The 461,373-nt window shown below is 40.0% G+C and carries 381 protein-coding genes, 3 tRNA genes, 1 other RNA gene, 4 pseudogenes and 1 riboswitch (2 of these 390 running past the window's edge); of the genes and pseudogenes, 190 read left to right on the top strand and 199 right to left on the bottom strand.

Annotated elements, in window-relative coordinates:
• Positions 1-661, bottom strand: the 5' portion of a protein-coding gene (locus tag N8A89_RS02240) for a hypothetical protein (RefSeq protein WP_281540795.1). 677 nt of this gene lie to the left of the window's left edge; 661 of the gene's 1,338 nt are visible here — the first part of the coding sequence; the start codon lies at positions 659-661; its stop codon lies beyond the left edge, outside the window.
• 134 nt (positions 662-795) lie between these two features.
• Between N8A89_RS02240 and N8A89_RS02235 the strand changes: the two genes are divergently transcribed.
• Complete coding sequence (locus N8A89_RS02235; RefSeq protein ID WP_289644846.1) at positions 796-2,394, top strand: solute:sodium symporter family transporter; 1,599 nt, start codon at positions 796-798, stop codon at positions 2,392-2,394.
• 81 nt (positions 2,395-2,475) lie between these two features.
• Positions 2,476-3,288 (top strand): inositol oxygenase family protein, encoded by an 813-nt coding sequence (locus N8A89_RS02230; protein ID WP_281540792.1) that lies wholly within the window; start codon positions 2,476-2,478, stop codon positions 3,286-3,288.
• A gap of 98 nt (positions 3,289-3,386) precedes the next feature.
• Here N8A89_RS02230 and htpG read toward each other — a convergent pair whose 3' ends face one another.
• Positions 3,387-5,279: a molecular chaperone HtpG gene (htpG, locus tag N8A89_RS02225; protein ID WP_281540791.1), complete on the bottom strand. Its 1,893-nt coding sequence runs from the start codon at positions 5,277-5,279 to the stop codon at positions 3,387-3,389.
• A 344-nt stretch (positions 5,280-5,623) separates the two neighbouring features.
• Here htpG and N8A89_RS02220 point away from each other — a divergent pair, with 344 nt between their 5' ends.
• From N8A89_RS02220 to N8A89_RS02205, 4 genes are all read left to right on the top strand, one after another.
• Positions 5,624-6,277 carry a TetR family transcriptional regulator C-terminal domain-containing protein gene (locus N8A89_RS02220; protein ID WP_281540790.1) on the top strand — a complete coding sequence of 218 codons (654 nt, stop codon included), beginning with the start codon at positions 5,624-5,626 and terminating at the stop codon, positions 6,275-6,277.
• Positions 6,278-6,289: 12 nt separating this feature from the next.
• Positions 6,290-7,600 carry an ABC1 kinase family protein gene (locus N8A89_RS02215; protein WP_281540789.1) on the top strand — a complete coding sequence of 437 codons (1,311 nt, stop codon included), beginning with the start codon at positions 6,290-6,292 and terminating at the stop codon, positions 7,598-7,600.
• Positions 7,601-7,695: 95 nt separating this feature from the next.
• Positions 7,696-8,706: a 3-oxoacyl-ACP synthase III family protein gene (locus N8A89_RS02210; RefSeq protein ID WP_281540788.1), complete on the top strand. Its 1,011-nt coding sequence runs from the start codon at positions 7,696-7,698 to the stop codon at positions 8,704-8,706.
• Between the two features lie 379 nt (positions 8,707-9,085).
• On the top strand, positions 9,086-9,445 hold the full coding sequence (locus tag N8A89_RS02205) for a CoA-binding protein (protein ID WP_281540787.1): 360 nt from the start codon (positions 9,086-9,088) through the stop codon (positions 9,443-9,445).
• Between the two features lie 55 nt (positions 9,446-9,500).
• Here the strand turns inward: N8A89_RS02205 and N8A89_RS02200 are convergent, their stop codons facing one another.
• Entirely contained in the window at positions 9,501-10,043 is a 543-nt protein-coding gene (locus N8A89_RS02200) for a DUF4287 domain-containing protein (RefSeq protein WP_281540786.1), read from the bottom strand.
• Between the two features lie 10 nt (positions 10,044-10,053).
• Positions 10,054-11,523, bottom strand: coding sequence for a sodium:solute symporter (locus N8A89_RS02195; protein WP_281540785.1), 1,470 nt, complete (start codon positions 11,521-11,523; stop codon positions 10,054-10,056).
• Between the two features lie 69 nt (positions 11,524-11,592).
• Here N8A89_RS02195 and recR point away from each other — a divergent pair, with 69 nt between their 5' ends.
• From recR to N8A89_RS02130, 13 genes are all read left to right on the top strand, one after another.
• Positions 11,593-12,213, top strand: coding sequence for a recombination mediator RecR (gene recR / locus N8A89_RS02190; RefSeq protein WP_281540784.1), 621 nt, complete (start codon positions 11,593-11,595; stop codon positions 12,211-12,213).
• A gap of 88 nt (positions 12,214-12,301) precedes the next feature.
• Positions 12,302-13,648, top strand: a complete 1,347-nt coding sequence (locus N8A89_RS02185) for a dihydrolipoamide acetyltransferase family protein (RefSeq protein ID WP_289644845.1) — start codon at positions 12,302-12,304, stop codon at positions 13,646-13,648.
• Positions 13,649-13,863: 215 nt separating this feature from the next.
• The gene (locus N8A89_RS02180) at positions 13,864-15,003 is read left to right on the top strand and encodes a DUF481 domain-containing protein (protein ID WP_281540783.1); all 1,140 of its coding nucleotides are present in this window, start codon (positions 13,864-13,866) and stop codon (positions 15,001-15,003) included.
• Positions 15,004-15,114: 111 nt separating this feature from the next.
• The gene (locus N8A89_RS02175) at positions 15,115-15,891 is read left to right on the top strand and encodes a 3'-5' exonuclease (RefSeq protein ID WP_281540782.1); all 777 of its coding nucleotides are present in this window, start codon (positions 15,115-15,117) and stop codon (positions 15,889-15,891) included.
• A gap of 14 nt (positions 15,892-15,905) precedes the next feature.
• The gene (locus N8A89_RS02170; protein WP_281540781.1) at positions 15,906-16,517 is read left to right on the top strand and encodes a fumarylacetoacetate hydrolase family protein; all 612 of its coding nucleotides are present in this window, start codon (positions 15,906-15,908) and stop codon (positions 16,515-16,517) included.
• A gap of 85 nt (positions 16,518-16,602) precedes the next feature.
• Positions 16,603-16,854 carry an Hpt domain-containing protein gene (locus N8A89_RS02165; RefSeq protein ID WP_347343966.1) on the top strand — a complete coding sequence of 84 codons (252 nt, stop codon included), beginning with the start codon at positions 16,603-16,605 and terminating at the stop codon, positions 16,852-16,854.
• The gene (locus N8A89_RS02160; RefSeq protein WP_281540780.1) at positions 16,854-18,101 is read left to right on the top strand and encodes a competence/damage-inducible protein A; all 1,248 of its coding nucleotides are present in this window, start codon (positions 16,854-16,856) and stop codon (positions 18,099-18,101) included. Before N8A89_RS02165 ends, N8A89_RS02160 begins: the two co-directional genes overlap by 1 nt.
• Positions 18,102-18,170: 69 nt before the next feature.
• Positions 18,171-18,407, top strand: coding sequence for a 50S ribosomal protein L28 (gene rpmB, locus N8A89_RS02155; RefSeq protein ID WP_281540779.1), 237 nt, complete (start codon positions 18,171-18,173; stop codon positions 18,405-18,407).
• A gap of 20 nt (positions 18,408-18,427) precedes the next feature.
• Positions 18,428-18,610 carry a 50S ribosomal protein L33 gene (gene rpmG, locus N8A89_RS02150; protein WP_058105695.1) on the top strand — a complete coding sequence of 61 codons (183 nt, stop codon included), beginning with the start codon at positions 18,428-18,430 and terminating at the stop codon, positions 18,608-18,610.
• A 37-nt stretch (positions 18,611-18,647) separates the two neighbouring features.
• The gene (locus tag N8A89_RS02145; protein ID WP_281540778.1) at positions 18,648-18,800 is read left to right on the top strand and encodes a DUF4295 domain-containing protein; all 153 of its coding nucleotides are present in this window, start codon (positions 18,648-18,650) and stop codon (positions 18,798-18,800) included.
• 86 nt (positions 18,801-18,886) lie between these two features.
• Entirely contained in the window at positions 18,887-19,843 is a 957-nt protein-coding gene (gene ftsY, locus N8A89_RS02140) for a signal recognition particle-docking protein FtsY (protein WP_281540777.1), read from the top strand.
• A gap of 2 nt (positions 19,844-19,845) precedes the next feature.
• Positions 19,846-20,724 carry a DUF2911 domain-containing protein gene (locus tag N8A89_RS02135; protein WP_281540776.1) on the top strand — a complete coding sequence of 293 codons (879 nt, stop codon included), beginning with the start codon at positions 19,846-19,848 and terminating at the stop codon, positions 20,722-20,724.
• Between the two features lie 64 nt (positions 20,725-20,788).
• Complete coding sequence (locus tag N8A89_RS02130) at positions 20,789-22,489, top strand: amidase family protein (protein ID WP_281540775.1); 1,701 nt, start codon at positions 20,789-20,791, stop codon at positions 22,487-22,489.
• A 43-nt stretch (positions 22,490-22,532) separates the two neighbouring features.
• Here the strand turns inward: N8A89_RS02130 and N8A89_RS02125 are convergent, their stop codons facing one another.
• Positions 22,533-23,624: a serine hydrolase domain-containing protein gene (locus N8A89_RS02125; RefSeq protein ID WP_281540774.1), complete on the bottom strand. Its 1,092-nt coding sequence runs from the start codon at positions 23,622-23,624 to the stop codon at positions 22,533-22,535.
• Positions 23,625-23,746: 122 nt separating this feature from the next.
• On the opposite strand from N8A89_RS02125, the gene rimO reads away from it, so the two are divergent.
• Entirely contained in the window at positions 23,747-25,048 is a 1,302-nt protein-coding gene (rimO, locus tag N8A89_RS02120) for a 30S ribosomal protein S12 methylthiotransferase RimO (protein WP_281540773.1), read from the top strand.
• Between the two features lie 44 nt (positions 25,049-25,092).
• Here the strand turns inward: rimO and N8A89_RS02115 are convergent, their stop codons facing one another.
• From N8A89_RS02115 to N8A89_RS02095, 5 genes are all read right to left on the bottom strand, one after another.
• Positions 25,093-25,632 carry a hypothetical protein gene (locus N8A89_RS02115; protein ID WP_281540772.1) on the bottom strand — a complete coding sequence of 180 codons (540 nt, stop codon included), beginning with the start codon at positions 25,630-25,632 and terminating at the stop codon, positions 25,093-25,095.
• A 211-nt stretch (positions 25,633-25,843) separates the two neighbouring features.
• On the bottom strand, positions 25,844-27,079 hold the full coding sequence (locus N8A89_RS02110; protein WP_281540771.1) for a DUF3999 family protein: 1,236 nt from the start codon (positions 27,077-27,079) through the stop codon (positions 25,844-25,846).
• Positions 27,063-29,423 carry a DUF2339 domain-containing protein gene (locus tag N8A89_RS02105; protein WP_289644844.1) on the bottom strand — a complete coding sequence of 787 codons (2,361 nt, stop codon included), beginning with the start codon at positions 29,421-29,423 and terminating at the stop codon, positions 27,063-27,065. The genes N8A89_RS02110 and N8A89_RS02105 overlap by 17 nt, the downstream gene beginning before the upstream one ends.
• Positions 29,424-29,625: 202 nt before the next feature.
• Positions 29,626-29,820, bottom strand: a complete 195-nt coding sequence (locus tag N8A89_RS02100) for a DUF4177 domain-containing protein (RefSeq protein ID WP_281540768.1) — start codon at positions 29,818-29,820, stop codon at positions 29,626-29,628.
• A gap of 15 nt (positions 29,821-29,835) precedes the next feature.
• Positions 29,836-32,298: a M14 family metallopeptidase gene (locus N8A89_RS02095; protein WP_289644843.1), complete on the bottom strand. Its 2,463-nt coding sequence runs from the start codon at positions 32,296-32,298 to the stop codon at positions 29,836-29,838.
• A 171-nt stretch (positions 32,299-32,469) separates the two neighbouring features.
• Between N8A89_RS02095 and bshC the strand changes: the two genes are divergently transcribed.
• Positions 32,470-34,062 (top strand): bacillithiol biosynthesis cysteine-adding enzyme BshC, encoded by a 1,593-nt coding sequence (gene bshC, locus N8A89_RS02090; protein ID WP_289644842.1) that lies wholly within the window; start codon positions 32,470-32,472, stop codon positions 34,060-34,062.
• 17 nt (positions 34,063-34,079) lie between these two features.
• Here bshC and N8A89_RS02085 read toward each other — a convergent pair whose 3' ends face one another.
• Both N8A89_RS02085 and N8A89_RS02080 read right to left on the bottom strand, forming a co-directional pair.
• Positions 34,080-34,625: a pyridoxamine 5'-phosphate oxidase family protein gene (locus N8A89_RS02085; RefSeq protein ID WP_289644841.1), complete on the bottom strand. Its 546-nt coding sequence runs from the start codon at positions 34,623-34,625 to the stop codon at positions 34,080-34,082.
• A 451-nt stretch (positions 34,626-35,076) separates the two neighbouring features.
• A complete protein-coding gene (locus N8A89_RS02080; protein ID WP_281540766.1) occupies positions 35,077-35,802 on the bottom strand; it encodes an SIMPL domain-containing protein in 726 nt (241 codons plus the stop codon).
• A 74-nt stretch (positions 35,803-35,876) separates the two neighbouring features.
• Between N8A89_RS02080 and guaA the strand changes: the two genes are divergently transcribed.
• The 4 genes from guaA to N8A89_RS02060 all read left to right on the top strand — a co-directional run bounded on the left by guaA (position 35,877) and on the right by N8A89_RS02060 (position 40,619).
• A complete protein-coding gene (gene guaA / locus N8A89_RS02075; RefSeq protein WP_289644840.1) occupies positions 35,877-37,409 on the top strand; it encodes a glutamine-hydrolyzing GMP synthase in 1,533 nt (510 codons plus the stop codon).
• A gap of 84 nt (positions 37,410-37,493) precedes the next feature.
• On the top strand, positions 37,494-39,695 hold the full coding sequence (locus tag N8A89_RS02070) for a LysM peptidoglycan-binding domain-containing protein (RefSeq protein ID WP_289644838.1): 2,202 nt from the start codon (positions 37,494-37,496) through the stop codon (positions 39,693-39,695).
• Position 39,696: 1 nt separating this feature from the next.
• The gene (locus tag N8A89_RS02065; RefSeq protein ID WP_289644837.1) at positions 39,697-40,101 is read left to right on the top strand and encodes an OsmC family protein; all 405 of its coding nucleotides are present in this window, start codon (positions 39,697-39,699) and stop codon (positions 40,099-40,101) included.
• A complete protein-coding gene (locus N8A89_RS02060; RefSeq protein WP_281540763.1) occupies positions 40,089-40,619 on the top strand; it encodes a DUF922 domain-containing protein in 531 nt (176 codons plus the stop codon). Before N8A89_RS02065 ends, N8A89_RS02060 begins: the two co-directional genes overlap by 13 nt.
• 6 nt (positions 40,620-40,625) lie before the next feature.
• Here the strand turns inward: N8A89_RS02060 and N8A89_RS02055 are convergent, their stop codons facing one another.
• Positions 40,626-41,498, bottom strand: a complete 873-nt coding sequence (locus N8A89_RS02055; RefSeq protein WP_281540762.1) for a hydroxypyruvate isomerase family protein — start codon at positions 41,496-41,498, stop codon at positions 40,626-40,628.
• Between the two features lie 48 nt (positions 41,499-41,546).
• Between N8A89_RS02055 and N8A89_RS02050 the strand changes: the two genes are divergently transcribed.
• The 3 genes and pseudogenes from N8A89_RS02050 to yidC all read left to right on the top strand — a co-directional run bounded on the left by N8A89_RS02050 (position 41,547) and on the right by yidC (position 45,416).
• Entirely contained in the window at positions 41,547-41,789 is a 243-nt protein-coding gene (locus tag N8A89_RS02050; protein WP_281540761.1) for a DUF3820 family protein, read from the top strand.
• Between the two features lie 50 nt (positions 41,790-41,839).
• A pseudogene (gene pyrG, locus N8A89_RS02045) lies at positions 41,840-43,476 on the top strand (CTP synthase).
• Between the two features lie 86 nt (positions 43,477-43,562).
• The gene (gene yidC / locus N8A89_RS02040) at positions 43,563-45,416 is read left to right on the top strand and encodes a membrane protein insertase YidC (RefSeq protein ID WP_281540760.1); all 1,854 of its coding nucleotides are present in this window, start codon (positions 43,563-43,565) and stop codon (positions 45,414-45,416) included.
• A 262-nt stretch (positions 45,417-45,678) separates the two neighbouring features.
• On the opposite strand, the gene N8A89_RS02035 is transcribed toward yidC, so the two are convergent.
• The 3 genes from N8A89_RS02035 to N8A89_RS02025 all read right to left on the bottom strand — a co-directional run bounded on the left by N8A89_RS02035 (position 45,679) and on the right by N8A89_RS02025 (position 51,718).
• Positions 45,679-48,189, bottom strand: a complete 2,511-nt coding sequence (locus N8A89_RS02035; RefSeq protein WP_281540759.1) for a fasciclin domain-containing protein — start codon at positions 48,187-48,189, stop codon at positions 45,679-45,681.
• Positions 48,190-48,516: 327 nt separating this feature from the next.
• Complete coding sequence (locus N8A89_RS02030) at positions 48,517-50,406, bottom strand: fasciclin domain-containing protein (protein WP_281540758.1); 1,890 nt, start codon at positions 50,404-50,406, stop codon at positions 48,517-48,519.
• A gap of 313 nt (positions 50,407-50,719) precedes the next feature.
• The gene (locus N8A89_RS02025; RefSeq protein ID WP_281540757.1) at positions 50,720-51,718 is read right to left on the bottom strand and encodes a fasciclin domain-containing protein; all 999 of its coding nucleotides are present in this window, start codon (positions 51,716-51,718) and stop codon (positions 50,720-50,722) included.
• Between the two features lie 219 nt (positions 51,719-51,937).
• On the opposite strand from N8A89_RS02025, the gene mnmA reads away from it, so the two are divergent.
• Together mnmA and N8A89_RS02015 are read left to right on the top strand one after the other, a co-directional pair.
• Positions 51,938-53,128, top strand: coding sequence for a tRNA 2-thiouridine(34) synthase MnmA (mnmA, locus tag N8A89_RS02020; protein WP_289644836.1), 1,191 nt, complete (start codon positions 51,938-51,940; stop codon positions 53,126-53,128).
• Positions 53,129-53,134: 6 nt separating this feature from the next.
• The gene (locus N8A89_RS02015; RefSeq protein WP_281540756.1) at positions 53,135-54,079 is read left to right on the top strand and encodes an NAD(P)H-dependent flavin oxidoreductase; all 945 of its coding nucleotides are present in this window, start codon (positions 53,135-53,137) and stop codon (positions 54,077-54,079) included.
• On the opposite strand, the gene N8A89_RS02010 is transcribed toward N8A89_RS02015, so the two are convergent.
• Positions 54,076-57,477, bottom strand: coding sequence for a HEAT repeat domain-containing protein (locus N8A89_RS02010; RefSeq protein ID WP_281540755.1), 3,402 nt, complete (start codon positions 57,475-57,477; stop codon positions 54,076-54,078). The two genes, N8A89_RS02015 and N8A89_RS02010, sit on opposite strands and share 4 nt — an antisense overlap.
• 140 nt (positions 57,478-57,617) lie before the next feature.
• Between N8A89_RS02010 and N8A89_RS02005 the strand changes: the two genes are divergently transcribed.
• Both N8A89_RS02005 and N8A89_RS02000 read left to right on the top strand, forming a co-directional pair.
• Positions 57,618-59,264 carry a serine hydrolase gene (locus tag N8A89_RS02005; RefSeq protein ID WP_281540754.1) on the top strand — a complete coding sequence of 549 codons (1,647 nt, stop codon included), beginning with the start codon at positions 57,618-57,620 and terminating at the stop codon, positions 59,262-59,264.
• A 59-nt stretch (positions 59,265-59,323) separates the two neighbouring features.
• Positions 59,324-60,262 (top strand): 3-keto-disaccharide hydrolase, encoded by a 939-nt coding sequence (locus tag N8A89_RS02000; RefSeq protein ID WP_281540753.1) that lies wholly within the window; start codon positions 59,324-59,326, stop codon positions 60,260-60,262.
• Between the two features lie 40 nt (positions 60,263-60,302).
• On the opposite strand, the gene N8A89_RS01995 is transcribed toward N8A89_RS02000, so the two are convergent.
• The 24 genes from N8A89_RS01995 to N8A89_RS01890 all read right to left on the bottom strand — a co-directional run bounded on the left by N8A89_RS01995 (position 60,303) and on the right by N8A89_RS01890 (position 84,054).
• Complete coding sequence (locus N8A89_RS01995) at positions 60,303-60,530, bottom strand: putative signal transducing protein (RefSeq protein WP_281540752.1); 228 nt, start codon at positions 60,528-60,530, stop codon at positions 60,303-60,305.
• Positions 60,531-60,535: 5 nt separating this feature from the next.
• The gene (locus N8A89_RS01990) at positions 60,536-62,731 is read right to left on the bottom strand and encodes a M28 family metallopeptidase (protein WP_281540751.1); all 2,196 of its coding nucleotides are present in this window, start codon (positions 62,729-62,731) and stop codon (positions 60,536-60,538) included.
• Positions 62,732-62,785: 54 nt separating this feature from the next.
• Positions 62,786-63,460: an SCO family protein gene (locus N8A89_RS01985; RefSeq protein ID WP_281540750.1), complete on the bottom strand. Its 675-nt coding sequence runs from the start codon at positions 63,458-63,460 to the stop codon at positions 62,786-62,788.
• 34 nt (positions 63,461-63,494) lie between these two features.
• Positions 63,495-65,225, bottom strand: a complete 1,731-nt coding sequence (locus tag N8A89_RS01980; protein ID WP_281540749.1) for a tetratricopeptide repeat protein — start codon at positions 65,223-65,225, stop codon at positions 63,495-63,497.
• A gap of 162 nt (positions 65,226-65,387) precedes the next feature.
• Positions 65,388-66,488 (bottom strand): Gfo/Idh/MocA family protein, encoded by a 1,101-nt coding sequence (locus N8A89_RS01975; RefSeq protein WP_281540748.1) that lies wholly within the window; start codon positions 66,486-66,488, stop codon positions 65,388-65,390.
• Between the two features lie 13 nt (positions 66,489-66,501).
• Positions 66,502-67,788: an aminotransferase class V-fold PLP-dependent enzyme gene (locus N8A89_RS01970; RefSeq protein WP_289644835.1), complete on the bottom strand. Its 1,287-nt coding sequence runs from the start codon at positions 67,786-67,788 to the stop codon at positions 66,502-66,504.
• 24 nt (positions 67,789-67,812) lie between these two features.
• On the bottom strand, positions 67,813-68,256 hold the full coding sequence (locus tag N8A89_RS01965; protein WP_281540745.1) for a PaaI family thioesterase: 444 nt from the start codon (positions 68,254-68,256) through the stop codon (positions 67,813-67,815).
• Positions 68,257-68,277: 21 nt separating this feature from the next.
• A complete protein-coding gene (locus tag N8A89_RS01960) occupies positions 68,278-69,750 on the bottom strand; it encodes a M20 family peptidase (RefSeq protein WP_281540744.1) in 1,473 nt (490 codons plus the stop codon).
• Positions 69,751-69,808: 58 nt separating this feature from the next.
• Positions 69,809-71,212: a short-chain fatty acid transporter gene (locus N8A89_RS01955; RefSeq protein WP_281540743.1), complete on the bottom strand. Its 1,404-nt coding sequence runs from the start codon at positions 71,210-71,212 to the stop codon at positions 69,809-69,811.
• 64 nt (positions 71,213-71,276) lie between these two features.
• Positions 71,277-71,990: a pirin family protein gene (locus N8A89_RS01950; RefSeq protein WP_281540742.1), complete on the bottom strand. Its 714-nt coding sequence runs from the start codon at positions 71,988-71,990 to the stop codon at positions 71,277-71,279.
• Positions 71,991-72,401: 411 nt separating this feature from the next.
• On the bottom strand, positions 72,402-72,689 hold the full coding sequence (locus N8A89_RS01945) for a LapA family protein (RefSeq protein ID WP_281540741.1): 288 nt from the start codon (positions 72,687-72,689) through the stop codon (positions 72,402-72,404).
• A 203-nt stretch (positions 72,690-72,892) separates the two neighbouring features.
• A complete protein-coding gene (locus N8A89_RS01940) occupies positions 72,893-73,135 on the bottom strand; it encodes a hypothetical protein (RefSeq protein WP_281540740.1) in 243 nt (80 codons plus the stop codon).
• Entirely contained in the window at positions 73,105-73,326 is a 222-nt protein-coding gene (locus N8A89_RS17760; RefSeq protein ID WP_430682055.1) for a universal stress protein, read from the bottom strand. The genes N8A89_RS01940 and N8A89_RS17760 overlap by 31 nt, the downstream gene beginning before the upstream one ends.
• Entirely contained in the window at positions 73,221-73,733 is a 513-nt protein-coding gene (locus N8A89_RS01935; RefSeq protein ID WP_281540739.1) for a universal stress protein, read from the bottom strand. Before N8A89_RS01935 ends, N8A89_RS17760 begins: the two co-directional genes overlap by 106 nt.
• A gap of 365 nt (positions 73,734-74,098) precedes the next feature.
• Complete coding sequence (locus N8A89_RS01930; protein ID WP_281540738.1) at positions 74,099-76,351, bottom strand: xanthine dehydrogenase family protein molybdopterin-binding subunit; 2,253 nt, start codon at positions 76,349-76,351, stop codon at positions 74,099-74,101.
• A gap of 33 nt (positions 76,352-76,384) precedes the next feature.
• Positions 76,385-78,637: a xanthine dehydrogenase family protein molybdopterin-binding subunit gene (locus N8A89_RS01925; RefSeq protein WP_289644834.1), complete on the bottom strand. Its 2,253-nt coding sequence runs from the start codon at positions 78,635-78,637 to the stop codon at positions 76,385-76,387.
• 30 nt (positions 78,638-78,667) lie between these two features.
• Entirely contained in the window at positions 78,668-79,132 is a 465-nt protein-coding gene (locus N8A89_RS01920) for a (2Fe-2S)-binding protein (RefSeq protein WP_289644833.1), read from the bottom strand.
• A gap of 77 nt (positions 79,133-79,209) precedes the next feature.
• Positions 79,210-80,970, bottom strand: a complete 1,761-nt coding sequence (locus N8A89_RS01915; RefSeq protein WP_347343948.1) for a xanthine dehydrogenase family protein molybdopterin-binding subunit — start codon at positions 80,968-80,970, stop codon at positions 79,210-79,212.
• Positions 80,925-81,407, bottom strand: a complete 483-nt coding sequence (locus N8A89_RS17675) for a twin-arginine translocation signal domain-containing protein (RefSeq protein WP_347343947.1) — start codon at positions 81,405-81,407, stop codon at positions 80,925-80,927. Before N8A89_RS17675 ends, N8A89_RS01915 begins: the two co-directional genes overlap by 46 nt.
• A gap of 30 nt (positions 81,408-81,437) precedes the next feature.
• Positions 81,438-81,902: a (2Fe-2S)-binding protein gene (locus tag N8A89_RS01910; RefSeq protein ID WP_289644832.1), complete on the bottom strand. Its 465-nt coding sequence runs from the start codon at positions 81,900-81,902 to the stop codon at positions 81,438-81,440.
• Between the two features lie 115 nt (positions 81,903-82,017).
• Positions 82,018-82,485 (bottom strand): putative quinol monooxygenase, encoded by a 468-nt coding sequence (locus N8A89_RS01905; protein ID WP_281540735.1) that lies wholly within the window; start codon positions 82,483-82,485, stop codon positions 82,018-82,020.
• A gap of 18 nt (positions 82,486-82,503) precedes the next feature.
• Positions 82,504-83,121 (bottom strand): flavodoxin, encoded by a 618-nt coding sequence (locus N8A89_RS01900; protein WP_281540734.1) that lies wholly within the window; start codon positions 83,119-83,121, stop codon positions 82,504-82,506.
• Positions 83,122-83,135: 14 nt separating this feature from the next.
• Positions 83,136-83,585 (bottom strand): nuclear transport factor 2 family protein, encoded by a 450-nt coding sequence (locus N8A89_RS01895; protein WP_281540733.1) that lies wholly within the window; start codon positions 83,583-83,585, stop codon positions 83,136-83,138.
• Positions 83,586-83,601: 16 nt separating this feature from the next.
• Positions 83,602-84,054, bottom strand: a complete 453-nt coding sequence (locus N8A89_RS01890; protein ID WP_281540732.1) for a nuclear transport factor 2 family protein — start codon at positions 84,052-84,054, stop codon at positions 83,602-83,604.
• Positions 84,055-84,267: 213 nt separating this feature from the next.
• Between N8A89_RS01890 and N8A89_RS01885 the strand changes: the two genes are divergently transcribed.
• Positions 84,268-85,173: a helix-turn-helix domain-containing protein gene (locus N8A89_RS01885; protein ID WP_281540731.1), complete on the top strand. Its 906-nt coding sequence runs from the start codon at positions 84,268-84,270 to the stop codon at positions 85,171-85,173.
• A 414-nt stretch (positions 85,174-85,587) separates the two neighbouring features.
• Here N8A89_RS01885 and N8A89_RS01880 read toward each other — a convergent pair whose 3' ends face one another.
• Together N8A89_RS01880 and N8A89_RS01875 are read right to left on the bottom strand one after the other, a co-directional pair.
• Positions 85,588-86,013 (bottom strand): LytR/AlgR family response regulator transcription factor, encoded by a 426-nt coding sequence (locus N8A89_RS01880; RefSeq protein WP_281540730.1) that lies wholly within the window; start codon positions 86,011-86,013, stop codon positions 85,588-85,590.
• Positions 86,014-86,241: 228 nt separating this feature from the next.
• Positions 86,242-87,672 carry a hypothetical protein gene (locus N8A89_RS01875; RefSeq protein ID WP_281540729.1) on the bottom strand — a complete coding sequence of 477 codons (1,431 nt, stop codon included), beginning with the start codon at positions 87,670-87,672 and terminating at the stop codon, positions 86,242-86,244.
• A 114-nt stretch (positions 87,673-87,786) separates the two neighbouring features.
• Between N8A89_RS01875 and N8A89_RS01870 the strand changes: the two genes are divergently transcribed.
• The 3 genes from N8A89_RS01870 (at position 87,787) to N8A89_RS01860 (ending at position 91,773) form a co-directional block, all read left to right on the top strand.
• A complete protein-coding gene (locus tag N8A89_RS01870; RefSeq protein ID WP_281540728.1) occupies positions 87,787-88,311 on the top strand; it encodes an RNA polymerase sigma factor in 525 nt (174 codons plus the stop codon).
• 48 nt (positions 88,312-88,359) lie between these two features.
• Complete coding sequence (locus tag N8A89_RS01865) at positions 88,360-89,268, top strand: FecR family protein (protein WP_281540727.1); 909 nt, start codon at positions 88,360-88,362, stop codon at positions 89,266-89,268.
• 117 nt (positions 89,269-89,385) lie between these two features.
• The gene (locus N8A89_RS01860; protein ID WP_281540726.1) at positions 89,386-91,773 is read left to right on the top strand and encodes a TonB-dependent receptor; all 2,388 of its coding nucleotides are present in this window, start codon (positions 89,386-89,388) and stop codon (positions 91,771-91,773) included.
• 27 nt (positions 91,774-91,800) lie between these two features.
• Here the strand turns inward: N8A89_RS01860 and N8A89_RS01855 are convergent, their stop codons facing one another.
• The 7 genes from N8A89_RS01855 to N8A89_RS01825 all read right to left on the bottom strand — a co-directional run bounded on the left by N8A89_RS01855 (position 91,801) and on the right by N8A89_RS01825 (position 98,505).
• Positions 91,801-91,944 (bottom strand): hypothetical protein, encoded by a 144-nt coding sequence (locus N8A89_RS01855; protein WP_281540725.1) that lies wholly within the window; start codon positions 91,942-91,944, stop codon positions 91,801-91,803.
• A 445-nt stretch (positions 91,945-92,389) separates the two neighbouring features.
• Positions 92,390-93,721: a DUF58 domain-containing protein gene (locus tag N8A89_RS01850; RefSeq protein WP_289644831.1), complete on the bottom strand. Its 1,332-nt coding sequence runs from the start codon at positions 93,719-93,721 to the stop codon at positions 92,390-92,392.
• Positions 93,722-94,717, bottom strand: a complete 996-nt coding sequence (locus N8A89_RS01845) for an AAA family ATPase (RefSeq protein WP_281540724.1) — start codon at positions 94,715-94,717, stop codon at positions 93,722-93,724.
• A complete protein-coding gene (locus tag N8A89_RS01840) occupies positions 94,707-95,927 on the bottom strand; it encodes a DUF4350 domain-containing protein (RefSeq protein WP_281540723.1) in 1,221 nt (406 codons plus the stop codon). The genes N8A89_RS01845 and N8A89_RS01840 overlap by 11 nt, the downstream gene beginning before the upstream one ends.
• Positions 95,920-96,660 (bottom strand): DUF4129 domain-containing protein, encoded by a 741-nt coding sequence (locus N8A89_RS01835; RefSeq protein WP_289644830.1) that lies wholly within the window; start codon positions 96,658-96,660, stop codon positions 95,920-95,922. Before N8A89_RS01835 ends, N8A89_RS01840 begins: the two co-directional genes overlap by 8 nt.
• Before the next feature lie 2 nt (positions 96,661-96,662).
• Positions 96,663-97,547, bottom strand: coding sequence for a hypothetical protein (locus N8A89_RS01830; RefSeq protein WP_281540721.1), 885 nt, complete (start codon positions 97,545-97,547; stop codon positions 96,663-96,665).
• Positions 97,528-98,505: a stage II sporulation protein M gene (locus tag N8A89_RS01825; protein WP_281540720.1), complete on the bottom strand. Its 978-nt coding sequence runs from the start codon at positions 98,503-98,505 to the stop codon at positions 97,528-97,530. Before N8A89_RS01825 ends, N8A89_RS01830 begins: the two co-directional genes overlap by 20 nt.
• Before the next feature lie 33 nt (positions 98,506-98,538).
• Between N8A89_RS01825 and N8A89_RS01820 the strand changes: the two genes are divergently transcribed.
• Together N8A89_RS01820 and N8A89_RS01815 are read left to right on the top strand one after the other, a co-directional pair.
• Complete coding sequence (locus N8A89_RS01820) at positions 98,539-99,255, top strand: RDD family protein (protein WP_281540719.1); 717 nt, start codon at positions 98,539-98,541, stop codon at positions 99,253-99,255.
• Between the two features lie 3 nt (positions 99,256-99,258).
• The gene (locus N8A89_RS01815; protein WP_281540718.1) at positions 99,259-99,864 is read left to right on the top strand and encodes a trimeric intracellular cation channel family protein; all 606 of its coding nucleotides are present in this window, start codon (positions 99,259-99,261) and stop codon (positions 99,862-99,864) included.
• An 88-nt stretch (positions 99,865-99,952) separates the two neighbouring features.
• Here N8A89_RS01815 and N8A89_RS01810 read toward each other — a convergent pair whose 3' ends face one another.
• Positions 99,953-100,663 carry a peptidylprolyl isomerase gene (locus tag N8A89_RS01810; RefSeq protein WP_281540717.1) on the bottom strand — a complete coding sequence of 237 codons (711 nt, stop codon included), beginning with the start codon at positions 100,661-100,663 and terminating at the stop codon, positions 99,953-99,955.
• On the opposite strand from N8A89_RS01810, the gene N8A89_RS01805 reads away from it, so the two are divergent.
• Both N8A89_RS01805 and N8A89_RS01800 read left to right on the top strand, forming a co-directional pair.
• Positions 100,662-101,303 carry an NUDIX hydrolase gene (locus tag N8A89_RS01805; protein WP_281540716.1) on the top strand — a complete coding sequence of 214 codons (642 nt, stop codon included), beginning with the start codon at positions 100,662-100,664 and terminating at the stop codon, positions 101,301-101,303. The two genes, N8A89_RS01810 and N8A89_RS01805, sit on opposite strands and share 2 nt — an antisense overlap.
• Before the next feature lie 24 nt (positions 101,304-101,327).
• Complete coding sequence (locus tag N8A89_RS01800; RefSeq protein ID WP_281540715.1) at positions 101,328-102,134, top strand: lysophospholipid acyltransferase family protein; 807 nt, start codon at positions 101,328-101,330, stop codon at positions 102,132-102,134.
• Here the strand turns inward: N8A89_RS01800 and N8A89_RS01795 are convergent.
• From N8A89_RS01795 to N8A89_RS01785, 3 genes are all read right to left on the bottom strand, one after another.
• Positions 102,131-102,781: a hypothetical protein gene (locus N8A89_RS01795; RefSeq protein WP_281540714.1), complete on the bottom strand. Its 651-nt coding sequence runs from the start codon at positions 102,779-102,781 to the stop codon at positions 102,131-102,133. The genes N8A89_RS01800 and N8A89_RS01795 overlap by 4 nt on opposite strands.
• A 4-nt stretch (positions 102,782-102,785) precedes the next feature.
• The gene (locus N8A89_RS01790; protein WP_281540713.1) at positions 102,786-103,280 is read right to left on the bottom strand and encodes an RNA polymerase sigma factor; all 495 of its coding nucleotides are present in this window, start codon (positions 103,278-103,280) and stop codon (positions 102,786-102,788) included.
• 228 nt (positions 103,281-103,508) lie between these two features.
• Positions 103,509-104,936, bottom strand: a complete 1,428-nt coding sequence (locus N8A89_RS01785) for an amidohydrolase (RefSeq protein WP_289644829.1) — start codon at positions 104,934-104,936, stop codon at positions 103,509-103,511.
• 100 nt (positions 104,937-105,036) lie between these two features.
• Between N8A89_RS01785 and N8A89_RS01780 the strand changes: the two genes are divergently transcribed.
• A complete protein-coding gene (locus tag N8A89_RS01780; protein ID WP_289644828.1) occupies positions 105,037-106,329 on the top strand; it encodes an NAD(P)/FAD-dependent oxidoreductase in 1,293 nt (430 codons plus the stop codon).
• A gap of 4 nt (positions 106,330-106,333) precedes the next feature.
• Here the strand turns inward: N8A89_RS01780 and N8A89_RS01775 are convergent, their stop codons facing one another.
• Positions 106,334-108,028, bottom strand: coding sequence for a glycoside hydrolase family 13 protein (locus N8A89_RS01775; protein ID WP_281540711.1), 1,695 nt, complete (start codon positions 108,026-108,028; stop codon positions 106,334-106,336).
• Between the two features lie 205 nt (positions 108,029-108,233).
• Here N8A89_RS01775 and N8A89_RS01770 point away from each other — a divergent pair, with 205 nt between their 5' ends.
• Positions 108,234-108,749 (top strand): hypothetical protein, encoded by a 516-nt coding sequence (locus N8A89_RS01770; RefSeq protein WP_281540710.1) that lies wholly within the window; start codon positions 108,234-108,236, stop codon positions 108,747-108,749.
• On the opposite strand, the gene xerD is transcribed toward N8A89_RS01770, so the two are convergent.
• Complete coding sequence (gene xerD, locus N8A89_RS01765) at positions 108,746-109,642, bottom strand: site-specific tyrosine recombinase XerD (RefSeq protein WP_281540709.1); 897 nt, start codon at positions 109,640-109,642, stop codon at positions 108,746-108,748. The genes N8A89_RS01770 and xerD overlap by 4 nt on opposite strands.
• Positions 109,643-110,311: 669 nt before the next feature.
• On the opposite strand from xerD, the gene N8A89_RS01760 reads away from it, so the two are divergent.
• The 4 genes from N8A89_RS01760 to N8A89_RS01745 all read left to right on the top strand — a co-directional run bounded on the left by N8A89_RS01760 (position 110,312) and on the right by N8A89_RS01745 (position 113,137).
• Positions 110,312-110,830: a hypothetical protein gene (locus tag N8A89_RS01760; RefSeq protein WP_281540708.1), complete on the top strand. Its 519-nt coding sequence runs from the start codon at positions 110,312-110,314 to the stop codon at positions 110,828-110,830.
• Between the two features lie 58 nt (positions 110,831-110,888).
• The gene (locus N8A89_RS01755; protein WP_281540707.1) at positions 110,889-111,392 is read left to right on the top strand and encodes an outer membrane beta-barrel protein; all 504 of its coding nucleotides are present in this window, start codon (positions 110,889-110,891) and stop codon (positions 111,390-111,392) included.
• Positions 111,393-111,476: 84 nt separating this feature from the next.
• A complete protein-coding gene (gene aroQ / locus N8A89_RS01750; protein ID WP_281540706.1) occupies positions 111,477-111,890 on the top strand; it encodes a type II 3-dehydroquinate dehydratase in 414 nt (137 codons plus the stop codon).
• 74 nt (positions 111,891-111,964) lie between these two features.
• Positions 111,965-113,137 carry a PQQ-dependent sugar dehydrogenase gene (locus tag N8A89_RS01745; RefSeq protein ID WP_281540705.1) on the top strand — a complete coding sequence of 391 codons (1,173 nt, stop codon included), beginning with the start codon at positions 111,965-111,967 and terminating at the stop codon, positions 113,135-113,137.
• Between the two features lies 1 nt (position 113,138).
• Here the strand turns inward: N8A89_RS01745 and N8A89_RS01740 are convergent, their stop codons facing one another.
• From N8A89_RS01740 to N8A89_RS01720, 5 genes are all read right to left on the bottom strand, one after another.
• Positions 113,139-113,420: a DUF3817 domain-containing protein gene (locus N8A89_RS01740; RefSeq protein ID WP_289644827.1), complete on the bottom strand. Its 282-nt coding sequence runs from the start codon at positions 113,418-113,420 to the stop codon at positions 113,139-113,141.
• Between the two features lie 106 nt (positions 113,421-113,526).
• A complete protein-coding gene (gene lpdA / locus N8A89_RS01735; protein ID WP_281540704.1) occupies positions 113,527-114,918 on the bottom strand; it encodes a dihydrolipoyl dehydrogenase in 1,392 nt (463 codons plus the stop codon).
• A 121-nt stretch (positions 114,919-115,039) separates the two neighbouring features.
• Positions 115,040-115,573, bottom strand: coding sequence for a DUF1572 family protein (locus tag N8A89_RS01730; RefSeq protein WP_281540703.1), 534 nt, complete (start codon positions 115,571-115,573; stop codon positions 115,040-115,042).
• 89 nt (positions 115,574-115,662) lie between these two features.
• Positions 115,663-116,163, bottom strand: a complete 501-nt coding sequence (gene msrB, locus N8A89_RS01725; protein WP_281540702.1) for a peptide-methionine (R)-S-oxide reductase MsrB — start codon at positions 116,161-116,163, stop codon at positions 115,663-115,665.
• Between the two features lie 158 nt (positions 116,164-116,321).
• The gene (locus N8A89_RS01720) at positions 116,322-116,888 is read right to left on the bottom strand and encodes a collagen-like protein (protein WP_281540701.1); all 567 of its coding nucleotides are present in this window, start codon (positions 116,886-116,888) and stop codon (positions 116,322-116,324) included.
• 167 nt (positions 116,889-117,055) lie between these two features.
• Between N8A89_RS01720 and glgB the strand changes: the two genes are divergently transcribed.
• From glgB to N8A89_RS01700, 4 genes are all read left to right on the top strand, one after another.
• Positions 117,056-118,951 (top strand): 1,4-alpha-glucan branching protein GlgB, encoded by a 1,896-nt coding sequence (gene glgB / locus N8A89_RS01715; protein ID WP_289644826.1) that lies wholly within the window; start codon positions 117,056-117,058, stop codon positions 118,949-118,951.
• A 99-nt stretch (positions 118,952-119,050) separates the two neighbouring features.
• The gene (locus tag N8A89_RS01710; protein ID WP_281540700.1) at positions 119,051-121,450 is read left to right on the top strand and encodes a glycoside hydrolase family 31 protein; all 2,400 of its coding nucleotides are present in this window, start codon (positions 119,051-119,053) and stop codon (positions 121,448-121,450) included.
• Positions 121,451-121,486: 36 nt separating this feature from the next.
• On the top strand, positions 121,487-122,296 hold the full coding sequence (locus N8A89_RS01705; RefSeq protein ID WP_281540699.1) for a M48 family metallopeptidase: 810 nt from the start codon (positions 121,487-121,489) through the stop codon (positions 122,294-122,296).
• Between the two features lie 65 nt (positions 122,297-122,361).
• Positions 122,362-123,693, top strand: coding sequence for an MFS transporter (locus tag N8A89_RS01700; protein ID WP_289644825.1), 1,332 nt, complete (start codon positions 122,362-122,364; stop codon positions 123,691-123,693).
• A gap of 43 nt (positions 123,694-123,736) precedes the next feature.
• Here N8A89_RS01700 and N8A89_RS01695 read toward each other — a convergent pair whose 3' ends face one another.
• From N8A89_RS01695 to N8A89_RS01680, 4 genes are read right to left on the bottom strand one after another with little or no spacing between them, the layout of a single operon-like run.
• A complete protein-coding gene (locus N8A89_RS01695; RefSeq protein WP_281540698.1) occupies positions 123,737-124,462 on the bottom strand; it encodes a head GIN domain-containing protein in 726 nt (241 codons plus the stop codon).
• 21 nt (positions 124,463-124,483) lie between these two features.
• Positions 124,484-125,575: a DUF4097 family beta strand repeat-containing protein gene (locus N8A89_RS01690; RefSeq protein ID WP_281540697.1), complete on the bottom strand. Its 1,092-nt coding sequence runs from the start codon at positions 125,573-125,575 to the stop codon at positions 124,484-124,486.
• Positions 125,576-125,635: 60 nt separating this feature from the next.
• A complete protein-coding gene (locus N8A89_RS01685; protein WP_281540696.1) occupies positions 125,636-126,202 on the bottom strand; it encodes a hypothetical protein in 567 nt (188 codons plus the stop codon).
• Positions 126,202-126,756 (bottom strand): RNA polymerase sigma factor, encoded by a 555-nt coding sequence (locus N8A89_RS01680; RefSeq protein ID WP_289644824.1) that lies wholly within the window; start codon positions 126,754-126,756, stop codon positions 126,202-126,204. The genes N8A89_RS01685 and N8A89_RS01680 overlap by 1 nt, the downstream gene beginning before the upstream one ends.
• Positions 126,757-127,033: 277 nt before the next feature.
• On the opposite strand from N8A89_RS01680, the gene lon reads away from it, so the two are divergent.
• Together lon and cmk are read left to right on the top strand one after the other, a co-directional pair.
• Positions 127,034-129,484 carry an endopeptidase La gene (lon, locus tag N8A89_RS01675; RefSeq protein WP_281540694.1) on the top strand — a complete coding sequence of 817 codons (2,451 nt, stop codon included), beginning with the start codon at positions 127,034-127,036 and terminating at the stop codon, positions 129,482-129,484.
• 78 nt (positions 129,485-129,562) lie between these two features.
• A complete protein-coding gene (gene cmk / locus N8A89_RS01670) occupies positions 129,563-130,258 on the top strand; it encodes a (d)CMP kinase (RefSeq protein ID WP_289644823.1) in 696 nt (231 codons plus the stop codon).
• A gap of 91 nt (positions 130,259-130,349) precedes the next feature.
• Here the strand turns inward: cmk and N8A89_RS01665 are convergent, their stop codons facing one another.
• Positions 130,350-130,730 carry a LysM peptidoglycan-binding domain-containing protein gene (locus tag N8A89_RS01665; protein ID WP_281540693.1) on the bottom strand — a complete coding sequence of 127 codons (381 nt, stop codon included), beginning with the start codon at positions 130,728-130,730 and terminating at the stop codon, positions 130,350-130,352.
• A 266-nt stretch (positions 130,731-130,996) separates the two neighbouring features.
• Here N8A89_RS01665 and rpsA point away from each other — a divergent pair, with 266 nt between their 5' ends.
• The 9 genes from rpsA to ppk1 all read left to right on the top strand — a co-directional run bounded on the left by rpsA (position 130,997) and on the right by ppk1 (position 139,599).
• Entirely contained in the window at positions 130,997-132,865 is a 1,869-nt protein-coding gene (rpsA, locus tag N8A89_RS01660; protein ID WP_289644758.1) for a 30S ribosomal protein S1, read from the top strand.
• A gap of 137 nt (positions 132,866-133,002) precedes the next feature.
• A complete protein-coding gene (pyrR, locus tag N8A89_RS01655) occupies positions 133,003-133,542 on the top strand; it encodes a bifunctional pyr operon transcriptional regulator/uracil phosphoribosyltransferase PyrR (RefSeq protein ID WP_281540692.1) in 540 nt (179 codons plus the stop codon).
• 3 nt (positions 133,543-133,545) lie between these two features.
• The gene (locus N8A89_RS01650; RefSeq protein WP_281540691.1) at positions 133,546-134,475 is read left to right on the top strand and encodes an aspartate carbamoyltransferase catalytic subunit; all 930 of its coding nucleotides are present in this window, start codon (positions 133,546-133,548) and stop codon (positions 134,473-134,475) included.
• 4 nt (positions 134,476-134,479) lie between these two features.
• Positions 134,480-134,812 (top strand): ribonuclease Z, encoded by a 333-nt coding sequence (locus tag N8A89_RS01645; protein ID WP_281540690.1) that lies wholly within the window; start codon positions 134,480-134,482, stop codon positions 134,810-134,812.
• The gene (locus N8A89_RS01640) at positions 134,809-135,717 is read left to right on the top strand and encodes a ribonuclease Z (RefSeq protein ID WP_281540689.1); all 909 of its coding nucleotides are present in this window, start codon (positions 134,809-134,811) and stop codon (positions 135,715-135,717) included. The genes N8A89_RS01645 and N8A89_RS01640 overlap by 4 nt, the downstream gene beginning before the upstream one ends.
• Before the next feature lie 52 nt (positions 135,718-135,769).
• Positions 135,770-136,264, top strand: a complete 495-nt coding sequence (locus N8A89_RS01635; protein ID WP_281540688.1) for a hypothetical protein — start codon at positions 135,770-135,772, stop codon at positions 136,262-136,264.
• 120 nt (positions 136,265-136,384) lie between these two features.
• Positions 136,385-137,032: a pyridoxamine 5'-phosphate oxidase gene (pdxH, locus tag N8A89_RS01630; RefSeq protein ID WP_289644756.1), complete on the top strand. Its 648-nt coding sequence runs from the start codon at positions 136,385-136,387 to the stop codon at positions 137,030-137,032.
• A gap of 15 nt (positions 137,033-137,047) precedes the next feature.
• The gene (locus N8A89_RS01625; protein ID WP_281540687.1) at positions 137,048-137,533 is read left to right on the top strand and encodes a SixA phosphatase family protein; all 486 of its coding nucleotides are present in this window, start codon (positions 137,048-137,050) and stop codon (positions 137,531-137,533) included.
• Positions 137,533-139,599: a polyphosphate kinase 1 gene (ppk1, locus tag N8A89_RS01620; protein ID WP_289644755.1), complete on the top strand. Its 2,067-nt coding sequence runs from the start codon at positions 137,533-137,535 to the stop codon at positions 139,597-139,599. Before N8A89_RS01625 ends, ppk1 begins: the two co-directional genes overlap by 1 nt.
• Before the next feature lie 21 nt (positions 139,600-139,620).
• Here the strand turns inward: ppk1 and N8A89_RS01615 are convergent, their stop codons facing one another.
• Positions 139,621-140,202, bottom strand: a complete 582-nt coding sequence (locus tag N8A89_RS01615) for a MiaE family protein (RefSeq protein ID WP_281540686.1) — start codon at positions 140,200-140,202, stop codon at positions 139,621-139,623.
• A 150-nt stretch (positions 140,203-140,352) separates the two neighbouring features.
• Between N8A89_RS01615 and N8A89_RS01610 the strand changes: the two genes are divergently transcribed.
• Positions 140,353-140,712: a transmembrane 220 family protein gene (locus tag N8A89_RS01610; RefSeq protein WP_281540685.1), complete on the top strand. Its 360-nt coding sequence runs from the start codon at positions 140,353-140,355 to the stop codon at positions 140,710-140,712.
• Here N8A89_RS01610 and N8A89_RS17755 read toward each other — a convergent pair.
• Positions 140,701-142,593 (bottom strand): annotated as a pseudogene (locus N8A89_RS17755) (DNA polymerase III subunit gamma/tau). The gene N8A89_RS01610 and the pseudogene N8A89_RS17755 sit on opposite strands and share 12 nt — an antisense overlap.
• Positions 142,594-142,701: 108 nt before the next feature.
• Here N8A89_RS17755 and rnpB point away from each other — a divergent pair.
• Together rnpB and N8A89_RS01590 are read left to right on the top strand one after the other, a co-directional pair.
• Positions 142,702-143,008, top strand: an RNA gene (rnpB, locus tag N8A89_RS01595) — RNase P RNA component class A.
• A gap of 70 nt (positions 143,009-143,078) precedes the next feature.
• Positions 143,079-143,903 carry a hypothetical protein gene (locus N8A89_RS01590; RefSeq protein ID WP_281540684.1) on the top strand — a complete coding sequence of 275 codons (825 nt, stop codon included), beginning with the start codon at positions 143,079-143,081 and terminating at the stop codon, positions 143,901-143,903.
• Between the two features lie 199 nt (positions 143,904-144,102).
• Here N8A89_RS01590 and N8A89_RS01585 read toward each other — a convergent pair whose 3' ends face one another.
• The 4 genes from N8A89_RS01585 to N8A89_RS01570 all read right to left on the bottom strand — a co-directional run bounded on the left by N8A89_RS01585 (position 144,103) and on the right by N8A89_RS01570 (position 147,355).
• Positions 144,103-145,221 carry a DUF2914 domain-containing protein gene (locus N8A89_RS01585; RefSeq protein WP_289644753.1) on the bottom strand — a complete coding sequence of 373 codons (1,119 nt, stop codon included), beginning with the start codon at positions 145,219-145,221 and terminating at the stop codon, positions 144,103-144,105.
• 136 nt (positions 145,222-145,357) lie between these two features.
• On the bottom strand, positions 145,358-145,894 hold the full coding sequence (locus N8A89_RS01580) for an RsmD family RNA methyltransferase (RefSeq protein WP_281540682.1): 537 nt from the start codon (positions 145,892-145,894) through the stop codon (positions 145,358-145,360).
• Positions 145,894-146,730: a DUF3822 family protein gene (locus N8A89_RS01575; protein WP_289644752.1), complete on the bottom strand. Its 837-nt coding sequence runs from the start codon at positions 146,728-146,730 to the stop codon at positions 145,894-145,896. The genes N8A89_RS01580 and N8A89_RS01575 overlap by 1 nt, the downstream gene beginning before the upstream one ends.
• Positions 146,705-147,355, bottom strand: a complete 651-nt coding sequence (locus N8A89_RS01570; protein ID WP_281540680.1) for a hypothetical protein — start codon at positions 147,353-147,355, stop codon at positions 146,705-146,707. The genes N8A89_RS01575 and N8A89_RS01570 overlap by 26 nt, the downstream gene beginning before the upstream one ends.
• Positions 147,356-147,456: 101 nt before the next feature.
• Between N8A89_RS01570 and N8A89_RS01565 the strand changes: the two genes are divergently transcribed.
• The 7 genes from N8A89_RS01565 (at position 147,457) to N8A89_RS01535 (ending at position 152,969) form a co-directional block, all read left to right on the top strand.
• On the top strand, positions 147,457-148,890 hold the full coding sequence (locus N8A89_RS01565) for an ATP-dependent DNA helicase (RefSeq protein WP_281540679.1): 1,434 nt from the start codon (positions 147,457-147,459) through the stop codon (positions 148,888-148,890).
• Between the two features lie 89 nt (positions 148,891-148,979).
• The gene (locus N8A89_RS01560) at positions 148,980-149,549 is read left to right on the top strand and encodes a DUF4126 domain-containing protein (RefSeq protein ID WP_281540678.1); all 570 of its coding nucleotides are present in this window, start codon (positions 148,980-148,982) and stop codon (positions 149,547-149,549) included.
• A gap of 27 nt (positions 149,550-149,576) precedes the next feature.
• Positions 149,577-150,290: a 3-deoxy-manno-octulosonate cytidylyltransferase gene (gene kdsB / locus N8A89_RS01555; RefSeq protein WP_281543323.1), complete on the top strand. Its 714-nt coding sequence runs from the start codon at positions 149,577-149,579 to the stop codon at positions 150,288-150,290.
• Complete coding sequence (locus tag N8A89_RS01550) at positions 150,281-150,979, top strand: HAD family hydrolase (RefSeq protein ID WP_289644751.1); 699 nt, start codon at positions 150,281-150,283, stop codon at positions 150,977-150,979. The genes kdsB and N8A89_RS01550 overlap by 10 nt, the downstream gene beginning before the upstream one ends.
• Before the next feature lie 8 nt (positions 150,980-150,987).
• Positions 150,988-152,115 (top strand): iron-containing alcohol dehydrogenase family protein, encoded by a 1,128-nt coding sequence (locus tag N8A89_RS01545; RefSeq protein ID WP_289644750.1) that lies wholly within the window; start codon positions 150,988-150,990, stop codon positions 152,113-152,115.
• Between the two features lie 61 nt (positions 152,116-152,176).
• Entirely contained in the window at positions 152,177-152,719 is a 543-nt protein-coding gene (locus N8A89_RS01540) for a 1-acyl-sn-glycerol-3-phosphate acyltransferase (RefSeq protein WP_281540677.1), read from the top strand.
• A 109-nt stretch (positions 152,720-152,828) separates the two neighbouring features.
• A complete protein-coding gene (locus N8A89_RS01535; protein WP_289644749.1) occupies positions 152,829-152,969 on the top strand; it encodes a hypothetical protein in 141 nt (46 codons plus the stop codon).
• Between the two features lie 67 nt (positions 152,970-153,036).
• On the opposite strand, the gene N8A89_RS01530 is transcribed toward N8A89_RS01535, so the two are convergent.
• The 5 genes from N8A89_RS01530 to gcvT all read right to left on the bottom strand — a co-directional run bounded on the left by N8A89_RS01530 (position 153,037) and on the right by gcvT (position 157,033).
• Positions 153,037-153,747 carry a YebC/PmpR family DNA-binding transcriptional regulator gene (locus N8A89_RS01530; protein ID WP_281540676.1) on the bottom strand — a complete coding sequence of 237 codons (711 nt, stop codon included), beginning with the start codon at positions 153,745-153,747 and terminating at the stop codon, positions 153,037-153,039.
• Positions 153,748-153,900: 153 nt separating this feature from the next.
• Positions 153,901-154,188 carry a 4a-hydroxytetrahydrobiopterin dehydratase gene (locus N8A89_RS01525; RefSeq protein ID WP_281540675.1) on the bottom strand — a complete coding sequence of 96 codons (288 nt, stop codon included), beginning with the start codon at positions 154,186-154,188 and terminating at the stop codon, positions 153,901-153,903.
• A 23-nt stretch (positions 154,189-154,211) separates the two neighbouring features.
• Positions 154,212-155,033 carry a sugar nucleotide-binding protein gene (locus tag N8A89_RS01520; RefSeq protein ID WP_281540674.1) on the bottom strand — a complete coding sequence of 274 codons (822 nt, stop codon included), beginning with the start codon at positions 155,031-155,033 and terminating at the stop codon, positions 154,212-154,214.
• On the bottom strand, positions 155,034-155,948 hold the full coding sequence (locus N8A89_RS01515; RefSeq protein ID WP_281540673.1) for a glutaminase: 915 nt from the start codon (positions 155,946-155,948) through the stop codon (positions 155,034-155,036).
• Entirely contained in the window at positions 155,948-157,033 is a 1,086-nt protein-coding gene (gene gcvT, locus N8A89_RS01510; RefSeq protein ID WP_281540672.1) for a glycine cleavage system aminomethyltransferase GcvT, read from the bottom strand. Before gcvT ends, N8A89_RS01515 begins: the two co-directional genes overlap by 1 nt.
• Before the next feature lie 259 nt (positions 157,034-157,292).
• Here gcvT and N8A89_RS01505 point away from each other — a divergent pair, with 259 nt between their 5' ends.
• Positions 157,293-158,903, top strand: coding sequence for an aminopeptidase P N-terminal domain-containing protein (locus N8A89_RS01505; RefSeq protein ID WP_281540671.1), 1,611 nt, complete (start codon positions 157,293-157,295; stop codon positions 158,901-158,903).
• Between the two features lie 50 nt (positions 158,904-158,953).
• Here N8A89_RS01505 and thrC read toward each other — a convergent pair whose 3' ends face one another.
• From thrC to thrA, 3 genes are read right to left on the bottom strand one after another with little or no spacing between them, the layout of a single operon-like run.
• The gene (gene thrC / locus N8A89_RS01500; protein ID WP_281540670.1) at positions 158,954-160,249 is read right to left on the bottom strand and encodes a threonine synthase; all 1,296 of its coding nucleotides are present in this window, start codon (positions 160,247-160,249) and stop codon (positions 158,954-158,956) included.
• Between the two features lie 26 nt (positions 160,250-160,275).
• Positions 160,276-161,199: a homoserine kinase gene (locus N8A89_RS01495; RefSeq protein WP_281540669.1), complete on the bottom strand. Its 924-nt coding sequence runs from the start codon at positions 161,197-161,199 to the stop codon at positions 160,276-160,278.
• 2 nt (positions 161,200-161,201) lie between these two features.
• Entirely contained in the window at positions 161,202-163,643 is a 2,442-nt protein-coding gene (gene thrA / locus N8A89_RS01490) for a bifunctional aspartate kinase/homoserine dehydrogenase I (RefSeq protein WP_289644748.1), read from the bottom strand.
• Positions 163,644-163,906: 263 nt separating this feature from the next.
• Between thrA and N8A89_RS01485 the strand changes: the two genes are divergently transcribed.
• A complete protein-coding gene (locus N8A89_RS01485; protein WP_289644747.1) occupies positions 163,907-165,448 on the top strand; it encodes an NAD(P)H-hydrate dehydratase in 1,542 nt (513 codons plus the stop codon).
• Between the two features lie 33 nt (positions 165,449-165,481).
• On the opposite strand, the gene N8A89_RS01480 is transcribed toward N8A89_RS01485, so the two are convergent.
• Together N8A89_RS01480 and N8A89_RS01475 are read right to left on the bottom strand one after the other, a co-directional pair.
• Positions 165,482-165,883: an STAS/SEC14 domain-containing protein gene (locus N8A89_RS01480; RefSeq protein WP_281540667.1), complete on the bottom strand. Its 402-nt coding sequence runs from the start codon at positions 165,881-165,883 to the stop codon at positions 165,482-165,484.
• Positions 165,884-166,084: 201 nt separating this feature from the next.
• A complete protein-coding gene (locus N8A89_RS01475; protein WP_281540666.1) occupies positions 166,085-168,640 on the bottom strand; it encodes an ATP-dependent Clp protease ATP-binding subunit in 2,556 nt (851 codons plus the stop codon).
• Positions 168,641-168,897: 257 nt separating this feature from the next.
• Here N8A89_RS01475 and gyrA point away from each other — a divergent pair, with 257 nt between their 5' ends.
• Complete coding sequence (gene gyrA / locus N8A89_RS01470) at positions 168,898-171,435, top strand: DNA gyrase subunit A (protein WP_281540665.1); 2,538 nt, start codon at positions 168,898-168,900, stop codon at positions 171,433-171,435.
• 32 nt (positions 171,436-171,467) lie between these two features.
• Positions 171,468-172,730 carry a tetratricopeptide repeat protein gene (locus N8A89_RS01465; protein ID WP_281540664.1) on the top strand — a complete coding sequence of 421 codons (1,263 nt, stop codon included), beginning with the start codon at positions 171,468-171,470 and terminating at the stop codon, positions 172,728-172,730.
• Positions 172,731-172,780: 50 nt separating this feature from the next.
• Here N8A89_RS01465 and N8A89_RS01460 read toward each other — a convergent pair whose 3' ends face one another.
• On the bottom strand, positions 172,781-173,533 hold the full coding sequence (locus tag N8A89_RS01460; protein ID WP_281540663.1) for a C40 family peptidase: 753 nt from the start codon (positions 173,531-173,533) through the stop codon (positions 172,781-172,783).
• 19 nt (positions 173,534-173,552) lie between these two features.
• Positions 173,553-174,728: an acetyl-CoA C-acyltransferase gene (locus N8A89_RS01455; protein ID WP_281540662.1), complete on the bottom strand. Its 1,176-nt coding sequence runs from the start codon at positions 174,726-174,728 to the stop codon at positions 173,553-173,555.
• Between the two features lie 125 nt (positions 174,729-174,853).
• Here N8A89_RS01455 and N8A89_RS01450 point away from each other — a divergent pair.
• The 3 genes and pseudogenes from N8A89_RS01450 to N8A89_RS01440 all read left to right on the top strand — a co-directional run bounded on the left by N8A89_RS01450 (position 174,854) and on the right by N8A89_RS01440 (position 177,212).
• Positions 174,854-176,889: pseudogene (locus N8A89_RS01450) on the top strand (HD family phosphohydrolase).
• A gap of 110 nt (positions 176,890-176,999) precedes the next feature.
• Positions 177,000-177,088 (top strand) — tRNA-Ser (locus N8A89_RS01445).
• Between the two features lie 49 nt (positions 177,089-177,137).
• Positions 177,138-177,212: transfer RNA gene (locus N8A89_RS01440), tRNA-Pro, on the top strand.
• A 434-nt stretch (positions 177,213-177,646) separates the two neighbouring features.
• On the opposite strand, the gene N8A89_RS01435 is transcribed toward N8A89_RS01440, so the two are convergent.
• Complete coding sequence (locus N8A89_RS01435) at positions 177,647-178,084, bottom strand: Lrp/AsnC family transcriptional regulator (RefSeq protein WP_281540661.1); 438 nt, start codon at positions 178,082-178,084, stop codon at positions 177,647-177,649.
• A gap of 124 nt (positions 178,085-178,208) precedes the next feature.
• On the opposite strand from N8A89_RS01435, the gene N8A89_RS01430 reads away from it, so the two are divergent.
• From N8A89_RS01430 to N8A89_RS01370, 13 genes are all read left to right on the top strand, one after another.
• On the top strand, positions 178,209-178,727 hold the full coding sequence (locus tag N8A89_RS01430; RefSeq protein WP_281540660.1) for a DinB family protein: 519 nt from the start codon (positions 178,209-178,211) through the stop codon (positions 178,725-178,727).
• Positions 178,728-180,509, top strand: coding sequence for a S41 family peptidase (locus N8A89_RS01425; RefSeq protein WP_289644746.1), 1,782 nt, complete (start codon positions 178,728-178,730; stop codon positions 180,507-180,509).
• 2 nt (positions 180,510-180,511) lie between these two features.
• On the top strand, positions 180,512-180,802 hold the full coding sequence (locus tag N8A89_RS01420) for a DUF1272 domain-containing protein (RefSeq protein ID WP_281540656.1): 291 nt from the start codon (positions 180,512-180,514) through the stop codon (positions 180,800-180,802).
• Positions 180,799-181,275 carry a hypothetical protein gene (locus N8A89_RS01415; protein ID WP_289644745.1) on the top strand — a complete coding sequence of 159 codons (477 nt, stop codon included), beginning with the start codon at positions 180,799-180,801 and terminating at the stop codon, positions 181,273-181,275. Before N8A89_RS01420 ends, N8A89_RS01415 begins: the two co-directional genes overlap by 4 nt.
• Entirely contained in the window at positions 181,272-181,622 is a 351-nt protein-coding gene (locus N8A89_RS01410) for a nuclear transport factor 2 family protein (protein WP_281540655.1), read from the top strand. Before N8A89_RS01415 ends, N8A89_RS01410 begins: the two co-directional genes overlap by 4 nt.
• An 81-nt stretch (positions 181,623-181,703) precedes the next feature.
• The gene (locus N8A89_RS01405) at positions 181,704-184,340 is read left to right on the top strand and encodes a DUF5916 domain-containing protein (protein ID WP_289644744.1); all 2,637 of its coding nucleotides are present in this window, start codon (positions 181,704-181,706) and stop codon (positions 184,338-184,340) included.
• Between the two features lie 9 nt (positions 184,341-184,349).
• Positions 184,350-185,174 carry a DUF5694 domain-containing protein gene (locus N8A89_RS01400; RefSeq protein WP_281540654.1) on the top strand — a complete coding sequence of 275 codons (825 nt, stop codon included), beginning with the start codon at positions 184,350-184,352 and terminating at the stop codon, positions 185,172-185,174.
• 6 nt (positions 185,175-185,180) lie between these two features.
• Positions 185,181-185,636 (top strand): GNAT family N-acetyltransferase, encoded by a 456-nt coding sequence (locus N8A89_RS01395; RefSeq protein WP_281540653.1) that lies wholly within the window; start codon positions 185,181-185,183, stop codon positions 185,634-185,636.
• A gap of 2 nt (positions 185,637-185,638) precedes the next feature.
• Positions 185,639-188,203, top strand: a complete 2,565-nt coding sequence (locus N8A89_RS01390; RefSeq protein WP_281540652.1) for a M1 family aminopeptidase — start codon at positions 185,639-185,641, stop codon at positions 188,201-188,203.
• 211 nt (positions 188,204-188,414) lie between these two features.
• Positions 188,415-189,008 (top strand): CPBP family intramembrane glutamic endopeptidase, encoded by a 594-nt coding sequence (locus tag N8A89_RS01385; RefSeq protein ID WP_281540651.1) that lies wholly within the window; start codon positions 188,415-188,417, stop codon positions 189,006-189,008.
• 27 nt (positions 189,009-189,035) lie between these two features.
• Positions 189,036-189,518: a hypothetical protein gene (locus N8A89_RS01380; protein ID WP_281540650.1), complete on the top strand. Its 483-nt coding sequence runs from the start codon at positions 189,036-189,038 to the stop codon at positions 189,516-189,518.
• Positions 189,515-190,075 carry a hypothetical protein gene (locus N8A89_RS01375; RefSeq protein ID WP_281540649.1) on the top strand — a complete coding sequence of 187 codons (561 nt, stop codon included), beginning with the start codon at positions 189,515-189,517 and terminating at the stop codon, positions 190,073-190,075. The genes N8A89_RS01380 and N8A89_RS01375 overlap by 4 nt, the downstream gene beginning before the upstream one ends.
• A 76-nt stretch (positions 190,076-190,151) precedes the next feature.
• Positions 190,152-190,619 carry a hypothetical protein gene (locus N8A89_RS01370; RefSeq protein ID WP_289644743.1) on the top strand — a complete coding sequence of 156 codons (468 nt, stop codon included), beginning with the start codon at positions 190,152-190,154 and terminating at the stop codon, positions 190,617-190,619.
• Between the two features lie 1,537 nt (positions 190,620-192,156).
• Here the strand turns inward: N8A89_RS01370 and N8A89_RS01365 are convergent.
• From N8A89_RS01365 to N8A89_RS01350, 4 genes are read right to left on the bottom strand one after another with little or no spacing between them, the layout of a single operon-like run.
• On the bottom strand, positions 192,157-194,451 hold the full coding sequence (locus tag N8A89_RS01365) for a glycoside hydrolase family 3 protein (protein ID WP_289644742.1): 2,295 nt from the start codon (positions 194,449-194,451) through the stop codon (positions 192,157-192,159).
• 14 nt (positions 194,452-194,465) lie between these two features.
• Complete coding sequence (locus N8A89_RS01360; protein ID WP_281540646.1) at positions 194,466-196,085, bottom strand: carboxylesterase/lipase family protein; 1,620 nt, start codon at positions 196,083-196,085, stop codon at positions 194,466-194,468.
• A 26-nt stretch (positions 196,086-196,111) separates the two neighbouring features.
• Entirely contained in the window at positions 196,112-197,032 is a 921-nt protein-coding gene (locus N8A89_RS01355) for a sugar phosphate isomerase/epimerase family protein (protein WP_281540645.1), read from the bottom strand.
• 28 nt (positions 197,033-197,060) lie between these two features.
• Positions 197,061-197,813: an NUDIX hydrolase gene (locus tag N8A89_RS01350; RefSeq protein WP_281540644.1), complete on the bottom strand. Its 753-nt coding sequence runs from the start codon at positions 197,811-197,813 to the stop codon at positions 197,061-197,063.
• 368 nt (positions 197,814-198,181) lie between these two features.
• Here N8A89_RS01350 and N8A89_RS01345 point away from each other — a divergent pair, with 368 nt between their 5' ends.
• The 9 genes from N8A89_RS01345 to N8A89_RS01310 all read left to right on the top strand — a co-directional run bounded on the left by N8A89_RS01345 (position 198,182) and on the right by N8A89_RS01310 (position 210,965).
• A complete protein-coding gene (locus N8A89_RS01345) occupies positions 198,182-200,356 on the top strand; it encodes an alpha-glucuronidase family glycosyl hydrolase (RefSeq protein WP_289644741.1) in 2,175 nt (724 codons plus the stop codon).
• A 361-nt stretch (positions 200,357-200,717) separates the two neighbouring features.
• On the top strand, positions 200,718-202,202 hold the full coding sequence (locus tag N8A89_RS01340; RefSeq protein ID WP_289644740.1) for a xylulokinase: 1,485 nt from the start codon (positions 200,718-200,720) through the stop codon (positions 202,200-202,202).
• Between the two features lie 6 nt (positions 202,203-202,208).
• Entirely contained in the window at positions 202,209-203,534 is a 1,326-nt protein-coding gene (xylA, locus tag N8A89_RS01335) for a xylose isomerase (protein ID WP_281540643.1), read from the top strand.
• 9 nt (positions 203,535-203,543) lie between these two features.
• Complete coding sequence (locus tag N8A89_RS17670; protein WP_347343946.1) at positions 203,544-204,317, top strand: sodium:solute symporter family transporter; 774 nt, start codon at positions 203,544-203,546, stop codon at positions 204,315-204,317.
• Positions 204,203-205,159 carry a sodium:solute symporter family transporter gene (locus N8A89_RS17665; protein ID WP_347343945.1) on the top strand — a complete coding sequence of 319 codons (957 nt, stop codon included), beginning with the start codon at positions 204,203-204,205 and terminating at the stop codon, positions 205,157-205,159. Before N8A89_RS17670 ends, N8A89_RS17665 begins: the two co-directional genes overlap by 115 nt.
• Before the next feature lie 271 nt (positions 205,160-205,430).
• Positions 205,431-206,699, top strand: a complete 1,269-nt coding sequence (locus tag N8A89_RS01325) for a TolB-like translocation protein (RefSeq protein WP_281540642.1) — start codon at positions 205,431-205,433, stop codon at positions 206,697-206,699.
• A gap of 99 nt (positions 206,700-206,798) precedes the next feature.
• Entirely contained in the window at positions 206,799-208,496 is a 1,698-nt protein-coding gene (locus N8A89_RS01320; protein WP_281540641.1) for a PorP/SprF family type IX secretion system membrane protein, read from the top strand.
• A gap of 747 nt (positions 208,497-209,243) precedes the next feature.
• Positions 209,244-209,864: a response regulator gene (locus N8A89_RS01315; protein WP_281540640.1), complete on the top strand. Its 621-nt coding sequence runs from the start codon at positions 209,244-209,246 to the stop codon at positions 209,862-209,864.
• Between the two features lie 78 nt (positions 209,865-209,942).
• Positions 209,943-210,965 (top strand): LacI family DNA-binding transcriptional regulator, encoded by a 1,023-nt coding sequence (locus tag N8A89_RS01310; RefSeq protein WP_281540639.1) that lies wholly within the window; start codon positions 209,943-209,945, stop codon positions 210,963-210,965.
• 3 nt (positions 210,966-210,968) lie between these two features.
• On the opposite strand, the gene N8A89_RS01305 is transcribed toward N8A89_RS01310, so the two are convergent.
• Positions 210,969-212,339: a Gfo/Idh/MocA family protein gene (locus tag N8A89_RS01305; RefSeq protein WP_281540638.1), complete on the bottom strand. Its 1,371-nt coding sequence runs from the start codon at positions 212,337-212,339 to the stop codon at positions 210,969-210,971.
• Between the two features lie 155 nt (positions 212,340-212,494).
• On the opposite strand from N8A89_RS01305, the gene N8A89_RS01300 reads away from it, so the two are divergent.
• The 6 genes from N8A89_RS01300 to N8A89_RS01275 all read left to right on the top strand — a co-directional run bounded on the left by N8A89_RS01300 (position 212,495) and on the right by N8A89_RS01275 (position 219,993).
• A complete protein-coding gene (locus N8A89_RS01300) occupies positions 212,495-213,868 on the top strand; it encodes a sialate O-acetylesterase (protein WP_281540637.1) in 1,374 nt (457 codons plus the stop codon).
• Between the two features lie 272 nt (positions 213,869-214,140).
• Positions 214,141-215,862, top strand: a complete 1,722-nt coding sequence (locus N8A89_RS01295) for a GMC family oxidoreductase (RefSeq protein ID WP_289644739.1) — start codon at positions 214,141-214,143, stop codon at positions 215,860-215,862.
• 5 nt (positions 215,863-215,867) lie between these two features.
• Entirely contained in the window at positions 215,868-216,584 is a 717-nt protein-coding gene (locus N8A89_RS01290) for a gluconate 2-dehydrogenase subunit 3 family protein (RefSeq protein WP_281543321.1), read from the top strand.
• Positions 216,585-216,615: 31 nt separating this feature from the next.
• Positions 216,616-217,437, top strand: coding sequence for a sugar phosphate isomerase/epimerase family protein (locus N8A89_RS01285; RefSeq protein ID WP_281540636.1), 822 nt, complete (start codon positions 216,616-216,618; stop codon positions 217,435-217,437).
• Positions 217,438-217,493: 56 nt separating this feature from the next.
• The gene (locus N8A89_RS01280; RefSeq protein ID WP_281540635.1) at positions 217,494-218,300 is read left to right on the top strand and encodes a sugar phosphate isomerase/epimerase family protein; all 807 of its coding nucleotides are present in this window, start codon (positions 217,494-217,496) and stop codon (positions 218,298-218,300) included.
• A gap of 88 nt (positions 218,301-218,388) precedes the next feature.
• Complete coding sequence (locus N8A89_RS01275) at positions 218,389-219,993, top strand: sulfatase family protein (RefSeq protein WP_289644738.1); 1,605 nt, start codon at positions 218,389-218,391, stop codon at positions 219,991-219,993.
• Positions 219,994-219,995: 2 nt separating this feature from the next.
• On the opposite strand, the gene N8A89_RS01270 is transcribed toward N8A89_RS01275, so the two are convergent.
• Together N8A89_RS01270 and N8A89_RS01265 are read right to left on the bottom strand one after the other, a co-directional pair.
• Entirely contained in the window at positions 219,996-221,789 is a 1,794-nt protein-coding gene (locus tag N8A89_RS01270; RefSeq protein ID WP_289644737.1) for an arylsulfatase, read from the bottom strand.
• 15 nt (positions 221,790-221,804) lie between these two features.
• Positions 221,805-222,926 (bottom strand): glycoside hydrolase family 130 protein, encoded by a 1,122-nt coding sequence (locus tag N8A89_RS01265; RefSeq protein ID WP_289644736.1) that lies wholly within the window; start codon positions 222,924-222,926, stop codon positions 221,805-221,807.
• Positions 222,927-223,217: 291 nt separating this feature from the next.
• On the opposite strand from N8A89_RS01265, the gene N8A89_RS01260 reads away from it, so the two are divergent.
• From N8A89_RS01260 to fsa, 20 genes are all read left to right on the top strand, one after another.
• A complete protein-coding gene (locus tag N8A89_RS01260; protein WP_281540632.1) occupies positions 223,218-224,339 on the top strand; it encodes a serine hydrolase domain-containing protein in 1,122 nt (373 codons plus the stop codon).
• A 78-nt stretch (positions 224,340-224,417) separates the two neighbouring features.
• Positions 224,418-225,134 carry a M15 family metallopeptidase gene (locus N8A89_RS01255; RefSeq protein ID WP_281543320.1) on the top strand — a complete coding sequence of 239 codons (717 nt, stop codon included), beginning with the start codon at positions 224,418-224,420 and terminating at the stop codon, positions 225,132-225,134.
• 11 nt (positions 225,135-225,145) lie between these two features.
• Positions 225,146-226,063, top strand: coding sequence for an alpha/beta hydrolase (locus tag N8A89_RS01250; RefSeq protein WP_281540631.1), 918 nt, complete (start codon positions 225,146-225,148; stop codon positions 226,061-226,063).
• Positions 226,064-226,123: 60 nt separating this feature from the next.
• A tRNA-Pro gene (locus N8A89_RS01245) sits at positions 226,124-226,197 on the top strand.
• A gap of 741 nt (positions 226,198-226,938) precedes the next feature.
• Positions 226,939-227,493 carry a hypothetical protein gene (locus N8A89_RS01240; protein WP_281540630.1) on the top strand — a complete coding sequence of 185 codons (555 nt, stop codon included), beginning with the start codon at positions 226,939-226,941 and terminating at the stop codon, positions 227,491-227,493.
• 745 nt (positions 227,494-228,238) lie between these two features.
• Positions 228,239-231,433 carry a glycoside hydrolase 5 family protein gene (locus tag N8A89_RS01235; protein ID WP_289644735.1) on the top strand — a complete coding sequence of 1,065 codons (3,195 nt, stop codon included), beginning with the start codon at positions 228,239-228,241 and terminating at the stop codon, positions 231,431-231,433.
• Positions 231,434-231,445: 12 nt separating this feature from the next.
• On the top strand, positions 231,446-232,852 hold the full coding sequence (locus tag N8A89_RS01230; protein ID WP_281540627.1) for an Ig-like domain-containing protein: 1,407 nt from the start codon (positions 231,446-231,448) through the stop codon (positions 232,850-232,852).
• Between the two features lie 24 nt (positions 232,853-232,876).
• Positions 232,877-233,707 carry a glycoside hydrolase family 16 protein gene (locus N8A89_RS01225; protein ID WP_281540626.1) on the top strand — a complete coding sequence of 277 codons (831 nt, stop codon included), beginning with the start codon at positions 232,877-232,879 and terminating at the stop codon, positions 233,705-233,707.
• Between the two features lie 17 nt (positions 233,708-233,724).
• Positions 233,725-236,505 (top strand): PKD domain-containing protein, encoded by a 2,781-nt coding sequence (locus tag N8A89_RS01220; protein ID WP_281540625.1) that lies wholly within the window; start codon positions 233,725-233,727, stop codon positions 236,503-236,505.
• A gap of 79 nt (positions 236,506-236,584) precedes the next feature.
• Positions 236,585-240,058, top strand: coding sequence for a hypothetical protein (locus N8A89_RS01215; protein WP_289644734.1), 3,474 nt, complete (start codon positions 236,585-236,587; stop codon positions 240,056-240,058).
• A 113-nt stretch (positions 240,059-240,171) separates the two neighbouring features.
• Positions 240,172-241,335 carry a glycosyl hydrolase family 17 protein gene (locus N8A89_RS01210; protein ID WP_281540624.1) on the top strand — a complete coding sequence of 388 codons (1,164 nt, stop codon included), beginning with the start codon at positions 240,172-240,174 and terminating at the stop codon, positions 241,333-241,335.
• Positions 241,336-241,441: 106 nt separating this feature from the next.
• Positions 241,442-242,860, top strand: a complete 1,419-nt coding sequence (locus N8A89_RS01205; RefSeq protein WP_281540623.1) for a glycoside hydrolase family 30 protein — start codon at positions 241,442-241,444, stop codon at positions 242,858-242,860.
• A gap of 38 nt (positions 242,861-242,898) precedes the next feature.
• Positions 242,899-245,274 (top strand): MFS transporter, encoded by a 2,376-nt coding sequence (locus N8A89_RS01200; protein WP_281540622.1) that lies wholly within the window; start codon positions 242,899-242,901, stop codon positions 245,272-245,274.
• Positions 245,275-245,294: 20 nt separating this feature from the next.
• Positions 245,295-246,203 carry a glycoside hydrolase family 17 protein gene (locus N8A89_RS01195; protein WP_281540621.1) on the top strand — a complete coding sequence of 303 codons (909 nt, stop codon included), beginning with the start codon at positions 245,295-245,297 and terminating at the stop codon, positions 246,201-246,203.
• 540 nt (positions 246,204-246,743) lie between these two features.
• Positions 246,744-247,967: a sulfite oxidase gene (locus N8A89_RS01190; RefSeq protein WP_281540620.1), complete on the top strand. Its 1,224-nt coding sequence runs from the start codon at positions 246,744-246,746 to the stop codon at positions 247,965-247,967.
• The gene (locus N8A89_RS01185; protein WP_281540619.1) at positions 247,964-248,425 is read left to right on the top strand and encodes a monoheme cytochrome C; all 462 of its coding nucleotides are present in this window, start codon (positions 247,964-247,966) and stop codon (positions 248,423-248,425) included. The genes N8A89_RS01190 and N8A89_RS01185 overlap by 4 nt, the downstream gene beginning before the upstream one ends.
• A gap of 23 nt (positions 248,426-248,448) precedes the next feature.
• Positions 248,449-249,324, top strand: a complete 876-nt coding sequence (locus N8A89_RS01180; RefSeq protein WP_281540618.1) for a sterol desaturase family protein — start codon at positions 248,449-248,451, stop codon at positions 249,322-249,324.
• Positions 249,325-249,411: 87 nt separating this feature from the next.
• Positions 249,412-252,225: a TonB-dependent receptor gene (locus N8A89_RS01175; protein WP_281540617.1), complete on the top strand. Its 2,814-nt coding sequence runs from the start codon at positions 249,412-249,414 to the stop codon at positions 252,223-252,225.
• Between the two features lie 237 nt (positions 252,226-252,462).
• Positions 252,463-254,493 carry a transketolase family protein gene (locus N8A89_RS01170; RefSeq protein ID WP_281540616.1) on the top strand — a complete coding sequence of 677 codons (2,031 nt, stop codon included), beginning with the start codon at positions 252,463-252,465 and terminating at the stop codon, positions 254,491-254,493.
• Positions 254,494-254,508: 15 nt separating this feature from the next.
• Complete coding sequence (gene fsa, locus N8A89_RS01165; RefSeq protein ID WP_281540615.1) at positions 254,509-255,162, top strand: fructose-6-phosphate aldolase; 654 nt, start codon at positions 254,509-254,511, stop codon at positions 255,160-255,162.
• 119 nt (positions 255,163-255,281) lie between these two features.
• Here fsa and N8A89_RS01160 read toward each other — a convergent pair whose 3' ends face one another.
• The 3 genes from N8A89_RS01160 to N8A89_RS01150 all read right to left on the bottom strand — a co-directional run bounded on the left by N8A89_RS01160 (position 255,282) and on the right by N8A89_RS01150 (position 260,375).
• A complete protein-coding gene (locus N8A89_RS01160; protein WP_281540614.1) occupies positions 255,282-256,892 on the bottom strand; it encodes an alanine/glycine:cation symporter family protein in 1,611 nt (536 codons plus the stop codon).
• A gap of 117 nt (positions 256,893-257,009) precedes the next feature.
• Positions 257,010-258,122 (bottom strand): hypothetical protein, encoded by a 1,113-nt coding sequence (locus N8A89_RS01155; protein WP_281540613.1) that lies wholly within the window; start codon positions 258,120-258,122, stop codon positions 257,010-257,012.
• Positions 258,123-258,209: 87 nt separating this feature from the next.
• Positions 258,210-260,375 (bottom strand): thioredoxin domain-containing protein, encoded by a 2,166-nt coding sequence (locus N8A89_RS01150; RefSeq protein ID WP_289644731.1) that lies wholly within the window; start codon positions 260,373-260,375, stop codon positions 258,210-258,212.
• 155 nt (positions 260,376-260,530) lie between these two features.
• On the opposite strand from N8A89_RS01150, the gene N8A89_RS01145 reads away from it, so the two are divergent.
• The 4 genes from N8A89_RS01145 to trxB all read left to right on the top strand — a co-directional run bounded on the left by N8A89_RS01145 (position 260,531) and on the right by trxB (position 265,733).
• On the top strand, positions 260,531-261,868 hold the full coding sequence (locus tag N8A89_RS01145; protein ID WP_281540611.1) for a Gfo/Idh/MocA family protein: 1,338 nt from the start codon (positions 260,531-260,533) through the stop codon (positions 261,866-261,868).
• 10 nt (positions 261,869-261,878) lie between these two features.
• The gene (locus tag N8A89_RS01140) at positions 261,879-263,456 is read left to right on the top strand and encodes an arylsulfatase (protein ID WP_281540610.1); all 1,578 of its coding nucleotides are present in this window, start codon (positions 261,879-261,881) and stop codon (positions 263,454-263,456) included.
• 30 nt (positions 263,457-263,486) lie between these two features.
• Positions 263,487-264,629 carry a formylglycine-generating enzyme family protein gene (locus tag N8A89_RS01135; protein ID WP_289644730.1) on the top strand — a complete coding sequence of 381 codons (1,143 nt, stop codon included), beginning with the start codon at positions 263,487-263,489 and terminating at the stop codon, positions 264,627-264,629.
• A gap of 117 nt (positions 264,630-264,746) precedes the next feature.
• Positions 264,747-265,733, top strand: coding sequence for a thioredoxin-disulfide reductase (gene trxB, locus N8A89_RS01130; RefSeq protein WP_281540608.1), 987 nt, complete (start codon positions 264,747-264,749; stop codon positions 265,731-265,733).
• Between the two features lie 70 nt (positions 265,734-265,803).
• On the opposite strand, the gene N8A89_RS01125 is transcribed toward trxB, so the two are convergent.
• The 8 genes from N8A89_RS01125 to N8A89_RS01090 form a co-directional block, all read right to left on the bottom strand.
• A complete protein-coding gene (locus N8A89_RS01125) occupies positions 265,804-266,250 on the bottom strand; it encodes a hypothetical protein (protein WP_281540607.1) in 447 nt (148 codons plus the stop codon).
• A 115-nt stretch (positions 266,251-266,365) separates the two neighbouring features.
• Positions 266,366-267,415: a PLP-dependent aminotransferase family protein gene (locus N8A89_RS01120; RefSeq protein WP_281540606.1), complete on the bottom strand. Its 1,050-nt coding sequence runs from the start codon at positions 267,413-267,415 to the stop codon at positions 266,366-266,368.
• A complete protein-coding gene (locus N8A89_RS01115; protein WP_281540605.1) occupies positions 267,409-268,425 on the bottom strand; it encodes a dipeptide epimerase in 1,017 nt (338 codons plus the stop codon). The genes N8A89_RS01120 and N8A89_RS01115 overlap by 7 nt, the downstream gene beginning before the upstream one ends.
• Before the next feature lie 87 nt (positions 268,426-268,512).
• Positions 268,513-269,244 carry a head GIN domain-containing protein gene (locus N8A89_RS01110; RefSeq protein WP_281540604.1) on the bottom strand — a complete coding sequence of 244 codons (732 nt, stop codon included), beginning with the start codon at positions 269,242-269,244 and terminating at the stop codon, positions 268,513-268,515.
• A 108-nt stretch (positions 269,245-269,352) separates the two neighbouring features.
• Entirely contained in the window at positions 269,353-271,161 is a 1,809-nt protein-coding gene (locus tag N8A89_RS01105; protein ID WP_281540603.1) for a PspC domain-containing protein, read from the bottom strand.
• Between the two features lie 2 nt (positions 271,162-271,163).
• On the bottom strand, positions 271,164-271,499 hold the full coding sequence (locus N8A89_RS01100; RefSeq protein WP_281543319.1) for a PadR family transcriptional regulator: 336 nt from the start codon (positions 271,497-271,499) through the stop codon (positions 271,164-271,166).
• Between the two features lie 169 nt (positions 271,500-271,668).
• Positions 271,669-272,121 carry a nuclear transport factor 2 family protein gene (locus N8A89_RS01095; RefSeq protein WP_281540602.1) on the bottom strand — a complete coding sequence of 151 codons (453 nt, stop codon included), beginning with the start codon at positions 272,119-272,121 and terminating at the stop codon, positions 271,669-271,671.
• Entirely contained in the window at positions 272,121-272,600 is a 480-nt protein-coding gene (locus N8A89_RS01090; protein ID WP_281540601.1) for a DUF4870 domain-containing protein, read from the bottom strand. Before N8A89_RS01090 ends, N8A89_RS01095 begins: the two co-directional genes overlap by 1 nt.
• A 222-nt stretch (positions 272,601-272,822) precedes the next feature.
• Here N8A89_RS01090 and N8A89_RS01085 point away from each other — a divergent pair, with 222 nt between their 5' ends.
• The gene (locus N8A89_RS01085; RefSeq protein WP_281540600.1) at positions 272,823-273,278 is read left to right on the top strand and encodes a DUF4442 domain-containing protein; all 456 of its coding nucleotides are present in this window, start codon (positions 272,823-272,825) and stop codon (positions 273,276-273,278) included.
• Positions 273,279-273,450: 172 nt separating this feature from the next.
• Here the strand turns inward: N8A89_RS01085 and N8A89_RS01080 are convergent, their stop codons facing one another.
• Entirely contained in the window at positions 273,451-274,482 is a 1,032-nt protein-coding gene (locus N8A89_RS01080; protein WP_281540599.1) for a hypothetical protein, read from the bottom strand.
• Between the two features lie 176 nt (positions 274,483-274,658).
• Here N8A89_RS01080 and N8A89_RS01075 point away from each other — a divergent pair, with 176 nt between their 5' ends.
• Together N8A89_RS01075 and N8A89_RS01070 are read left to right on the top strand one after the other, a co-directional pair.
• On the top strand, positions 274,659-275,456 hold the full coding sequence (locus N8A89_RS01075; protein ID WP_289644729.1) for a TIGR00266 family protein: 798 nt from the start codon (positions 274,659-274,661) through the stop codon (positions 275,454-275,456).
• A gap of 137 nt (positions 275,457-275,593) precedes the next feature.
• Positions 275,594-276,247, top strand: coding sequence for a DUF2461 domain-containing protein (locus tag N8A89_RS01070; protein WP_281540598.1), 654 nt, complete (start codon positions 275,594-275,596; stop codon positions 276,245-276,247).
• Here the strand turns inward: N8A89_RS01070 and N8A89_RS01065 are convergent.
• Together N8A89_RS01065 and N8A89_RS01060 are read right to left on the bottom strand one after the other, a co-directional pair.
• Complete coding sequence (locus N8A89_RS01065; protein WP_289644728.1) at positions 276,237-277,436, bottom strand: serine hydrolase domain-containing protein; 1,200 nt, start codon at positions 277,434-277,436, stop codon at positions 276,237-276,239. The two genes, N8A89_RS01070 and N8A89_RS01065, sit on opposite strands and share 11 nt — an antisense overlap.
• A 24-nt stretch (positions 277,437-277,460) precedes the next feature.
• A complete protein-coding gene (locus N8A89_RS01060; RefSeq protein WP_281540596.1) occupies positions 277,461-279,035 on the bottom strand; it encodes a M81 family metallopeptidase in 1,575 nt (524 codons plus the stop codon).
• Positions 279,036-279,212: 177 nt separating this feature from the next.
• On the opposite strand from N8A89_RS01060, the gene nudK reads away from it, so the two are divergent.
• Positions 279,213-279,797, top strand: coding sequence for a GDP-mannose pyrophosphatase NudK (nudK, locus tag N8A89_RS01055; RefSeq protein WP_281540595.1), 585 nt, complete (start codon positions 279,213-279,215; stop codon positions 279,795-279,797).
• Positions 279,798-279,817: 20 nt separating this feature from the next.
• Positions 279,818-280,324 (top strand): peptide-methionine (S)-S-oxide reductase, encoded by a 507-nt coding sequence (locus tag N8A89_RS01050; protein WP_281540594.1) that lies wholly within the window; start codon positions 279,818-279,820, stop codon positions 280,322-280,324.
• Here N8A89_RS01050 and N8A89_RS01045 read toward each other — a convergent pair.
• Positions 280,321-281,589, bottom strand: a complete 1,269-nt coding sequence (locus N8A89_RS01045; RefSeq protein ID WP_281540593.1) for a D-alanyl-D-alanine carboxypeptidase/D-alanyl-D-alanine-endopeptidase — start codon at positions 281,587-281,589, stop codon at positions 280,321-280,323. The two genes, N8A89_RS01050 and N8A89_RS01045, sit on opposite strands and share 4 nt — an antisense overlap.
• A 164-nt stretch (positions 281,590-281,753) precedes the next feature.
• On the opposite strand from N8A89_RS01045, the gene N8A89_RS01040 reads away from it, so the two are divergent.
• Positions 281,754-281,951, top strand: coding sequence for a hypothetical protein (locus N8A89_RS01040; RefSeq protein ID WP_281540592.1), 198 nt, complete (start codon positions 281,754-281,756; stop codon positions 281,949-281,951).
• Positions 281,952-281,978: 27 nt separating this feature from the next.
• Here the strand turns inward: N8A89_RS01040 and N8A89_RS01035 are convergent, their stop codons facing one another.
• Both N8A89_RS01035 and N8A89_RS01030 read right to left on the bottom strand, forming a co-directional pair.
• Positions 281,979-282,920, bottom strand: a complete 942-nt coding sequence (locus N8A89_RS01035) for a LysR substrate-binding domain-containing protein (RefSeq protein WP_281540591.1) — start codon at positions 282,918-282,920, stop codon at positions 281,979-281,981.
• Positions 282,921-283,221: 301 nt separating this feature from the next.
• On the bottom strand, positions 283,222-286,458 hold the full coding sequence (locus N8A89_RS01030) for a VPS10 domain-containing protein (RefSeq protein WP_289644727.1): 3,237 nt from the start codon (positions 286,456-286,458) through the stop codon (positions 283,222-283,224).
• Between the two features lie 322 nt (positions 286,459-286,780).
• Between N8A89_RS01030 and N8A89_RS01025 the strand changes: the two genes are divergently transcribed.
• On the top strand, positions 286,781-288,142 hold the full coding sequence (locus N8A89_RS01025) for a transglutaminase-like domain-containing protein (protein ID WP_289644726.1): 1,362 nt from the start codon (positions 286,781-286,783) through the stop codon (positions 288,140-288,142).
• A 12-nt stretch (positions 288,143-288,154) separates the two neighbouring features.
• Here the strand turns inward: N8A89_RS01025 and N8A89_RS01020 are convergent, their stop codons facing one another.
• The 5 genes from N8A89_RS01020 to ggt all read right to left on the bottom strand — a co-directional run bounded on the left by N8A89_RS01020 (position 288,155) and on the right by ggt (position 293,430).
• Positions 288,155-288,421, bottom strand: a complete 267-nt coding sequence (locus tag N8A89_RS01020; protein ID WP_281540585.1) for a hypothetical protein — start codon at positions 288,419-288,421, stop codon at positions 288,155-288,157.
• A 171-nt stretch (positions 288,422-288,592) separates the two neighbouring features.
• Complete coding sequence (locus tag N8A89_RS01015; protein ID WP_281540584.1) at positions 288,593-290,767, bottom strand: xanthine dehydrogenase family protein molybdopterin-binding subunit; 2,175 nt, start codon at positions 290,765-290,767, stop codon at positions 288,593-288,595.
• A gap of 17 nt (positions 290,768-290,784) precedes the next feature.
• Positions 290,785-291,255: a (2Fe-2S)-binding protein gene (locus N8A89_RS01010; protein ID WP_281540583.1), complete on the bottom strand. Its 471-nt coding sequence runs from the start codon at positions 291,253-291,255 to the stop codon at positions 290,785-290,787.
• Positions 291,256-291,429: 174 nt separating this feature from the next.
• On the bottom strand, positions 291,430-291,573 hold the full coding sequence (locus tag N8A89_RS01005) for a hypothetical protein (RefSeq protein WP_281540582.1): 144 nt from the start codon (positions 291,571-291,573) through the stop codon (positions 291,430-291,432).
• A 144-nt stretch (positions 291,574-291,717) separates the two neighbouring features.
• Positions 291,718-293,430 (bottom strand): gamma-glutamyltransferase, encoded by a 1,713-nt coding sequence (gene ggt / locus N8A89_RS01000; RefSeq protein ID WP_281540581.1) that lies wholly within the window; start codon positions 293,428-293,430, stop codon positions 291,718-291,720.
• A gap of 387 nt (positions 293,431-293,817) precedes the next feature.
• On the opposite strand from ggt, the gene N8A89_RS00995 reads away from it, so the two are divergent.
• The 4 genes from N8A89_RS00995 to N8A89_RS00980 are packed head-to-tail and all read left to right on the top strand — an operon-like array spanning position 293,818 to position 296,721.
• Positions 293,818-294,159, top strand: a complete 342-nt coding sequence (locus N8A89_RS00995) for a DUF6249 domain-containing protein (protein WP_281540580.1) — start codon at positions 293,818-293,820, stop codon at positions 294,157-294,159.
• 6 nt (positions 294,160-294,165) lie between these two features.
• Positions 294,166-294,732, top strand: coding sequence for an RNA polymerase sigma factor (locus tag N8A89_RS00990; RefSeq protein WP_281540579.1), 567 nt, complete (start codon positions 294,166-294,168; stop codon positions 294,730-294,732).
• Complete coding sequence (locus N8A89_RS00985) at positions 294,722-295,060, top strand: hypothetical protein (RefSeq protein WP_281540578.1); 339 nt, start codon at positions 294,722-294,724, stop codon at positions 295,058-295,060. Before N8A89_RS00990 ends, N8A89_RS00985 begins: the two co-directional genes overlap by 11 nt.
• On the top strand, positions 295,057-296,721 hold the full coding sequence (locus N8A89_RS00980) for a serine hydrolase (protein ID WP_281540577.1): 1,665 nt from the start codon (positions 295,057-295,059) through the stop codon (positions 296,719-296,721). Before N8A89_RS00985 ends, N8A89_RS00980 begins: the two co-directional genes overlap by 4 nt.
• 169 nt (positions 296,722-296,890) lie before the next feature.
• Here the strand turns inward: N8A89_RS00980 and N8A89_RS00975 are convergent, their stop codons facing one another.
• The 11 genes from N8A89_RS00975 to N8A89_RS00925 all read right to left on the bottom strand — a co-directional run bounded on the left by N8A89_RS00975 (position 296,891) and on the right by N8A89_RS00925 (position 314,132).
• Complete coding sequence (locus N8A89_RS00975; RefSeq protein WP_281540576.1) at positions 296,891-297,145, bottom strand: hypothetical protein; 255 nt, start codon at positions 297,143-297,145, stop codon at positions 296,891-296,893.
• A gap of 30 nt (positions 297,146-297,175) precedes the next feature.
• A complete protein-coding gene (locus N8A89_RS00970) occupies positions 297,176-297,475 on the bottom strand; it encodes a hypothetical protein (RefSeq protein WP_289644725.1) in 300 nt (99 codons plus the stop codon).
• Positions 297,476-297,675: 200 nt separating this feature from the next.
• Entirely contained in the window at positions 297,676-298,290 is a 615-nt protein-coding gene (locus tag N8A89_RS00965; protein ID WP_281540574.1) for a GAP family protein, read from the bottom strand.
• A gap of 154 nt (positions 298,291-298,444) precedes the next feature.
• Entirely contained in the window at positions 298,445-299,836 is a 1,392-nt protein-coding gene (locus N8A89_RS00960; RefSeq protein ID WP_281540573.1) for an alpha/beta fold hydrolase, read from the bottom strand.
• 234 nt (positions 299,837-300,070) lie between these two features.
• Positions 300,071-302,470 (bottom strand): TonB-dependent receptor, encoded by a 2,400-nt coding sequence (locus N8A89_RS00955; RefSeq protein ID WP_289644724.1) that lies wholly within the window; start codon positions 302,468-302,470, stop codon positions 300,071-300,073.
• A gap of 201 nt (positions 302,471-302,671) precedes the next feature.
• Positions 302,672-303,592 carry a hypothetical protein gene (locus N8A89_RS00950; RefSeq protein ID WP_281540570.1) on the bottom strand — a complete coding sequence of 307 codons (921 nt, stop codon included), beginning with the start codon at positions 303,590-303,592 and terminating at the stop codon, positions 302,672-302,674.
• 232 nt (positions 303,593-303,824) lie between these two features.
• Positions 303,825-305,033: a PIN-like domain-containing protein gene (locus N8A89_RS00945; RefSeq protein WP_289644723.1), complete on the bottom strand. Its 1,209-nt coding sequence runs from the start codon at positions 305,031-305,033 to the stop codon at positions 303,825-303,827.
• 206 nt (positions 305,034-305,239) lie between these two features.
• Positions 305,240-310,423, bottom strand: coding sequence for an MBG domain-containing protein (locus N8A89_RS00940; RefSeq protein WP_289644722.1), 5,184 nt, complete (start codon positions 310,421-310,423; stop codon positions 305,240-305,242).
• 269 nt (positions 310,424-310,692) lie between these two features.
• The gene (locus N8A89_RS00935; RefSeq protein WP_281540566.1) at positions 310,693-311,298 is read right to left on the bottom strand and encodes an HD domain-containing protein; all 606 of its coding nucleotides are present in this window, start codon (positions 311,296-311,298) and stop codon (positions 310,693-310,695) included.
• 210 nt (positions 311,299-311,508) lie between these two features.
• Positions 311,509-313,473 carry an adenylate/guanylate cyclase domain-containing protein gene (locus N8A89_RS00930; protein ID WP_281540565.1) on the bottom strand — a complete coding sequence of 655 codons (1,965 nt, stop codon included), beginning with the start codon at positions 313,471-313,473 and terminating at the stop codon, positions 311,509-311,511.
• A gap of 239 nt (positions 313,474-313,712) precedes the next feature.
• Positions 313,713-314,132 (bottom strand): DUF2141 domain-containing protein, encoded by a 420-nt coding sequence (locus tag N8A89_RS00925; RefSeq protein WP_281540564.1) that lies wholly within the window; start codon positions 314,130-314,132, stop codon positions 313,713-313,715.
• Between the two features lie 218 nt (positions 314,133-314,350).
• Between N8A89_RS00925 and N8A89_RS00920 the strand changes: the two genes are divergently transcribed.
• Both N8A89_RS00920 and N8A89_RS00915 read left to right on the top strand, forming a co-directional pair.
• On the top strand, positions 314,351-316,510 hold the full coding sequence (locus tag N8A89_RS00920; RefSeq protein ID WP_281540563.1) for a TonB-dependent receptor: 2,160 nt from the start codon (positions 314,351-314,353) through the stop codon (positions 316,508-316,510).
• A 91-nt stretch (positions 316,511-316,601) separates the two neighbouring features.
• Complete coding sequence (locus N8A89_RS00915) at positions 316,602-317,654, top strand: NAD(P)-dependent alcohol dehydrogenase (RefSeq protein ID WP_281540562.1); 1,053 nt, start codon at positions 316,602-316,604, stop codon at positions 317,652-317,654.
• A 215-nt stretch (positions 317,655-317,869) separates the two neighbouring features.
• On the opposite strand, the gene N8A89_RS00910 is transcribed toward N8A89_RS00915, so the two are convergent.
• A complete protein-coding gene (locus N8A89_RS00910; RefSeq protein WP_281540561.1) occupies positions 317,870-318,001 on the bottom strand; it encodes a hypothetical protein in 132 nt (43 codons plus the stop codon).
• Positions 318,002-318,171: 170 nt separating this feature from the next.
• On the opposite strand from N8A89_RS00910, the gene N8A89_RS00905 reads away from it, so the two are divergent.
• Positions 318,172-319,251, top strand: coding sequence for an adenylate/guanylate cyclase domain-containing protein (locus N8A89_RS00905; RefSeq protein WP_281540560.1), 1,080 nt, complete (start codon positions 318,172-318,174; stop codon positions 319,249-319,251).
• 172 nt (positions 319,252-319,423) lie between these two features.
• On the opposite strand, the gene N8A89_RS00900 is transcribed toward N8A89_RS00905, so the two are convergent.
• The 3 genes from N8A89_RS00900 to N8A89_RS00890 all read right to left on the bottom strand — a co-directional run bounded on the left by N8A89_RS00900 (position 319,424) and on the right by N8A89_RS00890 (position 322,438).
• Positions 319,424-320,314: a DUF4382 domain-containing protein gene (locus tag N8A89_RS00900; RefSeq protein WP_289644721.1), complete on the bottom strand. Its 891-nt coding sequence runs from the start codon at positions 320,312-320,314 to the stop codon at positions 319,424-319,426.
• 143 nt (positions 320,315-320,457) lie between these two features.
• Complete coding sequence (locus N8A89_RS00895) at positions 320,458-321,822, bottom strand: glycoside hydrolase family 113 (protein ID WP_281540558.1); 1,365 nt, start codon at positions 321,820-321,822, stop codon at positions 320,458-320,460.
• Position 321,823: 1 nt separating this feature from the next.
• Complete coding sequence (locus N8A89_RS00890; RefSeq protein ID WP_281540557.1) at positions 321,824-322,438, bottom strand: FMN-binding negative transcriptional regulator; 615 nt, start codon at positions 322,436-322,438, stop codon at positions 321,824-321,826.
• 106 nt (positions 322,439-322,544) lie between these two features.
• Between N8A89_RS00890 and N8A89_RS00885 the strand changes: the two genes are divergently transcribed.
• Entirely contained in the window at positions 322,545-323,375 is an 831-nt protein-coding gene (locus N8A89_RS00885; RefSeq protein WP_281540556.1) for an alpha/beta fold hydrolase, read from the top strand.
• Positions 323,376-323,421: 46 nt separating this feature from the next.
• On the opposite strand, the gene N8A89_RS00880 is transcribed toward N8A89_RS00885, so the two are convergent.
• A complete protein-coding gene (locus N8A89_RS00880) occupies positions 323,422-324,252 on the bottom strand; it encodes an endonuclease/exonuclease/phosphatase family protein (RefSeq protein WP_281540555.1) in 831 nt (276 codons plus the stop codon).
• A 56-nt stretch (positions 324,253-324,308) separates the two neighbouring features.
• Between N8A89_RS00880 and N8A89_RS00875 the strand changes: the two genes are divergently transcribed.
• The gene (locus N8A89_RS00875) at positions 324,309-324,689 is read left to right on the top strand and encodes a glyoxalase superfamily protein (protein ID WP_281540554.1); all 381 of its coding nucleotides are present in this window, start codon (positions 324,309-324,311) and stop codon (positions 324,687-324,689) included.
• A gap of 413 nt (positions 324,690-325,102) precedes the next feature.
• Here N8A89_RS00875 and N8A89_RS00870 read toward each other — a convergent pair whose 3' ends face one another.
• The 4 genes from N8A89_RS00870 to N8A89_RS00855 all read right to left on the bottom strand — a co-directional run bounded on the left by N8A89_RS00870 (position 325,103) and on the right by N8A89_RS00855 (position 328,414).
• On the bottom strand, positions 325,103-325,864 hold the full coding sequence (locus N8A89_RS00870) for a hypothetical protein (protein WP_281540553.1): 762 nt from the start codon (positions 325,862-325,864) through the stop codon (positions 325,103-325,105).
• Positions 325,865-326,124: 260 nt separating this feature from the next.
• On the bottom strand, positions 326,125-327,018 hold the full coding sequence (locus N8A89_RS00865) for a nuclear transport factor 2 family protein (protein WP_281540552.1): 894 nt from the start codon (positions 327,016-327,018) through the stop codon (positions 326,125-326,127).
• Positions 327,019-327,072: 54 nt separating this feature from the next.
• Positions 327,073-327,840, bottom strand: a complete 768-nt coding sequence (locus N8A89_RS00860) for a hypothetical protein (RefSeq protein ID WP_281540551.1) — start codon at positions 327,838-327,840, stop codon at positions 327,073-327,075.
• A gap of 37 nt (positions 327,841-327,877) precedes the next feature.
• A complete protein-coding gene (locus N8A89_RS00855) occupies positions 327,878-328,414 on the bottom strand; it encodes an ester cyclase (RefSeq protein WP_281540550.1) in 537 nt (178 codons plus the stop codon).
• A gap of 204 nt (positions 328,415-328,618) precedes the next feature.
• On the opposite strand from N8A89_RS00855, the gene N8A89_RS00850 reads away from it, so the two are divergent.
• Complete coding sequence (locus tag N8A89_RS00850) at positions 328,619-330,580, top strand: histidine kinase dimerization/phosphoacceptor domain -containing protein (protein ID WP_281540549.1); 1,962 nt, start codon at positions 328,619-328,621, stop codon at positions 330,578-330,580.
• Positions 330,580-331,308, top strand: a complete 729-nt coding sequence (locus tag N8A89_RS00845) for a LytR/AlgR family response regulator transcription factor (protein ID WP_281540548.1) — start codon at positions 330,580-330,582, stop codon at positions 331,306-331,308. Before N8A89_RS00850 ends, N8A89_RS00845 begins: the two co-directional genes overlap by 1 nt.
• A gap of 73 nt (positions 331,309-331,381) precedes the next feature.
• Here N8A89_RS00845 and N8A89_RS00840 read toward each other — a convergent pair whose 3' ends face one another.
• The 3 genes from N8A89_RS00840 to N8A89_RS00830 all read right to left on the bottom strand — a co-directional run bounded on the left by N8A89_RS00840 (position 331,382) and on the right by N8A89_RS00830 (position 336,450).
• The gene (locus N8A89_RS00840) at positions 331,382-331,804 is read right to left on the bottom strand and encodes a DoxX family protein (RefSeq protein WP_281540547.1); all 423 of its coding nucleotides are present in this window, start codon (positions 331,802-331,804) and stop codon (positions 331,382-331,384) included.
• A gap of 559 nt (positions 331,805-332,363) precedes the next feature.
• Positions 332,364-334,247, bottom strand: a complete 1,884-nt coding sequence (locus N8A89_RS00835) for an adenylate/guanylate cyclase domain-containing protein (RefSeq protein WP_289644720.1) — start codon at positions 334,245-334,247, stop codon at positions 332,364-332,366.
• A gap of 184 nt (positions 334,248-334,431) precedes the next feature.
• Positions 334,432-336,450 carry a S9 family peptidase gene (locus N8A89_RS00830; RefSeq protein WP_289644719.1) on the bottom strand — a complete coding sequence of 673 codons (2,019 nt, stop codon included), beginning with the start codon at positions 336,448-336,450 and terminating at the stop codon, positions 334,432-334,434.
• A gap of 132 nt (positions 336,451-336,582) precedes the next feature.
• Here N8A89_RS00830 and N8A89_RS00825 point away from each other — a divergent pair, with 132 nt between their 5' ends.
• Positions 336,583-337,566, top strand: a complete 984-nt coding sequence (locus N8A89_RS00825; protein ID WP_281540541.1) for an SDR family oxidoreductase — start codon at positions 336,583-336,585, stop codon at positions 337,564-337,566.
• 6 nt (positions 337,567-337,572) lie between these two features.
• Here N8A89_RS00825 and N8A89_RS00820 read toward each other — a convergent pair whose 3' ends face one another.
• The 7 genes from N8A89_RS00820 to N8A89_RS00790 form a co-directional block, all read right to left on the bottom strand.
• Entirely contained in the window at positions 337,573-338,163 is a 591-nt protein-coding gene (locus N8A89_RS00820; RefSeq protein ID WP_281540540.1) for a Pycsar system effector family protein, read from the bottom strand.
• A 308-nt stretch (positions 338,164-338,471) separates the two neighbouring features.
• Positions 338,472-338,810 carry a hypothetical protein gene (locus N8A89_RS00815; RefSeq protein ID WP_281540539.1) on the bottom strand — a complete coding sequence of 113 codons (339 nt, stop codon included), beginning with the start codon at positions 338,808-338,810 and terminating at the stop codon, positions 338,472-338,474.
• Between the two features lie 466 nt (positions 338,811-339,276).
• Positions 339,277-340,788, bottom strand: coding sequence for a M28 family peptidase (locus N8A89_RS00810; protein ID WP_289644718.1), 1,512 nt, complete (start codon positions 340,786-340,788; stop codon positions 339,277-339,279).
• A gap of 79 nt (positions 340,789-340,867) precedes the next feature.
• A complete protein-coding gene (locus tag N8A89_RS00805; RefSeq protein ID WP_289644716.1) occupies positions 340,868-341,560 on the bottom strand; it encodes a Type 1 glutamine amidotransferase-like domain-containing protein in 693 nt (230 codons plus the stop codon).
• 50 nt (positions 341,561-341,610) lie between these two features.
• Positions 341,611-342,915, bottom strand: coding sequence for a DEAD/DEAH box helicase (locus N8A89_RS00800; RefSeq protein WP_281540536.1), 1,305 nt, complete (start codon positions 342,913-342,915; stop codon positions 341,611-341,613).
• A 156-nt stretch (positions 342,916-343,071) separates the two neighbouring features.
• Positions 343,072-344,625 carry an NAD(P)/FAD-dependent oxidoreductase gene (locus tag N8A89_RS00795; protein WP_281540535.1) on the bottom strand — a complete coding sequence of 518 codons (1,554 nt, stop codon included), beginning with the start codon at positions 344,623-344,625 and terminating at the stop codon, positions 343,072-343,074.
• A gap of 32 nt (positions 344,626-344,657) precedes the next feature.
• A complete protein-coding gene (locus N8A89_RS00790) occupies positions 344,658-345,527 on the bottom strand; it encodes an AraC family transcriptional regulator (protein ID WP_281540534.1) in 870 nt (289 codons plus the stop codon).
• 286 nt (positions 345,528-345,813) lie between these two features.
• Between N8A89_RS00790 and N8A89_RS00785 the strand changes: the two genes are divergently transcribed.
• The 11 genes from N8A89_RS00785 to N8A89_RS00735 all read left to right on the top strand — a co-directional run bounded on the left by N8A89_RS00785 (position 345,814) and on the right by N8A89_RS00735 (position 355,950).
• Positions 345,814-349,197, top strand: a complete 3,384-nt coding sequence (locus tag N8A89_RS00785) for a PVC-type heme-binding CxxCH protein (RefSeq protein WP_281540533.1) — start codon at positions 345,814-345,816, stop codon at positions 349,195-349,197.
• Positions 349,198-349,222: 25 nt separating this feature from the next.
• Positions 349,223-350,083, top strand: a complete 861-nt coding sequence (locus tag N8A89_RS00780) for a sugar phosphate isomerase/epimerase family protein (protein WP_281540532.1) — start codon at positions 349,223-349,225, stop codon at positions 350,081-350,083.
• An 8-nt stretch (positions 350,084-350,091) separates the two neighbouring features.
• Entirely contained in the window at positions 350,092-351,222 is a 1,131-nt protein-coding gene (locus tag N8A89_RS00775; protein WP_281540531.1) for a Gfo/Idh/MocA family protein, read from the top strand.
• 168 nt (positions 351,223-351,390) lie between these two features.
• Entirely contained in the window at positions 351,391-352,014 is a 624-nt protein-coding gene (locus N8A89_RS00770) for a tetratricopeptide repeat protein (protein WP_281540530.1), read from the top strand.
• Positions 352,011-353,354, top strand: a complete 1,344-nt coding sequence (locus tag N8A89_RS00765; protein WP_281540529.1) for a 2TM domain-containing protein — start codon at positions 352,011-352,013, stop codon at positions 353,352-353,354. Before N8A89_RS00770 ends, N8A89_RS00765 begins: the two co-directional genes overlap by 4 nt.
• Before the next feature lie 135 nt (positions 353,355-353,489).
• Entirely contained in the window at positions 353,490-353,768 is a 279-nt protein-coding gene (locus tag N8A89_RS00760) for a 2TM domain-containing protein (protein WP_281540528.1), read from the top strand.
• Positions 353,769-353,811: 43 nt separating this feature from the next.
• A complete protein-coding gene (locus N8A89_RS00755) occupies positions 353,812-354,114 on the top strand; it encodes a 2TM domain-containing protein (protein WP_281540527.1) in 303 nt (100 codons plus the stop codon).
• Entirely contained in the window at positions 354,105-354,437 is a 333-nt protein-coding gene (locus tag N8A89_RS00750; protein ID WP_281540526.1) for a 2TM domain-containing protein, read from the top strand. Before N8A89_RS00755 ends, N8A89_RS00750 begins: the two co-directional genes overlap by 10 nt.
• Position 354,438: 1 nt before the next feature.
• Positions 354,439-354,798, top strand: a complete 360-nt coding sequence (locus N8A89_RS00745; RefSeq protein ID WP_281540525.1) for a 2TM domain-containing protein — start codon at positions 354,439-354,441, stop codon at positions 354,796-354,798.
• Entirely contained in the window at positions 354,788-355,132 is a 345-nt protein-coding gene (locus N8A89_RS00740; RefSeq protein ID WP_281540524.1) for a 2TM domain-containing protein, read from the top strand. The genes N8A89_RS00745 and N8A89_RS00740 overlap by 11 nt, the downstream gene beginning before the upstream one ends.
• A gap of 62 nt (positions 355,133-355,194) precedes the next feature.
• A complete protein-coding gene (locus tag N8A89_RS00735) occupies positions 355,195-355,950 on the top strand; it encodes a LytR/AlgR family response regulator transcription factor (RefSeq protein ID WP_281540523.1) in 756 nt (251 codons plus the stop codon).
• Between the two features lie 68 nt (positions 355,951-356,018).
• Here N8A89_RS00735 and N8A89_RS00730 read toward each other — a convergent pair whose 3' ends face one another.
• Positions 356,019-357,218 (bottom strand): LETM1-related biofilm-associated protein, encoded by a 1,200-nt coding sequence (locus tag N8A89_RS00730; protein WP_281540522.1) that lies wholly within the window; start codon positions 357,216-357,218, stop codon positions 356,019-356,021.
• 206 nt (positions 357,219-357,424) lie between these two features.
• On the opposite strand from N8A89_RS00730, the gene N8A89_RS00725 reads away from it, so the two are divergent.
• The 3 genes from N8A89_RS00725 to N8A89_RS00715 all read left to right on the top strand — a co-directional run bounded on the left by N8A89_RS00725 (position 357,425) and on the right by N8A89_RS00715 (position 360,311).
• Complete coding sequence (locus N8A89_RS00725) at positions 357,425-358,105, top strand: DUF4331 family protein (protein WP_281540521.1); 681 nt, start codon at positions 357,425-357,427, stop codon at positions 358,103-358,105.
• Between the two features lie 25 nt (positions 358,106-358,130).
• The gene (locus tag N8A89_RS00720) at positions 358,131-358,907 is read left to right on the top strand and encodes a DUF4331 family protein (protein WP_281540520.1); all 777 of its coding nucleotides are present in this window, start codon (positions 358,131-358,133) and stop codon (positions 358,905-358,907) included.
• Between the two features lie 126 nt (positions 358,908-359,033).
• On the top strand, positions 359,034-360,311 hold the full coding sequence (locus tag N8A89_RS00715; RefSeq protein WP_281540519.1) for a tetratricopeptide repeat protein: 1,278 nt from the start codon (positions 359,034-359,036) through the stop codon (positions 360,309-360,311).
• Between the two features lie 379 nt (positions 360,312-360,690).
• Here N8A89_RS00715 and N8A89_RS00710 read toward each other — a convergent pair whose 3' ends face one another.
• The gene (locus N8A89_RS00710; protein WP_289644715.1) at positions 360,691-362,934 is read right to left on the bottom strand and encodes an efflux RND transporter permease subunit; all 2,244 of its coding nucleotides are present in this window, start codon (positions 362,932-362,934) and stop codon (positions 360,691-360,693) included.
• A gap of 161 nt (positions 362,935-363,095) precedes the next feature.
• On the opposite strand from N8A89_RS00710, the gene N8A89_RS00705 reads away from it, so the two are divergent.
• Positions 363,096-364,139 carry a BamA/TamA family outer membrane protein gene (locus N8A89_RS00705; RefSeq protein WP_281540517.1) on the top strand — a complete coding sequence of 348 codons (1,044 nt, stop codon included), beginning with the start codon at positions 363,096-363,098 and terminating at the stop codon, positions 364,137-364,139.
• Positions 364,140-364,141: 2 nt separating this feature from the next.
• On the opposite strand, the gene N8A89_RS00700 is transcribed toward N8A89_RS00705, so the two are convergent.
• Positions 364,142-364,927 carry a DUF547 domain-containing protein gene (locus N8A89_RS00700; RefSeq protein ID WP_281540516.1) on the bottom strand — a complete coding sequence of 262 codons (786 nt, stop codon included), beginning with the start codon at positions 364,925-364,927 and terminating at the stop codon, positions 364,142-364,144.
• Between the two features lie 241 nt (positions 364,928-365,168).
• Here N8A89_RS00700 and N8A89_RS00695 point away from each other — a divergent pair, with 241 nt between their 5' ends.
• Positions 365,169-365,861 carry a glycosyltransferase gene (locus tag N8A89_RS00695; protein ID WP_289644714.1) on the top strand — a complete coding sequence of 231 codons (693 nt, stop codon included), beginning with the start codon at positions 365,169-365,171 and terminating at the stop codon, positions 365,859-365,861.
• A complete protein-coding gene (locus tag N8A89_RS00690) occupies positions 365,861-366,922 on the top strand; it encodes a VOC family protein (RefSeq protein WP_281540513.1) in 1,062 nt (353 codons plus the stop codon). The genes N8A89_RS00695 and N8A89_RS00690 overlap by 1 nt, the downstream gene beginning before the upstream one ends.
• Positions 366,923-366,946: 24 nt before the next feature.
• Here the strand turns inward: N8A89_RS00690 and N8A89_RS00685 are convergent, their stop codons facing one another.
• The 9 genes from N8A89_RS00685 to N8A89_RS00645 form a co-directional block, all read right to left on the bottom strand.
• Positions 366,947-367,132, bottom strand: coding sequence for a hypothetical protein (locus tag N8A89_RS00685; RefSeq protein ID WP_281540512.1), 186 nt, complete (start codon positions 367,130-367,132; stop codon positions 366,947-366,949).
• A gap of 50 nt (positions 367,133-367,182) precedes the next feature.
• The gene (locus N8A89_RS00680; RefSeq protein WP_281540511.1) at positions 367,183-367,980 is read right to left on the bottom strand and encodes an anti-sigma factor; all 798 of its coding nucleotides are present in this window, start codon (positions 367,978-367,980) and stop codon (positions 367,183-367,185) included.
• Entirely contained in the window at positions 367,981-368,514 is a 534-nt protein-coding gene (locus N8A89_RS00675) for an RNA polymerase sigma factor (protein WP_289644713.1), read from the bottom strand. It lies immediately after the preceding gene.
• A gap of 73 nt (positions 368,515-368,587) precedes the next feature.
• The gene (locus tag N8A89_RS00670) at positions 368,588-369,178 is read right to left on the bottom strand and encodes a superoxide dismutase family protein (RefSeq protein WP_281540510.1); all 591 of its coding nucleotides are present in this window, start codon (positions 369,176-369,178) and stop codon (positions 368,588-368,590) included.
• A gap of 64 nt (positions 369,179-369,242) precedes the next feature.
• A complete protein-coding gene (locus tag N8A89_RS00665) occupies positions 369,243-369,737 on the bottom strand; it encodes a YdeI/OmpD-associated family protein (RefSeq protein WP_281540509.1) in 495 nt (164 codons plus the stop codon).
• A gap of 51 nt (positions 369,738-369,788) precedes the next feature.
• Positions 369,789-371,000: a bifunctional alpha/beta hydrolase/OsmC family protein gene (locus tag N8A89_RS00660; protein WP_281540508.1), complete on the bottom strand. Its 1,212-nt coding sequence runs from the start codon at positions 370,998-371,000 to the stop codon at positions 369,789-369,791.
• On the bottom strand, positions 370,997-371,728 hold the full coding sequence (locus N8A89_RS00655) for a DUF2490 domain-containing protein (RefSeq protein ID WP_281540507.1): 732 nt from the start codon (positions 371,726-371,728) through the stop codon (positions 370,997-370,999). The genes N8A89_RS00660 and N8A89_RS00655 overlap by 4 nt, the downstream gene beginning before the upstream one ends.
• 93 nt (positions 371,729-371,821) lie before the next feature.
• The gene (locus N8A89_RS00650) at positions 371,822-373,756 is read right to left on the bottom strand and encodes a S9 family peptidase (protein WP_289644712.1); all 1,935 of its coding nucleotides are present in this window, start codon (positions 373,754-373,756) and stop codon (positions 371,822-371,824) included.
• Positions 373,757-373,862: 106 nt separating this feature from the next.
• A complete protein-coding gene (locus N8A89_RS00645) occupies positions 373,863-377,126 on the bottom strand; it encodes a VPS10 domain-containing protein (protein ID WP_430682120.1) in 3,264 nt (1,087 codons plus the stop codon).
• A 193-nt stretch (positions 377,127-377,319) separates the two neighbouring features.
• On the opposite strand from N8A89_RS00645, the gene N8A89_RS00640 reads away from it, so the two are divergent.
• Positions 377,320-377,853: a hypothetical protein gene (locus N8A89_RS00640; protein WP_281540504.1), complete on the top strand. Its 534-nt coding sequence runs from the start codon at positions 377,320-377,322 to the stop codon at positions 377,851-377,853.
• Position 377,854: 1 nt separating this feature from the next.
• Here the strand turns inward: N8A89_RS00640 and N8A89_RS00635 are convergent, their stop codons facing one another.
• A complete protein-coding gene (locus N8A89_RS00635; RefSeq protein ID WP_281540503.1) occupies positions 377,855-378,448 on the bottom strand; it encodes a methyltransferase domain-containing protein in 594 nt (197 codons plus the stop codon).
• A gap of 201 nt (positions 378,449-378,649) precedes the next feature.
• Between N8A89_RS00635 and N8A89_RS00630 the strand changes: the two genes are divergently transcribed.
• Positions 378,650-381,889: a S41 family peptidase gene (locus tag N8A89_RS00630; protein WP_281540502.1), complete on the top strand. Its 3,240-nt coding sequence runs from the start codon at positions 378,650-378,652 to the stop codon at positions 381,887-381,889.
• A gap of 180 nt (positions 381,890-382,069) precedes the next feature.
• On the top strand, positions 382,070-382,294 hold the full coding sequence (locus tag N8A89_RS00625; protein WP_281540501.1) for a hypothetical protein: 225 nt from the start codon (positions 382,070-382,072) through the stop codon (positions 382,292-382,294).
• An 18-nt stretch (positions 382,295-382,312) separates the two neighbouring features.
• Here the strand turns inward: N8A89_RS00625 and N8A89_RS00620 are convergent, their stop codons facing one another.
• From N8A89_RS00620 to N8A89_RS00590, 7 genes are all read right to left on the bottom strand, one after another.
• The gene (locus tag N8A89_RS00620) at positions 382,313-383,560 is read right to left on the bottom strand and encodes a metal-dependent hydrolase family protein (protein WP_281540500.1); all 1,248 of its coding nucleotides are present in this window, start codon (positions 383,558-383,560) and stop codon (positions 382,313-382,315) included.
• 11 nt (positions 383,561-383,571) lie between these two features.
• Complete coding sequence (locus N8A89_RS00615) at positions 383,572-385,104, bottom strand: amidase (protein ID WP_281540499.1); 1,533 nt, start codon at positions 385,102-385,104, stop codon at positions 383,572-383,574.
• 46 nt (positions 385,105-385,150) lie between these two features.
• Entirely contained in the window at positions 385,151-386,524 is a 1,374-nt protein-coding gene (locus N8A89_RS00610) for an amidohydrolase family protein (RefSeq protein WP_289644711.1), read from the bottom strand.
• 110 nt (positions 386,525-386,634) lie between these two features.
• Complete coding sequence (locus tag N8A89_RS00605; RefSeq protein WP_281540497.1) at positions 386,635-388,059, bottom strand: amidohydrolase family protein; 1,425 nt, start codon at positions 388,057-388,059, stop codon at positions 386,635-386,637.
• Between the two features lie 19 nt (positions 388,060-388,078).
• Positions 388,079-388,846: a CDP-alcohol phosphatidyltransferase family protein gene (locus tag N8A89_RS00600; protein WP_289644710.1), complete on the bottom strand. Its 768-nt coding sequence runs from the start codon at positions 388,844-388,846 to the stop codon at positions 388,079-388,081.
• 112 nt (positions 388,847-388,958) lie between these two features.
• Complete coding sequence (locus N8A89_RS00595; RefSeq protein ID WP_281540496.1) at positions 388,959-389,822, bottom strand: cyanophycinase; 864 nt, start codon at positions 389,820-389,822, stop codon at positions 388,959-388,961.
• A 21-nt stretch (positions 389,823-389,843) separates the two neighbouring features.
• Positions 389,844-390,425, bottom strand: coding sequence for a YdeI/OmpD-associated family protein (locus N8A89_RS00590; RefSeq protein WP_281540495.1), 582 nt, complete (start codon positions 390,423-390,425; stop codon positions 389,844-389,846).
• Positions 390,426-390,547: 122 nt separating this feature from the next.
• Here N8A89_RS00590 and N8A89_RS00585 point away from each other — a divergent pair, with 122 nt between their 5' ends.
• The 7 genes from N8A89_RS00585 to N8A89_RS00555 all read left to right on the top strand — a co-directional run bounded on the left by N8A89_RS00585 (position 390,548) and on the right by N8A89_RS00555 (position 401,943).
• On the top strand, positions 390,548-392,482 hold the full coding sequence (locus N8A89_RS00585) for a ThuA domain-containing protein (protein WP_281540494.1): 1,935 nt from the start codon (positions 390,548-390,550) through the stop codon (positions 392,480-392,482).
• The gene (locus N8A89_RS00580) at positions 392,377-393,948 is read left to right on the top strand and encodes a PKD domain-containing protein (RefSeq protein WP_281540493.1); all 1,572 of its coding nucleotides are present in this window, start codon (positions 392,377-392,379) and stop codon (positions 393,946-393,948) included. Before N8A89_RS00585 ends, N8A89_RS00580 begins: the two co-directional genes overlap by 106 nt.
• Before the next feature lie 235 nt (positions 393,949-394,183).
• Entirely contained in the window at positions 394,184-396,550 is a 2,367-nt protein-coding gene (locus N8A89_RS00575) for a PSD1 and planctomycete cytochrome C domain-containing protein (protein ID WP_289644709.1), read from the top strand.
• A 2-nt stretch (positions 396,551-396,552) separates the two neighbouring features.
• Positions 396,553-398,046, top strand: coding sequence for a DUF1501 domain-containing protein (locus N8A89_RS00570; protein WP_281540490.1), 1,494 nt, complete (start codon positions 396,553-396,555; stop codon positions 398,044-398,046).
• Entirely contained in the window at positions 398,046-399,080 is a 1,035-nt protein-coding gene (locus tag N8A89_RS00565; RefSeq protein ID WP_281540489.1) for an NHL repeat-containing protein, read from the top strand. The genes N8A89_RS00570 and N8A89_RS00565 overlap by 1 nt, the downstream gene beginning before the upstream one ends.
• Positions 399,081-399,091: 11 nt before the next feature.
• Positions 399,092-399,886 (top strand): chitobiase/beta-hexosaminidase C-terminal domain-containing protein, encoded by a 795-nt coding sequence (locus tag N8A89_RS00560; protein WP_281540488.1) that lies wholly within the window; start codon positions 399,092-399,094, stop codon positions 399,884-399,886.
• 2 nt (positions 399,887-399,888) lie between these two features.
• Positions 399,889-401,943 (top strand): chitobiase/beta-hexosaminidase C-terminal domain-containing protein, encoded by a 2,055-nt coding sequence (locus N8A89_RS00555; protein WP_289644708.1) that lies wholly within the window; start codon positions 399,889-399,891, stop codon positions 401,941-401,943.
• Between the two features lie 186 nt (positions 401,944-402,129).
• Here N8A89_RS00555 and N8A89_RS00550 read toward each other — a convergent pair whose 3' ends face one another.
• From N8A89_RS00550 to N8A89_RS00520, 7 genes are all read right to left on the bottom strand, one after another.
• Positions 402,130-403,026, bottom strand: a complete 897-nt coding sequence (locus tag N8A89_RS00550; RefSeq protein ID WP_281540485.1) for a nucleotidyltransferase domain-containing protein — start codon at positions 403,024-403,026, stop codon at positions 402,130-402,132.
• Positions 403,023-403,934 carry a pentapeptide repeat-containing protein gene (locus N8A89_RS00545; protein ID WP_281540484.1) on the bottom strand — a complete coding sequence of 304 codons (912 nt, stop codon included), beginning with the start codon at positions 403,932-403,934 and terminating at the stop codon, positions 403,023-403,025. Before N8A89_RS00545 ends, N8A89_RS00550 begins: the two co-directional genes overlap by 4 nt.
• Before the next feature lie 108 nt (positions 403,935-404,042).
• Positions 404,043-405,677 carry a M1 family metallopeptidase gene (locus N8A89_RS00540; protein WP_430682046.1) on the bottom strand — a complete coding sequence of 545 codons (1,635 nt, stop codon included), beginning with the start codon at positions 405,675-405,677 and terminating at the stop codon, positions 404,043-404,045.
• 77 nt (positions 405,678-405,754) lie between these two features.
• Positions 405,755-407,086 (bottom strand): M28 family peptidase, encoded by a 1,332-nt coding sequence (locus tag N8A89_RS00535; protein ID WP_281540483.1) that lies wholly within the window; start codon positions 407,084-407,086, stop codon positions 405,755-405,757.
• A gap of 40 nt (positions 407,087-407,126) precedes the next feature.
• The gene (locus N8A89_RS00530) at positions 407,127-408,293 is read right to left on the bottom strand and encodes an MFS transporter (protein WP_289644707.1); all 1,167 of its coding nucleotides are present in this window, start codon (positions 408,291-408,293) and stop codon (positions 407,127-407,129) included.
• Between the two features lie 9 nt (positions 408,294-408,302).
• A complete protein-coding gene (locus tag N8A89_RS00525) occupies positions 408,303-409,838 on the bottom strand; it encodes a nuclear transport factor 2 family protein (protein ID WP_281540482.1) in 1,536 nt (511 codons plus the stop codon).
• 28 nt (positions 409,839-409,866) lie between these two features.
• Positions 409,867-412,080, bottom strand: coding sequence for a bifunctional alpha,alpha-trehalose-phosphate synthase (UDP-forming)/trehalose-phosphatase (locus tag N8A89_RS00520; RefSeq protein ID WP_289644706.1), 2,214 nt, complete (start codon positions 412,078-412,080; stop codon positions 409,867-409,869).
• 102 nt (positions 412,081-412,182) lie between these two features.
• Between N8A89_RS00520 and N8A89_RS00515 the strand changes: the two genes are divergently transcribed.
• Positions 412,183-413,985 carry a glycoside hydrolase family 15 protein gene (locus N8A89_RS00515; protein WP_281540480.1) on the top strand — a complete coding sequence of 601 codons (1,803 nt, stop codon included), beginning with the start codon at positions 412,183-412,185 and terminating at the stop codon, positions 413,983-413,985.
• 96 nt (positions 413,986-414,081) lie between these two features.
• Here the strand turns inward: N8A89_RS00515 and N8A89_RS00510 are convergent, their stop codons facing one another.
• The 7 genes and pseudogenes from N8A89_RS00510 to N8A89_RS00480 form a co-directional block, all read right to left on the bottom strand.
• The gene (locus N8A89_RS00510; RefSeq protein ID WP_281540479.1) at positions 414,082-415,509 is read right to left on the bottom strand and encodes a pyridoxal phosphate-dependent decarboxylase family protein; all 1,428 of its coding nucleotides are present in this window, start codon (positions 415,507-415,509) and stop codon (positions 414,082-414,084) included.
• Positions 415,510-415,608: 99 nt separating this feature from the next.
• Positions 415,609-417,419 (bottom strand): annotated as a pseudogene (locus N8A89_RS00505) (acyl-CoA dehydrogenase family protein).
• 12 nt (positions 417,420-417,431) lie between these two features.
• Entirely contained in the window at positions 417,432-418,622 is a 1,191-nt protein-coding gene (locus tag N8A89_RS00500) for an acetyl-CoA C-acyltransferase (protein ID WP_281540478.1), read from the bottom strand.
• An 83-nt stretch (positions 418,623-418,705) separates the two neighbouring features.
• Positions 418,706-421,111, bottom strand: coding sequence for a 3-hydroxyacyl-CoA dehydrogenase/enoyl-CoA hydratase family protein (locus N8A89_RS00495; protein ID WP_289644705.1), 2,406 nt, complete (start codon positions 421,109-421,111; stop codon positions 418,706-418,708).
• A 15-nt stretch (positions 421,112-421,126) separates the two neighbouring features.
• A complete protein-coding gene (locus tag N8A89_RS00490; protein ID WP_281540477.1) occupies positions 421,127-421,579 on the bottom strand; it encodes a MarR family winged helix-turn-helix transcriptional regulator in 453 nt (150 codons plus the stop codon).
• A 487-nt stretch (positions 421,580-422,066) separates the two neighbouring features.
• The gene (locus N8A89_RS00485) at positions 422,067-423,839 is read right to left on the bottom strand and encodes an AMP-dependent synthetase/ligase (RefSeq protein ID WP_281540476.1); all 1,773 of its coding nucleotides are present in this window, start codon (positions 423,837-423,839) and stop codon (positions 422,067-422,069) included.
• A gap of 137 nt (positions 423,840-423,976) precedes the next feature.
• Complete coding sequence (locus N8A89_RS00480) at positions 423,977-424,432, bottom strand: GNAT family N-acetyltransferase (RefSeq protein WP_281540475.1); 456 nt, start codon at positions 424,430-424,432, stop codon at positions 423,977-423,979.
• A gap of 178 nt (positions 424,433-424,610) precedes the next feature.
• Between N8A89_RS00480 and N8A89_RS00475 the strand changes: the two genes are divergently transcribed.
• The gene (locus N8A89_RS00475) at positions 424,611-425,213 is read left to right on the top strand and encodes a DUF4136 domain-containing protein (protein ID WP_281540474.1); all 603 of its coding nucleotides are present in this window, start codon (positions 424,611-424,613) and stop codon (positions 425,211-425,213) included.
• A 71-nt stretch (positions 425,214-425,284) separates the two neighbouring features.
• Here the strand turns inward: N8A89_RS00475 and purL are convergent, their stop codons facing one another.
• Complete coding sequence (gene purL, locus N8A89_RS00470) at positions 425,285-428,947, bottom strand: phosphoribosylformylglycinamidine synthase (RefSeq protein ID WP_281540473.1); 3,663 nt, start codon at positions 428,945-428,947, stop codon at positions 425,285-425,287.
• A 289-nt stretch (positions 428,948-429,236) separates the two neighbouring features.
• On the opposite strand from purL, the gene N8A89_RS00465 reads away from it, so the two are divergent.
• Positions 429,237-430,826: an amidohydrolase gene (locus N8A89_RS00465; protein WP_281540472.1), complete on the top strand. Its 1,590-nt coding sequence runs from the start codon at positions 429,237-429,239 to the stop codon at positions 430,824-430,826.
• 18 nt (positions 430,827-430,844) lie between these two features.
• Here the strand turns inward: N8A89_RS00465 and N8A89_RS00460 are convergent, their stop codons facing one another.
• The gene (locus N8A89_RS00460) at positions 430,845-432,056 is read right to left on the bottom strand and encodes an RsmB/NOP family class I SAM-dependent RNA methyltransferase (protein ID WP_281540471.1); all 1,212 of its coding nucleotides are present in this window, start codon (positions 432,054-432,056) and stop codon (positions 430,845-430,847) included.
• A gap of 74 nt (positions 432,057-432,130) precedes the next feature.
• Between N8A89_RS00460 and N8A89_RS00455 the strand changes: the two genes are divergently transcribed.
• Positions 432,131-433,156: a WD40/YVTN/BNR-like repeat-containing protein gene (locus tag N8A89_RS00455; protein WP_281540470.1), complete on the top strand. Its 1,026-nt coding sequence runs from the start codon at positions 432,131-432,133 to the stop codon at positions 433,154-433,156.
• A gap of 78 nt (positions 433,157-433,234) precedes the next feature.
• On the opposite strand, the gene N8A89_RS00450 is transcribed toward N8A89_RS00455, so the two are convergent.
• From N8A89_RS00450 to N8A89_RS00420, 7 genes are all read right to left on the bottom strand, one after another.
• Positions 433,235-433,684 (bottom strand): hypothetical protein, encoded by a 450-nt coding sequence (locus tag N8A89_RS00450; protein ID WP_281540469.1) that lies wholly within the window; start codon positions 433,682-433,684, stop codon positions 433,235-433,237.
• Positions 433,674-434,198: a hypothetical protein gene (locus N8A89_RS00445; protein ID WP_281540468.1), complete on the bottom strand. Its 525-nt coding sequence runs from the start codon at positions 434,196-434,198 to the stop codon at positions 433,674-433,676. Before N8A89_RS00445 ends, N8A89_RS00450 begins: the two co-directional genes overlap by 11 nt.
• Before the next feature lie 33 nt (positions 434,199-434,231).
• Positions 434,232-434,774 carry an RNA polymerase sigma factor gene (locus N8A89_RS00440; protein WP_281540467.1) on the bottom strand — a complete coding sequence of 181 codons (543 nt, stop codon included), beginning with the start codon at positions 434,772-434,774 and terminating at the stop codon, positions 434,232-434,234.
• 102 nt (positions 434,775-434,876) lie between these two features.
• On the bottom strand, positions 434,877-436,703 hold the full coding sequence (locus N8A89_RS00435; RefSeq protein ID WP_289644704.1) for an ABC transporter ATP-binding protein: 1,827 nt from the start codon (positions 436,701-436,703) through the stop codon (positions 434,877-434,879).
• A complete protein-coding gene (locus N8A89_RS00430) occupies positions 436,703-438,412 on the bottom strand; it encodes a phospho-sugar mutase (RefSeq protein ID WP_289644703.1) in 1,710 nt (569 codons plus the stop codon). The genes N8A89_RS00435 and N8A89_RS00430 overlap by 1 nt, the downstream gene beginning before the upstream one ends.
• 42 nt (positions 438,413-438,454) lie before the next feature.
• Positions 438,455-439,417 (bottom strand): glycosyltransferase family 2 protein, encoded by a 963-nt coding sequence (locus tag N8A89_RS00425; RefSeq protein WP_289644702.1) that lies wholly within the window; start codon positions 439,415-439,417, stop codon positions 438,455-438,457.
• Positions 439,418-439,452: 35 nt separating this feature from the next.
• A complete protein-coding gene (locus tag N8A89_RS00420) occupies positions 439,453-439,977 on the bottom strand; it encodes a DUF4199 domain-containing protein (RefSeq protein WP_281540466.1) in 525 nt (174 codons plus the stop codon).
• 182 nt (positions 439,978-440,159) lie between these two features.
• Here N8A89_RS00420 and N8A89_RS00415 point away from each other — a divergent pair, with 182 nt between their 5' ends.
• From N8A89_RS00415 to mtaB, 3 genes are all read left to right on the top strand, one after another.
• A complete protein-coding gene (locus tag N8A89_RS00415) occupies positions 440,160-440,474 on the top strand; it encodes a type B 50S ribosomal protein L31 (protein ID WP_281540465.1) in 315 nt (104 codons plus the stop codon).
• A gap of 87 nt (positions 440,475-440,561) precedes the next feature.
• A complete protein-coding gene (locus N8A89_RS00410; protein WP_281540464.1) occupies positions 440,562-441,737 on the top strand; it encodes a GlmU family protein in 1,176 nt (391 codons plus the stop codon).
• A gap of 13 nt (positions 441,738-441,750) precedes the next feature.
• On the top strand, positions 441,751-443,079 hold the full coding sequence (gene mtaB / locus N8A89_RS00405) for a tRNA (N(6)-L-threonylcarbamoyladenosine(37)-C(2))-methylthiotransferase MtaB (RefSeq protein WP_281540463.1): 1,329 nt from the start codon (positions 441,751-441,753) through the stop codon (positions 443,077-443,079).
• A 30-nt stretch (positions 443,080-443,109) separates the two neighbouring features.
• On the opposite strand, the gene N8A89_RS00400 is transcribed toward mtaB, so the two are convergent.
• A complete protein-coding gene (locus tag N8A89_RS00400; RefSeq protein ID WP_281540462.1) occupies positions 443,110-443,403 on the bottom strand; it encodes a GNAT family N-acetyltransferase in 294 nt (97 codons plus the stop codon).
• A 175-nt stretch (positions 443,404-443,578) separates the two neighbouring features.
• On the opposite strand from N8A89_RS00400, the gene N8A89_RS00395 reads away from it, so the two are divergent.
• A complete protein-coding gene (locus N8A89_RS00395; protein ID WP_281540461.1) occupies positions 443,579-444,241 on the top strand; it encodes an alpha/beta hydrolase family protein in 663 nt (220 codons plus the stop codon).
• A 100-nt stretch (positions 444,242-444,341) separates the two neighbouring features.
• Complete coding sequence (locus N8A89_RS00390; RefSeq protein ID WP_281540460.1) at positions 444,342-445,298, top strand: lytic transglycosylase domain-containing protein; 957 nt, start codon at positions 444,342-444,344, stop codon at positions 445,296-445,298.
• Positions 445,299-445,301: 3 nt separating this feature from the next.
• Here N8A89_RS00390 and N8A89_RS00385 read toward each other — a convergent pair whose 3' ends face one another.
• Positions 445,302-445,817, bottom strand: coding sequence for a DUF2892 domain-containing protein (locus tag N8A89_RS00385; protein ID WP_281540459.1), 516 nt, complete (start codon positions 445,815-445,817; stop codon positions 445,302-445,304).
• 252 nt (positions 445,818-446,069) lie between these two features.
• Here N8A89_RS00385 and rpmH point away from each other — a divergent pair, with 252 nt between their 5' ends.
• Both rpmH and carB read left to right on the top strand, forming a co-directional pair.
• The gene (rpmH, locus tag N8A89_RS00380; protein ID WP_281540458.1) at positions 446,070-446,237 is read left to right on the top strand and encodes a 50S ribosomal protein L34; all 168 of its coding nucleotides are present in this window, start codon (positions 446,070-446,072) and stop codon (positions 446,235-446,237) included.
• An 88-nt stretch (positions 446,238-446,325) separates the two neighbouring features.
• Entirely contained in the window at positions 446,326-449,178 is a 2,853-nt protein-coding gene (gene carB / locus N8A89_RS00375; protein WP_281540457.1) for a carbamoyl-phosphate synthase large subunit, read from the top strand.
• Between the two features lie 72 nt (positions 449,179-449,250).
• On the opposite strand, the gene N8A89_RS00370 is transcribed toward carB, so the two are convergent.
• The 4 genes from N8A89_RS00370 to gndA are packed head-to-tail and all read right to left on the bottom strand — an operon-like array spanning position 449,251 to position 451,856.
• Entirely contained in the window at positions 449,251-449,466 is a 216-nt protein-coding gene (locus N8A89_RS00370) for a DUF6515 family protein (protein WP_281540456.1), read from the bottom strand.
• A gap of 48 nt (positions 449,467-449,514) precedes the next feature.
• A complete protein-coding gene (locus N8A89_RS00365; RefSeq protein ID WP_281540455.1) occupies positions 449,515-449,865 on the bottom strand; it encodes a ribose-5-phosphate isomerase in 351 nt (116 codons plus the stop codon).
• Positions 449,866-449,892: 27 nt separating this feature from the next.
• Positions 449,893-450,432: a DUF3124 domain-containing protein gene (locus tag N8A89_RS00360; protein WP_281540454.1), complete on the bottom strand. Its 540-nt coding sequence runs from the start codon at positions 450,430-450,432 to the stop codon at positions 449,893-449,895.
• A gap of 8 nt (positions 450,433-450,440) precedes the next feature.
• The gene (gene gndA, locus N8A89_RS00355) at positions 450,441-451,856 is read right to left on the bottom strand and encodes an NADP-dependent phosphogluconate dehydrogenase (protein ID WP_281540453.1); all 1,416 of its coding nucleotides are present in this window, start codon (positions 451,854-451,856) and stop codon (positions 450,441-450,443) included.
• Positions 451,857-451,995: 139 nt separating this feature from the next.
• On the opposite strand from gndA, the gene zwf reads away from it, so the two are divergent.
• Both zwf and pgl read left to right on the top strand, forming a co-directional pair.
• Positions 451,996-453,525, top strand: coding sequence for a glucose-6-phosphate dehydrogenase (gene zwf / locus N8A89_RS00350; RefSeq protein WP_281540452.1), 1,530 nt, complete (start codon positions 451,996-451,998; stop codon positions 453,523-453,525).
• 67 nt (positions 453,526-453,592) lie between these two features.
• Complete coding sequence (pgl, locus tag N8A89_RS00345; protein ID WP_281540451.1) at positions 453,593-454,312, top strand: 6-phosphogluconolactonase; 720 nt, start codon at positions 453,593-453,595, stop codon at positions 454,310-454,312.
• Here the strand turns inward: pgl and N8A89_RS00340 are convergent.
• The 6 genes from N8A89_RS00340 to N8A89_RS00315 all read right to left on the bottom strand — a co-directional run bounded on the left by N8A89_RS00340 (position 454,302) and on the right by N8A89_RS00315 (position 459,418).
• Entirely contained in the window at positions 454,302-454,844 is a 543-nt protein-coding gene (locus tag N8A89_RS00340) for an acyl-CoA thioesterase (RefSeq protein ID WP_281540450.1), read from the bottom strand. The two genes, pgl and N8A89_RS00340, sit on opposite strands and share 11 nt — an antisense overlap.
• Positions 454,844-455,209 (bottom strand): 6-phosphogluconate dehydrogenase, encoded by a 366-nt coding sequence (locus N8A89_RS00335; protein WP_281540449.1) that lies wholly within the window; start codon positions 455,207-455,209, stop codon positions 454,844-454,846. The genes N8A89_RS00340 and N8A89_RS00335 overlap by 1 nt, the downstream gene beginning before the upstream one ends.
• 1 nt (position 455,210) lies before the next feature.
• Positions 455,211-456,560: a DNA recombination protein RmuC gene (locus N8A89_RS00330; protein WP_281540448.1), complete on the bottom strand. Its 1,350-nt coding sequence runs from the start codon at positions 456,558-456,560 to the stop codon at positions 455,211-455,213.
• A 112-nt stretch (positions 456,561-456,672) separates the two neighbouring features.
• A complete protein-coding gene (locus N8A89_RS00325) occupies positions 456,673-457,374 on the bottom strand; it encodes an ABC transporter ATP-binding protein (protein ID WP_347343964.1) in 702 nt (233 codons plus the stop codon).
• 91 nt (positions 457,375-457,465) lie between these two features.
• Positions 457,466-458,497, bottom strand: coding sequence for a FecCD family ABC transporter permease (locus N8A89_RS00320; protein WP_281540447.1), 1,032 nt, complete (start codon positions 458,495-458,497; stop codon positions 457,466-457,468).
• A complete protein-coding gene (locus N8A89_RS00315) occupies positions 458,498-459,418 on the bottom strand; it encodes an ABC transporter substrate-binding protein (protein WP_347343944.1) in 921 nt (306 codons plus the stop codon). It lies immediately after the preceding gene.
• Positions 459,419-459,716: 298 nt separating this feature from the next.
• Positions 459,717-459,955, top strand: a riboswitch (cobalamin riboswitch).
• Positions 459,956-460,024: 69 nt separating this feature from the next.
• On the opposite strand from N8A89_RS00315, the gene N8A89_RS00310 reads away from it, so the two are divergent.
• A protein-coding gene (locus tag N8A89_RS00310; protein ID WP_289644701.1) for a TonB-dependent receptor plug domain-containing protein crosses the window boundary here: on the top strand, positions 460,025-461,373 show its 5' portion. The gene runs 529 nt beyond the window's last position; the window shows 1,349 of its 1,878 coding nt (coding positions 1-1,349); the start codon lies at positions 460,025-460,027; its stop codon lies off the right edge, out of view.

The raw sequence follows: 461,373 nt of genomic DNA, 5'->3' as shown, positions 1-461,373 counted from the left end.
AACTAAATACCCAATATATGGGAAAGTAAAGTGTAGAAATTACTCTGTTCTTCTTGAGGATTCCTTGAAAAAGAAAATCAATAAAGGTGAGTAACATGCCAAACACTAAAAAGAGAATCAAAGGAATGCCTATGCCCTTAGAGACCCAGTTTGGTAAAGTCTTACTATCTAAAATATAATTGGCTGTCAATGCCAAACATACTATCACCAAGGTAAAACCGATAACGTAAAAAATCAATAAAAAAGAAATGGCGAAGAGAACACTGCAATAATCTTCTAACCGGGCAATGTAGCGGTCAAAGGAAACTATTTTTTTACTTAAATAGTTTTTAAATCGGTCGCTATACTTCAGTTTGTCAAACTCAATATCGCCAGAAACATATCTGAGCCCCAAGGCACCTATCCATAATCCTCTTAAGACAACATGAAGTAGCAAATTAAAGAGTAGAATAGAGCAGGCTATTAGGAGTATTACATAGATTACAAAAGCATATATGTGTTCGTCGTTTTCCGCCTGGATTACTGCAATCTTGATTGGGGAATAGGCCGTAAAAAGTCCAAATATGGCGAAACCGGAAATAATGAGTTCTAGTTCCCAACTCTGTTGTTGAAGGGAGTCCAGCAATTTTTTAAAAGCAGGACTTTTATAATCGTTGCTCATTTTTTGGTAGTTATTTGATTATAAGATAAGAACAAATCCCATTATTTTTTAATCTTAGGACTCTTAAATACCTTGTTTAAATATTTTATTTGCGGATAATTAGCTGACTGATATTATTTTTACTTTTATAACCAATGGCCCTTTTAACCTTTTTATTGTTTACCGGATTCGTAGCATTTTATGCCACTTACAAACTACGAAAGGATAAGTTCAATACACGTGATGGTTATTTCCTTGGTGGTAGGTCGCTAACGGGTATCGTAATTGCGGGATCCTTACTTTTGACCAATATTTCCACCGAGCATTTAGTAGGTATGAACGGGTCTGCTTATCGTAACGGTGCAATTATAATAGCCTGGGAAGTAACTTCCGCGTTGGCCTTGGTTATTGGAGCATTATATTTTGCCCCAAAATACTTAAAAATGGGATTGACTACCATCCCTGAGTTTTTGGAAAAACGTTTTGATGGAGTTACCCGAACCTGTGTAGCCCTCCTTTTGATTATTTCATTCGTAGCTACTTTGTTGCCTATTGTTTTATACACGGGGGCGTTGAATATTGAGGCTATTTTTGAAATTTCGGGATTATTGAACATAACTCAAAGGGAAGGAATTTGGATTACCATTCTTGTGGTAGGAATAATTGGGGCCGTCTATGCCATTTTTGGGGGACTTAAAATGGTAGCATATACCGATACTATCAACGGCTTTGGTCTTTTAGTGGCAGGGCTTCTGGTTCCAATTTTAGCTTTGCTCAGCATTGGCGATGGTAACCCGTTAGAAGGCTTAAGTACCGTTTTTAAAAATAGTCCTGATAAATTTAATGTGGTCAGTACCGAAGTAGGTGTCGGTAAAGGTGCTCGATCCGCAATCCTTCCTTTTGAGGTTTTATTTACCGGCTTGATGGTAAATCAAATTTATTTTTGGACTATGCACCAATCTATTATTCAAAGAGTTTTAGGTGCCATCAGTCTTAAAGAGGCGCAGAAAGGATTACTATATACAGGACTTCTTAAAATTTTAGTGCCATTGATAATTGTACTACCTGGCCTCATAGGATTTTATTATTTCGGGGAAAGTTTATATGACAATCCGGATAGCGTATATCCAAAGCTGGTAAAAAAAGTATTACCCATTTGGCTAACAGGATTCTTTGTGGCGGTAATGATGGGTGCTATACTAAGCACATTTAATAGTGCTCTAAGTAGTGCGGCAACAGTTTTTAGTTTAGGAATATTTAAAAGATATATTTCTAAAAATGCTTCAGAAAAAAAATTGGTCAATATAGGAAAATGGACTTCGGCGTTACTGGCTGTTTTCGCTATTGGAATCGCACCTTTTGTTGCCAATGCCCCTGAAGGACTTTACCAACTTTTACAACAGTTAAATGGCATATTTTTCATACCTATTGCCAGTGTAGTGATAGCCGGTTTTCTTTTTCCAAAAGTCTCTGCCTTTGGCGCAAAGATTGGACTCGCTTTTGGTCTGCTCTTTTATATTGTTATGTACTACATCATGACGGTGAATCTTCATTTTGTACATATTTGGGGTATTGAATTTGTTTTGAATCTTGCTATAATGCATTTGGCGTCAGGATTTCGTCCATTGCGGAAACAATTTTATATGGAAGATTCGGGTCTGTTGGATTTGAATTCTTGGAGGTATGCCAAACCGTTCAGTCTATTTTTAATTGTGTTTACGGTAATTTTGTACCTTGTATTGGGGAATGTTTAAAAAAGGGAGTGAAGCACAAGGCATTGATAGTAAGGAAATTAAAATTTTGTATAATCGAATTTAATAATTGAATCTGTTTTAATGGAAGAAAAATCCTTCAGAAATTATGAAGCTCTGGATGTATCTGCAGCCGTCAAAGAACATTACCGGAAAATGCGCAAAAACCAAACTTTGGCCTATGTGCAGGAAATGCATAAAAAGTATTTGACTTTTGACAAACCAATGGGGCTATGGGAAGCTATGAGTCATTTAAATAGTTTAATTGATGTGAGTGATCCGGATTTAGACCTTCCTAACATCCAGCATCTGATACAGAGTGCAGAAGCAATAAGGGCCGATGGTCGTCCAGATTGGATGCAACTTACCGGATTAATTCATGACCTGGGGAAAGTCATGTTTTTATGGGGCTGTGACGCGGATGGAACGAGCCAAGCAGAACAATGGGGTATGGTAGGTGATGTATTTGTGGTAGGCTGCGCATTACCGGATTCCTGTGTATATCCTGAGTTCAATAGCTTAAATCCTGATATGCAACAGGAAGTCTATAGTACAGAAACGGGGATTTATGAAAAGGGCTGCGGAATAGATAATGTAGATTTAGCATGGGGCCATGATGAATATTTGTACCATGTGTTAAGTAACCATGAAACTAATTCATTACCGGAAGAGGGCATGGTCATGATCCGTTACCATTCCTTTTATCCCTGGCATAGTGGTGGGAGTTATAAAGCATTGTTGAATGAAAAAGACGCCACCTATTTAGAACTGATCAAGGACTTCAACAAATATGACCTCTACACCAAAAGTCAAAAAATATACGATCTTGAGGATGTAATTGAATATTACCAACCAATTGCAGAAAAATATCTAGGTTCGGGTCCTATTTATTGGTAACTAAATCTTGTTTTGTATTTGAATCAAAAAACATCTCATGAAGGATATTAAAAAGCCACTTTAATTAAAGTGGCTTTTTTAATTACATTAAGTTGATTCTACTTTACCATGCCATAACTTCGCTTTATAAACTCGGTCAATTCGGCACCTTTTAGCAACCCTTTGGACAATTTTGCCAAATCCAAGGATTGGTTGATTAACCGTTCCTTTTTCTTCGCCGTTTTGGTATTTAAAATCTCACCTACCAATTCATGATTGGTATTAACGATGAGGTTATACATTTCTGGCATGTTACCCATACCGAACATTCCGCCACCGCCACCGGTCCGCTGCATCTCTTTCATACGACGCATAAACTCCGGTTCGGTAATGATAAAAGGAGAAGCATTACTTTCCATAGCCTCCAGTTGAACGGTGTAGCTACTTTTCTCCCCAATAACCTTTTCCAGTTCAGATTTTAAGGTTTCTTTTTCCTCGTCGGATAGCTTAGAAATCTGCGTATCTTCTTTTTGAATCAATTTGTCAATATGATCCGCATCAACACGGGCAAAAGAAATTTTCTCTTTGGAAGTTTCCAATTTTTGCATCAAGTGACCAATAATTGGGGAATCCATGAGCAGCACCTCATAACCTTTAGCCTTTGCAGCCTCAATGTAACTGTGCTGCGCTTCTTTGTCCGAAGCATAAAGTATGACCAACTTGTCATCCTTATCGGTCTGATTACCTTTAATTTTCTCCTGTAATTCTTCAAAAGTAAAGTAAGATCCGTCTACTGTAGGGTATAGTGCAAACTTGTCCGCTTTTTCAAAGAATTTATCCTCGGATAGCATTCCGTATTCAATAACGATTTTGATATCGTTCCATTTCTTTTCAAAGTCTTCCCTATTATTTTTGAACAAGGAGTTTAACTTGTCCGCTACTTTTCTAGTGATATATGAGGAGATTTTCTTTACCGCACCATCCGCTTGAAGATATGATCTAGAAACGTTCAGTGGAATATCTGGAGAATCTATTACGCCTCGCAGCATCGTTAAGAACTCCGGAACAATACCTTCTACGTTATCTGTTACAAAAACCTGATTTTGATAAAGCTGAATTCTGTCCTTCTGAATGTTCAAATCATTCGTCAACTTTGGGAAGTATAATATTCCGGTAAGATTAAACGGATAATCTACATTTAGATGTATATGGAATAAAGGCTCCTCAAACTGCATGGGATACATTTCCCGGTAAAAACTTTTATAATCTTCATCCTTAAGGTCTGCTGGCTGTTTTGTCCAGGCTGGATTAGGATTATTTATGATATTATCCACTTCCTTGGTAGGAGCAGGGTCGTCTTCTTTTGCACCTTCTGGTTTTGGAAGCGTCTCCGTCTTCGTTCCAAACTTAATAGGAACGGGCATGAACTTGTTGTATTTGCGCAACAGCTCGGTAATTCTATTCTCTTCTAAGAATTCCGTTGAATCCTCGGCGATATGTAAAATGATCTCCGTTCCGCGTTCTTTTTTCTTAGATTTCTTTATGGTGAATTTTGGGGACCCATCACAGGACCAATGAATGGCTGGCTCCTCCTTATAACTCTTGGTAATAATTTCTACTTTATCCGCAACCATAAAAGCGGAGTAAAAACCGAGTCCAAAATGACCAATAATTCCTGCGTCCTTAGCGGAGTCCTCATATTTATTTATAAATTCCTCGGCTCCGGAGAAGGCTACTTCGTTAATATACTTCTTCACTTCTTCCTCCGTCATCCCAAGACCTTGATCAATGACATGAAGTTTTTTCCCTTTTTTATCTACTTTAACTTCGATAATGGGATTTCCATACTCCACCTTGGCCTCGCCAATAGATGTTAAGTGTTTAAGTTTTAAGGTGGCATCCGTCGCATTGGATATCAATTCCCTTAGAAAAATTTCATGATCGCTGTATAAAAATTTCTTGATGAGCGGAAATATATTATCTACAGAAACATTTATTTTACCTGTTGCCATATTTTTTGGTTTTATTATTAATTCACTACTAACAGTCAAAAAAATACCACACTCGTCTTCGGTGACAAACTGGCATACTTTTTTGCTTAAAACTTTAACAAATATTTTGTTTAATTTATTTTATATAAAGTTAAACAGTATGTATCTTTACAAAGTGATTAGAAAAGGATTGCTATGAAAAAGATTCTAAAAGTATAATCACGTTTTGATTATTTATTGGTTAGGTTGTTTGAAGACGTGCTTCCCCTCGGGAGCACGTTTTTGCTAAATAAAACTTAAACTTTCTTTTCATAGCTCCAATTTTATCCACGGATTGTAACTTTAAAATAAAAACACATCGATCTATGGCCACTAAAGCTAAAAAAACAACGAAGGAATTATTGTTTTCCGCTTATATGGACTATGTTTTGGAACATGAAACTGTTCCAAAATCCATTTATAAATTTTGCAAGCTAAATAAAATCAAGGAAGAGGATTTTTATCTTTTTTTTGGTTCTCTTGAAAGCTTAAAAAAGGGAATCTGGGAGCAGTTTTTTACCAGTACACTGTCCTTGATGAAGAAAAACAAGGATTATGACAATTTCAGTAATAAGGATAAAATGCTGACCTTCTTCTACACCATTTTTGAAACACTCACCCTTAATAGAAGTTACGTTCTGTTTATCCTGAAGCACAATGGTGGTGCCATGAAAAATATGGAGGAACTAAAAGGAATTAGACGACATATTAAAAGCTTTTCCAAAGACTTAATAGAAGACGGAAACGTTGATAAAAACTTTAAAATAACAAAACATAATCCGCAACTCTTTTCTGAAGGGGCTTGGTTGCAGTTTGTGTTTCTTTTGAAATTCTGGATGAATGATGATTCAGCCGGATTTGAGAAGACCGATATAGCTATTGAGAAGTCTGTAAATACGATTTTTGACGTTTTCGATAATACACCCTTGGACAACATTATCGACTTTGGAAAATTCCTGTATAAAGAAACTTTTGCTTAATATTAATACTTTTTGAAAACACTTGATAGAATTCCTACCGGAAAAATAGAACGGGCCAGTAAGCTGGTAAAGACCGGTGTAAAAATTGGTGGTAATTATGCCAAATACTACGGCAAAAAATTGGTAAATCCCGATACTTCTAGAAATGAATTGGACGAGGATAATGCCGAGGATATTTATGATGGTCTAAAAAGTTTAAAGGGTAGTGCATTAAAAGTGGCCCAAATGCTGAGTATGGAGAAAAACCTGCTGCCCAACGCATATGTTGAAAAATTCTCACTGTCCCAGTTTTCTGTTCCTCCCTTATCGGCCCCCTTAGTACGCAAAACGTTCAAGAAATATTTAGGAAAATATCCAGAAGAGGTTTTTGATAGCTTTGAAAAAGAATCTATAAACGCAGCTAGTATTGGCCAAGTACACAAGGCTACCAAAGGTGGTAAAGAATTGGCAGTTAAGATTCAATACCCAGGAGTTGCAGAAAGTATAAGTAGTGATTTAGCCTTGGTAAAGCCTATTGCCTTAAAAATGTTTAATATAAAAGGCAAGGATTCCGATAAGTTTTTTAAGGAAGTTGAGGACAAATTACTTGAAGAGACCAACTACCTGTTAGAAGTCAAACAAAGTCAAGAAATCACAGACGCCTGTGACAGGATTGATAATCTAATTTTCCCAAATTATTATACGGAACTTTCGAGCGAACGAATTATTACGATGGACTGGATGACCGGGATGCACTTAGGTGAATTTGCCAAAACTCCTTTCTCAAAAGAGTTAGGGGATAAATTGGGACAAACCTTGTGGGATTTTTATATGTACCAGATACATGGTCTTAGAAAAGTGCATGCGGATCCACATCCAGGAAATTTTCTTATCAATGAGCGTGAAGAATTGATCGCAATAGATTTCGGCTGTATAAAAGAGGTTCCGGAAAGCTTTTACAACCCATATTTTGAACTCGCCAAAAAAGAAAATTTTTCGGACGACCGCATCTTTACCGAAAAGATGTATGAATTAGAGATTTTAACGCCTTCGGACAGTCCGGCTGAAATTAAATTCTTCAAAGAGCTGTTTCATGAGATGCTGAGTCTGTTCACGTCACCATTTCATTATGAAACGTTTGATTTTGGAAGTAACGATTTCTGGGGTAAAATTGCAGAGTTGAGCGAGTATTATGCTTCAGATAAGCAAATACGGAAGATGAACGCAAACAGGGGTTCCAAGCATTTTTTATATATGAACCGAACTTTCTTTGGGTTATTTAATCTCCAGCACGATTTAAAGGCTACGATTAAGGTGAATAACTTTCAAAAATATTTGGACTAAGGATTTACCTACAATTAAAAGTTACTTGGGTTGCAAATAGTTGGCTATATTGCAACACTAATCCTATATGATTTAATAGACTAATATTTATTCCAATGTACAACTCAAAAATTTCTGGTTTAGGATATTATGTACCTGATAATGTCGTTACAAACGATGATTTATCAAAAATAATGGATACGGACGATGCCTGGATTCAGGAACGGACCGGAATAAAAGAGCGCAGACATGTGGTTAAGGGTAGCGATGATACGACTACCACCATGGGGGTGAAAGCTGCAAAAATCGCTATTGAACGAGCTGGAATAACCAAAGATGATATAGATTTTATTGTTTTTGCTACGCTCAGCCCGGATTACTATTTTCCTGGTCCGGGAGTTTTAGTCCAGCGAGATTTGGGTATCAAAACCGTTGGCGCTTTAGACGTCAGAAATCAATGCTCAGGTTTCATATACGGTATATCCGTGGCCGATCAATATATTAAGAGTGGAATGTACAAGAACATTTTAGTCATTGGTTCAGAGCTACACTCTCACGGATTGGATATGACCACTAGGGGTAGGGGAGTTTCTGTTATTTTTGGAGATGGTGCCGGTGCCGCAGTACTTACAAGAGAAGAGGACACTACCAAAGGCATACTTTCCACGCACTTGCATTCAGAGGGGGAACATGCAGAAGAGCTTTCTCTAATTGCTCCAGGAATGGGTAAAAGATGGGTTACCGACATTATTGCCGACAACGACCCAAACGACGAATCATATTATCCCTATATGAACGGTCAATTTGTCTTTAAGAACGCGGTGGTGCGTTTTAGTGAGGTCATTATGGAAGGTCTGGCAAAAAATAATTTGCAGCCTAAGGATATTGATTTGTTGGTACCACATCAAGCCAACCTAAGAATTTCACAGTTTGTTCAGAACAAATTTGGTCTGTCAGATGATAAAGTGTTCAATAACATTATGCGTTATGGGAATACAACCGCAGCTTCAATCCCAATAGCACTTACTGAGGCATGGGAGTCCGGTAAGGTGAATTCTGGAGACTTAGTAGTCCTGGCCGCTTTCGGAAGCGGATTTACTTGGGGAAGTGCAATCATTAGATGGTAAAACAAGAAACCCATGACTTGTCATGGGTTTCCTTAATTGATACTCTAAGGGAGAAAACCAACCAATCCTCTTGCTAAAAGAGTACCAATTTCACTTAATAGACTACTATTAGATAAATATGTTACGCTAAATGTTCGGTTTAACTTGTAATTAACGTATCTCATTTTCATTATATACTATAAAAGCGAAACCCGGACAACTGTCCGGGTTTCGATGCTGATAGACTATACTAAACACTAACCATTAACTATAAATATATAGCGTTATCAGCAGTTTTTTAAATCTTTTCTAACTAAAACCTATCTTTAACTTTACTAAGAGACGAATTTTTTATGTAATCGTTACATACCGTTTCAAAGTTTAACATTGGAATTAACATATGAAAAAAACCCTTGTTTTTGGTGCATCCTTGAAACCAAATCGTTACAGTAATTTGGCTATTAAAAGACTTCGGGGTAATGGAATAACAACTGAGGCTTTCGGATTAAGACCAGGGAAGATTTCAGATATTCAAGTTAGCATTAATTTAGACCAATTCCAAGATATTCATACCGTAACATTATATCTGAACCCTAAAAGGCAAGAGCAATACTACGAGGCGATAATCGATATGAACCCGAAGCGGGTCATTTTCAACCCAGGAACCGAGAATCCAGAATTTTACCGACGATTAAAAGAAAACGGGATTACCGTAGAGGTCGCCTGTACGCTAGTTTTACTGTCAACCGGACAGTATTGAGATGGAGCAATGGGTCATGAAAAGTTGAAACAACTTTAGGCCCGACATTCCTAGTTCATTCCGCTTTTGAATAAGCTTCTTTTAACCAATCCTTTAATTCCTCATCTACTTCCGAAACGTTAGAAAGTTTTACCCTATGTGTGCACATGGTTCCAAAAGGACCGGAATCGTCAAGTCGTTCGGTTACCGGTTTATCCTTTAATTTTAAACCCAAATCTATTCTGGTATTGGTGGCTGGTTTGATAAGAGCAAACTGTTTGTTTCTGATTAGGCTTACCGTCGTTTTCTTTGGAGTAATCTTTACATCCTTTCCAAAATTTTTAACGGTCTCCACTATACTTTCATAGATGGGCAAAAGCTCCTCCTTACCCTTGTATTGATTTGAAATCAAGTCAGCGGGAGATTCATTTTCCTCTTTGGACAGTGAAACTATGGTATTTGCGAATCCGTGGGTGACTTGATACTGCTTTTTAAGAAAATTTACGGCTTCGGAATGTTTGGCGAAAGATTTTGTTTTTAATACTGTTTTCCATTCTTCTAAAGACTTACCTGTTTTTTCAGGCATATTGTCAATCATTGTCTGAAGTGCCTTGTCCATGATGTCTCAATTAAGTTTTAGTGTTTTTATTCCTAATTAACCAAAGTCCAATAAAGGTCAGTAGACCATTTAAGGGTAACAACTCATATCCAAAAATATACCCTCCTAAAATCTCGGCGGGAATTTTGGCCAATGCCACAATAATTAGCACAGATAGTAAGGCCACCAACCATACATACTTGTCTTTTACCGTGTATTTGGTGAATATACCAAAGGAAAATAGTCCAAGCAAAGGCCCATATGTATAGGAAGCTACGGTGAGTAATCCATCAATAACATTACGGTCCAGAATGTATTTGAAGGAGATGACGACCAATATGAGTAAAAGGCTCATTCCAACATGGGTATATTGGCGTGTTCGTTTGGCTACCGCTTCGGTCTTTTTTCCAGTACCCAGGAAATCTACGCAAAAGGACGTGGTTAAAGAGGTCAATGCGCTATCGGCACTACTATAGGCCGCCGCAATTAATCCTAACATGAAGGTAACGGCAACTACAATGCCCAATTCGTTATTCAAGGCTATCTCTGGGAATAAGAGATCTGATTTCGGTTTACCGTCCATCATGGGCAGTGAAATATTATTTGCATCGGCATAAATAAACAAAAGCGCTCCCAGAAGCATAAATACAAAGGTGACGGCCACCAGTACAATACTGAAACTGACCATATTCTTTTGGGCATCCTTAAGATTGCGACAGGTCAAATTTTTCTGCATCATGTCCTGATCCAACCCTGTCATGCAAATAGTGACAAACATGCCGCCTAAAAAGGATTTTACCATGTTGTTTTTTGCAAAGAAATCATCGGTGACCCAAACCTTGCTGTATTCTTCCAATTCCGATGACGCAAGAAATTCACCAAAACTCCAATCCAATTCATGTAAAATAAAATAGATGGACAGGCCTACGGATATCAACATGAACAAAGTCTGGAGCGTATCTGTCCAAACAATGGTTTTAATCCCGCCTCTAAAGGTATAGATCCAAATAAGTAAAATGGATAGGGTTACCGTAACTTCAAAAGGGACGTTCCATGCATCAAAAACAAACTGCTGCAGCACAATAGCTACCAAAAAGAGCCTAAAAGCGGCGCCTAAAACTCTAGAAACGAAGAAAGAAATAGCGCCTACTTTATAGCTAACCAACCCAAAGCGGTCATCAAGATATTCGTAGATGGAAGTCACGTTTTGTTTGTAGTAAATGGGTAACAGCACATAGGCAGTAATGAGGTAGCCTAGGAAGTATCCAAAGACCACTTGCATATAGCTGAACTGGGAGGCCTCTACCCAACCGGGAACAGAGATGAAGGTAACTCCAGAGAGTGAAGCGCCGACCATTCCAAATGCCACCAAATACCATGGGGATTGCTTGCCGGCCTTAAAGAAATCCTCGTTGGAATCGTTCTTTCCTGTAAAATAGGAAATAAGCAAAAGCAGGACAAAATACCCACCAATGAGGAACAATATATGCGATGCCGTCATGGGAAATAATTTGCGGGCAAAGTACAAAAAGTAAAAATAGTATGTAATTTTACTCTTTAAATAGACCAGATGGATTTCTCTTCTAAATTATTGGAAAACGCAGTTTATGAAATGTCACAATTACCAGGAATAGGTAAGCGGACCGCGCTACGTTTGGTACTACATCTTTTAAAGCAACCTGAACGCCAGACCTCCGAACTGGCAAATGCATTGCAACAACTAAGGGAGCGAATCATTTTCTGTAAAAACTGTCACAATATTTCAGATACTGAAGTTTGTGAAATCTGCGCCAACCCCAAACGGGATGCATCCTTGGTCTGCGTGGTCGAGGATATACGTGACGTTATGGCCATAGAAAATACGGGTCAGTACCGTGGGCTTTACCATGTTTTGGGCGGTAAAATATCCCCGATGGAAGGAATAGGGCCACAGGATTTGAATATTACATCGCTTGTGGAGAAAGTTAGGGAAGGGGAAATAATCGAATTGATTTTTGCCTTAAGCTCTACAATGGAAGGGGATACCACCAACTTCTATATCTTTAAACAGATTGAGGGTCTAGAGGTGCGCACTTCTACCATAGCAAGGGGAATTGCAGTCGGGGATGAATTGGAATTCGCGGATGAGGTGACCTTGGGTAGGAGCATTTTGAACAGGGTACCTTTTGAAGGTTCCTTAAAGTCAAACTGAGCCATAATAATGACACAAAATCAAAAAACAGGCGTTAATTTTTCTATTTTTGCAAAAAAATACTCAAAAGAAGGTTTAAATTATCGATATGTCAAAATTTGAATTGAAACTACCACGAATGGGAGAGAGCGTTGCGGAAGCAACTTTGACCTCTTGGTTGAAGGAAGTTGGAGATACGATTGAAATGGACGAGGCAATCTTTGAGATAGCCACGGACAAGGTAGATAGTGAGGTGCCAAGTGAAGTGGAAGGAGTCTTATTGGAAAAATGCTATAATGTCGATGATGTTATTAAAGTGGGAGATACGGTAGCGATAATCCAGGTAAACGGAGAGGAAAATTCGTCCGGTGCAGCTGCTGAGGTTTCAGATGAAAGTACCGAAGAAGAGATGGTTGCAGTAGCAGAATCTACTTTAATAAAAGCTAAGGAAACGATTGAAAGTCCTAGAACTGATTTTTCAAGTTCTGATAGGTTTTATTCGCCCTTGGTAAAAAATATAGCCAAAGAGGAAGGGATTTCCCTAGAAGAACTGGAGGCCATAGAAGGCTCCGGTAAGGATGGCAGGGTAAGCAAAAATGATATTTTGGCCTATGTGGAAAATAGGGGAGATAAAAAGGAGGTTGCAGTAAAAGAACCTACTCAAAATGCGTCACCGATAACTAAAGCTCCATCAGCGATCACTTCAGAAACTACTAAGCAGCAAACGGTTGCCCCAAAAACTTCTACTGGTGATGAGGTCATTGCCATGACCCGTATGGGTAAACTTATCGCCAAACACATGACGGACAGTGTAGCCACATCGGCGCATGTGCAGAGCTTCATAGAAGTTGACGTAACCAATATTGTAAATTGGCGTGCCAAAAAGAAAAACGCTTTTGAAGCGCAAGAGGGTGAGAAACTCACCTACACACCTATTTTTATGGAAGCTGTTGCGAAGGCATTGAAAAAATACCCCATGATGAATATTACGGTAGATGGGGACAATGTGATTAAAAAGAAGAACATCAATATTGGGATGGCCGCAGCGCTTCCGGACGGAAATCTTATAGTACCGGTAATCAAGAACGCCGACCAATTGAATTTGGTAGGTATGGCCAAAGTGGTTAACGACCTAGCGGAACGCTCCAGAAATAATGTCTTAAAACCGGACGAGGTTCAGGATGGCACTTACACCGTCACCAACGTGGGAACTTTCGGTAGTGTATTCGGTACACCAATAATTAACCAGCCACAGGTAGGTATTTTAGCTTTGGGGGCCATACGAAAAATACCCTCCGTTATTGAAACTGAAGAGGGGGATTTCATCGGTATCCGCAGTAAAATGTACCTTTCCCATAGTTATGACCATCGCGTTGTAAACGGAGCCTTGGGAAGTATGTTTGCCAAAGCGGTAGCGGATTATTTAGAGGCTTGGGACGTTAATAGGGAAATATAATCGCTCTTCTAACTTGTCCTTATTAGTTAGGATTAACATTAATTTCATTAGTGAAATATTTTGCATAGCAGTATATTTAATGCTTTTGTAATTTTTAGCTACACTCTGCATGACCAAAATGCTTTCTCTCAAACCAAAACATTGGTTTTTAATTTTAATTTTTTTACAACCCTACTTTCGGCACAAGAAGAAAAGAAGGAACCGGTAAAACTTTTTTGGATTGTAACTGTGAGAAAAGCTACATACGACAAAACATTCCTTTTGTTAATCATGTAAGGGACCAATCACTTGCCAATGTTCAACTTTTTATTTATGATGTAGCCAACGGTAGCGGGGGGCGTACATATCTTTTGGATTTTAAAGGTGCAAAAGACTACGAAGGTATCCTTGGAAAACTTTCCTATGAAACTACGCCAACAATGACTTCGGATGAAGTCAGAAAGGGGCTGGTCGTTAAGATAAAGTCTGGCCTTTTAAAATATATTTTGGAGTCAGAGCTGGCAGAGGATATTAGTTACACCATTAATCAAGATGGCACTGGAGATATTCAAGAGATTAATTTTGAGGATCCTTGGAATAATTGGATTTTCGAAATTTATGGTGAGGCGGATTTATCCAAGGAATCCAGCAGAAACAGATTTGAGTATGAGGTAGGTTTCGAAAGTGATAGGGTAACTGAAAAATGGCGGATTCGGGCTGATTTGGAACTGAACCAAGCTACCAGTCGTTTTGAGCAAAACAATGAAACGTTTAAAAGTGAAAGACTCCGTTACTCTGCTGAAGGTAGTATTGTGCGTAGTCTAAGTGATCATTGGTCAACGGGGATTTTCGCTCAGGCAAGGCACAATACCTTTACGAACCTTGATTTTTCTACCTCAATAAGTCCTGCCTTGGAATACAATATTTTCCCGTACCGTGAGGTTTTACAACGTGAAATCGTTTTTGCCTATCGTATCGGTTACTTTTATAACGATTATATAGATACCACAATTCTGGGTAAGGATAGTGAAGGTATTTTCAATCACTCCTTGGATATCCAATTGCGTTACAGGCAGCCTTGGGGTAATATCTATACCAGACTTAGGGGCTCAACTTTTCTAGAGGATTTCAATAAGAATAGGATTCAACTTTTCGGCCGTCTATCGGTACGCATCTTTAAAGGTTTAGCCGTAACGTTTTCTGGAAATTTTGAGGTTATCAGGGATCAAATTAACCTACCGGCGGGAGACGCCTCTATTGAGGACGTGCTTTTACAGCAAAAACAAATCGCGACGGATTTTGAACTTGGCTTTAGGGTCGGGTTGAGTTACACTTTTGGATCCGCCTTCAACAACATCATCAATAATAGACTCTAACTTCGTTCGGCTAAAATGGACCAGCTGTGTTTTTTAGGGAATCTCTATTATATTGCTGTAATTCATCTTCCATAATTTATTGAAATCCTATCTTTGCTAAAAGTCCCAAAAATGGAGTTAAAACTTACCCGTCCTATTTGTTTTTTTGACCTGGAGACCACAGGAACCAATGTGGCAAAGGACCGTATTGTAGAAATATCAATTTTAAAGATTTTCCCCAACGGGAATAAAGAAAGTAAAACATGGTTGGTGAATCCGGAAATGACCATCCCTGATGAGGTAATCGCCATTCACGGTATCAGTAACGAAAAGGTGGCCAATGAACCTACTTTTAAGGAGCTATCAAAGGAAATTTATTCGATGATAAAGGATAGTGACTTGGGCGGATTTAATTCGGACCGTTTTGATATTCCATTATTGGCCGAGGAGCTTTTGCGATCGGACATAGATTTTGATATGAAAAACACCGTTTCGGTTGATGTGCAGACAATTTTCCATAAAATGGAGAAACGGACTCTGGAAGCGGCCTATAAATTTTATTGCGATAAGGATTTGACCGATGCCCACAGTGCCAAGGCCGATACCAACGCCACATACGAAGTACTTCTTTCACAATTAGATCGTTATCCGGAACTGGAAAATAATATTAGGAAGCTTTCTGAATTTTCCAGAAGAAAGCAATCCGTTGATTTTGCGGGTTTTATTGCCTTGAACAAAGAAGGGGAAGAGATTTTCTCTTTTGGTAAGCATAAAGGCAAAAAGGTTCATGATGTGCTGGAGCAGGAACCTGGTTACTTTGGTTGGATTTTAAATGCCGATTTTCCCCTGTACACCAAAAAAATATTGACCCAAATTAAGTTGAGTAAACTCAATAACAAGCTTAGCTAGATTATAGGAACAAGATGAAAATTATCTGTATTGGCAGAAACTATGCCGAACATATCAAAGAACTTCAAAACGAGCGGCCGGCCGAACCGGTAGTCTTTATTAAACCGGATTCTGCAGTTTTACCAAAAGAACAGGATTTTTATATTCCAGATTTTTCCAAGGATATTCACTACGAAGTTGAGGTCCTTGTAAAGATAAAGAGGGTAGGGAAGCACATCAGTGAAAAATTCGCACCGACATATTATGACGAAATAGGTCTTGGTATCGATTTTACCGCTAGGGATTTACAATCTCAGCTAAAGGAAAAAGGATTGCCATGGGAAAAGGCCAAAGGGTTTGATGGTGCTGCGGTAATTGGAAAATGGTTGCCTAAATCCAAATTTGAGGACCTTAACAATTTGAATTTTAAATTACTAAAAAACAATGAGGTCGTGCAGGACGGAAATACCAGTTTTATGCTGTGGAAAATAGATGAAATAATAGCTTATGTCTCCACATTCTTTATGCTTAAAAAAGGAGATATTATATTTACGGGTACGCCGGCGGGAGTTGGCAAAGTAAGTGCAAATGATTACCTTTCGGGGACGCTGGAGGGCGAGGAACTTTTTTCTTTAAATATCAAATAATGATTTATAGTCTGGATAAAATTAATGAGATGGCGGAAGGGGATCAGGATTTTATAAATTCGGTCATATCCGTTTTTTGGAAGAAGTGCCTGAAGATTTGGAAGCATTGGAAATTGCCCTGCAGGAGAAAAACTACGACCAAGTTTATAAATTGGCACATAAGATCAAACCCAATGTAGATTTATTGGGTATGGAGCAAACACGTGCCGCTGCTTTGGAAATAGAAACTTTAGGCAAGAGTGAGGCTAATATGGCCGATATCGAAAGGATTTTCCCAGCGCTCAAAGCGGACATTCATCAAGTAGTAGGGGAACTCAAAACCGATTTTAACTTGTAATGCTCGCAGAAATCATTACTATCGGCGATGAGATTCTCATTGGTCAAATCGTAGATACAAACTCCGCATTTATTGCCAAAGAACTTAATAAGATAGGCATATCCGTCTATCAGATAACCTCTGTACAGGATGAACGTGAGCATATCCTAAAAGCTTTGGCAGAGGCCAAATCCAGAGTAGACATCGTGCTGGTTACTGGAGGATTGGGACCTACGAAAGACGATATTACCAAACATACGTTTTGTGAGTTTTTCAATGATGAACTCGTTGAGAATACAGAAGTATTGGCGCATATAGAGTTTCTTTTTGCCAAGTATATTTCTACACCAATTTCTGACCTTAATAGAAAGCAGGCTTTTGTTCCCAGTAAGTCAATAGTGCTACACAATGCTCATGGTACTGCCCCAGGGATGTGGATTCACGAAGAAGATACCACCTTTATTTCTATGCCTGGCGTGCCTTTTGAGATGAAAAATCTATTGATTAAAGAGGTCGTACCTAAGCTTATGGAGTTTTACGAGCGACCTTACATCATACACAAAACGCTCGTAACCTACGGTTTAGGTGAAAGTGCTATAGCGCAAAAAATAGAAAAATGGGAAGAAGCCCTTCCGAGTTTCGTAAGGCTTGCTTATTTGCCCAATCTTGGTAGGGTTCGTTTACGATTAACGGCAAAAGGAACGGATTACGACAAATTGGCAATGGCGATAGAGGTAGAATCCCAAAAACTGGTGCCCTTGATAGGGGATATCTTGTTCGGTACTGAAGACGAGGAAACTATAGAAGAGGTAATTGCCAAGTTGCTTACAAAAAAGCATTTGACCTTGGCCACGGCAGAGAGTTTTACCGGAGGTAAAATAGCGGAACGTATTACGGCCATACCGGGAGCATCTTCCTATTTTAAAGGTAGTATAGTTAGCTATGCAACCCAGGTCAAATTAGATGTATTGAAGGTTTCCAAGGGCTCCGTAGAGAAATATTCCGTGGTAAGTAAGGAAGTAGCCATGGAGATGGCCGTAGGGGTCAAAAAACTATTGAAAACTGATTTTGCCATCGCAACCACAGGAAATGCTGGACCAACAAAAGGCGATTCGGATGCGGATGTGGGTACGGTTTTTATCGGGATTGCCTCTCCCAAAGGAGTTTTTGCCGAAAGATATAGTATGGGAAATCATAGGGAAAGAATTGTTCAAAAGTCGGTAAACAAGGCGTTTGAGCTACTTCAAAAAGAAATTTTAAAAATGTGAAGTAGAATGTTGTCGGTAAGACAAAAATGATATAAATTTGCACCCTGTTTAAAAGAAAAATTCGACACAATGTCTAAAGTCTGTGAAATTACTGGAAAGAGAGCCATGTTTGGGAACAATGTATCGTTCTCCATTAACAAGACAAGAAGAAGATTTGATGTAAATCTTTCCAAAAAACGTTTTTACATTCCTGAAGAGGATCGTTGGGTTACCTTAAAGGTTTCTGCTAGGGCTCTAAAAAGTATTAACAAAAAAGGAATTTCGGCCGTGTTGAAAGAAGCGAGGGCTAAAGGATTGGTAAAATAATCTGGAAAAAATAGGTTACAATGGCAAAGAAAGGCAATAGAATTCAAGTAATATTAGAATGCACGGAGCATAAAGAGTCCGGGCAACCTGGAACTTCCAGATACATTACTACAAAAAACAAGAAGAACACACCTGAAAGGTTGGAAATAAAGAAATTTAATCCAATTCTAAAGAGAATGACGGTTCATAAAGAAATAAAATAGTACCTCCACATTTGTGGGAATTATAAAATATTAGGTCATGGCAAAGAAGACGGTAGCAAGTTTACAGACAAGTTCTAAGAGATTAACAAAGGCCATTAAAATGGTTAAGTCACCTAAAAGTGGTGCCTATGTTTTTGTGGAATCGGTTATGCCACCAGAAATGGTCAACGAATGGTTGGATAAAAAATAATAATACGTTGAAGTATTAGTATAAAGCCTCTTTCTTTACGAAAGGGGCTTTTTAATTTTTATATTTGGTGAACTATTGATAAAACGATGAGTTTATTTAAAAATATTTTTTCTTCCAAAAAGAAAGAGACCTTGGACAAAGGTCTGGAAAAGACAAAAACCACATTTTTTTCCAAGCTTGGCAAGGCGGTAGCAGGCAAGTCTAAAGTAGATGATGATGTCTTGGATAACCTTGAGGAGGTTCTTGTTTCCTCGGATGTTGGCGTGGATACCACTTTAAAAATTATAGATAGGATAGAGGCACGTGTCGCCAAGGACAAATATATGGGCACCGATGAGCTCAATGAAATTCTAAGGGAAGAAATAGCCGGACTACTTTCGGAAACACATAGTGGAGAGGCTACCGAAATTAAAATCCCAACAGGTACAAAGCCCTACGTCATCATGGTGGTTGGTGTCAATGGTGTAGGTAAAACCACTACTATTGGTAAGCTAGCGTATCAGCTTAAAAAACAGGGATATAAAGTGGTCTTGGGTGCTGCGGATACCTTTAGGGCCGCGGCAATAGACCAGCTACAAGTATGGGCAGATAGGGTGGGTGTACCCATTGTAAAGCAGCAGATGGGAAGTGATCCCGCCTCCGTTGCTTTTGATACTTTGAGCTCGGCAGTTACCCAAGATGCTGATGTTGTTATTATTGACACTGCAGGTCGACTTCACAACAAGGTAAATTTGATGAACGAACTAACCAAGGTTAAACGTGTTATGCAAAAGGTGGTTAAAGGTACGCCACATGAAGTCTTATTGGTTTTGGATGGATCCACAGGCCAGAATGCCTTTGAACAGGCCAAACAATTTACTAAAGCTACAGAAGTAACGGCACTTGCAGTTACTAAATTAGATGGTACTGCAAAAGGGGGTGTGGTCATAGGTATATCGGATCAGTTTCAGATTCCCGTAAAATATATTGGAGTGGGGGAAGGCATTGAAGATTTACAGGTTTTTAATAAATATGAGTTCGTAGACTCGTTCTTCAAAGTCTAAAGGTGAAATTCGCTTCCCTATATGTCGCCATGTTCTTAGCCGCAATAGCTTGGTCTCAAATCGAGCATCCCAAAGCGAGTCCGTTTTCTCGATTGGAACAAGAAGTAGGCCTTTCCAAAATTATAGTAGAATATTCCAGACCTGCGACCAAGGGTAGGACTATTTTTGGAAATAGACCCGATGGTCAGCCTGGATTAGTGCCATACGGACGCATATGGCGGGTAGGTGCCAACGAGTCTACTAAAATTACATTTGATTCCGATATAGAAATTCTGAATAATATTCTCCCTAAAGGTACTTATGCATTATATGCTTTTCCGGAGGCCGATACATGGGAAATAGTATTTCATACGAATATTTCGCATTGGGGCGACGGACGGACAGCTTACAACCCAGAAGAGGATGCATTACGCATAAAAGCAAAACCTATTAAAACGCTTGATTTTCAGGAGAATTTTTTGATATCGTTCGATGCGTTGTCTCACGATGCCGTAACCATGATTTGGCATTGGGCACGTACAAAAATAGAAGTGCCTATAAAAATCAATACGCGTGAGGTCATGGAACGGCAAATACAGGATAAACTTAAAAACAATCCAACGGCTCAAACCTATTATGAGATTGCCCGATATTATCAAGAACAGGGCATCAAGTATACGGAGGCATTGACGTATTTAAACAAGGCCATCGCATTGGGTGGGGACACCTATTATTTTTATAGGGTGAAATCTTTAGTGGAAGGTGAGCTTAAAGACTACGCCTCTGCCATTCAATCGGCGCAAACTTCTCTAAACTTGGCCGATAAAGAAGGAAAGGATGAATTTGTTCGTATGAACCAGAAGAATATTCGAAGGTGGAAAGAACTTGTAAAAAATAAATAGCTGCGATTTTAAACGAGGCATAGAAATCTTATATTTAGACTTCCCAGTACTAACCCTTTTTAAAATGTCAAAATCATTATTATCTCCTTTACTGATATCCTCAATCCTAGTTTGCTTTCTGATTGTAACTTCCTCATGTAAGGAAGAAACTAAGGCCAATCCCGAGCAAGTTCGTATCTGGGAACCTTACAACGATTCTGCTGAAGTAGCCGCAAATACGGACCATGAAAATAGCAGAATGCAGTACAAGCTTGTCCAGTCCAAGGTATTGGATAAAAACGATGTTTTCCTTCCACTCTACGATGAGGTTTCTAAAATGACGGAGGCTGACTACGAGTCGCTAAAGCCAATGATTCTGGAGCAGGATATCTATACCATTCGAGAACATATACAGGAAAATAGGTTGAGTTATGAGGATTTGGTCTTGTTTTACCTCTACAGGATTTATAAATATGAATTGGATAATGCCACCACCTTAAATACGATAATTGCCCTTAACGAAGATGTTGTGGATGCCGCCCGAAAGTTGGACAAGTTAAAAGCGGAGGGTACGGTGTCAGAAATGCAACACCCCATTTACGGAATGCCTATTCTGCTAAAGGACAACATCAATACATTGGGAATGAAAACAACGGCTGGTAGTATTGCTTTGATGGATAATGAAGTGGAAGATTCATTTATAGTGAAGCAATTAAAAAAGAACGGTGCGCTTATTTTGGGTAAGGTCAATTTGAGTGAGTGGGCCTATTTCCTATGCAGCGGTTGCCCAGTGGGTTATAGTGCTTATGGCGGGCAGACACTGAATCCTTACGGAAGAAGAGTATTTGAAACAGGAGGTTCCAGTTCGGGAAGTGGAACGTCGGTAGCCGCTAATTATGCTGTGGCCGCCGTAGGTACGGAAACTTCGGGCTCTATCTTATCACCCAGTAGCCAAAATTCGGTAGTAGGTTTAAAACCTACAATTGGTCTGTTGAGTAGGACGGGAATCGTTCCGATCTCCAGTACTTTGGACACACCGGGGCCAATGACCAAGAATGTAAGAGACAATGCCGTTCTATTATCCGCCATGTTGGGGAAGGATGAATCTGATTCCAAGTCCGTAGAGGCCGGCCCCGGCATTTTATCCGCACCGTTGCATCCTAAACCTTTTACAGAAATGCGTTTGGGTGCCTTAAGTACCTTGATGGAAAGCGATTCCATTTATAAATCCACCATAGAAAAGTTGCGGGATTTAGGTGCAGAAGTAGTGGAATTTACACCTCCCGAAGTCAAAATGGATGGTTTTCTGAGCATATTGAATATTGATATGCGGAACGATTTGCCCGTATATTTAGAGTCAAATACCAATCCGGAGAAAGTAAAAATTAAATCCATTGCTGATGCTGTTGCTTTCAATAATGCGGATTCCCTGACCAGAATTCCTTACGGACAAGCTCTTTTTGAAGGTATTGAAGCAGATAGTACCACGGCCGGGGAGCTAGAGGAAATAAAAGCAACGTTGGAGAAAAATGGACGGATGTTTTTTGATACGGCAATGGACAAGCATAATTTAGATGCCATTCTCTCTATAAACAATTACCACGCCGGCTATGCTGCCGTAGCCAAATATCCAGCTCTGACCGTCCCTATGGGATACAAAAAATCAGGCGAACCTATTAGTTTGACTTTTATTGGGAAGCAATTTCGAGAGGCCGATTTGCTAAGCTTGGGCAGCGCTTTTGAAACGGCAATGCACGTAAGGCAGTTGCCGAAGGGCTATGAGTAAAGCTTAATAACAGAATTTTTGTATTGGAACTAGGTTCGATTAATCAATTCATCACCTCATTCAAAAAACCCCACAGTTCATTATCAAAACCAGAAGGTCCAAGGGCGGCGCCTCCGGGATTTTCTCCCATTCTGACCACAACTAAGTTTTGACTGGGAACGATGTAGAGCTTTTGGTCATTTTTTCCCAGACCCGCATAGAGGTCATACGGGGCATTGGGTATCAGTTCGGTATCAAATACGATTTGGGATTGGGGCACCATGGCACTCTCCTTTCCGTTCAGCCACCACAAATAGCCGTAGGACTTGTTCAAATTTTGCGATGTATTTTTCATGTCGTTTAGGTAAACCTCATCATTAAGAATTGTAGTAACGTCCCACTTACCATCATTTAAGTTCAGCAATCCAAAACGGGCCATACTGCGTGCGGTACTCCAATAGACATTGTTCAGTCCGTTGGTTGAAATCCAAGAGCCGGTCATCCCTATTCTTTCTTTTACTTTAGAAGAAAAGTAATCTTCAAAATCAGTTTGAGTGGCATTAGAGATTACGTCTTGGATTAAAGTGTAAGGTGCATTGTGATAGGCCCACCGTGTTCCTGCATCGGCCAGATAGTTGAGGCAGTTGGATGTTTTACAATCCCCTTGGGTATCATCCATTCCAGAGGTCATCGTTAATTGATGCCAAACGGTAATCAAGTTTTCTTTCTCGGTTGTAAGGCCGGTCCAACCCATGCCCAAATAATCGGAACTTTTATCGTTCAGGGATAAAAATCCTTCCTGCACTGCAAGACCTGTTGTAAAAGCAGTCAAGGTTTTTCCGGCAGACGCCCAGTACCAGGGAGAATCCTTGGTGTGGTCCCCGAAATACTGCTCCATAACAATTTTTCCGTCCTTTAGTACAATGAACGCTTTGGTGCCATTTTCTTCTAGAAAATCATAAAGCGACTGCTCGGCATTGGTATTCCAATCCAGATCCTCAGGAGTTACCATTTCCCAAGTATCCGAATTCATTGGTGGAAAATAGAAATTAACTGTCTCTAAGGTGTCATCGATTTGAATTTCATTGCTGTCCTTTGAACAGTTCAGAAAGAGAAGAGCTAACAGTGGTAGTCCTGCGTAAAATATACTTTTCATAGGATAACTTTTTTATTTGGACTCTCAATTACCGTTTTAGTTTAACGTAAAAATGGAAGAATTCGTCTAAGTTGCTGTTTGTTAGTAGGGCATGTTGTATTTTTGCACCCCATTAAAAAGCAATGCGAACAAAAACACTAAAGAAGAACAAAATCAACGTGGTAACCCTCGGTTGTAGTAAAAATGTCTACGATTCCGAAGTGCTCATGGGTCAGTTACGGGCCAATAATAAAGAGGTGGTGCACGAAGAGGAGGGCAATGTAGTGGTCATAAATACCTGTGGTTTTATCGCTAATGCTAAGGAAGAAAGTGTGAACACGATTTTAGAATTTGTTCAAAAGAAAGAGGCTGGGGAAGTGGATAAGGTTTTTGTCACCGGTTGCCTAAGTGAACGCTACAAACCAGATTTACAAAAAGAGATTCCAAACGTTGACGAATATTTTGGAACTAGTGAATTACCCAATCTTTTAAAAGCTTTAGGTGCGGATTACAAACATGAATTAATTGGGGAGCGACTCACAACAACCCCAAAAAATTACGCCTATTTGAAAATAGCGGAGGGATGTGACCGTCCTTGCTCTTTTTGTGCTATCCCATTGATGCGTGGAAAGCATAAAAGCAAGCCTATAGAGGAATTAGTAATAGAAGCCGAAAAATTGGCAGCCAAAGGAGTAAAGGAACTTATTCTTATTGCCCAGGATTTAACGTATTATGGTCTCGATTTATATAAGAAACGTAATCTAGCCGAACTACTGGAGAATTTGGTCAAAGTTGACGGCATTGAATGGATAAGGTTACACTACGCCTTTCCCACGGGTTTCCCTATGGATGTATTGGAGGTGATGAAACGGGAACCTAAAGTCTGTAATTATTTGGATATTCCTTTACAGCACATCTCCGATAGTATACTGAAAAGCATGCGCCGGGGAACTACACAGGCTAAGACCACCAAATTATTACAGAATTTTAGAACTGCTGTACCGGATATGACAATCAGAACCACCTTGATCGTGGGCTATCCAGGGGAAACTGAGGAAGATTTCCAAACCTTAAAAAATTGGGTGGAAGCCATGCGTTTTGAGCGTTTGGGTTGTTTTACTTATAGTCATGAGGAAAATACCCATGCTTTCAATCTGGTAGATGATGTTCCCGAAGAAATTAAGCAGGAACGGGCTAATACCATTATGGAGATTCAATCTCAAATCTCATGGGAGTTGAACCAGCAAAAAATTGGCCAGACGTTTAAATGTATCATTGACCGAAAGGAAGGAAATTATTTTGTCGGCCGAACGGAATTTGATTCCCCGGATGTGGATAACGAGGTGCTTATCGATGCTACCAAGCACTATGTGAAGCAGGGAGAATTTGTAAACATCACAATTACGGAAGCTGCAGACTTTGATTTGTATGGTGAACCTGCTTAATTGGTTCCCTCTTCGGCGAGCGATTGGATTATGTCCAGTATCGGCTAAAAAGTTATGTTTACAAAGGGAATGATTGGACTCGTGTACACGCTCTCATCTTCTTTATAAAGAACATTGTATTTAGCACCAATGGCTATTTTATTGGAAACATTGTAACCAGCACCAACGAACAAGGCCGATTCCCAAAATTTATCCTTTACATCCCCTGTTACCATTTCTACGGTCCTATTTACATTCAGTTCTGCAAACTCTAATAGTGTAGTGAATTTTGGTGTTGGGTTGTAAAAACTAATGACGTTAAATCCGATGGTTGTTGTTTTTTGGAGGTCCTTTATGGCCGTATAACTACCTTGAATACCGCCGCCCAGACTTATTTTATCACTCACTTCATAGACCAAATTGGGGGAAAGACTTATGTTCGTTCCTCCCAAAAAACTTAGTCCAAACCCGCATCCGAATTTTAATCCGGGCTCTTTGGCATCTGTACTATCAATAACACTAATAGTCGTAGTCTGTGCATTTGATTGATAACACATAAATGCCAAAGATATTGTGAGTAAAAGCTTAAGTAAGGTGTTTTTCATTTTAATCGTCTTTAGTGTTAAAAGTAACTACAGTAATGAGGCTAAATATAGGTCATTTTACTATAATTCTATAAATATCAAAAAGAAGTAGGATAATGGAATAGGTATCTTCTATTACGGCTGCAAATGTAAAATACAAGGTGCCTGTCGTATTATTGAAGGAAGTTGGGAATATTATATAATGACAAAGAGTTGGTCCAGTTACGACAGTTTAGTTGTTATGACCGCTACTTCGCATCATTTTTATGGTAAATGCTCCTAGGACTAGAATTACAATGCCCATAATGCCCCAAAGCCACCACTTATTCTCAAAAAGGGGTAATGTTCTGGGCAATTTACTTTTCTGAATTGTCTGGGGTTGCCCCAAAGTAACTGGTTTGAGATTTTTTGGAAGTACGAATCCATTTCCTGATATATCATAAATTGGAGCACGAGCATTGTTGTTGCCATAGGCCAAATAATAGTCGGCCGATTTATCAAAACGAGCGATCAGCTCATGTCGATATCCCTTTACAATCGGTTTAGAGAACGTTAAAGGTTGATTATCATAATTTTGAACCACAACCCTTAGTTTTTTGGCTAGATAACTATTGAATTTAAATTCGTTTTCCTCCAAGGAAGATAAAGTGCCAGTAGTAAGGGTTCGGTAGCTGTATCGCCAACCTTTCTCCGTATTTACGCTATCCGAAACATACTGAATCTCCACGGGACGATAGTAATCAATCTTATCCATGACTCCAATTTTCATATAACTTACAGGGATACGCGAGTTTAAATCAGTCGTGAGAATGGTGTTTTTGCCCTCTTCGGTCACTTCAAAATTAGCCACAGGATATTCTTGATAAGTTGAGGGTATGATGCTATCCAAATATAAGGTGGTTCGGAGCAGTTCTGGTTTTACATCGCTCATCATTAATAGTCGATAATAACGATATTTCGCATTTGAAAATTGAAGATTGGTAAAGGAGTAATTCGTCTGGCTATTTTTAATGGAAACAATCCTGTAATCCTCTAGTAGGGTGAACCATTCTCGTTGATTCTGACTTCCTTCGAGCATAACGTTCCAATCAAAATTATCGTTCTTTATGTTGAGTTGAATTTCATTGATACTTTTGGTCGTTGGGACTTCATACGTAAAGAAGTATCCATTCTCATTGGACGAGGTATTGATGAGGCTAAAATCAATTTTAGATAAAGCCCCTTTGGCATCGGACACCCTAAAAACATAGGGCGCTTCCAGTGTATCGGTTTTTGTAATACCATAGATTCGGATATCGGCCAAATTATTTTTCACATGGGAGAAAAGGGTATTTGGTAACGGAATGGTATGCCATTGGTCCGTTGTACCCTTAAGTGCAATTTTTTGGTCGTAACTATTCAATTGCCCAAAGGAGATTGAACATGATAGTAATAGCAGGAATGCTCCTATTTTAGTGCTCGTCCTCATGTGCAATGATATGTTTGTATTTGTTATAAAGGAAAGAGATAATTAATAGCAATATTCCCAAGGATACGAACACGATTGTTTTTGAAATGGTATTCAAGGATGCTATATCGTAAAGGAATAGTTTGACCAAAGTAACACCGAACAAAATAATGGCGATAATACGCAGGTATTTTCGGTTTTTCCAAATGCCCAGGGCAATTAGGTAAAGAGAGTAAGTGCCCCATAAAATACTTAAGCCAAGTTTGTAAGACTCGTTGGAGCCAGCCAAATCCATCCAAGTCAATAGTTCGCTACTAAGTATCCACAAGAGTGACACATGCAAAAGGATATTAAAGGGGATGCCAAAGTTCACTTTCATAAAGGATTGCCGTATCAATTTGTACAACATAACGATTAGAATGGCGAAGAATGCAATGGCGACATATCTAATGTAGAGGTTAAAATCATCTACTTCATAGAATTCCGCAAGGTTTTGAGAGATAAAAGCTTCTCGCAATTCGCTCAAAATATATAATCCTGCCGTATGGAAAATACCGCCGATAAGTATTCCTAGGCAAAGGGTGATGATTCCCAAAACCTTGTTCTTTATCCTCACCATATTAACGAAAGCAAGTGCTGCAACAAAAAGTAAGGTATAATTTAATAACCAAATGTCCGCTTGGTCCTTGATGGCGTAGTTTCTTTGGGGATAGGTATAGGCATCATTACCTATCATCGCTACTTCCGATTTTTGAAAAAGTAATTGGAAATAGTATTCAATTTCTAAGTAAAATGCACTGTATGTTACGAAGAGCAGTATTCCTGGAATGGCAAAGGCCATGATTTTGGAAAAAACACTTCGTTTTCCGTCCGCTGAAATATTTTGAAATTTTGTATTGATCCAATTTATAAATCCAAAGGCACCAAGAAATAGTAGGGACGTTAAAAATGCTGAATTAAAAATAGGAATCAATTCAGGAATACCTTCTCCATAGTTGTAACTGCTATAGCTTGTGGACCAATCCTGAGTAAGACTTAAAAAAGCCAATATCATCAATGGATACGATAGGTACTCGTAGGTGGGTACTTTCTTAGTACGGCCTATCCAGAAAAGGAGCGCTGCTTCCAATGCCCATAGCAATGTAACCCAATTACCGTCCAATTGCACGGGTATGGCTATAGTTATAAAGGTGAGGACGAGGCCTGCAATGAGGAAAAAAAGATTCCTGTCGGCCAGTTTTCTTTTATATATCAATACACATACTCCAAAATGGACAAGTGCATTGATTAGTGTAAATAAGCCTAAAAGCTCATTTCCGGTTTCATGAAACGAGAGTAATCCAATTCCCGAACCATAAAATATGAAAGAATTCAGCATGAGCATAAAAACGTCTGAAACCTTGAAGTTTTCCGACTTTACCAGCTTGTATGCCAGGAACGTACAATAAAAGATGCTGAAGAATAGACTGATGACAAATAGCGCCAACGCAAAATGTTCTTCTCTCACATACGAGAATGCTGCCCAGGCACCATAAATCAACCAGCTAAAACTAAAGGCCACATAGTAAAGCGCTTTCCAGTATTTTTTTAAGGAAATCACCAAAATCCCAATATTAATCATGGTCATGTAGGCGAATAAAAATGTAGCATTACCTGAATCATTGCTAAGTAAAAAAGGTATGGCGTACGCACCGACCAAACCTATATGGGCAATTACTTGTTTGTTATAATTAAGGGCTGCCACCACCCCGAAAACGGTAAATAAGAGCATGATCCCGAACGCCATAAGCTGCGGAAAAAGGTCGTAAAAACTATAAGCTGCAAAAGTGATGAAATAGAGGATGGCCAGAGCACCGCTTACGAGCACCGCACTGTAACTTGTATATTTTGACTTTAATTTGATGCCAAAACCAACAAGTCCCAGACCCACGAGATAGCCTAAAATGATGCGTGTTAGCGGACTTATTAGATTGTTTTCAATGGAATATTTTGCCCCGATTACAACGCCGATGACCGTAATCAATATGCCTATTTTATTGATGAGGTTTTCACCTATGAATTTTTCTAAATTCGACTTTCCCTTTGTTGGTTTTATTGGAGGTTTTACACTGCTAGTTGGCTGTAGAACCAGTGGTATTTCTGTGGTTTCCTCTTTTTTAGGAATAAAGTTTACAGGTGCTTTCGGCGTAGCACTTACTTTTATTACTGATTCCTTATCTTCAAAAGAGACTGAGGCTTCACCTTTTTTAAGAGTCTGTAATTCCTTTTTTAGCTGATTTACTTCTTGAGTAAAACCCTCTTGCCGCTTTAACAGTTGCTCAAGTCTATCTAAAAGTCGGGCAATTTGCTCGTTATTTTCGGCCATTTTTCGTCAATTTTTCCCAGTTTTATAGTGCAACTGGCATTGAAATAACGGAAATCCTTTCAATTTGTTGGCACACAATGTTTTTTCAAGGCGACATCAAAATTATTATGGCATCTTTTGCTATAAAAATCAATTGGAAATAAGAACCCCTAGTATGATGATGAGACTAATCCACTCAAAACCAAAAAATCCTGCAACGCCATTACTTTTCAAAATACAGATAAATGTAAACCGCCGCTCCAAAACTGGTTGCATCTGTAGAAGCCAAATGCCAGCCATCTTTTGAATATTCGTCAAGTTTTTCCTGTATCTCCGCTTTTGACGATTTGGCGATATGTTTAGTATCCAGCGTAAGCTTACTGTAGTAAATAAGTGTTTCGACTTTGTATTGCTTCATCTTAAAAGATTGGTTTTAGTTGACCATAAAAAGGGCGTTAGCAAAAAACAACTTTCCATTTTCCCAGAACCCTCTGAACAATGGATTGTCCACCATATAGATAACATGCCCGCGGCCCAGACGTTCAGACCCAAAAATCAAGGTCTCCGCAATTTTTTTCTGAGCCTCACTACCGGCAAAACCGGATACAGGGACGTTGGCGCCTTTAGTAAGATATACGGCGCTACCGCCATCTAAATAATTATAGGCCGCATCCCCTAACTTTAAAGTAAAATAAGTATCATCATAACCATAAGCCAAAGGATTTGTCGGGTCTACTTTCGCCTTAAAAATGGCACCCGTTATCTCTGATTTTATCCGTTCCCTTTGTGAGGAGTCAAATGCCCCAAGACTAATTGTGGAATCTTTTTCTTCTTCTTTTTCCTTGATTCTGAAGTCCTTGTCCGTCGATAAAGTTTTAATAGATTCGCCCATGGCGATTAATTTTCCACCGGACTTAACCCAGTCTTTAATTTTTTCCATCGCATTATCCTTTAAAAAACTTCGATACCGGTTACCGTCAGGCAATACAAGAACATCATATTTAGAAAGGTCTACACGATTAAAATAATCGGCATCCAAAATACTTACCGGATAATTCAATTGTTGTTCAAAAAAATGCCACACTTCCCCGAAGTCCAAGGTTGAAGTAGGGTCCCCGGATAGCACGGCGATTTTCACATCTTTAATAACGTCCACATACCTAGAACCAAAATCTTTGCCTATATCTACAAATCCGGTATTTACAACGGTCAACTCTTTATTTGGAGAATAATTCTTCAGAATGTTTTTCAAAGTTCCTGTAAAGTCCGAATGGTATTTGTTATCCCCTTTCGTGATGACCAAACTACCCCTTTTGTAGTCGTTCCCATCCATTGAAAAAGGCTTGTTAACGTATCTTACCCTTACCTTTTCCTTCAGAAGTTCCGCCAAAAATTTGGCGTCTTCTAAACTGTTCCAGTCCGTGACATAACCGTAGTTTTCATCATTAATATCATTAACAACGGGAGTGTAAATTGACCCTTCCACTTCACTCTTGCCAATAAAATTTTCCGAAGCAACTGCATCAAGACCGTAAGCATAAGGTAGTGACCATGCCGTTATATCATAGGTAACGGAGTCGCTTAGCTTGGCCCTAGGCTCAAACAGTACTTTTACCAAAGTACTTTTAGGTTGATCTGCAGAAATCACCATGCTTTTTTCGGTGCTTCGGGCACTACCTTGTTTTCCAGTATTGTAATCAAATCCTTTTGCCGTAGTATTTTGACCAATGCCATATTCAATCTCATGCTGGTCCAACAATCGGGCTAATTTGTATAAATTATCTTCATTACCGTTTAGAACATAACTTTTGTATTTAAAATCTTTGTTCTGATAGAATTTTTTGAACTCTTCATTCAACTTTTCAGTGTTCTTGCTGGCTACCTCAACTGTAGAAAGTCCGGTAGTATGGTGGTGGGCAATCCGGTCCTTAAGCGTAAGTGTATCCCCAATACTGGTTATAATGCCCAATCCGGCCCTGCCGCTACCTCCTTGCTCATAGGTCATTCCTATACCACCACTGTACGTTGGGTACGTGTCACCGTAACTAGGGTACAACAAATCAAAAACTTCTTTCGTAAAATAAAACCAACCGTTTTCATCAAAATATCTCGCATGATTTTTGCCAATGGTCACTTGAAACTCCCTCTGGAAATCTGTGATGACCTCATGATAGGGTTCTGAGGCTGGGGCAAAATAATAGGGGCTGTCCACACCCTGTTCATGAAAATCTACATGTACGTGAGGTAACCATTTATTGAACTGTTTCAAACGTTGTTGACTTTCCGCTTGTGTCAACCACGCCCAATCCCTGTTCAAATCGAACATATAGTGGTTACTTCTACCACTCAACCATCCTTCATGGTGTTCCTTGCTATTGGGATCCACATTGTAGCTCGTATTCTTGAACTGGTTGTACCAGTTCACGTAGCGGTCCCGCCCGTCCGGGTTGATACAAGGGTCCATTATGACTACCGTATTCTCCAGATAATTGCTTTTTGTGGTAAGTAGGTCATAAACGGTTTGCATGGAAGCCTCTGTGCTTACGCTCTCATTACCGTGTACGTTATAGCTTAGCCAAACTATCGCCTTGTCTGGTTGACCCTCGCCCTTTGTACTTTTCAAATGTTCTAAGCGTATACTTTCGATATTTTGGATATTATCTTCTGAGGACAAATAGGCCAATAGGAGCGGTCTGCGTTCATTGGTTTTCCCGTACTCCATCAATTTCATACGATTTGGTTCGGATTGTGCCAAATACTTATAATAATCCACCACCTGATGGTGTCTGGTGAACTGACTCCCTAGTTCGTAACCTAGGAATTCTGAGGGTGACTGAAGTTGTGCCGTAAAAATTAAAGGTAGGAGGAGTAGGAGCGGGAGTAAAAATTTCTTCATGTGTAATGTTTAAAATCGAATAGCGTCAAATCTAACAAATAATGCGCAAAATATGTTTTTGAAACCTGGTTTTTACAGATTTTGAACTAATTTCATGCTGTGGCTAATTAACGTATTTTTAGCAACTCTAAAGTATGAGAGTTTTATATTTACTTTCATTTTACTTCTTTTATGGATATTGACTGTTTACCCTTCAAAAAAACCGGTTATTTTTCAAATCTAATATGTGATTACATCGCGGGCGACAAAAAAGTTTCCCCGCTGTACCATCGGTTTCCGGATTTAAAAGGGTTTAAAGCACAAATAGAGGAAAAAGGGAATAGTTTTCCTGCCGCGCATAGAAAAACCTTGGTGGAATCCCTTAGGAAGCAATATAGCGGTTTGGATGCTTCCCAAAAAACGCTTCAAAATATTACCGATTTAAATGAAGCAAACACTTATACTGTAGTAACGGGCCATCAACTTAACTTATTTACCGGACCGTTATATTTTCTCTACAAAATTATTTCTACCATTAACCTGACCGAGGAGCTCAAATATGAATATCCAAAATTCAATTTTGTTCCTGTATACTGGATGGCCACGGAGGATCACGATTTTGAGGAAATCAATTATTTTAATTTTCGAGGCAAAAAAATACAGTGGAACAAAGATGCTTCCGGAGCCGTGGGACATTTAGATACCGAAGGGTTAAAGGAAGTTTTTCAAACGTTCTCAAATGCTATCGGTAATAGCAATAACGCTGAATTTCTGAAAACGCTATTTGAAAAAGCCTATCTGGAACACGAGACGCTAACAGAAGCCACAAGGTTCTTAGCGAATGCGTTGTTTAAGGATTATGGTCTAGTTATCGTCGATGGAGACGATACTAATCTTAAAAGGCTTCTAATCGCTTGTGCGAAACAAGACATATTTGAGCGAACTACGTTCAAGGCAGTTTCTGCTACCATTGATAGGATGCCTTCCGAATATACAGTTCAGGTAAGCCCGAGAGAAATCAACTATTTTTATTTGATGGATGGTTTGCGGGAGAGAATCGTGGAAGCCAATGGAAAGTATGGAGTTCATGGACAAAGTATAATCTGGGATAGGGAAGAACTATTGCAGGAATTGGATGCGCATCCAGAACGCTTTTCACCTAATGTTATCACAAGACCTCTGTACCAAGAAGTAATTCTACCTAATTTATGTTATATAGGAGGTGGGGGCGAAATAGCCTATTGGCTGGAACTTAAATCGTCCTTTGAAGCCATGGAGGTTCCTTTTCCTATATTATTGTTGCGGAATTCTGTTTTGGTAATCACGGAGAAACAGTCGGACAAATTGAAAAAAATGCAGCTTTCGGAGGAAGATTTGTTCTTAAAACAGAGTAGCCTAATCAATAAGAAGATACGGGAGATATCCAATATTGATATCGATTTTTCCCCGCAGAAAAAGCATCTGGAGGAACAATTCAAAGATTTGTATATACTGGCAGAAAAAACCGATAAATCGTTTATTGGAGCTGTAAAGGCTCAAGAGGTAAAGCAAAAAAAAGGGCTAGATAATCTAGAAAAAAGACTGCTTAAAGCTCAAAAAAGAAAGTTGAAAGACCACGTACGGCGTATGACCGATATCCAGAACGAACTTTTTCCGGGTAAATCATTGCAGGAACGAAACCTCAATTTTTCCGAATTGTATTTAGAGTACGGAGATGAACTGATTCCTATGCTCGTAAAAGCTTTGAAACCACTACGATTGGAGTTTACGGTACTAACGGTTTAGCTCATTTAAATAGATCTTTAGGGCACCAAAAATTCCCCTAACCAATCCTCATCCGAACGTGAATACCGCACCCGTATATGATTTGGGCGCTTCAATTTTAGATATTCAATTTTATGGGGAGTAATCTCTACCATACAAAAATAATCTTCATCAGATAGGTATTCTACAAGATCTGGATTTTTTATAGTACTGCCTGGAGCATTGCTAGTAATGTAATCCTTTCGACTGCTAGGTTGTATTCCGTGCCAATATTTTTTTAAGAGGGCGGGGTCAGTTATAACACTGGCCGTGCCCTCCACTTTTATTTGAAGCAGTTTTTTGGGATGATAAAACAACGCACTAATTTTTTTGTTTTCCTTTAGATGAATCATTTTTTTAGAACGTTTATCGGTATAGAAGGTGAGGGTCAAGTCTTCCGAAATTCTACGGAGTACCACTGTTCGTAATCTTGCCATATTGTCCAGGCCTACCGTGGCCAATGTGAAATAGCGAAAAGGGTGTCCCTTCTTAACAATGCTCTTGCTAAGTTCCTCCTTAAGTTCTTGAAAAAATACTTCGGTCATTAATAATTAATTTTAGTAAAAATAAAAATTGAATTATTAAGGTAGGGTTTTTTATAATAGGATTGTTATATATAAAATTGCTATGAAGAAGTTGATTTAGCTTCAAAATAATAATTCATGTTTAGGTTGGTTTTTGATTTAGATTAATAAGCTCGGGGTGGTTCCCGAGCTTTTCTTTTTTAAGACAAAATTAATTTTTATGTGTAAGGATATTAAAATACATCCGACTACATAAAGGAATACAAATTGCTATGAAAGAGGATTGTATTTACGATTCTCCAATTGTATTCAGTTGTTTGGTTGGTTGAATGGAAAGCCCGGTTGATTCCCGGGCTTTTTTGTTTAAAGAAAAATGAAAATATCAAATTTTAGCAGTAAAATGGAATTTGTAGGAATAGATATAAAAAATTAATAACCAGTAACTTGTAATATTTTATTTAAATAATTGGTGTTAATCAACTTTATAATCCAATTTCATGGTTATTGATGCCGTTTTGTTTTTTGATGCGGTATTATAGACTCCTCCCCAACTGTAGTCCTCACCGGAATTTTGACCCGTAATTTGGAACACGCCCATTTTAGCGGAGACCAAATCTCCCAAATTACTTCCGGCATTTTCGGCTATTTTTTCTGCTCGTATTCTGGCATCCTCCGTTGCTTTGGAAATCATCTCAATTTTAAGATCTGCAAGTTTGGTATAGTAATATCTTGGGGGAAAGGAATTGAATTGGACGCCCTCGTTCAACAACTCGGTTATTTCACGGGACACACTTTCGATTAGAGCAACATCTTGAGATTCTAACTTTAAGGCTTGTGTTAATTGATACCCCCTAAAAATACTACCTACATAGTTGCCAGCTTCGTATTTATTATCTCTAAGCTCTGTAGTCTGGACACTGTTAAAAATAATACTGTTGGCATCTATGCCTTTGGAAACCAAATAGGACTTCACAATATCCTTATCATTGTTCAATTGGTCAAAGGCAGACTTTAATACGGTATTGTTCGCAGAGAACTGCCCTTCCCAAACGATGAGATCAGAAGTGAAATTCTCATTTCCTAAACCAGTAACAGAAATTATTTGGGGCGGATTGGCCCTTTTGATATAAGCACTCCCTAGAAAATAGGCTGCGGATACAATTGCTAATGCGAAAATGACGGCACTAATATTTTTCATGACTATTCCTTGATTATAATTCTAAATATCCATAAAGATACTTTTACTGTACGTCCAAATTACTATTTTTGCCCATGCAAAACAAAGTCCTGATTCTAGACTTCGGTTCTCAGTATACCCAACTCATTGGTAGACGTGTTCGTGAACTGAATATTTTCTCCGAGATAAAACCGTATAATAAACTGCCCGAGGATATTTCCGAATACGGAGCGGTCATACTTTCGGGCTCTCCGTTCTCTGTACGTGCAAATGATGCACCTCATCCCGACTTATCAGAGATTAGAGGTAAACTTCCTTTATTGGGGGTTTGCTATGGAGCACAATATTTGGCACACTTTCATGGTGGAAATGTTGAAAAGTCCAATACACGCGAATACGGGCGGGCAAACCTGACCGCTATTTCCCAGAAAGAACCGTTTTTCCATCAGATTACTGATGGGTCTCAAGTATGGATGAGCCATGCCGACACGATTAAACAACTTCCAGAAAATACGGTCTTGCTAGCAAGTACTAACGATGTCAAGAATGCGGCCTTTAAATTTGAGGGGGAGGATACTTATTGTATTCAGTTTCATCCAGAAGTGTACCACACGACCGATGGCAAACAGCTCTTGGAAAACTTTTTGGTGCGCATTGCAGGTCTTGAGCAAACCTGGACGCCGGATGCCTTCGTGGAAAAGACAGTTGCGGAACTCAAAGAAAAAATAGGAAACGATAAGGTCATATTGGGACTATCGGGAGGAGTAGATTCTACAGTAGCCGCCGTATTGTTGCATAAAGCTATTGGAAAACACTTACATTGTATTTTTGTAAACAACGGTCTTCTTAGAAAAAATGAGTTTGAAGAGGTGTTGGAACAGTACAAGGGCATGGGCCTGAATGTTAAGGGTGTAGATGCTTCGGCACGCTTTTTGGATGCTTTGGCAGGGGAGCGTGACCCAGAAAAAAAGCGAAAGATTATCGGCCGCGTGTTTATCGAAGTTTTTGACGACGAGGCCTATTTGGTCGAGGATGCAAAGTGGTTGGCACAAGGAACAATTTATCCGGATGTGATCGAATCGGTTTCCGGTACGGGTGGCCCGTCGGCAACGATTAAAAGTCACCATAATGTTGGTGGCTTGCCCGATTTTATGAAATTGAAAGTGGTGGAACCTTTAAAAATGTTATTTAAAGATGAAGTACGGCGTGTAGGAAAGAGTATGAACGTAGGTGATGAGCGTTTGGGGAGGCATCCCTTTCCTGGTCCTGGATTGGCAATTCGAATTCTTGGTGATATTACCCGAGAAAAAGTGGCCATCTTACAGGAAGTAGACCATATATTTATTCAAGGATTACGCGATTGGGGGCTTTACGATGACGTGTGGCAGGCTGGAGCAATGCTCTTGCCCGTTAATAGTGTGGGAGTTATGGGAGACGAACGTACTTATGAGAAATGTGTAGCGCTTAGGGCGGTGGAAAGTACCGATGGTATGACAGCGGATTGGGTTAATTTACCCCATGAATTTTTACAAAAAACCTCCAACGACATCATCAATAAAGTCCCCGGAGTAAATCGTGTCGTATATGATATAAGTTCTAAGCCACCGGCAACAATAGAATGGGAATAATTAGGTTATCCTAAATGTGTGGTCTGAATATGGACGTTTAGGAAACGCAGAATAAATTACAGTAACGCTTAAAGACCGGATAAAATGAATCGATTTTTAAAGAATACACTTGTTTTACTGCTTTTCGTTTTCATGGGCAGCAAGTCTATAGCACAGAAGTTCAGCACGCATTCGGTAAAGGAAGGGGAGACCTTGGAAAGTATCGCCAAAATATATGGTGTGCTTCCCAGCAACATACTACAATTTAACAAAGAAATAAAATCAGGAGAGGAACTTAGGCCCAATACTATACTGGTAATTCCCTCCGCCAAGAGTCTCGGCGGTGAAGTGCCAGCAATAAGACCATCAACAGGTGTACACGAACTTTTGAAAGAGGTGATGCAGGATTCCGTAGTTGTGAGGCAGCCCACCGGTTTTAAGGAGCACAAAGTCCGTAAAAAGGAAACACTTTACGGTATTGCGAAAAAATACAATGTTACTGAGGAAGAAATTAAAAAGTACAACAAACAATTGTATGCTGCGCAATTGAAGAAGAAAATGGTCATCCGTATTCCTAAATATCCAGAAGTTGAGGAAAATGAAATCGGCATAGACCCCGACAATTATGAGAAATATGTGGTTGCCCCCAAGGAAACCCGATGGAGTATTGCACATAAATATGGAATTACTATAGATAGCATGTTGGTCCTGAATCCCGGACTTTCTAAAACCACTAATTATTTGGCCGAAGGTTACGAATTGTTGCTTCCAAAAATTGCAGGTAGTACGGTAGATAACCAAGAAACACAGCTTTTTATTTCCTACACGGTTCCACCTAAAATGAATTTTTATCGTTTGGAGCAAGAATTTGGAGTAAAATCTGAAGATGTGGTTAGGTTGAATCCTGAAATAACGGAAAGAAATGGGTTAAAAGAAGGTATGGTCATAAGGTTGCCGGAAACAAAACGAGATCCCGGGGAGATAAATACGGATAACTATATTTTTTATGTGGTCAAACCAAAGCAGAACGAATTTAGACTTACCCGAAAGTTTGGGTTGCCTTGGTCGGAAATTACCAAACTAAATCCAGATTTAAAGGATGGTCTAAAAGCGGGCATGGTCTTGAAACTACCCAAGGACCAAATCGGTGATTTTGAGGTGCGTAATTCTTTGATTTTGGACAAAATCAATCTTCTGGATAGCATAAATGTTGAGAATCGACCAAAAATCATGTTTTTACTACCATTCCGGTTGGACAAATTGGATTTGAACGATAAGGAATCTGTGGAATGGACTATAGCGAATAGAAACAGCTTAAAATATAGTTTAGGACTGTATTCTGGGGCATTGATAGCATTAGACTCTATTAAATCGCTCGGGGTATCCGTGGACGTAAAGACTTTTGACAATCAACTGAATTTACAGAAAACCAAAGAGATCCTATTAAGAGAAAACTTGAGGGATTATAGCGCGATATTTGGGCCATTAGATATAGGTTCTCTAAAAGAGGTCGCTGTGCAGGCCTCAAGCGTACAAGTTCCGGTCGTTGCACCTGTTCCTGCCGAAAGCGATATAAGTTTGCAGAACGTATTTTTCACCTATACGGAAGAACGTTTGCTGCGGGAACACATGATAAAATACGTAAAGGATAATTACAAAGACGAGAATATCATCATAATTGCGGATGAGAAAAATAAATCGGTAAAGGAGCAGTTAGCGGAGCAGTTTGCAGGTGCAAAGATATTGGATGTAAGGGAAGAGGAGAAAAACATTGGCGTGAACAGGGAAAAGCTAGCAAGTCTGCTGACAGAGGATTTGGATAACTGGGTATTCGTAGAATCGGACAATTTTAAGTTGATATCGAGTGTAGTATCTATTTTAAACTCGTTTAACACGGCAACGTTAGAGCCTATGGAGGGAAGAAAAATTTTTAAACTTCGGATGTTTACAACGGATATGAACAATGCTTTTGAGAACGACGTTATTTCCAGTACGCATCTCTCCAACCTCAATTTTACCTATCCATCCGTTTATAGGGAAGTAGGGACGAATAGCTTTGTAAAACGATATAGAAAACGGTTTGGGGATGATCCGGACCGTTATGCCGTTCGTGGATTTGACCTTACGTTTGATTTATTACTCAAATTGGCCTACAAGAACGATTTGATAGATATTTCAAAATTTGTCGGTTCAACGGAATATAATGGGAACAAGTTTGATTATGAGAAGGATGCCACTTCTGGTTATTTTAATCAGGCATCCTATATAATGGCATATGAGAATATGCGGATAAAGGAATTGGAATAATATGACTTCAAAAGTTAGCTATAACGGGGATTTAAGAACGGAATGTACACACTTAAAATCGGGTAATTCGTTCACGACCGATGCACCCACGGACAATAATGGCCTGGGGCAAGCTTTTTCCCCAACGGATACCGTTGCCACAGGACTGGCAAGCTGCATGTTGACCATGATGGGGATAAAGGCCAATGGACTTGGGGTAGACTTAAAGTCTTCCACGGCCGAGGTAACCAAGCATATGTCCGCATCTCCTAGAAGAATTTCTAAGATTGAGGTTACAATGAGTTTACCTGCCAACATTTCTGAAAAGAACAGAAAGATTTTAGAACATACAGCGGATACTTGTCCGGTGCATTTTAGCCTTCATCCGGATATTGAAAAGGTAATCACCTACAATTGGATTCTGTAGTAAAAAATATAGGTTTACTCATTCTCCTTTTCACCATGGTCTCTGGCGGCACAGCGCAGGAAGTGGTTCCGTGGGATGCGGGTAAACGATTGTCTTGGAAAGATTTTAAAGGAGAAGTACCTATTGGGGTTGGTGCGGCGGCTACCACGGCAAGTGGTATCAGTTATAATTTTTCTACGTATTACGAGGGTACAAAAATGATGGTTGATTACGAGGTGAATGCTTTTTTCTATCCCGAAAAATCATGGTACAGACCAAAAATCTGCAATGATACTACCTTGATCCACGAACAGTTGCATTTTGATATCTCAGAGCTTTTTGCGCGTAAAATGAGTTTGGAGATGGCCAAAACCTCATTCACCAAAAACGTAAAAGCCGAAGTCAGGGCCATTTACAAAAAGACCTTAAGGGAGCTTAACGATTTTCAGAATAGGTATGACGATGAAACCGATTATTCGCGGAATGTGCCACAACAAGTAGCTTGGACAAAGAAAATAGTGAAAGCTTTATCGGAATAATAAAAATCAGACGTCACAAATCGTTATTCCCTCCTTTAATGCAGCTATGGGGTCTTCCCAAGTGGGAATGAATTCCTGAGCTACGTAGCCCTTGTATCCGGTTTCCAGAATGGCCTTCATTATAGCTGGATAATACAATTCTTGCGTTTCATTGATTTCATGCCGGCCAGGATTTCCACCGGTATGGTAATGCCCAAAGTAGGGGTGGTACTCACGAATGTTCCGAATAACATCGCCTTCCATAATTTGCATATGATAAATATCGTAGAGCAGTTTAAAATTCTCAGATCCTAATCTTCTACACAATTCTACCCCCCAAAGCGTATGATCGCACATATAGTCCTTATGGTCTACTTTGGAATTCAATAACTCCATTTGTATGACGACGCCATGTTCTTTGGCAGTAGGCAAAATCTGTTGAAGGCCAGTAACACAGTTTTCGAGCCCTACTAAATCGTTCATTCCATTACGGTTTCCACTAAAGCAAATAAGATTTTTGTAACCGGCTTCCGCTACCAGTGGAATAACGCGTAGGTAATCGGCAATCAGTTCTTTATGCAATTTAGGGTCGTTCCAGCCTTTTTCAATGCCCAGACCTGCGCCCCAGCACATAGATGCATGGATGTTGTACTTTTTCATCAATGGCCAATCCTCGGGTCCGGTAAGGTCCATAGCTTTTATCCCCAGGTCGTTGAGGTTCTTTAAAAACTCCTCCATGGGAATTCTACTGTAGCACCAACGGCAGGCGCTATGGTTAATATTTCCTTTAAGCTCGCTTTTATAATTTCCATCAGGCCTGGGCGTGGCGCCAACAGTTTTAGTGGCCAAAAGTCCTAGAGAAGCTGCTGCGGATGCGCCTATAAATTTTCTTCGTTTCATTGTGTCTGACTATAGTGTGTCTTAAAGATAATTTATTTAGATTTAAATATGGAAATAATACCGGATAAGCAAAAACTGATAGAGCTAGCACACTACCGCATGCCCTTTGGGAAGCATAAGGGAAGATATTTGGTGGATATTCCCGAAGCTTATTACATCTGGTTTCAGCAAAAGGGGTTTCCCGATGGAAAATTGGGACAATTATTACGCTCCATGTTAGAAATTAAGGTAAATAGTTTGGAATCTGTAATTCGGAAAATCCAAAAAGATTTTCCGAAGGAAAATCGGTGATATCTTCAGGCAATTCGTAACTTTGTGTCCCGTAACACAGAAATCTTCAAATGTCACAAACCAAATACATCTTCGTTACGGGGGAGTTACTTCATCTTTGGGTAAGGGTATCATCGCAGCTTCTTTAGCCAAACTCTTGCAATCCAGAGGATACAAAACCACAATTCAAAAATTAGACCCCTACATTAACGTAGATCCAGGAACGCTGAACCCATACGAACATGGTGAGTGTTACGTTACGGATGACGGAGCGGAAACCGATTTGGATTTAGGGCACTATGAACGATTTTTAAACGTGAGAACCTCGCAAGCGAACAACGTTACAACAGGAAGAATTTACCAAAGTGTCATTGAAAAAGAGCGAAGGGGAGAGTTTTTAGGAAAAACGGTTCAGGTTGTTCCACACATTACAAATGAAATTAAGGAGAGGGTACAGTTGTTGGGCAATAGTGGCGATTATGATATCGTCATTACGGAGATTGGTGGTACGGTTGGTGATATTGAATCCTTACCTTATATAGAAGCGGTCAGACAATTATTATGGGAACTTGGGGACACTAATGGTATAGTCATACACTTAACTTTGGTGCCTTATCTATCTGCGGCCGGGGAATTAAAAACGAAGCCTACACAACACTCTGTAAAAACATTGATGGAGAGCGGTATAAAAGCCGATATTTTGGTCTGTAGAACCGAACATGAAATATCCGATGAGATAAAGGACAAATTGGCACTTTTCTGCAACGTAAAGCGTGAAGCAGTGATTCAAAGTATCGACGCTTCTACAATCTATGATGTGCCAATACTAATGCAGGAAGAGGGGCTGGATACCGTAGCCTTACGAAAATTGGCACTTTCAGACGATAAAGAGCCTGATTTGAAACTATGGAACGAATTTCTTGACCGGCACAAGAACCCAAAGAATGAAGTCGTCATAGGCCTTGTAGGCAAATATGTGGAATTGCAGGATTCTTATAAATCAATCCTGGAATCCTTTATCCATGCTGGAGCAAAGAATGAGGTAAGAGTAAACGTTAAGTCCGTTCATTCCGAGTATATCACCAATAAAAATTTTGAAAGCAAGCTAAAGGGCCTGGATGGAATTTTAGTAGCGCCTGGTTTTGGTGAGCGCGGTATTGAGGGAAAAATTAAAGCGGTGCAGTATGCGCGTGAGAACAATATTCCTTTTTTAGGTATATGTTTGGGCATGCAGATGGCGGTAATAGAATATGCACGCAACATACTTGGATTAAAGGATGCCAGTTCTACTGAAATGGAGGAGGATACCTCGGAACCCGTTATCAGTATTATGGAAGAACAAAAATCCATAACCAATAAAGGAGGGACGATGCGATTGGGAGCGTGGGATTGTAAACTAGAAGACGGAAGTCTGGTGCAAAAAGTTTACAATGGCGCAACCGAAATATCGGAAAGGCATCGCCATAGATACGAGTTCAATAATAACTATAAGGAACAATTGGAAAAATCCGGGCTCATGGCTTCCGGTGTAAATACGGCCACGAATCTGGTGGAAATTATTGAATTGCGAAACCATCCATGGTTTATTGGCGTACAATATCATCCGGAATATAAAAGTACCGTCGCCAATCCACATCCGTTATTCGTAGGTTTTGTTAAAGCGGCCTTGGTCCATAAAAAAGCACAAACTAATGCCAGTTTGGCATAAACTCCGTATTTGGGCATATATTTGCGTATTCTGAATTGGTATCGGAAGAAAAACCAAACGATTACCTTACTAATTAGATTATTTAGATGGAAGAAAAGAAATTGGATGTGAATTCTATTATCGGTTTTGTACTGATTTTTGGGATACTCATCTTTATGTTTTATCAGAACAAACCCACTCCCGAAGAGGTTGAGGCCCAAAAAGCACAACAAGAACAGATTGATGCCGAGGCCAGCGAGCCAGAAGTTCAAAATGAAATCGTTACCGACGAAAAACCTAGCCTTAACTTAAATGACTCCACTGCAGTGGCTAATTATCAGAGTCAGTTAGGAGCTTTCGGTTTTACTACTCCTACCGAAGAAATCATTACATTGGAGAATGATGTTGTTGTCCTAAAGATCAGTAGTAAAGGCGGTTACATTGTGGAGGCTAAAATGAAGAATTTTGTTACCTATGATTCCGTTCCCGTTTATCTGATAAAGGATGGTAATTCATCTTTCGGGTTTGATTTCTCTACTACCGATAATCGCGTCTTGAATACACAAGATTTGTTCTTTGAGCCTAGCTTGACCAATTCTAGTGGTAACCAAGTAATTTCCTTAAAAGCAAAAGCGGCAAACGACAAATTTTTGGAATATCGGTATGAAATGAAGCCCGATGATTATTTGGTCGATTTTACCGTTCGTTCTCAAGGTTTGGATAATATCATTAACGAAAATAAGCCCGTTACCCTGGATTGGAGACTAAAGGGAATACGTCATTCCAAGAGTATCGAGTACGAAAATAGATACACCCGTCTTACCTACAATCATGAAGATGACAAATTAAGTAAATTGTCCGAGGGAAGCGACGATGAGGAAACCGAAGAGGATATTAAATGGATATCGTACAGACAACATTTTTTTAGTTCTATTCTGGCCACGGACGAACCGTTCAAATCAGGTGTTCTTACTTCTAAAAATTTAGTAGAAGAAGAAAGTAGGACGTTTGGCTTTACGAAGGAATACGCATCCACGTTGCCCATAGAAGTAAAGGGTGGAGGTATTTCCAAGGACATGTACTGGTATTTTGGGCCTACAGATGTTGAGGTACTCTCCCAGTACGAAGATTTAGGCCTGGTAGATTCCATCCCCTTTGGATGGGGTATTTTCGGTTGGATCAACCGATACGTTTTCACACCATTTTATGCGCTAATAAGCACGTATTTTCCTTATGGAATTGCTATTGTTATTATGACAATTTTAGTTCGTTTAGCAATGTCTCCGGTTACTTACAAGTCTTACCTCTCACAGGCAAAAATGAAGGTGTTGAAGCCTGAGATTACGGAATTGGGCGAAAAGTACAAGGACAACGCCATGAAAAAGCAGCAAGAAACCATGAAGTTGTACGGTAAGGCGGGCGTTAGTCCCATGAGCGGCTGTGTCCCGGCATTCTTACAAATGCCAATTTTCTATGCGCTTTTCATGTTTTTCCCGACTTCTTTCGCATTGCGGCAAAAGTCTTTTTTATGGGCGGACGACCTTTCTTCTTTTGATACCATTTATCAATTTCCAGAAGGATTTTCTATTCCGTTTTACGGGGACCACATTAGTCTTTTTCCAATTCTGGCTTCGGTGGCGATATTCTTTTACATGATGATGACTACGGGTCAGAACATGCCGACGCAACCCGGTATGCCTAATATGAAATTTATCATGTACCTGATGCCGTTCATGATGTTGTTTTTCTTTAACAACTATGCGAGTGGATTAAGTTTGTATTATTTTGTTTCCAATTTGATTACTATAGGTATCATGTTGGTCATAAAGAACTTTATCCTGGACAATGATAAAATACATGCCCAAATTCAGGAGAACAAAAAGAAACCGAAAAAGGAAAACAAGTTCCAGCGTAAGATGCGTGAAATGATGGAACAGGCCGAGTCTCAGAAAAAACGCTAAATTATTTTGGATTTTACATAAATAAAAAGCCCCCACTCAGCGTAGGGGCTTTTGCCATTGATTAAGGTTTGGTTTGGTAAGATTTGGGAGTTGCAATATGGCACTATATGCCACTTAAAAAAAAGTTAGTTGTAAAGGATAGCTATTTGTATGCTAAAAGATATACTTCTGTTGTCTGAAAAATTTCTGTACACAAAAAACCCTCCTAAATTTCTCAGGAGGGTTTTTGATAATCGTCTATTTGATTAATAGTACGAATACTTTAGTGTGAAGGATTTAAAAGGTTCAAGACTTCTTGCGGAAGAACAACTTTATCTATAATATGTACGATTCCGTTACTGGTCTCATTATCCGCACCTATCACTTTTGCCAAAGTATCGGTTTTGTCCTTTAAGAATACGCCGTGATTTAATATCGCGAACAACGACTCTCCTTGTACGGTAACCAGTTCTTGGTGGTTGGACAAATCGGTAGATGCGACCGCAGCGCCTGAAACAACGTGATATGTTAATACTTTCGCCAAAAGGGCCTTCTCGTCATGCGTATCAAAATCTGCTAAACTGTGATAATCATCACCCAACGCATCAAGCAAATCGGCAAATGCCGCGTTTGTTGGTGCAAACACAGTGAAAGGACCATCACCGCTCAACACTTCCACTAAGCCTGCATCGGCTTGGATCAAGGCTTCCACTAATAGGCTTAAATCATCCACACTTTGAGCGGTTTCCACTATATTAGGTACTTCAGGAGCCAAAGCATCTAATACGGCTTGTGGCAACAATACTTTATTTATAACGTGAACTACACCGTTACTCGCCTCAACATCTGGTATCACCACTGTGGCATTGGTATCAGTTGCGTCAACTATATGTACCGTTCCATCCTTTAAATTAATTGATACGTTTTCACCTTGAAAAGTTTCAATGGATTGTCCGTCACTCAAATCTGTTGAAAAAGCAGCTGTACCAGCAACAACATGATACGTTAATACTTGTACCAATAAATCTTTTTCTTCATCTGTATCAAAATCTGCCAGACTGTGATAATCATCGCCTAAGATATTCAGCAAATCCGCAAATGCTGCATTTGTTGGTGCAAATACCGTAAATGGACCGGCACCGCTTAAAGTTTCGACCAATCCGGCATCAGCTTTTCCGAAAGCTTCGACCAATAAACTTAAGTCATTGGTTTCTACTGCTATTTCCACTATGGTCTTCAAGCTCATAGCACTTAAAGCGTCCAACACTTCTTGTGGCAGTAATACTTTGTCGATAACATGTACAACACCATTGCTAGCCTCAACATCTGGAATAGCTACCGTTGCATTCGTATCAGTTGCGTCGATTATGTGAACCGTGCCGTCTTTTATGCTAATTGATACACTTTCACCCTGAACGGTTTCAATAGATTGACCATCGCTTAAATCAGTGGAAAAGGCAGCGTTACCAGCTATTACATGGTACGTCAGTACCTTAACCAATAAAGCTTTCTCTTCATCGGTATCAAAATCTGATAAGCTATTGAAGTCATCACCTAAAACATCAAGTAGTGCTAAAAAAGCTGCATTTGTTGGAGCGAAAACGGTAAATGGTCCGGCTCCGTTCAGAGTTTCTACCAGTCCTGCGTCCGCTTGTGTAAGAGCATCTACCAAAAGGCTAAGATCGTCCGTGGCGACTGCGGTATCAACAATTGTTTTCAAGCTTAAAGTGGCCACAAAATCTATAGCGGACTGTGGTAATAATACTTTATCTATTGTATGGGCAACACCATTGGATGCCATAATATCCGTAGCCGTGATATTTGCGTTGACATCAGAAGCATCTCCAATTACAAATGTATCCCCCGAAGCAATTACCTCAATACTATTGTCTTCTAAGGCGGTAGGGACTTCACCGGCCGCTAAATCAGCGGCTTTAACTTCGGCCGCTAAAACATGATAAAGGAGAATGTCTTTTAACAATGCCATTTCCTCATCGGTATCAAAATCCTCCAAACCGTTATAGTCGTCTCCTAAAATTTCTAACAAGGCTACAAATGCATCATCGGTAGGGGCAAATACGGTAAATGGACCTTCGCTAGATAACGTTTCAGCTAAACCAGCTTTGATGACCGCGGCCTCTAAAATGGACAGCGCTTCCGTAGCAACGACTACGTCCACCAAGGTGCCGGTTTCGTTATTCATTTCCCCATCGTTAATAGCGTCTATGATTGCTTGCGGAAGCATCACTTTGTCAATTACGTGTACTACACCGTTGCTCGCCTCTACGTCGGCAATGACAACTTCAGCGTCTGTTTCCGTGGCATCATCGATAAAAACTCCTCCTTCAAGGTTAATGGTCAGCTCTTCGCCTTGAACTGTTGGAATAATTTGTCCGTCACTCAAATCCGTAGATTTGGCCGCGACTCCAGCAACCACATGATAGGTTAGAATGGTGGTCAAAATGGCCCTTTCTTCATCTGTGTCAAAATCTTCTAGTGAGTCAAAGTCATCTAAAGATTCTAATAAATCTGTAAACGCCGCATTGGTCGGGGCAAATACGGTGAATGGGCCTTCACCACTTAAAGTTCCTACCAAATCTGTTCCTTCGGAATTATCCGCTGTCAAAAGTGCAGAAACCAGAGAAGATAATGCTTCTTCTCCTTGAGCAACCGTTACAATATTGTTATCCGTTTTGGATTCCATCATTTCCTCGTTGTCCTTTTCACAGGACGATACGAAAAAAATTACGGCCAGCAAGGCCAGCAAACTTTTTAATGATACTACTTTTTTCATAATGTGTGTTTTTAGGTAAAATGTTTAAAGAATTATTGAATAATATAAAAACAGAGTAAAATTTTGTAAAAAACTAATGACAGAATTATTAATATCAAATGGGGTCATAAATCTTGGATTATTTAATAAATTCTGAAATTGATAACATTATTTACAATTATCTTATATCTATTAATGAGATGACAATATTGGAATTTGGTTGCTTTTGTTTATATTTATTTTTGAAAAGTTTAACAAAAAATAAATAATATTAAAGGTTTACCTGAAAGATTGCCATAAAAAAAGCCGCAAATTGCGGCTTTCCTCATTAGTATTATTCCAGTTATTTTAATTTGTTGTATCTGGAACCATTACTTTGTTCAAAACGTGTATCACACCATTATTGGCTTGTACATCTACAGCTATGATTCCGATATCATCTGTACCTGAACCATCGGTTACATCAGCAATGTTATCTCCTGTACCTGGCAGTGTAATTATAATATCGTCACCCTCAAGCGTACTAACAGTAGTAGTCCCGTCTGGAGTCAAATCCGTTGAATTAAAATTGGCTCCCGAAACCACGTGATGCAGTAAAATCTGTGTTAATACACTTTCTTCGGGAATTGCGCTCAATGCTGCAAAAGCATCGTTTGTGGGTGCAAAAACGGTAAAATCAGGGTTTATACCGTCATCGTTATCTTCAGTTCGAGAAAGAATACCTGCAAAATCCGTTGTTGGTGTCAACTCCGTTAGCGCACTAACAAGTGTTGAGAATGTTCCCGCATCGGCCACTGCGAAAGTAACTACGGTTGGTAAGTCTATAACGGTATCCACTGCATGAATAATTCCGTTAGTCGCAACTACGTCTGCAACGGCTACTGTACTTATTCCATTTAGAACAACTCCATTATCCGTATTTACATACATACTTAAATTATTGGCGTCCGCCTTGGTTGCTTCAGTAGTTAGATATCCATTTTCTAATCCTGTAGATAAGGCAGCTGTTCCCTTAATTACATGATTGGCAAGGATTGTATTTAAATCATTATCACTTGCAAAACTTTCGAACGCACTGTTAACAGGAGCAAATACGGTGAACGTTTCCGTTGCATCTGAAAGCAAGTCGGTAAATGTCGTATTACCACCGCTAGTTAAGGCGCCAACCAAAGAAGTTAAATTAGAATTTGCTACGGCATGATCTACAATGTTCGGTAAATCAATAACATCATCTACAATATGCACTACTCCATTGAAAGCTTTGTTATCGGCACCGGTAACTGCTGCGTCTGCATTGATAAGCACACCGTCATTCGTATTAATATACATACTCAAATTAGCTCCATCCGGTCCGGCAGTGGAAAGTGAGGATTGATAACCTGTTGTCAAATCTGCAGCCAACAAACTACCGCTAACCACATGGTTCAATAATACTTGTGTCAATATGTCAACAGGAACATCCCCTAATGTAGCAAAATTATTTTCTTCCAAGAATGCTTCAAAGGCGTCGTTTGTAGGGGCAAAAACCGTGAACGGACCTGCACCAGCTAATACGTTTGGTAAATCTCCGTCTGCGGCTTGAAGTGCTGCTACTAAATTACTCAACGTTGGAGTGTTGATCGCTAAATCGGTAATGGAACTTAATAATACACCTTCCAAAGCATCTATAGCTGCTTGGGGTAAGAGAACTTTATCAATTAAATGAACAACTCCGTTAGCCGTAAGTACATCGGCAGTTGTAACGTTGGCACTTTCACCTGCTGCATCGGTAAATGATGCACCGCCTGTTAAGCTTACCGTTAACGTTTCTCCTTGGAGTGTTGTTATGGTTTGCCCTTCCGCTAAATCGCCGGAAGTTACGGCAGCTCCTCCTACCACATGATATATTAGTATGGTGGCTAACAAGTCCTGTAATTGTTCCGTATTAAAATCATCTAAAGAATCGAAACCATCCAATCTTGCCAAAAGATTGGCAAAGGCGTCATTAGTTGGTGCTAAAACTGTAAAGGTTGCCGACTCATCACTTAGTGCAGTAATCAAATTATTGTTAGAGCTTTCATCAGCTTTGGACAATGCTGCCACAAGGCTGCTTAATGAAGAGGTTGCCTGCGCCGTCTCTACAATGTTATCATCGTCTAAAATCGGTCCTGGAGAATCGTCGTCGTCACTACACCCTACCGCAAAAATCAAGAGAAATACGAATAGAGTTGTTTTGAAAATCGTTGGTAATGTTTTCATTTTAATTGTTTTTAGGAATATTGATAATTTGTTTAAATAATAAATAAGCAAAGCGAACAAAGTGTTCATTTCAGCAGTAAGTCAAGAACTATGTGTAATTACAGATATTGTAACGTATGCAATCCAAATAGACTCACACTGTAATATTATGAATAGATTTCTTTTGTTTAATATATTTTCTTAAAAGTTTAACAAAATTAGGAAGATTATAACTTTTATCGCTCATAGCGAATAGATGAATGGTATTTCATTCAAAATTTTTAAATGAAAAAAGCCGCTAAGAGCGGCTTTTTTTTGACAAATTCTGAAATATCTAGTTCGTCGTATCCGGGATCATTACTTTATTAATTACGTGTATGACCCCATTGGTAGCTTGAATATTGTTGAAGGCACCATCTACGCCGATGTCGTTATTTCCGGTAGCATCAGTAATGCTAATATTTCCGGCAACAATATTAAAAGTAAGATCATCGCCTTCCAGCGTCGTGTTGGTCTGACCGCTGTTAATGTCTGAAATACGTATATTTCCGCTGAGTGCGTGATGTGCTAGAACCGAAGTCAATAAATCTTCATCAATGTCGCTTAAGAAGTCCCAATCCTCGTTAGTTGCCAGTAAATCGTCAAATGCTTGGTTTAGCGGTGCAAAAATGGTGAAAGGACCGCTTTGGCCGTCTGCTAAAAAGGAAGGAATATCACTAACAGGTGAGATTAGATCCAATGCGGTTTCCAAATCTCCTAAATTCTCGTCTGTCGCAACAAATGTCTCAATGGTTGGCAAAGGAATTACCGCATCGACAATATGGATTATACCATTAGAAGCTACAATATCTCTTTCCTCAATAGATGAAATACCATTGAATATGATCTCGTCCGAAGCCCTAAAATAAAGTGCCAAATTGGTATTGGCAGCTGGCCCACTAGCACTTGTTTCTAAATAACTATTTCCCAAATTTATTAGCGGAGCTGTATCCAGTCTACCCTCAAGAACATGATTTAATAATAGTTGAGAGAGTACATCAACGGGAACGTCTTCCACACTTGCAAAACCAGCTAGGGAAAGGAAATTATCAAAGGCATCATTATTGGGAGCCAAAACAGTGTATGGCCCGGAACCTTCTAGAGTACCAGCAAGATTGGCCCGTTGTAGCGCGGTTACCAAAGTGGAAAGTTCAGGAGAAGCAATGGCTAAATCCACAATGTTACTATCAGGTACGGGAATGGTATCTGCATCATCATCTAGATTACAGGATAGCACCAGAAATAACAATGTGAGGATTAAATAGGGTGCTTTTTGTTCAAATACTTTTTTCATAATATTCTTTTTTTAGAATTTAAAGTTGGCAATTTTTTGTCCTTCAGTAGAAATATGTGTTTTATTTTAAGACAATTTTAGCATTGAGTGTCCTTTTCCATTAGAACACTATATTGTAATAAAGATGCAAAAAATAGGATTGGTTGCTTCCGTTTCACTACAATCTTAGCACTAAGGTGGTTTGTAATTTTGTACTTTTGTACCGACCAATATGGTGGTATGAAAAAAGTAGTTGTAGGACTTTCCGGGGGAGTAGATTCTAGCGTCGCCGCCTATCTTTTGAAGAAGGAAGGCTATGATGTTATTGGACTTTTCATGAAAAACTGGCACGACGATTCGGTGACCATTTCAGAAGAATGTCCGTGGTTGGAGGATAGCAACGACGCATTGATTGTAGCCGAGAAATTAGGCATCCCCTTTCAAACGGTAGATCTGAGTGTTGAGTACAAAGAGCGTATCGTAGATTATATGTTCCGGGAATACGAAATGGGGAGAACCCCAAATCCGGATGTGCTATGTAACCGCGAAATTAAGTTTGATGTATTTTTAAAGATTGCATTGGATTTAGGGGCCGATTATGTGGCTACAGGCCACTATTGCCGAAGGGGAATTATTGAAAACGACAATGGGAATAAAAGCTATCAATTGCTCGCCGGAAAGGATGGGAATAAAGATCAATCCTATTTTCTTTGTCAGTTATCCCAACAACAATTGGCTAAAACATTGTTTCCCATTGGGGAACTAACCAAACCTCAGGTTAGGGAAATAGCCTCGCAAATGAAATTGGTTACAGCCGATAAAAAAGATTCACAGGGATTATGCTTTATAGGTAAAGTACGTTTGCCGGAGTTTTTGCAACAGCAACTTCAACCTAAAAAAGGAAAAATTGTGGAAATACCGGCCACGGTCGAAAAATATAGTAGGGAAATACCATCGTTCAAGGATAAAAAATCGGAATTGGCTTTTTATTCCGAGAAGCCTTCCTATTCTATATCGGATGGGGTAGTGGTAGGGGAACACCAGGGTGCTCATTATTTTACAAAGGGACAACGCAAAGGGCTACACGTGGGTGGAACTAAGGAACCACTTTTTGTAATTGATACAGATGTGCAAGAAAATGTAATCTATACCGGACAAGGGAAATCCCATCCAGGTCTCTATCGTCGGACCTTGTTCGTTAAAAATGAGGAGGTACATTGGGTTAGACCGGACTTAGCACTGGAAATTGATGGTAAAATGGAGGTAAGTGCAAGAATAAGGTATCGCCAAAATTTACAGAAAGCTACCTTGTACAAAGTGGAATCCGGTATGTATGTCGATTTTGAGGAAGAGCAATCTGCTATTACCGAAGGTCAGTTCGTAGCCTGGTATCTAGAAGATGAGCTTACTGGCTCTGGTGTAATTAGCTAAACATACATGGGAAACAGAATCATGGAACTTTTTAATATTAAGTATCCTATCATCCAAGCTGGTATGGTTTGGGCTAGTGGTTGGAAATTGGCGGCTGCAGTTTCCAATGCCGGTGGATTGGGAATTATTGGTGCAGGAAGTATGTATCCCGATGTACTGCGTGAACATATTAAAAAGTGTAAAGCTGCAACCGATTTACCTTTCGGGGTGAATGTGCCGTTGCTATATCCCGAAATCGAGCAATTGATGGACATAATTGTCCAAGAGAACGTGAAAATCGTTTTTACTTCTGCCGGGAACCCGAAAACGTGGACATCCCATTTAAAGGAGAAAGGAATTTCTGTAGTACATGTGGTCAGTAGTGTAAAATTTGCTTTGAAAGCTCAGGATGCTGGGGTAGATGCCGTTGTTGCGGAGGGTTTTGAAGCTGGGGGTCATAATGGTCGTGATGAAACAACTACTATGGTATTGATACCCGCCGTTAGGGAAAAGGTGACCATACCCTTGATTGCCGCTGGTGGAATATCTTCTGGTAAAGCGATGTTGGCCGCAATGGTCCTAGGTGCCGATGCGGTACAAGTCGGTAGTCGTTTCGTGGCTAGTGAGGAAGCTTCATCACATAAGAATTTTAAACAATTAGTGGTTGACGCGAAGGAAGGTGACACCCACTTGACCTTAAAGGAACTGACTCCGGTCCGTCTGCTAAAGAACAAATTCTATCAGGAAGTTCAGGATGCTTACAATAAAGGCGCCTCCACAACCGAGTTAAAAGAATTGTTGGGGCGTGGAAGGGCCAAAAAAGGTATGTTCGAGGGTGATATGGAAGAGGGCGAACTTGAAATAGGACAAGTTTCTGCATTAATACATAAAATACTTCCCGCCTCAGAAATTGTGGTGGAAATGATGGATGAATTTGAAAAAGCAAAAGCCAAGGTGATGCTTTTGCCCTAGGTATCACTATTTTTTAAGGAGCTTAGATATTCCATCAAATCCCTTAATTCCCTTTTTGATATCATGCGGCCCATAGGTGGCATGGAGGAAACGGAATTTTCACGTTTGGCTATACGAGCTATGGGAACTTCCATGGGTTCGGCTTCCGCGGTCCTCAATAGTAGTTCTACATCATTCTCCTCAATTAAAACGCCATTAACTTTTTGGCCATCCTTCAAAGTAAGGGTGATGTTTCCGTAACCCGGCGCCAACCTTGCACTTGGCTCTATGAGCGATTCCAATATTTCCTCTCGCGTAAGAATATTGGCAATATTATCTAGAGGAGGTCCAACCTCACCCCCTGAGCCGCCAACGGCATGGCATCTTACACATTGGGCAGTAGGATTGTTGTTGAATACGCCACGGCCACTCCACCAGCTACCCCCATAGAGCGTTTCCAAATAGGCGTCCGTTGTATATCCTTCTTTTTTAAGTGCCGCTAAATCAGCAACTAATTTTTCATTCTCCGTCTTTTCAACGGCCTCCATTAAATCCAATATGACACCTTGGGAAAGTTGATTTTTGCTTGCTTTCTGAATAAGACTACTTAGAATTGCGTTACTGTCTTCTTCAGGCAAGTCTCCAAGAACGTCTAGCATGCGTTGTTGTTCTCCAATGGAACCATTTCTAAATATAGGCCCTACTATGGCAGGTAGTTTTTCTTTTGGTAGATCTATCTTGGCGAGTAGTCCAACGGCAGAGGTGCGTACTTCTTCATTGGAATCTTTCATTCCGTAAGCTATAGCAGATTCCATTTGTTCAAAATTAAGCGCACCAAGGGCATCAAGAACGGAGGCCCTTACTTTTGGAGACTTATGATTTTTTAAAATTCCATAAAGTTGTTCGTTATAAGCGTTCAATCCCATTGCCGCTAAGGTTTTGGATACTCCGATTAAAATCTCGGGATTTTCATTTTCCAAGAAGTAAGGGATATCCTTTTCAATTTTATCCTTCAATAAACTGTTATCCCTAATTATTTCACCCCGGTAACGACCATCTACCCTGTCCAGGACAGAAGGTTTATTCCAAGTTCCCAGGGTAGCCAAGGCTTCTCCCCTTAAAATGCTGGGAACGGACTCGCGCTTGGCAAAATTGATAAGCGACTTGAACTCATTTTCCGTCCCTACTCGCAACGCTGCGTTAATTGCCCTGCGCAGTAAAGGTTCGGAAGTAAACCGCTCTTCATTTAGTGTTGCTGCCAGTGCTGGAAGAGCCTCTTCAATGGACCAATCATCGTTAATTGCCCTTGCGGCTTCGGTTACGATGTATTCGTCTTCATCCGTTAAAAACTTGGCCACGTCCGGATGTTGTAGCCGTCTCAATACAAGAACTGCCGCTATGCGCAGCTGTTTGTCGTCACTATCAACAAGGTTTGATATTGTTTCGGTTTCGCCAATTCTGGACAACGCCAATACGCCTGCATGTCTTAAATATAAATCTTCACCCTTATTTTTAGCAATCATTTCCAATAAAGGGTCTACTGCCTCTTTGTATCCTATTCTACCTAAAGCTTGGGCAGCATAGAACATTACACGAGCGTTATCGTGGTTTAATAGAGTTACATATTGGGAAGCGGCATCAGTATATTTTACATCTCCTAAGACCTTTAGACTTTGAGCAACGATTTCTCCATCAGAATCATCTAATAATTGTACTAAAGGTTTTGCTTTGCTATTATCATCGGCGGCTATTTGCCCAATTCCCCAAATGGCATGGATGCGTGCAAACTGATTTTTTTCTTCTACTATGACCTTTTTTAAGGCTCTGTAACCCCAGAAGGTCCTTTTAGCTAGCTCAAACTGGGCTTTTTTGCGAATCCTCATATCGGGATAGCTCAACATGGCTATTAAATTGTCGGTACCATCACCTTCGTAATCGTGAACCATTAATTTTTTTGTTTCTTCACGCTGTTCCTGCAAATCGTTATGCTCGGAATCTACATCCAATTTCCAAACACGACCGTAGTTTTTAGACCCCCAACCATTCACCCAATCGGCCAAATACAGCGCGCCATCGGGGCCAAATTCTATACCAGTGGGCAGTACCCCGCTCAGCATATCTATATCGGTATTCAACTCGAAAGAGGCGCCTTTCTGTTTTAAATCGAACGACCATATGTGGGACCTGCTCGGGTCTCCTACAAATTCTACAAGAAAGAACCTGTCCAACCATTTTTGACCTAATGCCGTGCCCGGATTATAAGTCATTCCGGTGGGACCGTTATGAAAATTTGTAATTGGTGGAATGATATAGGCTGCCTGCCCATCCCACCTAGGCACATATAGTTTCTCGTCCATCCAAACATTGTATCCATTATTCATGGGGTCCGTATATTTCCCATATTGCCAATTGGAACGCCACCCAGCGTCCGAACCTTCCACAATATGAACCAGCCTTTCACTTTCTCCCTTATGGTCCCCATCATTGTCCGATGAAATGATGTTCCCGTAGGCATCAAAAACAAATTCATGCGTATTACGAAGTCCACGAGCAAACACTTCAAAATTAGTACCGTCCGGATTGCTTCTAACAATGACTCCCTGGTTGGGATATTTGTGATTTTCACCATCAACGGTAGTAATATTGGCCCCAATGTCTCCAGTACCCCAATAAATCTTACCGTCTGGGCCTTCTATTGCGCCGGACATTCCATGGCCTCCAAAACCTATGTGAACGGCAAAACCTGTTGCAATACTTTCCTTGTCATCCAAAACCAAATCATTATTAGAGTCTTTAAGACGGTACATATCCGGTCCTATACCCAAAAACATGTCTTCTTTTCGAACTAATAGAGCACCGGCAACGTCATTTACCTCGTCGTTAAAATCTTTCAGTATTTGGGTGGAGACATCTGCCATACCATCATCATTTTTATCCTCCAACATCCAGATTTCGTCTTTTTCCACAGCTAGGTCGCGCCAGTCGTGTATGGAATCATTGTTTAAATCCTTAAGCCAACTATTCTCCTTGCTCAGTTCGGGTGCAAAGGTTTTATGTAAAAAGGCCCTTCGTTCCTCAACGGACTGCAGTGCTATGGAGGCCGTCATCCAATCGCGATGTCCTCTAATATCAAATTCGGAATTTTTATTCCTATTGGACCTTGTTATATAAACTCTTCCATAATCGTCAATATCCATAGCAATGGGGTCGGGCGCTAAGGAATCCGTGGCCCATAAATTCAGCTCTAGTCCGTCTGCCACCAGGGGAGTTATACTTTCACGTGCAAGGGCAATTTTTTGGTCAATTATTGTAGAGTCCTCAACGACCACTAATGGGGTTTCCTTGGGTTTTTTGGTTTCACAACTTAATAGAATAGTTATAAGCCCAAGGATTAATAGTTTAGTATTATTGCTTTTCATAAATTGAGGATTGCTAGAATTGCATTAAATGTAATAAATATTAATAGGAATTTTTACTAAGAAGTAATTTGGACTTAATGGTACTATATATTCCAAGTATCGTCTTACTAGAGTAATCAATCGCTAAAACAATTAAGCCTATGAAAAATTCAATTTCCCTATTCGTATTTACAATATCATTATTCCTAATAACTAATCTAGCAAAAGGGCAAAACTTAGCTCTTCAGTTTGATGATTTAATTACGAAACAATACAAGCCCGAGGATCCAGGAATCACTGCTTTGGTTTACAAGAATGGCGAGACGCTCTATCGTAAGGCTTTCGGTATGGCCAATTTGGAACTGGGCGTAAAGATGACTCCTGAACATGTTTTTGAACTAGGGTCTATTACCAAACAATTTACGGCGGTTTCTATTCTAATGCTTATGGAGCAGGGTAAACTTTCGTTAGAGGATGAAATCACCAAATTTCTACCCGATTATCCAACCAATGGACAACGTATAACGGTGCATCACTTACTCAACCATACCTCTGGTATAAAGAGCTATACGAATATGGGTGATTTGATAAGCTTCGCCCGAATAGATAGGACTCCCATTGAGATTATCGATTATTTTAAGAACGCACCTATGGATTTCAATCCCGGTGAAAAATGGAACTATAACAACTCCGGTTATATCTTGTTGGGCTTTATCATAGAAAAGGTTTCCGGCCAGTCCTATGCGGATTTTATTCAGGAACATATTTATGAACCCTTGGGAATGAAAAACTCCTTTTATGGGAGCAAAACAAAATTGATTCCGAAAAGGGCAAGCGGTTACCAACCATCAGAAGAAGGGTTTAGAAATGCTGATTTTATCAGTATGACTTTGCCATATGCCGCCGGCTCCCTAATGTCCAACGTAGATGATATGTTACGCTGGCATAAGGCTATTCACAATAATGAATTGATAAAGGAATCAAGCAAAAAACTGGCCTTTACTAATACGTTCTTAAATAACGGGAAAAAAACCAATTACGGATATGGATGGCAGATAGATGAAATCCAAGACCTACCGAGTATAGAACACGGTGGAGGTATTTTTGGGTACGTTACACATGGCGTTTACGCACCTGATGAGAATGTCTATGTTATTTTATTAACGAATAGAAACGGTAGTTCTCCTCAAGAGATTGCGGTGAAGATGGCCGCTTTGGCCATGGGAAAACCTTATCCGGATGCCGAATCCGGTATTGCCCTCCCTAACGAAAAGCTGGAAAAATGGGTTGGGAATTATGAATTTGAGAATGAAGTGATAAGAAGTATAACGATGAAAGATGGTTTATTGTTTAGTAGAAGGGATGGAAGTGAAAATTTAAAATTGTTTCCAGTTTCCGAAAACCGATTTTATTTTGATAGGGGAACTGCTTTCTATGATTTTTCTATGAAGGAAGGGAAGAAAGAGGTGGTCTTTAATTCCAGAATCAACAAAGACATAGGCGTTGAAACGGATAAAATGCCAGTTACTGAAAAAAATGAGATTGCAGTGGATGCTTCCCAACTCGAAGAATACGTAGGAGTTTATGAACTCAGTTCTCAATTTAAGATCACTGTAACGGTGAATGATGGAAAGATATATGGCCAGGCCACAGGACAGCCTCAATTTGAAATGTTTGCGGAGTCCAAGGATACCTTCTTTTTAAAAGTAGTGGCTGCTCAGATAATATTCAGTAGGGACGATGATGGGGCAGTGACTGCACTAACCCTTAACCAAGGAGGACAGTCCCTAAAGGGAATTAAGAGTTAATAATTTTGGGCTAACCCCTTTTTTAAACTTGTATTATATTTGATAAAATGCAAAATTTCATGAAGAACACAATACAAATTTTTGGTACACTTTTTTGTTTAATTATTGGTTTGGCCTCTGGCGCCCTCACGGCCCAAGAAACAGATGCACTAGAAGGAAGGTGGAACCTAACTATTTCCCAGGAGGGCAAAGAGTTACCGTCTTGGTTAGAAGTAAGCCATTCGGGGAACAATACCTTAATTGGACGGTTTACCTATGCTTTTGGTAGCGCCCGTCCTATTTCCGAAGTAAAAAAGTACGGGGATGTATTTTATTTTTCCATCCCCCCACAATGGGAACCAGGTGCCGCTAATATGGAATTCGAAGGAAAGATGGTCGGGGATGAGCTAAAGGGGACTATGGTCTATACCGATGGTAAAACCTATAGTTGGACCGGTTCCAGATCTCCGGACTTGCCTTATGTAGAAAATCCGAAATGGGGAAAAACGATTCAGCTTTTCAATGGAAAGAATTTGGAGGGTTGGAAAGTAGAAGGTGAAAACCAATGGAAAGTTGTGGATGGGATTTTGACGAGCTCCGAAGCAGGAGCCAACTTGATTTCAGAAAAAGAGTTTACCAATTTTAAATTACATACCGAATTTCGTTACCCAAAGGGCAGTAACAGCGGTCTTTATTTAAGAGGACGATATGAAATCCAAATAGCCGATAATGCTGGTTTGGAACCTTCCTCCATTTATTTTGGAGGTATTTATGGACTGCTGTCCCCTAATGAAATGGTGGCCAAAGAAGCAGGAGAGTGGCAAACTTATGATATCGTTTTAATCGGTAGAAGGTTGACTGTCGTTGCCAATGGTAAGACTATAATCGCGGAACAGAATATTCCGGGTATGACAGGAGGTGCTTTGGATAATAATGAGGCGGCACCTGGTCCTATCATGATACAGGGAGATCACGGGCCAATTGAGTTCCGAAAGCTGGAACTGACCCCAATGGAATAATACACTGAAAAAGGCCCTTAATTCAGGGCCTTTTTTTATCCTATTGGGCCTCCTCAATTTTGGCCACAATTACTTTAGCCTTAGGCAATTCGTTGTTGTTCACGTAAATATCAACATTATTCAGCATGGACGAAGCAAAGCCAGCCAAACGGGCAGATTCCCCCTCGTTCTTAATAATGGGAATTATTCCAATATCCTTTAGTTCCGACTCTATTCTTTTTCCTAACAGTGCGTTTCCACTAAATACTTTACTATATTCCGTTTCCATTTTTTCTAGTTTAATGCTGCATTCATTTCCTCTAAGAAAATATTGAATTCCTTGAAGGTATTTCTAAGTACGGCGATTTGCTCCTGAGCTTCTTTCCAATTTTTTTCCTCTACCGCTTCACGAACCCCGGGAAGCGTCTTAACGCCATATCCCGTGTAAAATCCAGGTGCATAAATCTGATGTTTGTACCAAGGCCTTCTGGGCAACCCCTCCTCTGAGGTAAGTACATGCTCCGCAAGCATCAATTTTTTGTTCAAGGCAATGCGCGCTTCCTTGCTAAGCTTTGTCTTATCCGCCTTGGAAAAGTTGTCAATGGTCTGCTGTAGTGCTGTCAATTCGTTTTGAAGTGATGAGAAATCCAAATAGGGAACAGTTGACTTTTTATTTGGTTTTTTAAATGGTTTTTTAGGGTCAGAAGCCAATTCAAAAAGATTCTTCTCTACCATGGAATTATGTTTTTCAACATCTTTCCTCATTTTTTCCAAATCTTTCATTATCTCATCAAGATAACCTGAAACGGTGGAATGCCATTGTTTAAAATCAAAGGGAAGTACATCCGCGTTAGCCAAGCGTAAGGTTATTCGGCCGGCGGTATTTGCCAAAGCGATCCCATAAGCAAATTCTGGGTCCTTAAATCTTTTGTAATGGGGATAGGTGTCGTATATCGTATGGTATTCCCCACCTGCATTTTCGCCGCCATACCCAAGGTTCAAAGAAGGGATGCCGGCATGCTGGATAAAAGGAGTATAATCAGAACCTGAGCCAAGGGCATAGAGCTCAAACTTATCTTCTCCACCGTTGACCATTTCCGCCGCCAACCGGCGTTCCTTAACAGAGACCCCAGTCTGTGGATCTTTTACAGCTCCTGCAACTTCACTTACCATGGCTTGGAGCGAGTGGGATCCACCAGCACCCAAAAATCCACGACCATTTCCATCGGTATTAATATAGGCTACCACTTTTTGTTGCAGCTCTTTTTTATGGTCCTCTACCCATTCTGTTGATCCAATCAGTCCTTCTTCTTCCGCATCCCAGGCACAATAAACTAAAGTTCGTTTCGGTTTTTGACCTTTTTTAGCAAGTTCACCGATTACCCTGGCTTCCTCCATTAAGGCAACCATGCCGCTTACGGGGTCGTTAGCTCCATGTACCCAAGCATCATGGTGGTTACCTCGCATGACCCACTGGTCCGGGAATTCTGTCCCTTTCATTGTAGCGATTACATTATGCGCCGGAACCAGTTTCCAATCGAACTTAAGTTTCAAATGGACCTTGGCCGGTCCTGGGCCAATATGATAGGTAATAGGTAAGCCTCCGAACCATGATGATGGGGCAACAGGTCCTTCTAGAGCTTCCAATAAGGGCTGTGCATCTTCGTAGGATATGGGAAGTACAGGAATTTTTGTAATCGTGGGAGCATCTTTTCTGTCCAAGCGTTCGGCATTCGGTGTAGCCGCATAACCTGGAGTCAAGACATCGCCGGGATAGGTAGGCATATCCATAACCGACCCCCTTTGCACGCCCGTTTTATTCTTGAACGCTCCTTTGGGGTACACATCACCGCGGCCGTACCCATCATCTTGAGGGTCTGAATATATGATACAACCAATGGCACCTTTTTCAGCGGCTAATTTTGGTTTTATTCCCCGCCACGAACCTTGGTACTTAGCAATTACAATTTTACCCTTAACGCTAATACCCAATTTTTCAAGTTCTTCATAGTCCTTAGGAATACCGTAGTTTACGAAAACCAGCTCCGCTTCTACATCACCATCCGTAGAGAATGCGTTGTAACTGGGCAATAGGGCATCACCCTGAGCGGTATAGGGGTCACCTTCTACCGGCACCGCTGTTAATTTGGCCGTATATTTTGTGGGCGCCGTTAGTTCCAGTACCCTCTCCGTTGGATAGGGGAATAATATTTGGTATGTTTCTATTTTGGCATCATAGCCCCAAGACTTGAATTGTTGCTGTATCCATTTCGCATTTTCTTCACCGTATTTTGTGCCCACCCAATGCGGTTCCGCTGCCAAGCGTTGCATCCATTTATCCAAATTGTTGGCATCTAGCTTACTTTCAAAAGTTGATTCCAGTTGAATTTGTTCCTTAGCATTTTCAGAACTGAAGCCTATAATGGAGGTTTGCGCGTTTATTGAAATTAAAAATAGGGTAAAGAATAGGGTGAAAATGTTCCGTAACATATAATCATAATTTAAGTAGGGAAGTTACTGAATTTTTTGCTTTGGCAGCTTGGTCTACATCGCGTTCTGAAGACGCAAAAGAATTTCGATATCAACTATTAACCTTTCAATTTCGTCATGCTTTGTACCGTCATAAATACCCCTAATTTGTTTCTCGGTATCCACCAAAACAAAGTTCGGGGTATGGATAAAATCCTGAAGTAAACCATCGCTTACATCGTTTACCGCGAAATAGCTTTTTCGTGCCAATTCATAAATATGGTCTTTATCGCCAGTGGCGATATTCCATTTAGAATCCTGGGCATTATATTTCTCGGCATAGGATTGAAGCACTGGAACACTATCCATTTCTGGGGTAACCGATAGTGACAGTAACATGACGTCATCGTTTTCAAGGAAGCGTTGCTGTAATTTAACCATATTATTGGCCATTACCGGACATATGCTTGGACAGCGTGTGAAGAAGAAATCGGTAACATATATTTTACCTTTATAGTCATCCTGTGTAATGGTCTTTCCATTTTGATTGATTAAATGGAAATCTGATACTTTATGGCCAGATTCAATTCTGCGAAGACTCGAATCCACTAATTCAGGATTTAAATCCGTTGGATTATAGATGCGAATCTCTTTTTGATAAAACAAGGTGTAATAACCAAATGAAAAAACTAAAACGGTTAGAATCAGAATGATTCCTAATTTATAACGCCGTTTTAAACACAATGCCATACGATGTAGGTTAAGTTTTTGAATTAAAATGGTCTTAAAGTATAGAAGTGTCTATTGATATATCGGCATGTTCCCAAGCCTTATCAAATTCCTGCTTAAGCGTTTCTGCCTCATCCATTTTTCCTTGTGCCTTTAAGCTCTGGTGCAGACCCATTAATGACCATCCATTTTGACGTAATACTTCCAAATCTTCCTTATATATCTGCTCAGCCTCCTCGTATTTCTCCGCTCTTAACAATACCGCGCCCAGGTTCTGCCTTACGGGAATGTACCATGCAGCGGGTTCCGTGTAAACTAAGCCATCTTCAAGTTCTACCGCTTTCTTTAGATGTTCTATGGCCTTTGGTAAATTACCGTTGAGATGGGCAAGTTCACCTGCAACAACTTCGTAGGCCAATTCTCCAATAGTTTTGCTATTGTCAAAACCAGCGGCCACTAAATTCTCCAATTCTGGTTCATCGATCATTTTTTTTATGGCGTCCAGCTCTTCTTGGGCCTCTTTGGCATTATTTTTTCTAATAAAAGCAATTCCTCTGGCGTAATGCCAGATTAATTTCAAGTGCTTGATTTCGGCATTTGGACTTGGTGTTGTGAGAATCTCGTTCCATTTTCCGAATCGGACATAGGCCAATAAGGGTACCGATGCAAAGTTCTGTAGAAAGGGTAATGTTATTAACTCGCCTTCCGGTACTTTTTCTGCAGTTTTCTTGGCAGCGTCTATGGCTACTTCGCTATCGCCTAGCAAGGTAGCCGCAGACCATAGAAAATGAATGTTGTGTGGATAATAACCTAGTGGATACATACCTTGAGAATAACATTGGGAAATATAATCCTCATCCGCTAAAATGGCGGCCTGATTTACCTTTACGGCATCCAGATACCTCCCAACCCGTATGTAAATGTGCGATGGCATGTGCACGATATGTCCGGCTGCAGGCATTAATCCGCCCAATTTATCGGCACTTTTTACAGCAAGATCAGGCATGGGTAACTCTACCATATGAATATAGTAGTGGTGGGCACCAGGGTTTTCTGGATTTATGGCAATCGCTTTTTCCAAAGCTGCCTTTGCTTCTGCAATATTGGGTGAGGGATTCCCATCTTTATCCCAATAATTCCAAGGTACGGTATTCATGACCGCGGCCGCGTATAAAATCTGTACATCTGCATCATTTGGAAACTGCTGCGCAACTTCAGTCATGGCATTCATATAGGCCATGTTTAGTTCCGCGACATCTTTGGTAAAATCTTCAGAGTACCTATGCGTTAGCGCCTCAATCAACGCCTGCTCTTTCTTACTAGCTTTAGAAGCAAATTTTACGGCCTTCGCCATAGCTTCATTATATTTTTCCTTTCGCTCATCAAGGGGTTGTGGGTCATTAATATTTGGTCCCAATGCGTAAGCTTGTCCCCAATAAGTCATTGCGGCATTAGGGTCTAGCCGTGAAGCTTCCATAAAAGAACGGTGCGCCTCTGCATGGTTAAATGCATAGGTGAGTTTCATGCCTTGGTTAAAAAATGTTTGCGCTAATTTTTCTTTCGTAGTGATGGTGAAATTAAGATTTCCCAAATTGTCAAATAGTGGGGCAATTTGTTGGGTGGTATCCACATCGCTCAATAAGAATTTTGCAACGGTGCATTTAATAGAATAAAAAGAAGCTTTTTGAGTGTTGTCCAAGCTTTTTTCAGTGGATTTGGGAACAAAGAAATAAATTAGCATTAATAGTGCAACCGCAATTACGGCAAATCCCATTTTTGTTTTCATTATGTTGATTTTTAGGTTGTTTCTAAAATTAAACTAATGAGGGAACAGGAATTATAGCTGGAGGAAAATATTTGATTTTCAGTCCTTTAAATGTACTGAATACTGGAACGTTCCTACCGTATTTCATGTTAAATGTTCAAGATACCATAACAATGAATTAATTTAGTTCAATATAATGGTAGTATTCGTTTTCGCACTTTCAATTGCAGCTTGAAGAATTCTCATGGTTACCATGTTATTTTCTAAGGAATATGGGTCAAAAGGTTCCAATACCAATTTACTATTGATAACCGCAGCAAAAACGGAAAAAGGGTCGTCAAATGGCTTTTCCCTTTCGGATAGGGTGATTCTCCTTTCGCTGTACCCGTCATAACCTTCTGAAATACGAACCGCCATATCGCTTTTATTTTCAACATATATCGCGCCGGTTTCTCCGTAGAGTTCCATATCTTTTCTACCAATCGGCCAATTCCAGGACGGCTCCAAGATAGCCATGGATGTGGCATATTTTAGAATAATGGTAGCATCGTCATCCACTTCAGGATTATTTTCTGGTTGTAATTGCTGTGTTACCGCAGTAACGGTTTTGGGAATTTCGCCTTGTAACAACCACGTCATTAAATTTGCACCGTAACAGCCAAAATCGGTTATGGCGCCGCCGCCGTTAAGTACGGGATTTGTAAGCCATTCTAGAAATTCAGGATTCACCCCAATTTTATTAGGGCCCTTATGACCGTCCCTAACAATTACTTTTCTAAGATCCCCAATAGCACCGTTATCTAAAAGTTTTTTTGCCTCTTCATTCGTGGGATACCACGATGTTTCATAATTGGTCAATAAATGAATTTTATTCGCTTTTGCCAGTTTCTCCATTTCTAGGGCATGCTCCAAACTTACAGCTAATGGTTTTTCAACCATCACGTGAATTCCCTTTGGGGCACACGTGCGTACAACTTCCAAATGGTCATATATGTTTCCGAATGCGGCGACCGCTTCAGGCTGTACCGAGGCTATCATCTCTTCCATGGAACCGAAAACAATATCCTTTGAAAAACCGAATTGTGAGGAGAGTCTATTAATCAATGCGGTATCTGTTTCAACAATACCTGCCATTTTTATGTCGGTAGTATCCTGTCTACCTAAAATCCAACCCACATGTCCATGACTAAGTCCAGCAACACCCAATTTTATGGGTTTGTTTTGAGCACCTAGCAATAGGGGTAAAGCCAACAGAAAAAAAACGAGATATAGTTTACGCTTCATGCTTGGTAAGGTTTCAAGATTCAGCTATGCTATTGAGTACGTCGACCAATCTATCAATCTCCTTTTTGGTAATGAAGATAGCGAAGGATAGACGTACGGCATTTAATCCGAATTTCGTCATCGGTCTACTATCGATTCCGAAATTTTCAAAAAGTTGATTCTTTACATCTGAAACTTCCTTCCCTAAGATTTCGACAACTTGGATTCCTGCCGACAAACGGTCGTCCTCCGGTGTTTTCAATCGAAGTTTTTCATTGTCTTTCACCCTCTCCCTGAAGTAACGCTTTAACTCATAAGTTCGTTCGTGAATTTTTTGACCTCCTATAGCGTTTCTGTAGTCCATTGCAGCTCCTAAACCCAATAGTTCGGGCAAATTACGCGTATTATAGTTTTCCAATCTCCTAATACTACTATCCTTATACCCTCTGGCCACTATCAATGGTCTTAAATGATGCTGGCTACTTTCTTTGGCATAGAATATACCGATTCCCTTGGGAGCAAATAACCATTTGTGGGCACTTACGGTATAAAAATCGCAGTCCATATCCCTAAGGTCCGTTAGTACCATGCCCGCTCCTTGGGCACCATCCACGGCCACCAAAATTCCATTTTCATGTGCCATTTGGGTAATTTCCTTCACGGGAAGCATCATGCCATTCGTATTTACGATATGACAAATGGAAATGACCTTAGTCTTAGGGGTAATCACGTTCTTATAAACAGCAACGACTTCTTCAATATTTTTTGGTAATATGGGCAAGGTAGATCGCACCAGTTTAACGCCCTTTTGTTCTTGCCATACCGTCCAAGGTGCTACGGCACTGGAGTGGTCATGATCGGATATGATGATTTCATCACCACTATCCAAATTCATACTTTGGGCAATGAGGTTCATACCCTCAGTGGTATTGTGAATAAGTGCGATTTCTTCCTGGGATACCTTAAATAATTGTGCTACTTTTTTTCTGGTCTCCTCTTTTTGGGTATCCCATCCACCCCACATATATTTTGATGGAAAATCATCCAACGTATTTCTGAAAGTAGTAGTGGCTTCTCGGATAGGGGTAGGGCACGCTCCCAAGGAACCATTATTGAAATAATGCAGCCCTTCTGCAAATCTAAATTGAGATGAAACCTTTTCCCAGTAAGCTTCAGAAGAATTCGCTTCATTTAGTTTAAGATCGTCAATTACGACTTTTAAACGCTCGTAACTTTGGGTCCATCCTTGATTTGAAAACGCCAAACTGCCAACAACACCAACACTTAGATTTTTAAGGAATTTTCTTCGGTTCTTATGCATATACCTAAAGATAGGGTTTTGCTCTTAACTATTGTTCAGCTCTATTTTAGTTTTGATGAGGTTGGAATTACCTTTAGCGATAAGACTGGTTTTATCGGAATTCCAAATGAGACATTCCGCGTTCATGATTTGGTTGCCCTTTTTTACAATATTGGTCTGTGCTATGATGGTATCTCCGGCCTTGGCTGATTTAAAATAGTTCACATTTAAGTTTACGGTGGTATAAGCGTGGGTATTGTTTAAAGAATATACTGCTGCACCAATGGCGTCATCGATAATGGCAGCCGTAATTCCCCCATGTAAAATATGTAAAGGATTGGTCATTTCCTTTCTAACGGTATGAGAAAATTCAAGCTGTCCCTCATCAGCGCTGATAATCTTAGGATTCAACCATTGCATTAAGGGAGAAATGGAGTCTTTTGAATCCTTTCCAATCTTCGACTTGAAAAAGGTAAGTATTTTATTCATACATTCTGATTTGAAGAGAAACTAGCTAGTTTCATTAGTATTTTTAATAAGCTGTACATAGAATTGGATGGCATCATAAAAATCAGCCACGGCCAAACGTTCGTTCAGTCCATGAAAGGACTTTTTGGTATTATCGTTTAGGTGTATGGGCGAAAACCGATATATATCATCGGAAATATCCTTGTAATGCCTCGAATCCGTAGCACCTACAACCAAATTTGGAGAAACCAAAACCTCTGGGAACAATTGTAATATTGTTTTGTTCAAGGCATTAAAACCAAAAGAATCAGTTTTGGAAAGGCTGGAAGCCTCAGTTATAGTAGCTCCTTTGGTAATCGTTATTCTCTCATCGTTAATGGTAGTTTTTACATGGGTAATGACATCATCAATGGTTGTTTCGGGTAAAACCCTAAAATTTACGGTTGCATTGGCACGCTGGGGTATTATGTTGTCCTTTATACCACTGTTGAAAATAGTCGGGGAAGTCGTAGTGCGTATCAGCGCATTTCCAGAAGCACTGTTCTCATAAAGATTAAGGATTAGTGGTTCCAAAAGACCGCTGTTCGCAAAAACCACTTTGTTCACAAAAGGCATTTCTGGCCCTAAATACTCCATAAAACCTTGTAAGGGAATCGTAATTTTTGGCTGTAATTGATTGTTTTTAAGTCTTGTGATCGCGTTGGACATTACGTCTATGTCGGTTTCCTTGCCTGGCATGGAAGAATGTCCTCCCTCAATTTTAACCGCAAGATTTAAGGTCAAGTAACCTTTCTCCGCCGTACCGATTAGGGCGACTTCTTTAGTGATATCCGGAATTAAACCGTCAGCAATAACGCCTCCCTCATCCATTATAAATTCTACAGTAACTCCCTGTTCCTTCAAGTATTTTGCCATGGCAATAGCGCCGTTGGGGCCGCCGATTTCTTCGTCATGGCCAAAGGCAAAATAGTAACTTCGTTTTGGAGTGTAGTTTTGTTTTAAAAGCAACTCCACAGCTTCCATTATTCCAATGACCCCGACCTTATCGTCTATGGCCCCTCGACCCCAAATCGTATCATTTTCAATTGCACCACTAAATGGCGCTACTTTCCATTCGGGAAGGTTTTTTTCAATGATAGGAACCACGTCTAAATGTCCCATCATTAGAATAGGTTTTAAAGAAGCATCAGTTCCCTGCCAATAATACAAATGACTGAATGAGTTAAAAATCTTCTTTTCCAAAAGAGAATCCATCAAAGGATAGGTTTCTGAAACGAAGTCGTTGAATTTTTTAAATTCGACCGAGTCGAAATCTACCGTATTTTCTGGTGAGACTGTTTTTATCTGTAAGGCTTTTGAAAAATTTTGAATAGCACTTTTATCAATTTTTACTGGAGTTACAGCTTCTACGGTTATTTGTTTTGATTTGAAATTGTAGGCATTCATCAATAAATAAGTAATTAGCAACGCCAGGGCGACACCCAATAAAAAGAGTGCCTTTTTGATTATTCTCATATAATTTTCAATTTGGTTAAATATACGAACTAGCTTAAAAAGGATGAAGAACTACCTTTTAAATAGGTATATAAAGCACAAAAAGGGACTGTAGGATGAAAAATAGAATAAAGGGAATTACCAAGTATCCTATAATGTCCCTTGCCTGGAGCTTTACACCAATTCCCATCACAGGGAAAACGACTAATAAATAAAAGGGTTGTAAAAGGTTGCTGAGGCTTTCACCATAGGCCACGGACATGGATGCTCTGGCAATCATTTTAGTAATCTGTTCATTGGCCAGACCAGCATCCATACCCAAGTTTTGGACCACTTGAATTATGCTGGGGCCAATAACCGCAAATTCACCACCTGCGGAAGGAATAGCAAAATTCACCATGCCACCGGCGACATAGGCAAAGAAAGGATAGGACTCTAAAGTTGCAACCGAACTTAGTTGGTTACCAATAAGGGTGCCCAGTCCGGTGGACAACATAATGCCCATTATTCCAGCATAAAATGGATATTGAAAAAGTATACCCGAAATATTTTGACTGGCCCGCTGCATGGAAATACTATATCTAAGCGGTGTTTTGTGTAGCAATAACCCTAACATCATGAAGATAAAAATCATGATGTTAAAATTTAGGTCAAAGCCATTCGTGATAAAGTGATGAACAATATAAACACCTCCTAAAAGAACGATTGTGAGCTGGAGCCATTGCGCATTGTTTAAAAAATCTGAAACCGATTTAGTGGGTAATTGATAGGATTTTGCCTCTTCCATAATCGATTTTTCTTTTGAAAACCCTTTGTCTTCCATCAATTGACTCAATTCTTTTCCTTCAGCATGTTCGGGAGCCAAAAACAAAAATAGAATAGGGCCTAAGATGAGAAAAAGTAAAATCATGGCCACATTTAAAAAAGCCCCGAGTGTAAAAGAAGTAGGAATAACATCGGTAAGAATACCCTCGGAAATTAAAAAATTATCCGGGGTGTTTAACAACAGCGAGATAGAGCTGGATGCCCCGGTAACCCATCCGTTCATTGAAAAATAAACACAGGCAATTAAAAAGGGGTAGTTAATCCCTTTAACCCTCTGTGCCAAGGCTCGGCCCAAGATAGCCACAACTACTACCATCCCAAAACTGATGAGTGAAAGTAGACCACCGATAAGAACAACCCAAAAATAAACTTGTTTTGGAGTACGTATGTAGTTCGCAATAAAATCTATAGCTTTTTCCACAGGAGTAGATTGGGCTATGCTATATGCCGTAACGATAATGAGGGCTATCTGCATGCCAAAAGCGAGCAGGGACCAAAAGCCATTGAACCATCCTGATAGTATTGTTAACGGGGTGGAGGAGGTTAGAAAAAATGCCGCAAGAATAGCGACCAATGTTAGTATCAAGGCAAAAACAAATGCGCTGGGCATATATTTGACGAAACCGTCCGCGAATTTCTGACCAATCTTTGTTATCATAAATTTCCGAAAGCACTTTTATCCTTCGGAAAAATAGACAATTAATCACAAAAAATTATTGCCTTTACATCTCCATGGGAATTTCCATGACCAATACTTCCGAATTTGAAATTGAGATGAAATCAAAACTCTCGGAGTCCCAAATGCCGTAACCATCCCGACTTTCCAGACGTTGTCCATTGACCTCAACAGTTCCTTCCAGTACAAAAATATAAACACCGTTTTTAGCCTTTTTAAGATTGTAAACCTTAGTTATTCCCGCATCAAAATCACCTAGATGAAACCAAGCGTCCTGATGAATCCAAACCCCTTGGTCGTCGGCGTTGGGCGAAAGAATTTGATTGAATTCATTCGGGGTCTTTACATCGGCAATGGATATCTGGTCATATCTGGGGCTTACATTCTGTTTTTTGGGAATAATCCAGATTTGAAGAAATTTTACCGCTTCATCCTTGTTTTTATTGTATTCACTATGCGAAACCCCGGTACCGGCACTCATAACTTGTATATCTCCTTCCCTAATAATGGTGGAGTTCCCCATATCATCCATGTGCTGTAAATCCCCCTCTAACGGTATCGATATGATTTCCATGTTGTTATGAGGATGGGTACCGAAACCCCTACCACCGGAAACCACATCATCGTTCAATACCCTTAATACTCCAAAATTCATGCGTTCCGGATTGTAATAATTGGCAAAACTGAAGCTGTGATGGGAATCTAACCAACCATGATTGGCATGCCCTCGTGTATTTGCTTCGTGAAGTACAGTTTTCATATAATCTAGATTAATAAGTTCAGGAACTTGGTCGTAGGATTTAATTGAAAATTACGATGGTCAATTTTTATCAAGAACTACTAGAAATTCGTTTTAAGGAACTTTGAAAAAGTCAAAAAATCCTGCACTATGGGAAGCCAGGTTTATTTTTATCAAAATCTAGTAAAATATCCATAAAAAATTCCAGAAAATATCTTTTAGTACTTTTTGGATTCGAGATTACCGATGTGCGATAAATCCCAAAGAGGCCGTTTTCGGAGGATACGGCGATTTTTGGAAACGCATTGGTAACTAGATGCCCATTTCGGAGTTATATTCTTTCAGATTACGAGGAACTATGAATAAAGTATAACTCCTGATTTCACAAATATCTAGCAATTAAATATACCATTTATCGTAGCAAGTTGTTATTCATTTTTTGACTTCCTCTTCAGAAAAAACCTCTTTGGTTTCTCTTAATTCGGAAATAATTTTTTCATCTTTTTTCAACTTAGATTTAAGAGCAATAATTATTGGAGTTAAAACAAAAATTGCAATTATAATCCCAAAAGAGAATAAAGAAAAGATTAATAAGGCCATTGAAGTTTTAATATTCCAAAATAATAGGGTAATACTTACTTCATCAGTGTTTTGAAGTGTGAATACAACGATAAATATAAGTGTAATAATCGTTAATGCTAAGTAAGTTGTTTGTTTCATTTTTTATTAGATTTTCTGAATAAAATTCTTAATTCTTTCTGTTTTCGCTCCTTTATTTTATTCTAAGTTCTTAAGAAAATCGTTTTAGTTTTTATCCCATATGTATTCCTTGTTAGCAAAGTAATAGTTCATCTAATTTCACTTTTATAGGTCGCTTGGCAGGCACAGAAGCTAAGAGTATATTCAATATTCTATAAAGGTCTCTATAGATAGGCCTGATTAAAACTGAGCATAGGAATTGAAATATTCGATTCAATTTTTTTAGTCAAATCTTTATGAAAAAGTCTTTTAAAGAATCCATGCTCCTCCCGTTCCAATAAGGCTACTATATCGGCATTATTTGAATTGATATAGCTGCGCAATCCATCGTATATGGTGTCTTGAGAAACCATATTGAAAGTAGTATTATGATAGACTACTTTTTCTTGTAGCTTTTTTTGAGCCATTCCATGCGTACATTTCCTTTAAGTTCATCTTTTGTGGATATATGCACAACATTGATCTCGGCGTTTAAGGGTTGTGCAATTTCAACTAGTCTTTGTATGGCAAGAATGTCATCTTCTTCAAAGTCTGTAGCATAAACGATTTTTTTATATTCTTGAAATTTTTCATGTTTGGTACTATCAGTAGCGGACAATTGACTTTTTCCAGTAAGGCCTTGGCAATGCTCCCCGAAAATATCTCGCGCGCAGTATGCCCATCTTTCATACCGACCAGTAAGAGGTCAGGTGACACTTCCTTTAAGGAGGATAAAATCCCATCGCTAATAGATGTGTTTTCTTTCACTTTAAAGCTGATCTGCGTTTTTATTTCATTCTGCTTTATATGTTTTGTGGCATAATCCTTTAGTATATTTAGCTGTTCATCGCTAGCATGGGTACTTAGATGCTTGCGTGGTCGTATTGTGGAAAATTGAACGGGAGGAATACTAAATACGTGCAAAAGAATGAGGTTTGCTTTTAATTTATGACACAATTCATGGGCGTAGTTCAAAATATCAACGTCATGTTTTGAGCAATCTGTAGCGTAGAGAATAGATTTCATACTAATGGAATTAGTTTGTAGGAATCTATTGTTTTTCTCGCGTAAGTAAAATGATATATATCACATAATAAAAATCAATACCTGACCTAACTTGGATGATAAAATAATTAGGCCTTTTGTAATTATTGAGAAGAATATTGGAAATTGACAATTTAATATGAGGTTAGTATAGTAGAAATTTATTCTATACAAATCAATCTTAGTAAACTGAACATCATCTAAATCTAAAATTCAATATCAATTACCTCTGATACACTTTCAATGAGTGTAATTTGAAAAAGTAATAAGTAGAAACCCTTTAAAAGAAATTGCGTTGAACCATAGGACCTTCATTTTTCAAGACCATTTTTCGAAAAATGAAGCTGCTACATTAATTCTTCCATTTCGCTAATGAATGGTTGATTATAAAAACGCTTGCCAGTAGCATTATACATTGCGTTGGCTAATGCAGCAAATATCGGTGGAAAAGTCGGCTCACCTAAACCGGTTGGGTCAATATCATTTTTAACGAAATGTACGTCGATTTCCTTGGGCGATTCGCTCATGCGAATCATGCGGTAACCATTGAAATTACTTTTTTGGGGAACACCATCCTTAAAGGTAAGTTCTCCGTATAAAGCATTCCCAATACCATCAACTATTCCCCCTTCACAGAGGTTGCTAGCTGCATTAGGATTTACAACAATACCGCAATCTATGGCACACGTAACTTTTTGAATAATAGGTTTTTCATTTTCCCACGTGATATCTACAACTTGTGCTGCATATGAATTATGACAGAAATAAGCTGCTACTCCACGCTTAGTACTAGAATCACTATTGCCCCAATTCGATTTTTCTTTTACCAAATTCAGGACACCTGCATAACGTTCCGCATCATAATCGTTTTTCTCCCCTACGGGATTTTTTGCTGCGCGTGCCAAAAGTTCCAAACGAAAATCGATGGCATCTTTTCCTGCAGAATCTGCAACTTCATCTAAAAAAGACTGTTCGGCACTGGCCATAAAGTTCGAGCGGGGTGCCCGAAATGAACCTATGGTAATGTTAGTGTTGCTTGTCCAACTTTCGGCGAGGTAATTGTCTACAGCTCCGGCTGGAAATCTATCAGCATACAGTGGGCTTTCCGGAATTCCTCCGGCATTGACATGTATAGCCGTCAAATTATTATTTGAATCTAAAGCAGCTTTATACGTAACCTGATACGCCGGACGATAAATACCGCCTGTCATATCATCCTCACGAGAATAAACCAATTTAACAGGCGCATTTACTTTTTTAGAAATTAATGCTGCTTCCAAAGCCCAGTGGGCATAGGACCGTCGCCCATAGCCGCCTCCTAGGCGCGTCAGTTCGATATCTATTTGTTCAATAGGAATTCCTAACCGCGCAGAGATAGCCTGTTCGGTAAGTTCCGCTTTTTGAAGGGGCCCGGATAATTTGGCGCTATCACTTTTTACATCGGCAAAAAAGTTCATCGGCTCCATACAGTTGTGCGCTAAGAAAGGAGCGGTATAGGTTCGCTCAATAACTTTTACAGCATTTTGGAAAGCTGCTTCTGGATTACCATCCTTGCGGACTATCTCAGCTTTTCCGGATGCCATGCCCGCCATCTTTACTTTATGGTCCGAGCTGCTTTCCAATCCTGAAGGAATCGTCAGCGTTTGCCGTGGCCCTCGATAGGGTTGCCTTTCTTCGGTATACGTTTCAAAAGGTTCCCATTCAACCGCGATTGCATTTTTGGCATTCATGACCTCCCAAGTTGAATTTCCTACGATGGCAACAACCTCAAGAAAGGTACAGGTATCAAAATGTTGTCTCACATAATCATCATCGAGAACTTTAATCGTAAAAACATCGCGAATACCGGGCATCGATTTTACGGAAGCTTCATCCACAGATTTAAATTTCATTCCAAAAGCGGGTGGATGTACGATCATTGCGGTCAACATACCTTCAACATGGGTATCAATTCCGAACAACGGTTTACCGGTTACGATTTTGAGTCCGTCCACGTTCTTCTTTGAAGTGCCTATGATTTTAAAATTATCGATCTCTTTTAATTCCACTTCCTCAGGCACCAAAACTTGTGCCGCTGCCGAGGCCAATTCGCCGTAGGATACCGATTTATTACTTGATTTATGAAGTACTTGTCCGGATTCCGTGGTAATTTCTTCAATGGGTGCTTGCCATGCTTCCGCCGCAGCAGCTTTTAACATGTGCCTTGCAGAAGCACCCGCCATGCGAAGTCCTTCCCAACTGGTTCGAATGGCTTGACTACCACCGATAAATTGACGGTTGTACAAATCGGTATTTAAGGGTGCTTGTTCGACGATAACGTCCTTCCAATCAATGTCCAGTTCCTCTGCAACGATCATGGGCATGGCAGTCTTTACATTTTGACCACCCTCTGGATTCGGGGACATGATGGTAACCTGACCATTGTCCGCTATTTTAAGATATCCGTTGAATTCAAACCACTCTTTGGGAAGATTATTTACTTCTTCGGGAGTCATACTGCAGGATGCCAACCAGTTAAAACCAAGTAGTAGTCCACCTCCGGCCAAAGCTGAACTTTTCATAAAGGAACGTCTGCCGATAGTAGTTTTTACAAGAGTCATTCTATGAATGTTGTTTAAATTCTTAATAATTTGCTATCCCACTACTTCTTTTGCGGTAACAAAAGGTTGTCGATAATGGCGTTGTCCGGTTGCTTTATAAAGTGCATTGGCGATAGCACCAAAAATTGGTGGAAAAGGTGGCTCTCCCATTCCCGTCGGTGGTATTTCATTTTGCACGAAATGTACCTCGATTTCTTCAGGGGCATCGCTCATTCGAATCATTTGATATTCATGGAAATTGGTTTTCTGTGGCACACCGTCCTTAAAAGTCAACTCTCCAAAAAAGGCATTACCAATACCATCCGTTATGGCGCCCTCGGCCATGTTCGTAGCAGCATCAGGATTCACTACTATCCCACAATCGATAGCACAAACTACTTTTTCAACTACAGGTTTTCCTTTTTCCATCCGAATATCCAAGACATGTGCGGCGTAGGAATTATGGCAGAAATACGCCGATACACCGCGATGAACATTATCAGGGGTTTGGCTCCAATCCGATTTTTCACGTAGCAATTCCAGAACTCCTGCATAGCGTTCCGCATCATAATCATTTCGGTCTCCGACTGGGTTATCCTTCGCCCTTTTTAAAAGTTCTAATCGAAACTGTATTGGGTCTTTGCCCGAAGCTTCGGCAACTTCATCTAAAAACGATTGTTCGGCACCGGCCATAAAATTTGAACGTGGTGCCCTGAATGCCCCAATGGTAATATTGGAATCAACGGACCACTCTTCGGCCATATAATTGTCTACGGCGCCCGCCGGAAAACGATTGGCAAATAACGGACTCTCAGGAACACCCCCCGCTTTGACATGTAGTGCTGTCAAATTATTGTTTTCATCCAACGCCGCTCTGTATGTCGCTTGATAACTTGGGCGATAAATGCCATTGGTCATATCATCCTCACGGGTGTACACCAATTTTACAGGTGCATTTACTTTTTGGGAAATCAATGCGGCTTCCACGACATAATGGGCATAGGCTTTACGACCAAATCCACCGCCCATACGTGGCATTTCCATGGTAATATTTTCTGCAGGAATCCCCAAACTAGAAGTCAGGGTGGGAATAATTAAACTCGGAATTTGAACTGGCGCGGCAATCTGTGCTTTGTCTCCTTCCACATGGGCAAAAGCATTCAAGGGTTCCATGCAATTATGGGCCAGAAAGGGAGCGGAATAAGTCCTTTCAATAACCTTCGCGGCATTTTTAAAGGCAGCTTTGGGGTTGCCATCTTGACGGACTATTCGCCCAGGCCTACTTGCCAATTCCTCCATTTTGGTTTCGTGACTGGTGGTAGATTCCAAACCAGCAGGAATATTTTTAGTCTGTTTACCTCTAAAGCCGTTAATCGTTTCGGAGGAGGCCGTAATGGGCTGCCATTCAACCTTTAACTTCTTTTTGGCCTGTAACACTTCCCAAGTTGAATTTCCGACGATGGCGACTATTTCAGGGAAGGCATTGGTATCAAAACCGCCTTTCTCATAATCATCTTTAAAACTTTTAATCGCAACCACGTCTTTAATTCCGGGCATGGATTTGGCAGCACTATCATCCATTGATTTTAAGGTCATTCCAAAAGCGGGCGGATGCTCGATCATAGCGATCAGCATACCTTCTTTTTGGTAATCCAATCCGAACATCGGTTCACCCGTAACGATGCGCTTGGCATCCACATTTTTGTGGGATTTGCCAATGATTTTAAAGTCTTTAACTTCTTTTAATTGTACATCTTCGGGAATGGCAATGCTTGCAGCGGACGAAGCCATTTCGCCATAATCTGCCGATTTTTCACTTGTTTTATGATAGAGCACACCATTTTCCGTTGTAATTTCTTCCGCGGGAACCTGCCAGGCTTCAGCGGCAGCGGCCACCAACATATGTCTGGCAGAGGCACCTGCCAGGCGAAGGGGTTCCCATCGGGTCATAATGCCCCGGCTACCACCGGTAAATTGCATTCCATATTTTTCAGGGTGATAGGGGGCTTGTTCCACAATGACGTTTTTCCAATCGATATCCAATTCCTCGGCGACGATCATGGGCATTGAAGTACGGATGTTCTGACCGAATTCAGGATTTGGGGTATAGATGGACACAACGCCATTGTCCCCGATTTTCAAATACGAATTCATCTCGAACCACTCCTTGGGCATGGCCAAAATTTCCTCTTCGGTTTTGTTTTTGCAGGATGCCAACCAATTAAAGCTGAGTACCAATCCTCCGCTTGCAAGGGTAGTTGTCCGTATAAATGAGCGTCTGCCTATTTTGGTTTTTATAAGTGTCATAATCACAGTTTTAAGGGTGCATTGCGAAGGTTAAGCATTTTCAGTATTGGCTGCCGTTTTGACGGCCTTCTTGATTCGCGTATACGTTCCGCAACGACAGATGTTTCCGTTCATGGCCGTTTCGATTTCGGTGTCCGAGGGATTCGGATTTTTTTCCAACAAGGCCGAGGCGGTCATGATCTGTCCGGCTTGGCAATAGCCACATTGGGGAACATCGACTTCCAACCATGCCTTTTGTACGGGATGGTCGCCGTTTTCGGATAGTCCCTCGATTGTCGTGATCTTCTGTTCGGCCACGGCCGATACCGGTAATTGGCACGAGCGTACCGCGTTGTCGCCCAAATGTATGGTACATGCACCGCACTGTGCGATACCGCAGCCGTATTTGGTACCTAACAGCTTCAGGTGGTCCCGTAATACCCAGAGGATAGGTGTACTCGGATCTACTTCTACTTCCTCTGTTTTTCCATTGATGTATAATGTAAATGATGCCATGGACTTATTTTTTTGAACTTTAATATTGCCCTAACGAAATGGGCGTACTTTAGAATTTAACCGAAGCTTAGGTATTCCTAACCCACAACCTGTTTTTCGGAAATAAAAGGTTGATGGTAATGGCGTATTCCTTTTGCTTTATATAGCGCATTGGCCAGTGCTCCAATAGCTGGTGGCAATCCCGGCTCCCCCAATCCGGTCGGATCAATTTCATTTTCAACAAAGAAGACCTCAATCTCCTTCGGTGCCTGTGAATTTCGAATCAGTTGGTAGCTGTCGAAGTTCATTTGTTCCGGGGCCCCATTTTCAAAGGTCAACTGACTGTACATGGAATGACCAATGCCATCTACTACGCCACCCTCAATCATGTTTTTGGCTGCATCTCTGTTGACGACAATACCACAATCCACAGCACACCAGACCTTTTGGACTACCGGATTATCATTTTCCAATACGATATCGAATACTTCGGCGACATAGGTAGAATGGCAGAAGTAGGCCGCTACTCCCCGATGGACACCGGGCTCCGTTTTGCCCCAATTCGCCTTTTCCTTGACCAATTTCAAGACACCCGCATAGCGTTCGGCATCATATTCATACTCCTCCCCAACAGGATCTTTAATCGCCCGGTCAAAAAGTTCTAACCGGAAATCAATGGGGTCTTTGCCCGCTGCTTCGGCGACTTCATCTAAAAAGGCCTGCTCGGCACCGGCCGTAAAATTCGATCGTGGTGCCCGCCATGCACCCGTAGTCACATTGGTTTCCGCTTTTATCTTTTCTGCGGAATAGTTCTCGACGGTTCCTGCCGGGAAACGATTGGGAAACACCGGTCCATCCGGCAACCCTGCCCCTTTTACGGTAAAGGCGATCAGGTTATTGTTCTCATCAAGGCCTGCTTTATATACCGAGCGATAGGTTGGGCGATAGGTACCTTGGGTCATGTCGTCCTCTCTCGTATAGATAAGTTTGACCGGCCCACCGATTTTTTTGGAAATGGCGGCCGCCTCAACACCAAAATGGACGTAGAGTCTTCTTCCAAATCCGCCACCGATGCGGGTCATGGTTACGGTTATGTTTTCCAGGGGTAGGCCTAGTAATTTTGAAACGGATCCTTCCAAGGCTTCGGGTGTCTGGGTCGGCCCGATAAGTTCCGCTGAATCTTCCGTTACGTTCGCAAAGAAATTCATAGGTTCCAAGGTATTGTGGGCTATGAACGGTGCGGTGTAGGTTCGCTCTATCACTTTAGCCGCTTTTTTGAAAGCAGCATCGGGATTACCATCTTTTCTGCTTTCCTGCACCTCGCCGGACACTAAAGCATCTTCCAGGCGTTTTGAATGCACCGCGGAACTTTCCAATTCCCCAACGGTCTCATAATTGGCTTTAAGTGCCTTTTTAGCCTGTAATAACTCCCAAGTGGAATTTCCAACAATGGTTATTAATTGTAGAAAACCTTTTTCATCAAATCTATCACTGTCCTCAAAGGAGGTATCCACGATAAATGCATCATGTACCCCCGGCATACTTTTTATCTCGTCTTCATTGAAATCCTTCACTTTCATTCCAAAAGCAGGTGGATGTTGAATAACTGCGAGTTGCATGCCCTCCCTGTGGAAATCAAGACCGAACAGCGGTTCGCCGGTTACAATTTTTTTGCCGTCAACATTTTTTTGGCTTGTCCCAATCAATTTGAAATCCTTGACAGCCTTCAATTCAACTTCTTCCGGAACTTCCAAGCCCACGGCTTTTGAGGCAATTTCCCCATATGTGATGGTACGTTCACCATTGGATTCTTTTATGATTCCTTCACTAGCGGTCGATCTGAAACTTGTAGGCCCCATTCTTTTGCTGCCGCTTCCATCAACATTCTTTTTCCCGTAGCTCCCGCCATTCGTAGCGCGTTCCAACTCAACCGAATAGAAAGACTACCACCTGCAAATTGATTTTGATACCACCCTGTATTTAGAGGTGCCTGTTCTACGACCACGTTTTCCCATGGCACATCGAGTTCCTCGGCAACGATCATGGGCATTGAAGTTCTTACGTTCTGCCCGATTTCAGGATTAGGGGAATAGATGGTAACCATGCCGGTATCGCCTATTTTAATGTAGCCGTTAATTTCGAACCACTCATTCGGTACCGCAACGCCAGGTTCTGGTTCGGGGGTATTGGGTTTACATCCGTTCAGCCAACTAAAACCGATAAGCATGCCACCACCTGCGGCGGCAGATACTTTTATGAACGAACGACGATTATATTGTGTTTTTATCTGTGTCATGATTTTTATTTTAGGATGTGCCGGATGATTTTAAACGTTCTCTGAACTTGCTGCAAGTTTGACGGCCTTCTTGATTCGTGTATACGTTCCGCAACGACAGATGTTTCCGTTCATGGCCGTTTCGATTTCGGTGTCCGAGGGATTCGGATTTTTTTCCAACAAGGCCGAAGCGGTCATGATCTGTCCCGCTTGGCAATAGCCACATTGGGGAACATCGACTTCCAACCATGCCTTTTGTACAGGATGGTCACCGTTTTCGGAAAGTCCCTCGATAGTCGTGATCTTCTGTTCAGTCGCCGCCGATACCGGTAATTGGCAAGAGCGTACGGCGTTGTCGCCCAAATGTATGGTACAGGCACCGCACTGCGCGATACCGCAGCCGTATTTGGTGCCTAACAGCTTGAGGTGGTCCCGTAATACCCAGAGCATGGGCGTTGATGGGTCAACATCTACCTCTTGTTTCGTTCCGTTGATATTTAGCGTGAAGTTTGCCATGATTTACTTGTTTTATAGAGATTGTTCTAAAGTTACTGATTTTATAGAATTTATGATTTCGAAATCCTCTTCGATTCTGTTAATTTTTCGATAATCCGTTATCATTTTAAAATTTTCATTGCATATTCATCTTCTTGAAGATGTTTACCATAGTTTTTTTGTCGATTGCCTCCATATCCACCAATTGCAAGGATTTAACCATCGGGAGTGTGGACTCCTTGTAATGTTTGAAATGCGGGGTCTGAAGATGTGATTCGTAGGCCGCTTTATTTGCATATATTTCCAACAATCGGATTTGGTTCGGATTTTCCTTCTGAAACATGGGATAGATACAGATGACCTCGGGCTCCAAACGGACGGAAGCTTCGGCTTCCACTTTCAAAATGGAGATATATTCCTCAAGGTAATCCGGGTCTACTTCAATTTCTGCGATGCGGACCATCATGTTTTCCAATGTATATGCTTGATCATCGGGCTCATTTTCTTGGCCAGAAACAATAGCGGTCATCATACTACATAGTACTATCAAACAAAGTTTACGTAAACCTAAATGTTTCATGTCATTGTCATTATCGATTTTCATTTCTTAAAATACGGTATTCTAATCCCTTACTACCTTTATTCGTTTCAACCATTTTTGCAATGCCTTCCTAACCTCGACTTTACGTTTTCCTTCCATCACAAATAGAATACCGTCCCTTTCCACTCCTCCCTTTACGGAAAATTCTTCCAGCATCTTGCTATTAGGGCTCAGTTGTCTTATGGTTTTCAAACTACTGCCCAATCCGTATCCGGCATTTGTGTTGAAGGGAATGAGCGTTTTACCCTTCAAATCGTTTTCATTCAAAAAGCTTTTCATGGGCGGTGGCAGTTGCATGCCCCATGTCGGGAACCCGAAGAAGATGGTATCGTATTGCACCATATCCACCTTCGTTTTTAAAGGAGGTAAAAACCCGCTTGCATTTTCATCGGCTACTTGTTTTACAATGGCATCATAATCCTCCGGATAGGGGTTTTCCAATTCTACTCCCACTAAATCGCCCCCGACTTCGTTTTGAATCATCTCGGCCACGGCCTTGGTATTACTGGTTCGGGAGAGGTATATTATTACTGTTCTTTTTGGATTTTGGCAATTTGCTATTGAGACGAACTTTTCTGCCTGCAAGTCAACTAAGACAACTGAAATAAACAAATACCATGTGTAGGCAACAAATTTCATGTTATCGATTTCTTCTAATCTCTGGTTAGCAATTTGCTAAAAGTTAAATCCGCCAATTTCCATGCCTCATGTTGCTTCACATAGACCTCCGTGACCATAAAGGGGTTGGTTACTTCATTACTGCCTACGTCCGCCAGCAAAGTAATTTGGTTCCAAAGAATTACGGTATTTTCATTCAACACTTCGACCATCACTTCATGAACGTCAGCCTTTTTGTAATGGATTCTGCCGCTTCGGATCACGTCAACTTCGCGGTCTTTGCCCCAGGTACCACCCATGTGCACAAACTTGGCCTTATCATGAAATAGTTCCGCCAGCTTGTCCGCATCCTTGTCGGCCATCCATTGCCATTTTTGCTGGGAGAGTTCCTTGATTTTCTTTTCAATTTCTGTAGATTGCGCCATGACCATTGGGATGCTTAAAAAAGCAATCAGTACGCCTAAAATCAATTTACCGTTTATCATTATGTTTTTATTTTACTTAATGTTCGATTTCATGGGTGTCGCGTACACTGCTAAAGGTTAGGTCCAACAATTTCCAATCGTCTGCTTCTTTTTTATAGAATTCCGTTACCGTAAATTCATTTTGAACATCGTTTCCTCTCACGTGCGCTGTGAGCGTAATACGGTTCCAGAGTACGGCGGTGTCGTCTCCAAATGTCTCTACCGCAACATCATGTACCTCGGCATTTTTATACCAAATGCTTCCCGTTTCTATGATTTCCAGCTCCCTGTCCTTTTTCCAAGAACCGCTCATGTGGACGAATTTTGATTTATCATGGAAAAGGGTTGCCAGTTTATCCACATTTTTATCGGCCATCCATTGCCATTTTTGTTTGGAGAGTTCCTTAATCTCGGCCTCGATGCCCGTACCTTGAGCGAAAGATGATACACTAATTAGGGTTAAAAAGATTCCGAATACTAGATTTTTCATTTTTAAGTGTTTAAAAGTTACTACTGAATACTATTATTTATTGAAATGAGGTGAACTTTTTAATGGTTTATTAACACGTTTCCCAAACCTATGGAAAATTTAAGATAGTCGGGTTACCTGATTTACAGATTTACTTACCACTTTTACTGATTTGGATGTGCTATTAGTCTTATTCACAAAACTTTAACTAAATTCGGAATAAGAAAAAAACGTATGGCTTCAGCGAAAGACTTGGTAAAGGTAGATGACTATTGCTCCAAATTCAATCTGTCAACCTTGCACCCCTTGGTCAGCGTCCATGACCTTTCGGAAGGTACCTTGGATGGGCGGGAGCCTGCCGATGCCGTCCGCTATCATTTTTATGGAATTTTCTTGAAACAAGGCGAAGGTTGTATTTTAAGATATGGCCGGCAGAACTATGATTACCAAGATGGGACCTTGGTGTTTTTAGCACCTGGACAGGTAGTGCAGGTGGAGCATATCGATGCTAGTTTTAAACCGTCCGGTCATGCGCTTTTGTTTCATCCAGATCTGCTTTATGGAACCCATTTGGCCAAAACGATTAGCGACTACAGTTTTTTCTCCTATCTATCCCATGAAGCACTCCATATCTCAAAAAAGGAACGGCAATTGGTGTTGGACTTATTTGATACGATACGAACTGAACTTTCCCATGGAATAGACAAGCACAGTAAAGAAGTCGTAGTAGCCACTATTGAACTATTCTTGAAATACTGTATGCGGTTCTACGATCGGCAGTTCATTACCAGGGGAAAGGAAAACCTAGGTGTAATCCAAAAGTTTGAGATTTCCTTGAATTCCTACATCCAAACAGGAAAAGCCATAGAGCTGGGAACTCCTTCCGTCAGCTATTTTGCCGAGGAACAAAAGCTGTCTTCCAATTATTTCGGCGACCTGGTCAAAAAAGAAACTGGCAAAAGCGCCAACGACCATATTCAAGACCAGTTGATTGAGATAGCCAAACAGAAAATCTTTGATCCGGAGAAAACGCTAAGCGAAATAGCCTATGAGCTAGGTTTTAAATATCCACAACATTTTACAAGGCTCTTTAAGAAGAAAATGGGGAAGACCCCTAATGAATATCGGATGTTAAATTGAATCTTCCATTACCATTAAAGATGCTTGTTAAAGTAAAATAGAGCCTAAAAAAGGGGCATTTTAAGGGTTATACGAAAACCGCTTTTCTTTTACCAAGGTGTCTCATTCTTGATCTCACATAGTAGTTTTGGTAATTGACCTTTTAGGGTATCTATGTGATTTCTCAATTATTATGGGGATGAGTACAGAATACTCTACCACCAGAAACCACCTCATCGTTTAACACCCTTAATACTCCAGAATTCCTGCTTTCCGGATTGTACTAATTGCCATAACTGAAGCTTTCATGGGAAACTAACCAACCATTATAGGCTTACCCGAGCATTTTCGAATAATGAAGTACAGTTTCCATACGACCTATGCTATATAATCTTGAGTTATGCGCACTATTTTTTCAATAATTAAAAGAATTATTTAACTAGCCATAGAAAGAACTCTTGAGTTAGTGGCTTCATTAAAAATGTGTGCTCCTGAACTCTTGGAAAGATTCTTTAACACTCTTTCGATAGATTTTTCGAAACGAGGCTTGTTCATAGGTTTAGTCATGTAATCTTTTACTTGATTATATTGAAACGCCTTTAATGCAAATTGTGATTTGGTGGAGTTGAGTATTACATGGCAATCGTGCTTAAGACCTTCTAGTACGCCAAAGCCATCTAAATTGGGCATTTCAACATCAAGGAACAAAATGTCCGGTCGTAAATGGTTAACGGCCTCTAATCCTGCTTTCGGATCCTTAAAGGTCTGGATAAGTTTAAGATTGGGGTTGTCTTTTATCAATTTGCAGGTTGCCAATTGTTGAAGGGAAGAATCATCGATTACCATTGTAGTTAGAGTCATGTTTGAGTCAGTTTGGTTTATAGGTATAAAACAAGGACGCTTAAGTAACTCCTGAACCAAAAAGATGAACGGTCATTTTATTCGATAAAGGTAAATCTGAATTATTATACCCAATGCAGTTCATCCTTAGCGTATTTACTAAAAACAAAATGACCTTTTTTAAGGTGGATCCTGTTTAAATCCTACCTCAAAAAAGGTCTTTTAAAGTTTTAGAACTAAAGTGAAGTTTTATTGCTTACCTAAAACCAAGGTATCCTTTCTTCCAAAATCTTGAGAATCTATAAAACTTAATTCTACACGAGTGTCAGAAACCGAAACTATTGTCCAGTCTTTGTTGATCTGATCAATAGGCGGTACCATACCAAAATCAAATTCTATAAAGGGACCACCGTTTTGTTCATTCCAGGTACCATTAGTAGGTGTGCCATTATCTGCAATTACATTTCCATCAATATCAAAAGTCAAGACATAGGCATTAAAATCAACGGTTCTGTCCGTATCTCCTTCCATAAATGAATCTACTGTCCAATTTCCGTCCGTTAGAACCTGACTGATATCTTGGGGAATATGTCCATTACCGTTGCCACTTAAACAGGCATTGTCAAAACGCAGTACGTCTTCGCCAATTATCAGGTTTACCCTACCTTGACTATTTTCGGAGGCTATTTCGTTCAGTAACCAGATATCGTTGAAATCGTCCAATCCTTGAACTGAAATTTCCACATTAATGAGATTTCCTGAACCGCTAGCAGTCCAATTACCAATTAGAGTTTCCGTTGCAGAGTTGACCACTAAGGTGCCATCGACCTGAAAGCTGAAAGAAAGGTCGTTATACAAGTTTGTAAGATTAGTGTCATTTCTGATTATTCCATCAACCACCCATTCCGTACAGCTCGCGAATACATCTTCCAATTGAGTGGGGTCGCAGTCGCCGCAATCATCGTCATTATAGTCATTGTCGTCATCCTCATCACAAGTTCCATTTGCATTTTCAATTTGGTTTTCAAGTGATTCAAGATCGGTTGCTGTCAACTCCATACCATCGGCACGTACCAATGAAATTGGAAACTTGATGTTGACAACGTCGGTATTTTCCAGAGCGGAAACAAAATTAAATAACGCCTTATCATTCGGCAGGGTCATAGTTTTAATTTCTTCCGTATTGGAGTTGAATATTGAAATCGAAACGGGGTAAACAAAATCAATACACTCAATATCCTCGTCAACTTGGTTTTCTCCTGAGCAATCGGCTACAAATTCTTGTAGCTCAGTTGCATTTAAAACTACTTCTTCCGAAAAGTCAGGAAATATGATAGTTACCGGAAAAACAATATCCAAGGTATCCTCGTCGTCATCATTTTGCTCAAATATATCCTCGATAAGGTCAAAATCATCTTCAGTATTAACCATAACCTCCGTACCATTAACGATTACGTTTACTGGTAGTTGAACAGAAATACAGCTTGCTTGGTCAATGATATTGTCTTTAGAACCATCGTTATATGAAGTTCTTACCAACAAGTTCGCTACATTTGAACCTGCGCTTAAGCTTTGCTCTGGGGCAACGCCCTCAAAAGCAAACTCTTCTTCCCTACAAGAGGTGAGGGTGGATATTAGAATAAGTAGAAGAAATGTGAAAAATTTAGTTGTGAATTTCATAATAGTTATGGTTTCTAGAAATACTCTCATTATGAATAAAACAACTAAACGTTAAAAACTCCTGAAAAATTTCAAAAAAAGATCGTTACTTTTAAACAGTAAACTTAGAACCACTTGGAAAAAGCCTTACATGAAGATATTTGTGACGAAACTTTGTTTGCCAATATCTATAACAAATATGCCAAAAGCCTTAACGATTTTCTCTACTATAAATACGGTGACCGATTAAACCCCAGTGATAAAGCTCAGGATGCTTTTGTTAAACTTTGGGAAAACTGTAAAAATGTTTCGACGGAAAAAGCAAAGTCCTTTTTGTTTACCGTGGCCAATAATTTGATGCTCAATGAGACAAAGCACCAAAAAGTAGTTTTAAAATATAAAAGTGAGTCCCCAAAAGGATACACGAATGAAAATCCTGAGTTTCTGCTGGAAAAGGATGAGTACTACAAAAAGTACCAAGCCGCCCTCTCAAAATTGTCCGACGATCAGCGCACCGCTTTTATGCTGAACAAAGTAGAAGGTAAAAAGCACCAAGAAATTGCAGAATTATTGGGAGTAACCCAAAAGGTTGTGGAGTACCGTATTTACAGTGCTTTTGATCAATTAAAAAAAGAATTGGAAAATTTTAAGATTAAATAGTCAGGAGAATTCAATACTTCATTGTTATATAGACAAAGATCCGAAATCATGGACAAAGACAATTTGATACAAAAGTGGCTTTTAGACGAACTTTCCGAAGAAGAAAGCAAGAAATTTGATGCGCTAGAAGATGCTTCGTTCTATAAAAACATAATAAGTGATGCTTCAAGTTTCAAAGCGTCCAATTTTTCTACAGTCGATGATTTTGAAACTTTCAAGAAGCGAAACATGGTACCGGACACCAAGGTCAGAAAATTGGAATGGATCAAACCAATGTTGCGTATAGCCAGTATAGTTGTTATTGCTATCGGGGTATATTTTTTCTTTTTGTCCAACCAACTAACCGAAGTACAAACTTTGGTAGCCGAGAAAACGACCATTGAATTGCCCGACGCATCAAAAGTGGTGATCAATGCCCTTTCCGAGGTGAGTTATGATAAAGGCAAGTGGGACAATAAAAGAGAAATAAGATTAAAGGGAGAAGCTTTCTTTGATGTAGCGAAAGGTGCAAAGTTTGACGTAATCACACCAGAAGGTACGGTAAGCGTGCTGGGAACAGAGTTCAATGTGAAGCAAAGGAACGGTTTTTTTGAAGTTGCCTGTTTTGAAGGTACTGTACGTGTTGTTTCCGATGGACATACTGAAATCCTACAAGTGGGAGATAATTTTAAAATAGTCAACGGTATTAAGACCTCGGGTAAAAATAGCTACAATGAACCTCAGTGGACCAATAATACCAGTTATTTTCAACGTGTGCCCGTTTCTGAGGTTCTAGATGAGCTACAGAGACAATACGCCATAAAAATAACTGTTGACAATGTAGATACCGACCAACTTTTCACAGGAGGTTTTGTACATGGCGATCTTGACAATGCCCTGAAGGCAATCAGCGAGCCTATGAGTCTTGACTTTGAGATACTAAAGGGCACCGAGGTGCGTTTTAGTAAAGGTGACTAAGAAATTTTTTTTAGCGTTTGTCTATTCGTATCGCTTTATAGCGTACCTAGCTTTGCGCAAAAAGATGCTACCCAAACACTCATCACTGTTTTAAAGGCTTTAGAAGAACGTTTCGGCGTGCAATTCAACTACGCCTCCTCCTTAGTAGAGGGAATCACCTTGAGTGCTCTGGATACATCGCTGAGCCTAGATGCCTCTCTTGATACGCTTAGCGAAAAAACCGACTTAAACTTCGTTATCATTTCAGACAAAACAATTTCAGTTAAGCTGAAAAGTATCATGTTCTGTGGATACCTAAAAGACAAGGATACCGGTGAGGCGCTACCCTATGTTACCGTAGAAAATGGCACAACGGCCACAATAGCAAACGAAGAAGGCTATTTTGAACTTAAAGGCTTACGCAAGAACGATTTGATTACGATAAAGCATCTGGGCTTTAAACCTCTGATTAGGCAAATACAATACTTCAACACCTCAAATTGCAGCACCCTATATCTGGTACCTCACCAAGAAAAGCTCGCGGAAGTCATAGTTTACGATTTTTTGATACGTGGTATCGATCAGCTCAACAATGGTGCCGTTCAATTAGATTTTGAAAGGTTCAATATTCTTCCTGGATTGGTCGATGATGATGTACTACAATCCGTTCAAGCATTACCCGGCGTCATGAGTATTGACGAAACTGTTTCCAATATCAATATTAGAGGAGGTAGTAACGACCAAAATTACATTTCTTGGGATGGCATAAAAATGTATCAATCCGGACATTTTTTTGGTTTAATATCCATGTACAACCCGGAAATCACACAAAAGGTAGAACTTCGAAAGAATGGGAGTAGTGCGTCGGAAACCGATGGTGTTTCAGGCACCATAGCCATGAAAACCGATGAATACCTCAACTCAAGTCTAAAGGCAAGCCTTGGTGCTAATCTTATCGATGTCAATGGTTCTGCGGATGCTCCATTGGGAAAGAAAGCCTCCTTACAGGTTGCTGCTCGCAAGTCAATAAGCGATTTTGTCGAAACTCCCACCTATGCCAATTATTTTGACCGGATATCACAGGAAACAGAAATTGATAGAAATTCTGGTACAGTGACCAATTCGGACATCAGTTTCGATTTTTATGACGCGGCCTTTCGTTTGCTTTTTAATCCGTCGGAAAAAGACCGCATACGACTCAACTTTATTCATACCGCAAATCAGGTAACGTTTAATGAAAGTGCAGAAGTTGAGGATGAAGAAGTAATTCGTGATAGTAATCTGAGCCAAACAAGCATAGCGGCAGGAATTTATCATAAAAGATTCTGGACGGAAAAATTCATTACCGAATTTTCCGTTTACAATACCGATTATAAATTAAAAGCCATTAACGCTAACATCCTTGAAGACCAACGTTTTCTTCAGGAAAATAAAGTTTCCGAAACGGGCGTAAAATTTTTGGCCCGTAACCGATTGGATTCCCAATTCAGTTGGACGAACGGCTATCATTTTATTGAGACCAAAGTCACCAATTTAGATGACGTGGATGATCCCCGTTTTTTACGCTTAGAGGGTGAAGTACTCCGTACACACAGTGTTTTTACGGAGATGGGGTTTTCGTCCAAGAATTCAGCTACACAAATGAACCTTGGTCTACGCTTCAACCATTTGGATGATTTTGATAAACAACTGTGGGAACCCCGTTTGAGTTTTAACCAACGGTTGGGGAAGCATTTGAACCTTGAAGCGCTAGGTGAATTCAAACATCAGAGTACCTCTCAGATAATCAACTTTCAAAATGATTTTTTGGGAATTGAAAAGAGGAGGTGGCAGCTTTCAAATGATGGGGCAATTCCGGTTATTACCAGTAAGCAGGCCTCTCTTGGTCTAAATTATAAAAAATCTAGTTGGCTTATTAACGCAATTTCCTTTGTGAAAAGAGTAGAGGGTATTACTACGCAAAGCCAAGGTTTTCAAGGTCCTTTCGAATTTGTAAGAACATCGGGAGCGTATGATGCTTTGGGTTTTGATCTTTTGTTGCGAAAGCAATTTCAAGATAACAATGCGTTCTGGATAAGTTACTCCTATCTTAATAGTACTTATCTTTTTGAACAATTACCGGAAACCACCTTTCCAAACAATTTTGATATTACCCATGGTTTAACCGCAGGAATCAATTATCATTTGGGACGGGTTCTCTTGGCGGCCGGATTAAACTGGAGAACAGGAAGACCTTTTACCGCACCCGAAGCAAACAACGAATTGGAAAATGGGGAAATTAATTATAGCGGTGTTAACGCGAACCGCTTAAAAGATTATTTGCGCCTAGATATTTCTGCCAATTATCAATTTAATTGGGGCAAAAATAATAAAGCGCAAATCGGGGCTTCTATATGGAATTTACTTGACCAAAATAATACGCTGAATACTTTTTATCGTATTACTTCTCAGGAGGAGGTTCAAAAAATTGGTCAGAGTTCATTGGGCTTAACGCCCAATCTTTCAATCAAATTTTTCTTTGACTAAGCTAATATAAGACTTGGGGAAAAAGGCTTATAGAATTGAAATCAGGAAGACGAATTGTATAGTACTAAAAACACCAATGGCGATGAGGTTCTTATTGTAATTATCAAACATTTTTTTAATGTCTTTGTCATCTTCTATGTTAATTGTCTTTGTTGAGTGTAAATTTTTCATAATAAAAATTTGAGTTACACTTATAGAACAATCTACTTTTAAAATCTCCTGAAAAAAAATGATTTATTTTAAATAATAAAATTGAAGTTCCGAATTCTTGCAAAAGGGTAAGAATATAAAACCTTAAGAGTATGGTATTGAAACGCTAGATACATTTAGGCTCAATTATGTGGTCTTATTTTGGTTGGCTACCTAATACTTAATTAGTCAAATATAATCTAAGCCAATTGTTGAAGAGTTTTATTTAGTCAAGGCTCATCTCTCGGGATAGCTGTCTTGTTATATTGTGAGGAGAGTTTGTCCTTACCTCAAAAATAACAGCTTTTGAAAAGGTGATTACAGAGATGCAAGTCCCATAAATCTTCTGTTTTGCTAGACGAAGGGAAACAAGGTTTTGTAATACGTACCTATAAAACGCAATACTCCAGTATACTTTTAAAAGTGATTACAACAACCCCCTGGCCTTAATTTCTAAATATTTATTGATGGTATTGATGGTTAGCTGTTCTGGTTTGGTTAATATGGTCTGTATGCCATATTTCTGAAGTTCCTTTTGCATCAATTTTTTATCCAATGCAAACTTTTCTGCAATCGTCTTATGATAAATGGCTTGCAGGTTTTCGGCATCGGTAACGATTAATTCCTCCAGCTCTGAGTTTTCAAAAAATATGACTACTAAAACGTGTTTTTTGGAAAGTGCCAACAAGTAGGGGAGTTGCCGCCTTAACGCTGAGATATGTTCAAAGTTCGTATAGAACAATAATAGGCTCCGATGGTTTATTTTTTGCTTAACATGGCCGTAGAGCAGGCCAAAATCAGCATCTGTAAAATCGGTATTGATACTATATAGTTTTTCTAAAATGGTATTTAAATGGGTAATTTTTTGAACGGCGGGAACGTAGGTTTCCAAATTTTTGGAAAAAGCGATAAGGCCGGTCTTATCATTTCGTTTTAGGGCAACATTGGAGAACGCCAGGCAGCTATTGATAGCATAATCCAACAATTTAAGTCCGTTAAAGGGCATTTTCATTACCCTTCCCGTATCAATTATGGAATACACGGGCTGCGACTTTTCATCTTGGTACTGGTTGACCATTAGCCTGTTTTGTTTGGCACTGGCCTTCCAATTAAGAGTACGGATATCATCCCCCCGCACGTAGTCCTTAATTTGTTCAAATTCTTGGGTATGTCCTATCCTACGAATTTTTTTTAGTCCAATTTCCGACAGTCGATTATTAATGGCTAGAAAGTCGTATTGCTGCATTTGAATTATTGAGGGGTAGACGGGAACCATTTCGTCCTTCTGAAAAACAAACTTTCTTTTGATTATTCGTAAAGGGGAGGAGCAAAAGACATTTAAATTTCCAAATACATATTCGCCACGGTCAACGGGACGTACCTTGTATGTGAACTCACCCCTTTGTCCTTTGAACAAAGCCGTTTTATATAAAAAGTCCCTTTTTTGAAATTGTACCGGAAGCTCATCGATTATCATCATAAACGTCTTAAAAGGATAGAAGCTCTCGTAATGAACGGCAATGGGATTAAAATCGCTATTGGATAATTTTCGTGGCGTATCCCTATAGGCCATAACACCCTTTCCTGTGGCATATAGGAGAACCACATCAAAAAGAAAAAGAGCTATCAATAGAAGCAGTAATAACCAAGCAATGGGGTACAAGACTTTAAACCAGTAGGATAGCACAAAACAAGCACATAATAGCGCCAGATACTTGAAAAAGGTATTATTGATATAGAAAGACCGTAAGAACTGCATTTATCTAGGTATTTCTACGCTTTCCGTTATCATTTGTACCACGCTTTCCGTGGTCACTCCTTCCATTTCACGTTCCGGGGTAAGGATTACCCTGTGGTTCAAGACAGGAATCATCGCTTTTTTAACATCTTCCGGAGTCACAAAATCACGCCCATTGATAGCCGCGAAGGCTTTTGCACTGTTCAGCGCAGCAATAGACGCCCTAGGGGAGCCACCCAAATAGAGGTGCGGATGGTTGCGGGTCTTGGAAATCACCTCCGCTATATATTTGAAAATCTTTTCCTCTACTATGATTTCCTGTATTTGCTGTTTGAACTCTAGTAATTCTTTCGGTTTTACTACATCCTTAATTTCACTTTGTGGAAGTTTCCCTTTACGTTCATGATGGGTTTTAAGGATCAGAATCTCCTCATCAAGTTTAGGGTAATCTACCTTAATCTTAAAAATAAAACGGTCCAATTGGGCTTCAGGTAGCGCATAGGTGCCCTCCTGTTCTATAGGGTTCTGTGTTGCCAATACCATGAAGGGCGCATCCATTGCATAGGTTGTCCCATCCATGGTGACCTGCCGTTCTTCCATGGTTTCAAACATGGCCGCCTGCGTTTTTGCCGGGGCACGGTTTATTTCATCGATTAATATGATATTAGAGAATATGGGCCCTTTCTTAAATTCGAACTCCGTAGTTTTTGCATTGAAAACCGAGGTTCCCAAAATATCACTGGGCATCAGATCCGGGGTAAACTGTATACGGCTAAAATCGGTCTTTAAGGTTTTGGCAAAAAGTTTGGCAGTGATGGTCTTAGCAATGCCGGGTACACCTTCTATTAGTACATGGCCGTCCACCAATAGCGACACGATTAAGAGTTCAATAAAATTCTCCTGACCAATAATGACTTTTGCCAATTCCGATTTTATATCGGAGACTGCCTTTTGTAGCCCTTCCAACGGAATACGGTTGTCAAAATTAAAATCATTGGTTTCTTCTTTATTTTCCATCAGCTTTGGCTTTAAATTTTTGTATTAGGGTATTCAGTTTTATGAGTTCACTATCGGTCACTTGTTCTTTATTACGCAATTGCTCCATGTAATTAAAGAGCGATTTAACGGACTCAAAAGATTGCCCACTTCTAGCCGCTAAGTGGGTATAAAAGTCATCTTCCTTTACGATATTTCCTAAATAGAATTCCGAACGCAACCCATCTAAAAAGTAGTTGATTTTATGCTCCACTATCGATTTTTGGTCGCCCTTTTCAAAATACATATCCGAAATGGTCCGTGTAAAGGCAAGGGTCTGATTTTGCAAAGGAACAACTACCGGAACGGCTCTTTGCTTGCGCTTGCCCTCAAAAACGATGTAGATTAGGACTCCGATTAAAGCGGTATAATAGGCCCATTTTAGTTCCTTCGTGTTCAGGAATAGATACATTGGCGAGGTATAAAAAGATTTACCACTTTTATAATGATTGTCGATATAAATATTCTTGGAATCATCCAAATAGGAGAGAATGCCTGTCGTATAATCTTTATTGCTGTCTTTGAGAATAAAATAATTGGTAAAAGCTTCCGGAAAAGTGGAAAGGATGACTTTTCCTTTTCCAAAGGGTTGTGTAATGATGTTAATGTTTGATTTATCAATTTCTTCCTTGTTAGAAAGTTCAGTGACTACCTTTCCTAGCACAACGGTCTTTAGAGTATCAATTTTATTGAAATAGGGTGTATAGGTAGCTTTATTAAAAATTACGCTATCCGCATGCACTAAATTCGGATTTAACAGATTGTGGTTTTGGCTTTGACCTACTTCAAACCCCCCATAAATACTACCAAGATCAAGGTTAAGGGTGTCCAATAACTGCTCTTCGAAGGTTTTTGAGGCTATGAATAAGGTATTTCCTTGGGAGGTCCATTCCAAAAGTGATTCCAATTCGGCCTTATTGAAGATAATGGTATTGTTCACAAAAAAGTACGTTCCCTCTAAGCCTTTGTTTTTCTGTAAGTATTCGAACGGGGGTATGTTTACTTGCTGTGCCTTATCTCCAAACAGTTTGGGGATGATTTGATTAAAGACGTAAGTACCATACGGAATTTTATGTGTGGACACGTAAGATTCGTACCAGTTGATTTCTTTGGGCTTGTTGTATTGAAGTAACATTAAAGCTCCCACAGTGATTAAGGCTATGACGATATAGATGGCTGCCTTTTTACCCATTTTGTACCGCTACTTTTAAGGATGAAAAATTGATTTCCGCTTTCCGATAAGTGCTTTCATCGATAGGAAAATCGCCGTACCATATATATTCGTACAATCGGGTAATTTGGGCGAAGGGTTTATTCAGGACTGTTTTCTCCAGCTCCCTGTTGTAATCGGCATTGGTTTTCTGCAATTCCCAACTAATAAGCTCCTTTTCGTTCAACAGCCTTAAAATGTACAGGTAATAATACCTTATGGCCAGACGGTAGTTTTTCTCTTCCAAAGCTTGTTGAATCAATTTTTGGACATCCTCATTTTTGATTATGTGTTCCTCTTCAGAAAGTGTAACCAGTGCTTGGTTCTTCTTATTGAAGCTCACTGCCCTAGCATTTACGTTGATGAAAAATTTGATTAGGATAAAAACGAGAATCAGTAGTAACAAATAGGGCAAAACTTTTAAAAATGTATTGAAAGCACCAACGGCCTGTTCTACACCAAAAAGCCATTCAAAAAATTGAATTATTAGATTGGACAGCCAATTTTTGAAGGCTATCCACCACTCTGGAGCGGAATTTTTGGCGACTTCATAATTGAAGTCCGGATTTTCCCTAAACGTTTCCAGCTCCCGTTCATCAATTGTTTTTTGGATAAGGGATGCGGTATCAAGTTTTACGCTAATGGTATCATTTTGAGCGACCATCGTCTTACAGAAAAGACTAAAAATTAATAAAAACTTTAACCGATATAGCATATTTAATTTTCGGGGGATTGACCCAAGCGTTCTATACGTTCGTATGTGCCGGTAAAGTTCTTTTTCTCGTTTAAATTGAAATAGATGAAAACACCGGCAACAACACTGATAAGGTTCAACAAAAATTGGCCTAGGGTACCTATGATATTCAGTAGGATATAGATAGGGTCCTTAAAGATATTCATCATGCTTTCCGCATCTACCTCCCCGGAAAAAATACCCATCTTCATCCATTGATAAATGGCGGTAGGTATAGCGAACGCATAGGTGGCGATCACTACGATGATTCCAATAACGAAAAGGGTGGCAAACGTTATCCACCACTCGTCCTTAACCAGCTTAAAACTATAACTATAGGCATCTGACGCCCCCATCCTATTGAACACTAGAACACTAAAGGACAACATTAGGGGTACGTAAAGGTATATTCCTGGAATTATGCAAAAAATTAACCCCACACCCACCGATAGCCCCACCATGATACCGAGACCCAAAAAACTCCAAAAACTTGCATACACTTCTTTTTGAATGGTTTCAAAATTTATGGTACCGCCTCCGTTCGCATATGACTTGATGTAATGGAGGACTGTGGATTGAGAAATGGTGTAAACCGCTACAACCGAGAAAAGGTAGACTAAGGCAATGACAAAAATTACGGCTAGGTTATCTATTTCTGGTTCATTTCCTATGAACAATAAACTAAAGGAATTTCCGGCGTAAAACATGTAAAACACCATGGCCAATATCATCACCAGAAGAAAAGGGCCAACTATCTTAAAATAAGTGGTAAAAAAGGGTTTAAATTCTTTCCTAAGAAATCCAAAAGTATCCGAGAGTATATCCCCTAACTCCCGTTGTTTTTTAAACTCAATATAATCGGTCTTCATGTAATTTTAGTTTCTTGTTTAATTGATTTGGATAAATTACGTAATAAAATAAAATTAGTGCCAAGGAACCTGAAATAATCAGAATGGCCAGCCAGTCCGGCATTTCAGTATGTCGGGTAACAAAACCTTCTAGAAATCCGGCAACAATAAAAAAGGGCACGGTACTCACCATTATTTTCAACCCGTTCTTAACGCCTCTTTTAAACGATTCCAATCTGGTGTACGTTCCAGGGAACAACATACCATTGGCCATGACCAAACCTGCGCATCCGGCAATGATGATGACGGAAATCTCGATAGTGCCATGAATCCAGATAGTCCGAACAGATTCCCATAACAATCCTTGGTCGTAAAAGAAGTACTGAAAACTGCCCAGCATTATTCCGTTCTGCAGCATGACCATTAACGTGCCGACACCGAACATAATCCCAAAGGCAAACGCCATAAGGGCAACACGGATATTGTTTATGGTAATACCTAAAAACATATTAAATTCACCCATTTGTTTGTATACTGCCATGGGGTCACCTTTTTCTATATTTTCCAATGTCATGTTCACGTAGCCATCTCCCAAAATTGACCGTACAAAATCGCCCTCATTGGCCGCGGAAAACGCCCCGACGAAACTAAAAAATGAAAACACAAGAAAGGCTATCAAAAGCTCACGGTGATGTTGGGCGAACATGGTAGGAAATTCCGTCTTCCAAAAACTAATAATTCGGTTTTTGGGCTCCCTTCTGGTCCTATAAATTTTTTGATGCGCCTGTGAGGCTAGAGAGTTTAAATAGAATTCCGTATTGCTTTTTGGATAAAAGGTCTTGGCGTAGCTTAAATGATCTGTAATTTCAATGTACAGGTCGGACAATACATTTGGAGCAATATTCGTTTTGTTAGCCAAAGCGCTTTCAAAAGTAGACCATTTGTCCTTATTTTGCTTCACAAAAGCGGCTTCGCGCATAAGCTTCAGGGTTTATACCAAAGAAACGAAACAATGGAACAATTTCAAATAGAAACTGCCCAAAATATAAGCATTGACCAAAATACGGCACATTTGGGTGACCGTATGTTGGCCTTCATAATCGATACGCTGATCATCATTATTTATTACGTTTTAATGTTTTGGTTTTTGCTGGCATTGGACGTGGAGCCTGGGGATCAATGGGCTATTTATATGGTGATGGCCTTACCGGCTTTTTTATATTACCTCCTATTGGAAACTTTTATGGATGGTAAGACCATTGGTAAGAGTTTCATGCAAATACGCGTTGTAAAGCTGGATGGCACCAAACCTAGCTTTGCTAATTATTTTGTTCGGTGGATTTTACGAATTATAGACGTCTCGCTAAGTTCAGGGGGAATTGCGGTATTTACGATATTAATTCGTGGTCAGGGGCAGCGTGTGGGGGATATTGCTGCCGGAACCACCGTGATAAGTGAAAAAAAACGTGTTTTCTTAAGGGATACACTGTTACGTGAACTACCTTCCGATTATATTCCAAAATTTCCACAAGTGACCGTTTTTAGGGATAGCGAAATGCAAACGATAAAGGAACTCTACGATGGCGCAAAAAGAAACGGTAACCACAACGTAATCCTCTCACTTAGCGAACGGATAAAAAAGGTAACGGACATTTCAACCGAGTTAAAACCTATCGAATTTGTGGATATCGTAATTAAGGACTATAATTTTTACACCCAACAGCTGTAGCGCATGTTATACTTTGTAGTTGATATTTTAGGCACGGTGGCATTCGCCATTTCCGGGGTGTTGGTTGCCATGGAGAAGAAATTGGACCTGTTCGGGGTTTTTATCATTGCTTTTGTAACCGCAGTGGGTGGAGGAACGTTACGGGATTTGTTGATTGGGAATACACCGGTAGGTTGGATGCAGACCCCTGTTTACCTCTTTGTGATATTGGCTACCGTAATCGTTGCCATACTGTTCGTAAACCAATTAAAACACTTTAGAAAATCCCTGTTCTTGTTCGATACTATCGGGATTGGTCTATACACCATGGTCGGTATAGAGAAGGGAATTAGTGCAGAACTCTTGCCAGTAATGTGTATAGCCTTGGGTACGATTACCGCAAGTTTTGGAGGGGTCATACGTGATATTCTTTGCAATGAAATTCCAGTAATTTTTAGGAAGGAAGTGTATGCCACCGTTTGTATTCTAGGGGGTACGATCTATTTCATTTTGATTCAATTTCCAATTGATGAAACGTTTGCCTACATCGCTGCTATTGCAGCTATTATAATCATGCGATTGGTCGCGGTAAAGTTCCGGATTTCACTACCGAATATTTACAGGAGTTAGAGTTTTCCAAAAAAAAAGCGATGGAGACCAAATAGTTCATTGATTTCGAATCATAATTTTGAGGACAATTTATATCATCAACCATCAACTACTCAACCACCTCTGCTTTTTGAATATAAATATTCTGTGAGGGCCAGTCGCCCTTACCAACGGGCTGTCTATTTATTTCGTCCACCACATCCATTCCCTCTATAACCCTTCCAAAAGGGGTAAAGTCCCCGTCCAAATGGTAGGAGCCCGGGTCCGTAACTACAATAAAAAATTCATAAGGTGAGGCCAGCATATGGGGGTTGTTGATTTCACTACTGGGCATGGATACAACTCCCCGGTGGTGTCTATATCCTTTTCTTGTATCCGGTGGTAATAAATACCTACCAATGTCACCTCTTTTCTCAGCGGTTCTTTTATCATCGGAATTTCCCCCTTGTATAATAAAATCTTTGACGACCCTATGAAACTGGGTATTGTCAAAATAGCCCTTCCGTGTTAAGTAGATAAAATTGGCCTTATGGTAGGGGACGTTGTCGTACAACTGAATGACAAAACTCCCGAACTTAGTGGTCATCCGGACCTTATTGACCTCTAAATCTTGTTGATAATCAAAGAAGAAGTCTATGGCATTATCCTCGGTCAGCTCAAATTTTTCTTTCTCCTCTTCTGGTTCTGTGATGGTCATAGCAGTATCTATTACCTTCTCCATTGGAGCATCGGAAGTTTTTGATTTCTTCGGACTATCTTTGCAGGCGGAGAACCAAATAAAGCCAATTAAGAGATAACAAAAGATTTTAATTCTACTCATGGATTTCAACATTTTTGAACAACGAATTTCAAAAATAAAAGATTTACCGCTTCCGGGCGAAGCATCGCATTATAAAATGGCTCCGGAAATCCGTATCCGTGAACTTTTGGAAGGGAAAATTAAAATGAAAAACCCCAGAAAGGCCGCGGTTCTAGCCTTGTTTTACCCGAGTTTTGAAAACAAAACACAATTGCTATGTATTCTTCGCAAGACCTATAACGGCGTACATTCAAATCAGGTTGGTTTTCCTGGAGGAAAGGTGGAGCAGGAAGATAAGGATTTAAGGGCCACCGCTTTAAGGGAAACGCATGAAGAGGTCGGGGTGCACCCAAAAGATGTAACGGTAATCCGAGAAATTAGTGAAATCTATATTCCACCCAGTAATTTTGAGGTGCAGCCCTATATTGGACTGTATAGGGAGCCTCGCCCATTTGTTATCCAAGAAACGGAAGTAGAGCGTTTTATAGAAATTCCGTTAACGGATTTTCTGAAAGATACGAATGTGGTCACCAAAAAATTGAGTACTTCCTACGCAAAGGAAATAGACGTACCTGCCTTTGAATTAAATGGTTATATTGTATGGGGTGCTACCGCAATGATGTTGAGCGAGATTAAAGAGCTTTTGAAACAAGCGTTGTAAAGCAGATTTACTATTTTAGCTTTTATGGGATTATTTAAGACAAACCCTTTTGGGCATAATTTATTTTTAAAGAAATGGCTCATCCGTATTCTTGCGGTGCTCTCCCATCAGCGTTATAAGCGATTTAACAAATTGGAGATTGACGGCTCTGAAATTATTAGAAGCCTACCCGATACCAATGTACTCTTCGTAAGCAACCATCAGACTTATTTTGCCGATGTTGTAGCCATGTTTCACGTATTCAATGCTAGTTTGAGCGGTCGTGAGGATTCCATCAAGAACTTGGGCTACATCTGGCAACCTAAATTGAATATGTACTATATAGCTGCAGCCGAAACGATGAAAAAGAGCTTGCTGACTAAAATTTTAGCGTATGCAGGTTCCATAAGTGTCGAGCGTACATGGCGTGCGGAGGGTAAGGACGTAAACAGACAGGTAAAGATGAGCGATATTTCCAACATTGGTGTAGCCCTGAATGACGGTTGGGTAATTACCTTTCCCCAAGGTACCACTACACCATGGAAACCATTGCGTAAGGGAACCGCCCATATCATCAAAAAATACAAACCCATAGTCGTTCCCGTGGTTATCGATGGTTTTAGGCGTTCGTTCGATAAAAAGGGACTAAGGGTTAAGAAGAAAGGAATTTTACAATCCATGGTCATAAAAGAGCCTTTGGAAATAGATTACGATAATGAGTCCACGGAGGCTATCATAGAAAAATTGGAATATGCTATTGAGCAGCATCCATCTTTCCTAAAAGTTATATCGGAGAAAGAACTTTTAGCCTATGAAGAGGAAAACAAGCAGCGTAAATGGCGGAAGACTTAAAACTCCAAATGCTTTAGCTCCGCGTAGTTTTTGTTCAATTTGCGGAGAAGCAATCCATAAAGCAAGAAGTACACGACACCCATAAAGAGGGTTAACAGTACCCCAAATATTCCTATAGTAAGCATCAGGGTGATTCTGAGCTTATCTTCGGATATGTTTTCTAAACTACTCTTCAGTTCCGGGAACGAATTGGTGATATCTTCGTTGAGGTAGATGCCGATTACCATGATGATCACGGTTACCATTATCATGGACAAAGAAAAGATGACATAGTGTTTTACCGTCTTTCTTGTCTTGATGATTTTTTGCATCAGTTTTTTGGAATCATCCAATACCGAGATTTCCTTAAAACGTTGGTAGAACTGAAAAATGAAATAAAGGGCCACGGCGTATGTCAAAATTGATAGACCCAAGAGGTAATTGGAGACACCAATGTTTTCATACAGCTCCATACCATCTCTCATGGAGGGCAATAGATACAGTAGGTGTGGAAGGGTGAATTCCAAAATACTGATAATCAAAATCCATTTTACAATAGAAGACGACTTTTTCCAAATCATCTTATGAATTTCGGCATAGGATAGTTTTGGTAAATCCTTTTCCTCCTTTTGCCAATGCTTTTTTAATAATTCCAATTCATCCGTCATAATACTAAGGATTCAATATGGTTCTTAATTTTGTTTTTATGCGGTTCATCTTAACACGTGCATTTACTTCAGAAATACCTAAAGTTTCAGCTATTTCTGTATAATTCTTATCCTCTAGGTACATAAATACTAACGCCTTGTCTATATCTCCCAATTGTCGTACCGCCTTATACATCAGCTTTAATTGTTGCTCTTCTGTGTCATCATACTCGTCGGCCTTTATTTTAAAAATAACCGATTCATAATCCTGTGTATCAATTCTTCTTTTGGATTTTCTGTAAAGTGTTATAGCGGTATTCAACGCTACACGATACATCCAAGTACTGAACTTCGCCTCACCTCTAAACTTAGGATAAGCTTTCCATAGTTGAATTGTTATTTCCTGAAACAGATCATTGTGGGAATCTCGGTCATTGGTATAGAGTGTACATACTTTATGAACAATATTTTGATTGTCCTGAAGCTCCGTCACAAATTGATGTTCCAGTTCTTTGTTCACTAGTGGTTGGTAGTTCTACGTAATGAGTGTGGAATAGGTTCTATTTGTTACACCTATTTTTAATTTTTTACTCGATAATCGAGATTAATAAGCTTCGACGCCTGCGTAGAATTTTATTATTAAGTTTCCCTTCAATGAATCGCGGGCTTACCCTAAGGTAGTTACAAAAGAAAAGTTCACATCCTTTACCAGCATTGGTTAAGAACTTGAACTTTTAGCTTTTATTTTTTAATTCCTGTAATCCAGTGCGGGCGCACGGTCTCCTAGCAAGGGAATATATTTAAAGTCAGCCCCTCTTTTTTCCTCGAATTCCTTTTTGGCCTCAGCGATGAGGTTCTGGTTGCTGAATAAATCGATTGCCGTTAAGGTCAAGGTTTTAGCCGCGACCATCATACCCTTATTTCCGATATTTGTTCCTCCGGCGGCAACGGCTTGCCAACTATGGGCAGATGTACCTGGCACCCAAGTAGCAGTACTAAATCCAACAGTTGGAACCACAAAACTAACATCTCCAACGTCGGTTGATCCATAAGCTCTGGCTTCGGTTTTGTAGGGTTGAATATTTTTTGCCGTATTCAAATCTGCCTTTTCTTGACCTAAGCTTTTGGCAATTTTATCGGCAAACTCTTTTTCCTCCGCAGAATAGGCTACACCACCAACTTCAGATAAGTTATCGTGTACCACTTTTTGCAATGTTAGATTTGGTAAGAGCTCGTGTACTCCATTTACAATTTCATAGTCCATCGTGGTACCAGTCCCTAAAGCTCCACCCTCCGCGGCTTTTACGATGCGATCGAAAATGCTTTTCACCACATCCCTACGATTATGTCTGGCATAATAATAAACTTCAGCAAAATCGGGGACCACGTTCGGCGCTTTTCCTCCATCGGTAATGACATAGTGAATACGGGTTTCTTGAGGGATATGCTCCCGCATCATATTTACCATATTGTTCATGGCTTCTACGCCATCCAATGATGACCTTCCCTTTTCAGGAGCCCCGGCCGCATGTGCAGATACACCATAAAAACGAAACTTTGCAGAAATATTTGATAAGGCCGCCGCAGCACTAGCAGCATTCTTAGCACCTGGATGCCAATGTAAGGCAACATCCACATCGTCAAATAGTCCTTCACGCGACATATATACTTTAGCTCCGCCGCCTTCTTCCGCCGGGGTTCCATAAAATCGTATTGTACCCCGCTTATTATTCGCTGCTAACCAGTCTTTTGTTGCTATAGCCGCTGCTGTAGAGGCAGTTCCAAACAAATGATGTCCACAGGCATGACCTGCAGCTTTACCTGCCGATTTTTTCTCAGTCACCGCTTCTTGTGATAAACCGGGTAAGGCATCGTATTCTCCCATAATACCAATTATTGGACTTCCACTTCCGTATTCCGCAATAAATGCTGTGGGAATACCGGCAACACCTTTTTTTATTGAAAATCCGGCGTCGGACAATGTTTTTTGCAATAGTGCGGAGCTTTGTTGCTCTTGATATCCCATTTCGGCCAAATTCCATATTTCCTGTGCTATGGCACTATATTCCTTACTTTTTTCATCAAGGTTTTCCAATACTTTTTTTTCGTTTGTCTGGGAATTTATAGTGTAATTGGAAATTAGTATGGATAGCATTAAGAATATCGTATTTTTCATTTTAAGGACTATTATAGTTAGTTTTTAAATATACTAATAAACCACCTATTTTTTTCCTTATGGTCTTTGATTGTTTAATTTTACCGGATAGATTTAAAGTATGAACATACCACGCACTAGCGCACCTAGAATTGTTATCATAGGTGGTGGCTTTGGGGGCATTGCTCTTGCCCAGAAACTAAGTAAAAAAGAAGTTCAAGTTGTCTTGATAGACAAGAACAACTATCACACATTCCAACCTTTGTTATATCAAGTTTCGACCGGGGGATTGGAGCCGGATTCCATTGCCTATCCCCTAAGAAAAGTACTTATTGGTTATGACAATTTTTTCTTTCGGTTAGCAGAGGTAAAGAAAATTCTGCCTGAGAGCAAATCGATTAAAACATCCATAGGAGAACTTACTTATGATTATCTGGTGCTAGCTACGGGTTCAGAGACCAATTTTTATGGTAATACTGAATTGGAGAAAAATGCGATGGCGATGAAGTCCATTCCCCAATCCCTGAACCTGAGAAGTTTAATATTGGAAAACTTTGAGCAGGCTTTGCTGACCGATGATTATCATGAGCGGGACGCATTAATGAATTTTGTCATTGTTGGTGGAGGACCCACTGGAGTAGAACTAGCAGGAGCCTTGGCAGAAATTAAAAAAGGAATCTTACCAAAGGACTATCCTGATTTGGACACACGAAAGGCTCAAATAAATCTGGTTCAAGGCTCTGACAGATTATTGGATGCCATGAGCGAACAAGCTTCTACAAAAGCAGAGGAATTTTTGGAAAAATTGGGGGTTCAGGTCTGGAAGAATGTTCGGGTCACTGGATATAACGGTAAAACGGTCACTACAAAAACCGATCTTACTTTTGAAACTGCTACCCTGGTATGGGCAGCAGGTGTAAAGGGGGCTACTATTAGAGGTTTGGATGCCGAAGAAATTATTGCCAGAGGTAATAGGCTCAATGTTAATGAATTTAATCAAGTTATGGGTTTTCCTGAGATATTTGCCATCGGGGATATCGCTTGTATGCAGACCGATGAAAATCCAAAAGGCCATCCTATGATGGCGCAACCGGCCATACAGCAGGGAAAGCTTTTGGGTGAGAATTTAGTCCGATTAATCGATGGGAAAGACTTAGAACCTTTTGTTTATAGGGATAAGGGGAGTATGGCCACTGTGGGGCGTAACAAAGCGGTCTGTGATTTGAAGAATTTTAAGTTCCAAGGGGTTTTTGCTTGGTTCGTCTGGATGTTCGTCCACTTATTTTTCTTGATAGGTTTTAGAAATAGGGTAGTGGTATTCGTAAACTGGGTCTACAATTACATAAAATTTGATCGTGAGGCGCGTTTGATTATCAGACCCTACAGGAGAAATTACAGTCAGTTTAAAGATTAAACCGTCATTCCAATTTGTACACCATCGCGTGATAGGGGCGTACTTTAAAAAGACCATCCTTTACATGGGAGACGGCATCATCGTTGGAGAGCAATAATTTTGCTTGGGTATTTTCCAATTCTTCTAAAAATAGCATTTCGCGTTCCTTAGAAAAACTCAGTAGTATGAGGTAGGACTCCTTCTCCAATGTTCGTGTATACGCATATACTTTTTCGTTGTCCGGAGCTAATAATCTATAACGGCCATATACCAGAGTGATGTGATTCTTGCGCAGTTGAACCATTTCCCTAAAATAGTTGAGGACCGAGCCTTTATCACTTTCTTGGGACGCCACATTAATACCTTCTTGGTAATTATTATTTACTTGTATCCACGGTTTTTCTGAGGAGAATCCAGCGTTTTTTGTCATATCCCATTGCATTGGGGTTCTGGCATTATCCCTGCTCGCGTCCTTTTCGTTTTCTATAAAGGACTGTAAATCTCCACCCTCGTTCTGAATAATTTCGTACCGGTTTAGGGTGTTAATATCCTTGTAATCAGCAATATCACTAAACCGGATATTGGTCATTCCTATTTCTTCTCCATAATAAAAATAAGGTGTTCCCCGCATGGTCAATAAGAAGGTCTGTAACATTGTGGCGGAATTGTACCAGTGGGTTTTGGAATCGTCCCCCCATCTGCTTACGCTTCTAGGAAAATCATGGTTGTTCAAGTACATGCTTCCCCAACCTTTTTCAGCGAAAACCGTATCCCACTCCGTATGTATTTTCTTAAATTCTGTCAGCTTCCATTTATCCTTCCTCATTTTAAAAACCTCGTCGCCATCTCTATCCAAACTCATTAAATCAAAATGGAAGAACATATTCAATTCTTCTCGATCTTCATTTACAAATTTAAGAGCATCCTCCAAACCTACACCGGGTGCTTCGCCAACGGTCATAACATCGTATTTGGATAACACTTGGGTATACATTTCATGCAAATATTCGTGTAAACTCGGGCCATTGGCATAAAAAGGAATAAAATTCCCATTATATTTTTCCGGGAGTTCGGGATAGGTGGTGTCTTTTGAGATGAACGGGATGACGTCCATACGAAATCCATCCACACCCTTATCGAACCAAAAACTCATAGCTTCATAAATTTCTTCCCTCAGTTTGGAATTCTCCCATTTTAGGTCGGGCTGCTTCACGGAAAAATAATGAAGGTAATAGGAATCTGTAGGCTTGTCATATTTCCAAGCGTTGCCCTCAATATCAAAATAGCTCCATCGCTCCGGTGGTGTTCCTTTTTCAGCTGGCCACCAATGATAGTAATCGCGATACGGGTTTTCTCTGGACTTCCGCGATTCCTTAAACCAAAAGTGCTCGTCACTACTATGGTTTACCACAAGGTCCATGACCAGCTTAAGACCTCTTTCCTTCATCCCGGTAAGCAGAACGTCAAAGTCTTCCATAGTCCCAAATTCTGACATTATGTTGCGGTAATCACTTATGTCATAGCCGTTATCATCATTGGGAGATTCGTAGACCGGATTCAACCAAATTATGTCTACCCCTAGGCTTTTTATATAATCTAAACGCTGGATGATACCCTTAATATCGCCTATACCATTACCCGTCGTATCTTGAAAACTTCTAGGATAAATTTGATATACAACACCCTCCTTCCACCATGTTCTCTTAAAATTGTTTTCCAATCCTTCTATTTTAACGCTAAATATATTGCTTTGGCTAATAAAAAAAGAACGTGAAAAGGTTTTAGTGGCACTATAACGTTAGAGGTTTTATTTTTTTGGGACTTCAATCGGTCTTAACCGTTAAAGTCCTCCCAAGTGACTTTCAAATTGCTAAAAATTAAAATATCTTATACTAGTTTTTCAACTTTATTAAACACCTCGGGCTATGGAAAAGATTATAGTATGCGTCTGTTTAGCTTTCGTTCAAATTCTTTCTGGCCAGCTTACGGAAGAGCGCCCGAACGACAATGGGGTCTCTCAGAAGAAATTAATGATTGAAGGGCGTTCCTATCCAATATTTTTAAATGGCGAAGAACATAGTGCATTTATAATACGTTATAATATTTCCGAAAGATTAAAATTAGATTTAAACGGTTTTTACGATACCTATTTAATGACCAACAGAATCCGGACAAACCTGACAGGTAAATGGTACATGAACAAAAACTTGTATATTTTTTCAGGGCTAGAGATAGAAATGGAAACTAACAAAAATCCTGAATCCAAACCAATGACGCCACGCGTCGGGTTTATTAGTGGAATGGGTTATGATATAAACGATAACTTTTCCATTGAGGCTAAGGGCAATTTTCAATTGAACAATTCCCCCATGGGTGCCTATGGTGAATATTTCATACCCATGCCTCAGGTTTATACTCTTGGCGGTAAATTCAAGTTTTAATTTCTTGGATGAAACTTGTTCATGACATCTGCCAAATGGGTACGGTCTACATGCATATATACCTCCGTGGTAGTTATACTTTCATGACCCAGCATTTGTTGAATAGACCTGAGGTCTGCCCCATTTTCCAATAGATGGGTGGCGAAGGAATGCCGGAAAGTGTGTGGACTTATGGTCTTATTGAGGTCTATTTTCTCAGCTAAGTCTTTGACAATGGTAAAAATCATTGCCCTTGTAAGTTGTCTTCCCCTCCGGTTCAAAAATAGGATATCTTTAAAACCTTCCTTTACGGTTTGATGGACCCGGATTTCTTTGCGGTAGATATTAATGTACTTTTTATTGATGTTGCTTATAGGAACAAAACGTTGTTTATTTCCCTTGCCGGTCACTTTAATAAAATCTTCCTCAAAGTACAGATCCGATATTTTTAAACCTACCAATTCCGAAACTCTTAGCCCACAGCCATAAAGAGTTTCTAGCATGGCCCTATTACGTTCGCCCTCTGGTGTGCTTAGATCAATGGCCGCAATTAATTTGTTTATTTCATTTTCAGAAAGTGTATCCGGTAGTTTTCGACCTATTTTAGGAGATTCTATTAAGTCTAAAGGGTTGTCCTTTCTAAAATCTTCAAATACCAAATAGTTGAAAAAACTCTTTAAGCCAGATATGATACGCGCCTGTGACCTAGCGTTTACTACCTTGGCAACTTCGTATACAAAACGCTGTACGGTATCCTTATTGATTTCTATGGGGCTTTCCCTTATCTGATTAATTTCTAAAAATGAAATGAGTTTAGAGACGTCCCATAGATAGTTTTTTATGGAGTTAGTAGCCAACCCGCGTTCCAACTTTAAATAATGTTCGTAATCTCTCAAGGCATGTCTCCAATCCATACTTTAAATATACATTATCTCCTATAAGAATTACTTCCTTAATGCTTCTCACGAAGAAATTAAACTGAAACATAATGGAATTTGTCAAGATTTATATCTTCGGAATATAAGTACTAATACATATGATATGAAAAAATTTGTCTTTTTAGCGAGTGCTTCAGTTTTCGGATGTATTTCCATGCAGGCATAGAGCTTTGGTGCCAAAGCCGGTCTAAACGTATCTTCCTTAGGAGAGGATGCAGGGTTCAGTTATGATACCAAATTGGTCTTTTTTTATCTGATAATTAAGAGGGAAACAATACCATAAATCGTTTTCTAAGATCGTAACAGCTTGGACATAGGTCTTACTTTTGAAGCCAATTACCGCTGTAACGAGATTTTTTACTTCCAAGCTAGATTTACTGTCGGCCTTATCAATACTATTGAGGATGTAACCTCAAAGAACAGAGTATTTAAAGTTTCAGCGGTTTATTTTCTATAAGAACCACAAAATGATATGGAAGTGCAAAAGGAAGTTTTCCACTTTTTTTGTTTACATTATGTTGTATCAAGTCAATCACTACTACTATATCCCTTTCCACAACGCTCTTTGGTAGGTTTACAACAAAGATTGCTAGAAGTATTATCAAGCCTCTACTTTTACGCTAATAACCAAACCAATATAATTTTATGAAGAGTAAGTTTGTATTTTTGTGCGCACTTTTCCTTGCTTCTTTGGGACTTCAAGCTCAAGTTGACAGGACTAATTTTAGAGCTGGAATCAATGTAGGTTTAGTAGTTGGGGATTTTTCCGAAGCCTACAGTCTTAATTTAGGACTGGATGTATATCAACATTGGGGCGTTTCTAGGGAGATCGATTTGGGAATCGCAACCGGATTTTCAAATGCATTCGGTGAAAAGCAGACCGTTTCTAATGGTGGGCTCACAATAGAGACCGAGTTTGATAATGTTCAGTTTATACCCATTGCTGGATCCTTAAGAATATATCCTACCTCCGGTTTTAAAATTGGTGGAGACGTAGGCTATGCCGTAGGTATAAACAAAGGAAATGAAGGTGGATTTTATTATAGACCGACTATAGGTTTTGACATTAGTGGTGGAACCACAGAGATCAACGTATCCTACTTTGCTGTAAATGATGAGGTTACCTTTTCCAGTGCGCTACTCGGAGTCTTGTTTTTATTCTAGTGCTAAAAACAATATAAAATACATACTAACGTTTTAGAACAAATCAAAAACAATAATTATGAAAAAATTTGGAGTAATTGCATTTTTCGTTCTAGGAGTTACTTTTTCGGTAAGTGCACAGCAAGGTTTTGCAGTTAAAGCAGGTATTAACAACGTAACCGCTAAGGTAGATTTAGGATCATTTGGAGATGCTTCCGATAGTGAATTAGGATTCTACGTTGGTGGTGGATATAATTTTGAGCTTAGCGATAAGATTGATTTGGAACCCTCTGCCTTGTTAAGTATAGTAAGTGATTTAACATCATTATATATTCCTGTAATGTTCAAATATGAAGTTGTAGAATCGTTTAACGTACAGGCTGGACCACAAGTGAATTATTTATTGGAAGATGTTCCAGATGGTGCATTGGGAATTGATTTAGCCGTTGGTGGTGGATACCAATTCAATGAAAATTGGTTCGTAGAAGCTCGTTACGGATTTGAAATCAGTAGAGGAGGAGATTTCGGTGACGCAGTTGATTATAACACATTGACAATTGGTGCGGGTTACCGTTTTAACTAAACGTCCGTAGCATACCATAGTATAAAAGCGAAAACAATTGTTTTCGCTTTTTTTATGCTTTTATTTTATCGCTATTTTTACCTTATGAAGTTGATTATAATAAATGGCCCTAATCTCAACCTTCTCGGGAAGCGAGAGCCAGAAGTTTATGGGAACAAAACCTTTGAAGATTATTTTTCGGAACTTCAATTTAAGTACAAGGATGTTCAGTTGGAATACTTCCAATCTAATATTGAAGGAGAGCTCATCGATAAGATTCAAGAAATTGGTTTCTCGCATGACGGTATCATTCTAAATGCGGCCGCTTACACGCATACTTCGGTCGGTATAGGCGATGCAGTAAAAGCTATAGAAACTCCCGTTGTAGAAGTACATATATCCAATACGTATAAAAGAGAAGAGTTTCGGCATGTTTCCTATATTTCAGCTGGTGCAAAGGGTGTTATATTGGGCTTTGGTCTACAAAGCTACGATTTGGCGATAAAAAGTTTTCTATAGAAGTTTTAGTCACCTTGGTTCTTCTTTGAATCTAAAGGAGCCAGTTTTACCGTATATAGGTAAACCCCATTGCTATGAAAAGGCCTTTCCTATTGCCATTTGGTATTATTTTCTTGTTATTCATCTCGTGCAGTAATGACGACAATAATTCACCTGCACCGATTCCGGAAGACACTATAAGTCTTGTAAATGCATTTCCGAATTTGGATTTTTCTAGACCTTTAGATCTACAAAGCCCAGAAGATGGCTCAAATAGATTATTCGTCGTTGAGCAGGGTGGGGCAATAAAAGTTTTTGAAAATGACGAATCAGTAGAGAATACTACTACTTTTTTTGATATAGGAAATAGAATTGCCAGTTCTGGGGAGTTGGGGTTATTAGGTCTTGCATTTCATCCAAATTTTGGGACTAATGGTTTTTTTTATGTCACCTACACCCCTTCAAACGACTTAGCCTTAGTTTCTCGCTTTAAAGTTTCTGCGACCAATCCCAACTTGGCAGATATTACTAGTGAGACTGTTTTATTACGTATTCCTCAACCTTTTGATAATCATAACGGGGGGCAATTAGCTTTTGGTCCGGACGGATATTTATACATTTCCTCCGGAGACGGAGGTGGTGCAGGTGACCCGAACGGAAATGCCCAGAATCTGAATAACCTTCTCGGTAAAATTCTTAGAATTGATGTAAATGTACTCGAGAATGGGTTGGAATATAGCATCCCCGCGGAAAACCCATTTGTAGATACACAAGATGCTAGAGCTGAGATTTTTGCCTATGGTCTCAGAAACCCGTGGCGTTTTAGCTTTGATGTTCAAAGCGGGCGGCTGTGGGCTGGGGATGTTGGTCAAGGAGAATTAGAGGAAATCGATATTATACAAAACGGCGGTAACTACGGTTGGAATATTTTAGAGGGAACTAGGTGTTATAATGCTGTCAACTGTGAAAGCGAGGGGACCATAGCTCCTGTATTTGAATACAATCACGATTCAAACGACAAGTCGGTAACCGGTGGTTATGTTTATCGAGGATCATTGGTACCTTCTTTGAAAGGGTTTTACATCTATGGAGATTTTATTTCGGGACGTATATGGGCACTCAGCACGAACCTAGGTGGTAATCTAAATAATCAACTGTTGCTGGAGACCGGACTTAATATTTCATCGTTTGGTACCGACGACAACAACGAGCTTTTTGTGTGTAGCTTTGACGGAAATATTTATCGATTTGAAGAAAAAATAGAGTAAGCTAAGATGCAGGCCGAAGGTATTTTTCTTCCACATAAAAGGTCGCAAACGGTAGGAGGGAAGCGATACCAAATATGATAAAGCGCTTAACGCCCCATTTTTTTTGAAAGCAAACGATTAGCGCAAGGGCTATAAATGCAATAAAGAGTACCCCATGAGCGTAACCGACCACCTTATTTGGTCCCGGAATTTCCGCCCAGTATTTTAAGGGCATTGTAATACCGAAAAGGGCTAAATAAGAAATTCCCTCTAAAATCGCGGTTACTCTGAACGCCTTAAGCATATTTTGAAAGAATTTTATAAATGTGAATAAAGTTAATAAGCTTGTTAAGGGTTTGGATGTGACAGTATCTGAATAATCCTATCAACTTCCAAGCCCTATGAACACCTTACAAATGAATTACCTCGTCATAGGCATCGGCAACGGCCTCCATAACCGCTTCGCTCATTGTTGGGTGCGGGTGAACAGCTTTTAGGACCTCATGTCCTGTAGTTTCAAGCTTCCTACCTAAAACAGCCTCAGCAATCATATCGGTCACACCAGCGCCAATCATATGGCAACCCAACCATTCCCCGTACTTGGCATCGAAAATTACTTTTACAAAACCATCTGAAGCTCCAGAGGCTTTTGCCTTACCACTTGCTGAGAAAGGAAACTTGCCTACTTTAATATCCAGACCTTTTTCTTTGGCTTGTTTTTCAGTAAGTCCGACAGAGGCAATTTCCGGCGAACAATAGGTACATCCAGGAATATTTCCGTAATCCAAAGGCTCAACGTGCATTCCTGCAATTTTTTCCACACAAAGAATACCCTCTGCGGAAGCTACGTGCGCCAAGGCCTGACCTGGAGTAACATCCCCAATCGCATAATACCCGGGAATATTTGTTTGGTAATAATCGTTTACCAAAATCTTATCCCTATCCGTTGCTATTCCAACAGACTCTAATCCAATATTTTCGATATTGGACTTAATGCCAACCGCAGATAATACGATGTCCGCTTCTAAAATTTCTTCACCCTTAGAGGTTTTTACAGTAGCCTTTACACCACTCCCTGAGGTATCGACCGAAGTCACCTCTGCAGAGGTCATTATTTTTATTCCCGACTTTTTAAAGCTTCGTTCCAATTGTTTGGATACGTCCTCATCCTCTACGGGAACAATATTTGGAAGATATTCGACCACGGTTACTTCCGTTCCCATAGAATTGTAGAAATAAGCGAACTCAATCCCAATGGCACCACTACCGACAACGATCATTTTTTTGGGTTGACTTTCCAAGGTCATGGCTTTCCTATAACCGATTATTTTCTTCCCATCCTGGGGTAGACTAGGTAATTCTCTGCTTCTGGCACCTGTAGCAATAATGACATGTTCTGCGCTGTATTCGGTTTCTTTCCCGTCTTCAGCCTTTACGGAAACCTTCTTCCCCGATTTTAAAGTCCCATATCCATTTATGACTTCTATTTTATTTTTCTTCATCAGAAATTGAACGCCTTTGCTCATCCCATCGGCCACGCTTCTACTTCTCTTCACAACGGCATTGAAATCCTTATCAACACCATCTGCTTTTAGTCCATAATCTTCCGCATGCTGCAAATACTCAAAAACCTGAGCAGATTTAAGTAATGCTTTGGTTGGGATGCATCCCCAGTTTAGGCATACACCACCAAGACTTTCTTTCTCAATGATAGCGGTTTTTAGTCCAAGCTGAGAAGCTCTAATCGCTGTAACATAACCACCTGGGCCACTACCTAAAACAATAACATCAAAAGTGCTCATACTTCTATTTTTATGTTGTTAACCCCAACTTCCTCGGGAGCGGTGCAAAAATACAAAATAGGAGTTGAAGGGCAAGAATCATCCTAAATTTAAAAAGTTGCTTTTGTAGATTTATACGAACTTATTCTTTACCTCCAAATTTCATGCGATTAAAGGCCTCTGATTCGCCTTTTGGAATGGATAAGGACCTCCATTCGCCTCCTTTTATCATTTTACCCAATAGTACAATTTGACCAACATGGTTGGGGTAATGGGCCAACTGCCTATTCAAAGCTTCAACTATGGTATGCGATTCATTTCTAATTTTTATTTCAGTATTGAAATTTTTACTATCGATTTGATTTAAGGCATTGAAAAGACAATCCCAACCCTGTTCCCAAGACGTAATGATTTCCGATTTTTTAGTTGAAGGTTCGGAAAACTCATTTTCCCTTTGTCGCCACGGTTTTTCGCCGTCCTCTGTCAAAAAATTGGTCCATCTGCTCAACATATTACCCGCCATGTGCTTTACGATTTGGGCAATACTGTTATCCGTTGAGGAATATTTCCATAATAATTCTTCATCGGAGAGTTGTTGGAATGTTTTATCGCCTAGGGTTTTGTAACGTTCAAATTCCAACCGGACACTTTGGATATAATTCTCTAGGTCTAACATATTTTAAATAATTCCTAAAAAATAAAACTTCCAAACGATAATCCCTAGCGGACTACCCATTTGGAAGTCAAAATATTAGTTTTTGTAATTTACTTTGAATCTGGCACAAAATCTAGTGCCACTCCATTGATACAATGTCTTTTTCCAGTAGGGGCAGGGCCGTCGTCAAAAACATGCCCTAAATGTCCACCACAGGTGGCGCAATGCTCTTCGGTTCGCTTATATCCAATTTTATAATCCACATCATATGCAACATTGCCCTCAATTTCCTGGTAGAAACTGGGCCATCCAGTACCTGAATCGAATTTTGTATCACTTTCAAAAACTGGTGCGCCACATGCTGCGCATACATAAGTACCTTTCTTTTTATTATCCAGCAGTTCACTAGTGAACGGATTTTCAGTCGCTGCCTTTCTTAGTACATAAAATTCTTCATCCGTTAGTTGTGCCTTCCATTCGGCCTCAGTTTTTTGAACTGGAAATTCTTTAGTCGTTTCCGTATTACTTTCGGAAGCCATATCCTTTTCTTGGGATACTCCCTTACAACTGGTCAGTACTATCAAAATCACTGTTAAAATTCTCAAAATCATAATCGTATTTTTTTCTTTTTAGACGTTTTTGCAGAGTAATCATTTCAAATTTAGACTACTTACACAAAAGATTCTGTTAAGGTTTACCAAATATGAGAGGATAGCGTAAAAAAAAGCCCCGTCTTAAAGCGGGGCTGAAATCGTTCTAGACTTTTTTATCAGTCCAACTTAATTTTACTCACTTGGTCTTCTGAAATGCCTAAAGCACCCATAACAGAATTTATATTGGACGTATCCAATTTACCGGATTGCGCCGATTCTGCCGGAAGAACCGCAATACGGAAGACTTGATTATCCGTATCGCCCGGTTGTAAAGTCTCCAAGTCAAAATCGGACTCCAAGAAAATATTAACATCAAAAAATGTGAAGTCGTAATTATATTGTAGTAATCCTTGGTCCAGAATTCTTGTCTGTGGCAGTAGTCTCCATATATCCACAGGCTCCCCGTTACCATCTTCTGTTTGGTCCCATAATAGATAGACTAACACTACGTCGGTTTCAAAAACTTCTACGGTTTGTGGGAATTCATAAAAAATCGAATATTCGTTCGAAATATCAAAGGTTCCTTCAATGTCTATTACTTTCCCTAATATATTAATACCGTCTTCGCCATCTATACCATCGCGACCGTCAAAACCGTCAAACCCCGGAGGGCCTTGAGGTCCTTCACAGGACAGTAGAAATAGAGTTACGAATGCACCTAAGATTAAATTGAATTTTTTCATGTTATATTGATTTTTCGGATTTACAGATGTTTATTATGGACTTCATTTCAAAAAGCGTTCCAATTTTTAGTATTTTAGAAATTATGTAACAATCAATGGAGTTGAGGAAACCAAAATACAGTAGTTAATTCAAAGTTGATTAGATTTACGCCAAAATTATAATACCTATGTCCAAAGTTATAGTACACTCACTGTTCACAGATTTTGATATTAACCTCTTCAAAGGTGGAAAACACTATCGATTGTATGATAAATTAGGTTCCCACCCCATAGAAATAGATGGTGAGAAAGGAACCTACTTTGCGGTTTGGGCTCCTTCAGCAAAGGGTGTATCTGTAGTAGGGAACTTTAATAGTTGGAACGAAAATGAGCACAAACTCAATGTAAGATGGGATTCTAGTGGTATTTGGGAAGGTTTTGTTCCAGGAGTAGGACATGGTGAGATTTACAAGTATAAGATACAGTCGCATAATAATGATATATGGACCGAGAAGGCCGACCCTTTTGCCAGATTATGTGAACATCCCCCAAAAACGGCTTCCGTAGTCTGGAATGCAGCATACAAGTGGAAGGACAAAGATTGGATGGGATATCGTAAAGAAAAGAACGGTCTGGATAGGCCCTATTCCGTATATGAAGTGCATTTGGGTTCTTGGAAAAGGGACAAGGATAATAATTTCTTGAGTTATAAAGAGTTGTCAAAGGACCTTGTTGCATATGTAAAAGAAATGGGCTATACCCATGTGGAGTTCATGCCCATTATGGAATATCCCTATGATCCCTCTTGGGGATACCAGCTAACGGGATATTTTGCGCCGACGTCAAGATTCGGTTCTCCAGAGGAGTTTAAATTGTTAGTAGATACCTTTCATCAAAATGATATAGGGGTAATTTTAGACTGGGTACCTTCCCATTTTCCAGAAGATGCCCATGGGCTTGGATTTTTTGATGGGTCGCATCTTTATGAGCATCCGGACAGAAGAAAGGGATATCACCAGGATTGGAAAAGCTTAATTTTTAATTATGGGCGCAATGAGGTTAGGGCGTTCCTGATCAGTAATGCCTTGTTCTGGTTGGAACAATTCCATGTAGATGGCCTTCGTGTGGATGCCGTAGCGTCTATGCTTTATCTGGATTATTCCCGTGAGGATGGTGAATGGGAACCTAATATGTACGGTAATAATGAAAACTTGGAGGCAATGTCCTTTATAAGGGAGCTGAACCAAGAAGTTTATTCTAGCTTTGAAGGTGTACAGACAATTGCGGAGGAATCCACCGCTTTTACCGGGGTTTCTAGACCGGTAGAGTTTGGGGGATTGGGTTTTGGGATGAAATGGATGATGGGTTGGATGCATGATACCTTACAGTATTTTAAAGAAGACCCAATTAATAGAAAATACCATCAGAACGACCTTACCTTTAGTATGACCTATGCTTTTACGGAAAACTTTATGCTCCCGTTCTCACATGATGAGGTAGTATACGGCAAACAATCTTTAGTTTACAGAATGCCAGGCGATGAATGGCAGCGCTTTGCTAATCTAAGATTGCTTTTTGGATATATGTTTACGCACCCGGGAACCAAACTAATGTTCATGGGAGGTGAATTTGGGCAAACCTCAGAATGGAATTTTCAAAAAAGCTTGGATTGGCACTTGCTACAATATGACGGTCACGCAGGTATTCAGCAATTTGTAAAGGATTTGAACCAAATTTATAAGAACTCACCCGCGCTTTATGAAAAGCAGTTCAGTCAGGAAGGATTTCAATGGATAGATTACAGCGACCATGAAAATTCGGTGTTAACTTATATCAGAAAAGGCCACGATGCTAAAAACGATTTAATCGTAGCCTGCAATTTTACTCCGGTATTGCGGGAAAATTATAGAATTGGCATACCTAAAAAAGGAAGAATCAAGGAAATTTTAAATAGTGATGCGGCGCAATATGGTGGCGCCGGCAATCTGAACCCAAGCGTAAAATCTTCTACCAAGGCATGGCATGGGCATAAAAAGTCCATAGAAATCACCATTCCTCCACTCGGAATTGTTATTTTAAAGTAGTATTGCTTGCCTAAATCGTTATAGTTTGTAATTGCGCTGGTAATATTTCGCAATTAGGACTGAATGTGTTTTTTTTGCTATTGCTAAAAATAAAACTGCATGATTACAAATACCGAACTGGAATATAAGGGGAACTTATCCCCTAACCATATTGTAAAGTTTAAGCAGGACACGAACAAAATTTACTTCACCACGGAGAACGGAGTTATTTTGGAGATTACCGTTCTTAGGGGAAGCGTTATTCGCTTCAGATACGCTACAAACTATGTATTCGAACCCGATTTTTCCTATGCCATAGACCCTGAGGCTACTTTAGGTTATAGTATATTGGAGATTGTAGAGAACGATACGGAATACGTCGTGCAAACGGCACGCGTTCATATTTTGGTCGATAAGAAAACCTTGCGCACACAAATATCCGATTTAAATGGAACCATAATTAATGAGGACGAAATTGGATTTCATTGGGAGGAGAATTATGAATACGGAGGGAATACCGTAAAAATGAGCAAAATTACCCAGACCGGAGAAAGCTTCTACGGGATGGGGGACAAAGCTACCCACAGTAACTTGAAAGGCAAGAGAATGCACAACTGGGTTACGGATCAGTATGCTTACGGCAAGGATCAGGACCCGCTGTATAAAGCCATTCCGTTTTACGTGGGATTGACCAAAGGAACGGCCTATGGTGTTTTCTTTGACAACAGTTTTAAGACTCATTTTGATTTTGCACATGAAAGAAGGAATACTACTAGTTTTTGGGCGGACGGTGGTGAGATGAATTATTATTTCATATATGGCCCCGAAATGTCCAAGGTGGTTTCTAGTTATTCTAATTTGACCGGAACCCCTGAACTTCCTCCTATGTGGGCATTAGGATACCACCAATCAAAATGGAGCTATTACCCGGAGAGCAATGTCAAGGAAATAGCCAAAAAATTTAGGGATTTAGATATTCCCTGTGACGCCATATACCTGGATATAGATTATATGGATGGATTTCGATGTTTTACTTGGGACAAGAACCACTTTCCGAATCCAAAACGAATGATTGATGAGTTGGAAGAAGATGGTTTCAAAACTGTCGTTATGATCGATCCGGGAATTAAAATTGATAGGGATTACTGGATTTATCAAGAAGCCCTAGAAAATGATTACTTCTGTAAACGTGGGGACGGACCCTTAATGCAGGGGAAAGTATGGCCTGGTGAATGTAATTTCCCCGATTTTACGAATCCGGAAGTACGCGAATGGTGGGCGGAGTTGTACAAAGAATTTATGTCGGACATAGGCGTCCATGCCGTTTGGAACGATATGAACGAACCGGCGGTTATGGAAGTCCCTTCCAAAACAGCCCCTTTGGACACAAGACATAATTATGATGGTCACCCATGTACGCATAGAAAGGCACATAATGTTTATGGTATGCAAATGGTAAGGGCAACCTATGAAGGGGTAAAGAAATATGTATATCCCAAAAGACCTTTTGTAATTACGAGAGCGGCCTACGCCGGTACCCAGCGCTATTCGTCCACCTGGACTGGAGATAATGTGGCGACATGGGAACATCTTTGGATAGCCAATGTCCAAATGCAACGTATGTGTATGAGTGGTTATTCGTTTGTTGGTTCAGACATCGGAGGTTTTGCCGAACAGCCTAATGGCGAACTATTCGCCAGATGGGTACAATTGGGTGTTTTCCACCCTTTCTGTCGGGTTCACTCAAGTGGTGATCACGGAGATCAGGAACCTTGGTCTTTTGGAACGGAGATAACCGATATCGTAAGGAAATTTATAGAGATTAGATACCAATTGATGCCGTATTTGTATACTATGTTCTATAAGTACAGCAAAGAGCAAAAACCGATGCTACAGGCCTTGGTCCTTTTTGATCAAGAGGATACGCAGACGCATTTCAGGACCGATGAGTTTATCTTTGGCGAGAAAATTTTGGTCTGCCCAATTCAGGAACCCAACGCCCAAGGCCGTAGAATGTATATTCCGAGAGGGAAATGGTATGATTATTGGACCGATGAGGTTACGACTGGCGGCAAGGAAAAATGGGTAGAGGCTGGTTTGGACAAGCTTCCAATTTATATTAAAGAGGGAGCCATCATTCCAAAATATCCGGTTCAACAATACATCGGTGAATTGACGATAGAGGAACTTGTGTTGGATACCTATTATAAAATGGGTGTTGAAACGTCGGAGGTTTATGAGGATGCCCAAGATGGATATGATTACAAAAAAGGAAGATATTCATTGCGTAATTTCAAATTGACAGGGAAAGAAAATTCTTTAACGGTACAGCAATTTAAGGACGGCACATATATGACGGATTATGAAACCTTTAAATTTGTTTTTCACGGGCTTCCTTTCAAAATTGGAAAAATAGAAGTGGATAATGAAGAAGTCGCTCTAAAGTCAGTGAGGCCCAATGGCGACAATAGTTTACATATAGACAAAAACTTTACTGTATTGCACATAACGGCGAAATAATTATTTTGTAATTTTCGATGCTAAATACTATTTAAAATGAGAAAGTTATTTATTATAACCCTGCTTTTTATTGGAGTAGCGGCTTGTAAAACAAATCCCTTTACGGGACAAAGAACACTGAATTTTTATCCAAATAGTCAAGTTTTCCCAATGGCTTTTGCCCAATATGATCAATTCCTGCAGGAAAACAAAGTAATTACGGGTACGAAGGAGTCGCACATGATTACCAAAGTTGGGCAGCGCATTTCTTCGGCTGCCGAACGTTGGTTATCAGCTAACGGCTATCCTGGTTATTTGAGCGATTACAAATGGGAATATAATTTGGTAAAGGATGAAACGGTGAACGCTTGGTGTATGCCGGGAGGTAAAATTGTTTTTTATACCGGAATACTTCCTATTACGCAGACCGAAACCGGGGTCGCGGTGGTTATGGGCCATGAAGTGGCGCATGCTTTAGCGGATCACGGTGCGCAGCGCATGAGTGCAGGTACCTTACAGCAGATTGGTGCGGTAGCGGGGAACGTTGCCATAAAGGATCCTGAAAAAAGAAATATGTTCAATCAAGCGTACGGTATCGGTTCGCAGGTAGGGCTAATGTTACCTTTTAGTAGAAGTCACGAAACGGAGGCAGACCGTATTGGATTGCAGATTATGGCAATCGCAGGATATGACCCTGCTGAGGCAGCTGAGCTTTGGAAGCGTATGAAGGCTCAAAGTGGGGGGCAAGCACCTCCTGAGTTCTTAAGTACTCACCCGTCTAACGATACACGGATCAACAATTTGACGGTATGGGCTCCCGAAGCAAAGGCAGAGGCGGAGAAATTTGGGGTCACTAAATTTCAGTAGACATTTTTCTTATTAATCGTATATTTAAAGCCGTGGTCAACTGACCGCGGCTTTAATTTTTTTAGATGACCAAAACAATTGCCCTAAAGGGTAGTAAAAAGCTTTTGAACGCTTGGGCCTTTTATGATTGGGCAAATTCTGTATATAGTTTGGTCATAGCCTCCGCTATTTTTCCAATTTTCTATGGCGCCTTATTTCGGATTTCAGAAATTGAAAAAGTAACCGTTTTTGGAGGAGAGATTGCTCGGGCACCATTAATCAGTTATGTTACATCACTTGCATTTGTTTTCATTGCCATAATCACACCTTTGGTGTCGGGAGTGGCAGATTATTTAGGGAATAAGAAAATATTCATGCAGTTCTTCTGCTATTTAGGCGGAATCTCCTGTATTGGCCTGTATTGGTTTTCCTTGGAGAACATTTATTTTGGTTTGGTTTGTTATTTCTTCGGTCTAGTGGGTTTTTGGGTCAGTTTTGCAATTAATAATTCGTATTTGCCTGATGTAGCTTTTCCGGAACAGCAAGACAGCATAAGCGCAAAAGGATTTTCCCTTGGATATATAGGCAGTGTTATCCTACTACTTTTCAATTTAGCCATGGTAATGAAGCCGGAAGTTTTTGGAATTACTACGGATGAAGCTGGCGTGGCAGAAATCAAGGCAATGAAATACTCGTTCATATCGGTGGGTATTTGGTGGATAATTTTTGCACAGTATTCATTTTACCATTTACCCAAGGGTTATAAGAAGGATGGCGCAAGAAAGAATATTATACTGAATGGATTCAAAGAACTAAAGGGAGTATGGTTTCAATTAGGCGAAGAAATAAAATTAAAAAGATATTTAGCTGCTTTTTTCGTCTACAGTATGGCGGTACAGACGGTTATGCTGATTGCCGCTTATTTTGGTGAAGAGGAAATAGCCTGGGGTTCTGATAGCGAACGTACCACGGGTCTTATTATAAGTATCTTGGTCATACAGCTAGTCGCTATTGGAGGAGCAACGGTTACGGCCTGGGCATCAAAGAGTTTTGGTAACGTTAAGACATTGATTGTGGTCAATGCCTTATGGATAGTCATTTGTATTTATGCTTATTTTTTAATAACCCCAACTGACTTTTATATAGCTGCTGGTTGTGTGGGAATCGTTATGGGGGGCATTCAAGCACTCTCCAGATCTACTTACTCTAAGTTTTTGCCCAAAACAACGGATACGACCTCATTCTTTAGCTTTTACGATGTTGCCGAAAAAATAGGTATTGTCATCGGAACTTTTCTGTACGGTTTTGTGGCACAATTTACAGGTAGCATGCGAAACGCCATTATATTTCTGGGCTTGTTTTTTTTGGTCGGAATGTTACTGTTGATTCGAGTGAAGGAAATAAAAAAGCCCCTTTAAAAAAAGAGGCATTCCAGTTGCTGATTGTTCGCTATTTTGATTATTATCCTTTTGATATATCTCCGGAACCGGAAGTTTTGGTATCCAATTTTTCTGGATTTCCCTTGTAAGTAATATCGCCTGAACCGGAAACTCTTGCCTTTAGCATTTTATTTGCGGTTACTTTGATATCCGCGGAACCGGAAACCGTAGCATCTACATTGTCCGCTTCCATATCGAAAGCTTTTATATCTCCGCTTCCTGAAATAGTAGCTTCAAAGTCTTTTGTTCTTCCTGAAAAGGTAATATCACCTGATCCCGACATACTGGCCTCTACAGAATTTGCATTCACATCTAACGTTATATCGCCGGAACCGGACATCGCTGTGCTGAGTCTATCAGTTTTGATGGTGGTCTTGCCCACAATATCCCCTGAGCCAGATAGCGCAACGGAATTGATGCTTTCTACGGGTACCGTAATTCGAATACCACTGTTCCAATTTGAAGGTTTAAGATTAACTCCTTTTTCGGTCTTAATGACCAGCTTACCATCTTTTACTTCAGTTTTTATGTATTCCAATAAGTTGGATTCCCCTTCCAAGGTCAATTCTCCTTCTTGACCATCCACCAAGTCAACATCAAACCAACCTGATACAGAAACAGCATCATAATTTCCTGTAGTACGGTCAATCGTTACTTTATCCCCGTTACCTTTTATGGTTTTTCCCCATTGTGCCGAGCAGGAAATGGTGACTAATAATAATAGTGTTAAGGCTCCTAAATTTTTCATTGTGTTAATTGTTTTAGATTGTTATTTTTTAGTAAAAGTTATTCCTCCGTATTCGCTATTTAATGTAATCATATTTCCACTTCCATTGCTTCCATAATAACCTTCGTAATGTTTGGAAGATGATTTTTCCGTACTTATGTTCATCTCAAAATCGTTTTTGCCGCTAACCCCAGCATAATCCGTTGATATATTAAAGTTAAAATGATAGTCGGGATTGTAACCAATTTTTACTCCGGTATAATCGGTTCTTATAGATACGTTTCCTGCATCTGGGGCGAGTTCATCGATTCTAATGGATCCGTAATCCGCCACAATGTCCACATTACCATGAATAGTGCCCAATTTAATCGTAATATAATCGCCATTTCCTTTAACATTATTCGCTTCTTCGACCTCCATAGTGCCGTAATCACTACTATAATCCAGGTTTTCCATTTTTCCTATGCTCGCATTGGTATAGTCGGCATTCACCTTTAAATCTCCCGCTTTGTCAATAGTAAAACCGGAGTAGTCGGCCTTGATTTCTCCACTATTTATATAACCAATGGTTGATTTGGAAGTATAGTCAAAATTAAGTTGATTGTTTCTGCCTTGCAGTTCCCCAATCTCCAATCTTCCATAGTCGCAATTTATTTTTGCGTGGCCATCTATGCGGTCCAATATGATATTGCCATAATCATTATTGAGGTTTAAACTATTTTTAATGGGCACCTTTATGGTATAATTGATCTGCATATTTACATTATTGTTCTTTCCCCAATTCCATCCCCAACTTCTGTTCTTTTCACCATAGGTGGTTTTGGCATAGACCATACTGTTAGAGGCCTCAAAATCTACAGAAATTTCATCCAGCTTATTTTGGACTTTTTCTTCGTTGTTGCCATTGGTCTTAATATGTACTTCGATGACCACTCTATTTTCATTCCAAGAAGTTAGGGTGAGATTACCGTAATTGTTGTTCACTTTTAGAAGTGCATCGGAATTTACGTTAAACTCTTTTTTAATCGTTTTTTCCTTGGTGTACTTCCCTCTGATTTTTCCATCATTTGCCGTTATCAATGCCGGACTGATTAGCAATAATAGAAGGGTATATTTAAATAGTAAAGTTTTCATTTGTATATTTTTTTTAATTGGTCAAATGTAATTCGCCATAAATCTGTTTGCTATAAGGGATCAAATTATCTCCTGGCTCATTTCATCATTATGATTTTTTAAATTTTTAATTGTTTCGATTTGACTTAAAACATCGTTCAATAAGTCGATTCTTGTTTGAAAATTGGTAATCATTGCACTCAGGATGAGCTTGCTATTACCTCCTTTTAAAAGTTCCTGTTCAAGTTTATTATAATCCAATTTCAAATCCGCAAGCTGTGCCATAGTATCCGAAATTATTTTTTGTGTTTGCGGAGAACTTTCGGCTTCCAACTCCTTTACCTGTTCTTCGATAAGGCTGGCAAAATAGAATTGTGCATTGGATACCTCCGGAGAAATTTGCGCTAAGCGCTCCTCAATAGTTGGTTCCGAAAACAATTGGCCAAAAACGACTCCCAACAAAAGGGCGATGGATGCGGCTATAGAGAGTGGTTTCCACCAAATAAACTTCTTACGGTTAATCTGGACAACACCATTAGAGCTTTTAAGTTTTTCCAAAAACCTTTGCTGGTGTCCCGTATTCGGCTCTTCGGTGTCAAAGCTGCCTCTCAGTTCAGCGAATAATTTCTCTAAATTATCTTTTTCCATCAGTTTTCAATTAACATTTTTTTTCTTAAACTTTCTTTTGCCCTAGAAATGGTGGTTCTGCAGTTTGCATAACTCATATTCATAATGGCCCCAATTTCCTCATAATCATACCCCTCTATTAAATGTAAGGTCAAAGAAATTCTGTAATTATCTTTTAAACGTTTCATGGTTTCCATCACTTTTTGAGCCTTTTGATCAGTAAACACATGATCCGAAGTAATTCCGTCATTATCTTCGACCTTGTACATTATATCTTCGAGGGCAACTTCGTTTTTTTTACGTTGCTTTCTATAATGATAAATACTTCTGTTTACCACAATCCGTTTTAACCAGGCCCCGAATGCAACTTCACCTTTGAAAGTATCCAGTTTCGTAAACGCGTTTAAAAACGATTCCTGCATAACATCTTCCGCTTCGGCGCTATTCTTTACAATGCGTAAGGCCGTATTGTACATGGCCTTGTAATACCTGTTGTAAACTTCTAGCTGTGCACTTTGATTTCCGTCCATGCACGATTGCAATAATGCATCAATATGTACTTTTTTCTGGCTCAAAAAGCGATTGGTTTGTCTTAGAGATAACCCAATTTACAGATTGTTACAGTTTGATGAAAAAGATTTGATGTTAATCATTTTATGTGCATAGCTTATTGGAGCTGATGGAATGAATTTCACTTTCAATCAAGGTTGGCACAAGAATTGAAATATAGAGTATGATAAAAAGTGCTATTTGCCAATATGTTCTGTGCGTAGGGCTTTAAACTTATTTTTTTAATTTTTATAAAATGAACTCATCTGTTGTTTTAATGACAGAATGACCGATATATAGTAGATGGGAGATTCTAAATTTGCAAATTTTGACAATATGTCCTTACAAGGAATTGATGAAGAATCCGAGTTGATTCCATTGTTAACTCCGGAGGACGAAGAACAAATGAATAGTGAAGTATTACCGGAAACCTTACCGATTTTACCTTTGCGTAATACCGTTTTGTTTCCCGGGGTAGTAATTCCTATTACAGCGGGGCGGGATAAATCTATTCGTTTGATAAAGGATGCCAACAATGGCTCCAAGGTAATTGGCGTAGTTTCCCAAAAGGATGAGGAAACCGAAAACCCAGATGTTAAGGATATAAATACTTTGGGAACCGTCGCTCGCATTCTGCGGGTATTACAAATGCCAGATGGTAATACTACCGTAATCATTCAGGGCAAAAAGAGGTTTGAAGTGGCTGAAGTGCTTACTAAAAAACCTTATTTGACGGCTACTGTGAGAGAGACGAAGGAGATAAGGCCAGATAAGAATAGTAAGGAGTTTTCAGCGATAATCGAGTCAATTAAGGATTTGGCACTCAAAATTATCCGAGATAATCCCAACATTCCAAGTGAGGCTTCTTTCGCCATTAAAAATATTCAAAGCGATTCCTTTCTTATCAACTTTGTTTCTTCCAATCTTAATTTGGATGTCAAGGCCAAGCAGGAACTGCTGGAAATTGGAAATCTCCAGGAGCGGGCTTTGGCCACACTGAAGTATATGAACGTGGAGATGCAGAAGTTGGAATTGAAGAACGACATACAATCGAAAGTTCGTAGCGATTTAGACCAACAACAGCGGGAATATTTCTTACACCAACAAATGAAAACGATCCAAGAGGAATTGGGTGGGGTTTCTTATGATGATGAGCTAGAGGAGATGCGTGCTAAGGCCAAGAAAAAGAAATGGGGCAAGAAAGTTAAAGAACACTTTAACCGCGAATTGGCAAAAATGCAGCGGATGAATCCGCAAGTAGCGGAGTATTCCATTCAGCGTAACTACTTGGATTTAATTCTGGACTTGCCATGGAACGAGTACTCCAAGGATAAATTTGATCTGAAACGTGCGGAAAGAATTTTGGACCGTGACCACTATGGTCTAGAAGATGTAAAGCGAAGAATTATTGAATACCTGGCGGTTTTGAAGTTGCGGAACGATATGAAATCTCCAATTCTTTGTCTATATGGCCCTCCTGGTGTGGGTAAAACTTCTTTGGGCAAATCGGTGGCGGAAGCTTTGGGAAGGGAATATGTCCGTATTTCACTCGGAGGGCTTCGTGACGAAGCAGAAATTAGAGGCCATCGAAAAACATATATCGGTGCCATGCCAGGGAGGATTGTTCAGAGTCTAAAAAAGGCGGGTACATCTAATCCTGTTTTTATCTTGGATGAAATTGACAAACTTTCAAGTAGCAATCAAGGTGACCCCTCTTCCGCCATGTTGGAAGTTTTGGACCCAGAGCAGAATAAAGAGTTTTATGATAATTTCCTGGAAATGGGCTACGACCTCTCTAAGGTCATGTTTATTGCAACGGCCAATAATCTTTCGACCATACAACCTGCTTTAAGGGATCGAATGGAAATTATAAATGTGAGTGGTTACACGATTGAGGAAAAAGTGGAAATCGCTAAAAAACACCTATTGCCGAAACAGCTTAAGGAACATGGGTTGGACACCTCGCATATTAAAATAGGAAAACCGCAGTTGGAAAAAATCGTTGAAGGTTACACACGCGAATCAGGTGTACGTTCTCTGGAGAAACAGATTGCTAAAATGGTAAGGTACGCGGCAAAATCCATCGCTATTGAGGAAGAATATAATATTAAAATCACGAATGAGGATGTTGTTAAAATTTTAGGTTCGCCTAAGATGGAACGCGATAAGTATGAGAACAATCAAGTAGCTGGAGTTGTAACCGGACTGGCATGGACCAGTGTTGGGGGAGATATCCTTTTTATAGAATCTATTTTATCCAAGGGTAAGGGTACCTTGAGCATTACCGGTAATCTAGGTAAGGTAATGAAGGAGTCCGCTACCATTGCCATGGAATATATAAAATCCAACGCGGACCGATTTGGTTTAGATTCTTCAATTTTCGAAAAATATAACGTCCATATCCATGTGCCGGAAGGAGCTACTCCAAAAGATGGCCCTAGTGCAGGGATAACCATGCTCACCTCATTGGTGTCTCTGTTCACACAGCGAAGAGTAAAGAAAAGCTTGGCCATGACAGGGGAAATAACCCTACGTGGCAAGGTCTTGCCCGTAGGAGGTATAAAGGAGAAAATTTTGGCTGCTAAGAGAGCTCGAATAAAGGAAATTATACTTTGTGCGGATAACGAAAGGGACGTAAAAGAGATTAAGGAATCCTATCTAAAAGGTTTGACTTTTCATTACGTAAAAGACATGCACGAGGTCATAGATATAGCGCTGACCGATCGCAAAGTCAAGAATGCCAAAAAACTATAGTGAAATTAGAGCCTGTCCCCGTGTGGATAAGTGTTAATTCTCCCTACTTTTATTAAAACTGAAATAAATTCAGCATAAATGAAGAAAATAACTATAGCTGTTGATGGCTTTTCCTCTACGGGAAAAAGTACCCTTGCCAAGCAACTAGCAAAAGTTCTGGGATATGTCTATGTGGATACAGGGGCTATGTACAGGGCCGTTACCTTATTCGCCATGCGCAACGGTTTAATTGGAGGGGAGCGGGATAATATTAGCGCTTTGATAAAACTATTACCTAAAATTCAATTAAAATTTAAGTACAACGAAGCATTGGGATTTTCGGAGATGTATCTCAACGGTGAAAATGTTGAAAAAGAAATTAGAACTTTGGATGTTTCCAAAAACGTGAGTAGGATTGCTGAAATTGAACAAGTGCGCTATAAGCTTGTAGATATGCAAAAGAAAATGGGCAAGGAAAAAGGAATAGTAATGGATGGTCGTGATATAGGTACCGTTGTTTTTCCTGATGCTGAACTTAAAATCTTCATGACCGCTTCTCCAGAAAAAAGGGCTCACAGAAGGTACAAAGAGTTATTGGATAGAGGTGAAAATGTAAAATATGTGGATGTATTGGAAAATGTCGAAAAAAGGGATTATATAGACTCCAACCGAGAGTTTTCACCGCTAAAAAAAGCCGAGGATGCCATTGAATTTGATAATAGTGATATGGGGCTGAAGGAGCAATTTGAGCGTATCCACAATTATGCATTAAGAGTAATTGAAAAGCAAGAATAAAATTCTTCTTAGGCGTGCCTTTATTGGAAATGCATATAAAAAAATGCCGCTGAATAATCAGCGACATTTTCTATGTCTAATTTAGAACTTCTTATGGATTTGGAATCACCAACACTTGATCAGGATGAATAACATCTGGATTACTCAGGATATTGGTGTTAGATGAGAAAATCTGCTTATACTTCATAGCGTCTCCATAATAGTGTTTAGCTATTTTACTGAGTGACTCACCACTTTTTACTACATGCCTGTGATAAACAGAACTATCCTCAACGGTTATATTTGCTTTTATATCAGATGGATTTTCACCTCCAACAGCTTTAATTTTATCCCAAATTAAATCCTTTTCATAAGGTGTTTTTGCTTCTCCTTTAATTTTTAGTACACCACCTTCTTCGGTAACCTTTCCGTCTTTTATACCTAATTGCTCACCAAGGTCCAAAACCCCTTGGTACTTTGCTTTAACGCTCATAATACTGTTTTTAATGGTTAATATTTTAATGAGTGAAAGATAATCATATTTGGAATGATTTCAATTAAAAATGTGGTAAAGTCTATACGCTGAATCGGGCTAGTCATTCAATTGTTTGTTAATAAAAAATTTAGTTGTATTTTTGCACTCCTTTTTTGGCAAACTATTTGGAGAGAAAAAGGATTGATAAAAAGACGTAATAACTACTTCTGTAACAATTGTCTAACTCCAATACATTTACAGAATACAAATTTTAGGCTAATAGAATGGCTGAAGAAAAAAAAGAAGCTGAAGCGGTAGAAACTGCAACGGCAACAACTGAAACTACGGAAGTAGTTCAAGAAACAAAAGAACAGGCTCCTGTTCAAGATCCAAAAGAATTTCTAGAAAACTTTAATTGGGAAAAATACGAGCAAGGTATTGAGCGTGTTGATGATTCCAAACTTAAAGAATTCGAGGAGTTGGTTGCCCAGAATTTTGTTGATACTGCAGATGAGGAAGTAGTAACCGGTACAGTGGTATATCTTACTGAGAGGGAAGCCATCATCGATATCAACGCAAAATCAGAAGGAGTTATCTCCTTGAACGAATTTCGTTACAATCCAGATTTAAAGGTTGGTGACAAAGTTGAGGTTCTTATCGACATACGTGAGGATAAAAGCGGTCAATTAGTACTTTCACACAGAAAAGCTCGTACGATTATGGCTTGGGACCGTGTGAATGCTGCGCATGACAAGGAAGAAATCGTAACTGGTTTTGTAAAATGTAGAACCAAAGGAGGTATGATTGTGGATGTTTTCGGTATCGAGGCATTCTTACCAGGTTCACAGATAGATGTTAAGCCTATTCGTGATTACGATCAGTATGTAAATAAAACAATGGAATTTAAGGTGGTGAAAATCAACCATGAATTCAAAAACGTTGTTGTATCTCATAAAGCGCTTATTGAAGCGGATATTGAAGAGCAGAAAAAGGAGATTATCAGCCAATTGGAAAAAGGACAGGTACTGGAAGGTATTGTTAAAAACATTACTTCCTATGGTGTCTTTATCGATCTTGGAGGTGTTGATGGTCTTGTACATATTACGGACCTTTCTTGGAGTAGAATCAACCACCCGAACGAGGTTGTTGAACTAGACCAGAAATTAAACGTTGTAATCCTTGATTTTGACGAAAATAAATCTAGAATACAATTAGGTCTTAAGCAATTGGAAAAACATCCTTGGGAAGCCCTAAGCGATGAAATAAAAATTGGAGATAAGGTTAAAGGTAAGGTAGTCGTAATTGCTGACTACGGTGCATTTATCGAGGTTGTAGAAGGTGTTGAAGGTTTGATACACGTATCTGAAATGTCTTGGTCTACGCACTTGCGTTCCGCTCAGGATTTCGTGAAGGTTGGTGATGAAGTAGATGCAGTGGTATTGACCTTAGATCGTGAAGACCGCAAAATGTCGCTAGGTATCAAACAATTGACGCCAGACCCATGGACGGATATTACCACTAAATATCCTGTAGGTTCTAGACATAAAGGTATCGTCAGGAATTTCACCAACTTCGGTGTCTTTGTAGAATTGGAAGAAGGTATTGATGGATTAATTTATATCTCGGACCTTTCTTGGACCAAGAAGATTAAACATCCATCTGAGTTCACCAATGTAGGTGATACTTTAGAGGTTGAGGTATTGGAATTGGATGTAGAAGGCCGTAAATTAAGTTTAGGCCATAAGCAAACCACTGAAAATCCTTGGGACAAATACGAAAAGGAGTTTGCCTTGGATACGGTTCATACTGCTAGCATCACAGAAATTGTGGATAAAGGAGCTACGATAGACTTTAACGAGGATATTACGGCATTCGTTCCTCAACGTCACTTGGAAAAAGAAGATGGTAAAAAGCTAGCAAAAGGCGAAGAAGCGGAATTCAAGATTATTGAATTCAATAAAGACTTTAAGCGTGTTGTTGCCAGTCATACCGCCATTTTCCGAGAGGAAGAAAAGCGTAATGTAAAGGCAGCCGTTAAAAGACAAGCTGCTTCGGCGGATGAGGCTAAACCAACTTTAGGTGATGCTAACGATGCTTTACAAGCATTAAAGGATAAAATGGAAGCTGCTGATTCTAAGAAAAAGAAAAAGTAATTCGATAATATCCAATAATCTAATATGATTACAGAGCCCCGACCGATAAGGTTGGGGCTTTTTGTTTCTGGGAAGTTACTGAACATTATTTGAGAGAATTCCCTATTTTTGTCTTGCTAAAATGTGGATGGACTAATATGGGTCAAAAAGTACTACTTTCCTCAAAAGAAATCAATATCATCCTACATCGTTTGGCTTGCCAACTGCTTGAAAATCACTTGGATTTTAAAAATACGGTTATCATTGGAATTCAACCAAGAGGAATTTATGTAGCCGATAGACTGTGTAAAATCTTAAAAGAGGAATACGGTATAAAGAAAATAGACCTAGGCTTTCTGGATATCACTTTTTATCGGGATGATTTTAGAAGGGGCGATAAGACTCTGGAGGCGACCAAGACCAAAATAAATTTTCTAGTTGAAGATAAGAAAGTTGTACTTGTGGACGATGTCCTTTACACCGGGAGAAGCATCAATGCCGCTTTAACCGCTTTGCAGTCCTTCGGGAGACCTTCCGAAGTAGAATTATTGATATTGATAGATCGCCGGTTTAGTAGACACTTGCCCATACAACCCAATTACAGGGGAAGGCAGGTAGATGCAATTGATGACGAAAAAGTGAAGGTTCTTTGGAAAGAAAACGATGGTAAAGATGTCATATATTTGGTTAATAGGTAGATAATGAGCGAATTAAGTGTAAATCACTTGCTGGGTATAAAATATTTAAAGGAGTCGGATATTCAACTCATTTTTGAAACTGCGGACCACTTTAAAGAAGTTATTAATCGTTCTATAAAAAAAGTCCCCTCTTTAAGGGATATCACTATAGCAAATATATTTTTTGAGAACAGTACCAGGACCAAACTTTCCTTTGAATTAGCAGAAAAGCGGCTGTCCGCAGACGTGCTTAATTTTTCGGCAAGTCAGTCTTCGGTTAAAAAAGGAGAAACCTTAATAGATACGGTCAATAATATACTCTCCATGAAAGTAGATATGGTGGTTATGCGCCATCCAAACCCGGGAGCAGGTATTTTCTTGGCGAAACATGTTAAGGCTTCTATCATAAATGCTGGGGATGGGGCACACGAACATCCAACCCAGGCCTTGTTGGATTCGTACAGTATCCGGGAGAAATTGGGAGATGTTTCTGGAAAGAATGTGGTTATCGTTGGAGATATCCTACATTCGCGAGTAGCATTGTCCAATATTTTCGCTTTGCTTCTTCAGGGTGCTAATGTAAAAGTTTGTGGACCAAAAACCCTCTTACCTAAACACGTAACTTCTTTAGGTGTGGAAGTGGAGACCAATTTGAGAAAGGCTTTGGAGTGGTGCGATGTGGCAAATATGCTGCGGATACAGAATGAAAGGTTAGATATTAGCTATTTCCCCACGACTAGGGAGTATACCCAACAATATGGTGTCAATAAGGCGTTATTGGACAGCTTAAAGAAGGAGATTGTTATCATGCACCCAGGTCCGATAAATAGAGGGGTGGAAATAACCAGTGATGTGGCCGATTCCAAGCAATCCATTATATTGAACCAAGTAGAAAACGGAGTCGCTATTCGCATGGCCGTGATTTATTTATTAGCTTCTAAAATCAAACAATAGTATTATGATTTTTGATAGAGATGGCAATACCACGATAGTTTATCAGGAAAAAAAGGACCTAACAATTTTTCTTAAAAATTTAGAAAAGGAATATCCAAAACTTAAGAACGATAATCTTATTATTAATCTTTTTTCTTTTGAACAACTAACTTCCAATGATGTAATGGAATTTCTTCAGATTTCCAACCAACATAGGGCTAATGATAAATCCTTTGTTCTGGTAACAGAAAGGGTTTCTTATGATGAGGTGCCAGAGCAAATCGCAATAGCGCCGACTCTTCAAGAGGCAAAGGATATTATTGAGATGGAGGAGATTGAAAGGGATTTGGACCTGTGAAATTAACTATTCTAGGTTGTTACGCAGCTACACCAAGAACCTTGACCAACCCGACGTCCCAAGTCTTGGAAATCAAGAACCACATGTTTCTTGTGGATTGTGGAGAGGGCACCCAGGTTCAACTACGTAAGCATAAAGTAAAATTTTCTAGAATCAACCATATTTTCATTTCCCACCTTCATGGAGACCATTTTTTTGGACTTCCTGGTCTGATATCAACATTTAGGCTTTTGGGCAGGGAGAAAGAGATGCATATTTATGGGCCCAAGGGAATTAAGGAAGCCATTACCTTATTGTTAAAGTTGGGGGATTCTTGGACGAATTATCCGCTCCGCTTTCATGAACTCACCTCCAAGGACGGCGAGGTAATCTATGAGGACACAAAGGTAAGTGTAGAAACAATTCCCTTGGATCATAGAATTTACACAAACGGTTTTCTATTTAAAGAAAAGCTCGGGGAGCGTAAACTGAATGTTGATGCAGCTGTAAAGTACAAGATTGATAAGGCTTATTTTCAAAATATTAAAAATGGTAAGGATGTAGTACTCGATACAGGTGAGGTGATTTCTAACGCGAATCTTACTTTTGATCCACCTAAGCCCAAATCCTATGCTTTTTGTAGCGATACGGCCTATAAACCGGATATTGTTCCGCAGATAGAGAAAGCTACTGTACTTTACCACGAAGCAACTTTTTTAGAGTCCGAAGCACATTTATCCGCAAAGACCAAACACGCAACTGCAAAAGAGGCTGCTACCATTGCTAATGCTGCGAGTGTAGAAAACCTGATTCTAGGTCATTACTCTACTAGATACAAGTCGATTGAATTGTTTAAAGAAGAGGCATCAGTTATTTTTCCAAATACCCTTTTGGCGGAAGATGGTAAATCTTTTGACTTTTGGTAATCAGTCTTGCGCAACCTTATTCCAGATCATCCATCTATTTAAAAAACAAAGGATGAGAATTATTTTATTCATAAGCGTTTTCAGCATTTCCCTCATTTCTTGCGAAAAGGAAGATAATGTTGTTGCAAACTTTAGTGGTAAAGCTCTCGTAGGCACATGGAGTAGAGTAGATGAAATACCTAGTGGGCTCTCAGAGGCAGATTTCAGGTATTTTGATATGAAAACCACACAAATTTTTAGAATTGATGGAAGCCATTCCTACAAGGTAGATTTTTATGGATTTAAAGACGAAAATCCAAATGAAATTATAGGACAAACGGAAAATACGGGATCTTTTGAAGTTAAATCGGATAGTGTTTTTATTAGGGCTTTTGAGAATACCTCATGGGAAAGTGGATTTAGCTCAGAGCCTACGACTACAATTTTAACAGGGGAAACTTATGGAAGTAGGTTCGAAATTAATGGCAAAACCCTAACTTTATTTTATATTTCCTATCCGGCGGATGCACCAGTGGCTAAGCAAATGAGTTATCAAAGAGTGGACTAACAAAATAGACTTTGAGTCCACAAGATTTCTATATATAAAGACCCCAAAGGTTGCCAAAATCTTTGGGGTCTTGTTATTTTTTTACAGAACTTTGAGTATCTTACTTTCTTAGACAAATAGATGCAGAAAGACTTAGGGAATTACAGAAAATCTTACGAAAAAAGTGCGTTGATGGAAGATTCCATATCGGACAATCCGATGCAACTTTTTCAAAAGTGGTTTTATGAGGTGGAAGATTCAGAGGGGGTAGATGAACCCAATGCCATGACCGTTAGCACAATTGGTAAAGATGGCTTTCCAAAAAGCAGGGTGGTTTTATTGAAAAAGTACACTCATGAGGGTTTCATCTTTTATACCAATTACCAAAGTGAAAAGGGGCAGGCCATAGCTGAAAATCCTAGCGTATGTATTTCATTCTTTTGGCCCAACATGGAACGTCAAATTATAATAAAAGGGAAAGCTGAAAAAGTGCCTGAGAATATTTCCGATGGATATTTTGAATCCCGACCCGAAGGCAGTAAACTTGGAGCCATTGTATCGGACCAAAGCAGTGTAATCCAATCACGCAAAGTTTTGGAAGAGAACCTGAAAAACCTTGAAAAGAAATATGCAAATCAAGAAATAAAAAGACCTGATTTCTGGGGGGGATATATCGTCAAACCGGTCTCTATTGAGTTTTGGCAAGGTAGGCCTAATAGACTCCATGATCGCATACGATATACGCTTGAAGAAAATTTTGATTGGAAAATAGAACGTCTAGCTCCATAATCTATTACCGCTACTATGAAGAACTTACTTTTAATGCGACATGGAAAGTCCTCTTGGGAACTTAACGTAAGTGATTTTGATCGACCTTTGAAACAAAGGGGTATAACGGATGCACATCTAGTGGGCTCCCATTTAGCCAAGGAAAATTTAGCAGTCGATTTTGCTTTTTCCAGCCCAGCCAATAGGGCATTACATACCGCTATGATATGTCTTAGGAATTTAAAATATCCGATGGATAAATTTAAGGTTGCACCGGAACTCTATGATTTTTCAGGTAATCAGGTAGTCGATTTTGTTCGTAGTCGCCCAAATAACTTAACTACTATCTTAATTTTTGGGCATAACCATGCATTTACACAAATCGCTAATTCCTTTGGAAATGAGCATATAGAGAATGTACCCACAAGTGGCCTTGTGCATATAAAATTTGAGGAAGAATCCTGGGAAATGATAAAGAAGGGGTCAACGATAAAAACAATTATTCCAAAGGCATTAAAATAATGGTAAAGCATAATAATCAGTACATAAATAGAGAAATAAGTTGGTTATGGTTTAACGAACGGGTTTTGCAGGAGAGCGCCGATAAGAATGTTCCTTTAATAGAAAGACTTCGGTTTTTAGGTATATTTTCTAACAATCTGGATGAATTCTTTAAGGTGCGTTATGCCACAGTGAAGCGCATCGTCGAGGCCGGAAAAAACGGTAAAAGCGTACTTGGAGGAGAGAAAGCCAAGGATTTGCTGGAGGAAATCACAAAAATTTGTATAGATCAGCAAACTAAGAGCTTAGATATTTTAAAGCAAATCGGAGAAGAGCTTGAGGAACAGAATATTTTCATTCTTCAGGAAACTGAACTTACCGATAATCAAAAAGAGTTTGTTAAGAACTACTTTTTGCAGCGGGTTAGCCCACAATTGATGACCATAATCCTAAACGATCTTACCCGTTTCCCAACGTTGAAAGATACGGCCGCTTATCTCGCGGTGCGTATGGTCTTAAAGAGCGGTAGTGGCAAAAAGGAAAAGCGTTATGCACTAATAGAAATTCCCAAAGGAATTGATCGTTTTATCGTTCTACCAAAGGAAGGGGACAGGAACTATATAATTATTTTGGACGACCTTATTCGCTATTGTCTGGACAGTATCTTTACCATGTTCGAGTACGAAGCTATTTCTGCTCATATGATTAAGATTACAAGGGATGCCGAATTGGACATGGATAACGACCTGAGCAAGAGCTTTATAGAAAAAATTTCTTCAAGTGTAGAGCATCGAAAAGTTGGCGATCCCGTACGTTTCGTTTATGATAAGAGTATAGGTAAGGACACGCTTCTCTTCCTTCAAGAGAAAATGCACATTGAGGATACAGATAGCGTTATACCGGGTGGACGATATCACAACCGACGTGATTATATGGGATTTCCAAGTTTGGGAAGGCAAGATTTACTTTATGACAGAATAGTGCCTTTGCCAATAAAGGGCTTAAGTATGGAGGGAAGTATACTCGAAGAGATTGCTAAAAAAGACTATCTTCAATATACGCCTTATCATACTTTTGCTTACATCCTTAAATTTCTGAGAGAAGCCGCCTTAGATCCAAAGGTAAGGAGCATTAAAATCACTGTTTACCGCCTTGCTAATGATTCCCAAGTTGCAGCTTCCTTAATCAACGCAGTAAAGAATGGTAAGCAGGTCACGGTGCAAATAGAACTTCAGGCCCGTTTTGACGAACAAGCAAATATTGAGTATGCAGAACAGCTCCAGGCCGAGGGCATAAAACTTATTTTCGGCGTGCCTGGATTAAAAGTACATAGCAAGATATGCGTTATTGAGCGTGAAGAGGATGACGAAATAAAGAGGTACGGATTTATAAGTACGGGGAATTTTAACGAATCTACGGCCAGAATCTATACGGATTATACCTTATTTACGGCCCATGTGCCAATAATGAAGGAATTGAACAAGGTGTTCGATTTTTTCGAGACTACTTATAAAATTAATAAGTACAAGCACTTAATCGTTTCTCCACATTATACCAAAAGCACTTTTACGAAGCTTATCGATAATGAAATATCTAATGCCATTGTTGGAAAGGAAGCTTACATTAAAATCAAAATGAACAGCTTTACTTCCTATAAAATGGTAGACAAATTGTACGAAGCCAGCAGGGCCGGAGTTAAGATTCAGCTCATTATTAGGGGTATCTGTTGTTTAGTACCTGGAGTTAAGGGCATGAGCGAAAATATAGAGGCCATAAGTATCGTAGATAAATTTCTCGAGCACACACGACTTTTCGTTTTTGCCAATGATGGTAATCCAAAGGTTTATATTTCTTCCGCTGACTGGATGACACGTAATCTGGACTACAGGGTAGAAGTAGGCTGCCCAATATATGATGAGGATATAAAGCAAGAGTTGATGGACACCTTTGAAATATGTTGGAAGGACAATATGAAGGCACGGCTGTTTACGGAGAAACAGGATAATGCTTACCGAAAGACAAAGGGACCAAAATACAGGTCACAGTTTGCAACTTATGATTATTATCTTGAAAAGTTGAAACAATAAACAAAGCATTAAAATGCTCTTTTATCCGTGAATACTTTCTTGGCTGCCTAGTTTTTTCATGATTTCGGCCTCGAAGTTCAATAGGGCTTGCCATTTGGCATCCACTTCTTCACGGTCTCCGTATTTGCGGGCAAACTTTAAGAACATAGTGTAATGGCCCGCTTCACTCACCATAAGCTTGTAGTAAAAATTCGCCAGTTCTTTATCCTTTAACTCTTCGGATAATAGTCTGAAGCGTTCGCAACTGCGGGCCTCTATCAAAGCTGCATATAAAAGCCTGTGCACTAGTTGCGTAGATCTACTACCGCCCTTGGGGAAGAATTTGATGAGCTCCAGGACATATTCATCTTTCCTGTCCCTGCCCAAGGTCTTGCCACGAGCAATAATTCTATCATGAACCATTTTAAAATGTGCCATTTCCTCTCGGGATAAGGCAATCATTTCTTCAATCAGCTCGGTATATTCCGGGAAGGATACAATTAGCGATATGGCTGTGCTTGCCGCCTTTTGTTCACAATAGGCATGGTCTGTAAGGATTTCATCAATATTTTTTTCAACGATATTCACCCACCTAGGGTCCGTAGGAAGTTTTAAGCCCAGCATGTTTTCTTTTTTTCAAAATTAGAAAGAAACATAGTAATGCAAGCGATAAATTTTATAGAATACACTGCCTGTAAATATTTTAAAGTATTTTAGATTACGATTGTAATGCACGATTAAGGATAAAATGAACTTTTAATTTATTTTCAGCTGATGCAGATTTCCACCTTTGATAAGATATTAGGATTCGTATTTACAGGCTTGTTCGGTTTAAGCGCTGTACTGCAATATAATGACCCTGACCCTATTTTATGGATTGTTATTTACACTTCCGCAGCTGTAGTATCTCTTCTTTTCGCAATGAATAAGATTAACAACAAGGTGCCTTTACTTCTGGGTATCTTATGTTTTATCGGGTTCACCTATTTATACCCGTCTAATTTTCAGGGCTTTGATTTGAACGATGGTGATATTAAAACCGTAGAGCTCGGTAGGGAAGCTTTTGGACTTTTAATTATTGCGTTGGTCTTTTTCTGGTATGCACTTCGCCTAAGAGGCAAGTTAAAGATCTAGGTCAAATTCTTTGCGTAGTAAATCTATTGCCGGATTCTTCTCCCGCAGTTTTTCGTATTTTTCCTCTGGAGTGAAAGCGAATTTTTTGGCACTCTCTTCATTCACCGAGATTTTTAGTTGAATAAAGTGGTTGTTGAGCTTTGTTCTCAAGTATTTCATCAATTCAAAACTTTCACGTTCTATTTCCTTTTTCATAGTACCGTTTGGTAATTCGATACATATGGTAAAGTTTTCCTTAAGTTTAGGAATATCTGTATTTAAATTAGAAGCCAAAATCTTTTGCCCCTTATCGTCAATCTGCTTCACAAAATCTGACCAATGCGTTTGCAAAGCCTCCTCATCGAACTCATCCTTAGGTAGGTCTTCTTCGTTTAAAACGACCTCGATTTTATTTAGCTCATGCTCCTTTTTTGCCTTCAAACTGGAGATGGACAAGCCGGAAACTCGTTTGGAGGGCGCAGAGATATTAATTTTTGGTTCAGCTAACGCTTCCTTTGCTATTACTTTTTCAGTAGTAGTGGTGGTCTTAGACTTGTTTACGGGTTCACTTGCATAGCTCACAGGATGGGATGCATCTTCTTTTACGGTCTCTTTCCCTTCTTGCCTTTCTTTAACGATAGGAGCGTGCTGTTCAGCTATTTTTTTAAATTTCTCGGCTCTTTGTTCGGGGACGGAATTTATTCCGCTAGCAGGTTCGGAAACGCTCCCAGAAGCCTCGGATATCGTATTTATTTTATCCGGGGCATTTTTGTAAAAGGCGGCAGGAGCTATAAAATCAGTAGTATGATGGTGAAACGCTACGGATTCAGGATTTTTTTTTCACCATCAAAATCGATGGAGGCAAGTTTCATCAGTGTAAGCTCCACCAATAGTCGCTGGTTTTTGCTGGTCTTATACTTCAGGTCACAATCATTGGTAATTTCCAGTGCCGTCATTAAGAAATTTACGGAGGTTTTCTTGGATTGCTCCAAGTAATTCTTTTTTGGCTGCTTCACCGACCTCTAAAAGTTCAATTGTATCTTGATGTTGACATACCATCAAATCCCTAAAATGCGAAGCCAGTCCAGATATAAAATGATGTCCGTCAAAACCTAGGGATAGCGTTTTATTAAATAGTATTAATAATTGAGGTATCTCGTGATTCAAGATGAGGTCTGTCGTCTCAAAGTATGTGTCATAATCCAAGACGTTTAAATTTTCGGTCACGGCTTTTCTTGTGAGGGATGCCCCAGAGAAACTCACCACACGATCGAATATGGATAGCGCATCACGCATGGCGCCATCGGCCTTCTGGGCGATGATGTGCAGCGCATCCTCCTCCGCATCAATACCTTGGTTTTCTGCAATATATTTTAAGTATTCGGCCGCATCCTTTACCGTAATCCTTTTAAAATCAAAAATTTGGCAACGGGAAAGGATGGTAGGAATAATTTTGTGCTTTTCCGTGGTTGCCAAAATGAATATGGCGTGTTTTGGCGGTTCTTCCAGGGTTTTTAGGAAGGCGTTAAAGGCCGATTGCGAGAGCATGTGCACCTCGTCAATGATATACACCTTGTATTTGCCTACCTGTGGTGGTATACGAACCTGATCTATAAGACTACGAATATCGTCAACGGAGTTGTTGGAGGCGGCGTCCAACTCAAAAATATTAAAGGCAAAGTCTTCGTCCGCACTTTCCGTACCATCGGAATTTATTCGTTTGGCCAATATGCGGGCACAGGTGGTCTTGCCCACGCCTCTTGGCCCACAAAATAGAAGCGCCTGTGCTAAATGATTTTGCTCTATCGCATTCTGCAACGTATTGGTAATGGACTGTTGCCCCACAACATCCTTGAAGGTTTGTGGTCTATACTTACGCGCCGATACGATAAATGGTTCCAAAATGTTATAGCTTATGTACTTCTACAAATATAAAAATAGCGGTGTAGTCTACTATACTTTTGAAACGGGAATACTCCTTAGTTATCAACAATTGCAGTACATTTGCGACCAGCAGGCCACCTTATCGCGGTTCGTTTTTACGAAATGAGGAAAGTCCGGACACCATAGTGCGGTATAGCGGGTAACGCCCGTCCGCCGAAAGGCGCGGACAAGTGCAACAGAAAGCAAGTACAGTTCGGCTGTAGTGAAATCAGGTAAACTCTATACGGTGAAACGTCATGTAAATCGGTGTTTGAGGGCTGCACGCCCGAGCCGATGGGTAGGCGGTTAGAGCTTTTGGGCAACCAAAGGCCTAGATAAATGATAAGGATCCGCTCCGGCGGAAACAGAATCCGGCTTATGGCCTGCTTTTTTATTAAGATGTTTAGTCTTTCAATTACCTAATCGAAACGATTTACTTGTTTTAAGTAATTTAAAAAACACTAATGGGAAAATGTCCTTATTGTAATAAAAGTGCAGGAATATTTAAAAAACATCACAAAGAGTGTGAGGAAAAATACAATAGAGCAAAAGCAAATATCACAAAAACTGCAACAGAAAATTTTGAGGACTTGAATAATCTCAATTTTGACCAATTAAAAGAATTAGCGAAAGAGTCTTACGTATCCGAATCTGAATATCAAGACATAATTTCTGAATCATATTTAAATGTTCTTGACCAATATCTAGACGATGGCGTCTTGTCCAAAGAGGAAGAAGATAGACTCGAAAGTTTTATGAAAAATTCGAATTTATCTCAAGAGGTATTTGACAAAAATGATTCGTTAAGCAAAACAGTTAGAGCTTCAATTTTAAGAGACTTGTTAAATGGAGACGAAATAAAGAACAGACTTAAAGTAAATGGGAATCTACCGTTCAAATTTCAGAAAAGCGAAAACCTAATATGGCTTTTTCAGAACGTGGAATTATTTGAGCAAAGAATAAAAACGACTTACAAAGGTGGTTCACAAGGATTGAGTTTGCGTATCGCGAAAGGAATTTATTATAGGACAAATAGCTTTAGAGGTCACCCTGTTAAAACAACTAAAATTGTTCCTATTGCGACTGGAATAGTTGCGCTGACAGAAAAGCATATTTATTTTGCAAGTTCAATCAAGAATTTTAGAATTAATTACAACAAGATTATAACAATTGACCCGTATTCAGACGGAATTGGAATAACCAAAGATGGTGTTACAGCAAAACCGCAAGTTTTTAAAAATGTTGATGGATGGTTTTGTTATAATTTTATCAAAAATATATCGGAATAAAAACTACTCAAAACAATGACTATAATACATTGTGGCTGAAATTCCTATTTGGAATCTTAAGCCAATTTTATAAATTTATGGTCACTGCGGAATAACACTCGGATACCATTCTATAGGTAAACCAAAGCCAAGGCCGCTTGGGCCGGTCAACTTCGGTTTTTTGATTATAGCTTTTAAAAATGAAATCTAATTACGACAATTAGAACTTTTTTTCTATTAGTCGCGAAGCCTCTAGAGAAGAGTCCACGATGATGTTAAAATTTATTACCCCTAAAACCAGCTCGTCATCGGTGGTTATGACCTCCACTTTCCATTGTCCCTGTTTCACATTGTTTTTATACGTATATCCTCTAAACCCATCATCTCGACCTCCGGTTATTTCATAATCAATATCCTCCACAAGCTCCCATTCACCAAGGCTTTCATTGTATAGTTTCCATCGGTGCACTATCGATTTTTCAAGGGATGTTGGCGCAAATATCGAAGAAAAAATATATACGTTTTCACCCGGTCGATAAATGAATTCCGTCCTGTGATCCCTCCAAAAAACGAAGGAGTCATCCCTTTCATACTGCACAAAATAGTTTCCATTTTCTGTTCGAATATTGTGGGCCACAATTCCGGTATCCAATGCCAGCGGAACAGGGGGTATAAGTTTAAAGAAATAGAAAGAGTTTATCAGGCCGTAAATCCCGACAATAAGACCCAATAATTTGCCCAAGTGTACCTCGGCCCGTGTACTTGGACTTCTAGTGTAAATAATTACGATTAGAGTTAAGGTACAGCCCAAGCTTATGAACCCGGAAATCAAAAATACTTTGGTGCTCATTTCCGCAAGGAACACGGGAATCATAAAAGTGAAAAAAGTAAAGCTCAGAAAAAAATAGACTCCAAATTGCAAGTACTTGTTGGAAATCCTTTTTTTAAGAAACTCATTTGCAATGAGTAATGCCAGTAACATTACGAAAAAGGCTACGGTTTTGGACAATGAGACGCTTCTAGAGAAATAGATGACATATGCACTGGAAAGTGCCCCAAAGAAAAATTGAATAGCCAACGGAAGATATTCTACATAGCGGTCCAAAAAAGTATCGGTCCATTTACCATCGTCCGCCAAATTATACAGGTAAAGTGTAATACTCAGATTGGTCATATGTAAACATAGCATGACCAGATCATAGGTGCGGTCTATGCGTCCAAGGGTAAGTGTATCAAATATGACCCCACCGATAAAAAATAGGATAGGGGCATATTTTTGATGACGTCTAATAAATGCCCGAAAAGCACTATTTCTATACCGGACCAGCGTTCTTTTCATATTTTAAGGAAGGAAGAAAGGGATAAATGTAAACGAATAATTGATTGAAAATTAACTTAATCAACTCGTTTTTATGCTTTTGGTAATACCAAGCAAAATATTACCGGTTTTGGTGAACGATAAAAAGTAATTGGTGTTAGTTTTTGAAAAAACTAAAAACACTCCCACCATATTTTCGGGAACGCTCAAAATTGGAGAGGTGCTCTAAGTTGGTGTGTTTGGAGTGCTCGATGATCAAGACGCCATCTTCCAACAGCATTTCGTGCTCAAAGACCAATTTGGTTAGTTTCTCAAAATTGGAAATCTCCATATCATAGAAGGGGTCCGCAAAAATAATATCAAAGTGTTGTGCATTTCGGCCCAGAAACGAAAAAACATCACTTTTTAGGGTTCGTATGCCCAGTTCTAGGTCCGCAGAAATTTTGTTCATGTAGTTGATGCAACCCATATGGGTATCTATGGCAAGAATATCTTCAACCCCTCTAGAGGCGAATTCATAGCTTATGTTCCCAGTTCCCGCAAAGAGGTCCAGCACTTTTAAATCGGGAAAATAATAGCTGTTGTTCAATATGTTAAATAGGCCTTCTTTGGCCATATCTTTGGTAGGCCTAACAGGCAGGTTTTTTGGCGCTTGTAACTGCCTTCCTTTATGTTTTCCAGAAATAATGCGCATTATAAAGTGTTTAGGACCGTGAAATCAATGGAAGCAACCTCAAGTTCTCCGAGCTCAAAATGGTGGGGATACCCCGGAACGAAAATCGAAATATCCTGTATGAAGTCGTAGCATAGTTTAAAAACAGGATCGTCTTCTTTAATTTCACCAAATAGCTTAACGGGTACTTCTTCTGTATTCAGTTCCAATTGCTCTAGGACAAAAAGTAAGTAATAGGTGAAATCCTCTTTTGTTTCATATTGAAAGCTGTTGAATAAAAGCAGTTTTTTTTGCGAAATCACTGTAATATCCAACTGCTTTTTGCTTACATGGGCGTAGCAAAACGTGGTATTGGTATTGCCTTGACTGGATAGTAAAGATTGGATGAGGACGGTGCCGTTGTGCATGTAAGTGAATTCCCCGTACAGGTCGTACACGTAATTATTCACATTCATATAGGGAACATAGACATTTATGATATCTTGATGTTCCACTTCATCATAAGCCATTACATCCGTTGACAATATCTTTGCATTGAACTGTAAATAGCTAGAAATTTCATCTGCATTAAACAGCGATTTTGGAACCAGGCCAAAGAGCGTGTTCCTGTGGACAACAACGACTTCATCAAATTGTTTTTGATGCAGGTCATGTTTTTGGAACAATTTTTCGAGCTCCGCTAACATGGTCAACGGATTTAGCTCTTCTTGGAAAGCTAAACTATCGGAATAAAGCAGCTTTTGTGAGACCGTATCCGCCACACAAAAAGAAAGTCCATTCAAGCTAACCTGAATGGACAATTTCTTAAAATTTTTATCCGCGATATCCTCGCTAGTCTTGATCTCCTTTTTTGTCATAAATAGGTGGCCAGTTTCCGCTCGTACTCACTTCTTCCAAAGAGCCAACTTTAATTTCCGTACCGTTAACCTCTTCTACACTAACCTGGGCATTTTCACGTGCTACCAAATCTTTGGGCTGATCAGCTAAAAGTACACTTTTAGAAACTTTAGCTTCAAAAACCGGTGCCTTATAGCCACTTTTCTCAATAATGGCAGACTTCATGGTAAACTTTTCTCCTGGGGCACCAGGTACATCCATGAGGTTCTTATAGCGGGTATCCTCTTTGAACAATGAATCCCGAACGGATACAAAACCCAGGGTATCGATTATTTTTACTTCTCTTAATAAATCAATTCCATAAGCCTTATCGAACTCCATAAAGGACGAATCCCTTTGTTGGGTAATCACATATTTTCCCGTATCAATGAATTTGATCAGGCTATTAAAGTCATTGGCATATCTACCATTAACTGTTTTGTATGCCTCTTGGGAATTTCTAATATCTTTAAGTTTGGCGACTACCTTACCGAAACGTTCCTGTTTTACTTCCGCAAATTCAATAGGGCCGGTTATAGAATTATAGATAAGATATCCCAAAACAATACATCCAATCCAAAGTACAATCTGTATAATGGTCTTCATTTCTTAAGTGTTAATTTAATTTAGTGGTTCTCACAAATCTACAATTTTTTTTTAATCGTAAAAGTTTTTGGCGCAAAAATCATCTTTATCTTTGGGCGTCCATGAAACCATTAACCACCGCCACTTTTTATAAACAGTTAGAATCTAAGTTTCCGCATGTACCCACCCTTAAACAGGAGGTTGCCTTGCAGAAATTATCGGAGTTCATTCTGTCCACGACCAAAGAGGAGGTTTTTCTCTTGAAGGGCTTTGCGGGAACAGGAAAAACAACACTGATTGGTACCTTGGTCAATAGTCTTTGGAAAACGAGAATGAAATCAGTGCTAATGGCTCCTACCGGAAGGGCGGCTAAGGTTATGTCCAATTATTCGGCTACACAAGCATTTACGATTCATAGGAAAATTTATTTCCCTAAAAAGCAAGGTGGTGGAGGTGTGCAGTTCGTTCTTGCGCCAAACAAACATAGGGATACAATTTTTATAGTGGACGAGGCCTCCATGATACCGGACACTCCAGCGGATTCAAAATTATTCGATAATGGCTCACTTCTGGACGATTTGATGCAATTTGTATACTCTGGGCATAATTGTAAATTGATGTTGATCGGGGATACCGCTCAATTACCTCCGGTTCATTTGGCGCTTAGTCCAGCCCTGGACGGTGATAAACTTGCCCTTAACTACAACAAAGAGGTGGTAAGGTTGGAATTGGATGAGGTTGTGCGTCAGGCTGAAGACTCCGGGATTTTGGTTAATGCTACGCTCTTAAGGGAGCAGTTACAAGGAAGTTTCTTTGAAGGTTTCCAGTTTAACCTTAACGGTTATAGAGATATTGTCCGCCTTGTTGACGGGCACGAAATTCAAGAAGCCATAGACGGATCGTATTCTGAAAATGGTAAAGAGGAGACCACTATTATCGTCAGGTCCAATAAAAGGGCCAACCTGTACAACCTCAATATTCGAGAACGTATATTGTATCTGGAAAATGATTTGGCAGTCGGGGATTTCATGATGGTGGTTAAGAACAATTATTTTTGGTTAAAGCCCAATTCCGAAGCGGGTTTTATCGCTAACGGAGATATAATAGAGGTATTGGAGATTTTTGCTTTCAAGGAACTCTACGGGTTTAAGTTTGCAGAAGTAAAAGTCAAAATGGTGGACTATCCAAATATGAAACCCTTTGAAACGGTTTTATTACTGGACACCATAAAAGCAGAATCACCTTCACTATCCTATGAAGATGGCAATAGATTGTATCAAGAGGTCATGAAGGATTATGCAAATGAAAAATCAAAGTACAAGAAATTTCTCGGGGTCAAGAACAACAAATATTTTAACGGATTACAAGTAAAGTTTTCCTACGCAATCACCTGTCATAAGTCTCAAGGTGGGCAATGGAACACCGTGTTCGTGGAGCAGCCCTATCTGCCCAATGGAATAGACAAGGAGTATTTGCGTTGGCTCTATACGGCGGTAACGAGAGCAAAACAGCAACTGTACCTTATCGGTTTTAAAGATGATTTTTTTGTTGACTAGGAAAAAGCTATTTTAGTAAAGGAACTAGAAATTGCGGGATATAGGGTTAATAAAATCATTTTCTGAATAAAGTAATTAGGATTTATTAAATGAATACGGAAACGACACTAAGTATATTTTTAGGTATTGGTCTCGCCGCTTCCGTGGGTTTTCGTGTTTTCTTGCCCTTGTTCGCTTTAAGTTTGGCTTCGTATTTCGGGGTCTGGGACTTGAACGAAAATTGGGAGTGGATAGGAAGTTTAGCTGCGGTCTTAACCTTAGGAGTTGCCACATTGGTGGAAATTTTTGCGTATTTTATTCCATGGATAGATAACCTTTTGGACAGTATAGCCGTACCATTGGCCGCTATTGCGGGCACGGCGGTAATGGTATCCACCGTGGCAAATTTGGATCCGGTAGTTACTTGGTCGTTGGCCATTATAGCAGGAGGAGGAACGGCTACGGCCATAAAAGGTGCTGGGGCAACGAGCAGGTTGGCTTCTACCGCCACTACGGGAGGTTTGGCAAATCCTTTGGTAGCAACGGTAGAAACAGGTACAGCAGTTGTGGTTACCGCGGCATCCATATTTGCGCCAATACTGGCCGCTGTATTGGTCTGTATAATTTTAGTTATAATCTTTAGGATTTATAGAAGTCTTAGACCACGAAGAAGAATATAAAATAACTCGTCAGTGAAGATAATTGCAATGATACCCGCCAGATATGCGGCCTCCAGGTTTCCGGCAAAATTAATGCAGGATTTATCGGGCAAACCGGTTATCGTAAGGACTTACGAGGCTGCTGTAAAAACGGGTTTGTTCGATGCTGTCTATGTGGTTACCGATAGTGATATCATACATGATACCATCACCGAGGCAGGAGGTTTGGCTATCATGAGTAAAAAAGAACATGATTGTGGTAGTGACCGTATTGCGGAGGCAGTGTCGGAAATGGATGTGGATATTATTGTAAACGTACAAGGGGACGAACCCTTCACGGATAGAGAGAGTTTGGCTGGTGTATTGGATGTTTTCAAAAAGGACGATGAAAAGGAGATAGATTTGGCTTCGTTGATGGTTAAAATAACAGATGAGGAAGAAATAGAAAATCCGAATACGGTAAAGGTCATCGTGGACAATAGGAATTTTGCCCTCTATTTCTCACGTTCTCCCATACCTTATCCAAGAGCAAAAAATGAGGAAACCATCTATTACAAGCATAAAGGTATTTACGCATTTAGGAAGAGCGCACTAATGGATTTTCAACGTTTACCTATGCTAATGTTGGAGGCCACTGAGAAGATTGAGGCTATCCGCTACTTGGAATATGGTAAAAAGATAAAAATGGTAGAAACCTCGGTTTCGGGAATAGAAATTGATACTCCGGAAGATTTGGAGAAAGCACAGGCCGCATGGAAATAGATTTTGATGGTGTAAAGGTTATCGGGTTCGATGCCGATGATACCCTATGGGTCAACGAAACCTATTTCAGGGATACCGAAGAAAAGTTTGCAACACTATTGGAGCAGTATGAAACGAAGAATAAAATAGATCAGGAGCTCTTTAAAATGGAAATTAAGAATCTTGACCTGTACGGTTATGGTATAAAGGGTTTTATGTTGTCCATGGTAGAGTCGGCCTTAGAGTTATCGAATAATCAAATTTCACAAGCAACGCTTTTGAAAATTTTGAATCTAGGGAAAGCCATGCTTACCCATCCGGTGGAATTATTGGACGGTGTGGAAAAAGTCTTGAAACAATTAGACGGAAAATATAGATTGATTGTATTGACCAAAGGAGATTTGTTAGATCAGGAAAAAAAATTGGAGCGTTCCGGTATTTCAGAATATTTTCATCATGTCGAGGTTTTGAGTGATAAAAAAGAAAAAAATTATAAGAACTTGTTGGAACATTTGGAAATTTCGGTCGATGAATTCCTAATGATAGGAAACTCCTTGAAGTCCGATGTACTACCCCTTGTAAACATTGGGGCCAGGGCTATACATATTCCCTTTCATACCACATGGAAACATGAGGACGTAGCCCCTCCGGAAGAAAAGAACGGCTATATGATCCTTAATACGCTGGAGGATGTTTTACGGTACCTATAAAAATTGGAATGGAGATTAAAAAAGAAATAGCATTGAAGAAGATACCTACTAGAACTTCGGAAAAATACAGGAATTTTCCCATGGTACCCAGGGTGGTCTTTGGGAATGGAAGTTTTGACCAATTAAGGGACATCCTTTTATCAAAAAGAAGACATTCCGAAGCGCCAATGATTTTTTTGTTGGACGATGTTTTTGAGGGTACCGACCTTATTGATCGTATACCTAATATGTTCTGTGACCAGATTATATTTATTTCCGCTGAAGAAGAACCTAAAACGGAACAGGTGGATGCTTTAGTTCAGAAAATTAAAAAACAATTTCACGAATTGCCTTCTGGTATTATTGGAATAGGTGGAGGAACCTTGTTGGATTTGGCCAAGGCCGTAGCCATACTGTTAACCAATAAAGGAGGGGCCGCAGATTATCAGGGTTGGGACCTTGTTCCAAAAAAATCGGTCTATCATGTAGGCATACCTACTATAAGCGGTACCGGAGCGGAAGTTTCCAGAACTACGGTGCTGCTGGGACCTCATAAAAAACTGGGAATAAACTCGGACTACACTACTTTTGATCAGGTGGTTCTAGATCCGGACTTGACCAAAGGAGTAAAAAAGGAACAGTGGTTCTATACGGGAATGGACTGTTATATACATTGTATAGAATCCCTAAACGGAACCTTTTTAAATGCTTTCAGTAAGAGTTATGGGGAAAAAGCACTGGAGCTTTGTAAAGAGGTATTTTTAGATAATTTATCAGATTCAGAATCTAGGGACAATTTAATGATGGCATCCTGGCACGGTGGTATGAGCATTGCCTACTCACAGGTGGGGATAGCCCATGCCATGAGTTACGGTTTAGGCTACCTATTAGGGGTCAAACACGGTATTGGGAACTGTTTGGTCTTTCAACATTTAGAGGAATATTATCCCGAGGGAGTGAAACTTTTCCAGCAGATGGTAAAAAAACATGATATAGTTTTACCACAAGGTATTTGCGGTAATTTAAGCGAGGCTGATCTGGACCAAATGGTAAACGTTGCGCTGGGAATGGAACCGCTATGGGAAAATGCTCTTGGGGAAAATTGGAAATCCATCATCACCGATGACAAATTGAAATCAATTTACATGAAAATTTAGATTTCATCCGCCACACAAATACATTATAAATCAGAATTTCATTTAGTCCCAAAAATAGTACATGCGTAAAATAGCTAAGTTCATTTATTTTAAACTCATGGGATGGTCCTTAAAGGGTGAGTTCCCGTCTCACCTAAAGAAATGTGTCATTGCTGTTGTTCCGCACACCAGTTGGTGGGATTTTTTATTGGGTCTGCTTGTACGAAAAATTTGGAACGAGCAAATTAATTATGTCGGAAAGAAAAGTCTTTTTGATTCACCATTAGGGTGGTTTTTCAGATGGACAGGTGGCGCTCCCATAGATAGGAGTAAGAGCAATGATACGGTTTCTGCTGTGAGCAAAGTTTTTGAATCGAAAGAGATTTTCAGACTAGCCTTATCTCCAGAGGGCACTAGGAAAAAAGTGGATAAATGGAAAACAGGGTTCTATTACATTGCTAAATCTGCCGGGGTGCCCATTGTACTGGTTGCTTTTGATTATGGCAAAAAGGAAATTAAAATTTCTGAACCGTATGAGGTAACGGGGAATCAGGATGCTGATTTCAAAACCTACGAAACCTTTTTTCAAGGCGTCAAAGGAAAGGTTGCTGCATATAGTTATTAATTCTTCACTTTACCGACACTAAGTGGTCTCTAGTAGTTTATTCAATCGTTACTAGATACGTACCTATTAATATAATTGATTTCATTTATCCAATATGCATTATTCCAATATGGTTTTCATTGCGGAAGCTGCAAATGGTGGGTGTAAGGTACTGGCCTTCTCCAATGCTGATGCGGGAGGAAACATTCCGCCATCGATGAACAACAATTTGTCAAAGGCATCATCGCTATATTTCTATAGCAATAAGTAAAAAATTAGTCTTTTTTGGTTTGTTAGGTTGTTAGTTAAATGGCCCGTTTGAAGAAACGGGTCATTTTTTATTCCTGCATGGTATGATAGACGTTCTGGACATCATCATCCTCCTCAATTTTTTCTAATAGTTTTTCTACATCAGCGGCTTCCTCTTCACTTAAGGCTTTGGTGACTTGTGGAATGCGTTCAAAGCCCGAGGATAAGATTTCAATCTCCCTGTTTTCTAATTCTTTTTGTATGGCTCCAAAACTTTCGAAAGGAGCATAGATCAAGATACCGTCGTCATCCACAAAAACTTCTTCCGCTCCGAAGTCTATCATTTCTAATTCTAGCTCTTCAGGGTCTATACCCTCCGCTGGGATTCTAAAGTTACACGTATGGTCGAACATAAATTCTACAGAACCTGAAGTACCTAAACTCCCATTACATTTATTGAAATAACTTCTGATGTTGGCAACGGTCCTGGTGTTGTTGTCAGTGGCGGTTTCAATTAAAATAGCTATGCCATGGGGCGCATAACCTTCAAAAAGAATTTCTTTATAATCGCCCAGACTCTTATCGCTAGCCCTTTTAATGGCCCGCTCCACATTGTCCTTGGGCATGTTGACGGACTTTGCATTCTGGATGACCGCCCTTAACCTGGCATTGGAGTCCGGATCTGGACCACCTTCCTTCACGGCCATTACGATGTCTTTACCGATTCTTGTAAACGCTTTGGACATAGCGGACCAGCGCTTCATTTTACGTGCTTTTCTGAACTCAAAAGCTCTTCCCATAGTTTTTAATCGAATTAATTGGGGGTAAATTTAGCAAAAAGTTTAGGAGCACATAAGACGGCTATACATCAGTTTTTTCACAATCCCATCATCCAACGATTTTTGGGTAAGTGATTTCGTCCTAAACTTTAAAACTCGAATTTTAGGCCTTAATCAATCACTCTCAACAATCTCTTCTATACTCCGTGCCAGAACAAAGTCCTTTTCGGTCACTCCGTTAGCATCGTGCGTACTTAAGCGAATATTTACTGTCTTATAAACATTACTCCAATCTGGATGATGGCCTTGGGCTTCACATTCAAAGGCAATACGAGTCATTACCGAAAATGCTTCCTTGAAATCCTTGAATTCAAAAGTTGTCTCGATGGCGCCATCAACATATTCCCAACCTTCCAATTGACTTAAGTAGTCTTCTATCTGTTTATCTGTGAATTTTTCCATGTGCTTAAAATTATACTGTAAAATTAGTTTAAAATATGGTGTTCAATAATTTCTTGATACGTAAACTGTAGGTTTTTTGGTAGTTTGTTTATCTTGGGCAAGACAGCAAGATACCTCTCTTCATTAGTGGTGTACACTCTTTTTAGTATGGGATTAAAATTACCTACACGCTCTAAAACTTCTTTTATAAAATCTTCATGATGTACCAAATCGTTACTGCCCAAATGATAGATTCCCGTTTTATTCCTGTTGAGAAGATAGTGAATTTGTTGCGTTAATTTATCGTCATTGGTTACGTTAAGAACAAGGTTGGGAAATACTTCTACGGGTTCATTGTTAATGATTAAGTTCTTCATTTCCTTTATTCGGGGAGAACTGTTTCCAAAAACCATCGGAACCCTTAAAATCCCCATTTTTTCCTTTGGTAAACGCAGTAACATGTTCTCGATTTTTATTTTAAGCCTTCCGTAGATACTTTCCGATAGAGTCTTGTCATTTTCGTAGGACGGATACTTGCTATAATAGTCGAAAACATTTGCCGATGATATGAAATACAAACGGCAATCATTTTGATTTAAGTATTCCACGATATGTTGGTGGGCTACAACTTGCGCGGCGAAATTTCCTCTCAGGGTCGAAATGATAACTTGTGGTTTTATGGCCGATAGAATTTGAAAGATATCATCCTCTTCCACATCGTATCTTAAAAATTGTTTGTTGGACTTAAAAATTTTCTTTTGACTGTAGTAAGTGCCATACGTATTAAAATAATTGCACAACTCTTTATAAAAAGCATGACCCAAAAAACCACTTCCTCCCAGGATTAATATTTTCTTGTTTTCCAATTAAAAAATAGATAATCCGGTTTCTGTGGTCAAATGCTCCAAGGCCATCATCCCTAAAGCTGAATTTCCTTTTTTGTTAAGTCCCGGCGACCATGTAGCAACGCAGTATTCATTGGGCAGTAAAGCTACAATGCCTCCCCCAACACCACTTTTACCAGGCAAACCAACCCTAAAGGCAAATTCGCCTGCCTCGTCATAGAAGCCACAGGTGAGCATTAAAGAATTTATCCGCTTTACCTGACTGATAGTCAAAAAAGTATTGCCCCTCTGGCATTCTCCTCTGTTGATTAAAAAATAGAACGTATTGCACAGCTGTTTACAGTTAAATTCTAGTGAGCATTGATGAAAATAGAAGTCCAGCACCACTTCTACGTCATTTTTTAAATTTCCATAAGATTTTAAAAGATTAGCAGCAGCATAATTCCTGAAACCTGTAATTTTTTCAGATTTCGCAACTTTTGGATTAAAAGAGATTGTCTCATCATCTGCTAACTTCTTGATATAATCCAAAAATTCATCTTTTGGATTTTTAAGTTGAGAAACCAATATATCTGCTATTACAAGAGCACCCGCATTGATTAGAGGGTTTCTTGGAATCCCGTTCTCTTGTTCAAGAAGGGACAAATGATTAAAGGGATCTCCGGAAGGTTCTACGTCTACGCGTTGCCAAACCTGTTCTCCTATAAGGCCCATGGCCATAGCGAGGGTTATAACTTTGGAGATACTTTGTATGGAAAACTGTTCATCGACATCGCCCGCAGAAAAATTAGATTTTTTAATATCGAGTAAGTGGATGCCAAATTTTTGGTTGCTCACACATGCCAACTCGGGAATATAAGCCGCAACATTACCTCGGTCTGTACTTTTGTTGGCGCGCTTGGTGATGGAATTAATGATTCTTTGGAATTCTGCCATTACACTTTATAGAAGGGAAGTTTGACTACCGTTGCAGGAATTGCATTTTTACGTATCTGGATTTGGATTTTACTTCCCACCTCGGAAAAAATAACGGGAACATATCCTAGGCCTATCCCTTTTCCCAAGGATGGTGACATGGTACCTGAAGTTACTATACCTATCTTTTTGCCCTGACCGTCCACTATGTCGTAATCGTGACGTGGAATACCTCTTTCGTCCATTTCAAAAGCAATCAGTTTGCGCTCAGGTCCTTTAGCTTTTTCCTTGGCCAATGCTTCACTATTCACAAAATCTTTGGTAAACTTGGTAATCCATCCTAGCCCTGCCTCAAAGGGAGACGTAGTATCATTTATATCGTTCCCGTATAGGCAGTACCCCATTTCCAACCTAAGAGTGTCACGTGCCGCCAATCCTATGGGTTTGATGCCAAAATTTGCGCCTGCTTCAAACACTTTGTCCCATATTTGCTTTACCTCTTCATTTTTACAATAAATTTCGAAACCTCCTGAGCCCGTATATCCCGTTGCAGAAATGATAACATATTCTACCCCAGCGAAATCTGCTACTTCAAAATTATAGAATTTAATATCAGCCAAGTTTATGGAAGTCAAGGATTGCATGGCCTCCACCGCTTTTGGTCCCTGTATGGCCAATAAGGAATAATTTTCCGAGATGTCCCGCATCTCGGCATTGAATTCCTTGTTGTATTTGGAGATATGGTTCCAGTCCTTTTCAATATTACTGGCGTTCACCACCAAAAGATATTGCTCTTCCTTGATACGATAAACGATAAGGTCATCTACAATTCCCCCATTTTCGTTGGGTAAACAACTATACTGAGCTTTACCGATGGTTAATTTGGATGCATCATTGGAGGTGACTTTCTGAATTAGGTCCAACGCGTTAGGACCACTGATCAAGAACTCGCCCATATGGGAAACATCAAAAACACCTACACCCTTTCTAACGGTTTCATGTTCGGCATTTACGCCCTCATAGGAAACAGGCATATTGTATCCGGCAAACGGCACCATTTTGGCACCTAGAGCCTCATGAGTGGTGGTTAGGGCTGTATTTTTCATATAAATAAAAATTTCAGGTTTTAAGTTCAAGTTCAAGCTAAGGTTTTCACTTACATTTGATACTTGCACTTGCAATTTTAAAGATGCAAAGCTATTGAATAATTTAAGGATAGAAAAGCGTACCAATCTTTAGTTATTCTAGAGCTCGTGCGGATTTTTACAGCTATTGGATTTATTGATCAGAAATGTATTTTGTCCGTTCTTTAACATTGATCATGGCAGATAATTCCTAATTTGGCCACGAATAAAATATTATCCTATGAGGCTTTTTCTAGTTCTATTTGTTGCACTTTCTTCTGTTTCTTTTATGTCCTCTCAAAAGACACCGACAGATTTTCTGTCAGCGGAATTTCATAAAGAAAGAAGGCAAGCTGTCCGCAATATGATGCCTCCAAACAGTATAGCTGTATTTTTCGCCAATGCCGAACGCAACCGTGCCAATGACGTGGATTATATGTATCATCAGGACCCCGACTTCTATTATCTCACAGGGTATAAGGAACCAAATTCGGTACTACTTATTTTTTCGGAGGATCAAAATTTGGATGGAGCAATTTATGATGAGTTATTATATGTTCAAGAGAGAGACCCGACTGCTGAACAGTGGAACGGCAAACGCTTGGGAGTAGAAGGTGCCAAAAACCAATTGGGTTTCGAGATTACACTTAATGGTAGCGAATTTGCAAATTCAACCTTGGATTTTAAAAAATTCAATAAGGTTTTGTTTTTCGATTTTAAAAATGATGTCAGGGATAAAAGGGGAGAAGCAGACCTTTTTGACTTAGTGAAAGTCTTTAAGGAAAAGACAGATTATCCTTCTGACTATAATGCTACAAGACAGCAATTGTACAGCATGATCAAATCCACTACCGTAGAGAACAGGGCCAACGTAGCACAGACCTTAGGCCGCTATCTCAAGTATAATGAGGACCTTAAGGATGATGAACTGCTACAAAGCTTTATGGAGGCTCAAGATGAAGACCTGGTGAACGATATTAAGGAAAAGGTTACGTTGCATCTTAGTGCGAACAATTTGGATTCCGCTATCATCGCAGAAATTATGAATACCTTAAGGGAAACAAAGACCGAAGAAGAAATGGTGCTTTTAAAGAAGGCTGTGGAAATTTCAGCCATTGGCCAGGCCGAGGTTATGAAGGCCATGCACCCTAATATGTCCGAAACGGAGATTCAAGGTATACATGAATATGTCTTTAAAAAATATGGTGCTGAATATGAGGGATACCCTTCCATTGTGGGCGGTGGAAATAATGGTTGCATCTTACACTATATAGAAAATAATAAAACAGAGGTTGGCAATGATTTGGTGTTAATGGATTTAGGAGCCGAATACCACGGCTATACAGCGGATGTTACCAGGACAATTCCTGCCAATGGAAAGTTTACCCAGGAACAAAAGGCAATTTATGATATTGTTTATGATGCGCAGGAGGCGGGAATTAAAGCTAGTGTAGTAGGCGCTCCTTTTCAGGCGCCCGGAAAGGCAGCGAGTGAGGTGGTTGCTAATGGGCTTTTGAAACTCGGAATAATTAAGGATGTAAGTGAAGCAAGAACATATTTCCCTCACGGAACTTCTCACTATTTAGGATTGGACGTCCACGATAAGGGCACTTATACTTCTTTTAAGCCCAACACTGTAATTACCGTTGAACCCGGGATTTATATCCCCGAAGGTAGTGATTGTGATAAAAAGTGGTGGGGAATTGCCGTTCGGATCGAAGATGATATATTGATTACCAATGACGGTCCAGTAAACTTATCCTCCGATGCTCCAAGAACTACGGAGGCTATTGAAGCGATGATGAAACAACCTAGTCCGTTGGATGATTTTGTGTTGCCAGAATTAGATTAATAGGAGGAAATTCCAAAGGAATTCAGCACATTTATTTCTGAAAATAAATACTAGCTTTTTAAGAGGTGGACTTTAAGTTCCTCGTAGCTTTTTATGGCTATGGACTTTTTTTCCTTACCCATTACTTTTTGAATCTGACGAGGAATTTCTATAGTTTGCCCAATCGTTTCCTCTACGACATCTAAGAATTTAACTGGATGTGCTGTCTCTAGGAATACACCATAGGTCTGAGGGTGATGCTGCTGATATTTTTTGAGCCCCAAATAGCCTACGGCACCGTGGGGGTCAGCCACATAACCTGATATTTCGTAAATTTTTAAAAGAGCTACCCTGGTTTCTTCATCCGAAAAGAAATAAGAAGATAGATTTTCGGAAAGGACTTTAAAATCATCTTTGAACAAATGACGAATACGGATGAAATTACTAGGATCTCCGACATCCATAGCATTTGAAATCGTTGGTATAGATGGTTTTGGATGATAATTACCGGTCTGCATGAATTCAGGAACCGTATCGTTTACATTGGTAGCCGCCACAAAGTGCTTTACGGGCATACCCAAACGTTGTGCGACCATACCTGCACAGATATTACCGAAATTTCCGCTAGGTACTGAAAAAATGACTTCTCTGCCTTTTGATTTGACTTTTTTATAGGCGAATAAAAAGTAGAAAAGCTGGGGTAGCCATCGTGCTACGTTTATGGAATTGGCCGAAGTTAGTTGCATATTTTCCAAAAGGGCTTCATCTAGAAATGCCGTCTTCACCATTTTTTGGCAGTCGTCAAAGTTTCCATCCACTTCCAAAGCCGTTATGTTTAGACCTAAAGTGGTTAATTGCCGTTCTTGGATATCGCTCACTTTTCCTCTAGGGTATAGTATAACAACTTTTACACCATCAACCTCTAAGAAACCATTGGCTACGGCCCCTCCAGTATCTCCAGAGGTTGCCACTAATACTGTTACTTCACTTTTTTCTCCTTCAGAAAAATATCCTAAACAATTAGCCATAAAACGAGCTCCAACATCTTTAAAGGCCATTGTGGGGCCATGAAAAAGTTCCAAAGTAGCTACGTTATCCTCAATCTCGACAACCGGAAAATCAAAGTCCAAAACGTCGGCAATAATCTCTTTTAATTTCTCATCCGGAATATCAGTGGCTACAAACTGATGAATGGCCCTTAAAGCTATTTCGTGGTTGGTCAGTTCTCCTATTTGGTCAAAAAAAGAGTTCGGTAAGGGAGAAATACTTTCTGGAAAATACAATCCCTTGTCAGGAGCAATTCCCTTAATAACCGCATCTTTAAAGGATACCTTAGGAGCATTTTGGTTTAGACTGTAGAAGTTCAATTTTAGTAATTTATAGGTTCGTTAAATTATGGCACCTTTTTCACCCCGTCTACATTTACTTTTGAGACGTGTATTTCATAATCAATTCCAATAGTATTATAAACTCCTTCCATTGCCTTTGCCACTGCTTGGGCATTAGAAATTCCCTTACTGAAAGCAAAAATAGAAGGTCCTGAGCCTGAGATACCACTTCCCAATGCTCCGGCGTCAATAACAGCTTGTTTTACTTCATCAAAACCAGGAATTAATATAGACCGGATGGGTTCTACGATATGGTCCACTAAGGAACGCCCAATGAGGTCGTAGTCCTCTTTAAAGAGCCCGGCGACTAGCCCACCAAGGTTTCCCCACTGCTTAATTCCGGTTTCCATAGTGATATTAGTTTTAAGTATTTTTCTAGAATCCGAAGTCTTCACCTCAATTTGTGGATGAATAACAGTTGCGTACAGAGCTTTAGGCGCTGGAATCGTAATGACGTCCAACGGGTCATAACTACGCACAAGAGTAAAGCCTCCAAGTAGGGCAGGAGCCACATTGTCCGCATGGGCGACACCGCTTGCCAAACGTTCACCCTCCATGGCAAATTTTACCAGCTCAAGCTTAGAAAACGGTTTTCCAAGTAACTCGTTCATTGCCCATACAGCTCCTGCAGAACTCGCGGCACTACTGCCAATTCCGCTACCCGCTTTAATTTTTTTGTAAATTTCTATTTCAAACCCACCATTGTAACCGCTATCGGCCATCAATGCCAAACCGGCCACTCCCGCAACATTTTTTTCGGTTTCCATAGGTAGGTCCTGACCTTCCAATTTTATAATACGAATGCCTTTCTCACCTACTTTGCGAATTACCATCTCATCACCAACGGAATCCAATGCTACACCTAAAACATCAAATCCGCAAGAGATATTGGCTATGGTCGCCGGACAGAATATCTTTAGTTCGTTCATGGTTAAAAATTTCCTATCCTTATAACATCAGCAAAGATTCCTGAAGCAGTTACATCAGCACCTGCACCTGCACCTTTTATGATTAGAGGCTGATTGGGATATCTTTCTGTATAGAAGAGTACAATATTGTCACTTCCTTCTAAATTATAGAAGTCATGTCCTTTAGGAATTTCCTGTAAACTAACACTTGCCCTTCCATCCTGAAATTGTGCAACGTATTTAAGTTTACTGTTGTTAGCCGCCGCCTTGTTATATATATCTTGAAATTCACTTTCGTACTTGACCAAGGATTTGAAGAAATCCTCATTATTCTCAGACTTAAGACTTTCTTCCGGTAAAAACGACTTGTTCTCAATATCATCTATTTCCAAAACATTCCCACTTTCTCTGGCTAAGATTAATATTTTTCGCATCACATCAATTCCGCTAAGGTCTATTTTTGGGTCCGGTTCGGTGTAACCTTCCTCTTGAGCTTGTTTCACCACATCATGGAAAGTGGTTTTGTCATTGAAATTGTTAAAGACAAAATTTAAACTTCCGGATAACACCGCTTGAATTTTTAATATTTTATCTCCTGAAGCTATGAGGTGTTTCAATGTATCAATAATGGGCAATCCAGCACCAACATTAGTTTCAAACAAAAATGGTGCGTTATATTCGCGGGCCAGCGTCTTTAAAGTTGCATAATTTTCATAATTTGACGAACAGGCAATTTTATTACAGGTGACTACAGAGATACTATTACCTAAATAAGCCCTGTAAGTAGAGGAAACCGCTTCACTCGCCGTATTGTCGACAAAAATACTATTTCGGAAGTTTAAGGAATTCACTTGATGGAAGAACTGGTCTTTCTCCGCCTTCTCACCACTTGCCAGTGTTTTTTCCCATGAATTTAAGTCGATGCCCTTTTCGTCAAAGATCATGGTCCTTGAATTGGATATGCCAATGACCCTTACATTCAATTTCAAGTTATCCTTTAAGTACTTTCGCTGTAATTTAATCTGGTTCAGGAATTTGGAGCCAACATTACCAACACCCATCACGAAAAGGTTTAATTGCTTTACATTTTCCTCAAAGAATTCCTCATGCAAGGCATTCAATGCCTTCTTCACATCCTTTTCATCAATTACGCAAGAAATGTTCCTTTCAGAGGCGCCCTGTGCAATAACCCTGATATTAACATTGTTCTTTCCAAGAGTACTGAACATCTTACCGCTTAATCCTTGGTGACTTTTCATGTTGTCTCCTACTAAGGCAACTATGGCAAGGTCCTTTTCGGGCTGTACGCTTCTTATCCTTCCCCGTTCAATTTCGTAGACAAAGGCCTCGTTCACAACCTCCTTGGCCTTTTCAATATCATCCGCAGAAATCCCCACACAAATAGAATGTTCGGAAGATGCCTGCGTGATAAGAACTACACTAATATCCGCTTGGGAAAGCACTTCAAAAAATCGTTTGGATATCCCCGGAATCCCAACCATTCCAGGACCTTCCAAAGACAGTAAGCCCATGTTGCCAATATGGCTAATACCGCGTACCGTTTTTCCTTTTTCATTTTTGGACTGCGTAATCAACGTACCTTTTTCCTCTGGGCTAAACGTATTTTTTATTACAATCGATATTCCCTTGGCCAATACCGGTTGTATTGTCGGTGGATACAGCACTTTGGCTCCAAAATGAGAGAGTTCCATCGCCTCCTCATAAGAAATATGAGGAATAGTCTTCGCCTGTTTAACCATTTTCGGATTGGCGGTGAACATCCCGCTCACATCTGTCCATATCTCTAACATTTCTGCGTCTATTGCAGCGGCATATATGGCCGCTGTGTAATCTGATCCGCCGCGGCCAAGAGTAGTGGAATCCCCATTTTTGGATGAAGCAATAAAACCAGGACAGACTATTATTTCTTTACCGGATTGGTTAAAGTGTTCGGTACAATTGGCATTCGTAGTTTTAAAATCCACGTTATTTTTACCATTTGCTTTAAAAGTTTTTATAAGCTTCCTACTGTCCACGTACCCACAATTCATATTCTCGCTCATAAAGTACTCGCTGATGATATATGAAGATAATAGTTCCCCGTAGCCTACTATCTTATCGGAAAGTTTCTCCGTAATTTCTCCAATGAGAAATGCGCCCTCCAAGAGGGTTTCCAAAATGTTAAGTTCACTTTTGACTTTACTAAGTAACCCGCTTTGGGCGGTAACCGGGATTAAGGTCTTAATAGCGCTCAAATGCCTATTTTCTATGGTTTTAAGGGTATTCCTATATTCAATGTCCTGCTTTGCGGCAAGGGCACCTGCGGCTAAAAGTTCATCGGTTATTCCACCAAAGGCGGAAACCACCACTACAATGGTATCATCGTAATCGGCGATGATATTTTTTATTTTAACAATATTTTCTGGGCTGGCTACCGAGGAACCACCAAATTTTAAAACTCTCATAATGATATACTATTGACTTCGAAAGAATTGTTTGTGTTATAGAACACAGGGATGGAGGTGTACATTTTATTACCCCACAGGGGTAAACCATAGCGTAGTAATGCCAAACGTATTGTTTACAAAGGGAGAAACTAATTTTAAGTCTGTTGCTGTGTAGACCATAGTAAATAGTTGAACGTCAAAAGTAGTACATTTGGTCTGCTAATCAAACGTTTCTACAAATTTTTGCGGAATCGTTATTTTTTGTTAAACCTGATTATAGAATGAAGCTTTTTACCGCAGAACAAATCTATTCCGCTGATAAATTCACAATTGAAAAACAGCAGATTACCAGCGATGAGTTAATGGAACGCGCCGCCATACAAATTTTTAACTGGATGCACTTACGTTTGCAGGGAGCACCCGTTAAAATTCATTTGTTCTGCGGTATTGGCAATAACGGAGGCGATGGTATTGCATTGGCCCGGCATTTACAGGAGCATGGTTACGACATTAGTGTTTATGTAGTTAATTACAGTAAGAAACGTTCCAAGGATTTTCTAATAAACATGGAACGCCTTAAAGAACGCAAAGTGTGGCCCGAGTTTTTGGATTCCGATTGTGAATTTCCACCAATTGGAAAAGAAGATATTATCTTAGACGCCATATTCGGTATCGGGTTGAATAGGCCTCCAGCTGATTGGGTCGTAAAATTGATTGCCCATTTGCATAAATCGCAAGCTTTCATTCTTTCCGTAGACATACCATCAGGATTGTTTACCGATAAGGTGCCTAAAAATAAGGAAGCTGTTGTTAAGGCCAACTATGTGCTGAGCTTTCAAGCCCCGAAATTAGTTTTCTTCCTTCCCGAAACGGGAATCTATTTGAAGCAATGGGAGGTTTTGGACATTGGACTGGACAAAGAGTTCTTAGGAAATACCGAAACGCAACATCAATTAATAGCCAAAAACGAGGTGCTAGCACTATATATCCCACGAGCTAAATATTCGCATAAGGGCACTTATGGACATAGTTTGATAGTAGGTGGGAGTTATGGAAAAATAGGCGCAGTACAATTGGCGGCAAAATCAGCTTTACAGATAGGAAGTGGTTTGGTTACCGCCTACTTGCCAAAATGTGGATACCACAGTATACAAACTTCGGCACCAGAGGTAATGGTCATTACGGATGGAGAGGAAGTTATTTCAAATATCGATATCAATATTAAACCAAATGCAGTTGGCCTTGGAATGGGCATGGGAACAGAAAAGGATACGCTTAATGCTTTACAGACTTTTTTGAAGGACAACACACTCCCCTTAGTAATTGATGCGGACGGTTTGAATATGTTGGCCGAGCACAAGGAATTATTATCCCTACTGCCCAAAGAATCAATCCTAACGCCGCATCCTAAAGAATTGGAAAGATTGATAGGGAAATGGAAGGACGATTTTGATAAACTCAACAAAACCAAAACCTTTTCAAAAAAATATAATTGTATAGTTGTTATAAAAGGTGCCCATACAATTACTGTACATCAAGACAAAGGATACGTAAATACTACGGGTAACCCTGGTATGGCAACGGCAGGTAGTGGAGATGTTTTGGCCGGAGCTTTAACGGGACTTATAGCACAGGAATATTCACCTTTGAATGCCGCTATTTTTGGGGTGTACCTTCATGGTAAGGCTGGAGATACTGCTGTGGAGAAAACAGGTTATCAAGCGCTTACAGCTTCTGATCTAATTGAGAGCTTCGGCGATGCATATTTGGACCTTTTTAAACTTCCTGATCCGCCGCAAAAAGAGGAAAAAAAGTCTGAATAACTATTTATTTTGCAAGAATTGAAAATTCAATATTTATTTAGTTCTTACCCTTCGTTTAACCCACTTAAGTGCGTTATCAAATTCTATAAAGAACTTCATGGGTTTTTTGTAGAAAAGCTTTTCTATTTTGAAGTTGTGCATATCAATTTCCTTCACCGAGACAATAGCAAAAGCTTTTAAATTATCTAGTTCTTTAAGATAATTATAGATGGTTGGATCAATGGCATAGGAATTTTTGCGCAGACTTATGAAGCCAAAATTTCTATCCCTAAAATGAATTTCTGAAATTCCGATTATTTGGTAGGCGCGCTCCAAAGTTAAGGTTGCCCCTTCATCAAACATTGATACCATATAATCATTGTATACCTGTACCGTTCCTATTTCCAATTCATACTCTCTAACAATTATCTTTTTCTTCGCAGATCCAACGCTCATTTGATGTGTATTATAGTGTCTGAGACGAAAATAATCCGTTACAAGCCCTCTTTATAAAATATTAGATTAAAAGCCTAAATATCGTTCGTACTGCGTATAGCTAGAAAGTCTTGTATTTTTATTCTTACGTTACTAAATCAATTGTAAGAAAAAAGGAGTCCTTTATCAGGACTCCTTTTAAAAAATTAAAGCGTTTATAAATTATTCTGTTTTAGAGGATTTTTCGGCTTTTTTAATTTTAATGGTAAGCTCCTCCTTCTTTTTATCCAAATCCATGAAAATGGTATCACCATCTTCTAATTTAGAATTCACAATTTCTTCCGCCAAAGCATCTTCAATATATTTTTGAATTGCTCGTTTAAGAGGTCGGGCACCATATTGCTTGTCAAAACCTTTTTCGGCGATATAATCCTTTGCGTCGTCTGAAAGGTTGAGATGATATCCTATGTCCTTAATGCGATTATAAAGCTTAGCCAATTCAATATCGATGATTTGATGAATATGCTCCCTTTCTAATGGGTTAAACACAATTACATCGTCAATCCTATTTAAAAATTCTGGTGCAAAAGCTTTCTTCAAGGCATTTTCGATAACACCTTTTTGATACGAATCTTCTTGTGACTTTTTGGCAGATGTACCAAAACCTACCCCTTGACCAAAGTCCTTTAATTGTCTTGCGCCAATATTCGACGTCATAATAATTATCGAATTCCTGAAATCGATTTTTCGTCCCAGACTATCCGTTAAATAACCATCATCCAATACTTGCAAAAGCATGTTGAAAACATCTGGATGTGCTTTTTCTACTTCATCTAATAATATTACGGAATATGGTTTTCTTCTAACTTTCTCGGTTAGTTGTCCTCCTTCTTCATATCCAACATACCCTGGAGGCGCACCAACCAATCTTGATATCGCAAATTTCTCCATGTACTCGCTCATATCGATTCGTATGAGGGCATCCTCGGAGTCGAACAATTCTTTCGCCATTACTTTGGCCAACTGTGTTTTACCAACACCGGTCTGTCCTAAGAAAATAAAAGAACCAATAGGCTTGTTTGGGTCTTTGAGACCGGCCCTGTTTCTTTGTATTGCTTTGGAAACTTTTGCCACGGCCTCATCCTGTCCAATAACGTTGGCTTTTATAAGACTTGGTAATTCAGCTAACTTATTGCTTTCGGTTTGTGCGATCCTATTTACCGGAATTCCGCTCATCATGCTTACTACATCGGCAACATTATCCTCAGAAACGGTTTCCTTGTTCAATTTCGAATCGTCTTCCCAACGTTCTTGTGCAATGGCCAACTCTTTTTCCAGACTCTTTTCGTCATCCCTTAGCTTGGCAGCTTCTTCGTATTTCTGTTTTTTGACGACACTGTTTTTCAATTCCCGAACGTCCTCAAGCTTCTTTTCCAATTCCAAAATCTGTTTGGGCACGTCCATATTTACGATATGAACCCTAGAACCTGCTTCGTCTAGTGCATCAATAGCCTTGTCCGGTAGAAATCTGTCCGTCATGTATCTGTTGGTAAGTTTAACGCATGCCACAATGGCTTCATCGGTATAACTTACATTATGATGGTCCTCATATTTTCCTTTAATGTTATGTAGGATTTCGATGGTCTCGTCAACTGTGGTAGGTTCTACGATAACTTTTTGAAAACGTCTTTCCAAGGCGCCATCTTTTTCTATGTACTGTCTGTACTCGTCCAAGGTAGTAGCACCGATACATTGAATTTCACCCCTTGCCAAGGCTGGTTTGAACATGTTGGAAGCGTCCAGACTTCCGGTTGCACCACCTGCACCAACAATAGTGTGTATCTCATCAATGAACAGAATAACATCGTCATTCTTTTCAAGCTCGTTCATGACGGCTTTCATGCGCTCCTCAAATTGTCCTCTATATTTAGTACCCGCAACCAGGGATGCTAAATCCAAGGTTACGACACGCTTGCCGTAAAGAATACGGGATACTTTTTTGTTTATAATTCTCAGCGCCAAACCTTCGGCAATTGCACTCTTCCCAACTCCAGGTTCTCCTATAAGTAAAGGATTATTTTTCTTCCTTCTACTTAAAATTTGGGATACCCTTTCAATTTCTTTTTCGCGACCTACAACGGGGTCTAGTTTATTTTCCTCTGCAAGATGGGTCAAATCCCTGCCAAAATTGTCCAACACCGGAGTTTTGGATTTCTTGGCTCCCTTTTGACTTGAAGATGTGCCGAAAGTACTTTCTTTTCCTTCGTTGGCTTCATCGGAATCATTACTGGGAAAGGACTCTGAGGTAGGACCGTCTACAATATCATCATCACTTGTAATCATAAACTTGAACTGCTCCTTAACTCCATCATAATCAACCTTCAGTTTATGCAATAACTTGGTAGTAGGGTCATTCTCGTTCCTCAAAATACAAAGTAGTAAGTGGGCCGTATTAATTGAAGAACTTTGAAATAGTTTCGCCTCTAAAAATGTAGTTTTTAAAGCTCTCTCCGCTTGTCGCGTTAAATGTAAATTCTTTTTATCTTTTTGAACTCCACTGGCATTAGGATTGGACGGACTAAGAATCTCTACTTTTCTTCTCAAATGTTCCAAATCTACCTCAAGCGCGTCCAATATGCTAATGGCCTTTCCATTACCATCACGCAACAGACCAAGCATCAAATGCTCGGTGCCTATGAAGTCGTGGCCAAGTCGTAACGCCTCTTCTTTACTGTAAGCAATTACATCCTTAACCCTAGGTGAAAAATTATCATCCATAAAATATATTATCAACTATAAAATTACTAAATCTCAATCAATACTAGGCAAATACCATACCTATATTCGTTAAAGTTATTCTAATTGATTCAAAAACTAATCTTTTTTAAAGTATTTGAACGTATAATTATTAACTAAAGTATACAAGGTTAGTGTTAATAAATTATTGAATAAATACGTCTGCTTGTTCTTTGAAGGCCGTGATTTTGCGTATATTGGCATGCTTTTTTACTAATAAAAAAACATAAGATTTTAAAATGGCGGAAGGTGAAAAATTGATTCCTATTAACATTGAAGATGAAATGAAATCTGCCTACATCGATTATTCGATGTCGGTCATTGTGTCACGTGCCCTACCCGATGTCAGGGACGGCTTAAAACCCGTGCACCGTCGCGTTCTTTATGGAATGCACGAACTCGGGGTAAGGAGTAGCAGCGCACATAAGAAATCTGCCCGTATCGTCGGGGAGGTTTTAGGTAAGTACCACCCTCATGGGGATACCTCGGTGTACGATACCATGGTGCGTATGGCACAGGAATGGAGTTTAAGATATATGCTCATAGATGGCCAAGGAAATTTTGGTTCAATAGATGGTGATAGCCCTGCGGCAATGCGTTACACAGAGGCACGTATGCGAAAGATTGCGGACGATATGTTGGCAGATATTGAGAAGGATACCGTGGACCATCAATTAAATTTTGATGATTCTTTAATGGAGCCTACTGTGCTTCCTGCTAGGGTGCCTAATCTATTGGTTAACGGAGCATCTGGTATAGCGGTAGGAATGGCAACCAATATGCCGCCGCATAACCTTTCAGAGGTGGTTGACGGTACTGTCGCATACATTGAAAATAACGATATCGAAATCGATGAGCTAATAACCCATATTAAAGCACCTGATTTTCCTACGGGGGGCATTATTTATGGTTATGATGGCGTAAAGGAAGCCTTTCACACCGGGCGGGGCCGAATAATGATGCGTGCCAAGGCCACTTTTGAGGAAGTACAGGGCAGGGAGTGCATTATCGTTACCGAAATACCGTATCAGGTCAACAAGGCCGATATGATTAAGAAGACGGCAGATCTGGTCAACGATAAGAAAATTGAAGGTATTTCGACCATACGGGATGAATCTGATCGTAACGGCATGCGTATCGTTTATATACTTAAGCGTGATGCAATTCCGAATATTGTCCTGAATACGCTTTACAAGTACACTGCGCTACAGACTTCTTTTAGTGTAAATAATATTGCATTGGTTAAAGGGAGACCTCAGCTGTTGAATGTTAAGGAGATGATCCATCATTTTGTTGAGCATCGTCACGAGGTTGTGGTAAGGCGTACGAAGTTTGAATTGAAAAAAGCCGAAGACCGTGCACACATCTTAGAAGGACTTATTATAGCCTCGGATAACATTGACGAGGTAATCGCAATTATTAGAGCGTCTTCCAATGCGGACGAAGCCCGAGAAAATCTTATGGAGCGCTTTAAGCTCACCGAGATACAAGCGAAAGCTATAGTGGAAATGCGCTTGAGACAACTTACCGGACTGGAACAGGATAAGTTGAGGTCTGAGTATGATGACATCATCAAAACCATTGCAGATTTAAAGGATATTCTAGACAAGAAGGGGCGTAGGATGCAGATTATCAAAGATGAACTTCTTGAGGTTAAGGAGAAATATGGAGATGAGCGTCGTTCAGAAATAAATTTTGCAGGTGGGGATTTGAGCATGGAGGATATGATTCCTAATGAGCAGGTTGTTATTACCATATCCCGTGCAGGATATATTAAGAGGACACCATTATCGGAATACAAGACACAGAACAGGGGAGGGGTAGGTCAAAAAGCTTCTTCTACGCGTAATGAGGATTTTTTGGAATATCTATTTGTGGGTACCAACCACCAATACATGCTGTTCTTTACCCAAAAGGGAAAATGTTTCTGGATGCGTGTTTTTGAAATACCTGAGGGAAGTAGAACTTCAAAAGGAAGAGCCATTCAAAATCTGATCAATATTGAGCAAGATGATATGGTAAAAGCCTTCATCTGTACACAAGATTTAAAGGATGAGGACTATGTGAATAGTCATTACGTAATTATGGCTACCAAAAAAGGTACTGTTAAAAAGACATCCTTGGAACAGTATTCTAGACCACGTCAAAATGGTATCAATGCCATAACTATAAAGGACGGGGATGAACTTTTAGAAGCTAAATTAACCACGGGTACAAGTCAGATTTTCTTGGGATTGAAATCCGGGAAAGCCATTCGCTTCGAGGAAAGTAAGACGAGGCCGATGGGTAGAAATGCATCCGGGGTCCGCGGTATTCGATTGGCGGATGATAACGATGAGGTAATCGGCATGGTTTCCGTTCACAACTTTGAGGACGAGTTGTTGGTCGTTTCCGAAAACGGATATGGAAAACGTTCCAGTATTGAAGATTACCGCATTACGAATCGAGGCGGAAAGGGAGTAAAAACCATTAGTATTACTGAGAAAACGGGTAATCTAGTAGCCATTAAAAATGTTACGGACTCGGATGATCTTATGATAATCAATAAATCCGGCATTGCCATACGAATGAGTGTGGAGGACCTTCGAGTTATGGGAAGGGCAACTCAAGGTGTGAAACTCATTAATATTAAAGGCGATGATTCCATTGCCGCGGTTGCCAAAGTCATGAAGGATGAGGACGACTTGGACGAAACCAACATTCTCGATATGGAAGTAAAGACCGAGGAAGATGGCACGGGAATTGATAATAGTGATACCGAAGAAACGGAATCTTAAATTTTTAAACACTAATAATTAATATATCAAAAATGAAAACTAATATTTTAATACTTGCGGCACTTTCCTTCACAATGGTTGGTTTCGCACAGAAAAGCGAAATAAAAGATGCTGAAAAAGCATTAAAGGATGGTGATGCCGCTGCCGCCAAAACGGCGATTGAGTCTGCGGCGGGATCAATTGGAGCAGCAGATGAGAAGTTACAAGCCCAATACTATTTCACTAGAGGGAAGATTTATACGGATTTAGCTAAGAAAGGCAACGACAGTGCTTTTCAGGAAGCCGTAGACTCCTTCAAAAAGGTGTTAGCCTTGGAAGAAGCTTCGGGAAAAGCTAAATATTCAGATGAAACAAATCAATATATCGCATCCTTGACGGCAGATTTGGTCAATTCCGCGGTAACAGATAATGGAAATAAGAAGTTTAAAGAGGCGGCTGAAAAATTATATATGAGCTATAAAATAAGCCCACGAGATACTTCTTATCTTTATTATGCTGCCAGTAGTGCAGTAAACGGAGGTCATTATGAGCAAGCTCTGAAATATTACAAAGAATTACAAGATATAGGATACGATGGTAGTGGAATTGTTTATAAGGCAACCAATGTCGCTTCCGGGGAGGTTGAGGAAATGGATAAGGTGCAAAGAGATTTAATGGTTAAATCCGGTGCCTACTCCGACCCGATCGATGAGAAAACTCCGTCTAAAAAAGCCGAAATTGTAAAAAACACAGCTTTAATTTATACGCAACTTGGAAAAGATGACGAAGCTCTGGATGCATATAAAGCGGCAAGAGCCAACGATCCTAATGATGTAAACCTTATTTTGAACGAGGCCAACTTGTATTTTAAAATGGGGGACAAGGAGAAATTTAAATCTTTAATGGCAGAGGCAATTTCTGTTGCACCTGATAACCCAGATTTGCACTACAATGTAGGTGTGATTAGTATGGAGCAAGGTGATTTTGAAGAGGCTAGAAAATCTTACAAAAAGGCAATTGAGCTAAATCCTGGTTATACCAATGCATACTTGAATCTATCAACAACATACGTGAATGAAGGAAACGGATTGATAGATGAGATGAATTCATTAGGTAATTCTCGTGCGGACATTGCCAAATATGATGAACTAAAGACTAAAAAGGATGATTTGTTTACAGAAGGTGCTGGAATCCTAGAGGCCGCCTTAAAGACCAATCCAGATAATCAAGCAGTACTGACACAGTTAAAAAATATATATGGGGCAATGGGAGACAACGAAAACTTTATGAGAGTAAAAAAGTTACTCGGAGAATAGGTTACGTGATTATTCAAAAAAATAGAAGGTCCTTTTGCAAGGGCCTTTTTTTATATTACTTTTTTAATGACACGAAGTTGATGGGTATAGTTCCTAATGTCGTTATTAAAAATTCCCGTATGGTCCAAGCGGTCTATTCTAACCCTGCCGTTAACATGGATAATATAGTTGTTTTCCATAATAATTCCTACATGGTCTATGGTTCCCGATGCATTATCGAAAAAGGCTAAATCCCCTGGCTCGCTTTCTTCCACGAAGCTCAATGCAACACCTTGTGCTGACTGGTCATAGGCAGTGCGCTGTATGTTATAGCCATTAATTTTATAAACTATTTGCGTGAATCCTGCGGAATCTATTCCAAAGGGAGACCTACCTCCCCACAGATCCGGCGAGTTCAAATAGAGCAAAGCAATTTTTACTAAATTGTTCTTTTCCTGTTTTGATTTGATACTGCTGCCCTCAAAGCTGGTGGGTAGTCTTTTTGATTTAATAATTGAAGACCCAAGAAGAATGGGGATTAGAATACCGGTATTACTTTCAACATAGGATATTAAATCCGTACAATGTTCATTTTCTTCTGAGTGCTGAATTTTCTCATATTCATCTTTTGAAATAAAATCAATTTGTCCATTTAGTACCCAACCTTCCAGTTTATCATGAGCCGTTCTTATTTTTGACCAATATTTGCGAGATTCAAGAATTTTGAAATGTTCTCCGAATAATAATTGGGAAGTCATCTCAGCGGATGCTTCAGGAGCATTTCTTACCGGAATAACACTAAGTGGGCAGATACCGTATTGCATGAATTAGTTTTCCGGAAAATTAGGTCCTTTCCAAAATGATTGCCGATGCGCCTCCGCCACCATTACAAATAGCAGCAGCCCCAATTTTGCCATTGTTCTGTCCTAGAACGTTGAGCAAGGTCACTAAAATTCTTGCTCCCGAACATCCTAGGGGATGTCCAAGAGAAACGGCACCTCCATTAACATTTACTTTATCATCACTTAGGCCCAATAATTTCATATTGGCAAGACCTACAACCGAAAATGCTTCATTGAACTCATAATAATCTACTTTTTCCATAGCAATCCCTGCCTTAGAAAGTGCTTTCGGTAATGCCTTTGCCGGCGCCGTGGTGAACCATTTTGGTTCCTGTGCAGCATCTGCATAACCCTTAATCGTTGCTAGTGGTTTTAGGTTCAGTTCCTTGGCCTTATCCGCACTCATTAAAATAAGTGCAGCGGCACCGTCGTTTATAGTGGAAGCGTTTGCTGCTGTTACGGTACCGTCTTTTGAAAAAGCAGGTCGTAGATTGGGGATTTTTTCCAGTATAACATTTTTATATTCCTCATCTTCCTCCACCATAATCGGTTCCCCTCTTCTCTGTGGAACGGCAACGGGTACAACCTCGTTTTTGAAATTGCCCTTTTTCCACGCGGCTGCTGACCTCTTGTAGGATTGGATGGCAAAATTATCCTGGTCTTCCCGTGTAAATTCATATTTTGTTGCACAGGCATCAGCACATACGCCCATGGCATTCTGATCATATACATCTACCAGGCCATCTTTTTGCATACCATCGGTTAGCGAAGAAGGCCCGAACTTCGTAGCCGTTCTTAGATGCACATAGTGCGGAATAAGACTCATGTTTTCCATTCCTCCTGCAACAATTATCGATGCATCACCAAGGGCGATGGATTGTGCCGCCTGCATAACTGCTTTCATTCCAGAGGCACATACCTTATTTATTGTAGTGCATGGTACTGTATCTGGTATTCCTGCATAAATGGCAGCTTGCCTTGCCGGAGCCTGCCCGGTTCCAGCTTGTACAACATTGCCCATAAGTACCTCTTCTACCAATGCTGGGTCTAAATTAATTTTTTCTAAAGCGCCCTTAATGGCCACAGTACCTAATTTAGGGGCCGGAACCGTTGAAAGCGCTCCCATAAAACTACCAATTGGGGTCCTAACTGCGGAAACTATAACTACCTCTTTCATATGTCTACATGATTAATCGTGGCGAAATTAATAAATTCTTATCCAAACCTATTGTAATGCGGTCAATTCCTTAATTTCAGTTTATAATTTTCTATTTTTGAAGAATTCACTACTAATCTTATCTCTTGGACAATCTTTACAAAAATCAGTCGCTGATATATAAGTATATTCTATATGTGGTGGCTGTGGGATTCATCGTTTTTTTCTTTCCAAAGGGAGGGAAATTTAAATATGAATTTCAAAAAGGAAAGCCATGGCAGTTTGAAAATTTATACGCCCCTTTTGATTTCTCCATAAAGAAAACCGACCAAGAAGTTGCGGAAGAAAAGAGACAGATTTCTGAAAACCAGCTGCCTTACTTCAGGTATAACCAACAGATTGTAGATGAGGTCTATTCTCAGTTCAATACCAAGTTTGACAGCCAATGGTCCGAGAGTAACCTGCCAAAACGCAGCATTACCTATTTACGGAATATTTCGAAGACTATTTTAGACTCCCTCTACAAGCCTGGGATTTTGGAAAAGTCAGGTGGGTTGAAGGGGCATAGTTTTATGTTTTTAATTAGGAACAATGAGGCGGTCAAAGTTCCTATTTCTGAGTTTCACCGGGTAACTACCGCCGATGAATACATAAAGACTGTTCTAAAAGAAAAAAACCTGCAGATGTATGAGAGCGAATTTCAAAAACTTTTTTTGATTTAATCGCTCCTAATGTGCTTTATGATAAGGATTTATCTCAAAAGGCAAAAGAGGATGCTTTAAATGATATTTCTTATTTGAGGGGGATGGTCGATGAAGGTAAATTGATAATTGCCAAGGGAGAGGTTGTGGAGGCTGAAAATCTCAAGATTTTAGAGTCATTAAAGGCTGAATATGAGTCGGAACTATGGACCGCAAATAACTATTATTTTATTCTTGCCGGTTACACGGTACTGGTAGCATTAGTACTCATAATGCTTTTCTTGTTTCTTAAGAAATACAGAAAAGAGGTCTATGCCAACAATACGAAGGTTACGTTTATCTTTTTTAATATTCTTTTATTGGTATTCATTACTACGATGATGGTAAAATATAATGAAGCTTATGTCTTTGTAGTGCCTCTTTGTATTCTACCCCTTGTACTTAAAACATTCTTTGATGCGCGATTAGGTCTTTTTGTCCACGTACTAACCGTACTAATTTTGGGTTTTGTGGTTCCTAACAGTTTCGAGTATATTTTTCTTCAAATCATAGCAGGGATTGTTACTATACTTACTGTATCGGAACTTTATAAGAGGGCTAATCTTTTCGTTTCCGTTGGGCAGATTACACTTATATATGTAGTGGGTTATTTGGCTTTCCATATCATACAAGAAGGAAATCTTAACAATATTGAGTGGTTTACTCTAGGTCTATTTTTTCTTAATGGTATGATTACACTGTTTGTACAACCGCTCATTTACATTTATGAAAAACTTTTCGGACTCGTATCCGATGTTTCTCTTTTAGAGCTTTCGGACACGAACTCCAAACTCTTAAAAGAACTCTCAAATAAGGCTCCCGGTACGTTCAATCATTCGCTGCAAGTGGCAAATTTAGCGGAGGCCGCTGCGAATCAAATAGGAGCCAACGCAATGCTCGTACGCGTTGGTGCTCTTTATCACGATATCGGTAAAATGAACGATGCAAACTATTTTACCGAGAATCAAATTACCAACGTTAATCCGCATGATGAAATTAGCCCAAAGGACAGTGCACGTATAATAATTGACCATGTCATTAATGGAATTGAACTGGCCAGAAAAAATAATCTTCCGGATAGAATTATTGATTTTATAAGGTCGCACCATGGTACTACTTTGGTTTATTATTTTTATAAAAAACAAAAGGAATTGGGGGAAGATATAAATGAAGAAGATTTTAGATACCCCGGTCCTTTACCTTTTTCAAAGGAAACGGCCATCTTAATGATGGCAGACTCTGTAGAGGCGGCCTCTAAGAGTCTTAAGGACCCCACTTTCTTAATAATTGATGAATTCGTGGAAAAAATCATCTCTGGGCAGATGAAATTAAACCAGTTTTTAAATTCGGATATAACTTTTAAAGAAATTGAAATGATTAAGAAGGTTTTCAAAAAGAAACTAACGAATATTTATCATTTGAGAGTTGAATATCCAGAGTAAATAGGTGCTGTTCAAAATTTTTAAAAAATCCAAATAAATAGTTGCTTTGTAGGGTTGAAAAAATGTACATTTGCAACCGCTTTCGGGCGAATGTTCATAATATTTTTTAAGGAGAGGTGCCTGAGTGGCCGAAAGGAGCGGTTTGCTAAATCGTCGTACCCTAACAAGGGTACCCAGGGTTCGAATCCCTGTCTCTCCGCAAGAGTCTGTGTGAGAAGATAGATTTTTATTGAAATTGATAACCAATTCGGGGTGTAGCGTAGCCCGGTTATCGCGCCGCGTTTGGGACGCGGAGGTCGCAGGTTCGAATCCTGCCACCCCGACGAATTGAATATAAAACCCTGAATTTCAGGGTTTTATATTTTATAAAAATCCCAAAATCCTATAAAATTCAAGCTTCAGCGAGACCTATTCGGTTACTTGTTTTATCCTGCACTTTGCCAAACCCCCATTTTTAATGATGTTGCTGGTCCAGGTTCTCGGGGAACACGGATTCGGACCAAAAAAGAAAACGAAAAATAAAAGCATAAGCTTAATTTCTCATAGTACTGCATGCCCATTTAGTTTTCGTAAAGCTTCCTATAAAAAGATAATTAGCGATAATATTTAAAGAGACCAAGAATGCGGCACTTTGGGAAAAGAAAAACTTATTTTTCCAAGTTTCAAAAAAAGTCTTTTTAAAGACGATATCTTCCAAGATTTTAAAATTGTAATCATTATAATAAACTGTAAACACTTTACAGAATATATTACTTAGTTAAAATGGCTCTTGGTAAACCTTATTTTTAACAATTGAATTTAAAATTAAAGATGTAGTAAGTTCTCCGTAAGCCGCCAATCTGGAATTAAGATCCTCCAAATGTTTGGCATCCCTAACATGTCCCTTCATCAGCATGCAGTCCCTCCCTGTCAATTTGTGGCATTCGCTTATTTCTGGTACGGATGGTATAAACTCCTCGAATCTAGGAGTTTGGCCGAATCGGATTTTGATGGAAATATAAACCCCTAGAGAGTAACCCAATTTGTCCAAGTTTACCTTTGTGTTATACGATCCGATTATTCCTGCATCTTCCAACTTTTGAATGCGCTCGGCTACCGTAGGAGAAGCAAGTCCGACGGCTGCTGCAATATCCTTTAAGGCTACTCTTGCATTTTCTTGTAACATTTCTAAAATTTTCCAATTTATCGAGTCCATGTTCATTACTAATATTTTTTTACTGTATTACCTTACAAAATTAGGAAATTTATATTTATTGCATAATTATATAAATAAAAGTTTAGATTTTCATAAGTAACTTTGTGTTATAAAATCGTGCGGTATGACTACCAATGACATTTCTCCGGAAGAATTTGACTCTTACTACGGAAGGTATATTTATAAATTGGATGACAATTTATCCTTACAAGACAGTTTTGAGAATGGGAAAATCAAGATCGTCAATTTTTTCGGTAACATTCCAGAAGATAAACTATCGTATAGATACAATACCGATAAATGGAACTGTAAAGAAATACTACAACACCTAATCGATACCGAGCGGATATTTATGTACCGCTGTTTTCGAATTGCCAGACATGACAAGACGGAACTGGCCGGTTTCAATCAAAATATTTATATCCAGCCATCACGTGCTAATGAAAAAAGTCTGGACGAACTGATACAAGAGTTCCAAGCGGGTCGGGAGCATTCCCTATCACTTCTAAATAGTTTAAGCGATACGGATTTGATACAGGTAGGAAGTGCAAACGGCGGTCCGATGTCCGCAAGGGCAGCGGCATTTACGATAACCGGTCACGAAATATGGCATATGGAGATAATAACGGAAAAATATTTATAAATGATATTTAAAAAAACATTTGTTTTTTCTCTATTGGTTGGTGTTTTAGCTAAAATAGGGTTTTCCCAAGATAACAGTATTACGTTTCAAGTAGATGATGTGCCTGAAGCCTCAATGGATGTTTTGGGCATACGGGGTAGCGTAGCCCCCCTGTCATGGGAAAAAACCCTATTTCTGGATAATGCAAAAATAACACTTGATTTTTTGGCCGATGTTAAAACGGTCGAATACAAATATGTGTGGGATCGAGACGGTGACATAGCTTGGGAGGGAATCGATAATAGAACACTTACTTTTCCCCTTGGGGAAAGTACAATAACAGATATTTGGAACAAGGAGAAGCCCGTTGATATTATAAGCCTAGATGCTATTTCCTCCGAAAATCTAATGAAGGATTACGCTTTGTTGGAAGAAATGGTTCTACAGGTGCATCCCGGAACCTATCGCTACGCATCTAAAGAGGATATCAAAGCTGAGTTGCAGGCTCTGAAGGCTAAATTCAAAAAATCTAGGTCGATCGGGGGCGCTTATTTGGCCATGTCGAAAGTGACCGCAGTCATTCAATGTGATCATACCAAGGTCGGTTTCAATAATCAGGGCAGGATTGTGAACAGCATCATCCACGAACAGGAGGACAAATTACCCTTCACGTTCAAATGGTTCGATGACCGTATGATCGTTGGATTAAACGCTTCCAGCAAGAATCTGCTCAAAAGGGGAACAGAGGTAATGAAAATCAACGGTATTCCAGTTTCTAAAATTAAAAGTGAACTGATGTCCTATGTGGCGGCGGACGGTGCTACGGATAAGAATAGAATCGCAAAACTGGAGGTGGACGGTTTCGATTTTAGGTACAATGCATTCGACGTTTTTTTTCCGCTCAAATTCCGATTGAAGAACAACCAATTCAACATTTTACTGAAGCATGATGAAAAGGAATATAAGGTGGATGTGCCGGGAATGCATCGTGAACAAAGGGCCAAGATACTTGCGGAACGTTACCCTGAATTCCCCTACCATAGGGACGACACTTGGGTATTTGAAATTAAGGATGGCGTAGGGGTTTTGACCCTAAATTCCTTTGGACTTTCGGGTTGGAAAGCCATGACCATTGATTATAAAGAGTTTTTGGCCACGGCTTTTGTCAACTTAAAAAAACGGAATATTCGTAAGCTCATTATCGATATTCGCAAAAACGCCGGGGGATTGGACGAAATGAAGAATGAACTTTTTTCATATCTACCATTTGACCGAGAGAAGGTGGAATTATTTCCTAGGGAAGGTAGAACTCGTTTTTTACTATTTCCTGAAATACTAAAGCCGCACATTAAAACATGGGGTGAAAATCCGTGGTTCTATAATTTAAAAAATCCTGATGCCAGGGACGGCGTATATTATGTTTTTGAGGAAAAGAGGGAAAACAGGATACCAAAGCCCGCCAAGGAAGCTGTTTTTGAAGGAGAGGTATTGCTGCTTACTGCGCCCACCAATACTTCCTTGGCCTTTTACACGGCACGAGACTTTAAACAATTTGCAATAGGAAAGATAGTCGGTGAAGAAACGGGTGGTAATCAAAGAGAAATCAATGGAGGGCAAATCGTCTTTTTGACGCTACCCAATTCAGGTATTGAAATCGATTTTCCAGTTATGGGTGCGTTTGCCAAAAAGGAGATGCCCAATTCTGGGGTCGTTCCCGATTATTTGGTAAAGACCACTGCTAGTGATTTTGCATCCGATAAAGATGCGCAGATGCAAAAAGCGATGGAACTCCTAAACGATTGACCATGCTAGAAATACGACCCAATTGTGAACATTGCGGGAAAGATTTACCGAACAGTTCAACAGAAGCAATGATTTGCAGTTTTGAGTGTACGTATTGTAAAGATTGTGCTCTTGACCTTTTAGAAAATGTATGCCCAAGCTGTGGTGGTAATTTTCAGCCAAGACCGATACGGCCTAAAGTAATGTTGGCCAAGTATCCAGCATCGGAAAAACAAGTCCATCTACCGAAGAACAAGGGTAAGATTGAAAAGATGAAAGTGAGATATAGATTAATAAAACCGGAAAAGCGATGAACACAACTTTTGAAACCTATAAACCGCGGAATATTTTTTTTAGTGGATGGACTCCTTTCGATGAATGGACGGTCAAGACTTATAAAATTACCAATCGGGAACACTTCTCATCCAATGAAATATTTGAGAATATTATAAGGCATCTTCCGGTTTGGTTAAAACAGATTGAGAATTCACAATTACCTATATACAAACAGGCCTTTCTCATCGTACATGAGGCTCGTGAGGGTGTTTGGATATTGTTGAATTGGTGGACTGGTGGAGAGATGGTCGAGACTAAAGTATTTTTTTCAAGTTTTGATTCTCCAAATATCATAACAGCTTCCCCCTACAATACAAATTCGCTGTTATGTGTTTGGGAGTTGGAGGTTTTTGCACACGAGCGCAAGTCTTGGATAGTAAATGTGCTATCAAACCCCCAAATGCCTGATTTTGAAAATTATAAACATGATGTTTTTAATACGAAGAGATGACACAGGAAATTATGAAAGGATTCGCTGATGCTTGGTCCGATAAGAACGTATCTGCCGTGATGTCTTATTTTACGAAGGACTGTGAGTATCGTCCCTCTATCTATGAAAGAAATAAGGAATGCCTGAAGGGCAAAGAACAAGTTGAGAAGGCCATTATGGAAATCATGCAGTTTGATGATTCTGTGCAATCCGTCGTTTACAACGGACATATTGATAAGGATATTGGTTTTTGGGAATGGGAATATGTAACTGCGAAGGGTACGGTCATAAAAGGCTGCGATTTTTTTCGGTTTAAAAATAATTTAATCAAAACTAAAAATGCCTATCGAAAACAAATCAAAAGTTGATGGATTGCGCTTCTTGATAAGTACTGTTTTCATATAGGAGCCAAAAAGAAAAATCAACACAATTTACTGAATATCAATTATATGCAAAAAATACTTTTTTTTGTACTGGGATTATTTTTGCTTTTTTTTCATAAATCTCAGTCGCAAGATTCCGTTCCGAAGAGGATATATAACACCACTAATTTGGGCGATGTGAACTCCCCAAAAATCGATGGAATCATTGACGACAAGGCGTGGGAATTGGTGGAATGGAGTGGAAATTATATCGAGTGGAGTCCGGATGAAAATACACCGCCTTCCCATCAATCAAAGCTCAAAATCCTTTATGATGACAAAAACCTTTTCGTGGCATTTAGGTGTTATGATGCCGAACCCGATAAGATTGTCAGTAGGCTTTCGAGACGGGATGGTTTTGATGGCGATTGGGTCGAGATCAACATCGGCAGTTTGGGCGATTTGCGCACCGCCTATTCTTTCACCATATCGGTTTCGGGAGTACAGGGAGAGGAATACATTACCAATGATGGCCAAAATTGGGACAACACTTGGAATCCTATTTGGTATGCTAAAACAAATATCGACGAAGAGGGGTGGACAGCGGAGATTCGAATTCCATTAAGCCAGATACGATTCGGCAAAGGCAAGGACCAGATATGGGGAATCCAATCCACTAGGCGTTTTTTTAGAAAAGAAGAGCGGTCGGTTTGGCAACGAAGCCCCCAAAACGCGCCGGGCTGGGTCAGCAGGTTCGGGGAATTACACGGATTGAAAAACCTAAAGCCCCAACGGCAACTGGAATTACAGCCCTATGTAGTAACCTCACAAAATGAATTAGGCGCACGCACCAATAATCCCTTGATTTCCGAAAGCGAAACCAAGTTCAATGCAGGATTTGACGGAAAACTGGGAGTGACGAACGACTTAACCTTGGATTTTACTATCAATCCTGATTTCGGTCAGGTGGAGGCCGACCCCTCGGCCATCGCCCTTGATGGTTTTCAGATTTTCTTTCAGGAAAGGCGTCCTTTCTTTATAGAAAACAAGAATATTTTCGATTACGCATTTTCAAGCTCAACAAGTGGAAGAACATTTGGCTTTGATAATTTGTTTTATTCCCGAAGGATTGGAAGATCGCCTCAGAGTTTTGCAAACGTACGAGAAGGTGAATTCAGTAAACAACCCAATATTTCAACAATTTTGGGTGCTGCAAAATTCAGTGGAAAAACCAGGAACGGATGGTCAATAGGTGTCTTGGATGCCATTACTGAAAGAGAAGTGGCCACTATTGAGGGTGATGCAGGAGTTAGGGAAGAAACGGTTGAGCCTTTTACCAATTATCTGGTAGCTAGAATCCAAAAAGACTTCAATCATAACAACACATTTATTGGCGGAATTTTTACTGCCACGAACCGCTCCATTGATGAAAATACTGATTTTCTTCATGAATCGGCATATACAGGGGGTATTGACATCACCCACAATTGGAAAAATAGAGCATATTATTTTAAAAGTAATTTGGTTTTCAGTAAAGTTTCGGGGAGCAATAATGCTATTCTTAGAACACAAGCATCTATTACCCATCTTTTTCAACGAGAGAGTGCCAATTATCTTTCCATTGATGATAGCCTAACTTCACTTACAGGAACGGGGGGAAACATACAAATCGGAAAAGGTCAGGGGAATTGGCTATTTCAAACTGGACTTACATGGCGTTCACCCGAATTGGAGCTTAATGATATTGGGTTTCAACAACTCTCCGATGACTTTAGATATTATGGCTGGTTGGGATATAGAACTACAAAGCCGTTAAAGAATATGCGGTCCTGGCGCTTGAATTATAACCACTATGTCGCCTTTGATTTTGGTGGAAACCTTAATGACTTATTTTTCAATGCCAATGCATGGCTCAACCTTAAAAACAATACATGGTTAAACCTTCTAGTAGATTATAAACCCATCAGCTATTCCAATTTTTGGTTGCGTGGCGGTCCAAGAATGCAATTCGAAGAGTCGTATCGAGTAGGCGGTACCTTGAACTCTGATGCCCGAAAAAAACTTCGATTTGGAATTAATAAATCATACGTTTGGGCGGGAGAGAACTCATTCGAAAGCTCATCCGTTGGAGGATTTATCACTTATCAACCCATTAATTCCCTTCAGGTTTCCCTTTCCCCAAATTACACCAGAACAAGAAACACCCTGCAATATGTCTCCACCAATCTGTTGAATACGGATGATTTTACAAGATATGTGCTTGGAACACTAGACCAGGAAACGCTGAGTTTTCCGCTTAGGATAGATTATATCCTGACCCCTACCTTGAGTCTGCAATACTGGGGCCAGCCCTTCATTTCCCAAGGGATTTATCAAGACTTCAAATATGTTGCCAACCCAGTCGCAAGGCGTTTTGAAAATCGCTTTACAGAATATGAAGATACACAACTAGAATTGGATTCAGGAGTGTATTATGTTGATGAAGATTCGGATGGAGTTGAAGAATACCAATTTACTCAGCCTGATTTCTCCTTTATACAGTGGCGATCCAACTTGGTACTGCGTTGGGAATATACTCCCGGTTCTGAGTTCTATTTGGTATGGAGCCAAGACGCATCGAACTTTGGTAGCATCAATAATGGCCTTACGGAAAATTTAAGGGGCAATATCAAGGATGTTAATAATATTTTCCTATTAAAATTCACGTATCGATTCATTAAATAAACCATCAACATGAAAAGACTCATAATTCCATTCTTATTCCTAGTGGCAAGCACGATAATTGCCCAAAACTCAAAGCGCCTTAAAGGAGAGGAAACCGACAAAATTAAGGTGCTAAATTTTGGGACCTTTCATATGGGCACAACTACCGATGCAACCAAAACCGAGTTCGACGAAAAAAATGAGAAGAACAAGAAAGCGGCCCATGCCGTTGCAAAAAAACTGGCCGCATTTAGACCAACCGTTATTATAGCGGAAACAACACCGAGCTATAACGACAAACTACTGGCCAACTACAAAGCGTATCTAGCAGACCCCAGTATGGAGTTTAAGAGACCCGATGAAGTGGAGCTATTGGCCTTTGAATTGGGACGGCTTTCCAGTACGGATAGAATTTACGGTATTGACCATAAAATGGGCTACAATTACAAAATAGATAGGGAGATTGATAATACGGTCGACCGTGAAACCCTAGAACACTATTTTAAAGACCGCTATGCTGACATACCCCATTTAAACCCTCATGAGGAAGGGTTGGCCTTGTTCGAAATGCTAAAGCGTATGAACCGTGACAAGTTCCTCGATTTCTTAATTACCTCAAATGCGGACATTCTTACCCACGCGGCAACCGAAAATGGATTCGAGGGAGCCGATGAGGCAGCCAAATATTATCAACGCAACCTGAGAATGTACACTAATCTAAACCGTATTGACTTAAAACCATCCGATAGAGTGTTTATCCTTATGGGTGCCAGCCATACGGCATTTTTTAGGGACTTCATAAGCAGAAGTCCAAAATATATCATGGTTGACACATTTGAATATTTAAAGGAATAGAGACACATGAAAATCTCGATAAACATTCGATTCGCAGAACCAAAGGATACTGAAGACATCATCAGTTTATGTCTAGAACATGCCGATTATGAACAATCAGAATATTCGAAAGAAGGGAAAAAAGAGCCTTTGAAGGATGCATTGTTCGGAACCAATAAAAAACTTGAATGTATCGTGGGTGAAAGCAATAATGAGATTATCGCCTATGCCACATACATGAAACAGTACGCCACTTGGGATGTCGAAGAATATATCTATATGGATTGCCTTTTCGTAAAGGAATTTGCTAGAGGGCTTCGAATTGGAGAGAGGTTAATCAATAAAATTAAAGAAGAAGGAAGAGCAAAAGGAATCAAGTTAATCCAATGGCAAACTCCTGATTTTAATACAAGAGCGATTAAGTTTTATCGACGCATTGGGGCAACTTCAAAATCTAAAGAACGGTTCTTTCTAAAAATTTGACTATGAAAAATATGTACACCCTTGCCCTGTCATTGCTTATCCTTGCTTGTGCTGGAAAAACGGACAAAATCACTCCAGAGAATATCGGGAAGAAATTGGACATAAAACACCAATCCCTCGAAATCGAGTTGGACTGGCAAGAAAAAGCGATAAAAGGAAAAACAACCATACTATTTTCATCATTCGTTGAAACAATAAAAGTGAAACTTGATGCAGCTGAATTACTTATTGACTCCGTATTGCATGAAGGTAAATTATTGGATTTTCAAATGGATACGGTAAATGAAAAGGTCCACATTCAACTTGGCAATAGAGCTCAAGCCAATGAGGAAATCGAGTTGGAAATTACATTTCGAACAACACATAAAAACGAGTCGGACCCAAATAATATCTGGGGAAGCTTTGGTAAGGGAGTACGCTTTTTCGAGCCATCCCTTACAGAAAAAGAGCGCCGTTTTCAGGTTTGGACGGTAAGTGAACCGGAATCCAGTAAATACTGGTATCCTACGAATGATGACCTGTCCGATGTAAGAACTACCGAAGTAATTATTCATGTTGAGAAACCTTTGATGGCTTTATCGAATGGAATTTTGGTTTCGTCAGCGGATGGAGATGGCTCAAAAAGAACCTTCCATTGGAAAACCCTCATTCCAAATCCTCCACATCAGACCTTTTTGGTCATTGGAGAATACGACAATTACGGACAATCCTTCGGGAATATTGTACTGAACAACTATGGCTATCCCGATGAAAGAGAGGGCACCAAGGAAAGTGTGGTGCGGCTTCCTGATATGATGGGATTCTTTTCGGAATACACCGGTCAAGTATATCCCTACCCCGAATACACCCAGATTTTTGTACAGGATTTTGGTGGCTGGAAAGGAGCACAGGGAAATTCCATCATTACCGAAAACATGATCGACGACAAGACCACCCACGAAGATTTCTTATACGGGTGGGATTTGACCGAGGGCGAAGCCCTGGCACACCAGTGGTTCGGGAGTTATTTAAAGCCAAAAAGCTGGAAAGATGCTTGGCTGACCAAAGGATTCGCAAGATATTTCTCCGGGCTTTACAACCAATATAAAAACGGAAACACCGAGTTTCTGACCTATCAATTGTCACCTGATTTAAATGCCTATCTAAGTGATTGGAAAAGCGGTACTAACACCATAATAGCCCCCGATTTAATTAAGAATACCGAAAAATTCATAAATGGCAACACCCCCTATGCAAAAGGAGCTTTGGTCTTGCATATGTTGCGAAAGGAGTTAGGAGAGGCTAAATGGAAAGAAGGCGTCGAGACATATGTATCCCGATTTGGGGGCAAAATGGTAGCCACCGAAGATTTTGTTAAAGTGGTCAATGAGGTCAACGGAAAATCCATGGATTGGTTTTTTGAACAATGGGTTTTTGGAGTTGGGCACCCAAAATTTAGGGTGGAAGAGCAATATGACACTATCGAAAAAAAGCTTGTAATCGACGTATTTCAAGATCAAAAAATCGATTCCGTGGTTAATGGAAAAAAGATTCCCTATTTCCAGGGGAAAATGCTTGTTGAAATCGACGACAGATTTGAAGAGATTCAAATTGAATCCCAAAAGAAAAACAGTTTTGTTTTTATATCCGATCAAAAACCAGAACTGATAAATCTTGACGTTGAGGATACTTGGATTAAGGAGGTTGCTTTCGAAAAAACCACCGCCCAACTTCTGGCTGAGCTTGCCCTGAGCAATGATGTATTGCATCGCCGTTTGATTATGCAAAAACTGACGACCACCGCAGTGGACAAAAATGTCGATGAAAATACTCGTTTAAATATCGAAGCGGCTCTAAGGAATTCAGCGCTAACTGAGGACTACTGGCGTATGCGTTTGATTGCCCTTTGGCAATTGCAAAGTATGTATAGTTCAAGGTTTGTTAGCCAGCCTTTGAAGCTCAACAAAGAGACGGAGCAAATGTTGCTCACGCTTAACAAGCGCGAAAAATCTTGGGTAAAGGCTTGGGCAACTAACTTCCTCGGAACGACCAAGGATAAAAAATATGTCCCGAGGTATTTGGACGGACTGAAAGATTATAGCGACCGGGTTGTTTTTATGTCGGCTATAGCCCTCGGAAAAACAAAAGATTCAAGAGCGTATGAAGCCCTTAAAAATTTACCTAGCAAACCCTCTTGGAAGAACCAAAGCCTTATCAGTGCATTACATGGATTCAAAGAACTGGAAGACCCGAGAGCTTATGGTTTGGCATTACAATCGCTAACTGACTCCGATAACCCCCATTGGAATTTAGGGGTACCCATTTGGGATCATCGAATTGCCGCCGCTCACACCTTGGTTGCTTTGGGAAAGGTTGACGAGGCTTATGATAAAATCTACATACAGTTTCAAGATGCATTGAAAACAGGAAATATAAATGATATGTTCTATAATGCACAATTGGTGTCCGTATTGGCCAACCCAAAAGGAATCGAGGTTTTTGAACAACTAAAAGCATACTTTAAAAACGACAAGGATGCGATAAGGGCAATTGCACAACTACGAAAAAATTTTGAAAATAGCTTATGAATTCAGTGAACACATTTCCCAATTGGTGGCAATCCATACTATTGACAATCTTAATGTCCATCATTATTATAGTAACCGTTATCACGAAAACAATAATTGAGCAATATTATGGATTTGACTCGGAATTTTTATTACTGCTTCAATACGTCCTTTCAGTAGGTTTGGTCGCAGCAATTCTTTTTTTGTTTTTAGAAGGAAAAACAAAAATCATTTGAAGGTTTTTAAGGATGGTTCTTGGAGTTGGAAAGTAACCACCATAGTAACCCTTCTCTCCCTCATTCTTTTTCTTGGAATTATAAATCCTATAAGCAGCCTTATACCCATGCCGGAGGCTATAAAAGATGCAATAGCAGAATTAATACATCAGACAGGAATATATTCTTTCTTGATGGTGGTAATCTTAGCCCCTATTTTTGAGGAATACATCTTTCGCGGAGTTATATTGAGGGGATTGCTCAAAACCATCTCCCCAATAAAAGCAGTATTACTTTCAAGCTTTCTCTTCGGTATAGTACACTTAAATCCTTGGCAATTTGTAACCGCATTTTTAATTGGAATTTTTTCAGGTTGGCTCTATTACAAATTCAAGGATTTAAAGCTATGTATTCTAGTACATTTCTGCGTAAACGCAATTGGTTTTTTCTCCAGATTTTATTTAAAGGATAATTTGGATGTCATGGAACTGGACTATATAGATATGTTGGGCGGTCTGCAGAACTATATTTTGATAATTATTATTTCCAGTTCGCTATGTCTATTGGGCATTGTGTGTTTGAATAGAACATCCAATCAACCTAAAAATTAATCACCTATATCCTAAAAATCTATTTTTATGAAAACAATACTTATTACCGCGCTTTATATGTCAACTTTTGTCTCTTTTTCACAGGAAAAATTAACAATCAATGACTTCAATGATCTTCTCGGGGATAAGTGGACCGGACAGCTTACCTATCAAAGCTATAGTGGTGATGGCGAAATGAGCATCCCTACGAATGCACGTTTTCAAATAGAGGAAGGCCAGCTCATCAAAATAACTGAATACCCTGAAGAACCGCATGCCAATAGTAGGGAAGAATGGAAAATATCACAGAATCCTTACACGCTCAATAATGAGCCTATTCTAAGAGTTGAATCTTCCAAAGATGGAAGTACAATAATTCAAACGGAATTTATGGGAGAAGACAAGGACAGGGAGGCCAGAATGATTAGGGAAATTTATTTTAACAAAAGGACTTTGGAGATTACAAAGCATGTAGAAATTATCGAAACTGGTGAGCGGTTCATCCGAAATAAATTCTCGTATATAAGATGAAAAAGCTCAAGTTCCTTATAAGAAAACCGGCTATAAATATGATGGTCGCGTTATCGGCACTTTTTGTAAGTATATGTGCGCTTATAGTTTCTGTGCAGGAAATACGTATCATGCGAACCCAGCAACGGGCAAGCATGTACTCTTTCTTGACCATAAAACGAATTTACAATTCAGAGGGATTCGGGTATGTTCTAAAAAATAGTGGTAATGGTCTTGCGCAGATAAATACCTATCAAGTTTCATATGATGGCAACCATTTTCAGAATTGGCAAGATCTGGTGAATAGTTTTATGCCAGAAGGGGAGCAGGTCAACTATAATAGCATGAGATCAAATAGCATTAGTGAACAGATGATTACTGATGGGGAGTCTGTGGACTTATTCTTTATTGCTTGGAATAATCTTACCCAAAATCTACTTCCTGAACTGGAAAGCATCGATATTGAAATATGTTATTCTTCCCTTTTGGGTGAATCTTGGGTCATCAATAATTCCCAAATGAGAAGCTCAATTAAGAGTGAATGCTTCATAAATACTGAAAAGCAATTCATCAACTAAACACTAAAGCAAAACTAGAATTGTTTGATGCATCCGCAAATATTATTATTAAAACAAATTTTAATTGAAACTAATTATGATTTTTATAAAAAGAAAAATACTGGTAATTATTAATATAGCATTTTTCATTTTTGGCTGTAATAAAGATGGTGGATTTAATTCTGCTAAAGAACAAAAAATTGATTTCGATAAATTCACTTTGGTCACACCTAAAGACTGGTTTCGATTTTATCCCCAAGGCACTGACGGCTTTTACGGAGGGCTCACCAATAATAAAGATACCCTGTATTTCGATTATGGAGTTTTTTCCTTTTCTTCAATCGATGACATTAAACAGAATAGTGAAACAATCCGCTTTAAAGAACTAAGGGTAGGTGGAATCCATTCTAAAATTGTTTTAGAAAAAAGAGTTGGAGAGTTGCAAGAAAGGTTTTCTTTCTATTCGGATAAAAAGGATGGAGTTAACCTAAATAGGATATATTGTTATAGTCCTACCAACCAAGCATTGGTTGAAAGAATATTTTTATCACATAGATTTAAATAGTCAGTTGACTGGTCAATAGTTTTTCTGAATCAGAGCAGTTTCAAAATAGATCGAAATATGAGAATTTTGTTTTTCGCATTCTATAATTTTATTAGGATGTATTCAAAAGCCGAAGAATGTCTCTAGATAATCGAAGTTTCTGTTGTAGCAAAATTTTGATTAAATTCAGTCTGTGGATGCATTTATTCTACATATCAAAATCCATCTACAATGTAGGATAGTTATATAAGAGCGTATACTTTGGGACCATATGAACAAATATTTTATTAAATGTTGACTAATTAAGGTTAAGCTAGGGAATTTCAAGGAAATTTGTTTTCTATTTTACTTTTGGTACTAATAATAAAGTCAACTGGGGTTAAACACTGTTTGTGTAAAATGATTATTAAATTAATTTTTGAAGTTTGATCAAACGAACGATTTATGATATTTTGAATAGTACATTATTTAATGCTTATTAAATGTGAGTGTTATTGCAAATGGATTGAGTTTAATTTTTTATATGAATGTCTCTAGTGTAAAAAATAAATTCAAATCAATTTATATAGTTTTGGCACTCTTTTCCTATTTTTGGTTAGGAAAGCGTCAAAAAGCCTTTCAGGTAGACCTAATCGGTTACCTATGTTGAAAAATAGAATGTAAAATACTGGTTATTAAAAGAAGAGGGTAGGAGTTCTAACTCTGCCATCCCGTCAAGTTAAAGTGAAAAAGTCCTCAAAGAAAAGCTAACTTTCTACCAGGACTTTTTTGTTTTTAAATAAATTTAAGATTTGCTTTAATTTGCAACAATCTCTCCATTCGAGATGAACGAAATTGATATTGCAACCCCGATATTAACGCTTAAGAATCTAATGATCATTGATTATCAGATTTTTTTGATTCTAGGTAAAATACTAAATGGGCTTTAAAGTGCGCAATTTTGCGAACTTGGCTTAAAATGCTTAATTTTTTCTCAAAATCTTACGTTCAGTTTATATTCTGTCTAGATACCTATTTAGGGTTCTCAAGGCCAATTAAGACGGGGTATTCTCAAATAACCATTTACCTAGAATTGAAATAGTAAAAAGGACGTACGGATATCTTACTCAGGAATCTTGAGCTTATTCGAAGTGTAGGTTTCCCTAAGGTAATTAAATTGTTATTTTCCCAATCGCTTATCATTTCATATGGCTAGTCTTTTGAATTTGTCTCTTAGTATAAGCCGATATTTCTATTGGAAAGTTATTGTATTTCATTTTCTTCTGCCATGTCGATGATATTATCAAACTAATGGTTCAAAAAAAGAATGGTTTTTTGCCACACTCATGGAAGTTTCAGTGTTTTTCCTATCAGAATCATTATTATGATTACTGGTGGCATAGAGTATTACCTAGAAATTTTATCAGTAAGTTTTTTTGATTCTTTCATAACAGGCCTTTAGGCCCTAATGATAAAAAGTGAGGCCCGTAATCCAATTAGTATATTGTTGAGCAGTCTAAATCATATCATGACGAAATTGGTTTTTGTTTTAGCAAAAATGTGGTCTAAGGTTAAAAGTCTATTTATAACTTTTCACCCGGTCGTCTTCAATTTTTCCCTTCCAATTTAATCCAAATGCAAAATCATAAACATTACCATCTGCATCGGTGTAGGGCTTCATATCCCTTGGTAAATCTTCAAATTGTGCCTCTACGGTCAACATATCGGCAGGCATTTGAAATGGCAGTAAACCTGAAGGTTCTGCAGCTCCGGTCATGATTTCCATTAAGGCTTGGTCTTGAACGCCCATATGCACTAGTATGGCAGCAGCACTGCCTTCAATTTCAGAAAATACCATAGGCTTGGCTACCTTTATAGATACAATTACGGGTTTATCACCCATTTTCATTTTAGTATCCTTTACCAGTTGCATATCTGTCGTATTAATGGTGGCCGTTGATTTTCCCTTATAACTTCTATTGGTAAAATCTTCTAACGGACTACCACCGGCCAGACTAACTTCTCTGGCGATATCTGCCGTATAAGGGCCATACTGTAAATTGATCGGCACGTAACCGTTACCTCCCTTTTTCAAATCGGCTTCATCATAACCAACGCCTCCGTTTGGACTTTCTATGCCAACTAATGCAAAATCCGCTTCCCCAGGTGTATCCACTACGTTAAAGTATTTGGTAACCAATTCCATATTAAAGGGGTCTATCGTTTTTGGTTCTGTAGTTATGCCCCACCAGTTGGTCGTTGGTGCAATGTAGCGCTGTGGGACATATACTTTTTGTTTGGTTTTCACCGGAAGGATCTCGTTACTGTTCTTTAGCATTACGATGGACTTCAATTGCGCATCAAAACCAGCTTTCATAAACTCACTATTACCAACAATAGCCTTTGTTTCGGCAACATCCAAATAAGGATTTTCAAAAAGGCCGACCCTAAAAATATTGGTTAATAAGCGGACGGCGGATTCTTCAAAACGGGCACGCATCGCTTCTTTACCTAATTTGGCGACTCCGATTTCATAAGCTTCCAAAACAGGTGCCATGTCATTATTGCCTCCAAATTGGTCCATTCCCGCATCTATTGCCTTATAATGACGTTCTGCAACGGATAAGCCTTCCACACCAAAAGGTTTGCCTTCGAATTTAGATACAGAGGTAATATCTCTGGTGATTCCCCAATCCGTACATAATACGCCCTCATAGCCATACTCCCCTCTCAAGACATCGGTGATGAGATACTTATTGTATCCGTTGGCGACATTTTCACCATGCCCTGTAGAGATTGTATAATACGGCATTACGGCTGAGGCCATTTCTGTTGGACCGTCTAACTTAAAAGCTCCTTCAGTAAAAGGCTTGATGTGGTCCTTAATATTTTTTCCGGGATACACGGCATAGGCACCATATCCAAAATGGCCGTCACGCCCACCTTCTTCCGGACCACCGCCAGGCCAATGTTTTACCATGGCATTGACGCTCTCCATTCCCCAATCGCCACCCTCGGTGGACTGGAATCCATCTACATAGGCCCTCGCCAGATCAGTGGCCAAATCAGGGTCTTCGCCCATGGTACCGTCAAAACGACTCCAACGGGGTTCTGTAGCCAAATCTATTTGAGGAGACAGGGCTGTAGAAATACCCAATGCTCTATATTCCTTTGAGGCAATTTCGCCGAATTGTTCCATCAAGTCAGGGTCAAAAGAGGCCGCAATACCTAAAGTGCCTGGCCACATAGAAATATCTCCACCGGCACCAGCATTATACTCCGCATATGAGTCGCTACCATGTCGAGGGTCGGAACTTGTATTCACCGGAATACCCAAATACAGACCTTCAGCAAAAGCCTGTGCGTTATTGTTCCATTGGGCCGCAACAGCTGGGCTCTCTACCGATGTAATCAATACGTGGCGCAAATGGTCATCGGTCAAGAATTTCTTTTGTTCATCAGATAAATCACTAGCCTTTGCACCACTTTCAGCGAATTTCTGGCCATTGTAGGTAGATGAGCCAAAACCACGACTCCTGCCCGGTAAAGATTGGTGTGAACTATACAACATCAAACCAGCGATATCTTCAAGGCTCATTTGTTTGGCCAAATCCTTAGCGCGCACGTTTACGGGCAAACGCCAATCTTCATAGGTATCCAAGGTTCCATTTTTATTCAAATCCTTGAAGGCATATCTGTCCACGGTCAATAATTTAACACCGGATTCAGGATTGTACCCTAGGATACTTCCATCGGCATTTGAAATCTGGACAAAACCATCTTTTTCTATAGACGTAAATTTTTCGCCACAACTTTCTAAAAAAAATAACGCCACTAAAACAGGAACAATTGAATTTACTTTATTGAATTGCATGAGTATAAATTTGATTAATTACCTTCAACTATAGCGAATAACTCTTTGTCCATTTGCGGCTTGACGTCACAGCTTGTGTCAAAGTGCATTGTAGCGGTATTTGAGTTATTGTACGCAGGCCATTCTGGTAAATTAGAATAATTCGGGTTACCAGTTTTCGCGAAATTAAGCCATGCTCCACTCATTTTTTCGGCAAGCAAATGGGCTTCTTCCCCACCTCCTGTCATATGGTTTGCCAAGTTTATATTATTGAACATAAAGGGTAGTTCCATACAATGTAATGCCTTGAATTTTCCATCAAATACCGGAGATTGCCAGGTGAATAAATACATGTAGACCGGGGCACCATCCTTTACTGCAGATTTTTCATTGGCCTGTACCACTGCTCCTGGTCTAAACATCGTATCCACATCTAGTAGATCTTTGGGGTCCGTATCGTTTGGATAGGCTTTCTTAACGGCCGCTATATATATATCTGCTTTGTCTTTGTAGGTTTCTTTTATGTGGTTCATTATGGTTTCCTCGGATGCACCTACAAACCTCATGTTGGCAAATGGTGCAAATTCATTCTTCGCCGTGCCAATCAATAGAGGTATATTTTTTGACATTTCCAAGGCTTCAGGTGAACCTATTTGATAGGGTAGGTCCTTGCCATCGCGACTTGGTCCCCAATTAAGGCCAAAACCAATTATTTGTTTCCCTGCAACTTTCATTTTTTCGGCTACGACACTCAATGCCTTGCTGCTTGCCTCGGCCAATATTTCAAAAGGGATATTTTGAATGCTGTCCACCGAAGCCTTGTCCAACCCAAGTTGTGACAATGTCTCCTTGGCAATGTCCTGTGTATCTTCTTTTTCCAACATACTTGACCTAAAAGATCCACTTTGGTTAATTGCTTTATGGAACAGACCTTTTGCCTTTGGCATTGCCATTAGGGTATTCACCTTTGCGCCACCGCCAGATTGCCCAAAAATAGTAACGTTATTTGGGTCACCTCCAAAATTGGAAATGTTGTCTCTTACCCATTCTAAGGCGAGTACCATATCTAGTATGCTGTTATTGGCTGAATGCCGGTATTTCTCACCGTAGGCCGAAAGGTCCAAAAAGCCCAACACATTTAAGCGGTGATTAATACTTACGACCACCACATCTCCTTTTTTTGCCAAATTTTCACCATCATAGGATGGAAGTTCATGGCTAGAACCAGCTGTAAAGCCACCCCCATGAATCCAAAACATCACTGGTCTTTTCTTGGCGTCTGATGCCTCTGGTGTCCAAACATTCAAGCTCAGACAATCTTCGTTGGGGAAGCCCCAGTCGTGATCAAAAACAAATTCAGGTTCATCCTGTATCACCGTTGTAGGTTTAATCAATGGAGACACGGGTCCGTACATCGTTGTGCTTTTAACGCCATCCCATGCAACTGGTTTTACTGCTGCTTCAAATCGTTTTGCCGTACCGTAAGGGATGCCTTTATAGGTAACAATGTCATTATGGACGTAACCGCGAATTTTGCCATTATCTGTAATGGTTACAGGCACTTGTGATCCCGTTAATACTACATTCTGGGCAGTTACCGAAAAACCTAGCAACATTAAGAGCGTTATAATTGATATACTTTTAAGTCTTTTCATTTTATCTAAATTTTAGTGGCTGTTTTTTATTTGAAACCAATCTCACTTAAACCTTCATGACTAATCTTAATAGCCTCTAGAGGCTCTAGTCCATCAAAGGTCATATCTTGTTCCACCATATAATATTTCATTCCCGATTGTTCTTTATTGGCCAGAATCCTTTCAAAGTCAATAGTTCCTTTTCCTACCGGAGCAAATCTTCCTTGGTCATCCATGTCTTTCACATGCCAAATTTTAAATCTACCCGGATATTTTTCAAAATAGGCTAGAGGATCAGCTCCAGCTTTAGTAACCCAATACAAATCCATCTGAAAATTCACCAAATCAGGATTGCAGTTTTTCAATAGATAATCTATGGGCACAATTCCGTCGGAATTCTCTTTAAACTCGAAATCATGGTTGTGATACAACAGTTTAAGTCCTGCCGCATTCGCTTTTCCCCCAAGTGTATCCAAGATATTGGCCAATTCCTTGACACTTCCATTCATGCTCATAGTCCTGTTCTCAGCATTAAATTCAAACATGCCCATTGGAGGAACGGGAATAACGAAATATTCAAAACCAGCTGCTTTGACGTCTGCCATCATTTCGTCGGCATTGTCCAAGGTTACAGAACCTTGATGTGTACTAACAGGATTTAATCCTATATCTTCTAAATAAGCTTTAAATTCGTGAGGTAACATAGAATAGAATCTACCATCCGAATAATTTGCAGCTTCTATGTTTTGATATCCAGCATCCGCAACAGCCTTTAGGGTTGACTTTGCATCTCTTGACATATCATCACGAACGGTATATAGAGCTAAGCCTCCATATTTCTCCACTTCACTCGGGAGTGCTGCATTTGCGTCAACAACCTCCTCCTTTTCTTCTTTTTTTGTCTCCTTACAGGCAAAGAGCGCCCCAATGAATAGGGTTATTAGGAATGTTACCACTAATTTTTTCATGACTTTCTATTTTATATTTATTTAAATTTTAAAGGGATTCTATTTGTAAACTCTGATTTTCAAATGATTTAAAACTATAAACAAAAGGTGCTTTATGAGCTCCGCCGGTAAATAATTTTTCATGTCGTTCCAATAAATCTTTACTAAGCATCTTTCGTTGGAAAGAGGTACGCCTTAATTTTTCACCTATGATGGCTTCATAGACTTTTTGGAGTTCTTTCATCGTAAATTTTGGGGGTAGGAGGTTCATTCCCACTAATTTTTCATCAAGGCTATCACGCAATTTTTTCAGTGCGATTTCAACGATTTGTTTATGGTCCATCATCAGTTCCGGTAATTCCTGAACAGGATACCAATTGATTGAATCAGATAATTCATCAGGTTTGGGATTAACTTCATTATAATTGATTAGAGCATAATAGGCAACAGACAAGAATCTATCAAATAACCAATGATCACGCTTCACCTGAAACCCGTTCGCCTCAAGAATAGTCTTCATAGTTTTGGGATCCGATCGTCGGGTGTCGCCGAAAGTATAGAACTGTTCCAGATATATATTGTCCAGACCTGTTCTTTCCTTTAGACCTCTAGTTACTGCATCCTGTAGATTTTCCTTTCGTTTAATGAAACCTCCCGGCAAAGCGAAAAAACCGGTATTATGGTATTCAAGAATAAGGATTTTGAGTTGTTTTCCATTAAACCCAAAAATAACCGAATCAAAGGCCAAATTGGGGATAAATTCCTCATATGATGGTAATTGCCTTTTGATGCTTTCGGTCAAAATTTTATTTTTTTCAAAAGAAAGCTAAAATATTCTAAAAACAAAGCATTATTGTCACAAATTGAGACAATAATACCTTGCACAGTTATTTCTAGGGAAACATAACTTCTATATTTGGATTTTTTAAATCGATATTTAGCACGAAGAAAATCTTCCAAGTAATTCGATTGATTATGAGGCATTAAAGGGAATGTCTGACTATTTTGCTAATTTCATGGTGACAGGAACTCCGAATGGAGATAGTCATCATCTATGTGATGCACCAAAAGGTAGTGGTATATATTCATTTGGTTTTTTATAAGTTGATGTTCCGAACAAACAGATGAGGAACTGTCGTGATATCTGATATTGGCTATATAATAAGGTTTATGACAAATAAAAGAGTTCTTTTTTTAGTTTCGTTATGGTGCATCAATTGCGCATTGGGGCAGGCCAAAGAAGGTTATGACTTGTGGTTAGGCTATTCCAAAATACAGGATTCGAGTATCTCAGAGGAGTATCTTGAAATTGCTCAATACGTATATGTTCAGGAAGGAACTGCTGTCTTGGATACCGCGGGGGAGGAGTTGAAAAATGGATTTGAAAAATTACTTGGCCGACCACAAGATTTTGCAACCATTCTTACCAACAGCAATACCCTTATAGTTTCAAAGAGGGAAAATCTAGCTTTGAATTTAAGCGATAGATTTACGGCTGATTTTGATGAAATCGGTAGAGAAGGTTACATTTTAAAAAGTATTCAAAGTAACGGAAATTCTGTTCTTATCCTCAGTGCTAACGAAGATATTGGAATACTATATGGTGTTTTTCGCTTATTGCATTTAATGCAAACTGGTCAGAAACTATCTAGTATAAATCTGGTTGATGCACCAAAAATAGATTTAAGAATGCTCAACCATTGGGATAATTTGGACCGAACCGTAGAGCGGGGTTATGCGGGATTTTCAATATGGAACTGGCAAAAACTTCCGGAGTATATAGACCCGCGCTATATAGATTATGCTCGGGCCAATGCTTCCATAGGAATTAATGCGGTATCCTTGACCAACGTAAACGCCAATGCTTTGGTGTTGACCCCCATGTATCTAAAAAAAGTCACAACACTTGCCAACGTGTTCCGGTCTTATGGCATAAAAGTATTCTTTACTGCAAGGTTTTCCGCTCCCGTTGAAATTGGTGGATTGGACACTGCGGATCCGTTGGACGTCAATGTTCAAGAATGGTGGAATTCAAAGGCTAAGGAAATTTATGGGGAAATACCGGATTTTGGCGGTTTTTTGGTAAAAGCCAATTCCGAAGGACAGCCAGGACCACAAAACTATGATAGAACACATGCAGAAGGAGCCAATATGCTAGCTAAGGCCGTAAAGCCCTTCAACGGCACAGTAATCTGGCGTGCTTTTGTATATTCTGAACACGATTCGGATGATCGAGCAAAACAAGCCTATGCCGAGTTTGTGCCGCTTGATGGTAAATTCTTGGAAAATGTTGTTGTCCAGACCAAAAACGGCCCTATAGATTTTCAGCCACGGGAGCCGCTTCATCCTTTGTTCGGGGCTATGCCGAATACCTCCCAAATGATAGAATTTCAAATTACTCAGGAGTATTTAGGTTTTAGTACGCATTTGGTTTTTTTACCTAAACTTTTCGAGGAAGTATTGGATTCAGAAACCTATCGTAAGGAAAAGGGTTCAACGGTAGCAGAGGTTGTTGATGGTACTTTTAAAAGCAAAAGAATAACGGGAATGGCCGGCGTGGCAAACATTGGGACTGATTTAAATTGGACTGGACATCCTTTTGCACAAGCTAACTGGTATGGCTTTGGAAAATTGGCCTGGAATCCTTACTTAAGTTCCGAAACTATTGCAGAAGAATGGCTGAGAGCCACTTACACCAATAACCCAAAATTTGTTGAACCTATTAGGGAAATGATGCTTAATTCCCGAGAGGCTGTTGTTAATTATATGAATCCATTAGGGCTACATCACATATTTGATACAGGTCACCATTATGGTCCTGGACCTTGGGTGAGCGAATTGAGCAGACCCGCATGGAACCCCACCTACTATCATAATGCCGATGTAAATGGTATTGGGTTTGATCGGACAGCTAGCGGAAGTAATGCCATTGCTCAGTACAGTAGAACCCTAGAAAAGATATTCGGTAATCTAGAAACCTGCCCAAAGGAATACTTATTATGGTTTCATCACCTTCCTTGGGATTATAAATTAAAAAACGGGGAGACACTCTGGAATGAAATGGCTCTAAAATATCAAGAAGGTGTTGACCAAGTTGAATCGATGATCACGACTTGGAAATCAATTAAGCCTTATTTGAAAAGGACTCAATATGAAGAAGTGGCTATGCTTTTGACCATACAATTAAAAGAGGCAAAATGGTGGCGTGATGCTTGTTTATTATATTTCCAAACTTTTTCTAAAAAAGAACTTCCATTAGGCGTAGATAAACCCTCTAATTCTCTTGATTATTTTAAATCCTTAAAATTTCCATTCGCTCCTGGAACTAGACCAAGGTGGAATTAGTAAGGTATGAACAACCCAATACCCAAATAGTATAGTCGTTTTTCGCGCCCTATCTTGATAATCTGTACTGTTCATATCAGTCTACTGTCCTTTTGATTTATTATTCTATTAAATTTTATCATATTATCTATTTTCAGTATTTAAGTATGATCTTTTACGAAAGCGCTTTCGAAATCTTTCATAATTGAGTTTTGATCACATAATTAATTGCAAATCAATTTTTTATATAGATTTAGTATTTTTTGTAAAAATTTAATTTATCGATTTCATATCGGTTTATTTGAAACTTAAACGAAAATGGTCATGACATTTTTTACATTTGGAAAGGATCATTTTTTAAATTAATAGTTCAAACGGTTGCATGTACTACTTAGGAATAGATTTGGGAAGTTCTTCAATTAAGATTGCCTTAGTGGAGATTAATTCTGGTAAAAGTGTGGGAGTGGTACAGGAGCCTGAGCAAGAAATGTCCATGTTGGCCATGGAAGTAGGTTGGGCAGAACAGGACCCTATGGACTGGTGGTCCCATGTCTGTACTGGAATCAAAAAGCTAAAGAAAAAATACAAAGTTGGTGCTGGAGAAATAAAAGGTATTGGAATTGCCTACCAAATGCACGGCCTCGTCGTAGTGGATAAAAATGGGAATCCATTGCGGAAATCCATTATCTGGTGCGATAGCCGAGCTGTGAACATTGGGAATGTAGCCTACGACGAAATAGGACCCAATTTTTGCGACACTAATCTCTTGAATTCACCGGCTAATTTTACGGCCTCAAAATTAAAATGGGTTAAGGATAACGAGCCGGAAATTTATAATAGGATTCATAAAATTATGCTTCCGGGTGATTTTATAGCTTATAAACTCTCCAATCAAATAAATACTACAATATCAGGGCTGTCAGAAGGAATATTTTGGAATTTTAAAAGAGATACTATCGCTTATGAAGTTTTGGACCATTTCGGGTTTGACCATTCCTTGATTCCGGATATTGTTGATACATTCAGTATTCAATCCACGGTATCCCAGTCCGGAGCGGATGAAAGTGGACTAATGGTAGGAACTCCTATTTTGTACAGGGCAGGTGATCAACCAAACAACGCTTTGGCACTTAATGTATTTCATCCAGGAGAAGTGGCAGCCACCGGAGGAACTTCCGGAGTGGTATATGCGGTGACGGATAATCTATCGGTAAAGGAAAGTGCCAGAGTGAATAATTTCGCTCATGTCAACTATAATTCCGATAGCTGTAAGAACATTGGAAAGCTTCTCTGTATTAATGGAGCTGGAATACAATACCGTTGGTTGCTGAACAATTTGGCCGTAGCATCGTATGAAGAAATGAACGAGCTGGCAGAAGAGATGCCGGTTGGGTCGGAGGGAGTTTGTGTAATTCCTTTCGGTAATGGTGCGGAACGCATGTTAGAGAATAGGGAGATTGGCACACGCATCCTTAATCTGAATTTAAATGTTCATTCAAAGGCAAATATTTGCCGTGCGGCCTTGGAAGGAATTGCTTTTTCGTTTGTTTACGGAATTGAAATAATGAAATCCGACGGGATTGAAGCGAAGTTAATAAGAGCAGGGAATGACAATCTGTTCCGATCACGAGTTTTTTCTGACACCATTGCAACTTTAATAGGACAAGAAATTGAAATTTACAATACCACCGGGGCCATTGGAGCGGCAAGGGCAGCATCACTTGTGGACGGGGACTATCAAAAATTTTCGGGGTATATGGCCAACGACCATGTTTTGACCTATACACCCTTAACCGATAAAGAACCCTATCAAAAAGCATACAATAACTGGAAGAAAGAACTGGAACTTATACTAATCAAAAAATAGCATATTATGGCACTAGTAGGAAACAAGGAATATTTTAAAGGGATTGGAGAGATAAAGTATGAAGGTAAAGATTCAGACAATCCCTTGGCGTTCAAATATTATAACCCCGAGCAAATGGTTGCCGGCAAAACCATGCGTGAACATTTTAAGTTTGCTGTTGCCTATTGGCATACCTTGTGTGGTACAGGTGGTGACCCTTTTGGTCCGGGAACCAAAAATTTTCCATGGGCCACATCTTCAGATGCACTACAAGCTGCTAGGGACAAAGCGGATGCTGCTTTTGAGTTCGTTACTAAAATGGGCTTTGATTACTATTGTTTTCACGATTATGATCTCATCGATGAAGGTGCTAGTTTAGCCGAGTCGGAAAAGCGCATTCACAAAACTGTGGAATATTTAAAGGAGAAACAAAATGCCTCTGGCGTTAAATTGTTATGGGGGACTGCCAATTGTTTTTCGAATCCGCGCTATATGAACGGGGCTGCATCTAATCCTAATTTTGATGTCGTAGCCAGGGCAGGTGCACAGGTCAAAATAGCCTTGGACGCCACCATAGCTCTCGGGGGTGAGAATTATGTTTTCTGGGGTGGTCGTGAGGGGTATATGTCGCTCTTGAATACCGATATGAAATTGGAACAGGACAATATTGGACGATTCTTGAACATGGCTAAAGATTATGCACGTGGACAAGGTTTTGAAGGTACTTTCTTCATTGAACCCAAACCTATGGAGCCTACGAAGCATCAATATGATTTTGATGCGGCTACTTCAATTAATTCCATACGGGAATACGGTCTAGATAAAGACTTTAAATTAAATATTGAAGTAAACCATGCTACATTGGCACAACATACCTTCCAGCATGAACTTCAAGTAGCGGCCAACGCAGGTATGTTGGGAAGTATCGATGCCAATAGGGGCGATTATCAAAACGGATGGGATACGGACCAGTTTCCCAATAATGTGATGGAAACCGCAGAGGCCATGTTGGTCATTTTAAAATCTGGTGGAATCCAAGGTGGCGGTGTCAACTTTGATGCCAAGACGAGAAGGAATTCGACGGATTTAGATGACATATTCCATGCGCATATTGGAGGTGCAGATACATTTGCACGTGCTTTATTAGCAGCCGATGCCATGATCCAGAAATCTCCTTATGAATCCATGTTACAGAAAAGATATAGTTCATTTAATTCCGGTAAAGGAGCAGACTTTAAAGCTGGTAAACTGACCATGACCGACCTATACGAAATAGCTAAAGAGAAAGGGGAACCGGAGCAAATAAGTGGAAAGCAGGAGCTTTATGAAAATATATTGAATCAATATTCTTAAGGGATACGTATGGAATCGATATTAGAAACAGCCGATTGGTGGGTGCTTGGGGCTTATTTAGCAGCACTCATTGGGGTAGCGGTATGGGTGGTACTTCAAAAGAATAAAAATACTGAGGACTATTTTCTTGCTGGACGAAATGTGGGCTGGTTCGTCATCGGTGCATCTATTTTTGCTTCTAATATTGGTTCGGAACATGTCGTTGGCTTGGCAGGTACGGGTGCGGAATCTGGAATGCCCATGGCGCACTATGAACTTCACGCCTGGATTGTTTTGCTTTTAGGGTGGCTATTTCTTCCTTTCTATTTTAGAAGTAACGCTTTTACCATGCCAGAGTTTCTGGAAAAACGTTTCGACAGTAGATCCAGATGGTTTCTATCTGTTTTTTCATTGGTCGGTTACGTAATTACCAAGGTATCGGTCACCATTTACGCAGGTGGTATCGTTGTTTCCGAATTGTTAGGGATTCCGTTTTGGTATGGTGCCATAGGTATCGTGCTTTTTACAGGTGCTTATACCGTAATTGGAGGTATGAAGGCTGTTATATACACGGAAACCCTTCAAACGGTCATATTAATAGCGGGTTCCATGATTATCACTTACCTGGGTTTGGAAAAAGTAGGGGGTGGGAAGAGTTGCGATTGGCGGCAGGCTCGGAACATTTCAATATGTGGCGGCCTATTTCTGATCCTGATTTTCCATGGACGGGAATGCTGTTTGGAGGAACTATTGTGGGGGTATGGTATTGGTGTACCGACCAATATATCGTGCAACGCACCTTAGCTGCCAGTAATATCAAGATAGGACGTAGAGGAGCCATCTTCGGGGCCTACCTTAAGTTATTGCCTATTTTCATATTTCTAATCCCAGGGATTATTGCATTCGCATTGGCAAATCAAGGTGTAATCACCTATGAAAAAAGCGATGAGGTATTCCCTGTGTTGGTCAAAACTTTATTACCTGTCGGTTTAAAAGGGTTGGTAGCGGGTGGATTAATGGCTGCGTTAATGAGCTCTTTGGCATCGGTCTTTAATTCTTGCTCCACCATATTCACTATCGATATTTACAAAAAACTAAAACCTCTTACGGCAGAAAGGAAATTGTTGAACGTAGGTAAAATAGCCACGTCCATTGTCGTTGTACTGGGTATTATATGGATTCCGATAATGGAGAAAATTGGGGGAGGGGTGCTTTATCAATATTTACAGAGTGTACAGTCTTATATAGCCCCACCCATTACGGCAGTGTTCGTTTTGGGTATATTGTGGAAACGCGTTAATTCACAAGCTGCAATTGTTACCTTATTTTCCGGTTTAGCTGTAGCGGCCTTGAGAATTATTGCGGAAATCTACGTAGCTGATTTATCGGGAGTACTATATTCCTTCGCTACTATTAATTTCGCCCACATGGCCATCTTCATGTTCATCTTTTCAATTTTTGTTTGTATTTCTGTGAGTTTGGCTACAACGGCACCAGATTATGCGACTATAAAAGGATTGGCCTTTGGTACGCTGAGCGATGCGGATAAGAAATTGAATAAGGAAAGCATAACCAAAGTGGATATTGTTCTTTCTGGGCTTTTGATAGTCATCGTTATTTCGGTTTTGACCTACTTTACAGGTTAGTTCAGTAATTGCAGAATTCGGGACTGAAGGAGCCTTTATGTAAATTTTGAAAGATGTTTAATCCTTATTAAACAATCTTTGGCAAGTTCCTTCGTTAATCCATCCACTGATCTTCATTAACGAATTTCGTAATATCCTTCTTGTTTTATCATCATTTCACCCGTTTAACGTCAAAAAGAGGTAGAAAAACGAAAAACCTATGAATTTTTATTAAGTATGGCGTGAAAATGATTTTAGAACTTTGACCTGTTAACCCCCAAAATCTATTATCATGCAAAATACTCTAACACAAAAACTATTTCTGGGATGCGCTACCGCCCTGTGCTGCTGGTCCCTTTGTGCACAGCAATTTGAGGCGGGCCTCACATTTGAGGATGCCACTAAAAGACTTCATAATTTTGAAGAATTAAAGTCCATGGGTTATTCCGAAAAGGAAATCTATGAAGACCTTGGTAATGCCAATTTTCTCTCCCAAAACTATGAGACCGCCCTTTTCTGGTACGAAAAGCTACTTGCTTTTACGGAAGATGGAATTTTGGACGGTAATTACCAAAAACGTTACGACTATGCAGTTTCCAAAATTGGACAACAGCAAAATGACAATGAAGAAGATGATGAGAACTGGACGGAACTTGTTCGGGAGGATTATCAAATGACCGATGCTTCCCTTAAAAGCAATGTCAGTAATTCTAACAGAAGGAATTTCAGACCCTTAAATTTTACCACGGCCAACAATGAGTTGGCCGTAAACGAGGTTCGAAAATCCGGTAAAGCAGATTATAAGGTTTTAAAAACGGCTGACCTTAAAAATATGCCTAACCAGAAGAATTATGAATCACCAATTAGCATTACAAGCGATGGGAACACGGCTTATTTTAGCAAGTCTACCTATGTGAAACCTACTTATGGCCTTTTCTCTAAAAAACAGTTACTGCATAAAATATACAAAGCAGACAAGGTTGATGGAGAATGGAAAACCATAAAAGAGTTGAAATTATGTCCTAATGATTACTCGGCCCTACATCCAACGATTTCGGAGGATGGTAAACGATTATTTTTCGCATCGAACATGCCAGGCTCCTTTGGGGAGTATGATATCTATGTATCCAACATACAAAGCAACGGAGCAGCTGGCATTGCGAAAAACCTTGGAAACAAGGTAAATACGGACAAGAATGACCTATATCCCAAATTGATGGAAGGAAATACGCTGGTATTTGCTTCCGAAGGTCACAAAGGTTATGGTGGTCTAGACGTTTATATAGTAGAAGTGGCCCAAAATAAAGTTGGTCTGGCCATGAATCTCGGCAACCCCATAAACAGTAAGGAAGACGATCTGTCCATACAGTTCTTGTCCAAAAACGGAATGGACTATATTGTGTCCACTAGAGGAAAAGAAGGCCGATCCACACAAAAAGTAGCCTTTAGCTATTCCAATAACCGAAATCCAACAAAGGAAAAAGATTATCGGTTGTTAGAAGCGCTGAATACCGGAGTCCAAATGGATTATTCCTCCTCCGTATTTGAAGACGAACAATAGTAACCCGCATGTCTTCGGAAAATTGAACCCTTCAAAGGAGTAGCGTACTTACACATACTTCCTTTGCACGCCCAAATTTAAACTTATAAAAATAATATCATGAACTATACCCATACCTTATCCAAAAAGATAGGTCTCCCCCTTGTTTTTATCATAGTTCTAGGAAACTTATCCATGCATGGTCAAGAAACAAATAACGACCTAAGCTCTAGTAGTACGTATCACAATCAATTATTCTTTAATCGATTTTTAATCAATCCTACCTTTTCGTTGGTCAGGGAGAATAAATCATATCTTAATATCCTACATAGAAACCAATACGCTACGTTCGATGATAATAGCCAAAACTATTTTCTTGGATTCAGTAATAAAATCAACGAGAATACCGCAGTAGGAATAGGAGTTTATAGCCAATGGTCCGGAGTTGTACAAGAATTTGGTTTCAATGCCAATTATGCGACATCCGTAACCTTGGGAGAAAAAACGAAACTTGCTTTTGGTACCAACGTCACCTATTTTAACCAAGGACTGGATAAGAACAGAGTGGTTGTTACTGAAGATGACCCAGAGGTTTCCGAAGCCAGAAAAGAAAGTAAAATTGCCGTGCAGCCAGGCATGAACTTATCCGTAGGAAAGTTTGATTTTGGTTTATATGCAGAAGACATGCTACGTTATAACCAGACTACGAACGAGTTTTTAACGAACCTATCCATTAATAGTATTAAAGCTTCCGTACAATATACCCATCCTTTTAACGCAGGTAGGGGATTGTTTGAAAATGCCAGACTGATGCCTTTGGCCCAGGTAGGTAAGAACGATGATGGCAGCCTATATTATTTGGGATCTCTTTTGTTGGACCTGCCCAAATATGGATGGCTACAGACGACCATGGACGAGGAATATGGACTTTCCGCAGGAATAGGGTTTAACCTAAGTAAAAAGATGTCATTGGGCTATTTAATGGAAAAGGACCTTTCGCAAGAGAATGCCAATTTGGGATGGAACCATGAGCTTTCTTTGGCCTATACTTTTAAGGATGATGACGAAAAAGGTAATGCTTATGTGGATAGTTCTCAGGATAGTAAAATAGATCGTATTGTTCGGAATTATGAAGAACAAATTGCCCACCTAATAGAAGAAAGGGATAAAGGAAGAAGAAAATCTAGGAAAGAGATAACAACTTCTGAAAATATAGATGAAAATTCAATTGCCTATCAAAATCGGTTGATCTTGGATGAATTGATTTTAAGACAGGATTCCATAGAGGAAGCACGAACTACTGCTTTTGAACAACGTTTTGAGACCGTTGTACGTCTTTTACGTACCGATATCAAGAACAATATACGAATAAGCCTAGAAGATTTTAGCCAAGAGGACAGAACCATGTTAGTTTCTAATGAAACGGAGTCAGAGAATTATGAGGTTTTTGAGGACCCACGAAACAAGCAGTTTGAGAAGTTACCAATAAAAATGCTAGGTGAAGCCGATATGGTAGGAGTTAAATCAGGTTACTATGTCATAGCAAACGTGTATAAGAACAAAAAATACCTCAATGCTTTTATGGACAGTTTGAAGAAAAAGGGATTAAATGCAAAACAATTCTACAATAAAGAAAATGGACTGCATTACGTGTACTTAGCTGATTATGATTATAAGGAGGAAGCAAAAACAGCCTTTGTTTCTAATTTGAACGGAAAGTACAACGATGAAAAATGGATAATGCAGGTAGACCGCTCCACGGCAACGGCTTCCAATACCTATGAGGATGATGGAGACTATATAAGCAGGGAGCAATAATATTTTAAGATTTAGTATTCGATAAATTTATGGCGCGACATTGGGTTTAAGTATTTCTATGTTGAGTAAATTGTCGATAAGAGGAGGGGTGGTATCCGGGGGGATAACTGGGTCCCCTCCTTTTTTTATGCCATATTTTATAAGAATTGTCCCAGAACCAACTTGGAAAGTGGTGAAATTGATACTCAATCTAGGTAGGGATTTTTTAGTTTTTATAGATGAAATGCATAAATTCTTGCATTTGAACGAAAAAACCTACGCATTCGACTAACATATTTTTTATATCCCTATATTTCCATCAGAAAGTTAGAGATAACCATTGTTAACCCAAATCCCCCAAGAACATGGAAAATTTTTACCTACCGCTTACCTACAGAAACCACTTTACTATTAAGTTTCAACTCAAACACTTGATTGTACTTCTGAAGTCGTTCAATGGCCAAATCGCATTTATGCTAGATAAATTCACATTTGGTTCAAGTCTACATTTCATCAAGAATTAGCTTTCTTTTCGGTACTTACATTTCATAGTAGATTTCGCACGTCATCATAAGATGAGGCCTTGCAACCGCTATGCCCAAAAACTAATTTTGGAGCGTTTCAAGGGTCATCCATGCCAAATACAGCTAGTCTGACTGCGTTAGGAACTACTCCGTAAGTCATTATTACGCATAACCAAATTTTACCTAGTACTAACCCAGTCGTTCTATTTCCCCCGGAATAGGATGGCAATAAATACCATCGACAATGAAAACTCAAATCTTAAAAATCATCGTTATTGAAAAGGAATTGGCACAACATGAATCGTACAAAAGTTATTTCCAAAATTTTCCAGATTACGACCTGGTCGGCATCTACTGCTGTGCTAATGAAGCCTTGAAAAAATACAAGAAAGTTTCGCCAGATGTTATCATTTCAGAAGTTGATCTCGATACGATTAGCGGATTGGATGCAATCAAACTATTTCGTAGAAAAGATTGGAACGTCAAAATAATTATGATTAGCCTAATCAATGATTTTGAAATAATAAAGGATGCCTTCAAACGAGGCGCGAATGGATACCTGACGAAACCCATGAGTGAAGATAAGCTCCTTCATGCATTGAATTGTGTTCGCAAAGATGGAGCTACGATGAGCAACGATATCGTACAAAAAGTGGTGTCTAATTTCCACAGAAAAACATACAAGTTGTTCTCGGAGAGAGAAAATCAAATTGTTGACTATCTCTGCAAGGGAGCCACTTATAGAATGATTGCGGATAAGCTATTTGTAACTACCAGTGCCGTAAATTTTCACATTCAGAATATTTATCTAAAGCTGGATGTAAACTCAAAATCCGAAGCATTGACCAAATTAGAACAATTGTAATATTCCCCCTGGATATAGACAAAGAAAGGTTTTTGAAAAAATGGACTATTTTTCAAAGACCTTTTTTAGCTTTAACAAATGAATAAAATTACCCTGAAGGATATTGCAAAGCATTTTGGCGTGTCTATATCTACCGCCTCCAAAGCCGTACGCGATAGTCATGAAATTAGTAGCGCCCTCAAGGATAAAATTCAAAAATTCGCAAAGGAAAGGCATTACAAACCTAATAAGCTAGCACTAAACCTGATTAATAGCAGTACAAAGACCATTGGGGTACTGGTTCCTAATATTTTAAACTATTTTTTTGTTCAAGTGCTCTACGGCATAGAGAAGGTGGCGAATGAAAAAGGATATAACATTATCAGTTGTATTACTGACGAATCCTTTGAGAAAGAGTCCAAGACGTTGGCCTTTTTAGACTCCGGCACGGTGGATGGGTTGATTGTTTCTCTATCTGAAGAAACGCAACTAAAAGGGAAAGTTGAATCCTTAAATGAAATTATTTCCAATCAAATCCCATTAGTTCTTTTTGATAGGGTATCCGAGAAAATTAACTGTGATAAGGTTATCGTTGATGACTTCGAGGCAGCCTATAAAGCGACCCAATATTTTATGGATTTAGGTTGTGAAAATATCGCGTTCGTTTCTCCAATAGGTAAATCTAGCGTAGGCATACTGAGACACGAGGGGTATAAAAAAGCCTTGATGGACAACGGACGTGCATACAATACGAAAATGGTTATAAACTATGGACCTCAGGATGACTTAGAATTGCTCATGACCTTTGTTTTAACGGGAAACAAAATCGATGCTATTCTAGGTTTGGACGAAATTACGGCAGTGAAGATTTTACACATAGTAAAGTCTAAAGGTTATGAAGTTCCTAGGGATATTTCCATTATCGGGTTTACCAATGGCCAACTTTCAGAATATGTTAGCCCATCGCTGACCATGGTCAGTCAGCATGGAAAATATATTGGGGAAAGCGCCGCAAAATTGCTGATACAAAGGATTGAAAACCCAGATGCAGAACTCCCCTTTAAAACAAAAGTTGTAAAAACCAGCCTCATCATTCGGGAATCAACGAAAAGATCGCTCTGATTTCTATACGTTATCAGGATGGGGATGCTCCCATGGTCCCCTATATGCTCGCTGTAATAATTTGGTCGCTTCAGGGTCATTTACGACTGTGCGCGTATTGGGGTCATAAATCAATGGTCTTTCTAAATCCATAGAAAGATTTGCCAAAATACAACTTGCCGTGGAAATATGGCCTTCTTGGATATCGGCAATGGGTCTGGTATTATTTTTAATGGCTTCCAGAAAATCGATCATATGGCGTCTCGTCGCAGGTGCAGCATTCAACTCATTGTCTTTTTCAATCAAATCTTCGGGGTATTTTTCTTTTTCGTAGAGTACATCAAAATGAATGGGTTCTCCTTCACCGTGTGGTACGAAATCAGCTTTCATGGTACTGCCGGACAATACACCTTTATCCCCATAAATTTTAAAGGACCAGGGGTACTCAGGGTCCGCAGGGTTTCCCCAAGTTCTATGCTGCCACACGCAGTTAAGTTCGTCATATTCAAATACGGCCGTCTGTGTATCCGAAATATTGGATTTGCCATCTTTTTGGACATAAATCCCGCCTTGGGAACTTATTTCTTTTGGCCATCCTAAATCTAACATCCACCTTACCGTGTCCAACATATGTACGCACATATCGCCAACAATGCCATTACCATACTCCCTGAAGGTACGCCACCACCGTCTATGGGGAATACCGTCATAAGGACGCAAAGGTGCAGGCCCGGTCCACATTTCGTAATCCAAAAAATCTGGAATCGGTTGTTCCGGTGGATTTCCATTAGCTCTCATATGGTAGTAACAGCACATTTCTACATGGCCTATTTTCCCTAGGAGACCTGCGTCAACAATTTGTTTTTTTGCATCTATTAAGTGAGGTGTGCTTTTTCGTTGGGTTCCTACCTGTACCACCTTATTGTACTTTCTTGCGGCGGCAACCATAGCTTCACCTTCAATAACATCAACACTTATTGGTTTTTGCACATAAACGTGGGCGCCAGCCTTTATTGCCGCAATGCATTGTAGTGCATGCCAATGGTCCGGGGTTCCAATAAGAACAATGTCCAAATCTTGTTTTTCCAACATTTCCCTATAATCGGAATAAAGCTTGGGCTTCTTTCCCGACTTCTGACGTTGAGCAACCAATAGGGCTGTTTCGTTTAGGAAGTTGGCATCTACATCACAAAGTGCAACGACCTCAACATTGGCTACTTGTATCAATTTAAAAAGGTCACTGGTGCCATACCAACCCGTACCTATTAGGGCAACTCTCTTGGGCTTTTCTTGAGCAAAGTATTCAATGCCGTAAGTGCCAAAGGAGGACAGCAATAAAGAAGCGGAAGCTCCTTTTATAAAATTTCTACGATTTAAAAAGAAATTATCTGCCATGATGAATAAGGTTCTCAGTTATAAATAAGTTGCCTTTAAGATTTCAAGTTAAGGAATGATTCCCGTTTTAGAAAAACATTTCATTCTTGTTTTAGCCCATGACAACTAGGGTTAATTTGATTATATTTAAATATTCACCAATTATAGTCATACAGATGAAAATTAGAGTACTGCTTATACTTTTCCTGGTTTACGTCCAACCCCTTTTAGCGGATATTTCCTTGCCGAACATTTTTTCGAACGATATGGTTATTCAGAGAGAATCTGAAGTACGACTGTTTGGCTGGGCGTCACCAAACGAAGAATTTGAGATTTACACGGGATGGAACGACCGGACTTTTATGGTTAAAACCGGGAACGATGCTAAATGGGAATTGTCAGTAAACACTCCAGAAGCGGGAGGGCCTTATGAAGTTCGATTTAAAGGAAACAATAATGAGATAGTGTTGAGCAATGTAATGACGGGTGATGTCTGGTTATGCTCTGGACAATCCAACATGGAATGGAGTGCCAATAGTGGTATAGATAATAAGCAGACAGAAATTAGCAATGCCAATTATCCCAGCATACGTTTGTTTACCGTAGAAAAACGAACTGCTCCAGAACCACAAGAAAACGCACCTGGGGAGTGGACGACTTGTTCGCCCGAGACCATGATGGACTTTAGCTCGGTGGCCTATTTCTTTGCTAAACGGGTCCACCAAGAGACAAACATACCCATTGGCCTTATCGATGCTTCATGGGGAGCCTCCTGTGCCGAAGTATGGACTCCAAAGGATGTTTTTGAGAAGTATCCGGAACTTTTAAAGGCCCATGAATCGATTAAACCCAATAAATGGGTCACTATAGAACCTTCTAGTTTATATAATGGGATGATTGCTCCGTTTGTAAACTTCAAGATTGCCGGGGTTCTATGGTATCAGGGCGAATCTAATACCGCAAATGCAAATAGCTACAAGGATTTGTTTACAAGAATGATTACCTCTTGGCGAAACGCTAGAGGGTATGTATTCCCCTTTTATTTTGTTCAGATAGCCCCGTTCAAATACGGTCGGCCATACGAGGGTGCTGAGGTTAGAAACCAACAACGCCTTGCTCTTGAGCTTGAAAAAACGGGCATGGTCGTGACTAGTGATATTTGTACCGTAGACGATATACACCCACAAAATAAACAGGATGTGGGTCTTCGCCTTGCCAATATCGCACTAAAGGAACATTACGGCATAAAAGATAATGAAGTGCATAGTCCACTTTATAAAAATATTGAAATAAAAGATAGAGAAGTTATTGTGCACTTTGACCATAATCAAGGATTGTATAGTACGGGTAAAACAGTCTCGCATTTTGAAATTGCCGGAGAGGATGGTGTATATTATCCTGCCAAAGCAAAAATAAAAGACGAAATGGTATACCTAAGTGCTAAACAAGTTAGAATGCCAAAACATATACGTTTTGCTTGGGAAAACACTGCCATTCCAAATCTTTTTAATTCAGCCAACTTGCCAGCATCTACTTTTAAAAGTAATTAAAGAAACCACCATCTAGAAAAAAAAGACTAATGCTTACGAGAACAAGCTCTTACCAATTTCTCCATAATTGGAAAAATGTACTTTAGAACTTAATAGAGCACATATATAAAATGGTTAAATCTGAATGAAATTAGAGTAATATTCTGAGGTAGGTTTTTTGTCATTCTTATCATGTCTTACGTAGCTATATGCCAAATATCATGCTGTTGGTATAAAAAATGCCAACAAGTTTTATTTAAAATATTAAATTGGGAAGAATTAAATAATTATCGATGCAAATAAAAGAATCCTCAGAAGTTTATGACGTAATTATAGTTGGTTCTGGCGCCGGTGGCGGTATGGCTACCAAACAATTGGCGGATGCAGGTCTGAACGTAGCCGTAGTAGAAGCAGGTCCATTTTTTGACCCTGCAGACCCTAAAACCATGACCCAGTTAAAATGGCCCTACGATTCCCCCAGGAGGGGTGCGGGTACCGATCGTGTTTTTGGGGAGTGGGATATGGCCTATGGCGGATGGAAGGTTGAAGGGGAACCTTATACACAAGAAGAGGGAACCGATTTTTGGTGGTACCGTTCTAGGATGCTTGGAGGCAGGACCAACCATTGGGGGCGAATTTCTTTACGTTTTGGCCCTAAGGATTTTAAAGGAAAGACTAGGGATGGTCATGGTGACGATTGGCCCATCGGTTACGACGATGTAAAGCCATATTATGATAAAGTGGACAAGCTTATTGGTGTATTCGGGACAAACGAAGGTCTTGAAGATGATCCTGATGGATTTTTTCTACCTCCCCCTAAACCTAGATTACATGAGCTTTTTTATATCAACGGCGCAAAAAAATCAGGTATACCTGTAATACCAGGACGTCTATCTATGTTGACCAAAAAAATAAACAACGAAAGAGGCGTTTGTTTTTACTGCGGTCAATGCTCGCGTTCATGTCAAGTATATGCCGATTTCTCTTCTGGGAGCTGTCTAATATTCCCAGCCCAGAAAAGCGGAGGTCAGGTTAAAATCTTCGTAAACTCCATGGTACGTGAAATCACTACGAACGATGAGGGTAAGGCTACAGGAGTATCCTATATCAGTAAAGATGACAGGAAAGAATATAAATTAAAAGGTAAAGTGGTAGTGCTGGCGGCATCTGCGTGTAGCTCCGCAAGAATTTTGCTCAATTCCAAAAGTAAACAACATCCCAATGGTTTAGGCAATAGTAGTAATTTGGTGGGTAAATATTTACATGATTCCACGGGATCAAGCGCCGCAGGTTTCATCCCCGGCTTAATGAACAGAAAAACCTCTTATAACGAAGATGGGGTGGGGGGCATGCACGTTTACTCGCCATGGTGGGGAGATAACTCCAAACTAGATTTCCCAAGAGGCTACCATATTGAAGTTTGGGGAGGTATGGGCCAACCCAATTATGGATTTGGCTGGAATCCCAATGATTTTAATAAGTTTTTTGGTCTAAAGGTTGGAGGCTACGGCGAAGGTTTACGGGATGATGTAAAAAAATACTATGGCTCCGTAGTTGGTTTTGGTGGACGCGGCGAAGGTATCGCTAGAAAAGAGAACTACTGTGAGATTGACCCTACTACTGTGGACGAGTTTGGTATTCCGGTATTAAAATTTAAGTATCAATGGTCTGATTTTGAGGTAAAACAGGCCAAGCATATGCAAGATACCTTTGAGGAATTAATCCATAACATGGGTGGACATCCCTTGGGTGAAAAACCTGGTGCAGATAGAAAATACGGATTAGAAGCACCCGGTAAAATTATTCATGAGGTGGGTACGACACGTATGGGCAATGATCCTAAAACATCGGTCACGAATAAGTTCAATCAGTTGCACGATGTGGATAATGTTTTTGTCGTGGATGCCGGTCCATTTGTGTCTCAAGCCGATAAAAACTGTACTTGGACAATCATGGCACTTTCATGGAGAGCTTCCGATTACATTGTAGAACAACTAAAACAGCAAAATATCTAGATATGATGGACAGGAGAAAGAGTATACAAACCATGATTCTAGGAGCAGGTGCATCGGCATTGGCTTTCCATGGTTGTAAAACCGAGGATAAAACACCCAACGAGGAATTAATTACCTCTGGGGATACCAAATACTTTGGAAGAACCCCGGAAGAATTGGAGCGCATAGAAAAACTGAACGCTGAACAATTGTTCAATGAACATGAACTAGAAACCATTGGTGTTCTTAGCACCGTAATTCTACCTCCAAAGGAACCACATGGCGGTCCGTTAGAAGCAGACGTACCGGAATTCATAGAGTTTATGGGAAAGGATATCCCAGAGATGCAAACGACTTTATTGGGTGGGCTCATGTGGTTGGACCATATGAGCAATACGGAGTTTGGTACGGAGTTTAAAACTGCTACGCTAGAACAACAAAAACAAATATTGGACACCATTTGCTATCATGATACCGAAATACCCTTGGATGAGCAACCGCTTGAAATTCAATTTTTCTATTTGATGAGGGGTTTGACAATGACCGGATACTATACTTCAAAAGTTGGTATAGAAGATTTGGGTTACAAAGGAAACATGCCAAATGTTTGGGACGGCGTACCACAGGATGTTTTGGATCAGCATGGCGTTGCCTATGACCCGGAATGGATAGCCAAATGTGTTGATCAAAGCAAGCGAGGGATTATTGCGGAATGGGATGAACAGGGAAATCTGCTGACCTAAATTTAATATAAAAGCTGATTAAAATTAATAAATGATGAAGAAACTAGTATGTATTCTATTCGTGGTTTTGTGCTGTGGATTCTTATCCGCTCAAGAGGTGGGATTGCAATTGTACAGTTTAAGGAATCAGTTTAAAGAGAATGTTCCCGAAACCCTTAAAATAATAAAGGATTGGGGTATTACAAAAATCGAGGGAGGGGGAACCTATGGATTGACAAATAAAGATTTTACTGAATTACTTTCAGAAAATAATTTGGATGTAGTAAGTGTTGGTGCAAGTTTTGAGGATTTGGAAAACAATCCGGAAAAAGTGGTCCAAAATGCAAAGGATTTCGGTGCTAAGTATGTCATGTGCGCTTGGATACCCCATGACGATAACAAGTTTGATTTGGAAGAAACCAAACACGCTACTGAAGTTTTCAATGAAGCGGGAAGGCTTTTAGGGGAAAACGGACTTACATTGGCGTATCATCCCCACGGTTATGAATTTAGACCCTATGAGGATGGAACCCTATTTGATTATATGGCCAAGAATGCAACTGACTTCACTTTTGAATTGGACGTATATTGGGCAAAACACGGTGGGGCAGACCCTCTGGCCTTAATGAAGAAATATCCTTCCAAATTCACCCTGCTGCATTTAAAGGATATGCAGAAAGGTATTAAAGGGAACAATTCGGGTCATGAAGATGTCGAAACTAATGTTGTCTTGGGTACGGGTCAGGTTGATATCGCTGGGGTAGTTGCCGAAGCTAAAAAATTAGGTATTGAATATATGTTCATAGAGGACGAATCCTCTAGGGTCCTGGAACAAGTTCCACAAAGCTTGGCTTATCTAGAAAGTTTAAAGTAATTGTAAAGTATTTACCCATGTTCTTTAAAAAAACACTTTGTCTAATAATATTGGTCATGCTGTTCGTTCAATGTGATGATGCAAATCATGAGATTCCCAAAATAGGAATACAACTCTACAGCCTCAGAAATGAATTCCCGAAAGATGTTCCGGGAACCTTCGCCCAAATAAGTGCATGGGGCATCAAATATTTGGAGGATGGGAACGATGGCACTTATGGTTATAGCATGGAGGAATATAAAAAAATGCTAGCGGATAATGACCTTGAAATGGTTAGCGTAAGCGCACCGTTTGAAGAACTGGAGTCCAGTCCTGAAACCGTCTTGGAAAGAGCACAAACGTACGAAGCTAAATATGTGGTATGTTTCTGGATCCCACATAATGGTACTGATTTTACACTGGAAGACACGGAAAAGGCAATTGAAGTCTTCAATAAGGCAGGAAAATTATTTTCTGAAAACGGAGTAACCTTGACCTATCACCCGCACGGCTATGAATTCAGACCATATCAAGATGAACTCCTGATGGATCATCTCATAAAAAATTCAGATTTTTTCGATTTTGAAATGGATATCTATTGGTTCGCACTCCCGGGGGAAGATTCTGTGGCTTGGTTAAAAAAATATCCGAATGAATTTAAGTTGATGCATCTTAAGGACTGTGAAAAAGGTGTAGGGATAAGTCATACTGGTGAATCCGATGTTGAAAATAATGTGGTACTTGGATCAGGTCAGGTGGATGTTGCCGGGTCGGTGCAGGAAGCAAAGAAGCTTGGTATGAAATATATATTCATTGAGGATGAATCTTCTAGGGTAACCGAGCAAGTACCTAAAAGTTTAGAATTTCTTAGAAGTCTAGACTAATTATCAGTCTTTTCGTCCCTATTTTTATTTTAACGAATAATTGTTTGAAAGTATGACTACATCCATATGCTACAAAAGTATATTAGTAATGGGTGTAATTCTACTTTTTTTAAGTTGTTCGGAGCACAAAGAGGAAGAAAGTACAGCCAACACTCGGCTCCCCAACATTATATGGTTAGTGGCCGAAGATCAGTCACCAGATTGGTTTCCTATGTACGGGGATAGTACAATATCTCTTCCCCATTTAGAGTCTTTAACACGGGATGGAATTCTTTTTACGAATGCCGTTTCACCTGTACCCGTTTGTGCACCTGCTAGAAGCGCTATTATAACAGGAATGTATCCTACTACATTGGGAACACATAATATGCGCACTTACAATGCCTACGCTAATGGTGAAAATCAGCCAAGTATTGGAATCCCCAGCTATTCACCTATGGTACCCGAGGGTGTGAAAATGTTTACCGAGTATCTCCGCAAAAAAGGATATTACACGTCCAATGGCCCTAAAGAGGATTATAATTTTGAAAAAACTGATGGGGCCTGGGATGAAAGTAGTAAAAATAGACATTGGCGAAAACGGAGGGCCGGACAACCGTTCTTTGCGGTCTTCAATTTTTCAGTTTGCCATGAATCTCAAGTATGGGCTAGGGCAAAGGATTCATTGTTAGTAAACCCTTCAAAGATAAAAGTACCACCCTATTTTCCAGATACTGAAATTGTTCGGCACGACTTGGCCGTGAACTATAGTAATCTGAAACGTTTGGATGACCAAATAGGTAGTGTTCTAGCGCAGCTTAAAGCAGATGGTCTTTACGAGGAAACCATAATCTTTTTTTACGGGGACCATGGTGGTCCTTTTCCCCGCTATAAGCGAGCACTTTATGATACAGGTCTTAAAGTGCCTATGATTATTAAATTATCGGGAAACGAGCGGCCTGGAACCAAGGACGACCGATTGATCAGTTTTGTTGATTTGGCACCAACCGCACTTTCCCTTGCAGGTATAGAACCACCAAAAGTGATGCAGGGAAGGGCACAATTGGGCACTTTTGCCACTAGAAAGAGCAAAAAGTATACTTATCATTCGTCAGATCGCTTCGATGAAATTTATGATCGCCTGCGCGCAGTTCGTTCCGAACGGTACAAGTACATCAAGAATTTTGATACCACGATTAGTCACGCGCTTGTAGTATCCTATAGAGAACAAATGCCAATGATGCGGGAGCTAAGAAATTTGTATGCCGTCAACGGATTAAACAAGAATCAAGCCCAATGGTTACATCCTCACAAACCTGCGGAAGAACTTTATGATTTAAAAGAAGACCCTTACGAGCTTAACAATTTGGCCTTGCTCCCTATAATGCAGGACACCCTTTTGCACTACAGGAATTTGTTGGACACTTGGATGGAGGAAACCAATGATCTTGGGAGCGTTCCCGAAAACGAATTGATAGATAAATGGATGCCTGATGGTCTGCAACCGCAGATACGGCCTTTGGAGCTAGAAGTCAAAGACTCCACAATAGCCTTGTTTTCCAAAACGAGAGATGCTACCATTGTTTGGAAACACCCAAAAGATTCTGTTTGGAATATTTATGTAGCGCCCTTAAACACCAACATTCACTTTGAAGCAAAAGCAGAAAGAATAGGATATAGGGATAGTGAACTTTTTCAATATGAAATCAATTAAAGTCAATCTAGCCTTCTGAACAAAAGTAATCGGACATCAGCAACACTTTTTCCATTCATTTCCAAAGCCTTCAGGGTTAAAATGCCCTTCCCTTTTTTTAACACCATTTTACCCAATTTCATAGGCACAAATTCTTTGACATAAGATTCCATTCGCGGAACTCTGTCATTCTCCATTCCAGTGAGTGCGGTATCATTGGACTCTTTTATCATAGTAGCAATTCTACTTTTATCCATATTCAATTCCAATATGGAACCAACGGAAGCGGGAGGGCAAGCATAATAGAGTTCCACTTCAAACGTGCCGTCGGCCACAACATCAATATCCCAGGTTATAGAGTCTTTTTCACTTATCCAATTCGTGAAAAAAGTATCGTTGGGAAAACGGTTACTTCTTTTAATTTCACCGTTTGGTGTACCATCACGGGCGGGTAATTGTGTGTACTTGTATTCTGGGTGTCCCACCGTAAAAGGACGAGTATCGTTTTCTTTTGTAATGGATAGGGTCTCCAAAAGCCAATTAGTTTTTTCCATTTCCAAAGAATCCTTAATCGTAGGATATACAGTGGCAACATCATTGGTTTGACCTAAATCTTCGGTCATATCGTATAAACGTCCTTCATCATCCAATCTGTAATTTTGGGTGCGTACGCTAGTTTTTCCATTCCAATGATTAAAGACGAGACGCTCATCCCACGATACATTGTCTTCAAATAGTAATGGACTTAGATTCTTTCCGTCTAGGGGCTTCTTCGTCTGCAAGACAACATTCGTCATGTCTGCCAATGTAGGGAGTAGGTCAATGGCACTCGCAATTTCTTTTATCAACTTTCCAGCAGGGATGGAGTCTTTCCATTGGATGTAGAAAGGAGTTCTAACTCCTCCCTCATCTACCCATCCTTTCTTGCCACGCATACCGCCGTTCCACCGAAATCCATTCGGCCCGTTGTCCGACAAGTATATGACTATTGTGTTTTCTTCTAGATTTAACTCCTGTAATTGTGAAATGATTCTACCAACATTAAAGTCAATATTTTCGACCATGGCCAATGCCGCTTTGGTAAATTTTAAATCTTCTTGCTCCTGACCATGATACAAATTTTCCAGCGGTTTGTCTTTAAACCGTTCCCAATAAGCATCTGGAACTTGCATGGGGCTATGCGGTGTGTTGTATGGAAGGTAAAGAAAAAAAGGTTGATCCTTATTCTTTTCAATAAATGCCAATCCTTTATCCGTAAGGTCATCAACTAGAAATCCGTTTCCTTTTACTATTGTACCGTTATGCTCCAACATTGGACTAAAATAATTTCCCCAATGCCCTGAAGCAAAACCGTAGAATTCATCAAATCCCCTGGCATTAGGGTGATAAGGTGGCTGCATGCCATTATGCCACTTCCCATAGGCTGCCGTTGCATAACCCGCAGACTTCAATACGTCCGCTAGCGTTGTCTCGTCTAGATTCAACCTTTCCCCACCTGAGGAGGTTTCGTAAACTCCTAAACGCGTAAAATGCCTACCGGTGAGGAGTTCCGCCCGAGTTGGCGAGCATACCGGTTGAACATAAAAGTTTTCAAACGAAGCCCCGTTTTTTGCCAATGCATCTATATTGGGTGTGCTGAGATTGGTATTGCCACTGCTACTCAAATCGCCCCAACCTTGGTCATCGGCCATAATGAGAACCACGTTTGGACCTTTCTTTGTGGCTGTGTCCATAGGCTCCTCTTTTCCTTTACAGGATTGGAAAACGAAGCTCAGAATGCAGCCCACTAAAATGATTCTTAAAAATGTAAAGTTCATGTTAGGCAAAATTACTTACTCTTTTATGGCCAAACCAACCATAGAGTCTGCAGTGCCGTAATAAAGAAACCACTTTTCCTTAAAATACACCAGACCTTCAATAAATGTCGTGCCCGCTGCATACTGTCCGCTAACTTCATGAGGTAAACTGGGACAGATGAATGGAGTTTCTAACCGGTCCAACATTTTACTTGGGTCGTTTTTATCAAACAAAACTTGTCCGCCGCAATAGGTTCCTTCGGGCACCGTTGTCGTTGCTCCTTCTCCGCTCAGGTTTTTTCCATTATACAGAAGTAAGATACCGTATTCGGTATAAAGAGCCGGTGGACCAGGTTCTGTCAGATGACTATCAAAATCATTCAATGTAGGCTTAAAAACATGTAGGAGTTCATCATTTTCATCCAATAGGGGTTCCCAACCAATTCCATCATCACTTTGTGCCAAGTTCACAAAAAGTTCACCCCAGTACATTTGATATTTTCCATTGATTTTTTTCGCAATGAGTCTGCCGTTCTTTAATTCGGTTACGATAGAACCGGATTTACTCCATACATCTAAAAATTTACCATCGTAAGCTTTTTCAAAAACAGGACCTTCTTTCGTCCAATTTTTTAAATCTTTGGATGTGGCGGATGACAAACGGGCAATATCCTTGTTCCAACTGGTATAGAGCATAATATAGTCTCCATCCGGAGTTTCGACGATTCGAGGGTCTTCAATTCCGCCCGGTTGGTCCCATTTTGCAAATTCATCATCACTAGGAAATAGAACGGGTTCAGGATATTTCTCAAAATTAATACCGTCCGTGCTGTATGCCAGACCAATTCGTGAAGTTCTATGCCCTAAAATGGCATCAGGATTATCTTCCGCACGAAATAATAGAAAGACGGTATCGTTCCGAACTATGGCCCCAGGATTGAAAACATCGGCTTTTTGCCATTGTACCTTCTTTTTGGAGACCGGGTCAGTGAAAACAAAGCTGGAGTCCGATTGCATTATTGGATTGATTTCGGTTTTTTCAAAACCCAGCATCCATTTATCATTAGAGACTACTGACGATTCGGCATCTATTTTTTTTTCTTCCTTACAGGAAAGCAGTACAAAGGAACAAAAGAAGTAAATGATAAGATTTTTCATAGATATAGGTAGGTTTAACAAGCGTCAATTTAATGATTACTAAGCTTTATATGAGGTTGTAGTTTCACATTTTCGTTCTTTTGAAGTCAACAAGATAAGCCTATTTTGTTTCATTTCAACTCTTCTTAATTTGTGGGTCAGAAGGAAATAGTATTAGATGCTTAAAAATTTAGAATGAGCTTTATTTTCATTAAATTCCACTATTATTGAGTCTCTAATTCCAAACATTTTTATGATGAGACTTATCTTTAAATCAAGAGGATGTATATGTTATTTCGAATGAATTGTCAAGTGGAAATAATACGAAAAATCATTCTTTTCCCTATTGGGACCTTTCTATTAGCTACTGCAATTTTAGGATGTAAAATGGAAAAGGAACCGTTAGAAATGGTTTTTCCTCAAGAAAATTGGGTAGAAAAATCGCCTGAGGAACTTGGTGTTGACCATGAAAAAATGACGGCGGCGTTGGAATATTTAGCTTCGGAATCTGGCGAGGACGGTTTGGACGAAGTTTTCATATCCATCAAAGGCTACTGTATTTACCGGGGTGATTCAATAAACAAGAAACATAATATTTATTCCTCCAGCAAATCCTTTACCAGCACGGTATTGGGTATTTTAACAGATAAGCAGAGTCTATCCGAAGAAACTTTTGCCAAGGAGATTGACACGGCTCTGGCTGCGTTGTACCCCGATGTACAGTTGAAACACTTTGCAAGTATGACCTCGGGGTATAGCGCTCAAGGTGCTACACGATGGGACGAAGTAAGTGAAGATTGGTCATGGACTCCTTATGCGATTGACACTCCGCTTTTTGCACCTGGTACAAAGTATGCTTATTGGGACGAGGCGCAAATGATGTTCGGTCGTTTATTGACCATACATACCGGTCGGACCCTTAAATCGGTTTTTGATGATGCCATAGGCAGAAAAATAGGATTGGGAGACTACGGCTGGGGAACGGAAAAAGAAGTAAACGGTATAGCAATTAATAACGGGTGTACCGGGGTTATGATAAATGCGGAACAACTGGCACGCTTTGGTCATTTTTACCTTAATAATGGAAATTGGAACGGGCAACAACTACTATCTAAGGATTGGATTAATAAAGCTACACAAAACCAAGTATTTACTGATGTTGTTGCAGAGACGGACAGGGATAATGTAGATGGTCGTGGTTGTTACGGTTACAACTGGTGGGTGAACGGTGTTATGCCCAATGGGGATTTGCATATGCCGGATGCACCCAAGTCTTTGTATTATGCTAGTGGTCTACATAATAATATGTGTTTTGTAATCCCTGAATGGGATATGGTTTTTGTCAGGAGAGGAGAGGATGGTAATCCGTTAAAGGGCAAGCCCTTTGTATATAATCATTTTTTTAAATTAATGGGCTTGGCAATAAACAACTAGCTGATTGCTCTAAATAATTAGAAATAGAAAATTTGTGCAATTAGAAATTTTCAATGGTTGTTCCTTATTTTTGAGGATATGAAACATTATGCCATCCTTCTATGTTGGTTTTCTCTTGTATTAGGTTGTAAGAACAGCACTGAAAAATCAGAGGGGAATAAGCCTATTAATCATACAGACACTGTTATAATAAACACTGAAGCTACAGATGAGAAGCCAGAGACTTTAAGAACTTTTGAAGGACTTTCGGATACTACATTCATTAGGCTTGCGGACTTTAGTAATCAGTTCGTCTATGATATGAGGTATGCGACGGAGAATAATTTTCTAAAGGCTAAGGTATATGACTGCCCAGAATGCTATACCCGTGTCAAAACGGCTAAGGCACTAATCGCTGCGAACGAGGAATTTGTTAAAAACGGTGTCAAAATCAAATTTTTTGATTGCTACCGGCCCAATTCCGTTCAATATAAAATGTGGGAAATTGTTCCCAATCCACAGTATGTAGCTAATCCCGTAAAGGGGTCCATACACAATAAGGGTGGAGCGGTAGACATAACACTGGTCACTTTGGACGGTGTGGAATTGGATATGGGAACCGATTTCGATTTCTTTGGGAAAAAAGCCTATCACGATAATACCGATCTTCCGCAAGATATTTTGGATAATCGGAAGCTTTTAAAAGAAACCATGGAAAAATATGGTTTTTGGTCCATTCGTACGGAATGGTGGCATTACAATCTTTCCGCTGCCTCAAACGATAAGGTGGCCAACTTTAAATGGCCGTGTGATTAAACTAATTCCTTATGAAAAATTATTTATCTGGTATTCTTATACTTTTTATTAGTGTTGTCTGTGCACAGGATACGATTATACCATTGTGGCCAAAGGACAAAATTCCTAATCGTATCGAGTCCAATGAAAAGGAAGAGCATAAGCGAAATGGAATATTACGTATAAGCAAGGTTCAAGAACCAACATTGGAAGTATTCCTACCTGCCAAGCAGAATACTACCGGTGAGGCCATGTTAATTTTTCCTGGTGGAGGCTATCAAATTTTGGCGTACGATTGGGAGGGAACTGATATTGCTAAATTTTTGAATGGAAAAGGGGTTACTGGAATTGTCGTGAAATATAGGTTGCCTTCCTCAATTTCACAGGTGGATAAACATCTGGTACCTCTCATGGATGCGCAACGCGCATTACGTATAGTAAGGAACATGGCTCCGGAATTTCATATTGATGTTACTAAAATTGGAATATTGGGCTTTTCTGCAGGGGGTCATTTAGCAGCGACTCTAGGAACTCATTTTAATGAAGAAGTTTATGCACCACTTGATGAGATTGATGAAGAGAGTGCTCGACCAGATTTTATGGCGTTGGGATACCCGGTAATAAGTTTTGGGTCTAAAACACACAGTGGCTCAAAGAACAATCTACTGGGAGAAAATCCGAGTACTGATTTGGTCACTTATTTCTCAAATGAAAAACAGGTTACCCCAAACACGCCGCCAACTTTTTTGTTTCATGCATCTGATGACGAGGGCGTACCAGTAGAAAATAGCTTGCTGTTTTACCGAGCCTTAAACGATAAAGGAGTATCTGCAACCCTTCATGTGTATCCCAAAGGGGGACACGGTTTTTCATTGGCCAGAAAAGATAAATATTTAAGGGGATGGACGGAACGCATGTTCGAGTGGATGGAGGCTTTGGACTTACCTTAATTTTTTCAACAAAAGATACAGGTTAATCTATTCTGCTTTTATATTTTTGCAATCCAATTTCGGGGTGTAGCGCAGTCCGGTAGCGCACTCGGCTGGGGGTCGAGTGGTCGCAGGTTCAAATCCTGTCACCCCGACTTAACTTTTTCCTATAGTTTCATAACGTTACAAATCAGCTGATTTGTAACGTTTTACTTTATAGGGGTAATGCGTAACCACTTTAAACACCTGATAAAAACCCGACGATGTTTAAATCAAAGGTAAGGACTGCCTCCTAATCTATTTTTTTGAGCTTTTATTCCGCAAATATTTTTTAATATGAATTACTATGTTACCAAATGGGTTCATGATGGATGGTTGGCTGAGAAAACAGGTACTTATGCTAAAACCTCAAAGAAGCAATAAAGATTTACATGGGGCGAGACTCTCAGAAAATCATTGAATAAGTTCTATCTATAATTAAGGAATCCATTTAGTCTAACTGGAAAATCTTGTTGCCATATCTATTTTTCAGGTTCTTGGATTTAGGTTGTAATTCGAGTAAATCCTTTATGTATTCATACCAATTAATAAGATTATTTTTCATTTATCTACTTGATTATTAATCCTTGATAATTAAATCGGTCCTTTCGGACAGTAAAACTGCTTATTCGTCCTTTTAAATGAAATCGCCTTTCTAAATAGATTATCTTTTATCTACTGAAGATAATATTTACAATCTAATTCTCCCTACTTCAGAAATTTCCCCATAATTATTTAAAATCCCCCTCATTGCTAAAGCTCACTGGTTAGTGAAGTTCCTCCCAAATTAGCTGCTACAAGGCAACTGTACCAGCATATTAATTTATTTAATCGTGTAACCCATTAAATTTATAATTATGAAAACAAAACGTAACAATGGCATGAAGGCAATTTTTAAATTATCCGTTTTAGCCACATTTATTTTAGCGGTGGTTTCTTGTTCCACGGAAGCTATAAGTGAGGACGGATTGACCGATTTTACAAGTACGACTGCAAAAGCTAAAAAGCCCCGACCTATTAAAAACAGTTTCATGGGATTCGATAGATTCGAAGACGGTGTACTTGTTGGGAATAGTTTTTCTGGAAACATTTCCCATGGAGGCAAATACACTGGAGAAGGCACTACTACAAATTTTTATTTCACCTCAGAATCGGAGGCTGTTCAAACAAGTGAGGACTTTATAGTTGTTGCCAATGGGGATAAAATATTTACCTCTTCAGAGGTTTTTATTACGTTTACTCCAGAATCCGTAATTGATGGGACTTATTCTTCGGGGACCTACGTTGGAGGTTTTGATTTCGTTGGCGGCACCGGTCGTTTTGAAGGGGCAACCGGAAGGATGGAAATGGATAACGGGGTTTTTGACTCAGGAGTAGCCCAGCATAATGCCGAGGGCACCATTACTTACTGATTTTCTTAACTTATTATAAAAAACCAGCTGTTTAAGCTGGTTTTTTGATTTTGTACATTCGAACATCATAATTTGGAGTACACTCCAACAATAGTTTATATGCTTGCTTGTCTATTTTGGAAACCCAAATTCCTGAAGTTGGACAGTCGGGTAGCACACTCGGCTGAGGGTCGAGTGGTCGCAGGTTCAAATCCTGTCACCCCGATATTATTAAGGCTTTTGTTTCTATAGAGAGTTTACTTTCTTAAGAAAACAAGAGCTTTACTTTTTTTATAGCTAAGCTATGTTTTCAATGAGTGTTAATGTGTGTAATATCTAAATCCTGTCAGCCCTACAATATGGAAAAGTGGATTTCGTTCTCAAATTACCTTTTTATTGAACACCGTCTCAAGAAGATTTTGTAAATGGATTGTAAAATGCTAGAAAGCGATATTTACTTTTCCTTACGGATATATTTTTTTTTAGCAATCCTAAAAAGAATTCCAGCCTAATGGCACACTAATATTTTTATTGGAGCTTTTTTCTATTTCTACATTTCAATTTTCCATACAGAAGGATACAATTTAAATTCGAATTCCTTGGCCGATAATTTTGTTTAATCTTTCTATTTCATAACACTATTTTATAGAATTAATCTTGAACAAAATTGCGAGCAAATTATCAATTACATAATTTACAAACCTTATAATTATCAATAACCTTTATTATACTTGTTTTTATTAAAGGTTTTACAAAAAATGATAAAATGAATAGCATCCAAAAAACACTGCTCAATCTCGTTTTCATCCTCTTTATTAGTTCGCTTTTTGCGCAATCAGATGAAGTTTCAGTATCAAATGGTGCAGATGGACAACGTCTAATTGTGGACGGTAAAAATTTTATGATTAACGGTATGAACTGGGATTATATTCCTATCGGAACTAATACCGTGAATGCTGATTTTTGGAATAAGTCGGACGACGTCATTAAGGCTGGCTTGGATACAGAGATGTCGCTCCTCAAAAACATGGGGGTCAATACCATACGACAGTACACAGGCGTACCGGCTAGATGGATAAAATACATTTACGAAAACTATGGTATTTATACTATGTTAAACCATTCTTTTGGGCGCTACGGTCTTACAATTGACGGGGTTTGGGTTGAAATTACCGATTACTCTAACCCTCGAACGCAAGAATTTCTTTTATCTGAAGTAGATAAACTCGCAAAGGACTATAAGGATACTCCAGGTTTACTAATGTATTTATTAGGCAACGAGAACAACTACGGACTTTTTTGGGCAGGAGCTGAAACCGAAGATTTTCCTGATGACGAGGAGGAAAAAAAATTCATTGGAGAACAAAGGGGTAGACCTATGTATCGTTTAATGAACGAAGCGGCAAAAATCATGAAGTCTGTGGATACCTCCCATCCAGTAGCTATCTGCAATGGTGATTTACTGTTTATAGATATAATTGCGGAGGAGTGCACCGATGTTGATATTTATGGAACCAATACCTACAGGGGAGTTTCCTTCGGCGATATGTTCCAAGTTGTAAAAGAGAAGTTGAACATTCCTGTAATGTTTACCGAATTTGGTGCAGATGCCTTTAACGCCGTTGATAACAAGGAAGATCAATATTCACAGGCCTTTTATATGGTTGGTAATTGGGAAGAAATTTATAAGAATGCAGCAGGTTTGGGTTTAGCGAACAACTCTATTGGAGGATTTACTTTTCAATTTAGCGACGGTTGGTGGAAGTTTGGTTTTGACGATAGAAAGAACGCCGACGTACACGACAACAATGCCTCTTGGTCTAATGGAGGCTACACTAGAGATTTGGCATCTGAGGGTGCTAATAATATGAACGAGGAGTGGTTTGGAATTACGGCCAAAGGCCAAACGAATGAGCGTGGTCTTTATGATTTATATCCACGCGCCGCTTATTACGCACTAAAGGAGGCACATCAATTGGACCCTTATGCTGACGGTGTTGATATAGATTTCATCACAAATTACTTTGATAATATAAGTTTAACGGAAGCTGTTCTAAAGGCGCGCGGTGATAAAGCTGCATTAACTTCGGAGAAGAGTAACTTATTACGAATCAGTAATCTTCAAGCTAGGCTGTCAACTTTTAGTACAGGTGGTAATCTTATTACCACACCAGATAATGCGGACCCAGATGATCCTAACACGTTTCCAAATGAATTGGGTTTTGATCACATGGAATCTTATTTCGTTGGGATTGAGGGAAACCCCGCACCCAACATGAGGGCGGAGGTCAACGTCAATATTGTAGGGAACGTGGCTCAAAACCCTATCAATGAAATTTTTTATGAAAACAATTCTCGTCCTATTGAGGTGAATACTGATCAGGGAAACGTGCTTGTTCAAGATGTAAATAGAATACGGATTTATCAAGCGGAATTTGAGTGGAACGCCAAAGAATTCGACTTAAGGGGATTTTACAGGACAGGTCACTATCATTGGGGTTACGAAGGCGATTTCTTCGGTTTTTATCCGGAGGCGAATTATGGGCCCAATCTTGATATTTACAATGGTGAGATTTTAGGGATGGAGGTTGATGGCAAAGGACCTTTGAAAGGTTTAAAAGCAGCTATTGGCCCACAGTTGTGGTGGGGAGCTAATCCTACGATCCTCTTTAAATATAACACCCATTTTGGTAAGCTTGGGGTAACAGGTATTTATCATAGAGATTTTGAAAGGGATGTTGTTTTGGATGACAATGGAAGACGAGTTTTAGACGTGAACCAAACACGCAGTGGGGTAATACCACCATGGCCTACGGAAAGGGCTTCTTTGGCTATAGCAAGGGAGTTTGGAAAATTTGAAATTGCTCTCGGGGGTATTTGGAGTGGAAGTCCATTGAACGGTATCGCCTTTCAAGATGTCCGGGGGACCCCAGGCGATTATGTTGTTTTTGAAGATAAAATACAATCAACGGACAATTGGGGAGGTAAAGTGAAAATTACTTACGAAGGGGGTAAATTCAATTGGTATGGACAAGCAGCGGCCATGGGTCTTATTGCTAATGGTGGTGCGGACCAAACACTGACCTTTACGGGATGGAAATTGAAAGATACAGGAAGTGGCAATCAAATGAACATATTGTCCGGTTTTACATATTCCACGGGGAATTTTCAAATTGCACCAAATTTTTTATGGCAAAAACCATTAGTAGACGCTATACCTAATGATGTTGAAGGCCCAGGACGTTTAAGAAATATTATTGACGACCCATTTTCTGTGAGGGCAAACCGTGAAACTGTTGGAGGTGAAATATTGCTGACCCTTGATCCAACCCCTGGTACATGGATGTACGAGTGGGATAACGATAGATCTGAAGATGCAAAGTTCGCCATGAATTTAGGATTTGTCTATAGACACCTTCCCACGGCTCAAGATGCCGCCATTGGATTCTTGGCAAATCGTACCTTTTTTGCATTTCCAAATTCCGCTCCCGCAGAAGACCTCTGGGAAGTACATTCAAGAATGGTTACTAAACCTCGTCGAGATTTAGGTCTGATAGGAAATTTTTATTACGGAAATGGTCAAGCCAATGGGGACAGTGATCGATTGATAAGGCGCTTTGGCGGGGATATTAGAATGATTTATAAGAAGTACAAACTCCAGTATACACAAAAAATCAACGATTGGGGACCCTATGACTATCATAGAGATTTCAATTTGACATATCCTGTACAATTGATGTTGGATATATCCACCACACTTGGTAAACCGGATTGGTTCATCTTACCTAGTACTCAGGTAGGTATTCGAGGAACATGGCGTTCATTAAATGAGTTTTCACCAAGATATCTTCCAAATAATGCTTTAGAATTTGCTACAGAACCTATTATAAGTCCCGTTGGTTTTGGTAATGGTAGTGAGTGGGAAATAATGACTTATGTACATATCAATATTGGGAAATAAAAAGATAAGAAAATGAAAAATATAAATTGTATCAACTTACGCTTTATTGTTCTTTTAAGCTTGGTAATTGCTGTTTTTTCCGGTTGCGAAAGAGATTTTTCTGATGATGTAGAGTTTGCGGAATTCCCACCCAATGGTGATGTTTTTTTAGATGCATTTTCGGCAGGATTAAATTACTTTCCGTTTGTAGACGCTGGTGCGGACCCTGAAGCCTTTAGTCTAGAAACAGAGGAAGTATTTGAAGGGGATGCAGCCATGCGATTTGATGTTCCGGCTTTTGGAAATGGGTTCGTTGGAGCTACATTTAATACTACGGCCAATAGGAATCTCTCAGGTTTTGATGCGCTTACATTTTATGCAAAGGCCTCTCAAGCTGCAACTATAAATGAGATAGGATTTGGTATCGATGGAAATACCAATAACAAGTTTCAAGTATCACTGAGTAATTTAGGTGTCAGTACCAGATGGCAAAAATATGTGGTTCCAATTCCTGATGCTTCCATGCTCACTAACGAAGTAGGGTTGTTTTGGTTGGCAGAGGGCGCCTCTTTTCAAGGTGATGAAGGCGGTTATGTACTATGGTTTGACGAAATTAAATTTGAAAAACTGGGTACGGTTGCGCAACCTAGGCCTGCAATGTTTCTTGGCCAAGATGTTACAGAACAAACGTTCACAGGCTCTAGCTTAACTATAAGTGGTTTGACACAAACGTTTAATTTAGAGTCAGGAGAGAACAGAACAGTGAATGCTGCTCCATCTTACTTTAGTTTTCAATCTTCTGACAATGAGGTGGCTAGGGTAAATGAACTGGGTGAAGTATCAGTTGTTGGTGAGGGTACAGCAGAAATAACAGCGTTGTTAGGTGGAGTATTGGCACAAGGTTCATTGACCATTATCGCAGGTGGAAGTCTTGCTTCTGCTCCAACACCAACCCGACCACAGGCCAATGTGAAATCAATATTCAGTGATGCATATGCAAAAGAAACTGAAATTAATATTGCCCCTGATTTTGGAGGTTCGACTACAGAGGCATCTATTTCCTCGTCAAATGGAGACGATGTATTAATTTATTCTAATAATAATTTTACCGGAATTGTTTTTGGAAATACAGTAGACGCCTCTGAGCTAACCTTTTTACATGTTGATGTATATGTTCAAGAAGCAGGTGTTGAAGTTGGCATTCAAATAAGGGATGTTGGTGCAAACCAAATATTGGAAACTGATCCCGCTACTGGTAATCCTATTGTAGATGATAAGGATAAAAGGTTTACTGCCACTGGTTTAATACCAGGACAGTGGGTCTCTTTTGATATCCCTCTTGATGGTGATATTGCTACTCAGAAAAATAATATTGGAGCTTTAATAATAACCGATGGCCCAAATTTCATTTTGGACAATATATATTTCTACCAGGAATAATTGCCTTATTAAGTATAAAGTAAGATGAATAGAAAAAATATGACACAATATAGGAATACAATTTTGAGCTTAATGGTCCTGTTTCTAGCTAGCTGTGAAACGGAAGACACTCAGACGGTCACCACATTTACGGAATTAGTCTTAGCTGAAGAGTTTGATGTTGATGGTCCGGTGAATGCATCGGTTTGGGGATATGACATTGGAACAGGTGAGAACGGTTGGGGCAACAATGAGCTACAGTATTACACGGATAGGCGTGAAAACGTAACTGTCCAGAACGGAAAACTACTAATTACTGCTCAACAAGAATCTTTCGAAGGTTCAAATTTTACTTCGGCAAGATTGATTACAAAGGATAAGTTTGAACAACGTTACGGTCGTTTTGAGGCAAGAATAAGATTGCCTTATGGGCAGGGTATTTGGCCAGCATTTTGGATGCTGGGTGCGGATATTGACGAGAATCCATGGCCAGGAGCAGGTGAAATAGATATTATGGAATATCGTGGGCAAAACCCTTCGGTTTTGATTGGAAGTGTTCATGGTCCTGGATATAATGGAGGCAACGCTATATCTAAAGAATATATATTGGAGAATGATCGCTTCGATACTGGTTTTCACATCTTTGGCGTAGAATGGGGACCAGAATATGTCAACTTTTATGTGGACGATGTACTCTACAACCAAATAACTCCCGAAGATGTTACAGGTGACTGGGTATTTGATAAGCCATTCTTTATTCTAATGAATCTTGCTGTTGGCGGAACTTTCGTAGGTCCACCTAATGCAGAAACAGTTTTTCCTCAGACAATGGTAGTAGACTATGTGAGGGTATATGATTATAACGAACTCAACTAAAAACAAATAAAATACTAATGGAACAATTATTAAAAAAAGCCAAGCTTATTACAATACTTTTGTTGATAATCTCCTTTCAAGGTTGCGATGAGGATGATGTAGTCTTACCACAGGTCATTGCTGATTTTACCTATACGTTAAACTCGACCTCCGGTACGGTCACTTTCATCAATACTTCAGAAGAGGCCAATTCCTACAAATGGGATTTTGGAAATGGGGAGACTTCCACCGAGATAAATCCGATTAGAACATTTGCAACAGGCACGTATACGGTTAGTCTTGAAGTTAGGAATTTAGCTGGTTCTACCGATACTTTCCAAAGTGAAATAACGGTAACTATTCCAGAAGATGTCCTGTTGCCCATTGATTTTGATGGTACCAATGTGGCTTACGGTGACATTGTGGGTGATAACATCGGCTTCTCAGTAGTGGCAAACCCTGAAACCGGTAATGGAAATGACACAAATGTTGGACAAATGGAAACCGGTGGTGGTCAATTCCAAAATGTACAATTCCCGTTAGGAACTGCTGTGGACTTCAGCGGTGATAATAAGACAATTCAACTGGAGTTATTCGCATCAATAGCAATCGATGTTTTGGTCAAGTTTGAGGACGGTGCTGCCGGAGCGCGGGATGTAGAGGTTTTAACTACCCATACCGGTTCAGGTTGGGAAACCTTAAGTTTTGACTTTGCAACTAATGGAGTCGCCAGTTTTATTCAAGATGATCCCCAAAATGGCCAGGCGTTGGTTCCAGTTGGCCAATATAATGGCATGGTATTGTTTATAGGGTTCAATGCCGACCCAGGAGTTGAGGGCACTTTCTATGTAGATAATATTGCTCAAACCCAGGATGATGGTGGTGGCATGGCCACGGAACCAACCACTGCCGCACCGGCACCGACCCAAGATGCTGCAGACGTTACTTCGGTGTTCAGCAATGTGTATACCAATGTGGCAGGTACGAACGCCAGGGCATTTGGAAACGATGGCGGTGCCACGTTCACCGAGATTCAAGTTGTCGGCGATGACGTGTGGAGTTATGCCAATACCAATTTTGTTGGGCTACAGAACGATACAGGTTTTGATGGAAGGACCAACTTCAGTATGGATATTTGGGTGGCCGAGGATATTTCGTTCAGGGCCGGTCTCATTTCCTTTACCGATCCCGTTTCCCGGGAGGACGTAGAGGTCAACCTGACAGGTGGCCAATGGACCAACATAGACGTGGCCCTTGCGGACTTGGTACCCTCACTCGGAAGTGAAGGACCGTTACCGGACAACCCAACGATCAACCAGATCATCTTTGACGTTTTGGGTGATGGCGTAGAGGCTAACATCTTCGTGGACAACGTAATTTTCTATACTGATGATGGTGGTGGCATGGCCACGGAACCAACCACGGCCGCACCGGCACCGACCCAAGATGCTGCAGACGTTACTTCGGTGTTCAGCAATGTGTATACCAATGTGGCAGGTACGAACGCCAGGGCATTTGGAAACGATGGCGGTGCCACGTTCACCGAGATTCAAGTTGTCGGCGATGACGTGTGGAGTTATGCCAATACCAATTTTGTTGGGCTACAGAACGATACAGGTTTTGATGGAAGGACCAACTTCAGTATGGATATTTGGGTGGCCGAGGATATTTCGTTCAGGGCCGGTCTCATTTCCTTTACCGATCCCGTTTCCCGGGAGGACGTAGAGGTCAACCTGACAGGTGGCCAATGGACCAACATAGACGTGGCCCTTGCGGACTTGGTACCCTCACTCGGAAGTGAAGGACCGTTACCGGACAACCCAACGATCAACCAGATCATCTTTGACGTTTTGGGTGATGGCGTAGAGGCTAACATCTTCGTGGACAACGTAATTTTCTACACTGCCGATGGTGGAGGTTCTGGAGGTACAAAAAGTCCATTCTGTCTTACTCAGGTACAGGCGTTTGGTGGTGATGCCGGTTCGGATATTCTTTTATCGGTATTCAATGTCGATGCACAAACCATGCGTATAGAAATTGAATCAGCTGATGGAGACCCTGTCGACACCTTAGTTTTCCCCGCCGGGGATTGGAACCCGGTTCCTGGAATTTCATCCGCACCTGCAGAAGTGTCACCAGGAGTTTGGGCTGGAGAATTCTTTTATGGAGGAGGTGCACCGGCTAATGTTGAGTTCAACATTTTATGGAGCAAGGTTTCTTTTGGCGGAAATTGGAGTTTGAATGCTCCAGGAAATCTCTCCATGGTACCTTTTGATGCTACTTGTGACACCTCTGGTGAAGGTGGTACAGGCGGTGTCGCTGCATTTTCTTCTTTACCTGCAGATTTTGAAAATGGAGAAGAATTCAGTGCTGTTTTTGAATCTGCAAGCGTTAGTGGTTCTATTACCGCGAATCCGGTATCAGGAGGTATTAATACATCAGCAAATGTATATACTTTCAACAAACCTGCAGGAACAGAATTTTATGGAGGTATGGAAAATGTTTTTGCTTCACCATTAGATTTGACAACGACCAGAACATTTAAGGTCAAGGTGTACTCTACAAAACCAAATGCAGTATTTCAGTTCGAACTGCAAAGAAGACCGACGGATTCAGGCATTCCAAATTATAGCTTACAACAAACAGTAACCAATGCGAATGAATGGGTGGAGTTAACTTTTGATTTTGGAGCTGTAGTTCCAGGTAGTTTTGATCCAAATATTTATAACACTATTGTTATAATACCTGATTTTGATTCAGGAAATGATCCAACAAGTACGTCGGAAACCTATTATTTAGATGATTTAATTTTGGAATAGAGGAGGAATTATTAAAATAATTTATAGATTGGCAAAACGCTTAATTTTGTCAATCCATTCCATAATACCATAAAATTTAATGTCCGAAAATAAATTATTCATAGGTAATTCTAGATTAACTACTTCACAAAAGGAAATCAAAGGAGAATTGGTAACGTTCGACAACGAAAATTACTACAAGATTTCCAATTATGACGCCATGCGTTCATTTTTCATGAGCATTGTAAGTGATTCAGATCATTGGATGTTTATCTCTAGTAACGGGGGGTTATCAGCTGGGCGCAAGAATGCGGAACATGCACTTTTCCCATACTATACAGATGATAAAATTACCGAATCTTCTGAAATCACGGGGAGTAAAAGTATTTTTATTGTAGATGATGGGGAACGGAAAAGTCTATGGGAACCATTTTCTATTAGAAATAAGGGCATTTACAATACACAAAATAATCTTTACAAAAATAGCTACGGTAACCGGATAATATTCGAAGAAGTAAATGAGGATTTGGGTCTAACCTTCAGGTATCAATGGAACAATAGTGATGCCTATGGTTTTGTCAAAAAATCGCGTCTGATCAATCACGCTGAAAAAAGTCTTGAGGTTTCTTTTTTAGATGGAATCCAGAACATTGTTCCTTTCGGTGTAGGAAGTACGATTCAGAACCAATCCAGTAATCTGGTGGATGCCTATAAGAAGAACGAGCTGGAAGCGAAAAGTGGTTTGGGAATATATGCCTTGAGTGCCATTATCGTTGATAAGGCCGAGCCTAGTGAGGCCTTAAAAGCTACTATAGTGTACGCACTGGGCTTAGGGAACAAGAAGCACCTGGTTTCTTCACTACAACTAGCGGATTTTCGAAAGGGTAAAAATCTAGAGCAGGAAACTGATGTCAGGGCAGAAAAGGGGGCTTATTTTGTGAATACGACCATTACCCTGTCTGAATCCGAAGAGAAGGAATGGATGATTGTAGCTAACATCGATCAGGACCATTCCAATGTGGCGGCCATTACTGCTTCATTGCAAAATGATTCAGATTTTGAAAAGAAAGTATTGCAGGATATTCATGAAGGGACAAAAAATTTAATACAGCTTACTGCTGCGGCCGACGGTTTGCAATCGACTGCCGATAATTTTAGGGATAATCGTCATTTTTCCAATACGCTCTTTAATATTATGAGAGGTGGAATCTTTGATAATAACTATCAAATTGAAAAATGGGATTTTAAGAATTATTTGCAAAAAGCAAATAAACAAACTTTTGAAGCGTGTGCCTCTGTAATCGAACAATTACCGGATACCTTTTCTTTGAGTCATTTGAGGAAACTTACAGATGAAGTAACCGACAGTAATTTTAAACGTCTTTCCATTGAGTACATGCCATTGAAATTCAGTCGCCGTCATGGCGATCCAAGTAGGCCGTGGAATCGTTTCTCCATCAATACAAGGAATGAGGAGGACGGTTCAAAGGTGTTGGATTATGAAGGAAACTGGCGCGATATTTTTCAGAATTGGGAGGCCTTGTCCTATTCCTTTCCAGAGTTTACCGAAAGCATGATTCATAAATTTCTCAACGCGTCCACGTTCGATGGGTATAATCCATACCGGGTAACGAAGGATGGGTTCGATTGGGAAGCCATTGAGGAAGATGACCCTTGGTCCTATATCGGCTATTGGGGGGATCACCAGATTATTTACCTATTGAAGTTTTTAGAATTTATCGAGAAAGAGACCCCTGGTAAATTGGCCACCTACTTTAATCAGGACATTTTTGTGTATGCCAACGTGCCCTATAAAATTAAAAGCTATAACGAGATTCTCAGAAACCCAAAGGATACCATCGAGTTCGATGAGTCGTTGGACCATAAGATTCGAGTGGAACGGGAAAAATTGGGTGCCGATGGCGCGCTGTTGGGAGCAATTGACAATTCTATATTTAAAGTCAACTTTATAGAGAAGATATTAGCGACCGTGCTATCCAAAATGTCCAATTTTATCCCCGAGGGCGGTATATGGATGAATACGCAACGGCCGGAGTGGAACGATGCCAATAATGCCCTAGTGGGTAACGGGGTGTCCATGGTCACGCTATATTATCTGAGACGCTTTCTAACCTTTTTCAATGGAATATTGGAACATCAATCGGTTACAAATATTAATGTCTCTGAAGAAATGGTCCTATTCTTCAATGCTGTCAAAAAAACACTCGATTCGTCAAAAGGAATATTAAACGATGATATATTAGATTCGGATCGGAAAAAGGTAATGGATGGTCTAGGTGAAGCAGGAAACGAATTCAGGAATAGCATTTATGATAAATCCTTTTCGGGAAAAAAGAAGCAAATTTCATTGCAGGAAATCAAGAGCTTCTTGAAAACTGCTATTAGCTACCTCGAACAGTCCATAGATGCAAATAAACGAGGTGATCATATGTACCACGCCTATAATCTAATGACCGTCAAAAATGATAAAGAAGTAGGTATTTCTTATTTGGAGGAGATGCTAGAGGGGCAAGTAGCCGTTTTAAGTAGCGGTTATCTTTCACCCAGTCAGTCGTTAAAAGTTTTAGACGGATTAAAAGATAGTGCGCTGTTCAGGGAAGATCAATACAGTTATCTCTTATATCCCAATAAACAATTAAACCGTTTTACCCAAAAAAATACGATTCCCGAGAAAGTAGTAGCAAAATCCGAATTGATAAAGGTTTTGATTGGAGATAACAACGCTAAAATCGTAAAAAAGGATGTAGAAGGTAAGGTTCACTTTAACGGGAACTTTAATAATGCCGGTAGTTTAGAGAATGCTTTGGACGACTTGAAGGGTTCCAAGTACGAAGCTTTAGTGAAGAAAGAGCGCGATGTGCTATTTAAAGCTTTTGAAGAAGTCTTCAATCATAAGGCGTTCACGGGCAGGTCCGGAACATTTTACGGGTATGAGGGCCTAGGTTCCATTTATTGGCATATGGTTTCTAAACTTCAGTTAGCAGTGCAAGAATGCTGTTTGGACGCTATACAGGGAGATGCAGGAGCTGAAGTTGTGGGCCGCTTGTTGGCCCATTACTATGAAATCAATGAAGGAATTGGGGTACACAAATCCCCATCGTTATATGGAGCTTTTCCAACCGACCCCTATTCACATACGCCAGGCGGTAAAGGTGCGCAGCAGCCGGGAATGACAGGGCAGGTAAAAGAGGATATCATTAGTAGGTTCGGGGAGCTTGGGGTATTTCTACGAAACGGTCAACTTACCTTTCATCCTGTCATGCTTAGAAAGGATGAGTTTTTACTTGATTCTAAAGATTTTGAATATGTAGATATAAATCAAAAAGAACAAACGATTCATCTAGAAAAGGGAAGCCTTTGTTTTACTTTTTGTCAAATCCCAATGGTTTATGAACTAGCGGATAAGGAAGAAGTATTGGTAAAGTTTAACGACAGCAGTACAACCGTTTTCCAAAAACTGGAATTAGATAAAAAGACCAGTAAAAAGGTATTTAGAAGAACAGGAGAGGTAATGGAAATAAGAATTCAGTTGAAAGAGAAAAATTTAAGATGACGAGGTTTTTTAAATTTTATAAAGTTTTAATGCTACTTGTAATACTTGTTGCATTAAATTGTTGCGAAACAAAAAAAACCAAAACCAACTTAAAAGCGAAGGAGATTAAAAGTATGAAGGCAAAACAACTATTGGGAAACCCAAATTATTTGGCGATGTCTTACGGCGGGTACAGAGATGCAGACCATGATATAGAACCCACCATAAAGGAATTAAAGGAGGACATAAAAATTATGGCCGCTATGGGCGTTAGGGTAATACGGACGTATAAAGTTCATTTACCCCATGCCAGTAATGTTTTAAAAGCGATCAGTGAGTTAAAAAAGGAGGATGCCGCCTTCGAAATGTACGTGATGCTGGGCGCCTGGATCGATTGTAAAAATGCGTGGACTGATATGGAACCAGACCATGATCTAGAAAGTGAAAGAAACGCGGTCGAAATTGAAACCACGGTCAAATTGGCCAAACAATATCCTGATATCGTAAAGGTCATTGCGGTAGGTAATGAGGCCATGGTAAAGTGGGCGACCAGCTACTATGTGCAGCCATCGGTCATCTTAAAATGGGTCAAACATTTGCAGGAACTAAAGAAATCTGGAGAACTTCATAAAGACTTGTGGATTACATCGTCTGATGATTTTTCGTCATGGGGTGGTGGTGACCCTGAATACCATACGCAGGACCTGGAGGATTTGATAGCGGCGGTGGATTATATTTCCATGCATACCTATCCTTACCACAATACCCATTACAATCCGGAATTTTGGCGTGTTCCCCAACATGAGGAGAAGCGTTCGGATAGCGCTAAGATTGAGGCAGCGATGATTCGCGCACGGGAATTTGCCAAGGGGCAGTACGATAGTGTTTCCCGTTACATGAAAAGTTTAGGTATTAATAAACCGATACACATTGGGGAAACCGGTTGGGCAACGGTTTCAAATGGATTTTACGGTCCTACGGGTTCAAAGGCCACAGACGAGTATAAAGAGGCTAAATACTATCACATGATGCGCGATTGGACAAATGCTGCCGGGATATCTTGTTTCTATTTCGAGGCTTTTAATGAACCTTGGAAAGATGCTGAAAATCCTTACGGGTCCGAAAATCACTTCGGTCTAATAAAAGTGAATGGAGAGGCTAAATACGCCCTGTGGGACATGGTGGATGCAGGAATCTTTGAAGGCTTGACCCGTAACGGAAATCCTATCACCAAAACTTATAACGGAAATAAGGAGGAATTAATGAAAGAGGTGTTGGTGCCGCCAACATCTAGATAATATGATTTTAAAATAACGGATTTTGATAAAAGCTCACTTTAGAAATATCATAAGTTACCTTTGGGTAATAAGTGCTATACTAATGATGGGTTGTAAAAAAGAACACATGCAGTTGAAGGTGGCTGTTTACGAAACTTCTGCAAGGGGTAATAAATTAACTCAAATTTTTCCGGGTTCATCCGTTAAGAAGGCTTCCATAATAAGGTTGTTGCCATCAGAAAAGTTTCAAACCATTACTGGTTTTGGGGGTTCTTTTACCGAAGCATCAGCATATTTATTGAATCAGCTGAGTAAAAAAAACAGGAAAAGGATTTTAAGAGCATATTTTGGAGAGGAGGGGGCAAGATATTCCTTGACACGAACCCATATGAATTCATGCGATTTTTCCTTGGGACACTATTCTTACGCTCCAGTCGAGGGAGATACTGAGCTAAACCATTTTTCGGTAGGCGAAGACCGGAAAGATATTATTCCTATGATTAAAGAGGCCATGGCAATATCCAAGGACGGATTCAAAATTTTGTCCTCCCCATGGACTGCACCTCCTTGGATGAAAGATAACAAAGCCTGGGTAGGTGGAAAATTATTGCCAGAGTATCGAGACACGTGGGCGCTGTTCTTTTCAAAATATGTAGATTGCTACAAAGCTGAAGGTATCGATATCTGGGGGTTTACAGTTGAAAATGAACCCTTGGGCAATGATGGAAATTGGGAAAGTATGCACTACACTCCGGAGGAGATGACCGAATTCGTACAAAATTACCTCGGTCCCAAACTCGAATCTGATGGCCATGAGGTAAAGATTCTAGGTTACGACCAAAACCGAGAACATTTAAAGGAATGGGTCGACGTGATGTATGAAAACGAAGCGTCGGCAAAATTTTTTGACGGTACGACCATTCATTGGTATGCCAGCACCTACGAAGTTTTTCCGGATACCTTACAATATGCCCACCTGAAAGCTCCCAATAAACACTTAATCCAAACAGAAGCTTGTGTAGATGCAGAGGTTCCTAAATGGAACGATGATGCGTGGTATTGGTCCAAAGAGGCAACAGACTGGGGCTGGGATTGGGCACCGGAAGACCAAAAATACTTGCATCCAAAATATGCGCCCGTTAATAGGTATGCGCGCGATATCATCGGATGCCTCAACAATTGGGTCGATGGCTGGATTGACTGGAACTTGGTACTCAATAAGCAAGGAGGCCCGAACTGGTTCCAAAATTGGTGCGTGGCACCGATTATAGTAGACCCTGAAGCAGATGAGGTCTATATTACCCCCATTTACTATACTTTAGCGCATTTCAGCAAATACATAAGACCGGGAGCAAAAAGGATAGGATTTGAAAATTCTGATGCTTCTCTTATGGCCACAGCTGCCCAAAATCCAAATGGATCTATTGCAGTGGTGGTTTTTAATGAGGGTGTTGAGGCCAAGAGCATGAAGTTGTCCCTGGGCGAAAGAAACATTGCTATACCGATAAGTGCTCAAGCTATTCAAACGATATTGATTGATGCTTAAATAGTAATTTTTAAGAGTGACTAACTAAACCAAATAATATGTCAACACAAAAACTCGAGGTAAGAAATAAAGTGCCATTTGGCCAAAAAGTGGCTTTTGGGGTAGGCATGTTTGCAAATCAAATGTTTCCTGCCATTCTGGGAATATTTATGGTAGTCCTTGTACAATCGTTTGGATTTAATGGTTGGTTGTGGTCTCTTGTTTATTTTTTTCCAAGGATTTTCGATTCTATTACGGACCCTATTATGGGCTTTATTTCCGATAATACTAAATCTAAATGGGGTAGACGGAAGCAGTATGTGTTAATTGGCGCCATTTTAATGGGTGTCGCCTTTACCTTAATGTGGCAGTTATATACCTATGATTCCTTACAATATAATTTTTGGTATTTCTTTTTATGGTCCATTGTATTTTATTTAGGCCTTACATTTTTTAGTGTACCCTATGTGGCTATGGGCTATGAAATGAGTGATGATTTTCACGAAAGAACCAATATTATGGCCGTAGCTCAATGGATTGGCCAGTGGGCATGGGTTATTGCCCCTTGGTTTTGGGTGATTATGGATGATCCCGATTGGTTTCCCTCTCAGGACGTTGCCGTTCGCGAATTGGCCATATGGGTGGCGGTACCTTGTGCAATTGCCGCCATGGTGCCCGCTATTTTTATTAAAAGTAAATCTACCCTAGAGGAAAATTATGAACCACTGACCGTCTCCAACATTGGTGGTAGTCTAGTACAAATTTGGGAAAGCTTTAAAGATGCATTTAAAATCGAAGAGTTTAGAAGGATATGCGGTGCTACCTTCTTGATTTTTAATGCGTTCAACACCGTAGCTGCATTAACTTATTTTGTAATTGTTTATCGATTATTCAATGGTGATGCCGCCGCCACAGGTATTTGGGTTGCATTATTTGGTTGTATTGGAGCCTTGGGAACGACCTTCATCGTTATTCCAGCTGTTGCCTGGATGTCAAAAAAAATGGGCAAGAAAAAAGCATTTATGTTGGCTCAAGGTATTTCTCTCGTTGGGTATATTATGATGTACTTTCTTTTTGTACCGGGAAAACCTTGGCTTTATATTATTGCACTACCCTTTTTCTCTTTTGGTATAGGAAGCTTGTTTACCATTATGATGTCAATGACAGCTGATGTAATCGATATAGATGAATTAAATTCTGGAAAAAGACGAGAAGGTATTTTTGGTGCGATTTATTGGTGGATGGTTAAAGTTGGCTTTGCAATAGCTGGCGCGCTAAGTGGTGTAATCATAGGGGTGGTAGGCTTTAATCCAGAATTAGCAACGACGGAGCAACAAACAGCAGTTGATGGTCTACATGCTTTCTTCTGCTTTTTTCCAGCGGTAGGGACGATTATCGCGATGCTCATAATGAAGAATTATGATGTTTCTGAAGAACGTTCAAATGAGATACGTAAAGCATTGGACGATAAAAAAGCGGCAAAACTTGCTAGTTACGCCAAGATGCGAGAATTATCTGATATCGATTTAAATTTGTTATCGGAACAGGAGATTAAACTAAAATACCCAAGCTTTTTTACCACGGCTGTTGACTTTGGGAAATTGAGTCAGAAAGAGGTAAAAAGAGAATTTAAGCGGGTTTTTGAAAACGGAATGACCGGTATTTGTTTCAGTGCCTACGAACCCGGGCAGTCACCTGGTGATAATATCACAGAAGGTCAAATAAGAAAACGTTTAGAAGTACTAAAGGGACATACCCAGTGGATACGGATTTTTTCTTGTACAAACGGACACGAACTAATTCCTAGAATAGCCAAGGAACTAGGTTTTAAAACACTAATGGGGGCTTGGATAAGTAATGATTTAGATCAGAACCAAAAAGAAATTAAATCCTTGGTTGAATTAATAAATGATGGGGTTGTGGATATTGCTGCCGTTGGTAATGAGGTATTGTACAGAAATGAATTGAATGAACAAAACGTCATTGAATACATCAATCAAGTTAAAAATCAAAGCAATGGAACGCCTGTTGGGTATGTGGATGCCTACTACGAATTTATCAATAAGCCAGAACTTACCAATGCATGCGACGTTATCTTGGCGAATTGCTATCCTTTTTGGGAAGGGGCAAATGACAAAGTAGCCGGCTTTCACTTACAGGAAATGTATCATAGAACCCTTGAAGCCGCTAAAGGCAAAAAGGTTATCATAGCTGAAACGGGATGGCCAAGTAAGGGGCAAGCGGTACATGGAGCCTATCCTTCAGAGGAAAATACAATGAAGTATTTCATTAAAACACAGTTATGGGCACAAAAGGAGCAGGTAGATATGTTTTATTTTGCCTCTTTTGATGAATCATGGAAAATTCATTCAGAAGGTTGGGCCGGAACCTCGTGGGGATTATGGGATAAGGACGAAAATTTTAAATTCAATTAGAGTACTTCAATACAAAGAATATGTCATATAGAGAAGGTCATCATTTTACCCGTGCCAAGAACAATTATAGTGGACATACGGGAGTAGATTTTAATAAGGTCACAAAGAGCGGACTAAAGGATTTATGGTTAGAAACCTTACAAAATGGAATGCACGGGCTTTGCTTCAGCATGTATGAAGACGGGCAAAAACCAGGTGATATCATTACCGCAGAACAAGTGGTTCGACGTATAAAAATAATAAAGCCCTACACAAAATGGGTCCGCTCATTTTCTTGTATTGAGGGCAATGAACATATCCCGAAAAGCGCTAAGGAAAATGGACTTAAAACCATGGTCGGGGCTTGGTTAAGTGAAGATTTAGAACTTAACGAAAAAGAGATTGAGGAATTGATTGCCCTTGCCAAGTCAGGTTATGTTGATATTGCGGCGGTGGGTAATGAAGTGTTGTACCGTAACGATTTAACCAAAGAACAGTTGTTGGAGTATATACGGCGTGTTAAAGATGCAATTCCTGAAGTTGAGGTTGGGTATGTAGATGCCTACTATGAATTTTCGGTACATCCAGAGCTGGTAGACGTTTGTGATGTAGTATTAGCTAACTGCTATCCTTATTGGGAGGGTTGTCCACAAGAGTTTTCCTTAAATCATATGCAACAAATGTTCGGACAGGCCACAGATGCGGCTAGAGGTAAAAAAGTTATTATTACGGAAACAGGTTGGCCAAGTAATGGGGAAAGTCTCCGTGGTGCTCATTCTTCTGAGGAAAACGCTATGAAATATTTCATCAATAGTCAGGTTTGGTCAGAAAAAGAAAACATAGAAATGTTTTATTTTTCTTCTTTTGACGAGTCTTGGAAAACAGGAGATGAAGGAGATGTTGGGGCTTACTGGGGTCTGTGGGATAAGAATGAAAGACTAAAATTCTGATTTAAACGGCTTATTATAAAGGTTTTGATATTTAATGTTTATTTACTTAGTTCAATTGATTTGCTTTATTGACTTTTAGGTAGTCCTATCCTTCTATGGTTATTATTTAATGCTGGCCCTGCAAAAGATGAGCCCCAAGAAGAATAAATATAAGTAGTCAAATATTTTTTAAGGGAAAGTAACACTTCGATATTAGAAATTCCAAAATACCAGAAATTACCATGTCTAAATACCAAATTCCAGTGGTTTTTACTCACTTCGTCTGTCATTTATATTCACACTTATTTATTTAATCTTATAAATTGGCAATAACTGGTTTCCAAACGGTTGTTATTACTTTTTAAATTATGGGACTTATGCAATTTAATTAAATTGCATTACATCAATAGAATCGTCTTATCTAGAAAGCATGGTTATGCATAACCTGTTTTCACTTTAATAGCGAACACTTTCCTTTCAGGAATAATTTATTTATACTACCACTATTCAGGTATAGTACTTAAATTTGAGGAACACTTTTTTAGCAACTACGAAGACCAAATGGAAAGAAGAAAATTCGTCAAAAAATCGACGCTTAGCGCATTAGCTGCAGTATTGGGCACAGAAATTGTTTTTGGAGATATGTTGCCCAATGGTTATTCTATTCTCGGCCTTCAGGACCCAGATCCATTTAAGAAATTCCAGAAAGATGTGGAGATGGTACTTCTCAACGATAGGCCATTAAACATGGAGGCGCAGGCCCATCTATTGGACGATAGCATTACCCCTAATAAATATATGTTTGTCCGGAACAACGGTAAGGTTCCCGAAACCATAGATGCTGCCAATTGGAAATTGTCTTTTGATGGCGAATCGGTTCAAGAAAAGAAAAGTTACTCCCTAGAGGAACTTGAATCCAAATTCAAACACTACACCTATCAGCTCACGCTAGAGTGTGGGGGTAACGGTAGGAGCGAATTTGACCCTCCCGCAAAGGGAAACCAATGGACGGTAGGGGCGGTGTCCTGCGCTAATTGGACAGGTATACGCTTAAGGGATATACTGGCAGATGTCGGAATTAAGGAAGACGCCGTTTATGTTGCCTATCATGGGGCAGATGTTCATTTAAGCGGAGATCCTTCTAAAGAACCCATTTCGCGAGGTGTTCCAATTTCCAAAGCCATGCAGGAAGAGACGATTTTGGCATTTAAGATGAACGGAAAGGACATTCCTTTAGTACACGGATATCCCTTACGTTTGATTGCCGGGGGATTTCCAGCATCTGCTTCAGGTAAATGGGTAGACCGTATTAGTGTGCGTAACATCGTCCACGATGGCGAGAAAATGAAAGGGTCATCCTATCGGGTGCCGTGCAAACCAGTTGCTCCTGGAGAAAAGGTGAAAGATGAGGATATGTGTATTATAGAATCCATGCCGGTTAAATCGCTTATTACTTATCCAAAATCTGGAGCAATTATCAAAAAAGAAGACCGTTTAGGGATAAGGGGACATGCATGGGCCGGGGAATTGGAGGTGGAACTTATGGAATACTCTATTGATTTTGGGAGTACGTGGAAAAAAGCTTACATCGAAGCTCCTGTCAATAGGTTTGCATGGCAGCGTTTCTCGGCTTCTATAGAATTCCCAAAAGAAGGATATTACGAGGTATGGGCCAGAGCAACCGATACTCAGGGCGTTTCGCAACCTATGATTCTACCTGGTTGGAACCCTAAAGGATATTTGAACAACGCCTGCCATAGAATTGCAGTAAAAGTGAGTTTATGAAAAAAACAAAAATAAAAATAGGAGTTTTTTTAGCCCTTGTTACGCTAATCGCAATTGGCATTTATATGCTTGAGGACAGTTCTGTTTTTCAGTCCGGCATAGATAAAGATGAGTATGTAGTCCCCGAGATGGATATTAATGACCCGAACCATCCTGATTTTGATAAAATTGAAAATGGGGTTCATTTAAGAACAGGTTTTGTAGAAGGTGAAGGTTTAAGGTTGGTAATCAATAATTGCACTAATTGCCATTCCGCCAAACTGGTTACCCAGAACAGGATGTCTAAGGAAAGGTGGTTGGCGACTATTCGCTGGATGCAGGAGACGCAAAACCTATGGGATTTGGGGGTAAATGAGGAGGTTATAGTTAATTACCTGGCCAAGTACTATGCCCCGGTCAAAAACGGTAGGCGTAAAAACTTAAACAATATTGATTGGTATGAATTGGAGGGAAATTAAAGCGTTAGAAGAAAAGTAGTCTTATGCAAAAATACATCGATGCTTTTATAAAATCCTTTACAGGAACCTTGGATTGGACTATTAAATCCGTCCTTTTCGAAGTTCCATGGTATTTAAACTATTTCTGGGGACTTATTATTATCTCGCTAGTAGTATGGGGGTTGGAAATTATTTTCCCGTGGCGCAAACAGCAGTCTATTTTTAGAATGGATTTTTGGCTGGACGGATTTTATATGTTCTTTAACTTTTTCTTATTTGCGATAGCCATCAGTGGATTCTATGAACTTCTAGGCGTATTTTTTAAGGACATTGGCGTTAAGATGAAAACTTTAGCGATTTTAGATATGGGTACGTGGCCTATGTGGGCACAACTTATTTTATTTTTTGTAATACTGGATTTTGTCCAGTGGTTCACACACACTTTACTGCACAAATATTCATTTTTTTGGAAATTCCATAAGGTACACCACAGTGTAAAGGAAATGGGCTTTGCGGCTCATCTTCGTTACCATTGGATGGAAAACATCCTATATAAACCCTTAAAAACCTTTGGGGTGATGCTACTAGGAGGTTTTGAACCGGAGCAAGCTTACATTGTTCACTTTTTGGCAATTTCCATCGGACATTTTAATCATGCTAATTTGAAGATTACCTGGGGCCCACTCAAGTATGTTTTTAATAATCCGGTAATGCATTTGTACCATCATGCATACGAGCTTCCCGAGGGACGTTATGGAGTTAATTTCGGTATCAGCTTAAGTATTTGGGATTATATTTTTGGTACCCATTATATCCCAGAGGATAGCGGTACGATCCGGTTAGGTTTTCCGGGAGATGAAAATTTCCCCAAAGATTTCCTTCATCAAAATACTTATGGTTTTAAAAAAGGTCAGGACTAGCATTGTTTTATTAAAGCTAGGTGGTCAATTTTCACAGAAACCAAACAGTCTTATTATATTTGTTCGCCAAAACAAAAAGCATAGCTGATGAAACGTTCCCATGTATTTTTCTTTTTTATAATACTCTTTTTATGTGCCAGCAGTTGGGCACAAGTCTCCGTTAGTGGGGAAGTCCTGGATAAGGATGGATCGCCTTTGGACGGAGCTACCGTTAGACTTGTACCGTCCAATAGATTAACGAGTACCGATGGTAACGGAAATTTCAAAATTAATCAAGTAATGCCTGGTGACTATACCATTACAATTACTTTAATGGGTGTTGCATCTTATATGGAAGAATTGGAAGTAGGAAACGACGATATCACCCTAACGGTGGTTTTAAAAGAGGACCCTTTGCACTTGCAGAATGTGGTGGTCACCGGGAGCTTTGAACCGCGATTGCAATTGGAATCGAGTACTGCCGTAAGTATCTTGGATGCTAAGGCTATACAGCAAATTGTCCCTAGAGGTACCGCTGATTTGCTTCAGGCTGTTCCGGGAACGTTTACAGATCCATCGGCTGGGGAAGTGTTTACAAAGGTCTATACGAGGGGAGTATCTGCATCGGCGGAGGATGATATGGGGTGGTATTACATTTCTTTGCAAGAAGATGGTTTACCCGTAAGTTTGGTCCAACATTCCTATTACGGGCCAGATTTATTTCTTCGTCCGGATATCACCACGGCCAAAGTAGAGGCGATACGCGGTGGAAACGCTGCAATTACTGCTTTAAATGGTCCTGGCGGTATTTACAATTTCGTTTCTCAAGGTCCAAGAGAAAATTTTGGTGGGGAAATCCAATTATCGGGTGGTATTCAAGGAGAAGGTAATCCGCTCTACCGTGTAGACGGTACCGTAGGTGGTTCTTTTGGCAATAATTGGTTCTATAATTTTGGTGGGCACTACAGAAAGGATGAAGGTGCGAGAAATACCGACTTCACTTTCAGTAAGGGAGGTCAGGTAAAATTCAACCTTACTAAAATCCATTCTAAGGGCTATTTTAAGTTTTACGGAAAAATCCTGGATGACTTTACGAACAGGTATACGGGTGTAGCAGCGGATGATTGGACTAATCCCAAAGCGGCTTTTGGTCAGGACTTTAATTCAACAGCTTTGTTAATGCCGGCATTTTCGGCAGATATCCCCGATGGGAGAAGGCTTGCGGAAGGCGCGACCAATAATTTTGACCCATCACAAGGTGTCCATGCACAAGACCGTGCCTTTGGAGTTGATGTCTTGCAAGATTTAGGACAGGAATGGTCGCTGCGGTTCAACTTAAAACATTCACGTAAAAGTGCCAACTGGCAAACGGCCATCAGTAATGCATTTGTTTCATTAAGTAACCCCTTGGCATATTTTATTAGTGGAGCACAGTTTCCAATAGGTCAGGTAGTATTCAATGATGCGGCTACGGGGAACGAGGTGGCACGTTTGGATAATAGTGGAATACTGGCTGGGGAGTCCTTTCAATATATCGGGGATGGTACACTGCCAAACGACGCTATTATGGGCACTGCTTCTTGGTTAAAACAAAACAAATCGGACGAATGGATGAACCAAATCACCATCCGAAATCAGACTGAAAATCACGATTTTAGTTTTGGAACGGCATCGGGATTTTCAGATACCTCGCTATACACTCAAGGGAGTTTTGGGTTTGTAACCTATGAGCCCAACCCAAGGATGCTTCGTGTGACCTTGGAGAATCCCGGACAGCCCGTATTGGCATTATCGGACGAGAACGGATTAAGTAATTACGGAGGCTTATTTTTTGACAATGCTAGAGCCGATGTCAGTCAAATCGCGTTTTTTGCCAATGACCGATGGAAGATTCAGGAGCAATTGCATCTTGATGTTGGACTACGTTATGAGACCATCAAACATACAGGTAGTAAAGACCAATCGGCACCGTTTCAGGCTGATGGGGGATATGATGGCAACCCACTAACGGCCTATGACAACGGAATTTTAGCACCTACCGGTGTCAGGGACGAATTCGACTTTACTTATGATTATCTTTCGTATTCTGCGGCCTTAAACTATAAGGTTTCGGAGACCGCGGCGATTTTTACACGGTTTTCTTCTGGAAATAAAGCTCCGGAATTGAATTACTATTTCAATAACTTTTCTAATGTACCGATCAACCAAGAAGGGGAGGTGCAACGAATTCTTCAGACCGAATTGGGGATTAAATTTGACAATGAGAATTTCTCGGCAACCGCCACTGCATTTTTGAGCAAATTGAATAATGTTGGTATTGCGGATTTTGCTTTTGATGGAGACAGCGGCAGTGTATTTTACACCCCTGTTCAATTTAACGATTCAAGAACCATTGGATTGGAATGGGAAACCGCCTACACGCCTATTTCATCATTGACTTTCAGATTCAATGGTGTTCTACAGAACCCTATTGCTACTGAATGGGCGGTATATGACGCTTCCGGCTCAGTAGATACTGCCGATGACAACGTTGTTGACTATTCGGATAATACGTTGCCATTTAATCCTAAACTGATGTTTTCCCTAGGGGCGGAATATAAGAAGAGTAAGTTCAATGCTTTTCTAAAATGGCAATTCATGGGAGAACGGGAAGGAAACATAGCAAACGCATTTCAACTTCCTGCCTATAGTATTTTTAATACGGGAATCGGTTATGATATTAGTCAGCAGTTAAGGGTGGATTTTTTAGTTACCAATCTTTTCAATTCAGACGGACTGGCCAATTTCTTTGGAGCGAATAGTTTTGGGGCAAGTGCCAATGGTGCTACCAGTGATTTTATAGCGGCCAATCCCGACGCAAGTTTTGTAGTAGTACCTGTGCTGCCAAGGGGCATGATGCTACGTCTTAGCCACACGTTCTAAACGTGAGAGTTGAAATTAGTTTTTATTTAGAGTTGTTGAAACGAGGATTAGGTTCTTCACAGACCCCGTCGTAACTAAAGTCGTACGTCACGGAATAGCATCTTCTTAATGAACTAAGTTCTATGCCGATAGGTTTCATTTTTAATTTTTAATAGCGTTAGAAATCCGGTATCTTTGAAAACAAAGTTTTAAGGAATATTACAACCAAAACCTTCACCTAAAAATCAGTAAGAATCAATGAATAAAGAGTTAGATCAGTTAGCGGCCGACAATATAAGGGCCTTGGCCATAGCCATGGTAGAGAAAGCACAGTCCGGACACCCAGGTGGACCAATGGGAGGGGCGGATTACATGCATATTTTGTATTCCGAGTTCTTTAATTACGACCCTTCGGATATGCACTGGCCATTTCGCGACCGTTTCTTTATGGATGCAGGGCACCTGTCTTCACTAATGTATGCGCAATACTATCTGCTCGGTAATTTCAAAAAGGATGATATTGCTAATTTTAGGCAATGGGGCTCAGTTACTCCGGGTCACCCGGAAGTAGACGTGGCGAGGGGTATTGAGAACACTTCAGGTCCTTTGGGTCAAGGACATACCATGGGCGTGGGTGCAGCGATTGCCGCAAAATTTTTGCAGGCTCGTTTCGGCAACTGGATGAACCATAAAGTTTATGGCTTTATATCCGATGGTGGTGTCCAAGAGGAAATCTCGCAAGGCGCGGGAAGGATTGCTGGGCATTTAGGGCTCAATAATTTTATCATGTTCTATGATTCCAATGATGTGCAGTTATCATCAAAAACCGATGAGGTTACCTCTGAGGATACGGCAAAAAAATACGAGGCTTGGGGTTGGAAAGTAGTGACTATTGATGGTCATGACCACGAACAGATTAGTAAGGCTCTTACCGATGCCAATGCGGAAAAGGATAAACCTACCTTGATTATTGGTGAAACGATTATGGGTAAAGGGGCAGTCGCGGCCGATGGTACCAAATATGAGGGGTACACCGAGCTGCATGGAAAACCTATCGGTGATACCGGTGCCGACTACGGCAAGACCATGGAACATTTGGGTGCCGATGTGGATAATCCTTTCAATATTTACAATAGGGTAAGCGATTTCTACAAGGATGTCGTTGAGGGCAAAAAGAAGGCCGCAGCCAAGAAAAAAGAGGAAATTAGTGCATGGAGGACCACAAACGAGGATTTGTCCAAAAAACTGGATAATTTCTTGGACGGAAAATTACCAAAGTTGGATTTCGGCTCTATTGAACAAAGGGAAAATCAAGCAACCAGGGCCGCATCTTCCAACGTATTGAGTTATTTGGCCCAGAATGTGGAGAATATGATCGTTTCGTCCGCTGATTTATCCAATAGCGACAAAACCGACGGATTTCTAAAGAAGACCCATATTCTTAAAAAGGGCGATTTTTCAGGTGCGTTTTTACAAGCCGGTGTCGCTGAATTGACCATGGCGGCAATAGCCAATGGTATTGCCCTTCACGGAGGTGTCATACCTGTTGTAGCGACATTCTTTGTATTCTCGGATTATATGAAACCTGCCATTCGGTTAAGTTGTATACAACAGCTTCCTGTGAAATTCGTATGGACACATGATGCTTTTAGGGTAGGAGAGGACGGTCCAACGCATCAACCTGTGGAGCAAGAGGCACAAATCCGTTTGCTAGAAAAATTGCAGAACCATAGTCATGAGCAAAGCTTTGTGGCATTGCGTCCTGCTGATTCCATAGAAACGAATGTGGTTTGGAAGATGGCGATGGAAAACAACAAAACCCCAACAGGATTAATTTTATCAAGACAGGGGATTAAAGACGTGCCGGCCGAAGGTGGTTCTAGATACGACATCGCTCTAGGAGCTGAAAAGGGAGGCTATTTGGTTCATGAAGTAGAGAATCCGGATGTTGTACTAATTGCCAATGGTTCAGAAGTTTCTACATTGGTAGCAGCAGCTAAGTTATTGAAGGATAAGGATGGACTTAAGGTTAATATTGCATCAATCCCGTCCGAAGGAATATTTAGACAGCAGTCCAAAGAATACCAACACCAGGTAATACCACAAGATAAACCCATATTTGGTCTCACCGCCGGATTGCCTGTTAATTTAGAAGGCTTGGCCGGACCTAATGGAAAGGTATTCGGATTAGAGCATTTTGGGTATTCGGCCCCAGCGACGGTCTTGGATGAGAAATTCGGATTTACGGGAGAGCAGGTCTACAAGCAAGTAATCGATTTTTTAAATTAAATAAAAACACAGCATATGAAATTTTTTATAGATACAGCAAATATAGATGAGATTAAGGAAGCCCAGGATATGGGAGTTTTGGACGGGGTAACTACCAATCCTTCCTTAATGGCAAAAGAGGGTATAACAGGTACGGATAATATAATGGAGCATTACAAGAAAATTTGTGGTGTGGTAGATGGTCACGTAAGTGCGGAGGTAATTTCTACGGATTTTGACGGAATGGTCAAAGAGGGAGAGAAATTGGCTGCCTTGAATCCGCAAATTGTGGTGAAATTACCTATGATAGCCGATGGTGTGAAAGCATGCAAATATTTTTCGGACAAGGGAATAAAGACAAATGTAACGTTGGTATTTTCTCCTGGCCAAGCATTATTGGCGGCAAAAGCCGGGGCAACGTACGTTTCTCCCTTCATTGGAAGGTTGGATGATATTTCAACGGATGGATTGGGTCTTATTGCCGACATTCGATTAATCTATGACAACTACGGTTTTGAAACTGAAATATTGGCCGCATCCGTACGACACGTAATGCATGTAATCGATTGTGCAAAGCTTGGTGCAGATGTTATGACAGGACCGCTTAGCGCTATCAAGGGACTTTTAAAACATCCACTTACAGATAGTGGGCTGGAGAAATTCTTGGCGGACTACAAAAAAGGAAATTAAGACCTAATAGCTTTAATTAAAAATGCATCAGCTTTTTGAAGACTGATGCATTTTTTTATGATTTATTGTCAAACCCAGAGTGTGATATTCCACATATCTTATGGAAGACTTTTTTACTATCATCTAATAACTTTCAAATAGGTCACCAATTCCTTCCTTGCTTTAGGAAACAGGAACAACAGGCCGATCATATTGGGAAATACCAAGGCCAAAATCATAGCATCCGAGAATTTTATAACCGCATCCAGGGTTACTGCAGCCCCCAAAATGGTGAAAAGCAAAAAAATAAATTTATAGACTAGGTCACTGGTTTTACTCCTTCCAAAGAGATATTTCCAAGCTTGCAGACCGTAGTAGGACCACGACAGAATCGTAGAAAACGCAAACAACACTACGGCAAGGGCTAGCACATATGAGGAACCAGGAATGGCACTTTCAAAGGCCATTGAGGTAATATTGACCCCACCGATTCTGCTTCCATCGCTCATTAAGGCTTGTCCATCAATGACATCACCATAGGTGAAAACAGCATCCATGTTGAACATGATGATGACCAGTGCGGTCATGGTGCAGATGACCACTGTATCTATAAAAGGCTCCAATAGGCCTACCAAACCTTCTGATGCAGGGTATTTAGTATTAACCGCGGAATGCGCAATTGCTGCCGAACCTGCACCAGCTTCATTGGAAAAAGCCGCTCTTCGAAATCCTTGAATTATTACACCTATGAACCCGCCTGTTATAGTGGCCCTTGGCGAAAACGCTTCGGAAAAAATAAGCCTAAAAGCATCATCGATAAATTGGTAATTTGAAAAAATAATGAACAGGGCCGCAGCCACATAGAGAACTGCCATGAAGGGAACAATTTTTTCGGTTACCTTGGCAATTCTTTTGATACCTCCAATGATTACAATTCCGACAAGGACGGCAAACACTAGACCTACAATACTTCCAGATGCTGTGCCTGCCAAACCAAAACGTTCAATGATTTGTGCAGCTGCCTGATTGGTCTGAAAAGCATTTCCCCCACCAAAAGAGGCACCAATACATAAAACTGCAAAAATACCGGCCAACAACTTTCCAAATACTCCCAAACCATTTTCTCTTAGTCCCCTCGACAGATAATACATAGGTCCACCGAAGACATTTCCCTGGTCGTCTATGTCGCGGTATTTTACCCCTAAGGTACATTCCACAAATTTTGAGGACATCCCTAAAAGTCCTGCGAGAATCATCCAGAATGTTGCTCCTGGTCCGCCAATGGATATGGCCACGGCGACCATGGCTATATTGCCCAGACCAACGGTTCCTGAAACCGCAGTCGCTAATGCTTGAAAGTGGTTTACCTCGCCTTGGTGAGCTTCATTTTTAATAGTATCCACGATATCCCCATCTACATGATGTACGTTTTGATGAAGAACGGAATCCGATTTTTCAAGTTCATCATATTTACCACGAACCACCTGGATGGCGGTTGGAAAATGTTTGATATTCACAAAACCAAAGTAAAGGGTAAAGAAGGTTGCCCCGGATAATAACAAGATTAGCACAACGGGAATGCCGTAACCCGCAATCGTAATTTCAGCAAAAATTAAATTTTCCCACCAAATGGCCACGGGCATGAAAGCATTATTGATTTGCTCATCCAGCCCCTGTGTCTGAGCATTGGATAAAATTGAAGAAAATAGTAGTAGAGTAATGGAAAAAGGACGTTTCGTTATTGCCGACATCTTGGTTTGCTTTTGACGGCAAAATGGGACAACTATTTTTTAATCACGTTGAACGTCAGAAAAGAGTTTGAAATGTCAGTAAACAAGTTACTGACAAAACGAAGCTAAAGACTTTTATTACAGGGTAATATTCTCCGATGGAATTGCCAGTCGAATTTTACGCTCGCGTTTTTCCGACATTTCAAAAAGTATCTCCTTCAACGGATTCAGGTGGTGTTCACGTGTCCAATTTCCTTTCCCAAAAAGTCCGTCCAGCAAGGTGAAGAGCAATCGTTTTATTTCATTGTAATCATTGATGTCATAGATTTTCCGACTGCCATCAAAATTCTTTGGTTTTATTTCCAACCAACCATCTCTAGGAGATTTTTTGTTTTCTGCGAACTTATAGAGCAAACTGAAAATGGTTGGTGTCAGTTGAATTCTTCTTTTGTCGTTTCCGGAAATCCCCTGTAGTATAACGGATTTATGTCGTCTTCCATTCGATTTGTCCTTTTCAAAACTCAGTTTAATAAATTCAGGTTTTGGAAGTATGTTTTCGGATAGTTCCTTTACCCAGCTTAATGCTAGGGCAAAGAATATCATGATAAGGCATGTCTTGAAAATTGAAGAAAACAAGTTAAGATTTACAGATGCATCCGTAAGCTTATAGAACTGGGCAACTAAAGTTATTATGATGCACACTACAGAGAGCCATGCTAAAATTTTCAACCTTCTTTTCGCAAAGGATTCCCACAGGACATAACCCAAAAAAGCTAAGGTTAATACGGCATAGTACACATCCAATTCACTAATTATCGCTATGGTTCTTCCCGATATCATTTTACTGATTGTAGGGAGGATGGAAAACAGGAATGGTAGGCCTACAATGAATTTCCAATGTTTAGATTTTATAAGAGGCTCGATAGATTTTGGTATAAACCGAAACCATGGCAGGGCAAGTAGAATGAACAAACTGTTGGTAAGCGAAAGAATACTGCGCGATCCTTCCAAGAGTAGGGAATTGAAAGTAGATTCCTGATTAAAGTAAACTTCGGTTATTCCGGAAATGCTCCAGCACAGTACAGAAAGTGCTAGCCAAACTTGTCCAAAATCGTTTTGCTTCTTCCCAATATGCCACCAGATAGCAAAAAGAGAGAGGAAGGCGAATAGACATACCGCAAATTGCCACCAACCATAGAAGGTCAAAATTTCTTTGTCCTGTTGTATGGCAATGGCTAGAGTTGAAAGCATAGGTTGAAAATGGTGAAATCAAATATAATCAAAATGAAAAGTCACTCCTAACTTGAATTTCTAATCCAAATAAGGGTTTACGGGCATTTATTTGAAATTGTTGGCCCCAAACGGGCTTAATCCTTCTACGCCATCCGGTCTTAAAAGCTCCAAAGCTCCTTTTACTGTTTTTACCGGTAACTTACAGGCATTGTCTTGGCATACATATATAAATGTGTCGTTCTCAAAAAATCTATCTTTAAATAACGCAATTTCACTACTATCCGTACTACCGACCAAAAGGATATTGGGGATATTCTTTGCTCCCATTTCCTTCAAAAATATTCCCGTATCTTTTCCAACAATGGCCACCTCATAATAGGGATAGGCGATATGGGATAGAAGCGTTCCCCAATTGGCATAAGCGTAGGCATCTTCCTTAAACAATGGTACGATGGAAGATATCATCTCTTTAGATTTGGTGATTTTTTCCGGTTCATAATAAATATGACCTAATTTAAAAAGGTTATTGGCCATCACGGAATTTGGTGACGGGATGACGCCGTCATCAGTTTTAATTACTTTGGAAATGAGTATGTTGTCCTGATTGTAGGTATACATTCCTGAGGCTTCATCAGCAAAATTTCTTTCAACGGTTTCCATTAACTTTTGCCCGAACATTAAATATTCAGTGTTCAAGGAGGCCTCATAAAGCCTAAGTGCAGCATGTGCCAGAAATGTGTAGTCTTCTAGAAATGCATCAATATGTTTGCTGCCTTCTTTATAGGAATGCCCCAATTTGCCTGCTTGGTAACTATTAGCTTGGATATGCTGCATAAGCTCCTCGGCACTCCCAAGAAACTCGGGGTTCCCAAATGCCATATACGCATCCACATAGCCCTTAATCAATAAAGAGTTCCAAGAAGTGATTATTTTGTCATCGGTTCTTGGTCTAGTTCTCATTGATCTAGCCACCAGTAATTTCTGTTGCCACTTATTTTTATAGCTTTTCAGATCGGCCAGGCTCATGGAACTTGCCAGGATGAATGCTCTATCACTAATCGATTTATGCAGCACGTAAGAATTATTTCCCCAAACTTTATTCTCCTCCACATTATAATAGGCTGAGAAAAGATCAAAATCACTCCCAAGAACCTGTTGAAGTTCTTCTTTGGTCCAAACGTAAAACTTACCCTCTTCGCCTTCACTATCCGCGTCCAACGCAGCAAAATAGCCACCCTCCTTCGCCTTCATCTCACGTTCCAAAAATGCTATGGTGCCCAGAACAATGTTTTTGTATGCATCTTTTTTGAAGACTTTAAATGCCTTGGAATAAAGGCTTAACGCTTGCGCGTTATCATAAAGCATTTTTTCAAAATGCGGCACTTTCCACTGCGAATCGGTACTATACCTAAAGAATCCACCTCCTACATGGTCATAGATGCCGCCCAAGGAAATCTTATCCAAGGTAAGTTCTACATGTTTCAGCACTTCCTTGTCATTGGTTAATAAAGCATAATCCAATAAAAAATTTAAGTTTACGGGCAACATAAATTTTTCATCTCGCTGATCGCCTCCCCATTCGGTATCCCATGTAGACTTCCAATTTTCCACACTTTGAGTAAGCACGTCCTCATTTAATTGTTCAAAATCCTTTGAAGGCGCTATCAAGTTTGCCTCTTGGATGCCTAGGGCCACCATATCCGAATACTCTTCCGCCTTTTCTGGATTTTCTTTGTACAGTCTACTGATTTCGGTAAGTACTTTTTGCCATTGATTTTTAGTGTGATAGGTACCCCCATAGAGTGGTTTCCCGTTGGGAAGTGTAATGACGTTTAACGGCCAACCTCCATTTCCCTTCATTAATTGAACGGCCGTCATATATACCTGGTCCACATCTGGTCGTTCCTCACGATCCACTTTGATATTGATAAAATTTTCGTTCATCAATTTCGCTATGGAATCGTTTTCAAAAGTTTCTTCCTCCATAACATGGCACCAATGGCAAGAAGAATAGCCAATACTGACCAGCACTAACTTGTTCTTTTCTTTTGCTTCCTGTAAGGCTTCTTGGCTCCAAGGTCTCCAATCCACCGGATTGTGCGCATGTTGTAGCAGATAGGGACTTGTTTCGTTAATAAGCGCATTAGTATGGGCATAATTTTCTACCTCCGTTTTTTTTGATTGCTCCCTACAGGAAATAGACATGAGCAGCACAATCAATACGGGTACAGAAAAAAAATAGAATACGTTATTTTTTTTTAAAAGGTTCATGTCTGGGGATTCGACTGATTTAAAAATCTAACCAAGATAATTTATGGACGGTAATTTACTCTTTTTAGAATATTGACCGTGATATTTTTTACCAGATTCCTTATCTTTTAACTTCTATAGCTTTAATATCTCTAACCATAATATCAAATAAGAACATGAAAAACAATACTGATTACGACAGGAATTTAAAGAACACTCGTAGGAACTTCTGTAAAAATACTGCGTTGGTGACAGGTGGATTATTGTTGCCCACTACCTCGATAAATGCCATGTATAATATTTTTGACAACAAGAAACTGAAACTAGCCGTGGTTGGATGTGGTGGTAGGGGTACTGGTGCTGCCATACAGGCCTTGAACGCAGATGACAACATAGAGTTAGTTGCAATGGCGGATGCTTTTCGGGATAGATTAGACGGGAGTTTGTCCAACATCTTGAAGGAAATGGGCGAAACCAAAAAAGTAAATGTGCCCGAAGCAAATAGATTTGTTGGTTTTGAAGGCGCAAAAAAGGCAATAGACTTAGCAGATGTTGTTATTCTGGCTACACCTCCAGGTTTTAGACCGCAACATTTTGAGTATGCTGTAAACGCTGGCAAACACATTTTTATGGAGAAGCCAGTGGCTACTGATGTTCCTGGGGTGAGAAGGGTCTTGGCAGCTGCTAAAAAGGCTAAGGAAAATAAATTGAATGTGGTGGTGGGTCTTCAAAGGCACTATCAGGATAGTTACCTTGCCGCAATGGAACAATTAAAGCAAAATAAGATTGGAAAGATTGTATCCGGGCAGGTTTATTGGAACAGTGGCGGCGTATGGGTGAGAGAACGACAACCTAACCAAACGGAACTCGAATACCAAATGCGAAATTGGTATTATTTCAATTGGTTATGTGGAGATCATATTTTGGAGCAGCATATTCATAATATCGATGTTGCGAATTGGTTTATCGGAGAATATCCGGTATCTGCCCAAGGTATGGGCGGTCGTGAGGTTCGTACGGGCAAGGATCATGGAGAAATATTTGACCACCATTTTGTGGAGTTCACCTACCCCAGCGGCGCGGTTGTTGCCGGTCAATGTCGCCATCAACCAGATACCATGAACCGCGTTGCCGAATTTTTTCAGGGAACAAACGGAACGGTTTCCACATCGGGAGATGAGGTGAGTATGAAGGACTGGTCAGGAAATAATCTCTTTGAGCATCGAGGGAAGGATGACCCTAATCCCTATCAAGTGGAGCATATCAAACTATTCGAATCAATAAGAAATGGTGGTGTTCTAGCTGATGCAGAAAATGGAGCAAAAAGCACAATGTCCGCTATCCTGGGAAGAATGGCCACGTATTCTGGTAAAGTCATAAAATGGGATGAAGCTATGCAATCGGATTTGAAATTAGCTCCGGATGAATTGTCCTGGGATTCACCTGCTCCGGTCCAACCTAATGCCGATGGTTTTTATACTATTCCAACGCCGGGAAAAACACTAGTAATGTAATCATAAATTTATGAGTTTGCTTAAAAAAAGTGTTGTACTGCTCCTTTGTGTTGGTGTCGCTTTTTCCTGTGTGGAGGCTAAAAAAGAACCATCGAGAACGTCTGAGAGGAAACCGAATATTATATATATCCTAGCAGATGATTTAGGTTATGGAGAAATAGGGGTTTTTAGACAAGACAAAATTGAGACACCAAATATTGATGCCTTGGCAAAAAATGGTATGGTATTTACCCAACACTACACAAGCGCTCCAGTATGCGCTCCTGCACGATATATGTTTTTGACGGGAAAACATTCTGGACACGCATTTATTAGGGGTAATCATGAATGGGGAGATAGGGGAGATGTATGGGACTATAAGGCTATGGCTAAAGATTCTACCCTAGAAGGTCAACATCCTATGCCAGAGAACACAAAAACGCTGGCACAGGGTCTTCAAGAAGCAGGATATAAAACTGGACTTGTAGGAAAATGGGGTCTTGGGGCACCACATACAAAATCAATTCCCAATGAAATGGGTTTTGATTTTTTCTATGGTTACAATTGCCAAAGACAGGCGCACACCTATTATCCCCTACATCTGTATAAAAATAGAAATAGGGTTCATTTGGCAAACGATACCATTGCGCCAAACACACCTTTTCCGGAGGGTGCAGATCCTATGGACGACAGTAGTTATTCGGATTTTACGCTGGCGGATTATGCCCCGGATTTAATGTTCCGAGAACTAACGGATTTTGTAGCGGACAATAAGAAAAATCCTTTCTTTTTGTATTGGGCAACGCCAATACCGCATGTCGCCTTACAGGCTCCTCAGCGGTGGGTAGATTACTATGTAGATAAATTTGGACCGGAAGAACCATACCTCTCAGGAGGTAGCAATCGCTATTTTTCACACAAGAATCCGCATGCCGCCTATGCAGCCATGATTTCCTATTTGGATGAAAATATAGGTAAGCTGGTACAACAACTTAAGGACGAAGGAATTTATGAAAATACATTGATTGTTTTTACATCGGATAATGGTCCCAGCTATGCGGGAGGTGCTGATCCGGAATTTTTTGATAGTGCACAGCCATTTGTCGGAAAATATGGAAAAGGAAAAGGGTTCGTCTACGAAGGTGGTATACGCGTACCCACATTTTTCACTTGGCCGGAAAAAATCAATCCGAACTCAGAAAGCGACCTTATTTCTTCGCATTACGATATGTTAGCGACATTTTATGATATCGCGGATATGAGTATTCCCAAAGACACGGATGGCATTAGCCTTTTATCGACTTTATTGTCCCAGGGAAATCAACCGGAACACGAATTTTTATATTGGGAATTTCCAGAGTACGGAGGACAGGTTGCCATACGCAAGGGAGATTGGAAGATAGTGCGACAGCATTTGAAAGATGACGAGCAACCCACACTGGAATTGTATAACCTAGCGATCGATCCTACCGAACAGGAGAATGTTGCGGACCAACATCCTAATATTCTTGCAGAAGCTGCAGTTATTTTTGAGAACCAACATACAAAATCTGAGGTCGAACGCTTTGAGATTCCTTTACTGGAGCAAGGTTTGTTGAGTGAAAAATAAGGTAACTTTGACTTTTTATTAAAGACTATTATGATAAAAAGAGAAGCCACTACCGTCATACTGCTTTTATTTATTGGATCAGTACTTCTGGGATGCAAAGAGCGCAAAGAAAAAAAAGTAGGGCCATCGGCTACCTCGGAAACATCGACTGAGGTAACCGACAATCAGACTGCTGCCCCTGTTTTGGTCAGCCAACCGGAAGGTGTACAAACTCCTGTAAATATGGTTTGGATTCCCGGAGGTGAGCTCATGCAAGGCGCTGTAGCTCAGGATAAAATGGCCATGGACCACGAAAAACCTGCCATTAGTGTAACGGTCGATGGTTTCTTTATGGATGCTACCGAAGTGACGAATGCGCAATTTGCCAAATTCGTTGCCGAAACTGATTATATCACGGTGGCGGAAAGAGCTATTGATTGGGACGAACTAAAAAAACAGGTCCCCGAAGGAACGGAAAAACCCCATGATTCCATTCTTAAACCCGGAGCTTTAACCTTTAAGAAAACTAAAAGCTCGGTTCCTAACTTCTACGATTTCTCTCAGTGGTGGAAATGGACCATTGGGGCAAACTGGAAACATCCAAATGGACCGGATAGTAATATCATTGGTAAAGAAAATTACCCCGTGGTACAAGTGGCCTATAAAGATGCCTTGGCCTATTGCGATTGGGCCGGCCGGCGTTTACCAACGGAGGCGGAATGGGAGCGTGCAGCTAGGGGAGGCAATATTGACACGACTTATTTTTGGGGAGATGATAGCTCTAAACTAAATCTAATGGCAAATACCTGGGAGGGCGAGTTTCCTGTTGTGAACACCAAGATGGATGGTTTTGAATTGAGAGCTCCGGTGAAATCCTATCCCCCCAATAACTACGGCCTTTATGATATGGCCGGAAATGTTTGGGAATGGACTAGCGATTGGTACAATCATAATTATTACAAAGACATATCGACGGGTGATGCTATCCTGCGAAATCCTATGGGCGCTAGCGGACCATATACTCCTAATAATCCCTATGCGAAAGAGAAGGTGATGAAGGGAGGTTCTTTTCTATGTAGCGCTTCGTATTGTGCCAGTTATCGGATTTCTGCAAGAATGGGTTCCAGTATGGATTCTTCTTTGGAACATTTAGGGTTCAGAACGGTGGCAACCGTAGATATGTTAACTGAATAGTCAGAAATTTCAGTATTTTCTTGAATATCGAGATTGAAAACTTTTAATAACTTAACTGTAAGTTTTTTAGGCAAAAACCTACTTTTGTAATATAATTTTGATTGAAATTTAGAACATATGTCAGATAAGATAGAACGAGTTAAAACATTGATAATTGGGTCCGGACCTGCAGGTTATACAGCAGCTATTTATGCCGCGAGAGCCGATTTGAAACCATTGATGTATACAGGAATGGAGCCTGGCGGACAACTAACGACTACTACAGAGGTGGACAATTTTCCAGGATATCCTGAAGGAATTGACGGGCCAACCATGATGATACAGCTTCAACAGCAAGCGGAACGTTTTGGAACCGAAGTGCGTATTGGTATGATCACCGCAGTTGAATTCAGTAAGGAAGTTGGAGGTATCCATAAGGTCACCGCGGATAACGATAAAGTAATAGAGGCAGAGACCATTATTATTGCTACGGGTGCCAGCGCGAAGTATCTGAATATACCTAGCGAACAAAGATTGCGTGGGGGTGGAGTTTCTGCCTGTGCTGTCTGTGACGGATTCTTTTATAAGGGACAGGACGTTGCTATAGTTGGGGCTGGGGATACCGCAGCGGAAGAGGCCTCTTATTTGGCCAATATCTGTAATAAGGTTACGATGCTAGTCCGAAAGGACCATATGAGGGCCTCCAAAGCAATGCAGCATCGGGTGAACAGTCTTAAGAATATTGAGATTAGATATAATACAGAGGTTGACGAGGTTCTTGGAGATCAGGTTGTAGAGGGCTTGCGAATGGTGAACAATCAGACTGGTGAGAAAGAGGAAATTTCCATTACGGGATTGTTCATTGCCATCGGCCATAAGCCCAATACGGATATCTTTAAGGGGCAGCTAGATATGGACGAAACAGGATATTTGATTACTAAGGGAAAATCTACCAAAACGAACTTGCCTGGAGTTTTTGCATCTGGAGACGCGCAGGACAAAGAGTACAGACAAGCGGTAACTGCCGCAGGAACTGGATGCATGGCAGCCTTGGATGCCGAGCGTTATTTAGCATCCATAGGTTCTGTTGAAGAAGCGGTAGCGGATCAGTACAATATTTCATAATATCGACGACCTTGATTCAATAAAAAATGCGGCATTTATGCCGCATTTTTTTGTTCTAGTATTAGGTTTTTTAATCTATTCGGCGGTAATTTTCTGCGAAATAGCGTTTTCCTTCATCATCTAGGGATATTTGGCTGTAAGTATCATCATCCAATATAAGTTCAAACTTAAATACTTTGACCGTATCTTGAATACCCATCATTGCCGCGGAACCATATTCCAAACGTTCCTCCAACTCATTTGCGGTATTGGTATAGGAGCCGTATCCAAACCATTCCGCAGGATCATCAGGGGAATAACGTGTCCACATAACTTTTCCCTTGCTATAAATTTTAACCTGTCTATATCCATTTACGTTTTGAAGTGTATCCGATACTCCTGACTCATCGTAATTGTATCGGTTAATCAGTTCCCAAGTTCCTTCCAGTGAGGGGGTCGTTTGTAGCTTTGAAGAAGTGATACTAGTAGCGGATACCATTATCAACATCAAAAAAACCAATCCAAGTAATTTTTTCATGGTTGTGTATTTTAAAGTTATTAATACCATAAAAGATACGAATTATACTATTAAATCCACAAAAATTGCTTTTATAATTTACAGTATATTCATAATACAAGTTAAATTATTGAAATTATGAATAGAAGGTATTTAGCGTAGCTACTAGCTTTTTAATATCTTCAGATTGATGGGCTGCAGAAATGACGATTCGGCTCAATGCTTTAGATGCCTCGTTCGGATAATTAAAATCAGTAATTATCATATGGTGCTTTTTTAAAAACTTGACGAGTTCCGGATTATGAAAAGAAAATACGGAATGGTTAGGCATGAATCTAAACTTTTCCAAGTGATGGACTTCCTTTAAAAACATTTGAATGTTCTTGTTCAAGACCTTCCTTCTATCCTTATAAATGTTTTGTGCTTGGAGATAGGTATTCATACACGCCGGACTTGCAGGACTGGCACCCCCAAAAAATGGAGTGGCCATCATGGAGTTAATATCGCTTTTGTCACCAAAAATTGCTCCAGCTTGTATGCCCAGACCTTTACCCAAGGAACAACAGACGAAAAGCTTTTTCGGGTTAAATTTTTTCAAGGTGGCATATACCCCCTGCCCATTTTTTCCAACCACGCCGATACCATGAGAATCATCCACAACCAGTATGCATTCGTTTAAGGGCAAGTTTTTTAGGCCCTGAAAATCAGGGTAATTTGCTCCTGAAAAATCAATGGCATCTAAAAAAATCACCGGTGTCACCAACTTGGAGGCAGATAAATGCCTCTCTAACGCAAATAATAGGCTAGAATACGTAACATAGGATTTTGGTCTTTTTTGATGAACCGCAGAGTGTGTGTTAGGTGTATAAAAGAATTTGTGATGTTTGTCCTGTAGAAATTTGGATATGAACTGTCCAGCTAAGTAGCCAGACGAGAAGGTCATACACGCCTCACTTTGTACGGTTTTAGCCAAGTGGGCCTCGACAGTCTCGAAAACAGGTAAGCGCACGTTGGATATTCTGGAGGCACTGTAATTAGTGCCATATCTTTTGATGTTTTCAATGAATAACTCCTGGAATTCTGGGTATTGTTGCAAACCTAAATACGCCGTTCCCCCAAAATAGAGATGCGGCATACCTGCTATCATTAGTTCCCGACCTGGAAAGGAATCTACGTTTACTACCATTGGTTCAAGATTACACCACTTCCTCCAAGTGATGGAAAAACAACACTGCCATCGGCTTCTATGCTCACCCCTTGTGCAATATCCTTCTTTAAAAGTAAAGCTCCATCCATGTCCACATAATCCAATTGAGGTAGAAGTTGGGCAATGGCAGAAATACCTACGGTGGATTCCGTCATGCAGCCCACCATAATTTTCAGACCCAGTTCCTTCCCTTTTTTAATCATGCGTAGGGCAGGGGTAAGTCCTCCGCATTTGGTCAACTTAATGTTTATGCCGCTAAAGTGAAGCCCACATTTTTCCACATCAGTTTCCACGATACAGCTTTCGTCGGCCATTACCGGGAGCACACTATGGTGCATAACCCTTTCCATACCCTGCCAATCGTCGGCTTTTAAGGGCTGCTCTAAAAACTCCACGTTCAATTCCTTTAAAAGCGGTGCGTTGATTATGGTTTCCTTAGCAGTCCAAGCGCAGTTGGCGTCTACCCTAAATACGGCATCGGTATGTTTTCTTAGCTCCTTTACAATGGCTACGTCATCGTCAGTCCCTAGTTTGATTTTATAAATAGGCCAAGGAAACTCCTTCATTTTGGCTACCATCTTTTCAATAGGTGCAATGCCTATAGTGTAGTTAGTGGTGGGGTAGTGGTTGGTCTTCGTGCCCCAAACCTCGTACAAAGACTTACCTAGAAGTTTCCCGTAAAGGTCATGTGCCGCCAAATCCAACGCGCAAATAGCAAAATTGGTCAGTTGTCTGGATACCAAAAAGGCATGAAATTTTTCCGGAGTGGTAAAATTAAATTTTTCAATTTCATTTCGGATTCCATCAATTTCTGCCATCATACTTTCAACCGTAATTTGATAGTAGGGATTGGAGGTGGCCTCCCCGTATCCTGTTTGCCCATTTAACAAAAGACCTACGATCAGAGTATCCTGAAAATCATGGGACTCCCTAGAGATACTGAAGGTATGCTTTAGTGGGAGTACGTACTTTTTAAGACTTATTTGCATAAGACTAATATAGCCAATAGCCCCTTATGAGAAAATCAAAACCCGCTGAAATTTCAGCGGGTTTTGATTTTGGTTGTTTGATTGTTCTTAATATTTGTGTACACTACCCGAAACCGATTTGTTGGTTTTAACGGTGGCGTCGCCGGAATAGGAGATATTTGCTCCACTGCTGGCATCCGCTGTGAGGGATTCGGATACGTTGACGCTTATGTTAGACCCGCTACTGCCATCTGCCCTACATTCCCTGGCCAATAAATCCTTGGCCCTGATATTGGCTCCACTACTACCATCCACATATACCTCGCCAGCCTTTCCGGAAATATCGATGTTGGCTCCACTACTGGCGTCAATATCCAATTCGTTTGCCTCTACTTCTAGGCTCAGGATAGATCCACTGCTCGATTCAACACTCAATTCGTTGGATTTAATGACGTTCTGCGCAATTAAATGTGCTCCACTAGAACTCTCCAAAGAGGTTACCCTTGGTAAAGACACAAAAACTTTCTTTGTTGCCCTGCCAATATTTTCTATAGCGTGGATGCGTAATTTTCCGTTCTTGATATCCGTACCGATAAGGTCTATGATATTTTCGTCGGCTTCCACGGAGATCGAGAATTCATCGTCTTGGGTAACGTAAACATCCAGTCCTTCCGATGCCGATACGACCGTAAATTCATCGCTAACTTCCCTATTTTCTTCAACGACTACGCCGTTTCCTTTTTGTCCCGTGCCAAAGTCGCCAAAGTTAACGTCAAAGCCACAAGAGGTTAAAAATAAGGCGAGTGCCATTGCCATTGTAATTTTAACTAGTGTTGTCATGATTATTGTTTTTTAGATTGATGTAAAATTGTTGGTTTTATTATTATTTTTCTATTTATACTTACTGAAGTGTCGTTCTTGCTTTCTGAACTGTAACTTCAACAACGATTAATCTCTAGAGATGGTTTTCCTTACGGTGGTATCCCCGTCCTCGGCCTTGATTTTAACGCCATTTTCATCCAGTTTCATTTTAAACGATTCACCATTATCTTTAACATCGATATCGATGCCATCCTCGTTGATAATGATTTTCCCCCGCTCTCCATTTTCGTTGATATTGATGTCTATACCATTACCATTGATACGGATGCGGTTCTCGCTATCTTCCTCATACTCCATATCGTCCGGGCAATCCAGGCAAGTAAGTTCGCCTTGGGACGTCATTTGCCAAATATAATCGTCAAGGTCGTTTACATCCCTATCCGTATCGGCGCGCATCTTCCAACCTCTGGCCTGGCCACTATCGTACCGTAGCACCGTTCCAACGGGAATGAATAAATCGGCCTTGACCTCTTGGTCGTTAAATTTGGTTTTTCCCGTTGTGGATAGATAATCGTTGAAAACAATGGTATTGCCCTCTACCACATAGTTATAATCAATTTCCTCGGCGGTAGCCTTTGCTTTTACAAAAGAAGGTCCGTTCGCTTCTTTTCTTATTTTTAATCGAAAGACGCTGTCTTTTGATTTTTGAATCCTAAACCGGACATCTTCTGAAACCAAGATTTTCTCACCTTGCTCATTATAGGTAATAATCATGTTTCCCATATGCATCTGGTTCTCCCTATCATAATCATAGGTGGACATATTAATATTCAATGTATCCACTGGATTTGTGAAATAAATTTGACTTTCGGAAGTCGTGCTCCCGGTATAGGCATGGGAAGCGGCTTCCCTGATACCGAAGACCACTAATAGAATGACCGATAACAGCCAAAGGCCCAATAAACTGAACTTGGCAATGTTACCAATGGATTTTAAGTTGTTCACCAAAATCTTCAATCCCAGGTATAACAGGAAAAAGAAAGGTATACCTACGGCAAAAAATGCAAGTAAGGAAACCAACCAAATGGGCAGGTTGCTGGAGTTTACCACGTTATAAAAATCTACCCCGGGAACATGCACCATATCCATGATACCTACGGTCATCAGCCCTATAAAAAGGCCAATCAGGGTAGAAGCGCCGATGATGATTAAAAGAATGCCGATGAACTTTCCAAAAACCTTGAAAAGGAACATGATGATATCTCCAATGGTATCAAAAAACGTTTTTCCTCCTTTTTTGACGGTGTCGCCTACTTTCTCATAGTCAACACTTTTTACACGATCCGCAACGTCCTCAAAACCCTCCTTAACTTTTCGCTCAATGTTACTAATGTTTACCGTTTCACCGCGCATATCCAACTTTTGGGAAGTAGTGCGCGCCTCGGGAATTAAAATCCATAATAGACCGTACAAGAGTATAAAACCTCCACCGGAACCAATGGTCAAGAACACCCAAAGTATACGTACCCAAAGTGGGTCTATGCCCAGATAATGTGCCAATCCGGAAGAAACCCCTGCCACATATTTTTGTTCGGTATCACGGTATAGTTTCTTAACCCTTGTAGTTTCCCGATCCCGTTTAGGTCTGGGCTCGTCCTCAAAAATATCCTCATCTACCATGTAATCTTCGGGTTGCCCCATTATGGCTATGACCGCATCTACTTCTTTATGGGTTATGACCTGCCTTTCGTTTTCCAGTTTTTCATAGAAAAGTTCGGCTATTCTAGCCTCAATATCGGCCAGGATTTCGTCACTCCCAGGTGTGTTTGCGAAGGATCTTTTTACCGATTCCAAATATTTTCGCATTTTGTTATAGGCGTCTTCGTCTATATGGAAGAGCGTATTCGCTAAATTTATGTTTACTGTCTTGTTCATCGTTAGCTGTTTTTTGTGTTGGTTACCACATTAGTGGCCTTTCTTAATTCGTCCCAAGTGGTATCCAGTTCCTTTAGGAAAAGTTTTCCCGTTTCGGTTAGGGTATAGTATTTTCGGGGTGGTCCGGATGTAGATTCTTCCCATCTGTAATTGAGAAGCCCTGCATTCTTTAATCGGGTCAGAAGAGGGTAAATGGTACCTTCTACCACCAGCATTTTAGCGTCTTTTAGCGTCTCTAGAATTTCGGAGGCATATTTGTCTTTTCCGTTTAGGATGGACAGTATGCAGTACTCCAAAACTCCTTTTCGCATTTGCGCCTTTGTATTTTCTACATTCATAACGTCTTTTTGCTTTGTATGCAGTTCTCCCTTAGAAGATGAGCCTTTCTTTTTGTTTGAAATGATCTGCTGCATGGTTTAACTGTTCGTTTTTTGATTGATGAATAAACATCCTGATTGATTTGATTGATTGATAATTAAACTCCTACGGGTGTGATGAATACCCTATTTAATGTAAACTTACTACTCTACTAATATGCCATTCCGGCCCCGCTTGTTTCCAAAAAACAATGAATTTGCTAGGCTCTGACTCTGCATTTGGTTCTAGATTATTATAAAATTGATGCATTCCTATTTCAATGGCCCCATAATCCTTAATGGGATATACCTCAATACTTCCTTCTACTAAACTTCTGGTGACCTTCCCACATATGTTGTTCTTAATACTCTCCAAGAGCTCCTTTTTATCGGTGGATAAACCTCCCATATCATGGTAAAATTCTATATCCTCGTCGTACATTTTTTCTTGTTTGGCCATATCACATTCATTGTAAGCGGTAAAATAGGTGCTGTCCAATTTCTTTATGGTTTGGAACAAATCAGCGTTCGCGGTCGACTGTCCAGACACAATGCTGGCGAAAAATGCTACTATGATATATATGATAATTTTTATAAGGTTCATTACTTTATGAATTTTATGGTTAGGGGGTATTTAAATGTTTGTCCCTCGTTTGTTCTAATGGTTGCCAATATGGTGTACACAATATTCACTACAAATAAAGCACCTTGTGCTAAACCGGTTATTCCTAAAGGCCAGATCCATGGACCAAAGAAATTATCACTGTCAAAATGAAAATTCATGGTATTGTACTTGTTCAGGTTAAAGAACCTAAAGTTGTCAAAATCAAAAATATCCGGCAAAAAGCCGATAAAGAATGGTACGCTTATGATACCCAGAACAATAGAGTAGAGTAGAAGGCTAATCTGAAAGTTCAGGGCTTGTTTGCCGTTGTAATCCACAAACTCATATTCCTTTTTGTTCGCTGTCCATAATACCAATGGTAGAATAAAGTTTCCAAAGGGAATAAAGAATTTGGAGAACGTACTCGCATGTATGAGCGAGGCTAAATTTCTTTCGTGTTTTGTTAATGATTCTGTCATGGCTCGGTCGTTGCTAATGATTGATTTTTTGTTACTATGTTAAAGCTAATTATATAGCATACCTAATAACTTCTTATGCAAATATATATCTAAAAGAAGGTACTATGCAACACATAGTACTAATAATTAACATAATATTAACATTTTAGTTTTTGAATATTGAGGTGTGAAATGACCTCGAATACCCCTAAATTCAATACATTTGAGGAAAATTAAGGAGCTATGGATTTGACCCCTCGAAAAATAAATACGTTCAATTTTTTTAAACTTCCATCCGTTTGGTGGACCGGTATACGGGTAAAGGATCTCGACGAAACCCATTGTTCGGCTACCGTAAAGCACCGTTGGATCAATCAGAATCCGTTTCGTTCCATGTTTTGGGCGGTACAGGGAATGGCTGCGGAATTAACGACGGGAGCATTGGTCATGGGTGCCATACGGCACAGTGGGAAAAAAGTATCCATGCTCGTGTTGAACAACAAGGCCAACTTCTCCAAAAAGGCTACCGGGCGCATCACGTTTAGTTGTATCGATGGAAACCGTATTAAGGAAGCCTTGGACAAAACCATCGCCACGGGTGAGGGACAGACCCTTTGGATGAAATCCGTAGGTATCAACACCGATGGGGTAGTGGTGAGTACTTTTGAGTTTGAGTGGACAGTGAGGTTGAAAAGTTGATAGTTGGCACTTTTCCGTGAACACAAATAATCGATATAAGAGGGACGTTACCGTAACTCAACCTTTAACGAAAATCATTTTTGTTCAACTAGTAAACGAAACGATAATAAACATTTAATCGCACAATAAATTGAATACACTCTGAATAGACTAGAACAATCCAAGTTCATATCTAAAAACTTTTGCACTTAAATACTCCTTCGATATACCATTGCAGATTTTTAGGATTATAATCTGGGTAATGCTTTCGAACTGATTTTAACATTTTCTCACTATAAAACTCCGAATGTTTAACAAATTCAACTTCGTAATCTCTATTATTGTTATCGGTCAACTTAATGTAATTGAAAGAAATTTTAGGAGGTCTAATTCCAGAACCACTATTTTCATTTATAATAATTGATACTCTAACCATTTTATCACACAAATCCATTGCCGAGCCAAAATCATTTATGAATTGTGTTTTATTATGCCGTACATATTTATCATTTTCTGGATTATAGTAGCCAATATCAAGATATTCCTTGCTTTTGTTTTTATGGTCAACCCAATAGTATAAAACTTGATTATTATTTCTTAGCCATAGTTTAGTACTATAACTCCAAATAAAATATTGTTTGTGTAATTGGCTATTTTGTTCAAGTAAGTCATCTCCGACTGCAATAGAAATAGTTAAATCCTTACCGTCGAATAAATTTCTTAATTCATCACTATATTTGCCATTATAAAATTGAAACCCACTTTCTATAGTATCTTTAAAATCTTCATCTGCATAACTTGTTCTTAGTCCACTGGTAGTGTACAAGTTTCTAATTTCTGGAAGATAATCAGCAAATACGCTTTTGTCCACTCTTATCGTCAAACTTTTTAATTGAAAATTACTGGGTAGTGGTTGATAAAGTTTATTGATTTTGTTTTGGGTGGTGGTGTCAATTTTAGTTAAGTTAGCATTTACTTCGGCGTTGGAAATATCTGTTACTCGTCCAATAAAAAACCCAAATAGAACCATTAAAATTGGGAACCCTATTTTGAAAAAACTACTGTCAGTAAAATTTCTTTTTTTATCATTTTTTATGAATAATTCCTCTATTGCATTGACAAGCTCATCTTTCTCTAAATCAATATTCTTTAACCCTAATTTCTTTCCAAGATCAATCAAAGTGGATTTTCGTAAAGTTCTTATGATTTTAATGATATTATTCATTCCAAAATAAAAAATAGTATTATTAGTAATAACTATTCAATTATTAAGTAAAACTAAACAAAGTCAATAATTAACATAATAACTTTAGATTACTATTAATCAAGTTTTACTAACAAATTTGTAACATAATCTTAGCTTTAATTACTTATTAGTATCAACAAAAAACAAATTAAAAAATGAACGCACACGAAGTAGATTACGAGATATACGGCGAAGAAATGCAATATGTAGAAATAGAGCTGGACCCACAGGAAGCCGTGGTAGCAGAGGCTGGGAGCTTTATGATGATGGAGCCCGATATTAAAATGGATACCATTTTTGGGGATGGTTCCAACCAGGACAGTAGTGTTTTGGGAAAGATTTTCTCCGCCGGTAAACGAATGTTAACGGGAGAAAGCCTGTTCATGACCGCTTTTTTAAATGTTGGGCAAGGGAAGAAGAAAGTCAGTTTTGCATCACCCTACCCAGGAAAAATATTGCCCATTGACCTTTCTGAAAAAGGGGGTAAGTTCATTTGTCAGAAAGATGCTTTTTTGTGTGCGGCCAAAGGCGTTTCCGTAGGGATTGAATTTTCTAGAAAATTAGGAAGAGGGTTATTTGGCGGCGAAGGCTTCATTATGCAGAAGCTGGAAGGGGACGGCATGGCCTTCGTACATGCAGGGGGCACCATGGCCAAGAAAATATTGGCGGCCGGAGAAGTGTTAAAAGTAGATACCGGATGCATCGTTGGTTTTTCACATACGGTGGATTATGATATTGAATTCGTGGGAGGAATTAAAAATACGGTTTTTGGAGGGGAAGGACTATTCTTCGCAACTTTGAGAGGACCTGGTACGGTTTATATTCAATCCTTACCCTTTAGCCGCTTGGCTGGTAGGGTATTGGCTGCCATACCTAGAGGCGGTAAGGATAAGGGGGAAGGAAGTATTCTTGGTACCCTTGGGGATATCGTAGGTGGTGATAGAGGATTTTAAAAAAACCTTATCGTGAGGAGTAACAACAAAGAAATCTCTTGAAACCAACGTCCAGGTTAATAGCTCTTATCGCTAACCTCGGACTTGGTACGTTTTGCCTTGTATGTCTTATTTTCATAAATTTTTAATATTCTGCTATGAGTTTTTACAAACTATATGATTTTCTACGCGATTTAGACAAGAACAATTCCAAAGAGTGGATGGACGAAAACCGGAAACGCTACCATGAGGTAAGGGATTGGTATATAAGTTGGCTCAACGAAATGGACGCCAAATTGGCCCAGGTAGATAAGGACTATTACGCCACTCCTGGTAAGAAAGCAATCAACCGGATCAACAATAATTTGATGTTCCATCCGGAGAAGCCTACCTATAAGGACCACTTTGGGGCGGGTTTGGATAAAGCGCCTGACACCGGGGATTTTTACATACATCTGGGGCTGAACGAGTCGTTTATAGCGGGCGGTTTTTATAGGCCTTCTTCAAAAATATTGACTAGTATTCGGGATGCCATTGATTACAACGGAGAGGAATTCAAAAAAATCATTAACAAAAAATCTTTTAAGGATATGTTCGGCGGCCTCATGGAGGACGATATGCTAAAAACTTCCCCCAAAGGATTTTCCCAAGACCACCAACATATAGAACTATTAAGACACAAGAGTTTTGCCGTTTCCCATCCGGTGACGCAAAAAGAGGTACAACAGGAAGATTTTCAAGAGCGGGTCATTTCGGTGTATAAAGAAATGCTTCCTTTTAGAAGATATTTGAACAAGGCGATTACAGTTTAGTTTCGTAGGATGCCAGTGTTTTAAAAATATCAATAAACTCTGTGATACCCTCTTTGCTCAATTCTGTGTTAGCTATTAAAAGTTTTCCAGTATTGGTTTGGGAATTAAAGAACATCAGGGTAGTTACGGCAGGATCTCCACCGGAATGACCTATCTGTCCGGTAGCGGACATGCCCATAAAAATACCCATATTGTACTCATCGTTATAAGCACTGTCACTACGGTTTTTATGATTTTCTTCATTTAGATTGGGAGAAAACAGCTCTTTATAACTTTCGGTATTCAAGACGGTACCGTTTCCATTATATCCTGAAATCAATTCACTTAAATACTTTCCTAAATCCGTGGAGGAGGTAATCAGTCCCCCATCGGGATAATTGACCAATTGATAAGGCGCCAATTCCAAGTCTCTCTCCGCATATAATTTCGAGTGTTTTGAATCGTCCACATCTTTTAGAAACCAACCTGTATTCGACATCTCTAAGGGGTCGAAAATATGGGTTTTTGTGAATTCCGGAAAAGGCTGACCTACCGCATTTTCCAATACTAGGGCTGCGAGCCCTGCCCCGATATTGGTGTATTCAAAAATTTCGCCTGGTTTCTTTTTGATGAAGTTCTTTTTTTTATACCACTCACCTTTGGAACTTAGAATTTTTTCCAAGAACAAGTCATAATTCATTAAGTCATCTGATGAGCGGAAATTCATATTCACTCTTGCTTGGCCATTTTCTGAATTTCTTAAAATGTAACCTCTACGCTCATATTGGGAAGCATCTCTTATGGTGGAAGTATGGGACGCTAAGTGTCTTATGGTAATGGATTCCTCAGGAAAATGTGGATTTGTAACTTCAAAAGGTAAGTACTTGTTAATAGGGTCGTCAAGATTTAGTTTTCCCATTTCTTGCGCCTTTAACAGCGCTAACCCAATACATGTTTTTGAGACGGATGCAATATTTTGAACGGTATGTGAGGTGTATTTCTTTTGATTGGATACGTCCGCAAACCCAAATCCATGCGTGTATAAAACGGAATCGGAATTTACGATGGCAACCGAGAATCCATTGATATGATTTCGTTGGGCTATTTGTTCCAGTTCGCTGGTCAGCTTTTTTGTAGTGGTATCTTTGGATTGCGCGTTTATGGAGATGTAAACTAAATTACACACCAAAAAAAGGATAAGGTTTTTCATATTTTTAATGATGAACTTTTAAGATTAGTTCAATTTATCTGAAGCTGAAATCAATCGAGCACTCAAATCAGGCTCTTCCATATCTGCATCCAAAGGGAACATGGGACGTTTTATATTTTCATAACCCAGACGTTCCAAATCTTGGTCAACGCCACCAGGGGTGAGTGCCATTGTCCAGCCTTTTCGCATATCGTAAAGTTCAGGGACCAAGTAGCCAATTTTAACCACTACGATATCAGTTTCCCTAGGATGTAAGTTTAGATCGGTAAAATCCTTTTCATGGTGATAGGGTTTGCGTTTTTTGGTGACGATAACGCTTATGCTTCCTGTACGTACAACAGCTTCTACCTCTGCATCGCGGTCTCCTTCTTTAAGGGCCGTAACGGTTCCTGTCAATTTTAGGGGCGGGGAATACCTGTTATCTACTCGAGCACCTACCATTGCCGATACCTCGCCTCCAACTCCTACTTCTAAGGCTTTTTCTATCAATTCCGGCCCGGGAATGGAAGCGTAGATCAAAGATGGTCCGTTTTTAGATTTGAACTCCGGTCTTGCCAAAAGTTCATTTAAGGTCCACGTCACATCTCCAGCTCCACCTGCCGTAGGATTATCGCCCATATCGCTAATGATGTAAGGCCCCTCTTTACTTTCTAGCGCCAGTTTTAAACTTTCGTCCAAAGTGGCAACGGGGGCTACAAATTCAAATTCCTTACGTATATCCCAAAACGCCTTGGCCAATTGCTCGGCTCCTTGGGTCACTTCTTCCTTGTCATCACCCGTCACCATAACCACGGCATGATTTCGTGGTTCATCGGCCCATGCATAGCCTATCCAAATGGCGGCGTCAATAACTCCTTCTTTTGCCACCACAGAAGGAATTTGGGCATATAGACTTTTTCCGGGTTCTATACGGGTACTGGTCTTTTCTCCCGGAAGTAAAATAGGTACGGGAATCCATGCTTTGTACGCTGGTTTTCCCTTTCCACTTTCCAAGCGGTCCAATAGGTTGATAATGGCTCTTTCTTTAGATTCCAAGGCATCTTCATGAGGAGCCATCCTGTAACAGGTAATCAAGTCACTGTGTTTTGCCAGGCCTTCTGAAACATTTCCATGAAGGTCCATCGATGTTGAAACCAGCACATCGATACCGATTACGTCCCGAATGCGTTGCAGTAAATCGCCCTCCGCGTCTTCAAGTCCGACCACACTCATGGCCCCATGAATATCAAAGAATAGACCGTCATAAGGTCCATTTTCTTTCAGCATCTTTAGGGTTTTAGATACCATAGACTCATAAGCCTCTCTAGTAACGATCCCACCGGGCAGGGCTTTTCCCAATAAGGTAGGCACCCATTCCGCTCGCTTTCTTATACTGCTACTGTCCGCAAAGAAGGGGTACTGTCCAAAAATGGAATCTCCAATGCGCGCATGAAAAGCTTCTTCGTGGGTTTGGGCAGGGGAGAAGGTACTGGATTCAATACCTATACCTGCTATTGCTATTCGGGGAGGTTCTTTAGTATCAACAGGCTTTGTATCGTTCTCTTTGCAGTTAAAAGTAATCAGTGCTAGACAGAACAGTAGAATTATCGATTTTTTCAATTTGGTGAGCTTTTTTGATTTGTTAATAGTTGGAAGAAGTTACAAATTTTTGATGGTTTCCGTCTCCTGAAAGCTTTTAATTGGTTGGGTTAGGAATATAAATGTTTCAAAAGTATATTTGATTCGAAAGGCTTTAAAACTTAGTGCCTTTAAAACGATTCTTAAAACTCCGACCCATTGAAAAATTCCAACATCAAGAATATAAAAAAAGAGGTTCTTTCTGACAATTGGTACACCTTGAACAAATTCACGTTCGATTACCAAAAACCCAACGGCACTTGGGAGACACAACAGCGAGAAGCCTATGACCGCGGTAACGGGGCTGGTATTCTCTTGTACAACAAGTCCAAGGGTACGGTGGTCCTTACCCGACAGTTTCGCATGCCTACCTATGTTAATGGCAATGAAGACGGGATGATGATAGAAGTCTGTGCAGGGTTGTTGGACGGTGATAATCCGGAGGATTGTATACGTAAGGAGACCGAAGAGGAAACAGGATATAAAATTGGAAATGTAAAGCGCGTGTTCGAGACTTATATGTCGCCCGGATCAGTAACGGAAATATTGTACCTGTTCGTGGGAGCCTATGAAGACCGCATGAAAATAGGTGAGGGCGGAGGTGCGGATGACGAGAGCGAAAATATAGAGGTCCTTGAACTTCAATTTTCAAATGCACTTGAAATGATGGGTACCGGTGAAATTTGTGACGCCAAGACAATCATGCTCTTACAGTATGCGCAAATTCACGGTTTGGTTTCCTGAATTTTTTCGACTTATTAGGTATGGATGAAATTACTAAAATAGGTTTAGGCGGGGGCTGTCATTGGTGTACCGAGGCGGTGTATCAATCCCTAATCGGTGTAACTAAAGTGGAACAGGGTTTTGTGGCATCGGACAATGAGAACGATTCGTTCTCGGAGGCGGTTATCGTGCATTACAGAGAAATGGATATTTCGCTAAAGGAACTGATTGCCATTCATTTACATACCCACGAGAGTACCTCTGATCATAGCATGCGAGGGAAATATCGCTCCGCAGTCTACATTTTTGATACTACTCAAGCGGATCGGGTAAAATGTATTCTAAAGGAATTACAGCAAGATTTCTCAAAACCTTTGGTAACCAAACCGTATCCATTTAAATCATTCAAACCCTCTGATGAAATGTTTCAGGATTATTATTATTCTGACCCTGAAAAGCCCTTCTGCAAAAGACATATTTATCCAAAACTGGAGTTACTTTTGGATAAATTTTCCAACAAAGTCAATACGAACCAATTGGGAAATTAATAGGTATCCCGTATTCTTTCAAAGGTCGTCTCCATCCGTTGTTTCACCTCGGCGGAAGGGGATTGGAAATGGTTGTTCATAAAACTGAAAATCAATGTTTTCCCCGACTTTGTAATCAGGTAACCACTTAGACAGTAAACATTCCCCAAGCTACCGGATTTGGCATAGATGTACGGTTCCGGATTGCCGGTATACCAAGATTCCAAAGTCCCTGACCGACCTCCGGCAGGAAAAATATCGAATAACCGCTCCCTTGGAATTTCACCATACATCTTTTGTAATACTTTCACTATGGATTCTGGTGTAAATAGATTGTATCTGGAAAGTCCCGAACCGTCTACCCATCGTGGGGGTTGTTTTAAATCGGACAACAGATTTTCCAATACATGTTTTCGTACCCTATCGGTGCTAAGGGTGTCGGACAGCATGGATGAGGAAAGAATCAAAAGTTGTTCGGCCAAAAAATTATCGCTTTCTTGCATCATCCGTTTTAAAACGGTATCCGTTGGTACGCTATACTTTGTTTTTAACTGACCTGTCGGTATCTTCGGTAAAATTGCAATATCCCTTTGCAAAGCATCTGATAATAGCTTTTTGGTTAATACGCTGTCGGTCTTAAACGGAACCTCCAAGGTGTCCACCCTAGAAGGGGAATAGAAAAACGTATTTGAGCTTTCGGCCCGATTTTTCGAATAGGAAAGTGGTACCACGCTATCTTTAAAATACTCGGGAGAAATGTTTGGGATTAAGGAATGGCTCATGGTCACCACATTTCCATATACAGGAAAACTGCCTTTTTCGGGTTGGTAGTAGTAATCGTAATCGTCCCAAGCCCAACCCGGACCAAATTTGTTATCCTGAAGATTGTTGGTGATTAGTTTGATATGCTCGTAACCCTTCATAAATTCCGGAATTGGATTGTTTTGGAAATAGGGATGTAGTAATGTTGGGTCTCCCGTGCCTTGAACGTAAAGAGTATCGTTTTCAGTAAGATATTTGAAAGCAGGAATACTATCGGGCAACATATTCAATGCTGTGAAAAGGGTAAATATTTTAGTATTGCTGGCGGGGGTAAAGTACTTTTTGCCGTTATAATTGAGTATTGTATCGTTAGTTTTTGGGTCAACCACCAGTAAACCAGTAAATTGACTATTGTAAAAGTCAGATGAAAGAAGCTTTAACGTGCTTTTTTGAAGTACTTTTTTAGGGCTAGAACATGCTCCCAATAGTAGTATGAAAATGGTGAAGGCAAGTATTTTCTTCATTTATTTTTATTCTAGTAATGCATTAAGTCGGATAGGTATTATTCTTTTCTAATGAAATTATTGAATTTTTAACAAAACTAGAACAATATCCTTACCAGATTTTTGTTTAACTTTATGGGGAGAAATCCCCCAAAATGCAACTAACTAATTAAACACTTTGAAATATGGCTAGAGCGATGCTTGAGTATACAAAAACAGTACTCAAAAAAGTAAGCTTCGACGCAAAACTATTCTGCAAAGAAGTAAAAAAAGCAATCTCAAACTTATTACCGGACGAAATCGAAGAACTAAGACTCTGGTTGAAACACTTCATAACGGACAAGCCAGAATTACAGGACAGCTTAATTTATTTAAGGACATAATTACAAACCCGCAATTTGCGGGTTTTTTTATGCATGGTTCATGGGACTAATAATTTTCACATCCTGAAAAGCGATTGCCCCACGGACTACGCTGGCAATTACATCCCGTAAGGCTTCGGTAATCTGTATTTTCAATTCACTTTTATGAAAAATAAGACTCACTTCCCTAGCTGGGGGTGGCTCTTTAAAATACTTTAGGTTTCCTTTATGCTTTTCATCCAGTTCCAAGGTATTCAAAAATGGGAGGAGGGTCATACCCAAACCCTCATTGGAGAGATTGATTAGCGTTTCAAAACTTCCACTTTGCAGACTAAAGTGTTCTTCACCCAATTTTTTGGGGGATTTACACAGGTTTAGTACACCTTCACGAAAACAATGTCCGTCTTGCAAGAGCAGGATATCCGATACATTTAAATCCTCTGGGGTAAGTTCAGAAACACCACGTAAACGATGATCCTGTGGCACATATCCCACAAAGGGTTCATAGTATAGGGGTCGTTCCTTAATAAACTCAATTTCTAAGGGCGTCGCCGCTATGGCGGCATCCAAATGTCCGTCCTGTATATTCTGAATTAAATCTTCTGTATTTTGTTCTTTTATAATCAGGTTAACCCTGGGATATTTGTTGATGAAAGTCTTAAGGAACATCGGTAATAATGTGGGCATTATGGTAGGAATGATTCCCAAGGTGAAATCCCCGCCAATGTAGCCTTTCTCCTGATCTACTATATCCTTTATACGGGCCGCTTCGTTGACAATATTCTTTGCCTGTGCCACAATCTTTTTTCCAACATCCGTAACGGAAATCGGCTTTTTGCTCCGGTCAAAAATCAATATATCCAGCTCATCTTCAAGCTTTTGCACCTGCATGCTTAAAGTAGGCTGAGTTACAAAGCTTTTCTCCGCGGCCAAGGTAAAATTCTGGTATTCCGCAACGGCAAGCACGTATTGTAATTGAGTAATTGTCATTAATATAGTTTTGAAAGATAAAAATAAGAAAAACTATCAATAAAACTTATCGTGTAGGTTGTCTAAGTTGATCATTTCTTTGGTCTCAAAGTAAAAACCTCGAGAAAAAATGATTATAGTTATTCAATCGAATATGTTAATCGGAACACTTAAGGAATTAGGGATTTTTCTGGAGTGCATATCCATTCATGCTGAAATAAAATGCTGCACCTATCGATAAGGTTCCTTCTTAGCATTTCAAACTTAAAAGAAAAAGCCTGAACAAACTGTTCAGGCTTTTTTATAATTTTCAAAATGTAATTTAATTCTTAATTAATCCTTGTCCTTCTACCCATGGCGCTCCAGCCTTTTTTAAATCAATTTCTAATGCAGGTAAAGTGGTCGCCACAATAGGTTGTAGTTTGGCTTTCACCTTCTTGAGTTGACTTTGTACACGACTAAGCAGGGCTTTATGTTCCTCGGTTGGGCCATAGGTATTTCCTAAGGCTATCCAACCTATTGAACTACCGTCGCTTGCTGTAGGATTTGAACGCTCCCCAATTTCATCTTTAATCGAATTGCCATTAAGCTCTTTGTCTATATCCAACAAGGAGATTTTAACGGTATTCAATCGTTTGTACAGATCATCTGAAGGTGAAGTTGCCTTATTCAAAGCTCTTAGCATTGCGTCAACGGTTTGTTGACTTGTTTCAAGTTCAATTTCCATCGCTGTTAAATCTTGTTGGAACGCAAAAGCCGCATCCCTAAACACATCCGTTTCCTCATATGGTTTTCTAGGTAGTGCACCTTCGAACATTGGTTCTACTTTAAAGGGCTCAGGACCTTGTAATACAGTATTTGTGCCATCAGCACGTTTCACTAAAGTTACCGTATAATTTCCGGGAGTGACCATGACGCCGCCCTTACGGAATCCACCTCGTTCCTTTGGTACTTCCAATCGTTCTCCACTTTTACTGGGGTAATTTAAATTCCAGCTCACACGGTTAAAACCCTTTTTATTGGTGCCTTCAACGGTGTTGATGACATTTCCGCTTTCATCTTTAATGACTAATGAAATTGACGGTCCGTCTTGTCTGTATTCTTCCTCAAGAGCATCCCAGCCTGGGAATCCAGCAGCTCCCTTCTTTTCCTTTTCTTCTCTGACATCTTTTTCGGATTTGATTTTATCTGCCATATAATAGGTGAAATTTGCACCGAACGGTGGATTTTTCGCAATCCATTCGGCATCACCTTGACTACCGACCCTACTGGACTCTTTGTACCACTTAACCGGTTTAACTGGAAACAACTTGGGCTCGGCGGAACTCATATTAGCAGTAAAATCGCGCAAAGGTGAAATATCGTCTAAAATAAATATGCCCCTACCGAACGATCCTGCGACCAAATCGTTTTCGCGTCTTTGAATCGTGATGTCCCGAATTGGAATTGTAGGCATGCCATCCTCCAGTTCAGTCCAATTTTTGCCTCCGTTCATAGTTACATATACTCCGAACTCCGTCGCCGCAAATAACAGATCTTTTTTTATATGGTCTTGTACTAATCTCCAAATCAACAACTTGTTCGGTAAATCACCGTTTATTAAAGACCAAGTTATTCCTTTGTCATTACTTTTAATGATATAGGGTTTGTAATCCCCATATTTATGATTGTCCAAAGCGGCATACACGACATTCGCATCAAAAAGATCGGCACGGACGTCATTTACAAAGGGTGTAGTAGGTAACCCTTTTACGGTATTTAGGGTGAATTTTCTCCAAGTTGCACCTCCGTCTTCTGTGACTTGAATAAGGCCATCATCGGTACCCGCATATAGCAAGCCTTCTTGTTTTGGTGATTCTGCCAATGAGGTAATTGTATTGTAATTGGACATCGCACCTACATCCCAAGCATTATCCCAACTTTGGGATTTGCCATAATAGGGAAAGGTCATTCGCTCTTGATTCAAGGTAAGATCACCTGAAATGGGTTCCCATGCATCGCCTCTATTTTCTGATTTCCAAACACGTTGGGAGGCAAAATATAATCTTTTCGGATTATGGGAACTCACTACGATTGGCGCGTCCCAATTAAAACGTTCATACGGATCGCCTTCTCTTGCCTGGGGCTGAATAAAAACCGTTTCCCTTGTTTTGCTGTCTATTCTCCATAGTGCTCCTTGTTGAAATTCGCCATAGGTAATGTCCGGGTTTCCGGGTTCCGTAGCGGTCTGTGCCCCATCGGCCCCGAGTGTTTTCCACCAATCTGCACTAGCGATACCATCGGAACTCATTGTCCTTGACGGACCGCCATGCGACCCGTTATCCTGTGTACCACCATAAACATTGTAAAAAGGTTCGGCGTCATCTACCGCGATTTTAAAATATTGAGTAATGGGCAAGTTGCGCACATATTTCCAACTTTCCGTACCATCAAAACTTTCGTACAAGCCACCGTCTGTACCGATCAATAAGTAATTTGGGTCAGATTTTTTAAAGACCAAAGCATGGCTATCACTATGCTGATTGGATCGACTCATATTCGTGAACGTTTTTCCGTGATCTTTTGAAACCAAGGCACTGTTGTTCATAAAATAAAGTGTTCCTTCATGATGTGGTGACGCAATCAATTCTTGGTAATAATGCGGCCCGGTACCACCTGATACGGCATCTGATTTTTTTACCCAAGATTCTCCTCCATTCGTTGTCATATAGACTCCACCTTTTGTTCTGTCCAATTCAAGGGCTGCATAGATGACATCGGAATCGAAGGGTGACATGGCCAATCCGGTTTTGCCTAAATTGGATTTGGGGAGACCATTTTTAAGCGCCGTCCATGTTTCTCCCCCATCGGTACTTTTATGAAGTCCAGAGCCGGGTCCACCCCCTAGGTAACCAGCTACGGTTCGGTGTCTTTGCCATGTGGCCGCGTATAACACATCTGGGTTGTTCGGGTCGATAAGCATATCGGTCGCACCTACCCATTCCGCATCCCCTAAAGTTCGTTTCCAGGTTTTTCCACCATCGGTAGTTTTAAAAACTCCGCGGTCACCACCTTTGCTCCAAAGGGGGCCTTGCGAAGCTACCCAAACTACATCGGAATTTTCAGGATGTACAATGATTTTAGATAGGTGTTCGGAATTTTCCAATCCCATATTTTTCCAGCTCATTCCATCGTCATGGCTCACATAAATACCATCACCAAAGCCAGCATGACGCCCACCGACATTTTCGCCGGTCCCTACCCATATGGTATGGGGATTGTTGTGGTCAATGGTGACGCAGCCTATGGAATATACTTTTTCTTTATCGAACAACGGTTTCCATGTAGTACCGGAATTTGTAGTTTTCCAAACACCACCAGAACCCACGGCCACATACCATATATTTTCGTTTTCGGGATGTATGGCGATATCGGCGATTCTACCCGAGGTCATTGCGGGCCCGATATTTCTGAATTCTAATCCTTTAAAAGGGTTTTCGGATTCCTCTTGTGCGCTACTATGGAGTGTTACACATGAAGTAAAGAAAAAAAGTAAAGCAAACTTGATAACCTTTTTCATTTTCTGGTTGGTTTTAAATGATTAATTGGGCAAATTATGGAAGATTAACCCTAGTTTTAAAACTACAAAAAATGAAACTAAAAAGTTTGTACTTCCTGCTTTGGAGTTTGGGATTAACGCTATGTTAACATTTCAAATTAACAAATTAGCGCCATTGGTCGTCATTATAATAGTAGCTAATTTAAGTACTCGAGGTGTATGGGAACGATCTGCACCATCACCCCAAATATCTTCAGTAGCAGATTTTTATGATCACTATAAACTCAATTGGGAGAACAAGGTAATTGTTGTAAATTCATACAACGCTTTATAGGACAGAAATATGAAATACTCGCTAATTATTCTAACGGTAACGCTTGCCCTAGTCATGGGCTGTAATTCAAGCACCGAAAAGAAAAAAGAAAAGAAAATGCTCACGGCAGAGCACATCCCCACGGTAGTTACTAGCGATATAGAGGAAGGTATCAAGGCCAACATCGCAAAAAAAGTAAAAGAGGGAGGAGGATATTTTCATATGGAATCCGGGGGGAAGGAACTACGTTTGGAACTGGTACGTGTTCATACGGAATACCTTTCAAATTTAGGACCAAGACGTCATTTTGCCTGTGTTGATTTGGCCGATGTAAGTGGCGATGTCTATGATGTGGATTTTTTCTTGGAAGGAGATCCAGGGAGTATGATAGTTACCGAAACTACGCTGCACAAACTTAACGGCAAACCTATGTATACGTGGAAACAACGTAAGGATAAGACATGGTATAGGGTACCTGTGCAAGAGGCTTCAAATGATTTACTAGGCGTTATTGAGGGCGAAGACAAATTTGAATTCAGGTACGAGGTTACTTTACCGGAAATGAAGAAATCAGCAAAAATTTGGATTCCCGTTCCGCAGAGCGATACTTTTCAAGATGTAAGGTTAACAACGCTCAAAACTCCCGTGGAGCATCAAATGCTTGAGGAAAAGGAATACGGCAATTCGGTTTTATATATGGAACTTTTGCCAGAGGATAGTGGTAAGAAAGTAGAGCTGGTTTACGATGTATCACGAAAGGAGAAAAAACCCTACGAAGAAAATACGTGGCCAGCGCGCTATTTAGACGCCAGTTTGCTAATGCCCGTGGGCTTTCGATTTGAGACCCTTGCCGATTCTATTATGGGTGATAAGCGTTACGGAGGCACCCTAATGCGTGCGAGAGCCTTATATGATTATATAATTGATAATATGAGTTATATCAAGGCTGGCACCTACGGTACAGGTGATGCCGTGTATGCCTGTGATGCACTTACCGGGAATTGCACGGAGTTTCACTCACTCTTTATTTCTTTAGCCAGATCGGCCGGGATACCTGCACGATTTGCGGTCGGGGCCTCAATTCCTTCAGATCGAGATGAAGGCGGTATTGATGGTTATCACTGCTGGGCAGAATTTTACGCTGAAGGGAAATGGTGGCCTGTTGATATCAGTGAGGCGAATAAATATTCCAAACTTGCCACGTACTATTTTGGTAGGCATCCGGCAAATCGTATCGAATTCACCCGTGGACGTGATTTAAAATTAGAACCCGGACCTAAATCCGGGTCGATTAACTTTATGGCCTATCCTGTTATGGAAGAAGGTGATGTACCTGTCTTTCCTAAAACATTCTTTTCGTTCCAAAGAAAATCGGATAAGGAGACCTTGTAATATGGTTTGGCCCTAGTCCGAAATAGAATCTTTCGTTGGGTGTTCTTCGCCTTCTGGGTGTTCTTCACCTTCTGAAGTAGGATGTTCCTCACCTTCAGGATGTTCTTCTTTGGCGGCGCCTTCTTCCGTAGGGTGTTCTTCACCTTCGGGATGCTCGGCTTCCGCTTCGGTTTTTTCTTCTTTCTTTTGTTCCCTACAAGAGCTTAGAGATCCAGCTGCGACGAAGCTAAAAAGAAGGACTACCAGGGTAAAGTATTTTAGTTCTTTCAGTCGTTTCATGATTTTGTTGTTTTATGAATTAATAATAGGACAATTGGCTTTTAAACAATTAAAGATACCAAATTTTACTCCAACGCCGGGGAAGTGACCGAAAGTTGCCTGGCGTGTGGGACAAAAATGGACATATATGAGATTTTCAATAATAAAACAGTCATATCATTACCTCAATTCTTAGCTATTCAAAACTTCCAAAACACGTTCGGGAGTAAAGGGAAGGTGCCGCAATTTTTTCCCCGTCAATTTTAGAAAAGCATTCGCGATAGCACCTGCGACCATTGGGGTTGCCGTCTCACCAACACCTTGGGGCGTTTCTGAAGATGCAATTAATTTGGTTTCAATACTATCGGGCACATCTTGCATTCTCAATAACGAATAGTCGTGAAAGTTTGATTGTTGTACTTCACCGTTTACCACGGTAACCTGTTCGTAAAGTACACTGCTCATACCCATGATGATGCCGCCTTCCATTTGCGCTTTTACGTTATCGGGTTGCACTATAACACCTGCATCCAGGGCGATCCAAAAACGATTGACCTTAATTTTTCCTGTCGTTCGGTCCACGGAAATTTCACAGACACCGGTTCCTAGAGATCCGTGTTCAACAAAGGAGATTCCCTTTGCGCGACCTGCGGCAGTTGGAGCGCTCCAATCGGACATTTCTACGACGTTTTCCAAAGTGGCCAGTGCCCTGGGAGAATCTGCCATTAATTTTCTCCTAAGAGCCACCGGGTCGGTACCTTGGTCCAAGGCAATTTCATCCAACATACTTTCAATGGCGAATTTATTCGGGCCATGGCCAACGGCACGCCAATGTTTAAGTCGGACACCATGCCTAGTTTCGCGCCATTCAGCAAATTGGTTCGGTATGTTGTAATGCGAGTTGTGTACCCCACTGGCCACTAAATTTCCCCCATCACCGATGACCATATGCGAAAACCCATTTATTTCGCCAGATTTGTCCAAACATACGTTGAGCCGCTGAAGGGAAATGGGGCGAAACGTACCGTAGCGTAAATCATCTTCGCGTGTCCAAATCAGTTTCACGGCAAGCGGGGCCATTTCTTTGGCCAACACCGCACATTCCGCAACGAAGTCACTCATGCTTCTCCTTCCAAAACCACCACCAAGGTATTGCAAATGAACATTTACTTTATCTGGGGAAATGCCTAAAATGTTGGGCACACCTAATTTGGTATCGGCCCCTTGTTGACTACCCACCCAAACCTCCGCACTTTGTAAATCTTCTGTCACCCGTATCACGGCATTCAGGGGTTCTAGTTGGGCATGGTATACGTAGTCGTTTTTAAAGTCGGCAGTGTAGGTTTTAGAAGTGTTCCGAAGCGCAGTATCCATATTGCCTATTTTTGTAACCACCTTGCCGGTCTTGCCCTGCGCTGCTATTCTCTCATAGTCCTCGTAAACTTCCTGCGAATTAAAACCGGACGCATCGGAATCACTCCAATCTATTTGAAGCAGGCTTTTGGCTTTTAACGCCTGTTCCAAGGTCATGGCGACCACACCAATGGCATAGTCGAAGGGTACTATTTTTAATACGCCTTCCTGGGCCAAAATTTCCTCCTCATTTCGTAAGGTAGGTCTAGCACCATGTAATTTTCCACGTTCCAAAACCCCGTAAACCATTTCTGGTAGACGGATGTCAATGGCAAATTGTGCGCTTCCGTCTACCTTGGCCGGAATCTCGGTACGCGGAATATCTTTACCGATTAATCGAAAATCTTTCGGTTGTTTTAGTTGCTCTACCGTAAAATCAGGAAGCTCCTCCGGCATTGTTAAATAGGGAACGAGTTCCCCATAACTTATTTTCTTATCGCTGCTTTCATGGAAAACAAAGCTATCGCCTGTTGTCAATTCGGAAACGGGAACGCCCCAATGTGCTGCCGCTGAATGGAGCAAAACGTAACGTGCCTGCGCGCCGGCCTTTCGCATCGTTTCATAATAGCTGTTCGTGGTTCTGCTACCTACGGTAAACATAAGTTTACTTCCGGGTGCCCAACCTTTTCCACCGTATATTTCCGTTTCCTGTGGCGAAAATTCAACGTGGACCTTGGACCAATCTGCGTCCATTTCTTCAGCAAAGAGTAGGGGTAAAGAGGTCATGGACCCTTGCCCCATTTCTGCGGCTGGGTTATAAATGGTAATCTCACCATCTTCAGTGATTTGCACCCATGCAGTGAGTTGATGCTTTTCCAATTGTTCGGCAACCGCATTGGTATCCGCACAAGAGATTAATTGGGGCAGAATACCTGATACGCCAATAAAGAGGGCTACGCCACTGGAAGACTTTAAAAATTCCCTTCGGTTGACCAATTTGGATGTTGTGGACATAATCGTAAGTTTTAATTCTAGTTCACCAGATTTTTAGCAGCAGCCAATTCAATGGCCTTTATTATCCGCAGATAAGTACCACAACGGCAAAGTACACCGTTCATGTAACTTTTTATTTTTTCCCTGGAGGGCGCTGGTTCTTCTTCCAAAAGGGCGACGGCTTGCATGATTTGACCCGACTGACAATAGCCGCATTGTGGCGCCTGAGCTTCAATCCATGCTTCTTGAACAGGGTGGTCCCCATTTTCGGACAAACCTTCTATGGTGGTAATCTTCTGTCCGTTCGCCAATGTACCCACCTTTAACATACAGGCCTTCATGGGCTTTTTATCGATATGAATGGTACAGGCCCCGCATTGTGCAATACCACAGCCGTATTTGGTGCCGGTGAGGCCTAAATGTTCTCGCAGTACCCATAGCAATGAGGTGTCCGCAGCAGTTTCCACCTCAAAAGTTTCACCATTAATAGCTAATGTAAATTTTTCCATGCTGAAAATATATCTACTAGAAAGTTACTGAAAAAACAAAAAGGGTAATACTATGAGCATCAAATATTTTAAACGTCTTATCTGACCCAATCTCCAAGAATAAAAAAAACCATGACCTTGTTTGTTTTGGCTATAGTTTCTAAAACGTCAGTTTTTGGTTGGACTTACCTTATTTTATTTTTTAGACTTTTTAACCAGTAGGTAAATGAAGAACAAGGGAATTATGGTGAAAAACCCCACGCTATTCTTTACTACACTGTAGATTATGATACCTATTAGAAATCCTATAAATATGGCATTGGTTGTGGCGTTGGTCATATGATGTTTTTACTTTGTAGATAAATTCTTGATCGGTAGCATCTGAAACTTCCTTTTGTTGCATCGGTATCACAGCGGAGCTATAATAAAATGATGGGCGTAATGCTTCTTAGGTGTAGCCAACTTTAGATAAAATTAGATACTTTAATAGCCTATTGCCGCACCATCTGGTCTCGAAGAATCCGCGGCACCGATTAAGACCTTGTTTTCAGCATCCACCTGGATGCCCATTAACGCACCTAATGAATTTGTAGGGACCAAGGTATGGTTCATCGCTTCAAGGGCTTTACGGGTATCGGGCGAAAGCAGTCCACGCTCATATTCAATCTCATCTGGCAGCCATTGGTGGTGTATTTTCATGGCCTCTATGGCTCTGTCAACGCGCATGTCGTACGCCAACACATTCAGTACGGTTTGAAACACCGTATTGATAATGGTTCTTCCTCCTGGACTGCCAATAACAAGGTAAGGTTTTGAATCTTTCGCCACTATGGTGGGTGTCATACTGGAAAGCATTCGCTTTTCGGGTTGAATAAGGTTGGGATTCGTACCTACTTGACCGGAATTGGTAGTGATTCCGGGTTGTGGATTAAAATCACCCATCTCATTATTGAAGATGAAGCCGAGCTTATCGGAACCCATGCCCGAACCGTAGCTATGCTCCAAGGTGTAGGTTAACGATACTGCGTTCCCCTCTTTATCCATCACTGAAAAATGCGTGGTACTGGTGCCATCATAAAGCTGACCGAGTTTGGTGGAGTCACTTACGGAGGCCTTGGTCATATCAATATTGTCAAAGCGTGTTTTGGCGAATGCTTTGGACGTTAGTTTATCCAATGGTAGATCGTTGTTAAAATCGGCGTCTCCCAAATGCTCGGCTCTATCGGCAAAAGCCCTTCGCATGACCTCGGCCACCAAGTGCACGTATGCCGTGGAATTGAATTCGATGTCCTCCAAATTGGCCAGTTCCATCAGGTTCATCATTTCTATTAGCGCTACCCCTCCTGAGCTGGGCGGTGGCATAGAATAGATTTCGTAATCGTTAAAAGTACCTTTTACAGGTTTCCGTTCTACGGCCGTGTAACGCTTAAGGTCTTTCATAGAAATTATGCCTCCGTTTTGCTTCATAAAGTTGACGATCTCTTTGGCGACCGGTCTTTTGTAGAACCCATCATGACCATGGTCTCGAATTTCCGTTAGCGTATTGGCCAGCTCCGGTTGTTTAAAAACCTCCCCGAATTGCGTAAGATTGCCACTGTCGTTTTTGAAAAAATCCTTTAAAAACGGTACAGGTGAATTTGCGCTAAAATAAGCGGCATCACGCGAAATTTTCCAGGTGAGCGGGAAACCGTTTTTTGCGATATCGATTGCAGGTTGTACCAAATCTGCCCACGGTAGGTTCCCGTATTTTTGATGGGCTAGATAGAGACCGGCCACGGTTCCGGGAACACCTACCGATTTAGCGCCTATGTGGTTCACCGTCGATTCGTTTCCGTACAAGTTCTGCCCCTTGGTAAGCTTTCCATTGGCATCAAGAAACATGTCCGGAGATGCCTCTAAAGGTGCTTTTTCCCTAAAATCAATCGTAGTCGCCGTACCTGAGGCATCCATGAAAACCAAAAAGCCACCTCCACCAATATTACCGGCTGTGGGGTGCGTTACGGCCAGTGCAAAAGCGGTTGCGACCGATGCATCAATGGCATTTCCGCCTTTTTTAAGGATGTCCGTTCCTACTTCGGAGGCTATTTTGCTACTGGAGACCACCATCCCGTTTCTTGCATAAACCTGAGCAAAAAGGAAGTGTCCTTGTAGAAAAACGGCAAGAAATAGGATGGAGTAAAAGGGTTTGAAATTCATAGGGAATAGTGCTTAGTTTGGTTATAAGACGTTGGTCGTAAAATAATCTATGTCATTTTTATCCAAAGCAACTTAGAAGCATTGGAGCTACAGCTACTACGGACTTGCTAAAAATAAGGAAACCTTTCGGTTTAGCCCGAAGACCGAATTGATTATAGCTATTGTTTTCTGTGTCGACCCGTTGGAGTAAGCAAGACCAAACTAGCCATTTCCCATACCGCCTGAGTAAAAAGTCCGTTGACACTATTTTTTGGAACACGTTTTTAAAACTGCGCAAAATGCTCAATAATAATGGGTTAAGGAACTTCTAAAAAAGTAAATGGCAAAATCTGTAACCTAATTGGATTGACAATAATCATATAGATGTAACATTTAAAACATACCACCATGAGTGATTTTGTCTTTGGACCAGGAGTTGTATTAGTGGCACTTTTTGTTGCTGCAGGATATACTATTTATACTTTCATTAGAGCCTCGCATTTAGAGCGCATGGCAAAAATCGAAAAAGGAATTCCCACGAATGTACCTTCCAATACAAGTCGATATCTAGAACTGAAATTAGGAATGTTGATGGTTGGTATTGCTTTCGGTTTGTTATTGGCATATCTCTTGGAAAAAGCCTTAAAAATTGACGAAGTGGTTTTTTACCCGTCTTTTATGCTCTTGTTTGGTGGTATAAGTCTTATCGCTTCATTTTTCTGGGCAAAGAAAGTGCAGAAAAGCAAATAGCCCTTTATGGATGCCCATTACATAAATGAGGTTTTGAATGGAAACACGAACGCTTTTGGTTATTTCATAAGAACCTATCAAAACAAGGCTTTTGGAGTAGCTGTTTCAATCGTAAAGCGCGAGGACGATGCCAAGGATATTGTTCAGGACAGCTTTATAACGGCCTATGCTGCCCTGGCCAATTTTAGAAACGATGCGAAATTTTCAACTTGGTTTTATCGCATTGTGGTAAATACAGCGTTGCAGTTTATCAAACGAGAAAAACGAATAGATGAAGTAACGGAGGCATACTCGATTACGGCTGACGAAAAAATCGCACTCAACAGCGCCATTGCCCAATTGGAAAAACAAGATTTAAAAAAATTGATAAAAGGAGTGTTTGAAAAGATACCTGCAAAAGAAGCGTTGATTTTGCAACTGTATTACATTGATGACCAAAGTGTTGCGGAGATTGAAGTAATAACCAGCTTTAACAAGGCTAACGTAAAAGTCCTTTTGCATCGGGGTAGAATAAGTTTTTATAAGATGCTAAAGAATGAAAAAACTAAAAAGCCATATAAGAATGGAAGATAAAGACCACTTAAAAGAAATTCTGGGAAAAATAAACGAAGTTAATGAGCCTATTGACTTAGAGAGCGTTATTTTGAAGATAATACAGAAGCAAGAAAGCTTAAAACTTCAAATTGCACGTTACAAGGCCAAAGGTAAAAAAGCATTAATACTGTCAAGTCTGTTGATCGTAGTTCTTGGAATGCTTTTCAGCCTGCCAAGAAATGTTGAAACCGTTGAACATTCCATTTTAACATACACTTCCGTAATCTTAATACTCATAGTCCTCTTCATTCAGCTTGAAATGGGCGGAACAAAAATTTTCAATAATTCAAAAAATGACTTAGCATGAAAAATACAGCAGGAAAAAACATCAGTAGAATTGGAATCAACAATTGTAAAGTTATCATCGTGGTGGTGCTGATGGTACTATTATCTTCCGTTAGGGTTAAGGCCCAAATGACTGCCAAACAAATTGATAGCATCGTCAATAAGGCAATAAACAACATGGATAATACCGTGGGTTTTGCCATAGGCATCGTCAAAGACGGTAAAATTGTACACGTAAAAGGTTATGGTGTAAACTCGATAGAATCAAAAGAAGCGGTCACTGCAGATACCCCATTTGGCATTGCCTCCAATTCCAAAGCTTTTACCTCCGCTGCATTAGCAATTTTGGTGGAGCAGGGAAAAATTAATTGGGAAGATAAGGTAGTCGATTATATACCCGAATTTAAAATGTACAATGATTATGTTACGAATAACTTTAATATTCAAGACCTTTTGACCCATAGAAGTGGTTTAGGACTTGGGGCTGGCGACCTTATGATTTTTCCGGATGGTTCGGAATTTACAATCAATGATGTGCTTACCGCTTTTCAATACTTCGAACCCACTACGGCTTTCCGCACAAAGTTTGATTATGATAATCTGCTGTACCTTGTGGCAGGCGAACTTACGGCAAGGGTAAGCGGAAAAACATGGGAAACATTCGTTCAGGATGAGATTTTAAAGCCCTTGGAAATGAATAATTCCTATGGCAGTTATAACGAAGCCCATAAAAATGACAAGATTGCCATTGCCCATTCCTTTGATGGTGAAACGTTGAAAGCCATACAAAACCCTGAATCTACTTTGGGTACCAACGTAAAACCGAAGATGAACGGAGCGGCAGGTGGTATTTGGGCGAGCGCAAATGATATGTGTAAATGGATGTTAGTTCAATTGAACGAAGGCAAATATGGAGCTAATTTGGACAAAACTTTATTCTCGGAACAGCAACAGCAAGAAATGTGGCGTGTTCACACGCCTATGAACAAACAATCAGACCCAAGGTCACCTTTTAAAGTCCATTTTACGGGATATGGGTTAGGTTGGTTCTTGTCAGATTTTAACGGCTATTTTAAAGTGGAACATTCGGGGTTGATCGCAGGCATGTCTTCCGAGGTGACTTTGATTCCAGAATTGGAACTCGGTATCGTGGTTCTCAATAATTCCGAGGGTGCAGGCTTTCTGAACGGTTTGATGGGTTTTGTGCTTTTGGATGAATATCTACAATTGGAAACTGGTATCGATTGGCTTGAAATGGCCAAAGGGATGCAACGGCAAGACGGACCAATGGGTGACCCCGATTCAGAAAGAGTTTGGGCCGAAGTGGAGGCAAATAAAAATGTAAAAGTCAATAAAAGCAATTATGTGGGCATATACGAAGATGAATGGTTCGGAAAAGTTGAAGTATTTGAGAAAGATGGGGATTTATGGTTTAAGTCCTATAAATCGCCGAGGTTGAATGGTAAAATGGCTTTTTATAACGGCAATACTTTTGCCATAAAATGGGAATACCAGGATATGAAAGCGGATGCCTTAGCGCTATTTGCACTAGATGAAAAGGGCAAAGCCCAAAGTATTAAAATGAAAGGGATTTCTCGTTTTATCGATTTTAGTTTCGATTTCCAGGATTTAGATTTAAAAAGGGTTTCGAATAATACTTCGACTACGAGTAAAACGAGATAAGCATGGATACAAGCTGAAAAGTCCCTTATACGCTAGTATTACGGGACTTTTTTTGTTTCCTAGTTTGATAATTTTGTTTTGTTTAGCTGGAAGTTTTTATGAGCAGTAGGGATACACCTTTCGATTTTGTTATGAGTTGAAACAAGAATAGATGTTTGTAAAATAAATTTTATTCCGGTCTAGGTTTACCTGCGTAAACGTAATAAACAAGGTCCGAGTTTGGGTCGAGAAATCTTAAAATCTTCAATTTTACCAATCTTAGTTCAAAGTCCTTTTCGTCATATGTTTCCAGTAATAAAGTGGCATATCGTGAACGGGTTATTTCCTGACCTTGATTTATAATCTCCGAAGCTTTTTGATTCATAAGAAAATTCTTTGAATTGTCCATATTCAGGTGTTCTTGTCCAATTAGGGCACTTTCCATAGTTGGCATGACTTTATTTGCAGCCTCTAATTAACCTTTAAGGGACCCCTTCAAATCATAGGTAATGTCTAACTTTAAGTTGTCGTCCTCACTAATCTTTTTAAGTAATTCTACATAGTTACTGTAATCAGTGTTTTTAATAATGCCTGTTGAAATAAGATGGTTTTCAAAATCTGAAAGCGCTTGAGTCAGTTTTATGTAGTATTCGGGATTTTTATCTTTAAATAACGCTTCAAAGGCTACTTCATATTTGTTCGTTGTCATTTGGCTATACGTTTTCGTTGGTAAGATTAAATTGAAGAGTAGCGCTAGGATTAATAGATGTTTCATAAGTATAAAGTGCTTCTTTAGGTAACGTATTCAGCAGAAAGATGCTGATTTTTATCACCAATACGAAACTAACTTTTTACATCTTTTCAATTTAAGGGCCAAACGAGAAATTATCTGGTATTTGGCAAGCTAGGTATAATCTTTCGCTTTTGGTAATTACTATTCGCGCTTTAAATACCTTGTCGCCAAAAGAACTTGTACTAAATCAACAGGAATATAAAAAACGTGAAAACGATGATGTTTATAATATAGCCGTGCGTATTTAGCCAGCGGTTCACTTTTTCCAAATACTGAGACCCATTTGAGCCTAGAGAAAAATAGATTATTAGAGGTAAAAATGAGATGAATAAAACAGCACCAAAAAAAGGCCACGCCTCTAAAAAAGAACTGGACGCACTGTTCAAAATACTTCCAATGGAAAAAGTGACTGCGATGTCTGTCGGCATAAAGGCAATTAAACATAGACCGATCATGAAAATTTTTCCTAAAGAAGCGGTTGCAATTCCTTGCATCCATTTGGGTGGTGCTGTTACCTGATGACGTTTTAACAGGGAGCGGATTATTAAGACAATGAACAGTATGATTAAAAAGTATTTCAACATCGGTACACCGGCAAAGGAAGCCATGTGCAAATCCGTTCGCTGTATAATTGAATAATACATATATGTCGTCAGTATCAGCGTTAAAATTATCGCGGTAATGTAAATCAAAGAACTTTTGATGGGGTCTTTTCGGGTAATCAATAACATCCCTACCAAAATTTGGGGCCCTAACATTACCGATAATGCGAGTGGTAAGATTGCAACATCTGCCATATTAAATCTCTATATCGTTTTTTTATATTTACTTTTTCTGTCCAAAGCTAAATCCCCTCCCGATAGCTATTGGGATTAGCGACTTCATAAATATACACAGACCTTTCGGTATTGCCCTAGAGTCAGCATTTCGTTTCGGTTTTGTTAGCATTTTTTATTGAGATGGTTTGGCTAAGTTCCATTCAATAGGCTGTCTTATTGAGCTACAAACTAAATCAGGTTTATCGTAAGGATTGTTAAGAAAATCTTCGGTAATTTGAAGGAAACAAGGATTGAACAAATCATGACTTTCATCTGGGAAAACGACGCCATAACCATTTTTTAAATGTACTAAAGCTTCGTTGGTATTTCTAGTTGTAGTGACTGGGTCTAAACTGCCCGAAGCCATCAATGTAGGAATTTCTGAAATCACGGGTTGGTTTTCAAGAACCGGCGCCCTAAATGGATGCCAGTCGGATAGCGAGTTAAAACCTTCAAAGGTCATAATGTCAAATCCTAGCTCGGATTTTTCCTGAGCATTAATTACTTCAAGACTATCGATAAAGGGCAGTTCATCATAGGCCATGACCGAATTGTTCATGGGCCAATTAACGAAATTGTAAATGAATTCAACACGTTGCAAAGCACTCTCTATGGGCTCCGATTTACCTTTCTCCATCGCTTCAATAAGTTCAGGGATATATCCTATTGAATAGCGACTGTAAAGTGACTGGTGTAGTAATAGTAAAGCATCTCGACGGTTCAGAACAAAAGATTGTGAATTGTAGTTTAAATGTAAAGGTTCCGACTCTAACCTTTTTAGAGTTTTTAATAAACGAGTTTTAAGAGAAGGATAGCTACTATTACATTTCTCATTTTGTTCACAACGTCTTAGGACTTCAAAAAGGGATTTTTCAAAATCGATAATCGTTTCAGATAATTGAGATTCTGGAGCAAAAACGCCTACAAAGATTGAGCTACGGACACTATTTGGAAAATCACGCATGATAGTTAACCCCAACCTTGAACCATAGGAAGCTCCATATAGATTCCATTGTTCATACCCCAATTCTTTACGTAAGTCCTCAAAATCGGTAGCATTTTCTTGGCTGGTATATCCAGCCAAATCAACTCCTTTTTGACTGAGTGCGTTCCTACATTGGTTAAAGATTGAGTCCAATGCCCATAATTCTTCTTTAGGGCCTAAGTCTTGTCTCGCAATAGCAAAGATGGCTTTACCCATATCAACGCAATTTGCTTCCGATGCACCTGTTCCGCGTTGATCCATCAGTACAATATCCCTGTCTTTCCGGAGAGGGTGATTTTTCCAAGACTCCTCCATTATTAAGGTGGAAGCTCCTGGGCCGCCCTGTAGATATAGAATTGGAGATTTCAACGGATCGGCTTTTTTTGCCTTAAGCACTTTATACACCAATTTAAGCGTTCGAGAATCGGAATTTAGTCGGTTTTCAGGGACTTCCAGAATACCATCTATAACTTCATATGGTGGGGCTGTATTACATCCATGAAAGAGAACTACTAAAAATAAAACTGTCCACGAACGCATACTTCTATATTTTAGTTAAAGTGACTATTAGAGGTTCTGTCAAAACTGGATTTATTGAATATTGAAATATAAAAAATGCTAAGCGTTAAGCAATGAACAGAACGATAGCAAATTAGCGTTTGTTTTAAACCACGCACATAGCTAGAACTTTTAGTTTTATGTTCAGTTTTATCTATCACCTAAGCCTCCACTTTACTTTAAAAATGAACTATTTCAGAGTTCTTAAAAAGTAAATCAATTTATGATTTCGTTTTTATCATATTGATTACCCTGTTTAGTCTTTGACTTGGGATCAAAACGATAACTTAAGGATAAATTGATTTGACGCACTCTATTTTGCAACTCTAAATCCCGTGTAAAATCACTTCCGAAACTGGTGACCCTTCTAATATTGGAGTTGAGCACATCTACAACGTTCAACGTAATGGCCCCATTACCTTTAAAGATATCATAGTTTAGACCCATGTTCATGGCGTAAATACCTTTTCTGCGATATTGTCCCGTTTCAATAGGACCTCTATAATTATTTTGCCATTGTACTTTCAGTTTTTTAGATAAATTGACCGTGTGGTTTAAACGCCCATAGATCAAAACCCCTGTCCCATCAAAACTGGCACCTCTTACGTTACCTTTTTGGTTAAAGCCGTTAAACGTACTTTCAAAATAGATATCCCACCAATTTGCAGGTTTGTAGGACACGCCCAACTCAAGTCCGTAAGCGGTGTAGGTCCCGATATTGGTCAAGGTAGAAGCAAACACTTCCCGTTCCTCTTCATTGATCGTAATCGTTCTCTTTTCTACAAAAAATTCAACTTCATCTTCGGTATTTCTAAAATACAATGTTGGTGTTAAGGTTAAGGAATTTGAAATTTTATAGGAGTAGCCTAGTTCGCTACTAAACGTATAGGATGGGTTGATATCCGGGTCACCAACGAAAATGTTTCTTTCGTCCGTATAACTTGAAAATGGCAAATAAATAAAACCTGACGGCCTTAAAATGCGCCGTGTAAACGAAAGTCGATATTCTTCTTCTTCGTTTGGGTTATAGTTTATAAAAGCTGAAGGAAACCAGTCCGTAAAATTTTTATCCACTACAACCGTATTGTTTGCATCGTTCAATGCTATATCGGTAAGTTCTGAACGTAAAGACAATTGATAGGCTATTTTTTCATACTTTTTCCCCAACTGAACATAGAAACTGTGGATGTTTTCTCGGAACGTAGTGCTATTGGTAAATTCGGGAATGGGAACAAATTCACTTCCCGTGCCGGTTACGACTTCAAAATCGTTCGTTATATCTTTAAAAGACCCTAGATAGCCAAGTTCTAGTTTTTGATTTTTATTAAGTGGAAGCTCATAATCTACGGAGAGCAGAAACCGCTGATTGTCCTCGGAACTAAAGGTTCTATCGGTATTTAAGAATGTCATCTCTGGAAATGTTTCGTTCTCCGTAATTTCAGAATTTTCCGTACTCTGGATAAACTGACCGTCGGCCCCAATTTTTAGAACTTGACCAAGCGTATCCAGTTCTATGGAATAGTTGATTTCGCCTTGTAAAAAATCGTTCTTTTCGTTCTCATCCTCTAGGCGTTCAGAACTTGCTAACAACTGGGTATTCTCAAAGTCGTTGTAAAAAGTAGCATTGTCATTATTTGCATTGGCCCTGCGGTAGGTGAAAGACCCCGACATATTCTGATTCTTCCGAATATCATGAGCGCCTCCAATGTTCACTAGGCCGTACAACTGTTTTCGGATGCGTTCGGAATTTTGGGAGGTGCGATCGGGAGTCGTCTCAAAGTTTTGCAACTCCACGCTATTTTTACCTTTGGGTTCGGAATAACCCACACCGGAGTTAATATACCAACTGCTTTTATCGTTCGCCCCATTGATATTGATATTACTTCCCGCATTTAAACGATGTCCTCCAAAAATTTCGACACTACCATTAAAGCCTTTGGCTTTTCCTTTTTTTAAAACAATGTTAAGTATCCCGGCCGAACCTTGGGCAACATATTTCCCGCTGGGGTTCGTAATTACCTCAATTTTATCGATACTACTGGCAGGTATGGACCTTAGAAGATCGGTAGAAGCGGTTAGGCCACTTGGTTTACCGTTAAGAAGTACGATGATATCGGCACTTCCCCGTAAGCTTAAAGCACCGTTAGCATCAATTTGTACGGAGGGCACATTTTGAATTACGTCGGAGAGCGTTCCCCCTTTTGAAAATAGATCCCCCGATACCTTATATTCTTTCTTATCCAGATTGAGTTTATAGGGGCTATTTCTGTTTTTGACAACAACCTCGTCCAAGGCAACCGTTTTCAAAAGTATAGCTCCCAAATCATAGGTTTCACCTGCACTGGTAAGGTCTATGGAACTTGTGGTGGATTGAAGACCTACAACGGTAATTTCTAAGGTATACCTATCCTTTTCTAATGAAATGGAGAAACTACCATCTTCTTCACTTAAAACCCCAAAAACCGTATCTGCCGAGGTGTCGCTTTTAAAAACGACACTGGCATACGGGACAGCTGAATTAAATTCGTCCACTATTTTCCCTTTGGTACTAATTTCTTGTGCATGTGTGGTTGATAAAGCCGTTATGAAAATACAGACGACAAGAAATATTTTCATAAAAGGTTATTCTTTAAGGGAAGAAAACTAAAGATACTAAAGGCTATTCTTTTAGACGCATTTTATTTATAGCAGCAGGTGATAGGTGGTAACCCGGAAAAAGGGAAATCCAAAAGATTTGGTGGACTTAGCGAACATGCCAACGCCTTTAAATTTAATTTTTTATACCCTATTTGCATTAGCATTTTTAGCCACTTCGCTTTATCTAAATTCAGTATCAATTTCATCAACCATATCAAATAACTCTTGAGAATTTTGGCGTAGAGATTGAATAAAAATTCTTAATTCATTTTCATCGCTGATTTTATTTTGAATTAGAGTCTTCTCAAGTCTTTTTAAAATATATTCAATTAAATTTAAAGTATCTTCCAGTCCTTGTAAAGCACTAGTTCTAAAGTATCTTTTCGTTACTTCTGCTTTAATATTATCAATTGTTTCCTTAACTATTTTGAAATTCATATCAACGACTGGATAATTTCCGTATGCGTGCTCGAATAATTTAGATATATGATAATCATATGTACTAGGAATTTTGCTTCTGATTTTATCTCCTTTGAATTTCTTTTTATGTTCTTTAAATTCATTAGTTAGTTCATTCATTGTATCTGTAAGAATAACATTTAATAACCTGGATTGAGATTCAATACATTTTAAAAGATCTATTTTTTCAAATTTGGATTTATCTCCAGATTTTGGAAAATAAGAGGCAAGTGTAAAACCTACTTTTGAGATTGAGTATCTGCCAATCATATGAAATGATTTGTCGTTTCCTCTTTTGGATGGGTGTCCAATGGAATCATTACGATGTTCTCTAATTTTATATAAATCTGGATATTCAGTTTCCCAGTCAATTGTTTTATCAAACAAGGCAGACAATAAATTTTTTAAGGCATCTTGTTGTAGATTAATTGCTTGTAAAACACCATAAATGTAAAGATATCCGCCATCATTAGGACCAAATTCATCCAAATTCAAATAATGAGTAATAGCTTTGTGTGTATCATCGAAGGTATCCAATGAAGCCCAAATTTTATTCCACTTAACTCGATCTTGAAAAAGTAATTCTCTTTTCCAGGGATGATTAAGAATATCTCTTATTTCCTTTGTTAGTTCGGTTGTCATACGTGGTGGCTAACGGTTCGGCTGTGGCAAGTGTGGCAGGCACGTCGTCTGCCTCAGTACCAGGCGAGTTGCCGCGCTGGACTATTTCCGTTTGAGCCCTTGGCCAAAACTTTTTTATTTTTCTTGTCCAAAGCAAAATCCCAAAGATTTCGCGACGTCATAAAATTACGCAAACCTATCGTTAAAGCCCGAACCCTGTATTTTCTATAGGTTATGTTGTGTTAAGTACTTTTTACTCCTCGGTTTCATTTTGATTATTATTCACATCAGGAGGCTTTGGTATTCTATTCATCATATTTATTGCGTCAATGGTCGATTGAGGCATTTTAGGAATATTTTCCGTCATTTTAATAAAATCTAAAATAGATTTCGGTACAGTAGGAATATTTTGGGTCATCTTAACGAAATCTGCAATATTATTAGGAGTTTTAGGCAGGGTATCCAGTTGCCTTGCTAAGGCGTTCATTGATTTATATGCATTTTCATTTTTATAGTAGTTGTCTATCCAACCATATCTAGAAATTCTTTCATTGTTAATTATTGAATTTTCATAATCCTTTTCATCCTCTAATCTTACTTGTTTGACCTCTTTTATAGATTCTTCTTTTACTGATGAATTTAATTTTTCCTTAGCAAAGTTTAAAAAGGAATCAGCCTGATAAATTAAAATTCTAAAACCAGTTTTATCAAAAAATTCTTTAATAAGCTCTTCTCTTGGTCTTATGGTTTGACCCTTAAATTTGAGCCACCAGTCTTCTTTTCTGTCATCAGTTACGAATATAATTGTGCTTTTTACAGCCTTAGCCTTATCAATTAGTTGCTGCCATATTATTAAGTCTCCGTAAAGATGTCGGTCACCCTTGTTTTTTTTATTTGGAATATCTGAAAAACCTGGCGGTATTTTTTTGGCATACCTTGTTTTACCATTTTCATATATTTTCTGTAAATCTTCATCAGAATATTTTGGTCCAATCTTTTTTTCGAACAATTCAGTAACACTTGGAAGTATTTCGTCCGATTTTAGATATTCAGGATGTTTTTCAGACTGTTTTATCAATTCATTTTTTACTTTTTCTATTTTTTTTGAAAATTCTGTTTTAATCTTATCAACACTAATAAACGGATGTCTTTTAAAAACGTTTAATTCGCTCTCTAATTTTTGGAATAATTCGTCAAGTTTATCTCCAATTTCAGAATAGGTCTGTTCCTGTGATTTGATTACTGAAATTCGATTATTGTGGAATTCATAACCTGCTTGATATGGAAGCCATATCCTGTCTGAATAATCTTTTAAGGTTTTAAGAAAATCATTTTTTGTACTCTTGCTATATCTGTATAAATTTAATAGAGTGTTTGCGTCGAATGCAATTACAGATTCATTCCAGATGTCTTCTATTTCTTTCTCCTCGGGGGGATAAAAACCAAAAAATTCGTTTTTCATAAGGTTCTTTTCGTTTTAAAAACATCAGTTGTATGTAGTTACTAGTAACTATATTTCTTTTAGAGGCATATTACGAATATAAACCTTTGTAAGAAAAATAAGATAGTTTCAATAAGAAGGTTTATTATAGTTCCTATTTCCAAAAGTTATAGAGCAATAAAAGGCTTCCAAACAGGGAAGCCTTTTATTTTATTACATAATGCGCTCTAATCTTTTAATACTTTAAGATACGTGGAGGCGCCTTCATTGTCCAGTCGAAACAGAAATAGGCCCTTTTCAAATGACGTTAAATCTATCTCAATAGCTTGCCCCTCGGAAGGAGCAATGCTTCGGTACAGTAACTGTTGACCTACTTGGTTAAAAATACTTAATTCGGTATGCTGGTCACTCTTTTTAATGTTGAGGGTTACATAATTGGAAACCGGATTGGGGTATACCTTGGAAACCTGTTCCGTCACTACGGGCACATCGGTATACGCAGACATATCTACCGTTAGCGAGGTAGCACAGGGGTTGGCATTAGACCCATTTGCAGATTTGGATGCGCTATTACACCCATTTGTAACGACTTCCCATTGCAATCGTCTACCGTCCGTAAAAATCTCAAACGTATGTGTTCCGGGAAGGAATACTTCTGGCGGAGCGCCCACAAAATAGGCATTTCCTTTCAAGATATTCTTAGGGCCGTTCTCAATAAACACCGGTACGGATAAGTTGTTCGTGTATTCAAAAAGAAGCCTGGTGGTCACCTGCGGATGTTCCGGTAAACTGGCTGGAGATTTGCATAGATCTGAAGCTTTAATACGGTCGTTACAACCCACCACAGGCGATACGAACAAGGACCCCGGCAACTGGGAAATATCATAATTATCATACCCTTGTAGCGTGGTGACATCTACAGAAACGCTGTATTCTCCTGGTGCCAGGTTGCCGCTAACCACGTTTCCGTCCAAATCTTTTATTACAAAGGCGTTGAACTCCGGTGCAACATCGTTACAGACCAATCCGGTGACATTGGTTTCAAAATTAGTCGGTATTTGCGCTCCTTCCGTAATTATCTGGGTGCCCAAGGCAATTTGAAGCGGTACGGCAGTAATGGTAAGGTTGCCATCTTCATACGTGATGTTGTAATTACCCGGGTTTTCTACAGGTTCAATTTGTATGATATCGGTATCGGTACAACCATCCGAAGGCGTAAAACTAAAATCCCCAAAAATATCCACGACCACTTCGTCATAGGGTAATGTTGTGGGTAGCACACTAACCGTAAAACCTAGGGGTGCCGTTTGGCCATAATCAATTATGGCATCATTGGCGGTTAAGGTGATATCAAATTTATTTACGGTCAACAAACCTGTATTTTGATAGTTAATGGTGTAATTACTGCTGCTATTCTCTGATTGGGCGGAGATGGCATACGGTCCGTCCGTAGCATTGCAATTGGTACAATCTACTGTATAGATAAGCCCTTCAGGGAAAACACTTTCTGCGGTATCGTTCAGTTTTAACCCTTCAACGGTACCGGTGAAATCCGGCACTTCATCACCATAGGTGATTTCCGCATCTCCCGTGGTAACGGTCAAAGGAGCAGGAGTGATCTCAATAGTGTTAGGCGCGTATTTGATCTCAAAATTACTATCGATAAAGCCGCCGGGAATGATGTATTGTGTACCCACGTCCAAACCTGTAATCACATTAATTGGTTTAATATCTATGGGCGACTCACTCAGCGCATCCCCTTCATTTAAGATAACCAGGATGTTATCAAATGCATTAAAAATCTTCTCGGAGTCGGCATTGGGCAAGGGTTCTCCGTTCACCAAAGACAGGCCATTAACCAACGACAGGCCATTTACCAAAGATAAACCGTTCACCAAAGAGAGGCCATTGACCAGTGATATACCATTGACCAAGGATAGTCCATTGACCAACGAAAGGCCGTTGACCAATGACAGGCCGTTGACTAAGGAAAGACCGTTGGTGATGGTGGATAAATCTCCATTTTCTATGGAACTTTCTGCAAAAAGGTCGGCTCCAAAATTTACCAACCGTTCCGTTCCTGTTCCATTCACCAGGGATAAACCGTTTTCTAAAACCGTTTCGGATTGTGTTACCGTGCTTTGAGAGACAAAGAACGTTTTGTTCACTAGGGAGAGACCGTTAATGGTAGGCTCATCGTTAACCAAGGAAATCCCATTTACAAGGGAAAGTCCGTTTACCAACGATAACCCGTTGACTAGTGAAAGTCCATTTAGATGGTTGGCGGCAAAAGTATTGGCCACTTCATTATCCACAACCACATCAGCTTCCCCGGTTTCTCCAAAAATATAATCGAAGGTTATTTCCGGTAAGGGGTCTCCATAAACTATGGGTCCTAAGGCTTGAGGCTTAATGGTAACGGTCATCGGTATTACATTGATGACCCCGGGCTCCGTGGTAAAATTGTATAATTCCGTTAACCCTACATTAATGTCGGATAATTCAAGAGCAACGGCATATTGACCGGTATTTGAATTGGCCACTGCATTGGTGCTAAGTGTCACGGAAGGCAGCAATAACTCCAAAAGCTCAGGAGGTAACGGATTCTCCGTTTCCCCAACTAGGGTGGTGAACGTTAATTCCGGATTTTGTTCACCATAACGTCTTTCCAAGAAATCACCTTTGATCAGCACCTCTGTAATGGGAATATCCTGAAAGGTCACCGTATTGGACGTGCCGCCATCCGTACCGTTCGTTAATGGTCCCGGAGGGGTGAATACATAAATGGGTGGATTTCCAATAAATTCCGGTATGGTGGCGACCAAAGTCGCTTGGTCAATAAAAGTAGTCTCCAATTCTTCACCCCTAAAAATAACTACGGAATTTTCATCAAAAGAGTTCCCTTCCAGAATAAGGTCAAACGGAACTTCACCGGGACTGGACACAGCGGTATCCAGATTCTCCAGATTAAAGCGAATTAAATTTGGCGAAGGATTTGAAAATGCGCCTATGGTCTGATCGGCGGACACGAATCCATTCCCATTGATCAAATCGAATCCTGCCGGACCCATATCGATACTATTGTTCAATATGAGGTTCCTGGTTTCCAACGAGGCATCTGAATTGGAAGGGTCTATGAATTTCTGTTTGGCCTCGATTACCAATGCCGCTAGGCCTGCCGCATGCGGTGCCGATGCCGAGGTCCCGAAAAAGTTGGGGAAAGAATTGTTATCATAATCCGGAGCTCCAAAGTTCACCGAGGTGTCGCCACCTGTCGGGGCCATAATATCCGGTTTGTCCCTTCTCGTTCCTTCCGTAAGCGTTCCTCCTCTGGAAGAGGATTGCTGTGCTACCAAATTACCGCCATAGGCAGGCGTATTATCATAGCGTACCGCACCTACGGTAATGGAACCTTCCGCATTGGCATGACCTACCACGGTAGAACCGTTAGCGGCGGGTTGTGCCTGAAAATTACCGGTATCCCCGGACCTAAATACCACATACTTAAAGGGTAATGGAGCGCCATTGCCAGCAGCTCTTTCAATAACGATATTGGTCGATGTTGGGTTAAGGACTATAAAAGGCATTATTTCTACGGGATCTGCTCCCAGATTGTTTCGGTTAAAACCATATAAAATATTCCCGTTGTCTTCCGCCAGATAGATGTCCAAATCATTAGCGGCTCCCGTATTGGACCCCAGAGAATAAAAGTCGTCGTCCCATTGTAACGCGACAATATACTGACCGGGTTCCAACTGTAAATTTTGTAAAGAATTTCCGCCACCAAAATCATGTCTTATGCTATTGGGTGCGGCGGATGGCGTAAAGTTGGATTCATAGGAGCGACTGCCAAAATTTCCCGCGGAGGAGAAATAGCTGACCCCTTGAGCGGTAGCGGCATTTACCGCATCCGCTACAATACCGTCTCTGTAGAAAGGTCCTTTCATATAGGTAAGGTCATCTACAATAATGTCACAGTTTTCAGCTACCAAATCGGCAATACCTGCCGCCATATTACCCTCGGAGACAAAACCCGTGGTAAAGTATAGTTCAGCTTCCGGTGCGACATCATGTAAAATCTGCAGCATCGCCCTACCTTCGTCGCTAGCAGTACCAAAGGGGTAATCTTGCAACACGTTTACGGCATTCGGGCCGCCAGGTAAATCTTCGTTCTCTATATCCCGTACCACGGCCGCACTATTTCCATTTTGAGGGCCATTTATACGGTCGTAACTATCGGATATCACCCCGATTTTAACGCCATTACCGGAAAGATTCCAGCCCAGTCTTGTGATGTCAGAATTTTGGGCTACATCCCCTTGGCTATCAATAAGTCCAGTATTGGGTATAGGCGGTGAAACTTCGTAAACCTGATTGATAATACTGGTATTTGGATTTAACGCGGTGAGTCCCGAGATAGGAAAAAATACGGTAATCACCCGTTCGTCATCCGAGGGATCATAGACATCCGTTATAAAATCGGTAGTATTAATCCCGAACGTACTTAGTAAGGAAACCGCCGCTGGGTATTGCCCTGCTGCCACAACTATTTCAATGAGTACGTCTCCGTTGGCATTTACATTATAGATGAATTCGTTCACCGGCTCGTTGGGATCATAATTGCCAGCTAAGGAGGTTAGGGCAGAGCCAATAAGCTCGCTTACTTTGGAATTGGGGGGATAACCGGGTAGAATGTCACAATTGACCAAAACACAGGCACAAACGGCATCCACTTCTTCCTGTGTGCTTGGTGAGCCCGGCAGCCCTGAGGAATTATTGCTAAAATAATAAATAACGCCGCTGGACCAAGAACCTGAATTATTGATATTTCCGTTGAGTGTTTTGGCACTACCCGTGCCGGACAGGCTACTTTTATTCAAGAAATTTCCATTGGTCAAATTAACACAGGCATTGTCCAAAATTATCTGTGCGTTGTTGATGATGTTACCATTTTTAATGAGAATAGCATTCGTCAACACAATTTGCCCGTCATTGTTTAAAATTCCAGGACCAATATCTATCTGACCCTTTGTTACCAAAAGCTTTCCACCTCTGTTGATGTTTATGTTGCTTACCGTTTTGAAAACAGCATCCTCCGAGATATTTAGAACACTATTGTTATTTAATTTGATGGGACTGTTGGAAGTGTAAAAAATATTGTGCTTAATGGTTATCTCACTATTGGAAACCGTAATATCAGGAAAGGGGTTTCTATTACATCCTCCGCCCACGCAGGTCCATGAATTTGGGTCTTCCCAATTATCCGATTGTCCGGTGGTCTCATAATCCTGACCAAATAGTATGCTTGAGGAGCATAATAAGGAGAGAAAAAAGAGAAAATGTATTTTTTTAAAATCTGTTGTACGAAGGAAGGTTCCCTTTTTCAAAAGGTGTAATAGTATAGTTCTCATATTCAATAGTTTGGTTAATGGTTGAACACATAAATTACATACCCTTTATAAGGGTATTTTGGTACTATATGAAATACGAGGGAATAATACTTAAATGTATAAAAAAATACGACTAAAACCCCTAAAAATCAGAATTTAAAGCCCGATACCGAGATTATCGATCAGTTCATGTATTTTATCGATAAAATAGGTAGTTTAAAGACAAGATGAATGTTCTTGAAATGAACTCCTTGTTTGTTTAGATGAGGTCGCTAGAACCCTTTTACTACCTAGCATTCCAAGGCTTCACGCTTTTCTTTTAGCTCCTCTAGTTTTTGCAGTTTTAGCGGTTTGCGATGTTCTTGAGCGAAAGGGGTGTGGTATTGGTGATTCTTAAGAAAATTTATTTGTAGGTCCAACCATTCTTCTTGGGTATTGACAACTTTATAATATTGAAATTCCTGATAAAGTCTTTCACTTAGAACGTCATAATCAGGTCTTCCCAAATAGTCCAAATCGGCATCCGCTAGAATTTGCTCATATAAATTTTTGGGATCCTGTGGGACTTTAGTAGCCCTGATCATACCATTTACAAGAAGTATCTCCTCTTGGTCTAGAATTGAAGGAAGCAGATGTGAAAGGGTCTTTATACTTCTTTCCTCATGATTCTTTGGTGATATAATATAACCAAAATCATGTCCCACCGCTGCTATACGGATTAATTTGGCATGATTCTCATCAATACCATAGCGCTCAATATAGTCATTGCATACGTTTGCTACATCAATAGTATGGGATACGGCATGATATGTTAAACTATCTGGAAGGCTTGTCTCCAAGGTAGATAGTAATTCCAAGCATAATCTAGGATATGCATTTTTGTTATGCAACTTCATCTACCACTGGGAATGAATGAGTTATGATACATTAGAATTAAAACAATAAATAATTCAAATTATTGTACAAGGTGATTTTAGCAGGCAAAAAGGTCTTTGCGTAATTCTTCTTTTTTGTTAAACATACTAAATATTTGATAAGTGCCATATAATCTTGAGAATGTTTAACAGGAAAAATCCTTAATTTATGAATTCTTTATCTAAATTCTTTCAAACAACTGGTTCCTGAACATCTTTACCTGCAAAGTACATTTTGAGCTTTTTTGAATTTTTGACCGAAATTATTCCCCTGTAGGTAAAGTCTATTTCATTCTTTAATATTTCATGCGTATTTTCTGAAATATTTATTTTCCCCGGAATGGAATTAGATTCCATACGAGCCGCAATGTTTACGGTATTTCCCCAAATATCATATTGAAATTTTTTGGTTCCTACCACTCCCGCCACAACAGGCCCCGTATTTAGGCCAATCCTAATTTGAAAGGGATAGATGCCTTCTGGAGGGTTTTTCAGGGTATCCTCAACGAATTTTAAGATTTCCTGGGCAGCATTGAATGCATCAAATGCATGCGTGGTATTTTCTGTAGGTAATCCACCAGCACACATGTAGGCATCACCAATGGTCTTAATTTTCTCTAGTCCATGACGCTGGGTAATCTCATCAAATTTTTTGAAGTAATAATCCACACTACGGACCAGGGCCTCTGCGGAAATTTCTTCAGCAATCACGGAAAATGCTTTGAAATCGGTGAAAAGTACCGTAATCTGTTTAAATTCTTTGGCCTTTACGCTCCCATGTAACTTCAATTCTTCCGCTGTTTCCTTTGGAAGTATGTTTAAAAGAATTTGTTCTGCCTTGTTCCGTTCCTGTGCTAACTTTTTATTGGATTTTTTCACGAAACGATATTGCATAATTGCGCCTAAGGCAATGGCGAAGAGTAGGGCTGCAACTGCATAAAAATACTTTTTAGAAATTGCCGCTCTTTCCAGACCAACTTCTTTCACCTTGTTTTCTGCGTTTAGCAATTCAATTTCTTTTTCTTTATTCTCTATGTCGAATTGAAATCTCAGGTTTCCAAGGGTAGCTTCGTAGTCATCATTTTTGATAGTATCCCTTACGGCGGAAAATTGTTTTTGAAAGTTAAAAGCATTTTGATAATCGCCAAGTTGGGCATGAACCTGCGCCAACCCTGCATAAATATCTCTTTTATCTCTAAATATTTTTGTAGATTCAGTTAACTTTAAGGCATTTTGATATTGGTCTAGGGCCTTAGAAGGTAAATTCTTCGACCTGTACATATCTGCTAATTTTATGTACGCTTTTGAGGCCTCCATTTTTGCGTCATTTGAAAGTGCAATTTCAATTGCATTCAAATAGTTTGTTTCGGCGATTTTTGGCTTACCCATATCCTCGTATGCTCTTCCTATCATGATGAGCACATTAGCAAAATCAGTATCGTTTTTATCAAAAAGTTCCATTGAATCCTCCAAGCCTTTAAGTGCAGCTTCTGGATTATTGGTATTAAGTTGTATTTCGGCAATATTAATAGCGGCGTAGGCCGCTCCGTGATAATAATCTATTTCTTCAAAGATTTCTTTGGACTTGTTATATGCTTCCAGTGCTTGCTCGTACGTTGCTTTTTCATTAGAATAAACACCCCCAATATTGAGATATGCCGTACTTATACGGAAAGGGTCTTTTATTTCTTCGGCAAGCCTAAGCGATTTCAGAAAGTAGGCCAAGGCAGTAGGATCATCCCCTTTGGTTTGATAAACGCTACCTAAATTATTTTGAAGGTTACTAATTCCTGTTTTAAATTCAATTTCTTTGAACAAGTCTAAGGATTTCTTCCACAAATCTATCAATTCCTTGTTCAACTCTCCTTTAAAGTATAAAAGTAGACCAAGATTTTTGTAACCATAGGCTTGGCCTTTGGTAAACTTTATAGCCTTGGCCATATCTATGGCTTTCTGTGCGTATTCTTTTGATTCTTCCGGTTCCGAACGTGCCAATAAGGTTGATATTTCTAAAAGGGCATTAACGATTGTGCTATCCCTCTTTTTTTGTTTTACTACGGTTTTGAGACTGTCTAGTTTCGGCTCTTGGGCGTCTAACTGAAGTGTAACAAAAAATGATTGTAGAAAAACAAAAATTGTTAATAGCGTACTTCTCATAAAGATGGAATTACTAGAATAATGCTGATTATTACTGGGGGGAGCTTAAAAGTAGTTAAAACCAGCAACACATTGATGTAGAATATAGTAAAAATACGCTTAGAGGATGTAGTGTTAGTATTTTTTGTATCAGGGAGATATATTTTAGAAGCATATTAGCATGCAAAAAAGGCTTCCAATGTGAAGCCTTTTTCAAATTTTGATTGATGTAATGTAATATACCTTTGCCGAGACCAGGACTAAAACCTAATTCTAAAATCCAAGTCCTCGTTGGCGACTTCAAACTTCGCCGCTTCAAAAGTTGGTGGTCCGTAAGATTCCATAGGTCCGGTCATTCCGTAACTTTCTTTCGGCATGCCGTTCGCTTCCATATCCATGCGCATGTTGTCGTTCTTGTCGTGCATGACCATCACTGCAAAAGTCCCTGGTTGTACGTTTTCAAATGTCAAGGTTACTTCGCCTTCTTTTGCCGGTACCATGGCACTGGCAACGCCCTGTCCTTTCATAAACGTGTCCATCGTATGCAGACCGCCCAATATGGTGCCACCGTCCGAGAGTACATTTTCTATGGTTACGGTAATGGTAACGCCATCATTTTCTTGAGCTGTGGCAAAAAGGCCGGTAAAAACTAATCCTAAAATAAGTGCAAATTTTCTCATCGTGTTTAAAGTTTTAATTGTTAATCGATGGTTCAAATATCTTGGTAAGCCCTCGCTTTTAAAAAAGTGAAATACCCAGTTGTCAATTTTTGAGTATGAATTGTAATGGAAATTTTCGGATTCATTTCAGTCCATAAATTCAACGGTTCGGAAAGATGGATTGGTGTACCCTGCCAAAAGCCCGCAGTTTTGTAGTGTATCATCAACAATCAAAAACAATGAAATCAGTCGTAACGTTAATCACTTTATTTATCGCCACTACCATCATGGGACAAAATGTCATATCGGGTTCTATAACGGACACCAATTCCTTGCCCATAGCAGGCGCCAATGTATATCTGGAGGGTACTTATGACGGGGCCTCCACCGATGCTGAGGGAAACTTTATTTTTACCACTTCGGAAACCGGTACCCAAAATCTCATCGTATCCATGCTATCCTTTGAGACCTACATGCAGGCTGGGGACGTTTCTTATTTAAAAGACTTGAACATAACGATGCGCGAGGCCGTCAACCAATTGAGCGGTGTAACCTTGACCGCCGGTACCTTTGAGGCCGGGGACAATTCCAAAGCTTCCGTGCTTAAACCTTTGGATATTGTAACTACTGCCGGAGCAGCCGGCGACTTTGTGGCGGCTTTGCGTACCTTACCCGGCACGACCACTGTTAATGAAGACGGCCGATTGTTCGTTAGGGGAGGTGCCGCCGGAGAGACACAGGTATTTATAGACGGCCTTCGCGTATTCCAACCATTTAATGCTACTGCAAACAACATTCCCACTAGAGGACGGTTTTCGCCATTCCTGTTCAAGGGCATCACCTTTAGCACCGGGGGTTATTCTGCAGAATACGGTCAGGCACTGTCCAGCGTTCTACTGCTAAACACCACCGACGTTCCCGACCAGGAAAAAACGGATATCTCCATCATGTCCGTTGGGGGAGGTGTAGGGCATACAGAAATTTGGGGCGATCAATCGTTGAGCGTGAATACGTCCTATATCAATTTAGCGCCCTATGAAGCTTTGATTCCGTCGGATCAGGGCGTACAGTGGAACCGCCCTTATGAGTCCATTGCAGGGGAGGCGGTATTTCGTAGCAAAGGAGAAAAAAGTATGTTCAAACTCTATACGGGATTTAATCACGCCAATCTGGATATCGCACAGGAGGATATCAATTTTGATGAATACATCGATTTTAAATTAAAGAACAACAACCTTTATTTTAACAGTTCGTACAAGCATTTTTTCGATAAGGAGTGGACCTTAACTACCGGCGGTAGTATCTCGGTAGATAAGAACGACATTGGGTTATTGGAAAATACCATCGATATCCGGGAAACGGGCTCACATCTAAAGGCCAAGATTGGGAAGAGCTTTAGTAACCGCTTTCAGTTGAATTTTGGGGCTGAGTATTTCATTACCGATTATGAGGAGACTTTTTCCACTGCTGACGGGTTTACTTTTGACAGTGCCTATACGGATAACTTGTTCGGGGCGTTCACCGAAGCCGATATATTCTTTAGCAACAAGTTCGCCATGAAAGTAGGCGCACGGCTAGAGCGTAGCAGTGTAATGAATACGCTTACGGTATCCCCAAGGGCCTCTTTGGCCTACAAGAGCGGGGAAAAAGGTCAGTTTTCCTTGGCTTACGGGGATTTTTACCAAAATCCCTTATCGGAGGTTTTGCGCTATGACCAAAGTCTGGAATCGGAGAAAACATCGCACTACATCCTCAACTATCAATATTTGGATAACGGAAAGACCTTTAGGGCAGAGGCGTATTATAAGAATTATGACAACTTGGTGAAATTTAATACGGAGATGCCCCAATTCGATTCCAATTACTCGAACAATGGGGATGGCTACGCCACCGGCTTAGATATTTTTTGGAGGGATAACAAGAGCATCAAAAACTTGGATTACTGGATATCCTACTCGTACTTGGATACGGAACGTGACTATCGGAATTTTATGGAAAGGGCAACGCCCAATTTTGCACCTAAGCATAGTTTTTCCTTGGTGACCAAATACTTTATAACCGATTGGCGCTCACAGGTAGGTTTTTCCTATAACTACGGTTCCGGTAGGCCCTACGACAACCCGAATACGGCTGAATTTCTGGCCGAGAAAACCAGGTCGTACAACAACCTAAGCGTAAACTGGGCCTATTTGATTTCCCAGCAAAAGATTTTATACGTCTCCGTAAGTAACATTGCCGGATTCAAGAACGTAAACGGCTATCAGTATGCCAACACCCCGAACGCTGCAGGTAATTTTGATAGACGAACCATAAGCCCTGCGGCCGATTCCTTTTTCTTTGTAGGCTTCTTTTGGACTATCAGTCAGGACAACAAAAGCAACCAGTTGGATAATTTATAAAATGCCGTCTCAATTCGTTTGTATCAGCTATTGTTTCATTCAAGTCAATCTATCTTGGTAATATTCGCTTTCTTTATAAAAAGAAGCAACAATGAGCAAAATAAAAGCATATGCGGCCCAGTCCAAAGAGGCCGATTTAGAACCAATGGACATTGAACGAAGAGAACTAACGGATGATGACGTAAAAATCGATATTCTATACTGTGGCGTTTGCCATAGCGATTTACACCAAGTCCGTAACGATTGGAAAAATTCCAAATATCCTGTTGTACCAGGTCACGAGATTGTGGGTAAGGTGATGGCAGTGGGTAAGAACGTTTCGAATTTTAAGGAAGGCGATTTAGTCGGTGTAGGGTGTATGGTAGATTCGTGCCAAGAGTGCGGTGCCTGTAAGGACGATTTGGAGCAGTTTTGTGAGAAAGGAGCGACCATGACCTACAATAGCAAGGATAAACACATGGGCGGCCATACCTTCGGAGGATATTCCGAGAATATAGTGGTGGACAAGGAATTTGTATTGAAGGTTCCCACCAATATCGATGCCAAAGCCGCTGCGCCACTGTTGTGTGCAGGAATCACCACTTGGTCTCCGTTAGCCCACTGGGGCGTAAAAAAGGGCGATAAAGTAGGCGTGATAGGCCTCGGTGGTCTTGGACATATGGGTATTAAATTTGCTCATGCCATGGGAGCGCATACGGTTATGATTACGACCTCTCCGAGTAAAAGCGAGGATGCCAAAAGTTTGGGAGCGGACGAAGTACTGATTTCCAAAAACGACGATGATATGGAAAAACATGCCGGCTCGTTTGACTTTTTGCTGAATACCATTCCAGTTGGCCATGATGTCAATCCATATTTATCCTTATTGAAAAGAGATTCTACCATGGTACTTGTTGGGGCTATTGAACCTTTAGAAGCGGTTCACGGTGGAAGCGTAATCATGGGAAGAAAAAGAATTGCCGGTTCCTTGATCGGTGGAATTAAGGAAACTCAGGAAATGCTGGATTTTTGCGGGGAGCATAATGTAGTTTGTGATATAGAGATGATAGATATGCAGAATATTAACGAGGCTTATGACCGATTGACGAAGTCGGATGTGAAATACCGTTTCGTTATCGATATGAAATCTTTGAAGGAAAGTTAATAGTACAGCTATACCATGTAAAAGACCGTCTTCCAAGATGGTCTTTTCTATTTAACAGGCTGATGGCTAGAAAGATTACAGTATTTATAGATACTATTGGTGCCTGGTAAAAAAGTTTGTTTTTTCAAGTGATTTGACTCGGTACTTTTTGTGGTAGAAGAAACTCGGACTGACGATGTTATGATGTCAACAAGTGGAATGTAGTCGTTTATTTTCTAAGTAAGGTTTTCATTACGTTGTTCATCCATAGATTTTAGATAGGCCTGCAAGTTGGCATAGGCTCTAAAAGTAACCAGCAGCAATGCGATAACAATGAATGAAGTAGTAACGAAGATGAAATAAGTCATGCAATTAAGATTTAGTCGAGCTGGGCGCTCTTTTCAATACCTACGGAGTTTTTTTACCTGGGTTTTACCTTTCATCGAATAGTCCGCCAACACGACTAACAAAATTTTAATATGTTTTATTCCTACATTACCATTCTATAAAAGATATATCACTTAACAACATTACTACCTTGTACCTGAAACGATTCATAAAGCAAATTCTACCTTTTGGCCTGATTTGGGCAGGTTTCGCCTTTGTTTATAGTTTGGTGGAATATGGACTGTTGGGCCAACTGGATAAATACCCCGCTACCGGCAACCCTTACGATTTTGAAAGTAGTCTTTTGCCCTTGATACTGGGCTCTTTCCTTATCGGTTTGCTACAGGGTGCCTGCGAGGTACGATGGTTTCGCCGGGTCTTTGAGAACACTTCGCTCAGGATGAAAATCCTTTTGAAAACATTGTTCTACATTATATTCATTGCCATTAGTCTCGTAGGTTTCAGTATACTCAACAGTTTCTATAATTATGAGGTATATCAATTTACCGATGCGCTGGATGATCTAAAGCGTTTCGCTGGAAATTTTTCTTTCTGGAGTACCCTTATTTTTATGGGCTTTGTGGCTGGTATAGCTATTTTCTTTTCGGAAATGATTCAGTATGTAGGAGATGGGGTTTTGTACAATGCTTTATTTTCCAAATACCACAAACCCATTTCGGAAATACGCATATTCATGTTCTTGGACATGAAGTCCTCCACGGCTATCGCCGAAACCTTGGGGCATGAAAAATACTTTGCCCTTTTAAAACAGTATTATTCGGATATGACCTCCGCAATTTTGGATACGGAAGCGGAGATTTACCAGTATGTTGGTGATGAGATCGTACTCTCATGGCCTAAAGATATTGGACTCAAGAAAAACAACTGTATCGCCGCCTTCCTAAAGATTACAAAAACCATAGATGGGAAGGGAATGATGTACGAGAAAGAATTTGGCGTAGTCCCAAGTTTCAAAGCAGGCTATCATATAGGAGAAGTTACTACTGGCGAAATAGGCACTATTAAAAGAAATATTATTTATACGGGTGATATCTTAAACACGGCTGCTCGCTTGGAAGCGGAATGTAACGCCTTCAACACACGAGTCTTGATATCAGGCGAACTATATAAAGAATTAAAAGGGGATAAAAGTTTTAAATTCAATAGGTTAGGAGAGTTGTTGCTGCGTGGAAAGCAAATCCCAATCGATTTGTATACGATAGAATTTTAAAAATTCTTTTTTACTCAGAGATTTTACAATTTCTTGAATGCTCCATGGCTTACACCATACTAAAAACAATACCAAAGGATAGTCTAGCGTGAAGTACACTGTATAGTTGTCAAAAAAATAACGGGCTGTAAGTCTACAGCCCGTTATTAATCGTATCGCGGTTTATTTTATATCAATTGCCTTCTTCAACAGATTCCATTTCCACTTCAAGCATAAAATCTTGGAGGGTCTTATTTGCCGCAACGATAGCTACCTCTAGCGTATCACTAGAAACATAACCATCTAATAGAGCCGCAGTGTTATAGGTACCTGCTTCCAATCCCATAATCATGTACCTCCCATCGATATCCGTGAATGTAGTGGTAGTATCGGTTTCGTTAAAAACTTTGACTTCAGCGCCTTCCAGGGGTAACGAAATGTCCTCTAGCACGGTGGTCACTTTTCCTGCGAGTGTTCCTGCGGTGGAGGAATTGCTGGCTTTTATGACCGGTTTAAAATTAAAACCTTTGATTCCGCCTTCCACTCTGGAATTGCCTTTGGCGACAAAAGAACGGCTCACGTCAAAATCTAAAAGTAAATCCGATGAAATACCTCCCACGACTTTGATACCTGGCTTTATAAATACCTTAATGCCAGTCTGGGCTCCACTTGGTACTTTAAGGCCATAGGACGTACCATCCGTTAAAAGAACATTGACTCCTTTAACATAAACCCGTACTAAATCATAGGTTCCAACAGGCACTTCTACATCTGCCATCATAGCAGTGGTGCCGTTAACCAATTCCAAGAGGTTTAAAGGAATTTCTTCCTCCATTAAGGTAATATATGTTGAACCGTTCTCTTCGCTTTCCATAGATTCTAGGTCCGTTTCAGAATCGCCTTTTAGACGGGCATCAATTTTGAAGACAGTTACGTTTGCTTCCGCAACTTTGTCAAACGGAAAAGGGGCGTCCACCATTTGAACGTTTAAACGGCCCATATCTGAGCTATTTTCAGCGTCATCAGAGCAGCTAAAAAATAATAAAAGAGCGGGTAGTAAACTAAAAAAAAGATTCTTTCTCATGTTTAAAAATTTAAATTAGACTCGATTTTTCAATCGAATTTTAATGATCTTAAACAAGTTGGGCGCTCAAAGATGTAAATAATGAGTGAATTGCCGAGGAAGTCCTACGTTTTTTCGATAAACGGTAGCTTTTAAAAGAATCGTTATTTAAGTACAGGCTTACCAAAGCCTTTGGCAATAATATTTTCGGCGGGTTTAAAGCGAGGTGAGAAATCAAGGTCGGTTTCGGCACTTTCTGCTGTGGTTCTATTGTTCCATTCCCAAATATAAATACCTGCCAACCACGGTTTTTCCCATACCTTGTTGAACAGGGCCTCATAGGCCAATTGTTGGGTTCTATCCGACTTTTTTTGTAACAATATACCTCCAAAGGACGCCCATTCCCAGGGTTTAATTGTTGCATTAGCATCGCTCTTGTAGCCTATCTCCGTGAAGAGAATGGGTTTTCCATATTTTTCATGAACCTGCTCCAGTTCCAATAGATGCTTGTCCCATCCTTTTTCAATGGTCTCCAATTCTGGATTTTCAACTTTTGTCAACGGAAAATAGGCTTGGATGCCTATGTAATCTAACTTGTCCCAAAATGTTACGTGTTCATACTCATCGTACCAATTGGCGGCATAGGTAAGCTCACCATTGTAGATTTCCTTTATCTCATCGATGAGCGCACTCCATTTTTCCGGTTGTTTTTTTATGGAGGTCCGTAATTCAGTACCAACGCAGAACAGTTCCGATTCTGTTAAGGCCGCAATTTTGGCATAGCGCAGCATATTGGTCCGGTAAGAGGCGAACCAAGTATCCCATTCCTCGGAATTGTCCAGAGAGATATTGGACCGCCAACCATCGTTCATCCATAGGTGTGGTTTCAGGTGAACTTTTAGACCTTTCTCGTGAAGGTCATTAATGGCCCTAATAAAGCTGGAATCCCTCCTAGTAAAACGCTCCGGATACTCCGGAACATTGATAACTTTTGTCCGGTCATCCTTTTGATATAGAAACGGAATTACGGCAACCCACTCTACATTGGCTTTTATAAGACTGTTTATGCCCTCCGTATTATCCTCGGACCATCCAAAAACGCTCATGCCTCTTTGCTTCTTATCGGTTTCGTCCAAATTGTTGACGATGCCATCCGTGTTCATTACGGAATTGTCCCACTCATAATCGTTCCATTCATAGGAATTAGCGTAAATCAATGTTTTAAAACCGATAAAAGTGATGAGTATAGGCAATATAAAACGATAGCCAAGTTGTTTAAAGAATATTGATTTTCCCTTAGTGCGGTAAAGCTTTGTGAAGTAGGTTACGGCTAATAGCAGTAAAGAACATAATGCGAAAAGAACATGAAAACCGATTAGAAAATTACGATTAGCTGCAATTTCAAAGAAGAAGAGCGCGCTATCGCCCAAATCACGGTCACGACGACTTAAGAGGATGGTTATCGTTATGAAGGTAATCACCCAAAGGATGATATACAGGTAGGTCGCTCGTTTGAAACTACTTTTCATATCAGCGGGATTCGCTATTTTCTTTCATAACCTTGGCCACGGCAATCGCCTGTGGATCCTGTTTTTCCAATTCCTCAATAATTCTAGGATGGTCATGCTCCCGACCCTGGGACATTTTTTTTGCCGCTTGTATTTCAGTGATGTGTATCTGAAATCCGACCACGCCTTTTATCTGACGCATCGTTTTGGCAGAAAGGTTATTAATGGAAACCGGGCATTCCGAATTTTGCTCGTATTTGTCCACCAGTTTATGCATCGAGGCTAGAACGGCCGGTTCGTCCAGTATCTGTAGTTTTCCATAAACATGTACGGCTATATAGTTCCAAGTGGGTACTTCTTCCTTTTGGTACCAGGATGATGAAATATAGCTATGGGGTCCGTTGAAAATACATAGTATTTCTTCCTGCTCTAAAAATTGCTTCCATTGTGGATTTGCTTTTGCAATGTGACTTACAAGGATATCATTGCCTTTTTCGTCCACATCCAGTTCTAAGGGGATATGGGTAGCCCATGGTTTCCCATCCACTTGGCTCACCAGAATACCAAAGCTATTCTCCCTAAGGAATTGCTTTACTTCGGATATATTTTCGTTCCTGTAATGTGCGGGTATAAACATGATATAAAAGTAGCGAAAACATTATTTAAGCAAACAATGATTTTATTACGGTCAAGATGTTACTTAAATCATTACTATTTTGACGTGAACTTAAAAAATTACACACATGCCTTTTATAACGAATAAATCAGCAAAAGAACAAGTAGATATTTTTTACGAGGACTACGGTAGCGGTCAGCCTGTTATACTCATTCACGGATGGCCATTGAGTAGAAAAACTTGGGAACAGCAAGTTTGGAAAATCGTAGAATCCGGCTTTCGTTGTATCTCATATGACCGCAGAGGCTTTGGGACATCATCTTCGCCATGGGGACCTTATGACTACTCTGCCCTTGCCAGCGATTTGAATACGATTATTGATGGTCTTAAATTGGAAGATGCCGTCATAGTAGGATTTTCCATGGGAGGTGGGGAAGTTGTACGTTATCTTACAGATTACGGCTCCAATAAAGTCGCCAAGGCGGCGCTCATCAGTTCCATCATTCCATTAGTAAAGAAAAAGGATGATAATCCAGAAGGGGTACCCGAAAGTGATTTGGAAGGAATTATAGATGCCCTACAAAATGATAGGGTAGGGTTCTTAAAAGAATTCAGTAAAGGATTTTACAATTTCGCAGACAATAAGGACAAAGTGAGTCAGGCACAATTGGATTACGACTTTACCATTGCTTCATTTGCCTCCCCACGCGCTACCATACAAACTGCCCTGGCCTGGATGCATACAGATTTCAGACCCGAGCTTAAGAACGTTAACGTTCCGACATTGATAGTGCATGGTGACGCGGACCAAACCGTTCCCATTACAACATCAGCGGAGCAAGCGGCGAAAGGTATCAAGGACAATACCTATGAAGTTATTAAGGGCGCACCACACGGTCTAAACATTACCCATGCCGATGAGCTCAATGAAATTTTGATTAAATTTTTAAAAAGCTAGAAAAAGAGCATTTTTTAAATAGAAGCCGGACTTTGTTCCGGCTTTTTTAATAGTCCAAGATGGCTAAAACGGGCAAATGGTCTGAAATGTGTTTATTATTTTCCATTCTATCGTCAATATGAACATAACTTTTAACAAGGAAGTCTTCTACGAAAATATAGTCGATACGCCTATCCAATTTCATTTTAGGGTCAAAACCATTGAAGGTTCCCGTAGGCCCATAAAAAGGATTTTGGGAAATTTTCTGAGCGTCCGAAAGATTTTTTTGTAAAAATTTAATGGGTAGTTCATTCGGCGTAAGGTTCAAATCGCCCATGAGTACCACGGGATATTTTTCTTTGTTCATCTCCACTATTTTTTGAAAAATTAGCGCTGCCGATTTTTCTCTGGATTCTTTACCGATATGGTCAAAATGGGTATTGAAGACATAGAGTTTTTTGCCCGTCGTCTTTTCCTCAAAACGTCCGTAGGTACAGATTCTTTCCAAGGAGGCATCCCAACCTACGGAAATCTCTTCAGGGGTTCCCGAGAGCCAAAAAGTTTTTTGGTCGAGAAGCTTGTACTCCGTAGAATCGTATAAAATAGGCGAATACTCGCCTTTACGAACACCATCGTCCCGGCCAACTCCAATATAAGTAAAATTTGTCAGCGCACTGTCGATATAGGTCAATTGCCGGTGCAGCACTTCCTGCATTCCAATAAATGAGGCCTCATAGTGTGCTAGCAATTCAACCAATACTTCTTTCCGGTCATTCCAATTATTTATGGTGTCGTTTTTATTATCGTACTTGATATTATAGCTCATGACCTTAAGCTCTTGTCCATATGATGTCAATGTCAAGACGTAAAATAGGCCCAAAAGTATTATTGATTTCATTTCATAAGAGTTGTATATCCATTGACAATTTAGTCATTAACAATTACATTTGAAGAATGGAACAGAAAGGATATCTACACCAGATACATCCCGTGCTCCCGGTAAAGGATGTTGTGGAAGCTTTAGATTTTTATGTAAACCGATTGGGTTTCAGAATAGCCTTCGCCGATGATTCAAAACAGCCTAAATATGCAGGGATTATAAGAGATGCAATAGAAATCCATTTGCAGTGGCATGACGCCGAGGAGTGGGAGTTGGAGATTGATCGACCGATGTTACGAATTGTGACGCAAAATATAGAGGCCTTGCACGAAGAGTATTCAGAAAAAGATGTTTTTCATGCCCATACCTTATTGCGTGAAACTGCTTGGGGTACTAAGGAGTTCGCATTTTACGACCCGTTTGAAAACGGGCTTACTTTTTATAGGGATGCCTAATTTGGCTTTTGGCTATTGCCATTCTTTTCTTCCTTTTTCATTTGAATATATCTTGATACCAAACGTAGGCCTAATCTAGCAAAAAGGATTACCGTAATTACCATTACAATATCAAATCCGCTCAGTTTTCGTTTTTACTTAAGGTAGTATATTTAGATGACTGCTGTCATCATTTTGCCATTTCTAACTTTTAGTACTTTTTTAAAGCATTTGCGACATCTTTGAATTTAAATCAATTCTGATGATACCGATCAAAGTATGTAGTAGTGTAATCAAACTTACCTTTTTAATACTGGGGGCAATACTTAGAATAGGCTTGTTATTAAGGTTTGCTGTATATAAAGAAAGACCCGAAAAAAAATTTCGGGTCTTTCATGGGTTGGTTATTAACGGTCACTATGATTTTATAATATTTATTGGCGTTCAGCCGCTTTAACTTGAGGCCCAAGGCCGCTGAGGTCATTTCTTACCTCCCAGATTTCGACCTGATCACCATGGGTCGTTGCTTCCACATCGGCTAGAAAGCCAGGAAAACTTCCAGCTCCATGGACCTCTTCAAAGTATTGGACGAATTTATCCTCTTGTGCCAACCAGGAGGAGTTCTCGAAAAAATCAACCCATCCGAAATCCATACCATCCATATTATTCATTTCGTTGGAATAAACACCATAAATTTGCTCCGGCATTTTTTCTTTGTACACTTTGACAACTTTTTTAAGAACTTTCTCCATAAAATCCTGTTCTTTAAATCGCTTAACGTCAATCATAAAAACGGATAGTTTCTTAATTTCAAAATCCTTTGAAAAGTTAGAAAGCTCTGGATGCATTTTCATATAATTCACCCGTACTTCCGGCATAAGGTATTTTGAAATGTTTTTGTTATTGTCATCGGAATGGTCTTTTCCAGAAGGTCTTGCGTCTATGGTACTCCATGTACAAGGGCCCATATTAAGCATATATTTACCGGCATTGGTACCGTTTAAAATATTGTATACCCTAGCCCCGTAAGGACCACTACTGTGAAATTTCTTGTTGTGGGCTGCAATACCAGCTTCAAATTCAACAATTTTTTCCGGATTTACCGTCAACATCACATTTTCGAAGATCAAGCCTTCGTTGGTTTGTGCCATCATAAATAGTGGCAGTAGTAGCATTGTAACTAGTAATTTTCTCATTGGTTCTATATTAATTGGTTAATACTCATTTACTAAAATTAAACTCGGCACTTTTCATAAAAACAGACAGGTTAAACAACGACAACGCCTAAACTAATTCCTAAGTCAAACACTAACCATGAATGACATTGTCGTTCGTAATACACTGAAAACCGTAACCTGTCTGAATGTTTTTACTGTATTTATTATTTACCTAACCGGGCCCCCTCCATAATTCCCCCGAAATTGAACGGTTAGCCCAGTTAGGTTTGATTCATTATTTAATTGGACATTGCATCGGCCAATTGTTTGGTATCTACATATTGTTGAAAACCTACGACTTTACCATTGCTGAGTGTCCACAGATGGGCAGCCTGAGCATTTATTGAAGCTCCGTTCTTTAGCTTTCCGTGGTATCTAAGGGTGGCGAGTACTTGATCGTTGACCATTTCATGTAATTGAATATCGGCAAGTGTGAACGATTCATAATCTTCCCCAATACGATTGAATATTCCATCCAAAACCGCATCTGGTCCCTTGTACGGGTTGCCATCTGCATAGGCGTTTCCTTCCGCTTCCATCCATACCACGTTAGGGTCAAGCGATGCAAGAACATCAGGAATTTCTCCATTGGCAAAAGATTGGTACATCCCGTTTACAACGGCCCTGTTATCTTCTGGAGGCAAGTTGTTCATAGCCTCGATTTGTTGTAGCGCCAAAACCATCGGTGAATTATCCCAATGTCCACTGGACCGCACTATTTTTCCGTCAATAAATTGTCCGGTAAGGTGAACAGGAATTTTAAGTTTCTTTCCGTTTGCTTTAAGGGTTCCTTCCCAATCGCCCCAAAAGTTGACCCAGGTGTCCCCATCATCGGTCACTACCATTTCATATTCCTGGTCTTTGGCTAGAAAACCGCGACTTTCAAGATTGTTATCGTTTTCCTTGTGATAAGCGATCATTTCTGCCACTGAAGCCCCAACATCGGGACTGTTATTGAATATCTTCGCGGTGTCTGCATAATGGGTGGTCATAGCTTCCCAATCTTGGTTACTATAGTTTTCAATGAGCGCTCTAAAGGTGTCTATTTCAGGTGAGTTCTGGGTGTAACGTTGTTCTTGGTTACAGGCCGCTAGCATTATTATTGCTAGACCCGTAAATAAAAGGTTTTTCATTGGTGTCGTTTTAGGTTAAACTAAATTTTTGATATCCTTCTAATAAATGTTTTTTTAGTCAGAAGATGAATAGGCCATATCGGGTCTCATTTGTCCTTCAATTATTTCATATTGCAAAAGTTCCGATTGAAAATCCATCCATGTCTTTTGCCATTCTTGCCCCAGCAGTTCATTATTCTCAGCTATTTTGGAGGCATAATCGACCGCATCTTTAGCAGCAATGGCCACCATATAGAAGGCACCGCGTGCACCAAAACCACTCTTGTAGGTACGGTAATGTACTTTTGACCCCTTACTTTCGAATAGTTTTTTAATTGCAGCTGATTTTTCCCGTAGGGCTTTCTCGTTACCAGGTGTATAATGGAAATAGTGGAATTTTCTATAATTTTGACCTTCAGGTGTTTGTGTGATACCTCCAGGCATATAGCTTAGTTCTTCGTCCATTTGAATAACATAATCGTGTTCGACATCATAACTCTTATTCATTTTATCGAATAGCGCGTTCATGGCATCCCCGCCCATTTTTTCGGACAACGTATTAAAAGCGTCATAATTGATGTCGGCCATAGAATTTATAGGACTAACCCATAAGTATCGATGATCAGCGGTGTTACTTACAATGACATTAAAGCCTGGAATATTATGTTTTTTTAAATTGGCCGTAAGCTCCTTACAGACCGTTTCATAAGACGAAACCATGGCCGGTTTTACCACGTCTTCATGAACCCAAAATAGGTTGGATGGTTCCTCTTGGGCAACCCCGGTGGAGAGGACGCCGAATAAGATGATGCTAAATAAATGTTTTGTTTTCATTGTTTTCATAATTAGTTGTTTTAGGTGTTCGTATTTAAATTATTGCTTATTCCAAATGAGGTGGGAGTAGGGTATACCCCCAATCTTCCATGACGCCCAACATATCAAAATAGGCACTTTCATGAATTAGTAGTCCTTTGTCATCAAAGGTTAGCACGCTAAAACCTACTGTTTCACTCTTTTTTCCCGTAGGTGTCATTTCTCCCAGCATACCTGTATTAGTCCCATTGCTTGTCCAATTGACGTAGCATCGATTTCCTTGTACAATGATTTCATTTTCCACCACCTTAAAATCGGGCAGTGCGGTATGCCAGTACTCAATCGTTTCATTAAGTCCGTTTTGATCGCTTGAGGTAATCTCCCCGTTCACGTTGCGTACGATATTTCGTATGGCAATCTTCTTTATCAATGCAGTATCGTTATTGCTCCATGCCTTCAAGTAGTTTTTGGAGGCTTCTTTAAGTGCTTCCGTAGTTTGGGTTTCAATGGCTCGAGAATCCTGTGCTTGTCGCCCATTGTTATCCTTACAGGCAGCGCCGGATAAAAAGGCAATCAACAATAAAAGAAAAGTCGTTTTTCCCATAACGGAGTACTTTTTATCGGTATTTAGACCGATGTAATGGGGAACTAAGACGAATAAAGGATTTTATAATCGATTTATAAAGCGGATAAGGACGAACGAGCTGTTTTTCTGTCCGAGTGGGTAATATTATTTATCCAACAATAAATCGATATAATGTTGTATATTTAAAAGAACGCTGTACCCCGCCAACTAACAAACCAATAAATGAGAAGCACTTTTGCGAAAGCAATTTGTTTTTGTGTCTTTTTCACTTTGAAATGCAGCTTCACTTTTGCCCAATTTATCGACTTTGCTAGCGAAAAGCCCTACAAAAAGGTATTCGTTGAAACCGATAATTTCGGCAGTTCTTACCTAGATGTCTTGGAAGATGCCTACCCGAATGCAAAACACGATTCCATTAAATTTTCGATACTAAATGACCTTGCTTATTATACCCATACACGAAATCTTGTAAGGGCTTTGGAATTTACCCAGGAAGGCCTGAGGCTCACCAAAGAAAAAGGGAATATAGAATGGGAGGGTAGATTTCAAATAACGCAAGGCGCCATTCTTTTGAGAATGGAAAAGTTGGACAGCGCACAAATCGTTTTAGAATCTGCCAAAAAGAAAGTATTACCAACAGACCTTTCTCTTTTGACCACGCAGTTGGGCTACGTTTATGAGCGGAGAGGTCAATTGGATAAGGCTACTGACTACGCCTTGGAAACCTTGAACCTAGGGAGGGAATTAAATGATAAATGGGCCTTGGCAATGGCTTATAGTGATTTAAGCAATCTTTTTTGGAAACAATCGAAATTTGAAACCGCCTTGGAATATGGGCTCAAGTCCTTGGAAATTTTTGAGGAACGGGGCATAAATGATATGGATTACGATTTCACCTTATTTGTTGTCGGCAATGTCTATTTAGCCTTAAAAGATTTTGAACAGGCCTCACACTATTTTCAGCATTCCATTGTGATTGGGGAACGCTATGGGTTTTACAACAACCTTAGCGATGTCTATATACTGTTGGTCGATTTACACTTAAGTCTCAATGAACTGGAAGAGGCTGAGGAGGCAGGGGCAAATGCCCTCAGATATGCAGCATTGCTAAACAATAATTTTATGACCATGCGCAGTTGGCTTGCCATTGGGAAGGTGCAAAACCTACAAGGTAAACATGAATTGGCCATTGAAAGTCTTACAAAATGTATCGCGGTGGCAACAGAGGATTTTGGGGATGCCTTTTATTTGAGCGTGGCCTATGAGACCCTAGGAAACGCTTACGCCGCCAATCATCAATACGAAAAGGCCTATTTGGCTTTTGCCGAATACGATAAATTTAGGGATGTGGTATTCACTGCGGAAGCAGATAAAAGAACAGCACTCTTACGTACCGAGTTTGATTTGGAGGATAAAGAAGCAATAATACTACAACAGGAAAGCAGGATCATGCAGCAAAGGGCACGTCAGAATCTAATCATCATTATAGCCGTACTGCTATTTCTACTTTTTATACTGTCCTACAAGGCTATGCGAAATAAATTCAAAATAAATCGATTATTGAAACAACAAAACGACGAAAAAGAATTTTTATTAAAAGAAATCCATCATAGGGTAAAGAACAATTTAGAAATCGTTTCAAGTCTCTTATCATTACAATCAGCCCAGATTAATGACCAGAATATTTTGGATGTGTTCGAAGCAAGTCAGCACCGGGTTCAGAGCATGAGTATGATCCATCAAAAACTGTATAAGGGCGAGAATTTGGCGGCTATCGAAATGAAAGAGTATTTTGTTAACCTCTCTGAATATATCATTGATGCTTTTGGTTTAGGTGAAAAAGTTAAGATCAAAGTGGTTATGAAAAAACTTGAACTTGATATTGATTTAGCAATACCTATCGGATTGATTGTTAATGAGTTAATAACAAATGCTTTGAAATACGCTTTTCCCAATAACGGTGAAGGATCAATTGTTGTCTCCCTGGTAGGAAAAGGAGATAAACTGCAGTTGGATGTAATGGACAACGGTATTGGGATGAGTACTTTAAATGAAGTAAGGGGTACCGGTTTCGGTTCGAAACTCATTCAATTACTTACTGAACAACTTGATGGTAAAATGATATTGAATACAAACAAGGGTACTGCGATATCAATTCAGTTCCAACTTAATAAAGCGGCTTAATGAAGAAAACTACAAGTATATTGATTGTTGAAGATGATATGATTATTGGAGCGAACATATCATTACAATTAACCAATTTGGGATACGAAGTAGATGGTTTGTTGTCAAGAGGTGAAGATGCGCTTGTGCATATAAGGGAAAATACCCCTGATATACTTTTAATGGACATTAACCTAAAAGGAAAAATGAACGGTATTGAAACTGCCAGGGCTATCCAAGCATTTCAAAACATACCAATAATTTATTTGACCGCTAATTCCGATGAGGCTACTTTTAATAAGGCTAAAGAAACCCACCCTAGGGCATTTATAACCAAACCTTTTAATAAGTTAAACCTTCAGCGAACCATAGCGCTCGTAGTAGAAGAAATGGGCGAAAAGAAATCTATTACACCACCCAATGATGTTGAAGTGTTGCAGGATCGTATTTTCGTACGGCATAATGGAAAGATGGAAAAGTTACTGCTTCAAGATATTCTCTATATAGAAGCTAATCGCAATTACGCTACCATAGTCACGCTGAAGGGAAAGTTGGTCCTCTCATGTACCCTAAAGACCATGGAAGAAAACCTACCAAAGGCTAGTTTCATACGTGTGCATAGAAGCTATATGGTAAATATTGCTAAATTGGATGTGGTAACAGATCACCACATAGAAATCAAACGAAAGGTGATTCCATTAAGCAAAACCCACAAGGAACTCTTAATGAACCGTCTGCATACCATTTAAAGGTTTTAGCTGGAGCTATTACAGCCTGAAATATAAATGAAGTGATTGCTATGAATCTCATAAACGCAACCCTTTACTTCTGCATCTTCAGGTAATAATCCGCTGAGTGTTTTCCTGAACCGTAGAACAAGAAAAAAACACAGAGTGCTAAGGTGACCAAGGCTAAAATTAAGTTTACCCCGTTCATTACTCCTATAAAGTTTACGATTACCGCCCCAATTAGGATGGGCAGTTGAGCGGCTACCGCCCAACGGGTGAGCAAGCCGAATACAATCAGTAATCCTCCGACAAAATGTGCCGGAAGAATATAATGCATTATCAACATTCCTCCCGGTAAATCTTGAAAAGGCTTCATCATCTCAACCATTTGAGAATGATTGGACATAAAATCCACTCCTTTTATGAAAAGAAAGACCCCGAGTGCAACACGCACCACATCCAAGGGATAATACGTATGGGCATTAGCCCATTTGTTTAACGATTTTATAGTGGCCATAACGATAAAATTTTAATAATATTTATCTAAGTTACTTATTTATAAGTACTTGAAAAAATATTATTTCAAAAATAAAACTATATAAGGTTAAACAAAATTTCCTTTATGTGAGCTAAATTTTAAGTAGCAAAGGTTAGCCATATTTGCCGTTACCAATTAGTCCCTATCAAAAATGCTAGTAAAAATGTGCTTGACAGATTTCATTTGCAAAAAACAGGTAACAATAAGATTGGTTGTAATTTTTTGAGCAGAAGCGAATCCGTAAACGAACTGGGAAAGAACTATGCTATAAAACCTTTTTTTGGTTAAGGGTAAATCAACAAACCACTCAGCAAAGGCCTGCCGCAATATAATTTTAGTTTGAAGAATTAAAATGGAATGTAAAAAAAGGTATAGTACCTAGGCCGATAAGAATAATCCTAAAAAGTGATACCCAGAATTGCCAAATGGTAAGGAGTATTTGGTTAGTTATACAGAACTGATCTATTATCAGGAAATCTTTTTAAAAGTGTTCAAATTTTATGATTTTAAGGTAATTAGGAGTAGTAGTAAAAAAAGTCTATATTTTTTCTACGAACCACATGTCTATTTCGCCTTTTCCCTTTGCGTTTATCTTGCCTCGATATGTAAATTTTAGTGTAGGATTATCCTTAATCAGCTCATAAGTTTCCTGGGAGATATTTACCTTGCCCACCGCACCGCTACTCTCCATTCTAGAAGCAATATTTACGGTATCTCCCCAAATATCGTATTGAAATTTCTTGACACCTACTATTCCTGCAACAACAGGTCCTGTATGTACACCTAATCTCATTTCAAAAGTAAAATCATCCGTATTCTCCTTCTCTAAAATTCTCCTTGTTATGTAGGATTGCATTTCTAGAGCTGCTAAAATGGTATTAAGTACAGAATTTTCAGAAGGAACTGGTAGCCCACCAGCAGCCATATATGCGTCTCCTATGGTTTTAATTTTTTCTATTCCGTGCTTTTCACATATGAGGTCAAAAGCCTTAAAACAGTCGTTTATTTCTTCAATCAGTTCTGCTGCGGATAGTTCTGCCGACTTCTCAGTGAAACCTTTAAAATCAGTAAATAAAATTGAAACCAATTCAAAATCACGGGCGGATGCTTCGCCTTTCTCCTTAAGTTCTTCTGCGATTTCTGCCGGCAAGATGTTCAACAATAAATTTTCGGAACGGTTTTTTTCTTTTTCGAGAATTGCACGTGATTTTTTTACAAATCGCCATCTGATATAGAACCCAACGGCGAGTAAAAAGAAGATAAGACCTATACCGATAGCTAGATTTCGGTTCTTATCCTTTTTTTGAACCTCCGCTTGATGCCTCATTTGTATCTCCATATCCTTCTCCACTTGTACCAAACTGTCTTCCAATACTTGTTTTGAAAATTCTATCTGCTGAAGTTTTATGGCGGTTTCTTCTGTTTGAATACTATCTGAAATGAGAATCATTTCTTCATGATAGGCCAATGCCTGATTAATATTCCCAATTGCCCTAAAGGCCTCGTAAAGACATTCACATGAATACTCTTGACCGCCCAAGTCACCAACTGTCTTAGCTAGAGCAAGGCTTTTTTTACAATATTCTATGGCTTTTTTATTGTTACCTAAATCTAGATGTAGGTCTGCTATACTTATTAGGATGGACGTACTCCCTTGCACATCGTTTACACTTTCACTTATTTCTAAACTACTTTCCAAGTAGTTTAATGCCTCGGTATAATTTTTTTGCTCTAAATGAACACTTCCAATACCCGAAAGAGCTGAAGCCCTACCCAGTTTATCATTTCTCTCTTTTTCAATGGCCAATCCTTTGTGAAAGTACTCCAGTGCTTTTTCATAGTCGTCCTTATTCAGATAGAGGTTGCCAGTATTAATGTATTGTGCTGAATTCGCCATTTCATCATCAAGCTCCATATTTATGGCAATACTCTTCAAATAATACTCTAACGCTTTTTCGAAATCGCCTTTAACGCTATAAATACTTCCAAACTCATTATAGATAGATCCAATACCATCTAAATCGTCTATTTCTTGATAAATCTTTAGACTTTTCTGATAATATTTTAATGCATTAACCACATCTTCATTATCATGGTATATAAAACCTGTTCTTAATAAAATATCCGCTGTACCTAATTTATAGTTGATTTTTTCGGAAAGTGAAAGTCCCTCCTTATATGAAGCAAATGCATCGGAATAGTTTCCAGTTCTAAAAGAAATGTACCCTTTCAGATTAAGTGCATCTACAGTCCCTTTGTCATATTTAGTTTCCTTTGTAAAGGCATATAATTGATTAGCCATGACTAGGGCACTATCTGGGGCACTATAAAAAGGGCCTTCATAAATATAATCGTATAGAGCTAGGGCGCGTGTGGAATCCGGTTCATTTACGTCTTCCCAAATGGTGTAAAGTGACTCCAATTCCGTTTGAGCAGAAATTAGACCTTGGAAAAACAGAAAAATGAAGAGTAGGACTATTCTATTTTTTCTAAGCCGATAAAATGTATTACTAATTTTTCGTGGTTTCAACATAGAGCTTTAACAGCGAACTTTTTATCTGAGTCATATACTTAGTAAAACTCATTCCCTTTATTTTTAGTCCGATTTATTCCTTGTGCTTTTCAAACCAGGCTAGTATACTTGCTATTTTGGCTATCAGATTGCTTGGTTTATTGGCAATACCATGTGATGCTCCCGGAATCCGTACCATGGCAGTCTCTACTCCCTCTAATTTCAGGGCGGTATAAAACTGTTCCGATTCGGCAATGGGCGTACGGTAATCTTCTTCTCCTGTCAATAACATGGTCGGGGTATTGATATTGGCCACATAGGATAGAGGGGAGCGTCTGAAATAGTTTTCTGGATCTTCCCAGGGTTTTTTTCCGAACCAATATTTGGAGAAAAAAGCTGCTCCGTCCGCATAAAGTACAAAACTGGTCCAGTTGATAACAGGTTTGGCCACTACGGCGGCCCTAAAACGGTCTGTCTTACCCACTATCCATGCTGTAAGTACACCACCACCGCTACCGCCGGTCACAAATAGCTCGTCTTCATTTACGTATCCTTCTTTAATGACTGTATCTACACCACTCATTAAATCGTCATAGTCATGGTTGGGATAATCATGGTGAATCAGATTTCCAAATTCTTCCCCATAACTGGTGCTACCCCTAGGGTTACTGTAAAGGACTACATACCCTGCTGCTGCATAAGCTTGTATTTCTGCGCTATAAACTGAGCCGTAACTGCTAAAGGGGCCACCATGAATTTCTAAAATAAAAGGATACTTTTTCTTGGGGTCGAAGTCTGGAGGGGTAACTACCCATCCTTGAACCTTTCTTTGGTCATACGATGATTCCCACCAAATTTCTTTCACTTTGCCAAGTTTGCGAAAAGAGAACAAATCGTCGTTCACAAAAGTTAATCGTTTACTTCCGTTTTTGTCACCTACCGCCAAATCTGAAGGATGCTGGGTTCCACCAAGTGTAGAAGCAAAGCGGGCATCATTAGAAACGGTGAAGTCTGCGGCATTGTAGGGTCTTCCTAGAGACAAGCCTCCCAAACCGTCCATTAGCGTAGTAACTTTGCCAGCTAGGGAGATATGACCAATTTTTGTATCGCCCTCCTCATCATATTGGAAATAAAGTCCCTTTTCGTCCAGAGCCCATTGAGCATTGGATATATCCCTGTCAAAATTTCCTGAGATTAACCTTGAATCCGTACCGTCCGCGTTCATGACATATAACTCAGTAATCTGATACCCCTGTAATTTGTCATCATATCCGGAATAAGCTATTAATTTGCCACTAGGGGAAAGAACAGGAGAGGTATCCGGACCATATCGGTCGGTCAAGGGCTTTTTTTCGGTTGTGGTAAGGTTGAGTTCATAAATTTCGCTGTTAGCAGGTTCAAAGGCTTCATCCGGATTGAAATTCGCCGAAAAGTACAAGCTTTGGTTGTCTTTTGACCAAACAGGTGCGCCGTGGTCAAAGTCTGCTGTAGTCAACTGCCTAGGTGTACCACCATCAATAGAAAGTGTAAAGAGTTGGTCATTACCCCCTTTTATATAGCCTTGACCGTCACCCCTGTAATTCAATTTATCAATATAAGTGGGCGGAGTGTTCCATTTGGCACCTTCTGGTGCGGAGGGCATTTTTACAATGGATTCCTCTTTTTTGGGCACGAACATCGTAAACGCCAAATAACGGTCGTCATTTGACCATGAAATATTGGAAGGGGCTTTTGGCGTATTGGTTAAAGGGGTTACGTCTTTAGTATCCATCCACATGAGGTAAAGTTTCATTCGGTCATCTTGCCTATTGGATTTAAAGATGATTTTTTTTCCATCGTGAGACCATCTAGGGTATACATCATTTTGGTTACCCGTTGTAATTGGCCTGTTGCCAGAACCATCGTAGTTAACAATCCATATACTGGAAAGATTTTTATCGGTCATGATGTCCTTAAAGTTTCGCACATAGAGTATTTTACTTCCATCTGGCGAAATCTGTGGATCGGAAATAAATTCCATGTTGTAAATGTCCAGAAGCTCTAAATTGGAAGTGGCTTGCGTATAGGCAAAAGCTGTGGTAAGTACAAAAAATAACTGGAGTAATCTTTTCATTTTCATTAGGTTTGATGGATAGTATCGAATATAGCAATTATATAGCGAACTGTTGCTATGGCAGTGCTTCCAAGGATAACTTGTAAATTACGGCCGATTGGACGGCAGGAGTAACTTAAAATTTAAATTTATATGAAAGTATTATTCATGGGAGGAACTGGTAATATTAGCACACCCTCCAGCAAACTAGCACTTAAAAAAGGGATGGATCTTTTCCTATTGAATAGGGGTAGGTCTAAAGTCGAGATTGACGGGGCAAAGTCCATTGTTGGAGATATCAATAAACCGGAAGAACTAGACGAGCTTAAAAAACATAAGTGGGACGTGGTGGTGAACTGGATTGCCTTTACCCCAGCCGATATTGAAAGGGATTTGGCCCTTTTTAAAGGAAGAACCAAGCAATATGTTTTTATAAGCTCGGCATCCTGTTACCAAACTCCATTAAGTTATCCAATAATCACAGAATCGACACCGCTTTGCAACAATTTATGGGATTATTCTCAAGGAAAAATCCAGTGTGAGGACCGATTGCTAAAATCATATCGTGAGGAAGGCTTTCCAATAACCATTGTACGGCCCTCTTTGACCTATGACACCGTTATTCCTATCGCCATTGGAGGTTTTAACAAATACAATACGGCACAGCGAATATTAAACGGAAAAGAAATTATTGTCCATGGGGATGGAACCGGACTTTGGACGGTAACGCATTCCGATGATTTTGCTAAAGGCCTTGTCGGACTTTTAGGTTTAACACAGGCTATTGGTCACGCTTTTCATATTACGTCGGACGAAATATTAAGTTGGAACATGATTTATAAAATTTTGGCTAACGCCCTTGGTAGGGAAGCGAAGATGGTACATATTGCTTCGGATTTTATTTGCAAAATCGAACCTTCCTTTACAGGAACTTTGTTAGCCGATAAAGCAGAGAGCGTCATTTTTGACAATACAAAAATCAAGACTTTTGTTCCTGGATTTAAAGCCACGATTCCCTTTTCCGAAGGTATAGTCCGAACTATAAATTGGTTAAACGAAAAGCAGGAACGTCAAAATATAGATCTTGAGACCGAAGCTAAAATTGAAAATATCCTGAGGGCCTACAGCAGACTGTAGCAAAGATTATGCTCTTAGGGTAAGTATGGCGTAAGAAATAGCAAGTATTAAAAAGATTAACAGGCTAAAGGCCAAAAAGCGTAACGATCTATTTACATATTTGAACTTTAAGGCGGCAATTTTTGATATAATGTATATCTGTTGTCCAAGCTGGTCAAATAACTCTTCCTCGTTTAAGCTAATCTTATAGAAGATTTTGGAAAATTCGTTGATGGAACCAAATTTGGTAATAACATCGCCAAAATAAAAAACATTTTTATCATAGTTGCTTTCTAGCCGAGGCATAAAGCAACGAATACTAAAATAGATAGATGTGGCCGTGCATAAAAACCAAAGCCCCAAAAGTACGTATATCAAAAACTCCCTTGGTCCTCCAGTCAGCAGTATTTCAATTTGTTGAAAGATAAAATTAAGGAGAATACCATAGAAGGTTAGGATAAGCCCTGCTTTTACTTCGGACGCACGAATAAGTCCCAATACATAATTTATACTGCCCCAATAGTGATCCACCAATTCCTCCGCATGGCCTTTAGACTCCAACTGTTCAATAAGCTTTTTCTGAAGTGTTATAATTTTTTGGTCTTCTGGTTCTTCCATTATTTCTGGTTATTTAAGTCGAATATTTGGATTTGGTTGGAATATCATTTTGATAGTGGTCTAAAATCCATTACTCGATTTTATTGTACACCGTAATGAGTTGCGCTTTATTCATTACCCTTATACTACCTACTTCTTAGTATTTAAAAGCTTTTTTCACTTATTCGTAGCGTCTTCTTCCGAACCATTTACGCCATAGTTACCCCTTAATGCCATTAAATTTTATAATGGGCATATATAGCCTTATAGGATATCTTTAGACAAACATTAGATGAGATGGAATTATTAGGCTACAGAATATCTGATTCTCAATAAATAATATTATCCAGTAGTTTGTCTAGAAAGCGTTCTGCGGCAGAATATTTTTTGTCTGAATTGAAAAGTTCATTGGTTTCTTTTCGTAGATCTGTCAATTCCATATGGCTAAATTCGTGCTTGTGTACAGCCATTTCTATTTTATGGATTCTGGTATCCTCATCCTCATCTTTTACAAATTCCTGATAAATTCTATTAAAAGTGTCGTTATCTGTTTTGGCCTTTATCAGTGCTATTTCTTCTTGAGATTGTTGTGAATCTGCTTGTGCACAAAGTAATAACAGATAGATTTTTAATTCTTTTTTTGTCCAGTGTTTTTTTGAGCTGCTCATACTTTAGAAGTTAAAATGGTTTACGTGCCTCAAAAGGGGGAAGTTTAGAGACGATTTTGAATCACTTAAATATACAATAAAACTTGGTATGACATAGCTGACTTTTTACTGGATAAATATATTTTGAGGAGTTTTTCTTTTGTCAACTAGCTAAGTTCTGTGGAATGTGTTTAGAATACGGAATACTAGAATTTCATCAATACTAAGCTCTTAAGTTTATGAAAATCCTCATTCTTAATGGATGAAATAGTAATATCTAAGTATCTTATGAGGACGAAATTATATAAATGCTAGGATTAGTTATCTCGCTGTTGTTCGAGTACCTGAATTAAAGCTACAATTCCATATTCCGAAGGTATAGTACGGATTCTAAATCGTTTACGTGAAAAACTGGGAAGCTAAAAACAAACCTTCTGAGACCAAAGGCGAAATTGAACATATACTTAGGGCCGATAAATCGCTGTAATCAGTTCTTCATAGGAACCTCTGGTACCTTCTGATACAAGGCATTACCGGCAGCCTCATATTTATCCCCAACCACCCAGGTCGGTGTAGAAAGGTCATTACCAATTTGCCGGCCAGAAAGGACGTAAGCTCTAAAAAATTTTAGAAGGTAATCATAGTCTAAGGTGTCGGCTTCATCTCCTGGTCGGTGATAGTATTTGGTGACATCGCCATCAAATGATGAAAAACCCAATGAAAATGTCGGTGAAGGAATACCTTTCTTGGCAAAATTGACATTATCACTTCTATCGAACAAACCCTGCTCCTTTGCAGGGTCTTCTATGGCTTTTAGCCCAAAGGTTGTTGCCGCACTTGCTATATTTTTTTCAGCTGTTGTGCGGGTAAGACCTATTATGGTTGCCAAAGAAGTATCGTTGTAACCCCCATTATCGCTATTGAAACAGTAGACCATTTGATTTAGAGGTAAAACCGGATTTTCTACATAATATTCGCTGCCTAATAAACCTGCTTCCTCTCCAGTAAACAAGATGAACAGGGCAGAGCGCTTCGTAGGGTATTTGGCCAGGTTTTCTGCCATACTCAAAACTGTGGTAGTGCCAACAGCGTTGTCCCTCGACCCATTATAAATAGTATCCCCGGTTTCGTCCGGTGTGCCGATGCCAACATGGTCATAATGTGCGGAGTAAATAATGTATTCGTCTTTAAGTTTTGGGTCCGTCCCTTCGACAATTCCAATAACGTTCTGGGATATTACTGCTTCCTCGTTTTTCTCGCTTAGTTTGATTTTTGCCGTTAAGGCCGTAGAAGGTTCCCACTTTGTAGTCAAAGCACCACCGGTATCCAACGCCCAAAGGTGGGCCACTTGTTGGTCGTAACTTTTATCATCTTCCCCATTTTCGTTCTCGGCTACCATCAATTTCGCCTCATTAAAATTATGTGACATGAAATTCCACGTATTTTCATTGGTATCCAAAAGCTCAATAATGGCTGAGACACCCTTTTCTTTAGCCATTTTTTGTTTCTCCATTCGTAAGCCATACGCGGTGCGTGCATCTTGAGCATCGGGTCCACCAGCTTTAACTATAATCACTTTGTCTTTAACGTCCTTCCCGGTATAATCATCCAATAGCCCGTAGTTCAAAAAAAGCGCATCACCTTCAAGTTGAACAGGGGAAGGAAAAATGAGGGCATAATCTTCAATTTTCATGTCGTTGATTTGAACGCTTACTTCAGATGGGGGTAATACACGTTTCAACTTTACATCTTGGTAGTAATCATTGGTTTTGGGATTGGGCTTTACTCCATAACCACGCAGGGTATTGGCCAGGTAGGATGCGGTGATCTTCAATTCCGGGGTACCTGTAGCCCGACCTTTTAAAAGGTCATCGGCTAGAAAATAGATATGTCCTTCAATTTTGCTTTGGTTTACGGTTTCCATAGTTTTTTCAATATCCGTTTGAGCGGATAGGGAGTAAACACAAAGAAGTAACAAGAGGTTAGAAAAAGCTTTCATATTAGTTTGGTTTTTATTGGTCTTCAGAAGGGGGTAAGATAGTCAAATGATTGATAATCAATGGATAATTTTTTAATAATTAGCCGATTACTTCACATGGAATCGCATCCTCAATAATTTTACCGTTCTTCTTGTGGACGTAATAGGAGTGATTATCGAAATCCAAAGAAATTGATTTATGAACCTCCCCATTTTTGAAATGAATTGCGGAGCGGTCGTCACATGCATAACCGTCGGAAAGGGCTCCTGACAATATATTTTGATGATATAACGGGCGTCTAAATTTTTCAGAGTTATAATGCGGACAATGACTTTTATCAATAAATTTCATCCCTTTTACAATACTCAGTTCTTTAGGTCTGGAATCCGTAGTGCCCCCATTGAACCAACATAAAGATCCCGCGCTGCCACCGCCCATGACGACCCCGTTTTCATAAGCTTTTTTAAGGGCAGTGTCAATTCCCTGGGCCTTCCAAATAGCCAGCATATTCAAGGTATTACCACCTCCTACGACTATAGCATCCATTCTAGAAATTATTTCTTCAAAGGATTCCTTATGGTCATAAGAGTTGATCCAGACGGACATTACATGTGGCGTTACGTCTAGTTGAGAGCACACATTGTAGAATTCCGTTATATAGGCCTTGTCCTCACCGCTGGCAGTAGGAATAAAGCATATGTTCGAATTTTCCTTGCCAGTAGCCTTTGCCATATAATTTAAAAAGGGAACGGTGTGTCGTCCACTACCATAGACCACCAATTGTTTTTGCATTCGGATTAAAATTTAATTGGCCCTAATATACAAGGAATTTGGAACGCAAGTTAGTCGGTCGTTTCTGTATTGTTTCGCCGTTGAGGTCGGTTATTGTTACGGTTATTTTTCCCTCTATAATTTGAGTTTCTAGATTTAGTAGAATTCTTCCTGTTTATATTTGCGGAAGGGTTCTTTGGTCTAGAAGGGCGTTGCTCATTTTCTTCTTGATCTGTATCATTATCGACAAATTGGTGCTCTGGCATCCTGGGTACAGCTTGCCTGATAAGTTTCTCTATATCCCTTAAATAGGGGCGTTCTTCTTTGTCACAAAATGATAGTGCTATTCCACTGGCGTCTGCACGACCGGTCCTTCCAATGCGGTGCACGTAAGTTTCCGAAACATTGGGTAGGTCGTAGTTAACGACAAGCGAAAGCTCTTCTACGTCAATTCCGCGAGCAGCAATGTCCGTAGCAATCAATACTTTTAGCTTACCGTCCTTAAAATCGCCTAGGGCCTTTTGCCTTGCGGTTTGCGATTTGTTACCATGTATGGCCGCAGACCTAATGTCCGCTTGCGCTAGTTTTTTTACAATCTTGTTCGCACCATGTTTGGTCCGTGAAAACACCAAAACGGAATCGTTGGATTTTTCGTTTAACAGGTGGACCAATAATTTTGGTTTGTTGGGCTTGCTAACAAAATAAACGCCCTGTTCCACTTTTTCAGCCGTGGCTTGCTCGGGTTTGATGGTAACCCGTTCAAAATCTCCCAACATTTTACTGGAAAGTTCTACGATGGCTTTTGGCATAGTGGCCGAAAAAAACAAGGACTGCCTTTTAGAAGGTAGTTTTGCAATTATCTTCTTAATATCATGTATAAAGCCCATGTCCAGCATCTGATCAGCTTCATCCAGAACCACAAATTCCAAGTCCCTAAAGGTTATAAAACCTTGGTTCATCAGATCAAGTAGTCTTCCCGGAGTTGCAATCAAGATATCTATACCATTTCGTAGGGCATTGACCTGTTTTCCTTGCTTTACACCTCCAAATATAACAGTGTTGCGAAGCCCGGTATATTTACCATAGGCGGTAAAACTCTCGCCAATCTGTATGGCCAGTTCACGGGTAGGGGTCACTACCAGTGCCTTTATCTTTCTTTTATTCTGGCTCAGGCTTATGCCCTCATACAAATGATGAAGGATGGGAATACCAAAAGCAGCTGTTTTTCCGGTACCGGTCTGAGCGACACCCAAAAGGTCCTTTCCTTTTAGTAAAATGGGAATGGCTTGTTCTTGAATGGGAGTGGGTTCTGTATAACCCTCTTTCTCAAGGGCTTTTAAAATAGGTTCGGCAAGGCCGAGTTCTTTGAAGGTCATAATTTCTAATAAGCGGCAAAGATACTGCTATTTAGGTAAGAAGAACTACGTACAAAACCTAAGGTAGTAATTAGGAAAGAAAACTGTTTGATTACGAATGGCAACCTGGAGCATTATTTTATTTTAATACCTATTAATTTTCCATATTTGAAGGTATCAGGGAATGGCTTTAATTGCCGCCTCTGCACAACGTTCCCCGTCCATGGCCGCAGAGACGATTCCACCTGCATAACCACCACCTTCACCACACGGGAATAGCCCTTTAATAGTGGGATGCTCCAAATTTTCATTTCTAGGGATGGTAACCGGGGAAGATGTTCTGGATTCTACCCCAACAATATTAGCTTCTTGGGTATAATAGCCATACATTTTTTTGCCAAATTCAACAAAACCTTGGCGAAGTCGGCTGCCGATTAGTTTTGGCAGTAAAGAATGTAAAGGAGCCGAATTTAATCCCGGTTGGTAGGATGTGGCGTTAAGGTCTTTGGATAATTTTCCTTCCACAAAATCGGTCAGTCGCTGTGCAGGTGCTACCTGACTTCTTCCTCCCGAGGTAAAGGCGAGTCGTTCCAGATTTTTCTGATATTCCAAGCCTTTAAGTGCCCCATATTTCTCATACTTGGGCATGTCCTCATCCACGTTTATTTCTACAACAATCCCTGAATTGGCATACAGGTTGTTTCTTTTTGAGGGAGACATACCGTTTACCACGACCTCTCCCGGAGCAGTGGCCGCTGGTACGATAAAACCACCGGGACACATGCAAAAGGAATACACCCCTCGGTTCTTCACTTGTTGCACCAGGCTATATGCCGCCGCCGGCAATAAGGCATGGCGCTCCCCGGAACAGCTATATTGAATGGAATCTATAATTTGTTGTGGGTGCTCTACACGAACCCCCATAGCAAATGACTTTGCCTTCAGCGCAATTTTCTTTTTATCCAACAAGTAAAAAATATCCCTAGCTGAGTGTCCGGTCGCTAAGATGACCCGTTGGGTTTCCATTTCAACTGAGTCATTTAAAACGATGGCTTTTAAGCGATTATCGTTAATGATGAAATCGGTTACTTTAGTGTCAAAATGGACCTCACCGCCATAATGAAGAATCGTTTCTCGAATATTTTGTACAATTTTCGGTAGTTTGTTTGTGCCAATATGCGGATGTGCATCAACCAGAATCTGATTTGTAGCACCATGGTACACCAGACTTTCAAAAACTCTACGAACGTCTCCCCGTTTTAGGCTTCGGGTATAGAGTTTGCCATCCGAATAGGTGCCCGCACCGCCTTCACCGAAACAGTAGTTGGAATCTTCGTTCACCAAATGATCCTGATTAATCGCTTTTAGATCACGTCTTCTATCACGAACATTTTTCCCACGCTCCAAGACAATAGGCTTGTAGCCTAATTCCAAACAACGTAATGCGGCCCACATACCCGCAGGACCAAAACCAATGATATGCACCGATTTTGCTTTGGATACATCTTTATAGTCAAAAGAAATACCATCATCCGGTAGTGGCTCGTTGATATATACGTCCAATTTGTAATTGAAATACACGGTAGCTTTCCGCGCATCGATGGATTTCCGAAGTACTTTAAAGGCAATGATGGCTTCGAGGATATCAAATTGGCGTGCAAGCTTTTTTAGCAGCATGCCGTTTTGAGCTTCTTCCTCCAACGTTAAGCGTACTTGTACATTCTTGACCATTGGACAAAATTAAAGCAAATAGGGGAATCGATTTAATAAACCTCGTATTCCTTTTTGTATGCCATTGGGGTACGCTGTGTAATGGCCTTAAACTGTCTATTGAAATTCGATAGCGTTTGAAAACCACTTTCATAACTGGCTTGGGATACGTTCTTTTTTTGTTCGATCAATAATTTACAGGCGTGGCCAATCCTGATTTCACTAACGAATTGGGTGAACGATTTGTTGGCATGCAATTTAAAATACCTGCTGAACGAGGTTGGGGTCATATTTGTGAGTTTGGCAAGTTCTGGCAGGGCAATCTTCTTTTTAAAATTTTTCATGACATAGGCGTAGACCGCATACATCCGTTCTGTATCCGCTTCCCTAAGGGTGTTCGTATAACCGGGACTAGCCAATAATTGGTATTCCTTGGTATGGCTTATAAAATTCAGGACTTTCAATAATTGTAGGATACCTTCAAATCCCTCCAGGGGTATAAGTGCCAATAAGAGTTCTTTAAGTTCCTTGGCGGTTTCCCCAGTAAATTCCATTCCGCGTAAACTCTTATGAAGGACCTGTCTAAGCCGTATAGCTTCATCACTTTTCAAAAGCTTTTCCCCTAAAAGATCTTCCTTAAAATAAACGACGACTCCTTCGGACCAAGCGATATTGTTTTCTTGTTCCTTTTGGTGGTCACTACGCCACAAATGGGGTAGGTTAGGACCTGTAAACGTAATATCCCCGACCTTAAAACGCTTTACATTATCGCCTATAAAGCGGGTTCCATTACCGTTGAGTACCATGAATAATTGATATTCAGGATGAAAGTGCCAGTGCGGATCAAAAACGGGCTCTTTAAGGTATTTGGCCAAAAACGCTTTTGTCTGGGGTATGGGAGATTTTTGTAATGCGTTTTTCAAGAATTTTTACAATTGGTTTTTTACTAGTTGGTCTAAAATACATACTTATTTATCAAAAAATCGATAAAATTTAACATTATATGATATAAAACAGTTAGTATGTGATAAATCAGAGTGAATTTTTGCACTAAAATTTAAGTAATATTGAAAGGAAGTAAATGTACCACACTATGAAAATCAAGTATTTATACATTTCGTTTTTGGCTATCACTGTTTTTTTTGTCGCCTGTTCCACGAAGGAAAAAAAGAGGAAAGAAAAGATGATCAACCCAGAAAAATTGAACTATTGTTCCTTGGCCACGCCATAGAGCATCATAACTCTAGGGCCTATTTCCCAATTTTGGTATCGGCGCTGACCAAAGAGGGCATCAATATTACGTATACCGAAAAACCTTCCGATTTAAATTCCGCTAATCTAGATAAATACGATGTACTCATCATATATGCCAACCACGAAGAAATTACCAAGAACGAGGAGAAGGCCTTATTGGATTTTGTTAAAGGTGGAAAGGCCTTTATTCCGATTCATTCGGCAAGTTTTTGTTTTAAGAATTCCCCGGAATATATTGATTTGGTCGGAGCGCAGTTCATGAGCCACGAGACCGGTACGTTTACAGCAGAAATCGTGAATAAGGAACATGCCGTAACCAAGGATTTAGAACCTTTTGAAACATGGGATGAAACCTATGTACACGATAAAATTTCGGATGATATTACCGTTTTGATGGAGCGTGTGGATGGAGACCATCGTGAGCCATGGACATGGGTGAAGGAAGTAGGAGAGGGCAAGGTTTTTTACACCGCCTATGGTCATGATGAACGCACATGGAACAATCCCGGATTTCAGGAATTGGTAAAATCAGGAATTCTTTGGGCGGTTGATGAGCAGGCAAAAACGAACAGGGATGCTTTTATGAAAGATATGCCAACCCTTAAGTACGAGGACCGTGCTAATATTCCTAATTATGAAAAACGAGATCCTGCACCAAAATTCCAGTTACCCTTATCACCACAAGAATCCCAAAAGTTCATTCAGGTGCCTGCAGGTTTTGAGGTGAAACTGTTTGCATCCGAGCCGGATATTATCAATCCTATTGCCATGAACTGGGATGAGAAAGGTCGACTTTGGGTCATTGAAACTGTGGATTATCCCAATACGGTACGTAATGATAATAGTATAGGTGACGATAAGATTAAAATTTTGGAGGATACGGATGGCGATGGAAAAGCCGATAAGGTCACCATATTCGCGGATAAGCTAAACATCCCTACCAGTTTTGCTTTTTATGATGGTGGTATCGTAGTCTCACAAGCTCCGGAATTTATCTTTTTAAAAGATACGAACGGGGATGATAAGGCTGACGTTCAGGAAATCCTGATAGAAGGTTGGGGAACCTTTGACACCCATGCTGGTCCGTCCAATCTTCAATATGGCATAGATAATAACTTGTATGGCGTCGTAGGCTATTCTGGATTCGAAGGGAGCATTTTTGGTCAGGATTTTAAATTCAACCAAAATGTATATCGCTTTAATCCAAAGCGTAAAACATTTGAAGTAGTAGCAAATACCAGTAACAATACATGGGGATTAGGTCTAACCGAAGACAACTCTATTTTTGCCTCTACCGCTAATAATACCCATAGTGTATTTGTAGGTATACCCAATGCCAATTTTGAAGATGTAAAGGGAATTGGTACTGATGGAAGTGCCAAAATCGATGGCCATTATGATATGCAACCAATTACTCCCAATTACAGACAGGTGGATGTTTTTGGAGGCTTTACGGCCGCCGCAGGACATCATTTTTATACCGCAAGGGATTATCCGGAGGAATATTGGAACAAAATTGCGTTCGTATGTGAACCCACTGGTGGTTTGGTACATCAGGCAAGGATCGTAAAAGACGGGGCCGGGTACGTAGAGGAGGATGCCGGTAATCTTTTTGCGTCGGCCGATGAATGGACCTCTCCGGTAGAAGCAAAAACGGGCCCGGACGGTGCGGTCTGGGTTGCGGATTGGTATAATTTTATCGTGCAGCATAACCCGACACCTAACGAGGAAAGGGGAGGTTACGATGCGGAAAACGGAGAGGGTAATGCCTATGTGAATCCGTTACGTGATAAGTCGCACGGGAGGATTTACAGGGTGGTGCCTAAATATGAGGATGACTATGAGCCGATGGAACTATCCAAGGACGACCCGGATGCATTGATTGAAGCATTAAGCAGCGATAACCAATTTTGGAGATTGACGGCCCAACGCCTCTTAGTGGAACGCGGTAATACCGATATACTTAACGACCTGTACATGTTGGTCAATAAAAAAGAAGTAGATGATGAAGGGCTGAACAATGCAGCCTTGCATGCGCTTTGGACCATAGCGGGACTGGGAGCATTGGAATCGGATAGCAATGCGCTCGGGGTGGTAAAAGGGGCGCTATATCATAAGGCGGCAGGTGTCCGTAAGGCAGCCATTCAGTTATTACCAAGAAATGAAGATTCAGACGATGCCTTGTTCAAGGCAAATACGTTGAACGACCGCAATCCAAATGTACAATTGGAAGCTTTACTCTATTTTTCCGAAAGACCATCTTCTCAAAAAGTAGGTTCGTTATTGCATGACCTTGGTAATAACGATGCAGTTATAAGTGATCTGTGGTTGTTTAAAGCTTTATATGCGGCATCGGCGAAGCATGTAGACGGATTCTTAAATGCGTTTATGGCAGCGAATCCTAATTACAAAAAAGCATCTGGAGATGTTAGTGATATGAGTTCTGATTCGTATGATGACACAAGTTGGGAAACTATGGAAATTCCTCAACATATGGAAGATGCAGGTTTAGATATCGATGGGGTAGTTTGGTTTAGAGAAGAAGTAACAGTGCCTGCAAATATGGCAGATAAAGCTACGGTATTAGCACTAGGTCCTATTGACGATTCTGATATAACCTATGTTAACGGGATAGAAGTAGGTAGTATGGCTTCGAGTTTTAGTTCGAACAGAAACTATGATATTCCAGTAGGGGTATTAAAGGCAGGTAAAAATACCATAGCGGTTAGGGTAGAAGATACTGGTGGTCAAGGTGGAATTTATGGGAATTTTTGGCAGTTGTATTTGCAGTCAGGAGAAGAAATGATAAGGATACATGGCATTTGGAAATATAAAGTAGAGAAAAACTATACGAATCAAGTAACGAAAACCTACTCTAATTTTGATATAGCGGGACTTTTAATGAAATATTATGGTGCAGGCGTTGATAAATCCTCAAAATTAAAAACTGAAGAAGTTTCTAATGCAAAAGTGATTACAATTAAGACGATCACCAATGAAATGAAATTTGATGTCACCAAGTTTGAGGTAAAAGCGGGTGAGGTGGTGGAACTGGTTTTAGAAAACCCTGATTTTATGCAGCATAACCTTATTATAACCAAACCGGGCAAAATGGAAATAGTAGGAGCTGCAGCTGATAAAATGGCAGCGGACCCTAACGCGGCTGAACTCAACTATGTGCCACAAACCAGCGATGTACTGTATGCGACCCCTTTATTGAATCCCGATGCCTCTTATTCCTTGAAGTTTACGGCACCAGAAACTCCAGGGGAATATCCGTTCATTTGTACGTTCCCGGGTCACTGGCGTATTATGCAAGGAGTGATGATTGTAAAATAGGATTCAAAATTTAGAAAGCGAAAGAATGAGTAACAACATAAATTTTGGAGTGAGTACCTGGCTATGGCAATCGCCCTTTACAACGGAGTCCATAGCACTATTTCCAAAAATAAAAGAAATGGGGTTCGATGTGGTGGAGATACCTTTGGAAGACCCTTTTTTAATCGATGCGAAAATGGTGAAAAAGGCATTGCTGGACAATGGATTAAAGCCTTCTATATGTGTGGTTTTTGGGGATGATAAGGACTTGACCGGGGAAAATCCTCAATTATACGAAAACTGTTTTGAGCATGCGAAGGCCTGTTTTGAAGTTGCGAAGATGTTGGAGGCAACCTTCGTTGCCGGGCCATTGTACGCCGCCGTAGGGAAGGCACGATTGGCATCCGACGAGCAGCGAAAAATAGAATGGAACCGATCGGTCACCAACTTGGGAAAGCTGGCGGCCATTGGCAGGGCATATCAATTGGATATTGCTTTGGAGCCATTGAACCGATTTGAATCGGATTTGGTCAATACCGCCGAACAGGTCATGCAATTGATTCGGGATATCGATGAAGAAAGTTTAAAGGTTGCCTTGGATGGTTTTCATATGACCATTGAAGAGCACGATATATATAAGGCAATTACGTTGGTAGGTGATAAATTAATCCACGTACAAGTCTCGGAAAATCACAGGGGAATCCCGGGAACTGGCCTTACCCCTTGGTCGGATTTTGCAAAGGGATTGTCAGATGTTGATTATAAAGGGACCATCGTCATGGAAAGTTTTACCCCGGAAAATAAAAAATTGGCGGCCGCCGTCAATATTTGGAGGAAATTGGCCTCAAATCAGGACGAGTTTGCCCTAAAAGGGCTGGAATTTTTAAAGAGAACGTTTAATAATTAGTGATAGTAATGAGTGATATTAAAATAAGAGTAGCGATTATAGGACTCGGTTTCGGAGCCGAGTTCATTCCTATCTACAAGAAACATCCGCATGCGGAATTGGTTGCGGTCTGTCAGCGAAACCAGGACAAACTGAACGAAATTGCTGATGCTTTTGACATCCCAAAGCGATACACGTCCTATGAGGAGTTATTAAAGGATTCCGGTATTGATGCGGTTCATATCAACACCCCAATACCAAATCACGGTGAACAATCGATAAAGGCTTTAAAAGCAGGTAAACATGTCGCCTGTACCGTTCCCATGGCCACGACGGTGGAGGAATGTAAACAAATAGTAGAACTCACTGAAGATACCGGATTGACCTATATGATGATGGAAACCGTGGTCTATGCCCGGGAGTTCCTGTATATGAAAGAACTGTATGAAAATGGGGAGCTTGGTAAAGTTCAATTTTTAAAAGCAAGTCATCAGCAGGATATGGACGGATGGCCCAATTATTGGCCAGGATTACCACCCATGCATTACGCAACGCACTGTGTAGGCCCCGTATTGGGATTGACCCAAGATGAGGCCGAATATGTTTCCTGTTTTGGTTCGGGAACGATACGTGAGGAATTGATTAAGGAATACAATTCGCCCTACGCCGTAGAAACTACACATATTAAGTTTAAGGATTCCGATTTGAGCGCACAAGTATACCGTTCGTTGTTTGATGTGGCCCGACAGTATAGGGAAAGTTTTGAGGTCTACGGTTCCAATAAATCCGTGGAATGGCCATTGATCGAAGGAAAACCTTTGGTAGTACATACCGCCAAAAAACCGGAACCAGAAATCCCGGAAGAAGTAGAAAGCCCGGATTTCGCAAAATTATTGCCTGAGGAAATCCAATCCTTCACCACCAAGGGCGTTTATGATGAGGATGACAATACACACTTGTCATTTACACAAGGAGCAGGCCATGGTGGTTCACATCCGCACTTGGTCCATGCCTTTATCGACGCTTTGATGAAGGGTGCTTCGCCATATCCCAATGCACGGCAATCGGCCAATATTACCTGTGTGGGTATTTTGTCCCATGAGTCGGCACAAAAGGGAGGCCGGCTTATTAGGTTACCCGATTTTACGTTTACCAAATAAAATTTTCTTTTTTAACTACGAACTGAAAGACCCGGATGTTATCCGGGTTTTTCGGTTTATTTCAATTCAGTCTTCGGAATTGACGGTTCGGTATTTCTTTTTTTAGTTTTCTAAGGAGTAGAAGGAGATTTGTGCAACTAAAAAAATGAATCTATAAATCAATCAGTCATGAAAAAAATTATCACATTAGTAGTTCTAGTTATCGCCACTTCAGGTCTGGCCCAAGACCAATATACCACCGGAATGCAAAAGGCGTTTACCTTATGGGGTGAAGGAAAAGCCAATGAGGCTTCCAATCTATTTGAACGTATTAGTGCTGCAGAACCCGAAAATTGGCTGCCCTACTATTATGTTGCCCAGATAAATACCATAATTTCCTTTGGGGAAAAAGATGAGAAGAAATTGAAACAACAACTGGACAAGGCCCAGGAATATATAGATATAGCAAAATCGATTTCGCCGAACAACCCAGAAATTCTAGTGCAACAGGCCATGACCCATACGGCTTGGATTGCTTTTGATGGGGCCACCTACGGAATGACACTATCTGGCAAAGTAACTGCTTTATATGCACAGGCCTTACAACTGGCGCCCGATAATCCCAGGGTAGTTTTTTCCAAGGCAGAATGGGATATGGGCTCCGCGCGCTATTTTGGGCAGGACGTAACTCCGTATTGCCAGGATGTAGAACGTTCGTTGGAACTTTTTGCTAACTTTAAAGCCGAGAGTCCTTTTCATCCCAATTGGGGAGCCGATAGGGCGGAAACCATTGCAAAAGAATGTGGTAAATGAGCAGAAATAGATTTCTAAAAGAGATTTTCAGGGCGTTTCTAGTAGGAACGCTCGTCTTTATTGGATTTATTGCCTACTATTCTCTCACGGATAATACGAAGTATGAATATCTGGTGAGTGATTTATGGACGGAATATTTTCAAACAATGATATTCTCGACCATCCTTTATATGGTTAATACGTTTTGGTTTGTATTTCTTTTAAAACGATACGATAATTTTCTGTACACTGCCAAAAGAATGGCCATAGCCGTTTCGGGTAATATCCTAGTATCCTGTATTGGGGTATTTTTTGCTAGGTGGATTATATTAACAGGCTTTTATGACAGATCTTTTCAACAGGTCTTGGCCTCACAGACATTGGAAAACTATAGACAGCCCATATTAATAGCGTTGGGAATTGCGCTGATCTTCTATGCGATATGGTACTACAAGTATCGTCAAGAAAGCAAAGTCAAAGAACAGAAAATAATAGCGGGTACGGCATCGGCAAAGTTTGATGCCTTAAAGAACCAATTAGACCCGCATTTTTTATTTAATAGTTTAAACGTGCTTACCAGTCTCATTGATGAAGACCCACATCAGGCCCAGAAATTCACAACCTCGCTTTCCAAAGTATATCGGTACGTTTTAGAGCAAAAGAATAAGGATTTGGTTTCGGTAGATGAAGAACTTCAATTTGCCAAGACTTATGTACGATTGCTTAAAATGCGTTTTGAGGATAGTATTATTTTGGAGATTCCCGAGGCCAGTAGTAATCCAGAGGCCAAAATAGTTCCTTTATCTCTTCAATTATTGCTGGAAAATGCGGTAAAACACAACGTGGTAAATTCAGTCAAACCATTACACATCCGTATCTATGAGGAAGACGGCTTTTTGAAAGTGACCAATAATTTACAGGAAAAACAGGTCGTTAAAAAGAGTAGTGGGGTGGGGCTTCAGAATATAAGACAACGCTATGCGCTACTCAGTAAACGTGAAATGGTTATAGATAAAACAAATAAAGACTTCACGGTACATTTGCCCATGCTAACGCAACAGGTATCTGTTGTAGAGTCGCAAGAAGATTTTATTGAGGATAAAAGGTATCAGAAGGCCAAGGAGCGTGTGGAAGCCGTTAAAGGATTTTATGGCAATCTCATTGCCTATTGTATCGTCATTCCATGTTTGGCTTACCTTAACCTCAAAACTACCAGTTTCCCATGGATTATTTTTCCTATTCTTGGATGGGGATTTGGTCTTTTAACGCACGGTATGGAGGCCTTTGGTTACAACCCGATTTGGGGCAAACGATGGGAGGAGAAAAAACTACGCGAATTGATGGACAAAGAAGACTTTTAATTTTATTGCCAACAGCTATAATTACAAAGTCAATCTATCCATTAAATACTACAGTTCGGTAATCTGTTTTTTTGAAAACGCAGCTCATTGGGGATATTTGAAGTGTAATTAATAACTAATTAAAAAATTAATATCATGGAAAATATAAACGCCTACAGATACCAAAAAGCTAAAGAAAGATTGGAAACACTTAAGTCTTTTTACATGAACTTACTCGCCTATTGTATCGTCATTTCTTTTTTAGCATGGGTTAACTTTAATACGACTAGTTTCCTGTGGTTTATTTTCCCCGCTTTGGGATGGGGAATAGGATTACTAGCCCATTGGAGCAGAGCCTATAACTATAATCCTATTTTCGGAAAAAACTGGGAAGAACGTAAAATCAAGGAATTCATGGACGAGAGCCAATTTTGAAAAATTGGTATCTTTAAGTAGACAGTAGCCAAACAATTATATCATGGAAAATTGGAATAGAGAAGACAAATATTTTAGGGCTAAAACTCGGGTTGAAGCGCTTAAGAAATTTTACGGCAGTTTAGTGTCTTACGCAATATTCATTACCCTCCTGGGGGCCCTTAATTACTGGATAGACGAGTGGAGATACCCATGGTTCCTATGGGCAGCATTTGGATGGGGGATAGGATTGGTGTTTCAGGCAGTAAAGGCCTTCGATTTCAACCCTTTTTTTGGCAAGGACTGGGAGAACCGTAAAATTAAGGAGTTGATGGAAAAAGAAGAAGATCAAAAAAGATGGAAATAATGGAGGATGATAAAATTAAATTAAAAAGGGCCAAGAAGCGCTTACACGAACTCAAAGGATTTTATTGGCATTTGGCAGCTTATATAGGGGTGAACTGTTTCATAACGCTAAGCACGATTATTGGTAGAATGAGTAATGGGGATTCTTTTATGGACACCTTAAATTTTGGAAGTTTTGCCATTTGGTTTTTTTGGGGAATCGGTCTATTTTTCCACGGCTTAAAGGTCTTCTCCTACAACCCGATTTTCTCTAAACAATGGGAAGAACGCCAAATTCAGAGGTATATAGAAAAGGATAGAAAGGAAGCTGAAAAATTTAAATAACATGGAAAGCAAGCAATCAGAGAAATTTTTGAAAGCCCAGAAGCGCGTGAACGATATGAAAAAGTTTTATCGTCACCTTAGAGTTTATGTAGTTATAAATATTCTCTTGTTAGTTGTAAAATTAAATCTCTTCAATTGGTTCAAGGACGATTATGTTTGGATGCAAGAAAAGAATTTTAGTGACTGGGCAAGCCTTAATCTTTTGGGAACCCCTATTATTTGGGGTATTGGACTTGCAATACACGGACTGTATGTATTTAAATTCAAATCCCAAACATGGCAGGAATTAAAGCCTGAATTCTTAAAAAAGTGGGAGAAAAGACAATTAGAAAAATTTTTACGGGAAGAAAATGAAGATTGAAATGGAGGATTATAGCCAAAGCGCCAAATTAAAAAAGGCTAAGGAGAAGGTGGTTGCATTAAAAGGGTTTTACAAACATCTTACTGTATATTTAGTAATAAATACGATGCTCGTTATGGTTAAACTTATCGGCAATTCTTATTTTGGCGAAACCTTTATGTGGCCTTTTTGGCACGTTGGTACTTTTGCTGTGTGGTTTTTCTGGGGCATAGGATTGTTCTTCCATGGGCTAAACGTATTTTCTACGAAATCTATTTTAAGTAAAAATTGGGAAGAAGCACAGATTAGAAAATTCATGGAAAGCGATAAGAACGATTCGGCAAAGTATAAATAGTAATAGAAACAAGAGTATATTATGTATAAGTTATCTGGGAGGGATTAAAAAAAATGAATAGCATGAACGTAATAATTATTGAAGATGAAAAACCAGCAGCGAGGAGATTGGGGCGCTTGTTGGCCGAGCTGGGTGTTGAGGTATCTACCATGCTACATTCCGTGGAAGAGTCCATCGAATGGTTTCAAGAAAACGAACACCCTGATCTTATCTTTTTGGACATTCAGTTATCGGACGGACTTTCTTTTGAAATATTCGATATCATTGAGGTGAAAAGCGCTATAATTTTTACCACTGCATACGACGAGTATGCCTTGCAGGCTTTTAAGCTGAATAGTATTGATTACTTGTTAAAACCTATAGATGACGAGGAATTGGAAAGTGCTGTGAAGAAATTCAAGTCTTTGAAACCATCCGCCCAGAAGTTAGCCTTGGATTTTGACGATATCAAGAAATTATTGGTAAATCCTTTGGAAAGGGAATATAAAAAAAGATTCACGGCGAAAGTGGGTCAGCATCTGAAGATTATCAATGCAGATGAGGTCGAATGCTTTTACAGCGAAAACAAGGGTACCTATGCCGCCACTTCTGATGGTAGAAATTACTTGTTGGACACTACATTGGAAAATTTAGAAAACGAATTGGAACCTAAGATATTCTTTAGGGTAAGCCGTAAGTTCTATGTAAACATAAATCATATTAAGGATATCATTTCCTATACGAATTCACGCCTTCAAATTAAGCTGAACCACTTTTCTGAGCAAGAAATTATCGTAAGTAGAGAGCGGGTTAAGGACTTTAAGCTTTGGTTGGAGTAAATTTATTTAAAATATTGGTAATAAGCAATCTATAATTTATTATAGATTTTGTCTATACCCCGAAAACATCACTTTTTTTCTTCTTTTTCTATTCTATTCTCATCAAAGGAAGACGGTAACAACTTGGGTATCAGTTTAACGAAAATAGGTAAGAGGATAGCCCCGCCCGGCAAGATAAATATGGCTAATGATGGTATACTTTTAAAAATATCCAGCAGCTGACTTTGCACTTTTTTCTTTTCTTCCTTACTCAAATCACGGACGGTAGATTTTGAAAGTAAGGTTACCAATTCCGCACTTTCCGAAAGTTCTTTTTGCAATCGTTTGCTGTTCCTTAAAATGAGCCTATTCACCAATTTGCCCATACTTTCGTAAAACTTAAGGCCAAGGTTCTGCTGTTTCAGAAAGGGTATGGCTTCTTCGTTCTCCGCAAAGAAATTAGTTACGTTGGTCAATGCTTGGAGAATATAATCCTGGTCCAGTCCTAAATCCTTACCAATTCCAAAAATAAATTCAGATTCCTTGTATTCAAGCGAATGGTCCTCCCACACGGTCAAACAGGCCATATCCAATAAATACCGATTTTCCCAAACTGCATTTGTTGGCAAAAGCTGTTCCCTGTAAGAACCGTCAAAATTTTGAATATCACTTTCTATATAGGTCAAAGATGAGGCCAAGAGCAAAGCAAGGTTCTCATCACTCTTATTTTGCTCCTTGGAATTTAACGTGTGATACGTAATATTAATAGCCAAATATTCTATTTTTTGCGCATATTTTTTAATATTACGTTGGTCGGTCAAGTATTTTTTAAACAAAAGCACATCTATAAAAAGGAGCGAATTGGTGATGAAGGCATTGAAAGTCTTACTTATTAGATTATCTTCTATATATATCCTGGATTCCAACAATTTCTCTAATTTGGAAGAGGTTTTGTTTCCCGTAAACAGCTTGCCCAAAAAAGATACATGGTCTAGTTCAAGCGCTTTATAGAATTTGAAAATATATTCCAGAAACGTATTAAAGTTGGCCTCTTTAGTTTCTAAGTTGAATGTGAAATAAAGTGCGCTCAACAAATTAATCTTAGCCTTTTCGTCTTCAGACAGTTTATGTTCAGGAATAATGAATGGTGGTATTCCTGTATTTAGTCCATACACAAACCCCGTTTTCTTCACACTTCGATATAATTCCTCAAAGGAGAGAAAGGCGCTCTTATGATCTTTGACTAAAAAGCCAAATTTATCTATCCAGCCAGATGTTGATGGGTTCATGTGATGAATTAAAGCGTCAAAGTTATATAATAAAGGGGATTGGTCAATCCTTAATCGACCAAAATTGAAATTGTCCCCTTCCTAATCTAATCTTTAAAGTCGGTGCACTGTAAAATATCGTTAACAAAATTTTAACATTTAAAACCAAACCCTCCATTTATTGCCCCGTAAGTATTGGTGATTCTAATCTAAAAATTAAAAGCAAAATGAAAAAATCAAAATTATTTTTGGGCCTTGCGGGAGTAGCCATAGCAGGGGCTTTATTGGTGGCGGCCGATCACATTGATGCGCCGGGCACCACGGGAACTACATCGGATATAGCCGATTTTTACGCGTTTGAACCAACAGAAGGTTCGGACAACACAGTTTTTATAGTGGACCTACAGACGAATGTAGTAGAAGGTCTACCATACGGGACTTTTGATGAGGATGTTTTAGTGGAAATTAATATCGACACTGATAATGATGTGGTAGAAGATTTGGTTATTCAAGTTATTCCTAGAGATGGTAAAATGTATTTCTTTGGTCCTGCAGCACCAAGCGCAACAGGATTGAGCGGTACGGTATTGGCAGGTTCTCCCTTGGGTTCCGTAGATATATCATCGGATACTGCAATAGTTGAAACTACAGCAGACGGTGTTTCATTGTTTGCCGGTCCAAGACAGGATGCTTTTTTCTTCGACTTTTTTCGTTTCAACCAAGTATTGGCTCCCTCTATGGAAGACAATTCCGGTTTTAATGTACCGGGGGAGGATACTTTTGACGGGGCTAACACCATGTCTATCGTAGTAGAGATTCCAAACAGTATGTTAGGAGAGACCACGGGAACGAACGTAATTGGAGTGCCGGTTTACAAAACATGGGTAACTACAAACAGAAAGCAGTAATTAAGAATATTAAAATATAGAAAATATGAAACTTAACAATATAAAATATTTGTACCTACCGCTTCTTGCCGTAGCCTTATTATCATCTTGTAACAACGATGATGATTTTACCGAACCTCCAGTGCCAATGGCCACTTGCGATGATGGCATAATGAACGGTGATGAAAGTGGGGTAGACTGTGGTGGAACTACTTGTGAACCATGTGAGGTAGCCATGATGGAGCCAGATTTCACAGGAACTTTTGCTCAAGAAGATTTTATGGGAAGACCTGGAATCAATACCGTATTTGGCGGTAATGATGAGACTAAAAACGCACATAACGTATCTATTCCTTCTGAACAGGGGGCTTCCTTTCAAGCGGGCTACGAGGCAAGGCTAGAGGCTCTACATGATGCTTATGCTGTTGCGTTGGGAGCAGACCCTGCAGATATAAACTATGAACCAAATATTTTAGGTGATATATTAAACGGACCTGAGGATGATGGTTTTACCAATAACCCTGTAACCGCCGAAGTTTTGACTACGGTTTTGGCGACGGATGTTCTAGAAGTAGCGCCAAACGCACCTACAACATATTTTAACCCTGGTTCCGGTGGACCAAATTATGAAGGTGCTATTGGTCTTACTGGTAGAACTTTGCAAGATGACGTAATTGATGTTTCCCTAATCCTTTTATTCGGAGGTGGTGACGGAGCACGTTTTAATGGCGAAGGGGGTCTACCACAGTTGGTAACGGACGGAGTAGGTCTAACAGCTGATAATATTACAACAACTTTCCCGTATATCGGGGCTCCTGAATAGTCTTTGAAAAAGAGACCGGATTCAACAACCGGTAACAATAGAAATTGCAGATGAAAAAGGAGTTAAAGGGAGGGTTTAACGCTCTCCCTTTTTTATTTAAATTGATTATCAAAAAAAAACAAACTGATGAAACCTATAATTTATATATTTTCCATTCTACTACTGTTCTCCTGCAGTACCAAAGATGAGAACAACATTGCTAAAAAGGAGGATTACGATAAGTACTTGGCCAGTACCGATAGTGAAACAACTTCTAAGTATTTTGAGTTATGGAATTCAAAAATTAAACCTGACAGTATACAATTATTAAGCTTTGGAAACGTGGCAGGTGAGTATACACGGTTCTTTAAAAATACAGGAGACATACATTATTTAAAAAAAGCAGAACAAGCGCTTACCAAAGCAGTGGCCATTGCAAATATTGGCAAAGAAGGTTATAGAAGGGCTTTGGCCAGAAATTATATTTCCCAGCATCGCTTTAGGGAAGCTCTGGTGCTAGCCGAAGAGGCGAGTGAACTTGGTGGCGGATCAATGGATTCCCACAGTCTATTGTTCGATGTGCATATGGAACTCGGTAATTACAATGTGGCAGAGCAATATTTAGATAGTATAAAGAACATGTCAAATTTTGGTTACTTGATACGTCTTTCCAAATGGAACGATTACAAAGGTGACCTGGATACCACCATAAAATTCATGGAAAAGGCAAAAGAGAAAGCGGAATCTTCCAAAAACAAAGCGTTGATGGTTTGGAGCTTTACCAATTTAGCCGATTATTATGGACATGCAGGAAGAATAACTGATTCCTATAACCATTATCTAAGGGCTTTGGAGTTGGACCCAAAAAATGCCTATGCAAAAAAAGGTATTGCGTGGATAGCGTTTTCCAATGATGATAATCCAGAAGAAGCTATGCGCATACTGGATTCGGTTACGAAACAGTACAATGCCCCTGATTATTATTTGTTGAAAGCAGAAATTGCGGATTACCTAAATGATGATTACAAGAGGTCTGAAAATTTGGATAGATATTTTTTGGCTATCGAAAATCCTGATTATGGGGATATGTATAATGCTTACAACGTCGGCTTGTACCTCGAGGAAACCAAACAATTTGATAAAGCGTTGCAATTAGCCGAAAAAGAGGTAGAAAATAGACCTACTGCGGAATCTTATAGCTGGTTGGCCTACAGCCACCTTAAAATGGGTAACAAGCAAAAGGCGCAAGAGATTGTTAAGGACCACGTAGATGGTAAAACCTTTGAACCAGCACTTTTATTCCATGCCGCCGAAGTCTATAAGGCAAATGGAAATTCAGAAAAGGTGGCAGCGCTTAAGGGAGAATTAATTGGAGCCATATATGAACTAGGGCCCAATATGAAAAAACAAATCCAGGATTTATAATTAACTGTCCTCCCCATATTTTGGGTTGTATCCTGGATCGTTTTTAGGTTGGATTGTTTTTTAGGATGCGCCACGATTTTTAAATCGTGGCGTTTTCTATAGTGCATTTCATCGAAAATTAAGTTTTTATTAAGACTTGTATGGATGAAATACATATATTTATCGACCAAATGCATAATATCGTATTTTAAGCAGCCCCAATTAGTTTAAAGTATGACTTGAATTTAACCAATTATAGACCACTTTAATTTTTAAAGTTATGGAATACCTTCTCTTCTTTTTATGGATTACAGCAATGGTTTTTATGGTCGGTAAAAGTATTGTAGCCCACCGCTCCCTTAAGAAAATGCTTAATCGCGAAAAAAGTATAATTTAAACTTTACTTAATAAATTTTCTTAAAAGGACCGGCAATAATAAAAGGTCCAGAATTAACGCGGTTACTAGCGTTACGCTAATTATCAAACCAATGGTAATACTTGGCTGGTGGATGGAAAATAGCAGCACCATAAAGCCGAAAAATAGAATTATTGTCGTTATTACCAGTGCCCTTCCTGTATGTGAGAAGGTCTTTTCAATCGCTTCTTCCTTCGTAAGACCTTGAGAAATACCTAATTTATATTTACCCAAAAAATGAATGGTGTCGTCCACGGCAATCCCAAAAACTATGGCAAACACTACTGATAAAGAGGCTTCTAAAGGAATACCCAAAAATCCGAGTATGGCACCTGCAAAAAGAATGGGTAATACATTGGGGATTAATGAAATCAGGAACATTTTAAAATCTCTGAATACCAGTGCCATAATAACACCAATAAGCAGTAGACCATAAAAAAGCCCCTCTAATAGATTGCTGCGTATGTATTCGGAATTTTTGTCCAATAGTATACTTTTCCCAGTTACTTTGGCAGTAACGACCGTCGTATCCATGCGGGTCGAAGCGAAAATACTTATTTGGGTATAAATTATTTTTAAACTATCGGTGCCTACGTCCTGTAGTCTCCCATTTATCCTTGCCCTAGTTTCCGATGGATTCACGAATCTATCCATTTGTTTGCGCGCCAATTTTTTAGCATCCCGCTTATAGTTTTCAAAAGTACTTTCGTTATTGGGTAGCACAAAGAATGCGGATTGGTTAAGGTTATTCGCCTTGTGCATTACTTTATAGGCCAAGTTGGAGGATTGTAGATTGCCAATACTTTTAATTCCCCCTAGATAAATGTTCAATTTCTCAATCTCTTTGGCAGCGATGAAGTCGGTCACCTTATGACCATTCCTGGCGGTTACCGCTATTTCCAACGGGCGGAACCCAGAGTAATTCTTCTGAAAAAACTCAAAATCGGCTGCTATCTTGCTATTGTTCGGGAGTGTTTGCTTGAATTCATAATTGGTACCAATGAGGTATATACCCAGTAGACAGGTAAGCGTAAACATAACAGTTCCGTAGATGATGGAATTGGGGTGTTTTTTTGTAAACGTGTTGATGTCCAATAAATAGTTACTCCATTTTTTTGAGATGCTTTTACGTCCTATTAATTTTTTTTCGGATATGGTAATTAATAAAGAACCCGTAAAAAGAATTACGGTTATGTATGCCACAATTACTCCAAGAGCCGCATTGATTCCAAAATCTTGGATACTGACCAGCCTAGAGGATAGAAGGGTTATAAACCCGATCGCGGTAGTGACCGAGGTGAGTAGTGTAGTCATACCTACCTCTTTCAACGAAGCCAGAATGGCCACATACCTGTCCGTACCACTTTGAATCTTGCGAATAAAACTGTCCGTTACGTGTATTACATCTGAGGTGCCCACTATAAGCATGAGAACAGGATAGAAGGCCGCCATGGCATTAAGTTCTTTTCCAAGGACAGAAAGCAGCCCTAAAAAAAGTAATAATGACATGCTTATGGAAAAAACCGAAATTAAGACGACGGGAATACTGCGGTAAACCAATAATAGGATTAGGAATACTAAAATGGAAGCTACTAAGGTGGTCTTTAAAACTTCACTCTTTTGCATCTCTACAATGGCTTCGTAAAAAAAGGCCCTACCTAAAATATGGTAATCCGTCAGCTGATGGTTGCCTAACGAACTTCGAATCTGACCAAGAAGTACCTCGGATTCCTTATAATCCAAATTATCCTCGGTTTGCAGGGCAACTACGAGGGACGTCGATTTTTCGTCAATTAGCACGTTGACGAAAAGGGAATCTTCTTGTAGTTTCTGCCAATCTTTGGCGTACTGAGAGGGTTTGTCCCTATGGATGATGGGTAGTGCCGTATAGCCAAAAGAGGTCTTTAGGGGATACGATAACGTGGTCAAAGAAGAACTTTCGGTTACGTAATCAAAACTCTGGCTTTCGGTGGCAAATTCGTGAAACCGGTTTAAAAACTCTTGTTCAAAAACGGTAGTATCATTGGCTATGGCAATAAGCAAGAAATTATCATCCGTCCCAAACTCCTCCACGAAATTGTTATAAAAAGTAAGATCCGGGTCTTCCTCTGGAAAAAACTGACTAAAATCGAAAGAAAATTTCAAATTGTCCAATACGGGCACCGAGAGCGTGCCAAGGACAATGAAAAGGGCAATGAACAATATTTTTAGATAGCGGAAGCTGGTCATGGCACAACCAAAGGGAACTTATTTTTATTTCCGATGCAAATTTACCATTCTGGTTAGTATTTACTGCAAAAAAACAGCTAATAGTGAATGGAAGTTATTACTTTGGAAGCATGATTAAAGAATATATTTGTTTTTGTTTCCTGTTCTTTCTAATCGGAAACATGGTCCTCAAGGCCCAATCCCCACAACCGCAAAATGATACCATAAAAAATCTCAAAGTAAATGTCCTTCCGGTAGTTTTCTATTTACCTGAAACTGGCCTAGGATACGGTGTATTGGGACTTTCTACCTTTAGGATGCCTGGGGAGGAGGTAACCACCAGACCATCTTCGGTTCAACTAGGATTAACGTTTACTACTAAGAAACAGTTCTTACTGTTCGTGCCCTATGAGCTGTACTTTGATGAAGAAAAATGGCGACTAAGAGGGGAATTGGGATATTATAAATATTTCTATAATTATTTTGGAAGAGGTATAAATTCTGATGCAGAAAATGAAGAAACCTATACGGCGGATTTTCCAAGGTTCCGTTTAGCGGCTTATCGAGAAATCCTACCACGGTTTTCTATCGGTTTGGGCTATGAGTTTGATGGTTACCACGTGCTGGAACCGGAACCCGGTGGACTCTTGGACAATTCTAACGAAATTGGGAAGGAGGGCGGAACCATATCGAATATCGGACTCTTAGCACTTTATGATACTCGCGACAATATTTTTTTCCCGACAAAGGGTTGGTATTTAGAGGGCTCTTTCTACAAGGGAGCTACTTGGTTAGGTGCGGATTTTGGCTATACGAAGTTTGAATTTGACGCGCGCTATTTCAAAAAAATAAAGGAAAAGCAAGTGCTGGCCGCCAATTTATTTTTTGGAACGCGTAGTAATAATACTCCGTTCCAGGATTTAAATTACCTTGGTACGAAAAGAACCCGTGGTTTTGACAATAGGCGTTTTCTGGATAATACGGAACTTAGTTTAACTACGGAATACCGTTTTCCAATTTGGAAAAGGTTCAATGGAGCATTTTTTGGTTCTGCTAGCACCGTAAGCCCATCCATTGGTGATGTATTTAGTACCACATATAGGGGCGCCGTAGGCGGTGGTCTGCGGTATGTAATCAATAAGGAAGAAGGAACACGGCTTAGAGTGGACTATGGCCACTCCGGTCAGGGAGGTCAATTTTATTTCACCATAAACGAGGCATTTTAAATTTAGAGTTCAATAAAATTATCCAAGTCTAAGGTCCAATCATAATTTTTATAGATTAGGTCTATTCCTTTGGTTGTGGGAATTAATTCGTATTTCTTCAATATATCCTTTACACCACTTTTACACCCAAAATCTCCACGAAACCAATTGAATAGGGAAGTGACGGCAACTTCTTTTTTCTCACTATTGTAATCCGTTGTGCTTTCCAAATACCTCTCGGTTCCCTTATCAAACTGCTCATCCAAACGTTCCCATTCATATATGGCTACGGGAGGACAATCCTTTGCACCGCAGTTTAAGGCGAAATGAATGCGATAATCCCTTTCTTTCACACGGAGTTTTCGTTCAAACTTGTTCGGAAACCATTTTCTAATCATTCCTAAGCCATATTCCCATTGCGACTTTCTTATTATTCCATGTTCAATTTTTGCGAAGGAAACCATCTCGCCTGCAATTTCTATCTGCTCTTTTTTAAAGAAACTTCCCCTATCATTGTATAATTCTGGATTATCCTTAAGAATAACTTGAATAAATCCGTTGTAAATGTTTACCCAGAAAGCCAGTTTCTTGGCATCGGTATCCAGTTTATTCTCCAATTCTTCAATAGTCGTATTGGCCAATGTTTCTTGAATTTCCTTAGTGTCCTTATCCATTTTAATCCGTTTAAGAAAATCTTCTGAAAGCTCATTAAAATCAATATTTGAAGTGTTTTTGGTTTGGCCATAGACACAATTTTCACAGGTCAGAAAAACTAGTAATAGTAAAGAAAGGAAAGAAATTTTTTTCATAGTAACATTTGTGTTAGTTCGGTTAAACTTACGTAAAGAAAACCATTAAGGTTTGGAAAGTAAGTCGAAAAAAATAATGAAGCTTTCATAGTATTTGTAAGAATCATTTTACATAATATGATCCTTAATTTACTATTATGAAACCCTTTTGATACTTATTACGTAGATTTAACCGCAGATTAAGCATGACATTAATTTCAAGATATTGATCCAAGAGGAAGACGCCCCCAAGAATTCAAATATGACGAGTATAATCATTCCTGCGCATAAGGAGAAAGATAACTTAAGAAGCTTGATAAGCGAGCTTTCCGGCTTAAAAAATATCGAAACTTCCGAAATAATCGTCGCCCTGTCTCCAGAAAGTAACTACGATCCTAACGCTGAGAGCAAAAAGGGACTACGATTTTTGAAGTGTACAAAGAAAGGAAGGGCTACTCAAATGAATGAAGCGTCTCGAATAGCTAAAGGTGATATTTTGGTTTTCTTACATGCCGATGTAAAACCCCCAAAATCCTTCCTACACGATATCCAAAGGACGATAAAGGATGGTTATGACGCAGGTTTTTTTTCGTATAAGTTTGATAAGGAAAATTTCTTTTTGAAGATAAATGCCTCATTTACAGGCAAAGACAGCATTTTTACAGGTGGGGGGGACCAATGTTTGTTCATACGAAAGGAAGTTTTTGAAAATTTAGGAAGGTTTAGTGAAGAACAAGTGTTGATGGAGGATTTTGAATTTTTTAAACGCATGAAGAAGAATAAAGTGCCCTACAACATAGTTCAGAACGACCTTATTGTATCTGCCCGCAAATATGAAAACAATTCTTATGTGAGGGTCAACCTGTCCAATTTATTGCTGGTTACCTTGTTTAAGTTGGGATATCCTGGTAAAAAATTAAAATATTTACACGATAGACTACTTCGTGTTTCCTAATGAATGAAATCATAAACGGCATACAGCAAATAGGTATAGGCGTCTCGGACACCAAGGCGGTTTTCAACTGGTACCGCAAACACCTAGGTTTTGATATTCTTTTATTCCAAGACGAGGCAACCGCCAGTTTGATGACGCAATATACAAACGGCGTAGCACAACGCAGGGATGCGTATCTCTCCCTGAATATGAGGGGTGGAGGCGGATTGGAAATCTGGCAGTTCAAGGACCGAGTTCCAAATCCCCCCAAAAAACCTGTTCTTTTAGGAGATTTGGGTATTAATGCGATGAAAATAAAGAGTATTGACATCAACCAAACGCACGGATCACTTCAAAAACTAGAACTAACTGATTTGTCTAAAATCACTCAACATGGTTCACAGAATGATTTTTTTCATTTTAACGATCCGTGGGGAAATCCTGTGCAAGTCGTTCAAGGTAATTCATCGTTCACAAACACGAAGTCTGCCTCTGGAGGTGTCATAGGAGCGGTGATTGGGGTCTCGGACATGACTACTTCAATGTCTTTTTACCATGAGCTTTTAGGATATTCAAAGGTTCTGGTCGATGAAACGTTAGTGCTTCCCACATCCATCAATTCTCATGGGAAAGAGAAGTTTAGACGGGTGATTATTTCCCAAAACAGGGAAAAAGTAGGCGGCTTTGGAGAGTTATTGGGGGTTACCCAATTGGATCTGGTACAGGCCTTGGACAGAAAACCGATTAAAATTTATAAAGACCGACTTTGGGGAGATTTGGGATACATACATATTTGTTTTGATGTCCACGGTATGGATAAGTTGCGAGCGAAGGCCGAAGCAATAAACCATCCGTTTACCGTAGATAGCGCCAAAGGTTTTGATATGGGCGATGCGGCTGGTCATTTTGGCTACGTTGAGGATCCGGACGGGACATTAATTGAGCTTGTGGAAACACATAAAGTACCAATCTTGAAAGCAATGGGCCTCTACTTAAACTTGAAGAAAAGGAATCCCGCAAGACCGCTACCTAAGTGGTTGGTCAAAACACTTAGTCTACATAGGGTATCAAAAGACATCTAAATAAACCCTCACGCTGAAAATTTGCTATTCACTGGCCTTTGTAGTCCGGATAAGACCTATGCCAGAAAAGAAAAATATAGCGCCTAAGACACCATATACGATTAGGGCCTTTGTAGTACCCGTACCATTTCCGAATAATATCGCCGCGTAGACCAACCCTCCAATGCCTAGTAGTGTAAGTACGGTCCCAAAAAGTTTCTTTAAATCCATGGTGGAAAAATAAGAAAAATTCTTTTAGCTACTAGAAATCATAAAAAGTATTATGATGCGGAAACAACACCCAAAGTATAAAGCTGTTCCAAATTAGGGGATTCACTACCACCAGCGGGCTCCAATGTTATACCGAAGGCCTCGGAATCGTTAGGATTGTTCAAGGCAAAGACCTTGTTCTCATCCGTAGTAAAATCTTCTAAAAGACCCATGCTCGTAGGTGTTAAAGGACTTAGTTTAAGGGACCAAACCTGGTATACAAACCCGTCTGGCGGTTCAGGAAGTCCTTGCGCATCTATAAACACTTTTTCTTCCTGTTTGTTCCAATAGGCCTTGGCATAGGACGTAGGTGATACTGCCTGACCGCCTAATGCTACTACCGTAATGTCCTTATCCCTTATCGTATTTAAAAGTGATTTTGTTTTTTCCAAAGAAGTATCGGAATCGGCTATTTGCTGCTCCAATCGATTGTTTTCCACTTCTACAACTTGAAGCTCCGATTTAAGTACCTTGTTCTGATTATAGACCATAAATAGTCCTATCGCCAATAAAATAGAGGCTGCCCAACCAAGATACTGTGTCCAATTGGAACTTTTATCCTTGGAAATTGGGATTACCTTTGATTCGTCACTATCAATGGTCTGCTTAACCGTTTGGAAAGACCGTGGCTTCACGGAGGATGCTTGTGCGGTCAATTCTAAGATAGCAGCTTCTATGGTTTCTATTTCAGCTAAAATCTCTGGATATTCCATGGCATTGGCGTGCACTTCCAGATTTTCCCTTTCTGAAAGTACTCCTGCAACGTAGAGTTCCAATATGCCTGACGCTATGTAATTTTTAACATCCATTTATTTAGATTCCATGTTTTCCCGCAATTGGGAAATACAACTTCGATTTCTTGTTTTAACGGTTCCAATCGGTATTTCCAATTCTTCCGCGGCTTCCTTTTGGGTATATCCCCTAAAATATAATAGTTCGATAATCTGAACACATTTATGTTTAAGGGTTTTTATCAATTTCTTCAAACCAGAAGTATCAACACTAACATGCTCTTCCTCTCGGCTTTCCAAAATACCTACGAAGAAGTCCGCGGAAAGGTTCTTTTTTTGATTTTTATACGACCTACTACGTATTTCATCGATTGCCGCATTCCGAGCAATATTAAGAATCCAAGTAAAAAAACGTCCTTTGGAGGAATTGTAACTATCGGAGTTATTCCAGATTTTCACAAAAACATCTTGGCAGATTTCTTGGGCAACCCCGTCATTTTTTACAATGGTATTGATAACACCGCAGATGTTCTGCGAGTACATACCATAAAGTGTTTCAAAAGCAGAAGGGTCCTTCTTTTTAAAACGTTCTACCAAAAGGTCTAATTGCATATAATTTTCTTATCCACTCAAAAAGTAAAAAAAGCCGCCTTGTAAGCAGCTTTTATATCAAATATTTTGAACCCTATTGTATTATGCCAGTACAACTTATCCTTGCGCCTGCATCCCCACTGGGCTGAGAGGTAAAATCATCCACCCCTTGGTGCACGATAACAGCTTTACCCAATATGTTCATGTTCTCATCATCGCAGCCAATACACCATTGATCCGTAGAAAACTCTACTGTAGCATTACCATCGGCATCAGCAGTAAAGTTTCCAATATCGCCTTTATGATATCCTTCCTCTGCACCCCATTTGCCGTGCGGCTCATTAGTTGGATTCCAATGACCCCCTGTAGAAGTACCATCCGCAGCGGAACAATCGGCCGTTTGATGGATGTGGATAGCGTGCTCCCCTTCAGAAAGGCCGCTGAAAACCGCCATCATTTTAACTTCGCCATTCTCCTCTATGAAAGTAACTTCCCCTTCAACAGAGCTATCGCTCTTAGGTTCCATCATAAATTTGATGGTTTCGACCGTTTCTTCCTCCATCATTTCTTCCATCGCCTCTTCTGTATCGTTTGCAGCATCGGAAGCTTCTTTTTTGGCTTCTTTACAACTAAACATAACCAATAAGGCCAGTGCCGCTAGTTCAAATTTTAATATTTTTTTCATTATGTAGTGTTTTATAGTTTAACACTCTAAAATTAAGAAAATATAAGCGTCTTATGAACTCATATCAAAATGATTTTAACAACATCCGTGGATCACGAATACCCTTTTTTAGATTTTCACAAAGCAAAATTGACTTGTCTATTCTTGTTTGAGAATTCTTATACCTTGCAATCATATAGATAATACCCCTTTTTTTGCCCGGAGTAAACGATTCAAAAATGTTGAAGGCGTCATAATCGCTCAAAAATACGGCATCTAGTTCCTCCGGTATTTCAACACCATATTTTGAGGTGTCTTCAAAGAATTGAAGTTGAAAATAATCATTGGGAAAAACACCCAGCTCTTTTTGATATCGTTTACCGAACATCATATAGTAATTACCTTTTCGCTTTTGTATGGCCCCATGAAGGTTTAGTTCTTTACCATTAAAAGCTGCTTTCGCCAGGACTCTTCTAATATTTCGGGAAAGGAAGGGTTCAATAATATGTTCAGGGAGTAAGAGGCTGTAGTAGCTTCCGGTGATCGTTATTTCAAAGGGCTTGGTACGTAAAGACTTCAAATTTTGATAACTTCTTTATCTATTGTACTTAGGGAGAAAACTTCAAATATTCTAAATGAATTTGGTGATTACCTGGGTCTCACTATGCAGGGTTTTGTGAACGGGACACTTATCGGCTATTTGTAGAATCCGGGCTTTCTGCTTCTCATCCAAATCACCTGTTAGCTTAATTTCTCTATGGAAAGTATCTATCTTGGCACTGTCCGTTTCACAATTGGCACAGTCCTCCGCGTGACTTTTATCATATGAGGTGTGTACCTCTACGTTCTGTATCATCCATCCCTTTCTTTTCGCATACATTTGAATCGTCATGGCCGTGCACGCGGATAAACCGGCCGATACGAGTTCGTAGGGCGATGGTCCAAAATCTTTTCCGCCAAAATCGATAGGCTCGTCCGCAATTAAAGTGTGATTGCCAACTTTCATTTCGGTCGTGAAATCATCATCAAAGTTTAAGCTTGCTACAACCTGATGTTTGCTTTTTAATTCCGTTGGGGATGGAATGGTTACATAGCGCTGCGCCCAACCTGAAATGACTTTCCCGGCATACAAGGAATCTTTCTTGTCCATTAGAAGATGATCGGCTCCGTCTAAGGAAACAAAACTTTTTGGATGGTGTGCGGCGACATAAATCTCCTCGGCATTTTTGATGCCTACCGTGTTATCCTGTGGGGAATGGAGTAATAAGAGTGGTTTTCGAATTTCCTTGGCAACCGCTGCCAATGACTTGCTTTCCAAATCATCTAGAAATTGCTTCTTTATTGTGAAATCCCTTCCGCTCAAATTTACTACCGCTTTGCCGGTTGTCTCTATTTGGGCCAGATCATTCTTAAAAAGATGTTGAACATGTCTAGGGTTAGAAGGCGCACCAATAGTAGCTATAGCTTGTACCGATCTTATTTCTGCAGCTGCGAATATGGCTGCCGCTCCACCCAAGGAATGCCCTATCATAAGCGTAGGCGCCCTATAATTTTCCTTTAAGAATCCGGCCGCGCACACCAGGTCCGATACATTTCCAGAAAAGTTGGTATCCGAGAAATCCCCTTCACTATCTCCTAATCCAGTAAAATCAAATCTAAGAACTGCAAATCCGTTTGCTATTAGCGCCTTACTTATATTTTTTACGGCTAGTAAGTTTTTATTGCAAGTAAAACAGTGCGCAAAAATAGCGTAGTTATGGGGGTCTTGATCTACGGGCATTTCTAGGCGACCAATGAGTGTTTCCCCTTCCTTGTTTTTAAAAGTAACTTTTTGCAGACTCATTCTTTCTTTTTCTTGAATATACCTCTTAAGTCGGGATTGTAGAACACACCTATCTGAAGTCGGTCAAAATCCGCGGTTCTAAAGTGATTTTTCAGGTAACCTGCCTGAACACTAAGGTTTTCAGTTACATTAACCCCAACTGCGGCATATAAACGATTTTGGTCAAACGCTTCACGCTGTAGGTTAAGGAAAATCTCATCGTAAAAATTCAGGAAGAAAATATCCGTGAGCGGTAAAGTTACTTGGAGGCGATAGCGCGCACGATGGTCTGTTCTCTTTTCAAACTCTGGATCTTCGTTTTCACCAACAGTAATAAAACGTTGTTCTAACCTATAGCGGTGTTCAAATAAAACTTCCCAGACCTTATCCTTTAAAATAAACTGCTGAAAAATACGATGTTCGTTTAACCTCAAATCGTCCGTTAAAATATCTCCAAAAATTATCCTACTATCTAAAAAATTCGGGTCGGTATTTATATAGGCATAACCAGCGGTTACAATAGCATCTGGATTAATATGGTAATTAAGTCCTGTTCGTAATAGTAATTGGTTGAAATTTTCGGCTTGCTCATAATAGCGCAATTGAGCCTCAGTATGGATACTGAATTTCTCCGAAATTCTATTGGAGCCAAAGTACATGTGCCAAGAGCCCAAATTGTCTTCGCCGGTCTCTTGAGCGGACAACATCAACATATTAAATACAACGAATACTAAAAGAAATTTTTTCATTAAAAAGTAGCAAGGTTAAATTTTGGTATGGTCTAGACCTGTCCTAAGTGCTCAATTTCAAGTTCTTAAACCTTCTATTAGGAATGATTTATATTAAACGTCGCTTTCTATATACTCATCGTCTTCAATGGGTTTTCCTTTATCGCCCTTTAAGTATACCTCCAAGAATTCCAATACACGGCTGTAGGCTTCAATTTGATTTTCTTTTTTCACAAAACCGTGACCTTCGTCTTCGAAGAGTACATATTCTACCGGAACACCGTTCTTTTTTACCCCGGCCACTATTTCATCGGATTCCACTTGTAACACACGAGGGTCCTTGGAACCTTGGAGCACAATAAGAGGTTTGGTCACTTTGTCTGTATGGAATAGGGGGGAAATGGCTCTAAGTCTTACAGAATCGGCGCTGTTAGGGTCTCCCAATTCCAAGTATAGCGCTTCTTTCTGGGCTTCCCACCACGAAGGGATACTGCGTAGCGTACGAATCCAGTTGGTAACCCCAAATAAGTTCACCCCCACATCAAATTCTTCCGGCGTATAGGTGAGGGCGGCCATGGTCATATATCCGCCGTAAGAACCTCCTATAATTCCTATTTTTTCCCCATCAATTTCTGGTTGTTGGGCCAGCCAGTCTTTCCCGGCCACACAGTCTTTCAAATCTTTATCGCCGTGATTAAGGTCGTCCATTTGATAAAAAGTCTTACCGTAGCCGCTACTGCCTCTATTATTTACGGCCAAAACGGCATATCCGTGATTTACTAGGTACTGGATGAAAGAACTAAAATTTTGTCTGGATTGGCCTCCAGGTCCCCCATGCACCCAGACCAATGCTGGAACCGGACTTTCTGACGTTGCTTGATGCGGCTTATAGTAAATCGCCGGAATTTCCAATCCGTCAAAGGACTTGTAGCGAATGACTTCGGCATTTACCAAGTCTCGGGCTTCAATCTCATCATTAAGTACATCGGTTAGTTGTGTCTGCTCTTGGGTTTCTAAATTATAAACATACAGATTACTAGGGGTATGAGAACCGCCAGCGTAGAACGTCATCAAGGTTTCGTCATCTGAAAACCCTACATTGCTTACATCCATACCTTCGATTGCCGGTAGGGCAATATTCTTACCTGTAGCAACTTCCTTGATCTCAATTGAATTTTTGGCATCCTCGTTAATGTAGGTTACCTGATATTTCCCATTTTCAGTAAAATAGGTACCCATAATATCCCAACTACGGGTCATTACCTTTTCCTTGGTTTTGTCCGCGATGTTATATTTCATCAGTTGGGCAAATTCGCTTCCATCATCCGTGGTATAATATAGCGCCGTACCGTCCGGTGAAAAATCCTCTGGACTGTTCGCGCTTTGATTGTCATTAATCTTTACCATGGATTTATCTTCCATATTATATATGAATAGGTCGGAATCATTGGTATTGATAGGTTTGATCAATGGTAGATATTTTTTATCATCGGAGAGTCCGCCCAAATAATAACCATCTTCGTTTTTATACAACATTTCTGGTGTTAGGGTTTCCAAATCCATCTCATACAAATCCGTATATCTAGGGTCCCTCTTATTTGAAGCAAATAGGAAACTTTTTTTATCCTTTGTCCATCCATAAAAATTGGCTCTTGCACCTTCATAAGGTGTTAAATCTTTATGCGTACCATCTATATCCCTCAAGTAGATATGATATATTTCATCGCCGTTCCCGTCCATTCGAAAGAGTACACGTTCATCATTGGGAAAGTAGGAGATGGCGAAAATGGATGTGCTATCCGACTGTGTCAACGGGTCCATTTGCCCACCTGTGATGGGAACTGTATACATATTGTAAATTCCAGACCGATTACTGGAAAGCAAAATTTTTGATTTATCCATAGAGAAACTTGCACCACCAATGGCTTCGTTGTCCATCATTTGTTCTATGGTGTAAGTTTTCATGGTCTCAGCTATAGTTGGCTCTTTTGGCTCTTCTTTACAGCTCCATACTAAGGCTATTGCGAATAAGATGGATAGTTTTTTCATGATGTGTTGTTTTGTTTATTATTTCTTTAATACGAACAGCGGGTAATTCTCGTTTGCTCAGCTTCTTAACCCCTCTGGAAATGTTACCTAATTTTCAATACTTGCTTTAATTCAAACTAAATGTTTCTGTCTCCTTAAAGGGTGATACCTCAAGACTTTCTATGGATTCCCGATAGGTTTTCCAATCATCCGTAAAGAACGTATTGGTTTTGTCCAAAGCCATTCTTAGTTCCTCTTTTGCGTACTTAATGAGGTCACGCTCAGTTTTTGTAATCCCGTTTTTTCGACTTCCTGCGTAATAACTCGCGTTCCCAATACGTTGCATAACCGTTATTTCTGGATTACGTGTTATTCCTTGACGCTTGTCCTCTTTGCCCAGATATAAGGCTATTACCGAGTCAATTTCTTTAACGATGTCTTTAGAGGCCTTAATTTGATCTTTGTATTTCTTCTCGTCCATCTCCTTTAATACCTTACTATAGTTCTCTGCAACTGTTTTGCTCTCTACCAATTGCTTAACGGCATTGGCTGCGGTTTGAGTCATTTTTTCAATGGATTTACTCGTTTCGTATACCTCGTTAATTGAGCTGCTATTGATTTGGAGCCGTGGGTCGGACTTTACCTGAATAATGGTTTCATCGGTAACATCCCCAAAACTCATTTGTATTTTATATGTTCCAGGTTTTACTTCAACTCCTCCCGGTTCACTTTTACTTTTACTGATTTTCCTAGAAGGTCGGTCTGGACCTTTTTCATCCATACCCCAATAAATTCTGTGGAAACCAGCTTTTTCTGGAGTCTTATACTTCAAAGTGCGAATCAATCGGTCACCGTCATAAAAGTCAAATTGAATGGAATCCTTTTTCTGTACCCCGGTCAATTTCTCCGAATCCTCCTTCTCGTTAGACGCTTCTGAGCTAGATGAGGCCGCATCGTCATCCATGGAGTCTTTATCATCTTTTTCTGCCGAATCATCTTTTGCCTTATCACCCTTCTTTTTACCCTCCTTTAAAAAATAGGTAATCATCGCACCGGATTTTTTGTTTTCGCCTTGATAAAGGGCATCACCTCCAAAGCGACTTCCCGTTGGTTGTTGATAAGCGGCTTGATAGGCGACAGGTGGTGTAAATAGGGCTGCATCCTTACTTAGTATTGATCTGTCCGAAGCCAATGTCCTTAATGGTCTAATATCGTCCATGACCCATGCTGCGCGGCCAAATGTACCAATGACCAAATCATGTTCCCTTGGATGAATGACCAGATCCTTGGTGGATACGGTAGGAAAATCCTCTTTCCATTTTTGCCAGGTTTGTGCGGCGTTAAAGGAAACGTACAGACCATCATCGGTACCTAAGAACAAAAGGTTAGGATTTTCGGTGTCTTCAACAATACTAAGGGTATAACTTTCCACATCGTTTTCGTCAACAATTCTCGTCCATGTTTTACCGTAATCTTTGGTACGGTAGGCATACGGGGTGTAGTTGAATCTTCTGTAATCGTTCGCTATCAATAAAGCTTCCCCTTTATTTTTGGTGGATGCTTTCACTTGTGGAATCCAACTTCCTTTGGGTAGTCCTTTTATATTTTCAGTTACTTCAATCCATGAGTTACCTCTATTTTGCGTATAATGAACGCGGCCATCATCGGTAGCGACCCAAAGCATATCCTTTTCTATAGTAGAAGGTTCGATGACCAAAATAGTACAATGGTTTTCCGCTCCTGTAGCATCCATGGTTAAACCACCACTTTCTGCCTGCTTTTGCTTTTCAGGGTCGTTAGTGGTCAAATCTGGAGATATGACTACCCAAGTTAGCCCCTTATCGGTACTTTTATGTACGAACTGACTCCCAAAGTACACGGTGCTATTATCAAACGGGTCTTGTCCAATACCTGCATTCCAGTTAAAACGAAGTTTGGTTTCAGCATCCGGCGGGGTAGGGCGCACGATGTAATTATTTCCCGTTACGTGGTCGTAGCGCGATACAAAACCTTGCTGACTCATGGCATAACCAAATTGGGAATTATCCAAATCTGGTACTACATCAAATCCATCACCAAAAGCGATTTCCTGCCAGTAACTATTGCGAATACCTTGCGCTTTCCAGACATAGGCCGGACCCCTCCATGATCCATTGTCCTGCATACCACCATATACATTATACGGATACTCGTTATCCACATTAATATGGTAGAACTGGGCAACGGGTAGATTTCCGATAAAACGCCATGACTTACCCCCGTCCTTGGAGATATTTAGTCCCCCATCGTTCCCGTCCATCATGAACTGACCATTTTCCGGATGGATCCAAAAAGCATGGTGATCTGGATGAACTCCGTTGTCGACTCCATAAGCAGGCATAAGTTCCGTAAAACTTTTTCCGCCGTCCTCTGATACATTTACATATGTAAATACGGAGAATACACGATTTTCATTTTCTGGGTCTACATAGATTTCTGAATAATAAAAAGGGCGATTGCCAATATCATCCTTGTCGTTTATTTTTTTCCATTTATAGCCTCCGTCTTCGGATTTGTATAGCGCATTTTTCTTTGCTTCTATCAAAGCATATACAATATTTGGCTTGCCTGGTGCAATCGCTACTCCAATACGACCTAAATCTCCTTTGGGTAGCCCGTCTTCTTCCGTGAGCTTTTTCCAATTCTTCCCGCCATCATGGGTCATGTACAATCCACTGCCCGCTCCACCAGATTTAAAGAACCATGGGTCACGCTTGTGTTCCCACATAGCAGCAATCAATTTGTTAGGATTGGTAGGGTCCATGATTAAATCCGCCACACCTGTTTTGTTGTTAACAAAGAGTACTTTTTCCCATGTTTCTCCTCCATCAATGGTTTTAAAGACACCGCGTTCCGGGTGCTCTCCCCAGGGCGAGCCGATCGCTCCCACATAAATAGTATTGGGGTTCATCGGGTCAATTTTTATTCTATGGATATGGCGTGTTTTTTCCAAACCCATGGACTTCCAGGTCTTACCGCCATCCAAGGACTTGTAGACACCATAACCTCCATTCAGACTGTTTCTAGGGTTGCCTTCGCCAGTACCCACCCAGATTACAGACGGATTACTTTGCTGTATGGCCACGGCTCCTACTGAAGCTGTAACTTCCTTATCAAAAATCGGTTCCCATTTAATACCGCCAGAAGTGGATTTCCAAAGACCACCAGAGGCCGTACCTACATACATGACATCCGGATTTTCCGTCACAACATCTATCGCGGTTACACGTCCGCTCATACCACCAGGTCCAATGTTCCTGGGCTTTAGGTCCTGCATGAGTTTCATGTCCAATTCTTGAGCGATGGTAAATAATGATGCAAAAAGCATCGATAGGAAGAGTAATTTTTTAATCATTTCTAGTTGAGTTTTTTAGTCGCCTAAATATAGGGGAAATGCATGGGTCGGTTTCTTAAAGAGTTGTTAAGTAAGTTCGCCTAATATTAACAAGGGTTGTTCCCAATTGATAGTTTTTTATTAAAGAGACTTTTGTAACAATGTATGTTTTTTCCAGTCTTACATGTTGAATCAATCAATCAAAATCATAATGAAGGAAAAACTGAATTTATCGAGGCGCATATTTATCACAGCGATTTTTAGCATAATCATATGGGGCCACGTAGCCTGGGATTACTTCCATGACGGTATCCCCGTTCATTACATATTACATGATGACAGTTTACCCGGAATACCTAATTGGTGGGGTGCCTTATTATTTCCTTTTTTCACTTATTTTTTACTCTATCGTATAAATGTGCGAATTGATAAAACTAATAGTAAAGAATCCCTACAAAAAATAGGATTACGATTTTTAGGCGGTTTGCTTTTTGCGGTCGCTATTGCTGTAAGTTTTGTGAATGGCATTGAAATCACCGATTATATCATGGCAGCCGTATTTATACTGGCCTTTATTTTTCCCTTGTACAAATCGGAGTATTTTCTTGGTTGGGTGCTTGGGTCTGCTTTCACCTTTGGGGCTGTTATCCCAATAGGTTTTGGAAGTATTCTATGCTTGCTATTTTTCTTGATATATAAACTAGTTGGCGCTCTGAGAGGATTATTCAAACCAAAAATCAGCTAGTTTAAACCCTTTCAAAAATCCCGAACAATTCGTTACCCCTTCTTGGTGGAATGGAATTATAGCACCGTTCAAAAGTCTGGGTTTTGAAGTAGGGTTTCAAATAATTTAAATACAGTTCCTTGGTACCTCCAAAGGGACGTTTTTCAAGATTTTCCGTTAATGGAATATCGAACCATACCCCAACCAATTTACCATTCGGTTTTAGTAAACAGGCGGTGTGCTCGGCGTAAGCATTCCTATTTTCATCCGTAGGCACTAATGAACAGAAAAATGTTTGTTCCAATATCAGGTCATATTGCCCCTCGTGCTTAAAAAAGTCTTCTTGTATTATCTGCATATCCGGAAAATCAGGATTTCTTTCTTTAAAGGCTTTTAAAGGGTATTCGGAAATATCCAAAATGTAGACATTTTTGAAACCTTGTTTCCAGAGGTATTCCGCTTCATAAGCATTTCCCGCGCCGGGTATTAATATAGAAATTGTCTTATGGGTCAGCTGATCAGCAAATTCTTTGATTGGAGTAGACGGATAACCAATATCCCAACCCGTAGATTGGTTTTCATAGCGATTGGTCCAATATTGTTGTTCTTCTTTCAAAAGTATATTTTAGGAATCACCCATTTTTTATTTCAAAATCAAAAATAGTCATAGTCCATTAATTTAATCGTGCTTTCTTGATGACTAAATTTTTGCTAAGGCACAAATGACCAAAAGCGCCAACGGCCAATATTTGTCTTTGTACTATTGGGCCATTTCCCTATCTTCCACAACTTTTAATTCTTTCAGCTACACATACTTATGAAAAATTGCTTTTTAGTGTTTTATGCCTTTCTATTCTCCCTTTCTATTACTGCACAAACAAATCCACAATGGACTCGATACCCTTCTATCTCACCAGATGGAAATACGATTGCTTTTACCTATAAGGGTGATATTTATAGGGTTTCTGCAGATGGCGGTGCGGCCAAACAATTAACTTTTCATAAGGCCCATGATTTCGCTGTGGTCTGGAGTAAAGATGGTACCAAATTGGCCTTTGCTTCCAATCGTTTTGGAAACTTTGATGTATACGCCATGGATGCCCAAGGTGGCCCCGCAACCAGACTCACTTTTCACAGTGCAGACGAAACGCCCTTTACATTTTCCGTTGATGATATAAATGTGTTGTTCGGAGCGGCTCGGCAAGACGCCGTTTTACACCGTCAGTATCCGATAAGTCGTCAGCCAGAATTATACAGCGTACCCACTTCGGGTGGTAGGGTGTTACAGGTCCTGACAGTTCCTGCCGAGGATGTACAGGTGAACAAGGCCGGAACCCAAATGGTTTATCATGATAAAAAGGGCTATGAGGATACCTTTAGAAAACACCATGTTTCCGCCATTACACGGGATATTTGGACCTATGACGTTGCATCTGGGGAACATACCATGTTAACCAGTTTCAAAGGTGAAGATAGAAACCCAGTCTATGCTCAAAATGAAGAATCGATTTATTATTTGAGTGAAGAAAGCGGTTCTTATAACGTTCATAAATTGGATTTGGCGAATCCGACCCAAAAACAACAACTCACCCAGTTCAAAACTCACCCCATTCGTTCCTTGAGCATGGGCAATGGCAAAATGGCCTTCAGTTATGATGGGGAGCTCTACACGTTTACCGAGGGCTCAGAACCCAAGAAGGTTGAAATTCTGTTAAGAACCCAGGACGCCACCAATGCTGTCGAATATGTTTCCATTAACGATGGTGTTCGTGAAATGGATATTGCGCCGAATGGAAAGGAAATCGCTTTTGTCAGCAGGGGAGAAGTGTTCGTCACCTCTGTAGATGGAGCCATGACGAAACGTTTGACCAATACCCCGGAACAAGAGCGTTTCGTAAAATTTACGCCTGATGGAAAATCGGTCGCCTATGCCAGCGAACGTGATGGAAAATGGACCATTTTCAAAACAACGAAAACCAGGCAAGAAGAACCTTATTTCTTCGCTTCTACCCTTGTAAAGGAAGATACCTTAGTAACCGCCGGCACGGATGTATACCTGCCCGAGTTTTCTCCGGATGGTAATTCAATTGCTTATATAGAGGGACGTAGAACATTGAAAGTAAAAAATTTAAAGACCAACCAAACGACAACCTTGTTGACTCCGGACGACTTGTATCATTTCTCTGACGGTGATAAGTATTACCAATGGAGTCCGGACAGCAAATGGCTTCTTGTAGATTGGGGAGTAACGTTGAGCAATAGTGAAATCTTACTGATTTCGGCAGACGGAAAGACTCGTATGAACCTTACGGAGAGTGGATACTACGACATTGCGCCTAAATGGGTGAACGATGGAAATCAAATAATCTGGTTCGCCAATAGGGAGGGGCTTAAAAGCTATGCTACCAGTGGGCAATCAGAGTTTGATGTGTATAGTATGTTTCTTACAAAAGACAGTTGGGAAAAATTCAATATGAACAAGGAGGAATATGATTTGATGAAACTGATCGAAGAAGGCGATGAAAAGGAGGATGATAAATCGGATGATGAAGATGACAAAAAGAAAAAGAACAAAGAAAAGGACAAGAAAGAAGAAGCTGTAAAACCTCTTAAATTTGATTTTGAAGATGTTCGTGATCGCAAAGCAAGACTAACCATCCACTCCTCTAGACTATCGGATGCGGTCCTTTCCGAAGACGGTGAAAAGCTATATTATCTTACTCGTTTTGAGGACAATTTAAACCTTTGGGAGACTGAAATACGGACCAAAAGCACTAAAATGCTCGTGGAGTTAGATGCTAAATCCGGGAGTTTGCAGTGGGATAAAGAGCAGGAGAACCTATTCCTATTGGCCGATGGAAAAATTTCCAAGATTGATGTCAAGAAAGGAAAAAAAGAACCGGTAAAACTGAATGCGGAAATGGTTTTGGATGCCGATGCCGAGCGGAAGTATATGTTCGATCATATTTGGTTGCGTACGAACGGGATTTTTTATCACAGTAATTTTCATGGTATCGACTGGAAAGCCATGCGTACCGAATACGAAAAATACCTCCCACATATTGGAAATTCCTATGAGTTTGCAGAGATGGTTTCCGAACTTTTGGGGGAACTAAACGTCTCCCATGCCGGAGGGCGGTATGATGATGACATTGACAATGGCGATGAAACTGCATCCTTGGGAATTTTTATGGACTATAAACATACCGGTAACGGAATTAAAATTGCTGAGGTGATTAAAGGAGGCCCATTGGACAAGGCGAGCTTTGAGTTAAAGCCTGGGATGATTATTGAAAAGATTGATGGGGAAACTATTTTACCTTCCCGCGATGTCGCCAGTTATCTGAACAGAAGGAAAGGACAGTTTATGTTGTTGGATATTTTGGATGATAAGAATGTGAGAAAGCAAATCACGGTAAAACCCATTTCTCTTAATGATGAGGGAGGCTTGCTCTATACCCGATGGGTAAAGCAGAACGAGAAGGAAGTTCTAGAAAAAAGCAATGGAAGTCTTGGCTATGTACATATCCCGGGTATGAGCGATGGTCCCTACAGGACCATCTATGAAGAAATGATGGGTAAGTTTATGGATAAGAAAGCGGTTATTGTGGATACCCGTTTTAACGGTGGCGGTGATTTGGTCGCCGATCTGGCCATGTTCTTTACAGGTGTTCCTTTCCTCTCCTATGAAACCGAAGATAGGGTAGTTGGGGGCGAACCTACATCCAGATGGACGAAACCGACCTTGGCAATGTTCAATGAATCCATGTACAGTGACGGTTCTTGTTTTGCGAGTGGGTATGTGGATTTAAAAATTGGTAAGACCGTAGGGATGCCCGTTCCCGGTACCTGTAGTTTTGCGGGTTGGGAACGCTTGCCCAACGGAGGTGTTTGGGGCGTTGTTCCCGTAAGTGCTAAAAATAAGGCTGGGGAGTGGATGGAAAACAACGAAACCAATCCGGAGATATTGGTTAAAAATCAACCTGAGGTAATCGCTAAAGGTCGCGATGAGCAGTTGGAACGGTCTATTGAGGTGTTGATGAAGGAGGTGGACTAAACGAGTAGGGAGTACTGATAAATTCATAGTTGCATCCTATTTACGTTGAGTTATAAAATTCTAGTTTTATAATTGAACTTTAGATTTAAATATTTCAATGTTCCGGATGTTGTATTTTAAACCGAAAAATAAAAATTAATAGATAATTGCTTCTGTATCTTGCCTTTATAAATTTTGATTATGAAAATAAACTTATTGTCTTGTGATGCACAAAGGCCAGATAAAAAAGGAATCGCCAATTGCATTACCGAGATTTCATCTCATGATAGCAACTCTTTGTCCGCCGAACTAACAAATATATTGTTAGAAGGAGACGCTGTAGAAATTGAGGTGGACGATAAAAACTCTGCCTCTGCTTTACGAACTTTACGTAAATTAAATATTGATTATGAAATAATAGAATGAATTTAACCTTACCATCAACTACTTCTTATAAATCTTCCCGTCTTTCATCACAAAAACGACCTTTTTTATACTGGCAATGTCCTTTAGGGGATGACCCTCAACGGCAATGATATCCGCAAGAAATCCTTTTTCCAGTTTCCCCAGCTTATCCAAGTGAAACATGTTGGCATTTCGTGAAGTAGCAGAGACGAGCACATCTAGCGGTTTCATCCCGTATTCCACCATAAGTTCCATTTCCCTATAATTTTCTCCGTGGGTAAAAACACCCACATCTCCGCCAAAAACAATCGGCACTTCGGATTCCAAAGCCAGTTTAAAAGAGGCCTTTTTCTTGGTAATGCGTTCGGGATTGGGGTCAATTCCCTTTTTCCATCCACGGTATTGCGATATGGCGTCACCCGCTGCCAGGGTAGGGCAAAAGCCTATTCCGTTGTCTTTCATCAGTTTAAAGATTTCTAACGTCCCGCCGTCCCCGTGCTCAATAGTTTCCACACCACCGTTGATGGCGCGCCGCATCCCTTCTGGAGTGCTGGCATGTGCAACTATATATTTTCCAGCGCTCTTTGCTGTGGCTACCATGGCGTCTATTTCTTCTTGCAGAAACGTAGGTTGCGAATCCGCTCCGGGCGTCCAGCGGTAATCCGCATATATTTTTATAAAGTCGGCCCCATTCCCCAATTGTCGCCTAACGGTCTCAATTACATTGGGCACGCCACTGGCCGGTTCTGCTCCTAATGGAACTTGAACGCCATCATGAAATCCCTTTGGTCCGTAAGCCCCCGTGGCAACTATAGCCGGACCTGCTACCAATAGTCGTGGCCCGGGAATGATTTCGTCCTCAATGGTTTTCTTCAGGTAAACATCTGTATAACCCGCACCTTCCGCCCCTAGATCACGCATGGTCGTTACTCCGGCCATCAGTGAGTTTTTTGCATGTACGGTGCCTCGAATCGCTCGTTCTACCGAGGATTCTTTTAGCACTTGGTCGTTCCAATCCGTTTCATTGTACGGATGTAAAAGCAAATGGGAATGCCCTTCTATGATTCCGGGCATCAGGGTTTTTCCCGTTAGCAGTATTTCTTTTGTGCCTTTTGGAGTTTTTAAACCGGATGCCGTTCCTGCATAGCTGATGGTATTTCCCTCAACCAGTATTACCCAATTCTCATGCATTTGGATGCCGTCGAAAATACGGTCCGGGATCAATAGGGTTTGCGCTATCGTAGAAGTAGTTATCCAGAAAAGGGCAAGCGCGGAACATACTTTCATTTAAATTATTTTTAGAGGTTAGGTTTTTTTCTGTGTTCGGTACCCTGCTCGTAAGCATAGGTCAAACGGATCAGAGTGGGTTCGGAATACATGCGGCCCAAAAATTGAAGTCCGGCCGGAAGATTTCCAGAAGTGAAGCCCATAGGTACTGTAAAGCCCGGTTGTCCCGTATGGGGTGCGATAATTTGGCTGTTATCACCACGATATTCCTCTTGAAAATTTGCAATTGTCGCTGGTCTATTATTCCAAGAAGGGTAAATAATGGCATCAAGTTCCAGTTCGTCCATCGTTGTTTCAATGGCCTCCCTAAATGCAATATTAAGCACATCGGTATATGTATTTCCACACGGAATACCGTTACGACCGTTTTTTGCATCCCTGTTGCGCACTAACCGCTCCGAAACAAAGGTTTCAGCAGGCCCCAACCTTATAATATCTTCTAACGTTGAAAGGGTGTCGTTCTTTACGTACTCGGCCAAATACGATTCAATGTCTTGCCTAAAGGTATTGCACCATTGATTCCGTCGTAATGAATCAAAATCTGGAATAATTAAGGAATCTATGACCGTGGCGCCCAATTTCCCTATATCAAGAATAGCCCTATTGAAAAGGGATGTGATTTCGGAATCAGGATTGTCATCGCTTAGTTCCCTAAGTACTCCTATCCTCGCATTTTTAAGTCCATTGGTATCTAAATAGCGCATATAGTCGGTTTCCTGTTTGCCCTTAGCATAGAACGTAATGGAATCTTTGGGGTCTAAACCTGAAATTAGGTTCAGGGTACGAGTGGCATCTTCCACGGTTCGGCACATGGGTCCGGCAATATCATTACGTAGGTATAATGGGATAATCCCAGCCCTACTGGTTAGCCCCATGGTGCTACGAAAACCTACCAGGGCATTGTGGGAGGCCGGACCACGAATTGAATTTCCAGTATCTGTTCCCAAACCAATGACCCCAAAATTTGCAGCTATTGAGGCACCTGTTCCCCCACTGGAACCTGCAGGAACATAGTTTGTGTTGTATGGGTTCTTAGTGGTTCCATGCGTAGAACTCGTGGTGTGCATGGGACTAAATGCCCATTCTGCCATGTTCGACTTAGCGATGATAATGGCACCGGCATCCATTAATTGCTGTACCATGGTGGCATTATTATCGGGTACAAAATCCTTTAGGGCCAAAGATCCTCCCGTGGTGGGCATACCTTTGGTATTAAAGTTATCCTTCACGATCATTGGAATACCGTGCAAAGGTCTCAGTTTGCCGGTGGACTTGAACTCCTCGTCAAGTTTCTTGGCAACGTCCAGGGCATTTGGGTTTATGTAAGTAATGGAATTGATAAGACTGTCCTTGGCCTTGATGCGCTCCAAGTAAGCCGACGTTAAAGCTTCAATGTCGTAGGTGCCGTTCTTATAATTTTCATGTATTTCCGCAATCGTAAGTTCGGTAAGATCAATTACTGCTGAATGCTTTGATACAGGTTTTTCTTCTTTGCAACTTAAGATGCATAAAAGTAGCAGTAGGAGTAAAGGAATTCTGTTCATAGTCTTTGTCTAGTTATTGTTTTGCATTAACCATTACTAAAATGCATTAGTTATTGCTGGCATTTCTTGCGATTGTGGCCAATTTCTCATCAATTTCTATTTTTGAAATCCATTTTCCATGGCGCATGACACCAGAAATCTGTTTTAAAGCCTTTAAATCCTCTAAAGGATTGGCATCCAACAAGACCAAATCTGCATCTAGTCCTTCTTTTATTTCTCCAAACTTGTCCTGCATTTCAAAGAAAATGGCTGGGTTTACGGTTCCCGATTTAAGAATTTCCAAAGGGGACATTCCCGCACCCAACATCCCCTGAATTTCATGATGTATGGAAAAACCGGGCACGTTAAACAGCTGCGGGGCATCGGAACCGAGTAACATGCCGTATCCGTTCTCACTCAGTTTTTTTATCAGTTGTTTTCTTATCGAATCAAAGCGTTGCCATTGCTCCTCATTAAAATCTTCTTGAGCCATATAACGGTCTTTGGTACTTTTCCAGTTGGCCAAGGTGGCACTGGGCATATATTTCATTTCCGGTTGTTTTAAGAGTTCGTCTGCAGAAATAGGGGCGAACCAGCGCTCAAAAAGGCTCTGCGTGGGAACGATCCATACCTCGTTCTCTTTAGCCATTTGAACCAATTCATCAATGCGCTCCATTTCGGCCAAGGGTGTAAAGGCATACCCGAAGAAACCATTTTCTGTTTTATTCACATTTTCGGACTCAGGCACTAAGCCTTCTAAAAATCCGTCTACATGGTCTATGGAGGCGTACTTGCTTTTTAAAGCGTGGCGAATACCCACATCCACAGGAACGTGGCCGGAAAACGGAATTTCCACTTCCTTTGCCGTCTTTACAATTTGGTCAAAAATTTCTAATTGAATGCCGGGGTGAATTTTTAAAAAGTCATAACCATCCTTTTGATAGGCCGTTACTTTTTCCTTGGCTTCTTCAATACTTGTAACTGAGTTCCCATTTAAAGACGGACTGGACGTGAAAATTCTCGGACTCACAATTTCTCCCTTTGCTGCTTTCTTTCGTAATTCCAAATGGAGCGGATCGCCTAGCATACCACGGATGGTGGTAATACCGTTGGATAGGTATAGAAATAGGGTTTCTTCAATTCGTTTGGTATCTGTCGTGGGCGGAGGAATATGAGCGTGCATTTCTGCCAAACCTGGAATCATATATTTACCGGTTCCATCTATAGTCGTCGTATAGTTATTGACGTTTTCCTGGACGGTCGAGATTTGTTTTATTTTACCGGAATCGATGACAACATACTGGTTTTCGAGGATAGTTCCGTCCTTCACATCAACAATATGTGCGTTTGAAATCAATATAGCTGTAGGACTTATTTTTTCTTGTGATTGGCCGCAGGAGGCCAATACTAGGAGGAATATAAGGAAGCTTATTTTTTTCATTTGAGGTTATTTTTGAGCCAGATTAAAGATAACTGTTTTAATTTTCAATGGTTATTGAAAAAAGGAATTCGTCCTCTAAAAGGAGTAATTGTCTTGTAATTTTTTTTCGACTATTCGACTAAAACATCGTCCAACAATTCCTGGAGCCCGTCATTATCCAATACTATATCTCCCTTGATTACCCAAGCGATTTTCTTCGTATTGGAAATGTCTTCCAAAGGATTTGCTTCCAAAAGCACCATATCACTTATTTTGCCTACTACCACTGAACCATAATCTGACTCTTGTTTTAGAAATTTTGAACCGTTATATGCCGAAGTCTGTAAGGCCTCTAACGGAGAAATTCCAGCATTTACCAGTGCTTCCAATTCTTGGTGAAGAGAAATACCCGGATACGTGAAGGAGTTGAAAGCACCGCTGTCCGAACCGGCCAATAGTCCTACACCAGCGTCATTTAATGACTTTGCCAATTTTACAAAGAAATCGTCCAAATCCTTTCTGTCTTGAACGGCCTTTTCCGTGGCATTCAACACCCGATTGATACGACCTTGGTAAGTCTTTCGTATTCCATCTGTCATGTATTGTAAGTAGTGGTCTTTGCTATGGTCTATTTCATCCAAATAGCTTAAGACGTTGCCAATATGGAGGCTGGGGACCACATATACATTATTATTCTTAAGACGGGCAAAGGTGCTTTGTGCAGTTGAATCCTGGTAACTCGCCATTAGCGCCGGCATGGCGTCCCAAAAGCCCATTTCATTGTTCGCCAATCGTTTTGTGATTTCCTCTTCCTTTGCAGAGCAACCCTTCATGACATAATATAAATGCTCTATCGCGTCAATTCCAGCTGCTATGGTTTCGTCAAGGGTTACCGTAAACGGCATATGTCCAGAGGTAATTAATCCTCGTTCTTCGGCTGCTTCAATGGTTTTTAAGTAGTTTTCTCCGGCCAATCTGCTTTCATACAGTTTTACAAAATCGACAGGAATACTTTGTAGGGAATCCAAAGCTTTGGTTATGTCCTCTTCGTTTTCAACTTCCAAAGAACCGGCCCAAGTGGGGTCGGGACCATCTATTTTGGGTCCAGAGGTAAAGATGTTTGGACCGGTGAGCGCACCGGCCTTAATTTCTTTTTTCCATTCCATAACGGACGGGGTCAAATCACCTCCGGCATCACGCACCGTCGTGATTCCGTTGGCCATAAATAAATTGAGGAAGTTTTTGTTGGCACCGATTAAACTATCGCCGCCCCTAAAATGAACATGGTTATCCCAAAAACCGGGAAGAATATATTTACCGGTTGCGTCAATGCTATTTTTTGCTTCAAAACTTGAATCGTCATCTATATCGGTAATTTTTTGAATACGTCCATCAGAAATAAAAATATGTCGTAATTCCATATTTCCAGTCTGTAGGTCTATGATATTACCATTACGCACGACAATATCGTAAGTTTGGATTTTTTCTTCCGAACAGGAGCAGAGTATCAGAATAGAAAACAGAATAAGGCTTAAGAGAGGTTCTTGGATTTTCATCCTAGAAAATTAAAGATAATTATCGGTTTATAAACCTTCGTATACCAATAAACACCCCTATAAAAAGAGAATAACCAATGAAAAATGGGACGATGTAATCTTTTAAATTGAAAGCTAGCATCAACCCAATAACCAATAATTGAAATCCTAGGCCAAAAGTGGAGACGGCCGTCATGAACCAATTGGGGAGTCTTTTGCTTTTTACGGCCTCACGGTCTAAATAGTGAATAATCCTGTCAAAAGTACCGTAGAAAAAAGTGTACAAGGCAAAAAGTACGTTCACGGTCTTTTGTTTCTCTCCCTTCATGGCTTTTGGGGGGTCATTCTCAAAAATACGGCTTGTGGTATCCCCATTGTAGCGGTTGCGAAGAATTACGTAATAGTAATTGTATAAGGTTCCCTGCAATTGAATTCCACAGAAAGCCAATAGCGTAAACAGGATGGAACCATCCGTGACGTACCAAATCGTAATTAACAATAACAAATTTAGTATGATATCCGAAACAGAGTCCAAATACCTTCCCGTGTAGCTCGGGGTTTCTTTAATACGTGCCAGTTCTCCATCTGCGGCATCCAAAACAGATTTTAGCACCAAAAAAAATGCGGTGGCCCAATAATAATGGTTTAGAATGCAGGCAATGGCCAGCAGCCCCGAAATTACGAAGGCAATGGTAACATGAATTGGAGTGAAGGAGGTGTTTTTAAGCGAATGTGCAATAACTTTCGCTATCGGTCTACCATAATCCGATAAGTCCAAAAATTGATTTTTCTTGGGTAATTTTGACATTTTAAAAGTAATCCAAGAGGAAAACCAATAACGGAAACACGCTAGCTTGGTACACCTTTTGAATTACATTGATACAAAAATAAGATTTAATTTACGAATGGGTATAACGGATTTACTCCGTTATCACTTTTCTATCCCTCATATCATATCTATCCCCACTTTGTAAAAAGTAGAATACATTTTCTTTTTTCGGCAGCGTTTTCAAATCGCTTCCTTCCCGTGACCAGAAAGTGCCATCATAAATTAATACGTTACTCTCGCCAATGACTTCAAATTCATTCCCCTGGACTACGATGGCGGTACTTTCATCAATCCCGATGCCCAATAGCTCCGGTCTGTTTTTTAGGATGTCGAACATATCGAACTGACGGTTCCTGGCCAGCACGTGTTGGTCAATGGCAATATTTTTTATATATCCGAAACCCTCTTCGTGATCGCCCATCATAATTTGATTGTTCTTGGTATCGCCCCTAGCCAAATAGGAACCTTGAATGGTTGCCCCTGCCGAGGTGCCACCTATAACACCACCTCGATTTAATAATTCCAGTAACAATTTTTCCGTTTGTGTGCCGTCATAAGCGTCAACCAAGCGCCATTGCCGACCTCCTCCGAACCACACCGCATTAGCACTCTTCAAAAGTTTGGTAAAACTGTCAGAATCGGCTTCGTCTTTATCATAAGTATGTAAGATGTGAACGTTGGTAGCGCCATAATTCTTTAATTGTTCGGCAAACCAAACGTTTTCCAAATCTATTTCTCCACCTGCCGCAGTTGGGATTACCACGATTGGAGCCTTTCTGCCACCCGCCAAGGTGATAAATTTTTCTGTTATTTCCGTGCCCATTCGGCCACCTCCCGCAATTACCAAACTACCCTTTTTAGGTCCGGTCGTCACAGCGTTACCTGGCAAATTTTGGCCATAAAAAATAGCTGAAGTAAATAGTAGGATAAGTATTTGTAAGTATTTAATTATCATATTTTTATAATTTTATTTGGACTAACGAGAGCTTTCTAAACGGTATTTTTGGTTTAATTCACAAAGGCGTACAATTTCTGTGATACGTTTTTGTCTGGTTACCTCCCTTTTGGCCTGATTAAGCCAGTAAAGATAACTCTTACGCTGGCCTCTGGTGAAGGCTTTATAATTTTTAAATGCTCGGGGATTTTTATCAAAAGCAACTTTTAAGTCTTGGGGAACTATACCATTTTCCACATCATCCAAGGCAGTCCAAGAACCGTTTTCCTTTGCAATTTTAATGGAGGTCAATCCACTCTCATGCATCAAGTCTTCTTTAAGTAGGCTCTTTATATAATTTTTATTGACTTTGCTCCACACACTTTTTGGTTTTCTAGGGCAGAAATATTGGCGTCGCTTTCCATCGCCAAGACTTTTTACCGTACTGTCTATCCATCCAAAACAGAGGGCTACTTTTACGGCTTCTTCCCATCGCATACTGTCATTTTCGTGCGCTAACTTATAGAAAATCAAATAAATTCCTTCGGATTTGTTATGATTTTCGTGTAACCAAATTCGCCATTGGTCATCGTTATTAAAATACAGTTCCTGAATTTTGGACATCGTACGGGTTTATTGGTGGATTATTCTTAAAAATACAACCTAATAAAAAAAATATTAAAATGTGTATGGAGTAATATGTATTTTTAGGGATTAAATAAATAGTTAACGGCAAAATTGTGCACATGAAAAAAGTTCTTCCTATTCTCATACTATTATTCACTCTTGTTCTTGCATCTTGTAGTAATGAAAGAGATGGCAAGCCTAAAATTTTGGTATTTTCAAAAACGATGGGTTTCAAACATGCCTCTATCCCAACAGGCATCGCTACCATTCAAAAGTTAGGTTCGGAAAACGGATTTGCCGTCGACACCACAAAAAATGCAGACTTGTTCAATGATGAAAATCTGAAACAATATTCTGCCATCGTGTTTTTGAGCACAACCATGAATGTATTGGACCATAACCAGGAAGCTGCCTTTGAAAGGTATATCCAATCTGGAGGAGGATTTGTGGGTATACATGCTGCTGCGGACTGTGAGTACGATTGGGGTTGGTACAATAAATTAGTAGGTGCACAATTTTTGAGTCACCCGGCAGGAACACCCGAAGCTAATTTTATTATAAAGGACAATAGTTTCATTGCCACGCAGCATTTTACCGATTCCGTTTGGACTAGGTCTGACGAAATCTATAACTACAAGAACATTAACCCGGACGTAAATGTAATTATGACGGTTGATGAATCAACGTATGAAGGAGGCCAAAATGGCGAAAACCATCCTTTTTCGTGGTATCATGAATTTGATGGTGGTAGAGCCTTTTATACCGGTGCCGGCCATACACAAGAAAGTTTTTCAGAAGAGCTTTTCTTAAAGCACATTTTGGGCGGTATTCAATATGCCATTGGAGAAAATCTGAATCTGGATTACAGCAAGGCCACTACACAGATACCACCGGAAATTGATAGGTTCTCCAAGGTGGTCCTTACAGAAGGAAAGTTCTTTGAACCCACCGAGATGACGGTTCTTCCTAATAACGATGTGCTTATCGGACAACGAAGGGGAGAAGTTATGCTATTTGATGCAGAAACCGAGGAGCTGACCGAAGTGGCCAAATTTGATGTCTATCACAAGACGTTGAATACTCCCGGCGTGAATGCCGAGGAAGGTTTAATGGGCCTTCAAAAAGACCCGGATTATTCCAACAACAACTGGATTTACGTCTTCTATGCTCCAACCGGCGATGAGTCCGTAAATCGCTTGTCCAGGTTCAAGTTCAAAGATGGTGTTTTTGATATGTCTTCCGAACAAAAGATATTGGATGTGAATTCTGACCGTGAAATTTGCTGTCATACAGGAGGTTCCATTGCCTTTGGTGGAGATGGACTTTTATATTTATCTACAGGTGATAATTCCACACCATTCAATGAAAAGGACGTAAAATATGTGAATAATGGTTTTGCGCCTTTGAACGATATACCGGGGCATTCACAGTACGATGCCAGGAGGTCTTCTGGAAACACAAACGATTTAAGAGGTAAAATTCTTCGTATTAAAGTTAAGGAAGATGGTACCTATGAGATTCCGGAAGGTAATTTATTTGCGGTAGGAACGGAAAAGACCCGACCCGAAATATATACTATGGGGCACCGTAACCCATATCGTATTTCCGTAGATTCAAAAAGAGGATATGTTTATTGGGGAGATGTAGGGCCAGATGCGCGAGCAGATAGCTTAGATACTAGAGGGCCAAGAGGGTACGATGAAATGAACCAGGCCAGACAGGCTGGTAATTTCGGATGGCCCTTGTTTATAGGGAACAATTTTGCGTACCGCGACTATAACTACGAAACGGGTGAATCTGGAGATGAATTTGACCCTGAGAATCCGATAAATGATTCTCGCAACAATACAGGATTAAGGGAGTTGCCCCCAGCGCAGGGAGCTTACGTTTACTATCCGTATGTGGAAACGAGTACTTTTCCTCAAGTTGGTACGGGGGAAGAAACGCCATGGCCGGACCTACTTACTATTCCGATGAATATCCGAACGGGGGTGGTTTGCCGAGTTATTACGACGGTAAGGTCATTATTTATGATTGGATGCGTGGTTGGATGATGGCCGTGAGCCTTTTTGAAGACGGAAGTTTCAACAAAATGGAGCCTTTTGCATCGGATATTAAAGTAAACAACCTCATTGATATGGAAATGGGTCCCGATGGTAGGATGTATCTTCTAGAGTATGGCAGCGGTTGGTTTACAGCTAATGATAATTCAGCTTTGAGCTATGTTGATTTTAATGGTGGTAATAGGCCTCCGGTCATAGATAATATGATTGTAGATAAAACTTCTGGGAAAGTGCCGCTTTCTATTAATGCCAAAGTGCAGGCTCATGACCGTGAGAACGATGCTGTTTCTTACTTATGGGATTTGGGTAACGGCGAAACCAAAGAAACCACGGAGCCGGAGATTTCTTATACCTATGGCACTGTGGGTGATTATAGAATTTCGGTAGTGGTTAAAGATGCTGGTGGAGAGTCAGCGAAAAGTGCGGCTACATCCGTCGTGGCAGGGAATTCACGACCTGAAGTGGATATCGCCATTAAGGGTGGAAATTCGTCATTTTACGTACCTGGCCAACCGGTAAAGTATGAAGTTAAGGTGACCGATGCTGAAGGTGGAGAAATTAACCCGGATAATATTTATGTATCGGTAGATTATTTAGAAGGTATGGATAAGGTGGCAATGTCTTTAGGTCATCAACAGGTCTCCGCAGCAGTTACAGGTAAGGCATTGACCCAAGCCATGGACTGCAAGACTTGCCATAAGGAAGCTTCAGCATCTATAGGCCCTAATTATATGGATATCTCTAAAAAATACAAGGGCGATAGGGATGCTATGGCCTACTTAAAAAAGAAAATTGTAGAAGGTGGCTCAGGAGTTTGGGGCGAGGTCATGATGCCTGCTCATCCAACTATAACTTCGGACGAGTCCCGGCAAATAGCAACTTATATTATTTCCTTGGCCGGAAGTGTAGGGCGCGGTAGAAAACCATCGCTACCGCCTTCTGGCAGTATTGCCGCCGAGGATAATAATCAAGGGAACTTGATGGTCCTAACGGCAAGTTATACCGATAATGGTTCTGAGGAAGGTGCTGTTCCGCTCACCGGTTCAAAAACCGTTGCCTTGGCAAGTAATACCGTGAAATTTTCAGCCGATACAAAAACACAGGATATGATGGCCGTTACCTACGGTGGTCAGGATTTACTTTTATTACAAGGAGAAAAAGGCTGGTTTCAATTGGAGGATATCGATTTAGCTGGTGTTAACGCTGTGGTTTTGACTGCAGGATGGCAAGAAGCCCCAAAGGCCTCTTATGAATTTGACATACGTTTAGATTCCCCGGATGGAGAACTTATTGGACAAGGTACTATGGCTGCTCCACCGGCAGGTAGCCCTGGAACCGCTATAGTCATTCCTTTAAGTGCCAAATCCAGTGGAAAGAAAGATATTTATATCTCTGGAAAAGTGGCTGAAGGTCAGGAGCCCTCAATGGTCGCTTTAATGAGTGCAACATTCAACTAGTCATCTTTTTAATAGTGAAAAAAAAGGCCCGCAGTAAAGTGGGCTTTTGTTCTTTATGGGAAACTGTTGGGTTACAGTTGGAGGCTAATTTGCTTAAATATCAATCATTTAACATCCAAACATTCAGAACTCGTATTTAGGACTTCAAAATAGTTGTTAGTCGAAATTTCTTAGTAGGTATGCTTAATTGTTATTAACTTTAAGTGACAACAGTATTTAGCACTTTACTTTTTATATGGGAACTTTTCTAAAAAAATATACTACCCTTACCAAGGCACTCACTTGTTTGCTGCTTTCCCTGTTTTTCGGAAGCTATTATTCGTGTCAACAAAATCCCTCTACTTCTGAAAGAGTAATTGCAAAGGCTGATTTACAAGGTATTCCGGAAAAAATAGATTTTACGTTCGACGTGAAACCCATTCTTTCCGATCGTTGCTTTAAATGTCATGGTCCGGATAAAAATGCGATTGAAGCCGGACTCTCTTTGAACAAAGCGGAAGACGCTTATATTGCACTTGGTGAACATAAGGACCGGTTTGCTATTGTTCCGAATCAACCGGATAAGAGCGAGTTGGTACATCGTATCTATTCTGAAGATCCGAATTTAGTAATGCCTCCCCCAGAATCCAATTTAGATTTATCTCCGAAAGAAAAAGCGATTCTCGAAAAATGGATTGCCCAAGGGGCGGAATATAAAGAACATTGGGCATTTATCCCGCCAGAGAAATCTAAGGTTCCTTCAGTTGATGGTGATGATTGGGGTGAAAACGAGGTTGACCGTTTCGTTATGGAAAAATTACAATTGAACGGACTTGCTCCATCTCCACAAGCGTCGAAGGAAAAGTTGATTCGTCGTGTATATTTAGACCTTACCGGACTCCCGCCAACTCCGGCACAGGTAAATTCCTTTGTGAAGAATGAATCACCTGAAGCCTATGAAAATCTTATAGATTCGTTGTTACAGACCATTGACTATGCAGAACATATGGCGGCGGAGTGGATGGATATTGCTCGTTATGCGGATACGCATGGTTATCAAGACGATTTTGAACGTACCATGTGGCCATGGCGGGATTGGGTTATCCACGCTTTTGATGAGAACATGCCCTATGACGAATTTGTTTCGGTTCAACTTGCCGGGGACCTCATGCCCGATGCCAATTTGGAAAAGATATTGGCCACGGGTTTCAATCGAAATCACAAGATAACTTTTGAAGGGGGAACTATTCCAGAGGAATACCATGTGGAATACGTAGAGGATAGATTACAGACCTTCGGAACCGCATTCTTAGGATTAACGCTGGAATGCGCCAGATGTCACGATCACAAATACGATCCTATAAGCCAAAAAGAACATTTTCAGCTTTTCAGCTTTTTTAATAACAACAAAGAGAAACAAACGGTGCCCTTGCCAAGTGAAACCCCGGAACCTTTCATTACGATTACAGAAAAAGAAGCAAACGGTGTTTTGAGCTTCATCAACTTACAAAAATCCAATAAAAAGGAAGTTCCTGTTATGGTAATGTACGAGCGCGAGGAGCAGAAGCCTGCCTTTATTTTAAACAGGGGTGTCTATGACCAACCAACCGACCAGGTCTTTCCGGACACACCTCGTTCTGTATTAACGTTCCCAGAGAGTTATCCAAAAAACCGCTTGGGACTTTCCAGATGGCTTTTCGACGCTGATAATCCGTTAACGGCTAGAGTAGTGGTAAACCGACTTTGGCAACGTATGTTCGGAACGGGGTTGGTAAGTACTTCCTATGATTTTGGAAATCAAGGTGCTTTGCCTTCCCATCCACAATTATTGGACTTTTTGGCCATTAAATTTAGGGAAGAGGGTTGGGACACCAAACGCATGCTACGCTACATAGCCCTTTCTGCTACCTATAAACAAACTTCGGTGACTACCCCGGAGCTTTTAGAAAAAGACCCGGCCAACAAATGGTTAGCCCGAGCTACTCGTTTGCGCCTCACGGCCGAGATGATACGCGACCAAGCTCTGGCCATAAGTGGATTATTGTCTAAAGAAGTTGGAGGCCCAAGTGTTAAACCCTACCAACCGGAGGGCATTTGGGAGGAAACTACAGGTGGTGGTGGCGGTAGTACCGCTAGGTATGTGCAAAGTACAGGTAAAGATTTATACCGAAAGAGTTTGTATACCTTTTGGAAACGTACCGTTCCGCCACCAAGTATGATGACTTTTGACACCTCTTCCAGGGATTTATGTTCCGTAAAGCGCCAAGAAACGAATACGCCGCTACAGGCTCTTGTGCTGTTGAACGACCCCCAAATTATTGAAGCATCCCGGGCATTGGCTACGGTTACACTGAATAAATACCCTAAGGAAGTGGAGAAACAAATTTCTTATGTTTTCCAAAAAGCTACTTCCCGCTTGCCGGATACGGAGGAGCTTAACATGCTGAGGGAGCATTATGAGGACATGAAGGTCAAAATGGACAACGGGATTATAGAAGCATCGGAGTACAACAGCATAGGTGAATTTAATGCGGAAATGGACGTTACGGAGAAGGAGTTGGCATCTCTGTCCTTGGTAGTACACACGATTTTAAATTTGGACGAAAGCATCACCAGAGGTTAACTATGAGCGAAAAGAAAATATTACAAGAACGATCACTATTGTTGAACAGAAGGTCCTTTTTAGGTAAGGCGGCCTTGGGTGCAGGTTCTGTGGCATTGGCGTCATTACTGGGTCAGTCCTTTTTTAGGAAGGATGAGAACGGCATCATTACCAAGGCTAATGATTTTGGTGGAAACAATGGTATGATGGGTGACTTGCACCATGCCTCCAAGGCGAAAAGAGTCATTTACCTTTTTCAGAGTGGTGGTCCATCGCAACTCGAATTATTCGATTATAAACCTACGCTTATCAAACGAAGGGGTGAGGAACTTCCGGAATCCATTCGCAACGGACAACGTTTAACGGGTATGACCTCCGGACAGGATAGTTTTCCATTGGCAGGCTCTATATTCGATTTTAAACAATATGGTAAGAATGGCACCTACATCAGTGATCTGTTACCTTATACGGCAAAGATGGTAGATGAACTGTGCATCGTAAAATCGATGTACACCGAGGCGATAAACCATGACCCGGCCGTTACATTTTTTCAAACAGGCTCCCAACAACCCGGTCGCCCTAGTATGGGCTCTTGGTTGAGCTACGGTCTAGGCAGTGAGAATAAAAATTTACCCGCTTTCACAGTATTACTTTCCAGAGGTTCTGGGAGACCCAACGGTCAGCCGTTATATACCCGATTATGGGGTAACGGATTCCTTCATTCCCTGCACCAAGGTGTTCAGTTCAGGGCGGCTAAAGACCCTGTTCTCTATTTGAACGACCCCAAGGGGATGACCAAGGAAGGAAAAAGGGCAATGTTGGATAAACTGGCACAACTTAACGAAAAACAATTTACCGAATTCGGTAATCCGGAGATACAGAGTAGAATTGCCCAGTACGAAATGGCGTATAAAATGCAAACCTCCGTACCGGAAGTAATGAGAACAGATGATGAGCCCGATTATATTTACAAGATGTACGGTGCCGATGCAAAGATTCCCGGGACCTACGCGGCCAATTGTCTTTTAGCGAGAAGATTGGCGGAACAGGACGTGCGTTTTATACAGCTTTATCATATGGGTTGGGATCAGCACGACAACTTGCCGGGCGCCATAGAAAAACAGGCCAAGGATGTAGATCAAGCTTCGGCGGCCCTTGTAGCCGATTTGAAACAACGGGGATTGCTAGAAGATACTTTAGTAATTTGGGGAGGTGAATTTGGCAGGACCAATTATTCCCAAGGACTACTCACCGATACCAACTATGGAAGGGATCATCATCCCAGATGCTTCACCATGTGGATGGCGGGCGGTGGCATCAAACCTGGTATGGTGTATGGGGAGACCGATGAGTTTGGTTATAATATTGTAAAAGACCCCGTACATGTCCATGATTTCCAAGCCACAATGCTACATTTATTGGGAATTGACCATGAGAAACTAACGTACAAATACCAAGGAAGAAGATTCCGCTTGACCGATGTGGAAGGTCACGTACTAAATGATTTATTGGTTTGATGCATAGGAGAACCTTCATCAGAAACAGTAGTATTTTATCAACCGGCATCATTAGTGGTCTGGCACAAGCCCAATCGTTTATGAAGTATAAAGATGCAATCATAGGACATAATTCCCATCAATATAAAATAGATCTGGATTGGGGAGCGTTGAATTCCGAGTTCTATCCAGTGAACGACTGCCATGAGATGGTGCAGGATTCACGAGGAAGAATTCTTTTATTGACCAATCACACCAAAAATAACGTCATCGTTTACAATAAGTCCGGTAAACTTTTGGAAGTATGGGGAACCGATTATCCGGGGGCACATGGATTGACCTTAAACGTTGAAAATGGCGAGGACGTACTATACATAGCGGATAACAATCGGCATGAAGTCATAAAAACCACTATTGACGGAAAGGTCATGCAGATATTTCAGTATCCTAAAGAATCGGGAAAATATAAGAGCAAAGAAAGTTATGTGCCAACGGAGACCGCAATTGCGCCTAATGGCGACGTTTACATCGCGGATGGGTATGGGGAACAATACATCATGCATTACAATGCAAAAGGTGAACTCCTCAATGTTTTTGGAGGAAAAGGGGAAGAAGACCATCATTTTGACAACGCCCACGGAATCTCCTTGGACACGCGGGACACTTCAAACCCTACCTTGCTCATTACGGCACGCCAACAAAACAAGCTAAAGCGCTTTAGTCTAGCGGGTGAATACTTGGATTCAATTGATTTACCCGGGGCTTATATCTGCAGACCAGTAATACACGGGAGTGAAGTTTATTTGGCCACTATTTGGTCGGGCGACGGTTCGGAAGGGACAGGGTTCATCAGTGTTCTTAACGCTCAAAACGAACTCATATCAGCACCCGGAGGTTGCACACCGGTGTACCAGGACGGCCGTTTAAATCCGATGTATCAAACTTTAAAAGTCTTTCAGCATCCGCATGATGTGTGTGTCGATGAGGATGAGAACCTCTATGTGGCGCAATGGAATTCTGGAAAGACCTACCCGATAAAGTTATATCGTGTTTAATGCAAAATAGGATGCGCTACATATTTTGTATATGTCTTCTCCTGTTTTCTTGTGAAGAAGAAAAAGAGGGGAGTTTTGCATCAGCGGAGATTTTCCAGTTGGCACCGCCAATAGTGCAAATCGATTCCCTGCTATTCGCTAAATCGGCCCGATTGGAGGCAAAATTTGACATGCCCGAGGCCATTATCAGATACACGGAAGACGGAAGTGAAGTTACGGCAACGTCCCAACCCTATACGCAGCCCATTCAGGTGACCAAAACTTCTGAATTTGCTTTTAGGGTATTCCATCCTCAATACCAAGAAAGTCAGGAGATACGCACCCAGTTACTGCGCATAAAACAAAAAGTATCGGATGCGAATATTTCAATAAACCCGGCGGCTCATCCAAATTATCCGGGACAAGGAGCTAGGAGTTTGGTAGACCTACAGAAGGGCACGACCCAGTTTAGGGCCGGAAACAAGTGGTTGGGTTTTCAAACTAACAAGGTAAAGTTCCTAATGGATTTTAAGGATGAAATTCCTGTTTCCAACCTTATCCTTAGCACACTCAACGACCATGGTTCTTGGATATTTATGCCTCGGGCAATTCGGGTCTTTTCCAATACAAAACAAATTGGTGAGCTTTTGGTAAAAGCACCGACGCAGGGAGCGCCGAAGCAAATGGAACTTTTAGATGTTCCTGTTGTTAACGGAGCTTATAAGAATGTAGAAATTCAGATAGATTTGATGGAAACCATTCCAGAATGGCATCAGGGTAAAGGAACGATTCCCTTCTTTTTTATTGATGAAATAGTAGTACAATAAGCATGACATATTTGGCTATAAATATTGGAAATTTTCACCCCGTACTGGTTCATTTGCCTATTGGGATTATAGTTTTCGCTTTTGTTCTGGAAATTTACCAGCGGTTAAGACCAAAAGAAAATCTAGCCAGTGTCATTAAACTGGCCCTCGGGTTTGGAGCCATAGCTGCCTTGGCCTCCATTGGTACCGGACTCTTATTGGAGTCCAACGGGGCCTATGACGAAACGCTATTGTTCCGTCATAAATGGATGGCCATAAGTTTAACGGCCGTAACCATCTTTTTGTTCTTCGCCAAAACTGCCAAACAAAAATGGGCAGGCCAATCCTATTTTCCCTTGTTCATTACGGCTAACATCATGCTCATCTTGGCCGGACACTGGGGCGGTAGTATGACCCACGGGGAGGACTTTTTGACTAAAGTGAACACCAAAGAAATTATTATAGAAGATGTGGATAAAGCGCTGGTGTACAACGATATTGTCCAACCTATTTTTGATAGAAAATGTGTGAGCTGTCATAACGCCAAGAAAGCAGAGGGTAAACTATTGCTTACTTCGCAGACCGAATTTCTTGCGGGTGGGGAGTCGGGAAGTATTTTAGACTCGGTTGATGCGGGCAAGCCTTTGCTGGCGCACCGTATGACCCTACCTTTGGAAGATGAGGAGCACATGCCGCCCAAGGGAAAGGTACAACTTACACCCAATGAAATTGACTTGATACACTGGTGGTTAGAAAATGACAATTGTTTTAATTGTATTACGTCGGATCTAGAGCGCAGTAAAAAAATACAAAGCCACCTGAACGATTTAGAGGCTGACACCTCTACGAGGGCTTTGCTGGCAAAGAACTTGGAACCTGTCCCGGAGACCTGGCCAGCGCTCTTAAGCTCGGTCGGTATATCGGCTTACCCCTTAAAAAAGGGTAGTCCGCTGTATATCGTGAATTTATCCAACCGAAAAGACCTTCAAGAAAACTCTTTTTCCCTTTTAGAGGACTACGCAGAACATATTGTGGAGCTCAACCTTGGGAACACCAATTTTAACGACACTTTGGTTCCGGTCCTATCGGACTTTGAAAACCTTACGAAACTTCAATTACAGAACACGCCCATTACCGATAAGGCGATGGAGGAAGTCCGGAAACTGGACAAGTTGGAATCGCTAAATCTGTACGGTACAGGGGTTAGCAATGCCGCGCTGGATGTGCTCGAGCAAATGCCTAGCCTCCAAGACCTGTATTTATGGCAGACGGAGATTACGGACGAGGGTATTAATTCATTCCTGGCCGAACATGCCAATATAGCAGTGCATACCCTAGATGAGGATTTATTTGGGGAGACGGAATTACTACCTCCCACCATCATTGCCGATTCCGATTTTTTTAAAAATGAATTGAAGGTAGAAATGAGCTACCCCTTTGATGATACCGCCATTTATTATACCTTGGATGGCTCCATTCCCGATTCTACCTCCACAGCTTACATAGCGCCAATTGTATTAAAGAATACCACAAATGTTAATGCCATTACGTACAAAAAAGGTTGGGGGCAAAGCGAGGTGGTCTCCGCCAGCTATAAAAAAAGTACGATGGATTATGAGGGGATTACTTTGAACAAACCACCTAATGAAAAGTATAAAGCCCAAGGAGGGAACACCCTAATTGATTTAAAACGGGGTTCCGGTAATTTTGTGGATGGGAATTGGGTAGGGTACGAGGGTACTCACTTCAACGCAACGCTGGCCTTGGGAGAAAAAAAGGAAGTCAGCTCCGTGTCCGTAGGTGCGCTATCCGCTCCGGCGAGCTGGATTTTCTATCCCACAGGTTTTAAGGTGTCTGTCTCGGATGATGGGAAAAATTTTAAGTCCTGGCATACCGAAAAACTTCCGGAACAAAAGCCCTCTTCCCTTGTGGAAAAAAGCTTTTTTGACCTTAGTTTTCCTGCTACTACCGCTAAATATGTACGGGTAGAGGTAAAGAGCATCCTAAAAAACCCTTCATGGCATCAAAATCCCGGAGGGAAAAGCTGGTTATTTGTTGATGAGATTGTCGTCAATTAGTGAGCTTATGGAAGGAGGGTTTACGCAATATTTTAGGCCGATTTGGTTTAATGGCGGGGATTGCGCAGCGCAGAAAAAAAGGACGCTTAGCTGAATGTGCTTACACGGGTATATGAAAAGTGGTGACTTCTAGGTACTAATTTTTCTGGCTTCCACTGATTATAACTACATGGTTTAATTTTCGTTTTAGTAATCACTCCGCAATTTTAAACACGTTGTTGTGTGGTGTTTTTTTATTTTCGATAATAAATTCATTGTATAATCATTATCCTTCATTTTTGATGAATAAAATTGGGGATTACTAATTATTTTTTTCAACTCAGGAATATTTAAATCTTGTGAGCAATAAAATGCTTCTACTAATCTCAACCTTTGATAAGGGTTGAATTCTTTTCTAAGAATAGATTTATCTATAATATTTTGAAATGTTAAAGAATCGACAATCCTTACTGTTTTTAAAATTCCTATAGTTTTTGCAATTTGTATTATTTTTTGAACGAAATTTAATGAAGGTAATTCATCAAAAATATCCTCTCTGTAGTTTCTCTTTACAATTCTTAATTCCTTTAATAATTGAACATCAGGTTGTTTTATTATTCCTTGATTTTTTAGTCTGTTTAAAAGACTCATAAATGAAAATTCAAAAATCCCATTTTCTGCATTTTTAAATACTAAATAATTCCTCAATCCAACATAAAGACTATCACAAAACCAAGCTAAACCTAAATTTGTTTTTGGAACTACTTTAAGTATGTCAAAATAGTTTTCACAATCTTGAATGTCTTCATTGTAGTTGTTCTTTGGATTAAATTCATTTAATATATTATGCAATCTGTTTTGGTTGTCTATAATTATTTTAGACTCGTTTTGTAAGTGTTTAATGAATAAACTACCATTATCTGATATATATTTAAGCTTCGAGTATGTGTAATAAGAGATTGACCAATCATCTTTTGAATACACTGTCTTTAATTTCTCTAAAGTCTCAAAATCACTAGCTACAACTAATAAGTCTCTATCACTATATTTATCAAAATCTTCTCTTAGAGAGCTGCCAAAAATTGCTATACTATAATTCTTCATTTTACAAAACGATTTATTAATACTGTAATTAAAAAACTCAAAAGAATAAATCCGGAAAAACCTTGTAAGGTTAGCATAGACATTCCAAAATCTGTTTTAGGTTGAAATTGAGAATCTACTAGTTGTGTCATAGCATCTGCTGTAAAGAATATATTCGCAACAGGACTAATCTTTTCAGACTGAAAAGATGCAATAGCAAAGTCTTTTACGTGAAATCCATATTCACACCAATATTTTATATTAATAAAATAGAATATGCCATAAATAACCAAAAATGTCGCAATAAAGCTTCTAAGACGTAAACCATAGCCAAATATCCATCGATACAGGAAGTTAGGAAAGTATTCGACAGCAAATTCCCACTCATTTATTTTATATGGTTGATTTTTAAAGTACTTACTTCGTGTTAATCGCCCTTGCCACTTTTTGAAGTAGTAGTTGGCAACTCTGGCAAATTCTGATTGTTCTTCATCTCTTGAGTTATCTAGTAACTGTTGAAATAAATGGACAGCAAGATTTGATTTTTCTATATCCTTTCTTTCATAGTTTTTCTTGAAGCTAACTGGGTCTATATAGGTTTGTTTTATACTAATTTGATGTGTATTAACATTCTTAAATGTACATTGATGAAATTGACACTTAACAATTTGAGAGCCAATGAATAGACAATCTTCAAAATGGCATAGTGTAAAGTCAATATTCTTTAGCCTGGTTTTTGTAAAACTTACATTAATGAAAGTTTTTCTTTGAATTTTGTATCTAGGATGCGGTTCATCATTCTTTAAAAAGTCAGGTCGATAAAGAATATCTCTAATTTCTCCTCGCTCACCTGAAACAATTGACTTAAAATCAGACGGTTTTTTAACCTCCTTGGGTTCTCCATTTAATTTAAAAAAATTGTCTAACATATTTTTGATTCAGTTTAAATGCCGCGCAACAATTGAATATGATCATTGATCATATCTCTATTATAGATTTATCGCCAGTTATTTGCATCCGAAACGAATACGATTCGCTTATTCTGCTTGAAGCTCTTTTTTATTTACATAAAAATTTCGGTCCACTTTAAAAGTCGCCGCATTCGGGTCCGCTTGCTCCGTCTGCCATTCTGTTGTTGGGTTTAACCATAATGGCTCCTCATCAACAAAGACCCTTAAAGGCATATCAAAACCATCAACTACGTTCGTATAGCGGTATTTGATGATGTTACCATCTTCCATTTGATATTCGAACAGAGGGATTTGGGTCGTACGCAAATACTGGTCAAATACTTTGGACAAATCTCTCCCGGATTTTTCAGAGATATAGTTTTCAATCTGTTGCGAAGTAACGGTTTGGTGGTAAAAGTCCTTATTTAAACCACGTAGTATTTGTCGCCATTTTTCGTCGTCATCGATTATTTGTCGTATGGTGTGCAACAGATTGGCTCCCTTGGGATACATGTCCCCACTACCTCTTTGGTTTACGTTATAGGTCCCTATGATCGGGCTTTCGTTCTTTATATTGCTCCTAATACCAATGGCATAATCCGAGCCGGCTTCCTTTCCGTAGTGGTAGTCTACATAAAGCGCCTCGGAATACGTGGTAAAACCCTCATGTACCCACATATCCGCAATATCTTTATAAGTAATGTTGTTGGCGAACCATTCGTGCCCGGCCTCATGAATAATGATATAGTCAAACTTAAGCCCCCATCCGGTACCGGATAAATCCCTGCCCAAATAACCCTTTTGAAACTGATTGCCATAGGTTACGGAACTTTGATGTTCCATTCCTAAATAGGGCACTTGTACCAGCTTAAAACTATCCCTGTAAAAAGGGTAGGGCCCGAACCAATGCTCAAAGGCTTTCATGAGTTTTGGAACGTCGGTAAATTGTTCTTTGGCCTTTTTCAGGTCGTCTCGCAGTACGTAGTAGTCCAAATCCAGCACACCATTTTCGCCTTTGTATTTTTCTTCAAAGTGAACATAGTCCCCAATATTTACATTCACCCCATAATTGTTGATGGGATTGCTCACGAACCAATGGTAGGTTTTGGTATTGGTGTCTTCTGCTATCTTTCGGAGGCGCCCATTGGCAACGCTTATTAAATTCTTAGGTGCTTTTACGCTAATGAGCATACTGTCCACCTCGTCGTACATATGATCTTTATTGGGCCACCATACACTAGCACCCAAACCTTGGCAGGATGTGGCAATGAAGTATTTTCCATTTTCGTCTTTTTTCCACGAAAATCCACCGTCCCAAGGTGCCCGTACCGCTTCTTTTGGTTTACCGGAATAATACACGATTATTTCGTTAAAATCGCCTACTTTCTGTGGCTTTTCCAACTTTACAAAATGCGCGTTCACCTTGGATTCAAAATTCAACGTTTTGCCATCTTGCGTCACTTTTTCAATTTGTAATGGCGGCTGTAAATCTACCTGAAGTACTTGTTCCTCGTTCAGCACTTTATAGCGGATGGTATTGCTACCTGTTATGAATTTTTCATCCGGTTTTACCTCAATATCCAAATGGTAATAGTTTAGGTCCCACCAAGCGCGTTCCGGGGTAATGCTTCCACGGAGGGTATCCTGTTCCGTAAAGTTTTGGGCGTGTACCAAACTCACCGACAGGAACATCATGACAGTTGCAAATAAGCCTTTTTTCATACCATATACGTTTTTTGTTCTCGAACAATTTTCAAGTTTAGCTTAGTAAATTGAAAATTACTCGAACTGATATTTATTTACCTGAAAACCCCATTGGGAAATACTACCGGGCTTTCAAACCCATTTTCCCCTACGGAGGACACTCCAAAGAAGTAATTGTCAATAACTATACCATCTAAAGTGAATTCGGTAACATCGCCCACGTAGCGACTACTGTCCCAAGTGGGTGAAGTCGTATCCCGCCAATAGATTTTATATCCTTTGGCGCCGTCTACCTTGCTCCATTGGAACTTGGCGGATGGTTCCACGATTCCGCCAATTTTAACCGTTTCCGGAGCCGGAGGTGCCCAAGCCAAGGAAGCCAGATTGATGGCATTTACGGCGGTGAGCTTCGCCGCATAGTCGAAATTCACATGTTCCAGGACATCCCCATAGGCGATTCCGTCCTCTACCCGTATATCTTGATGTTGTTGGGTATAGTTTTCATGCGCCTCCATAATTCGAATGCCTGCGAAACCGGCATCGTTAAAGGGTCTGTGATGTCCACCGCGACCAAAACGATCTAAGCGGTAAATCATCATTGGGTTCATCTCTGGCATGTATTTTTTGGTGTTTTTATGAACATAGCGCGCCAACTGTCTGGAAATACCATCTACCTCACCACCGTAAAAACGGCGTGCCCTACGTTGCTCTTCGGTTTCGGTAGGAGGCACCGGCTCGGAGAAAATGCGAAAGTCCGTGCTACTGGTTATTCCATCAACTCCTGTAATATTTCCAATCATATCGTTATTGAATATCCCGATGATTTCCCAACCCTGTTCCTTGGCATAAGCGGCCACCCCGCCACCTCCAAAAAGACCTTGTTCTTCACCGGAAAGTCCCATGTAGATTATACTGTTTTCAAACTTGTATTTGGAAAGTACACGAGCTGCTTCTATGGTTCCTGCCATACCACTGGCATTATCGTTGGCACCGGGGGAATCGTCCGTGAAATTTGTCGGATCGCTCACGCGGGAATCGATATCACCGCTCATGATGATATATCGGTTCGGGTATTTTGTTCCACGTTGGACGGCCAAAACATTAACTATTTCCACATCTTTTACGATCCGTTGGTTGGCACCCTTTTTCACCAAGTCCTTTTGATAGAAGACATTAAGGCAACCGCTGCAAGCCTCGGATGTTTTCTCGAACTCGCTTTTTATCCAGCGTCTCGCTGCGCCGATGCCCCTGGTTTGCGAAACCGTATCACTAAGGGTATGTCGGGTACCGAAATTGGCCAATTTTGTAATATCATTTTCAGTACGCTCTGCGGAAACGGCATCGATAATATCATAAATACGTTGGTCGGTTTGAGCAGATGAAATAAAGGAAACGGTCAATAGACCAAAAAACAGCAATATTCTCATTTTTTATTTGATTTTGAAGTGTTTCTAAAAGTATTAAAAATTAATCGGTTTTATGATCCTTTAAATGCGATAAGCCGAAAACTGGACCCAGCGCCAATAGTAAAAAAAGGTACTTTGGTCCAATTGCCAAAGTTAACGAAGACAACAACTGTATGCTTACAATGGTAACCGCAAAGCCGATACAGTTCACCAAAGTCAGCCCCGTTCCTTTAAGCTCGCTAGGCAATGCCGAGGCGACCAAATTGGAAAATTGAGGTGAATCCGCGGTGACGGCCATGCCCCATAAACACCATACGCCCAAAAATAAGGGTGATGACGACAGAAAAAGTACTGGCGATAGTAAACAACAAAGGCCTGAAATAGATAAAGCCGTAAAAGCGACCCTTTTACTGCCATAACGTTGCGAAAGCATTCCGCCTATTGCACAGGAAATAGCGCCAAGGGTGATGACAATACCGGTCCATAATGGCACCGAGATGTCTTTCCCGGATATTGAATTGAAAAAAGTTAGAGCAAAAGGGGTAAAGGCCCAAAAGGCATAGAGTTCCCACATGTGTCCAAAATAGCCAAAGGCCGCTTTTCTGAAATTAGTAATTTGAAACAGGCGAGGTCCGGCCGATAGCTTAAGATGCGTGCTTTTCTTGCGAAAGGGTCCGTTAGGCACCAAGGTATACAGAAGGATTCCCCCAAAAATTGTTAACCCGGAGGTTGTGTAAATGACGCTGTTCGGAGAATGGTTAAAATTTGAACCATTGATGAGGAAAGGTAATGCGGTACCCAGAACCAATGCACCGACCAAAAACCCTAAAGCCTTTCCCAGACTTTTTTCGTAATAGTCCGCCGCAATTTTCATTCCCACGGGATAAATTCCAGCTAAGAAAAAACCAGTACCGAATCGTGCGGACAACAAACTCCATGTAGAAATGGTTTCCGAGATAAGATATAGGTTGCACAATGCCGTCAAAAAAGCACAGATCATAAATACCTTGGAAGGGGAGAAGCGGTCTGCCAACATCAATAGTGCAAAGACAAGTGTGCCCGTAATAAATCCAAATTGCACGGAAGAGGTAACATAACCAACGATTTCAGGGCCCAATCCGGTTTTGATGATCAGTTCACCCAAAATCGAATTACCTGCAAACCAAGGGGAGGTACAGGCAAATTGGGCAATAATGATAATTGGTAAAATGTATGGTTTTGGTTTCAATAGATGCTATTACCGTACAAAAGTGACCCTGGCTATTTTTCCATCTTCCACCTCGTATATGGCAACGGCGTTGAAGGTGTTTCCGTTGGCCGTTACGTATTCCTCATCTATAACGGTGTTGCCAATGACCATTCTGTTCTTTATCTCACAATGTAGGTCGGGAGCAGATTCAAAGAAATCGGCATAGCCCTTTCGCATCGCCTCCTGCCCATCTGTTTGCAATTTATGGGGAAAGCTGTAAAGTTTAACGGCATCAGAGTAGGTGGCCAAAAAGCCATCGATATCACGTGCATTATACGCATCCAATTGCTCTTGCACAATACCTTCCGGGCTTGACTCGGTCTCTTTGTCAAATATAAAACTCATACTTTCAATAGCGTTGCCTACCTCGTACAGTGCCACCTGCATTTGTTGGAATTTACCATTGCTAGAAACCTTTTCTTGGTCAATTACCTTATTCCCAATAACGATTCGTTTTACCACTTCAACATCATATACCTTGTTATCCGGAGAGAGACTACTATAGTTATTACGCATCTTTTCGTGGCCCACATAAAGCGTATCAACAGGGAATCTGGTAACGACCACATTTTGATCGTAACAGTTGACAAAAGCGTCCAAGTCGCCGGCGTTGTAGGCTTCTACTTGTTTTTGTACAATCTTATTTGGTGCCTCTTGAGCGACAAAAGCCAAATGTTTGCCATCAGGGCTTACCGCTAGCCGTGAAATTTCACTTATCTCAGCTAGAGAAAATCTATAAAAGGTTGAAATTTTCGTATCGGATTTAGGTCGATATTTTGCTATTCTTTTATAGTCCGAGATTAAAAGTGTTTCGTTTGACAGCCAAGTAATGTCCTCTATTTTTTCTAAAACATTTAGAATAAGATTTACAGAACCCGAGACAGGATTCAAGGCTTTAATAGTCCAAATTTCGGTATCAATATTTTCTTTAGAAATATAGCTTATCAAATCCGTATTGGGAATCCTATGAAGCGATCGCCCCACATTTTTTTGAACGGTATAGTTGCTATTGTCCTTAAGATTGGATACGACCAAATCCATACGATTCTCTACGAGTACCGTGCTCACGATTATGTCAGGGGAATACCAAACGTGATAACCCACTTTCAAGTCCTTTAAAAGCTCTTTTGATTTTCCTGTTTTTACATCATATTCATACAACCGTTGTAAGCCATCCTTGTCCAGCCGAATAGCGGAAACCGCCTCCTTACCCGGAATTTTTAAGGGAGAGTATTCACTTCCATCGGGGGTATCCGTTATCCATGAAGTGGAACCATCTGCTATGGTGTACAGGGCGATATCCGTCTGACCGTTCCTTGTTGAAGAAAACAAGATGTGTTCATTGTCATAGAATGAAGGCTGATTGTCATAACCTTCGTTATTGGAGATATTGGATATTTCCCCAAGGTTCAATGAGTCGTTTACCATGGACAAGCTTGCCAGATAAACCTCTGTGGCTTGCTGGGATGCTACATTTATCGTAAACAGGATACTTGATAAAAAGATGTAATGGAGTGGTTTCATTCCGCAATTATTGAAAAGTAAAATTGAATTAGCGCTTATCGGCAAAACGACCCAAAATATCACGAACGTTCTTGGTATTGTCCACAAAATACCGCGCTTGGGTTTTTTGCCGGCCTACTTTTACGGTAACAGAATCTTCCGGTAGTTCTTGGAACATGAATTCATCGGTCCAGTCATCCCCAATGGCAAAGACAAAATCGTAATCCGCTTCGGAATACACCCGCATGGAAGCCCTTCCCTTATTTACGTTACTGCTCTTTATTTCCATTACCTTGTTACCGTTCAACACACTCAAATCATCATTGGCAATAAGACTGGTAAGTACGGTATTAAGCTCAACGGCACGTTTTTGACCAAAGTCCGGGTCGGTATTTCGATAATGCCAAGCCAGGGAGTAGTTCTTCTCTTCTATAAAACTTCCTGGTGTGCGGTCCACGAATGATTCCAGTACGGGAAGTATCTTTTCCATCCAGTCCTTTTTTACATTTTCTAACATTCTAAATTCCTCGCCGCCCTGTGAAATCCAAACCCCGTGCTCCACAATCATATTATACTTTTTGGGTAAAAACCATTTGGTAAATGTTTCTTTATCCCTACCACTGATCAAATACATGTCTGTGTTCTCTTGTGAGGAAATCTCATCCAATAGTCGATACAGTTCCTTGTCCGGACTCGCCTTTTGTGGGTCGTTATGAAATCCGGCTAAAGTACCATCATAGTCAAGAAATACCAGTCTTTTTTTCGCCTTAGTATAATTCTTCATTATGATGTTCATCAAGTCAACGGATAATCTTCTCGAAATATAAGTTAGATCTTTCTCTTTTTGGTTGAGCAGAGAGGTCATAAAGTCATTAGCCCATTTTTCTACATTATAGCGAGCTAGACGTTTTTGTAAAATACTGTTGCGTTCTTGCTGTTCTTTTTTGGGCATGTTGATGGCCTTATCCAACGTATCCGCAATCTGTTCAAAATTGTTCGGGTTTATGAGGAGTGATTCGTTCATTTCGTTCGCGGAACCTGCCATTTCACTTAAAATTAGGACACCTGTCTTATCCGTTCGCGTAGCGATGTATTCTTTGGCTACGAGGTTCATCCCGTCCCTAATGGGGGTCAGCCAAGCAATATCACAAGTGGTGTATAAATCAATAAGGTTGTCAAAAGGCATCGATCGATAGAAATACCATATCGGCGTCCAACTTACCGTTGAGAGCTCACCGTTGATACGCCCCACCAACTCGTCTATTTCTTTCTTTAAAAGTTTATATTGGGGTACATTGGATCGTGAAGGAACGGCAAGTATGATAAGACGCACCTTTTCCTTGTATTGTGGGTATTTATTCAAGAAATATTCAAATGCGTTCAGACGTTTGGCGATTCCCTTGGAATAGTCCAGCCGGTCAATGGACAAAAAGAATTTAGCGTCTGGAGCCGATTTCTTATGCGTGTCCAATCTTTTCTGAAGCTCCGATTTTTGTTTTTCGCTACGTTGTGAATGTTCCTTTGCTGCTTCACTGAACTTTTTATAATCAATCCCCATTGGGAAAGAATCCACCTTAATTACCCTATCGTCCAGGTAAATGTCGTTAAAACTAACATCTAGCCCCAACAAACGTCTTACGGAACTTAGGAAGTGTCTTTCGTAATCATAGGTATGAAAACCAATGAGGTCAGCCCCTAAGAGTCCTAAAAGTACTTCGCGGCGCCAAGGGAGTGTTCGGAATATTTCAAACGAAGGAAAGGGAATATGTAAGAAGAAACCTATGGAGATATTAGGTCGTTTTTCCCGTACCATTTGTGGAACCAGCATCAATTGATAATCATGCACCCAAATAGTATCGCTATCTCCTGCTTTTTCTAAAATGGCATCTGCGAATTTTTGGTTAACGGCCTTGTAAATTTCCCAGCTGTTCAATTCAAACTCCGAGTATTCCAAAAAGTAATGAAATAGGGGCCAAACGGTTCTATTACTAAATCCGTAATAAAAGCCATCGACCTCCTTCTCGGTCAAATTGACTTTAGACGAACCATGTTCGGCCAAGGCCTTGTCTATTTTTGGTGCCAATTCTTCTGGAATTTCTTCATCCGTAAGCCCACTCCACCCGATCCAAAGGCTATCTCCGCCAGAATGAACGGATTTCATACCCGTTGCCAACCCTCCAACGCTTGGGATAGCAGTGATGTCTCCATTGCTAATTTGTAATTGTACGGGGAGTCTATTTGAGATTATGATAGTTTTAGCCATAAATAGCAAGTTTTGCTTTGATTTGAATTTAATTTCTCTCAATTTCGGGAAAAAGAAGGGCAATAACAATTGTAAGCCCCAATGAATTAAGATTTTTATTGAATGGATAATTTAGACTACGGAATTATAGGGAATTGTAGAAGTGCCGCGTTGGTATCAAAAAATGGGGGTATAGATTGGTGTTGTTTGCCCGAATTTGATTCCTCCTCGGTTTTTGCAAAATTGTTGGATGATAAGATAGGAGGTAGCTTTGAGATTTTAGTCGATGATTCCTATACGATAACACAGCGATATAAAAAGCATACGGCCGTTTTGATTACGCATTTCTCGGACGGTGAAAATATATTCGAAATCCGTGATTTCATGCCCCGATACCGTAAGGAAGGCGGTGGTTATAATGCACCTCCAGAATTAATCCGATATTTTAAACATATAAAAGGAAAGCCAATTTTTAAAATAGTTTACAATCCAAAATTGGAATATGCCAAGGGAAAAACAGAGACTTATGTAAAGAAAAACTTTATAGTAAGCCTGACTCATGGCGAAAAGTTCGACACTTGTTTTTTATACACTTCTTTTAATAAGAATGCCGTATTGGATGGTAGGGAAATTACTCTAAACAAGGACGGTTACTTTCTATTGGGATATAACGAAAAATTATTCCAACCCACTGTGCGTAAAATATATACAGAACTGGAGCGGACCAAAGTGTATTGGCTTAATTGGAGCAGTAAAACCCCTAATTATAAGAAATACAACGCACAAATAAGCCGTAGCGCCATTACATTGAAATTGTTAAGTTATGATAAAACCGGTGCGGTACTCGCCGCTGCTACCACTTCATTGCCGGAAACTATCGGAGAGGTCAGGAATTGGGATTATCGTTTTTGCTGGATTCGTGACGCTTCTATGGCCATTAAGGTGATTGGTGATCTTGGACATAGGAATGTAGCCAAACGATATTTACAATTTATAGTTGACCTGATTCCCGATAAGGATGAGAAATTACAGATAATGTACGGCATCAACAAGGAGAAGAAGCTGACCGAACTAACATTGGACCATTTGGAGGGATATAAAGGCTCTAGTCCTGTTCGTATTGGGAACGCGGCCTATAAGCAGAAGCAGAACGACATTTATGGTATTCTGATGGATGTTATTTATGAGCAACTCTCCAAATATACCAATGATATTGAAAATGGCGAAGAGCTTTGGGGCATTACCAAAGGTATTGTATGGATAGTCTCCAACCACTGGAAGGAAGCCGACAAGGGTATATGGGAGTTCAGGTCTGAAGACCGCCATTTTACCTTTTCAAAAGTACTATGCTGGGTAGCGATTGATCGTGCCATAAAAGTAGCCAGACTCTTTAAAAAAGGACGTAAAATAGAGAAGTGGACGGCTTTGGAACAAGAAATTAAAAAAGATATTCATGACCATGCTTGGAATCCTGCAGTGAACGCATTTACACAATCCTATGGTTCTCTGGACATGGACGCCTCTGTTTTATTGATGGAATCCTATGGATTTATTCATGCGAAGGACCCAAAATACGTGAGTACGGTTAAAGCCATTGAGAAAGAACTAAGTAACGACGGTTTATTGTACCGCTACAAGAATGAAGATGATTTTGGACTGCCTTCATCATCCTTTACAATTTGTACCTTTTGGTTCATCAATAGCTTGTTTAAAATAGGCGAGGAGGAGAAAGCTATGGCCCATTTTGACAAACTTCTATCTTATAGTAATCATTTAGGTTTGTTTAGTGAAGATATTGATTTTAAGACCAAAAGACTTTTGGGGAACTTCCCGCAAGCTTACTCCCACTTGGCGTTGATTGAATGTGCCATCAATTTTTCTAAAAAGGAGAGTGAAGCACAGGTATTGGAGTCCATTAGGTCCTAAAAACACTTTTGAAGAGACAATTTCTTCAGTGCTTAAGATTACATTGAAAACAATCTTTGGAATTGGGTCAAGGGAGTATCCTATTAAGTTTTAAATTCAAGCGTTTTTCGCAAAATCTTTTATTTTATCCAGAAGCCTATTAAAGTGTTTTTCGGTGGTAAAGGGATTCATAACCGTGACTCTTAAAAAATGTATACCCCTCAGTTTAGTTTGAACAATATAAAACTCTCCATCTTCCAGGAGCTTTTGTCGGATTGAGGCATTTAACCTATTGTGTTCATTAAGGTCTAATGCTGAATTGATAAACCTAAAGCAAACAATGTTGGACATTGGTTTTACCGCAAGTTCAAAGTTTGGTTCCTTTTCAATAATGGAAGCAAAATGGGTTCCCATATCGTACAAATTTGTCACATAGGCTTCAAAAACAGACTCTCCGTACATTTTTAGGAGCGTATACCAATGAATACTCATCATGGTCTTGGTACACTCAAAGGTTTTTTTACCCGAGTTGTACCAATCTTCATGTTCCGATTCCGTCAACAAGTAGTCCGCTTTTTGACTAAAGGTCGCGTTCGTATACTTACCATTTTTATAGAGTAGGGCAGTGGTAATGGTTGGCATCATCATCATTTTATGCCCATCGATTACGACGGAATCGGACTTTTCTATACCTTTTAAGGTATGCTTGTATTTCTTTGAGAAAACCCCCGCTCCTCCGTGGGCCCCATCCACATGAAACCATATTTTGTATTTTTTGGCAAAGGCAGCTATTTCATCCAAATCATCGAACATACCTGTTGCCGTGCACGGAGCGCTACCAACAATAGCAAACACCTCGATTCCCTTTGCTCTTACTTCTTGATGCTTTTCCTCCAAAACGGAAGTATCCATTTGAAAATTGGCCGTTGCCGGAATCTTAATAATTCCCTGTTCTCCCAGCCCCATAATTTTAGCGGCCCTGTCAACACAATAATGAGCTTCTTCACTTACCATTATGGCTATTGGTGAACGATTGCCATTATTCCAAATATCTTGCTTTAAAATGGCCCTGCGAGCTGTTAATAATGCGGTCAGATTGGCGAGCGTACCTCCAGAAGTTAAAAAACCCTTGGCTCTCTTTGAGTAGCCTATTTTATTGCAAAGTACATCGGTAACTACTCTTTCTATCGCACTGGGTGCCATACCCATTTCGTAGACGGCCATACCGTTGTTCAAAAGAGAACTGATCATGCCGGTTAAGGCGGTAATCGGAGCTGCTGGACTTACTTGGTGCCCAATGTAGTTTGGGTGATGGACGTAGGTTGTTCTTTTCGTTATCTCCTTAAAAAGTTCTTCCTTATCGCCATGTTTTAAGAACTCTTGCCAAAAATGCAACTCATCATCGGGTTCGTTCCAATGAATGGCCTTATGGGTTTTTTCATTAAGCTTATCGTCTAAATGCTCAGCGAGGTCAGCTACCAGGCGATGTCCCATTTCCTTAAAAGTTTCTGGGGAATAAACGGATTCCAGGATGGATTTGTTCATAGGCTAAAATTAGATGCTTCTAACTTCTTGAACAAATAAAAAACCGCTCCTTTTGGGAGCGGCTTTTCTTCTGTCTAACAAACAAAAGGGTAATCTGAATTAGTCAAAGGTGTACCCGTTATCCGAAGCTACTTTATCCGCAATTTGTGTACGTAAAGCTACTACGTTCGGGTTATTGGTATACTTTGTAAATCTCTTTAAGCCCATTAACATCATACGTTGCTCGTCGCCCTCGGCAAACGAAACGATGGCCTCCTTGCCTTTCTGTACAATGATGTCCGTAGCTCTGTAGAGGTATAATTTGGACATGGCAATTTGGGTTGATTGCGCATCCTCGCCAAATCTTTTTACGTTTTTTTCCGTTCTCAATAATGCCGACTCCGCAAGGTAAACTTGGATTAAAATATCTGATGCGGACAATAGTAGTTGCTGGTGTTCATCGAGCTGGGGTCCAAATTTTTGAACCGCACTTCCGGCCACCATCAAGAACACTTTTTTCAATCTTTTTATCGATCTTTCTCTTCCGCAAATAACTCAGAATAGTCCGGTGTATCAAATGAAGGGATGCCCATTAGTTCTTCTCCTACCGCCGTTGCAGGTCCAAGTAAATCTACATGGCCTTTCATCGCCTTTTTCACGAGCATTCCGACGGCCAACATTCTGTTGATTTCATTAGTACCTTCGTAAATCCTAGCTATTCTAGCGTCCCTCCAGGCGGATTCCATCGGTGTATCGGCACTAAAGCCCATACCTCCAAAGATTTGAATCCCTTCGTCCGTAGTCTGTTGCACGTGCTCTGAAACGGCTACTTTGAGAATGGAACATTCAATGGCATATTCCTCGACGCCTTTCAACTCCGCATCCTGATGTGAATTCCCTTCAGCTTCCCTGATGGCTATTCTATCCTCTATGTTCTTTGCCGCCCGATAAGATGCTGCCTCATCCACATAAACGTTAGTCGCCATATCGGCAATCTTTGCCTTGATAGCTCCAAAATTGATAATCGGTGTATTAAACTGAATGCGTTCATTAGCGTATTTGGTAGCCTCGTTAATCACCCTTCTTTGTGCATCCAAGCACGCTGCTGCTAGTTTAATACGGCCAACGTTTAAAGCGTTCATAGCTATTTTAAAACCGTTACCACGTTCGGACAGCATATTTTCAACAGGGACTTTCGTCTCGTTAAAGAAGACCTGTCTCGTGGAAGAAGAGTGTATCCCTAATTTTTTTTCTTCATCACCAAGGGTAATACCGTTGGACGAGTCATTTTCAACAATGAATCCAGTGATATTTTTATCGTTCTCAATTCTAGCGAATACGATGAAAAGGTTACAAAAGCCAGCATTTGAAATCCACATTTTCTGTCCGGAAATTGCATAATGCTTTCCATCTTCGGAAAGGACAGCTTTAGTTTTCCCCGAATTGGCATCCGACCCTGCTCCCGGTTCTGTTAAACAATACGCTCCAAACCACTCACCTGAAGCAAGCTTGGGAACATACTTTTGTTTTTGTTCTTCCGTACCGTATAAAGTAATAGGCATGGTGCCAATTCCTGTATGGGCTCCAAAGGCTGTGCTAAATGACCCTGTAGCACCAGAAATATAATCGCATACCAGCATGGTAGAAACAAAGCCCATTCCCATACCTCCATAAGATTCCGGCACGGCAACACTAAGCAAACCGAGTTCGCCAGCCTTTCGCATGGTTTCTTCCGTATAGGCGTAGTCCTTGTTTTCAAAGCGCTCCCAATGGGCCCAAAGTTCGCGGTCAACAAATTCTTTGGTGCTTTCACGCATCATTCTTTGCTCTTCGTTCAAATCTTCAAGAGTGAAGACATCTTCGCAATTGGTTTCTTTGACGAGAAATTGGCCTCCTCTAAGAATATCTTTTTGCATAGTTTCAGTATTCATAATCGTATTTTTTTAATTCAAAAATTCATAAATTCCAGCTGCGCCCTGTCCGGTGCCAACACACATGGTTACCATGCCGTATTTACCTTTCATGTTACGTTTGCGCATTTCATCGAACAACTGAACTGATAATTTTGCTCCCGTACAACCGAGTGGATGACCTAAAGCAATGGCGCCTCCGTTCACGTTAACGATATCTTGATTAAGCTTCAATTCGCGGATAACCGCTAAGGATTGCGAAGCAAAGGCTTCGTTCAATTCAATTAATTCAATATCGTCCTGTTTTAACCCGGCTTGCTTCAGGGCTTTGGGAACGGCAGCTACCGGCCCTATACCCATAATTCTTGGTGGCACACCTGCGGCGGCATAATTCACCAACCTGGCTATAGGTTCTAAATTCAGTTCTTTTACCATTTCCTCACTCATCACCATAACAAATGCAGCACCATCACTCATTTGGGAGGAATTCCCTGCAGTTACGCTTCCGTTAGCTGCAAAAACGGGTCTTAATTTATTCAAAACTTCAACTGAGGTACCTGCACGTGGACCTTCGTCTTTAGTTACGGTATACTTCTTAGTTGCTTTTTTACCGTCGGCGCCTACAAAAGTCTGTTCCACTTCTATGGGAACAATTTGATCCTGGAAACGATTTTCTGCTTGTGCTTTTAAAGCCTTTATGTGCGATTGATAAGCGAACTCATCTTGATCTTCCCTAGAAACATTAAATTCATTGGCCACAGCTTCTGCTGTATTTCCCATACCCCAGTAGTAATCTTCATGACCTGCTTTCACCACATCGTAGTTCAATTCTGTCTTATATCCTGTCATGGGTACGGAACTCATGCTTTCAGCACCTCCAGCGATGATACAATCTGCCATTCCAGACTGTATCTTGGCAGTAGCTATACCTATTGTTTCGATTCCGGAAGAACAAAATCTATTTACGGTTACCCCGGGAACATCAACAATGTCCAATCCCATTAAGGAGATTAGCCTTGCCATGTTCAAACCTTGTGAGCCCTCTGGCATGGCATTGCCAACGATAACATCATCAATCCGCTTTTTATCCAATTGAGGAAGTTCTTTCATCATGTATTCGATAGTTTCCGCTGCCAACTCATCCGTTCTTTTGAATCGGAATACTCCTTTTGGCGCTTTACCTACCGCAGTTCGATATCCCTTAACTATATATGCTGTTTTCATGTTTTATTTCGATTATTAGATTTTTTGATTTTTAGATGATTGGAATGGTATTAAACTAGCTAACCGTCCCACTACCTGTTTATCTAATTTCTTAATGGTTTACCAGTTTTCAACATGTGTTGAATCCGTTCCAATGTCTTTCTTTCCGTACAGAGCGATAAAAAGGCTTCGCGTTCCAAATCCAACAAATATTGTTCGGAAACATAGCTTGGCTCGGACAAATCACCACCGGCCATTACATAAGCCAATTTATTCGCAATTTTCTTATCGTGCTCACTGATATAGTGGCTCGCTTCCATGGAATCCGTACCTACCAAGAACATACCTAAAGCTTGTTTTCCCAATACTTTAACATCGTTACGTGTTGGAGGTTTTGTATATCCTGCTTCCGCCATTAACCTGGCATGGGCTTTGGCTGTTGCAATTTGTCGATCCTTGTTCACCACAACGATATCCTTGCCTTTTTGAAGAATACCCAAATCGTAAGCCTCATAGGCCGATGTGGAAACTTTGGCCATCCCAATGGTTAAAAAGTACTCCTGTAATATGTTTAGTTCTACATCACCTTTTCTAAAAGAGTCCGATGCCCTTAGAGCGAACTCTTTGGAACCCCCTCCTCCAGGAATTACGCCAACTCCAAACTCTACCAGTCCAATATAGGTTTCCGCGGCCGCTACCACCTTATCGGCATGAAGCGAAAGTTCGCACCCACCTCCCAAGGTCATACCGTGAGGGGCCGATACCGTTGGGATTGACGAATAACGCATACGCATCATCGTATCTTGGAACATCTTGATGGCCATGTTGAGCTCATCATACTCTTGCTCTACCGCCATCATGAATATCATTCCAATATTGGCGCCAACAGAAAAGTTTGCCGCTTGGTTACCTACGACTAAACCTTGGTACTCTTTTTCCGCCAAGTCTATCGCCTTGTTCAATCCGGCCAACACATCGCCACCTATAGTGTTCATTTTGGATTGGAACTCGACATTTAAAATGCCGTCCCCCAAGTCTTCTACGACTACACCACTATTTTTGAAAACTTCTTTAGATTTTCGAATGTTGTCTAAAATGATGTAAGCATCCTGACCTGGAACTTTTACCATTTCTTTTTTAGGAATGTCATAGTAATAGGTAGCCCCATCCTTTACACTGTAAAAAGAGTCGATTCCTGCGGCTTTCATCTCATGAACCCATTTGGCCGCTTCCTGATTCTCCGCTTTTATAAATTCCAGACCTTTGTCCAGGCCAACGGCATCCCAAATCTGGAAGGGACCATGTTCCCAACCAAATCCTGCTTTCATGGCGTCATCAATTTTATAGAGCTCGTCCGTGATTTCTGGAATACGGTGCGATACATAGGCAAACAACGAACCAAAACTTTTACGGTAAAACTCCCCGGCTTTATCTTTTCCGTCTACGAGTACAGAAAATCTATCTACGACATTATCTATGGTTTTCGTCAGCTCTAACGTTGCGAATTTTGTACTTATTTTAGACCGATAGTCCATCGTATCCAAATCAAGCGTCAATATTTCCGTTTTTCCTTTTTCGTCTTTGGATTTTTTGTAGAAACCTTGCCCTGTTTTACTACCCAACCATTTATTCTCCATCATTGTGGAAATAAAGGGCGGTAAAGCGAACAGTTCATGGCGCTCATCTTCCTTACAGTTCTCGGCAATACCATTAGCAACATGCACCAAGGTATCCAATCCAACTACATCAACCGTCCTAAAAGTGGCCGATTTTGGCCTACCGATTACAGGACCGGTAAGCTTATCTACTTCCTCCACGGTCATACCCATTTCTTTCACCGTGTGAAAAAGACTTTGAATACTAAAAATACCGATGCGATTTCCTATAAACGCAGGCGTATCTTTGGCAACTACGGAAGTTTTCCCAAGAAATTGTTCCCCATAACCGTTTAGGAAATCCAAAACATCAGGAGCAGTTTTAGGGCCAGGAATAATCTCGAATAATTTTAAGTAACGTGCGGGATTGAAAAAGTGCGTTCCGCAGAAATGTTTTTGAAAATCTTCACTTCTACCTTCGGACATGAATTTTATAGGAATACCGGAAGTATTTGAGGTGATTAAGGTTCCTTTAGTTCTATGCTTTTCTAGGTTTTCGAAAACCTTCTTTTTAATATCCAGTCGCTCTACCACTACCTCAATAATCCAATCTACTTTGGAAACTTTGGCGATGTCATCTTCTAAGTTACCTGTGGTTATTCTTTTGGCAAAGTCTTGATGATAAATAGGGGAGGGCTTCGATTTTAGCGCTGCAGTCAGCGAATCGTTTACTAAACGATTGCGAACAACTTTGTCCTCCAACGTAAGTCCTTTTGCTTTTTCCTTATCGGTTAATTCTCTCGGAACGATATCCAATAAAAGGACTTCCACACCTATATTGGCAAAATGACAAGCGATACCACTTCCCATGATTCCCGAGCCTATTACCGCTACTTTATTTATGTGCCTGTTCATGTATTGTAAGCTGTTTTAATGGTTTGATGTGTCTTTAGTGTAAATACTTTTATCCGCTATAAGTTTGTTGATGGTTTCCGTAACCTCAAAAAAACTTTTTAATTTTTCTTCTGAAACATGTTGTTTAACCACTTCGTTGAATCTCAATACCACGTTCTTCGAATCCATTCTTTTTTCTAGACCAAAGCCCGTTAAATGAATAAGTACCCCTCGTCCATCGGACGGATTGGGTTTTCTCTCTATCAATCCCTTTTCTTCCATACTTTTTAAAATACGGGACAAACTAGTAGCTTCCATACCCATTTTAGGACCTAATGCGGTACTGGGAGTACCGGTTTTAGGATCAATGCTCAAGAGCGTAAAACCAATTGCCATGGTTGTCTCAAAGTTTTTAGCCTCTTCATTGTACATCCTTGCAACGGCTTGCCAAGTAGCTCTTAGTGCATAATCAATGGTTAATTCTTTCATAATGAATTATTGGCTACCAAATATATAAAAATTTATTATGCATGCATAATAAATTTTAGTAAAAATACTTGTTTAACTAAGCAGTTTTCTCGTGCACGAGGGTTAGTGAGTATGAGTAGGATAGACGAACAACAACCATATAAATTGAACCCGTGTTCTTGAATAATGGAATTGAAAAGGATTAAACGGTAATTTTAGTATTTGGATAGATGTCAGTTAGGAGAATTCCTTTTTCTCTTTTCGATTCCTTTACTTAGGATGGATGAATAGCTCATAGGGAAAAAAACAAGGGGTAGTAAAATCTTCGGTGGTAAAGCCGTAAAGGTAGCCGTGTTGTTTTGATTTGAAATTTACATTATGGCCATAACTATTAGGAGTATCATTTCAAAAAGAAAAGCAATAGCTATTCCAAGACAGTATCTGGTGCGTTCGGCAAACTGTTTATCGCTTAATAAGGATAAGTGTTTTTCAAACACGCTGTCAAATCCTAATGTTCATAAATTTCATTATAAAGATCTATATATTTTTGTTTGATGATCTCTCGTTTCATTTTCATAGTAGGGGTGAGATGACCTGAATCTGGCGTCCAAACCTCAGGGGTTAATCGAAAAACTTTTATCTGCTCCCACTTGCCAAAATGCTTATTGCAAGTATCTAATTCTTTTTGAATGCGTTTAATTACCTCCTCAGAAGCTGCTAATTCCTCTGGAGTACTGCCTGCGTTTATCTTTTTCTTTACTATCCATTCCTGAACAAACTCAAAGTTGGGCTGTATAAAGGCCGCTGGCATTTTCTCTCCTTCACCAATGACCATCACCTGTTCAATGAATCGCGATTGTTTTAATTCGTTCTCTAACAGGGTAGGAATGATATACTTGCCACCGGAGGTTTTGAACATTTCCTTTTTACGTCCTGTTATTTTTAAGAAACCATCACTATCCAGTTCGCCCTTATCTCCTGTATGAAAATATTCCCCCGTCATTACTTCATTGGTTTTTTCCGGGTCCTTGTAATACCCCATCATAACATTCGGACCCTTGATCAATATTTCCCCATCATCGGCGATTTTTATTTCCACATCCTCAATGGCTTTTCCTACCGTACCAACCTTGTACATTTTGTTTACATACATTCCTACTGACACAATAGGCGATGTCTCGGTAAGACCATATCCTTCCATGACGTGCATTCCTGCAGCCCCGAATATGCGGCCTAGTCTAGGCTGTAATGCTGCACTACCCGATACCATGGTTACTAAACTACCACCTAGCGCTTCTCTCCACTTACTGAAAATTAGTTTGTTGGCAATACCTAATTTAAATTCATACCACCATCCATTTTGTCCGTACGGCTCCCATTGATCTCCTAATTCCACGGCCCAAAAGAATAATTTCTTTTTTATACCTGTGAGTTCAGTACCTTTTGCATATATCTTATCAAAAAGTTTTTCCAATAAACGGGGGACTACTGACATTAACTGAGGACTCACCTCTTTAATGTTCTCTCCAATTTTATCGATTCCCTCTGCATAATATACAGTGGAACCAGAATATTGATAGATATAGATCAATACGCGTTCGAAAATATGACAGATAGGCAAAAAGCTTAAAATCCTGTTTTCACCTTCTATCAGGGGAAGCCTTTTAGCACCTGCCAAAGCATTACTTGCAATATTATTGTGGGATAGCATTACTCCCTTTGGTTTTCCAGTGGTACCAGAAGTATATATAATGGTAGCCAAATCCGAAGGTTTAACTGCATCCATTCGCTCCTTAACAATATCCGAGTTGCTCTCATCCGCACCGAGCTCAAAAAGCTCTGCATAGTTCTTACAGCCAGGAATCTCGTCAAAGCTGTAGACTTCTTTTAGTTTGGTGTTCTTCATTACTTTTTTGACCTTTTGAAGCACTTCTTCATCGGAAACAAAACAGTAAATGGATTCACTATGGTTTAAGACATATTCATATTCCTCGGCGGAAATGGTCGGATATATGGGAATGGTCTGTGCCCCAACCTGCAAAACCCCAATGTCCATGATGTTCCATTCGGTCCTATTGGCGGTGGAGATCAGGGCAATCTTGTCATCCTTTTTTATACCCATTCGTAAAAGGGCCCTGCTCATGGCGTTTGCCTTGTCCAGATATTCTTGGGTAGAAGTGGCTATCCACTTCCCATCATACTTAGTGACTAAGGACTTCTCCAAATTATATTTCTCCAACTGATAATATGGAAAATCGAATAAACGGGTAACTTTTTGCATACTTGGTTTCTAATAAGTTATTGCAAAATAGGGAAAGAACACGGGATTTTAAAATGGATTTTTTAATTAGTAGACAGTTCTATTATTGTATTATCAATTATTAGACTGTGTTGTCATAATTTTTTGGGTTTACACCCTTAGAAATGAAGCTTTAAACCCTCATGGCTTGCCTTAAACCCCAAGGATTCGTAAAATTTAAGTGCTTCCGGTCTTTTTTTATCCGTGGTGAGTTGAACTACGTGGGCCTTTTTGGTTTTTGCTTCATTTATGGCCCATGCAAACAATTGCTTTCCAATACCTTTATTACGGTAATCTTTATGCACCCTTACCGCCTCTATCTGTGCCCGTTTTCCGCCTTGATAAGTGAGGTATTGTATAAAACTCAATTGAAGCGTTCCGATTACTTTACTGCGCTCGTCTTCAATCACTGCCAATTGTTGGTTGCTATCACTATCAATTTTTTCAAAGGCATCATAATACTTCTGTGCCAATGGCTCTCGGTAATCTTCACGGAGCATGCCTAGCTTATCGTTTGCCAGCATGGCTACGATTGCGGGCACGTCTTCCTTTTGACATTTTCGAATTTTATACATTTTTAATCTGCGGATTAGTGAGTCAAAATTGAATGTGATAGGTTAGGACCCAATATTTAATTTGCAAAAGTTATGAAATCTATAACGAATTTATAGCGTTCAATTCTAATACGAAATGGGTCAATAGAAATTTTAGGGACGCTTTATTTTTGGGGAAAGAAAATAAAATAAACACGTTATGAAAATTGGATTTAGATTACAAAAGGTATTCCTTACAATTACAGCATTAGGCTTCTTTGCCTGTGGTCCTATGGTCAACACAACTAAAGTCACTTCAAAAAATTTATCCAACTATGAGACTTTTGCATATTTACCGAACGGAAATTTTGATGAGATAGAGGGTTATAATGATAATACGGTAGGCACAGCAGTAATCTCCAGGGTAAATGAAAACATGAAAGATTTAGGATATGAACTGGATCGTGACGAACCGGATTTGTTGGTCCTAATCGGTACTCAAACCGATACGGAACAAACGAGGGTTAAAGAACCTGTTTACGCGACTTACCCAACTTATTATACGACCAATTACAGGGTCGGTAATTTGTACGAACCATATTACTATTATGGATATGCTGACTATACCCAACTTATTGGTTATGATGTAGATTATGACACCTATAAGGAGGGAACACTCATGTTAAGTATTGTTGACCGGGAAACAAAGAATGTACTTTGGAAAGCAAATGCTTACAACTTCATTGCAAAAGGCCAAAATAATTCTAGGGCAATTGCAAAATATGTTGATGATATTTTCGCCAAATATCCCGTGAAGAAATAACCCTAAATATGGATTAAGCCCAATATTTAAAAACCGTAATGGGACCATGAAAATAACCGATGAATTCTAAGTCATCGGTTATTTTCTATCCACTCCTTGGCATTGACAAAAGCAGCTAACCAAGGGGAAACTTCGTCGTTTCTATCCGTAGGATAATAGGCCCAGTTCCAAGGAAAGATGGAGCGTTCAATATGAGGCATAGTAACCAAATGGCGGCCCGTTTTGTCACAGACCATCGCGGTGTTAAAATCGCTCCCATTGGGGTTGGCGGGATAAGCATCATAGCCATATTTAGCTACGATATCATAATTATCCTCGGTAAGTGGTAAACTGAATTTACCTTCGCCGTGCGATATCCAAACACCTAAAGTTGCTCCTTCTAATGATGATAACATAACGGAGTTGTTCTTTTCGATTTTCACGGACGTGAAATTACTTTCATGCTTTCCAGAATCGTTATAGGTCATTTTACCATGAGTTTCATGTTCTGGATTAACGAGGTCTAACTCCATAAACAGTTGGCAACCGTTACAGATTCCCACGGACAAGGTATCGGGTCTAGCAAAAAAGTCCTTAATGACCTTGTTCGCACGCTCATTATATTTAATAGCTCCTGCCCAGCCTTTGGCACTACCCAGTACATCCGAATTGGAGAATCCACCAACGGCCCCCAAAAATTGGATATCTGCTAAGGTTTCTCGCCCAGAGATTAAATCGGTCATGTGCACATCCTTAACATCAAAACCAGCTAAGAACATAGCATTTGCCATTTCACGCTCAGAATTACTTCCCTTTTCCCTAAGAATGGCAGCTTTTGGTTTTTTGCCAGAAGGAATTACGGGTAATTTTCCGCTAAAGTCAAATGGTAGCGTGTATTTGAGCTCTTGCTGTTTGTAATTTTGGTAGCGTTGCTTTGCCAGGCCTTTTGCCGTTTGCTTGTCATCCAGCAAATAGGAAGTCTTGTACCAAGTGTCACGGAGCGATGATATATTTAGGCCCATCTCCATACCATCATTTTTAATGGTAAGTTTAGCTTCATGGGTAACTTCACCAATTTTTTTCAAATCGATTTGAGCATCCACGAGTAGTTTTTCAATGATATTATCTTTCAATTGAAAAACGATTCCTGCATTTTCCGAAAACAATAGTTTAATGGTGTCGGATTCCTTTAAAACGGAAAGGTCCAAGTCCGCTCCCAATTCGTTGTCCGCAAAGCACATTTCTAAAAAGGTCGTTATTAATCCACCCGATGCAACATCATGACCAGCAAGTACTTGCCCTTCTTTGATCAAAGTTTGCATTAAATCGAAAACGGACTTAAAATAAGCATCGTTCTTAATGGTCGGAGCTTCATTTCCAATGGCATTTCGAACTTGGGCAAAAGAGGACCCGCCCAATTTGTATGCGTCCTGAGATAAGTTGATATAATAAATGGACCCGCCATCCTTTTGAAGCACAGGCTCTACCACTTTTGTAATATCGTTGCAATTTCCGGCAGCGGAAATTACGACCGTTCCTGGGGATAGAACATCACCATCTTGATATTTCTGTTTCATGGATAAGGAGTCCTTTCCTGTGGGCACATTGATGCCCAAAGCGATGGAGAAATCTGAAATTGCCTGTACCGCCTCATAAAGTCTAGCGTCCTCGCCTTCGTTCTTGCACGGCCACATCCAGTTGGCGGATAAAGAAACGGATTGTAAGCCGTCTTTTAACGATGCCCAAATAATATTCGTTAAAGCTTCGGCAATACTATTTTTACTACCTGCAGCCGGGTCGATCAATCCAGAAATGGGGGAGTGGCCAATAGAGGTGGCAATCCCTTCCTTTCCTTTAAAATCAAGCGCCATTACGCCCATGTTGTTCAAGGGTAATTGCAAGGGTCCGGCACACTGCTGCTTGGCAACTTTTCCACCCACACAACGATCTACTTTATTGGTCAGCCAATCTTTGCAGGCTACCGCTTCCAGTTGTAATACTTGATCTAGATAATCATGAAAAAATTCCAAACTGTATTCGGGATTTTTATAGTCCCGTTTCACGGACGAATCGGTCATCACGGTCTTTGGAGAACTTCCAAAAATATCGGATAGATGAACGTCCATTGGTTTTTCGCCAGTAGTTTTAGATTCAAAGGTAAATCGGTCGTCACCTGTAACATCTCCAACCTCGTACATGGGAGATCTTTCACGATCTGCAATCCGTTTTAAAAGGTCTACATCGTCCTTTCCAATAACGAGGCCCATTCGTTCTTGGGACTCATTCCCAATAATTTCCTTGGCGGATAGGGTAGGGTCACCAACAGGAAGTTTGTCCAAATCTATTTTTCCGCCTGTTTCCTCTACCAATTCGGAAAGGCAATTGAGGTGTCCACCAGCACCGTGGTCATGGATAGATACGATGGGGTTTTCATCGCTTTCCACCATACCACGTATAGCATTTGCGGCACGTTTCTGCATTTCTGGATTGGAGCGTTGTATTGCATTGAGTTCTATGGCCGAACTAAATTCCCCGGTATCCGCACTGGAAACGGCAGCTCCACCCATGCCTATGCGATAATTGTCGCCTCCTAAAATTACTATTTTATCCCCGTTTTCAGGTTTGTCCTTTAGTGCTTGTTCCGCTTTACCATAACCTATGCCACCTGCCTGCATGATGACCTTGTCGTAGCCCAATCTTCTATTCTGCTCCTTGTGCTCAAAAGTGAGGACCGAACCCGAAATTAAGGGTTGCCCAAATTTATTACCAAAATCCGACGCACCATTGGACGCCTTGATCAAGATATCCATCGGAGTTTGATACAGCCAGGGTCGCTCAGCCATTCCTTTTTCCCATGGTCTATCTTTTTCCAATCTGGAGTATGCGGTCATATAAACCGCTGTGCCGGCCAAGGGTAGCGAACCTTTTCCTCCGGCCAATCTATCCCTGATTTCTCCTCCCGACCCCGTAGCAGCACCATTAAACGGTTCTACGGTAGTTGGAAAGTTGTGGGTTTCCGCTTTTAGGGAAATGACCGAATCAAAATCTTTTTCCTCGTAAAAATCGGGCTTGTCTGCACTTTTTGGCGCGAATTGTACGACTTTGGGTCCTTTTACAAAAGCAACATTGTCCTTATAGGCCGAAACGATACTATTAGGATTTTCTTGAGAAGTCTTTTTGATTAACTTGAAAAGTGAGGAGGGCATTTCCTTGCCATCAATCACAAAAGTTCCATTAAAAATTTTGTGACGACAATGTTCCGAGTTCACCTGGCTGAAGCCGAAGACTTCTGAATCGGTCAATTTTCTACCCATTTTTTCGGAAAGACTCTCTAAATAAGCCACTTCCTCATCGCTTAAGGCCAACCCTTCCTTTTGATTGTAGGCAGAAATATCGAGTACGGACAAAATCTTATGTGGGACAACATCGATTTTAAAAATATCCTGATGCAAACGCTTATATTTTTGAGATAGCATCGGGTCAAAATCTGTAAAGGCCTCTTCCACAACATTAAATTCCTCAATACGTAAGATTCTTGAAATCCCCATATTTTGGGTGATTTCGGTGGCATTCGTACTCCATGGGGTTATCATGGCCGCCCTGGGTCCAACAAAAAAGGCGTCCAGGGACGCCGCGTTGATTTTTGGTCGGTTGCCGAACAACCATATTAACTTTTCTGTATCCTGTGCGTTGATTTCTTGAGTGGTTTGGACGGCAAAAACTTTAGTTGCCAGGTCTCCAAAGAAATAAATCATAATTGCCTATCTATTGAGCGGTTAGGAAAGTGCAAAATTACGATTTTAAGGCTTGTTTTTGCATCCAAGAAGGAACAGTTTTCAACCAGTTGTGTTGATAATATAAAAACTGAAATTGTTCACTATCCCCACAACTAAATACCGGTCACCAGCTTTTAAATTTCATCCCTAATAAATCAGAATGCTATTGGTTTCTTGGTTTGTTATTGAGAAACTGGTAATACTTCCGCAAACTAATATGAGAAGTAAAGAGATTTACCTATCTTTTAATCGCTAATTCAAAACCATTATGAGACAAAGAACTATACTCCTTGCAGCCGCATTTTTGTTGTCCTGTGCAAACTCCTTTTCCCAAAAGAAACTATCCAATAAAAAAATAGAAAAATTGAAGTCGGAAGCTGCTTCGATTGTGGAATCGAACAAGAAGCAATCCCAGGTTATGGTGGATAAGATTTTCAGTTTCGCGGAGCTTGGATTTCAGGAAACGGAATCCTCTGAATACCTTACGGGGATATTGAAAGAAAATGGTTTTGAGATAGAAAACTCCATTTCCGGTATTCCTACTGCCTGGTTTGCGACCTGGAGTAACGGTAAAGGACCTACCATAGCTTTAGGGAGTGATGTGGATTGTATTCCAAAAGCTTCACAATATCCTGGGGTAGCCTACCACAAACCTATCGTTGAGGGGGCGCCTGGACATGGTGAGGGTCATAATGCGGGTATTCCCTTGAATATTTCTGCCGCATTGGCCGTAAAACAGCTAATGGAACGTGAAAATATAGGTGGAACATTACTTCTTTGGCCCGGTATTGCAGAGGAGCTTGTGGCGGCCAAAGCCTGGTACGTTCGGGACGGGCTTTTTGATGATATAGACATGTGCATATTTACCCATGTAAGCAATAATCTAACTGTATCCTATGGACCAACTCGCGGCACTGGTCTCATTTCAGTGGAGTATTCGTTTGATGGGGAATCCGCACATTCTGCAGGAGCTCCGTGGCGCGGCAAAAGTGCATTGGACGCAGCGGAACTGATGAATATTGCATGGAACTACAAGCGCGAACATCTACATCCCTTGCGTCGTTCGCACTCTATCTTCACCGATGCTGGGGACCAGCCTAACGTGGTACCTTCCAAGGCTGCTATCTGGTTCTATTTTAGGGATATCAAGTATGATGGCATTATGGAAATGTACCATGAAGCTAATGATATTGCCAAGGGTGCGGCCATGATGACCGGGACTACGGTAACCTCAAAAATATTGGGAGCCGCTTGGCCGAGACATTACAATAAGGTGATTGCAGAAACCATGTATAAAAATATAAAGCAGGTAGGATTACCCGATTGGTCGGAGGCAGACCAGAAGTTAGCGAAGGCGGTTCAAACAGAGGTGAATTCCGAAAAGATTGAAGGGCTGGCCACCAAACTTGATACTATAGGTCTACCTGTAATCGAACCTATAAGTGGTGGCTCGGATGATATAGGCGACATCTCCTGGAAAATACCTACGGTGACCATGCGTTTTCCGTCTAACATTCCAGGTCTACAAGGACATCATTGGAGCAATGCTATTTCCATGGCTACGCCAATTGCCCACAAAGGAGTTGTTGCAGGTGCCAAAGCCGAAGCTATGACCATTTTGGATTTTCTTTTGAAACCAGAACTGCTTGAAGGGGCATGGGATTATTTTAATAACGAACAGACCAAGGAAACCAAATTCATACCCATGATTTCAGAAGATGATATGCCACCCATATACTTGAACGCTGATAAACAGGGACAATTTAGGTCCGAATTGGAGAAATTTTATTACGATGAGACCAAATACGACACCTATTTGGAACAATTGGGTGTGGAGTATCCTACTTTAAAGGAGTAGCTGGAAATATAAGAATACCTATTTCTTTTCTAGTAGTGCCATGTAAAATCCGTCAAAACCACTTTTGGAGGCATAGATTTTTTTATCGCTGATTATTGAGAAATCGGAACCCTCATCACTTGATAAAAAAGATTTGACCTGGTCTAGATTCTCTTGAGGAAGTATGGAACAGGTAGCGTAAACCATTTTACCGCCCGGTTTCAGTATTTTACTGTAGCTGCGGAGGATTTCTTGTTGTGTTTTTGTAATCCTTTCAAGAAAATCGGGTTGCAACTTCCATTTGGTATCCGGGTTTCTTCTAATTACGCCTAGTCCAGTGCATGGCGCATCTATCAATACCCTGTCCGCGCTGCCATACAGTTTCTTAATCACTTTAGTGGATTCTATTTCCCGAGGTTCAATGTTATGCGCACCGTTTCTTCTCGCGCGCCGTTTCAGCTCTTTGAGTTTGCTAGAATAAATGTCCATGGCAATCAACTGACCCTTGTTTTCCATTAATGCAGCTAGGTGAAGTGACTTTCCTCCCGCGCCCGCACAGGTATCCACCACGCGTTGACCAGGTTTTACATCCAGCATTTCCGCAACGAGTTGGGAGGATGCGTCCTGCACTTCAAAAAATCCATTTTTAAAGCTTTGGGTAACAAAAACATTGGCACGCTCAGGCAATCGCAACGCCAGGGGATATCCTTTAATAGGGTTCGTAACAATACCTTCGTCCAATAAAGCTTTTCGCAACTCCTCTTTAGTGATTTTTAGCGTATTGGTCCTCAGAATAACCTCTGCAGGTTCATTGAGTTTGGCAATTTCCTTGGTCCATAATTTTTCGCCTAAAGATTTTTCACATAGTTCGTCTATCCAGTTGGGAACCGCTTCACGGTACTTCCTGATTTTAGAGAGTTCGTCAAACTTTCCTTTTATACGACGTTCTGGTGTAGGTTCTAGCTGTTTCCAGTCCGGTAATGATATTCCCTTTAAAACCGCCCATACCGCCCACATACGAAACAGGTCGGGCCTGCTAAACGGTGCCTTTACTTCAGCAATTTCAGCATACAGTCTTTTGTAACGCACCATTTCGTAGGTGGTCTCCGCAATGAATCCACGGTCGCGGGCTCCCCATCTTTTATCGAACTTCAGTACTTTTTGGACCACCTTATCCGCATATTCTCCCTCATTGAAAATTAAGTTCAAGGCATCGATTACGGCAAATACTAAGTTCCGGTGTAGTTTCATCTCTAAAAAAATTTAAGGGTGCAAAGGTATTGTTTTAGTAGCGATTCCCTTTATTTTTGAGAAACTTTATACCTATGCGATATATAACGATTGTATTGATTTTCAGCGGTCTCGTTTCCTGTTCAGATACTGAAAGGAAGAAGCTTTTTACATCCGTTTCAATTGAAAATTTATATCAAGACTCGTTAAGTATCCGTGCTATTGAAGTCATGGGAAATAGTCTGGCTTTCGCTGGAAGTAACGGTGCATTTGGAACAGTGGATTTATCCAATGGTAAAGTAAGGGCGAACGTTGAAAAGTACCATACGACTATTCCAGAATTCCGAGCGGTGGCGCATACATCGATTGACTTTTTTATGCTTTCGGTCGCAAATCCTGCGTTACTATATAAAACCGGGGATAATGGACGTATGGAACTCGTATATATGGAAGAAGATGAAAATGTATTTTATGATGCTATGATCTTTTGGAACGATAAAGAAGGTATAGCCGTTGGAGATACGATGAACGGTTGCCTAAGTATCATCATTACTAGAGATGGAGGAAACAATTGGGAAAAGCTATCCTGTTCTGACCTGCCGGAAGGTATTGAGGGCGAAGGTGCCTTTGCGGCCAGTAATACCAATATCGAAGTCTTTGGTGAAGCCACTTGGATAGCTACCACAAAGCGAGTTTTATATTCTAGTGACAAAGGACGAAGCTGGGAAAGTTACCAAACACCTATTAAAACGACTGAGCCCACCACGGGAATCTATTCGATTGATTTTTATGACCAAAATCTTGGGGTGGCCATAGGAGGGGATTATACAAACCCCGAAAATAACATTGGAAATAAGGCTATTACCGAAGACGGAGGTAAAACATGGAGTTTGATTGCCGAAGGAAAAGATCCAGGATACAAAAGCTGTGTTCAATTTGTCCCCAATTCTGATGGGAAGGAAATAGTGGCTATAGGGTTTAGGGGAATTTCATATTCAAGCGATAGGGGTAACTCTTGGATAAAACTTTCGGATGAGCCTTTTTACACGCTTCGCTTTAAAAATGATTCCGTTGCCTACGCTGCGGGTAAAAATCGCATTTCCAAGCTGACATTTAGATAAAAAAGACCCCAATGATTTAAGAACCGTTGGGGTTTGAACACTTTAGTCTATTTTAACTGAAACGGTTTTCTAAAATAATCATCGGTAACCGCCACCGCCTTTGTTGTGACGGTACTGTTTAATAAGCTGTCTTTTAAATTCCTCCTCCGAGCGTAACAGCAACAATGTCTTTTTTGCGGTAATCACTTTGCTAATTTCCTTAAGAAAAGACCGATCTAATTCCTCTTCTTCCTCTTCAAAACTTAAAAATTGTTTGAGTAGTTCCTCGGCCTCCTTTTCGGTCAAAGCGGCTGCATCCCGTATTTTACTTTTAATTTGGGTACGCTCTTTTTGTCGCAGAGCTTCTCGTTTATCCTCATAGTCGTTGTAAACCGGCCAAAATTGCTGTGCTTCTTTTGCACTCAATTCCAAACGGTCCGTTATAAAGGCCACTTTTAAGGATTTTATTTTCTCCCTATTTTCTGTACGCTGCCCAAATGACAGAGTCATACAGCATAAAAAGGCAATAAGTATCAATTTATTCATCATCCTCTAAATTTAGTTCATCAAAATTATCTGTATTTTCATCTATGTAGTTTACTATGTGTTCATCATTGAATTGAGTGTCTAAAAAATCTCTCAATTCAAGACCATCTACCGGGATTTCTTCGGCAATTTCATAAGAACTCAATTCAAAATCATTGTTTTCAAAATAAGCTTCAATATCGGAATTTGCCAAATCGGTAAAACTGATTTCTTCGGAGGAATTCCAGAATATTCCGAACAACAACAAAGTTACCGCTGCTATGGAAGCTGCCGCTAAATAATAATTTCTATATGGACGCAATGGGATGACTTTGACATCATCATGCAACCTTTCTTTTATCCTGTCATTCAAGCCATCAAAATAACTGTTGGGAACCCTAAAACCATCATCTTTTCCATTGATAGAATCAAGGTGGCTAGGTGCTTCATCAGATAGCCGTTCCAATAATTTATCCTGAAAACTATCGAAATAGCCCTCTGGAGTTTTAAATGGGTTTTTGTTATCTTTCTTTTTCATCCTATTTATTTGACTATCAATTCCTTTAATAGTTTAATCGGCTTTTAAATGTTCCTCTACTTTCTTCGCCGCTAAGTGATACGATGCTTTCAAACCACCTACTGAAGTATCTAGAATAGTTGAGATTTCCTCATATTTCAATTCTTCAAAGTACCTCATATTGAACACCAATTTTTGTTTCTCGGGTAGTGTGGCTATGGCTTTTTGGAGTTTCAATTGAATTTCATCCCCTTCAAAGTAAACATCTGCCTCCAAATTCTGAAGTGCCCGTTCCTGATATTCTGCATCACCCAAGCCTAATTTTTTTGATTTTAGTTTCAAAAAACTCAGGGATTCGTTGGTAGCGATACGGTACATCCAGGAAAAGAGTTTGCTATCTCCTTTAAAACCGTCAATATTGCGATACACTTTAATAAACGTGTTTTGTAGGACATCGTCAGCATCATAATGGTTCAACACAATCCTGCGGATATGCCAATAGAGTCGCTCTTTATAAGTGCTTACCAGCACTTCAAAAGCATGGGATTGAGTTTCCTTAGCTTTTAATTCTTGAATTAGTGATTCTTCCGCAATCAACCTTATCGGTTTTGGTTCTACTTTTGGACTATAAAAATAGGAAAAGGTTTAAGGCTTAGGGAAAATTCGAGATTATAAGACAGAATAATTGCCTAATTTTAGCTAGGGAGCCAAGGATTGCATCTCCACTAATTTTTTATACGTGCCATTTTTCGCAAGTAACTCCGTATGAGAACCTTGTTCCACAATTTTACCCTTTTGCAAAACTACGATTTTATCGGCATTCTGAATGGTAGACAGACGATGGGCGATGACAATAGAGGTTCTGTTCCTCATCATTTTTTCCAAAGCGTCTTGTACCAATCGTTCACTTTCCGTGTCCAAAGCAGAAGTAGCTTCGTCCAAAATCATGATAGGTGGGTTTTTCAGAACGGCTCTTGCTATGGATAGTCGTTGTTTTTGACCACCACTTAACTTATTCCCACTGTCACCAATGTTTGTATTGTACCCATTAGGTAAATCAATTATAAAATCATGGGCATTGGCAATTTTGGCAGCCTCGATAATTTCATCATCTGATGCGTTTTCCTTACCAAGACCAATATTATTTTTGACCGTATCATTGAATAGAATGGAATCCTGTGTCACAAGCCCCATTAATCCTCGCAAGGATTTTTTGGTCAGGTGTTTGATGTTGGTGCCGTCTATGGTAATTTCTCCCTCGTTTACATCGTAAAAGCGCGTTACTAAATTGGCGATGGTACTTTTACCACTTCCCGACTGACCTACTAAGGCGACGGTACTACCTTTTGGTACGGAAAGGTCAAAGTTCCGCAATACATACTCGTCCTCATATTTGAAAGAAACGTTTTGCAACGAGATTTCAGCATCAAATCTAGACTTAACGACCGCATTTTCAATTTCTGAAATTGGATTTTTAGTTTCTAATATTTCCAATACCCTTTCTGCCGCTGCATTTCCTTTTTTTACGCCATAGGAGGCTTTGCTGATAGCCTTTGCCGGTGTAAGAATGTTGTAAGCGAGCCCCATATAAGCTATAAACGAGGATGCGTCCAACGTTTCGTCGACCAATACCATTTTTCCTCCATACCAAAGTAGCACCCCAATTACTAGAATACCAAGAAATTCACCGGTAGGTGAAGCTAAATTTTGTCGGTTCAACAAAGTATTGCTAAAGTCGAAAAAGCGCTTGGTAGAATTAGCGAAAGTGTTATAAAACCGTGATTCAGCATTAAAAGCTTTAATTACGCGAAGACCTCCCAGAGTTTCCTCAATAATGGATAAGAATTCTCCTTGCTCCTTTTGAACCCTATCCGATTTCTTTTTTAGTGATTTCCCTATTCGAGATATAATCATGCCTGCAATAGGTATAAAAATGAATACAAAGAGCGTCAATTTCCCACTTATACCGAACATTATCAGTATGGTAAAAACGATAGTCAGGGGTTCTCGGATTATCAATTCCAAAATAGATAAGAAAGAATGTTGTATTTCTAATACATCAGAGGTAATCCTGGCAATAACATCTCCTTTTCTCTTCTCTGAATAATAGGAAATGGGTAATTCAGTAATTTTCTGGTACATACCATTTCTGATATCCTTCAGAACCCCGTTTCTTAGAAAAGTAATGAAATACATGGCCAGATAGTTAAAAAAGTTCTTTAACAGAAAAAGAACAAGCACAAGACCTATTACTAAAATTAGACCTTTCATTTCATCGTTACCGGAATATGCGGTAACCTCGTAGTTGATCAAGTCCTGTAAATAATCTTTCAGGTGACCTATTTCAGTATAGACCGGTTTCTCGGTAACTTTTTTATTAGGGGTAAAAAGCACATCCAACATGGGGATTAAAGCCGCAAAGGAGAGGGCACTAAACAACGCGTAAAGTATGTTGAAGAAAATATTTAAATAGCCGTATTTGCTATAAGGTTTCGCAAAGCGAAGAATTTTCTTGAAATAATCCATTAAGTCAATTTAAGCTCGCTTAAAATGCTTTGAATTTTTGCATCTAGGCTAGCGGCGACCGCTTTATAATTTTCCGCCTTGTCCAATTTTGTATTCGTGCTAATATAAAACTTTACCTTAGGCTCAGTTCCGCTTGGTCTTGCGGCAATACGTGTTCCGTCCTCGGTTTCATAAATGAGTACATTGGATTTGGGAATATCAATAGTTTTTTCTTCACCGGTTAGAACATTTTTTGCAGTAGAGGTGTTGTAGTCCTCTATCCATTTTACTTTGGAACCGGCAACGGACTTTACCGGATTATCCTTGAAATCTTTCAACATCTGTTTGATTTCCTCTGCGCCACTAATCCCTTTTTTGGTAATGGATACTAGATGCTCTTTATAGAAACCGTAATCTACATAACAGTCAATTAAATCTTTGTAAAAAGAACTGCCATTTGCTTTTGCCTGTGCCGCGATTTCACATGCCAATAGGGTAGAGGTGACCGCATCCTTGTCACGTACAAAGTCACCGACCATATAACCAAAACTTTCCTCACCACCACCGATGAATTTAGAGTCGGGGAAGTCTTTTATCATTTTCCCGATCCATTTAAAACCGGTCAGTGCTGTTTTGAATTCCACACCATATGCTTTGGCCATTGCTTCCATCATTGGAGTAGAAACTATGGTCGTGGCTATAAATTCATTTCCCTTAAAACCTTTCTTCTTTTGTTGTTCTAGGAGGAATTTTGTCATTAGAACCATGGCCTGGTTTCCGTTCACGATTTCCATTTTACCATCCAAATTTCGCACGGCAATTCCTAAACGGTCACTATCTGGATCGGTACCCACAACCATGTCGGCACCAATTTCCTCGGCCTTCTTAACGGCCATTGATAAAGCTTCAGGCTCTTCTGGATTAGGAGATTTTACCGTTGGAAAATCACCATCCGGTTTTGCTTGTTCCGCAATAACCGTTACATTTTTATAACCGGCCCGCTTCAAAACTTCTGGAATAGCCGTAATTGATGTGCCGTGCAAAGAGGTGAAAACAATTTTGAAATCATCTTTTCCATCGGCATTAAAATTCCCATTAGTTACAGAAGCTTCAAAAAAGGCCTCATCGACCTCTTCATCTATCATTTCGACTAAACTTTCATTAGCATCGAACTTAATGGATTCATAGGGAAGTGAATTAATCTCCGCTATGATTTCTCCATCCTGAGGGGGTACTATTTGTCCTCCATCGCCCCAATACACTTTGTAACCGTTGTATTCCGGTGGATTATGCGATGCGGTAAGCACAATTCCTGCATGACAGTTTAAATGGCGAACGGCAAAAGATAACTCTGGTGTAGTGCGTAATTCCGAGAATAAAAAAACTTTAATTCCGTTGGCAGAGAATACCTCTGCAACTGTTCGTGCAAGCGTATCGCTATTATGGCGGCAATCATAGGCGATTACTACCTTAACCTCTTCATCGCCATATACCTTGTTCAGGTAATTGCTGAGACCTTGTGTACTTTTTCCTAGTGTATATTTATTAATTCGGTTAGTTCCTGCACCCATAACCCCCCGCATTCCTCCCGTACCAAATTCCATGTTCTTATAGAAACGGTCCTTAAGTTCTTCCGTATCATTATCTATAAGATGTTGAATTTCTTTTTTTACGGCAGGGTCAAAAAAATCCGTCAGCCAACTTTTGGCGGTATCAAGAATATTGTTCATTTAGTGTTCGGTTTTATGTAGCTATTAAATTTACGAAGAATATTAATTTTGTTCAGCTTTCATATTTATTTCTTCCGATATTTTATAGCGTGGTTCATTTTTTCTGGATCGTGTCAACATCTCCCCAAGGAATCCTGCCAGAAACAACTGTGTTCCAATGACCATGGCCACCAATGCAATGTAGAATTGCGGCCTATCTGTAATTAATCTCCCGAAAGGATTTATAAAAAGTTTGTCTATACCCAAATACAAAGCAAATCCAAAACCTATGATAAACATCAAAACGCCCCAAGCGCCAAAGAGATGCATTGGACGTTTGCCAAATTTGGAAACGAACCAAATCGTTAATAGGTCCAAGAATCCATTTATGAATCTTTCCATACCAAATTTAGTTTTGCCGTATTTTCGGGCTTGGTGTTGAACCACCTTTTCCCCAATATTTATAAACCCCGCATTTTTTGCAAGAACGGGAATATAGCGATGCATTTCTCCCGAAACTTCAATATTTTTTACTACCTCTTTATCAAAAGCTTTCAGTCCACAGTTGAAGTCGTGTAATTGTACGCCAGATGTTCTTCTTGCCGCCCAATTGAATAATTTAGAAGGCATATTCTTGGAGAGTACCGAATCGTACCTTTTCTTTTTCCACCCAGAAACTAGACTATACCCCTCGTTTTTAATGAGGTCATAAAGTTCCGGTATCTCTTCAGGATTATCCTGCAAATCTGCGTCCATGGTAATGACAACTTCACCTTGCGCTGTTTTAAACCCGGCATGTAAGGCTTGTGACTTACCAAAATTTCTTGGAAAGCGGATACCCTTAACATTAGAATTTAATCTGGAAAGCTCAGTAATAACATCCCATGAACCGTCCGTACTACCATCATCTATAAATAGGAGTTCATATGAAAAACGATTGTATTGCATCACGGATACAATCCAATCATGAAGCTCTTTGAGCGATTCTTCTTCGTTAAGTAAAGGAATTACAATGGATAGCTGCATTGGTTGCTTCAGGAATTCCTTTCAAAAATACAAACTTAGTCTAGATTTTCTTGTTTTTTGAGTACTAATGCCGGAATTAAAGACAGAATAAAGCCGAGAACGAGACTAAAAACTAATCCAAAGATTACTTGCATGGATGGTGTGGAAAATTTCTTTCCCATTTCCATTTGAGCATCTATTTGTTCGGTTGTCATTTTAGTTGTTTCCATAAGCTGATTACGTTGAAACTCCATGGCTTTGTTCATCATTTCCGGATCTATAACATTGACCATGATTTGATTGAAGATTATTCCGATGATGCCTCCAATAAGGCAAACGCCAACTCCGATTTTTAAGCCCTGTCCAAAGGACATAAATCCGTTATTGGCCTTCCGGAATTGAATCATGGCAAAAAGAAGTGCCGCCAAACTAAGAGCGATACTGATTAACATAACAGCTATACCACCTTGGTAGTGCATATCCGCAGTGTAAAGCATAAAGGCAAAAATTATACTTACTCCACCCAATAATAATCCGTAATTAAGGGCGTACTTACCTGTTTTAGGTTGATTTTCTTCCATCTTTATAGTTTTAAGGTTGATTACTGATAATTGGTATTCCTTTGAGTAATTTTGTTACAATTAAAGCTACAATAATTTTATGACGTTTTTTACCCATTTAAATTGTCAATTTCCATTATTTAACTAAATTTGCAGCCTGAAAAAGAGTGCCCGTTGGAATGGGCGCATTAAAGTCCAGTACAATGAAAAAAGGAATACACCCAGAAAATTATAGATTAGTTGCCTTTAAGGACATGTCCAATGAGGAGGTTTTTTTAACGAAATCCACTGCCGATACAAAGGAGACATTGGAAGTAGATGGTGTTGAATACCCACTTGTGAAATTGGAGATTTCAAGAACCTCTCATCCCTTTTATACCGGGAAAGCTAAATTTTTGGATACTGCAGGACGTATCGATAAGTTCAAGAACAAATACGACAAGTTCAAGAAAAAACCTGCTCCTGTTGCAGAAGAGGCATCTAAGGATGAGGCTAAGGCCAGCGAGGAGAAAGAATAGACTGCATTTAGCAGATAATAAATACCATACGCCTCTGATACTTAGTATCGGAGGCGTTTTTTGTTAATTTCGCAAAAAAATATCTTCATGAACTATATTCTTTTTGATGGACCAATGCGCAATAATTTGCTGCCATTTACCTTTACAAGGCCCGTAGCGGAGATACGGGTTGGTATCATGACGATAAGGGAGAAATGGGAAGCGTACTTGAAAAGAGGATGTACTTTCCATACGGAGGAGTATTTAAGTAAAAAGTATTCCCTTACACTTACTCAGGACAATATCTTTATAGATAGCTCCTTTTTGCCTACAAAAAAGGTAGTTGCCAAAATTAAAGAATTGGATTTTGGGCAAGCGTTGGCTCAAGAAGATACCATCATTGCTTATAGAAGTAGTTCAGTAGTTGAGGATGTTGATTTAGTGTCCATGAATTCAATTATATTTGAGGGAAAGATTATTAGGATTGCTCATACTTGGGATATCTTTTCTAAGAATGAGGAAGTCTTACAGGCCGATTTTGATTTTATTACTGAAGGAAGGAAAAGTCAACCCATTTCCAAAACGAACAATTTAATCTGTCCTGAGCGTATATTCTTAGAAGAAGGCGCTAAGGTAGAATATAGTATACTCAACGCCACGGACGGACCTATTTATATAGGAAAAAACGCTGAAATTTGGGAAGGAAGCCTTATAAGGGGAGGTTTGGCCCTTTGTGAAAAAGCCATCATAAAGATGGGTGGTAAATTATACGGCTCCACTACTATCGGCCCACATAGTAAAGTATGTGGAGAGGTAAGTAATTCGGTTATTTTCGGCTATTCCAGTAAGGGTCATGAGGGATATTTAGGAAACGCGGTGTTGGGAGAGTGGTGTAATATTGGAGCGGACTCCAACAACTCCAATCTAAAGAACAATTATGCCAAAGTGCGATTATGGAATTATGCGACGGAGAAATTTGAGCATACGGGATTACAATTTTGCGGTTTAATGATGGGTGATCACAGTAAAACCGCTATCAATACTATGTTCAATACAGGAACGGTTATTGGGGTCAACTCCAATATTTATGTTCCGGGTTTTCCCAGAAATTTCGTACCCAGTTTTAGTTGGGGAGGTGCCTCAGGGTTTTCTACTTACATGCCTAATAAGGCTTTTGAAGCCGCAGAGGTAATGATGGCAAGAAGGGGAGTGGAGTTCAATCAGACAGAAGCGGATATATTGAACCATGTATTTGAACTGACCAAAAAATGGCGTAATTACTAAGGATTTTAAAGTGATGAAAAAGAAAGTGGCTTTTTATACGCTCGGTTGCAAGCTCAATTTTTCGGAGACTTCTACGATCGCACGAAGTTTCGTTGACGAGGGATTTGACCGTGTTGATTTTTCCGAAAAGGCCGATATGTATGTCATCAATACATGCTCTGTAACGGATAATGCGGATAAGAAATTCAAAACAATCGTTAAACAGGCCCAAAAAGCTAATTCGGAAGCCTTTATAGCCGCCGTTGGCTGTTATGCGCAATTAAAACCTGAAGAACTGGCCGCTGTGGATGGCGTAGATTTAGTCTTAGGAGCAACAGAAAAGTTCAAGATTACCGACTATATCAACGACTTGAGCAAAAACGATTTTGGCGAAGTGCACTCTTGCGAAATTGAGGATGCCGATTTTTACGTAGGTAGTTATGCTATTGGTGATAGAACACGGGCCTTTTTAAAGGTTCAGGATGGCTGTGACTACAAGTGCACCTATTGTACCATTCCACTGGCACGCGGTATATCACGAAGCGATAAACTTCAGAATGTTCTTAAAAATGCGTCGGATATTGCCGCCCAAGGAATTAAAGAAATAGTGTTGACCGGGGTAAACATCGGGGATTATGGAAAAGGGGAATTCGGAAATAAAAAGCATGAACACACATTCCTTGATTTGGTAAAAGCTTTGGACGAAGTCGACGGAATCCATCGGCTAAGAATATCCTCCATCGAGCCTAATTTATTAAAGAATGAAACGATTGATTTTGTTGCTCATAGCAAGTCTTTCGTGCCTCATTTTCATATCCCCTTGCAAAGTGGAAGTGACACGTTGCTCAAATTAATGAAACGACGTTATTTGACAGGGCTTTACACGGAACGTATTGAAAAAATAAAAAAGACAATACCAGATTGCTGTATCGGTGTGGATGTAATAGTGGGTTTTCCGGGAGAAACCGAAGAGCATTTTCTGGAAACCTATAATTATTTGAACCAGTTGGATATTTCCTACCTACACGTGTTCACCTACTCCGAGCGGGACAATACAGAGGCCGTAAAAATGGATGGGGTAGTACCTAAGAAAATTAGAAACAAGAGAAGCAGGATGTTAAGAGGCTTGTCTGTTAAAAAACGAAGGGCATTTTATGAAAGTCAATTAGGTAACGACGTGGAAGTTCTCTTTGAAAGCGAGAACAAAAACGGCTACATTCAAGGATTTACGGAAAACTATATCAAAGTAAGAACCCCGTGGAATCCATTTTTAATAAACACGGTTCACAGAGTAACGCTAAAGGATATTGCCGAGGACGGACTGGTTAAAATAGAATTTTGCAAAGCTGAAATAGAAGTATAAAAAAACCTCTCGGGAAGAGAGGTTTGTCTTTTAGATTCTGATGCCTACTGGCAACATTTCCTTGTACTGTCTGTTCTTTCTCAAAAACCCTGCAATATGAGGGCTGGTTGGTACCACACGTAAGTTTTTTTCCTGAATGTGGTGAAGAACGGATTTGATGAAATTCTCTTTAAAACCTTCCTTGGTGATTTCTTCAGGTACTACAAGTTTAGTTAAGAAGACTTTCCTTTCTTGAGAAGAATACTCGATTTTGGCTAAATGACCATCCACAGTTGTTTCAAATTGACGCAAGAAAGCATTGTCCTTAATAATAACATCGTTCATATAGTTGATTTTAGTGTTGGTTTAAGACAAAAAAATTACGATGTTCCCAAAATCGTAATTAATAGATAATCCGCCTAAAAGTATAAGGACATAATTTGTCAAAATATTCGCTAGACGAATAGCAAAAGTACTAAAAAATTACATATTTTCCTAGTTTTTATACACTTCCCTATAAATGAAAGATGATAAAATCCACGTCTATTTAATGCCAGGTATGGCGGCTAGCAGTACCATTTTTGAGTACCTGAGCTTACCCTCCGAGCGCTTTGAGCTACATGTGCTTGACTGGATATTACCAGGAGAACTAGATGATTTGAAGCAATATGCCGAAAAAATGTGTAAAAAGGTGGTTCACCGTAATCCTGTTTTAATCGGGGTTTCTTTTGGGGGCGTATTGGTTCAGGAAATGGCGAAATTAATACCCGTACGGAAAATTATTATTGTTTCCAGCATCAAAACGAAATCCGAGTTACCAAAAAAAATGCTTTTTGCGCGGTACACGAATATCCATAAATTACTGCCCACGGGGTTAATTAATAATGTAGAATTACTGGCAAAATACGCCTTTGGGGAAACGGTAACCAAAAGATTGGCCTTATATGAAAAGTACTTATCCGTTAGGGATAAATACTATATAGATTGGTGTATTCACCAAATGGTGCATTGGGAACAAACTGAATATGCTGAAAACTTAATTCACATTCATGGTGTTAAGGATACCGTATTCCCCATCTCCAACATAAAAGAATGCTTACAGGTTGGGAATGGTACCCATACAATGATAATTCATAGGGCCAAATGGTTTAATGAACACCTCCCTGCAATTATTTTGGAATAAGACTGTTGTATTAATACCTTTGGATAGTAAGAACTTAAAAATAAAAATGTTGTGGAATTTTATATTCATCAATATTTGATAAAAAATATATAGAGAAAGGATGAAAACTATTAAGAACATTTTAATGCTATTGGGAGTACTATTTGTAATCAGTACTTTGGTTTTTGCGGTTCAAGGAACCGATGCTAAGATGGAAACCGTTCAAAAAGTGGTGAACGATAGTATAGAAAAAAATGTGGCGAAGGAATACCGTATATCATCCATTGATATTCCGGAAGATTTAAATTTTGCAGGTGAAAAAGTGCCATTGGAAGATCCTGAGATTATGGAACGTGTAGACCGCGAGTTCTTGGTAAACACCTACTGGCAATCCAATGCACTATTACTCATGAAGCGGGCGCACAAGTATTTCCCTATTATAGAGCCTATTCTGGCCAAGAACGGAATCCCGGATGATTTTAAATACTTGGCGGTAGCCGAAAGTGGACTTACGAACGTAGTATCGCATGCAGGTGCCACTGGTTTTTGGCAGATAATGAAGGAAACTGGAAGGGAATATGGGTTGGAGGTAAATTCTAACGTGGACGAACGGTACCACCTAGAGAAATCAACTGAAGTAGCTTGTGAATATCTAAATAAGTGGAAATCAAGATATGGTAGTTGGACGTTGACAGCAGCGGCCTACAATGCGGGTCCAGGTGCCATTAATAAGTATATGGGAATTCAACAGGTAGACGATTATTATGATTTACTATTGGGCGATGAGACAGGGAGGTATGTCTTCAGAATCATGGCTATTAAAGAGATATTGTCAAATCCTGGTAAATATGGATTTCAGATAGACAAGGAGGACATGTATAATTCCGTACCGACCTTTAATGTAGAGATTGACGAGCCTGTATCAAGTTTCGCCGATTTTGCCCAGAAATACGAAATCAACTACAAAATATTGAAGCGACACAACCCTTGGTTGCGTGAGCCGTATTTAAACAATAATTCTAGAAAAAAGTACACGATAGAAATACCCAACAAAGGCTATTATAAAGACTCTAAATAATCGCTAGATTTTTTTCATCTGTTGCTGCATCATTTTTATCTGTTCGGTCAGCATATTGTTCTTGTCCAGTTTTTTTGCCTCGTTAAGAAGCATAGTGGCTTCCCTTTTTCTACGCTTTTGCATGGCTATACCTGCCAAGCTCAATTTAGCCATAGCAATATCGTAATCCATGGTGAGGCCAAGCTTCAACGCTTTTTTAAAATACTTTTCTGCCGTGGTAAGGTTGGTCTGCGAAAATATTATTCCGTGTAGGTAATTGTAATAACCTTGTTGCTTTTGTGTCAAAGCAGCCTTCGGATTCTTAATTTTATTCAACCACTTCTGAGTGCCTGCCAAATCTTGCTTCCGCATTCTCAAAAAAGCTAAAAGAATCATCTCGTTTCTAAAGTAGAGAAAAATGAAAATCAGGGATAGTAGTATTAGGAAAACTCCGTTTCCTATATATCCTTCTATAAATTGGTAAACGGCATAGGCAATAATCAATCCCGCAATCACCAGTTTAATATTTTTATTGAACATAATTGAAAATTTTAAATGAAGGATTTCAAATCCCTACATGTGTATCAGATGGCTAAGATTATGGCACTGTAACGTCGTACACCTAGCAAAATCGATTCGGGCAAAATTAGGCAAAACGTAGGTTTTGAGGTGTACGGATTTCTAAAAATATTTTTTTTGATAAGACTTGTGAAAGAAAAAACTCTTTGTATATTTGCGCCCAGAATTTGCGAAGGGATTCGTGGGTTTCATAATAATAAAAAGGATTAGAAAATGCCCGGACAAAAAAGAACATATCAGCCATCAAAGCGTAAAAGAAGGAATAAACATGGGTTTAGGGAACGCATGGCATCCGTAAACGGAAGAAAAGTTCTTGCGAGGAGAAGAGCAAAAGGAAGAAAAAAACTATCTGTATCCTCTGAGACAAGACACAAAAAATAAATGATTATACTTTTTAAAATATTAAGGTGTTACTTTTCCGAAAGTAGCACCTTTTTTTATCCATTAACTAAACATACGACACTAGAAAATGCCGAAAAGAAAAGATTTAAATTCGATTTTAATAATAGGTTCAGGCCCTATTATTATTGGTCAAGCCTGTGAGTTCGATTACGCTGGTTCTCAATCCCTACGTTCCCTTCGAGAAGATGGTATAGAGACTATTCTCATCAATAGTAACCCGGCAACCATAATGACAGATCCATCCATGGCGGATCATGTTTACCTAAAACCATTGACCACAAAGTCGATTATTGAAATCTTAAAGGAACACCCACAGATTGATGCCGTATTGCCGACCATGGGCGGGCAGACCGCTCTAAACCTCTGTATAGAAGCCGATAAAAAAGGAATCTGGGAAGATTTTGGTGTGCAAATGATTGGGGTGGATATTGATGCGATAAATATTACCGAGGATAGAGAGAAATTCCGGGAACTAATGTTGAAAATAGGGGTTGGAATGGCTCCGCAGGCCACCGCAACGTCGTTTTTGCAAGGAAAGGAAATTGCACAAGAATTCGGTTTTCCATTAGTAATCCGAGCTTCTTACACCCTTGGAGGAGCAGGTGCATCAATCGTTTATAAGCCGGAAGACTTTGATGAATTGTTAAGTCATGGATTGGAGATTTCGCCGATACATGAAGTGATGATCGACAAAGCCTTGATGGGATGGAAGGAATATGAACTGGAATTGCTCCGCGACAAGAACGATAACGTTGTTATTATTTGTGCTATTGAGAACATGGACCCCATGGGAATCCATACAGGGGACTCCATTACGGTTGCCCCGGCAATGACCTTATCGGATAGAACCTATCAGAAAATGAGAGATATGGCGATACATATGATGCGTAGTATCGGGGACTTTGAGGGCGGTTGTAACGTACAGTTTGCTGTGAGTCCGGATGAGAAGGAAGATATCATTGCCATTGAAATTAACCCTAGGGTCTCAAGATCGTCGGCTTTGGCGTCAAAAGCTACCGGTTATCCCATTGCGAAAGTAGCAACAAAACTCGCTATAGGGTATTCTTTGGACGAATTGGAAAATCAGATTACAAAATCCACTTCGGCTTTGTTCGAGCCAACTTTGGATTACGTAATTGTTAAAATACCACGATGGAACTTTGATAAATTTGAGGGTTCCAATAGAACTTTGGGTCTACAAATGAAATCAGTGGGAGAGGTAATGGGCATAGGCCGTTCCTTTCAAGAGGCCTTGCACAAGGCAACCCAGTCATTGGAAATTAAAAGAAACGGACTTGGCGCCGATGGAAAAGGTTATAAGGATTACGACCAGATTATTAGTAAGTTGACCATTCCTAGTTGGGACAGAGTCTTCGTCATATATGATGCTATTCAAATGGGAATCCCATTAAGTCGTATCCATGATATCACCAAAATTGATATGTGGTTCCTCAAACAATATGAGGAGCTCTATCAATTGGAAAAGGAAATATCCAAATATACCATCGCAACGTTGACCAAAGATTTGTTGTTGGAAGCAAAACAGAAAGGCTTTGCGGACCGTCAGATAGCACATATGTTGGATTGTTACGAGAGTGAAGTATACAACAAAAGAACGGAGCTAAAAATTAATCGCGTCTATAAGTTAGTGGATACTTGTGCTGCCGAATTCAAGGCCATGACCCCTTATTACTATTCTACTTTTGAAGCGGAGATTGAAAAACCCGATGGTACAAGGTATGTTGAAAACGACAGTGTGGTCACCGATAAGAAAAAAATCGTAGTATTAGGTTCGGGACCCAACCGGATAGGGCAGGGGATAGAATTTGATTACTGCTGTGTACATGGGGTTCTTGCTGCCGCTGAATGTGGTTATGAGACTATCATGATCAATTGTAACCCGGAAACGGTTTCAACCGACTTTGATACGGCTGACAAACTGTATTTTGAACCGGTATTCTGGGAACATATCTACGACATCATTCGTCATGAAAAGCCAGAGGGTGTTATCGTCCAATTAGGTGGACAGACGGCACTAAAACTTGCGGAAAAACTATCTAAATACGGGATTAAGATTATCGGGACCAGTTTCGAATCACTAGACTTGGCAGAAGATCGAGGTAGCTTCTCGGAACTTTTAAAAGAAAACAATATTCCTTATCCACAATTTGGAGTCGCAGAGACAGCTGATGAGGCACTGCAGTTGGCCGATGAGTTGAATTTCCCACTATTGGTTAGACCTTCTTATGTATTGGGCGGTCAGGGAATGAAAATTGTCATTAACAAGGAGGAGCTAGAGGAACATGTTGTGGATTTGTTGCGAAAGATACCTAATAACAAACTCTTGTTAGACCACTATTTAGATGGTGCCATAGAAGCGGAGGCCGATGCCATTTGTGACGGAAAGGATGTTTACATTATTGGCATCATGGAACATATTGAACCTTGTGGCATACACTCAGGGGACTCGAATGCCACCTTACCTCCCTTTAACTTGGGAGAGTTTGTGATGCAACAGATTAAGGACCACACCAAGAAGATTGCTTTGGCCTTAAATACAGTGGGACTGATTAATATACAATTCGCCATTAAGGACGATATGGTTTATATTATTGAGGCGAATCCTCGTGCTTCCCGTACCGTTCCGTTTATCGCAAAAGCCTATAAAGAACCTTATGTGAATTATGCTACCAAAGTAATGTTGGGCGAGAAAAAAGTCAAAGATTTCGATTTTAAGCCGGAGTTGGAAGGTTTCGCCATCAAACAACCGGTTTTTTCATTCAATAAATTTCCTAACGTAAATAAGAACCTTGGACCTGAAATGAAGAGTACAGGCGAGAGTATCTTATTTATAGATAGCCTTAAGGATGATGAGTTTTACAACCTGTACGCTCGTAGAAAAATGTATTTGAGTAAGTAATTTCAAATCACATTATAAAAAAATAAGCTCTTGATTCTTCAAGGGCTTATTTTTTATTAATAACGAATCCATTTAGACTTTTACGACAACGTAGCCTCTTCTGGTTTTGGTATAATGCTTACCGTTCCAGAAATAGTAGCGTTTACCTTTAATCTTGACAACCTTATAATTGGCTGGCCTTTTTTGCACAACAACTACTTTTGTTGGGGCTTTAGTTCTTACACGCGTTGCACATGAAGCAAGACCACACATAAAAACAACAAGAAGTAAAATAAGGGACTTTTTCATAATCTTAAATTTTATGTTTAAAATAGGACGATGAAAACTAGAAAAGGTTTAGTTAAACCATACCGCATACCTTTTTCTTCTCAGTTCTAGGGCAAGGGTTTCTTCCATTTTAAGAGCTTCAGCCCTAGTAGGAAAAGGTTCGATATGGTTATAGAGACTACCGCGTAGATATAGTCCGTATTTCTTTACAATGCTTGAGGAAAGATTATGGCCCTTTATATTTCTATAACCTGTTTTATGCTGTTTAAAACGTATTGCTGGGGTTTTGCTGGTCATGCCCACGTACAGGCATTCCAAAACACCGTTAAATTGTGGGTTAGCTTCACGAAATTTTCTATCTTCTGAGAAAACCTTTTTGGATAATTCAATTACGTAGACGCTGTATTTTGTTTGGGGCACGGATTAACCTATTTCAAGATAAAAATTTTACTTCCTTGAATCGCTAATTTCAATACCTTCTGTAGTGAACGAAAAAGCTTGCGCTCCCAATCCACCTACCATTACCGCTTGAAAAAGAGGTGTTATTGGTCTTTTCGCATACCAATCAATTAGAAAATTAGCGCCACTACCTCCAGAGGTATCCTGTTGCTCAATTACATAATCTATAGATTCCATTGGGCGTAGATAAATACTCTGGTCTAAATAGCTTCGGACTAAATCACCTTCAGTATTATAATAATCGATTTTACTTATGAAAAGACTGTCTTTTGGGCTCGTATTCCGAATACTTAGGGTTGCTGTAAGTAGCGTTCGTGAGTCCCTTGTCTGATTGTAGATATCCGAATAAATGGGCACATATACCTCCCGTATCAAGGTATCCACGGAGGCAATATTAATTTCTCTATTTAGCGTATGTTCGTCCAGTACTTCTACGGGTTGTTCCCTGGCCTCAGTTTGCTTACAAGAATTACTTAGCAAGAAGAAAAAGCTGCTTAAAAAAAGATATGATATTTTCAATTTTTTCATTTTCATGATTAATCTTCCCATTCCGTATGAAAAACTCCTTCTTTGTCCAAACGCTCATACGTGTGTGATCCAAAATAATCCCGCTGTGCCTGTATGAGGTTAAGTGGAAGTCTAGCAGAGGTATACGCGTCAAAATAGGTGAGGGAGTTGGAAAGCCCTGGTAGCGGTATTCCATTTGTCGCTCCGTATGCCACCAATTCCCTTGCAGAAGAAACGGTACTTTGCACTTTTTTGACGAACGTTGGGGATACAAGCAGGTTCGGTAAATTTTTATCCCCTTGGAATGCTTTGGTAATATCGGCTAAAAGTCCTGCTCTAATGATGCAGCCTGCCCGCCAGATTTTAGCTATTTGTGCAATCTCCAATTGATAGTTGTATTCTTTGGAAGCATCCGCTAGTTGATGTAGACCTTGGGCATAGGTAACAATAAAGGAAAAGTATAAGGCTTCCTCCGCAAGTTTTTCAAGTTTCACCTTCTCCATGGGTGATACTTTTGGTCTGTCATATATTTTATCGGCTGCGATCCGCTCCTCTTTAAGTGCGGAAATTTCCCGCATACTTACCGCAATATCAATTGAGGGAACCGGAATACCAAGGTCCATGGCATTTTGACTGGTCCATTTACCCGTGCCTTTTTGTTTTGCTTTATCAGAAATCTGGTCTAAAAGTCCAATTTTACTTAAGTTAAGTTCATCCTTTTGAATAAAAATTTTAGATGTAATCTCTACTAGGAAAGATTGAAGTCGACCGGCATTCCATTTCGTATAAGTGGCATGTAGTTCTTCATTGGTAAAACTTCCTCCTTTTTTAAGTACGTCATAAATTTCAGAAGTCAACTGCATCAAACCATATTCGATACCGTTATGTACCATTTTGACGTAATTGCCCGCTGATTTTGGCCCTAAATAGGCAACGCAAGGTTCTCCATTAAATTTAGCCGATACAGCTTCAAAAATAGGCTTAATGTGGGCATAGGCACTTTTTGAGCCTCCAGGCATAATACTTGGTCCTCGACGCGCACCTTTAGCCCCTCCAGACACACCGGCACCAAAAAAGCTGATACCACGAGTTTCTAAATATGCCTCCCTGCGATCTGTATCGGTAAAGAAGGAATTTCCTCCATCGATGATGATGTCTCCCTTATCCAAGTGGGGTAAGAGTCCTTCTATAACTGAATCTACTACCTTCCCTGCAGGAACCAACAACATGATTTTTCTAGGAGTTTTCAACGCATTTACAAAGGTTTTGGCACTAGTAGAAGCATTTACCTTCTCAACGTCTCCACCTTCTTTTATCAAGGCGTCAACCTTTTCATTGTCCAAATCGTTCCCAAAGGCAGTAAAACCATTATCCGCGACGTTCAATATAAAATTTCGTCCCATAACACCTAACCCTACTAATCCAAAATCATATTTTTGCTCCATACTATGTTGCTTTATCTAAGTAAAAATCTCTTCAATCAAAAATAAACGAAAATATCCATACACATCATTTTCTTACCGTAAAGTCATTGTTATTACATATTCTTTTCGATACTTTTATAGCTAAATCCTATAATACCGAATGAAGAAAACTGAAAATCAAATGCTGGTCATTTTTGGAGCTTCCGGAGACCTTACTGCCCGTAAACTAATACCTGCAATTCTAAATTTGGCACAAGGTGGACATTTGCCCAACAATTTCGTAGTCTTGGGTGCAAGTAGGAGCGAGTGGACCGATGAACAGTTCAGAAAAAGTGTAATCACTGAAAGCAGACATTTGGGAGATGAATTGAAGAACAATCACAAAAAATTGATATCAGATTTTTGCAATCGACTCTTTTATCATGAGTTGGGTAGTGACCAAGACGCTGATTATGGACCTTTAAAGAAGAGGATTGATGAACTAAACAAGACTTATAAAACTGACAATAACTATATTTTTTATTTGTCGGTTCCTCCATCTGCACATGAGTTGATTTCCAAGAACCTTCACGAACAAAATTTGGATGATGAATCAGACGGTTGGAAACGTTTGATTGTAGAAAAGCCATTTGGGTACAGCTTGGAGACGGCCAAGAACCTGAACAATATTTTGCAACAATATTTTAAGGAGTCACAAATCTTTAGGATAGACCATTATTTAGGGAAAGAAACGGTTCAGAACCTTTTGGTCACCCGTTTTGCCAACAGCATTTTTGAGCCGCTATGGAACCGAAATTATATTCACCATGTTGAAATAACCAACGCCGAAAGCGGTGGTGTAGAAAAGCGTGGGGGATATTACGATAAATCGGGTGCCCTCCGTGATATGTTCCAGAGCCATTTGTTACAGATTGTTGCACTAGTTATTATGGAACCTCCTTTAAGCGCTGATGCAGAAGAAATTAGGAATGAAAAGCTTAAGGCATTAAAATCGCTACGACTAATGACCGACCCTGAAACACTTCATAAGAGTACCATAAGAGCACAGTATGTTTCCTCGGTGATTGATGGGAAAAAGGTGAAGGGTTATCGTGAGGAGGAGGATGTTGACTTAAATTCCATGACGGAAACGTACGCCGCTATTAAATTCTATGTAGACAACTGGCGTTGGGCTGATGTTCCATTTTATGTGCGAACTGCCAAAAGAATGCCTACGAAGGTGACGGAAGTTGTCATACATTTTAAGACTCCGCACCATCAAATATTTAAGGATTCCGGGATGAATAGTAAGGACAATAAATTGATAATCCGTATTCAACCAGATGAAGGCGTTTTAATAAAATTTGGAGTTAAAGTACCAGGTCAAGGATTTAAAGTAGAACGCGCTAATTTGGATTTCTACTATTCGAGTTTAGTTGAAAACCACGTGATGGAGGCATATGAGCGTTTATTGCTGGATGCTATGCAAGGAGATGCCACTCTATATGCACGAGCTGACGAGGTTGAGGCTGCATGGGCTTTTGTAGACCCTATTCTAGAGTATTGGAAAAATTCGGATGCCAAAATGTACGGCTATTCTGCTGGCGTATGGGGACCCAAAAATGCAGATGACCTTATTGAGGGCTTAGGCATGTGGCGTAACCCGAGTGAAAATTTAGCAGATGATCCTGGATTTTGTGTGATTTGCTAATGACCTCTCAGAGATATATGATGTCCTGTTGATGGATGTCGTGACTTACCAATTTATTAAATCATAAATGGAATTAAAAATATATAGTAATAAACAAGAAGTAGCAAAAGAGTTTTCCACGTACTTTGCGGAATTTGTCTCCGACAAAGACACGGTGCATATCGCTTTATCCGGTGGAAGTACTCCAAAAATAGTTTTTGATACCCTCGCTTCGGATTTTGCCGATAAAATTGAATGGGAGAAAATTAATTTCTATTGGGGTGATGAGCGGTGCGTTCTGCCCACCGATGAAGAAAGCAATTACAAAATGACGGTGGACCATTTGTTCTCCAAAATTGAGGTTCCTGAAGAAAATATCCATAGGATTTTGGGAGAAAACAACCCCACTGGCGAGGCTATGCGCTATGCCAATCTTTTAGAAATAAATTTGGATAGGGTTGATGGCATACCACAATTTGATTTGGTAATCTTAGGTATGGGTGACGACGGGCACACCGCTTCCATATTTCCTCATGAAATCGAACTATGGGATGCCCCGGACCATTGTGTGGTAGCCACACATCCTGATACCGGTCAGAAAAGGGTTTCTATCAATGGCAACGTTATCAATAAGGCTAAGGGGGTTGTTTTCTTAGTTACCGGAGAAAGTAAAGAAGATAAGGTGGCCGAGATTATCAACAAAACGGGGAATCATGAGTCATATCCCGCTAGTCTCGTAGCCCCAGAATCCGGTCATTTAATCTGGTTTCTGGATAAAAGTGCAGCCAGGGGTATTGCTAAAGATTAATTTTGCAGTTTTCTGATTTTAAGGTCTCTATAAACTCTTCAACGTCAAAATTGCTTTCATCGAACTTAGTATCTCTTTTAAAAGCGGATTCTTTGCGATACTTACTTCTTGCAAAACGCCTAACACCTTGCTTATCGGTAACTAAAAGTCCGGGGACTGGAACACTCTGGCCATTTTCGTCTTTTGCCACCATGGTAAAGTAGGAAGAATTACAGTGTTTTTTCTGGCCTGTCGTTATATTTTCCGCATCCACACGAACACCTATTACCATAGAGGTCCTACCCGTGAAATTAACGGATGCCCGCAAGGTGATCAATTCTCCAACATCTATTGGATTTAAAAAATCTACTCGATTAACGGAGGCCGTTACGCAGTATCTTCTGGAATGTTTGGAAGCGCAGGCAAAGGCAATCTGGTCCATTAAATTCAAAATATGTCCACCATGGACCTTACCCCCAAAATTAGAATGGGAAGGCAGCATTAGCTCCGTTATGGAAACACGAGATTCTTTTACACTTTTAAACTCCTCCATCAATTTCTAAAATGTGGTGACTGCTCTTGTTCTACTTTAGTAATGAAATATTTGGTGTCACCCAGCCAAAAGAAGGTAAAGAAACGTTCCGTGTAACTTACTTTCACGTAACGCCCTTGGTATTCCTGTAATTTATCTATGACCTCTTGGTCTTTGTCCAAAACGGAAAAAGCGAAAATCTGTGCACCCGATATGCCTTGGCTAATTTCACCTTCCCAAGTTTTTACGATGATTCCTTTTTTACTGATTTTGATTAATTCTCCGGAGCGGACACCTTCACTATAGGGCACAAAGTAATTAAAGGCGTAAAAGAGAGCAAAGAGCAATAGGACTCCGCCGATAAAAAGGAATAGTATTTTTTTCATTTTATAATTTTAGTTTGGGTTCTTCCTCTTCAAAATCATCTTCCCTGGCGCGTTTTAGTATAGGTTCTGGAATAGATTTTTTGGCTTTTGCCCCCATTTTTTTAAGCTTCTGTATGCTAGTAATAATATTTCCACGGCCTTCCACCAATTTATTCATGGCACCTTTATACTCCTCCTTGGCATCGTCCATTTTTTTGCCAACTTTGGTCAAATCGCCCACAAACCCTTCGAATTTGTCATACAAAGCGCCTGCCTGCCGTGCAATCTCAATGGCGTTGCGCTGCTGTTTCTCGTTGTTCCACATACTATCAATGGTTCTTAGAGTTGCCAACAGGGTAGATGGGGTAACGATGACGATATTCTGCTCAAAGGCTTTATTATAAAGTGAATTATCATTGTTTATCGCAATGGCAAAAGCCGGTTCTATAGGAATGAACATCAATACGAAATCTGGACTTTCCATTTCGTAGAGATCTTCATATTTTTTTGCGGATAATTGGTCTACATGCCTTCTAAGCGAGTTAATGTGGTCTTTAAGGTATTTCTCTTGCAGTTCTTCCTCGGCATTAACATAGCGCTCATAATCGGTTAAGGACACCTTAGAATCTACGATCATTTTTTTACCGTCCGGCAGGTTAATGATAACATCCGGTAATACGCGTGAACCGTCTTCCCTGGTAAAACTTTGTTGTACGGTATACTCCCGGTCTTTTTCAAGCCCTGACTTTTCTAATACCCGTTCCAACACCAGTTCTCCCCAATTCCCCTGCATTTTGCTATCGCCTTTAAGTGCCTTTGTCAAATTCTCCGCTTCTTGGGTTATTTTCAAGTTCTGGGTCTGCAGGTTCAGCAGTTGTTCTTTGAGCGCGGAGTGAATACTGATGTTTTCTTTCTGACTTTCTTCTACCTTTTTCTCAAATAGTTGGATCTTCTCGTTTAATGGGGTCAGAATGTTTCTTATGTTCTTTTCGTTTCGTTCTGTGAATTTTAAACTTTTTTCCTCTAAAATCTTATTGGCCAGGTTTTCAAATTCCTTGGTGAATTTCTCCTGTAGCTTTTCTACTTCATCTTTCTGTTCCTGGTTTTTGAGTTGAAGGTTTTCTAAATCGGCTTGGTAACGCACAATTTGGTTTCCAAGCTGTTCTTTCTCACTTTGCAACTGTACTTTGTGCTCCTCGGTGTCCCTTAAACGTTGTTCTAAAACGGTAAGATTGTTATGCATTTGTTGCTCACGTTCTTCCAAGGCACTCTGGCTGGACTTTGTCTTAAGGTTCTGTATATAATTTCCTAGAAAATAGCCGATTGCAAGAAAAACTAGGGCAACGATAATATAGAGTAAGGTCTCGTTCATGTGGTACGCTAAATCAATAGTAAAGATACAGGTTTGGGTTCGAAATTATAATCAGGTTCGTTTCAATTTATAAACATGCTCCATTAGGTGGGTGTCTTGAAAACAAAACTACTTATTTGTTAATCTTAAAGGTTCCGTTCACTGCATCGAACATTACGGTATCCGAGGGAAAAAGACGCTCAAAAGCTTTGTTTTCAATAAGAGCACATGGGTCTTCAAAAGGATTCGTATAACCATCCATAATCAATATTTTATCACATAACTGTATGGCCATTTCTATTTCATGACTCGTAAATAGAATGGTCTTACGGGTCACATGGGCTATGGATTTCAAAAGCTTAAAAATTTGAACTTTATGGTAGAGGTCAAGATGTGTAGTGGGTTCATCCAATAATATGATATCCGTATCCTGTGCCAATGCTCTCGCAATTAATACTCGTTGCATTTGTCCATCGCTTAATTCATAACACTTTTTATCAATTAGGGCAGAGAGCTCTAGCAGTTGAATAGCTTCATTGATCTTTAGTAAATCCTGGGCTGAAAGATTGTCTAGCCAATTGGTATACGGTTGCCTTCCCAGGGCTATTAGCTCTCTAACATTTAGATTTTTTGAGGCAATAGGCTCCGTTAGAACTACGCTAATTTTAGATGCAAGTTTAAGAGGAGGGAATACTTCCAAGCTCTTATCGCTAATCTTGATAGACCCCGAAATTTTAGGCTGGAAATTACCCAAGGTTCTCAATAGGGTAGATTTGCCAATACCGTTTACGCCCACTATGGCCGATAATTCTCCTTTCCGAAGCTCAAAATTAATATTGTCACATACGGAAATGAAGTTATATCCAATGGATAAGTTATTTACGGCTAGGGCGATTTTTTGTTCTTCTGTTTTAATTCGTAATTTTTTAAAATACCATTTTTCTCTTTCGAAGCAAAAGCCAAATTACAACTGGAGCACCAAGAATACTGGTGATTGCATTTATTGGCAGCACGTTAACCGAGCCTGGCAATTGGGCTACTACATCACAAAGTAACAAAATAATACCTCCGTAGATTAGTACGGCGGGCAAAAGTATCTTATGGTTGGTGGTATCAAAAATTTGTCGGGTGAGATGTGGCACCGCTAAACCTATAAAAGCAATCGGACCCGCGAAAGCGGTTATACTTCCTGATAACAATCCTGTAGCGATAATGATAATGTAACGTGATTTTTTTAGGTTGATGCCCAGACTTTTCGCATAATTTTCCCCGAGCAAATAACCATTAAGGGGTTTTACTGAAATAATGCTGAGCAAGGTTCCGATACACACAAAACAAAACAAGAGCGTCAATTGCCCCCAGGAAAGATTTCCGACACTACCGAAGGACCAATAAAGATACTGCTGAAGCCTTTCTGCATTGCTAAAGTAGGCAAGTACGCTTACGATGGCCGCGGTGATACTTCCAAACATAAGGCCGATGATGAGCAAGGCCATAGTATCCTTTATTTTTATAGCTACAATTATTACGGCCAACAGGACAAGAAAACTACCCGCGCTAGAGGCGACTACCAGCGCTATATCGTTGACAACACTATAAGTTGCCAATCCAGAAAATAGGGAAGCTCCCATAATTAAAATAGCCGCCCCCAAACTGGCTCCTGAACTTATTCCCAAAACAAAAGGTCCGGCCAACGGGTTCCTAAAAAGGGTCTGCATTAAGAGTCCACTTAATCCTAACCCACCACCAACTAGAATAGCGGTACATGCTTTTGGAATGCGGTAATTCCATATGATATATTCCAGGGAAGAATTTTCTAGATTTCCACCAAAAATCACGTGCAAGGTATCTGACAAGGAAATGGAAACGGAACCTAGGCTAAGATTTAGAATGAAGCATACTATCAGCAAGCAAACTAGGAATAGAAATGAAAAACGATATGTTTTAGGTTTCTCCAATTATTTTAAAGGTTTGAAAAAGTAGAGTTGATGCTCTGGTAATAATTCTGGATGAAAAATGTGTATGAGATCTTTTAACACTAAATCCGGTCTTTGTGGTGCCAACTCGTAATACAGTACCCCTCCTGTTGCTCCAAGGGTTCTGGAAAATGTATAGATATTTTTATTTTTAAAAGCACCAAACTCCTGATAATGTGGGCTGGCATCTTGCATTTCTTCATACGAAGTAAACTGGGCTGGAGCTACCCAAAAATCTGCGTTCGCTGCCTTTTTCAAAACCCCTTCCCATCCTAGTGATAAACTGCCGGATTCTAAAGTGTCTTGCCACAGATATTTCCCATTGGCATCCTTTATAAACTGGGCCGCCCAACTTTTTCCACCGGGAAGGTACCAAACATCTTTGTACATGGCACCACTTAAGACTTTTGGGGTATTGGTAGCCTGTTTTGCCAATTCTTTTGCCGATAGGTATTCGTTTTCTATCTCTTCGAAAATTGCCTGTGCCTCTTTTTCTTTTTGAAAAAATGGAGCGAAAAACTTTATCCATTCGGCCTTGCCTAAAGGTGTCGCTTCGGTCCAATCGCCATTATATACGACCGGAATTTTTGAGCGGGAAATAGTTTCGTAGGCTGAATTCTGCGAATTGATTCCAAAACCCACCACTAGTTCTGGTTTGAGCGCAATCACTATTTCCGTATTTATCGTTTCATTGCTGCCAAGTTCTTTGATTATACCAGCATCAATTTGCCTGCGTGCGGCCTCTGAGGATATATATTGGGTATCAGGAAACCCGGATAATTTATCTAGAACACCCAAAGCCTCTAGAGCCGAAATGTGAGTAGTAGAGGTCACTACCACATTTTCTACTGGAACTGCAATGATGGCGTCGTACTCGTCCTTGTTCAAGGTTATCGAGGCCATTTTGTCCTTAGGTATTAAGGCATAGGTAAAGATTGACTCGGAATTGGGCCAAGGAGAAGAAATCTCAATTATGGTAATGCCGGAAGCTGATTGCTTTATCGTGAACCCATCTGCGTAGTCAATAGAGATTGCCTTTTCTACCTCTTCTAGCGGGATGGACTCTTTTTTTCTTGCTTGCAGCTAAAGTTTAGTAAAAGAAGAAATAAGAATAAGCCTTGTTTCAAGGGATGAGATTTTATGTATTTTTTCAAAAGTAGTATTATTTCATCTTTGCTTAGATTGATTAAACAAAATGTTTACTTTTATCCGGAATTTTGGTTTTCATCCTTTCATAAAGATGGAATTAAAAGGGAATCCGGTTAAAATCCGGAACTGTTCCCGCAACTGTAAGTATATGCTGAACTTGTTTCAGCATCTTGTTCAATTAACAAGTTGTTCTTACTACTAACCACTGTAGCAACTGAAAAAATTCAGTGAAAACGGGAAGGTAAAGAACAAATTACGAGTCAGGAGACCTGCCAAATTCAAACAAACATTGTTAAACTTTCGGGATAAAGGTTTACGTATGGGTACAGACATACTTTTCGCTCGGAGCAGAAATTTTAAATGAAAAAAAATATGTATTGGTTAGGTGCATCCATCTTGTTATGTACCAATGTTATTGCTCAAGATGTTGTACAAAAAGACTCCATGGGGCTTCAGCAGTTGGATGATGTAGTGGTAACGGATTCCCGTTTTGAACTGAAACGAGAAAATTCAGGTAAAACGGTGATTAAAATCTCAGCGGAAGAGCTGGAAAGAAACCAGGGAAGGTCACTAGTTGAAATAATCAATACAAAAAGTGGTATTGAAGTAAACGGGAGTAGGAGTTATGCTGGACAAAATATTTCTATTTTTGCTAGGGGAGGAAATAACCGCCAAGTTTTAGTAGTTATTGATGGTATTCAAGCATCGGACCCATCCAACGTTAATGGGGAATATGATTTAAGATTACTAAATCTTTCTCAAATTGAAAGTATTGAGATCCTAAAAGGAGCCGCGAGCACCTTGTACGGAAATTCGGCCGCTACTGCTGTAATCAACATAACGACCAAAAAAGTTTCAAAAAAAGGAACTTCTTTAGAAGTTTTGTCCAGTCTAGGAACGAATCAGTCCGCTAGTGAGCAAAATTATAATCTATCGGATTTTTCCAATACCGCTACGCTGGTTGCCGAACATGATGGATTTTCGATTTTGGCATCCGGGGGACATCAATTTACAGATGGATTATCTGCGGCATTAGGAGAGGAGTCTGACAGCTTTTCTAGAATTGATGGAAACTTTTCTCTAGGCTATCAATTTTCCGAACGTTTTAAGGTGACGACATCGGCCTTTTATAATAAACTGGATTCTGATTTTGATAATGGCTTTCCTGTGGAAGATGCCAATTTTAGTTTTAAAAGCGAGCAATCCAGATTCACCTTAGCATCAACCTACGAATATCAAAACGGAAGTATTCAAATGAACGGTGCATTCAATCAAATAACAAGAACAATTGATTCTGATTTTCCATCTTATTTTGATTCGGAATCTTTTGTTTTGGATGTATTTAATAAATATTCTTTTGGTCGTAAGCTCTACACCATAATTGGAATCAACTTCATTGAAAATACCACGGTTTTTTCTGAAGAAGAAACTACAATTAGCACCGACCCTTATGCCAATGTGGTGTTCTTGAGCGATTTTGGGTTGAATATAAACGCCGGAGTTCGTTTGAATAACCATAGCGACTATGGGAGCAACTTTATATATAATTTGAATCCGTCCTATACTACGAAATTGAAGCGCGGTTATGTCAAGTTTTTTGGATCCTACGCCACTTCCTTTATAGCGCCAAATCTCTCTCAATTATATGGTCCGTTTGGTCCAAATCCTGATTTAGAACCAGAAATCAATAACACCTTAGAAGGAGGAAT

It is taken from the genome of Maribacter aestuarii (genome assembly GCF_027474845.2).
GTDB lineage: Bacteria > Bacteroidota > Bacteroidia > Flavobacteriales > Flavobacteriaceae > Maribacter > Maribacter aestuarii.
The sequence above is the reverse complement of the archived record's forward strand: the minus strand, read 5'-3'. Positions and strand labels throughout refer to the sequence as shown.

What these genes read in the sequence shown, in the direction of transcription:
- N8A89_RS01565 (WP_281540679.1), top strand. Translation starts at nt 147,457, where the DNA reads ATGAAACCATTAACCACCGCCACTTTTTATAAACAGTTAGAATCTAAG.
- N8A89_RS00615 (WP_281540499.1), bottom strand. Translation starts at nt 385,104, where the DNA reads ATGAACAGAATTCCTTTACTCCTACTGCTACTTTTATGCATCTTAAGT.
- N8A89_RS00465 (WP_281540472.1), top strand. Translation starts at nt 429,237, where the DNA reads ATGAGACAAAGAACTATACTCCTTGCAGCCGCATTTTTGTTGTCCTGT.
- N8A89_RS01485 (WP_289644747.1), top strand. Translation starts at nt 163,907, where the DNA reads ATGAAGCTTTTTACCGCAGAACAAATCTATTCCGCTGATAAATTCACA.
- N8A89_RS01185 (WP_281540619.1), top strand. Translation starts at nt 247,964, where the DNA reads ATGAAAAAAACAAAAATAAAAATAGGAGTTTTTTTAGCCCTTGTTACG.
- N8A89_RS00595 (WP_281540496.1), bottom strand. Translation starts at nt 389,822, where the DNA reads ATGATAATTAAATACTTACAAATACTTATCCTACTATTTACTTCAGCT.
- N8A89_RS01150 (WP_289644731.1), bottom strand. Translation starts at nt 260,375, where the DNA reads ATGAACCTTTTAAAAAAAAATAACGTATTCTATTTTTTTTCTGTACCC.
- N8A89_RS01705 (WP_281540699.1), top strand. Translation starts at nt 121,487, where the DNA reads ATGAGAAAGTTATTTATTATAACCCTGCTTTTTATTGGAGTAGCGGCT.
- N8A89_RS00845 (WP_281540548.1), top strand. Translation starts at nt 330,580, where the DNA reads ATGAAGAAAACTACAAGTATATTGATTGTTGAAGATGATATGATTATT.
- N8A89_RS00765 (WP_281540529.1), top strand. Translation starts at nt 352,011, where the DNA reads ATGAGCAGAAATAGATTTCTAAAAGAGATTTTCAGGGCGTTTCTAGTA.
- gyrA (WP_281540665.1), top strand. Translation starts at nt 168,898, where the DNA reads ATGGCGGAAGGTGAAAAATTGATTCCTATTAACATTGAAGATGAAATG.
- N8A89_RS02220 (WP_281540790.1), top strand. Translation starts at nt 5,624, where the DNA reads ATGGCCACTAAAGCTAAAAAAACAACGAAGGAATTATTGTTTTCCGCT.
- N8A89_RS01340 (WP_289644740.1), top strand. Translation starts at nt 200,718, where the DNA reads ATGTACTACTTAGGAATAGATTTGGGAAGTTCTTCAATTAAGATTGCC.
- htpG (WP_281540791.1), bottom strand. Translation starts at nt 5,279, where the DNA reads ATGGCAACAGGTAAAATAAATGTTTCTGTAGATAATATATTTCCGCTC.
- N8A89_RS02230 (WP_281540792.1), top strand. Translation starts at nt 2,476, where the DNA reads ATGGAAGAAAAATCCTTCAGAAATTATGAAGCTCTGGATGTATCTGCA.
- N8A89_RS01815 (WP_281540718.1), top strand. Translation starts at nt 99,259, where the DNA reads ATGTTATACTTTGTAGTTGATATTTTAGGCACGGTGGCATTCGCCATT.
- N8A89_RS01365 (WP_289644742.1), bottom strand. Translation starts at nt 194,451, where the DNA reads ATGCAATTCAATAAAGTAAATTCAATTGTTCCTGTTTTAGTGGCGTTA.
- N8A89_RS01045 (WP_281540593.1), bottom strand. Translation starts at nt 281,589, where the DNA reads ATGAAGAAAATACTTGCCTTCACCATTTTCATACTACTATTGGGAGCA.
- N8A89_RS01015 (WP_281540584.1), bottom strand. Translation starts at nt 290,767, where the DNA reads ATGTCCACAACATCCAAATTGGTCAACCGAAGGGAATTTTTAAAGTCT.
- N8A89_RS01170 (WP_281540616.1), top strand. Translation starts at nt 252,463, where the DNA reads ATGAATAAAGAGTTAGATCAGTTAGCGGCCGACAATATAAGGGCCTTG.
- N8A89_RS00710 (WP_289644715.1), bottom strand. Translation starts at nt 362,934, where the DNA reads ATGACCAGCTTCCGCTATCTAAAAATATTGTTCATTGCCCTTTTCATT.
- N8A89_RS01540 (WP_281540677.1), top strand. Translation starts at nt 152,177, where the DNA reads ATGCGTAAAATAGCTAAGTTCATTTATTTTAAACTCATGGGATGGTCC.
- N8A89_RS01615 (WP_281540686.1), bottom strand. Translation starts at nt 140,202, where the DNA reads ATGCTGGGCTTAAAACTTCCTACGGACCCTAGGTGGGTGAATATCGTT.
- N8A89_RS02025 (WP_281540757.1), bottom strand. Translation starts at nt 51,718, where the DNA reads ATGAAAAAAGTATTTGAACAAAAAGCACCCTATTTAATCCTCACATTG.
- N8A89_RS01840 (WP_281540723.1), bottom strand. Translation starts at nt 95,927, where the DNA reads ATGGGTAAAAAGGCAGCCATCTATATCGTCATAGCCTTAATCACTGTG.
- N8A89_RS01665 (WP_281540693.1), bottom strand. Translation starts at nt 130,730, where the DNA reads ATGAGCGTTAAAGCAAAGTACCAAGGGGTTTTGGACCTTGGTGAGCAA.
- N8A89_RS00880 (WP_281540555.1), bottom strand. Translation starts at nt 324,252, where the DNA reads ATGAAATCAATAATACTTTTGGGCCTATTTTACGTCTTGACATTGACA.
- N8A89_RS00640 (WP_281540504.1), top strand. Translation starts at nt 377,320, where the DNA reads ATGAAGGAAAAACTGAATTTATCGAGGCGCATATTTATCACAGCGATT.
- N8A89_RS01885 (WP_281540731.1), top strand. Translation starts at nt 84,268, where the DNA reads ATGGCTTCAGCGAAAGACTTGGTAAAGGTAGATGACTATTGCTCCAAA.
- pyrR (WP_281540692.1), top strand. Translation starts at nt 133,003, where the DNA reads ATGGGTCAAAAAGTACTACTTTCCTCAAAAGAAATCAATATCATCCTA.
- N8A89_RS00825 (WP_281540541.1), top strand. Translation starts at nt 336,583, where the DNA reads ATGAAAGTATTATTCATGGGAGGAACTGGTAATATTAGCACACCCTCC.
- N8A89_RS01200 (WP_281540622.1), top strand. Translation starts at nt 242,899, where the DNA reads ATGTCAACACAAAAACTCGAGGTAAGAAATAAAGTGCCATTTGGCCAA.
- N8A89_RS01865 (WP_281540727.1), top strand. Translation starts at nt 88,360, where the DNA reads ATGGACAAAGACAATTTGATACAAAAGTGGCTTTTAGACGAACTTTCC.
- N8A89_RS00750 (WP_281540526.1), top strand. Translation starts at nt 354,105, where the DNA reads ATGGAAATAATGGAGGATGATAAAATTAAATTAAAAAGGGCCAAGAAG.
- N8A89_RS00605 (WP_281540497.1), bottom strand. Translation starts at nt 388,059, where the DNA reads ATGAAAATCCAAGAACCTCTCTTAAGCCTTATTCTGTTTTCTATTCTG.
- N8A89_RS01395 (WP_281540653.1), top strand. Translation starts at nt 185,181, where the DNA reads ATGAAAATCTCGATAAACATTCGATTCGCAGAACCAAAGGATACTGAA.
- N8A89_RS00670 (WP_281540510.1), bottom strand. Translation starts at nt 369,178, where the DNA reads ATGAAAAAAATATTAAAATTTGAACTAGCGGCACTGGCCTTATTGGTT.
- N8A89_RS01965 (WP_281540745.1), bottom strand. Translation starts at nt 68,256, where the DNA reads ATGAATAAAATACTTACCTTTTTCAAGTCGAAGATTGGAAAGGATTCA.
- N8A89_RS00585 (WP_281540494.1), top strand. Translation starts at nt 390,548, where the DNA reads ATGAAAAAAGTTCTTCCTATTCTCATACTATTATTCACTCTTGTTCTT.
- N8A89_RS01770 (WP_281540710.1), top strand. Translation starts at nt 108,234, where the DNA reads ATGGAAAAGATTATAGTATGCGTCTGTTTAGCTTTCGTTCAAATTCTT.
- N8A89_RS00860 (WP_281540551.1), bottom strand. Translation starts at nt 327,840, where the DNA reads ATGAAAACAATGAAAACAAAACATTTATTTAGCATCATCTTATTCGGC.
- N8A89_RS00555 (WP_289644708.1), top strand. Translation starts at nt 399,889, where the DNA reads ATGACATATTTGGCTATAAATATTGGAAATTTTCACCCCGTACTGGTT.
- N8A89_RS01465 (WP_281540664.1), top strand. Translation starts at nt 171,468, where the DNA reads ATGAAAACTAATATTTTAATACTTGCGGCACTTTCCTTCACAATGGTT.
- N8A89_RS00460 (WP_281540471.1), bottom strand. Translation starts at nt 432,056, where the DNA reads ATGAAACTACACCGGAACTTAGTATTTGCCGTAATCGATGCCTTGAAC.
- rpsA (WP_289644758.1), top strand. Translation starts at nt 130,997, where the DNA reads ATGGCTGAAGAAAAAAAAGAAGCTGAAGCGGTAGAAACTGCAACGGCA.
- N8A89_RS00920 (WP_281540563.1), top strand. Translation starts at nt 314,351, where the DNA reads ATGAAATCAGTCGTAACGTTAATCACTTTATTTATCGCCACTACCATC.
- rpmG (WP_058105695.1), top strand. Translation starts at nt 18,428, where the DNA reads ATGGCAAAGAAAGGCAATAGAATTCAAGTAATATTAGAATGCACGGAG.
- N8A89_RS01125 (WP_281540607.1), bottom strand. Translation starts at nt 266,250, where the DNA reads ATGAAAAAATTACTTGGATTGGTTTTTTTGATGTTGATAATGGTATCC.
- N8A89_RS00800 (WP_281540536.1), bottom strand. Translation starts at nt 342,915, where the DNA reads ATGACCTTCAAAGAACTCGGCCTTGCCGAACCTATTTTAAAAGCCCTT.
- N8A89_RS02085 (WP_289644841.1), bottom strand. Translation starts at nt 34,625, where the DNA reads ATGACCGAAGTATTTTTTCAAGAACTTAAGGAGGAACTTAGCAAGAGC.
- xerD (WP_281540709.1), bottom strand. Translation starts at nt 109,642, where the DNA reads ATGGATTGGAGACATGCCTTGAGAGATTACGAACATTATTTAAAGTTG.
- N8A89_RS01345 (WP_289644741.1), top strand. Translation starts at nt 198,182, where the DNA reads ATGACAAATAAAAGAGTTCTTTTTTTAGTTTCGTTATGGTGCATCAAT.
- N8A89_RS00870 (WP_281540553.1), bottom strand. Translation starts at nt 325,864, where the DNA reads ATGAGAAAATTACTAGTTACAATGCTACTACTGCCACTATTTATGATG.
- ppk1 (WP_289644755.1), top strand. Translation starts at nt 137,533, where the DNA reads ATGGTAAAGCATAATAATCAGTACATAAATAGAGAAATAAGTTGGTTA.
- N8A89_RS01360 (WP_281540646.1), bottom strand. Translation starts at nt 196,085, where the DNA reads ATGAAAAGACTTAAAAGTATATCAATTATAACGCTCTTAATGTTGCTA.
- N8A89_RS00685 (WP_281540512.1), bottom strand. Translation starts at nt 367,132, where the DNA reads ATGGATTTAAAGAAACTTTTTGGGACCGTACTTACACTACTAGGCATT.
- N8A89_RS01410 (WP_281540655.1), top strand. Translation starts at nt 181,272, where the DNA reads ATGACACAGGAAATTATGAAAGGATTCGCTGATGCTTGGTCCGATAAG.
- N8A89_RS01985 (WP_281540750.1), bottom strand. Translation starts at nt 63,460, where the DNA reads ATGGCATTGTGTTTAAAACGGCGTTATAAATTAGGAATCATTCTGATT.
- N8A89_RS01270 (WP_289644737.1), bottom strand. Translation starts at nt 221,789, where the DNA reads ATGAACTTTACATTTTTAAGAATCATTTTAGTGGGCTGCATTCTGAGC.
- N8A89_RS00715 (WP_281540519.1), top strand. Translation starts at nt 359,034, where the DNA reads ATGAAACCTATAATTTATATATTTTCCATTCTACTACTGTTCTCCTGC.
- mtaB (WP_281540463.1), top strand. Translation starts at nt 441,751, where the DNA reads ATGAAAAAGAAAGTGGCTTTTTATACGCTCGGTTGCAAGCTCAATTTT.
- yidC (WP_281540760.1), top strand. Translation starts at nt 43,563, where the DNA reads ATGGAAGAAAAGAAATTGGATGTGAATTCTATTATCGGTTTTGTACTG.
- N8A89_RS00430 (WP_289644703.1), bottom strand. Translation starts at nt 438,412, where the DNA reads ATGAACAATATTCTTGATACCGCCAAAAGTTGGCTGACGGATTTTTTT.
- N8A89_RS01570 (WP_281540680.1), bottom strand. Translation starts at nt 147,355, where the DNA reads ATGAAGACCATTATACAGATTGTACTTTGGATTGGATGTATTGTTTTG.
- N8A89_RS01175 (WP_281540617.1), top strand. Translation starts at nt 249,412, where the DNA reads ATGAAACGTTCCCATGTATTTTTCTTTTTTATAATACTCTTTTTATGT.
- N8A89_RS02175 (WP_281540782.1), top strand. Translation starts at nt 15,115, where the DNA reads ATGGAGTTAAAACTTACCCGTCCTATTTGTTTTTTTGACCTGGAGACC.
- N8A89_RS00455 (WP_281540470.1), top strand. Translation starts at nt 432,131, where the DNA reads ATGCGATATATAACGATTGTATTGATTTTCAGCGGTCTCGTTTCCTGT.
- N8A89_RS00780 (WP_281540532.1), top strand. Translation starts at nt 349,223, where the DNA reads ATGAGTAACAACATAAATTTTGGAGTGAGTACCTGGCTATGGCAATCG.
- N8A89_RS00975 (WP_281540576.1), bottom strand. Translation starts at nt 297,145, where the DNA reads ATGGAAAGTGCCCTAATTGGACAAGAACACCTGAATATGGACAATTCA.
- N8A89_RS01780 (WP_289644828.1), top strand. Translation starts at nt 105,037, where the DNA reads ATGAACATACCACGCACTAGCGCACCTAGAATTGTTATCATAGGTGGT.
- N8A89_RS01050 (WP_281540594.1), top strand. Translation starts at nt 279,818, where the DNA reads ATGGATGAAATTACTAAAATAGGTTTAGGCGGGGGCTGTCATTGGTGT.
- N8A89_RS00580 (WP_281540493.1), top strand. Translation starts at nt 392,377, where the DNA reads ATGGCCGGACCTACTTACTATTCCGATGAATATCCGAACGGGGGTGGT.
- N8A89_RS01685 (WP_281540696.1), bottom strand. Translation starts at nt 126,202, where the DNA reads ATGGAAAAAGATAATTTAGAGAAATTATTCGCTGAACTGAGAGGCAGC.
- N8A89_RS01755 (WP_281540707.1), top strand. Translation starts at nt 110,889, where the DNA reads ATGAAAAAATTTGGAGTAATTGCATTTTTCGTTCTAGGAGTTACTTTT.
- N8A89_RS01650 (WP_281540691.1), top strand. Translation starts at nt 133,546, where the DNA reads ATGAGCGAATTAAGTGTAAATCACTTGCTGGGTATAAAATATTTAAAG.
- N8A89_RS00330 (WP_281540448.1), bottom strand. Translation starts at nt 456,560, where the DNA reads ATGAACGAGACCTTACTCTATATTATCGTTGCCCTAGTTTTTCTTGCA.
- N8A89_RS01205 (WP_281540623.1), top strand. Translation starts at nt 241,442, where the DNA reads ATGCAGTTGAAGGTGGCTGTTTACGAAACTTCTGCAAGGGGTAATAAA.
- N8A89_RS01475 (WP_281540666.1), bottom strand. Translation starts at nt 168,640, where the DNA reads ATGGATGATAATTTTTCACCTAGGGTTAAGGATGTAATTGCTTACAGT.
- N8A89_RS02095 (WP_289644843.1), bottom strand. Translation starts at nt 32,298, where the DNA reads ATGAAGAAATTTTTACTCCCGCTCCTACTCCTCCTACCTTTAATTTTT.
- N8A89_RS01525 (WP_281540675.1), bottom strand. Translation starts at nt 154,188, where the DNA reads ATGGAAAAATTCACAGATAAACAGATAGAAGACTACTTAAGTCAATTG.
- N8A89_RS00915 (WP_281540562.1), top strand. Translation starts at nt 316,602, where the DNA reads ATGAGCAAAATAAAAGCATATGCGGCCCAGTCCAAAGAGGCCGATTTA.
- N8A89_RS02145 (WP_281540778.1), top strand. Translation starts at nt 18,648, where the DNA reads ATGGCAAAGAAGACGGTAGCAAGTTTACAGACAAGTTCTAAGAGATTA.
- N8A89_RS01495 (WP_281540669.1), bottom strand. Translation starts at nt 161,199, where the DNA reads ATGAACGAACTAAAGATATTCTGTCCGGCGACCATAGCCAATATCTCT.
- N8A89_RS01720 (WP_281540701.1), bottom strand. Translation starts at nt 116,888, where the DNA reads ATGAAAAAATTCAATTTAATCTTAGGTGCATTCGTAACTCTATTTCTA.
- N8A89_RS01010 (WP_281540583.1), bottom strand. Translation starts at nt 291,255, where the DNA reads ATGGAAAAATTTACATTAGCTATTAATGGTGAAACTTTTGAGGTGGAA.
- N8A89_RS01110 (WP_281540604.1), bottom strand. Translation starts at nt 269,244, where the DNA reads ATGACAACACTAGTTAAAATTACAATGGCAATGGCACTCGCCTTATTT.
- N8A89_RS01430 (WP_281540660.1), top strand. Translation starts at nt 178,209, where the DNA reads ATGACTACCAATGACATTTCTCCGGAAGAATTTGACTCTTACTACGGA.
- N8A89_RS00360 (WP_281540454.1), bottom strand. Translation starts at nt 450,432, where the DNA reads ATGAAAAAATTGAAAATATCATATCTTTTTTTAAGCAGCTTTTTCTTC.
- N8A89_RS00630 (WP_281540502.1), top strand. Translation starts at nt 378,650, where the DNA reads ATGAAAAATTGCTTTTTAGTGTTTTATGCCTTTCTATTCTCCCTTTCT.
- N8A89_RS00495 (WP_289644705.1), bottom strand. Translation starts at nt 421,111, where the DNA reads ATGAACAGGCACATAAATAAAGTAGCGGTAATAGGCTCGGGAATCATG.
- N8A89_RS00520 (WP_289644706.1), bottom strand. Translation starts at nt 412,080, where the DNA reads ATGGCTAAAACTATCATAATCTCAAATAGACTCCCCGTACAATTACAA.
- N8A89_RS01325 (WP_281540642.1), top strand. Translation starts at nt 205,431, where the DNA reads ATGCAAAATACTCTAACACAAAAACTATTTCTGGGATGCGCTACCGCC.
- N8A89_RS01120 (WP_281540606.1), bottom strand. Translation starts at nt 267,415, where the DNA reads ATGGTAGTAAACGTAGATTCCTTTCCAGGTCGGGAACTAATGATAGCA.
- N8A89_RS01480 (WP_281540667.1), bottom strand. Translation starts at nt 165,883, where the DNA reads ATGAGCGTTGGATCTGCGAAGAAAAAGATAATTGTTAGAGAGTATGAA.
- N8A89_RS01975 (WP_281540748.1), bottom strand. Translation starts at nt 66,488, where the DNA reads ATGAAGCGTAAACTATATCTCGTTTTTTTTCTGTTGGCTTTACCCCTA.
- N8A89_RS00910 (WP_281540561.1), bottom strand. Translation starts at nt 318,001, where the DNA reads ATGACTTATTTCATCTTCGTTACTACTTCATTCATTGTTATCGCATTG.
- N8A89_RS00660 (WP_281540508.1), bottom strand. Translation starts at nt 371,000, where the DNA reads ATGAGTCTGCAAAAAGTTACTTTTAAAAACAAGGAAGGGGAAACACTC.
- N8A89_RS01435 (WP_281540661.1), bottom strand. Translation starts at nt 178,084, where the DNA reads ATGGACTCGATAAATTGGAAAATTTTAGAAATGTTACAAGAAAATGCA.
- N8A89_RS01090 (WP_281540601.1), bottom strand. Translation starts at nt 272,600, where the DNA reads ATGACAGAATCATTAACAAAACACGAAAGAAATTTAGCCTCGCTCATA.
- N8A89_RS00385 (WP_281540459.1), bottom strand. Translation starts at nt 445,817, where the DNA reads ATGTTCAATAAAAATATTAAACTGGTGATTGCGGGATTGATTATTGCC.
- N8A89_RS01275 (WP_289644738.1), top strand. Translation starts at nt 218,389, where the DNA reads ATGGGTGTAATTCTACTTTTTTTAAGTTGTTCGGAGCACAAAGAGGAA.
- N8A89_RS02210 (WP_281540788.1), top strand. Translation starts at nt 7,696, where the DNA reads ATGTACAACTCAAAAATTTCTGGTTTAGGATATTATGTACCTGATAAT.
- N8A89_RS01845 (WP_281540724.1), bottom strand. Translation starts at nt 94,717, where the DNA reads ATGGAAAATAAAGAAGAAACCAATGATTTTAATTTTGACAACCGTATT.
- N8A89_RS02235 (WP_289644846.1), top strand. Translation starts at nt 796, where the DNA reads ATGGCCCTTTTAACCTTTTTATTGTTTACCGGATTCGTAGCATTTTAT.
- N8A89_RS00370 (WP_281540456.1), bottom strand. Translation starts at nt 449,466, where the DNA reads ATGAAAAAGTCCCTTATTTTACTTCTTGTTGTTTTTATGTGTGGTCTT.
- pgl (WP_281540451.1), top strand. Translation starts at nt 453,593, where the DNA reads ATGGAATTAAAAATATATAGTAATAAACAAGAAGTAGCAAAAGAGTTT.
- N8A89_RS02055 (WP_281540762.1), bottom strand. Translation starts at nt 41,498, where the DNA reads ATGAAACGAAGAAAATTTATAGGCGCATCCGCAGCAGCTTCTCTAGGA.
- N8A89_RS01390 (WP_281540652.1), top strand. Translation starts at nt 185,639, where the DNA reads ATGAAAAATATGTACACCCTTGCCCTGTCATTGCTTATCCTTGCTTGT.
- N8A89_RS01905 (WP_281540735.1), bottom strand. Translation starts at nt 82,485, where the DNA reads ATGAAAATCGATAATGACAATGACATGAAACATTTAGGTTTACGTAAA.
- N8A89_RS01215 (WP_289644734.1), top strand. Translation starts at nt 236,585, where the DNA reads ATGTCCGAAAATAAATTATTCATAGGTAATTCTAGATTAACTACTTCA.
- N8A89_RS01210 (WP_281540624.1), top strand. Translation starts at nt 240,172, where the DNA reads ATGAAGGCAAAACAACTATTGGGAAACCCAAATTATTTGGCGATGTCT.
- N8A89_RS01785 (WP_289644829.1), bottom strand. Translation starts at nt 104,936, where the DNA reads ATGAAAAATACGATATTCTTAATGCTATCCATACTAATTTCCAATTAC.
- N8A89_RS01160 (WP_281540614.1), bottom strand. Translation starts at nt 256,892, where the DNA reads ATGTCGGCAATAACGAAACGTCCTTTTTCCATTACTCTACTACTATTT.
- N8A89_RS01920 (WP_289644833.1), bottom strand. Translation starts at nt 79,132, where the DNA reads ATGGCATCATTTACATTATACATCAATGGAAAAACAGAGGAAGTAGAA.
- N8A89_RS00735 (WP_281540523.1), top strand. Translation starts at nt 355,195, where the DNA reads ATGAACGTAATAATTATTGAAGATGAAAAACCAGCAGCGAGGAGATTG.
- kdsB (WP_281543323.1), top strand. Translation starts at nt 149,577, where the DNA reads ATGATACCCGCCAGATATGCGGCCTCCAGGTTTCCGGCAAAATTAATG.
- N8A89_RS01425 (WP_289644746.1), top strand. Translation starts at nt 178,728, where the DNA reads ATGATATTTAAAAAAACATTTGTTTTTTCTCTATTGGTTGGTGTTTTA.
- N8A89_RS01825 (WP_281540720.1), bottom strand. Translation starts at nt 98,505, where the DNA reads ATGCGCGAAGCCGCTTTTGTGAAGCAAAATAAGGACAAATGGTCTACT.
- N8A89_RS00935 (WP_281540566.1), bottom strand. Translation starts at nt 311,298, where the DNA reads ATGAAGTTGCATAACAAAAATGCATATCCTAGATTATGCTTGGAATTA.
- N8A89_RS02010 (WP_281540755.1), bottom strand. Translation starts at nt 57,477, where the DNA reads ATGAAAAGCAATAATACTAAACTATTAATCCTTGGGCTTATAACTATT.
- zwf (WP_281540452.1), top strand. Translation starts at nt 451,996, where the DNA reads ATGAAGAAAACTGAAAATCAAATGCTGGTCATTTTTGGAGCTTCCGGA.
- N8A89_RS01585 (WP_289644753.1), bottom strand. Translation starts at nt 145,221, where the DNA reads ATGAAAAGAACGCTGGTCCGGTATAGAAATAGTGCTTTTCGGGCATTT.
- N8A89_RS01830 (WP_281540721.1), bottom strand. Translation starts at nt 97,547, where the DNA reads ATGAAGACCGATTATATTGAGTTTAAAAAACAACGGGAGTTAGGGGAT.
- N8A89_RS00995 (WP_281540580.1), top strand. Translation starts at nt 293,818, where the DNA reads ATGAGTGATTTTGTCTTTGGACCAGGAGTTGTATTAGTGGCACTTTTT.
- lon (WP_281540694.1), top strand. Translation starts at nt 127,034, where the DNA reads ATGGGAGATTCTAAATTTGCAAATTTTGACAATATGTCCTTACAAGGA.
- N8A89_RS01180 (WP_281540618.1), top strand. Translation starts at nt 248,449, where the DNA reads ATGCAAAAATACATCGATGCTTTTATAAAATCCTTTACAGGAACCTTG.
- N8A89_RS00500 (WP_281540478.1), bottom strand. Translation starts at nt 418,622, where the DNA reads ATGAAAACAGCATATATAGTTAAGGGATATCGAACTGCGGTAGGTAAA.
- N8A89_RS00435 (WP_289644704.1), bottom strand. Translation starts at nt 436,703, where the DNA reads ATGGATTATTTCAAGAAAATTCTTCGCTTTGCGAAACCTTATAGCAAA.
- N8A89_RS01695 (WP_281540698.1), bottom strand. Translation starts at nt 124,462, where the DNA reads ATGAAAAATTTAGGAGCCTTAACACTATTATTATTAGTCACCATTTCC.
- N8A89_RS01820 (WP_281540719.1), top strand. Translation starts at nt 98,539, where the DNA reads ATGGAACAATTTCAAATAGAAACTGCCCAAAATATAAGCATTGACCAA.
- N8A89_RS00390 (WP_281540460.1), top strand. Translation starts at nt 444,342, where the DNA reads ATGAAAACTATTAAGAACATTTTAATGCTATTGGGAGTACTATTTGTA.
- N8A89_RS02130 (WP_281540775.1), top strand. Translation starts at nt 20,789, where the DNA reads ATGTCAAAATCATTATTATCTCCTTTACTGATATCCTCAATCCTAGTT.
- N8A89_RS01930 (WP_281540738.1), bottom strand. Translation starts at nt 76,351, where the DNA reads ATGACTCTTGTAAAAACTACTATCGGCAGACGTTCCTTTATGAAAAGT.
- N8A89_RS00795 (WP_281540535.1), bottom strand. Translation starts at nt 344,625, where the DNA reads ATGGTCAAGAATGTACAAGTACGCTTAACGTTGGAGGAAGAAGCTCAA.
- pdxH (WP_289644756.1), top strand. Translation starts at nt 136,385, where the DNA reads ATGCAGAAAGACTTAGGGAATTACAGAAAATCTTACGAAAAAAGTGCG.
- N8A89_RS01455 (WP_281540662.1), bottom strand. Translation starts at nt 174,728, where the DNA reads ATGAAAGAGGTAGTTATAGTTTCCGCAGTTAGGACCCCAATTGGTAGT.
- N8A89_RS01280 (WP_281540635.1), top strand. Translation starts at nt 217,494, where the DNA reads ATGCTGTTCGTTCAATGTGATGATGCAAATCATGAGATTCCCAAAATA.
- N8A89_RS01505 (WP_281540671.1), top strand. Translation starts at nt 157,293, where the DNA reads ATGAGGCTTTTTCTAGTTCTATTTGTTGCACTTTCTTCTGTTTCTTTT.
- N8A89_RS01835 (WP_289644830.1), bottom strand. Translation starts at nt 96,660, where the DNA reads ATGCTATATCGGTTAAAGTTTTTATTAATTTTTAGTCTTTTCTGTAAG.
- N8A89_RS00535 (WP_281540483.1), bottom strand. Translation starts at nt 407,086, where the DNA reads ATGAGAATATTGCTGTTTTTTGGTCTATTGACCGTTTCCTTTATTTCA.
- N8A89_RS00980 (WP_281540577.1), top strand. Translation starts at nt 295,057, where the DNA reads ATGAAAAATACAGCAGGAAAAAACATCAGTAGAATTGGAATCAACAAT.
- N8A89_RS00625 (WP_281540501.1), top strand. Translation starts at nt 382,070, where the DNA reads ATGAAAATAAACTTATTGTCTTGTGATGCACAAAGGCCAGATAAAAAA.
- N8A89_RS00820 (WP_281540540.1), bottom strand. Translation starts at nt 338,163, where the DNA reads ATGGAAGAACCAGAAGACCAAAAAATTATAACACTTCAGAAAAAGCTT.
- N8A89_RS02195 (WP_281540785.1), bottom strand. Translation starts at nt 11,523, where the DNA reads ATGACGGCATCGCATATATTGTTCCTCATTGGTGGGTATTTTGTCCTG.
- N8A89_RS00545 (WP_281540484.1), bottom strand. Translation starts at nt 403,934, where the DNA reads ATGTTAGACAATTTTTTTAAATTAAATGGAGAACCCAAGGAGGTTAAA.
- glgB (WP_289644826.1), top strand. Translation starts at nt 117,056, where the DNA reads ATGTCCAAAGTTATAGTACACTCACTGTTCACAGATTTTGATATTAAC.
- N8A89_RS00730 (WP_281540522.1), bottom strand. Translation starts at nt 357,218, where the DNA reads ATGAACCCATCAACATCTGGCTGGATAGATAAATTTGGCTTTTTAGTC.
- N8A89_RS00675 (WP_289644713.1), bottom strand. Translation starts at nt 368,514, where the DNA reads ATGCAATTAGACCTTTTGGTAGAACGTTTTAAAAAGAAGGACCCTTCT.
- N8A89_RS17670 (WP_347343946.1), top strand. Translation starts at nt 203,544, where the DNA reads ATGGAATCGATATTAGAAACAGCCGATTGGTGGGTGCTTGGGGCTTAT.
- gcvT (WP_281540672.1), bottom strand. Translation starts at nt 157,033, where the DNA reads ATGAAAAATACAGCCCTAACCACCACTCATGAGGCTCTAGGTGCCAAA.
- N8A89_RS00895 (WP_281540558.1), bottom strand. Translation starts at nt 321,822, where the DNA reads ATGAAAAGTAGTTTCAAACGAGCGACCTACCTGTATATCATCCTTTGG.
- N8A89_RS02015 (WP_281540756.1), top strand. Translation starts at nt 53,135, where the DNA reads ATGGGAAACAGAATCATGGAACTTTTTAATATTAAGTATCCTATCATC.
- N8A89_RS01140 (WP_281540610.1), top strand. Translation starts at nt 261,879, where the DNA reads ATGAGTTTGCTTAAAAAAAGTGTTGTACTGCTCCTTTGTGTTGGTGTC.
- N8A89_RS00600 (WP_289644710.1), bottom strand. Translation starts at nt 388,846, where the DNA reads ATGTCAAAATTACCCAAGAAAAATCAATTTTTGGACTTATCGGATTAT.
- N8A89_RS00575 (WP_289644709.1), top strand. Translation starts at nt 394,184, where the DNA reads ATGGGAACTTTTCTAAAAAAATATACTACCCTTACCAAGGCACTCACT.
- N8A89_RS01065 (WP_289644728.1), bottom strand. Translation starts at nt 277,436, where the DNA reads ATGAAAAACCTTATCCTTTTTTTGGTGTGTAATTTAGTTTACATCTCC.
- N8A89_RS01305 (WP_281540638.1), bottom strand. Translation starts at nt 212,339, where the DNA reads ATGGCAGATAATTTCTTTTTAAATCGTAGAAATTTTATAAAAGGAGCT.
- N8A89_RS00695 (WP_289644714.1), top strand. Translation starts at nt 365,169, where the DNA reads ATGACGAGTATAATCATTCCTGCGCATAAGGAGAAAGATAACTTAAGA.
- carB (WP_281540457.1), top strand. Translation starts at nt 446,326, where the DNA reads ATGCCGAAAAGAAAAGATTTAAATTCGATTTTAATAATAGGTTCAGGC.
- N8A89_RS01095 (WP_281540602.1), bottom strand. Translation starts at nt 272,121, where the DNA reads ATGAACCTTATAAAAATTATCATATATATCATAGTAGCATTTTTCGCC.
- N8A89_RS01710 (WP_281540700.1), top strand. Translation starts at nt 119,051, where the DNA reads ATGATTACAAATACCGAACTGGAATATAAGGGGAACTTATCCCCTAAC.
- N8A89_RS02105 (WP_289644844.1), bottom strand. Translation starts at nt 29,423, where the DNA reads ATGGCCGAAAATAACGAGCAAATTGCCCGACTTTTAGATAGACTTGAG.
- N8A89_RS01460 (WP_281540663.1), bottom strand. Translation starts at nt 173,533, where the DNA reads ATGCAATACGGTATCTGCCCACTTAGTGTTATTCCGGTAAGAAATGCT.
- N8A89_RS01925 (WP_289644834.1), bottom strand. Translation starts at nt 78,637, where the DNA reads ATGACACTTATAAAAACCAAAATAGGCAGACGCTCATTTATACGGACA.
- N8A89_RS01945 (WP_281540741.1), bottom strand. Translation starts at nt 72,689, where the DNA reads ATGAAACAAACAACTTACTTAGCATTAACGATTATTACACTTATATTT.
- N8A89_RS00950 (WP_281540570.1), bottom strand. Translation starts at nt 303,592, where the DNA reads ATGACAACCGAACTAACAAAGGAAATAAGAGATATTCTTAATCATCCC.
- N8A89_RS00705 (WP_281540517.1), top strand. Translation starts at nt 363,096, where the DNA reads ATGGTCCTCAAGGCCCAATCCCCACAACCGCAAAATGATACCATAAAA.
- N8A89_RS01895 (WP_281540733.1), bottom strand. Translation starts at nt 83,585, where the DNA reads ATGATAAACGGTAAATTGATTTTAGGCGTACTGATTGCTTTTTTAAGC.
- N8A89_RS00960 (WP_281540573.1), bottom strand. Translation starts at nt 299,836, where the DNA reads ATGCGTTCGTGGACAGTTTTATTTTTAGTAGTTCTCTTTCATGGATGT.
- N8A89_RS00850 (WP_281540549.1), top strand. Translation starts at nt 328,619, where the DNA reads ATGAGAAGCACTTTTGCGAAAGCAATTTGTTTTTGTGTCTTTTTCACT.
- N8A89_RS01855 (WP_281540725.1), bottom strand. Translation starts at nt 91,944, where the DNA reads ATGAAAAATTTACACTCAACAAAGACAATTAACATAGAAGATGACAAA.
- N8A89_RS01285 (WP_281540636.1), top strand. Translation starts at nt 216,616, where the DNA reads ATGATGAAGAAACTAGTATGTATTCTATTCGTGGTTTTGTGCTGTGGA.
- N8A89_RS01265 (WP_289644736.1), bottom strand. Translation starts at nt 222,926, where the DNA reads ATGAAAAATCTTATCATTTACTTCTTTTGTTCCTTTGTACTGCTTTCC.
- N8A89_RS01310 (WP_281540639.1), top strand. Translation starts at nt 209,943, where the DNA reads ATGAATAAAATTACCCTGAAGGATATTGCAAAGCATTTTGGCGTGTCT.
- N8A89_RS02065 (WP_289644837.1), top strand. Translation starts at nt 39,697, where the DNA reads ATGACTTCAAAAGTTAGCTATAACGGGGATTTAAGAACGGAATGTACA.
- N8A89_RS00680 (WP_281540511.1), bottom strand. Translation starts at nt 367,980, where the DNA reads ATGGATGTTAAAAATTACATAGCGTCAGGCATATTGGAACTCTACGTT.
- N8A89_RS02125 (WP_281540774.1), bottom strand. Translation starts at nt 23,624, where the DNA reads ATGAAAAGTATATTTTACGCAGGACTACCACTGTTAGCTCTTCTCTTT.
- N8A89_RS01545 (WP_289644750.1), top strand. Translation starts at nt 150,988, where the DNA reads ATGGAGATTAAAAAAGAAATAGCATTGAAGAAGATACCTACTAGAACT.
- N8A89_RS00450 (WP_281540469.1), bottom strand. Translation starts at nt 433,684, where the DNA reads ATGATGAATAAATTGATACTTATTGCCTTTTTATGCTGTATGACTCTG.
- xylA (WP_281540643.1), top strand. Translation starts at nt 202,209, where the DNA reads ATGGCACTAGTAGGAAACAAGGAATATTTTAAAGGGATTGGAGAGATA.
- N8A89_RS01550 (WP_289644751.1), top strand. Translation starts at nt 150,281, where the DNA reads ATGGAAATAGATTTTGATGGTGTAAAGGTTATCGGGTTCGATGCCGAT.
- rimO (WP_281540773.1), top strand. Translation starts at nt 23,747, where the DNA reads ATGCGAACAAAAACACTAAAGAAGAACAAAATCAACGTGGTAACCCTC.
- N8A89_RS01700 (WP_289644825.1), top strand. Translation starts at nt 122,362, where the DNA reads ATGACCAAAACAATTGCCCTAAAGGGTAGTAAAAAGCTTTTGAACGCT.
- N8A89_RS00855 (WP_281540550.1), bottom strand. Translation starts at nt 328,414, where the DNA reads ATGGGAAAAACGACTTTTCTTTTATTGTTGATTGCCTTTTTATCCGGC.
- mnmA (WP_289644836.1), top strand. Translation starts at nt 51,938, where the DNA reads ATGAAAAAAGTAGTTGTAGGACTTTCCGGGGGAGTAGATTCTAGCGTC.
- N8A89_RS02200 (WP_281540786.1), bottom strand. Translation starts at nt 10,043, where the DNA reads ATGGACAAGGCACTTCAGACAATGATTGACAATATGCCTGAAAAAACA.
- N8A89_RS00485 (WP_281540476.1), bottom strand. Translation starts at nt 423,839, where the DNA reads ATGCAAAAAGTTACCCGTTTATTCGATTTTCCATATTATCAGTTGGAG.
- N8A89_RS00620 (WP_281540500.1), bottom strand. Translation starts at nt 383,560, where the DNA reads ATGAAAGTATGTTCCGCGCTTGCCCTTTTCTGGATAACTACTTCTACG.
- N8A89_RS01005 (WP_281540582.1), bottom strand. Translation starts at nt 291,573, where the DNA reads ATGACCAACGCCACAACCAATGCCATATTTATAGGATTTCTAATAGGT.
- N8A89_RS00400 (WP_281540462.1), bottom strand. Translation starts at nt 443,403, where the DNA reads ATGAACGATGTTATTATTAAGGACAATGCTTTCTTGCGTCAATTTGAA.
- N8A89_RS01745 (WP_281540705.1), top strand. Translation starts at nt 111,965, where the DNA reads ATGAAAAGGCCTTTCCTATTGCCATTTGGTATTATTTTCTTGTTATTC.
- N8A89_RS02080 (WP_281540766.1), bottom strand. Translation starts at nt 35,802, where the DNA reads ATGAAAAATATTAGTGCCGTCATTTTCGCATTAGCAATTGTATCCGCA.
- N8A89_RS02160 (WP_281540780.1), top strand. Translation starts at nt 16,854, where the DNA reads ATGCTCGCAGAAATCATTACTATCGGCGATGAGATTCTCATTGGTCAA.
- msrB (WP_281540702.1), bottom strand. Translation starts at nt 116,163, where the DNA reads ATGATTTTGAGAATTTTAACAGTGATTTTGATAGTACTGACCAGTTGT.
- N8A89_RS01690 (WP_281540697.1), bottom strand. Translation starts at nt 125,575, where the DNA reads ATGAAAACTTTACTATTTAAATATACCCTTCTATTATTGCTAATCAGT.
- N8A89_RS01950 (WP_281540742.1), bottom strand. Translation starts at nt 71,990, where the DNA reads ATGAAAACTGTACTTCACGAAGCAAATACACGAGGGCATGCCAATCAT.
- trxB (WP_281540608.1), top strand. Translation starts at nt 264,747, where the DNA reads ATGTCAGATAAGATAGAACGAGTTAAAACATTGATAATTGGGTCCGGA.
- fsa (WP_281540615.1), top strand. Translation starts at nt 254,509, where the DNA reads ATGAAATTTTTTATAGATACAGCAAATATAGATGAGATTAAGGAAGCC.
- N8A89_RS01915 (WP_347343948.1), bottom strand. Translation starts at nt 80,970, where the DNA reads ATGGGGCCTACAAGTTTCAGATCGACCGCTAGTGAAGGAATCATAAAA.
- N8A89_RS01235 (WP_289644735.1), top strand. Translation starts at nt 228,239, where the DNA reads ATGAATAGCATCCAAAAAACACTGCTCAATCTCGTTTTCATCCTCTTT.
- N8A89_RS00700 (WP_281540516.1), bottom strand. Translation starts at nt 364,927, where the DNA reads ATGAAAAAAATTTCTTTCCTTTCTTTACTATTACTAGTTTTTCTGACC.
- gndA (WP_281540453.1), bottom strand. Translation starts at nt 451,856, where the DNA reads ATGGAGCAAAAATATGATTTTGGATTAGTAGGGTTAGGTGTTATGGGA.
- N8A89_RS00985 (WP_281540578.1), top strand. Translation starts at nt 294,722, where the DNA reads ATGGAAGATAAAGACCACTTAAAAGAAATTCTGGGAAAAATAAACGAA.
- N8A89_RS01135 (WP_289644730.1), top strand. Translation starts at nt 263,487, where the DNA reads ATGATAAAAAGAGAAGCCACTACCGTCATACTGCTTTTATTTATTGGA.
- N8A89_RS00805 (WP_289644716.1), bottom strand. Translation starts at nt 341,560, where the DNA reads ATGCAAAAACAATTGGTGGTCTATGGTAGTGGACGACACACCGTTCCC.
- N8A89_RS01255 (WP_281543320.1), top strand. Translation starts at nt 224,418, where the DNA reads ATGAAACATTATGCCATCCTTCTATGTTGGTTTTCTCTTGTATTAGGT.
- N8A89_RS00420 (WP_281540466.1), bottom strand. Translation starts at nt 439,977, where the DNA reads ATGGAAGAAAATCAACCTAAAACAGGTAAGTACGCCCTTAATTACGGA.
- N8A89_RS00340 (WP_281540450.1), bottom strand. Translation starts at nt 454,844, where the DNA reads ATGGAGGAGTTTAAAAGTGTAAAAGAATCTCGTGTTTCCATAACGGAG.
- N8A89_RS00955 (WP_289644724.1), bottom strand. Translation starts at nt 302,470, where the DNA reads ATGAAAATATTTCTTGTCGTCTGTATTTTCATAACGGCTTTATCAACC.
- N8A89_RS01380 (WP_281540650.1), top strand. Translation starts at nt 189,036, where the DNA reads ATGAAAACAATACTTATTACCGCGCTTTATATGTCAACTTTTGTCTCT.
- N8A89_RS02110 (WP_281540771.1), bottom strand. Translation starts at nt 27,079, where the DNA reads ATGAGGACGAGCACTAAAATAGGAGCATTCCTGCTATTACTATCATGT.
- N8A89_RS00810 (WP_289644718.1), bottom strand. Translation starts at nt 340,788, where the DNA reads ATGAAAGCTTTTTCTAACCTCTTGTTACTTCTTTGTGTTTACTCCCTA.
- N8A89_RS01375 (WP_281540649.1), top strand. Translation starts at nt 189,515, where the DNA reads ATGAAAAAGCTCAAGTTCCTTATAAGAAAACCGGCTATAAATATGATG.
- N8A89_RS01530 (WP_281540676.1), bottom strand. Translation starts at nt 153,747, where the DNA reads ATGGGAAGAGCTTTTGAGTTCAGAAAAGCACGTAAAATGAAGCGCTGG.
- N8A89_RS00875 (WP_281540554.1), top strand. Translation starts at nt 324,309, where the DNA reads ATGGAACAGAAAGGATATCTACACCAGATACATCCCGTGCTCCCGGTA.
- purL (WP_281540473.1), bottom strand. Translation starts at nt 428,947, where the DNA reads ATGATTTATTTCTTTGGAGACCTGGCAACTAAAGTTTTTGCCGTCCAA.
- N8A89_RS01405 (WP_289644744.1), top strand. Translation starts at nt 181,704, where the DNA reads ATGCAAAAAATACTTTTTTTTGTACTGGGATTATTTTTGCTTTTTTTT.
- N8A89_RS00475 (WP_281540474.1), top strand. Translation starts at nt 424,611, where the DNA reads ATGAAAATTGGATTTAGATTACAAAAGGTATTCCTTACAATTACAGCA.
- N8A89_RS00690 (WP_281540513.1), top strand. Translation starts at nt 365,861, where the DNA reads ATGAATGAAATCATAAACGGCATACAGCAAATAGGTATAGGCGTCTCG.
- N8A89_RS00550 (WP_281540485.1), bottom strand. Translation starts at nt 403,026, where the DNA reads ATGAAGAATTATAGTATAGCAATTTTTGGCAGCTCTCTAAGAGAAGAT.
- N8A89_RS01250 (WP_281540631.1), top strand. Translation starts at nt 225,146, where the DNA reads ATGAAAAATTATTTATCTGGTATTCTTATACTTTTTATTAGTGTTGTC.
- N8A89_RS01970 (WP_289644835.1), bottom strand. Translation starts at nt 67,788, where the DNA reads ATGCATAAGAACCGAAGAAAATTCCTTAAAAATCTAAGTGTTGGTGTT.
- N8A89_RS00740 (WP_281540524.1), top strand. Translation starts at nt 354,788, where the DNA reads ATGAAGATTGAAATGGAGGATTATAGCCAAAGCGCCAAATTAAAAAAG.
- N8A89_RS00885 (WP_281540556.1), top strand. Translation starts at nt 322,545, where the DNA reads ATGCCTTTTATAACGAATAAATCAGCAAAAGAACAAGTAGATATTTTT.
- N8A89_RS01400 (WP_281540654.1), top strand. Translation starts at nt 184,350, where the DNA reads ATGAAAAGACTCATAATTCCATTCTTATTCCTAGTGGCAAGCACGATA.
- N8A89_RS02205 (WP_281540787.1), top strand. Translation starts at nt 9,086, where the DNA reads ATGAAAAAAACCCTTGTTTTTGGTGCATCCTTGAAACCAAATCGTTAC.
- N8A89_RS02185 (WP_289644845.1), top strand. Translation starts at nt 12,302, where the DNA reads ATGTCAAAATTTGAATTGAAACTACCACGAATGGGAGAGAGCGTTGCG.
- N8A89_RS01295 (WP_289644739.1), top strand. Translation starts at nt 214,141, where the DNA reads ATGCAAATAAAAGAATCCTCAGAAGTTTATGACGTAATTATAGTTGGT.
- N8A89_RS00990 (WP_281540579.1), top strand. Translation starts at nt 294,166, where the DNA reads ATGGATGCCCATTACATAAATGAGGTTTTGAATGGAAACACGAACGCT.
- N8A89_RS00610 (WP_289644711.1), bottom strand. Translation starts at nt 386,524, where the DNA reads ATGAAAAAAATAAGCTTCCTTATATTCCTCCTAGTATTGGCCTCCTGC.
- N8A89_RS00970 (WP_289644725.1), bottom strand. Translation starts at nt 297,475, where the DNA reads ATGAAACATCTATTAATCCTAGCGCTACTCTTCAATTTAATCTTACCA.
- N8A89_RS01195 (WP_281540621.1), top strand. Translation starts at nt 245,295, where the DNA reads ATGTCATATAGAGAAGGTCATCATTTTACCCGTGCCAAGAACAATTAT.
- N8A89_RS00560 (WP_281540488.1), top strand. Translation starts at nt 399,092, where the DNA reads ATGCGCTACATATTTTGTATATGTCTTCTCCTGTTTTCTTGTGAAGAA.
- N8A89_RS00525 (WP_281540482.1), bottom strand. Translation starts at nt 409,838, where the DNA reads ATGAAACCACTCCATTACATCTTTTTATCAAGTATCCTGTTTACGATA.
- N8A89_RS01800 (WP_281540715.1), top strand. Translation starts at nt 101,328, where the DNA reads ATGGGATTATTTAAGACAAACCCTTTTGGGCATAATTTATTTTTAAAG.
- N8A89_RS00755 (WP_281540527.1), top strand. Translation starts at nt 353,812, where the DNA reads ATGGAAAATTGGAATAGAGAAGACAAATATTTTAGGGCTAAAACTCGG.
- N8A89_RS00515 (WP_281540480.1), top strand. Translation starts at nt 412,183, where the DNA reads ATGGATAATTTAGACTACGGAATTATAGGGAATTGTAGAAGTGCCGCG.
- N8A89_RS01105 (WP_281540603.1), bottom strand. Translation starts at nt 271,161, where the DNA reads ATGAACAAGACAGTAAACATAAATTTAGCGAATACGCTCTTCCATATA.
- N8A89_RS00570 (WP_281540490.1), top strand. Translation starts at nt 396,553, where the DNA reads ATGAGCGAAAAGAAAATATTACAAGAACGATCACTATTGTTGAACAGA.
- N8A89_RS01880 (WP_281540730.1), bottom strand. Translation starts at nt 86,013, where the DNA reads ATGACTCTAACTACAATGGTAATCGATGATTCTTCCCTTCAACAATTG.
- N8A89_RS01740 (WP_289644827.1), bottom strand. Translation starts at nt 113,420, where the DNA reads ATGCTTAAGGCGTTCAGAGTAACCGCGATTTTAGAGGGAATTTCTTAT.
- N8A89_RS00540 (WP_430682046.1), bottom strand. Translation starts at nt 405,677, where the DNA reads ATGAAAAAAGGCTTATTTGCAACTGTCATGATGTTCCTGTCGGTGAGT.
- N8A89_RS01315 (WP_281540640.1), top strand. Translation starts at nt 209,244, where the DNA reads ATGAAAACTCAAATCTTAAAAATCATCGTTATTGAAAAGGAATTGGCA.
- N8A89_RS01795 (WP_281540714.1), bottom strand. Translation starts at nt 102,781, where the DNA reads ATGACGGATGAATTGGAATTATTAAAAAAGCATTGGCAAAAGGAGGAA.
- rpmB (WP_281540779.1), top strand. Translation starts at nt 18,171, where the DNA reads ATGTCTAAAGTCTGTGAAATTACTGGAAAGAGAGCCATGTTTGGGAAC.
- N8A89_RS01575 (WP_289644752.1), bottom strand. Translation starts at nt 146,730, where the DNA reads ATGACAAAAAAGGAGATCAAGACTAGCGAGGATATCGCGGATAAAAAT.
- aroQ (WP_281540706.1), top strand. Translation starts at nt 111,477, where the DNA reads ATGAAGTTGATTATAATAAATGGCCCTAATCTCAACCTTCTCGGGAAG.
- N8A89_RS01810 (WP_281540717.1), bottom strand. Translation starts at nt 100,663, where the DNA reads ATGAGTAGAATTAAAATCTTTTGTTATCTCTTAATTGGCTTTATTTGG.
- N8A89_RS00760 (WP_281540528.1), top strand. Translation starts at nt 353,490, where the DNA reads ATGGAAAATATAAACGCCTACAGATACCAAAAAGCTAAAGAAAGATTG.
- N8A89_RS01955 (WP_281540743.1), bottom strand. Translation starts at nt 71,212, where the DNA reads ATGATAACAAAGATTGGTCAGAAATTCGCGGACGGTTTCGTCAAATAT.
- ftsY (WP_281540777.1), top strand. Translation starts at nt 18,887, where the DNA reads ATGAGTTTATTTAAAAATATTTTTTCTTCCAAAAAGAAAGAGACCTTG.
- N8A89_RS01115 (WP_281540605.1), bottom strand. Translation starts at nt 268,425, where the DNA reads ATGCAAATAAGTCTTAAAAAGTACGTACTCCCACTAAAGCATACCTTC.
- N8A89_RS01355 (WP_281540645.1), bottom strand. Translation starts at nt 197,032, where the DNA reads ATGAAAAAATTAGTGGTAACATTCCTAATAACCCTATTCATTGGGGCG.
- N8A89_RS01515 (WP_281540673.1), bottom strand. Translation starts at nt 155,948, where the DNA reads ATGGCAGAATTCCAAAGAATCATTAATTCCATCACCAAGCGCGCCAAC.
- rpmH (WP_281540458.1), top strand. Translation starts at nt 446,070, where the DNA reads ATGCCCGGACAAAAAAGAACATATCAGCCATCAAAGCGTAAAAGAAGG.
- N8A89_RS01290 (WP_281543321.1), top strand. Translation starts at nt 215,868, where the DNA reads ATGGACAGGAGAAAGAGTATACAAACCATGATTCTAGGAGCAGGTGCA.
- N8A89_RS01040 (WP_281540592.1), top strand. Translation starts at nt 281,754, where the DNA reads ATGGCTAGAGCGATGCTTGAGTATACAAAAACAGTACTCAAAAAAGTA.
- N8A89_RS00830 (WP_289644719.1), bottom strand. Translation starts at nt 336,450, where the DNA reads ATGAAAAGATTACTCCAGTTATTTTTTGTACTTACCACAGCTTTTGCC.
- N8A89_RS00410 (WP_281540464.1), top strand. Translation starts at nt 440,562, where the DNA reads ATGAACTATATTCTTTTTGATGGACCAATGCGCAATAATTTGCTGCCA.
- N8A89_RS00865 (WP_281540552.1), bottom strand. Translation starts at nt 327,018, where the DNA reads ATGAAAAACCTTTTATTTACGGGTCTAGCAATAATAATGCTAGCGGCC.
- bshC (WP_289644842.1), top strand. Translation starts at nt 32,470, where the DNA reads ATGGATATTGACTGTTTACCCTTCAAAAAAACCGGTTATTTTTCAAAT.
- N8A89_RS02005 (WP_281540754.1), top strand. Translation starts at nt 57,618, where the DNA reads ATGAAAAATTCAATTTCCCTATTCGTATTTACAATATCATTATTCCTA.
- N8A89_RS00745 (WP_281540525.1), top strand. Translation starts at nt 354,439, where the DNA reads ATGGAAAGCAAGCAATCAGAGAAATTTTTGAAAGCCCAGAAGCGCGTG.
- N8A89_RS01805 (WP_281540716.1), top strand. Translation starts at nt 100,662, where the DNA reads ATGGATTTCAACATTTTTGAACAACGAATTTCAAAAATAAAAGATTTA.
- cmk (WP_289644823.1), top strand. Translation starts at nt 129,563, where the DNA reads ATGAAGAAAATAACTATAGCTGTTGATGGCTTTTCCTCTACGGGAAAA.
- N8A89_RS00965 (WP_281540574.1), bottom strand. Translation starts at nt 298,290, where the DNA reads ATGGCAGATGTTGCAATCTTACCACTCGCATTATCGGTAATGTTAGGG.
- N8A89_RS00650 (WP_289644712.1), bottom strand. Translation starts at nt 373,756, where the DNA reads ATGAAAAAACTATCCATCTTATTCGCAATAGCCTTAGTATGGAGCTGT.
- N8A89_RS01995 (WP_281540752.1), bottom strand. Translation starts at nt 60,530, where the DNA reads ATGGAAACGGAATATAGTAAAGTATTTAGTGGAAACGCACTGTTAGGA.
- N8A89_RS00315 (WP_347343944.1), bottom strand. Translation starts at nt 459,418, where the DNA reads ATGGCCTCGATAACCTTGAACAAGGACGAGTACGACGCCATCATTGCA.
- N8A89_RS00480 (WP_281540475.1), bottom strand. Translation starts at nt 424,432, where the DNA reads ATGTATAAAATTCGAAAATGTCAAAAGGAAGACGTGCCCGCAATCGTA.
- N8A89_RS02100 (WP_281540768.1), bottom strand. Translation starts at nt 29,820, where the DNA reads ATGAAGCAATACAAAGTCGAAACACTTATTTACTACAGTAAGCTTACG.
- N8A89_RS01035 (WP_281540591.1), bottom strand. Translation starts at nt 282,920, where the DNA reads ATGACAATTACTCAATTACAATACGTGCTTGCCGTTGCGGAATACCAG.
- N8A89_RS00770 (WP_281540530.1), top strand. Translation starts at nt 351,391, where the DNA reads ATGAAAAAAATTATCACATTAGTAGTTCTAGTTATCGCCACTTCAGGT.
- N8A89_RS01890 (WP_281540732.1), bottom strand. Translation starts at nt 84,054, where the DNA reads ATGAAAAATCTAGTATTCGGAATCTTTTTAACCCTAATTAGTGTATCA.
- N8A89_RS01155 (WP_281540613.1), bottom strand. Translation starts at nt 258,122, where the DNA reads ATGCTTTCAACTCTAGCCATTGCCATACAACAGGACAAAGAAATTTTG.
- N8A89_RS02070 (WP_289644838.1), top strand. Translation starts at nt 37,494, where the DNA reads ATGAATCGATTTTTAAAGAATACACTTGTTTTACTGCTTTTCGTTTTC.
- N8A89_RS00415 (WP_281540465.1), top strand. Translation starts at nt 440,160, where the DNA reads ATGAAAAAAGGAATACACCCAGAAAATTATAGATTAGTTGCCTTTAAG.
- N8A89_RS02035 (WP_281540759.1), bottom strand. Translation starts at nt 48,189, where the DNA reads ATGAAAAAAGTAGTATCATTAAAAAGTTTGCTGGCCTTGCTGGCCGTA.
- N8A89_RS01940 (WP_281540740.1), bottom strand. Translation starts at nt 73,135, where the DNA reads ATGGCTCAAAAAAAGCTACAAGAAAAAGTAGTCTATCATAATACTACT.
- lpdA (WP_281540704.1), bottom strand. Translation starts at nt 114,918, where the DNA reads ATGAGCACTTTTGATGTTATTGTTTTAGGTAGTGGCCCAGGTGGTTAT.
- N8A89_RS00565 (WP_281540489.1), top strand. Translation starts at nt 398,046, where the DNA reads ATGCATAGGAGAACCTTCATCAGAAACAGTAGTATTTTATCAACCGGC.
- N8A89_RS01980 (WP_281540749.1), bottom strand. Translation starts at nt 65,225, where the DNA reads ATGAAAACAAAAATGGGATTTGCCGTAATTGCGGTTGCACTATTAATG.
- N8A89_RS02170 (WP_281540781.1), top strand. Translation starts at nt 15,906, where the DNA reads ATGAAAATTATCTGTATTGGCAGAAACTATGCCGAACATATCAAAGAA.
- N8A89_RS00890 (WP_281540557.1), bottom strand. Translation starts at nt 322,438, where the DNA reads ATGTTTATACCCGCACATTACAGGAACGAAAATATATCCGAAGTAAAG.
- N8A89_RS01370 (WP_289644743.1), top strand. Translation starts at nt 190,152, where the DNA reads ATGATTTTTATAAAAAGAAAAATACTGGTAATTATTAATATAGCATTT.
- N8A89_RS01910 (WP_289644832.1), bottom strand. Translation starts at nt 81,902, where the DNA reads ATGGCAAACTTCACGCTAAATATCAACGGAACGAAACAAGAGGTAGAT.
- N8A89_RS00720 (WP_281540520.1), top strand. Translation starts at nt 358,131, where the DNA reads ATGAAACTTAACAATATAAAATATTTGTACCTACCGCTTCTTGCCGTA.
- N8A89_RS01190 (WP_281540620.1), top strand. Translation starts at nt 246,744, where the DNA reads ATGGAAAGAAGAAAATTCGTCAAAAAATCGACGCTTAGCGCATTAGCT.
- N8A89_RS01300 (WP_281540637.1), top strand. Translation starts at nt 212,495, where the DNA reads ATGAAAATTAGAGTACTGCTTATACTTTTCCTGGTTTACGTCCAACCC.
- N8A89_RS00930 (WP_281540565.1), bottom strand. Translation starts at nt 313,473, where the DNA reads ATGAGAAGTACGCTATTAACAATTTTTGTTTTTCTACAATCATTTTTT.
- N8A89_RS01850 (WP_289644831.1), bottom strand. Translation starts at nt 93,721, where the DNA reads ATGCAGTTCTTACGGTCTTTCTATATCAATAATACCTTTTTCAAGTAT.
- N8A89_RS02115 (WP_281540772.1), bottom strand. Translation starts at nt 25,632, where the DNA reads ATGAAAAACACCTTACTTAAGCTTTTACTCACAATATCTTTGGCATTT.
- N8A89_RS01935 (WP_281540739.1), bottom strand. Translation starts at nt 73,733, where the DNA reads ATGAAATCTATTCTCTACGCTACAGATTGCTCAAAACATGACGTTGAT.
- N8A89_RS01590 (WP_281540684.1), top strand. Translation starts at nt 143,079, where the DNA reads ATGGGAAAATGTCCTTATTGTAATAAAAGTGCAGGAATATTTAAAAAA.
- N8A89_RS02050 (WP_281540761.1), top strand. Translation starts at nt 41,547, where the DNA reads ATGGAAATAATACCGGATAAGCAAAAACTGATAGAGCTAGCACACTAC.
- N8A89_RS01415 (WP_289644745.1), top strand. Translation starts at nt 180,799, where the DNA reads ATGAACACAACTTTTGAAACCTATAAACCGCGGAATATTTTTTTTAGT.
- N8A89_RS00445 (WP_281540468.1), bottom strand. Translation starts at nt 434,198, where the DNA reads ATGAAAAAGAAAGATAACAAAAACCCATTTAAAACTCCAGAGGGCTAT.
- N8A89_RS01635 (WP_281540688.1), top strand. Translation starts at nt 135,770, where the DNA reads ATGAGAATTATTTTATTCATAAGCGTTTTCAGCATTTCCCTCATTTCT.
- N8A89_RS01020 (WP_281540585.1), bottom strand. Translation starts at nt 288,421, where the DNA reads ATGAAACGACTGAAAGAACTAAAATACTTTACCCTGGTAGTCCTTCTT.
- N8A89_RS01320 (WP_281540641.1), top strand. Translation starts at nt 206,799, where the DNA reads ATGAACTATACCCATACCTTATCCAAAAAGATAGGTCTCCCCCTTGTT.
- N8A89_RS00510 (WP_281540479.1), bottom strand. Translation starts at nt 415,509, where the DNA reads ATGAACAAATCCATCCTGGAATCCGTTTATTCCCCAGAAACTTTTAAG.
- N8A89_RS01760 (WP_281540708.1), top strand. Translation starts at nt 110,312, where the DNA reads ATGAAGAGTAAGTTTGTATTTTTGTGCGCACTTTTCCTTGCTTCTTTG.
- N8A89_RS01990 (WP_281540751.1), bottom strand. Translation starts at nt 62,731, where the DNA reads ATGTTACGGAACATTTTCACCCTATTCTTTACCCTATTTTTAATTTCA.
- N8A89_RS01220 (WP_281540625.1), top strand. Translation starts at nt 233,725, where the DNA reads ATGGAACAATTATTAAAAAAAGCCAAGCTTATTACAATACTTTTGTTG.
- N8A89_RS01075 (WP_289644729.1), top strand. Translation starts at nt 274,659, where the DNA reads ATGAACGCACACGAAGTAGATTACGAGATATACGGCGAAGAAATGCAA.
- N8A89_RS01080 (WP_281540599.1), bottom strand. Translation starts at nt 274,482, where the DNA reads ATGAATAATATCATTAAAATCATAAGAACTTTACGAAAATCCACTTTG.
- N8A89_RS17675 (WP_347343947.1), bottom strand. Translation starts at nt 81,407, where the DNA reads ATGACACAGATAAAAACACAATATAATCGTCGTTCGTTCATAAAAGTA.
- N8A89_RS00725 (WP_281540521.1), top strand. Translation starts at nt 357,425, where the DNA reads ATGAAAAAATCAAAATTATTTTTGGGCCTTGCGGGAGTAGCCATAGCA.
- thrA (WP_289644748.1), bottom strand. Translation starts at nt 163,643, where the DNA reads ATGAGAGTTTTAAAATTTGGTGGTTCCTCGGTAGCCAGCCCAGAAAAT.
- N8A89_RS01560 (WP_281540678.1), top strand. Translation starts at nt 148,980, where the DNA reads ATGAATACGGAAACGACACTAAGTATATTTTTAGGTATTGGTCTCGCC.
- N8A89_RS02030 (WP_281540758.1), bottom strand. Translation starts at nt 50,406, where the DNA reads ATGAAAACATTACCAACGATTTTCAAAACAACTCTATTCGTATTTCTC.
- N8A89_RS01070 (WP_281540598.1), top strand. Translation starts at nt 275,594, where the DNA reads ATGAGTTTTTACAAACTATATGATTTTCTACGCGATTTAGACAAGAAC.
- N8A89_RS00940 (WP_289644722.1), bottom strand. Translation starts at nt 310,423, where the DNA reads ATGAGAACTATACTATTACACCTTTTGAAAAAGGGAACCTTCCTTCGT.
- N8A89_RS01420 (WP_281540656.1), top strand. Translation starts at nt 180,512, where the DNA reads ATGCTAGAAATACGACCCAATTGTGAACATTGCGGGAAAGATTTACCG.
- N8A89_RS00925 (WP_281540564.1), bottom strand. Translation starts at nt 314,132, where the DNA reads ATGAGAAAATTTGCACTTATTTTAGGATTAGTTTTTACCGGCCTTTTT.
- N8A89_RS01240 (WP_281540630.1), top strand. Translation starts at nt 226,939, where the DNA reads ATGAAAACAAAACGTAACAATGGCATGAAGGCAATTTTTAAATTATCC.
- N8A89_RS01960 (WP_281540744.1), bottom strand. Translation starts at nt 69,750, where the DNA reads ATGAGAATAATCAAAAAGGCACTCTTTTTATTGGGTGTCGCCCTGGCG.
- N8A89_RS01900 (WP_281540734.1), bottom strand. Translation starts at nt 83,121, where the DNA reads ATGAAATTTGTTGCCTACACATGGTATTTGTTTATTTCAGTTGTCTTA.
- ggt (WP_281540581.1), bottom strand. Translation starts at nt 293,430, where the DNA reads ATGAATTTCAAACCCTTTTACTCCATCCTATTTCTTGCCGTTTTTCTA.
- N8A89_RS01025 (WP_289644726.1), top strand. Translation starts at nt 286,781, where the DNA reads ATGAAATACTCGCTAATTATTCTAACGGTAACGCTTGCCCTAGTCATG.
- N8A89_RS01145 (WP_281540611.1), top strand. Translation starts at nt 260,531, where the DNA reads ATGAAAAACAATACTGATTACGACAGGAATTTAAAGAACACTCGTAGG.
- N8A89_RS00900 (WP_289644721.1), bottom strand. Translation starts at nt 320,314, where the DNA reads ATGAGAAAGAATCTTTTTTTTAGTTTACTACCCGCTCTTTTATTATTT.
- recR (WP_281540784.1), top strand. Translation starts at nt 11,593, where the DNA reads ATGGATTTCTCTTCTAAATTATTGGAAAACGCAGTTTATGAAATGTCA.
- N8A89_RS00335 (WP_281540449.1), bottom strand. Translation starts at nt 455,209, where the DNA reads ATGAAAAAAATACTATTCCTTTTTATCGGCGGAGTCCTATTGCTCTTT.
- N8A89_RS01535 (WP_289644749.1), top strand. Translation starts at nt 152,829, where the DNA reads ATGGTTTTCATTGCGGAAGCTGCAAATGGTGGGTGTAAGGTACTGGCC.
- guaA (WP_289644840.1), top strand. Translation starts at nt 35,877, where the DNA reads ATGCAAAACAAAGTCCTGATTCTAGACTTCGGTTCTCAGTATACCCAA.
- N8A89_RS01030 (WP_289644727.1), bottom strand. Translation starts at nt 286,458, where the DNA reads ATGAAAAAGGTTATCAAGTTTGCTTTACTTTTTTTCTTTACTTCATGT.
- N8A89_RS00425 (WP_289644702.1), bottom strand. Translation starts at nt 439,417, where the DNA reads ATGCAGCTATCCATTGTAATTCCTTTACTTAACGAAGAAGAATCGCTC.
- N8A89_RS00840 (WP_281540547.1), bottom strand. Translation starts at nt 331,804, where the DNA reads ATGGCCACTATAAAATCGTTAAACAAATGGGCTAATGCCCATACGTAT.
- N8A89_RS00815 (WP_281540539.1), bottom strand. Translation starts at nt 338,810, where the DNA reads ATGAGCAGCTCAAAAAAACACTGGACAAAAAAAGAATTAAAAATCTAT.
- N8A89_RS01645 (WP_281540690.1), top strand. Translation starts at nt 134,480, where the DNA reads ATGATTTTTGATAGAGATGGCAATACCACGATAGTTTATCAGGAAAAA.
- N8A89_RS00655 (WP_281540507.1), bottom strand. Translation starts at nt 371,728, where the DNA reads ATGAAAAAATTTCTTTTAGTATTCGTTGTATTTAATATGTTGATGTTG.
- N8A89_RS01100 (WP_281543319.1), bottom strand. Translation starts at nt 271,499, where the DNA reads ATGAATGTAGAAAATACAAAGGCGCAAATGCGAAAAGGAGTTTTGGAG.
- N8A89_RS17665 (WP_347343945.1), top strand. Translation starts at nt 204,203, where the DNA reads ATGTGGCGGCCTATTTCTGATCCTGATTTTCCATGGACGGGAATGCTG.
- N8A89_RS01730 (WP_281540703.1), bottom strand. Translation starts at nt 115,573, where the DNA reads ATGTTAGACCTAGAGAATTATATCCAAAGTGTCCGGTTGGAATTTGAA.
- N8A89_RS00395 (WP_281540461.1), top strand. Translation starts at nt 443,579, where the DNA reads ATGAAAGATGATAAAATCCACGTCTATTTAATGCCAGGTATGGCGGCT.
- N8A89_RS00590 (WP_281540495.1), bottom strand. Translation starts at nt 390,425, where the DNA reads ATGTCCAAAATTCAGGAACTGTATTTTAATAACGATGACCAATGGCGA.
- N8A89_RS01085 (WP_281540600.1), top strand. Translation starts at nt 272,823, where the DNA reads ATGGATTTGACCCCTCGAAAAATAAATACGTTCAATTTTTTTAAACTT.
- N8A89_RS00490 (WP_281540477.1), bottom strand. Translation starts at nt 421,579, where the DNA reads ATGAAAGAATTAACCATTGATTATGCACTAAGAGCTACTTGGCAAGCC.
- N8A89_RS01875 (WP_281540729.1), bottom strand. Translation starts at nt 87,672, where the DNA reads ATGAAATTCACAACTAAATTTTTCACATTTCTTCTACTTATTCTAATA.
- N8A89_RS00775 (WP_281540531.1), top strand. Translation starts at nt 350,092, where the DNA reads ATGAGTGATATTAAAATAAGAGTAGCGATTATAGGACTCGGTTTCGGA.
- N8A89_RS02000 (WP_281540753.1), top strand. Translation starts at nt 59,324, where the DNA reads ATGAAGAACACAATACAAATTTTTGGTACACTTTTTTGTTTAATTATT.
- N8A89_RS01580 (WP_281540682.1), bottom strand. Translation starts at nt 145,894, where the DNA reads ATGCGCATTATTTCTGGAAAACATAAAGGAAGGCAGTTACAAGCGCCA.
- N8A89_RS00945 (WP_289644723.1), bottom strand. Translation starts at nt 305,033, where the DNA reads ATGAAAAACGAATTTTTTGGTTTTTATCCCCCCGAGGAGAAAGAAATA.
- N8A89_RS01225 (WP_281540626.1), top strand. Translation starts at nt 232,877, where the DNA reads ATGAATAGAAAAAATATGACACAATATAGGAATACAATTTTGAGCTTA.
- N8A89_RS01625 (WP_281540687.1), top strand. Translation starts at nt 137,048, where the DNA reads ATGAAGAACTTACTTTTAATGCGACATGGAAAGTCCTCTTGGGAACTT.
- N8A89_RS01230 (WP_281540627.1), top strand. Translation starts at nt 231,446, where the DNA reads ATGAAAAATATAAATTGTATCAACTTACGCTTTATTGTTCTTTTAAGC.
- N8A89_RS01610 (WP_281540685.1), top strand. Translation starts at nt 140,353, where the DNA reads ATGCAGATTTCCACCTTTGATAAGATATTAGGATTCGTATTTACAGGC.